Genomic DNA, 461373 nt, shown 5'->3' with positions numbered 1-461373 from the left:
CGCCTGTTTGCGCAGGACATCGTAAGCTTCGGATTCCGAAATTTGTTTCATTTCGCATAAAATGCCTTTGGCCATATCAATCCATTTTCGTTCTTCAATGCGGGCTAGGAGCTGCGTTTTTTCGTCATGCCACTGTTGACGTTCGTAAAAATGCTTTGAACTAAAATGAAGCGTCCAATGCAGCTCGTGCTCCTTCATGGAGGGAAATAAAAGTCCATCAATTGTAACATCATCTTCACATGCTTCGAGAGATTGCGAAGCGGCATGATCGCTGCACCACCACAGAACCGGCACGCGCTTTTGTTGTTCAAGGGTACTGCACCATGGCTTGATCGAGGAGACCGGAAGATGGAGAACCGTTCCGTCAGCCTCCATGATTCCGGCCAACGCTTGCTTCTCATTGCGAGCAAGGTGGATCTTATAGCCGTATGAACGAAGGATAAATTCCGGAAGAAGCGCCTTGGCAGCTGTGTCACTTCGCTCTGAAGCAGGGACCGGATGGTGGATAACCAGCAATGAACGCATGGATTGACGCTCCCTTCATAAATGAAATCCTGTCAGAGGTAAAGCTTTAGCACAAAACAGAAACTATGTTAATTTATATAACATAAATCACAAGCGGATGTCGATAATTAATTAATTTTCTTAATTTCGTGTCAAATATGTTGACAGAACTCAAATGCGTAGTGTATATTTCCCTCAAGAACTTTATACTTCCCGGATACAACGTTGTATCCCATTAGCGGCAAAGAAGCCTGTTTTCGTTCCCGGTAAGAGTGTGCCAACTCTACTGGATCGAATGCAGGCTATTTTGGTTTTTTAAGATTTGTTGATGGATGAGTATATCGAAGGTGTTAGACGGAGGGAGAGCGAACCATGACAAAAAAGAAGTTAGTAATGATTGGGAATGGCATGGCAGGAGTGCGGGCTATCGAGCATTTAATCAAGCTTGCGCCCGAAGCGTATGAGATTACGATATTCGGAGCGGAGCCTCATCCGAACTACAATCGGATCATGCTGTCATCCGTCCTCGCAGGCGGAACCGATCTGAAGGAAATCATGATTAATGACTGGGATTGGTACAAGGAGAACCGGATCCAATTGCATGCAGGACATACGGTGAACCGGATCGACACGCTGCATCGCAAAGTATTCTCCGAACAAGGAGCTGTCGCTCCATATGATGCTTTGATTATTGCGACCGGCTCCAATCCGTTTATGCTGCCTTTGCCGGGTGCCGACAAGGAAGGCGTGATCGCCTTTAGGGACATCCAGGATTGCGAAACGATGGTGAAGACGTCGCAGCAATATAAGAAAGCGGTGGTCATCGGGGGAGGCCTCTTGGGCCTGGAGGCCGCTCGAGGTCTTCTGCATCTGGGCATGGATGTATCCGTGGTTCACCTGAATCCCTATTTAATGGAACGGCAATTGGACGAGACGGCAGCCAAAATGCTGCAGCGTGAACTCGAAACACAAGGAATGACGTTTTTGCTGAATAAAAATTCGGAATCGATCTCGGGTCGGAAGCGGGTGAGGGCGCTCCATTTTACGGACGGGAGCAGCGTCGAGACCGATCTGATCGTGATGGCCGTCGGGATCAAGCCAAACGTCTCTTTGGCACAGTCCTCCGGGATCGAGGTTAATCGCGGGATCGTCGTTAACGACTATATGGAGACGAACGTCCCCGACGTCTATGCGGTGGGCGAATGCGCGGAGCATCGGGGCATCGCTTATGGTCTTGTAGCCCCGCTATACGAACAAGGAGCGGTACTCGCCAAGCATCTGGCAGGTGTGGAGACGAGTGGATATGCCGGTTCCGTCACGTCAACGAAATTAAAGGTATCCGGCGTGGATGTATTCTCCGCAGGTCATTTTGCAGACCCGGAAGGAACCAGATCCATGCGATATCAAGACGAGGTCGAAGGGGTATACAAAAAAATCGTCGTCCGCGAAGACCGGCTCATCGGGGCTGTTATGTTCGGCGATACGGGGGATGGACCGAAGCTGTTTTCGCTCATGAAGAGCGGGGAATCCATCAGGGGCAGAGAGAAAGAGCTTCTGTTAGGCTTCGCGCCTAATGCAGGCGTTGTATCACCGGAGCAGCGGCTGGCTCAGCTGGCGGATGATGAGATCATTTGCGGCTGTAACGGCGTATCGAAAGAAGCGATCAAAGATGCCATTCTTACGAAGAACTGCAATACCGTCGCATCCGTTAAAGCTTGTACCAAAGCTTCGGGATCCTGCGGCGGCTGCAAACCTCTTGTCGAGGGACTCGTTCAATTATACGCCGGGGATGCTGCCGGGGAGCCGGTAAAAGAAGGGATATGCGGATGTACTTCGCTGGGGAGAGATGAAATTATCACCGAGATCACCCGTCTTGGACTGGGTACCGTGAAAGAAGTGATGAATGTGCTGGGATGGGACAATCCGGAGGGGTGCTCCAAGTGCCGTCCATCGTTGAACTACTATCTCGGCATGCTGTTTCCGGAATCCTACGTGGACGAGAAGGAATCCCGTTTCACGAACGAGCGGTACCATGCCAACATTCAGAAGGACGGCACGTATTCCGTGGTGCCTCGGATATACGGTGGGGTGACGTCGCCTTCGGAGCTAAAGAAAATCGCCGAGATTGCAGAAAAATTCGATGTGCCGATGGTCAAGATTACGGGCGGACAGCGGATCGATCTGCTCGGCGTCAAGAAGGAGGATCTGCCGAGGATGTGGGAGGAGCTGGATATGCCTTCCGGTTATGCCTACGGTAAAGCCCTCCGTACGGTTAAAACTTGCGTAGGGTCCACGTTTTGCAGATTCGGCACGCAGGACTCCATAGGTATGGGCGTGCGTTTGGAGAAAGAATTTGAGCGGCTGAGCACCCCGGCCAAAGTGAAACTGGCGGTTTCCGGATGTCCTCGGAACTGCGCGGAAGCCACCATTAAGGATTTTGGCGTTGTGGCAATTGATGGCGGCTGGGAATTGCACGTCGGCGGCAATGGAGGCGTTCATGTCCGGGCCACGGAATTGTTATGCGTCGTAAAGACCGAAGACGAGGTAGTCGAATGGGCCGGAGCCTTTATCCAATATTACCGCGAAAACGCACAATGGAATGAACGGACGTCGGTTTGGATCGAGCGAGTGGGCCTGGACCATGTGAAAAAAGCATTGGAGAAGAAAGAGGACCGCGCCGCTCTTGTTTCCAGAATAAAGCTGGCTTTAAGCAAGCAAAAGGATCCGTGGAAGGAGATTACGTCAGACAGCGGGCTTCGTAAAAATTTCGTGCCTTTGCCTGACGCCGAAGCTGTGACGAAATAGGGGGAGAACCAATATGGCGAAACTGCATGTAGGATACGTGAACGAAATCGATCCTAAGGGATCAAGAACCATTGAAATCGGGGGAACGGAAATTGCGCTGTTCCGCTTGTCGGACGGGAATATTCTGGCCGTCGAAAACAAGTGCCCGCATAAAGGAGGCAAGCTTTCGGAAGGTATGGTGTGCGGGAAGCAAGTGCACTGTCCACTGCATGATTGGAAAATCGATCTGTGCAGCGGACAGGTTCAAGAGCCGGACACGGGTCATGTAAACACTTATCAGATAGAAGTGGATCCGGCAAGCGGCGCGATTTACTTGCTGGATCGTACAGCTTAACGCATTGTCAGTCATATTCCGCTGTCATGTTTGAGGCTGTCATAAATGTTAAGGATTGATTTCATTAGAAGGAGTAGACCGACATGGATTACGTGAAACCGGATCAGGTGATGCATGACATGATCGAGGCTGGGGCCGCGAAGGCGCGGCTGAAGACTTCGCAGATGCTTATTCGCGGCATACTGTCCGGCGCTATCCTGGCATGCGCCACCACGCTAGCATTTACGGCTTCGACCCAAACGAATATCCCGATGGCGGGCGCGCTCCTATTTCCGGTTGGCTTTGTCATCATTGTAGTGCTGGGCTTAGAGTTGGTCACCGGAAGCTTTGCGCTCTTACCGTTAACCGTTCTGCAGAAGAAGGGGTGGCTCTGGAATCAAATCCCCGTGCTTATAGGTAGCTTTATCGGCGGATCGGTATTTACCGGGGCGATGCTGTACTTTGCCCAATATGGATTCGGCAAGAGACGCGGGGTTGCGCGGATGGCGACCGGCTATTCAGGCCTCGGAATAATGGAGGCGACGGCAGTTTCCGTCGAGATCAGACGATGAGGCCGGGCATGGTGTATATCGTTGGCGCAGGTCCGGGAGACCCGGAGCTGATTACGCTGAAAGCCCTCCGGCGTATCCAGGAAGCGGACGTCATCATGTACGATCGGTTGGTGAACGATGAGCTGTTGAGCTACGCGAAGAAGGATGCTTTGCTTGTATACTGCGGCAAGGCACCCGGACGCCATTCTCTTCCGCAGGAAAGGATCAACGAGAACATGGTGGCCTTTGCCCTTGATGGTCATCATGTCGTCAGACTCAAGGGAGGCGACCCGCTGATCTTCGGTCGAGGGGGAGAGGAAGCTTGCGAATTGGCTGCACGCGGCATTCCCTTCGAATTCGTGCCAGGCGTTACCTCGGCTGTGGGTGCTTCCTCGTCCGCAGGAATTCCTCTGACTCACCGCGGAGCCAGTACCTCGGTTGCTTTTGTCAGCGGAACGAGCTGCCATGGTAATGAGCAGAGCGTGAGGTGGGACTTGCTGGCGCACAGCGTGGATACGCTTGTGGTGTACATGGGTGTCAGCAGAATGGATGGCATCTGTAAAGAGATGATCGCTCATGGCAAGCCGCCGTGGACTCCCGCTGCCATCGTCGAGCAGGGAACCTGGGCAGAAGAGAGAATCTTCACGGGTACGCTCGGAACCATCTACAGGATTTCTCATCGGATGAACGTGAAAAATCCGGCCCTGCTGATCATTGGAGAAGTGGTGCGGGTCAGAGAGCAGCTCCTGAAACTGGCGGCGGAGGCGCAGGAGAAGACCGGTTAACCCTTGTGCAGACATGAGGAGTTGCGCAGCCTACAATTACGCTAGAACGATACGAAGATACTTTTAACCATGGAGTGAACCCTTCTTGATTTGGGGTTCACTTTATTTTGCTGTGGAACATGTTAGCGGGGATGGGTAGGCATACAATAATACGGACCCGGCATTTGAGAATAGCCGATTTTATGCCGTCGCGAGAGGAAAACGCTTACACCGCAAAGAATATCATGTTAACGCCATCTGTAACGATCAAGCTGGAGTGAAGTTGACATTACTTGTTTTAGAAAAGGGAAAGAACGGGGGAGACGGATGAAATATGACGTCATCGTGGTAGGAGCCGGCTTATCGGGTCTCGTAGCTACCGCCGAAATGGCCGAGGCCGGCAAGCGGGTGCTGCTGCTTGACCAGGAACCGGAAAGCTCTATTGGCGGGCAGGCATGGTGGTCTTTTGGCGGTTTATTCCTTGTCGATTCGCCCGAGCAGAGAAGACTGGGGATCCGGGATTCCCGTGAACTGGCATGGCAGGATTGGCTTGGAGCCGCTGGTTTCGATCGGGAGGAGGACGAGGATTTGTGGGGGCGGAAATGGGCCGAGGCTTATGTCGACTTTGCCGCCGGCGAGAAGCGGGCATGGCTGCATTCGTTAGGAATTCGGTTCTTCCCAGTCGTTGGCTGGGCGGAACGCGGGGGATATCTCGCCGAGGGCCACGGCAATTCCGTTCCGCGTTTTCATATTGTGTGGGGAACAGGGCCAGGTGTCGTACAGCCATTTGAGTCCAGGGTCAGAGACGCCATCCGTTCCGGCGTAGTTGATTATCGTCCGCGTCACCAAGTCGATGAGCTGATTACGCGCGAGAATGCTGTCATCGGAGTAAGGGGCTCGGTACTTGCACCGAGTTCGGCCGGCCGGGGCGAAGAAAGCTCCCGCGAGGTCGTTGGCGACTATGAATATTATGCGGAGGCTGTGGTTGTCTCCAGCGGAGGCATCGGCGCCAACCATGAGCTGATCAATCAGCATTGGCCGTCCCGGTTAGGTAAGCCTCCACGAGCGATGCTCTCCGGCGTTCCCGCGCATGTGGACGGACGGATGCTGGGAATAACGGAGCAAGCCGGCGGGCGGGTCGTCAATCGAGACCGGATGTGGCACTACACGGAAGGGATTAAGAACTGGGACCCGGTATGGTCCAAGCACGGCATCCGGATACTGCCGGGTCCATCGTCAGTATGGCTTGATGCCAAGGGGCAACGGCTTCCTGCTCCGAATTTCCCGGGCTTCGATACGCTGGGAACCCTGAAAGCCATTCAGGATACGGGCTTTGACTATTCCTGGTTTCTTCTGACCAGAAAGGTCATTGAGAAGGAATTTGCCCTGTCCGGCTCGGAACAAAACCCGGATTTGACCGGAAAGAGCATCCGTAAAGTGCTGGGAAGAGTTGGCTCGGGCATTCCTGGCCCTGTGCAGGCATTTCTGGATCACGGCGAGGATTTTGTTGTCGCCGATTCACTGCCCGAGCTTGTGGACGGCATGAATAAGCTTGCAGGCAGCGATCTGGTCAAGCTGGACGATTTGAAGCGTCAGCTTGCCGCAAGAGACCGCGAGATGGACCAGGCTTTTACCAAGGATCTGCAGATCACGGCGCTCCGGGGAGCAAGGAATTATATAGGCGATCGTTTGGTGCGCGTAGCCAAGCCGCATAAATTTCTTGATCCGGCCCATGGTCCATTGATTGCGGTGCGCCTGCATATTCTTAGCCGAAAAACACTGGGCGGGCTTCAAACGGATCTCTCGGGGAGGGTGCTGAGTGCATTCGGCGAACCGGTTCCCGGGCTCTACGCGGTCGGAGAAGCGGCCGGCTTTGGTGGTGGGGGCGTTCATGGTTACCGTGCATTGGAGGGAACGTTTTTGGGCGGCTGCCTGTTTACGGGAAGGCAGGCGGGGCGGAGCATTGCACAACTGTAAGGTTCAGGAGGTCGTCCATCCTTGGAAAATTGTGCAAAAGGACCCTTATCGTTGTCATCTTCTCCCCAGCCATAATAATGAAACGGCCTCCCATCGAAGTCGATGGGAGGCCGTTTTCAGTTATGGCTTAAGGAAGGATGTTGCCGGCCGCGCGGTAAATGGCGTACCATTCCTCGCGAGTCAACGTGACATCGCCTGCTTTGATGCAGTCCTTCAAACGGTTGATATTCATCGTTCCGATGATGGGCTGCATTTGTGCAGGGTGGCGAAGAAGCCAAGCAATGGCAATCGTCGTATTGGTAACGTTATATTTTTCAGCGATTTCATCGATCTTCTGGTTAAGCTCAGGGAACTTGTCGCTTCCAAGGAATACGCCTTCGAAGAACCCGTATTGGAAAGGCGACCAAGGCTGTATCGTAATGTCGTGCAGTCTGCAGAAATCAAGAACGCTGCCATCGCGGTTAACCGCGGCGTCGTTCTCCATATTCACGTTGATTCCGCTTTGAATCATGGTGGTATTCGTGATGCTAAGCTGCAGCTGGTTGGCTACGAGCGGCTGCTTCACCGCTTTTTTCAACAGCTGGATCTGCATCGGATTCTGGTTGGATACGCCGAAATGACGCACTTTCCCCGAGCTCTCGAGCTGATCGAATGCTTCAGCCACCTCTTCAGGCTCAACCAAAGCATCCGGACGGTGGAGCAGGAGAACGTCGAGATATTCGGTACGAAGTCTTTTGAGGATGCCGTCGACGGAATTCAAGATATGCTCTTTGGAGAAATCGAACATGCCCTGACGGATACCGCATTTGGATTGAAGAATGATCTTCTCGCGGACTTCCGCATTCATATGTATCGCATCTGCAAAAATCTCCTCGCAAGCTCCGCCGCCATAAATGTCGGCATGGTCGAAGAAGTTGGCTCCTTCCTCCAGTGCGGATTGCACGAAACGTTCGGCTTCGGCTTTTTCCAGCGAATTTATGCGCATGCAACCAACGGCTACAACAGGTACTTCCAGTGAACTGCTTCCTAGTTTCATCGTTTTCATGATTGCGGTCCTCCCATTCAAAATAGGTTGATTGTACGGCCGCCGCGCTATAATGCAGGGGCAGCCGAGAACGTGTTAGCGAACGACTAGATGAATAGGTTCATGCTGACAGTCTCTAGTGTATTGTGACATGCAGACGGCGCAATGTACAAGCTTTAATTTTCTCTCCCAGGCAGCCATGTGGGTTATGGATCCCACATGCGATTTCGGAAGCGCCCTTGGATTCATCGCATCCTAATGTAGGGCCTTTACTTTTCGAATGACGATCCGGCTGTGAGGAAGAGACGGCATCTCATGAAAGCCGAAGCTTACGTCCTGCACGGGCACTTCATAACTCATCCGGTTAGCCAGAAAGTCCAGACTCTCCTTCATGATCTCAAGCGTAATCCATTCCCCGGCACAGCGGTGTCCCGTATGATGATCTCCGCCGCCTTGAGGGATGAAGTTAAAGGGACTTCCGTTCCAATGTTCGAAGCGATCCGGCTTGAACAGCTCCGGCTGATCCCATAGGCCGGGATGATGGTTCGTTCCGTATAAATCAAGGATCGTCAGCACGCCTTTATCGAATGCATATCCGTTCCAGGTAAAGTCCTTTCGTGCACGCGCTGGGGCAAAGGGGAAGAATGGGTAGAATCTCCGGACCTCCTGGACAAAATGCGTGAGCCGTTTCTCGTCGGACGTCATCAATTTCTCGCGCTCATGCTCCTGCTGAATGACAGCTAAGGCGGTAAAGCTTACGTAAATGGCAACGGCGACGATCGGGCGGAGAATGTTAATGATTTCTACCGCTGCGGTTTCTTTATCCAGAAGTTCGCCGCGAAGATCGCGATGCCAAGACATCGTGTGCAGCGTGCTGCCCTGCGGCGGATCCGCTTTTCCGCTGCGTACGTCGACAACGAGCCCCTGAATCCATTTTTCCGCCTTCGTTCTGGCGTTTCTTCCCTTCATATGCTTGATGCCAAAAGCCGCTGTAGCCTCGATCATGGCAGCAAGCCAGCCCGTTTTCTCCTCTGCTTCAGCTTCGGGAAGCGGCACGGCCGCCCACTCACAAGCCACACGGCAGAGAATTTCCTGGGCCTCCTCATAAATCTTGACGCTATCCTTGGATTCCCACCGGCTTACGGCAAACTCCCAATGTTTGCGGGTGATTGCTCTCATGTTATGAAGAGCTTCCCTGGACATCAAGGACATAAACATGGCTTTGCGATGATGGTGTTCTTCGCCATCCAGCGTCTGCACCCCGTCTTCGCCGAACAGGGTTTTCAGCACGCGCTTCGGGGCTGCGCCGCTTCGCACAAACTTATCCCGGTCATAGAACAGCCTGGCCGCTTCTTCTCCGCGCATGCAGATGGCACGTTCCCCCAATAGACGGGTTTCGAATATGTCGGATTGAAAGCCGATGGTTCGGTTCGTGATGAACAAATAGCCTTCTCGCAGCACATTCAAGCTATGATCAAGTCCCTCTTCCTTCGGAATCGGTTTGATCTTTTCCATAATGATCGCCTCCCGGATAATCAACATTTCAAAATCCAATATTAAAAATTTCTAGTTTCGTAATGAAAACATGCTTCCAACACAATACAACTTACATACCCGTTCTCTTCCGATTTGAACAATTTCACACCGCTGTTCTCAACTATCATAATCCAAGCCAAAAGTTGAAACCGGGCTGCTCCCTTGCAGGATTCCCTTGCGTTGACGAGAATTTGATTAAGTAATATTTCAAAAAGATGAACCCAGGAGGTTAAGAAAATGGCTGCAGAAATTACCAGTGTGTATAAAGTACAGATCCCGTCCGCGCGCTTGATCGGCAAACGGTATACGGACGAGCATCGAAATGCGGCAGGAAGCTTCGCGGACCAGTGGGAAGAATGGTTCGCCAATGGCTGGTTCGAAAAGATCGGGCAGCTTGGTTGTTTGCCGGAATCGGAGGGTGCTTCTTATGGTCTTATGCGAATGAACGGGATTCAGTTTGAATATTGGATCGGTATGCTTTTCCCGAAGCATATCGAAGTGCCGGAAGGATTTGACCATGCGGATCTGGAAGAAGGCGCTGCGGGTATATGTTGGTTATATGGCAAGGATAACGGGGAGCTGTTCGGTATGGAGCCTCATAAACGATGCATGGCGAAAATCGCCGAACAAGGCTGGAGCTTGGATGAGAACCCGTGGTTCTTTGAACGTTATCATCCAGTCCGTTTCATGATGCCGGATGAGCAGGGGAATGTCATCTTGGATTATGGCGTTTATTTGAAATGAGACGTTCGATTCGCTAGGCATGAATGAGAGCCGCTCCAATGGAGTGGCTCTTAACCGTTCTTCTGATTCAGTTAAACAAACTACACGCCATACTCGAGCTCGCCGTTTCTGTGGAAATGCTCGGGTCGCCGGTGCATTCATTACGATATACGGAACATTTAGATTCATGCAGCGCTTAGCCTCTGCTCACGAATTTCTTTGCATTGTCTACGTTCAGCTTTTTAACATGTTGAGTCAATAGATTCTTGTCACTGACGATCCAGGTGTGATTGGTGGAGTTGCGTCTTCGATTCGCTAAGAAATGATACGGACTGCCCGAGTATATTCTATAGTTACGAGCTATACAATCAGCACAAAATTGGACGCACTCGCTGCGATTTTGATTCGGGAACGCTACTTGATCGAATACATGCCGTTTAACCAGCATGGTCGCCCCTTGAACAAGGCGAACCCATTGATTGGCCATGTTAGGGTAACGGTGCAGAAGAGCTTTTTGTCCGGCAAGCTGCATGAAGTGCGCTCTCTTTCCTACAATATCAGCGCGAGTCTTGATCATGAGACGGACGCTTTCGTTCAAATAATCAGGTGCGTAATAGTCATCATCGTCAAATTTAGCAATGAGGCCGTGTTTGGAGACCTTGACTCCATAATTAAGGCAGCTGCCGAGTGATAATCGTTCCGGTTTGCTATATATTCTGACGTTGCGATATGACTTGGCTGCCATTTGATATTCCGGCAGCTTGAGACTGCCATGATTTAAGATGACGATTAACTCTTTGTTCCTGTAATTCTGTCTGGCGTAATTCTCCAACAGATTGTGCAGGCATTCCGGTCTTTTGGTGCAGGTGATGATCGATACGGCATGCTGTGATGGGGATGATGACCGGTGCGTCATGCTCGACCGCCTCCGGTCGTCCGCTGTACGAATTTTTTGAAATCTCGCACATTCGGAACTTTAGGGTGCTTGGCCATGAGTTCCTGATCGCTAATGATCCATGTATGACCGGATGAATTTTTCCGCCGCACTGCCGTAAAATGATACTTGCTGCCGGAATAGACTTTGAAGCCCTTTCTTTTACTTCTTGTGCAAAAAAGATCGTCTTCACCGACGCTTTGATTCGGAAAGCGTACTTTGTTAAAGACGTGCTTCTTAAATATGAGCGTAGCCCCCGGCAGCATGGTTACGGTTCGATTTTCATCGTTAGGAAAGCGTAGAATTAGAGTTTTGGAGCCTTGTAAATACATATAATGTGCACGTTTCCCTATAATATCGGCGTTCGATCTTCTTAACGACTTCAGGCTGTCCGACAAATAGTGGGGGGCGTAGTAGTCGTCATCATCGAATTTGGCAACGATGCCGTATTTCGTTTTGCTTACGGCGTAATTTAGGCACGCACCCAAAGTGACATGCTCCGGCATGCGGTAGATTTGTATGTTTCGATGCTTGTTGGCTATTTGCTGGTAAGGAGAGAGGGCGATTGTACTATCGTTGACGACGATAATGAGCTCTTTCTTGGCATGGGATTGTCTAGCGAAATTATGGAACAAGTTTTTAATATAATTAGGGCGATTCGTACAGGTAATAATGGATACGCCTTGCGTTTTGGATGAATTGTTTAAGCTTGCTGCCATTCCGTCACTCTCCTTATCTATGAGGATAATTTCTATATCACAATAGAGTATGTAAAGTATAAATAGAGGTAACGGCATTACGACTCGACCAACTTTTAAAATTTTTATAGCAGGAGGGCATTGCATTACAGATCTTGTTTATCTATAATGGATGACATAAGTCCATAATATGATTTGTCCTTGGCATTCTTCCTTGGGCAAAGGGAAATAGACAAGGAGTCATGTCGTCCTGCGTTTATATTATGGACATTAAAGATCCAGAAGGGTGATGGTGTGCATGACGGAATTGCATGATGTCGTTATTATCGGCGGAGGTCCGGCAGGATTGAATGCTGCGCTGGTATTGGGAAGAGCGAGGAAAGACGTGGTATTGATTGACGAAGGAAAGCCGCGAAACAGGGTTACGCGGGAAACCCACGGTTTTCTTACGAGAGACGGCACAAGCCCATCGGAGTTTCGCCGCATAGCAAGAGAACAGATTACCGCCTATCCCTCCGTCCGCTTCGTAGAGAATACAGCTGCCGCCGTAGAGGGAGTCGACGGTGATTTCCGGATTACCACGGGAGAGGGAACGATATACCGGAGTAAAAAGCTGCTGTTCGCCGTTGGGAAGAAGGACAGCCCGCTGGATGTTAACGGATTAGCCGACGTATACGGAAAGAGTGCCTTCGTCTGCCCATACTGCGATGGATGGGAATTGAGGGACCAACCGCTCGTCGTCATTGCCAAGGGTGCGGGGGCGCTGCATTTTGCCAAAGTGATCGCAGGGTGGAGCGACCGGTATACCATCTGTACGAACGGACCGGATGAACTGACGGATGAACAACGGCAGGAATTAAAGGATCATGACGTGCCTCTATTCAACTCCCCGATTCATCGCATTGAATCGAACGAGGGGATGGTGCGGCAAGTCGTATTGGAGGATGGAGCGGTCATTCCGTGCACGGGCATCTTTTTCGCGCCGAAGCTGGTCCCTGGTTCAGAATTGCCGGCGGCTGTAGGTTGCGATATCAATGAAGGTGGAAGTGTGGTCATTGATGCCTTCGGCAAAACGAGCGTGCCGGGCGTCTACAGCGCCGGTGATGCAGCCACCGAGATGTATCAGGCCATTGCGGCCGCTTCGATGGGAGCCATGGCAGCGGCCGCCATCAACGGCGAGCTGCTTAACGAACGATGGAATCGTTAATCCGTGAGTATACGAGAGGCAGGCTTTGGTTAGCATCCAAGCCTGTTTTTTCGTTCCTAGGGGATTTTTTAATTCTAAATCATTCTTACACTCCGGATTGGGGTCATTTATCGGCTATGATGAAATTATCAAGTACAAGGAAGGGTGTTTAAGATGAGAACAACAATGGCGTTTATCATGAATCAAGTTTGGAGGGATATGAATAATTAACCCTCCGGCATAATGGAGGAGAGCGAATTGAATTCTCGGACCAAGAAATTTTTATCCTATTATAAACCGTACCTGGGGTTATTATTTGCAGATTTGGCATGTGCTTTTGTTGTTTCGGCCATTACGCTGACGCTTCCGCTCTGTATACGATACATCACCATCAACGTGCTGGAAGGGAATTCTCAAAGCCCGCTGGTTCAAATCTATGCGGTGGGTGCCGTCATGCTGGCCATGGTCATCATCCATACTCTGTGCGATATGTTCATTTCATACAAAGGACATATGATGGGGGCTTATATGGAAAGTGACATGAGACGGGAGCTGTTTGACCATTTTCAGAAGCTGTCCTTTGGATTCTACGATGAGCACAAAACCGGGCAGCTAATGACACGGACCACCAATGACATTCTGTCGCTGACCGAATTGTATCACCATGGTCCCGAAGATATCGTCATTTCCGTTCTGAAGTTCCTGGGTGCATTCATCATCTTAATGTATATCGACGTGAAGCTTACCCTGATCGTATTTCTCTTTCTCCCATTTATGGCCGCGTTTGCTTTTTACTATAATAAGAAGATGAACGCGGCGTTGCGGGTAAGCAAGGACCGGATCGAGGATATCAATGCACAGGTAGAGGATTCTCTTTCGGGTATCCGCGTGGTGAAGTCTTTTACGAACGAGCATATAGAGAAGGGGAAATTCGCCTATGCCAACAAGCGGTTCGTTGACAGCAGAAGGGAAGGGTATAAGAGCGAAACGTACTTTCACGAAGGGCTGGTCGGGTTTACCCAGCTTATTACGATTACCGTTATTGTGTTCGGCGGAGCCGCAATCGTGGAAGCCTCGCTGGAACTGGCGGATTTGCTGACCTTTTTCTTATGCATCGGCATTCTGATCGAACCGATCCAGCGCATGGTTAACTTCGCCAGACTGTACCAGGAAGGCATTACGGGATTTGACAGGTTCATGGAGATCCTGGAGGTAGAGCCCGATATCGAGGATGCCGATTTTGCCGAGACGATCACGCAGGTTCAGGGGAACATCGAGTTTCAGAATGTCAGCTTCAGATACAAGGACCGCTATGGATACGTGCTGAACCAGGTATCGCTGAGCATCAAGCCTGGCGAGTATGTTGCTCTGGTTGGTCCCTCAGGCGTAGGCAAGACCACGCTGTGTTCGCTGATTCCGCGTTTTTATGAAGTTAGTGAAGGACGCATACTGCTGGATGGGCGCGATATCCGGGAGATTACGCAGCACTCTTTAAGAAAAAATATCGGGATCGTGCAGCAGGATGTATATTTGTTTGCCGGCTCCGTCTTCGATAACATCCGGTATGGCAACATGGAGGCCAGCGAGGATGAGATCATCGCAGCAGCCAAAAGAGCGAATGCCCATGATTTCATCATGGCACTGCCGGACGGTTATGAAACGGATATCGGCCAGCGCGGCGTCAAGCTCTCCGGAGGACAGAAGCAGCGGCTCAGCATTGCGCGTGTGTTCCTGAAGAACCCGCCGATTCTCATATTTGACGAAGCGACCAGCTCCCTGGACAATGAAAGCGAGAGAGCGGTCCAAGATTCGCTGGAACGGTTAAGCGATAATCGAACAACGCTTGTCATCGCTCATCGGTTGACAACGGTACGGAATGCCCAGCGAATCGTCGTATTGTCCGAAGACGGGATCCAAGAACAGGGCACGCATGAAGAATTGCTTGCCCGTCAAGGCGCTTACGCGAATTTATATCATATGCAATTGACAATCTAAGCAAGAAGAAAGGCGATTTGTGAACGGTTGAAGCACCGTCAGCAAATCGCCTTGTCCTGTTTGATGAATCATGTTATGAAGTTGCCTCGTGCCTGGTATACATTGCACGCGGAAGAGGATTTAGCCTTGCAGCGTTTTGCCCGGCTGTTGTTCTTCCACTTCCTTGATGGCATTGTCTTCATCCTGCACTTTCTCTTTCGAAGAGCCAAACCATCCGATCACGGCAATCAGCACGAGAACGATATAGAAGGAAGCCTTCCAGATCGAGCTCTCAGGGAAGTGATGGTCGATTAGGGCTACATCAGGGTGTGCAAGGGTAATCACCGCAAGCTTGACGCCTACCCAACCAACAATCAGAAATGCCGCCACTTCCAGTCCGGGACGCTGCTGCAGCAATTTCACGAAGTAGGATGCCGCAAAGCGCATGATGATCAAACCAATGAATCCGCCCAGGAAGATGACGATGAATTGACCTCCGTCCAGGCCGCCGATGTTCGCCAATCCGCTTGGCGGCAATGCGACAGCCAACGCAACGGCTGCGAGGATCGAGTCTACGGCAAACGCGATGTCCGCCACTTCGACCTTGAAGACGGTCATCCAGAAGCCGGATTGCTTCTTGGGCTTGTCCGGTTTCGGTTTTGCGTCTTCCGTCGGTTTCTTGCCTTTAATAAAGTGTTTCAACGTGTGATTGATCGAAATGTAAAGAAGATAGAGTGCGCCGATGGCTTGTACCTGCCATACATCCACCAGGAACGAGATTAAGAACAGCGATCCGATCCGGAACACAAAGGCTCCGAGCAGCCCGTAGAATAAAGCCTTTTTGCGCTGGTTCTCCGGTAAATGTTTGACCATGATGGCAAGGACCAGCGCATTATCCGCCGCCAGCAATCCTTCCAGTGCGATGAGCACTAACAGCACCCATCCATACTCCAATAAAAGCTCCATGCCATTTCCTCCTTGTTGTATTATTGAAGGCACAAAAAAGACCTCCACCGGCAGGTGAAGGCCTTTTGAAATCAAAAAGAGACCTTCACCACAGAGTGTGTGGTAAAGGTCTCGCAAACAACGAATCGTTGCCAACAAAGCCGGGGACATTTCCCGTAATGACGACTTTGCTGTGACAGCTACTCCCCTTTAATCACGTTCCTGCATAACTGATATCGCCCTCAGTTAAGCCGTGATATAAAGATATAAATTTTTTAGAGATAAGTCAAGCTTTTTTACTTGAATTCAGCAGAATAGGACTCCAACGCAACGGGTCTGTTTTTCATGGCCGACCGTTTCCTGAAGTTCACATCAACGCTGGATAGAACAACGCTAAGAAGGACAAGCGCAGCTCCTGCATACTGGTTGGAATCCATGACCTCGTTGGCAAACCAGTATCCGAACAGCGCGGCGAATACAGGTTCCAGCGAAAATACGAGACCCGTTCGGGTGGCGGTTGTATACTTCTGGGCGATCGTCTGGAAGATGAACCCCAATCCGCTGCATACGACGCTGAGGATCAGGACAGCCGTCCATGAGTCGGTGGAGCTTGGCCATGCCGGTGTTTCCAAGAGAAGTGACGAGAGGAACGCATACAATCCGGTAAATCCCAGCTGCAGGATGCCGAGGCTTAACGCGTCGACCTTCTGCGCAGCCGTGCTGACGATATTGATATGAAGCGCATAACATAATGCCGCCGCTATGCAGAACAGGTCCCCGATCTTAAATGCAAAAGGGAGCTGGATGGTCAGCAGCGCGATGCCCGTTAAGGCAAGTAAAATACTGACGATCAGTTTCTTCTCTATTTTTTTCTTAAAGAGGAACGTATGTATCAATGGGACAAACACCACCGTTAAGCTGATCAGAAACCCGGCATTGGATGCTGTCGTTGTTTTCAGGCCAAAGGTCAAGGCCGTGAACATGATAAACAAAATAAAGCCCAGGAGCATGGCGTAACGGATCGTCTTCAGGTTAGCCCGGCGCAAGCGCGGGAAAAAAATCGCTCCTGCAAGCATAAAGGCCAATCCAAATCGTAGGGCTATCAAATTGAACGCTCCGAGCGAATCCAGTCCCATTTTCATAAAAAGATAGGACGAGCCCCAACACATGGTGATAAACAAAATCATAAGATCGGCCTTCAGCGGTTTCAAGTTCTTCTTCCTCCTTCAAGTGATTGAACAGAATCAGTATACTCACGTACAATAGACAAGTAAAACGAATGTTCTTAATAATAAACATGAGTAAAATTCATGTATAAAATAAACCGGAGGATTCCCTATGAGTATTAATAAATTCAAAGTACTAGTAAAGGTCGTCGAGCTCGGAAGCTTGACCAAAGCCGCCGAAGTGATGGGATTTACGCAGTCCGGCGTCAGCCATATGATCAACAGCCTGGAAGATGAGTTCGGATTCTCGCTGCTGATTCGAAACCGTTCAGGCGCGAAGTTGACGACCAATGGCGAGGAGATCGTGAAGACGATGCGGGAAATATTGAAATGGAACGAGCATTTGGAGCAGCAGGTGGCTTCCATTCATGGAATCGAGCTGGGAACCATTCACATCGGCACCTTTACCAGCGTCGGCGTTCACTGGCTGCCTGGGATTATCCAGGATTTCCGGCGGGATTATCCCCATATCGAGATTCGTTTGGTCGAAGGAGATTATCGGGAAATTGAGGATTGGATCGCGGAGGGCAAAATTGATTGCGGCTTTCTGTCACTTCCGACGTGGGATACATTCGATGCGATTCCTCTGCATCAAGACCCGATGCTCGTACTGCTGCCAATGGAACATCCGCTTAGCTCCGAGGACTCCATTGCCTTAGCCCAAATTGAGAATGAACCGTTTATTATGCCAAGCAAAGGCTCCGATTACGATGTGAACCGGGTGCTGGAGAAAGCCCCGACCAAGCCGGATATCAAATATACGCTTGGAGACGATTATGCCATTATGGCCATGGTGGAGAAGGGCCTGGGCATCAGCATTCTTCCCGAACTTGTGCTGCGAGGGCAGCGGCGGAATATACGGCTGATCGAATTGAAGGAAAAGAGCTTCAGATCGCTTGGCATTGCGGTAAGCTCCTTGCGGGAAGTATCTCCGGCAACGAAACGATTCTTGAATTACGTTAAGAGTTACCCGAAGCTGTAGCCGCCCGTAACGACACAGAATTATGCCCTTTCAGAGCATCCGGACTCTATTAGCGGCAGGGTCTTATTCATGCGCATTCTCCACATCAAATAAATCGTGTCACAAAATCCCTTGTTCGGATTGTTATATAGGTAAACAAAGAAGGAGGTGAGCTCGCTTGCAGCCAACCATCCCCGGGGAAGCGGAAGGAAAAAGAAAGGCCATCGAAGAGGTTATCGAACAAGTCAAAGCAGGAGACAAACATGCATATCAAGCGATCATCGTCCAGTTTGAACGGCAGATGTACACCTACTGCTACTATATTCTGAAGAACCATGCGGAGACGGAAGATGCCGTGCAAGAGATCTTTATCCGTGCTTATGAGCATCTTCATCTGTATAAGAGACAAGTATCCTTCTCTGCCTGGTTGTATAAAATGGCCTATCATCATCTGATCAATATTAAGAGAAAGCAGAATCGTTTTCTCAATCTGATCGAGCATTATAAAGAACAGCAGCCGGTGGTGACAGTATCCCAGCACGATTCGGTTGTGTACGAGCTCTTAACATACCTTACAGCAGAAGAACGCCATATATTGCTGCTCAAGGCCGTAGAACAGTATACCTTCGAGGAAATCAGCGGCATCATGGGACTCAAATCGGCAACGATCAGGAAAAAGTATGAACGCTTGCGTCATAAGTTAATGGACCGAATAAGCCAAAAAGGAGAGGTGGCACGTGGGACAATTGCCGGAACAAACGGAATACGCTGAGATGAATGCACTCGAACAAAGGATTCGCGAATCGTCTTTACCGAGAAGTATGAGTGATCAAATCATGAACCGAATTGGAGAGCGTGAAATGACAAGATTATCAACCAAACCTAAACCGAATGTTATTAAAAGAGCGATACTCGTTGCGTCCGCGGCAGCTGTGCTGGGAGGAACCGTGATCGGTTCGGGGTTTGTATCGCCGGTAATGGCAGCAACCCTGAAGCAAATTCCAGTGCTCGGTGTACTATACGAAGGAACCAGCGAAGATGCAGTGAAAGCCGCCATAGAGCAAGGGATCCTATCCGAACCTAACTTGAGCTTAACTCACGATGGCGTGACATTGAAGGTAGCTGACCTCCTATATGATGGAACCCGGTTGTCCTTTATCCTGGAGCGCGAGGGAGTGGATTTACCGGGTACAGCTTCTCCGTATATTAGCGAAGATGCTACGTTAATCGGTAATCAGGATAGTGAGTATGTTAAGTCGAGGAAAGTAGCTAAGGAAGATCAGGAAAAAGGCTATATCGAAATGCCGCGAATTCTGGTAGACGGACAAGAAGTGGCGATGGGCGAGGGGACCTTTGGAGATTATCCGCAACAGGACAATGCCTATATCGTTGAGCTTACCAAGGGTCTGAAATTACCCGATCAATTCGAGCTGACCATTCAGGCCAACGTAACTCAAGTGAACGAAACCTTCGAATTCAAGATTCCTGTAAATGTCGCTAATCCATCGATTGTCGTGAAGCCGGATCAGGCCACGAAATCGGATGGGCCATTCAGTTATACCGTCAAGCAATTGGATATTTCACCGGTATCGACCCGACTGGTTCTGGACAGTAAAGGCGAGGTGCCGGCTTCTGCAGAGCAAACAGGCGAATACAGCGCCAGCATGGTCTATTATGAGCTGGTGGATGATCAAGGAAATGTCCTGAGTCCAAGAAAATTCGAATATTTCCATAGCGAACCCCAAACCGAATATCATATCGACCAATTGTACAGTCCTCTGAACGGAACGCCGAAATCCATTACGATTAAGCCGTTTACGCTGACCGTCAATCCAAAGGATTGGAGTGTTATAGGGCAAGATCAGGATAGCGTAGGAGATAAAACCTATCTGAAGGATTTGGAAATGACCATTCCAGTCAAGCCGTAAACCACAAGCATGAGGAAGAGGCCCGCCATACATGGCGGGCCTCTTCCTTATGCTCCCGAATATTAGGTTTCGGCTCGAAAGCTTTTGCCTAATGACGGGCCGAGCCCATAATAGTGCCGGAAATTGTAGATGAGCGGACTCCATTTGCCAGGGTCAATGTGTTGTTCATTCGTTATGATGCTGCGATGGGCATGCACCTGTACAGCCTGTGTTTCGACAATGGCAAAAAAGGGCGAATCGTCAGGCAGCCGAATGTGGTTCACCTTGGCTTCAATCTGGATCGGACACTCCATGATACGAGACGGCCTTACGGCGACAGAATCCGCTGGCGTTAATCCGCTTTGCGCATACTTATCTTTTTCAAATGTAAATCCGCTCATCAGCTTGTGGTCCGGAACTGGATGTTTCCCTGTCAACGGGGCTAATCGTTCGACATTCTCCCATAAGGAAGGGTCCGGAATATTGATGACGCATTCAGGATGCCGTTCCAGGTTCTCGATCGCCTTCCCACCGAGTCCGATGCCAAGAATGATATGTTCTCCCAGCGCCCATGATGAGGAGATGGGACTGATATTGACGGTGTCATCTTCATTCAGGGTGTTGAGCAAAATAACCGGGGTTCCATAATACAGGATTTTCGGTTTAATTAGTTCAGTGTCGATCATTTGAGCGGTTTTTTTCATAAAATGTTCCTCCCATTAACGGTTCTATCCCAAATCATTGTAGAATAGAAAAGGTTCGATGCTCATCGAAATATGGATTACATCAGGAGGGATGGAGATGAATGCGAGTCCGAACATAGCACAGGTAGCCTCACTCGTAAGCGATGCATCGAGAGCGGCCATCATGACCGTCTTATTGGATGGTCGTTACCACCCGGCAGGAGAGCTGGCGTACATGGCAAATATCAAACCGCAAACGGCTAGCTTTCATTTATCCAAAATGGTTGCGGCGAATCTGGTGGCCGTCGAAAAACAGGGAAGGCATCGTTATTACGGAATAGAGAACCAGGAGGTTGCCCGGATCATGGAGAGCCTTCTATCGATAACGCCTCCCGTTGAAATAAGATCATTCAACCAAGCTTTGGAGCACGAAGCCATTCGCCATGCAAGGACTTGCTATGATCATCTTGCGGGGAGTTTGGGAATTCAATTGACGGATTCGCTTCTCAGTGCAGGGATTTTATCCGAAGTGGATCATCAATTTACGGTTACCGAAAAAGGAGAAGGCTTCTTCAAGGCGTTTCAAATCGATCTGGAACGCGTGAAGAAAAAACGCCGATCCTTCACGCACCGATGCTTGGACTGGAGTGAAAGACGTCATCACCTTGCCGGGGCGCTGGGCCATGCGCTGTTGGAAAGACTATTGGAATTGGGTTGGGTGCAACGCATTCCGAAAACAAGGGCCGTTAAAATCACGCCCGAGGGCAAGAAAGGGCTAAACGAAACGTTTCATATTGATATCGAATAGGCGCAGGTTTTCGGTATGAAGCGTGGATGCCTGAAAAAAAGGACTGCCGCCGCCTCATCGAAAGATGAAGCGGCGGCAGTCCTAATTATTAGAGATTAGCGCAGCGTCTTCAAAGCACCGCTCCAAGCAAGCACTTGGTCAAGCATGCCATTCAGATTGACAAGATGCAGATCTGCCGGTTTGAACACAGAGCCGTTCTCGAAATCAGTGAATAACGAGAGGGCAGGATGTACGCGAACGTCCGCTACGGACAGCTCGCCCAGGATTCCGCGCAGATGCTCGGCAGCGCGTGCGCCGCCAACAGAACCGTAACTCACGATGCCTGCAGCTTTATTGTTCCATGCCTCACGGGCATAATCGAGTGCGTTCTTCAATGAGCCGGAAATACTGTGGTTGTACTCCTGAACGATGAATACAAAGCCGTCCAAACTTGCAAGTTTGGTATTCCAAGCCGTTGCTTGTTCAGTCGCGTCGGCTTCGCCCAAAAGCGGAAGCTTGTAATCCGCGATATCTACGATTTCGTAGTTTGCATCTCCGCGCTCGTCAGCGATACGTTTAACCCATTCACCTACTTGCGGACTTAAACGACCTTGACGGGTACTGCCTAAAATAATACCGATATTCAATTTGGACACTGTTCTTACCTCCCGATTATTCTGAATATATTGTGATCATGGTGTGCTTGTTATTTTGCATGAGCTAATCATAATCTTAGTGGGTTATCTTTGTCAAGCAGCTTACTAAAAGTTTGTGTAAAATATTCTAAGTTTTTTGTATTCATGCACGGTTGGATATTCACCTGAAATCGAACGGTGTTTTGTATCGCATAGACAGCTGCGATGTTATACTGGTCATGTGCCTTGGAACCCACTTTTTCGTGCCGGGATCACACGCGTCATTCAGCAATTAACGTACATATGAAGATTGGAGAGGTGAAGCAAGAATGGAACTTAGACAATTAAGAACGGATGAATTTGACATCAGCACGAGTTTATCCGAATATGCCTTTCAATATACGCTGACGCCGGAGCAGCGAGAGTCCAATCAGAAGCATTTTAAACCAGAGCGATTCTGGGGAATTTTTGACGGGGAAGAGCTGCAGGCGAAACTGACCATCATTCCGCTGCAGGTCTATTTGCAGGGGAACACTTTCGCGATGGGCGGCATTGCGGGCGTGGCAACATGGCCGGAGAACCGCAGACAGGGACATGTCTCGACGCTGCTTAAGCATGCATTGCAAGAAATGAAGGGCAAGGGACAGACCCTTTCCTTCCTGCATCCGTTCTCGATCCCGTTTTATCGCAAGTATGGCTGGGAATTGTTCGCGGAATATTATAAGTACGTCATTCCGGTGTCCAAATTTCCGCGTAAAGTGGAGGTGCCGGGCCGCGTTGTAAGAGATGTAAACGACATTGCTGTACTGGATGGCATGTATCAGGCCTATGTCAGCCGGTATAACGGTACCCTAGTGCGCGAAGAGGCATGGTGGACAAGATTCGTCCTGCAGGGAGACAATCACAGCGTTGTGTATTATTCTGCCGAGGGCAAACCGACGGGCTATGCGTTATATGAGCTAAAAGACAAAGAACTGGTGTGCGACGAATTTGTTTTCCTGAATGAAGAAGCCCGAAGCGCGCTCTGGACTTTTTTTGCGAACCATGATTCCAGGATCGAGCAGGTGACCATGACGATGGTGCCGACGGATGACCAGCTGCCCTATATGCTGCCGGATCCCCGCGTTACCCGGGAAACGGTTCCTTACTTCATGGCCCGTATCGTGGATTTACAATCCTTCGTGGAGCAGTATGCTTTTGAAGCGGGGCGGGAAGCTGTCCTGACCATCGAGGTGGAGGATTCCGCAGCGCCTTGGAATGCAGGCCTGTGGAGGCTGTCGGTGAATGGAGAGGGGAAAGCGGAACTGTCGGAGCTCCCATCCGATCGAGGGGAGCAGGCGGATCTGTCTACCGACATTCAGACACTGTCGGCCTTGTTTACCGGATATAAAAGACCGCAGGCACTGTATTCCATCCACCGCCTGACCGGAGATGCTAAGGCTGCAGCACAGCTGGAAACGATGATTCCTGCAGGCCAAACCTACCTCATGGATTTCTTTTGAGAAAGGGATAACGCTTGGTGCTCCGGAAGAATATCGTCGAATTCGCTTTGTCGTTAGAATATACGAAACACACAAAAAAGCCTGGGAACCAGGCTTTTTTGCGTTGCGATCATCTAAGGGTATAAATTCAATCCTGAACCTCTTTTTTGGAGAAAACATAGAGCTTTCCGTCATCCCCATACTCCGCGTATGCGATATCTTCCAAGGATTCAAAACCTTGTTCCCGCGCTTTCGATTGAATCTCATTGTGTTCGATGTGCTTGCCCAGCATGGATTCCTCGAGCAGCCTTCCCTTGTCGACAACCGTTACCGTGAAGGGATCCGGCTTGGCTTCGATGCCAAGATCCTGGGCCGTCGGCGGCTCGTATTCGGGTTTGCGCATGACGGATAGCGAGCCGTCCGTTTCCAGAATGGCGTATTTGACTTCGGTTAATGAGAAAATATTTTGCCGTCTGAGCATGGACAGCAGCTGTTTATATTCCATGTCGTATTTATCGAGCAGCTTTTGGTTGAGCTTTCCGTTATCGATCAGAAGAACCGCCCGCCCTTCCGTTAAATAGCCGAACTTGACAAAGTGGGTGGTTGCCTTCTCGAAGAGGAAAGACATGGTTGTCCATAACGCTAGAGCGAATAACAGATGGGACAATTTTACTTTATCATCATAGAGGCTTGCCCCAACGATTTCACTCAGGATTAAGGAAGATAAGAAGTCAAGCGGTGTAAGCTGACTGATGGTTTTGCGCCCAGTAACAAAGGTGATGATCCATAGCCCGAAAAAGCTGATGATCAGTTTGACTCCTAAATCGATAAACATATCCATGGACAACCCTCCTTGGGAAGCAGTGTAATTGGTAAGTTATTAAACGTTTTCGCTTCGCGCAGAAACAAGGGAGATTTACCCGGTTAGGGTATTCATTGACGCAATGAACAATATTCAATAATCGATCTTTAAGAATGAGAGCTGCTGGTTAACAGCGGCTTTTTTGTTTTAAGCTATGGATTCATTCGTGAATTTGACAACTTCTCAATAGACGCTTGAAAGTGACGCGGCGTCATCTTGTAAGATATAATTCGTCAACGAAAATCACGGAGAATGTCATACATATCGACAAGAGGGAGATGGGAGAATTGAAAAAGGGAGATATCATTATTTACGCATGCGTCATCATCGGGGCGGGGATCGGTTTAACGCTAGACAATGCTTTTCCGGGTGTTCTGGTCGGTTTGGGTATTGGATATTTGGTCAAAATGACCCTGAAGGACGAGGAATCGTAAACATGGAAAAGATGCTGACATAGGATACATGAGGGAAGGACTTGTTATCCAAATTAACATCGAACTATCTTTGAAATTAGGTTTGACAATTAGAAAAAACTGACTTATAGTACTTTACTATCAGCAACGATCAAAGACATGATTCGTGAAACGACCTGTCCAGAGAGAGAAGCGATTGGTGAAAGCTTCTTCCGCGCTTGTTTCTTGAATTACCCCTTTGTAGCTGTGTTTTTGAACCCAGATCGGTCGTTCGACAATCGAAATGGAACTAGAAAACACCGAATCATCCCCGTTACCGGATGTCTGAATGAGGATCCGACAAAGCGCGCGGCAGTACGAGCGTTTGCCATTATCGGATCAAATTAGGGTGGAACCACGAGCTGAACGCACTCGTCCCTTAGGGATCGAGTGCTTTTTTGCGTTCAATCTAAATTTGATGGAGGGATCACAATGTCAATTGTAGTAACGCTGCAGGACGGAAGCAAGAAGGAGTATCCCGCACAAACGACGATGATCCAAATCGCGGAATCCATCCATTCAGGACTGAAGAAAAATGCGGTTGCAGCCAAAGTGGATGGCAAACTTGTGGATTTGAATCGTGAGCTTCGCGAAGATGCGGAAGTAAGCATCATTACACTGGATTCCGAGGACGGATTGTACGTATATCGGCACAGTACGGCCCATCTGATGGCTCAGGCCGTGAAACGGCTATACGGCAGTGAATCTGTTCATCTTGGGGTGGGACCGGTCATTGAGGATGGTTTTTATTACGATATGGATCTGGGGCATTCCATTACGGCCGATGACTTGATTGCCATCGAACGAGAAATGCAGAAGATCGTTCAGGAAGACCTGCCGATCCTTCGCAAGGAAGTGGGGCGTAAGGAGGCTGAACGTATATTCCAAGATGATCCGTATAAAATGGAGCTAATTCGTGAACTACCGGAGGACGAGGTTATTTCGGTATATGAGCAGGGCGAGTTCGTTGACTTATGCAGAGGGCCGCATCTTCCATCCACGGGCAGAATCAAAGCGTTCAAATTAATGAGTGTGGCGGGTGCTTATTGGCGGGGAGACTCCGACAATAAAATGCTGCAGCGAATCTACGGAACGGCGTTTCCCAAGAAGTCGCAGCTGGATGAGCATTTATTGCTGCTAGAAGAAGCCAAGAAACGGGATCATCGGAAGCTGGGAAAAGAGCTTGGCCTCTTTATGTTCTCGGAAGAAGCGCCCGGCATGCCCTTCTTTTTGCCGAACGGGATGATCATTCGCAATGAGCTGGAGCAATTCGCAAGAGGGCTTCAATTCCATCGCGATTACGATGAAGTGCGGACTCCGCTGATGATGAACAAGCGCCTGTGGGAAATGTCCGGTCACTGGGATCACTACAAAGACAATATGTATTTTACGCAAGTAGACGAGACGGAGTATGCGCTGAAGCCGATGAACTGTCCAGGACATATGTTGGTCTACAAAAACTCGCTGCACTCCTACAGAGAGCTGCCCATTCGCATATCCGAATTCGGTCAGGTTCACCGCCATGAGTTCTCAGGCGCTCTTAACGGCATGATGCGGGTGCGCACGTTTTGTCAAGATGATGCGCATATTTTTGTAAGGCCCGATCAGATCCAGGAAGAAATCAAACAGGTTATCGATTTTATCAGCCGAGTGTATCAAGTCTTTGGCTTTGAATATACAATCGAGTTATCGACAAGGCCGGAGGATTCCATGGGCTCCGAGGAACTATGGGAGCAAGCGGAGTCTTCGCTGCAGCAGGTACTGGATCAATTGGGACTGCCGTACCGGATTAATGAAGGGGATGGAGCGTTTTACGGACCCAAAATCGACTTTCATATCCTCGATTCCTTAAAGCGAAGCTGGCAGTGCGGCACCATCCAACTGGATTTCCAGTTCCCTGAAAAGTTCGATCTGTCCTATATTGGAGAAGATAATCAGAAGCATCGGCCGGTTGTCATTCACCGGGCGGTGTTTGGATCCATCGAGCGTTTTATCGGGATCCTTACGGAGCATTACGGCGGGGCTTTCCCGATGTGGCTTGCTCCCGTACAAGTGATGATCATTCCGGTGTCGGATCACTATATCGATTATTCCTTGAAGGTGAAGAAGCGTCTGGAGAGTGCAGGCATCCGGGTGAACGTCGATGTCCGAAATGAAAAGCTGGGTTATAAAATCCGTGAAGCGGGACTGTTGAAAACGCCTTACACGCTTGTCCTTGGCGAGAAGGAAATGAACTCCGATCACGTATCGGTTCGTAAACGGGGCGAGGGCGAGCTTGGCGAGATCGCGATGGATCAAGTCATTGAACGGCTTCGGAACGAGATAGATTCCAAAGAATTTTAATTCTTCGTTGTGGCTGCGGCTTTCCGCAAAGGGAGCGGGATGATCTTCGTCACCGTGTGCGACCCCAAATCATGGTATGATTTGGATGTGCCTGTTTAGCGGTACATGTTAATGATGAAGGAGAGAGTACCGTTGCAAACGTATCCGAGCAAAGAGGCTTTCATTGCTGAAATTCGACGAACGTATAAGCTGTTTGACCAAGAATTTGATGATGTCCCGGAGGATAAAAAGAATCATCGCATTGGCGAAGTCGACAGAACGCCGCAAGAAATGATCGCCTATCAGCTTGGTTGGCTGTCTCTCGTCATGAGCTGGGAGCGGGATGAACGAGCCGGCATCGAAGTTACGACGCCGGCCCCTGACTATAAATGGAATCAATTGGGGGCGCTGTATCAGCGTTTCTACCAAGCGTATGACGGCTATTCTTTGGAAGAATTGCGTAGCATGCTGAAGCAGAGGACGGATGAATGGTGCGAATGGATCAACCGGTTGACCGAGGAAGAGTTGTTTCGTCCGGGCGTTCGAAAATGGACGGTAACCAGCGCCAACTGGCCGATGTGGAAATGGCTGCACATCAATTCCGTCGCCCCTTTCAAAAGCTTCAGAACCAAGATCAGAAAGTGGAAAAAGTTCGTCGCGTAACGCTTTACCGCTTCAAGGGCAAAACGAACGATCCGAGGTTTACCTCGGATCGTTTTTTTGGTTGGATTAGAGCTGAATGGGAAGGCGGGTTCCTTTTTTACCGACTAAAGGCTGCAAAAGTCAAAATAATGCACATCAAGGCAAAAATCGGCTCTACTAGAACCGGGCGACTCTCCTTATCATGAATCGTAATCAGGATCGATTTGAAGGGAGCAAGGTGTTATGTGGAGCAATGCGATTCAAGATGCCGTAGAGAAAATCCGGAAGAACATGGATGCCTTCGGGGCAAGATTTCCCCACGTCAGCAGGGACGGAGCTTATTTGCTGAATGACAATGACGACTGGACGAACGGCTTCTGGAGCGGCCTGCTCTGGCTGTGTTATGAATACACAGGCGACGAGGCCTTTAGATTGGGAGCAAAACGAACAGTGGAAGATTTTCGCCGCCGCTTTGCAGGAAAGAAGGTGCTTGATCATCACGATATCGGGTTCCTTTATTCCTTGTCCTCGAAAGCGGAATGGATCGTCGAGAAGGACGAGAGTGCCCGCCAGTTGACGCTTCAGGCTGCGGATCTGCTGCTGAAACGCTGGCGTCCAAGCGGAGGATATATTCAAGCGTGGGGTCCGGAAGGAGACGAACAGGAAGGCGGCCGCATCATTATCGATTGTTTGATGAATCTGCCGCTGCTGTTCTGGGCGGGACAGCAAACCGGAAAGTCCCAATATCGGGAAATTGCAATCATGCAGGCGGAGAAGACAAGGCGCTATCTCGTACGGGGAGACGACAGCTCATACCATACCTTTTTCTTCGATCCCCATACGGGGGAGCCGATCGGCGGTGCCACGCATCAAGGCTATACGAACGGTTCGACCTGGACGCGGGGACAAGCATGGGGGGTATATGGCTTCGCGCTGGCTTATCGATACACCGGAAATCATGCATACCTAGATACTTCCAAACGAATGGCCAGATACTTCCTAGAGCATTTACCGGAGGATCATGTCGCCCTTTGGGACTTTAACGCTCCCGTAACCGCAGAGACTTACCGCGACAGCTCGGCTTCCGCCATCGTGGCAGCGGGCTTGCTGGAACTGATTGGACATTTGGAGGAGGGGGATCCAGAAAGAGCCGGATTTGAACAAGGATTGAAGGATTCCATGACCTCACTGGTCCGCCACTATTCCACGATCGGCCAAGAAGCGGAGGGTCTGCTGCAGCATGGCTCTTATCATGTGCGGGGCGGCTTGTCCCCGGATGATTTCATGATCTGGGGAGATTATTTTTATCTGGAAGCTTTAATTCGGCTGGAGACCGGCAGCAAGGGGTACTGGTATGAACGCTGATGCCATGGAAGCTTCGGCGAATGCTGTTTTGGAGATTTTGAACCTGAAGGATCCCGCTATGGGTTCGATGCAGGATGCAGACGATCAAGGTCATCGGCACGATTTACTGTATAAACTGCATCAATACTTCACCTGCCGGAGGACACCCGGATGGTGGATGAGCGGCGAGGATAAGCAGTATATCACCGATTACGTGAAGCAATATTGCGCAGATGGACTGGAAACCGTGATGAAGACGGCGGAAGAAGTGGTACAGCAGACGTTCCTGTTCCGTTTTCCGTGGGATATGGAACGGAGCCAAATTCCCGTTACATTTGAGGGAAGCGTGAATTGGTCCCATATTCCCGATCAAGACGCGGAGTGGGCTTACATGCTGAATCGCCACCGCTATTGGGTGGCGCTGGGACAAGCGTATGCAATGACGGGCGACGAGAAGTATGCGGAAGCGTTTTGCCGCCAGCTCGAAGACTGGATCGATCGGAATCCTGTCCCCGAAGAGCCGACGACGGATACGCTGACATGGCGACCAATCGAAGCCGGTCTGCGCAGCGCGAACTGGATCAAGGCACTTCGATACATGATCGGCAGTCCATCCCTGACTCCGCTGCTGCTCGGTAAAGCCCTGATTTCGCTTCACGAGCACGGGGAGTATCTGGCTGCTTCCTTCACCAGCTGGAAGCATATCAGCAACTGGGGTGTTCTGGAAACGTGCGGTTTATACCATATCGCACTGTACTTCCCCGAGTTTAAGAGTTCGGCACGATGGCGGGAACTAGGGGAAGAGAGACTGAATGAGACGGCCCGGCTTCAGATCATGGTAGACGGCATTCACTGGGAGCAGTCGCCAACATACCATCATGAGGTGCTGGCTTGTTATCTGGACTGCGTTCACCTCGCCAATCTCAACGGGCTGGAGCTTGACGGCCTATTCCGGCATAAGGTACGCGAGATGGCCGAAGCCTCCCTGTACTGGGCAAAGCCGAACCACAAGCAGCCGATGCTGGGAGACAGCGACGACAGCGATATCCGTTCCATACTGACCTACGCCGCGTGGTTATTTGAGGATCCCGTTTTGCGCTTTGGCGGATATGCTCTGCCGGATTACGATCATGCCTGGCTGTTCGGCATGTCGGGCATCCGGGATTACGAAGCGATGGTGCCCGCGGAGCCGCCATCCCTAAGCCGAGCTTTCCCCCATTCCGGCCATTATACGATGCGAACGGGCTGGGGCGAAGATGCGCTGTACCTTTATTTTCACTGCGGCCCGCTCGGGGGTGGCCATGGTCACGCCGATATGCTGCACATGGATCTCCATGCATACGGCCGGGATCTGCTCACCGATCTCGGAAGGTACAACTATAGCGACCTTACACCGCTGAGAAAAGCTTTAAAGGAGAGTTCAGCCCATAATACTACGGTCGTCGACGGGATCGGGTTTACCGGGGTCAAGGATACCTGGTCTTTCGATCGGATTGCCGGGCCACTGGGCTGCAGATGGATCAGCAAGCCGGAGTTCGATTATGTCGAAGGGGCGCATGACGGCTATCTCTATGGGAGTGATCCGTTGTATCCGCGCAGAAGGATCATCTTTATCAAGCCTTATTTTTGGCTGCTGATCGACAGCTTGGCTTGCCTTGAGCAGCATACCTTTACTCAGCATTTTCATTTTACGCACCCGCCAGGAGAAGTCCGGATGGAAGGGGAGTCTTTGATTTGCCGCACAACCACCCTTGGGGAGGCGAATCTGTCCATTATCCCCGTAACTGCAGACGGCCTGCGTGGGGAAGTCGGCGAAGGCATGATTTCCCGCGAATATAACCTGCTGGAACCGAATGCGAATGTGGCTTACTCCCGAACCGGGAAAGGATGCATCAGCATCATGCAGGTGCTGTATCCTCATCGTGCAGGCGATACGGCCTTGCCGCGAGTCCGTAAAGTGCCTGTTTATCGCCATACGGGCGAACGGGTTCATGACGGGCAAGCGGAAGCATGCGGGATTCAGCTGCCGGGTATGGATGAAGAGTTTATTCTCGTTGTTAGTCACCGTGCGCCGTCCGGTCATTATGACTCTTATGTGGTGGAGGGCATGCAGATCTTCGGGGAGGTTGTTCTGATGACCCTTCAAGGCAGAAATAAGCAAGCAACTGTCATCATTTAATGAATGCCGCCGGCACAAAGGACTGATAGAATAAAGAGGACTAGAGCATAAGAGAGGCGCAGAGAAAAATGTTCAAATTCACCTTCTACAAACGCATTCAGCTGTCTTTCCTTTTGCTGATCTTTATTCCGCTGATCGCGGTTTCTATCATTTCATTTGTTCTGATCCGAAATACGATGGTAGAGAAGCTGCAGCTCAGCAACGAGAATGTCCTGAACGTCATGACCGACGAGCTGAGCAAGACGATTGACGATGTCACGTTTGCCTCCCATTTTATCGTGAACGATACGAACGTTCGCAATATCCTGAAGTCATTTGCAGACACCAAACGGCTGGCTACTTATCAGGATTACGTGCATTTCAGACAGATACAGGACGTGTTCTCCCTGATAAATTCGAAGCCGCTGAATAATAACGTCCGCATGTACCTGGTCAACCGTCAGCACTTCGTCATCTCTTCCGGCACGGAGGATTTGACCGCAATCAACGGAAGCCTCGACAAGCTGATGGAGCGCGTCGATCTCAGTAAACCTGAAACCCTGCAATGGCTTGGGATGGCCGGCGGCGACTCGGCAGGAAACGGAAAAAGCTATTATATAGCCAGGGTGATCTATGACAGCCGCGAGAAGAGGCAAGTGTCCGTATTGCTCAGCGCCATTTCCGATACGTACTTCAACAAGCTGCTGGGTACGATCGACTTTGGCAAGGTGGCGCTCTTTGACGCTAACGGGGAATACATCGCAGGTCATACCGGGCTGATTCCGCTTCATACGGAAACCAAGGGCAGCGTCCGAACGGATAGAACCATATTGAAATCGAACTGGAAGCTGGCTTACGAGGCCTCGGAGAAAGAGTGGTCGGGGCAGATCTCCCGGACTTTTTATACCGGTCTTGCCGGTGTTCTTCTGCTGTTTCTGGTGTTCTCCGGGATGTCCATCCTGATGGCCAAGAGGCTCCACAGTCCGATTCACAAGCTGCAGCGCGTGGTACGCCAGTTCGGGATGGGAAACCTGGATGTCAGACTGGAGGTCAAGGGCAAAGATGATATCGCCGAATTGGGGCAGACGCTGAATACGATGCTCGATCAATTGCAGCGGTTGATTCACGATATCGAACAGGAGCAGGAACAGAAGCGGGTGATGGAGCTCGAAGCCTTGTTTATGCAAATCCGCCCCCATTTTTTGATCAACACGCTGAATTCGATCAAATGCAGCCTGATCTTGACGAAGGATACGCTTCACAGCGGCATTATCGATTCCCTGATGAGTTTGCTCCGGGCTTATCTCAAGGTTAATGAGCCGGCCACTTTACGCGAGGAATGCAAGCTGCTGGGCCATTATGTCGACATTATGAAAATCCGCAACGAAATCCCGCTTCGTTTAGAGGTCGACCTGGAACCGGAAACCGAGGGACTTATTTTGCCGAAACTCATTTTGCAGCCTATCGTTGAGAATGCCATCGTACACGGACTTGTCGACCATCAGACTCCACGCATTGAGATCCATTCCCGAAGCAGCCTGGACGGAATCAGGATTGAGATTACAAACAACGGTACAGGGGCCGAGGAAGAACTGCTCCAATGCCTTAACCGCAGGCTGGGGAAACCAAGCGAAGAGCAGGACGGAGCCTACGAGAGAGTCGGTCTGATGAACGTGGTCCAAAGACTCCGATTGACCTTCGGACCGGAAGCGAGTTTGACGCTCGCCAACCTTCCGCATGGCGGAATGTCAGTTACGTTGTACTTGCCCTTAAGTCATCATCATGGGTTTTTGCCGGAGGGAGAGGAAGAATGATGTATAGAGTAATGCTTATCGACGATGACGTTCCCATGCTCAAGGTATTGCAGCAGATGATTGACTGGGAAGCAAACAATCTGCAGATTGCCGGCAGTACGTATTCCAGCGCGAAAGCGCTGCTTATGTTTGAGGAAGTGAGGCCGGACATCGTCATTACGGATATCGGGCTGCCGCAAAAAAACGGCATGGAGCTGGCAGAACATTTTATTCGCATGAAGCCGGAGGTTCGGATTATCTTCCTGACCTGCCATGAAGATTTTCATTATGCCCAGCAAGCCGTAAAACTGCAAGCAGACGACTATTTGATCAAAGATCAGCTGACGGCCGAGCAGCTGGAAGAGAGCCTTGGCAAATCCATGCACTTATTAAAAACGCGGGCCGGTCTGATTCATCGCGAGGCGGCGAGTTACAACAGCCAGCTCTTTCGGCAGGATTTGCTGCAAAGGGTAATCAACGGCTCGCCTTCCGAGTCCACTTTGGCTTATGCGGGACAGATCGGCATCTCCTGGACGTATCCGTGGTTTATGCTGGGACTGGTCAGCATTCGGCTCTCCAGCTTTGACCAGCGTTTCAGAAAAACGGAGCTGCCGCTGATTTTATACGCAGTCTATAATATCGCGATGGAATTGTCGGAATCGTTTGAAGGCATTACGCCGTTCATGGAACAGGGGAACCTTGTGATTCTGCATAACTTCAGGGTGAATCTCGCACAGAATGCCAGTTTGCATCTGCACAATTATTTGCAGCAGCTGCGATATCAATGCGTCCACTTTCTCAAAATTCAACCGAACGTTATCGCGGTCACGGACAAAATGGAATTAAGCTCGATCGGCTCCATCTATCAGGAAATTGTGCACGGCAGGTGCGAATTTTACGAAAATACCGATTATACGATAACCGAGGTTTCTCAAATCCGATCAAGGTGGTTCCAATCCGCGCCACAAGGGTTTCTTGACGGCTACGCATCCGAGCTGGAACGAAATCTCATCAAGCAGGATCTAGACGGTATACGTTGCACGCTTCAGAAGATCGCCGGTACAGCAAAAGAACTGTCTATTGATCCAGGAGACTTTGCCAGGGATTTGTCTTCCATGCTTCGCGGCATCGAATTGATGATGTCCAGTCTCAAATTCGATGAGGATCTATTCGCCTATCTTGCTGCAGTCCGCACCTTGGATGATATGATGGAACTGGTGGAGAGAAAGCTGACCCAAATGACGGGAACCCGGCAATCGGGGGCGGGAAACCACGCTCATGAGCCGAAGCTGCAGGTGATCCAGCAGTATATCGATCAGCATCTTGACGATAACATCACGTCGATCGACATGGCACGCTATCTGTTTTTGAATCCAAGCTATTTTTCGCGATATTTCAAACGAATGACGGGGCTGACCTTCACGGATTACGTGCATCAGTACAAAATGAAGATGGCCACCAAAATGCTCAGAATGTCCGGACAAAATCTGGAGACGTTGGCCATGGGTTTAGGTTATTCGGACAGGACGTATTTTTCAAAAGTGTTTAAAAAATACGTGGGAACCACGCCGAGCGAATACAAAGCGAAGTACACCGCGCGTAAATAAGAGGACCGATAGCATTCCATTACTTATACAGAAGCATGCCGCCCGGCAAGGGCGGCTTTTTAAAGTTTTCAGCAAAGCGCAACGAAACATAAGCTCCACTTTGTGGGGCATTTTGTTCTGGGGTCCCCGCAAAGTATTCGGAATAAGCATCGAAGCTTAGGCACCACTTTGTGGGGCTTTCTGTACTGGGGTCCCCGCAAAGTATTTGGAATAAGCATCGAAGCATAGGCTCCACTTTGTGGGGCTATTATAGGTCAAAATCTTGCACATGGCTGGTCATAATCCCTCCTTCTTGACGATGGCGGATGTATTACTATAATGACAACTTACTAATTGTCGAGGTGATGCTGCATGGAGGCTGTACAACAACCAGTGCCGAAGAGCCGGCGGAAGTTTTGGACTCCCAAGCGGAAAGAGGCTTTGATCGGGTGGCTGTTTCTGGCCCCGGAAATCGTCGGGATGCTGCTACTAAACGTGTTTGCTCTTGGATTTTCTTTGTATTTGAGTTTATCCGATTGGGATATGCTGTCGGGTGTCCAGGGGATCGAGTTTACCGGATTTGATAACTACATCAAGATGTTCCATGATCCGACCATTATTCAAGCGATAAAAAACAATTTGATCTATATGGTTCTTACGGTGCCGATCCCGATTGCCATCGCTCTTGTGCTTTCGGTTTTGATTCATAACAGCGTGTTCTTCAAGAGTTACTTTAAAGTCGCGTTTTTCATTCCTTATATCTCTTCGATTATCGCAGTTGCTGCGGTATGGAGCGCATTATTCCACCCATCGCTGGGTCCTATCAACCAGTTTCTGATGGATCTCGGGATCAGCAATCCGCCGAAATGGCTGGTCGATCCGAAAACGTCGCTCTTGGCGATTTCGATTATCAGTTCCTGGGCGGGCTTGGGCTACACGATCATTATCTATATGGCCGGGCTTACGAACATTTCGAATGAAATTTATGAAGCGGCGGATATTGACGGTGCCGGTGCAATTAAAAAGTTTTTTGCGATTACGGTTCCGATGCTCCGTCCGACAACCTTCTTCCTGTTAATTACGATGTTGATCGGCTCGTTTAAAGTGTTTGACATCATCGCCTTTTTAACGGAAGGCGGCCCGAACAATTCTTCTACCGTGCTTGTATTCCGCATCTATGAGGAAGGCTTTCAATATTACAATATGGGATACGCTTCGGCCATTTCCTGGCTGCTGTTCGCGATTATCGGCCTGATTACCGCGCTCACCTGGAAAATGAGAAATGAAGAATAAGGAGGGAGAGGAATGTACATGCAGCTGCTTCGAAAAAACGCGTCCAAAGTGGTAGTCACCTTTATCATGGGGGCATTGTCCATTGTGTTTCTCGTTCCGCTCATCTGGATGATTTCCGCGGCTTTTAAATATGAGAAGGATGTTATGCGATTCCCGATTCAATGGATACCGGAAAAGGTGAATCTGGCGTACAATTTCAAGATGGTCTGGATGGGAAGAGTTCCCTTCTATGATTTCTATTTCAATTCTTTTAAAATAGCGATTATTACGACCCTAATCACGCTGATTATCTCATCCATGGCAGGTTATGCGCTGACGAAGATACGATTCAAGGGACGGAATCTTGTTTTTATGGCCTTGCTCTCGTTCATGATCATTCCGGATCAGGCGACGCTCATTCCGCGGTTTCTGCTCATTCGCTGGTTTGGACTCTACAATACGCATGAGGCCATCATCTTCATGAGCATGTTCTCGATTTACTTTACGTTCCTGCTGCGCCAATTTATGAACGGGATCAGCGATGAATACTTGGAAGCGGCGAGAATTGACGGAGCGGGTCATCTGCGGACATTTGCTTCCATTATGGTTCCGCTGTGCAAGCCTGTGCTGGCTACGGTGGCGATTATTAAATTCATATGGACCTGGAACGATTACCAGAATCCGCTCATCTTCTTGCTGGACAAGGACTTATACACGATTCCGCTGGGGATGACGCTGTTCCGTGATGACTACACCAACAACTATGCCATTATGATGATGGCGTCAGTCTCGGCAATCATTCCGCTGGTCATTGTGTTCATCGCATTGCAAAAGCAGGTTATAAACGGCATTGCTTTGGGCGGGGTAAAAGGTTGATAAGAAGTCTAAAGTCAAAATTCAGAAGTTCGGAAAGTCAAAAATGTAATCCTAGAACCTCAAAATTGTGCACTTGATCGGCCATGCTGGTGCCTATAATGAACATGAAAACAGCACCACAACTAATTTATCTGTGCAGGGGGAAGTAAGATGAAGAAAAAAAGCAAACACAGATTATCCGTCATTCTTAGCACGATCCTGGCGAGCACCCTGGTATTAAGCGGCTGCGGGAAATCCGAGTCGGAAACGAGTGCCGGCGGGAACGGTGGAAGCGGTCAGACGGACAAGCAGGTTACCGTCAAGTATTACAACTGGGATAATGAAGCTCAACAGGCGGGTACGGACGCCATGCTCCAGGAATTTATGGATCAGAATCCGAATATCAAGGTCGAGCATGTGGTTCTGGTTCCCGGCGATTCCGTGGAAATGTTGAAAAAGTTGGATTTCCTGATCTCATCCGGTGAAGCGATCGATGTTATTCAGTTCCCAAGCTTGGGCGGAGTTCTCGAACGGGCCTCACGTGGAGCCCTTGCTCCCCTGAACGAGTTCTATGAGCAGGAAAGTCTCGTTCCGGAAGACGAATACTTTGTCAATGCCAAGCTAGAGGACAAGTATTATGGCATGCAGTACACCAAGAGCACAAACTATGTGATGCTCAACAAGGATGCCCTGGATGAAGCGGGACTTGAGGTTCCGAAATTCGGCTGGACGTGGGATGATTACCGCGACTATTCCAAAAAGCTGACCAAGGGCGAAGGCGTTGACAAGCGTTACGGTTCTTACTTCCATACATGGGAGCTTTATATGAACGCTCCGGCGCAAACCATGATGAAGGATCCGTTCGTATATGAGGACGGAACGACCATTCTGGCAGATCCGACCTACAAATACTTCTTCCAGCTCCGCAAAGATATGGAGGAGACGGATAAGTCGGCCAAACCTTACAGTGACGTGCTTGCCGCGAAGCTGAACTACCGTACTGAATTTTTCAATGAAGAAGCTGCTATGATTCTTACAGGTAACTTTACGGTAGCGGATCCGGGCAATACCGAGCAATATCCGCATGATTTCAAAACAGCTTTCGCTCCTGTACCTGTGCCTCCTGCGGGATCGGAACCTAAAGAGTATGAAGGAAAATACTTCACCAGCGGCAATATGCTGGCGCTGGGTGCCAATTCCACCAACAAGGAAGCATCCTTCAAGCTTATGAGATTCATGACAACAGCCGATTCGGACAGCAGACTCGAGTTCTCTGGCTACAAGAAAGCGAATAACGAAGAATTGTTGACAAAGCTGGTTGCCGGTAAAGAGGATAAGTACGATATGGAGTCGTTGAAATATACGCTGTTTAGCGATGAAATCCAGTATCTGGATGCAGCCAAAGTCATGATGACGGATACATCGGAATTGACCAAGATCATTAATGACGGCTTTGCGAAATTCATGCTCAGCAACGAGCCGATTGATGAGGTTCAACAATGGATGGTCGATGAAGCCACCAAAATCATTAACGAAAAAGGCGTTGTCAAGTAACAGGGCAATGCACGAGGTATGAGAATCCTGGTAGGAAACGGGTTTCGGGGGGCCATTTAACGGGCTTCCCCAAAGCCCTTTTTTTACGACTGGTGAGAGTTGGAGGGGAAGTTATGTCCACATCAAGAAAGCTTAAGGACCAGCTTGTTGTTCCTTCGCTGGAGCAGCTAGCTTGGCAGGACCTGGAGCTCGGGATGTTCTGTCATTTCGGTATCAATACGTTCTGCAACCAGGAATGGGGGGAAGGCAAGGATGCTCCGTCTTTGTTTAATCCGGACCGACTGGATGCCAAACAGTGGGTCCGATCCGCGAAGGAAGCCGGATTCCGTTATTTCATATTGACGGCCAAGCACCATGACGGCTTTTGCCTGTGGCCGACAGCGACGACGGACTACTCCGTAGCCTCGAGTCCGTGGAGGGAAGGTCAGGGCGATGTCGTTAAAGAATGCGCGGATGCATGCCGGGAAGAGGGCATCGGCTTCGGTATTTATGTATCCCCTTGGGACAGGCACGAGTCGAGTTATGGCGACCCGCAACAGTATGATGACTTTTACTGCAGACAATTGGAAGAATTGTTATCAGGCTATGGCCCGTTAGTGGAAATTTGGTTTGACGGCGCGGGGTCGGAAGGCCGCGAATATGACTGGCCTCGAATCATGGAACTGGTCAAACGATATCAGCCCCGTGCCATGGTCTTTAACATGGGGGCTCCCACGATTCGTTGGGTCGGCAATGAGGATGGGGTGGCGCCGTATCCTTGCTGGAACACGGCCGATTCATCGCGGGGCAGCATGTTCAGTGAGGAATCGTTGAAATGGCTGCCCGAGACGCCGGGCTGGGTGCCCGCGGAATGCGATGTTCCGATTCGAAAAGACCGCTGGTTCTGGCATCCGGACGAAGAACACTTGCTGTTGTCCGTGGATCAGTTAATGGATATCTACTATCGATCGGTTGGACATGGGGCAACCCTGCTGCTCAATGTCGCTCCGGACCATAGAGGGCTGTTTCCGGAAGCCGATGTAAAACGGCTTCAGGCATTTGGCAGAGAGATTGAGCGTCGGTTTGGTCATGCCCTGGCTGAAAGCTCGGGATCGGGCGAGGTCGTTGAATTGTCTCTTCCTAGCGCATGCGTGATCGATCATGTCGTTGTTATGGAGGACATTGCTCACGGGGAACGGGTAAGTCAATATGTGCTGGAGGCCTTCATCGATGGAGAGTGGCTTGAGCTTACACGCGGCAGCGCGATCGGACACAAGAAGATAGATGCCTTCGCTCCGGTATCTGCCTTGAAGGTGCGTTTACGGGTACTGAAATCGGCGGCAAGCCCGAGAATCAAAAACATCGCGGTTTATTATTGCGGGCAATAAGCCTTGGATTTTTACATGAGGTGGAGGGAAGCTGAATGGGAATGCTGACATGGGAGAACGGACAATACTTGTTGGACGGACAGCCGTACCGGATCATATCGGGAGCGATTCACTATTTTCGTGTCGTCCCTGAATATTGGGAGGACAGGCTATTAAAATTAAAGGCCTGCGGCTTTAATACCGTTGAAACTTATATCGCATGGAATGTGCACGAACCCCAGGAGGGGGAATATAACTTTAGCGGTATGGCGGACGTCGCATCGTTTATCGAATTGGCCGGGAAACTGGGCCTGCACGTCATCGTCAGACCCAGCCCGTTCATCTGTGCGGAATGGGAATTTGGTGGGTTGCCGGGCTGGCTGCTTGGTTATGGAGAGATGCGGCTTCGCTGCAGCGACCCGCTCTATTTGAGCAAGGTGGATCATTATTACGATGAGCTGATCCCCCAATTGGTTCCGCTGCTATCCACGCACGGGGGGCCGATTCTGGCTGTTCAGGTTGAAAATGAATACGGCAGTTACGGCAACGATCACGCTTATCTGGAGTATTTGCGCGAAGGACTGGTGCGGCGCGGCGTCGATGTGCTTCTCTTTACTTCCGACGGGCCAACCGACGAAATGCTGCTCGGCGGGACGCTTAGCGATGTGCACGCAACTGTGAATTTTGGTTCCCGGGTTGAAGAATCCTTCCGCAAATACCGGGAATATCGTACGGAAGAGCCGCTGATGGTGATGGAGTTTTGGAACGGCTGGTTTGATCACTGGATGGAGGACCATCACGTGCGGGATGCCGCGGATGTCGCCGGCGTACTGGATGAAATGCTGGAGAAGGGCTCCTCGATGAATATGTACATGTTCCATGGGGGAACCAATTTCGGCTTTTACAGTGGAGCGAATCACATCCAGGCCTATGAGCCTACGACGACAAGCTACGATTATGATGCCCCTTTGACGGAATGGGGGGATAAAACGGAGAAATACGAGGCGGTCCGGAGGGTGCTCAGCAAGCATGGGTTTGCGCCGGGTTGTGCCTTCCCCGAGCCCGTTCCAAAAGCAGCCTACGGTAAGGTTGCGCTGTCTGAAACGGCCGGGCTGTTTACGGAATCCAATCTCCAGCATTTATCAGAGCCGATAAAAAGCGTATGCATTCAGCCGATGGAAAAATGCGGACAGTCCTATGGTTTTATCATGTACAGCACATTTATCCAGGGACCGCGGCACGGACAGCAGCTGCATATTCAGGAGGTTCGTGATCGCGCCCAGGTATTCCTGGACGGTCGTCCGCTTGGGGTCGTCGAACGCTGGAATTCAAGGCCGCTGGATATTACCGTACCCGCAGACGGAGCGAGGCTGGATATTCTCGTCGAGAATATGGGCCGGATCAATTATGGGCCGCTGATTCGCGATCCCAAGGGAATCACGGAAGGCGTGAGAATCGATAACCAGTTCTTGTACGACTGGACGATCCGGACCCTGCCGCTCGAGCCGGAGAAACTGTCATCGCTCTCGTATACGCCGGTTACGCAGGAAGGGCAGGCGCGGCAAGAAGAACCGTCCCTTCCGGAGTGGGGCGACGCGGGTCTGCCAGGGTTTTACCGTGGATGCTTCGAGGTGGAGGAGATCGCAGATACGTTTCTTCGCTTTGATGGCTGGACGAAGGGCGTCGCCTGGATCAATGGCTTTAATCTCGGCCGGTACTGGAAGGCGGGACCGCAGAAGGCACTATATATTCCCGGACCTTTACTGCGCAAAGGGGAAAACGAGCTGGTTCTTTTTGAACTGCACGGCAGTCCCGAATGCTGCGAAGCAGAACTGTCAGATCAACCGGACCTTGGACAGACCGCGGCAGTGGACGAAGCTGTGCTTAATTTCGTTCAGGACGGAGAAGACAAGTAGCTCACAGCGACAGGATAATTTTCAGTTCATCGTGTTAAAAAAGCGCGGCCAGAGAGAATCTCTGGCCGCGCTTTTTTGTTAGATGTGCCCTGGAAGAGGAGGCCAATGTCAGAAATGTATACCTCGTTTATGTCAAAATGCTTAAAAAGCATAATATATCCAACTCCGGGAACAGTAGAGGAAAAGATAACTGAAGGTAACTTGAATTCCTTGTAGGGAAAGCTGGCCGTGTAGGCACGAGGAGTCGTTTCCATGATGATGAAGAATTTAACGCCGGGCGAAGCCCCGCAAGAAAATTTGCCGGCATCCCTGACGCTATTTATTGACGATATGAAGAACCGCTTCGGACAAAGCGGAGACATTATTTACCGCGAGCTTCAACTAGGCGCCATACCCTCGGTCATGGTCTATATTGAGGGGATGGGAGATCCCCGATATCTAATCGAAGCGATTCATGCCGATATGCCGCTGTTCATGAATCTCCCCGACCAGCGTCCGGAAGAACGCATGAAAATGCTGCAGGAACTGACGATCACGATGGGAAAAGTAGGAGAAGCCCGGACCTTTCAAGAGGTTGAAAAGAAATTGCTCTCCGGCAATACGATCATTTTCATGGATGGAACCGCCACCTCCCTGTATGTGGGAACGGAAACGCTGAAACAGCGTGGAGTGGAGGAAGCCAGCTCGCAATCCGTGGTAAGAGGTCCGAGGGAAGGCTTTACCGAGTCGCTTCGAGAGAATACGGCTTTGGTCCGGCGGAGAATTCAAAGCCCTAAACTGCGCTTGGAAGAGAGAACGGTGGGCGAGCACACAAATACGCAGCTGGCCGTGATGTACATGGAAGGATTATGCGATGTCGATGTACTGAACGAGCTGCGCAGAAGACTGGATGGAATCAAGCTGGACAGCGTCCTGGAGAGCAATTATATCGAGGAGATGATTCAGGATCATCGCTACAGCCCTTTTCCTACGGTATATAATTCAGAACGGCCCGACGTCATTGCGTCTGCCATTTTGGAAGGGCGCATTGCTATTTTCTTAGAAGGAACGCCCTTTGTTCTGGTGGTTCCCGCCCTGTTCGTCCAGCTGTTTCAATCGAGCGAGGATTATTACCAGCGGTGGGATTTTGCCAGCTTGGTTCGACTGCTTCGATACTTATGCTTCGGAATAGCTCTCCTTACTCCCTCCCTGTATATTGCGATTACCACGTTCCACCAGGAAATGCTGCCGACCAACCTGTTGACCAGCTTAATCGGACAGCGGGAAGGGGTTCCCTTCCCTGCATTCATCGAAGCGCTGATCATGGAGATTACGTTCGAGATTCTGCGCGAGGCGGGCATTCGGCTGCCTAAATCGATCGGCCAATCCGTCTCCATCGTTGGTACGCTGGTCATCGGGCAAGCCGCCGTGGAAGCGGGTCTCGTATCGGCCGCGATGGTGATCGTTGTGTCCATGACGGCGATTGCGAATTTTGCCCTGCCGGCTTTCAATATCGGAATCTCGGTTCGGATCTTGCGATTCGGGCTCATGGGAATCGCTGCGTCATTCGGATTGTACGGGATGATCATCGGCATGATCATCATCGGCCTCCACCTATGCAGCCTCCAGTCCATGGGGGTTCCGTATATGACCTCATTCGCCCCCATAAGATGGCGGAGCCAGAAGGATGCCTTGTTGCGATTGTCCCGCCACAGCATGAAAAAATACTTGACCAAATCCAAGACATAAGCCGTCAAATAACGAGGACTTGCTTTCGAAGTCTCTATTTCATACAGAGGGGACTGGTTATCGTGTTGGAAAGAAAAATACTTTCAGTCCTGCTCATATTATGCTTGACCTTCACCCCTGGATGCTGGAGCAGAAAAGAACTGAATGAGCTGGCCGTCGTCATGGCGCTTGGCATCGACACCCATGAGAATGGGTATGCCATTTCTGCTCAGGTGCTTAACTCCGCCGAGGCCGGCTCCAAAAAAGGCGGATCGATGGGCAGTCTTCCGGCCGTAACCTATAAGTCCGTCGGCAAAACCATACCCGACGCCCTGCAGCGCATGTTGAGCATGGCCCCCCGGATGCCGTATCTGTCCCACGTTCGCGTGTTGGTATTCGGTGAAGATCTGGCCAGGTCAGGGGTCAGCGATGTCCTCGATTATATCTCCCGGAATCATCAGCTTCGAACGGACTTCTTTATGCTCGTCGCCAAGAATGGAAAAGCTGCGGAGATTCTGGAGGTCGTTACGCCATTCGAATATGTTCCGGCGAATTCGCTCTATTCCTCCATTCTGATCTCGGAAAAAAAATGGGCGGCGACGGGGAAAGTCACTTTGCAGCAGTTCGTGACGGAGCTAAAGCGCAGCGGGTCAGACCCGGTATTATCCGGAGTCCAATTAAGCGGCAGTTTAGCTGAAGGCCAGTCCATGGAGAACGTGAAGCAAATCAATCCTTCCACGCTTCTTCAGCACACGGGGCTCGGCGTGTTCAAGGGGGACCGGTTGGTCGGATGGCTGGGGGAACCTCCCAGCAAGGCCGTCAATTATGTCCTGAATAGAGTCGACACCACGACGGGATTCATTGCATGTCCGGACGATGGTATTGTCGGATTCGCCGTGAACCGGGCGGACACAACGCTGGACGTTAAGCTCAATGCGGATGGAACCCCCGCTTTTTCCGCCGAATTGGAGATCGAGGCCGACGTGAATGCCGTTCAATGCGCGATTGCTATCAGTCAACCTGCCGTCATCGACGAATTGGAGAAGGACATCGAGGATAAATATAATGCTAATATTCGGAAGCACATCGGGCTGGTCCAGCAGCGTTATGGAGCCGACGTTTTTGGATTCGGCGAGGTTCTGCACCGAAAATATCCGGACGTTTGGAAAAAATACCGGGATCATTGGGGCGAAAGCTTTAAAACGATGAGTATCCGGGTGGACACCGATGTAGCGATCCGCCGGGTCGGATCCATCATACAACCCTTAAACCAAAAGGTGGATGAGCCGTGAATTGGCATTGGTTATTCATATTCTTTCTAGCCGTCGTCTTCGTTACGGAAACCCGTCATCTTCTGAAGCTGCGCTCCATCCGGGACATCATCGTATTCTATGCGGTATGGGGAGTAACCTTGCTGGCTTTGATCGGAGATATGATGGAGGTGCCTTATTTAAGGCCGCTGGACTGGATCGGCGCCTTGGTGCAGCCCCTGAGCGGATTGATCTCATAATGAGGAAGGGTTTGGTAATACGTGATCAAATACAAGGATATCGCACCGCGGCAATTTTATATACTGGCATTCGGTTTGACCATCGGTACCTCGATCCTGGTTACGCCTTCCGGATTAGCGCATACCGCCCGGGAAGATGCGTGGATGGCCTCTCTCTTCAGTTTGCTCATTAACCTCCTCATGGTCGTGCTGTATATAGCCATTGCGCGTCTCTATCCCGGCCAATCGATCTTCGAGATCCACGAAAAGGTGCTGGGAAAGCTGCTGGGCAAACTCTTCTCGCTGATCTATTTGTTTTATTTTTTGATTCTTACAGGTACTTTGCTTGGCAACCTGGGCTTTTTTCTGAGCAGTGAAATGATGCCGGAGACCCCGATCGAGGCCATTCAAATCTTGTTCTTAATAGCGGCCGTCATGTGCGCCAGAATGGGCATCATTCTGTTGGCCCGCGTCGGTGAATTGATGTTTCCGTGGATCGTATTTCTGTTTATGGTTCTTGTCCTCTCGCTTATGCCCCAGATCGATTGGAACCATATCAAGCCGATGCTGGAGGAAGGCTGGATGCCCGTGGCTAAGGCCGGTTTCCATTCTTCCATGTTCCAGGAGCTGATTGTGTTAATGGTATTCCTGCCCTTGGTCAAAGGAGAGAAGGAAGGGGAGAGGGCATTGATGCGGGGAGCCGCTTCAGGCGGGCTCGTCCTTAGCATTACCGTCCTGCTCAGCGTGCTAATTTTGGGGATTGAACAGACGGAGAACAGCACGTTTCCGGCATATGCACTTGCGAAGACGATTAATTTAGGAAACTTCTTTCAACGTGTCGAAGGCATATTGATTACGCTGTGGATCCTGACTTTTTTTATCAAGATTTCTCTCCTGTATCTTTCGATTCTTCAAGGCATGAAAACCGTGTTCGGTCTGAAGGACCAGAATTCGTTAATCTATCCGTTGTCCGTGCTGTTTGTCATCGTGGCCTGGAATACATACATCAACACCGTTTATGTCGCCGATATCATTCAGAACGTATGGTCAAGCTATGCGCTCCTCCACTTGATCGTGATTCCCATCGTCCTCTATCTGATCGGGATAACGCGAACGAAAATCCTCAGCTTGAAATGAAACCAGCATGGTATGGAAAAAGCCCGAAAGCCGGGGCTTTTTTTGTTTTTTATCTGCATGGACTTGATTTTTTTTGAAAATGACTTGAAAGTGACGTTGCGTCATCTTGTATAGTGGAGTTACCGGAGAACTCAAGAAAGCAGGTGATGAAATCGATTCCCATTCAAGAATTGTCCAAACAGACGGGCATTACGGTAAGAACGCTACGCTATTATGATCAGATCGGCCTGCTGATTCCGGCAGCCAAGACTCCGGGTAAACACCGGATATACAGCGAGGAGGAGCTAAAGAAGCTGCAGCAAATTCAGTTTCTGAAAAAGCTGGGCTTCAGCTTGCAGGAAATTTCGGATATGATTTCGAACCCGGAATGGAACTGGTCATCCAGTTTGATGAATCAGTTGGACTTCGTGAAGAATGAACAAAACAAGCTGAACCAAATGGAATCCGCGCTCCGCGCCGTCCTGCATAGCATCGCCGTGGAAGGGGATACAAGCTGGGATGTGATTCAGAAGCTGATCCATCTCTCAGGAAGAGACCCCTCATTAAAGCATGCGTTCCGACAACAAATGTTTGAGAGGCGCGAAGAAGAGCTGCTGGACCTTCTCCCGAATATGAACAGCACAGATCCGGATTCGCTTGAATGGATCGCTCTGCTGGGACAGCTTAAAAAGCGCATGGGGAACGGACCCGGTTCTCCTGAAGTACAGAGGATCATCAGACGCATGGACGAAAAACGCCGGGAGCATTTTGAAGGCGAAGACCCCTTCGTGGATAAATTGTGGGAGATCCGCAAATCTCCTGCGCAGTCCGAGCAGATGGGCTTGTATCCCATTGAGGAAGAGCTTCTTCAGTTTATGGAGCTGGCATTTAACATCTATGCTGCAGGACTGGAAGAAACACTAGACGAAGAGGGGGAGACATCATGACAACGGAACTGCTGCTCTCCGTAGGTGCGTTGTCGCTCTTGGATACCTTGAGCCCTGCCACGCTCGGCGTAACGGTCTATTTGCTGTTGACGGAGCGAGATCGGTTGATCACCCGATTATGGGTCTATTTGTTTACGGTGGCAGGCTTTTATTTCCTGGTTGGTGCCGCACTGATGCTCGGTTTGGATGTTGTTCTTCAGAGCGTAACAGGCATCTTTCAGAATCGAACGGTAAGCTGGGTTATGGCTGTTACCGGCGGCGTTTTGTTTGCAGCCAGTTTTTTTGTCCCAACGAAAAGGACGACGGAACCGCGGCGTCCAAGCTCCAAAAGCCTCGGGGCGATGATCGGGCTGGGCTTCACCACGTCCCTGCTGGAGGTGGCAACGGCACTGCCCTATTTTGCGGCGATCGGTCTCATGACATCGGCCCAACTAACGCCGGTTCAATGGGTACCCCTCCTGGCTGCGTATAATGTGATCATGGTGCTTCCTCCGCTCCTATTGCTCGGTGCACACCTTGCATTTGGCCGCATGATGCAGCTTCCGCTGGAGAAGCTGCGGCTGAAAATCGCCCAGAACTCCGGATCGGTGATTTCGTGGGTTTTGTGCATTGCGGGACTGATTTTGGTGCTGAACAGCATAGACAACCTATAATGATCGCCTCTCGTTTTTTCGTTCCCGGCTTCCGAAACCGAGGAGCCTGCTATGTATTCATATGAATCTCGTTATGATATATTTATCGCAGGGTTCATCGACCGTCAGACACCTCGGTATAAGGTTTGCTGAAGATGTGCTTTGATACAGCAACACAGCTCCAAACATGATAGGGGGTTATCCATTGAGCACACGGATTTTAGAACGGTTAAGAGAAGAGACGGCAGCGCAGCATGAACAAATCGAACAGAATCCATACGCGAAAGCTGCATTCGACCAGACCCTGACGATTGATCAATATCGATCGTATTTAGCGAAGTTTTACGGATTCATTAAACCGGCCGAAACGAAGTTTATGGCAGAGGATGCCGTGAACGATATGGGATTGGATATGTCGATTCGGATGAAGTCGAAACATTTGGGAGAAGATTTGATGCATCTGGATATGACTCGGGATGAAATAAATCAGCTTCCGCTGTGCAGCCGGCTGCCCGAGCTGGGCACGCCTGCGCAAATATGGGGGTATCTCTATGTGATGGAGGGGTCCACGCTCGGTGGCCAAATCATCACGAAACAACTGATGAAGTTCTTGCCCGTGAGTCCAGAGTCGGGCATTCGCTATTTCCACGCATACGGTCAAGAGACCAAGCCAAGATGGACCGAATTCCGGGAAGCGCTGCTGTCGAGCGGCTTGAAGGATTCCGATGAAATCATCGATTCGGCGAAGGAAACGTTCCGTTTGCTGGATGCTTGGATCCGAGATTAGGCATAGATATCACAGTCATCTTATTTCAAATAATAGAATCGCATGGAAGACCGTGATGAGAAACCGCGTAATAACGCGGTTTTTTGTGTTGGTTCTTTTCAGATCATTCATATGACAAGGCACGATCGGCAAGAAGGAAGGAGAGCCTTCATTCATCATCTCAGCTCTCTCGCTATAGCCGCAGGCTATAACTAGATATAGCTTATTTGAGTTACACTATATCGGGAAATACGTGATATCTTTCTTGTAACAATTTGTATAGGAGTGTTACATAGATGGCAAAAAGCAGTGTACTGGGATATCCGCGCATAGGCGCTGATCGGGAATGGAAGAAAGCCTTAGAAGCGTTCTGGGCGGGCAAGCTCGAAGAATCGGAGTTTCACAAGCAGCTGCAGGAGATTCGGTTGAATCATTTGCGCAAGCAGCAAGAGAGCGGAATTGATCTGATCGCCGTCAATGATTTTAGTTATTACGATCATATCCTGGACACGGCCACCATGTTCGGCATCGTACCCAAGCGGTTCCCATATGAGGGCGGCATTGTTCCATTGTCTGTATACTATGGGATTGCACGCGGCACGAAGGATGCTACAGCAAGTGAAATGACCAAGTGGTTTAACACCAATTATCACTACATCGTGCCGGAATTGGACGGAGCTGTTCCGGTTCTTACCGAGAATAGGCCGCTTGCAGCCTATCGGGAGGCCAAAGAGAAGCTCGGCATTGAAGGCAAGCCGGTCATTGTCGGTCCGCTCACCTTCTTGAAATTGTCCAAAGGCTACCAAGCCTCGGAAACGGATGCCTGGCTTGATAAATTGCTGCCTCTGTACGTTCAGATCCTTCGGGAGCTCGCACACGAAGGCGTTCAATGGGTACAGATCGACGAGCCGATCCTGGTTACGAAATTAAGCGAAGCCGATCTGGAGCGATTAAACACCATCTATGAAACGTTTGCGGCTTCGGCACCCGGCCTAAACATCATGCTGCAAACCTACTTCGAATCGGTGGAAAACTACCAGGACATCATCCAGCTGCCGGTTAGCGGCATCGGCCTTGACCTGGTGCACGGATACAAAGGCAATCTGCAAGCCATCCAACAATCCGGATTTCCGGCGAACAAAGTTTTGGGTGCGGGGATCATTGACGGACGCGGAATCTGGAAGGCCTCGCTTCGCGAGAAGCTGTCGCAATTGGAGGAGCTGACGAAATATGTGGCCGCCGAGCGCTTGATCGTGCAGTCTTCGTGCAGCTTGCTTCATGTACCGGTGACGGTAAGCAAGGAAACGAAATTGCAGCCTGAACTAAAGGACGCTCTCGCTTTTGCAGACGAGAAGCTGATTGAATTGGATCTGCTGACGAAAGCCATCTCCACGGGAGCTGCCCGGATCGCGAATGAACTGGAACATAACGACCTTGCGCTTCAGGCGCTTAAGCAGTCGGAAGAGCGTAATCGGCTCGATGTTCAGCGAGCTGTAGCCGAGGTTAGCGCTCAGAATCCGGCTCGCAGTCTTCCATTCGAGGAGCGTCATGTCGCCCAACAGAACAAGTGGAAGCTGCCTATATTCCCGACGACGACCATCGGCAGCTTCCCGCAGTCAGCCGAGGTGCGCAAGGCTCGCCAGGCGTGGCGCAAGGGGGACTGGAATAACGAGCAGTACGAGCAATTCATTCACGAGCAGATCGATATTTGGATCAAGCTTCAGGAAGAGATCGGTCTGGATGTGCTTGTGCACGGCGAGTTTGAAAGAACGGATATGGTGGAGTTTTTCGGAGAGAAGCTTGGAGGATTTGCCTTCACCCAGTTTGGATGGGTGCAGTCCTACGGCTCCCGCTGCGTGAAGCCTCCTGTTATTTTCGGCGACGTGGCATTCGAGCAGCCGATGACGGTAGAAGAAACGAAATATGCGCAGTCGAAGACGAGCCGTCCCGTGAAAGGAATGCTGACCGGGCCGATCACGATCATGAACTGGTCGTTCGTACGCGAGGACATCTCAAGGGAACAGATTGCGTACCAATTGGCTTATGCCCTCAGACAGGAAGTCGAAGCGCTCGAGCAGGCCGGCATCGGGATGATTCAGGTTGACGAACCCGCAGTCCGCGAAGGGCTGCCGCTGAAGGAAGAAGATCAAGCCGAGTATCTCGCATGGGCTGTAAAAGCCTTCCGCATGACGACCTGCACGGTGCAGCCGACCACGCAAATTCACACGCATATGTGTTATTGCGAGTTCCATGACATGATCGATTCGATCGAGGCGATGGATGCCGACGTCATCTCGATCGAAACCTCGCGCAGCCATGGCGAGCTGATCCATAGTTTCGAGGTGAATACGTATAAACTGGGGATTGGGCTCGGGGTATACGATATCCACAGTCCGCGGGTGCCTCGCGTGGAAGAGATGACCGGCATGATCGAACGGGCACTGCGCGTATTGGATCCGAAGCTGTTCTGGATCAATCCGGACTGCGGCCTCAAGACGCGCGGCAAGGAAGAAACGGTTGCCTCCCTTCGTAACATGGTTCAAGCCACGGAGATCGCCCGTTCGTCCTACTCGCTGAACGTGTAGCAGCCGCAGATTCAAACCTTCGGCGGTTCGATTGAGGTCGATATCACGTTGGACGTTTCGGGTGATTACTGGTCGCACTGGCTTAATGGATATAATTAAGATATGAATTTCGGGAAAGCCGCACCTTGTGCGGCTTTTTTTGTGCTGTAGGATGTATCAGCTCCAAACCTATGAAAATAGTTTTCACAGTTTTGTTTCGGACACAAGTTGTTGACATCTTGGCAAAATCGTTGTCACATCCGGCCTTTATATTCTTCTTATGGAATCGTATCTAGCACGATCACCCAGAAGGAGGAGCCATGATTGATCACAAGAAACGCAAAAAATTCCCCATCCTATTCTATGTTCTGCTCATTGCCATCATGTTTATTGTCGGATTCAGATTGGTAGTCAACACAGGTGCATCCACGGTGGAAATGGTACCGGCATCATCTGCCAAACGCGCGGAGCCCTACCAAACACTTCCTGCCATGCCCAATCATCAAGGGACATTTCGGATCGTCATCGACCCGGGCCATGGAGGCAAAGATCCCGGAGCTACTGGCGTCAGCGGCGCTTATGAGAAGGCGTTCAACCTGTCCCTTGCCGGACGGATTGCAGCCCTCCTTGAGGAGGATCCTATGTTTGAGCCTCTCTTGACGCGCACGGATGACCGTTTCATCGAGCTGGAAGAACGGGCAGCGATCGCGAATGATTGGAATGCGGACGCCATGATCTCCATCCATGGCAACACGTATACGGACCCCATGACGTCGGGGACCGAAACCTTATACCGGCATGAGGACAGCATTCCTTTGGCCCAAACCCTGCAGAAGCATGTAGTGAAGGCGATTGGCCTTCGTGATCGCGGTGTAAAGGAAGAGCAGCTAAAAGTGCTGTCTACACCGACGATGCCAGCCGTGCTGATCGAAGCGGGGTATCTGACCAATGCCGAGGATGAACGTTTGCTGCTGAGCGATGAAGGACAAGAGCTTGCGGCACAAGCCATCGTGGAAGGGCTCAAAGACTACTTTACGGGCTCGGAACGACTTTCGTATGAGCTGCAAGCAAAGGGGGATTTAGATAAACCGCCCGGGCCCCCTTTAAGCGGGACCGGGAACCCATCCATGGAGAAGAAGGTGCACTTTAACGGATCGGCAAAAGACGGAAAACAGGTCGCCCTCACGTTCGATGATGGCCCGGATGCCGTTGTTACGCCCCAAATCCTTGATATTCTAAAGGAGCATCATATTAAAGCTACCTTTTTCATATTAGGAGACCGGGCGGAGAGACATCCCGAGACCGTGCGGCGAATTGCAGAGGAGGGGCACGCGATAGGAAACCATTCCTGGTCGCATCCCAACTTCAAGGAGTTAACGATGGAGGAAGCGACGAAGCAGATAACGGATACGCAGGAAGAACTGAACCATATTATCGGTTATCGGCCATCCTTGTTCAGGCCTCCTTACGGCGCTTTGGATGCTGACAAGGAGAAGGCTATACAGAATATGGAATTAGCGATCGTGAACTGGTCCGTGGATACGATGGATTGGTCAGGGGTGTCCGCGCAGGAGATCATGAGGATCATCGACACGCAGTTGATGCCCGGAGGCATCATTCTTCAGCACACCGCAAACGGGAAGAATCAACTTGCCAACACGCTTGAAGCCCTGGAGTTGTTCATACCGGATTTGAAAGACCAAGGCTATTCATTCGTCACCGTACCGGATCTGCTGCATTTGCCTGAATCTCAGCCTGAATGAACTTGTTACTATAGTTTGGATTTATCATAAGCAGCCCGTATATGCTAAAATCGATTCATTAAACCAGGTCAATGGAAAGAATGGAGACTTCATGATAAAAACGAAAATTCTCATTATCGAAGATGAGGAGCCGATCGCCGATCTGCTGGCTTATGGCCTCGCGATGGAGGGTTTTGAAACCCGTACCGCGTCCAGCGGTGCCGCAGGCTTTAGGGAGCTTGCGGCATTTCATCCCGATCTGCTGCTCCTGGATTGGATGCTGCCCGACCAAAGCGGGCTCGATATATGCAAAAAAGTAACAACGGACTATAACATCCCCATATTCATGATTACGGCAAAATCCGACATTACGGATAAGGTGCTCGGGCTTGAATTTGGTGCCGATGACTATATTACGAAGCCCTTCGATCTGAGGGAGGTGGTCGCCCGAATTCGCACGATCCTCCGGCGGCTGGATCAGGCGAACCAGGGGGATAGGGAAGGGGCGCCGGAAGCCGTGATCCGCTTTAAGGGCATCGAGATCGTAACGGAAGAGCGACTGATCAGGAAAGACGGAAGCCCGGTTGATCTTACGCCGAAGGAATTCGACCTGCTCATGACCATGTACGGTCACCGGGGGAAGATTTATACCCGCTCGGAACTGCTGGATTTAGTCTGGGGTTATGATTTCATGGGGGATACGCGGACGGTGGATACGCATATTCAGAGGCTCCGCAAAAAATTGGATGCCGGCGATCTGATCACAACCGTATTCGGCATCGGGTATAAGTTCGAGAAGCAGGCGGAATAAGAGATGATCCGGACCATCAGAGCCAAGTTTATTGTTGGTTTTTTTGTAATCTTCAGTCTGTCGTTCCTCGTACTTAATCAAACCGTCAAGGAGATCATTCGGACAAGCAATCAGAAGATCGTAACTTCCGATCTGGTCGGACTTAAAAACAACAGCAATGTATATGTAAGGCAAGCTTTCCTTATCAATCATTTTACGAACAATAAGCTATATTTCGGGCAGATGGCCGAGGAAATGGTAAATGATTTGAAACATGCTACCTCCAGCCATGTCAGCGCGTACACCGTCGACGGCAAGTTATTGTTCTCATCGGACGAGAAAAGATTCTCGGGACCCTCGGATGCGGATCTTCGCCAAGCGATCGAGGGAAAGACGGCCTATACCATCACCTATGGCCGAAACAGCGGAACCGTTCTCTATTCATATCCGGTTATCATCGACGGAGTCAAGGTCGGCATATTGAGGTTTACCAAGGATTTTACCCTGCTCTACGAACAAAGCGGCCGGATCATGGACATTATTTTTTACATTGCGCTTGCCATATTCGGAGCAGCGTTCCTGTTCTCGTACCTGCTGTCCAGGAATATTACCATACCGTTAGTGAAGCTTACCCGCGCTTCCACTGAAGTAAAGAACGGGAACCTGGATGTTCGAATCCGGTTTCGGCGAAGAGATGAAATCGGCGAACTGGCTCTGAATTTCAATGACATGATCGACCGGATCGGTAGCCAGATATCCACGATTGAGCGTGATCGGGATCGCTTGAAGGTGCTTAATGCGCAGGAGAAACGTTTTTTTGACAATGTGACCCATGAACTCAAAACGCCGCTCACCTCCATTCTGGGTTATGCCGAGATCATTCGGGAGAAAGGGGATGACGATCGGGAGTTCTTCGATAAGGGCATGAATCACATCGTTGAAGAGAGCCGACGCCTGCATGGCATGGTGCTAAGGCTGCTGGAAGTATCGCAGCACAACGCTGGCGAAGAGGATGTAGAGCTTGTGGATTCGGGTAAAATTTTGCGCGATGTAGTTGATTCCATGTCGTTCCGGGCCAAGCGCTATAAAAAGAGCATCGTTTGCGAGATAGAGGAAGGGTCCTTCGTGCTTGGCCAGCCAGACCGGTTGCGCCAGCTCTTTATCAATCTTCTGGATAATGCCATCAAATATAGTGCTGCCCAATCGGAAATAACCGTCAAGGCTGAGCGTGCGGACGGAAGCGTTCGTTATACCTTCGATAATCTGGGAGAGCCCATACCGGCGGACGAGCTTGCAAACGTCTTTCAGCCGTTCTACTCGGTGAGCCAGAAGCAGAAGGAAGAGGGCAGTGTGGGTCTGGGCCTCAGTATCGTTAAATCCATCGTCGATGATCATGGCGGAACCATCCGTATCATCAGCGAGAATTTTCATACTGTCGTCTACGTTGAAATTCCTTATGTAAAGGCGGGGGCTGTCCAATGAGATATCGTTATAAAGGGCTTGTTTTATGCATTACTATTGCCTTGATTATACTGACAGGCTGTTCAAGCGGACTGCAATCAGAGACCATCATTATCCCCGGCGCGGAAACGGAACAAGCCGTGGATGAGGGAAGCCGGCCTTTCCAAGTAAGGACGATTTATCGAATGCCAGAATCCAAGGAACAAGGGGAATTGCTCGGCTGGTCATCATCCGAGTCGGTGGTCGGTCTTTTTTATGAAACCGAAGCAGTAAATGCGGCGAAATTGAGCTTGCAGCGTTTTTCCCCCCCGTACGAGCGAGCCGACCATTTGTTGGAGATTGAAATGAATAAGTTCTCGTATCAATTATCCCCCAATGGAAAATATGTTTCAGGAATTGCCAAAACGGATGAGGGCGTTTTTCTGCAATTGACAGCATATCCGGGCGGGGAGGTGGAAAGCCTCGAAGCTACGACGGAAGCCAATCAGGAGCTATGGTTTGAGGAGCCGGCTTGGTCCGGCAACAGCCGGTTCGTAAGCTATATGGTGATGGAATCAAACAAAAGGCAGTCCAGTATCGGGATTTATGATACGGAATCGGAATCGGCACGTGTTCATCGGTTGAAGGGTCTTGAAACGGAAGCCCTTCCCTTGAAAGTGATTGTCTCGGATGACGGGAAGATGGCGCTCATCGTTCTGGATGAATACGGTCACGGTCGTCGAATTGCTATGGGAGCCGTCAACGGCAATACGATTGATGTTCAGTATGAGCATGAAATCGGGGCAGACCAAGCCGCATGGTTGAACGACGACCAATTCGTGTTTTTAGGAACGGAGGGAACCTTGTACGTATATGACCGCAGAAATCACGAGCTGTCCATTCTACTGGAGAAGGTGGATAGCTTTGAGTTCTCGCAGGATCGCAAATATGTCGCCTATTCCCAGAACGGGGAGGATACGATTTATGCAGGTAAGCTTCAAGGGAAGAATGTACTGAGCGCAGAGCCCATCTATCATGGCGTCATACCTTCTAAGATGTATTGGAGTCCGGACCATCGCCGGCTGCTCGTGAACGGCCGCAAAAATTATTCCAAAGAGAAGGGACCGGTTGCGATCGAACCCACGGATCAACAGCCATTTATAATCGAGTTCAAGTAAAGGGCTGAGGGTTCTTCGACCACCCGAAGCGATTTTTCACGAGGCGACAGATTGAACGGCTAGGCGTTCGGTCTGCCGCTTTTTTCATGGATTCCAAGAGGACATTCATGTCCATTTAGAGATTTGGCGTACTTTCGAAGAGAGGATTGACAGATCAAACCAAAAGATGTTAAATTATCCGGCAACCAAACCTTGGCCGATGGGGTTTATATTATGAGAGCGCCGTACGATTAACGTTCATTAGTGAAGGGGGATATGATAAAAGTGAGTAAGATCGCCCGTAACCTAAAGGAAATCAAGGCGGTATCGCGATGAGTGACAGGTCATGGCGTATTTTTTTTGCAATCGTGGCGTTGATCATATTGTCGGGGGCGGTCTTTTCATTAGTTCAATCCAGAACGACCTACAAGGAGTTGATGGGCAATCAGATCCATGACACGCAGAAGATAGATAAAATTATCATTGAGAGAAGGGGCAGTTCTTACGATGAGGAGCGAATAAGCATTTCCGATCCGGCGACCATTGAACGGATCCTGAGCAGCTTCTCCGACGCGAAGTTACAAAGGATCGACCAAGATCCAAGGGGGACGGATTACTGGATCTGGATTGATGTCGAATACAAGCACTATCTAATCCATTATACGGAACCGGATATCGTCCGGATTTCTCCGTATAGAGGCATACATAAGAAATATTCCTGGACATACAGGATCACCAATGGCTATGATAAGTCGATCATTCAAGATCTCTTTAAGGAAGAATAGCAGGTGACTTCAGACTAGGGCAATTTTGTAATCATGGCAGATTAAATTTTATGAAAAGATGAGGAACCGGACGATGAAGCTAACCGAACAAAATTTGAGCAAAATGCAGAATATCATCAAGGAGCATCAATTCGAACATGCCGCAGAGTATTTAATCGAGCATACGCGGCAAGGCGTACGATTATCCAAAAAGAAGCTGGAGGACTATGCCGAGTCAAACAACTCGCGCTTTGGCGGTGACCCGGATCTTCCCGAAGCGCTGGAGTGGCCCCTCAATTCGGAGGGAAAACCGATGACGTTTCTGGCACAGCTCCAGTTGAAGGATGTGGCAGCTCAGGACGCCACTAGCTCGCTGCCGACAAGCGGAATGCTGTATTTCTTCGTTGGCGTGGATGAACCCGCCTATAACATTGAGCACCGCGTGCTCTATCTTCCCGAGGGTCAGAGTTCGGGAGCGGTTCGACGACGCGCTCCCGAGGAAACCGCGTTAGACGAGGTGTTCACCGGCTACCGTGTGGAGGCCCGAGCCACGTTGGAACCGCCTAATTACGGTTATGTGGATGATGAGCTCATCGAGGATGACGAGCATGATTATGAATCATACGAGGAGCTGTGCTTTCAATTGACGGGCCTAGATTCCGGCGACGTCGGGACCATCTTTGGCTACCCTTCTACCCAGCACGGCGATTGCGAGTTTGAGGCTGCGCTCATGCTGTTAACCGGTTCGGAGTACAATTACTCTATGGATGCAGCCATGCATCAGATCACCAAGCATTGCGGCGGCAGCGCGGAACGCGCGCAGCAGGAAATTCAGGATACGGTGCTGCTGCTGGCTGTCGATTCGGACGACGATGTCGGTTTTTGCTGGTGGGATGCGGGAGAACTGCAATTTTTCATTCGAAAAGAAGATCTGCTGGCCAACCGTTTCGAGCGCACGTATTGTTCCCTGTACTCAAGCTGATCGTCAATCAAGCAAGTTAGCAATATTTTAAGGCAGCGATGGTAGAGGAGCAGGAATACAGCAGGTACATATGGAGGTTATGGAACCATGAAGGAGAAGGTTTTGAAGGCATACGACAAGCTGGCTGGGGACTACGAACGGCATGTGGATTCGCAGAGCGGGCACAATGCCTTTTACGAGAGGCCGGCCATGCTCCGGATGCTGCCGAAGAACATGGAGCGGATGTCCGTATTGGATGCCGGATGTGCCGCCGGGTGGTATACGGAGCAGTTGATTCAACGGGGGGCTAGGGTAACGGCGATCGATCTGAGCCCGTCGATGATTGAAGCCTGCAAAAGGCGAGTGGGCAGTGAAGCGACCATCGCTGCATGCGATCTGACCGAGACCCTGCCATTTGCAGATGAAGCTTTCGATTACATCGTAAGTTCATTGACGCTTCATTACATTGAGCAGTGGCTGCCAACCTTTCGCGAATTTCAGCGGGTGCTGAAACCCGGAGGCCGCTTGATTTTCTCCGTGCATCATCCCTTTATGGATTTTAAGCATTTTGACCGGCAAGACTACTTTGCCCGCGAGTTGCTGACGGAGATTTGGAACAAACCGGAGTCCGGTCCCGTCGAGGTCGCTTTCTACAGAAGACCGATGCAAGAAATCATCAACGTGACCTCCTCCTGTTTCAGCATCGAAGAGATGGTCGAGCCGCAGCCGAGCTTAGAGCATAAAGACAAGCCGGAGGCGGAGGCCTGGATGGCAAAATGGTATGAGCGATTCATGACGAATCCTCATTTCTTGATCGTGAAAGCCCGAAAATCAAAATAGCAAAAAGGAACCGCGAACCTGCGGTTCCTTTTTGCTATTCACCCGCATGGAGGAGCGTCGGGCAAGAGGAGCGAAGTCAGCTGTACCTTTCAAGAGAGCGCATCGTTTGCAACAGTAGGTATCAAGCTTCCAACAGATGGAACATTGTTCCGATAGGTGTACTATGGTACGATCGGAATAAGATTCGATCGGTGATCATGGCCGATTCACCACACGCAGATTTGGAGCCTACATAATGGGAACACCTTACTCCGCTGTTATTACGCTGATCGTCACGGCAGGCGTATTGAACATTATCATGGGTCTTTACGTGCTGACAGGACGCTCTAGGCTTGCAACGGTAAAAACCTTCTTCATCTTCAGCATGCTGGCCGCGATTTATACATTCGGTGCTGCACTCGAATTGTCCAGCCGTTCGCTTCAAGAGATTCAGTTCTGGATCAAGTTTGAATATCTAGGGATGCCGTTCTTACCGCCCCTTAATTTATTGATCATTCTGACTTATTTGGGCATGGAACGATATTTGAGACCCGGCCTGCTGATTTCAATGTTTATCATACCGGTCGTAACCCTGCTGCTTGTTATGACCAACGAACGACATCATCTATATTATCGGGATATCCTATTACGGCCGGACGTTTCCGCTTTGAAGGTGGATATCGTGGCCGGACCCTGGTATATCATTCAAGGCGCCTACACTTTCGCCTGCTTGATAGGCGGGGTCGTACTGCTGCTTCGAAGCTGGCGCAAGATGCCATCCTACCGCTTTCAGCTAGGCACGATGCTGATGGGTCTTGTCCTGCCCCTTATCGGCGATTTTCTCTATCTTGGCGGACTCACGCCCGATGGAATGGACCCGATCCCCGTCATCATGACGTTGACCTCGGCCCTTTATCTCTGGGCGCTGACATCCAAGGGTTTGTTTCATGTTGCGCCGATTGCAAGGGACAATCTCTTTACGAGCATGCGGGAGGGCGTCCTCGTATTGGATCTGGACAACCGTTTGGTTGACTTCAATCCGGCTGCGGCAGCCATGATGCCGGAGCTGAGCCCTTCGGCCATTGGAGAACCGTTACATGAGATGTGGCAGCTTCACACCGCAGAGCCCATTTTCGGTATGGGGGAACGGGAAGGTCCGGATACGGGGGAAGCGGACATTGAAGAGATTCGCTGGCAATTAGGTAACCATTCGCTTCATTATCAGATCAGGTCTTCTACCGTTCGCAACCAGAGAGGACGAGAGGCCGGACGATTAATCGTCCTGATCGACGTGACCGATAAGGCGCGTCTTCAGGAGGAGCTGCGACAGATGGCCTACTACGATGGTTTGACCCGAATCTATAACCGCTCGCACTTTATGAAACTCAGTTACGCCCTTCTGAATCAGGCGGTTCGGAATCGTGAGCCGCTCGTTTTCCTGCTGTTCGATATCGACCATTTCAAACGAATCAACGATGTTTACGGACACGATATTGGCGACCAAGCCCTGCAGCACATCGTCGAATTAACGCGGAAGACTCTGCGGGCTGAGGACCTGTTCGCCCGTTATGGCGGCGAAGAGTTTGCCGTTGCCATGCCCGGTCTCTCGACTTCGGAGGCAACTGCCGCTGCGGAGCGGATCCGTGCCAAGCTGCTAACGCAGCCGATGACTACGCCGCAAGGACCGCTGATGATTACAGCCAGCTTCGGCGTTGCTGCGGTAAAGACAAGCTCCCATAACGGCACAGTCGATGCGGAAGCAGAAGAAGCTTGGTGGGATACTGAATTAAAGAAGGTATTGAAGCAGGCGGATTGCGCGCTATACGAAGCCAAACGCTCCGGTCGGAACACGATTCGGGTGTCGGATGAGGAGTAATACCAGCATAGACTCAGGCTCAATTGAACCTTCATATGAAAAATAGCGGAATCTATGTGTATAATAGCTATTGGTTGTATAATGAATGCAATGCGATATATCACATCTAAGGGGAGAGAATCATATGTTATGGAATGAAATCACGACACTGGAAGAATGGGACCACATTCTGAAAAAATCCTCCGAACGCGGTCAAGTCATTTTGAAGCACAGCACGACATGCCCGGTTAGCGCCAACGCTTTGGCAGAGTTTGAATCTTATTTGAAAAAGACGCCAAACGGCGATGTGGATTACACCTTGGTCAAAGTCATCGAATCCCGTCCGGTTTCCAATAAAATCGCCGAGGATTTGAACGTGAAGCATGAATCGCCGCAAATCATCTACGTCAAGGACCAAGCGAAGTACTGGACGGCTTCCCACTGGGCGGTAACAACGGAGCACATCACAGCCGTTCTGGACTGAACAACAGCCTGCATGTCGACGGAAAGCAAGGTGTTCATGCGCTCCTCCTATTCGTAGAGGGCAAAGAGCTTGTGAGGGAAGATCGATTCGTACAGTTCGGGGAGTTAGAGCGAAAATTAAATCAAATCATGAATTTCGTTAACTAGGCCTCTTTTTCATGCAATGAATGCATTAGGCGATATTCCAAAGTCCTCTGACTTACCGGAATTTCGCCTTTTTGCGTTTGTTTTGTGATGCTGCTTCACGCAATCCCTACGGATGAAAGTTCGAATAATTGTCGGAAACCGGGACTTATTTGCACTCGAATGTTACTAAAGTATTAAAAATCGACATGGAATAGCCGATCTATTAATAGTACAAAAGATGTGAGGTTTATGGAACCATGTAGAGCAAATGCATCGTTGTTCCCCCGTTTCGCATAACAAGACGTTTTCGAGAAACACCCCTTTACCAGAATCATAACGGAGGAAGAAATGCGCTTCTTTACATCTGAATAATTTTGAAAACGGCCATGTATTAACGAAAAATTCCTGAAATTTTCATTGTATCCAGGAAAGTAGGTGATGCGAAAAGTGAGTTAAAAGGGATCCCTGTTATATATGAAAATACATATGAGTTATCAAAGGAGAGACACCGAGTGAGTAAGACAAAAACGTTCTCTAAAGGTATGCGTTTCAAAAATCTTAGCATTGTTACAAGAAACATGATATGGACAAGTCTCTATATCATGATCACGGGCGCCATCGTCATTGGTGCAAGCTTTTATATCCAGGACAACGTGCTGACCAAGCAGCTGCAATCCGATTCGGGGAAAATCATGGATACTTTGGTCAAGTCCGTATCCGTTCAAGATGCTGAAGCGGTTAAAGGCTCCACCGACCGGAATTCGGACATCCAGAAGAAGCTAACCGGCACGTTTGATGAGCTGTCCGCTACGTATCCTAACATCGCGCAAGGATATATTTTTGGACCTGAGCTGGAGGACGGCAACAAGACCTCGATTATCGCTATGCCTACGGCGGTGCTCGACATGTTTGCCGAAGAGAATTTGAATCTGGGCGACCTATATGAACAGCCGAAAATTCATGCCGACGCGGTCCGTGAAATGATGAAAACGAAAAAAATCGTTTATACCAAAGCGTATACAGACAATTACGGGACGTGGATCACCGTGCTGCATCCTTTCCAGAATTCGAACGGAGAAATTTTCGCTTACATGGGCATCGACGTGGATGCCAGCTTGATCGCCTCAGGGAAGCAGGAACTGCTCACCAACACGCTTTTTGCGCTGTTGATCACCCTGCTGATCGTATTGGCCCTGCAGTACTTCACGATTAGACGCACATTCGCCCCGATTCAAGCTTTAATGGGAGCGCTGGACAAGCTGAGCAAAGGCGATTTCACGGTTCAGTTAAAAGCAGGCGACGATGAACTCGGGCAGGTCAATGCCAAGTTCAATACGACGGTGAATCATATCAATGAGCTTGTTACCACGATCAAATCGGTGTCGGAGCAATCCGCTGAGCAGTCCAAGTTCCTCTTCTCGGCCGTGGAAATCAACAATAACAATTCTTCGGCGATTACCAAGAACATGGAGGAAATGTCCGATCGGGTCGCTGTCCAGAGCACTTCCATAACGGAAAGCGTGGTGTCGCTTGAGGAGATCTCATCCGGCGTATCGACGATTGCCGGCAATACATCGGATTTATCCGAAATATCCATCCAGATGAAGGCGCAGTCGGAACGAGGGAACCACAATGTGGAACAGGTGATCGAGCAGATGAATTCGATTGATCATTCGGTCAAAAATTCGGTGCATATCATCGAAAAGCTGCAGAACCGCTCCCATGAGATCGGACAGATCGTACAGGTTATTACCGAGATCGCTTCTCAGACGAATTTGTTATCGCTCAATGCAGGAATCGAGGCGGCCAGAGCGGGCGAAGAGGGCCGAGGTTTTGCCGTCGTTGCCAGCGAAGTGAAGAAGCTCTCGGAGGAATCGAGAAAATCGGCAGACCAAATCATTGAATTGGTTCGTTACATCCAAGAGGAGACGGCATCCGCGGTAGAAGCCATCAGCGAAGGCGAACACAACGTCGCCAAGGGAATGGAAGTTGTCAAAGAAACCGGCGAGCTGTTCAAAGGCATGCTGGTGGCCACGGATACGGTAACCAGCCAAATTCAAGAGGTGTCTGCAGCAACCCAGCAGATGGTGGCCGAGACCGAACAGATCACCGCTGCGATCAAACAACTGGCTGAGCTCGCAGAGAAGAACTCGACCGTGTCGGGCGAGATCCGGATCAGCGCCCAGGAGCAGCAGGCTTCCTTCGCCAAAATCTTCGAGTCTGCCGAGCAGATCAATCAGGTGTCCGCCGAACTGGAGGCTCTCGTAAACAGACTGCGAGTGTAATGACGCCGGAATAGAAAAAGCATAGAAAAAGATGGAGCTGAAACCTTTGAATACTACGTTGATGATCGAACAAGGCAAAGAATATTGGTTGAATGAACTGCAGCTACCTTTACCGGGATTCTATCTGTACACCGATGGTCCAGCGCATCTTCAGCATCAAGATTTCGATCGCATGGCGATTCCCCTTCGTATCGAAACCGGTAAAATCCAGCGGTTCCGCGACGCGTATAACATCAAGTCATGGATGCTGACAAGCTATGCGGTGTTTCTGTACCGCATGACGCACGATTCGGATTTGCTGATCGGCGTGAACAATGAGAAGGGCAATTTGCTTCCGCTAAGAGTGAGCATAAGCGAAAATGATTCATTTGCTCGTTTGTATGAGCAAATTTCGGCCAAGATGGAGCAGATTGAAGCAAGCATCCTTTCCCTTTCTGACATCGAAGGTTTTATCGGTCAGTCGCTCCATCTGCGGACGATTTACGGCCGGAACGGCAACGGCTATGCCTACGGTGAAAGCGGGCTAAACTGGGTGGTTCAGGAGGAGGAAAGGGATCAATGGACACTTTATGTTTCCTATGCCCAGCCATTGTTCAAAGAAGAAACGATTGAAAAATTCAGCAGGCATTTCGAGCTGCTTGCGGCAGCCGCTCTTGAACATCAGGAGATGCCGGTTAGCCGTCTGCCTATGCTGACGGAAGAGGACCGGAATGCCTATGCAATCCTCAACGACACGAAGATGGAGCTTCCGGAAGATCCGACGCTCGTGGCAATGTTCGCTGCGGTTGTGGAGAAATATCCGAAGCGAATTGCATTATCTTCCGGCCAGGAGCAGATCACGTACGAACAGCTTGACAGGCAGTCGAACCAAATTTCCCATATGCTCATAGCCAAGGGGCTGAGCAAAGGCCAGTTCGTCTCGATATTTATGAAGAGAAGCCTCGATACGATTATCAGCATGCTCGGCGTCCTCAAAGCCGGGGGAGCCTATATCCCGCTGGATCCTTCCCATCCGGATGAACGAAATGCCTATATTATCGGGGATACGGCATCAAACATCATTCTGACGCATCCGGATTTCACGGCGAAACTGAATGGACTATTGGCCCAAGTCCAAACCAAACCGGAATATTACTGTCTCGATGACCATGTCGATTCTTATCCGGCAGAAGCTTGCGGCGTGGGCGTGACGGGCGATGATCTGGCCTACATCATTTATACGTCCGGTTCTACAGGCAAACCGAAGGGCGCATTGATCGCCCATCAAGGCGTCGTGAATCTGGCACTCGCCAATCGGGAGAATTTGCAGATGAGCGAACGGGATATTATTCTTCAATATTCCACATTCAGCTTCGATGCTTCCGTTTACGATATATTCGGCTCACTGGCTTGCGGCTCGCGTCTGCATCTCCTATCGGATGAGCAGCGCTTCTCCATAGATGCCTTTACGGAAGCGGTGGCAGACACCAACGCAACGCGCGTCGCGATATTGCCTACGGTGTTCTTCAATCAATTGGCAGCGTATTTGCCGATGGAGGACACACACAAATACCGTAACATCAAAACGATCGTGGTCGGCGGGGAAGCTTTGGCGGGAGAAACCGTTCGCATGTTCCGGAAGAAGCTTCCGATTCCAATCGTGAACCTTTACGGCCCTACCGAAACGACCGTCGTGGCAACAGGGCATGTCGTGGATTATCCGATTTCGGAGGATCTGGCCACCGTGTATATCGGTACGCCTTTTGCCAACTATGAATTGTATATCGTAAACGAACATGATGAATTATGTCCGACTTGCGTAACGGGGGAATTGCTCATCTGCTCGGTAGGCGTAGCCAAGGGATATTTGAATCAGCCCGAGAAGACCAAGGAAGCCTTCATTCCGGATCCGATAACGCCCGAATCAGGCAAACAGTACTACCGTTCGGGCGACTTGGTGCGGCTGCTGCCGAACGGGCAGGTGGAATACCGGGGAAGAAAAGATTCACAGGTGAAAATCAGAGGCTTCCGGATTGAGATCGGGGAGATCGAGGACAATCTGGCAAAGCATGAATGCGTGAAGGATATCGCAGTCATTCCGAGAACGGATGAGGACGGAAGCAAAATGCTGGCGGCATTTTACACTTCACATGATGGACAGGCCGTCCCCGCCAAGGAATTGGTACAATTCTTAAGCCGGAAAGTGCCGAGTTACATGGTACCTAAATACATCGGTTTCGTGGAAGAAATGCCGTTGTCCCCGACGGGTAAAATAGACCGCAAGAAGCTGGCTATATACGACCTGTCGATGGAGGCGGAAGAGGATAACTCCCCATATGCAGCCCCGGTTAACGATACCCAGTGGGATATCGCCGCAGCCTGGGAAAAAGCGTTGGGACAAACAAAAATCGGCATCCACGACGATTTCTTCGATATCGGCGGCTATTCGCTGAAAATCCTGGAGATTCTGGTCCTCCTTAAGCCTCGATATCCGCAGTTGAAGATCAATGATTTCTTTGTATTTCCAACCATAGCGAAACTAGCGGAGAGAGTTTCGGAATTAGGCAGCCAGGATATCCTGGTCGATCCATTGGAGGAACGGGATCTGCCGATTCAGGATTTGGCGGAGTATCCGATTTCTTTTTCTGTCAATCATGCTTCGGAACAAGTGTATACCCAGCAGCATATTTTGCTAACCGGCGCAACGGGGTATTTGGGATCTCATTTGCTGCACGAACTGCTGTATCAATCCACCGCAACCGTATATTGCCTGGTTCGGCCGTCAAAGCTGATGGAGCCGTATATCCGCCTGGAGCAGGTCATGACGGGATATTTTGGCGAAGACATAAAGTCTCGAATGGACAAGCGGGTGATCGCGATTCAGGGCGACTTGGAGCAGGAGTCTCTGGGGCTTGGGGCAGAAGACCTGGCCCTGATTGAAGGGCGCATCGATTCCATCATTCATTGCGGAGCTGAGGTGAAGCATTTCGGGGATGCCGACTATTTTGCCCGAGTTAATGTTGAGAGCACGGACCGACTACTTGCTTTGGCCCAAAAGAAACCTAATACCCGCTTCCATTTTATATCTACGCTTGGCATTCCGGAGGACCTGGCGCTGGGCGGCCAATGGGAGGCGATCGTTGCCGGAACGGGCTACGAGGAGTCGTCCATCGAGAATGTCTATACGAACAGCAAGCTGGAAGCCGAGAAGCTGGTCATCAAAGCCGGTAAAGAACGAGGCATTCCGGCAGCGGTATACCGGGTCGGCAATTTGTCCTGTCACTCCGAGAACGGAAAATTTCAGAAGAACATAGATAACAACGCGTTTTATCGCATGCTGAAAGCGATGGTGCTGTTGAAGAAAGCGCCTAGCGTGAAGTGGCAAGTGGATATTACGCCGATTAACTATGCGGGGGAAGCGATTACTGCGCTGCTGCTTCAGCAAGAGACCGTCGGCCGAGTATTCCATATCTGCAATCCGGTTGCCATTCCTTACGAGGACATGGTGGAGCATTTTAAAGATTATGGTTATGACATTGCCTTGATGGACTGGAAGGAATACGAGGCATGGTTATTGGATCCGCAGCAGCCGAAGAACAAGGAAGGCCTGGAGCTGGCCATGGCACAGTTTGAAGGCGACGGGGCGAAGAATTCCGTTTACCGGTATACTTGTCCGCAAACTTCGGAATTCCTCCGTAACACGGGCGTGAAATGCGCTGTGCCGGACAAGCCGTTTTTTGAAAAGATGATGGATTATGCCGCTGGCATTGGATATTTCGTGAAGCCTGAGTAACGATATTCAGGTTAGCAAGCAAGAAACCGCGAATGCTTTCGCGGTTTTTTTGTAATTTTTTGTGCGTATGGTACGGCAAGGCGGCAAAGATGTTTTTAGGGCTCGATTATGGTACGATCATACTGATTTAAGTCCATAATCACCAAATGAGGTGGCCCATGAATAACGAACAATGGAAGCAGGCAGAATCCGCGCTGGCTTGCATGGAAGTGATCAAGAATGGCACCAACGACCCGGTAACGATTGAAGGCGAATCGGATGACCTGCGCTGTGTCGGAATCGGCACGGATGCTGCGGTATTCGTCTATGAACCTATGCCGGCATATGCTTATAAATTGTATGCTGTGGAGGCGCTGCCCAAGAAGGAAGCGGAGATCAAGGTCTATCAAGAGCTGATGGGCAGTCCTTATTTTCCTGTATTTTATGGGACAGGCGAGCGTTATGTAGCGATCAGCCATGAATCCGGATTAACCTTGTACGATTGCTTGCTCTATGGTGTGCCCGTTCCTAGGCAGGTCATAGAGGATGTCGAAGCAGCACGCTCCTTCGTGCGTAGCAAGGGCTTGAACCCGCGGGACATTCATTTGAAGAATGTACTGCTGCAGGACGGCAGAGGGAAAGTGCTCGATGTATCCGAGTATGTTCAGGATGGCAACGACAAGCGATGGGAGCATCTCATGTGGGCTTACGACAATGTATATCCGCTGCTTGAGGGCAAGAAGCTGCCGCTCTGGGTATTGGAAGCCGTGAAGAACGGATATTACCGTCTTGATCCATCCAGCGTGAACATGCAGGAGTTCGCGGATCGGATCGGCAGATTATTTTTCAGAAAATAGCAGTTGGATTCATACGAAGATGGCAGGAATGTTGTCGTTATTATTTTTGAGAAAAAGGCTGCGAATCAATCCCCCTTAAGCATATGCTCTTGCTTCAGGGGGATTTTTACTTAGAACATACTCCAGTCCATCTCCCGGGACAAGGTTTGCAGGAGATGCACGCCTGCATAACTGTTCCCTTTATCATTCAGTGCCGGGCCTACCACGCCGATGCCGTAACGTCCCGGTACTAATGTTAAGATGCCTCCTGAAACGCCGCTTTTGGCCGGCAATCCTACCTGAATGGCAAATTCGCCCGACGCGTTGTACATCCCGCATGTCGTCATGAACGTCTTGGCGATTTGAACATACCTGCGAGGAATGAGCGTTTTACCGGTTAGCGGATCCAAACCGCTGCAGGCCAGGACCAAGCCCATCCGGGCTAAATCGGCACAATCCACAACAATGGAGCAGTGCCTGAAGTATACCTCCAACACCTCTTCAACATCTCCGCTGAGAACCCCGTTTTCTTTCAAAAAGAACGCTATGGAACGATTTAAATTTCCGGTATCCGATTCCGAGCGATAAACGCCCATATCATAATCCAAGTTGACGTTCCCGGATAGCTCTTTAAGAAACTGAAGAATTCTACTTGACTTCTCGTACGGGCTGCTTCCGTTAATCAAGGAAGAAACGGTAATCGCGCCTGCATTAATCATCGGATTGAAGGGAATGCCGGGCCGAACGAGCTCCAGCTTCAGCATGGAATTGAAGTTGTCTCCGGTCGGCTCCATGCCAACCTTGCCAAAAACGGTTTCCTCTCCATTGTCCATCAGTGCCAGGATCAGCGTGAATACTTTGGAGATGCTTTGCATCGTAAAACGAAGCCCGCAGTCCCCGGCTGTGACGGATTCTCCCTGAGCGCTTAGAAGGGTAATGCCCAAGGCATCATGTGGAGCTTTGGACAGTTCGGGAATGTAAGAGGCGACTTTACCTCTGTCTGAGCATGGCGAGCTTGCTTTCAGCCAGTCCGGCAGCCGCTGCCGGATGGCTTCGAGGTCGGGAGATGTCATCGTTTATACCCCTCCATGGATACATATTGATGAGTCCGAGTCGTTACTGCCGTTTTGTTAAGCTTTATGTAAGGTTCGTATAAAAATCGTGTAAGGTTCGCCTTCTATAATTACATCTGTGCTTAACAAACGACGACTTGAAGGAGAAGCCATATGACAACCATATTACAGGCAAAACATGTAGAAAAAATATTCGGTATCCAAGGAAATTCATATACGGCATTGCAAGATATCAATCTTGAGATTCAGGAAGGCGAGTTTGTCGGCATTATGGGACCCTCCGGGGCCGGCAAATCCACGCTGCTGAATATCTTCTCGACGATCGATACACCGACGGCAGGCGATATTACCATTGCCGGACAACATATCCTGTCGATGAACGAGGAGCAGTTATCCGATTTTCGCCGGAATCAGCTTGGATTCATATTTCAGGACTACAACCTGCTGGATACCCTGACCGTCAAAGAAAATATTGTACTGCCGCTGGCATTGTCCAAGGTGTCTGCAGCGGAGATTGAGAAGCGGGTTAACGAAATCGCCGACACGTTCGGCATTCGCGATATCTTAGGCAAATATCCTTATCACATCTCGGGGGGCCAGAAGCAGCGCACCGCAGCATCGCGCGCCATCGTTGCCCATCCTAGCCTGATCCTGGCGGACGAGCCGACAGGGGCGCTGGATTCCAAGTCGGCGGCCAGCCTGCTGCAAAGTTTAAAGAAACTGAATGAGTTTCATCATTCCACCATCCTGATGGTCACTCACGATGCCTATGCGGCAAGCTTCTGCAAACGCGTCATTTTCATAAAAGACGGCCGGCTGTACCAGGAGCTCCATCGAGAAGACCAATTGCGCAAGGTATTTTTTGATCAAATACTCGAAGTGCTGGCCGCGCTTGGGGGTGAACATGATGACACTGTTTAGCATTGCCAGAAAAAACATCCGCAAAAATCTCGCGAATTACTTTTTGTATTTCGCCTCGATGATTTTTAGTATCGTCATTTACTTCACTTTTGTTTCATTGAAATATGATACGGCGATACAGTCCGCTGCGGAGGGGTCCACCAAAATCAGTTCGGCCTTTAGCGCTGCCGCCGTTGTGCTGATCATCTTCGTGGCTGTTTTCATCTGGTATTCCAACTCGTTCTTTACCCGCAAACGCAAGAAAGAAGTCGGACTGTATTCGCTGCTTGGCGTTAGGAAGAAACAGATCGGGCTGATGTTATTTTATGAAAACTTTCTGATGGGCGTGCTGGCTTTGCTGGCTGGGATAACTCTCGGATCCGTGCTCGCCAGATTTTTTGTTTCCCTGTTAATGAAGGTGATGGGTTACGACGCGATAACGAGCTTTTCGATATCCCCCGAGGCCATCATCAACACCACCATCGTGTTCATGATCATAACGCTTATTACGTCGTTGCAGGGTTACCGATTGATCTACCGGTTCAAATTGATTGAATTGTTTCATGCGGATCAGGAGGGAGAACAGGAACCCAAGGCTTCATGGATTACCGCCATATTGTCGCTGGTGTTCGTTGGCGTCGGTTACTGGCTGGCCCTGCAGAATTTGCTGCAATCCAAGGTATGGGCAGCGATGGGATTCATGCTGACGCCGCTCGTCATCCTCATAACGGTGATTATCGGCACGTATCTGCTGTTCAGCACCCTGACCGTAACCTTGTTGAAATTATCCAGGAATAACAAGAACAGATTTTGGAACGGGATGAACATCATCAGCATCTCCCAGCTTCTATATCGCATCAAAGGCAATGCTCGTACGTTAACCATTATTGCGGTGCTAAGCGCAACGACGCTTACCGCCGTCGGAACGGCTTACAGCTTTTATTACAGCAATGCAGCCAATGCCTCGCTAGCAAACCCGAACAGCATGACGTTTATTAGCGGCGATGACGTGACAACCAAACGAATCGACGAGCTGATCGCCTCCTCATCGGACCATGGGCTGTTGTACCATGCAACCGTGCCTGTCCTTGAAGTGGATGCCGATGTCAGCGGACTTGATGCGGCATTCTCGTATGACAAGCAGACCTACAGCGCCATATCCAATCAGGATTTTAACGAGCTGGCGAAGCTGCAGGGCCGCAAGGAAGCCATGGAATTAAAGGGCGATGAGGCTGCTGTTCTGGACCCGGTTTATTACGAAGGCATATCGCCAGCGTATGAAGGCTCGAAGGTGAAGCTTATGCAGAACAACCAGGAGCATGATATCACGTTTAAGCAATTGAAGAAATTCAGTGTGCTGAACATGGGGACGGTGTACTCCACCATCGTCTTAAGCGATGAGTTATTTGCGAAATTGGAGAAGGAGACAAATAAATCTTTTAGCCTGGAAGCATACGGCATATCGAATCAGGACCAAGCAAAGCAGTTAACGGAGGAAATTGAGGGCGTCCTGCCGGAAAGCGCGGGATTCGCAAGCTATTATCAGGATTATGCAAGAGGAATGGAATCGTCGGGCCTGTTGATATTTATGGGAGGATTCCTGGGGCTCGTGTTCCTCACGGCGACCGTCAGCATCATATACTTCAAGCAATTAACCGAAGCGAACTCGGATAAGGCAAGGTACCGGATATTAAGTAAAATCGGCGTGAACAAACGCGAGGTCAGAAAAACCATCGCCCACCAGGTTTTGTTTATCTTTGCGCTGCCGCTCATCGCCGGCATTGCCCACTGCTCGGTAGCATTGATAGCCTTGTCCAGGCTTCTAAACATGAATCTGTTGATACCGGTCGTGATCTGTATGGGCGTATATACTTGCATCTATCTCATCTACTATGTAGTCACCGTGAATGCCTACTATAGAATCGTAACGAAAAACAAATAGGTTTATCAAGAAAAGGAGAGTAACCATGAAAAAAACAATGATCTTCGGCGGCGTTTTAGCCGTCCTCCTAATCGGATTCATCATCTTCATTCAGAACGTGAACATGAACCGTCTCGGTACGGATCAATATTTTGTGCAAGTTCAAGAAGGGACGCGAGTAGAAGATAAGTCTGATAATGGAGAAAAATACGTCTACTATGAATACAATTTGGAGGGCTTTGATAAAGAGGGAGCGGCAAAGACGTTAACCTTTACAGCGCATAAAGAGCTGCGTAAGGAAGCTTACTTGCGTGTCTATGTTAAAAAAACAGGCGTCAGCTCCTATCAAGAGGTACAGGCCAGCGAGCTGCCGGGACCAGCCAAGCTGAAGCTTGATGCTTTAGGGAAATAAGGGATCGTATCTAAGGGGGATCACATGATGAATTCATTGAGAAGTAGAACGGCGAATTTGACCAAAAAAACGATCATCGGCTCGCTCGCATTGACTTTGGCGGCGGGCCCGGTCATCGGACCGGGAAGTGCGGCGGCGAAAGCTGCGCCAGCTTCAACGATTGCGCCAATCGCCGCGGATATTGAAGCGCAAGCACCGATTCATTACGATATTCAGGCTAGGCTGAATGAGAAGGATATGACCATGCAGGGAAGCAGCAGGATCACGTATCGAAACACCAGCCAAGATACGCTGAGTGAGCTGGCGTTCCATACATATGCCAACGCCAACCGCTCGGCATCAACGCAGACGTCCATGTTTAAACGATCAAACGAAGAAATCAGCAAGAACCATCCGGATAAACAACCGGAGGATTTTCTTGGCGGCATTGATATCGAGAATGTGACCTCCAGCGGTCAAGCTCTTGATTTCAGCGATAAAGAACAGGCTTTGACCGTTCAATTGAGGCAGCCCTTGCCGCCTGGCGGATCGATCACGGTATATATGGATTTTTCTTTGAAGATTCCGTATGGCTCACAGCGCTTATCGTATTACCGGGATATTGTGAATGGCGCTCACTGGTTTCCGGTCATGTCGGTCTATGACGAGGATAAGCATCAATGGAATACTACCCCTTACAGTTCAACGTTCGAGACCGATTATTATACTTCTGCGGATTATGAAGTAGATATCAATGTTCCTGATGCTTATCAAGTGGCGATGCCAGGCACGATAACGACACGGAATGACGTGAAACCCGGCCGCAAAGTCGTTTCGGCTGTTGCCAATAATACAAGGGAATTCGTATTCTTTGCCAGTCCCAATTTCAAGGTGGACAGCGTTACGCGTGACGGGTTGACGATCGAATATTATTATTTTGATAACGAACCGGGAAAGAAACAGATCATTGACCGGTATATTGATCAAGCATTTAAGGCCATTCAATTCTTTGGTGATAAATACGGCCCATATCCATATCCAGATTTTCGCATCGTGGAGTCATATGTAGAGGGCGTGGCTATCGAATATTCGCGTGTCATTCAAATGGGGCAAGTTCAGGGGCAGGCTGATCCGGCGCAGGATACGGTATTCGTTCATGAAATCGCTCATCAATGGTTTCACGCGCTGATCGGGAACGATTCGGAGACGGAGTCTTTCCTCGATGAAGGTTTCGCCGATTTTTCCAAGGTGTATTTTGCCGAGAAGCAGGGGGATAAGCTGAATGGCTTTAGATCCATTCAAGTTGACGATTCCTCGCTGGAACTTGCTATAGCGTCAAACAATGACGAGGTGGGGGATATGGCTAGTCCGGTATATTACGATAAAGGCCGCCAAGCGATCTACCAATTGTATCGTTCCGTGGGCGAAGAGAAGTTTGACCGCATGATGAGGGAATATTTCAAACGCTATGTCTACAAAAATGCTACGATTGAGGGGCTGCTCCAAACGATAGACGACGTGCTCGGAAATGAGGCGCGAAACGAAATGGCCGCCGCACTATATCAACCGGGTTTTGTGCTAAAGCCAGAATACCAGCTGACAGAGGAAGAGAAAACCGCCTATATGCATGACCAGTTTCAATTGCTGTATCAATCGGCCTTAACCCAAATTCCAGATTTGCCCTACGAAACGATGAGCCGTATCATGGATAAGGCCCTTCAGGGAGAGCCGTTATCGATCGTCCTGAGCGATCAAGCAAGCAGGCGAACACGCAAACAGCAAGAAGCCATGGTAAACCAGCTCTCGATGCTTCTGGATATCAGCGGAGTGAAATACGAGGTCATTCGGGATCGCCAGGTATTAAAAAAGAAAATGAAAAAGGAACTGGGGACCAACAACCTGATCGTGATCGGCAACGGTAAAACGAACGGGGTGATCCAAGCCCTGAAATCCGGTATCGTCGATCGGGCCAACAAAATGGGCTTTGCCTGGAAGGATACCATGAATCAACCGAGTGCTTCCGGAGCGTACGTGATCAAGCATCCATTTAATCAAAATCGCTTATTGCTGCACTATTTCTGGAATGGTGATCATATAACAGACGAGGCCATGGAGACGTACATGGCAAAAATGCAGGAATCACTCGGATTCACGAGCGCTTATTATCAGTACTATGTGTTGGACAAGACGGGGAAGGTGTTGTTAGATAAACAAGTGGAGAATCCATTGTCGAAGTTTTTCTCGGCGGAATAAGTGCCGATATCATTACGAGTTCAAGCAGGCTGGCTTAATTGAATAGCAGCTTACCAAGTGGGAAAGATGGTTGTTATAGCAAGGGGGGAATCAAATGGCGTTTGATCAAAGAGTACTAGTGGTTGATGATGAAGCCGATATTGTCAGGCTGCTTCAAACCGTGCTGATCAAAGAGGGGATCGATCAGGTGTACACCGCAGCTACGGCAGAGGAAGCATGGATTGAATTTCAGCAGCGTCAGCCCGATATCGTTATCCTGGATATCATGCTTCCCGACGGAGAAGGTTACGAGGTGTGCAAGAAAATTCGCAGCATCTCCAATGTCCCGATATTCTTCTTGTCGGCCAAGACAGAGGAGATTGATAAAATCCTGGGTTTTGCCATCGGCGGTGACGATTACATTACGAAGCCATTCAGCCCCAAAGAAGTGGCGTACCGGATAAAAGCCCGATTTCGCAGACCGGAAATGCCTCAGCAAGAGGAAAAGCCGAATCGTCTTGTTCAAGTAGGACCATTTGAATTAGATGAGGAAAAGATCGAACTGAAGAAGAACGGCAAGGTCATTCCGCTGAAACCGAAGGAGCTTGGCTTGCTGACGCTGATGCTCAAGCACCCGGGCCAGATCATGAGCAAGGAAAGTTTATATGATCAGGTGTGGGGCGAGGAATTTTTCGGTTTCGATAATACCGTGATGGTGCATATCCGAAGACTGCGGGAGAAAATCGAGGATGATCCCTCGAATCCGCGTTATCTGCTGACGGTAAAAGGCCTTGGGTATAAGCTGGCCGTAGAGGAAGAATAAGGCATGAGGTGGAAGCTTACCGGCAGGTATCTGGTCTCCGTCGTGCTTATTGTCGTCATCGTGATTATTATGAATATCATCGTTGTCATCGGCTTGTTTGTTATGCAATCGATGAATGAGGATTTCCTGACCACCGGCAGGCAAACCTCGGCAGAGGCGATTTCCCGATCCTTCAGGGAGCATATCGTGATTTCGGAATCCGGTGCTTCCGTGAGCGAGAAGGGCAAGGACATTCTGAAGCAGAATGAGGCCTGGCTTCAGGTTTTGGATGAGGATGGCAGGGAAATTTACCGTTATCGGGCTCCTGAAGGAGCGAAAACGAAATACACTCCGATTGATATGGTGCAAATTTATAAGTACATCGAGAAGGACGTACTATCAACCGTCTTTATCGGCGAGAAAACATACTCCGATCATCGTTTCAGTTACTTGGTTGGCTTCACTTCTCCATACTTGGAGCGGCAAGTGCTCACGATCGACACTCGAAATTTTGTACAAACGTTCAAGATCTTTAGCTTGATCCTCATCATCGTTGACGGATTCATCGCCTTATGTATCGCATATATCTTCAGCAAGCGGCTGACCAAACCCATGTTTATGCTGATCGACAGCATTAAGCGGCTGGCGAACCGTAATTATCACATCTATCACCAGCCTAAAGGGGTGTACAAGGATGTGTTTGCCAACATCAATCTTCTATCCCAAGAGCTGCAAGCAAGCGAGAAGGAAAGAAAAAAATTGGATGCGATGAGGGAAGAGTGGATCGGCAATATCTCGCATGACATCAAAACGCCCCTGGCTTCGATTCAAGGCTATGCCGAAATGTTGAAGGATACGGAGTACCAGTTCTCGCAAGACGAAATAAGGGATTATGCCGGGATCATTGAACGTAAATCCATCTATTTGCGGGACGTGATTGAGGATTTGAATCTGTCGACCCGCTTGAGGAACAAAGAGCTGATGCTGAATAAGAAGCATATAAACATTGTTAGTCTGGTCCGAAATGCCGTGATCGATACCTTGAACAATCCAGGTTATTCCAATCGGGACATTGAATTTGGTAGCAGCCATGAAGCCATTCAAGTCGAGGTCGACGATATCCTGATCCGCAGGGCGATCAGCAACTTGATTTTCAATGCAATCGTTCATAACCGCGAGGATGTTGCGATCAAGGTTCAAGTCGAGAAGAACGAGGATCATATTCTTATTCGGGTGGAGGACAATGGGAAAGGCATTAAGGAGGAAGAACTCGGAAGAATCTTCGACCGTTATTTCCGGGGGACGAATACGGGAGAGCTCCATAAGGGATCGGGGCTTGGCATGGCTATTACACGTGATATCGTCATCGCCCATGGCGGGGAGATTAAGGTTCGCAGCGAGGTTGGCCAAGGCACGATAGCGGAAATCAAGCTTCGCCTAGCGTAGAGACAAAGGCTATCCTTCCAGATTGGGTAGTTATGCGGACGATGGCCAAGGTTTCCCGCGGCTCGTCAAATCCCTCACGGCCGGGAATAACCCGGAGTAATCATAGCGCAAGCTGGATACACTACCGTAAAAAGGAGTGTATCATTATGAAACTGCTTGTTAAGTTATTGGTGCATGGGGTTATGATAACGGCTCTGTTGGTTTCCCTAACCGATGCTTCGTTCATCGGTGCCCTATTGACGGCAGTGGGGATCGCCATCATTGCTTACTTGGTAGGGGATTTATATATTCTGCCTCGCACCAGCAATATGATCGCCACGATAGCGGATGCCGGCTTGGTATTTGTCATGCTGTGGATCATCGGCGCCGCTGCCAACTGGACCATTGATTTCTCGGAGATTCTGCTGCTGGCAGTACTTGCGGGGGCATTTGAGTATTTCTTTCATAGCTGGATCAGGGGCGAGCATCTTCTTAACAAAAAACAGCGAGCCTCGTAACTGCGCATTGCGTAATGAATCACGGACTTGCGCTTCTATAAGCAATATCACTTTAGCCTGAGTAATCAGGCTTTTTTTATTCTCTGAGTCTTGGACCAGCTGCCGTGGCGTTGTGACAAATATTATTTCTTACTTAGAGAAGAGGGAATAGATTCGATGTAGGCGACCTTCGAATCTTAAAGAGAATTGAGGCTGTTAGGAGATGGTCAATATCAAAGGGAAGCGATCCCATGCATTGATTGGCCTTCAAGCATTCTTGGCGATCGGCGCGTTGGCAGGGGGAACGATGCTTATAACGGATCCTAGTGGTGAACTCATTGGGATGCCCAGCTCATTATTGCAGGACTCTTTCTTTCCTGATTATTTAATTCCAGGCATTCTTTTATTCTGCGTGTTTGGCATCCTGCCTCTGATCACGGCTTCCGGACTAATTCTAAAGTGGGAGTGGGACGCAGCTCAAAGATTCAATATTTTCAAAGAAAAGCATTGGTCCTGGACCTTTTCTTTATATTCGGGTTTTGAGTTAATCATCTGGATTATGGTTCAGGTGTATATCCTGGACTCCGTTTCCTTCATACATCTGGTATATGCCATGCTTGGTTTGATGATCCAGATGGCCACGATACTACCATCCGTACAAGCAAAATATACGATGCAATGAAGAGAGTCAAGTCACACCGGCTGAAACGTCAATGAAATAACCCCATCGCTCCTCTATGAGCAATGGGGTTATGTTCTTTCTCTTACATTTTACGGCTTCGCGCTTTTCCAATACGCATAAGCATGCACGACGCTGCCGGTAAAGGAAGGTGAATCCTTTAATAAAGCAGGCAGCTTGGCAAGCTCTTCCTCCATATAGGCGGCACCTTCTTCGTGGAAGGTAATATGATCGCCTTCATGACTGGCTTTGATCTCTACCGATATCTTGATGGGCTTGCCCAGCTCATCGGCAAATGCAATCTCTTCCTTGGAAACCCCGACGATGCCGTTGGACCCCTCCGCTACATCCCGGAAGGCCATGAGGGAAACATGGTCCATTCGATTGATCATCCACTTGCTGAGCGACATGTCTTCGCCGGTGACTTTATATTTATCCAGCCACACGGCCATATCCATGCTGGCTTCCAATGAAGAATCCTTTTTCAATTCCGTAACGAATGCATCCAGATTCGCGGTCCATTCTGAAATAACCTGCTGCGAATCCTCTTTCCATGCCGGCAGCACATAGGGCTCAATGTCCAGGTGAATGCCGTGGAAACGCTCATCGCCTTCAACGGCGCGATTGTAGCTCTTCACATAATTGACGAGCCGCATCATTCTGGGCCGGTTCTCCTCAAGGGCCCATATCGGATGTCCGCCCATGGCATGAACCTCGATTCCTGCCGCAGCCGCTTGTTTAACAAACGACGAGTACGAGCTGTACGGCTGTTCCAGATCAAGGCGTACATATAGCCAGTTCAATTTCTTCTCTTTGGCAAAATCAAGAATTTCCTGACTGTTTTGAACGACTTCATGGGCTTCCCATATATAAGTGCCTCTTACCATAGGATCCCTCGTCACCGGATCCGCATCCGGCACGCGATCGCCTTCACCGGGTTCTGGTTCTGGATTCGGCTCCGGGGCCGGTGACGGGGAAACGGGATCCGTGCTTCCAGGGGGAACGATTTCATCAGCAGACATGCTTTGCCAGTTGCGAATATCGTGGATTGCGACACCGGCAAAGGATGGATAAGAACCGAGCGCACTGGAGAGATGATCCAATTTCTGATTCAACTTGTCCTTCCCGTGTCCATAAAAGGTGGTATAAGACTCGCCTGGCATCTCCTTGGTATTAACACCGATCAGAATCTGTTTCCCAAGCCTGTCGGCAAGCTCAAGCTCAGCTCGCGTCAAGTCCAGAATCCCATGCTCGGATTCCACTTCATTCCGGTAAGCCATGACGGTAACATGGTCAAACGCACCGATCAGCCATTCATTAAGTCCGGTTCCATCCGCCAAGGCGTATTGGTCAAACCAGAAAGGAATATCGATCCCAAGCTCGAGTCCCTTTCCGGAAGCTAGGCTCAGGAACGCCTTAAGATTTTGTTCCCAGGTGGTGATGATTTGGTCCTGTTCAGTTTGCCACTTGGCAAGCACATACGGTTCTACATCCAGATGAATCCCGTCGAATCGGGCACCTGCCGCAACCTTGCCGTTATAGTCGATTACCCAATCAGCGAGACCGAGCATGTCATCGAGATGTTCGGTGAGCGCCCATCTAGGGTCTCCGCCCAAGGCATGGACCGCGATTTGGTCCTCATGCGCACGCTCTATAAACGCCTCGTATATCTCCGACGACAGCTGACGATCGATCTGCAAGTAGATCAGATTAATGCCTTCTTCGCGGGAAAAATCAAGCAGCTCTTCGCCGCCATCCCGTATCAGGTCCGTCTGCCATATCCAAGTCGCTTTTTTTGAATTATTTTCGCCGTAAGCCGGGGTATGCAGCCCCACCAGAAGCATAACAACCAAGAGGCTAGCAAGCTTCTGGTAACCTTTCACTTTCATGTTTTCCCTCCGTTTCTCTGCGAGAACTCCACGTATTCTCTGTTTAGTAAACGGGGTTATTATAGCATTGATAGTTCAAAAAAAGATGAGCCCAAGTTCTTACAGGACATTATAGTCACCAATCAATCGAACGGGTGATCGGTATAAAAGGAACTAGATACAAAATGGAATAATATAACTAAATGACATAAATTATATGAATATGAACAAGAATAAGGCTAACAGCTCAGGAAGAAAGTTGCGTTTTTGGCGCTTGGTTGGTCCAGTGTCACTGTTTTGGGAAAGGTCAGCATTATATTTAATAACTGCGATCCAGAATGGGAGAGCTATGTCATCATGACTAGTAATTTAAGACAGTGGGCAAGCATAAGCGACTTCAGCACCCGAACACAATCGGTCATCAGGATACCGCAAGCAGCAGCGAACCGTATAAAGGCGGGAGTTCACGTCCATCCTAGAACTAAAATGTGAAGGTGGGCGTTAACATGATTAATTTGGAATCGCGACTGGAGAATATGGAGGATCGTTTCGTAAACATCGATACTTATCTATGCAAACACGATTTTACGTTAGCCAGCAATTGGGATTACAAGCATGGCTATTTGGATAGGAGATTGGATCAGGAGCGGATGGTGTGGCTTCGCATTCCCTTTCACGTAACCAAGGGCAGCTTGGATGGCGAATGCGGCGGATGCCATGCAACGATCAAGCTTGGCCGACCATTTGTCTTCAGGCATATATATAATAAGGGGACCGATAAGCATGCGAGACCACGTTTATTGGGAGCTCTCTTCGATCAATTCCAGTCGCCGATCGACCCTGACGCCTCGGTGGACGATATGTGGGTTGAACAAGCGAGAAAAGTCTTGGACGAGGTGGAGACGGGGTATTTGCATTAACATTAAGATATCCTAAGAGATTCGGGACGCTTGGTCTCTTTTGGCACATCTGCAATATAATGAAGCAAGGGCTCTGATGCATGCTGCATGCGAAGGGCTCTTTTTTTTTTGTTCAGTGCAAGAATATACAAAAATTAAAGATCATCCTTTGAAAACCTTAGAACTTTTTTGAGGAAGGCTCAAATGATAAAGCATCCTGATATAGTAAGATTGATTGAATATGCGGTCCTCATTGATTAATAAATAGACGAAGAAGGTGATATCACCCATGAATAAAAGAGCTTTGTTTAATGATGGATGGACGTTTGCAAAAAGCGGTTTGGACGTTGAAGATTCGGAGAATCTACAATTTCAGCCTGTTGATCTTCCTCATGATTGGCTCATACATAACACGGAGGATTTATACGAGAACAGCATTGGCTGGTACCGGAAGGAATGGTTGCGGAATAATGACGGCGGTCAGGTCTTCCTCTGTTTTGACGGTGTGTACATGGATTCTTCCGTCTATGTCAATGGTCGTCCTATGGGCGAATGGAAGTATGGCTATTCTTCATTTGAACACGAGATCACGGATGCGCTCCGGGACGGTGAGAATGTCATCGTCGTAAAGGTTGTGCATCAAAGCCCGAACAGCCGATGGTACTCCGGGGCAGGCATTTATCGGAATGTATGGTTAAAGACAAGGGAATCCAACCACATCGTCACGGACGGCGTTTATATAGCGACTAAGCATCAGGAAGATGGATGGCTGGTTGAAGTCGAGACGGAAATGAAGGTCGTGGATGATGTGCTGATCAAGCATGTGATTTTGAAGGATGGGCAGATCATCGCCGAGGCTTCTGACCGGGTCGACGCCAATCACACGTGCAGCAGTGCAGGCAGCATCATAAATACGCAAACATTAGCTGTCAAGGATCCGCTGCTCTGGAGTCCGGAAGAACCTAACTTGTATCAATTGGTGACCGAAATGAAGCTGAGCGGAACCAAGCGTTCCGCAGTTTCGCAGTATGCAATCTTGGAAGCCGTCACTCATAGCGTGGGATTCCGACACATTCGGCTGGATCCTCATCAAGGGTTCCTGCTGAACGGCAGCAAATTCAAATTGAACGGCGTATGCGAGCATCATGATCTCGGCGCTTTGGGAGCAGCCTTTAACAAAACCGCATTGGCGAGAAGGTTTAAGATTCTGAAGGAAATGGGGGTTAACGCGATTCGCACCGCCCATAATATGCCGGCTAAGGAACTGATGGAGCTGGCGGATGAAATGGGGCTGCTGATTGTATCGGAAGCCTTCGATATGTGGGAGCGGCCGAAGACGCCTTATGATTATGCCAGGTTTTTTCGGGAATGGGTTCAGCGTGACGTGAAGAGCTGGGTCAAACGGGACCGCAACCATCCGAGCCTTATCATGTGGAGCATCGGGAATGAGATATATGATACCCATGCCGATGAGAAGGGGCAGGACATCACAAGAATGTTGATGGATGAGGTTTATACATACGATCCTAAGCAAAATGCAAAGGTTACCATCGGATCGAATTATATGCCTTGGGAGAACGCACAGCAATGTGCCGATATTGTCAAGGTAGCAGGATATAACTATGCCGAGAAATATTACGAGAACCATCACCGGGAACATCCGGATTGGATCATATATGGCAGTGAGACCGCGTCCGTCGTACAAAGCAGAGGCATCTACCATTTCCCGTTCGAAAAATCCATCCTGGCCGATGATGACGAGCAATGTTCCTCCCTCGGCAACAGCTCGACAAGTTGGGGAGCGAAATCGGCGGAGGCATGCATTCTGGCTGAACGGGATACGCCCTTCTCGCTCGGTCAATTCATATGGACCGGGTTCGATTATATTGGTGAGCCTACGCCGTACCATACTAAAAACTCCTATTTCGGACAGATTGATACGGCAACCTTCAAGAAGGACTCCTATTATATCTATCAAGCCGCCTGGACGGATTGCAAAACGAAGCCCATGGTGCATCTGCTGCCCTATTGGGATTTCAACGACGGTCAGATGATAGATGTTCGCATCTGCTCCAATGCGCCAAAAGTAGAATTACGACTCAATGGGGAAACCGTGGGTACGCATGACATTGACCATGCACGAGGAAGAGAACTGGTTGGGTGGTGGAAGATTCCTTACGTCAAAGGCGAATTGAAAGCGATTGCTTATGACGAAACAGGCCGTATCGTAGCCACGGATGCAAAACGATCGTTTGGCGATGCCAAGCGGATCGTCCTGCGTCCGGATAAAGAAGAGCTGAGGGCCGATGGAACAGATCTCATCTTCGTTGAGATCACCATGGAAGATGAGGATGGGCACTCCGTCGAGAATGCCAATAACCGGGTGGAGGTCCATGTCACGGGGGCGGGACGGCTGCTGGGTCTCGATAATGGGGACAGCACGGATTACGATCCGTACAAAGGCCTAAGCAGAAGATTGTTCAGCGGCAAGTTGATGGCGATCATCGGTTCGACGTTGGAGCCCGGCGGAATCGGGATCGAGGTGTCCTCCACAGGCATGGAGCGTCAATCCCTTCATTTGACTTCCATACCCGTACAGGATGATGTGACGCAAGGAATATCCGCAAGCATGAGGAATGAGGAGGGACCATGCCTGACAGGAAACAGGGACGAGATTCCGCTTCGTAAGATTGAGCTGATCAGCGAAAAGGGTCAGGTCTTTGATCCGGCGAATCGACAAATGACAGTTCGGGCCATATTGCATCCACTGGCAGCTTCTTATCAGGAAGTCGAATGGGCCGTCGTAAACGATGCCGGCATCGAATCCAATATTGCGAGCGTCGAGGCCAATGGCCATGCTGCCATCGTAACAGCCCTTGGCGACGGGGAATTTCGATTAAGATGTACGAGCCGGAACGGGACAGGTAAAACCCGGCTCATCTCCCAGCTTGAATTTAAGGTCGACGGTTTGGGTCCAGCATACAAGGATCCATACTCCTTCATATCTGCAGGATTATATGATTACAGTCAAGGTGAAGTCGGGAACGGAAACGAAAGAGGCGTAGCCACGAGCAGAGACGGCGAGACGCAGGTCGGGTTCCGGGACATCGATTTTGGCCCCCATGGCTCCGATACGATTACGATTCCGATATTCGCTCTTTCAAGCGAAGCGTACGCTTTGCAAATCTGGGAGGGCATGCCTGGCGAAGATGGCAGCTCCCTGCTGGCTGATTGCATTTATCAGAAGGAGTCCAAATGGAACGTGTATCAGGAAGAAACCTACCGATTGTCCAAGAAGCTGCGCGGCATTACGTCGATTTGCTTTGTCCTTCGCCAGAAGGTGCACATCAAAGGGTTTTATTTTCAACCGGGGAATCGAGCCTTTGAGCCCAACTTTGCCGCCGATTGCGACCGGATTTACGGGGATACCTTTACGGTGTTGGACAACAGGTTTGTTCAAGGGATAGGAAATAACGTCTCCCTCGAGTTTGACGAGATGGATTTCTTAGCCGACGGTGCATCGAAACTGGTGGTGTACGGCAGATCCGCCTTAGATAAAAATATGATTCATATTCGGTTTGCGCATCCGGATGGCGAAAGCAACCGGCTGGTCGAATTTAGGCAAGCCTACGAATATGAAGAGCAGGTATTCGATCTGGAGCCCGTGGCCGGCAAACAGAAGGTGACGTTCATCTTCCTGCCGGGAAGCCAATTTGATTTTGGCTGGTTCCGATTTGTGCGAACAGATTCATAATTTGCGAAATAGACCAAGCTGCCGATCAACTCGGCAGCTTGGTTTCGTTATGAAGGATGTAAGGGTGTCCGAACAGGCGTAGGAATTTAATTAACCCTGCGGTATAATTTGAAATGATATCATATTTTGGATTGAAGGGACCGTGATAGACATGAAGCAAACCCATAAACCGAGGAGCAAAAGATGGATCAGGCCATTCATTTGGATATTGTCCATCTTGGCCATCATAATTATCGCAGGTCTTGCCATACTGGATTCACTTACTTACGAGCCGCTGGATGAAGCGAAAGCGGTATTTCAAACCGACGCGAAGGTAGCGGTTGAACGTCTCCAAGACGGCTATCGCTTCGAGCCCGTGGATGGGCAAGTGATTCAGCCCGACATTATTTTTTATCCGGGCGGATTGGTGGAGCCCGAAAGTTACGCGCCTTTTGCCAAGAGAATGGCGGAGAAAGGGCATCGCGTGTATGTTGCCTCCATGCCGCTGAATCTTGCCATATTCGGACAGAACAAGGCAGATTCCTTCATAGCGGAGCATCCAGACAACCGATATGTTATCGGTGGGCATTCCTTAGGCGGCGTTTTTGCCGCGAGATATGCCAAGGAACATGCGGATGTCATTGACGGCGTATATTTCATGGCCTCATACGCTGACGATGGAGGCAGTCTGAACGGATTAAACCTGTCCGCGCTTCAGATCACCGGTACGCAGGACGGCGTTCTTGATCGAACGAAATGGGAGGCTGCCCAAAAGAATCTGCCGGAAGCTACCACCTATGTAGAGATTGAGGGCGGAAATCACGGGCAATTCGGAGCTTACGGTATGCAAAAAGGAGACCATGAACCCGCCATCACCGATGCCAAGCAGCTGGACGAAGTGTCGGAGGCCATGGGGCGTTGGCTTCAGTCTATGGATGATTCCCTGTAACTGTAACTGAAATGTAACCCGATTGAAACTTCTGCGTATAAAGGTTATAAACATGGATGCATGTTTAACATTTAAAGAAGTTGAGGGATTCCATCATATGAATGTGGCATATACAGATTACGCCGATACGGGATATCGGCAGGCTGAGCAGAAGGCTGCTCAGTATTTTGCATCGCTCCATGTACAGGTAAAGGATAAGAGTTATGTGCCTATCCTGACAGAAGACATTCTCATATGGAAAAGAAAGCATGTTCAACGTCAATCATGGCTGTCCTCTATTTTGCCGGCGAAGAAAAAGCCGTATAACCGGGATTATCATAGATACATCGGATGGCTCAACTATACAGGCGAATTGGATGATTATTTGGATCGAAGCATTTCCTATATTTATATGAGGGATCTGGGCATGGCGCTGGATTCCCCTGATACGAAAGAGAGAATACGACGCGTTGTTGCGAATACCCGAAAACTTCTGGTTCGCTCAAACGGAGCAAAAGAGGGAGACACGCCGGATTTTATGAGTCTGGCGGGATTGTACCGTTGGGCGCAGAAGGAAGGCATTGAAACAGCCGTGATTTGGGTCATCAACAAACTGAAGCATGTAGCCTCCCACATCCCGGACAAGATGGATGCAGAGCAAGCCCAGCGCAAATTAATCAAAATTATCGTCGGGGTTGTCATGCATGTTATGGAAGATTTGAATGGCGAAACATCGCCAGCGGAACGCTCAGCGCGTCTTGACGATGCGATCCGGCTGGGTTATTCCTACGGATTAACCTATCCTTTCATAGACGATCTGCTCGATTCAGGGGTCTTGAACGCCCAGGAGAAGGAACAGTACTCCCACATGATACGGCAGGCCCTGCTTACCGGGAAAGTACCGGAACTTGGCCAGTGGAGCGGTAAAAACATGGAGCTCGTTCATTTCGTGCATCAGGAGCTCCGGGATGCATTCGAGTATATTCAAGGGCGGCAGCGCCCGGAAACGCAGCAAACTTTTTTCGAGCAGTCCAACGTGTTTTTTCATTCCCAGCATATTGACCGTATCAAGGACCTTGCGAATCCCGATTATACCAATGAAGAATTATATCTGCCGATCATCCTGAAATCCTCTTCCTCGCGATTAATTGTCCGTTCCGTAATAAGCGCAGCGGCGGATGAAGGCTTCGAGGACCGAACGTTCTATTATGGGATCTACAACCAGTTGGCCGATGATTTTGCCGATATGTTTCAAGACTTGAATGACGGGGCGGTAACACCTTACACTTACTATCTACAATATCGCGGCCAACGCCAGGACCTCATCAATCCTTTTGAATTATACTGGGCGGTGATTTCCCACCTGATTCATAACGTGTACCATTCGGACGCCAAGACGCGAGAGGTGATGCTCGACCGGGCCATCAATGGACTGAAGCGCTGCAAAGAACGCCTCGGCACCGAGAAATACAATGAAATTATGGATATTTTCGCTTCCGGGAACCCGGAATTCAATCGTCTTATCCAGCACATGGTTTCCAAAGCCGATCAGGTGGATTTCCTTGATAAATTGCTGCGTGACCAGATGGTAACCGTACTTAGAAACGAGCGGAAAGAGAAGGATTATTTTATCGATACGTTTAAATCCGTTCGAGATGAGATTAACCAACATTTGCAAATCGACAAGACTCCCGGCATACCGCCGATGAAAGAGTCGCTGATCGATGCGGCCAATTATTCGCTCGAAGGGGATGGCAAGCGCCTGAGACCCATTCTGACTTGGGTAATGGCCGTGAAGGAATATGGACTGCAGGCATCAGCCATCGTGCCCCTGCTGAGATCGCTTGAATACATGCACACCGCATCCTTGATATTCGATGATTTGCCTTCCCAGGATAACGCCTCTACTCGTAGAGGGCGGCCGACCTTGCATCAGGTTCACGATAGCGCCACGGCGGAAATTACCGGTTTGTTCCTAATACAGAAAGCGATCGAAGAGCAATCCTCCCTGGAAGGGTTTGACCCGAAAACGGTGTTGAAGCTGATACGGTATTCGTCCCAGCGAGCGGGAGATATGTGTTCCGGCCAGGCGATGGATTTGAATTCAAAAGGAAAGGCCTTGTCCTTGGAGCAGTTGAATACGGTTTGTTACTACAAAACGGGGATCGCGTTCGAGGCATCGCTGGTTATGCCCGCCATTCTGGCTCAGGTGAAGGAGACGGAAATCGCAATCCTGAAGAAATTTGCTTACCACGCAGGCATTGCTTTTCAGATTCAGGATGATTTGCTGGATGTGCAGGGGAACGTGGAGCAGCTTGGCAAACCCGGGGGACAGGATGCGGAGAACAACACCTCGACCTTCGTGAGCATTCTGGGGCAGGAAGGGGCCAGCCGGGAAATGTGGGATCATTATTGCCAGGCGATGGAGGCGCTGCAGGAAATGCCGCGCAATACGGCGTTTCTCAAGCATCTATTGAACTATATGGTTAATCGTGAACGTTAAGATGGTCCCGTAACGCGTAGATTGTCGGTAGTCTAAACGAAGGCAAGCGATTGCTCCGGCTGGAGTCGTCAATCGTTCTACTCCCACGGCAGCTGCATATATTTTCTGAGAATAAAGCTGCCAGAGGAGGCAAGCCCAATGAGTGATCCATTGTATGAGCACCGGTTTTGGCTGCAGATTCTTGGGGACCATTGCCGTTTTATTTTTACTGCGCTGTCGCCTAAGGAAAAGGCGGACATCGCTACCGCAGAATCCTTAATGACCAGATTTGATAGGCTTCTCAGTGAATCTCGGCGACCGGATGCATCTACATTCATCGCTAAACTGAACGAAGAAGCCCTTCGTGCTTCGCAAGAATTGCGCGAATTCAAGCTGAATTTATTAGAACGGCAGCTTGCAGGCACCATAGATTTTCTCCTGACCCCGTCCTTTATCAACCACATGGTAAATGAATTGGAGGAATACCTGCGAATTTTGCAGGCCTTGCAAGAGGGGAAGGGAGTGCCGCTGTTCCATCCTTTGCATTATGATATGGTCTGGCTGCAGGATGCCTTTGGTCATGCGGCAAGTCTGGCCGCCGATCTGGATTTTGCCGAGAAGCCGTTGATTGCCAAAAGCATGGCGTTCCAGAAAGATTTCGAAGGGTTTTATCTGAAGGCTGTTGAAATGACAGGGTACCTGCGGACCCGCCTGAAGGATTTTCCCGCCCTGCGCAAATTTCATGCCGATGTAAACCTGGAAATGAGAGTGTTCATGCACTTTCTGTCGGAACTCGAGGAGCTTGAGCTGCGCGGGGAGGTGCTGGACCGGATCAACCCGCTGATGCCGGATCATATGTATCGGGAAGAATGCTACTATCTGTCCAAGCTGGCTGCTCTGGGCGAAGTACAGAGCCCGAACTGCGATCCGACGAAGCCGAGAGTCACAGGTTGATGGATGAAGGATGGGCTCTTTCTCGAGTTAAAAAAGGCAATCTTCACTTTCTTCTCATGGGGCTAAACATTCACTGGAAAAAGGGCCCCGTCGCACTTATGGCGATCTACGGGAGCAGCATCTCCAAGCAAACCGACCAAGTTAACAATTTGAATGGAAAGCAGTTCTCTTGCTGTCAATGAAGAGGCTGCTTTTTTGATTTTGCCATGACGAGATCGAGTTTTTGATAAAAAAGTACAGTTCGCCTTCGCTGAAATTTGGTATGATGTCTTCATAGGAAGCTACAATCATAAGTGAGAGAAAGGACAAGAAATGCAGACCGGTGAAATCGTTCAACGCGCCATTGATTTTGTCGAAGATCATCTCACGGAACCGCTGGCACTCGAGGAAATTGCCGGCGTGGCAGCCATGTCATTGCCGAATCTCTACCGATTGTTTCACAGTATAACGGGACACCCCGTCAAGGAGTACATACGAAAACGCAGGATCAGCGAAGCCGCCAGCTGTTTGCGCAATACCGACCTGCCGACCATCGATATCGGGTACCGCTGTGGATTTGAGTCCTACCCGGCATTCATGAAATCCTTTAAAAGGTGCACAGGACTAACTCCAGGAGCATACCGGAAAGCTCGGCTGGTCTACAGTTTTGAACGGATGAACCTGAATGAACGGACAACATTCATGGGAGAGCGGGATGCTTCTGAACGCTTTCCTGAAGTAAGGGTTACCCGTTTGCTTCCCCGGAAAGGGATTGGTTGCCTGTTTGCTGCAGAGCATGAGAAAGGGATAGAAACCGCGGCGATCGATCATTTCCGGACGCTTATGTCTTCTCACCATATCGATATCCATGAGCTGAGGCTCTTCGGTTGGAACGTGGATCTGGAGGATGAAATCAAGCCGTTCGGATATCAATTGCTCGCTGTTGACGTGAAGGAGCGGGCCCGGATGATGAATCATCCGGAACTGCAAGCCATCGTTCTTGATGGCGGGCTGTATGCAGTGGTCCGAACGCCATCAGTGGCGGAAGACTGCATTCAGAACACATGGAACCGTTTGTTCTCCGAATGGCTGCCCAGCAGCGTGTTTGAGCAAGGAAAGCATCATTTCATGGAAGAATATGTACTGAACAAGAATCAAATCGTTCGCATGAAGCTTTACCTTCCCGTGGAACGAAGCAAGTTGATGGGAAAGATCGAAATTGTGGAGTTGTCCACGCTTAAGGCGATAGCCTTTCGCAGAAAGGGGCCGGACTGCGTGGAACAAGCGGATGAAGCTTCGATTGCCTGGTTATCGCGTAACGGGTTTAGGGGCGACTCGCGTATTCGCGTATTCATGCGCTGTGACGACGCTCTGCTGAAGCAAAGCTCCGCCTACGAGATTTATATAGTTCCGCCGGAGGAGTTCCTTCCAACCCTTGAAGATAAGGACGTGCAGGTTGAGTTGGAAGGCGGTACCTATGCCTGCCTGGAATCAGGTGCTTATGGCGCGATGACAGGCGTACTTCATCGAATTTATCGATGGCTCGATGCTTCAAGCGAGTTTACGCCGGATCCAGAGCGCCTGTGGTATGCCAGTTACGAACTGGAGGGAGCGTCAGATGATGGAATGATCCAAGCGAAGTGTTATGTTCCGGTTAAAATCAAGCAGCAGACATAAGAATGGAGGGAGCTCATGAGCAGATGGCCTGTCGGAAAAGAGCTGCCGGAAGGGTATCGACCGTTTAAGGCACCACGCGTGCTAAAGATGATCCAGGGAGGAAAAACCATGAACGAATCCATACAGAATACGGACAACCATACACAGGCAAGCCCCATTAAGAACAAGGTGGGCAGCATATTCATTCCGGTACGGAATATCGAAGCGTCGCGCAGCTGGTACTGCCGCGTGCTGGGCATCCCAGAGGCTGATTGCCAGATTATGAACGGACATTTATGTCCTTTGCCCATGGAAGGTACGGGCGTGATTCTGGATACGATGCCGAAGTGGGGAGGAGATCAGCCCGAGGGAGCACCGTCTATCGATACTCCCGCCTTCATGCTGATGACAGAGGACCTGGAAGGTTCTTTGGAATATATGAAGAAGCTCGGCGTGGAACTCGTGACGGAAATCGAGCACAACCATTGGTTCGTCGTGAAGGATCCCGATGGGAATAAACTCATGATATGTCGTGAATAAGTTAGAATTTGTACGAGGAAATAGGGAAGTGACAGAAGCCGGCTCTAGCAGCCGGCTTTTTGATATGGAGAGAAGCGTAAGGAATTTAATGAAAGAAATAAAATACGAATGTAAAATAATATAAATTTAGGTTGATAGTGGCATACTACAGGAATATAATGGAAATGTAAGCGCATTATTTACGGTGTTTTATAGGAGAACAACAAGTGAATCTTCCATCATAGATTGGTTTAAGGCAAGACGAGAGAACGAGAAAGAGAGGTGATACGAAGCTTCAGTAGACGGTCCGCACGATGCTGGCACACTAGGTATCCATGAAACCTGAATCCGATGAAAATAGGAGGGAACATGATGCTAAGAAAAGGAATATGTGTAGTTCTGCTGTTTAGTCTTCTGGTCGTTCTATTGCCTGTGAACAAAACCAATGCGGCGCCGAACTGGAATTTGGTATGGAGTGACGAGTTTAACGGGACCTCGCTCAACAGATCCAATTGGACGCCGGAAATCGGTACCGGCAGCGGCGGATGGGGAAACAATGAGCTGCAGTATTATACCGATCGCGCACAGAACCTGCAGGTCTCCGGCGGTAACCTTGTCATTACGGCGCAGAAGGAATCCTATGGCGGGATGAATTACACCTCTGCCCGGATCAAAACCCAGGATTTGAAGAGCTTTACTTACGGGAAAGTGGAGGCTCGAATCAAGCTGCCGTCGGGCCAAGGTTTGTGGCCGGCGTTTTGGATGCTCGGAAGCAACATCAGCACGGTCGGCTGGCCGAAGAGCGGAGAGATCGACATTATGGAACGGGTAAATCTGAATCCATACGTGAACGGTACCGTTCACTGGGATGCAGGAGGTCACGCCGAATTCGGTCGGGTATCCGGCAATCTGGATTTTTCCCAGTTCCATGTCTACAGCATTGAGTGGGATTCTAAATACATCCGCTGGTTTGTGGACGGTCAGCAGTTCAATGAATTTTATATTGAGAACGGAACGGGCAATACCGAGGAATTCCAGCGTCCGTTCTTCTTATTGCTGAACTTGGCGGTTGGCGGAAATTGGCCGGGTAGTCCGAACAATTCCACGCCGTTCCCATCGCAGATGCTGGTGGATTACGTACGCGTGTACCAAGACACGGGTGCATCGAATGTCATCAGCGACGGGATTTATACGATCGCTTCCAAGGCGAGCGGCAAAGTGATGGATGTCGTGGATGTGTCCACGGCCAGCGGCGCCAAAATCCAGCAGTGGACCAACTACGTCGCCAATAACCAAAGGTTCCGGGTGGAAAGCACGGGAGACGGATACTACAAACTCACGGCCGTGCATAGCGGCAAAGTTCTCGATGTGCCGAATTCGTCCACTTCCGCCGGCGTTCAGCTGCAGCAATGGAATGATAATGGTACGGATGCACAGCGATGGAGGATCATTGATGTTGGAGGCGGTTATTATAAACTTGTGTCCAAAGCGAGCGGGCTTGCAGTCGATGTAGCCAGTGCCTCCACCGCGGACGGGGCTGCCGTTCAGCAATGGACGGACAATGGCACGGATGCGCAGAAGTGGGCTTTCACCAAAATCAATTAAGCTTGGACAGGCAGTCCCGTTTGGGACCGCCTGTTTCATTTTGGGGAGGGTTGCCTTGGGGCTGCGCCGGCTGACGAGCTGAAGGCATGTCTGGTATAATAATGGGAAAAATCCGGAGGAATCAGACACATGGAACCTGTCCTTTTTACAAACGGTCTTCTTTATTCACCGCACGCTGCAACGACTGCGGATTCGATATATGTAGAAGACGGCATCATTCGTGCCATGGGAAGTGCGGCCGAGTTGCGTCTGCAGTTATCGGGACGGGATTATCGAACGGTGGATTGGGAGGGGGCTTTCGTGCTGCCAGGCCTGGTGGATGCCCATATGCATCTCGGCATGCACGGACTCAAGCTGGGCATGCTGGACTTCACCGAGGCGGCTTCGAAAGACGAGATGCTGGCTATGCTGCGAGCTCGGGCTGCGGTAACGCCGCCTGGGGAGTGGATCATGGGGCTGAATTGGAACGAGAACCATTTTCCGGACCCGGTAATCCCGAATATGATGGAGCTTGACGACATCACTACGGAGCATCCTGTATATCTGACGAGAACCTGTTTCCATGCTTTCCTCGGTAATTCGGAAGCGTTTCGAAGAGCGGGGATCACTGCAGACACGCCCGATCCGGAGTCCGGCGCTTTCGGCCGGGATGCCGATGGCCGGTTGAACGGCTGCATTTACGAGAATGCTTCGGTGCCTTTTACCATGGTCCAGCCGGAGCCTGACCCGTCCAAGCTGAAAGCTGCGATGCTTCAGGCATGCCGTGATGCCCTTCGGCTCGGCCTGACGGCAGCGCATACGGAAGACCTCCGCCTGCTGGGCAGCGTGGAAGCGATGCTGCGGATCCATCGTGAACTGCGCGAGGAGGGACTGCGCTTCCGTACCCATCAGCTGATGTTCCATGGCTTTCTTGATGAAATGGAGGAGCTCGGCGTCAAGGCAGGCAGCGGGAACGAATGGAATCGCATCGGAGCGGTTAAATTGTTCGCGGACGGGGCGGTTGGAGGAAGAACGGCGCTGCTCAAGGAGCCTTACCATGATGCGCCGCATACCCGCGGACTGGCCATGCATTCGCCAGAGGAGCTAAGGGAGATTGTTGGCAGGGCGCGCAGGCTGGGTTATCCCGTTGCTTTTCATGCGATCGGTGACGGCGCGGCAGAGATGATGACGGATGTGCTTGAAATCCTTCCGCTTAGCAGAGCTGCGAAGCTTCCCGACCGCTTCATTCATGCCCAAATTGTACATCCCGATACGGTTAAGCGAATGAGCAAGCTGAAGCTGGCCGTGGACCTGCAGCCTCGGTTTGTGCCCAGCGATTTTCCATGGGTGCTGGAGCGCGTAGGTCCTGATCGGACAAGCTGTTTGTATGCATGGAAGAAGTGGCTGCGTTCGGGGCTGCCTTGTTCCGGCGGCAGCGACGCTCCCATAGAGCCGCTGAATCCGCTGCTCGGGATTCATGCTGCCATTACCAGACGCAAGCCGGAGGAGCATCACGCAGGCTATTTGCCTAAGGAGAAGCTCAGCCTGACGGAAGCGATTGGGCTGTTTACGCTCGGCAGCGCTGGGGCAGCAGGAGAAGCAGATCAACGAGGAACACTGGAATTGGGCAAATATGCCGATTTCACGGTGGTGGATCGCTGCTTGCATGATGGGATGGATCCGGACGAGTTGCTGGAGACGAAGGTTAGAATGACGGTCATTAACGGGGAAATCGGTTATGCCGAGTAGGTGTCACGACAGGAACAGGTCTTAACCATCTTGATCATTCTCGTGAAAATTTTATAAATATGGTTTACCGACGAAATGGTTTTATATATAATAATCATAACAAATGCGATGACGAGACGAGTAAATAAACGAATTCTTGTACAGAGAGCTCCGGCAGCTGAAAAGGGGCGAAGCGTTCTTTATTGAAAAAAGACTCTGAGCAGCACAAGGAACTCTCAACGGAGGGGGATGGTGTGCCAGGAGCTCCTGTTACAGAGCTAGAGTATCTGCATTCCAGTGTAATGCCGTACTCGATGAGGCGAATATGGTGACATATTGGCAAATTTGGGGTGGTACCGCGAGTATAACAATCTCGTCCCTGAGACTTACGGTCTTGGGGGTGGGATTTTTTTGTTAAGTGATCAAAAAGGTTAGACATCAGTGGCTTGCCGTTCTTATATCGTAAGTAACCGTTCTGATATAAGCGGTCCGTCTTCTGAGAAAGTAAACTTTTCTTATATCTAAAGAAATACGATGGTACAAGGCGGGAAACCTACACGGATCTTGCCGGATTGAATAATTATCTAGTAGTAGCTTATTTATTGCATGCTTTTGTCCGTACGGTACATCGATGTATGGGAACATGACGCCATTATTGAAAGGATATGAGTAGCGAATGTCACAAAAACTTAGAGTAGGTATAGTCGGTGGAACAGGAATGGTGGGTCAACGTTTTATGCAATTGCTGGATGGGCATCCATGGTTCGAAGTGACCACCATTGCAGCCAGCCGCAATTCGGCCGGCAAAACGTATGAAGAATCGGTACAGGGCCGCTGGAAGCTGGCTACGCCGATCCCCGAGCAGGTGAAAGGCATTGTCGTTCAGGATGCATCGCAGGTGGAACAGGTTGCCGCAGAGGTTGACTTCGTATTCTGCGCGGTCGACATGAAGAAGAACGAGATTCAGGCATTGGAAGAGGCCTATGCCAAAACGGGCACGCCCGTCATCTCCAACAACTCCGCCCATCGCTGGACGCCTGACGTTCCGATGGTCATTCCGGAAATCAATCCGGGTCATATCGACGTGATTGCCGCACAGCGCAAACGTCTGGGAACAACAACCGGGTTCATTGCGGTGAAGCCGAATTGTTCCATTCAAAGTTATGTGCCGGCGCTGCACGCTTTGCTTGATTTCAAACCTACGAATGTCGTTGCCTCCACTTACCAGGCAATATCCGGGGCCGGCAAGAACTTCACCGATTGGCCGGATATGCTGGACAACGTGATTCCGTATATCGGCGGCGAGGAAGAGAAGAGCGAGCAGGAGCCGCTTCGCATCTGGGGCAGCGTTGTGAACGGGGAGATCGTGAAAGCTGAATCCCCATTGATTACGACGCAATGCATACGCGTTCCCGTAACCGATGGCCATTTAGCTACCGTGTTTGCTTCGTTCGAGAACAAGCCGTCGAAGGAGGAAATCCTGGAACGCTGGCAGCAGTTTAAAGGCAGACCGCAAGAGTTGGAACTCCCTAGTGCGCCTAAGCAATTCATTACGTATTTCGAAGAAGAGAACCGGCCGCAGACGAAGCTGGATCGCGACATTGAGCGCGGAATGGGCGTTTCGGTTGGCAGATTGCGCGAGGATTCCCTCTACGATTATAAATTCGTGGGCCTCTCGCATAATACGCTGCGCGGTGCAGCCGGCGGAGCCGTTCTGATTGCGGAACTGTTGAAAGCGGAAGGTTACATTCAAGCGAAATAACGATACATCCTATATATGATAAAAGACGACTGCAGCAAGCAGTCGTCTTTTTTTTGGTGATTGTTCATGATTCCTACATTGACGGCGTCCGTCCTTATCGTTTATAGTGTTACTCTGCGCTTCAATGCAAAGAAGCCAAAAAGCCGAAAAGCATAAAAGCAAAAAAGTCAAACATTCATCATCAATGGACGGGAGGTTTCTCTCGCCACGACAATGGATAAGGAGTCTTAGCATCATGGAACGACATCTCAGTTTCTCAAAAAGCATCATTCTTATCGCGTTTATTCTGGCGCTGCTGTTTGTCTCCATCTTTTTGCTGAAAGCAGAACCGCATCTTCCGCTCTTGGCAACCACCGTCGGTACGGCGGCCTTGCTGCGTTTGTTCGGGTTTTCCTGGAAGCAGCTCGAATCCGCCATCATTCAAGGAATTCAAACGGCGATTATGCCGATTCTCATTCTTTCGCTCATCGGCATTTTGATTGCGGTATGGATGATGAGCGGCACGGTACCGACTATTTTATACTATGGCATGGATTATATCGAACCGCATTATTTTGCCGTGAGCGCATTATATGTGACCATAGTGGTCTCGATGTTCACCGGAAGCTCCTTCACGACAGTCAGTACGGTTGGGGTTGCCTTTATGGGAATCGCGGTAACGACAGGAATTTCTCCGACGCTGGCTGCCGGAGCGGTGATCTGCGGCGCTTGCTTCGGTGATAAAATGTCGCCGCTCTCCGACACCACGAACTTTGCTCCCGCGGTCGCCGGCATATCCTTATTCACCCATATCGGCAATATGATCTACACGACAGTGCCGGCCCTTGTGGTGACAACGGTCTTTTTCCTGCTTGCGCCCACAAGTAGCGCCCTGGATTTGTCCTCGATAAATCTAATCAAGGCGGCGCTTCATGACGGATTCCATATTCATTGGCTGACGTTGATGTCGCCGCTTGCCGTTATCGCCTGTTCCGTCAAGCGCATGCCGATCCTGCCGACACTCATCGCAGGCATTGTAACCGGACTGATCGTGACGGCCTTCGTTCAGCAGCAGACAGCCGTCGATGTCTGGTTCAGCGTGATGCAGAGCGGCTACAAGAGCACGATTGCCAACGAAACCGTTGCTTCCATAGTCAACCGCGGCGGATTGCAATCCATGATGTGGTCCGTATCGCTGATCTTGATTGCATTATCCTTGGGAGGGCTGCTTCAGCATTGCGGCGTCATCGAAGCCTTCTTCCGTAAAGTCATGCAGCCGCTGAAGCGCAGCAGCAGTGTGGTCGTGATGACGGGTGCATCTTCCATCGCGGTTAACGGCATGACGGGCGAGCAGTATTTATCGATCCTTTTGCCCGGTCAAATGTTCAAGGAGGAATATACTCGCCGAAACATACCGGCCAAGACGCTGTCACGCACATTGGAGGATTGTGGAACGCTGGTTAACCCTTTAATTCCATGGGGCGTCAGCGGTGCTTTTTTTGCCACGACCCTTGGAGTACCGGTCATCGAGTACGCACCTTATGCAACTTTCCTTTGGCTGAGCCCGCTTTTCACGTTTGCGTACGCTTTGATACCGCGATTGCAGCGGAACTCCCTTGGCAGGAAGGCATGATCCTAGATAGGCACGATCCCATGTTGGCCTTGTTTCCCTGATACAAAGGGAGACAGGGTCTTTTTATTTATCGTTTATATTCATTTGTGCCCAACCCGTTGTTCGAAAAATCTGCTACGATGGAGATGGATGAGGCGAAACTATGGTTGAAATTCTTATGGGGGTGAAAGCATGAACCAGCGGATAGGACATGAGCCAACCGCTAAGGATTTGATGGAGATGCACGCACGGGTTATGTTTACGCATGACCTGGATAGTCGGATGCGAACCATTAACGAGCCTTGGCCGGGAGAGGAGCCGGCTCCCCGATTTTTCTTGGGTCGAACGATCGACGGTTCAGCCGTTTGCCGGCTTCGTTATGATATTCAGGACAAACTTGCCGAGCAACTGACGGCGCTGGTTGAAAATGAACCGTCTCTTAACGAAGATTTTCAAACGAGACCCAAGCACTTCGATGACTACATGAATCTGCTGGCTGCTGATCAATATACGAGCGGACCTTGTTATCGGATTCTTGACATCACAACGTCATCGCCGAACATGCAGGCGGTATCGATCACCGGAGACAATATAACCGAGTATTCGCTCGCCGGTTTGGAATGGCTGAACGCGGAAATCGACTACGCCCAGCCTTGTGTCGCGATCATTCAAGATCAGAGGGTGGTGTCGGTCTGCCGGAGTGTTCGCGTTTCTGCGGAAGCGCACGAAGCCGGACTGGAGACGTTAGCCGAATTTCGAGGGAGAGGTTATGCGGCCGCCGTTGCTGCCGGTTGGGCAATCGAGGTGCGGAAAATGGGAGCATTGCCCCTGTACAGTACCTCATGGGATAATGCTTCTTCCCAGAGAGTGGCCGGTAAATTGGCATTGTCCTATTACGGCGTCAACTTCACGATTCGGTGAAACGATAAAAAAATCCCTCAACATGCAACCACGTTGAAGGAGGTAGTGTGCTATATGATGTTGAATGATTAGCTTGAGCTGCCTCTTCTGTTTTTAAAATAGCCATGACCTTGGTTGCCGTGCCTGCGTTTGTAATCGGAAGACGATCCTTTGCGGCGAGAATACCCGTGACTGCTGCTGTATTTTCTTCCGTAATTCTTCGCGGAACTGCTGTAACGCTTGCGGCCATGACTGTGGGACGTCGAGTGGAGAAATTTGTTCATGATTTTTCGTAACATGTGGAATTTCCTCCTTTCTTGTTCGGAATCATTCCATATCATTTAATCGGATCGTAACATAAATGAAACCCCGGAATCAAATAAAACGCTGCCCGTCTTATCAGAGGGGCGGTTTTTTTGCATTCGCGAGCGTCTGGAGCTCATTCATGAATTGCAAGGAACCGGAGTAAGGTCTGCTCAACTGCAGCAAGCGTTTGATCATATCCCGGAGTTCATCCGAGAGCTGCAGTTCTTCCTGCCAGCTTCGATCCCCGATTGCGCTCGGGTCGTCGTCCGGATCATAGGCAGAATAGAGCATGAACAACATAAAGTGACCGATGTCGCGGAGATCCTCGATTTCTTTCGACTCTTTATATTGAACAGAGGAGCTCGTGCCGCCGCGCCGGAACTTCTTTCGGACAGGCTGCCGGAGAGGAGGAGGTTCACCGATCCTTCGTGCCAGCCCAAAATCGATGAGATGGATACGGCCATCCTTAAACAGTACATTGGGAATCCGCAGGTCGAGATGAACATAGCCTTGTTCGTGCAGGTAACGGACCAGCTCCAGAAGCTGCAGCGCGATATGGAGACATTCGGCTTCCCCGTATTTCATGCCATGTTCGAATATTAAATCCTCCAGCGTATCCCCGTCCATATAAGACATGACCAGATACGAATGGCGGCTGTCCGTGAAAAAATCCCGATATGCCGGAATTTGCGGATGCTGAAGGGTGCTTAATATCACGGCTTCCCGATTCAGCAATTCTTTGGCGTAATCGCCTTTGCTTGGCCGTGACTGTTTGACGGCGACTATATGACCGCTCTGTTGATCCCGACATTGATAGATGATGCCGTAACTTCCTTCGCCAATCATTTCTTGGACGGTGTAGCGACTCCCCAGCACCGTATTCTCTTCAGCCGGGTAATCCCGCCATGCGTTGATAAAGGAGCCGAGGTTCGATAAAAAGCGCATTATATTCCAACCTCTCCTGTTTAGGTCCTTCGCCTAATTCTGAGCGTGTGCCATTCCTGATTATCGTACATTATAAGCGATGTTACGCATCGAGGTATACATCGGATTGGGGCGAAGTTCGTTCGTCAGTCGGCTTCCATCTGATGTTTCCGATACTCCAGGGGCGACAGTCCGTTAAGTTGACGGAACAGCTTCGAAAAATAATGGATGGATGAGAAGCCGAACTTCTCGGCGATCTCGGTAATGCTGATGTCCGTATTGCGCAGATCCTCCTTGGCCCGATGGATGCGAAACTGGTTAATATACTGCGTCGGCGGCAGCCCCGTCGAACGCTTGAACAATTCGAAGAAATAACCTCTGCTGATCCGGAGCTCCTCATAATATGCTTCCAATGGCCGCAGTTTGCCGTGAAGGATATCCTGATCCAAACGCTGCAGCAGCTTGTACATTCTGTGATCGGGTATCGCCTCGTCCTGCAGGGCGAAGGCAAGGAAGTATTCAATGAATTGCAGGAATTGGCTCTGCGTCTTCACGCTGCGCATATAGGTATGCTCATTCTCATACTGGTTCCCGGTGTAGAATTTTTCAAACCAATCGCTCCATAGGCTGACTTTCTCTACTCTCATGAACTCGGGTAGGGCGTAAGGAAAAGCAGGACCTACATAGGAAGGATTCAGTTGGGCCATGTCATAACAGATTACGCTGGGGTGATCGGCCAAATGCCTGCGGTCCACATGGGCCCAGTCGAAATAACAGCACACATGGACCATGGGATCCCGGCTGTCCGCTATCCAATCATGCGGCTGACCTGCCGGTATGTACACAAGGGAACCTGGGTCGGTGATGTGCGTTCGCCCACGGGTGCGAACGATGCCCCGACCCTCGGTAATGAGATAAAGGGATGACGAATAACAGTGGCGGTTGTTATTGCTTTGACCTTTGGAAAAGGGGTATCTGGTGGCATACAGCACATAGGGATGGAAGACGGCAAAATCCACGTATTCATTTCCACATCCTTCAAGAAAAGATTCTATTAATATTCGCATGACGATTGTACAAAAGCCTGACGTTTATGTAAATACAGGGATCGCGGCCATTGCTATACTAACACTAATTCATTTCATGCTTGAGGAGGGAATTGAGATGTTGGACAGTCAATGGCTGTTGACGGATGAACAAATCTGCCAGTTTATCATGAAGGGGTATGTGGTGCTTCATAACGAATTGCCGGATCAGCTGCATGCTGAAGTCAGGGATAAAATCAACGCCGTACTGCACGAGGAAGGAAATCCCGGCAATAACATCCTGCCCCGCGTACCCGAGATTCAGCAGTTCTTCGAAACGCCGGTCGTTCAAGGGGCTTTGACGAGCGTGCTCGGACCGGACTACTACATGCATCCTCATCGGCATTGCCATTACAATCAGCCGGGCGATCCGCTGCCGGGGGGCGGGCAGTGGCATAAAGACGGTTACTGGTCCAGCATGCGCAGCCACCGACCTTGGTGGGCGATGATATTTTATTACATGCAGGATATCACCGAGGAAATGGGACCTACCGCCATCATGCCCGGTACCGCATACTACGATAAGTTCGTAGGCGATCAAGGCGAGACGATACTCCCGACCGGCAAAGCGGGGACGATGGTTTTGGTGCATTTTGATTTGTGGCACAAAGCTTCGCTTAATGTGTCTGGCATGGATCGATACATGCTGAAGTTTCAATTCGTTCGATTGCGTACGCCGGAATCGCCGAGCTGGAATCATCTAGGGACCGAAATGAAGCTAACGGGGGGAACCCCTTACGCGCACTTGAATCTTTGGAGGGATGTATGGAACTGGATGCGCGGCGAACCGGATCAGGCGAACCTCTCGGCAACGGAAGACGAAGTCCCGATCGAGCCATTGGCCGAAGAATTAAAATCCGAGGACGAGGTCATTCGCGCCAGGGCGGCGGATCAAGTTGGAATGTTAGGAGAGAAGGCCGCTTCCTTAGCTCCGGAACTGGGCCGAATGTTGAATGACAAGGAGCCGGTAGCTTTGAATGCCGGTTATGCGCTTGGCCGGCTGGGATCCGCAGGAACCGATGAATTGCTGCGCCTTATGTCCGAAGGTACAAGGCAAATCGCTGAAAGAGCGGCTTACGGACTGCAGAGTGCCGGCGCTGGAGCCGTTCCAGGACTGCTGACACTGCTCGAACATTCGGACGAGAAGCGCAGAGCGCTTGCTGCTTTTGCGTTAGGGGCGATTGTGCCTTCGACGCGTGAGGTTTCGTCTGCATTGATTGCATGCTTACAGGACCCGAGCGATTGGGTTCGTCGAAACGCAATCGAAGCGCTGGGCATGATGGGGAGTGAGGCAGGCGAAATGTGCCAGGCCTTGGCCAACATATTGGAAGAGTCGATACTGCAAGAGGGGGACGGAACAGCGGAAACCCGGGATAACGACAACACGCAGCAAAGTTATATCCTGAACAAACTCGGATATACGGCAGCCTTGTCATTGCTGCGAACGGCCTCGCCACAGGATGTTCCCATCGTCATCCATTCGCTAGAGCAAGCTCTTCTCAGCAAGGATCGTTACGTCAGGGCGTATGCCTTCGAAACGCTTACCCATCTGCGGACACCCGAAGCGATGGAGGTCCTGATCCGATATTACCGACCGGCCAGATGGTGTCCGGACACAACGAAGGCGAGCACGTTCTGATATCCGTATTTTCCTTTCAAGCCCTTCTCATTCCAAGCCGAAATGAGAGGGCTTTTCGGCATGCCCGTGCTCTGGCTCTATTCACGCTAGGTGTCCTTATTTTGCAAAAGCATGACCCTATCATGCAAAGACTTGCTCGATGCGCTCTAGTAAAATGGGCTCAAAGTTCGGCATTAGCCGATCATTGTTGAAGGAGGCGGTCATGCATGGCAGCATCAATCAAAAGAGTTCATGTCGTATTCAAGACCCATCTGGACATCGGGTTTACCGATTTGGGAAAGAACGTAATCGACCGATATATGGAACATTTCATACCCCAGGCCTTGGAGCTGTCCGAACAGCTGGCGAATGAAGAGGGGGATGTAAAATTCGTATGGACCACCGGCTCATGGCTAATCCATGAATTTCTGCAAACGGCTTCTCCCTACATGCGGGCGCGCATGGAAAAAGCCATTGGGGAGGGACGCATGGTCTGGCACGGGCTGCCGTTTACAACGCATACCGAGATCATGGATGCCGGTTTATTCGAATTCGGGCTGTCCATTTCGGGCGATTTGGACCGAAAGTACGGAAAAACCACGATTGCCGCAAAAATGACGGACGTTCCGGGCCATACCCTAGCCATGGTGCCTCTGCTGGCAAAACACGGCATACAATATTTACATTTAGGCGTTAACATGGTCTCCAAAAATCCCAAGGTGCCGGAGATGTTTGTATGGCGTGCTTCCGACGGCTCGGAGATTATCGTACATTATGCAGATAGTTATGGTAAGCCCTATCAGATGGAAGGGCTGGAGGATGCCTTGTATTTTGCCCATACCCACGATAATCATGGTCCATCCACGATGGAGGAGATCCGGGCATTATTCGAACAGCTGCGACGGGAATATCCGGGGGCGGAGATCATGGCCTCGACATTGGATGCTTTTGCCGCGCGGCTTCAAGCGGTGAAAGACCGATTGCCTGTCGTCAGCGAAGAGATCGGGGACTCCTGGATACACGGGATTGCCTCGGATCCTTGGAAAATCGCCCGCTACCGCGAATTGTTAAGGCTTCGGGATCGCTGGATCGAGGCTGGTCGATTGGATAGGGACAGTGAGGCGTACGCTCGATTTTGCAACCGTCTGATGTTGATTCCCGAGCATACTTGGGGGCTGAACAATTCCGTGTATCTCGTCGATTTCGTGAATTATTCCTCGGCTGATCTAGCCGCTGCAAGAGCACGGGATATTGTTGAAGACAATACACGGAAGAAATTCGATTACCTATGCCAGCAGGCAAACGGCACCAGATCGTACAGCCATTACGAGAGTTCCTGGCAGGAGCAGCGGGATTATCTTGAAGAAGCTCTTCAATCGCTGCCCACGACGCTAGCGGCTGAAGCGAGAACCGAGCTGGATCGGATGAGTCCGCAGCATACCGTCCTTAACTCGGAGCCGGTGCAGCATAAACAGCCGATCGAAACGAACGAGCTTTACGAATTAGGCCAGTTTCAGGTGAGCTTCGCTGCCGACGGTTCGATTAACCGATTGATGGATCAATCCGGAAAGGCATGGGCGGGAGAGCATCAGAGACTTGGCACTTATATGTATGAAACCTTCGGCCAAGAAAACTACAACCGTTTCTTCAAAGAATACATGACGAATCTGGATATACATCATGGCTGGGCGGACAACGATTTCGGCAAGCCGGGAATCGAGTATGTCAAACCGAGGCCGGAGCATCAGCGGTACACCGCGTCCTTGCGAACACTGCACCTGGAGAGGCATGCCGATTATGATATCGTGACCGCAGAAATGAAGCTGCCGGAGGTTCTCAGCAATCAGTACGGGGCTCCACGCCAAATTAACGTATTCTATTCGTTCCATGCGAATGAGCCCGTCATTGAGGTATGCCTAAGCTGGATGGGCAAACCGGCATGCCGTCTACCGGAAGCAAGCTGGTTATCGTTTGTGCCGCTTGTGGATAATCCTCACGCATGGTCGATGGATAAGCTGGGAATGCGGATATCTCCGTTATCCGTCGTCAAGGACGGCAACCGGAACATGCATGGCATCAATTCGGGCTTATATTATGAGGGGGCGGACGGAACGGCGGTCATTGAATCCTTGGACGCGCCGCTTGTGTGTCCGGGGGAACCGAGGCTGCTGCAATTCGACAACTCCTATGCTCCGTTGACCGGCGGATTTCATTTCAACCTGCACAACAACGTATGGGGGACAAACTTTATGATGTGGTTCGAAGACGACATGAGGTATCGGTTCCGCTTGAGCCTGCATTCCCATTCGTGAGCTCATTGTGTTTGTAATGAAACGGAAAGATGTGAGTTATGGGCTCGCATCTTTTTTTCTTGCCTAATCATCCAAACCGTCAAATCATGATGAAGTATCGTTCTTGGCGATAAAATCCTGAATCCTGTTCCGCAGCTGCTCATGCTGTTCAAACTGGTTATACATACGATAGGCTACCGTCTGCGCATTTCCGAAGAAGAAGCGTTCAAACTGGGTTTGACGGCCCCCGAAAGAGCCTGCGCCAAGCTCCCAGGCAAGGCGGAACAAGGCGATTCGATCCCGCGCCTCCGTGGTCGAGCCTTTTAAATATTGGTTCAGGTAAGGACCTGAATCCGACTGGAAGTCCATTTCGGAAGGGATCATAATCAGGCCGCTGGAACCCAGCAGCTGTATCATCTCCACCATCTCGGGATAAAGTTGGGGGAATAACATGCTGGATGCGGTAAGCGGGCCCGCCGATGGAACGAAATAACCGAATTTATCCCGGCTGGCGCCCAGTTCGGAAGCCAATCTCAGGGCTTTGAAGGTCTCGAGATATGCAATGATTTTTGAAACGTTCGCGATCATTTGGGGCTCGAGCCCAACGTTCTGCTCGTCTGCCAAGCTCTCCAGCAAACCAAGCATAAATTCGGTTTTGGCGATATAACGGGTGGCCATTTGATGGGCAATATGGGTGTGAAAGCGACTCTCGCCGAATAAACGTCCGGCATAGGCCTCGTCCCCATAATAAAAGATCCGGTCATGCGGGACCAATACGTGGTCAAAGATGACGAGAACGTCCATCTCTTCGTATCTGGCGCTCAAGGGATAATCATAGGAAGAAGCGGCACCATAGCTCTCACGGCATATAAACGTCATTCCGGGCAAATCGTTCGGTACCGCAAAGGCGAATGCGGTTGGATTGACATTATGGAACAACGTGGGCGAAGGCGACGGGAATACCAGCATTTCCTCGCACGTGGCTCCCTGCGTTGCCATCATGAAAGCTCCGGTTATGATCATGCCTTGATCGTTGATCTCAACCACCTTGGCGGCAATCGTGTCCTCTGCAGCATCTTGCTGTCCGGACATTTTACAAGCATAGGGCTGAATGAAGGCATGGGATAACGTAATATCATGATCTCGACAGTACCGGTAATAGGCCCTGAGGTTTTCCGCGTACTTCGGATTGTGTTCCTCCAGTATATCGGCAGCCGTGTACAGCGACATGATCGCCGTGTTCATATAATCGGGAGAGCGGCCTAAAAAGCCGTTGTGCCTCTTGGCCCAAAGTTCCATCATCAATCTGCGTTTCTGCAAATCCTCGGCATTCCTCGGCGGGAGAAAAGACAGGCCCACCCGTTCTCCGGTATCGGGCGAGGGGTACGTCATCTGCTCGATATAACACGCTTCGCCTTGCATATCGTAAAGCTCCGCTTGGGTCTGAATGATACCCTGGAATGCAGGGTGCTTGGATAAAGGTCCCTGGATAAGCTCCCCTTTATACCGAAGGTTGATGTTTTGCCGATCGATCCGTTCGATGTACTGCTTCCCTGATTTGATAGGCACATTGTTCACCCCGTTTGCGAAAATCGTAAGCTCTAACTAACCTGTCTACTGCTGTAATGTACGTGCTTCGTCCAAGCGGAGTACATTGTCCGCAGGAAACGCTGCAAAATATGCGGATGTACCTCAGAAGGCGCGACCGGAAGACTTCATACGAAAAAAACGGACCCGTTTGGGCCCGCTTTTATAAAATTTGCGATTACCGGGCTTGACCCAGATACTGCTCCAGCGTCAGTTGTTGTCTCGTAATTTCTCCGGCAATGTAGACGCCCACATAGCGTACATGCCAAGGCTCGTAAGAGTATCCGGTTAATTTCTCCTGACCTTTTCCATAACGAATGATAAATCCGTACTTCGGTGCATTGGCCTTCAGCCATTTGCCTTCCTTCGTATTTCCGAAGCTTTGCTCCAGGGCATAGCCTACGGAAGCACTGGAAATATCCATGCTAAGTCCGGTCTGATGCTCGCTTTGCCCCGGGCGTGCGCTTGTTTTGTTAGCGACAGCCTCGCCCTTGATACTGGCGTTACGCGCGAATATGGCTTTTTGGGTTGCATAGGAACGATAACCTGATACGGCTTTGAGGTCGATCCCGTCCCGTTTGGCAGCAGCGAACAGCTTTTCGAGCGCGGACGCCGCTATTTTTTTCATCTGCTTTTTGGGGCTTGGTCCCGAGAAGCTGAACGGAATTTGGGGTACGACCAAATCTTGCGGTACATAATTCGATGGTAGATTTCTTTGTTTGTTGACGAGCACAACCGTGCTGGACAGATTGGTGACCGTATTTATCCCGTTAACCGACCTCAGCGTCCGTTTAGGGGCGTTGTTATCCAAAAACTTCGAAAATGATAGGCTGGCAGAAGATGCTGCGGCCGCTTCCGCCTTATCCAAGCCGGAACCGTTCGGGAACCCGGATAAAGCCAAACTTGTTACGACTGAACCGATGATGACGGATGGCAGGATTGTTTTGATAAAAATATTGCGCATGTGTAGTCCCTCCTCGTTAGCTGTCTATTGAGTATATAAGAGAGTTATATCGATAGAATCTCCGGATTGTTTCTGAATTGTAAACAAAATAGAATAGATTGAATCTAATCATAACCCGAAAATAGATTATAGTAATATATGAAAAAGGGACGATTTTCTACATAAGGAGACTTTATACATGGAAATACGCGATTATATCAAACGAGGGTTTGAGGCCTATTACGCTAAATACGGCGAAATTTCGGAGGATGGGTTCTGCAGGTGGATGCGGCCGGACGTTCCCGCGGAGATGAAGTCCGTTGATACCGATGAGGAATGGTCCATATGGAAATTGGTCCCTTCCATTGTGAGCGAAGATCAGATTGGGGAGATGGAAGCAGCGTATGGATTGAATTTTCCCGAGTGGTATAAAGCATTCATCTCCACGTACCATCATTACTTTGACGTCATACCTGAACAGCCGGTAGACGAGCCGCTGGAGAACGTCAGGAACATGTACAATCCCTTGTTGTGCCGACTGGGATATCTCCCTTTCACTTGGGATTCCGAATACGGCAAGATCTGGTGTATCGATGTAAGTGGAGAGGCCGGCGAGGGAATCGGAGCCATCTATGAGATCGAACATGAAATATTGTTTGATCTGGATGAAGAACACACGGATCGGGCCGAACTTAAAGAGTCGCTAGTATTTTTGTACCCGGATTTCAAAGCGTATTTTGACGATACGTTCCTGGAGGGCTGACGGGTTCCATTTCAGAAGTATAAGGAGAAGTTTCAAATGCGAAATGAACAGCTGCAGGAAATTTTGAATGAATACGACATCCGGGAACCGGAAATTTCCTTTATTCGGCATAATGAAAATCGAACGTACAAGGTAGTAGGCCATGACGGAAGCACATATCTGATGCGCATTCATCAACCGCTAAAAGAAGGCATGGCTGGTCAGCAGCATACCTACGACGGTCTGCTGGGCGAACTGCATATGCTGGAGCACTTGTCAGGCTGGGATCATCTGCTTGTCCAGAGGCCTATGCGTAATCGGAAAGGTGAATTGATCACGATTTTCGAACACGAGGGGAAGCGTTGGAACAGCTCCGTGCTTACCTGGCTGGAAGGAAGAGACTTGCAGAAGGATGACGTAAGCGACCCGGTACTGGTCGAGAAGCTGGGGACTCGCATTGCAGAGCTACACAAATTTTATGGCTCATACGAGCAGGAGGGCTTGGACAAGCGTCCGAGTCAGGGGATAGACTACAATCTATATATGATTGAAGTTATAAAGCAAGGATTGGCGAAAGATTTGTTTACTTCCTCCGATGTTTCCGTTATTGAAGAAACGATATCGTTGGTTAACGCGCGCCTTGTGGACAGTGGTAACGTTGAGGCCTGGGGGCTTATCCACGGTGATTTAAGCTTGGGGAATATCATCATGACCTCAGATGGAGAACTGAGTTTTATCGATTTTGGTTTTTTCGGACCAGGGTACCATTACACGGATGTTGCCATGGGTGCCATGATGGTTCCTTCACAGCTTCGGGATACATTCCTGAAAGGGTATTATGGCAATGATCATACGGGACAACATAAGCTCGTTTTATTAGAAGGTTTCATGCTGCTTGCCATTATCGGCTACTATGTCTTTCAGTTGGAGAATGAATCCGTGCATGCATGGATGCGTGAACGAATGCCGAAGCTATGCGCCGATTTTTGCACGCCTTTTTTGTCGGGTGCACGCATATTTTATTCCGTATAGTTCGATGTCGAATCACACTTTATCCGTGAAAGATAATTATAAGCATTCAATCCCTTGGAAAGCACGCTGATCGGGTGATACCATATGAGATATCAACGATATGATTAGAGGTGAACACCGTATGGCGGAAAGCGAACTTCAACTACAACAAGAGGCTCTCCAGGAGGAAGCTTCTGAGGTAGCAGATGAACTTCGACTTTACGAGTTGTTAAGTCAAGCAGGCGAACCGGTGCGTGTCGGCAGCTCAGCCCTCGGATTGATGGTATGGAGAGACCTGGACATGACGGTAAAATGTTCCCGGCTGAATCAACCATTAACTGCACACATCGCATCGGAGCTCATGCTGCAAGCCGGTGTACGGGAGCTGAAGTTCATCAACGATACCGGTGATTATAATACGAATCCCGCGTATCCCGATGGATTGTACATCGGACTAAAATATAAATCACAGCGCGGTAACGAATGGGCCTTGGACATTTGGTTCGTGGATGAACCGGAGAGACAACCTGACTTGAAACATATCATAACGATGCCTGGACGGCTGACTCAAGAACGCCGGGAAGCTATTTTGAGAATCAAAAATCGTTGGGCAAGCCTTGCTGAATATGGAAAAAGTGTACGAAGCTTCGATATTTATACAGCGGTTCTCGAAGACAACGTAAGCACGCCGGAACAGTTTGAAGCCTGGCTGGATCAAAGGTCCGTGAATACAAGCTGAAAGCCCATGATTCAATAATAGGAGATCTGCATATGGAGATTATCAAGCATAACCAAGACCAATGGGAGCTTAAAGTCAAACAGAAAAATCAGTGGACTGTTCCTGTAAGCAGCGAAGAAATCCAGAAAGCCAGAATGGGCGATTGGTCTATTATCGTCACTTCAACCAAGCCTGTGCCCAAAGAATGGTTTCCGGAACTAAACGGAAAGAATGTGCTCTGCCTAGCTTCTGGAGGAGGGCAGCAGGGACCCGTATTGGCAGCTGCGGGAGCAAATGTAACCGTGCTGGATTTCTCCGAATCTCAATTGGAGCAGGATCGCTTTGTTGCTGAACGGGACGGATTGTCCATTCGGACGGTTCTCGGTTCGATGACGGATTTAAGCATGTTTGAATCGGAGAGCTTTGATTTGTTGGTTCATCCGGTATCTAACCTTTACGTGCCTGATATCCAGCCGGTCTGGCAGGAGGCATATCGCGTGTTGAAGCCTGGCGGCATAATGATTAGCGGCTTTATGAACCCGGTCTTTTATTTATTCGACTGGGAACTGGAAGAACAGGGCACGCTTCGGGTGAAGCACACCCTTCCCTATTCTGAACTGGATTATGCGACGGAAGAAGAGATTGTGAGAAGCGGGGTAGCATTGGAATTCGGACATACGCTGGAACAGCAAATGGGAGGTCAGATTCAATCCGGATTTATGATTGCCGGGTTATACGAGGATTCCTTCGGAGGCGAGAAATTGCTGGACCGCTATGCAAACAGTTTTATTGCGACAAGAGCCATAAAGCTTTAACCTCATGGCTACTTCCATGTCTTCACCAGAAGAGTCATCCTCAACGGGTGGCTTTTCTTTTATATATATATGTAAAACTTAAGTGAATCCTATTTTTTTAATATTATCCATATAGATGTTCCTATGATAGCATAATCGTATATCTGGCAAGGAAAGGAACGATGGATATGAGTACCGCATTTTGGTTAACGAATGCTCGTTTAGAGAGCGGCTATGAAGTTCAAGAAGGCGTTATTACGGGAACAAAAACGGAGATTTGCCACGTATTCATAGAGGACGGGAACATTGCGAAGATCGTGTCATCCGATAAGACCATCACGGATTCATGGCCGCAACACGACGTGAAGGGTGTATTGCTTCTGCCGTCCTTTACCGAAAAGCACTGCCATTTGGATAAAACGCTGCTCGGTGACCGGTGGCGATCCGTAACGCCGGTCTCCAGCATTTTCGAGCGTTTGGATATCGAGAAAGCAACGCTTCCGGCCCTGGATACCCGGACGCAGGACCGTGCGGAACGCCTGCTTCAGATGTACCTGGAGTCCGGGGTGACGCATGTACGAACGCATGTCGATATTTATCCGGAAGCGGGTTTGGCTAACTTCGAAGCGGTTCAACAAGCATTACGCGCATTTGAAGGAAAGTTATCCTACGAGATCGTAGCTTTTCCTCAGCATGGTTTGCTGCGCTCGAAGTCAAAGGAATGGGTGAGACAAGCACTTCGCGGCGGAGCAGGCTTGGTAGGCGGGGTGGACCCGGCGACGGTGGATGGTGATATCGAAGCTTCCCTGCAGGAAATGGTAGAGCTTGCCGTGGAGGCGAATGCGGGAATTGACCTGCATTTGCACGATGCCCATCATCTGGGAACCTTCACCATGAAGCGGTTGGCACAGCTGACCATCGAGGCGGGCCTGCAGGGCAAAGTGGCGATTAGCCATGCATTCGGACTCGGCGATATCCCGACGCCGCAAGCCATCGAAATGGGGGAAATGCTGGCTGATGCAGGGGTTGCCATTATTTCGAGCGTGCCGATCGGTCGCAACATGCCGCCGGTCGGTTTGCTGCATGAGTGCGGCGTAGAGGTAGCCGTCGGATGCGATAACATTTTTGACGTGTGGTCGCCTTTCGGAAACGGGGACGTGCTGGAACGCGCGGGCCGGCTGGCTGAGGTGTCCCGATGGGTGGATGAACGCTCTTTGGCACGTACGCTTCAATATATCACCGGCGGCATGACGCCGCTTGGTCCGGATGGCGAGCAGATATGGCCGCAGGTCGGGGACGCCGCCAGCATCGTGTTTGTCGAAGCTTCTTGTTCCGCCGAAGCCATTGCCAGAAGATCGAAGCGCGTGGCGACGATGTTTAAGGGCAGCATCGTCTCCGGTTCGCTTTAGGCGACGCATGTCGATCAGGATCAAGCTGCTGCTGTCCTTTACCGGCATGCTGGTCATCAGCTTGTTGGTGTTCGTCTTGACTGCCAGTTTGTTTACCGTCGCTGCTACCGGGGACATTCGCGGGGTTCGGGATTTTTATAAAGTTCACTACCAGGTTAACCCGCTGACCGAGCAAGAGGAGTCTATCTTCCTTGAATTAAAATATCTTGCCAAGAACGAACCGGACGGTCTGCTGGATCAAGAGCTGCTGACGGAATTTGATTTTAAGCTGAGAACCGTGCGGGCAGGCCTGTACGTCCGTAAGGAAAGCCTTCAAGTTTACGAGTCCAATACGTTAAACCAGCCTGAGCTGGAAGCGAATCTCCCTCCATTCGACCTGAACAACAATCAAATCCGCAATACGCTGAGCATCGGTGAACGCTTTTATGCTTATGCCAAATTCGACTTCCGGTTCTCGGACGAGACGAAGGGAAGCGTGTACGTGATCCGCGAGCGAAGTCCTTTCGGCGAGGTAACGCGCAAGCTGTTGCCCATCCTTGTATTGAGTCTCGTTGGCATCATCGTGGTTGCGAACGTGATGTTATATCGCTGGATTACGCGCAGCGTGGTCAAACCGCTTGACTTGCTCCGAAATTCGGCCGAACACATCAAGGAGGGGAATCTTCAGTTTTCCCTGGATATGCATTCGAAGGACGAAATCGGCCAGCTGAACGAAACGTTTGAGAATATGCGAAAGCGGCTGCACGAATCGATTCAGCTCCGGCTCCGGGACGAAGAGAACCGAAAAGAGCTGATCTCCAATATCTCACACGATCTGCGCACACCGATAACGAATATAAAGGGTTATGTCGAGGGCATTCGAGACGGCGTCGCGGATACGCCCGAGAAGATGGATAAATACGTGAATATCATCTACACCAAAACCATCGATCTGGATAAACTCGTGGATGAGCTGTTTCTGTATTCCAAGCTGGATTTGAAGCAGGTGCCCTTTATGTTCGAGCATGTCGATATCATCGGTTTCATTGACGACTGCATCGATGAGCAGCGCTATGTTCTGGAGGAGAAGGACATTCGGCTGGAGTGGAAGGAACGCCCCGGTGATCCTGTCGAAGTCATTGCCGACCTTGAGAAATTAAAGCGAACCGTGCTCAACATCATTGGAAATGCCCAGAATTTCATGGACAAGGGGCAAAAAAACATCGGCATCTCGATCCGGCTGTCTCCGGAATGGGTAACGGTTGAAATCCGGGATAACGGCACAGGCATCGCACCGGAAGCGATCCCTTATATATTCGAAAGGTTTTATCGGGCCGAGCCATCCCGCAACTCTTCAACAGGCGGCAGCGGTCTGGGTCTTGCGATTGCGAGCCAGATCATTGAAGGACACGGGGGCCAAATCTGGGCTGAAAGCGAGCTTGGCGTCGGAACAAGCCTGTATTTTACCCTGAAACGAGCGAACAGGAAGGAGGCGCGGTAACCCATGGCCACACGCATTCTCATCATCGAAGACGAAACGACCATCGCCCAGTTGGAGCGGGATTATTTTGAGCTGAACGGTTTTGCCGTCGATTTATGCCATACGGGTGACGAGGGCTTGAAGCTTGCGCTTAACGAGGACTACAGCCTCATCATTGTGGACCTTCAGCTTCCCGGCATGAATGGCTACGAGTTGTGCAGCCATATCAGGAAAAACAAGGAGGTCCCGATTCTGATCGTATCCGCCAAGAATGAGGAGATCGATAAAATCCGTGCATTTAATCTCGGTGCCGACGATTACATTACCAAGCCTTTTAGCCCGAGCGAATTAGTCGCAAGAGCCAAAGCCCATTTGATGAGATATGTAAGGCTTCTGGGCAAGCAAAGTCCGAGTCCAAGCTCGGAAATTCATATCCGGGGCCTGGTCATCGACAAAACGGCGCGAAGGGTGTTCGTACGCAATCAGGAAGTCGCGTTTACGACCCGGGAATTTAATTTGCTTGAATTTCTGGCGAGCCATCCGAACCGGGTGTTCAACAAACATGAATTGTTCGAACGGATTTGGGGCATGGATTCCAGCGGGGATATCGCTACCGTCACCGTTCACGTCCGAAAGCTGCGCGAAAAGATGGAGCTGGATCCATCCAACCCGCAGTACATTGAAACGGTATGGGGAGCAGGCTATCGTTTTTCGGTCTGAATGAGTTTAGAAATTGTTAATAAATATTTTCGAAACGTTTAATCCCGGATTTCTTGGGAGTTTAGGAATCTCATCTATCATGGAGATATGACGATTATCGTTCATATTCATCGAAGATAGGGAGGACTTACTTATGAAGAAGTATTCGAATAAACTGGCGGCCATGATGCTGGCCGCCGCACTGGGAACGGCGACGCTTCCGTTTCATGTTCTGCAGGCCGAAGCTGCACAAGCGCCGCTCGCTGCCCAAGATATAGAGCAAGCCGTTCAAGGGCTGTCCCAGCTGCGCGTGATGCAGGGTTACCAAGACGGCACGATGGGGATAACAAGTCCGATCACACGGGCGGAGCTGGCGAAAATGCTGGTGCTTGCGTTTGGTCTTGAAGGCAAAGGGCAGACAGAGCCAAGCTTCACGGATGTGAAATCTAACGCGTGGTATGAGCGGTACGCAACAGAGCTGGTAGCACTAGATATTATGCAGGCACCGGACGGACGTTTTGATCCAAGGGGAAGCGTTACCCATGCCGAACTGGTACAGATGGTGTCTAAGGCTCTGAAACGAGATGCGAAGTCCGTGGATTACTGGGCTGAGCGTTTTTATTCCGAGGAGGGCCATGCCACTCGAGGTCAGGCTGCCTATTTGATCAGCATTGCACATGACGCAATACCGTCGGAAAAAGCAAAAATCACGAGCGTCCGCGCACTGAATGCCATCACCTTGATCGTCACCTTTGATGCTCCATTGACATCGGACGATGAGGCGTTTGCCAAAGCCAAAGAAGATTTTAAATTTAACGACGGTCTTGCCCTGACGAATATGCCGCGTCTGAAGACGGGTTCTATTTCCACCTATATCGTTCCAACTTCCGTTCAAAAACCGGGGACATCGTATACGCTGACCTATAAAGGGAAAACAGCAGGTACATTTACAGGAAACAGCACGAAGCTGGACATGACCGAGGCCAGACAGGTCACCCAGGATACATTTGAATTGGAGGCGCTCAAGGAGAATGGCGTCGTCGACTACGGTTATGTTATTTCCGCTTATAGCGGAGGCCGCGGAGCCAATGCCTTCGTATTGGATGAGAATAACAGCGCCGATGGCAAGGTCTATCAGATCATATCTTCTGGTCAAGCCAGGGAAGTTACGATTACGCCTGCAGGCGGACAACCCATCGTGGCCAAATACGTACCCTTCACCCAATCCACCGACGGCAAGCAAGAGCCGAAATTCCGATTGCCGGAAGGCCAGACGTTGACGCCGGGCGTTACCTACACCATTTCTTCGGACTGGGCACAGATCGCCAATCCGTCATTCGTTGCAGGATCGTTTGCTCCGCTGGACATCGTCGGAGCCGAGGCAGTCAGCGACAGTTCCATAGCCATCACGTTGTCCGAGGATCCGGGGGATGAGCTGTTCTCCGGCCGGAGCGTGGAATTGACCGACGCTGACGGCAATCAACACATTGCGACCTATAAATATTCAAGCCGAAAAGGAGCCGTAGGCATATTCGATTTGACGCAGGAAAGTAAATTGAAGCCGGGATCGACGTATACCATCAAACCTGTAGGCGAGTGGGCAGGAGAAACCGATGCGTCCCTGACCGTCAATTAATCCATTACAGCATGGACATGTCTGTCCATATACAAGAGGGCGAGCGTAAAGCTCGTCCTCTTGAGCTTGTTTATAAGTGACTATCTAAGTGGTTCTATCATTTGTAAAATTAAGGGTAAGAACTTATACTGGTTTCAAAATCTGCTATATTCGAGGTGTACATATGGTCGAAGAGCTTGCCAATTATTTAAGCGAACGTGATATTGAAGTTTTGGATTTGGATGGCTTAACGCTCCCTGTCCCAAAGGAAGGGGAGCACAGGATTCTCATCGCTCCCGGCTACAATCTGGTGGAAATGATGGAGGAGATCTGCGAAGAAGAAACCCTTTCTGAATATGTGAACAAGGAGCTGGAGCAGGTTCAGCGGTTAAGCATGAAAGATGTGTTGGGAAAAATCGTGGCTTCGCGATTATCCTATACGGATATTGCGCTGGAACCGGAAGAATTAGAAGGCAAGAGCTTTGAGGAATTATATCGTTCTTATTCATTATTATGGGAAGGCAGCGAAATGCTCAACGAAGAGTTTGGCGAATCGGATGCCGAGCCCTTTGACTGGAATACGTCATGGGTGCAGGGAAAGGTGGAAGAGGACGAGCAGGTGATCCTGCTGACGCTGCCGGCTGAAGCCGGATATGAAGCACCGCTGTGGGTTCCGATGGGAGGTTATAACGAATGTCCGCTGCCCGAGCATCAGTCGGTGATTTTTAAGCATTTTCAGCAGAAGTATCAGATTAAAATTGTGGCCGTTTCGGAAGATACTTGGATTCTTCAGGCCGGAAAACGACCCCAAACGTTTGAAGAAGCATTACGGCTCGCCAAGGAGCATTTTATTTTCTGCCAATATGTCATGGACGGGTTTCCGACGCTTGGACATTATGCGGACTATTTAATGAAGCACGATATCTGGTATTTTTGGTGGGATTAAATGTCAGCTGCCGCGTGAAAACGCGGCTTTTTTTTATGTGGACAATGGTCAAAATATCCAAAGGCATGGTTATTTTCCGTTATTGTCATAAAGCATCATGAACCTTAACAATCGGATATTTACCAAGCTTGCCGATTCCCCTAATATGGAGTTACTTTCCGTCATTTAGCCGCATGCAGGCCTGGTATGGAAAAATGTACCCTGCCATACGCAGAAGTACCTACCCTTGCGCCGCAAACATCCATTATGATCAAATTTATAGCTGGCGGGAGAACTGGAGTCGTTATTTTTTGAAAACGCTATCACCTAAGGGGGGATATCTATTCTTAAGCAATCGAAGGTTTTTCGCAGCTTTCTCATCTCCTATATTGCCATTCTGCTCATTCCCACCATCGGAGGATACATATCCTACTTAACCTCCATCTCCGTAACGCAATCCATTTCGATTGAGAACAGCATCGTTCAGCTCGAGAAAAGCCAGGAGCTGCTGGAACACAGGATGGCGGAAGTGGAAGGGATGACGCGGCAGCTGGCGATCAATCAAGACCTGAACGTGCTGCTCAACGATCATCTTGCCCAAAGGGATGTTTACGGCATATGGAGAACGATGCGCAATGTGCTGACTTTCGGTCAAACCAACGATTTTCTTCAGCATTACTACATCTATTTGGCGAACTACGACTTAATCGTAACGTCGGGCTCTTCTTATCGGCCGGAGCATTATTATGAGTTTTTTCATTATGACGATCTCAGTTTTGAGGAATGGAAACAACAGATCCTGGAGAAAGCCCATCGCAGTGAAATCAAACCGCTCTCTTCCTTTTCGGAAAGGGACAACGAAACCTCGGTCATCACGTACATGCAATCGCTCCCGCTGGACAGCTTTAACGATTCCTCCCCGGCCAATGTTGTGGTCGTGATCGATGCACGGACGATTGCCGGATTATTCTCGGGGTTAACCGACAACTACGGCGGCTGGGTCCACATCCACGACGGGAACGGGAATACGCTTGCTCTTCAAGGAAACATGGAATCCGATGTAAGCCAAATCATGAACGATCCGGCATTCGATCAGAACAAAACCAGCCAGTTCTACAAGAATGACCTTGTGATCACCACGCACTCCGATAAGAGCGGTTGGGTCTATCAGGCCGGCATCCCCCGCAGCGCCCTAATGGAGAATGCCGATCAAATTAAACGAGCGTCCTGGTTCATTACCGGAGGCGCCATGATCGTCGGGCTGCTGTTCGGGTTGTATTTGGCTCATCGGAACAGTGTGCCGATCCATCGAATGATAAGCATCATGAAAGAGCAGTTCGGCAGGGATGAGGTGACGGAGCGCAATGAATTCGACTTTTTGAGCGGGAATATTTCCAATATGATCAGCAAAAACAAACAGCTGGAAAACGAGCTGACGCGTCAGCTGCCGTTTGTCCGGGATGCTTTCCTGAGACGGCTGATTGCCGGCGAGTTTGAATCGAGGGACGAAATTGCTTCCGCTGCCCAGCAGGCTGATATTGCCTTGCATAACGGAAAGGGCTATGTCGGCATCCTGCAGATCAAAGGATATGCCGGCATGGACAGCGTGGAGATCCTTAATGAGCTTAACGCCGCCCGGCTTCTCATGAAACAGGCCTTTTCCGAAATCGCCGGGACGCTGCCCATGACGGATCTGGGCTCGGACAAAATGGTGGTTTTGTTCTTTGCCGACCAAGAACGAGAGCCTGGACCGGAGGAAGAGCTTCGAATTACGGGGTTGATCGAAACGCTGACGAAGCAGGTGCTGCATGAATATAAAATGTTCCTCCAAGCCGGTTTCGGCGATCCGTTCGATTCGGTCTCAGAGGCGGGGCAGTCATTTGACCAGGCCAAGCAGGCTCTTGAATATGCCGTCTACATGAATCAAAAAGAGACGGTGTGGTACCGCGAAGCCCGAATCGTCAACACAACGTATTACTACCCGCTGGACACCGAGCAGCGCTTGATCAGCACGATACGGGCAGGAGAGCTGGAAGAAGCCGAGAAGATCGTCAATCTGATCATGGATCAAAATCTCCATCACCGGGAGTTATCCGTCGAGATGAAGCACCAGCTGGTAGGTGAAATCAAAGGAACGTTCCTTAAGTTAATGGATCAGAAAATTTTTGCGGAGTCGGAATGGTTTGAAAGCATAAAAAGGCGCATCATCGATATCGGCTTTACCGAGCCGCTGGAGTCGATCCATAACGAAATCCGCGCGATCATGGGAGAGCTGTGCCGATATATTTCCAATAAAAAGAAGGACTCCCATGCCAAACTGATCAGGCAGATTTATGAATATACCGAAGCGACGTACGCACATCCGGATCTCACCTTATACCGCGTGGCCGAGCACGTGGAGCGGCCGGAGAAATACATCTCCCAATTGTTCAAGGAAGTAACCGGAGTCAATTATTCCGATCATCTGATCAAGGTGCGGATGGATCGGGCGGCCATTCTGCTTGCCGAGACGAACCTCACGGTCGATGAAATAGCGGCTCAGGTGGGCTATAACAGCTCCCATTCGTTTCGCAGGGCATTCAAGCGGCTCATCGGCATTTCCCCGAGCGCTTACCGTCAGTCTCATGAGGTCGTGTAAAGGGTTGATCCTCGCTAGCCGCATTGTCGCTTTGGACGATGCGGCTGTTTGGGCTAAGAAAACGCGAATACCCGGGATTTGGCCCCTGACGAGACAGGATGGCCTATGAAAAAGCGGTAATTTGTACGCCAAACGACCGAAGTGTACCTGTTCAAGGACCGGATTTCTCGCCTATGATCGACACATAAAGAAAACGCTATCATATCAATGCCGACACATCATCCGACATTACATTAGGGGGGATTATTCTGGAGAAGCCATTGGTAATCGAGTCGGAGCCTGTTATCCATACCAACACCAGCACCGGCTATTGGCATGTTGCACGAAAAAGTTTGAGGAAGCATTGGCAGCTGTACCTGCTCGTGATTCCGCCGCTGCTGTTTTTCCTGATATTTAAGTACTATCCGATGCTGAATGCCGTTCTTGCCTTCAAGGACTACAACGTCATCAAGGGAATATGGGGCAGTCCCTGGGTAGGCTTCAAGCACTTCGAGCTGTTCTTCGAGAATCCGTTATTCTGGACGCTCGTCAAAAACACGATCATTCTCAGCGGTTATCTCATCTTAGCCGGGTTTCCGATTCCGATCGTGCTGGCGTTAATGATTAACGAGATCCGGGGCGGCCGATTCAAAAAATTCGTCCAGCTGGTATCCTTCGCGCCGTATTTTATTTCAACGGTGGTCATGGTGTCGATCATCATGCTCTTTCTGGCCCCGCGGCTGGGCTTTGCCAACGTGGCTTTGAATTTTTTCGGACTGGAGTCCGTGAACTTTCTCGGCGATCCCGGGATGTTTCGTTCCATCTACGTATGGTCCGATATTTGGCAGACGGCAGGTTACAGCGCGGTGATCTATTTGGCGGCATTGGCCGGCATTGATCCGACTCTGTATGAAGCGGCGAAGGTGGACGGCGCCTCGCGCTTCCAAAAGATCCGCCATGTGGATCTGCCGGGCATTGTGCCGACCATCGTCATCATTTTGATTCTGAATGTCGGCAACGTGATGGCGCTTGGATTCGAGAAGGTCTATCTGCTGCAAAATCCGCTGAATCAGGTGAACTCCGAAATCATTGCAACTTATGTGTATCGGATTGGGCTGCTGAATGCCAACTACAGCTTTGCAACCGCAGTCGGCCTCTTCAATTCCGTGATCAACCTCATTCTGCTGCTGACCGTGAACGGATTGGCTAAACGAATGACCCATAACAGCATTTGGTAAGGAAGGAGCTATCGCATGGCAGTTCAACAAGCAGGCACAAGAAAAATCAAGGAGTCCGCAGGCGACCGCATCTTCCTGACGACGGTATACATCGTTCTCTTTCTGGTCGTTATTGCGGTATTGTATCCATTGATTTATATCATCAGCAGCTCCATCAGCAGCCCGGCGGCCGTTACTTCGGGTCGGGTATGGTTGTGGCCGGTCGATATTTCGTTCGAAGGCTTTCGGGTCCTTTTTAAAACGCCCGAGATTATGACCGGATACGCCAATTCCATTTTCTACACGACGGCTGGCACGATCATCAGTGTCGTGTTGACCATCATGATTGCCTACCCGCTGTCGCGGAGATCGTTTTTCGGACGCAACGCGTTGATGATGATCATTACGTTTACGATGATATTCAGCGGGGGGCTGATACCGACCTACATGGTCGTGCGGGAGCTTCATCTGATCGACACACGCTGGGCGCTGCTCATTCCCAATGCCATTTGGGTGTGGCAGGTGATTATCGCCCGATCTTTCTTTCAGTCTTCCATTCCGGACGAATTGCAGGAGGCCAGCGAGATGGACGGCTGCAGCGACATCCGTTTTATCTGGAGCATCGTCCTCCCGTTGTCGAAGCCGATTATGGCCGTGCTCGTGCTTATGTATGCGGTCGGCCAATGGAATGCGTACTTCGATGCGTTGATTTACTTGAAAAGCGCCGACTTGTTTCCGCTTCAGCTGATTCTTCGAAGCATCATCATTCAGAATAACAGTTCGGGAACGATGGATGCTTTAGCCATGGTTGAGAGGCAGCAGCTTGCCGAACTCCTGAAATATGCGCTGATCGTGGTTGCCACCCTGCCTGTGCTGGTCATTTATCCGTTTGTGCAGCGCTATTTTGTGCAGGGGATGCTCGTAGGTTCCGTGAAAGGCTGATCGCTATTTGAGGGGAACGGCCGAATCAGGCCAAGGGAACTTGAGCTTGCTTATGTTGGAAGGGAGGTGAGGCTCCGTATCGTGTAAAGCTAGTCGTTTGCGTGTTGACTCTAATGAAAAAGGGAGCGATTCCATTTGAAAAAAGGCTTATTCAGTTTGCTCATGCTGTTATTGGTGAGCAGCTTCGTGATGGCAGGTTGCTCAGGCAAAAATACAGAAAGCCCGAGCAGTCCGCAGGGCGGAAGCGCGTCCGGCAGTTCGGACAGCTCGAAACCCGTGGAAATCAGCGTTTTTGCCGTACAGGAATCAGGCATCGATATTCCGGTGAACAAATTCACCAAGCATATCGAGGAACAGTTTAACATTAAATTCAATTGGCAGATCAATCCCTCGGACGGCGCCAAGGAGAAACGCCAAATTTCTCTGGCCAGCGGCGATTATCCGGATGCATATCTGCTGACGCACTATATCGATGAATTCTCCCAAGCGGATGTGCTCAAATACGGTCAGCAGGGAGTGCTCGTTCCCCTGAACGATCTGATTGAACAGCATGGGCCGAACATTAAAGCGGCCATGGAAGCTACGCCGGAAATGAAGGCGCTTGTTACGGCCCCGGATGGGAATATCTACGGACTTGGCGCATACACGGAATGCTTCCACTGCTCCTATCCCAACAAAATGTGGATCAATACCGAATGGCTGAAGAAGCTGAATCTCAAGGAACCGAAAACGACCGAGGAATTCAGAAGCATGCTGCAGGCATTCAAAACGCAGGATCCGAACGGCAACGGGAGGGCGGATGAAGTGCCCCTCAGCGGTTCAACGGAGGATTTCGGCGTTCGAATTATCCCTTATCTGATGAACAGCTTCGTTTACGACGACGACCGCAACTACTTGACGATGAATGGCGGCAAGGTCGAGTCCGCGGCGATCACGCCGGAATGGAAGGAAGGGCTCACCTATATCAAATCGTTGTATGACGAGGGATTGATCGATCCGGGCGCATTCACCCAAAATGCGGAGGCATTCAAGAAAATCGGCGAGAATGCGGACGCTGAAATTCTCGGCGCCGGTGCCGGCATGCACCCGGCCATCTTCGTGAACATCGATCCGGGCAACACCCGTTCGGCGCATTACAATCCGCTTCCGCCGCTAAGCGGACCGAACGGAATTTCATACGCAACCCATGATGCGGGCGGCGTATCACCGGGCGCAAAATTCGTGATCACGAACAAAGCCAGTGAAGAAGCCCGGGTAGCATTGATCAAGATGGTGGACTACATGTTTACGCCGGAAGGCCAAACCAATGCCGCAACCGGCATGAAAGGGATCGATTGGACAGACCCCGAGCCCGGCGATCAAGCGCTCGGCGAGGGCGTGACGCCGATGGTCAAGACCATTCCGACGAAGGAAGGCGAAACGCCGCATAATGCGGGTTGGAGCGGAATGGGCCATTTCTATATGCCGAAGGAGTATCGCGATACGTGGGTGCAGGGAACCGATATTTATGCATCCGACGGCTATGAGCGCAGATTGTATAATGCTTCGCTGCTGTATCAAGGACATGAGCCGAAGGAGATCTTTCCGATCTGGTCGATCTGGATCGATCCGAGCGTCATCGATGAAGCCAGCATGCTTCAGACCAACCTTAAAAACTATATTGAGCAAAACCAGCTGCAATTCATTACGGGCAACAAGGATCTGAACAAGGATTGGGACGCTTACGTCAAAGGATTGAAGGATCTGAAACTGGATCGTTATCTCGAAATTTTGCAGACGGCTTACGATCAATCCGCCAAATAATCGAAGGATTGATAAGCAACTGCGGCTGTCATGAAGTCATTCCAACATCCATATGCGGGTGCCGGTCTAAACCGATCGGCCACTCCGCATTTTCTCTGTTTCAAGGATATCTATGGAGAAGACAGGAATGAAACGAGGGAAGGTGATCATGTGTCGGATTATAACAAAGGCAGGGACCGTACCGCATTCATCGTTCATCGCGAAGGGCTGCCTCATTTTAAAGCCAAACTTGCAGGGAAAGAACAGGTGACGGTTGCCTTTCTGGGCGGATCCATCACGGAGGGAGCCGGCGCTTCAGCGGCCGATAAGACCAGCTGGCGTGCTTTAACGGCTCATTATTTAAGAGAACGTTTCGGAAGTTCGCGGATTCGCTCCATTAACGCAGGTGTCGGGGGGACGGATTCTTCGCTGGGAGCTCACCGTCTTCGAGAGCACGTGCTGAGCGTCGGGAACATCGATTTGCTATTCGTGGAATTCAGCGTAAATGACGGGAGCGACCGGGAAGAATCCATCAGAGGAATGGAGGGAATTGTACGCCAATGCCGTCGTCTGTCACCCGGAACGGATCTATGTTTTATTTATACCGGGTCGGAGCGAAACCTGGCCCGTATCCGGCCGTATCCCATTGCCGTTCACGAAGAAGTGGCCGAGCATTACGGCATTCCTTCCGTCGATTTTGCCGCCGGCATTTATGGCATGCTGACTAACGGTGAGGTCGCTTGGTCATCGCTTGCACCTGATGGATACCATCCGAACGATGAGGGGCATGAGATATACGCCGGTTTTTTGCAGGGATATTTGAAGGAGCTGCTGTCGACAGAGGGTGACTCCTTGATGCTCAAACATTGCGGACATTTGCCCGCAGAACCGCTGCTGGCGGGGAACTACGAATATGCCGAAATGCTCCCATATGAGCTAGCCGATTATACCGGGGATTTTCAAATCCGGGAACTGCCGTCAGGTTCAAAGCTCATGAATTGGCGTTACGCGACAGATCACAGGTACTCTGATCATCCGGACGCTTCGTTTACGTTCACCGTGGTGGGACAAAGCAGCGGACTGCTGCTGTTATGCGGGCCCGACACCGGAATCTTTGAATACTCGATCAACGGCGGGTCCATCGTACGGGTCAATCCCTTCGACGAGTGGTGCTTGAACGCTTATCGGCCAGTCAGCGTACACTTTCCGAGATTTCAAGCGCGCGGGTCGATTTCGATCATGGTTCGCAATACAGGACTCAAGGATAAGCGAAGCCAGGGTACGGGCATGCGCGTGCTGAAGCTGCTAGCGAATTAGGCGAATATCGCGGATTTTTCGCGATGGGTCCCACCAAGCCCGCAAAAGGCTGTTACTAGTAATGGGAGGTGTTGTCACTGCAGATGCCTGGAAATCAAAACACTACAGCTCCGATTATCCTTTCCTTGCGGGATTACGAGGACTCGAATAACCCGGATGCGCAGCCTGCCATGAAACGCGCGATAGAAGCCGCCAGGGCAATGGAAGGCTCGGTCATTCTGGACATACCGCCGGGCTGCTATCATTTTTATCCTCAATCGGCCGATCGGGAAGCGTATTATATCACGAATACAACCAGCGAGGAAGAGAATCCGGATGTGACCAAAACGATCGGGATTTGGCTTAAGGATCTGCACAACGTGACGCTCGAGGGGAACGGCGCTTTGTTTGTTTTCCACGGAAAGCAGACGATGCTTGTCCTCGATCGCTGCACGGATATTGAAATTCGCAACCTGCACTGGGATTACGCCGCCCCGACCGTGACCGAAATGACGGTGGATCGGTGCGCCGATGCTTATCTTGAGGCAACCGTTCACCCGGATTCACGCTATGATTGCGCTGACGGCATATTCGAATGGGTGGGCGAAGGCTGGCGTTTTCGCGAAGGACCGATGCAGTTATGCAGTGCGGATTTGGGTGCTGCCTGGCGCGTGGACAATTGGCTGGAGCGGGTGGTGTTTACCGAGGAGCTGTCGCCGCGTCGGCTTCGGTTTCATTTTGGAAATCAACCCCCTCCGCACATGGCTCCCGGTACGATCGTGCAAATGCGCGACGGCATTCGGGACCAGGTTGGCATGTTGATCACCCAAAGCTCCGGGGTGACGTTCAGCGACGTGGGTCTGCATTTCATGCATGGACTGGGCGTGGTTGGACAGTTCAGCGCCAATCTGACCTTTGAACGCTTGGATCTGACGCCGCGTCCGGAGACCGGCCGCACGGTGGCGGGATTTGCGGATTTCATCCACTTGTCGGGCTGCAGGGGGAAGGTCTCGATTCGGAATAGTCGGTTTGCAGGGGCGCATGATGATGGGATCAATGTCCACGGCACCTATCTTCGGATCGTTGGTAGACCAGACTCCAATCAATTGCTTGTCAGGTTTATGCATCCGCAGACTTACGGATTTTCTGCTTTTCTGCCGGAAGATGAGGTTGCGTTCGTAAACGCGGATACGCTGAACCCTTACGCTTTCGGACGAGTCGCCGCTGTCGCCATGAAGTCGCCGCGCGAATGGCTGCTCACGTTGGAAAACGCGGTTCCCGCTGACATCGGAGAACGGGACGTCCTTGAAAATATGACTTGGACGCCGGAGGTCGAAATTGTCGGCAATACATTCGCCCGGATTCCCACGCGCGGAATTCTGGCCACGACGCCGCGGCGGATCGTGATTCGGGATAACACCTTCTTGAACATGCAGATGAGCGCGATACTGGTCGCAGCGGATGCATCTTCCTGGTACGAATCGGGCGCCGTAACGGATATGAGCATCGTGGATAACCGGTTTGTGAATTGCGGCGGTCCCGGACATGCCGTGATACGGATTGCGCCGGAGAATAAACAATATCATGCAGCCGTTCACCGCAACATTCGGATCGCGTGCAACCGCTTTGAAACGACCGGGGAAGCTTGGTTAATGGCTAGAAGCACGGAGGGACTGATATTCCAAAATAACGTGATTCGGATGCAGGAAAAACACGCCCTTGCAGGGAATACCCGTACGGACGAACGCGTCCTTTTGGAAGCCTGCACGGGAACGGATATTTCCTGTAATGACTTGGAGCATGACGAATTGAAATAAAGGAGGCAAGGCGAGTGGGAGCAAACATGAAATTGCAGTATGTGAAACCGGCGACGGTCTGGACCGAGGCGCTGCCGATCGGCAACGGACGTCTTGGAGGCATGGTTTACGGCGGCGTGGAGCGTGAAACGATCAGCTTGAACGAGGATACGCTCTGGTCCGGTTATCCCAGGGATTGGAACAACCCGTCTGCACGGGAAGCGCTGCCGGAGATCCGGGAGCTGGCAAGCCAGGGTCGTTATATGGAGGCAGATCAGCTAGGGCGCAAGATGATGGGGCCCTATACGGAATCTTACCTGCCGTTAGGAGACTTATGCCTCAGGTTTGATCATGGAGGCGTGTTTCATTCTTACCGAAGAACGCTGGATATCGCCAATGCCGTTCAACGAACGGAATACCGCATCGGCGAGGTGACCTACACAAGGGAATGCTTTGCGTCCAGCCCGGACCAGATGATTGCCTTGCGGTTAACCTCGAGCGCTGCTTGCGCCCTGAACTTTCATGCCTATCTGGAAAGTCCGCTGCGTTATACCGTAAAGACCGAAGAAGATATGTACGCCATGTCGGGATTTGCGCCGGAACGCGTCGAGCCCAGCTACGTTTTCTCTGATCGTCCAATCCGTTACGGCGATCCTGAACATACCGCTGCCATGGCCTTCAACGGTCGGCTGGCGGTGGCCGAAACGGATGGCCGCGTTACCGTGGATGCAGCTGGCATTCATGTACTGGATGCGAGCGAAGCGGTCATTTACTTCACCGCGGCCACCAGCTTCAACGGATTTGACCAAATTCCAGGTCACCGCGATGGCGGAGATCACCCGGCGGCTGTCGCCTCGGCTATAGCTGCGGGGACCATGAAAGCCGCATGCAGCCAGTCTTGGACAGAGCTGCGCGATCGGCACATCAACGATTATCGCAGCCTGTTTGACCGCGTCAGCCTCCGATTAGGCGAGGCGCTGGCTGCAGAAGATATGGAGACGGAGGAGAGAATCGAGCGATTCGGTGCCCGGGATCCAGGCTTGGTCGAGCTGCTGTTCCACTATGGCCGCTATCTCCTGATATCAAGCTCCAGGCCCGGAACGCAAGCAGCCAATCTTCAGGGGATATGGAATGCCTCAACCCGGCCGCCGTGGAGCAGCAATTGGACCTTAAACATCAATGCGCAAATGAACTATTGGCCCGCGGAGGTATGCAATTTGGCGGAATGCCATCAGCCTCTGCTGGAGCTGACCAGAAGCCTGTCGGTAAACGGTGCGGAAACCGCCGCCGTCCATTACGGCACCCGGGGCTGGACCGTTCATCACAATACGGATATCTGGGCCCATACCGCACCGGTCGGCAATTACGGGGACGGCGATCCTTCCTGGGCGCTTTGGCAAATGGGAGGAATCTGGTTAACGCAGCACTTATGGGAGCATTACGCATACAGCGGCGATGAAGCTTATTTACGATCATTCGCTTATCCCCTGATGAAGGAAGCCTCTTTATTTGCTTTGGACTGGCTTATAGAAAACGACGCAGGCCATCTCGTGACCTCGCCGTCGACCTCGCCTGAGCATAAATTCCGCACGCCTGAAGGGATGGCGGCCATCAGCGAAGGGGCGACCATGGATATTTCCCTCATATGGGAGCTGTTCACCAATTGCATGGAAGCCGCCGGCATTCTCGGCGTGGATGAGGAATTCCGGGAGGAATGGAGCAGCAAACGCGAACGTTTGCTGCCTCTGCAGGTCGGCCGATACGGCCAGCTGCAGGAATGGTCCCATGACTCCGAGGATGAGGACGTATTTCATCGGCACACGTCCCACCTGGTCGGGGTTTATCCTGGACGGCAGTTATCTGCGGAAGAAAGCCCGGAACTATTTGCAGCTGCCCAAACCTCTTTGGAGCGTCGCGGGGAGGAAAGCACGGGCTGGAGCCTGGGCTGGCGGGTGGCGCTATGGAGCCGGTTCGGTGACGGCAACCGTGCGCTCCGGCTGTTAACCAATATGCTGAGATTGGTGCGGGACGGGGACTCGGAACGTTACGATCATGGAGGTGTGTATGCGAGTTTATTAGGAGCGCATCCTCCTTTTCAGATCGACGGCAACTTCGCAGCTACAGCGGGAATTGCGGAAATGCTGCTGCAGTCGCATCGCTCCTTACTCGTGCTGCTGCCGGCTCTGCCGGATGAATGGCCGGAAGGCGAGGTACGTGGATTGCGGGCACGAGGCGGCTTTGAAGTCGGTATTCGCTGGAAGAATGGAAGACTGACGGAGGCAGAGATCATGTCTCGTTTGGGGAATGTATGCAGCGTAAGCATAAGTAATGGACTTGGAAAGAGGATTGCGGTTTACCAAGGCGATGCCAGCATTCCCGTACAGCCCTCCGCCAAAGGCGTAGTTTCATTTGAAACAGAACAGGGCTTAACCTATCGACTGGTCACGGATCACGCAGGGGAGCCCGGAGCTTGATCGGCATAAGGGAGACCTTTTCGATGGTATCCATACATTATACTATGTTAAAAAAAGACTCCTTGAAGGAGTCTTTTTTACGTGAACTCAGAAGAAAATTCCAATTAAATTATTATTTTTGTAGTCGAAACGTCCTGGAAGTGGGTATTAATTGTTAAACGGTTGACAACCTGTATATACATGTATATGATTTTCCTATATGCAACCTGTATATACAAGATGACGAGGAGGACCCAGTTACATGCAGAACCCAGGAACCCAATCTCAAGATTGGTGGAGAACTTCGACGGTTTATCAGGTATACCCGAAGAGCTTCAACGATACAACCGGCCGGGGAACCGGCGATATACGCGGGCTCATGGAAAAGCTTGATTATATAAAGGGACTTGGCATCGATATCGTGTGGCTCCAGCCGGTGTATGTTTCTCCGCAAAATGATAACGGTTACGACGTCGCGGATTATTGCAGCATCGATCCCGCTTACGGGACAATGGACGATTTCGATGAACTTGTCGCCGAATTAAAAAAGAGAGACATGCATTTGATGATCGACATCGTCGTGAATCATTCTTCGACCGAGCATCGATGGTTTAAAGAAGCCATTTCCTCGCGCGATAACCCGTATCGCGACTATTACATCTGGCGGGATCCCGCGGAAAACGGCGGCCCGCCGAATAACTGGCAATCCAAGTTTGGAGGCCCGGCGTGGCAGTATGACGAGGGGACAGGGCAATATTACTTGACATTGTTTGACAAGACGCAGGCCGATCTGAATTGGGAGAACGAGAAGGTCCGGGCGGAGGTGGTGGACATTCTCACGTTCTGGGCGGACAAGGGCGTCAGCGGATTCCGGATGGATGTCATCAATCTCATATCGAAGGATCCCGCTTATCCCGATGATGACGGTTCCGTGGCGCCGGGCGACGGGCGCAGGTTTTATACGGACGGCCCCCGCGTGCATGAATACATTAAGGAATTGAACGAAAAAGTATTCAAGCCTTACAATCTCGTCACGGTAGGAGAAATGTCCTCCACAACCTTGGAGCATTGCATTCGTTACTCGAACCCGAAGGAGAACGAATTCTCCATGACGTTCAACTTCCACCACTTGAAGGTGGACTACCCCAACGGGCAAAAGTGGGAGCTCAAGCCTTACGATTTCGAAGAATTGAAGCGGGTGCTTTCCGATTGGCAGATCGGCATGCAGAAGGGCGGAGGCTGGAATGCCCTCTTCTGGAATAACCATGATCAGCCGCGGGCGCTGACCCGATTCACCAATGATGGCGACTACCGCTCGGAAAGCGCAAAAATGCTGGCTACGACGCTTCACGGATTGCAGGGCACGCCATATGTCTATCAGGGCGAAGAGATCGGCATGCCCGATCCGAAATGGAATGACATATCCGAGTTTAGGGATGTTGAATCTCTAAACATGTTTACCCTCCTCCAAGAGCAAGGAAGAACGCCGGAGGAGGCTGCCCATATCGTCAGGGTGCGCTCGCGCGACAACTCCAGATTACCCATGCCTTGGCATGACGGCGATCAAGCGGGATTTACGACGGGGACGCCTTGGATCAAGCTCGATGAGCGGTATCCGCTGATCAATGCGCAATCCGAAGTGGATAATCCGCAATCGATCTATCATCATTACCGGAAACTGATTGAAATGCGTAAGAACCTTCCGGTGATGACGGACGGTGAATATGTTCGCCTGGATGAAGGGCATCCCGAAATTTATGCGTACGCAAGAACGAACAAGGAGCAGACGCTTGTTGTCATTTCGAATTTCAGCGACCGGGGCGTATCGTTCGAGCTTCCCGAGGAGATGCATGATCATCTAACCGAAAGTCGATCGGTTCAACTGTTAATCGGCAACACAACGGAAGAACCCAAGCTCACGCCAACAGTTGCCCTACGACCGTATGCTTCCTATATGTGGCTTATTCACAACAACTAAATTCATAATGTCAGGAGCGTAGAGCTATGGCTATTGATCGCAAAAACGTGGAACGCATTGTCGAAGCAGTCGGCGGAAAAGACAATATCGAAGCCGCTACGCATTGCGTAACCCGATTAAGATTCGCCCTCGTGGACGACAGCAAGGTGGATTCCCGGGCACTTGACGAGAACGACCTGGTGAAGGGGCAGTTCTCTTCCCAGGGACAATTTCAGGTCGTGATCGGACCGGGTCTAGTAGACCAGGTTTACAACGAAATGATGGCTATCACCGGCGGTGCGAGAGTATCGAAGGATGAAGTGAAGAACATTGCGAGCAAGAAGCAAAATCCGCTTCAGCGTGCAATTAAAACGCTTGCGGATATATTCATACCGATTCTGCCGGCGATCGTCATGGCAGGTTTATTGTTAGGGATTAACAATCTGCTTACGGGACCGGGCATATTCTATGAAGGACAATCGTTGATTCAAGTCCATCCCGAATGGGCGGACGTAGCCTCGATCATCAATCTGATTGCAAGCACCGCCTTTACCTTCCTGCCAGTCCTGATCGGCTGGTCGGCGGTACGTCAGTTCGGAGGCAATCCGCTGCTTGGAATCGTGCTGGGCCTGATCCTGGTAAACCCGGATCTGCTCAGCGCCTACCAGTATGCGGATGCCAAACTTGAAGGCACGGTTCCGGTTTGGAACCTGTTCGGCTTTGAAGTGGAGAAAATCGGTTATCAAGGCCAGGTGCTGCCGGTCCTTGTCTCGGCATATATTTTGGCCAAAATCGAGAAGTTCCTGAACAAACGCGTCCACGATTCCATCAAGCTGCTTGTCGTGGCACCCGTTGCCCTGTTGGTGACCGGGTTCCTCGCGTTCGTTCTGGTGGGGCCGATCACGTTTGCCATCGGCAACGTCCTTACTTCAGGCCTGGTCAGCATTTTTGATTCCTTTGCCGCTCTGGGCGGCCTGATCTATGGCGGACTGTATGCACTCCTTGTAATTACGGGGATGCATCATACCTTCCTTGCGGTGGACATTCAGCTCATCGGCAGCGAAGGCGGGACGTTCTTGTGGCCGATGCTGGCGCTGTCTAATATTGCTCAAGGTGCCGCAGCGCTGGCCATGATGTTTATCATGAAGGAACAGAAGGCGAAAGGACTTGCCGTCACATCTTCCATCTCCGCCTTCTTGGGGGTAACGGAACCCGCCATCTTCGGGGTCAACGTTCGTCATAAATATCCGTTTATCTTCGGTATGATCGGTTCCGGGATTGCGGGCGTGCTGCTGGCCGTGAACAACGTTCTGGCTTCATCGATCGGCGTTGGCGGGATTCCGGGATTCCTGTCCATCTTCCCTAACCAGTGGGGCGTCTTCTTCATTGGCATGGCGATTGTTCTGGTCGTTCCGTTCACGGGGACATTGCTGTTCGGGCGTTACCAGTTGTCCAAACAGTCTCGATATGCAGCTGCAGCGGATGGGAATGCTGCCGGCATAGATGGAAGAGCGCAAGCTGTGAATACGGAATCGAACGGCAGTCTTCAATCCGGGTCGTTCGCATCGACGGAAACGGCAAACCCTTCAACCGTGGAAGCGGAGCAACAAGGCGCTGTAGAGGTCCAGGCACCGATCAAAGGGAAAGTGGTTCCCCTGTCAGAGGTACCGGACCCTGCTTTCGCCGATAAACAAATGGGCCAGGGGATTGCCATCATCCCGTCCGAAGGCAAAGTGTATGCTCCGTTTGACGGCCAAGTCGCCCATCTCATCAAGAAGAGCAAACATGCGATGATTTTGACGGATACGAACGGAATCCAGATCCTGATTCACGTCGGAATCAACACCGTTTCGTTAAAAGGCGAAGGATTCACGGCACATGTGGAAACAGGTGCGGAGATAAGGAAAGGGCAGCTGCTGCTTGAATTCGATATCGATCGTATTCAGCAAGCCGGATTGCCGGTCATTACGCCGGTCATTATTCCGGATGGCCAAGATCACATTCAGAACGTTACGGAGTTTGAAGGCGAGGCGCTTCCTGGCGAAACGCGAGTGCTTCAAGTGACTCTCGGTAATGGACACTGACGGGTTCCTTTGCAACATGTAATCGCTGCTCCGAAAATGGTACAATAGCTGATGGTGATAAAGGATGACGAACAACATTTATTGGATGCTGTATAAAGACTATGCCGACCAAATCGAAACCGGCGCTTTGCAGCCCGGCAGCAAGCTGCCCTCGGAGAACGAGCTGGCGGCAACCTATCAAATTACAAGGGAAACGGTCCGCAAGGGATTGAATTTACTCGCCCAAAACGGCTATATCCATAAGGTGAAAGGCAAAGGTTCGTTTGTGCTGGATACCGGAAGAATGAATTTCCCGGTTACGGGGCTTGTCAGTTATAAGGAAATGGCGGAGCGGATTGGCCGGAAAAGCCGTACGATTGTGCATGAAACGGAGTGCGTTCCGGCCGGGGAAGCCATCGCCAAGGAGCTGCACACCCGCCCGGACATGCTCGTGTGGAAGGTGATCCGATCCAGGGAAATTGAAGGGGAGCGCATCATCCTCGATGTGGATTATTTGCTTGCCGACATCGTGACGGGTTTAACGAGAGAAATTACGGGCGATTCCATCTATCAATACTTGGAGCAGGAGCTCCATCTAAAGATCAGTTACTCGAAAAAAATCATCTCCGTGGAACGAGCTACGACGATGGACCAGTCCTATATGGATCTTGGAAGCGATACCCATGTCGTCGTCGTCCGAGGTTACGTCCACTTGGAAGATACCACGCTTTTCCAGTACACGGAATCCAGACATCGATTGGATAAATTTCAGTTTGTGGATTTTGCTAGAAGGGAATCCAATCATGATTTTGGAGACAAATAGAAGTGAAGTTAGCCGCGAGTGTATCGCGGCTTTTTTTATTGGCTTCCCATGTCGCTCATTCGCAATGGCCATGCAGATCAGCAGCGTAATAGATGAAATAAAGAGGAAAACTCCTGGTTGATGTTGAAGCTGTACTTAGAGGCAAAGATTCAAGCAATCCAGTTAAAGGAGCTGATGGATCATGGATTTGGGACTCCATGGAAAGGTTGCGTTGATTACCGGGGGGAGCAGGGGGATTGGCCTTGAAACCGCCGTTACGTTTGCGTTGGAAGGGGCTAAAGTTGCCATATGTGCACGAGATGAGGAGCAGTTAAGGGCTGCCGCGGATCATATCAGGCATCTATCGAAATTCGAAGCGTTAACCATCGCAGCGGATGTTACGAAGCCTGAGGATTGCATGCGAGCCGTAAACGAAACCGTCAGCCGCTACGGACGGCTCGATATTCTGGTGAACAACGCCGGAACAGCCGCAGCGAAGCCGTTTGAGCAGATCGACGACGAATCATGGGCATCCGATCTGGATCTCAAGCTGTTCGGCGCGATTCGTTTTTCTCGTGCGGCCGTCCCTCATCTGCGGAATTCCGGCGGCGGCGCGATTATTAATGTGACGACATCCTGGGCCAAAACGCCGCCGGCTTCATCCATGCCAAGCAGCGTCAGCCGCGCGGCGGGACAAGCCATGACCAAAGCGATGAGTCACGATTTGGCGAAAGACCATGTCCGGGTAAACACCGTATGTATCGGAACGATACGGAGTGCACAGCTTGAGGCGCGTTGGAAACGTGAATCACCTGAACTCACCTGGGACCAGTACGCCCGGGATCCGCGCCATAACATCCCGCTCGGGCGTATCGGCGATACGGAGGAAGCGGCGAAAGTCATCGTATTTTTGGCTTCCGATGCTGCTTCCTATGTTACAGGAACTTCCATCAATATTGACGGGGGTTCAGCTCCGGCTTTGTAAGGGGTCAGCATTTAAAAGATGGGGATATGCATTTGGAGCATGGAGGTTCATGCTCGCTGGTAAAATTCATAATATTTTCATAACGTATATTATGTAAACCATGGTGCCTCGGAACGAGCAGCCCTTGTTTGAAGACATGGCGAGGATGTCGTAATTTTATATATGTTTTGTCGCATAGTTGGACTAAAAAAATGTGCAAGATGTGATACCTTATATGTGGATGTTCGGAAAATAAATGACGGGCTGCCGGAAGGAGTGATTTCCCTCATTGTTACTTTTTTTCTAAGACGCCATAGGGATAGAGCAGTCATAGGACCACTTCCCTAAACGTGGTTCGTACACCAACCCTTCGGATGGAGGAAGGTTATCCACATGCCGACTGGCGGCCGCTCTTTGTTGAGCGTGGTGTGCCTTTCAGAGATTCGTAGAGGTGTTGTGACAGAATTACATACAACGATCTGCTTGTTTTATAAGGCGTTTCGAATAAGCAGAAATTATGAAATTTTAAAATATGACGAAAAGTGATGGTGATGATCCATGTCTAAAGTTTATCGTATTGGAATTATCGGCTGCGGCGGAATCGCAAACGGGAAGCATCTTCCGAGCTTAAGCAGATTAAACAACGTGGAGCTCGTGGCATTCTGCGATATCGTAATCGATCGGGCAGAAGCAGCGGCTAGCAAGTACGGTATTGAGGAAGCTAAAGTGTACAGCGATTATAAAGAGCTGCTGCAGGATCAAAGCATCGATATTATCCATGTCTTGACCCCTAATGATTCTCATGCCGAGATTTCCATTGCTTCGCTTGAAGCGGGAAAACATGTGATGTGTGAGAAGCCGATGGCCAAAACGGCCGCCGATGCCAAGCTTATGATGGAAACCGCGAAGCGCACAGGCAAGAAATTGACGATCGGATACAATAACCGATTCCGTGAAGACAGTCTTTACCTGAAACAAGTATGCGAAGCCGGCGAACTCGGAAATATTTATTTTGCCAAAGCGCATGCCGTACGAAGAAGAGCGGTTCCGACTTGGGGCGTCTTTTTGGATGAGGAAAAACAAGGCGGCGGGCCGCTTATCGACATCGGCACGCACGCGCTTGATCTGACGCTCTGGATGATGGATAATTACAAGCCGAAGATTGTACTCGGCACCACATACCATGAACTGTCCCGCAAGGAGAATGCGGCCAATGCCTGGGGACCTTGGGATCCCGAAAAATTCACGGTGGAAGATTCCGCCTTCGGCATGATTGTGATGGAGAACGGCGCAACCATTATGCTGGAATCCAGCTGGGCGCTCAATACGCTTGAAGTCGATGAAGCCAAATGCTCGCTGAGCGGTTCGGAAGGCGGAGCCGATATGAAGAACGGTCTTCGCATCAACGGCGAGAAATTCAGCCGCCTGTATACAAACGAAATCGAATTGAACTCCGGCGGGGTTGCATTCTACGACGGCAAGAAGGAGCAAGCTCCGGATGTTGAGATGAGAAGATGGATCGAGGCTATCGACCAGGATAAAGATCCTGTGGTAACCCCGGAACAAGCTTATGTTGTATCTCGAATCTTGGAAGCTCTATACGAATCCGCAAAAATCGGCAAGGCCGTTTATCTGGACTAAGATAATTTCATATTATGATCAATAATGAAGGAGCCCTGAATAATCAGGGCTTTTTTTATTATTTTCGAAACATGCTGAATCTAGCAAACTGGATATGTAATTTTGGAGGAATGAGATATAGATTAACGGGAATAATAAGCTCATTACATAATGAAGGCAGGGTACATGAAATGATATTTATTTATAATGATTACGGTGGAACCCACACAACCTCACTGGCGGCCGCGTATCATCTAAATAAACTACCTACGAATCGGCAGCTCACAACCGAAGAAATTCTGGCGGTGGACTATTTCAATAAACTAAATAGGTCCGACATGGGCAAACTCATATTTCACGGGTTGGATGAGAACGGGAATCCGGTGTACACCCTTGGAAGGGGCTCATCCAAGGTTGTCATTCCAGCTCTAGAAAATTTGAGTCTGATCCTTCAAGACAAATATCAGAACGCGGAGCCTATTGTGTTTTCCAACACTTCACCTACCGTTCCATTGATCATGACGATCGGGGGATTTTTGTCCAGAGGATTAAAATTAGGTTTTGTCGGCGATCCTTTATTGGTCGCGGGTTCGAAGCAATGCTGCGCCAATATCCGTGAACTTGTACTACATACAAAACAAACCGCTGCCGCGAGGTCCGGAACGGAGTCTGTTATTGTTATTGAGAACCAAAATTATTCCGCATAGCTATTCGAAGTCTGTGCTGTGAAGATAATCCGGGATTCAACAGGTTTATCTTTTTTTTTTAGCCAAGTATGCCACAACGTATTCTGGTATAATCTAGGAGTCTGTCGGGTGATTGTTCGTGCAAGTGTTCTAATGACTGTTGTCACCCCCATGATTGTCATCATTTTCTATGGATTGACTAAACTGATTCAATATATTGATCACAAGTTGTATAAAGAGCTGAAGCGTATGATGAAATAGCGCGACGAAGAAAAGGATGATATCCCAGTCCATCGACTTTCTGGATGTCATCTTTTTTTTGCCTAAATAACAAAATTAATCGATTTTTCGGTTAGCTGCGTTTTCCTGCGGGAGTGGAGGTAATCGAAAATTCTCTTGGCCTGTACGGGTACACAGCAATATTCGTTTGAAAGTTTACAGCTTGTTTTCTTCGGTAATAATGTGGGAATAGCATCTGTGAGAGGAAGGATGTTCCTATGCGGTATCGAAGAAGAAGCGGCCATCACATCAAAAACAACACCAAAGATACCCGACCGGCTAACACATCGACTAAAGATCCCGATGCTTTAAGCCCGGATATAAAAAGCAATCTAAACCATATCAGAGCAGCCCTCGGAAACAGTACCGATATCGTGATCAGGGAAATTCCGCTGGATGACAAGGAGATACATTATATCGCTATACTCTATACCGATGGTTTGTCCGACCAGAAGATCATTTCGGAATCCATCATGATGGTCGTAGCTGATATTGCAAAATCCCGGGTTAGGGATGATTCGGATCATTTTGAGGCATTCGAAGGGCAAAAGATATTAGAACAAATTTCCCTCGTCAATAACGAGATTCAGTCTATAACCGATTATAAAAAGTTGTTCCATTCCTTATTGTCGGGAGACACCATTTTTCTGGTAGATGGATTGGATCGAGGTATCGCAGCAGGCACACGGGGATGGAAGGACCGCGGGGTCATGGAAACGTCGGCGGAAAATGTCGTCCGCGGCCCGCGCGAGTCCTTTTCGGAGGCACTGCGTACGAATACGGCCTTGATTCGCCGAAAGATCAAGGATCCGAATCTTTGGATGGAAACGAAGCAGATCGGCCGAGTAACGCAAACCGATGTCGCGATGATGTACATCAAAGGCATTGCTAACGAGAAAATCGTCGGAGAAGTCCGCACCCGGCTTGGACGAATCGATGTAGACAGCATTTTGGAGAGCGGATATATCGAGGAACTGGTCCAGGATAAGACCTTAACTCCTTTTCCCACCGTATATAATACCGAACGTCCCGATGTGGTCGCAGCCGAGCTGCTTGAAGGCAAAGTCGCTATTATCGTGGATGGCACTCCATTTGTGCTGATCGTTCCGGCCCTATTTGTTTCCTTCTTGCATGCTGCGGAAGATTACTATCAGCGCGCGGATATCAGTTCATTCCTGCGGGTGCTTCGCTACCTGAGCATATTCATTTCGTTGCTTGGGCCTTCCCTCTATGTAGCCATAACCACCTTTCATCACGAAATGCTGCCGACCCGGCTCCTGTTCGGGCTGGCTGGACAACGTGAGCAGATCCCGTTTCCCGCCTTCGTTGAGGCCGTCCTCATGGAGGTCACTTTCGAGATTCTGCGGGAGGCTGGCGTGCGGCTGCCCAAAAATATCGGGTCGGCGATTTCCATCGTAGGAACGTTGGTCATAGGTCAAGCCGCCGTCGAAGCGGGGATCATCTCACCGGCCATGGTCATCGTGGTTGCGATAACGGCCATTTCCAGCTTTGTCGTTCCATCTTTCAACATGTCCATTGCTTTTCGGATGCTCCGATTTCCGTTGATGGCGCTTGCCGGATCTTTTGGCCTGTTCGGCATATTAGTCGGGATCATCGCCCTAATTCTGCATTTGTGCAGCCTCCGCTCGTTTGGAGTTCCGTATATGTCGCCTTTAGCGCCGCTAATTCCGGATGGGCAAAAAGACACGCTCTTACGGCTGCCACATTGGATGATGTCGACTCGCCCCCGTTTGATAAATCAGTATAACGTAAAGCGCAGCAACAGCAAACCTCCCCAGAAATCGCGGGAATAGCTAATTTTCATACAAGCGGGAAAGCGAGTGAATTGAATGAAACGGATATTGACCTTGCTTATCCTACATATCGTCATCACGCTTCTTCTGAGCGGTTGCTGGAACCGGAGGGAATTGAACGAGCTGGCCGTAGCGGTGGCCGCAGGGGTTGACTGGGTAGACGGCCGCTACCGTTTATCGGTCCAAGTCGCTATTCCCGGGCAGATCACAGCCAAAAGGAGCGGAAGTCCCCAAGCGCCTGCTACGCTGTTTACGGCTGAAGGCGACACCATATTTGAAGCGGCGCGAAGGATTACTCAGATCAGCCCGCGAAAAATATATTTTTCCCATTTACGGATGTTTCTGATGGATGAGGCGATGGCAAGGGAAGGGATAGCCAAAGTACTTGACTTGTTATCGAGGGATCACGAATTCAGACCCGATTTCTACCTGGTTGTTACCAAAGGAGCAACAGTGGAGGAAACCTTGAAAATCATGACGTCCATGGAAACGATTCCTGCCAATAAACTTTACGATTCCCTGCAAATCTCGGAGAAGGTTTGGTCACCCAGCATGGCTGTGACACTGGATCAATTGATAAGTGATATTACCAGCAGCGGAAAACACCCCGTGCTTACAGGACTGGTGATAACAGGGAATCGGGATTTTGGAAAAACGAGGAAAAACGTAGAAAATATCGATACACCGAGCCAATTGAAATATTCGGGGCTTGCCGTTTTCAAATTTGACAAGCTGATCGGATGGTTAAACGAGAAGGATAGCAGGGGGTATCGACTCATAAGGGGGCACGTGAAAAGCTCCGTAGCGTTTATTCCCTGCCGGAACGATGGAAAGGTTGTCGTGGAGACGCTGAGAACCGATTCCAAGATGAAAGGAAGATTCGTCGAATCCCGTCCAGAAATGGATATCATGATTCGTTTGGAGGGAAATATTGGTGCTGTGGAGTGCAGCGGATTGGATCTGACGCAGCCAGCAACCGTGAGGGATCTCGAAGTCGAAATGGAAGAAAACATAACCCAAAGCTTGGAGTCCGTTATCAATAAAGTGCAGGATGAGTTTAAAGTGGACATATTCGGCTTCGGGGAGGCTTTTCGCCGTTCGCATCCGAAAGCGTGGAAGGCAATGGAGGAAGAGTGGAACGACCGGTATTTTCCAAACCTCGAGACTCATATTCATGTGGATTACAAAATCCGGCGAACCGGAACAACCAATGATTCTTTTCTAAATGATCTAAAGGAATGAGGCGAATTGATGCTGAATATCGCGATTATTGCAATTTCAGCCACCATCCTAACCTGGCTTGAGCTGCCGAGGATGCTCCGGGAAAAAGAACAAAGGGAAATTTGGGGGTTCACGGCATTTATGATTATAGGCATTGGAATAAGCGTGGTCCAAACGGTCATGAACGATATTCCAACTCCTATGGTTATGTTAACGATCGTATTCAAGCCGTTCAGTGATTGGCTCTCTGCTATCGGTTTGATCCAATAAGAAAAGGAGCAGGAAAGATGCCCGTTGTCAAAATATCATTGCGCCAGGTCAGCATTTTAACTGCCATGTATACGATCGGGAGCGCTATCCTTATCGTTCCTTCGGGTACGGCTAACATTGCTAAGCAAGATGCATGGATTGCCGCTTTGGTCGGGATCGGTCTAGGATTCATGATCTTGGCGCTGCAGTTGCAATTGTCCAAAAAGTATCCGGAAACGAATTTGATGCAATTATCCGAGAAACTTTTAGGGAAATGGATCGGCAAAACGGTAAACTTTCTGTTATTAACTACATTGCTCCTAAGTGGTCCCGCTTGGGTGTTACACGAAATTAGCGACTTCATGACCATACAAATGCTGCCCGAAACCCCGATTCAGGCGATCATTTTCCTCTTCGGGGCCCTTGTTGTCCTGGGGGTGCGTTTGGGGCTCGAAGTGCTGGCCAGATCAGCGGAGATACTGTTTCCATGGTTTCTTCTTCTGTTTCTGTCCATGAGCATTTTATTATTCTCGGAGATTAAATGGGAGAATGCACTTCCCATTTTCGAATCGGGTGCCAAGCCTATCTTCCCTGCCGCAATCTCTTTCGTTAGTACTGCGTTTTTGCCGCACGTCGTGTTGATGATCATCTACCCGGGGGCCGTTAACCGCCCGGCGGAGGCATACAAAGCCGTATATATCGGTAGCCTAATCGGTGCGGGGGTGCTTTTTACGATTATTGGATTAGCGATTTTGGTCTTGGGCCCGGACATTACGGCACGAAATATGTACCCCAGTTATATGTTGGCCAAAAAAATCAATATCGGTAATTTTCTTCAGCGTATTGAAGCAGTCATGGCGGTGATGTGGTTTATCACTTTATTTTTCCGAATCTCTTTGTACTTTTACGCCATTGCGATCGGCGTCAGTCAGATATTTAAAATCAAAAATTATCAGCCGCTGGTCGTGCCGCTAGGCTGGATACTTGCGGCAGTTTCCGTCTTCATATATCCCAATGTTCCATTCAAGTTGGAATGGGACTCAAAGACCTGGATTCCATATACGATCACCATCGGGTTTATATTCCCACTGCTATTGTTTGTCATGCATGGACTCCGGAAATGGCTGTTCAAAAAAAATAAAAAGTCCTCGAAATCCGCTTGAACGGTTGGAGGACAAAGTGGTTTGTTTGATAATCCATTGTAAACCTGATTGAAATGGAAATAGTTTGGCTTGCGCGATCCGTCTACTTGTAGACGGTTTTTTATGTTGAACCGGCAGGAAAGGGTAGATTTTCTCTTGCGCACTAATATATGAAGCCACTCAGACTTCATAAAAGAACGCTTTATGCTAAATCCTTAGGCTTATCACCGATTAAACCCAACAAAAACATTTGAGAATAAGCGTAACCTTTATAAGCCTTGGATAAACACGAAGGAATCGTAAGATCCAGATCCATATAGGTAGTCAAGATCAATTGAGTGAACTCCTTCTGGTTCGTCAAGGAATACTCCTGCAATTGTTTGGCGAATTCCTTGCTGACATGTTCTCTTCCTCCAAGCGCTTGCTGTAATTGGTAACCTGCCAAGTATAACTCGGCAGCTGTATCTTCATCTGTTCCTCGATGCTCAGCTACATAATTGCCGATCCAGTCGCGAACAAGAGTTGAAGGGTCTGTGTTATTCTCCTTCGCAATCTCTTGAAAGCTCTCCTTGAGGTCTTTGGATAGACGGATGTGCAGATTGGTATCCATGGGCAAAACCTCCTTAACGTAGTGAATCTATTGTACACATAATATATACACGTTGTCAACACGTTATTAACACGATATCAGAACGCGCGAAAACACCGGAAAAGCTCCGGTGATAACCGATAGAGGGAGCAACGCCGATCCATTGCTTGAAATGACGGTTGAAGCAGATAACGTGATAGCCAGAGACAAAAACATATACACACTAGAAACCGCGACTATCGCGTTTTTGTTTTATTTGTTTTTAATGATGTGGAAATCAGCAATTAAGAAGAAATCATGGATAGTTGAGTACGATAAAATCAGTGTGCATGCTCAATATGTGAATCGAGGAGGACTTAATGATGGGTAGAATCATTCTGACTATGCAGACTACGATGGACGGCATTGTATCAAATGAAGATCAATGGATGACATTAAATGAGGAAATCTTTGAAGATTATTTAAATCGAAATGCTCAAAAATAGAGAAGGGAATATCTCTGTAGAGAGTGGAGTAAGAACGTGGCAATTATTTATCCAACATGATTTATTTGATGATCTGTGGTTATTTATACATCCGGTAATCGTTTCACAGGGGGAACGGTTGTTTGCGCTTGCAAATAAACGATTCACTATGAACCTTACCAGCAGTAAAACCTATAGCAACGGTGTACTTGGACTGTACTACAGTAAATAGGGCATTGCTATGAGAAGAGGTCTTCTATTCGAGGAAACCAGTGCGGCCAGCGTCTCTAAGATGTACGCTGGCCGCCTTTATATCAATGGGGATAAGCCGTATCGAATTCGATGCCGCACGGACCGCCATTCGGATTGACGTCAAGGTTGATCTCCGTGCCGTCTTCCCGGAACAAAGGCCGATAAAATGCACCGATTTTGGTAGCCGACGCGTTGGCGTAATGGCAGATGAAAGCGCGGCGGAACCGGTTGGATTTGTTGCGGTAGGAGCCGTGGATCAGGTTGCCGTTAAAGAACAGGACGTCCCCTTTGTCCATGATCGCGGGGAGGACCTTTCTATCCTTGGGCGGCTTCACGAAATGAGTGGTAAACGACTCGTTCGAATCGGCTTCCTCCGGGCATACCAGGTCATAATCACTTGTTTTCGGAACGACGAGCAAACCGCCGTTCTCTTCATCGGCCGCGTCGATTGCGGTCCATGCGGCAATGCAATTGCCCGGCTCCACCTGCAGGTAGAAGTTGTCCTGATGCAGCGCTTGGCCGCGGGAGCCTGGAGGTTTGTAATAGAACATGCTTTGGGCGGCGAGCGCCGCTTCCCCGTACAAATCGGCCAATACCTGCATGACCGGTTTATGCAGCATGTATTTCTTCGCGGTTGCATGAAAGCGGTGCGGATGCATAACGCGGGGATAACGTTTGAGCGGTTCAACGGTTTCATCGTCCAGCACAGGCTCAAAGTGGCCGGGTACGGTCTTGTGGCTGATCTCCTCAAACGTTGCTTCGATCTCCGACAGCTCCTCCTCGCGGAAGAGACCTTTTACAATCAAGTATCCCTCCGTTTCGAATTTGTGCAGCTGTTCTTCCGTCAATACGTGTAACCTCTCTCTCATAGCAATACCCTCCCGCAAATTAATGGTTTTCCTGTTGACAATAGAATAAGGTCTGCTTATCTTGAGAGGAAGTATGATTTCTGCTTAATATTACCGGGATTCTGCTATTCGGGGTTCAGAGGAGGAGAGATCGCTTGAGAACGCCGTCTGATAGGCATGCCATATCCTTAGAAAGCACCGGAACCATATTCGGCGATCATTTCGAGCAAGACGATTCTTATCGCCTGCGCCGTCCTAACGGAATGCAGGACTGGCTGCTTGTTTACACGCTGCAGGGTGAGGGCTATTTCCGCACGCCTGCCGGGGAGAAACGCTGCGGATCCGGGCAGCTCGGCCTGCTGCGCGCCAACATCGCCCACGAATACGGGACCGTGCAGGGGACGCATTGGAACTTTCTGTGGATCCATTATCCCGGGCTTCCGGAAAACGGGATGCTGCCGAACGAGGAGTTTCTGGTCGAAACCTTGCCCGATGAACGTGTCCGAGGCCGTGTCGAGCTGGCCTTTCGTAATGTGCTGCAAGATTCGCTGGACCGGTTAGAACTGTGGGAAGCTCTGTGCGAGAACGCCCTGCGTGAGATTTTGCTTCTGCTTGCACAGCGGACGAACAAGAGGCTAGATCCCAGAGTCGAGCAAACGCTTGGGTTGTTATCCCGTTCGTTAAAAGAAAACGTCAAAATTGATGCCTTATCCCGTGAGATCGGAATTTCGGGATCCAGGCTGGCGCACTTGTTCAAACAGCAAACGGGATCCACGATTTTGGAGCATCTGAACCAGATGAGGGTTCGCCATGCCGCTTTATTGATGAGCCATTCGGGCCGTACGGCGAATGAAGCCGCTCATGACGTAGGGTTTAACAGTTACAATCATTTTGCCGATCAGTTTCGCAAGCAGTTCGGGGTTTCGCCGAGGCAGTACCGCCAGGCATGCAGGCAGCCATGAATGTGCCGGGTTTACATTCGATGCCTGAATGAAGACGGTGCAGATATATCAGAGTAACATACGAAATGACAGGAGGACTGCTGAAGGGCAGTCTTTTATTTTTCTATTCCCGCATTTGAGATATCATCGGTACCTCAGCCATTTCGCTATGATCCCAATTGTAGAATTTCATAAAGAGCTTGATAAAATTGAGCAAGATACCATCCGTATGACGTTACCTTGCTGCCTATGCGGGGCCGCCTATGATGCGGCTTTTTAGTCGTTTAATCTTAACTTTGTGACAGAATCGAGCTTGGTTAACTGCTAGAAATAACAACTTTTCTGCTGTGATGCTTCTGCTTCTTTTGAAATATCCACATTGTCGAATAAAGGGACAAGAGGAATATGGCATGATCGTTATGGATTGACACCATCCCGGTATTTTCCTAATATACGGCCAGACGGTTCCGCTAGTCTTCCATATTCCACCAGAGCGGTTGCGTCTAATCATGACCAAAGGAGGTTCAGATTACTAAAAAACAGAGGCTGAATGCCTGCCGGATTCGTTCATAGCTATTGGAGCGGTCTTTCGGGATAGTCAACACCGAAATCTAAGGAGGTCATTTATGAGATTTGCAAAAAGCGGCAAGTACCAGGTCTTTATGCTGGCATTGTGTTTGTTATTGGTTTGTTCGGGTGGCGGTCTCACGGCTGCTTCCGGGGAGAGCAGGCTTGCTCAGAAAACATACGGAACACCGGAGGAAATTCTCGTTCCAAACAACTATACGGTTGCCGTGTTCAACGGTACGGCAGGGAAGGAAGAAGGCCGCAACGTTCTTTATGCGACCAGTAAAGGAAAGCCGGGGCATCTTAACGTGATCGATCTGGAGGATTATAAACTGCTTCGCAGCATTCCGATCGGCCCCTCCGAAAGCTCCTGGGCACATACCACGGCACCGGACGGGACCTTGTTCCTTGCGGCCGACGGCGGCGGAGCCAGGCTGTGGAGCTACTCTCCCGTTACTCACGTGCCAGAGCAGGTAGCCCAATTCGACGGTCAGTCGGTGCCGAACAGCATTACCACGGATGAACAAGGGCGCGTGTATGTCGGAACCTATCCCGGCGGCAAAGTGTACCAATACGACCCGGCTACGAAGCAAACCAAAGATTACGGCCGCGTCATCGGCGTGCTCGACCAGGAATATGTGCGCTCCATTGCTTACCAGGGCGGCAATATATATGCCGGCACCGCGCATAAGCAGATCGTGCGCGTGAATTTAGCGACCGGTGAGAAAACAAATATCGCGGCTTCCCTGCCGGTTAAGGAAGACACCGTGTATGACCTGAGCACGATTGATAACCGTTATTTGTTTGCCCGATATACGGACGGAAGCGGCATTCCTGGAGAGGCGTTTATCTACGATACACAGACGGAAAGCTGGCTGGATGTTGTGCTGGAGAACGTAACGGGGCTGCACGCGACGGACTCGCTTGACGGAAAACTGTATTACATGTCCGACAAGAAATTGAAAACGTTTAATCTTGCTACGCATGAGGTCGAATTGACCGGCATGGAGTACAACAGCGGATTTCGGGGAGTAGATTGGGTGGAATTTCCCAATAATCCGGAATACCCGGGCAAAAATCTGGTGACCGTCCGTTATGACGGCGGTGTTACGATCATGAACATCGAAACCAAGCAGGTGCACCTGATGCCGCCGGTCATCCCGGGTCTGCCAGGCGTTGTCAACCGGTTGAAAAGCGTATCGGACACTCAATTGATCACCACCGGCTCGCAGGCCCGTTCCTCGCTCGTCGATCTGACCAATAACACCGCGACGCCGTTCAGCATCGGCCAAGCGGATAGCGTTCATGCCGTAGGCAATAAAGTCTATATGGGCGTGTACCCGGAAGGCGGACTGTACGAGTTCGATTTATCGACGGAGCCTGGATTGAACAATCCGAAGAGACTGGCCGTTCTGGGCAACGATCAGGAGAGGCTGGTTGATATCTCCAGTTCCAAAGGCAAGCTCTACATTTCGACGATTTCCGGTTACGGCACTTTGGGCGGCTCGTTGACCGTTTATGATACCGCCACCGGAGAAATCAACGTTCATCGCAACGTCGTCCAGAATCAGAGCGTGCTCAGCACGACGGTTCATGACGGCAAGGTGTTCGGTTCCACCACAATTCGGGGCGGACTGGGCTCCGAGCCGACGGAAGCGGAAGCGAAGATTTTTGTTTGGGATGAAGAGACGCAGCAAAAAATCACCGAGTTTCCGCTCCGGGTTCCGGGGCTGGATAAACCGATATTCATCGGAGATCTTTCGGCCGGTCCGGACGGCTTGATCTGGGGAGCATCCTATGAGTATATTTTTGCGATCGACCCCGATACGTATGAAGTCGTGAAGAGCAAAAAAGTGTATCCAAGCTTGAATTTCAGCCAATGGGCGCATCACCCGCTCCGCTGGTCGGAGGATGGTCTGCTTTACGTGCTGTTCAACAACAAATTGACGGTCATTGACCCTGAAACGCTGGAGCATCGGACATTGGCCGACACCTCCAGATTCGATTTACATGTGGATGGGAATCTCTATTTCACAGACATGCAGACCAATACGATTCTGTATCGGATGGAGGTTGACGGAGAAGTCGTGGAAGAACCGCCGCATACGGCTGTTCCCGTCACCAATCCTGGTTTCGAAGAGGAAATGAAGGGATGGAGTCAATTATTCGCTCCAGGCAACGGTTATCGCTATGATCTCAGCACGGAACGCAGTTTCACGGGAGCGCACAGTCTGAAGATTACGGACACGCTGAGAACGGCATCCGTTGCCGTCCAAAGTGATGCGATTCCCGTCGTCCCGGGAGAGGAATATACGGCAGGCATGAATCTCTATATTGAATCGGGCCAGCCGGGCTTTATGTTCCGATTCTTTGACAGCAATAACGCCACGATTTCCACACTGGAAACCCATTTGGATGAATCGCGATTGGCCCAATGGCAGAAAGTGACGCTCAGAGGGAAGGCTCCGGCTAATGCAGCTTATGCGAAACTGATTGCGGTAACTTCCAGATACAATGTGGCAACGGCCTATTATGACGATTTCTTTGTAACCGTAAAAGACAGCGTTCCGCCCGTCTCGACGGTTAGCTTATCGCCTTCTCCCAACGAGAACGGCTGGGTGAATGCTGATGTGTCCTTGTCCATTTCTTCCGACCGCGCCTACTCTATTGCATATGCTGCGGAAGGCGCGCAGCCGATAGAGAAGACCACGGTAAAAGGGAGTACGGCTCAGCTTCAAATCACTGAGGAAGGCGTCACGACGGTTACCTATTCCGCCACCAACTTCTCAGGCGTATCTGAGGCACCTGGAACGCTGAACGTGCAGATCGACAAGACGGCTCCCGTCGTTGAATTCACCGGTGAGCGTACGTACACGGTAACCGACTCCGTATACGTTTCGTGCAGTGCCGTCGACAGTCTGTCAGGGTTAGCTGACAATCCTTGTTCTCTTCCGCTGCTCGAACGTCCTGCCTATTCCTTTGAACCGGGCTCCCATGAAATATCCGTAACGGCAGTCGATCTGGCCGGAAATAAAACGGAATCCGTCTTTCGTTTTGAGGTTGCCGTGACCTATGACAGCTTGATCGGGCTGGTAGAGCGTTTCGCAGGAAGCGATCAGGGAATCGCACAATCGCTGTCTACGAAGCTGCAAGGCGCCAAAGAGGCGGAGGATCGAGGCAACGACTCCGCTAAGCAAGGCAAGCTGAACGCTTTTACCAACCAAGTCAGGGCGCAATCCGGCAATAAATTGACGGATGAACAGGCGGATGTGCTTGCAAAGCTGGCAGCATATCTATAAGCAGACTTAGAGCAAGGTAATGAATATCGACCATGCGTTTCTAAACGCTCGTTTATTTAATAGAAACAGCCGCGTAAACCACGCGGCTGTTTCTTTTTTTCGGAACTGATACCGGCCCTCCCTTGCGAGGATCGTTCGACAATCTACGGTACACAAGAAGATGTTAATAAGGCTGCAACCGTCGAAATTTGTCATAACAATTCCGCGTATATACAACTAAAGTAGCAATTATTCGATGTCATATTGACTGGAAAATAAAACCTCACTAAAATGTGTTATAACAAATTATGAATTACATAACAAATGTTAGTACAAGTAAATAGAAGGGAGGTGTCATATTACTGTACCAAGCAGATATTGCTGATGATCTCGCACAGCTCAGACTTCTGCTACACGCTATTCGATTAGATAAAGGAGGTCATGATTAAGCATGGACGCCCGATTAAACCCGGCATCCCCACAGCCCGCTCCCAAACCCACCAGGTGGACGCATGTTAAGAGGCAGCTAAAGCGAAATATCGGGCTGTATATCATCATTTCCCCGGCTGTGCTTTACTTTTTGATCTGGCATTATTGGCCGATGTACGGCGTACAAATCGCTTTCAAGGATTTTATGCCCGGGCTTGGCATCTGGAACAGTCCTTGGGTCGGGTTCGAACATTTCGAGCGGCTGTTTGACGCCTATTATTTTTGGACGATTCTGAAAAATACGATCGGGATCAGCTTATACGGACTGCTGGTCGGCATTCCCGCACCGATCCTGCTGGCGCTATTGTTCAACGAGATTCGGAATCGCAAATTCCGCTCATTCGCTCAAAGCATTTCTTATGCTCCTCACTTTATTTCGGTCGTCGTTGCAGTCGGTATCCTGTTTTTTTTCATTTCACCTACGAATGGCGTCTTTAACTCCATCCTAGTCTCCTTGGGGAAGGAACCGGTCGATTATTTGGCAGAGCCGTCTAAATTCTGGCATCTCTATGTCTGGTCGGGCGTATGGCAGGGAGTTGGCTGGTCTTCGCTCATCTACAGCGCAGCCATCTCGGGCATCTCGCCGGACCTGTACGAGGCGGCATATATGGACGGGGCCAGCAAATTTCGCCGAATTTGGCATATTACGATTCCCGGCATCGTCCCGACGATCGTCATCCTGTCTATCTTGAGTGCCGGCGGCATCATGAGTGTCGGCTTCGAGAAAATCCTATTGATGCAAAACGCGATGAACCTGGAAACCTCCGAGGTAATCTCCACTTACATGTACAAGAGCGGACTCCTTAACACTCAGTACAGCTTTTCGGCGGCAGTCGGCCTGTTCAACAATGTGATCAATTTTATCATCCTGATCATCGTTAATGCGGTTGCGCGCAAGGCGGGGGAGACCAGCCTATGGTAAAGGCCGTCGATGCAGGAACAGGGAGGGAACCTAAGAAGTGCTGCTGAACATTAAGCGAACGCCAGGAGAAAAACTGGCCGATATCATAATATTAGTGCTGGCGATTCTCGTGACCATCGTCATTTTGTACCCGCTCATTTTTGTTTTGTTTGCGTCATTCTCCGATCCGCGCCAAATATGGGACAAGCCGCTGCTGCTCTTTCCGGCAGGCTTCAACCTGGACAGCTATGCCAAAGTATTCGAGAACAGCGAAATATGGAGCGGGTATGCCAATACGCTGCTTTATGCTTTCGTGGGTACCGCGATCAATATCATGATGACGGTATTCGGTGCGTACCCGTTATCCAGAAAACGCTTTTATGGCAAGGGACTATTCACGCTGCTGTTTGCTTTTACGATGTTCTTCAGCGGCGGGCTGATTCCGCTGTACTTGGTGAACAAGGAGCTTGGATTACTGAATACGATGTGGGCATTGGTGCTGCCCGGTGCGATCAGCGCCTACAACATGATTATTATGAGAACCTATTTTCAGACCCGAATTCCGGTAGAGCTTGAAGAGAGCGCATACGTCGACGGCTGCAACGATTACCATATGCTGTTCCGAATCGTGCTGCCTTTGTCCATGCCGATCATTGCCGTGATGATTCTGTTCTATGGAGTGGGCCACTGGAACTCGTATTTTGACGCCATGATTTATTTGACGGACCGGGAGAAATTCCCGCTGCAGCTGATATTAAGAGAAATCCTGGTACAGAACGACTTTAAGGAAATGGCCGGAATTTCGGTCGGCGCCGAATACGCGGATCAGATGATGGTTAAGGAAGGCCTGAAATATGCAATCGTCGTATTATCCGCGCTGCCGCTGCTGCTATTGTATCCGCTGCTGTCGCGATTCTTTGAGAAAGGCATCATGGTGGGAGCTATCAAAGGGTAAGCCGATATAGGAGCGGTCAATTACCGCTCGGAACTCATAATCATGAAAAGAGGGGATATGGATTTATGAGAAAAGGAATGAATCTTCTGCTTGCTTTCATGTTGACATGCTCGTTGACGCTTTCCGCCTGCGGCGGATCAGGGGGAAAGGCGGAGCCGGAACCAGCCGGAACGGACGGAGACCCCGGGAACATCAAGCTAAGGATCGTCAAACGCGGATATACCGATGTGCATCCACCAGCCGATCAATTATGGATGTGGCAAAAATACGAGGAGATGTCCGGAATCGAGGTTGAGTTTGAGGAGCTGGCCGGTTCCGCCGTAACCGAGAGGAAAAATGTCATGCTCGGCTCCAACGACCTGCCGGATGCGTTCTACCGTATTGCCTTCGGCACCGACGAGCTGATGAAATACGGCAAGCAGGGCTTGTTTGTTCCGCTCGAGGACTTGATTGAACAGCATGCGCCGAATTTAAATAAGCTGCTCAAGGACAACCCGGATATCAGAGGAGCGATTACGATGTCGGACGGACATATATACGCTCTTCCATACGTTGATTTTTCGAAAGCGTTCAATTCCGTTCGCCTGTATATCAATAAGGATTGGCTGGATGAAGCGGGGCTTGAAGTGCCCAAGACGACCGAGGAGTTCCGCCTAGCGCTCATGAAGGTTCGGGAGAAGGACAGTTCCCGCCTCGGCTGGGTGCTTGAATCGCAGTACTGGACCTTCCTGGAGAGCTTTCTGGCCGGCAGCTTCGGCATGGGCGAAGGCGGCGCCAAGGCTTTCGGGCAGTATCTCTATAAGGACGCTGACGGACAAGTCAAGACGACGTTCAACGATCCGAAATACAGGGAGCTCTTGCGTTATATGAGCGATCTGTACAAGGACGGCTCGTTGGCTCAGCAGAATTTCACGACCGGCTACGATTATGCCAAATGGTCTACGGACGGCTCCAACAATTTGATCGGCTCGTTTGTATGGGAAGGGCCGGGATATATCGGAAAGGACGCGGCCGAAAATTATGTGGGCATCCATGCCCTGGAAGGTCCGAACGGCGATAGAGTCGCGGGGGTGCTGGGACCGCCGGCCAAAGGGATCTTCGGTTTCGTGATTACCAACAAAAACAAGTATCCGGTCGAAACCATCAAGTGGATCGATTATTTCTACGGTGAAGAAGGGATTAACTTCGCTACCTTTGGATTGGAAGGAGAAACTTACGAACTGGTGGACGGCAAACCGAAATACAAGGACGAAATATTGAATTACAAGGGTGGCGTGCAGCTGGGTGCCTTCCAATATGTTGATAATGTGTATGGCGCTTATTATCCTTATGTTGAGCCTGACGACGATCTGCGGATGGCGGCTCGCGGGACGACGGTCGCTGACGAGATCAAAGCGGATCCTGCCGAGCTGGATGAGCTGGCGCCCAAAGAGCTTTGGCCGGATTTTGTTCCCACGGATGACGAAGCCAACCAAACCAGCGCGATTCTGACCGACATCAATAAATATATGGAGGAGATGCGGGTCAAATTTGTTACGGGTAAAGCGAGTCTGGACACGGATTGGGATAACTACGTTAAGACCTTGGACAAAATGGGGGCCCAGCGTTACCTGGAAATCAAGAGGGCGCAGTATGAACGCTATACGAATGTGAAGTAACCATGACGGGATGCAGGCTGATCGATCGGGGCGGTTTACATGCCAATGATGCAAACGCTATAATTTTAGTTGGACTAGATCAAACCGGAAAATAGATAAAGATGGGATGAGAACCAAGTTGACCAAAGACAATAAACCGCTGTACCGCGTGATGATGGACGAGCTAAAATCGAAAATTTCATCCGGCCTGTACCCTTCCGAGGCCCAGCTTCCTACCGAGGCCGAGCTGAGTACGGCCTTCGGCGTGAGCCGCATTACAACAAGAAGAGCGCTCGAGGAGCTGGAGCGGGACGGGTTCATCTACCGCGTCAAAGGAAGCGGAAGCTTTGTCAAACCCCGGCAGCGGGGTCAGGAGCAGCGATCGGTTGGAACGGAAAAAATGATATCGCTGATCCTGCCTTCCGAAGACGACCGCGGCACGATGGGGTATATTCGCGGCGCTTCGGACTGGCTGAACGCGAACGGCTACTATTTAAGCATTCATCAAAGCGATTATGACTCCCAGAAGGAGCGCGATCTGCTGGAGATGCTGACCCGAAAGGGCATTGCGGCCATTATATTGTACCCTCGGAACGATCATACGAACTACGATATCCTGCATCGGCTGTGCCTTGAAGATTATCCGATCGTGACCATCGATAAATACTTTGACAGCCTCCCGCTCGGGGCGGTCGTTTCGGATAATTGGAGCGGCTCTTATCAAGCCGTATCCCGATTGATTGAGCTTGGACACAGAAAAATTGCGTTTTTGACCGCGGTCAGCATTGAATCCACTTCGTCGGTGCGCGACCGGTATTTCGGATACTGCCAAGCGCTGAAGGACCACGGGCTTCCCCTCGACAGCCGTTATATCAGGCTGAACATGAAGGGTTACCGGGAGAAGGTCGGCGTGGAGCAATTTTATAACGAGCTGCTGGACTCGTACAAGACGGAGGGGGTGACGGCCGTTCAGACGGAAAATGATCTGATCGCCGCCAACCTGCTAAACCTCTGTTTGGAGAGGGGGATCCGCATTCCGGACGATATCTCGATCATTGGCTTTGATAATAATCCGGTCACGGAGCATGTGATGATCCCTCTCACTACCGTCGAGCAGAACTTTTACGAGATCGGCCGCCAAGCGGCCGAGCATGTCGTAAACTGGCTGGAGAGAGGGAAACCGACACCGGGCAGGGCGCTGATTCCCGTCAAGCTGGTGGAGCGGGACACGACCGCTCCTGCTCCGAAAGCGAGATCGGGCAAGTAGATACGACATAAAGGCCGATTGTCTGCGGATGCTTTTTCTGCGGGCAATCGGCTTTTTTGTTCGGTATGTAAAAGTTGAATATACATATTCTTTGCTTACTCAAGCAAAGTGCAAGCGTGGTACATTATTTGGAGGGAAGAAATTCGATTGGCGATGTCCATCAAAGAGAATGATTCGAAAGAATATAACGCTCAGCCCCTCCGAACAGGTAAACCATGACACTGACACCATGCTAAGCTAGTCGCGAAAGGAGGTGAATTTCATGAGTACGATTCATATGCTGGTCGGGATACCCGGCAGCGGAAAAAGCTATTATGCCAAACAATTGTGCAAAAGCGAGCGGGCCGTGCTGGTTGCGACGGACGCGATACGCGAAAAATTGTTTGGCAGCGAATCCAAACAGAAAAATACGTATATGGTATTTGACGAGGCTTTCGCCGAAATCGAACAGGCGCTGAAGTCGGATCGAAACGTCGTATTCGACGCAACGAATGTCAGCCGGGAACGAAGACAGAAATTTCTGAAACGGTTTGGCGATCGACGGGTGGAGTGCCATATCTGCACGACTCCTTATGAAGTGGCCCTGGATAGGGTCATGAGACGAAAACGCCGGCTTGATGAGAAGATCATGACCAAGTATGCCAAGAATCTTGAATTCCCGGTCATGGGGGAAGGGTTTGTCGATCTGCATCTCGTTCATGAGGCGGGTGAAACTCAGCTGGCAAGAGAGGATTTGGAACAGCTGCTAACGCGCAGGCCGGATCACGATGAGTTGTTCGGTTACTTATCGCAATCCCCCTATTTTCAAACGATGCTGGGATTTGATCAAGAGAATCCGTTCCATTCGAGAACGTTGTCGGAGCATACGTTTGCCGTGCTGGAATACATCCAAAATTGCTATGAAGGCGAAGGCGATCATCTGCTGGCTATGCAATTAGCGGCTCTGTTCCATGACGCGGGCAAACCGTTTTGCAAAGTATGGAAGCAGGCTCGAGGATACTATTCCTATTATGGGCATGAGCATGTATCGGCCATCATGGCATGTCATGCCTTGAAAGACCTTGGGTATGAGGATGAATTTGTGCTTCATGTCGTCCAACTTGTCAGTTTCCATATGGAAATATTGCACGGAGGCGATGCCGGCGCATCCAAGATTTATCATTTGTTAGGCGAGGATTTGCTGGCTCAGCTGTATTTCTTCGCAGAGGCCGATACGTTCGGCAAGTAAGAGAGGTGAACAACGATGAAAATGAAATATCCCAGAACGATGCATCTGCCCTGGTCCAGAGGTTACACCGACGACGATAAGATTTTGCGGAATACCGACCATTTTAAGGGGCAGGAGGTCGTCATTACCGAGAAAATGGATGGGGAGAACACCACCATGTACCCCGATTTCATCCACGCCAGATCCCTGGACAGCAAGGATCATCCTTCCCGTCATTATGTCAAGACGCTGCATGGGGGCATCAAGTATTTGATTCCGGAGGGATATCGTCTCTGCGGGGAAAACGTCTATGCCAAACATTCGCTTTCGTATTCGGCGCTGCCGTCCTACTTCATGCTGTTCTCCGTGTGGAATCAGTTGAATGTGTGCCTGTCATGGGATGATACGGAGGAATGGGCGGATCGTCTGGGGCTGGTTACGGTTCCTGTCTTGTACCGGGGCATCTGGGACGAGGATGCTGCCAAGGCTTGTTATACGAAGCGATCTTGCTGCGGCGGTGAACAGGAAGGTTATGTGGTCAGGCTGGCTTCCGCATTTGCATATGACGATTTTAAGCATAGCGCTGCCAAGTACGTCCGCAAGAATCATGTTCAAACCGACGAGCATTGGCTGAGCAAACCGATGGAAGCGAATCATTTGGCTGCAGGAGATTAGAACGGTAAGTAAGTTTTTTATTATTTTTTAGAATATGAGGTGTTGATCATGTAGTTTCTAGATGCTTTATAATAAAATGATGTGGATACATAGCACTGATATGAGCTGCCGCTAAAATCGGGGCTTTTTTTATTGGGTTATTGCACATCAGGTTACCACATTTTGTGAGTCCAGGTATAATGAACATATGCATTAAGGTGATTACAGAACCAACCTTATTCGATGATAGGAGATCACATGAACAATAACAGGATGTTTAGCGTTTCAGCCCCGTCTGGCATTAAATTAATGGTTTCCATGCTGCTCTTAATCGTTATTCTTCTTGGAAATATCATGTTGGAACAGGGAGAAAGGGACTTCTTTTATTATGCCTGCATTGCGTGGTTAGTTTTTTGTTCCATCGTATTCATCATCTCCTTCTACAGAACCTGCCTGATGAAACCAGGCGTGATGAAAATGCATCAAGAAGGAATCATGATAAACGGAAAAGAAATGAACGCAGATTCCGTGGCATGTTTACTGATCAACCAGGACAGAAAACCGGTGATCGGAATCAAGCCGAAAGGGCGTAGAATCGTGCCTTTGAAGCTATGTTTTCAGTTCGTGGAGGATCAGACTGAAGGGATCGAGCAGCTTGAACTATGGGCACAAGCAAGTCATGTGAAAATTACCAAAGGTTTTTTTATGAGATGGTTGTAGGGGAGTCTGAGTTCACAAGAAAGCAATCCAAAAGAAATGTCCCGTAGATGGGTCAGCTATCATATAATCAGGTGTTTCAACATGGATTTCAATATGGGGAGAGACAAACATGAATAATATGTTCCATCATTTCGATATGACCCAAATATTAAACCGAATCGACGCATTAAGCCCTCAATCACAGCCGTTATGGGGAAAAATGGATGCTGCCCAAATGCTGTCTCACTGCTCCGCGTTCCAAGACATCGCCATGGGCATCACAAACCCGCCAAGAGGCTGGTTAGGTAGGTTGGTAGGGAATTTCGCGAAGCCCCTGTTTTATAATGAAAAACCGTTACCTCGCAACATGTCGACGATTCCGGATATTTTGATTGCGGATCCAAGAGAATTTGAAACGGAAAGAGAACAATTGAAAGAAAAATTGATGGCATTCCAAAAGAACGGTCCTGAGAAATGTACAACGCATCCTCATCCATTCTTCGGTAAACTGACCCCGGAGCAATGGGGGAGGGGATTATACAAGCATCTGGACCATCACTTGAAACAGTTTGGCGTTTAAGGCTCAATAAACCTATGCTATGTGGATACGGATGTAACCCCGTAGAGCCATGACTACGAAGGTTGGCTCTACGAGGTTGAAGGGTCTTGCTGCAGATTATGTATTCTTCTCTATAACCATTCCTTGTATTTCTCCATCGTAAACTCGCCTTCCAATTCCAGTCGGGTATCCGGCTTACTGCCATCATAATAATTGACGTCCATCGTCGTTCCAGTCCAATATACGTTAAATACGCCATTTCCCCTATACTCAATGCGTCCCCGGTTATCATTTACCTCTTGGTGTTCAAAATAATAGAGTCTTGCATCCAGGCTTCTGGAGTTCTCGTTATAGCCCCGGGCAAGCGTAAATTCCAGCGGTGCAAACTCATTCAGTTTTAGCGTATCCAGGTAAATCGTAAGTTCCGCGTCCGGATTGCTCAGCAGCTCATCCGAATCCGGGAAAGCCTGAAGCGGTTCGGTCTCCGTTTCCGTTTCAAACCACAGCATGATTTGCGGCTTTCCGTTGACTTCGGTTCGCGTAGCGAAAGCGTTGGATTCTGCTAGCACGTGTTTTTCGGTTCCGTTATAACGGATTAATGTGATCGTCCCCGGCATGTGATTCTCCTTGTCTATAATGATTTCGATTATTATAGAATGCCAAATTTGCACTTCTTCGTTTATCGAAGAGATAAGTATTCCAGCAGGGCATCCATTTGCTCGCTTCCCAAAAGATCCGACAGTGACGGCATCACATGGGCGAGAAAATCCGGCTTCGTCTCATAAGTTTCTTCGTCGCAGGTTTCACCTTGAAAAAGCAGAGCGCCTTCAATGAGGACGGACAGCGCGTGAAAGCAGTCCGCAAGCGAATTCGCGATCAGCTTAGGCTCGCCACCTTCGAAAGCGGCATATACGGGTGAACCACTGGCTTGGACATCTACAATGAGCGGATCATCGTTCACATTGGCAATGACAACGTGATGAGATGGCCAATTGCTCGATTCTACGGTTTCCCCCTTATCGCTAATCCAGCGATAGCCCATTTGCTGCCGGACCAGATGCTCGGGAGAAACAAAGTAGATGACAGCCGATTCGCCGATTTCAACCGCTGCGTTTTTCATTTTATGGGTTCCTTCCGCCTTAGCGTCAATCATCTCGTAATGGCTATATAGATAAGCCAGTTCAGGGGACAGCGTGATACGGTCATCCACGGGCGGCAGCTGTACCTCGGACCGTTGCCGTATTTCATGATCGGTGAAGAGCCCGAAATCCCGATTATACAAGTCTTGTTGTTCTATGAATCTAGTTAAAGCCGCTTCCAGTTCCAGCATTCATTTCATCCCTTCCAGCATATTAACCGAATTATAACACGCCGAGTCAACGCGGTTAAGCTCGGGAAAATCTATCTCTGATTTGATATATGGTAGAATACCCCCTATGGAGAGAAAATGGATTAACCGACGGAAGATGTTATCACGAATGCGAAAAAAACGTTGATTCTGCAGCAAGCAAGGAGGCGGCAAGAGATGCAATATGAATTCAATATAACGGCTTCGATCTCCGAGCTCGTATGGTATCCGGATGAGCTGTCTGACGAGTATAGGGTACACCCTAACTTTAAAGCCGTGATGGATCGGCTTAGCATAGCGGTTCCCGTAGAGGAGATCTATGAGCGGTATTTCGATAGTCCGGTGAACTCTGGCCATGTTCTGGTATTCCAGGAGACGGAGGGCCCGAATTCTTGCATCGTGCTGGACACGTATCGCGATCCGTTGGACCAGCTGGATATGATCCAGATGGGATGGCGAAGCCAGGGCGAAGATCACGAGCTTCGCCGGCTTTCCCGCAAATTCTATGATGAATGTGAATTCGCGGTCCGTTATCAGGAAGGTCAGTCGGTATTGTCCGAGAAGCTTCGTGAAGATCGATATCCACGGACCTTCCGGTATCATGCGGTATTCGAACAGAGAATGAAGCGATACGTCAATGACGCGAATTCCCCTAATTTGAAGGAGTGAGTAAGCTATGAATATATCGAAATCCCATATTCGTCCTTTTCCGGCTTACGAGGATGTATTCGAAGGCGATGTTGAGCGGTACCGGCAGCATTTTCTTCCGATTCTTTCCTTGAATCTGCAATGCCTGTTTCCCGGCGAGGATCAGTGGCTGCACTTTGTGTCCGTCAAAGAAATCTACGATGGCAGCGTCGGCGAAGAAACCGTGTCCGAACACCGGCCGTATACCAAAGAGGATATGCTCGGTTTTGATGTAGTGAACGGAAAATACCGCTTTGAAGCGGACTGGAACTACTTTTTGCTTGAGCAGGAACCGGAGCATGAGACGCTTATAGAAGCGTACGCCGACAATGAGCGGGACTTTATGGCCCGCAAGCGGTTCTATGAAGAGAAGGGGCATATCTTCCCTTACTCGTCTTTTGGTCGTGCTGCCGAATCGGCGGACGCGCTGATTCAAGATTATCAGGAAAAGCAGGAGAAGGGCTGGGGATTAAGCTTCCCGGAGATCCATGGACTGCTGGATGACATTGGCTTTATGTCGGAAGAGGCACAGCAGGATCTGCAGGAAGAGGGGGAATCTCTTGTGGACTGGCTGCGCTTCGAGCAGACCAATCTGCTGCATGTGCCGCGTACGCCGGAAGGAGAGACCTTTACCTATGTTGGCCGATTGACGGGTTATTACTTTCAGGCGTACGGAGCAGACGCGCTGTACTTGTTCTATTCGAGGGAGCTGGGCAAGGCCGTTGTTTGCTTGGAATATACTTAAGATGCGACAGTGACGAATATCCAGGTTAGGATCAATGATCGGCCTCTAAGAACCATTTGGCACGATAAGCCGCAGGAGAGATGCCTTTGAATTGGGTGAACAGCCTTGTGAAGTAATGAACGGAAGAGAATCCGGTTCGTTCCGCAATCAGCTTGATGGGATCATGGGTTTGCTGCAGCAGAAGCTCGGCTGCCCGGATCCGCTCGGTGCGAACCATGGAAGAAAAGGATTCATGGATGCTGCCCGCAAGCAAGCGGGACAACTGCCGCTCCGACACGTTGAGGTATGTCGCCACTTCCGGCAAGGATAACGGTCCGCTTAGATTGTCTCGAATGTACAGTTTTGCCCTTTGGACAAGCTGCACCGTGGTTGAGTAGCTCGGGGCCGCATCGAGGTTACGGGCAGCGCCGAACAGGGCAGGGAAGGATTCGAGCAGCGCATGCGCAAGTTTGGGCAGAAGCGAAGCAGGCAGCGAGTCTTCGGCTTCCGAACGCACCAGCATGGATTTCCATAATTGGATGGCCGGCGATTCGCTGGCAAACTCGGTCCAAACGGTACATCGACGAAGCGCTTCCAAATATGCCGCCGTTACATCCGTGGCTGATGGTTTCTCCATCGCGTCATATGCAACGAACAACAGATTCAGATCGTGAACGTCCTTGATCTGATGGAGCTGACCTGGACGTGTACAGAAAGCGACCCCAGGATATAAGGGGTATGTCCTGTCGCCTTCGAGATACACGCCGGTTCCGCCGTTTACATAACAAATTTCAACGAAAGAATGCCGATGCAATGAATTGGCCGTCAAATGACGAACGGTTCCCCAGTAATGGACAAGGAACGAGAGGCTCTCGCCTTCTAACCGACCTGCATAACGATTTAGCCGTTCCTCGCTTTTGCTCCAATGGTACAAGGCAGTACAGCTCCCTTCTGGCGTAATTTTGCAAAACGTCGTCTTCTCCGTGCAAATACGATCCCGCTTGCCCTCACTATAATTAAACTAGATATTCCATAAAATATCGAGAGGGTGCATGGCGATGATTGACGAGAAGGATGTGCAATTTTACAAAGAAAATGGGTATCTGCTGGTCCGAGGCGTTTATAATCAACAGGAAGTCGAAGATATGCGAACGGCCGTTGAAGGGATCATCCAAAGGGCGGCACGCGCCAAATCGGATCAAAACCATGCCTGGCAGGGCGATTTCCTGCCGCCTGAACAGCTTAAGAAGCTGGTTCTGAAAGGATTTCACGACGTGCAATATCATGATGCCGCTTTCATGCGTGCCGCGATCCATCCTCGAATGACCGAAGTGCTGAACGGGATCATCGGACCGAACGTGCAGCTGCATCACTCCAAAATGCTGGTTAAGCCCCCTTCTAACGGGGCCGCATTCCCCATGCATCAGGATTATCCGTATTTCCCTCATCGGGACCACACCATGCTTGCTGCCAGCGTTCATCTCGACGACGCCGATATGGAGAACGGCTGCCTCTGCGTCGTTCCCGGCTCTCATAAACAGGGCGTATTGCCGCATGTCGGCGCTTACTATTTGAACCATAAAGAGCATCCTTTATCTTCGGGGACTCCATGTCCGGCCAAAGCAGGCGATGTATTGTTCTTCAATTACTTGACCATCCATGGGTCGGACGTGAACCGGAGCGAGCGTACGCGCCGAAACATCCTATTCCAATATCGCGATGCTTCGGATGTGCCGACCGCGGATGTTCACTTCGATTGGGGCATGGGCTTAATGGTCAGCGGAACCAACCCGGATTTTAACAATGTGAAGCCGAAGTATGAAATCATCAGTGCGAAATGACCACATAACAGCACCGATACCTATGCTGAATGATAAACCAGCTTAAAAGCCCCTTACGGGGCTTTTTTTTATGCCTGGAACTCATGACTGTCATGTTTGCACCTAATATGTAAAAATAATTCGTTGTAATGTCAGCCGGCCCCCCTATACTAGATGATAATGGATCGAGTGATAACGGATTGGGGGAAAAGCATGAAACTTCAGGCTGCGGGCAAAGCATCGAAATGGTTTGTTTATCAAAAAATCGTCATCGTATTTATCGTATTGTTACTTCCTCTCATCTCGATGAATATTTGGTTGAATTATAAGGGGATGTCCGTCACCAAGGAGTCTATCTTGAACTCCGCGGCCGCGGGTGCCTCCTTCTATTCCAAGCAGCTAGATAAAGAAATGTATTTTATTCGGAATCTGCAGCTGCAGCTGTTAAATGACAAGGATCTGCAGAAGCTTAGTTTCCGAGGCAGCATGCTTGAGGATTACGAAGAGGTGGAGCTCATCGACCAGGTCAGGGATCGGCTGGCAACCTTGATGGTTTCCAGCGAATTCGTCGTGAGTGCCGGCGTGTACGTGAAGGATGTCGGGAAAACGATCTCGACCACGACGGGGGTAACCAATACCCCGAACAAGGAAATGGAACGGATATCGTCCATGATGGCGGTCATGCCCAAGCCTTCATTCTATAGGAGCGGCGACCGGATCTTTCTGATCGAAACCGAAAACAACGGGTCTGTCTGGTCATACATCGAGATTTCCCGGCCCAAGCTGCTCGGGGCCTTAAGCGAAATCGCCAAGCTGTATCCGGAATCCGAAGTCCTTCTGGGGAGCAGGGAAGGCAGCACCATCTTGACGACGGCGCCTGCGGCCGATGAGTCAACAGAGATTTTGAATCACATCCTGGACAAGCCGGATCCGGATCGAAGTGAGCCGGAGACGGGGGAAGTGGGCGGCGTAGACTATTTTATCATTCAGAATGAAGTCGGCTCGCTGGATCTGTCCTTGGTCATGTACGTGAATCAGAATGAAATCACACGCCCCTTAAGCCAATTCATTACCTGGTTCTATACGCTGTTTATCCTTGCCGTGATTGTCATGGTGCTCTATTCGTTCTCGGTCAATCTGATGATCCACAGGCCTTTGTCCAAGCTCGTTAAAGCCTTTCATATGATCGAAACCGATAATTTGAATATCCTGATCGAGTCCAGAACCAAGGATGAGTTTCATTACGTGTTTAACGGTTTCAACCGGATGGCCTTGAAGCTTAAACAGTCGATCGAAGAAAACTATGAGCAAAAAATAGCACTGCAGCACTCGCAGCTGAAGCAGCTGCAATCCCAGATTAACCCGCATTTTTTATATAACAGCTTTTTTAATGTGTATATGATGTGCAAGGTCGGAGATTCGGATAGTGCAGCGGAGCTCTCGCAAAAGCTCGGCAGCTATTATCAGTACATCACGAGAAGCAGCTCCGACGAGGTGCCTTTTTATACGGAATACAGGCATGCTCTGGATTACTGCGACATACAGGGCATTCGCTTCTCGAACCGGATTTCATATGAGCATAGGGAATTTGCGGACATTCCCCAAGGTATCACCGTACCGAGACTTATCATTCAGCCTATCGTGGAGAATGCGTTCGAGCATGCATTCGAGGATGGCATGGAGGAAGGCATGCTGTACATTAGCGCTGATTACCGGGAGGGCAGACTGCGGATCACGGTGGAGGACAACGGGAATTTGCTTACGAATGAGATGCTGCAGCAATTACGCGGCAAGCTTGCCATGGATTCGAAGCATGTGGAGCAGACCGGATTGATCAACGTGAACAACCGGCTTCAGCTCAAGTATGGGCCCGGCAGCGGATTATCCGTCTCGCGCAGCGTCCATGGCGGTTTAAAGGTGGATTTGATCATTATGATTCAAGAATCAGAGGAGGCATCGTGATGTACAGACTGTTGATCGTGGACGACGAGCCCGTCATCGTGAACGGCTTGGTTCAGCTTTTTCAGGAGCAAACGCAATTCGACCTGGATGTATGGAAAGCCTATTCCGCCAAGGAAGCGGTGGAGATCGCCATGAGAGTGAAGCTGGACATCCTGGTCAGCGATATACGAATGCCCCAGAAGAACGGGCTTCAGCTGATTGACGAAATTGCGTACTATTGGCCGCACTGCCGAATCATTTTTCTCACCGGTTACAGCGAGTTTGAATATGTGCACGAAGCCCTGCGCAAGAACGTGGATAACTACATCCTGAAAACCGAAGGCATCGATCCGATCTTTCAGGCTGTCCAAGAGGCTTCCTCCAGGCTGGATGAAGAGAACCGACGCAGAATCCAGGCAGAAAAGGCAAAGGTGCATTTTCAAATGGCCGAGCCTTTGCTCAAGCGCGAACTCATACTAAAGGTATTGAAAGGAGAAGCCTTGAGTTCCCTATTGTCGCAGCCCCGTTATGAAGAGGTGGGGTTCGGTATCGACGCAGATCGGCCGGCATTCCTTCTCGTTGGAAGGATCGGGATAGCCCCGGAGGCCAAGACGAAGAATGCCGTGCAAGCCGTTCAGATGATGTTTATCCACGACTTGCCCAGCTCGTTTTCCTGTGAGCATGCCGTACTAGATGAAGACTTGCTGGTATGGCTGCTGCAGCCGGGCGAGGAGCTTCTGGACCGTTATCGGAGGTTTGAGCCGGAGGGTGTGCTTCATTGGCAGGGCATGATGTCGTATATGAGGGGCATCCTGGAGCAGGTGCAAAATGAGTGCGAAGAGCTGCTTGGCGTTCAGGTTTCTTTCGGGATATCGGGCAATCTTCTGCATCAATGGGAAACGGTAGGAGAACAGCTTCATGCTTTGCGGACCATGCTGCACAGCAGGGCGGCGCTGGGACAACAGATGGTCGTTGCCGATATCGGAAAGGCCAAGGAACACGAAGAGATGATACATGGGAATAGCCCGTTGAGGCAGGATGACATGAAATTGGATGTGATCGACCGGATCCACAGGTACATACTGGAGCATATGTCCGGGGACGTCTCCTTGACCGCCATAGCGGAGGAAGTGCATTTTAACCCTTCCTATCTTTCGCGCTACTACAAGCAGCTGACGGGTCAAAACCTGCTGGAGTATATTCAGGCGAAAAAGCTGGAGGGGGCGCTTCATCTGATGCAGCATACGAACATGAAATTACAAGAGATTGCCGTGCGGCTCGGATTCGAATCCCCGTCGTATTTCACGACGTTTTTCAAGAAAAAGATGGGCGTAACCCCGCAGGAATACCGAAATACCCAATAAGTAAAAAAAGTGAAAGGGATGTAAAAAACTTAAAATTGATAGCGCTTTCGGGCGGAATCTATAATGATATCTAAGCAGCATGGATATCAAGAATACGCCAGATCAAGGGGGATATAGCCATCATGAAATGGACCAAACTAGCGAAAATGATGTTGATTAGCACGATGACGCTTTCGGTAATGGCGGCATGCTCGAATCAGGGGAACGAATCGGAGGGGACACCGAACAAAACCTCTGCCGAGGAGGCGAACTCCAATACAACGCCGCCGGATCCTCTCGGCAAATATCCTGAAACGGTAACGGTCACGCAAGTGCTTGGCTACAATCCGCCCGAGGACCCGCGGACGCCGCAAGGGATCACGCCCGAACAGAATGCTTATTTCAAAGACCTCAAAGACATGCTGAACATTGAAGTCCAGTACAAATGGACGGTGCCTTCCAGCCAGTTCGAGCAAAAGTTTTCATTAGCCATGGCTTCGGCCGACCTGCCGGACATTATGGAGCTGGATCAGAAGAACTTCGAGAAGCTGAAGAAGCAGGACATGCTTGCCGATCTCACCCAAGCTTATAACGACTTCGCTTCGCCGGCACTGAAAAAATACATGGAATCCGACGGCGGCTTTGCGATGAAGACGTTTACCTCAGACGGAAAGCTGCTCGCGATTCCCGGTTTCGAGGATCCGTTCCTGTCCACCCAGCTGCTCTGGATCCGCAAGGACTGGCTCGATAACCTGAAGCTGCAGCCGCCGAAAACGATGGATGAGCTGGAGCAGGTTGCTAGAGCCTTTGTGCAGCAGGATCCCGATCAAAACGGCAAAAACGACACCTACGGTATCGCCATGCAAAAGAATCTGTTCTTTTGGGGCTTTGACCTGAGGGGCTTCTTCAATGGATTTGGCGCTTACCCTTCCATTGGGGACAATCAATCGGCCTGGATCAAGGACGACAGCGGCAAGCTGATCCCCGGGCTCATACAACCGGAAGTCAAGACCGCGCTGGGCAAGCTGCAGTCCTGGTACAAGGAGGGAATTCTGGACAAAGAATTCGCCTTGAAGGACGAGAACAAGTCCGTTGAAGATATTACGGCAGGCAAGGTGGGCATTTCTTACGGGGAATGGTGGTATCCGAACTGGCCGTTGAATCTGAATGTTGACAAGGATCCCAAGGCAGACTGGATTGCCCTTCAGATTCCCGGACTCGGCGGGCCGGGCAAGTCCATGGTACCCAAAATCCGCAGCAACAAACTCGTGGTCGTGAACAAAAAAATGAAGAATCCGGAAGCCGCCATCAAAATGATCAACTTCTACATCGAGATGGGCAACAAGAAATACATGGACCAGAACAAAGCGGAAAAAGGATACGTCTACAATTGGTTCAACCCACGGATCTATAATCCGGCACAAATCGAAACGATCTATACGGAAGTAAACAAGGCTCTCGATGCAAACCAAACGGAAATCACGCTGGATGACGAGAACTACAAAAATGTGGCCGACGTCTTCAAGGCGGCAAAGGATTATCTTGCAGGCAATACCGCGAATGCCTCGAAAGGCGTAAACTGGGGCCAATATTTCAGCCGGGCGGCGAAAGACGGCGGCTGGGGCATGACGCGGCAAATCAAAGAGAATCAAGCTTACGTAAATAACGAGTTCTACGGACTGCCAACGGCAACTCAAGTCGAGAAGGGCTCCCAGCTTGATAAGCTGATGCAGGAAACCTTCACCAAGATCGTCATGGGGGCCTCGCTGGACGAATTCGATAAATTCGTTCAGAGCTGGAAATCGCTGGGCGGGGATCAGATCACCCAGGAAGTCAATGATTGGTACGGCCAGCAGGGCGCCAAATAATCTTGGATTGATAAAGCGGGAGGAGAAGCCCTTGAGGAAGCCGGCAGACTCCTCCCGTTTGAAATGGACGGGGAGGTTTCATCTGTGAGAACGCTGAAAAAAGAATATTTGCTGCATTTGATGCTGCTGCCGGGAGTCATTGTCACGTTGATTTACGCATACGGGCCCATGGCCGGCCTTGTGATGGCCTTTCAGCAATTCGAGCCGCTGGCAGGATTCTTCCGCTCGGATTTCGTCGGTTTCGATAATTTCCGCTATGTCTTCGAACTGCCCGATTTCAAGCAGGTTCTGTGGAATACCATCGTGATTTCCGTATTTAAAATGGTTTTGTTTTTACTGGTGCCCCTGATATTGGCACTGCTCCTCAACGAAGTCACGCGAAGATGGTTTTCGCGCTTTATCCAATCCGCCATCTTTCTGCCGTTCTTTCTGTCCTGGACCGTGCTCGGCGGCGTCATCATCGAATTGTTCTCCTTGAATGGTCCGGTGAACGGCCTTCTGGGCGCGCTCCATATGGAACCGATCATGTTCATGCTGGATAATAACTGGTTCCGCGGGATCGTCATCGGATCGGATGTATGGAAAGGGATGGGTTACAACATGATCGTCATGCTTGCAGCCATCACCGGAATCCATGCGACGCTGTATGAGGCAGCAGAAGTAGACGGAGCCGGAAGATGGAAGCAGATGATTCACATCACGCTGCCTGGCATGGCGCCGATTCTCATTTTGCTTGGCGTGTTAAGCCTAGGCGGCATCCTTAACGCAGGCTTCGAGCAGATCTTGATCATGTACAACCCGACGGTTTATGAAGGGGCGGATATTATTGATACCTTCGTTTATCGACTGGGCATGTTCAGCCAGCAGTTCGGTCCTGCCGCCGCCGTCGGTTTCTTTAAATCCGTCATCTCTCTGGCGCTCGTGGCCGTGACGTACTATGCGGCTTACAAATATAACAATTATCGGATCTTTTAGGCCGGAGTGGAGGTAGGAAGATGCATAAACCAACGATCAGCAGAAGGCTGTTTGTAATCACGAATACGCTGGTGCTGTCCCTCATCACCTTGCTCGGTATCATTCCGTTCGTTCATTTGCTCTCGATTTCGCTAAGCTCGAATACGGCCGCAATGGCGGGAGAAGTGAGACTCTGGCCCGTGGGCTTTAACCTGGACGCTTACCGGTACTTGGGCGAAAAGGTAGAGTTTTTCCGTTCGTTCCGCGTCTCGCTTACCCGAGTCGTGTTGGGGACGGCGGTGAATATGCTTCTCGTATTCATAACGGCGTATCCATTATCGAAATCGAATCATCAATTTAAGTTCCGTACGCCGTATGTGTGGTTTTTTGCCATAACGATGTTTTTCGGCGGGGGATTGATTCCCACGTACATGGTCGTGAAGAATACCGGACTCATCGACTCCGTGTGGGCTTTGATTCTGCCTGGAGCGCTTAACGTATGGAACATGGTTCTGATGCTGAACTTCTTCAGGACGATCCCGAAGGAGCTGGAAGAAGCGGCAACGATTGACGGTGCGGGACACTGGAGAATATTATGGCGAATTTACCTGCCGGTTTCGCTGCCGTCCATTGCGACAATCGGTCTGTTCACCATCGTGGGGCACTGGAATGCTTGGTTTGACGGTATTCTGTATTTGAATTCGCCGGAAAAATACCCGCTGCAAACCTATTTGTCCACCCTCATTATGTCGATCAATTCCCAAATGACCTCGATTTCGATCGAACAGATCAAGGCGATGGAGAATTTGAGCGAAAAAACGCTTCGAACGGCCCAAATCTTCATGGGCGCACTGCCGATCATGGTCGTGTATCCGTTCCTGCAGAAGTATTTTGTCAAAGGGATGACGGTCGGAAGCGTGAAAGAATAAGACCTACGGAGGGAGAGGAAACGGATGAATAAAGTGAAGGTCGCCCTGATCGGAGCCGGACTGCGGGGCATCAATTATATGGAATATGCCCTGCAGCATCCCCATGAGATGGAGGTAGTCGCCGTCGCAGAACCGAATCGGCAGCGGAGGGAACAGTTTCAAGAAAGGCATGGGCTTGAAGACGCGGCATGCTTCGAGAATTGGAATGATTTTTTTACAGCGCCCAAGGTCGCGGACGCCGTGTTCATATGTACCCAGGATAAGCAGCATTTCGAGCCGACAATGCGGGCGCTTGCGGCCGGCTACCATGTGCTTCTGGAAAAGCCGATGTCTCCGGATCCCGAAGAGTGCATCCGGATGGGTGAAATGGCTTCGCAGGCCGGTTTGGTATTTTCGATCTGTCATGTGCTTCGGTACACGCCGTTTTTTTCCACCATCAAGGAGCTGCTGGAGCGTGAGGCTATCGGCCGATTGATGTCGATTCAGCATAACGAGAACGTGGGTTATTGGCATCAAGCGCACAGCTTTGTGCGGGGGAATTGGCGGCGGACGGAAGATTCCAGCCCAATGATACTGGCCAAGTCCTGCCATGATCTTGATATGCTGCTCTGGCTTGCCGATTCGGATTGCGTCCGGGTGTCCTCCTTCGGCTCCTTGAGCCATTTTACGGCTGCACAGGCACCGGAAGGCGCACCGAAGCGCTGTTTGGACGGATGTCCGGTCTCGGATGAGTGCCTCTATTATGCACCTGATCATTATTTGACCGAGGACACGAATTGGCCGACCTCGGCGATCAGCGACGATATGAGTTATGATGCCCGATATCAAGCGCTGCTGGAGGGGCCGTACGGCAGATGCGTATACCATTGCGACAATGACGTGGTGGATCATCAGGTCGTCAATATGGAGTTTGCCAACAGCGTGACGGTCGCCTTCACGATGAGTGCGTTTACGCGAGATGTCAGCCGCACGATCAAGCTGATGGGAACCCGCGGGGAAATCCGCGGAGCCATGGAGAAGAACGAAATAGAGATCATTCACTTTGGCAGCGGGAAGGTCGAGCGAATTTCTTTTGCGGACCGGGGCGGCCATGTCGGCCACGGCGGCGGAGATATGGGTCTGATCAAGGATTTTCTGAGATTGGTGCAAACGGGAGGAAACAATCAAGGACTTACATCGGCAAGCCGTTCCGTTCAAAGCCACCTTATGGCATTCGCGGCTGAGCAGTCGAGAGTGGATGGAAAGATCATCGAGCTAAAGGTGTTTGCGCAGCAGTTCAGCGAGCCGATCAGAACGATGTCCGGAAATTAATGTTTAGATCTTGAAGCCTGATTGCAGTCGCAATCAGGCTTGTTTGATATAGTAAAGAAAAGACGCCGCGCCCAAGCACCTGGATATGGTAAAATAAACCGGGTGCCATATCAAAAAACAATCTACGGTGCATAAACCTGAACTTGGAATGGAAGAGGCACTCCGAAACACGGATGATCATCGATGGAATACGACCAGCCGGGCCAAGAGCCGCCACCGGAACTTGGCCGAATTTCTTGAACGGTTGTTCAGCTGATAGGAGGACGATTTTTGAAATATCTGAAAGATGTTCAGGAACCGGGAATGGGGACCTGGTATTTTGAAGTGGATCACGACGGAACGGCTTACAGGCAGATGGTTCATGATGAGGACGGCAGCTGGATCACGTCGAACCGAAAGCATGACTCCCGTCATTTCTTGCTGGCGGAGCATCCGCTTGATCCGAAAGAACCCTATTATGAAGAAATCAGTCAAGCTGCATTCGAAGAGCTCTGGCAGAAACAGCTTTTGGTCTGGATGGAGGACTGGCAGCGGATCCAGCGCATGTTTCCTATCGGCGCACGAGTAGAAGGCTGGATCGAGGCCTTTTTTCCGCAAGGCACTTTGATTCATTTGCTAGAGCCGCATGCGGTCGGTTTGACGGACACCTCCGCTCTGGAAGCCGGTACCCCTCCCGAATGGATGTACCCTCGATATCGTGTGGTTGCCGAGGTATCCGGTTACGACCAATCCAACCAATGGGTTCTTCTTGCCCATGCGGAAGTTCTGGGAAGTCAGGATGACGAAGCCGAACCCGGCAAGTAATATAACCGTAGATCCATTGCGTTCATCCGTTCAGGATCAACAGCCATTGCTTTTCCTTTGATGACAAGGATCGTCGAGTCTGAAAAACCACGTGATCGTGGTTTTTTTTGTTTGCGGATGCGATTTTACAAGTGATTTGGTTTGAATTGGATATGATTTGCCATGTTCGGGTTATCCTAACCTCAAATAGAAGTTAAACGAATTCAAAAAGCCCCCGGGTGGGTAATCATGTATAATTCCAAGACTGCAGGAGGTTTGAGCATGAAGCAAACAAACGGTAGATCCGATGTCGCGATTCTCGGGATGGGCACGGCATTGCCGGTGCATTCCGTAGCTCAGTCGGATATCGCAGAATTAATCGCATCCACGCTGCAGGACAGACCCGATCTGGCCCGCTTTGCCCGAAGAGTATTTCGATCCTGCGGTGTCGAAACTCGTTATACTTGCGAATCCAACTATCTGGATCCCTTGGAGAAGTGCCGATATTTGAACTCCCATGACGCGTCCGTCATTCCGACAACCGAAGAGCGTATGGATACATATAAGAGAGAGGCCCTTCCGCTTGGCGTGGAAGCTGCCGAGAAGGCATTGAAAGATGCCGGCATGTCTCCGGATCGAATTACGCATCTCATTACGGTCAGCTGCACGGGTCAATACCAGCCGGGGATGGATGTTCTGTTGATCCGGAAGCTGGGGCTTTCTCCGCGGGTCAATCGTTTGCCGTTAATCTTCCAAGGCTGTGCCGCTGGTCTTAAAGCAATCCAAATGGCGCGGGATGTTGTGAGCGGGGCGCCGGGTTCGCAGGTGCTGGTCGTGTGCGTCGAGCTTTGCACGCTTCACTTCCAGCCGGTTCGGGAGAGGGAAGCATTGTTTGCGGCCTCATTCTTCGGCGATGGTGCCTCGTCCTGTGTCATCGGTCAGCCGGAAGCAGAGCATCGGCATTATGTGGAGCTCGGCACGGGATATTCCGTCCTGCTCCCGGATTCAACGGAGGATATGACGTGGGAGGTAGGCAATACGGGCTTTGATCTTTTCCTGTCGCCGCGTATTCCCAAATTGCTCGGTACTCATCTGGAGGATGAGCTTCGTGTTCTGCTGGGAGGCGACAAGCTTCCGGAATTATGGGCGATCCATCCGGGCGGCCGGGGCATCGTAGATTCGGTGCAGGAAGTAATGCGCTTGACCGATGAGCAAACCCAATACAGCCGGGAGATTCTAAGAACGGCAGGCAATCTCTCCTCCGTGACGATTATGTTCGTGCTGAACGCGATGCGCCAGAAGATGAAAGAACGTAATGAAGCTTCGACGGAAGGAGTAGCCATGGCTTTCGGACCTGGCTTGACGGCGGAGCTTATGCGTTTTACCTATGTAAAGGCTTATGCGCCATCGGTTAAGGAGCAGGACCATGTCCTTCTTTAGAACGCTGTCCATCCGGGCACAAGAAGATGAGCTTATGGATGACTTCACCATGGGCGGAGAAGAGCTGAGCGAAGCGCTCCGGCATTTAAGGCGGTTGAATCGCATATTCGCGGCACCGGGCCCGACCTTGGACGGCGTGGTGAAGCTCTGGAAATCGATCGGCTGTCCGTATACCCTTAGCATCATGGATGTTGGCGCGGGTTCCGGCGATGTGAACCGGAAGCTGCTGCAATGGTCGGATCAAATGGGCGTGGAGCTGAGCATTACCTTAGTCGATGTGACGGAAGAAGCCTGCGAAGAGGCGAGACGGCTGTTTCGTCATGAACCGAGGGTTCATGTACGCCGCGCGGACGTTAAGGAACTGCCCGATGCGTCGGCTGATATCGTGACCGGATCCCAGTTCATCCACCATTTTCAGGGACAACAGCTCATGGAGATCGTGTCGCATATGCTGCGAACCTCCGTTCATGGCGTCGTCATTAACGATATCCATCGGCATCCTGTGCCTTACGCGGCCGTCTGGATCACAACGCGTCTCATCTCACGCAATCGTTATATTCGTCACGATGGGCCGTTATCGGTTGCCAAGGGGTTTAAAGGGAGAGATTGGAGAGAGCTGAAAGAGCAGCTTAATCACGCCACTTTGACCTATCGATGGAAGCCATTGTTCCGCTATTCCGTTGTTATCCCGAACGATAGGAAGACATAATCGGTTGCCGAAACCGATGATTAAATTCTTCATGCAAGCAAAAAGGCGGGTGTTCACATATGTCAAAGCAAGCCGATGTGATGGTCATCGGCGCGGGAGTTGCCGGCACGAGCTGTGCCCTGCAGCTTGCCAAGCAGGGGCATCGTACGATACTGCTGGATCGCCAATCCTTTCCGCGCCACAAAACCTGCGGTGAATTCATGTCCCCAGAGACTCGAGAGATGCTGGAATATCTGGGTGTCCATCTTCAAGTCCAAGAGATGAATCCCGCTGCGATGAATCATGCCTCTATCGTGATGCCTCATGGCGGCGTCATCACCGCTCCGTTACCGGGTAAAGCTACCGGCATCAGCCGTTACGAGCTGGATCGCCTATTGCATGAGAATGCCTTGAGCGCGGGTGCGGAGATTGTAACGGGGTCTACCGTGACCGAGATCCGGAAGCGGGGCGATCATCGATATGAAGTCGAAACGAGGCAAGGGAACGAGCTAATTCGGTATGAGGCAAGAGCCGTCATTGGAGCCTACGGCACTAAGAAGCCGCGCGGTGTTGCTTCAGCCGAAACATATCGCGATGATACCGTATATGTCGGCGTAAAATCGCATTTTGCCGGCATCACAGTGCCTTCCAGGGTGGAGTTGTATTTTTGCGATGGCGGTTATGTCGGGATATCGCCGGTCGAGAATGGGAAGGTCAACGTGGCTGCATTGCTGACCTTGAAATCGGTACAAGGAAGCGGCAAATCGGTACCCGAAATTCTCAAAGCCGCATCGCGCTCGAACAATAGGTTAACTGAACGATTGGCTGAAGGAGAGGCGGTTGAGGGCACCCAGGTATCGATTGCCCCACTTCGTTTATCCGACAAACCGGAACCTTGGTCGCAATATCCGCACATCGGCGATGCCATGCTGATGCTTCCGCCGCTTTGCGGAGACGGAATGTCGGTTGCCCTGCGTTCATCACTGCTGTGCTCCGGCTGGACCGACAAATATTTAAACGGAGAAATCAACTTCGCTCAATGGCAAAATCAGTACACGCACGACGCCAATCGCACCTTTGCGCAGCTGCTTCGAAGGGCGAGAAGAATTCAGAATCTGGCTTTTGCCAAAAGCAATCGCTTCTATCCCGGCATCGTCCGAATGATCCCCGGACTGGCTTCCTATATCGTCAAAGCCACCCGTTTATCCGAATCGGGCATGGGCACCAGATAAGCCGCATCCTTGCGGCTTTTTTGTTTGCTGATGTTCAGATCCATGGATTGACTGGTGATAAACAATCGCTTATTATATCCTTGAATTGATAGGCGAATATTAATAACGTCTATATTTATTTAAAACGATAACGGAGGAATGTAATATGCAGGACAAAAATACGGCTAACCCGCCTTGTATCCTTCGAAACACCCTTGATTTCCAGTTCCAAATCGCTTGGCAGATGCTTGATTTGCATCTCACGGGCCTTGAAGACGAGGAGTTTTTTTGGCGGCCTGCCTCGAAGGGGCTTCATGTTTATCGCGAATCCGGAATCTGGCGCGCGGAATGGCCGGAATCCGAGGAGTACGACGTCGGCCCGCCCAGCATAACCTGGCTGACATGGCATATCACCTACTGGTGGACGATGGTGCTGAACCATTCGTTTGGCAAAGGGACGATGACCCGCAACGATATCCATTCTGCTGGGAGCGTTCAAGAGGCCAGAGAGCGGATTAACGATTTGAGACTGCGGTGGGAACGTGAAGCGGCGGCGTTGACGGACGATGCTTTTCTTTCGACGGAACGAACCCGGTGGCCTTTCACGGATCAACCCTTTCATAAGCTGGCGGCCTGGCTTAATGTCGAGCTGATGAAAAATGCGGCTGAGATCGGCTATGGTCGCTTCCTATATGCCGTAAACAGGAAATAATAGATGTATCCCCGGTGTCAATCATCGTATAATGAAACTTAATAGGATATGATGCGAGTCAATATCTTAAATGGGAGGAACTTGAATGCGCATACAATATGACCGTTTTCCGAATGGCGCCAAGAAGGCACTGACGCTTAGCTTTGATGATGGCCGCGAACATGATCGAAAATTGGTCAAGAAGCTGAATGAGTACGGAATACGGGGCACGTTTCATTTGAACAGCGGAACGCTTGGCAAAGACGGATACATCGACCCTTCGGAGGTGGCATCCTTGTACCGGGGGCATGAGGTATCCGCGCATACCGTGGATCATCCCTTCCTGGAGCAAATACCTACCGAACAAGTGGTGGAGCAGGTCGTAGAGGACCGGAAAACGTTAGAAGCTTTGGTTCATTACCCCATTAAGGGAATGAGTTATCCGTTCGGCACTTACAGTGAACAAGTGGTCGGCCTTTTAAGATATGTCGGCATGGAATACGCTCGCACGGTAAACAGCCATGGCTCGTTTCATAAGCCGGATGATTGGCTTCGTTGGCATCCGACTTGTCATCATAAAGAAATGGTGGAATACGCGGAGAAGTTCGTGGATATGCAGCAGATTTTCTCCAGGATGGCCATCCTGTACGTGTGGGGCCACAGTTACGAGTTCGAGAACGACCGGAATTGGGATCTCGTGGATCGATTCGGGGACATGATCGGCGGGCGGAATGATATCTGGTATGCCACGAATGCCGAGATCTATGCATACTGCAGTGCCTTGGACCAACTTCGTTTCTCGGCAGATAGCCGAATGATCCATAACCCCAGTGCCTTAAACGTGTGGATTAGCGTAGAAGGCGAGCCTTTTGAGATCAAAGGTGGTCAGATGGCGCGATTGTAAATTTGGAAGGTGGAGCCCAGCGTAGACTCAAGTTCTTAAGCATAAGATAAAAGAGGGATGCAGGACTGCTGTGTGCAGGTCTTGCATCCCTCTATGTACATGAGTTCAGTTTTCGATGACGATGCGATTCAGCTTAAGATTCACCGGCGCAGCAATCGTATCTCCCACAGGGCATTTACTCTCCAGGAATGCCACGAACGACTCCACCTTATCGGCGGGCGATGGTGTCTTGATGTAAAACGTATATCGAATGTCGGAGTATCCGGGGCGCACCTCGGAGCGGTTAAAAAATCCGTCCAGATCCAAGTCGCCTTCGACGTCTACCCTGAAATCCTCGAGCACCACATCGAATTTCGGCGCATATACGCGGGCTACGATCGATTGGCATGCACCCAAGGAAGCAAGCAAGGCTTCGACGGGGTTCATTCCGGTATCCGTACCGCCGAGACTTTGAGGCTCATCGATGACCAGCTCGAATTGTCTTGCTTTCGTTATGACTTTTACCCCTTCTTGCAATTGAGCGGTAGCTTTAAACGTTTGAACATTTGGCATGTGGAATCTCTCCTTTTCCGGGCAGCCCAAGGTTGGACGGTTAATTGCCGTTTTTTAAAACATACTATATTAGTAGGGTTAGTATGAATTATAATTCTAGCGATTCGGATCTGTCAATATCATATAAGGTCGGGATCGCCATGTTATCCGTAGTGGATCAAAAAAAAGAACGTGTTTTCATCTTGAAAACACGTTCTAGTGGAATCCTGTTTTATTTTTCGGAGGCCTGGTTTTGCTGTTTCAGCAAATCGCGAATCTCAGCTAACAAAACTTCTTCCTTCGACGGAGCCGGCGGTTCTTCGGCTTTGGTCTCTTCTTTGCGTTTGAAGCGGTTGAGCGTGCGGATGAACATGAATATCGAGAAGGAGACGATCAGGAAGTCCACGACGGTTTGAAGGAAGACTCCGTAAGTCAGCGTTGCGTCCCCGATGGTAGCCTTCAGCCCTGATAAATCCACACCGCCAAGAAGCAAGCCAATCACCGGCATAATGATATCGCTCACGAGCGAGGATACGATCTTGCCGAAGGCTGCCCCTATGATCACCCCAATGGCCAAATCCAGCACATTACCCTTGAGTGCGAAGGTTTTAAATTCTTTTAACAAATTCATAATCGGTCACCTGCTTTTCGATCCATATGATTAGGCAGCTAGCTGCCACTCGAATTATCCTAACAGCAACCCGCTATTTGCGCAAGATCGGAAAGTCCGATATGATCCATGGCCTTCGTTCAGAATTTTGAAATGGCGAGACACCCGAGCAGGTTGACCAATGGGAGGTTTTCATGTTAAGTTTTTTTATATTCGGACTATAATGAGTGATTATACAGAGGAGGGATAAAGCGATGACTGAATTAGAGGTTGTAGATGTTTATGTGAACCTGTCGAAACGGGGAACACTAGACAAGGTTCACATCATAACCAATCAGATACCGGAACTTTATCCTTCTATATTCATATACAGGCATGCTTAGCGATGACTTGATCAATCGCTTGGTTTCTTTATGGTATAGTTAGGTTAACGTTAGCGTGGATAGCACCGGGGATCTGGTGTTATTCGCGCTTTTTTCGTTCTGAAATATCGCCATAGAGGAATGAGTAAAATGTCATTAATTAATGTAACGAACCTAACCTTTGCTTATGAAAGCAGTTATGATCCTATATTCGAGAATGTGAGCTTTCAAATCGATACCGATTGGAAATTAGGATTTACCGGAAGAAACGGCAGAGGGAAAACCACGTTCTTGAACCTGCTGCAGGGCAAGTATGAATACAGCGGGAATATTTCGTCCGCCGTGAGCTTCGACTATTTTCCTTACCATGTCGAGCACAAGGAATATCTTACCCAGGATGTAATCGAAGAGATTTATCCGGAGTATGTTCATTGGCAAATCGTGCGCGAGCTTAACTTGCTGAAGGTATCGGAAGATGTTCTGTATCGGCCTTATGAATCATTGTCGAACGGAGAACAAACCAAAGTGATGCTGGCGGCGCTCTTTACCAAAGAGAACCGCTTCCTGTTGATCGACGAGCCGACCAATCATCTTGACATGCATGCGAGAAAATCGGTCAGCGACTATCTCAACAAAAAAAGCGGGTACATTCTGGTATCTCACGATCGAGCATTCCTGGATGATTGTGTCGACCACATCCTGTCCATCAATAAAACCAATATCGAGATTCAAAAGGGCAATTTCTCCGCATGGTGGGAAAATAAAAAGCGACAGGATCAATTTGAGCTCGCCAGTGACGAGAAACTCAGGAAAGACATTAAACGATTAACCGATTCTGCCAAAAGAACGGGAAATTGGTCACATGAAGTAGAAAAAACGAAAAACGGCACCAGAAATTCCGGTTCCAAAGTCGATAAAGGCTATATTGGCCACAAGGCAGCGAAAATGATGAAACGCTCCAAAAACCTGGAGCAGCGGCAACAATCCGCTATTGAAGAAAAATCGAAGCTCCTTAAAAACATCGAGAGCTCCGAGAGTCTTGCGATTTCCCAGCTCGAGTACCACAAAAAGCAGCTGGCCGAGCTGGAGAATGTATCCATCTCGTATGGCTCCAAGACGGTGTGTGAGAACGTAAGTTTCACGATCGAACAAGGGGAGCGAATTGCCCTTTCGGGTAAAAACGGATCAGGAAAATCCAGCATCCTGAAATTAATATGCGGAGAAGATCTGCAGTACACGGGACATCTCAGCAGGGATCGTCAGCTGAAAATATCCTACGTATCCCAGGACACCTCCCATCTTCGGGGCAGTTTGTCGGATTATGCCACCAGCAGCGGAATTGACGAGAGCCTGTTTAAATCCATATTGCGGAAGCTCGATTTCTCGAGGCTCCAATTCGAAAAGGATATTTCGACTTATAGCGGGGGACAGAAGAAAAAGGTCCTGATCGCCAAAAGTCTTAGTGAGCAGGCTCATTTGCATATTTGGGATGAACCGCTTAATTTTATTGACGTTATTTCCCGTATGCAAATAGAAGAGCTATTGCTGGAATATGCACCGACCATTCTGTTCGTGGAGCATGATCGTGCATTTTGCGACAATGTCGCAACGAAAATCGTTGAGCTAGAAGGCAATCAAGAAGCATAAGAAAGAACAAGGCGGTTATCCCGGGAAGAAGCGGGAGTATGGATTAGCTAGCCCATGTCTTTTTATAGTGAATTTCAAAAAAAGCTGTCCGCTCATTAGCGGCAGCTTTTTTAACATTTTATTGTTATATCATCTAGGTAATCTTACAGAAACCCAGTCTCGCTTGATTTCAATTGAACTCTACCTTAATTGCCTTCTCGAATCAACTGGAGCAGCTGATTCGTGTAAAAAGTCAGCTCGTTCTCCGAAGACAGATCCTTTAGCAGCGCTTGGATCAAAAAGGGTCGAGGACGTTCTGCGGAGAACTCTTCCCGCAGCATTGCCGTTACCTCAGACAAGTCATTTTTTCTAGAATTCGTAGTGGACATATCGGGGATAATCGACTCGATCGTATCCATCAATGCCGTTCTTCGAATTTCTTGCGTATGGGTAAGTGCTTCTAGATCAATCATCGAATATTCCTTCATGAGTTCGTCGGTGAGCAGGGGACGAGGATCACGTTTTTCCAATCCCAGTACAAGATCATCCATTCGCTCAGCAATGAAAACAGCTAATTCCTTTTGGATGAGCGGTTTGAATCCAAACAAGACATGAAAGGTATACTCGCGGATCAATCCGTTAAAGACGGCTGTAGCATCCCATTTCCATTCCGCTATCAAATCCCCGTAATGACGGAGCAAAATATCTTGGTAATAACGAAACATATTCAATTGAAGCTGATGGATGACGGTACCGATCTTGTCACTGTTCGCCGGTGGGAGCTCGTTATGATCACGCGATATATAATATCCATGCTCGATGAAAAAATCGAACTGATAAGCGATCTCCTCAAGAAAAGTTTCCCTGCGGGATAAACCTTTTTTGCGGATCTGTTCTACGGCATCAATCATATCTTGCTGTCGTTTCTCCAGAATACGGATGTACAGCTCTTCTTTGGAACCATAGTATTTATAGATTGAGCCTTTAGCAATGCTGCAATCATCCGCGATATCTTGAATCGAAGTCGCTTGGTATCCTTTTTCGGCAAAGGAACGAATAGCCGATTGCAATATTTTTTCTTTTAACAAACTCATAGCGCGGCCCCCTTAACGATGTACAAACAAACCGGATTCGATCACTATCATATCGTTTTTTGCAGAGCTAATCCACAGGCACAAGAACGGCGCCTCAATCTTGAACGAGCTCGATAACCGGATATTTCTTCGATAATTCATTCATTGCGTTCTCCCGTATTTCCTTGAGATGCTGGTCAAAGAAAGCAACGCTTACCTCGTTTATGATGCGATGAACCGATTCTGGATCCTCTCCCGGATTAGGCAGCAGCGGAGAGAACAGATGAAAATCCGTATAACTCATATGGGAAGTATGCGGTATCGTCATCGTGTATCCGCCCCCCTGCAGAGCATTCATGCGACGCCTTACCGTCTCCTCCCAAAAATCTTCGTAATACTCCCGTGTATGGCCGCTTTGCGCCATGGCTTGATCCAGCGAGTTATCGAATATCGACTTATCGATACTTTTCTCTCCATTCATCTGTAGGTATGGCTTATTCAGTCCCGTGCTCGGCATGGGGTCTCCATATAAGGTTCCATCCATATTGATCGCAGCCTTGATACGAGAATCCTTCAGCAGCATCTGGGCTGCAGCGGCACCGCCGTAAGAATGCCCGAACATGCCGATTCGCTCCAGATCAAGACGGCCGGTAAAACGTTCCTGTTCATCCTGTCTATTCATTTGTTCCAGCCGATTCAAAATAAAGGATACATCCTGAGTCCATAATGTCATGTGCTCGTCAAGCGCTTCAAAACCAGAAAGCTGGTGCTTGTTGATCAAAATCTCCCGGCCGTCCGGGTATACGGTTGCAGCCGCATCATAGACATGGTCGATTCCAACCACGATATATCCATGGCTGGCCAGCTCTTCAATCTGGAAGGTATTTTGGTTGCGGAAACCCGTCATGCCATGTGAAAAGATCAAGATCGGATATTCCTGCTCCGTGGTAGACAGCGGGGCATTGCTGTAGGCATGGGTCTCCACGAGACCCAAATGGCTTAACGTCCAGGCAGGGAAGGACAAGGCCTGTTCGAGACCTTGTGTAATCGCTGTTACATTACGGATATAGGGTGCGGCTTCTTCCCCCGTTTCGGGCTCGGAGGGATACCATAACTGTACCATCAGCTCGCGGTGATCCGTCGGTTCGGCAGAATACTCATCGGGCCGGTGATTGTCAATAAAGTGGTATACCGCAGTTCCCACACTATAGGTTCCCTGAGGTTGATGAAATGCGAATACAGGGAGCAGGAGAGGCAGTGCGACCATGACCGAAGCGTATAGGAGCAATACCGTGGTCCACAACCCGGCTATCCATCTTCTCCCGCTCTTACTGCGCGGTTTCTTTTTGGGTTTTCTAAAAATGATGCAAACCGTTAGGATAACGGAAGCCGCATAACAAGGAATCATTTGCCACCGGCAATCCTCAACGATGATCTGCACAACCGTAACGATAAATAGCGCGATTAACGAGTAAATCAGCGGGCTTTTCTTCGATCTTTGGCCCCAAATCGTAATTATAGCCAGCGCGATAATGAATAGTATGATAACCATTTCTCCGATTCTCAAGTAAGTTCCTCCTATGTGTAACGGTTATTGTGGCTTATTATGTCTGCTGTTCAATGGAACGAAGAATACATCGGTTATTTGTTTGGGTTTTCTAAGAAATAAGCTGAGAACCAGTCCCGCGCAAGCAATGCAGGCAGCCAGGAAAAAGGTGTCCGCAAAGGATGCAGCATGGGAATCCATAGGGTTGGTTCCAACAGGGTTATTCGGCAGGCTTGATGTCATCCGGGAAGATAAATATCCCGTGAAGCCGGCTACGGCAAACGAAGCGATGACCTGCTGCGATGCACTTGTTAGCGGAGTAACCCGGCTTACAAGGCTCTTAGGGATTGCATTTAATACATGCGTATTCAGGGACATCATCGATAACCCCATGCCGGAGCCCATGAAGAACAATACGATCATGATCAGCAGTAAAGGGGTATCGGTTCGAACAAAAGACATCGTGAACAACGCCGCTGTCATCAGCGTCATTCCGGCCACAAGCGGAGGACGTGCGCCCACCTTATCAAAAAGCCTTCCGGCCATAGGCATAAAAATCATGGAACCGACTGCCTGCGGCAGCAGGATGAGCCCGGTCGTCAACGGAGTGAAACCTCTAATCTGCTGAAGAAGCAGCGGGAATAGAAGCACGGAACCGAACATCGCTGCCTGCATGATCCAGGAGATGATGATACCACGTGTAAAATCAGTCGATCTGAACGCACGCAGCTCAAGCAAAGGCTGTTCTTGTCTCAAACAAGACCATATGAAAAGAACAAGTGCTAACACACCAATGATCAGACCGGATAAAGTCTTGGCGGAAGTCCAGCTTACCCCTCCCTCACTGACTCCATAAGTAATCATGGCAAAAGCTACAGGCCCAAGAAGCATGCCGACAATGTCCAGAGACGGAGCCTCTTTTTCTGAAAAGGAAGGCAGATGTTTGATGCCCACGAATAGTCCGATCATGCCAATGGGGAGATTGATCAGAAATATCCATTGCCAGCTGACAAACTCAATCAGCCATCCGGATAATACGGGACCGAGCGCTGGGGCAAGCAGTAAAGGAATTCCAAACATCCCTATAATAGAACCTCTTTTGTCAGGAGGTGCCAAACGGTATACCATCGCCATTCCGATCGGCGACACCATGCCGCCACCCATGCCTTGAATAACACGAAAGGCGATAAGCTGCTCGGCTGTCTGGGCAAAAGCACATAACACGGATCCTATCGTAAACAATCCGATCGATATGAGAAACACCCGTTTGGGCTGAAATTTATCCGATAGCCATCCCGCGAGAGGGATGACCGCGGACAATGCAAGCGTGTATGCGGCGATCGACCATTGAATGGTATGCAGAGAGCTATCAAAATATTGAACCAGCGTAGGTACGGCGACATTGACGACCGTGCTGTCCAAAAGGACCATGAAGGTGCCGATGATGACGGCAAGCAATGGCGCAAGGATGTCTTTAATAGCAAAAGCTCTTTCTTCTGAGGTGTTACGGACAATTGCAGATGGATCTGACATGTTGGTGAACCCACTTTCTTTTAAAAATTTTACGATTTGAACTTATTGGTTTTTAAGAAAACCAAAAAGTCATTTATAATAGTAACGATGAACGTAATTTGTGTCAAACGGGTATCCATCAAATTTTTTATCGATAAATATAACATTTTGGTATGCTCGTCCATCTAATCTTATAGAGGGCCCTCAAAAGGAGATGAATATCGTGCGAGAATCGGAACATGAAGTCAAGAGAGCGCAGCGAGGAGATCGTGAAGCGTTTATCCGGCTCTTCCGGAGGCTGGAACCCGAACTGTACGGCTTGGCGAAGTCCATTCTAAAACGCGATGAAGATTGTGCGGATGCTTTTCAGGAGACAACACTTAAAGCATATAAATCTTTATCTACATTACAAAAACCAAAGTACTTTAAAACCTGGGTGATTCGGATTCTGATCAATGAATGCAATCAGCTGCTTCGAAGCAGAGAGCGTACCGTAGTCATGGCAGAAGTGCCTGAGCGCATACGAACATCCGATTATTATGAAGACAGCCACAAGCTGGATCTTCGTGAAGCGGTAGAACGCTTAGATGAATCGCTTCGAATCGTTATACACTTGTTCTATTTTCAGGATTTGCCCATTAAGGAAATCGCAAGTGTGCTTGATATTACGGATGGTGCTGTAAGGGCGCGTCTTCACAGAGCGCGGGGAATATTGTTTGACCAGGTAAAACAAAATCGGAAGGGGGAGCTGGCCTATGAATCCTTTTGACTTGGATAAAGAACTGCGGGAGATAGGGAAGGGGCCACGGAGCGAGGTTCCGGATATGATTCGCCGCCATCAGGATGAGGTTTACGCTTCTCTGACAGATCTTCCGATGTCAACGAGATCGAATCAGCAACATCGTTCCACTAAGATACGCGGAATGGTAGCAACTACGGCCGCGGCGGCCATGATTGCGTTGATAACCAGTGCTTACGTATCACCGGTAATGGCAGAATCGCTAAAAAAAATTCCGCTGATCAGCAGTATTTTCAGGTTAGCCGATGATTTGGGGCTTCAAACAGCGGGGGAGCGAGGTTTGGCAGCTGAACCGAACGCTAGCGTAACGCACCAAGGTGTGACCCTTCGAATACCGCAGGTTGTATATGACGGGACTCGTTTGTCCCTGGCGGTGAAGCGGGAGGGTGAAGGATTTACCGGGGGGATATCGGATGTTGAAGTTATCCAGGAGGACATGGATACAACGCTTAGATTTCAAAGAGGAGCCATAACCGATGTGGAGATGCTCATAGACGGCACCTCCATCCATGACCCCGGCCTAAGCGATAAACCGGGTTTGATTGGCAAGCCGACTTCGGATCCCAACGTCGTACTGTACGAACTCATAGGCTTTTCATATTCAGAAAATCATAATCAATCCTTGCCGGATCAATTCCAGTTGACGGCCAAAATTACGCTTGAAGGAATTGATGCCCCTTATATCTTTAATGTACCTGTTCGGAAAAATGCAGATCAAATTACGGTCTCGTCTGGAGAAACAAGAGAATGGAACGGGTTTCAAATTACGCTGGAGCAGCTGAAGTTCACTCCAATCACCACAGATCTCATCTTGAATCTGGAACGCACGGACAAGTCAGGGGAGCTTGGGCTTGGTGAGCATAATTTGCTGTTCGAGGTTTGGGATGATCGGGGGAGAGAGCTCGGCCGGATTTCCGGGAAGGGAGTCTACCGGGATGATCGACAACAACAACAGCGGCTGGAGTTGATGTTTGACCGGTTTGAGGATGCGCCAGAATCCATAACGATCAAGCCATTCCTGCCCGTCTTTCAAGATCCCGTAGCTAACAGCGGCTTGTACAAAGTCGATAGTACCGGAGAAATAGTCAAGACGTACCTGAAGGAATTGGAGATTACCATTCCAGTGGATCATCTCGGTTTGGAGAAGCTCTATGACGTTCAATGGTAAAAATATAAAAAGACATATCAAGGAGATCCTATGAAAAAAATATGTAAAGTCATGTCTACGGCAGCACTCGCTGCGATGCTTCTTGGGGGAACAGTCTTGGGTCATGCTGACGCAGCCGCCGATAAGGCTAGTGTCAGCGGCAATTCTGCGCAGATAATGGCTGCTGCTTCAGCCATAACTGTTACACAATCCGGAATCACTCTTCGGGTAACCAAGGCAGTATACGACGGGAACCATGTCAGCATTACGATCAATCGGAGTGGCAAAGGATTTACTGGTGGAATTACGGAAGGGAAGCGGGATAGCAAGACCGGTGAATATATTATGGAGAAAGGTTCCATCAGCAATATGAACATCCTGATCGAAGGAAAATCAATCCATGAGACCGGAAGTCTGGCGCAAAAACCAAGTTTAAGCTGGCAAGCAGGCGCTGATCCGAACACAGCGATCATTACCTTGACGGACGCTTCACAGCTTGGAGGAAACATCAAGGCTTTTCCCGATAAATTTAAGCTCAATGCCACAATTTCCCTTGAAGGTGTAAGCAAACCCTTCAAGTTGGATATTCCGATAAAAAAAGGTTCAAGTAAGCCGATCGTTCTAAAGCCAAATGTCACCAAGAAATCGAATGGTCTAAGCATGACATTGAACAAGGCTGCCCTTACGACTACTTCGACAAGATTACAGCTCATCCTAAAAGGTCCTGGCAAGAATTCGATTTCCTTTGATGTTGTGGATGATCAAGGTAGACAGCTTAACATGATCAGTGGCAGGGGGACCGACGAGAATAATAAAAAAGGTGATTACTATTATGATATCCTCCTTGATGGGCTGGGCAAAAATGTGAACTCATTGACCATAAAGCCCTTTAAGCCTGAGCTGAAAGATGACACCTCCGGTCAATATAAGTTGGACAGCAAAGGCAACATCATCAAACAATACATGAAAGATATTGAGATTCGCCTTTTGGTTAAATAGCGAACGAACATAAAAAATAGAAATCGAATGGAGAGAAAAAAACATGAAAACAATGTTTAAAGTAATGAGTACCGTGGCACTGACAGGTATGATTCTGGGTGGAGCAGTATGGGGAACTGCTCAAGCGGCGAGTATAACGGCAACAAAGCCTCAAGCGTCCAGCATGGTCCAAGACGAATCCAAGGTAGTTAGCGATACCCAACAAGGGATTACCCTTGGAGTGTCCAAATCTTTATACGACGGCAACCATGTTGAAGTTGAACTGCAGCGAAGCGGTAAAGGACTTTCCGGCAGTTTAACCGGTGGCCATTGGGATGAGCAGATGGGTGAATATATCCATGATAAAGGTTCTATCCGCCAAATGGACGTCTTCATTGACGGTAAATCCATACACGAATTTGCGGGAGGGGATTTGTCGAAAAGACCAAGCGTAAGCACATCACCGGGTACAGATGCGAATCATGCGATTATGATACTGAGCGATGCTTCCCTGCTTGGAGGTAATCTTGAAGCTTTTCCTGACGAGTTCAAGTTAACGGCTAAAATACATCTGGAAGGTGTTCAAAAACCGTTCACATTGGAGATTCCTATTCAAAAAATGGTGAACAAACCGGTTGTTCTTCTGCCTAACATAATTAAAAAAATGGATGATCTCCGCTTGACGCTAAAGCAGGTTCATTCAACAGCTCACTCCACCCGAATTCAGTTCGTTCTGAAGGGCGGACATGATTCAACGATCCTGTATGATTTCTTTGATGATCAAGGTAATGAACTGGAGCGAATATCGGGAAGAGGCACCGATGAGAACAACAAGAACGGTGATTTCTATTACGACTTCATTCTGGAGGCTCCGGATGCGAGCGCAAAATCTATTTTCATGAAGCCGTTCACACCTGAATTCAAAGATCCCAATGCAGCTTCAGGCGAATTCAAACTGGATAAGAACGGAGAGATCGTCAAAAATTACTTGAAAGATCTTGAGGTGAGTATCCCTATTAAATAATTCACTAGATTACCAATTTTGGAGCAAGTGAAGAAGTGCCCGTCAAAACTTCTGCGGGCACTTCTTTTTATATTTTCTAAATTACGAAATTCAACCAATAATTAACCTGAATTCGCAATTGATAAGAAATATACTTACATCTGGCATGTTATGATCTGAAGAGACAAGGAAGTCATAGAAGCAAGCTGGTTTTAACATTTAATTTACTTATACGAGGGAGTGTAGAATCGATGATTAGCAAAGTTGGTCAAATTATGGTGTATGTATACAATCAGGATCAAGCCGTGAAGTTTTGGACTGAGATGCTAGGATTTGAAGTTATCGCTGAAGAGAACAACGGTGAAATGAGATGGATTGAAATTGCTCCTACGAAGGAAACAGAAACAACCATCATTCTGCATGATAAGGAGCTCGTAGCCAAAATGTCGCCGGGATTACATTTGGGCACACCTTCTTTAATGTTGTTCACCGAAGATTTCGATGCGCTGCACAGCCATCTAACCAGCCGCAATATCACGGTCGGCGAAGTGGTGAATATGCCTTCCGGTAGAGTGTTCAACTTTGCAGACTATGAAGAAAACTATTTTGCTGTCATGGAAAAATAAGATGAACCGTTCCATCAGATCAACCATAGATCATATGGATGTAAAGTCGCCTATTTGGCGGCTTTTTTGTATTTTCTTTTATAGGGAAGAAATGCTCCCGCTGACATGCTTTAGCCGCCTGATTCAAACCGCTGAGATGATGTGCATTATACTTTTTTCCTGCATTCGCTATAATGGATACAGTGCTTTGAGGAAGGGAATGTCATACATGAGGAAAGTCATCGTCATAGGGTCTGGAATTCTGGGGGCATCGACCGCTTATCAGTTAGCCAAAATGGGAGCGGAAGTCCTCGTTATAGACCGTAAAGATCAAGGGCAGGCTACCGATGCCGCGGCAGGAATTATATGTCCCTGGCTGTCGCAAAGGCGGAATCAGGCATGGTACCGATTGGCCAAAGCCGGCGCACGCTTTTATCCTGAATTAATAAACGAGCTTATCAGCGAGGGCGTGACAGACACGGGTTACGCTCAAGTCGGCGCTCTTAGCATTCATGAAGATGTGAACAAAATCAGTAAGATGGAGGAGCGGGCGCATACGAGAAAAGCGGATGCTCCGGAAATCGGCGAGATCACACGGCTGAATCAGGAAGAAACCCGTGAACGGTTTCCTTTGCTCCAGGAAGGCTATCATTCCGTTCATATCAGCGGTGCAGCCCGTGTCGATGGTCGGGCGCTGCGAGATGCGTTGATCCGATCAGCGCAAAGGCACGGAGCCGAGCTAATAAACGGGAATGCCGAGCTGCAGTATCAGGCGAGCCGCGTAACTGGAGCCCAAGTCGGATCCAAGCGCTACTCGGCTGATGAAGTCATCGTCTGTGCCGGCGCCTGGGCAAAACAACTGCTGCAGCCTTTAGGCATTCATTTTGGGGTTCACTATCAGAAAGCGCAAATCATTCATGTAGAGGTGTCCGATCATCCAGATACAGGAGACTGGCCGGTGATCATGCCGCCTTCGGATCAATATTTGCTCGCTTTCGATAACCGAAGGATCGTAATCGGGGCGACTCACGAAAATGATATCAAGGACTACGATACGAGGGTGACCCCTGGCGGCATGCAGGAAATCCTGAATAAAGGATTGGCATTGGCGCCTGATTTAGCGGACAGCACGTTTCAGGAAGTGCGAGTCGGTTTTCGTCCGTTTACGCCCGGCTTTCTTCCCGTCATCGGCCCAGTACCCGAGTGGGAAGGGCTGATTACGGCAAACGGGCTGGGAGCGTCCGGACTAACGATGGGTCCATTTCTAGGGTATCAGCTGGCAAAGCTGGCGCTCCGCATGCCGCTGGATATCGATATCCGCGATTATGATGTTCGTAAAGCCATGGAAGAAGCTCAAGTTTGAAGCTTCGGCTGATCAGAGCCAGGAATGGATCGCAGAAATATCCTCCATGCAGATGAATACTGGATTTCAAAAAGCCGCGATTATATCGCGGCTTTTATTGATGAGTATGGCGAAGACTCCGACATTCTAGACGGTCGTGAGGGATTCGTTCATGCGGTTGGCTTTCAGCTTGCCAAACAGGAACCGCACGATCGGGCCTACAATGAGGAGTTGAAGCGGCAGCGCAAACACAAAATTTTTAATGAAAATGGAGAAGTAGCTTTCAAGCAGCGATTCACCAGGCAGGCCGTCGGCAAAGTAAGAGGACGCCAGACCGTACATGGACATAAAAGTCACCATCCCAATCACCATAAAAAAGGCCATTGCCACGATCATGATAATTTTGCTGGATTTGTTGCGCGTTATGGAAAATACGATTTTTTTGGCTGCAGGGCCGACAACAAACAGCTCCAGCAGGAAGGCAATCATAAAGCCCAGAACAAACTGCATGAGTACGGCTGCAAGCGATATGTTTCCGATCAATCCGTTCGTGATCAGATTGTAGGTTGTCATCATGATGACCATCCCCACACACATCATCATACCGAAATAGAAATTTTCTTTCTTTGTAGTTGGCACTTTCATCATCCTTTCTAGTTACCTTTGTAATTATAGGGATGGAGAAAAGCTCCTCGTAAGTGAAAATTCTGTGAACATTTACAGAAAAGTTTCTAATGCGATGAAAAACTGCGACTAATTATATTGCGAATCTGCAAACGCTAGTTTCGATTATCATCTTGAAATCATGCGGTTTGATTTACTGCTCTTGGGGGCCAATTTGCTAATTCATCGTTTATGGCTTGATTATCCAAGATCAGCATTTTATAATGAGTAAAAACTCACTCAATAAAAAGGATGAGCAACTTGCCACGTACAAAGGAACAATACGAAGAAATGCGTAACGCAACCAGACAAAAAATACAATCCGCCGGAATGCGGCTTTTTGTTCAAAAGGGGTTCGGCTCCACGAATGTGCAGGACATAGCGGATGCAGCCGGTATCAGCATCGGGCTTTTATACCGGCATTACAAAACAAAAGACAGCTTGTTTAATGAACTTGTTGAATTTGCGCTTGACGGCTTGACCCAAACCATCCAAACCTTCGAAGACGCTGATTCGCCGAAAAAACTCATGACGCAGTTTGTTGACGAAATTTATCACGATATGCAGGATGGGGAAGAGCTTGCCAATTTGCTGATTCTCATGAATCAGCTGTTTTTCTCCGGTGATGGAGCCAATCGGAAACAAGCTGAGGTTTTAGAGGTAAATGGTCGGCTGTTGCGTTCTACCGCCGCACTTATTAAGAAGGGACAGGAGTCAGGCGATTTCCGTCCTGGAGATGCCCATGAAATGGCCGTGTTGTTTTATTCGGCATTGCAGGGCCTGGCTGATATGAAAGTGATAATGAAAAACAACTTCGTAATGCCATCACCGAGCGTACTCACATTATTCCTGTTCAAGGAGGTAGAGTGACTATGTTTACAGTTAGGAAAGCCGATCAATTAGAAATGGATGCAAGAGTTCAAATGTCCCGTATTTTTGCAGATGGGTTCTCGCAATGGCTTGGGTATTTCTCTAAAGATGAGGAGCAAATCGCCAGAGCCTTTGCGCACATGTTTAACCTGGACCAATTTTATGTTGCCGTTGCCGGCGACAAAGTGGCTGGAATGGCTGCATGTTCGGACGGCACCTCTTTATCCGTGAAACTCAACAAAAAAGAGCTGCGGAAGCATTTGGGATTATATAAGGGCAGCCTTGCGCACATGTTTTTGAAAAAGGAATTTGAAACGCCACTTGCGAATCCGTCTCCGATGAAGTGTTCGATTGAGTTTGTGGGGACGGCCGCGGAATATCGAGGACAAGGGGTAGGCTCGCTGATCATAGGCCATATTCTTGAAGCTGCTCCATACCGTGAGTTTTTAATAGAAGAGGTAGCCGATACGAATGTACCAGCGATGAGACTCTACGAAAAGATGGGTTTTAAGGAATACAAACGGACCACGATTCCCCCAAAGAGAGCAGGAAAAATAGGCATTAATCATATCGTATCTCTAAAGCAAGTAAAATGAGGAACACGGATTAATCCACTAACATAGATCCGTGAATGTCAGCTTACATGTAGGGTTATGGCCATATCGGATATTCTGGATTCATAGTCCAAAAGTTGTAATAACGGGTCACTTCCTGGTTGAAAAGTAATAAACGAATAACAGCGGACCTATACGATATTACGGACCTCCGGCAGATGTGCGGATATCCATATCATGATAGGGTAAAGGCAGGATCAGGCAGCCATTGTAAGTGAAAACAAACGATGCCGCGTCGAATCCTCCTTTTTTACAAGAAAATGACCATATTACGAAAATGGTCAATTGGTTCTGCAACGAGAATTATTCTGCCCGAAAATGGGCAAATACAAAGAGATGACAGGGATGATGGAGGGAGATCGCATGACACAAACCAAGGAAGTGCCTCAGCCTAAAACCTACGGTCCGCTCGGCAATCTGCCGCTGCTGGATTCCGCCGCACCGGTCCAATCGCTTGTGAAAGTTGCCTCCGAGCTCGGACCGATCTTTCAATTTCAATATCCAGGCGGACGCAAGGAACTGTACGTTTCGGGACATGAATATGTCAAGGATGCTTGTGACGAGAAGCGGTTTGATAAACGAATCTGGGCACCGCTGCAGAATGTCCGCCCATTCGCGGGGGATGGATTGTTTACGAGCGCCACGCAGGAGCCAAACTGGAAAAAAGCCCATAACATTCTGCTCTCCAGCTTCAGCCAGCGCGCGATGCAAGGCTACCACACGAAAATGGTCGATATCGCCATGCAGCTGGTCCAGAAATGGGCTCGGCTCAATCCGGACGAAACCGTGGACGTTCCTGCCGACATGACGCGCTTGACGCTGGATACGATCGGCCTCTGCGGATTTAATTACCGGTTTAACAGCTTCTACCGCGAAGACAACCATCCATTTATCGACAGTATGGTGCGGGCGCTGGATGAGGGCATGAACCAGCTTCATCGTCTGGGCATCCAGGACATGTTTATGATTAAAAAGAAACGGCAGTTTCAGGAGGATATCCAGTTCATGTTCTCCCTCGTGGATGAGCTCATCCAAGATCGCAGAAAGCACGGCGGTGAAGAAGGGGATTTGCTCGCGCATATGCTGGAAGGCGTCGATCCCGATACAGGCGAGTCTCTCGATCATGAGAACATCCGTTACCAGATCATCACCTTTCTGATCGCCGGACATGAGACGACAAGCGGCTTGTTGTCCTTTGCCATTTATTATTTGATGAAAAATCCGGAAGCCTTGTTTAAGGCGGTCAGCGAAGTGGACCGCGTACTGAAAGATCCCGTTCCGACCTATAACCAGGTGAGGGAACTCAAATACGTCCGCATGGTACTCAACGAGTCGCTGCGCTTATGGCCAACGGCGCCTGCTTTCTCCTTGTATGCAAAGGAAGATACGGCGATCGGGGGAACCTATCCCATGAAGAAAGGGGACAGCGTGACCGTCCTGATCCCAGGGCTCCATCGGGACTCGCGGGTTTGGGGGGACGATGCGGAAACGTTCAGACCCGAACGTTTCGAGGATCCGAGCCAGGTGCCGCATGACGCCTACAAACCGTTTGGTAACGGCCAACGCGCCTGCATCGGTCAGCAGTTTGCGCTGCAGGAAGCAACCCTGGTCCTTGGTTTGGTTCTCAAATATTTCGAACTGATCGATAACCAGCCGTATGAGCTGAAAGTAAAGGAAACACTCACTCTGAAGCCGGAAGGGTTCCGTATTCAGGTTCGAAGCCGTCAAGGCGGGACGGCTCTTCTGGTACCGGGTGGAGGTCAAGTTGCTTCGCTCGAATCGAAGAAGCGGGATGATGCCAAGTCCGATCCTTCGGCGGCATTTGCCCATCATACGCCGCTGCTCGCATTGTACGGTTCCAATCTGGGCACGGCTGAGGGAATTGCCAGAGAGGTGGCGGATGCTGCGAAGCATCAAGGGTTCGACAGCCAGGTGGGCACACTGGACGAATATGCAGGAAAGCTTCCGAAGGAAGGCGTTGTAGTCATCGTTACTGCATCGTACAACGGACAACCGCCTTCCAATGCCAAGGCTTTCACGGAATGGCTCGAGAACGCGAACGAATCCGAAATTGAGGGCGTTCGTTACGCGGTATTCGGGTGCGGAGACCATAACTGGGCAAGCACGTATCAGCGCATTCCCCGCTTCATCGACGAGCAGCTTGCACTCAAAGGGGGCCAGCGTTTGATCCAGCGCGGCGAAAGTGATGCAAGCGGCGATTTTGAGCGGGAAGTCGATGAGTGGACGGAGCATTTATGGCCGGATTTGATGCAAGCGCTCGGATTGCCGGTTACGGCGGTCCATGGACAGAAACGCAGCGCCTTGTCCGTTCAGTTCGTCCAGGGTGCGGCCGCCGTTCCGTTGACGGAAACCTATCGCGCCGTGACAGGGCGTATCGTATTTAGCCGCAATCTGCAGCATGAGGGCAGCGGAAGGATCACGCAGCATATCGAAATCTCGCTCCCGTCCGGAGCGGAATACCGCGAAGGCGATCATCTGGGGGTGCTTCCGGTCAATCCAAAGACACTGGTTCAGCGAGTACTTCGAAGATTCAAACTGAACGCGGGCTCCCATCTTATTTTGTCTGCAGAAGGAAGAAGCAGCGCACATTTGCCGACCGGCATACCTGTCCGCCTCGACGATCTGTTGTCCCGCAGCGTGGAACTGCAGGAACCGGCTACAAGGGCGCAGATACGGGAAATGGCCGCTTGCACGGTATGTCCGCCGCATGCCAAAGAGCTCCAAGAACTGATAGAGGAAGCGAGCTATCAGGCCGAAGTTCGGACCAAACGGATCACCATGCTCGACCTGCTGGAGCGGTATGAAGCCTGCGAACTGCCGTTTGAACGGTTTCTTGAGCTTCTGCCGCCATTGAAGCCGAGATATTATTCGATTTCCAGCTCACCGAAAGTTAGCCGGAATACGGCAAGCGTCACGGTTAGCGTCGTTCGGGACCGGGCATGGAGCGGCAAGGGAGAATATCGGGGCATTGCTTCGAACTATTTGGCCGAATTGGAAACGGGCGCGGAGGTCTTGATGTTTATACGCTCTCCCGAGTCGGGTTTTGCGCTGCCGGAGGATCCAGCGACGCCTATGATCATGATCGGACCAGGCACGGGCGTTGCACCGTTCAGGGGATTTATCCAAGCGAGACAAGCGCTTCGGGAGGCAGGTCAAGAGCTGGGCGCCGCGCATCTGTACTTCGGCTGCCGGAATCCGGAGCAGGACTTCCTGTATCGCGAGGAGTTTGAGCGGGCAGAGCAGGAGGGGCTGGTCACGTTGCATACGGCTTTCTCGAGGGTAAGCGGAGCGGAGAAATGCTATGTTCAGCATTTGATGAAACAAGACGGAATGTTATTGCTGTCGCTGCTTGAGGGCGGAGCGCAAATGTACATTTGCGGCGACGGCTCCCGGATGGCTCCGGAGGTGGAACAAACGCTGATTCAATCCTATCAGGAGCGCCATGGCGTGAATGCTGAAGATGCTGCTGCCTGGCTGTCGGGTTTGGAATCGACAGGACAATATGTAAAAGACGTCTGGGCTGGTTGATTCTCATGCCGGAAGGGATTCTCCTGAGTTTCCAGGATCGTATTTGTGATAAAATGATCCTAATATCGAGCTTTGGAAACAGATCGGAAGGAGAGTGTGGCTTATGCGGGAAAGCGAAACCTGTGTACCGACCGGCGTGAAACCCCAAGACACCGGCTTTGGATATACACTGTCCTTAATCGGCGGCAAGTATAAAATGATCATCCTGTACTGGCTGTCAGAAAAAAAGATCATGCGGCATAACGAGCTGAAACGAAGCATCGGCTCCATATCCTTTAAAACGCTTAGCATCATGTTAAAGGAGCTGGAAACGGATGATCTTATCGTTCGGACGGAATATCCCCAGGTTCCCCCGAAAGTGGAATACACTTTATCCGAACGCGGACTTTCTCTCATACCTGTATTACACATGATGTGCGAATGGGGAGAGAAGAACAGTTTGAGCGCTCCGGAAGGTGTACAGCGTGAAGCTTGACGACGGCCGATGTAACTAAAGAAGTATTTCCTACAGCAGGAAATACTTCTTTTTTACTTTGTTGCAGCAACTCATCATAGGTTGTCTAAGAACTTCAAATACTGCCGGGCGCTTATATCCAATGTGCTTTGGGGCGGCCACGGCTCCATGTCGGGCGCGTTTCCGCCAGGTTCCTTCTCCTGCCCATAGAAAGCATAGAACGAACGATAATCGGCATCGCAGTATAAGAACGTTGTCTCCAATGGAGCCAGCAGCTGCCCCAGGGTGTGGCGGTACCTTCCGTCTTCCTGATAATCTTCCTCTTTAATGCCGGCGGATACGGCTAATGCGACCTTGCGTTTCTTTAGTTTATCGCCTCCATTCGAACCATAAGCCCAACCATAAGTCAAAACATCATCCAGCCATTTTTTTAGGAGCGGCGGGCAGCTAAACCAATAAACGGGGAATTGCAAAACTAAAATTTGATGCGATTCTATGAGCTGCTGCTCTTTTTCCACGTCTATGATTCCGTTCGGATACGCTTTGTGCAATTCGTGAACGGTATACTTATCCGGGTATTGCCGGAGTTCTTCTACCCAGCGCTTATTGATGATCGATGTTTCTATGTTCGGATGCGTTACGATAACGAGAGTTTTCAAAAGATGATTCCTCCTTGGATATGATGTATGTTCTAGAGTATAAAGGGCTCGCCGGTTTGATGTAAGTATGCACTTTTCTTACAGGTACTTACCTAAAGGTGAGCGTTCTGGGGAAACGGCAGGTCCGATCCGGTGCCACGGAAAAACAATCTATCAACTTTATGAAATTTATGATATATAATTATTTGCATTGAAATGCATCGGAATGGACACGTGCGGGTACATATTCTCTAGATCGATTTATCGGATCATCGACAAATGCATGTAGGGCTCGCATTAGGAAATAGTATAAGTATCATATTAATTTCATCGAAGGAGTTCTTTGTTGCATGGTAGACTTTTTTATGAATTTCAATCCCATCATCCAAGCATTGCTGGCCACCTTGTTTACCTGGGGGATGACGGCGTTAGGTGCGGCTCTTGTTTTTGTTACGAAAACATTGAACCAGCGCTTGCTGGATAGTATGTTGGGGTTTGCCGGTGGCGTCATGATTGCGGCCAGCTACTGGTCATTATTGGCACCGGCCATCGAACTGTCGGAAGGCAATCCGATCGGGAACTGGTTTCCGGCTGCGTTCGGATTTTTATTAGGCGGAGTATTCATATGGGGAATCGATAAGATTCTACCCCATCTTCACCCCAATTCTCCGATGGGAGGAGCGGAGGGATATAATCCGAGAGTGAGGAAAAGAAGCACCTTGCTGGTTCTGGCCATCACGCTGCACAACATTCCGGAAGGATTAGCGGTGGGGATCGCATTTGGGGCTCTTGCGAACGGGGGAACGGAGGCATCTCTGGTGGGAGCTTTGACGCTGGCCCTAGGCATCGGCATTCAGAACTTCCCGGAGGGCGTAGCGGTCTCGATGCCGCTCCGCGGTGACGGAATGTCGCGGAAAAGAAGCTTTTTTTATGGACAGTTTTCAGGAATGGTCGAACCTATCGCCGCGGTGATAGGCGCGGTCGCCGTAGCCTTCATTGAACCCATGCTGCCTTATGCCTTGAGCTTTGCGGCCGGAGCGATGATCTTTGTCGTAGCCGAAGAGGTGATTCCAAGCTCACAGGAAAAAGGCAACAAGGATTTGGCTTCGATGAGTTTGATGTTCGGTTTCGTACTGATGATGATTCTGGATGTGGCATTGGGATAGTACTTGATTAAAGAAAAAGTCGCGATCTTTGCGGCTTTTTTTTGTTTAAATGCATAGTCTGCAGTGTATTCCCAAGCTTTACTAGACTTAGGTCGGGGTTCCAATCTCATTCGCGGGGTCAATGCTCATTTCCCGTAGGGATGTTATACTGAACAGGACTTCAGTAATTGGCAAAAAAAGAGAACTCATACAGGGATGATATGGAAGGAATGAGGAACACGTTATGAAGAAGAGAACAGGATTCTTGATCGTGGCAATCGGCGTGCTGCTGCTGATCTTTACGATGAACCCAAGGAACATTTTTTCGGATATTCAATTCGGCTTTTCCTTTGACACCAAGAAGATAAATGAAGAGCAAACGTTTGATGCGGATGATTACCGGGACTTGACGGTGAAGACCGGAAGCATCGACATTCATGTCGTCCAAGGAGCCGCGGATCAGATCAAGGTGCGGCTGAGTGGAAAGGCAAGTTCGAAATATGCCGACCAGGTGAAACTGCAGGTTGAGCCGAACGGCGATTCGATGACGGTTGGCGTCGAAGAAGATCATGGCATTAATCTGGGTATAAGCATTATGGATCTACAGTTAACGGTGGAGTTACCGGAAAAGAACTGGGAAACGGCCAAGATCGAAAGCGGGAGCGGTAATATCGAAGTAGAGAGCTTACTGGGAGACGAGGTTACCGTCAAGGCAGGCAGCGGCAATGTCAATGCCCAGCAGGTGAACGCCGGCGAGCTGGCGGTGCATACCGGCAGCGGCAATATCGAAGTTGAGGAGATTGAAGCCGAATCGGTGGCGCTGCAATCGGGGTCCGGCGAAATCTCGGCAGACGGCTATCATGCCGAACAGCTGAGCTTTCAAAACGGCAGCGGCAACGTTGAGCTGAGTGATGGAGAAGCGGCTTTGCAAGGCAAGACGGGATCCGGCAATATCCGCGTAGATGCGGAACGATTGGTTCATGATGCCGATCTGCGAACCGGCAGCGGCAACGTGAGCATTGATCTGGCTCAAGAACCTACTTCGTTGGAAGTCGATTACCAGGGAAGTTCCGGTGAGGGAAATATTCGGTTGGATGGAATGCGTTACGAGGTGAAGGACGAAGACAAAGGAAGACTGAAGGGAACGCTTGGCAGCGGCGACGTGCTGTTGAAGGTTCGCACGGGCTCCGGAAACTTCAAGCTGGAATAATTCTGTGCATAAAAGAGACGAGAAGACATCCTAACGGGGATGTCTTTTTTGTTGTGCATGAAGTCAACAAGGTACAAAAGCCAAGGTGAAAATTATCGATTGAAGGCGAATGCAGTGTGTATAATGAGGAAGAATATTTGCTTCCAATTTATAGGTGAGGAGACATGATATGCTTCCGATTCAATTGCATGAAATACCCGAGTCGATTATAGATGAAGTAGGTACGGTATCCAAGCTGGAATTTCCAAGACAGGGTCATACATCGGATGTAGGAATACTGGAAAACGAGCAGGGGCGATTTATTCTAAAGCGAACGAAGGGAGAGCAGTACAACTCGTGGCTGGCACAAGAAATCCGCGTTCTGCATTCTCTGCAAAAGACATCGTTGCTGGTCCCTTCGGTTTACAGGTTCGTGGAAGATAAAGAAAACAATCAATCGTGGGCGTTGTTGAAGTTTTTCGAGGGTGAAACATTAAGGCAGGCACTGGTCCGCGAGAAGAACTCGGAAAAAAAGCATGAGACGATATTCAATTTCGGTGCGATTTTGTCCGCGATTCACGCTACGCCCTGCCCTGAAGAAATGAGGGGAGAATCCCCTTGGCTGGATGACATGCTGCTCCGTGCAGAATATAACCTAAGACATTACAACGTTGATGGAACCGCTGAATTATGGGATTCGTTGAATAGGAACAAACCCCTGACTATAACAAACACCTTAATACATGGTGATTTCACGATTGATAATGTTTTGGTTCGCGACGGAAACATTGCGGGCATCATAGATTGGAGCGGTGGAGCGCTTGGTGATCCAAGGTATGATGTGTCTTTGGCGATACGCCCTAAACCGAACGCGATTGAAACCGAATCGGAAATCGACGTTTTCTTTGAAGGATATGGGAGAGGAAGGATTAGCGAGTCGGAGTACAAGTACTTTGAAGAAGGATTATATGCATTTTTCTAGATAGGATCGGGGGGCTAATCACCATCACCTGATTATGATTCGTACTAGAACAGCTGACGATTCGAAACCGTCAGCTGTTCTTATTCATATTAAGCTATGAGTGCCAAGCTTCCACTAGTAAGCAGCGGACCAAATTAAAAACCAAAAGCCTGCTGAATCAGTTTCGCGTAGATGGCCGCCGCTTCCTTCCGCAGAAGATTGTCCGTTGGCCGGTAATCGGCCGCACCGTTTGCATCCTTGGTCACTTCGGGACCATGCATGCCGGTTCCGACCATAAACTGCACCGCTTCATCCGCCCACGCGGCCGGTTTCGTACGGAGTTTGGACGGGACGGCCTTCGCGCCAAGCGCATGATGTGCAGTCCGCCATATGATAACTGCAGCCTCTTGGCGCGTGATCGGCTGATCGGGTTCGAAATTCTGGTTCGTCTTGCCGATCACGGCGCCCATATCCGCAGCATTCTGCACATAACCAGCAAGCGGGTGCCCTTGCATATCTTTGAATATGCTTACGCTTTCGCTAGGCTTCATGCCGGCCAGCCTGCTGATGACGCTGACAAACTCGGCCCGGGTAATCGGTTCATCCGGCCGGAAGCTGGATTGTCCTTTATCCCCGAAAGCCTGGAGAGACTGAGCGAAGTAAATGTCCTTGGCATAAGGATTTTCTTCAGGGACGTCGTTGTAAGGAGCAGGATTCGGGAGCTTCTCGGACATACTGTCGATGGCCGTGTAATACATGTACGCAACATCACCGTTATCATCTTCCTTAAACGCGGCGGGTACGCCGTTCTCATCCACAAACCGCAGCGGTCCGACCGGTTTGAGTTTATGCTCGCCCATGGCATCGTTAACCAGCAGCTCGCCTTGTCCGGCAGTCACCTGGGTGGCGATAATCGGAGTCCTCAGGCTTCTGTATAGGCCCTCGAATTTCTGCAGCTGCTCCTGATGGAGTGGGAATGAATTCTCTGAGCCCTGCTTTTTCGGATAGAAATGATCCATGAACGCGACGAAAAATTCGCTGCGGATCGAAGCGCTCTTGTCGCTGTTAACAACGATCAGACCACCGACATTCTGGTCGGGAAGCAGCCAAAGCCAGGAATGGTAGCCCTCCAAATCGCCGCCTTTGCCAATCACCGTTTGGCCGTTATGGCTGTTGTGCATGAACGACTCGAAGCCGTAAGACGTCAACGGAATGCCAGCGGCATCATAATGCGTCTTGTGCATCAATCGCGTCGTTTCCTCCTTCAGGATGCGGGCCGATCCGAATCGGCCCTCGTTCAGATGGGCAGTAATGAAATTGGCCATATCGGTACCGCTGGCGAACATGCCGCCTTCAGGTGCGATGGTAGGCACGTTCTCGTAAGGCTTTATCGGTTGTTGATCGACATTGTACCCCGTGGCAAGATTCGCGATGATATCGTCGTTCATTCGAAATGCGGCACGCTTCATGTTCAGCGGGTCGAATATTTGCTTTTTGATATAATTCTCAAACGGCTCTCCAGATACGCTCTGGACAATATATCCCTGCATGGAGGATGCCAGATTGTCATACCGGTAAACTTCACCAGGCGTACGAACCACAGCCGGAGCATTCACCCGGATAAAATCGGCGAGCGGAATCTCGCCCTTCTGAATGATGTGAGGCGGAACCGAGTAGCTGTCCGTAAAATCGAAGCCCGTCGTATGCGTCAGCAAATGCTCAACGGTGACGGGGGCGCCGGTAAGGTTAGGGATCTTCACATCCGGCATGTATTCGGTTATGTTTTGCTTCAGGTCGATTTTCCCGTTCTCGACCAGCTGCATGACCGCCGTTGCGGTAACCGATTTCGATATCGATGCCATGCGGAACAATGTACGATCCGGATCAATCTTCTTCTTGGATTCAAGATCGGCGTAACCGTAGCCCGTATTCAACAGCACCTTGTCGTCTTGTACGACCACTACTAGTGCGCCTGCCAGCATGTCCGAAACCTGGGGATCGGCAAAATAAGCGTCAGCGAAAGCCTTGACTTCGTTGGAGCTTAGTACCGGTGCCCCCGCATGCCGGGATTCGACTGCGACTTCTGCGGATTTGGCCGCTGCCGCATGAATATCGACGGGGAAAGCCAGCAGACTGGCGGACAGCACGGAGGCTGCCAATACACGAATGGTTCTTGACTTGCTTTGTCTCTTCGGCTTCATGGGTTCCTCTCCTTATCACATATGCATTGGATTTCCACTTAATGGTAGACCATGCAGGGAGGAGGAAGAACAGTCCCAAGAAGGAGTTTGAATTGGATCCGCGGCAGGAAACCAGACTCGACTTTGGTCCAGGGAATTGTATTGGCAAGCCGTGCAATGCATAATTTATACCATGAATCTTTTAAAAGTATAATAAAATTTTAAAAAGTCTGTTAAATCTTCGGATTCATATACTATAATTGTATTAATAGTAAATGTTATATATTGGGGATGATACAATGAACTTATTCATGAAGGAGAGCGGAAACATTCATGCGTCAAGGATGATCGTATTTTTGCATGGGGGCGGGGTAAGCGGCTGGATGTGGAACAAGCAGCTTCCCTTTTTTAAAGACGATTACTGCCTGGTTCCCGATTTACCCGGACACGGCGGCAGCTCCGCCAACGGGCCCTTTTCTATAAAACGCACTGCAGCCCAGATCAATGAGGTCATCTCGAATAAGGCGGACGGAAGGGAAATTATTGTATTCGGTTTTTCCTTGGGGGCGCAGATTCTCGTGGAAATGATGTGCCAACGACCTCAACTCATCGATTACGCAATCGTAAACAGCGCTTTGCTTAGGCCGATGCCGGCTGCGCTCAAGCTGATCGAACCTTCTGTACGAATGACCTTTCCGCTGACCAAATACCGATGGTTCTCCAGATGGCAGGCAAGCACGCTGTACGTGAATCGGGATGATTTTGAACAGTATTATTCGGAATCCCTGCATATGCCCTCGGAGCTGCTGGTTTCGGTGCTCAAGGAAAACATGTCCTATGCAATCTCTCCAAGCATCAAAGAATCTTCGACGAAGGTATTGGTCACGGTCGGGGAGAAGGAAAGAGCCAGCGTTAAAAAATCAGCCAGGGACCTCGTGCAGCTATCCAACCTTGCGGAGGGGATCGTGTTTCCCGGTATCGGGCACGGCATACCGCTTGCCGATCCGGCATTATTCAACCGTGTAACGGGGAAGTGGCTGAACACCGGGGAACTGCCGGAAGATCTTCCTCAGGTGTAGTACGGAGGCGAGGAAGATCAGGGATTCCATTTTACAAATTAGCAGTGGACTTTGCCCTAAGGGCAAGGTGTAAAGTGATCTTGAACCAAGAGTCTATATACGGAAAGAGGTGGATCCTTGCTGCCGATCGGGGAATTCTCCAAACTATGCGAAGTATCGACGAAGACGCTTCGGTATTACGATGAAATCGGATTAATTCATCCGGATCAGATCAGTCCGGAAAACGGGTATAGGTATTATTCCATCGGTCAGCTAAAGAGAATGCTCTATATTAACCGGTTGAAGTCTTACCATTTTTCACTGGACGAAATCAAAGAAATCTTAGCGGGGGAACCGGGTCACTCGGATGAGAAGCTTTACACGGCCCTTCACCGCAAGCGTCGGGAAGTCCAGCACAAATTAGATATGTATCATCATGCCCTGAACCGAATGGACCAGGATATCCTGAGTCTGGAAAAGGGCATCGACGTGATGTCGTACCTGAATCGAATTGAAGTGCAGCTTGTGGATCGGGCGCCAATGCATCTTCTTTTCATTCGCCGGATGATGAGCAGGGAGGATTATGCTCTGGGTTATGGCAGGTATTTTAGCGGGTTATATGAACAGATTGCCAAGGAGAAGCTTACATTGGTTGGTACGCCCATGACGATTTATCACAGCTCCGAATACAATCCCGCAGGCAATGACACCGAGTTTGCCCTCCCGGTCAAGGAGAGGGTTATTGGAACGAGGGACCTGGAGGGAGGACGATGTGCCAAGTCTGTTTGGAAGGGTTCCTATTCGGATTTGACATCGGTATATGCCAGGCTCAGGGAATGGATAGAAGAAGAGGGATACGCATTGCGCCAATCCCCGTATGAAATCTATGTAACCGATCCGAATCAAGCCACGGCTGCCGAGCACTTGGTTACTGAGGTCTATTTTCCCGTGTCGAAAAAACAAATAAAAAATGCGAGGTATCTCTAATGAAGAGAGAGTATTGGCCAACGAAGGCATGGCAAGCCGCTGCCCCTGAAGCCTTGAGTTTGGATGCCGGCAAGCTTTCGGACCTTGATGCTTTGATCCCATCCGAATACGGCAACATCAACGGTATGGTCGTGGTGAGAAACGGATATATCGCATATGAAAAATACGATCATGGTTGCGGCCCGGAGGATACCCACCATGTGGCATCGGTCACCAAGAGCGTTTTATCCGCCCTCATAGGCATTGCCATCGGTGCCGGTTATATTGACAATTCGGATCAAAAGGTGCTGGATTTCTTCCCCGAATATGAACACAAGTCCGCTGATCGGCAAATACAAGACATTACGCTTCGCCATCTTCTTACGATGACGGCTCCGTATCCCTTTGAGGACTGGCGCGAGCCATTGGACAAAATGTGCATGCAGCCTGATTGGGTAGCATATACGCTTGATATGCTGGGGGAAGGCGGAACCCTGGGAGCGTTCAAATATTCCACCGCAGGAGTGCACCTGCTGTCAGCCATTATCACCCGCACCACCGGAAAAAGCGCACGCGCCTTTGCGAACGAACACTTGTTTAAACCGATTGGCATGACCGAAATCCCGGATCATGACATGGGATCATTCGGATTTGATCATTTATTCGGTAAAGACGTCAGGGGATGGGTCAAAGACCCCGGCGGCAACACCACGGGTGGATGGGGCCTTACGTTAAGCCCGCGCGATATGGCGCGTTTCGGTTTTCTGTACCTGAACCGCGGCCTATGGGACGGACAACCGATTATACCGGGAGATTGGATAGACCAATCAACGGCGATGAACGCTAACCAATACGGTTATTTGTGGTGGCTGAGGGATGAGGACGGAATTTATACATATTCGGCCGTAGGCGATGGAGGCAATATCATCTGCTGCATTCCGGATAAAGATATGGTTGTAGCGATTGCATCGTCCTTTATCGCCAATCCGCGGGATCGATGGACCTTGATAAAGGAAGGCGTGCTTTCCGCTGTCATAGAATAAATCGAGGAACGTAAACGCCATTCGCGCTATCTTCTTTCCTTGTTACGTACCTGGTTCTCATCGCAATTCCGTTCTGCTAGAATATGTATAATCCGATTACTAAGCAAATGCACCCAGCTTCAGAACGGCTTAGCAGCTGACATTCGTTCGCCACATGACGAAAGAAAGGTGAGCAGGTAACATGAAAGACCTGCAAATGAACCGATATGATGCGAACAGCCGCAGTCTCCAGACTGCGGCTGCTTGTATCATATGGAAGAACTGTTCCCTCATCATGAAGGCAAGCATGTTGTTTACGCCAGTTCCAGCACAACCATTTGATGATTATCCAGATTGGGAACCGTATAGTTGATCTCCCCCTGACTCCCAATGGTATAAGGAAGCTCTTCCATCGAGGGGGCCAGATAGACCCGCCGGATCGAAGGCGCCGCAGGGAGGCGCAAGCGGACGGAAACATCCCGCAGCGGTACGATGTCCTCGATGACTTCAATGCGCCCCTTCAGGACAGGAGAAGCATAGAGAAGGTGATTGATATAGCGGTTTTCTTCCTGCTGATACTGCAGCGTTGCGATGCCCCGTGCCGGCAAATCGCAGCGCAGAGTAGGCTGCGGCAGGAGCCGGTCGATCGCATGCAATACCATCTCCTTCAGAATGAGATGGCCGTTGTCCGCATAGTCGCCGAACACATTCCATGCGATGTAGATGCCGTTTGTGCTCTCGATCATCCCCGGGCCGCCGTCTTCTCCGTCGCTTGGCGTGTGCTGATGTGAGCAGAACGTGAACACATCGCGGTTGAAGTACGGGTTCTCCCGGCTGCCAAACGTTCGGCCGCCGTTCAATTCAACCAGCTGACCTTCACCGTACATTACGTACGATGCAGGCATGAGAGGTCCTGGAACAAAGTCCGGGCGGAAATAAGACGGACGGTATGGGCTCTGGCCCTGCCAGTTCAATCCGAGATCCAGTGCAAACGCGTCGCCTGCCGCATTCAAGCCCGAACGACCCGAGGCTAGAACTTTTCCTCCGCCCGCGGTGAATGCACGGATGTCCTCTTCCAATTCGGGCCATATCGGTACCTCGTCCGGCAGAATCAGCACGTTGTAGAGGCTAAAATCAGCACTTGCATCCACGATGTCGTAAAGGTAATGCCCTTCGGTCAGGATGCGTACCGCACCGGCATCCGCCAGGTTGTTCCGGTCATTCGACTTCCGTGCTTCCGGGCAAGCCTCCCAAGCAGCCTCCAGCGACAGGACGGCGATGTCCGCCACGGAAGAGGTTGCGCTGCACCAAGGCTCTTTCGCTTCCACCTCCGCATAGGCTGTGCCGATCAAGGCGTAGGTTGCTTCATCCATAAGACCCGAAGGATGAAGCTGGTCACCGATCGAGCACTTGGCGCCATGGGCGAGACTGAGCGCCGTTTCGAAGCGCAGTGCGTTCGGATGCTTGTAACCGCCGAATTCGCCCCAGGAGGTATGGAATTTGCCCGTCATGCCGAGATAGTCCATGCCTAGCGTCTGTGCATAGCGTGCGGACAGCGGAAAGTGATCGTAACCCCAGCCTCCGGTAGGAAGCGATTCGAGTTCCAAATGGCTGTTGACTTGAGCAAGGTCGCGGCGGCCGCGACGTTGATGGCCGCTGTTATGGAATACCGGCAGACCGGGTTTGATCTCATCGATCGTTTCTCTTACCCGGCGGGCATAGTTCAGGTAGGTGGATTCGCCTAACGCGGCAACGGCAGCTTCATCGCGAGGGTCATGACCCGCTGATTGCAGCGCGGTCACGCAATGCTGGCACCGGCATTGACGGATTCCGACGATGTCAAGAAAAATGCCGTCCGCATCATACCTGGAAACTACCTCGCGGATTTGCGCCAGCAAGATGTCCAGGTAAGGCGTGTTGAAGCAAAATTCATGGTAACCGGGCGTCATGAAATCTTTTGCCCAGCGTGTACGGTCTTCCGCGTCGCGGATCAGCCATTCGGGATGGCGCCGCGCCAGCTTTTCGTCCAGCCCCGCGGATAAGTACACCGGCGTCTTGACGCCGATTTCATGGGCAGCCGAGATCATTTCGCCCAGCAGATCGAATGAGAGATGTGGGTGCGTTTCATTGGCTTCGCTCGGATGGTAAGCCCAGCCGTGATGGCATTTAGAAAACACGGTGATGGAATCGACATGCCCAGCGCGCAGCATGTTCTGAAACTGGGGTTTTGAAAACCGGCTACCGATGCCGGGAATGGCCTCGGATGTATGGAAGTCGAGATGAACCTGACGAAAACGCATACGTAAACAGCCTCCTTAGTCGCTATATGAGAGCGGTTTCTCGTGATCAAATGTACCTCTTTTTCATGCGGGCAACCAGTGATAATATAGACTTTGATTAGCACAAAATGAACTTGCGAAAAGGAGGGGATGGCTGTGATGTGCTTAGAATTCGCCATACCGCCGCTGCCGCAATTCGTTACGGCCGGACATGCCGTATGGAAGCCGGGAGACAGGCATTTCGCCCGCACCTTCGGCGTTTATGACCTGCTTCTGGTCACGAAAGGAACGCTCTATATGACGGAAGAACAGACGGAGTATGAGGTCGGCGCGGGAAAGCTGCTGGTGCTGGAAGCGGGACTGCCGCATGTCGGACACCGAGCCTGCTCGGAGCATACGGAGATTTATTGGGTGCATTTCATTCATGGTCATCCGGCCGCGCGCATCCGTCGGGAAGATATTCCCTGGTCGAACCTGCTGTCCAAAGGCACGGTAGAAGACGTTGAGCCTTCTCCGCAGCAGCGCATGTACTTGCCGAAGTTTGCGCCCTTCGAGGTGCAAACCTTGGAGCCGATGCTGCGCGGATTGAACGATACCCACAACAGACTGAACGGGGAAAATGCGCTCCAGCTCCACCTTTTGCTGACCGAGCTGTTTGCCGCGCTGCAGGCTGGCTGCGCCCGGACATCCGAGCCGGAGCCTTCCGTCCGGCTGGCCCAGGCCGCCGCAGCCTATTTGAACGAACATTGGAAGGAGCCGTTTGAACGGGCCGCGCTGGAGGAAAAGCTCCACTTCCAAGCGAGTTATATCGCAAGATGCATGAAGAGGCATATCGGCAAAACGCCACTGCAGTACGTGCTGCACCTGCGCCTGGAGGAGGCCAAGAAACTGCTTGGCGGCACGGTGCTTGGCATTTCCGAGATCGCGGAACGCGTGGGAATCCGCGATTCGAACTACATGACGCGCCTGTTTACCGCCAAGGTTGGCATGACGCCAGGTGCTTATCGGCAAATGCTTCGGCAGAAGAGGGATGGCGAGGGGCGGGTCACCTGAGCGGCCCTGATCATACGACAATACCCAGAGATACGGTCAGTGCGTATCCCGTACAGGGTAATATTTCGAAAATGCAGATTGACAATGAAAATCCCGGCGGCTTATAGTAAAGCCACCTAAACTTGCAGGAGAGTGGTCCCATGAACTTGCTGCAAACCCTCCGCTCTCGCAAATATTTGCAGCGGATTATCCTGAGCTTTATGCTCGTCGTCGCCATGCTCGCCATCGCCTCCCTCTTTCTGAACGCCGCCGCCCGTGACAAAGTGTTGAGCCTCCAGCATGAGGCCGACGTCAAGCTGCTCACCCAAATCAACTACAACATTGAGAACATGAACGGGATCGTGAAGGATTTGGCGGTATCGCTGTATAACGACGAAGAGCTCATCGCACTGAAATCCGGGGCGGATTATAAGCAGAGCATCCTGAAGATCGAACGTTTGAACCGCACGGTTGCTGCTTCCCCGTACTTGCACGCCGCCGTTTTTTATAACGGCAAACAGGGCCGTTTTTTCTCGTCGCTGAGCCATGATATGGATACGCGCGTCCTTTACGGCGCATTGGAAGATTACATGGACGCTCGTGCGGACCTGCCGAAGCTGCAGCTCATTCCGCTCGATCTCGACGGGGAGAACGAAGGCATCGACGTGTTCGCATTTTTCATATATGATGGGCCGAGCCTCGGTTCCGTCAATCGGAACGCGCTGATCTTGACCGTGAAGCCGGGGTGGATGCTGGACAATGTGAAAGCGCTTAATCGGGTCGCCGAACGGGAAAACGACGTCCTGTTCGTTACGGACGGCAATGGTCAAGTGCTGATGGCGGGCGACCGCAAGCTACCGCCCGGGCTGGACATCAAGAGAGATTTACTCGGACGGATGGGCTCGGCAAACCATGCACCGGACTCCTTCATCCATCAACAAGGCGATAAGAAATATAAGGTCACCTATTTAAGCAAAGGTTTAAACGACTGGCAGATCATCAGCCTTCAAGACTATGACGACGTGCTGGGCAGCGTCCGCCAGATGCGGTGGACGGAGATGGCCGTGACATTGTCCGTGGCCGTGCTGGCTTTGCTGCTGTCCGTACTGATTTCGCTCCGGCTATACAAACCGGTAGGACGCCTGCTTACGCTGGTGCCCTACGATGGACGTGGAGACGCCAAAGCCATGGATGAGCTGTCCCTGATCACGGAGAACGTAACGGAAATGATCGGCAAGCTCAGAGGATTGGAACAGGAGCGGGCCACGCAATGGAATATCGCCAAGTTATATCATCTGCGGAGCCTGATCGGCACAAGCGACAGCATGGACGAAGCAGCGTTTATGCGGATGAAGGAGCAGTACGGGATCGATATCGTGCATCCGTCGCCGCTTCGACTTGCGCTTGTGCAGCTCGACGACCTGCAAAGCCAGGTCCTGCAGCCGGTTCCCCGGGCGGAAGAGCTTTATTCCTTCGCCATCGCGAATATCGGCCAGGAACTGCTGCGCCATGGCGGCTCCTGCGAAGCGGCGGATATGAAGAGCGGCCATCTCGTTTTTGTTGTCGGGGGCGATTCCGGTCACCTCGAGTCCTTGCACGAACGCTTCCGTGAACTTCAGCAAACCATTCTCCGCTTCTATCGGATTACGTTCACCGTAACGCTAAGCGATACCTTCGAGGATTATCGCCAGCTTACGAAACATTACAATCTGGCGCTCCGGCATTCCAACTATCGCATGATATTCGGTAAGGGCGCCGTGATCCGGCCGGAGATGATCCGCAGGAACGAGCGAAACGAATCGCTTACCATTCCGAAGGAACTGGAACGCCGGCTGACGGAGGGCTTAAAGGGCGGCAATCCGGACGAGACGGAGCAAGCGATTCGGAGCTGGAGGGAGCATCTTGCCGAGTTTAGCTTTGACGGCATGTTTTCGGCGCTGCTGCATTTGACCATGACGCTGAGCCATACGCTTGGTGAAATGAATAATAACAACTTGAACCCGGTGTCGGTCAATCTGCAGGCAATCAACCGCCGCATTCTCGAAAAAGAGACGCTGGACGAGATCGAGTGCGTGCTCCTGGACGTCGTGCGGGAGGTGTTCGAGCAGCGCAGGAGCGGACGCGAGGATAAAAACCGGCTGCTTGCGGATACCGTCAAGGAAATGATCGATAAGCATTATGCCGATCCGGACCTCAACGTGCAGAAGATCGCCGATATGCTGAAGATGAGTTCCGTCTATTTGGGGCAAGTGTTCAAGGCGCAGGAAGGTGCGACGGTAGTCGACCAGATCAACGCGACTCGGCTTGCCCGTGCCCAGCAGTATCTGGAGCAGCAGCAATTGACCGTGGCCGAAATCATGGAGAAGGTAGGCTTCGGTAATGAAAGCTATTTCTATCGGCTGTTCAAGCGCCGGTATGGAACGACCCCGAAAGAGTACCGCCTGAAGTGCGCCATCGAGCGCAGTACTTAAATCGCACAGGTTCCATCAGACCCGCAGGCGAGTGTTGCCGTTTGCGGGTTTTTGCCATGCCGTGCTCCGACAATGATATCCATTCGAATGCGGGCGAACCGGCAGATTCGATACAATCTGAGAGCCCCCGTCGACCAGTTGGATCAACGCTTAACTGAAAAGTACTGTCTCCACTGCTCCTGCACCTTGGGCATCGCATCGATGATGGGAGAATGGTAGCCTCTTAGTGTCGGCAGAGGCCCTGAAATTTTGCAAGTGCAGCAATCTTGGATCTATACAGCCGGCTGTACAGAATTCCGAAATCCCTACAGTCCGCCTGTACAGCAATCCTGAAATTGTACAGTAACGGAAAGTACCGCGTTTGAGCTATCGTTAAACGTGCAAAGCCTGGAACGCAGGCAAGAAGTGCACAAGGAAAGGAAGGGGCTTTCGCTATGTTGAAGAAGATTACACGATCGGGCTCTATGGGCGCGGAACCGGCGAACCGATCGGGAACCGGGCCCGACCCGGATTCAGAACCAGCCGGCACTCGCCCAAAAAAATCGGCGCTTCGCAGGGAGCTTCGCCACTTTCGAAACAACCGCGAGCTGTTTCTCTTATCCCTGCCGGGGATTCTGTACAAGCTGATTTTTGCCTATATTCCATTGGTGGGATTGATCATCGCCTTCAAGCATTACCGCTACGATCTCGGCATATTCGGCAGCGAATGGGTAGGTCTGGAAAACTTCCGTTATTTGTTCTCGACCGATACGGCTTGGCGGATCACGCGCAATACGGTGCTGTATAATGCCGCTTACATTGCAGTTACCACGGCCGCTGCGCTGTTGTTGGCCATTCTGATGAACGAGCTCAGGGCGAAATGGAGCAAATTTTATCAGACCGCGCTGTTTCTGCCCCACTTTCTATCCTGGGTGCTGGTCGGATACGTGGCATATGCCTTCCTGAACCATTCCGACGGTTTCATTAACCGCACCTTGCAAATGTTCGGCATGGATCCGATCAGTTGGTACCAGACGGCCGAGGCATGGCCGGCCATTCTCATTCTTGTTCATTTATGGAAGGCAGTCGGCTTCAACACGCTTATTTATTTTGCGGGCATTATCGGCATTAACAGCGAGTATTACGAGGCAGCCCGGATCGATGGTGCGACGAAATGGCAGATGGCCATGAGAATTACGGTCCCGCTGCTGGCTCCGCTGGTCATCATTCTGCTGATTTTGTCCATCGGCAACATGTTCCGCGGCGACTTCGGACTGCATTATTTCATTCCGAACAACTCCGGCTTCCTGTACGGATCCACGGATATTATCGATACGTACGTATACCGCGCACTGCGAGAGATCGGTAATGTCAGCATGTCGGCCGCCACGGGCTTCTATCAGTCGGTTGTCGGTTTCGTGCTCGTGCTGGCGGCGAACGGGATCGTGCGCAAAATCAATCCAGAGCATTCCCTGTGGTAAGAAGGAGGATATCCGATGCCAAAGAAGTTCGAACTATCCAAAATGTTGATCCATCTGCTGTTCATCCTGCTATCGCTGGCCATCGTCCTGCCGTTTCTGCTCGTTGTCGCGGTCTCGCTGACGGACGAAGCGTCGCTTACCGACAAGGGCTATCAGTTTTTTCCAGAAACGTTCAGCCTGGAGGCTTATCGCTATCTTCTCGACGCACCCGACATTTTGCTGCGGGCATACGGGGTCACGATCACGGTGACCGTCATTGGAGCATTGGCAGGGCTTTTGCTCACCGCGATGACCGCATACGTCATCTCGAGACCGGATTACCGCTACAACAGGGTAACGACGTTTTACGTGTTTTTCACGATGCTGTTCAGCGGCGGGCTCGTCCCTTCCTATATCCTCATCACCCAATACCTGCATTTAAAGGACAGCTTGCTTGCCCTAATCCTGCCGGTTCTGCTCTCGCCCTTCAACATCATGGTCATGAAGGGATTCATGTCCAAAATTCCGCTTGAAATCGTGGAATCCGCCAAAATCGACGGGGCAAGGGAGCTGCGCATCTTTTTCCGGATCATATTGCCGCTCTCCACGCCGGCCTTGGCCACGCTGGGTTTGCTTATCTCGTTCACGTACTGGAACGAATGGTTCAACGCCATGCTGTATATCGACGATCCCGACAAGGTGCCGCTGCAGCTGCTGCTTGTGCGAACGCTGGGCAGCATCGAGTTCATAACCTCCAATTCGGAATTTTCGCAGCAGCTGGGCATCGATTTATCCAGCTTCCCGAACAACTCGGCAAGAATGGCGATCGCGGTGCTGGCCGGCGGGCCGATGCTGATCATCTTCCCGTTCTTCCAACGGTTCTTCGTGAAAGGGCTTACGGTTGGCTCCCTTAAGGGTTAACATACATCAACCAATAAACATTCAGGAGGTCATGTCATGAAAAAAAGATTATTCGGATTGCTCGCGGTCATCATGATCGCCATGTCCGCGCTTGCCGGCTGCGGAGGCAGCGGCGGGAAGAGCGATACGGGCAGCGGAACGACCGGCACGCAAGGATCGACACCGGAGGCGAGCGGCGCTAGCGGGCTTGAGCCCGCAGAGCTGACTTGGTATTATCCGCTGCTGCAGCTGCAGCCGGACCAGAAGAAGGTTGAAGAGGAGATCAACAAAATCGTGAAGGAGAAGCTGAACGCCACCGTCAAGCTGATGCCGGTCGCAATCGGGGATTACGTGCAGAAGATGAATACCGTACTGGCGGCAGGCGAGAAGTTCGACATTCTCTGGACCGGTTACATGCTGAAACCGGAAGAGCTTGTACGGAAAGGGGCTATTCAACCGCTGAACGGGCTCCTGGATGAGTACGCGCCGCAGCTGAAGACGGACGTCCCTCAGGTGATGTGGGATGGCCTCTCGGTGGACGGGGAAATTTACGGCATCCCGAATCAGCAAATCAACGGGTCGAGATACGGCTTTATCGTGCAGAAGCGGTTTGCCGACAAATACGGCTTGGATCCATCCACGATCAAAACGATAGCGGATATTGAGCCGTTCCTTGAGCAAATCAAGCAGAACGAGCCGGGCATCATTCCGATCGGCCTGTTCGGCGGCTCGTTTGTCAACCCGCAGGCGCATGACGATCAATATTGGGTCGTTCCGGGACTTGACGATCATTTCTACATCAAGACCGATGACCCTTCCTACACGTTGCATCGCTATCCGGAGGAGGAGCTGGACAATTTCCGTCTGGCCAGCAAATGGTATAAAGCCGGGTACATCCACAAGGACGCGGCCACGGAAAAAATGACCGACTACCAATCCAAGGGCCAGATCGCGGTCGAGTTTGACGTCACATTGAAGCCTGGGGTCGAGGCAGAGGTCAAGCCGAAGAACGGCGGAAACGATGTCATCATCATCCCGCTCAGCGATTGGTTCTCCAACGGTTATTCGGCAACGACCAACCAGTCGATCAGCCGCACTTCGCCGAATCCGGAACGGGCCATGATGCTGCTCAATCTGATCAACACCGATAAGGAGCTCTATAACCTGATGATCAACGGCTTAGAGGGAGTGCATTACGAGAAGCTGAGCGGGGAGTATATCAAAGCGATGCCGGATTCCAGGTATCGTCCGAACATGGATTGGGTCTTCGGCAGCGTCTTCAATTCCTACCTGAAGGAAGGCCAACCGGAGAACATATGGGAGGAAACGAAAAAAATCAACGAAAGCTCTGAAATCAATCCGGTCGGCGCCTTCAAGTTCAATTCCGAGCCGGTCAGCACGGAAATCGCGAACCTGAATGCCGTATGGGGCGAGTACAAACGGGGACTCGTGACCGGCACGCTCGATTTCGAGGAGACCTGGCCCGTTCTTTACGGCAAGCTGAAGGAGGCGGGCGAAGATAAATACGTGGAGGAGGTGACGCGTCAGTTCGAGCAATTCCTGAAAGATAAGGGCTTGAAATAATCGGCCAGTAAGCTTATAGACGGATGGAGACGAAACGGGAGAAACCTGCTGCCCGGGTGGGCTTTGACGACACTGCGCACGGCGCAGACAGAGCTGACCGGATTCCACGATGGAGGAAGGGGAGCGATTTATGAAGAAGCTTGTGCTTGCGGCACTGGCGGCAAGCCTGTTGTTTGCGCTGTATCCATTTCTGCCGGCCGCCGAGACGGCGTCGGCTTATGGAAATCCGCACGGGACGGCTTTTTACGTAGCCTTGGACGGAAATGACTCGAACAAAGGGACGATCAACAAACCGTTTCGAACGTTGGAAAAAGCGCGTGACGCCATTCGGGCGTTGAAAGCGAAGAAAGGGCTGCCTCGGGGCGGCGTCACGGTCTATCTTCGGGAAGGCCGGTACGAGCGCGCAGCCAGCTTTGAGCTGGGTTTGCAGGATTCGGGGGAAGCGGGCAAGCCGGTAACCTATACGGCCTATCCGGGCGAAACGGTTATCTTGTCCGGTTCTAAGCAGCTGGAGAAATCCGCATTCGTTCCGGTAGCCGATCCTGCCGTGCTGAACCGCATTATTAGCGAAGAAGCAAGAAACGAAGTGCTGGTCGCCGATCTGGCCGCCCTCGGCATTACCGATTACGGCGAGATGAGCCGGCACGGTTATTACTTGGCCAACGATTTGAGCAAGGTGCCGCCGATGGAGTTGTACGTGGGCGGGCAAGGGATGACGCTGGCACGCTGGCCGAACGAGGGAACCGTCCAAATGGACGAAATCCTCGATCCCGGACCGACGCGGAAAGATCCGAACGGGGAGGTCCATACAAGAGGCGGGACCTTTACGTATACGTATGACAGACCGCAATACTGGACACAGGCGGACGACATTTGGCTGGATGGCATTTTCGGCTACAGCTGGGAATGGTCCTACAACAAAATCGCTTCCATCGACACCGATGCCAGAAGCATCACGCTCCGGTACGGAGAAATGAGCGGCATTTTCAAAAATTGGTACCCGGATTTCCATTTCGCGCAAAACCTGCTGGAGGAGATCGACATGCCCGGCGAGTATTACATCGACCGCCAGGCCGGAAAGCTCTATTTTCTGCCGAACGCCGAATTCATGACCGCGAATCCTTCCATTGAAGTGACGATGCTCAAGACGCCGATGATCAATGCATTGGATGCATCCCATATCGATTTCTCGGAGCTGATCCTGGAGAACGGGCGCGATTCGGCGGTCGTCTTCATGGGCGGAAGCCATATGCGCGTCCTCCATAGCGAAATTCGCAACTTCACCAACAGCGGCGTGCTGGTCAACACCCAGAGCCGGTTTCATTATAACGACTTTACGGGGGTTCCCGGAACAGACCACAAGATCGAGTACACCCACATCCACCATATCGGGGGAACCGCCGTCACGCTCACCGGAGGCGACAAGACAACGCTCGCGCCGGGCAACAACGCCGTGGAGAACTCGCACATTCATGATTTTGCCTATTATCATAAGGCTTACAATCCGGGCGTCCTCTTGTCCGGAGTGGGCAACCGCATGTCGCACAACGAGCTGCATGATGCTCCTCATCCCGGTGTGCTGATCTTCGGCAATGATCATCTTGTAGAGTACAACGACATTTATGACGTTTGCAAAACCTTCTCGGATCTCGGCGCCATTTACATGAACGCGGGCGAAACGCCGCAGCAGCGGGGCACCGTCATCCGCCGCAATTACTTCCATAACATCGGCGAAGCCAAGCCCGGCGTGGAAGGGGTATATCCCGATAACTTCACGATGGGATTGAAGATCGACGAGAACATCTTTTATAAAATGGGCAACTCGGCGATCAAAAACAACGGCGGCGCGCATATTCTGACCCGCAACAATATATTCGTGGACAGCAAGATTCCGTACGACTACGCGGATTTGTTTCTCGGCGACGAGCCGGACGATCAGGTTCCGCTGAATTACATGCCGAAGTGGGAGGCGCTGTTCGAGGCCAACAACGACTTCGTCGGGACGCCGTATCTGGCCAAATATCCGGAGCTGGCAAACTTTTTCACGGAAAACCGCTATTATCCGGACACGAACACGTTCCACGGCAACGTCGTATACAATCCGACAGTTCCGCGAAGCTCGACAACCAACGCGGAAGGTGCGTACGACAAATTCAATCTGGTCCAATATGCGGATAACTGGGTTACTAACGAGGATCCTGGTTTCGTCAATCTGGCAGGAGGCGATCTGTCGCTGCGTCCGGATGCGCAAGTATTCCAGGCCATCCCCGGCTTCCCGGATATTCCGTTTCACGAGATCGGCATTAACGGGAAAGCAGGTACCACGAGCAGTCCGGACAGCTATCCGGTGCAAAACGTGGTGGTCTATGACAACCAAATCACGGTAGATCGTTGGAAAACGATGAAGCTGCGCACGGCGGTCCTCCCATGGAACGCGGATAATCCGAAGCTGGTCTTCACGTCGGCCGATCCCGGTGTCGCCACGGTCGATACTAACGGCATCGTCACGGGCCAGGCGGTGGGCCAAACGGTCGTCACCGTGGCGTCGGCGGAGAATCCGCAGCTCACGGCGGCGGTGGACGTCACGGTCGAAGCCGGAGACGGCGTCATGGATTTCACCAATTTCGAGTCGGGGGCGAACGGCTGGCCGCAGGATGCGAACCGCAGCATCGTCAAAGAAGGCGACAACCGCTGGTATAAGATACTGAACGGGGCTACCGCACTCAGCGAGAAATCCTTCGCCGAATATGATCTGAGCTTCAAGCTGAAGACGCCCGAGTCGATCGGTGAAAACGCAACGCTGTACGTGTTCGATCGCCAGGCGGGCAGCGGTTCGACCCGCGTCGGTTACAAAACACGTCCGGACGGATCCTCCTCCTGGCTGCTGTATAACGCAGCCTGGACCGTGCTGCGCGAAGAGAAACTCCCCGGCCACGACCTGCAGCCAAACACGGAATACGAGATCAAGGTGCTGGTCAAAGGCGGCGATGTCAGCGTATACGTGGACGGCCAATTCCGTCTCAAGGCTGCCGATCCGGGCCATAATGCGGCAGGCAAGGTCGGATTCTATGTCAACAACGTCAGCCATATGCTGTTTGACGACATCCGGTTCAAGGCGCTGAGCACGGAGCTGGCCGGCATCATACCGTCCGAGCGCGAAATACGGCTTGCCGCCGGCGAGCAGCATCAGATGCAGGTAACGTTCGATCCCGTGGATACCCCGGATACCGGCATGACTTGGCAATCCGCCGATCCATCCGTGGCGGAGGTAAGCGATACGGGCGTCGTCCATGCCGTATATGAAGGACAGACCATCATTACCGCCGTGTCCGTCGTCAATCCGCTTATCAAGGCGGATATCGCGGTGACCGTTTCGGGCATCATGCACGAAACCGACTTCGAATCGGGCGGCAACGGCTGGCCGGTAGACCCGAACCGCAGCATCGCGGCGGATCTCGGCGGCAATCGCCGATACAAAATTTTGAACGGTGCCACGGGTCTGCTGGACCGCGTCTTTGAATCGTATGTACTCGAATTCAAGCTAAAGACCCCATCGTCGATGCCGGAGGACGGAACCTTTTATATTTTCGACCGTCAGGCGGGCAGCGGATCGACCCGGATCGGCTATCGATCCCGGGCGGACGGAACCTCGTCCTGGATCCTCTACGATTCGGCATGGCAGAAGATCGCCGAGACCCCTTTGCCGACTCGCGACTTATTGCCGGACACGGAATATGCGGTCAAGGTCGTCGTGAAGAATGGGGACGTCGCGGTTTACTTGGACAACGAGCCAAGACTTGCCGCTACGGATCCGAATCATCAGCCTTCTGGCAAAGTGGGCTTCTATGTCAGCGGATTCGATTATATGCTGTTTGACGATATCCGCTTCTCGGTGGTGCCATAAGATATGCGGCGTGTCCTCCCGGTATCATGGGGGGGCCGCCTTTTACTATCGCAAAAGAAAGCTTCAGCTTCTTGAAATTGAGACATCCTGTAACATCAAAATTGACAGCAGGAGGTGCTGCATGCCATTCATGCAACGATGTTTATATAGGGCCGAGGAAATCGGGGGAAATATCCGTTCCCGGTTTCGCGGGGAACGGTTTATTCAAGCGGTTGAAGATGCGATGAAGCGGGAGGGCGTACCCCGATTAAGTTTGTTTGCGGATGGAAGCCGGTTGTTTCTTTATTATGAATGCCGAGGTGAGCAGGTCCTTCCGGAAATTCTGCTGCCGGAAGCCAATTCGTGGCTGGCCGTTTGGCCGGGAGGGGGATTAGAACGACGATGGGCGGCCATGACCGATATTTTTCATTACCAAGCCCCCGCTTCGGAGAAGCATTGGGAACGCAGGTATAAAGACAGCGTGCCGTATGGAAGGATCGCCCGGCTGAAGCCCGAAGAGACGGCCAGCTACGTGTACTATCATTACCAGTACCAGGAAGAACGGCCTGGCGATGGAGACAAGTACGGGATCATCGGCCTGCATGAGAATCTGCTCTTCTTCTACTCCGAGCTTCCCGCTACGCTTGAGCCAGCGCCCTACAAAGGGAAGCTGAATACTTCGCTCCGGCCGGATGATTGGGCGGCGGCGATGGACCCGCATTTTATCAAGTGGGAGGAGGCGCCGAGCGGACAGGAGATCTGGCGGGAGTTGGAGCTTGTACGGGAAGTGCGCATCTCCGACGAAAGGCAGGGTACAAAGCATGCGTAACCGATGGTGCCTGAACGGAGAGTGGGACTTCATGCCGCTGTACGATCAGCCGCAGCGCCGGCAGCTTCCGGATGAGATCGTCTACGAGCCGGAGCCCGTCCGGGTTCCTTCCAGCTGGAGACGGTCGTACGAGCAGCCAAACGGCAGAACGTTCGGCGAAATTCACGAGCACGGATATGCTCCGATGGATCTCTACAGCTATCCCAAGGCGTGGGACGCCGCGGAAGCGGGCGTTCTGCACCGCTGCTTCCGGATTCCCGAACACATGGCCGGTCAGCGGATCGTCCTGCGGCTGGACGGCATTATGCAAAAAGCCGTCCTATTTCTCGACGGGGCGGAAGTCGCGGTTTGGGAGGACGGCTACCTGCCGCTGCGGCTCGATATCACGTCGAGCGTAGCGCCGGGCCGTGAGCATCATCTCCATATCCTATGCGGGAGCTTCGACAGAGTGAAGCTGCCGTCCGGCATGGAGAAAGTGACGGGATTGACAGGTTCATGGTTTGGCAATGTCGCCAGAGGGATATGGCAGGATGTCTATCTGGAAAGCTACCCGGTTCTTTCACTGGAGGATGTAACCATTTGCACGTCCGTGCGGAAGAAGTGCTTGGAGCTTGCGGTTATCGCCGGGACGGCCGAAACGGCTCCGGTTCTTGGGCCGATCCATGTGAGGCTGAGCGTGCGGGAACTTGGCGTATTGCGACAGGATGGAGAACTTTCGGAGGCAAGGGATGCCGATTCGTCAGGCAGCGGCACCCATCGATACGGGGTTCAAGATGCGAAGCCGCAGCAAGCTCAGGGCCGTGGAATTGAAACGGAGAGGCACCTCGTGGAGAGAAGGACAGGAGGGAGATCGGAAGCCGAAGACAAGCTGGCCGTTCCGGTCCTCCTGGCGGAGCAGCCCGCTGAACAGGTCGATCCATCGGCTGCCGGGATGCTTCGGTTGTGCGAGAACGAACGCGGCGGAGCGGTTTATCGCGCCTCCTTCACCCTGGATTGGCAGGACGCCAAGCTGTGGAATCCTGACACGCCATTCCTATATGTCGCGGTGCTTGAACTTGTAGCAGGTGAGCAGGTTCTCGACCGGCGCGAAGAGGTATTCGGTTTCCGCGAATTTTGGTGCGAAGGTCCTCAATTTATGCTGAACGGGATCCCGATCCATCTTCGCGGCGATTCGTGGCATTTTCAAGGCGGACTCCAGCAGACGGAGACGTATATCCGTAATTGGTACCGGATGTGCCGGTCTGTCGGAATCAACAGTATCCGCCTGCATGCCGAACCCTATCCGGAAGATTATGTGCGGATTGCCGACGAGGAGGGCATGATGATTATCGACGAAACGGCCATATACGGATCGGGCAAATCCATGCTCGCCGACCATCCCGAATACTTGGACCATTGTCGGTTGCATGTTCAGCGGCTCGTTCGGCGCGACAAGAATCATCCTTCGGTCATCATGTGGAGCTTGCAGAACGAAATGCGCTGGGTAGACGGCCGGGACGGCTACAGGTCGCAGATTCCCGGCTTCATGGAGGCAATGCGCGAACTGGATCCAACGCGGCCGATCATCGCAGAAGGGGACAATCGGCTGCTATCCAAAGCGCATACGGAAGTGGAGAGCCGTCATTACAACATCGACGGCACCATTGCTCAATGGGACCGTTCCGTCCCTTTGACCTTCGGCGAACACGGCGGATGGTGGTACATATGCCCGCAGAACGCCAGCATGTACGCAGGGCTGCAGGCCTATCGCGGTACGGACGAAAGCACGGCCGGACTGGCGCACAAGGAACGCCTATTCGTGGAGTATGCGCGGCGGCAAGGCGTCTCGGGCATAGCCACGTTTAATTTCGCCCATTATTTTATGCGGTCGATGCCGGAGAACGACGTCGCAGCTCCGCCGTTGGAACCGGGCTTGCCCCGCGTAAGCCCCAAGACGATCCCGGCGTATTCGCTGACGATCAACAACGGTATGCTCCCGGATCATCCGATGTATCTTCCTAATCCGGCTTTCGCCATCATGGCGGATGCGATGAAGCCGGTTACGATGTTCGCGGCCGAATACAACGGCTGCTTCTACGACGACGCCCCCATCTCGCGCAGCTTTGACGTCTTCAACGACACGCTGTCCGCACAAGACGTGCGGATTGAATGCGAGGTCATGCAAGGGGAGACGATCGTGCTGGATCGTATCTTCACGTTCCGTCAAGAGCCGGCCGAGTCCAAGGCCTTTGAAATCACGTGGACTCCCATCCCCGTGGATACGGAAGGGACGGCGCTGCTGAAGGCCTCGCTGTTCCATGGCAAGCGTCTGATGTTTGAGCTGCGCAAGGAATACCGGCTTGTGCCGGGAAGCTTGCTCCATGATCCTGTCGAAGTCGGCCGCCCGGCGGCTTACTGGGGCTCTGAAGAAGATTATATCCGGATCCGCCGGCTTGTACCCGGCTGCGAACGGACGAACCGCGACGCGATCGCCTTGCTGTCGTCCGATGATTTGCTGATTATTGGCAGCAATGCGGAGGATTCGGACGGCAGGCTGGAAGCGGAGCTTAAAGCCTTCGTTGCGAGGGGCGGACGCCTGCTTCTGCTAGAGCAGACCGGCCTGTCGCTCGGTCGGCTTACGCTGTCGCGCAGGCCTTTTCTGCGCGCCCATGCCGGGGATTACCGTCATCCGGTGCTGAAGGGCTTGAGCGACAAGGACCTGATGTTCTGGCACGAGGAGCTGTGCGAAGAAGGGCCGTTGCCGATCATACGCGCCGCGTTCGAAAAGCCGGTCCATGGCGATTTCACCTTGCTGCTGGAGTGCAGCGCCGGCGATTTCGGCGACGGGGGGGATCTTTGGTCGCCGCTGCTGGAATATCGGAGCGGAAGCGGCATGTTTCTGGCCAATCAGCTGGAGATCATGGCCAATCTAGACCGAGTACCGCAAGCTTGTCTGCTGCTGCGCAACCTGCTGGCTTATGCAGGGCGGGCCGAGGAAGCTGTCGTCACCGCCGCCATGCGGACGGCAGGAGCGCTGGTAAGCCCTGGAGGGACAGCGGCAGCGTTCCTCGACCGACTTCGGCTGCGTTATAAGGTGCTGGATGCCGCAGCGGTGATAGGTGAAGCTGCGGAGCGCGAATTCCCCGAGCAATCCTTCGGCCTGCTCGTGGCCGAAGCCCGCCTGCTTGGGTCGCCTGGCGCTGCCGAGGCCGTCAAGCGCTATGCCGAAGCCGGCGGGCATGTGCTTGTCCTGCCGGCGGACAGCAGTCAGCAGGACACGCTTGCCCGTTTGTTGGGCCGGCCGGTACGCGTGGAGCCGCACGAGGCCTACCATCTAGCGGCAGATTACTCCCACGACGCCGTGCGCGGCTTTAGCCCGGTTGATTTGTTCGGCTTCGATAAAGTGTTCCTTTCGCCGCGCGATGTCGTGAACCGGCCGCTGGCCAGCGATCAGCTGGAAGTGCCGGGCATGGCGGATGTGTGCGTAAGCATCGAGGGAACTGCCTGGAAGGATTATTTCGTGAATGGTTACACATCCGAATACAGCCGTCTTGCGCTGGTTGAAATCAACCGCAGGAACGCTCGCCGCCCCGGTGCTTTTCTCGTTGGAGAGAGGATAGGGGCAGGTTCCATTCTCTGTTCGCAGCTTCTGACTGATCTTGACAGTGACAAAGCGCAGCGATTGTACACTCGACTACTCGCCAATCTGGGGTCTGCCTTCGATGACCGCTTACTGGAGAGCGAGAAAGATGACGGCGCATGGGCCGTGGAAGCGGTTATGGCGCTGCCTTGCCCGCCTTACGTCGATTACGAAGCCATGAAAACGTATTATACCGATCCCGAATATTCACTCAATAATTTGGGAGAAGGCTTATACGGCTGGATGCAGAAAAAAGAGCGCAGGTCCGAGGACGGAAAGATGCGGATCGCCCATGCCGCGAACGAGCCATGGTTCTTGAGCTGTTTCGTACAGGTCCCTGAAGGCGCCGAGTCGTACCGCAAGGGATACATGAGAATTCGATCGGAAACACCGTACGACATTTATTTGAACGGCGAGTTTGTGCCGGAGCCAGAACTTGAGCTTGTCCTGAAGAGCGGCCTTAACCGGCTGATTGCGATTGTCCATGGAAACGGCGGGAATATGGACTTCGGCATGGTCTTTCTGCACGAGCATGGATCGTACATGAAGGATTTGGAATACCGCATGACCCTGGACGAAGTCGAGCCGAAATAGCGGTGAGAATGGAGAGGGCGAGCTCTGCTTGGATGGAGCCGCACCTAATGAATAACTTACGGAGGGCAAGATGGACTGGAATGCTATCATTGAACAAACCTTGCACACGACCAAAGCGAATATCGCACGGTTTGAAGATCGGTTTCCGCATGTCGGAAACGGAAACGGCAAATACCAACGGGTGGATCATACGGATTGGACGGAAGGATTTTGGCCGGGAATCCTGTGGCTGAGCTGCGAGTACGGTCAGGATTCCTATATCCGTGAAGCCGCAGTCCGATGCACGCATTCATTTCAAGCAAGATTAGCGGAGCATAAAAATCTGGATCATCACGATATCGGTTTCTTGTATTCTTTATCTGCCCTGGCGCAATGGATGGTTGAACGGGACGAAGCGGCCAAGATCACGGCTCTTCAGGCGGCTGATGCGCTCATGAGAAGATGGAGGCCCACGCTTCAGCTTATCCAGGCGTGGGGCCCTGAACATGACCCCCAAAACGGCGGCCGGATCATCATCGACTGCTTGATGAATTTGCCTTTGTTGTGCTGGGCAACCGAACAGACCGGGAGATCGGCATATGCCGAAGCCGCCCGCATTCATGCTGACAAAAGCCTGAAGTTCCTGGTTCGCGGCGATGCCTCATCCTATCATACCTTTTATTTTGATCCCGAATCGGGGGAAGCCGTGCGCGGAGGTACCCATCAAGGATTTCAGGATGGTTCCACGTGGTCGCGGGGGCAGGCTTGGGGCATATATGGATTCGCGCTGGCCTACCGTTATTTCGAAGAACCGCAATATTTGGACACGGCGATTCGAATGGCGCGTTATTTCATCGACCGTCTTCCGGATGATCAAGTCGCCTACTGGGATTTCGACGTTCCGCCAACGGCACTTACGCCTAAAGACAGCTCTGCCTCAGCGATTGCCGCTTGCGGGATGCTGGAAATCGCCGACCAGCTGTCAAGCGATGATCCCCGCAGGGAACTTCTCCTTGATGCCGTTCGGCGTTCCATGGATTCCATGGTACAGGGATATTTTACGAAGGGTAATCCGGACGAAGAAGGCTTTTTGCGGCATGGTTCGTATTTTGTCAGAGGGGGAATTGCGCCGGACGATTTTGTCATCTGGGGCGATTATTTCTTCCTGGAAGCGCTCATGCGTTTAAACAACGGGCGGCCCGGTTACTGGTATGAACCCAAGAGGTAAAAAAATAATAGAATGATCTCCTACTAAGCGAGAGACCCTGTCATTTCAGAAGCAGGCAGGGTCCCCCGATATTATAAGCCCTTGCTGTGGAGGGCTTTTTATAATGTACCATTTGATGTACCAAATAAAATGAGACAGGTCAGTCTTACCGATGAACACGGATAGGAAGCTGAGTCAACATTTGTCCTGCCGCAGAAGGACTCAGGTTATCTTCCAGTTTAAATTCAGGAACGGGTTCAATGCGCGGGAAGAAATCCATGAACCTGCTTATCGCAATATTTGCTTCCAGCCGTGCCAGCGGAGCACCCAGGCAGAAATGAGCGCCATTCCCAAAGGTTAAATGTTTTTTGTTATTGGTACGGTGGATGTTCAAGGTGAAGGGATCCTCAAATACCTCTTCATCCATATTGGCAGCACTCATCCATGCGACGACGAGATCCCCTTGTTTCATATCTACGCCGAGTACATGATTGTCCTGTTTGACGGTTCGATCCATTTTTGCAATGTTAAACCGATAGCGGAGCATTTCCTCGATGGCATTGGGAAGGAGCTCGCGGTTAGCCTGGATTTCCCCGTAAATTTGGTTGTTGTCATATAAGAACGAATAGAACGTATTAGCTAGCAGATGAGTCGTCGTTTCAATGCCTGCACCCAGGATAAACATCGTCGTTCGGACGATCTCATCGTCCGATAACCGATCCCCGTCCACCTCGGCTTGAATGAGATCGGAGATGATATCGTCCGCGAGATTGGCTCTTTTTTGGACGATATGAGGATAGAGGTAGTTGTAATATTCCTTGGCAGCTTGACGTTTCAGTTCTTGTACATCTTCCGAATGGTTTTTGGGCAGGGGAAGGAACAAATGGTTTACCCATTCCTTGAATAATAACCGGTCTTCGGAAGGAACTCCGAGCAGATCCGCTATGACGATCGTTGGCAGCGCACTGGCATAACTTTGGACGATGTCAATGACATGGGCGTCTCCCATTTCCTGCAGAAGCTGGTCTGCAATCTCTTGAATGCGCGGCTCCCAGAGCTTCAAGCTGCGAGGGGTGAAAGCCGCCGATATCAAGGCACGGCTTTTTTGGTGTTCCGGGGGGTCTGATTGCAGGTTGATCTTGCTCATTTTCTGGCCTTCGTCATTATCGGCGCCAACGCTGATCATCGTCCGCGTTCTAACACTAGAGAAATATTCATGATCCTTGAGAACCCTCTTGACGTCATCGTACCGGAAGACGTTCCAGGTTTGGGTCGCCTGATTATAAACGATGGGCTCATGCTGCAATTTGTGTTTGTACCATTCATAAGGATTGAATTCTTCGATCGGTGAACGGAATTGCGTGATTTCCTCTAAGGAGATGATCTCATGATTCATTACATTCCCTCCAATGCTAGTGTAATATAACATATGTTAATTTAACATATTGTTTTAATTGGTCATAGTTTCCAATGACCCATGTCCAAAGTTCTGTTTATATTCTTCCTTGTCGGATTTTGATTGAACATATACGCTAGAGATGTGCTGTTAAATATGCAGCGGTATTGTCAAATCCGTCGACGAAAGGCCTGAACGATCATGTATCTTGAACTTCTCATTCTGATCCAAATCGATAAATCTCCGAAACACGGGTACGAAATAAAAAAAGAAATCCAAAAGGATCTCGGTTATTTGATGGACGTCAATCACAACATGTTATACCCGACATTGCGAAAATTTACGGATGAGGGATTTGTTCGTAAGCATCGAAATGAGCAGGAAGGCAGACCGAATCAGTATGTATATGAAATTACAGAAGCAGGGAGGGAACAAATCGCAAACCTCATTAACAAATTCACCGAAAAAGATGCAAAACATCAAATCGAATTCATGGTTAGAGTGTCCCTGTTCGATCGTATTTCGAAGGAGGACCGGAATCGGATTTTACATAGGCGAAAGAAGGACTTAGAAGCGCTGCTGTCAGATATCGAGAGAAGACTGAATGAAGAAGGGGACGAGTTATTCCGGGACGAGGTTCTACGGTATTCGGTCTCCCAGGTTCAAGGCGAATTGGCGTGGATCGATAGGCTGGTCAGCAGCTTAACCTGATGGGTAAATACGGCTTCGACCAGAGCTTTATTCATCGCAGCATTCAGCGCGACGATGTTTTAACGCGAGCAAAAGAGCCGCGAAATCGCGGCTTTTTACCCGTGGATCTTGAGGGTCTGGGTAGTGGATGGGGTGTTGGGCTCGCAGGGTCGAAAATTAAGCAAAGGGTTTTCCGTTGATCTTGACATGCTCCATAATTGTATTATCCCAAACCGGTAGAGCTTCCGCTTCACTTACAAACCGGCTTCCGGATAAGGAGCCGTTATGAAAGATTGCTTCATTGAAACTGCATTCTTCAAAGAGGCAGTACATCAGATGTGCGCCGCTAAAATTAACATTCGAGAAGTTACACCGAATGAAGGCCGCGTCGCGTGCGATGGCGTGACTTAAATTGGCTCCGGTAAAATCGCAATCCTCAAACCTTTCTCCAATCCGGGCTTTTTTTAAAATTGTTTTTCGAAACGAACAATGGTTGAAATGACGCGTCACAAACGAACCGCCAAGTTTCATTCCATCAAAGCGGCAATGCGTAAACCTGGATGAGTTCAGACCCGTTCCGTCCATAAACTTGGCAAAAGATAAATCAACATGCTGAACATCCAGGTACTGGATAATCTCACTCAAGGTGACACCTCGGAAATCCTCTTGCCCTGCATCTGTCAATCCAAAGGGAGAGGAAGGGAATCTCCGTGCTTTTTTATGCATATTATGTTTGCCTGTAACCGCAGCCACAGCCTGATTCACTTCGGTGGTTTGCTCCGTATCCCATCTTGCGATCCATTGTTTCGCGCTCAATGAACAACCTCCTATTTCCAGAATCGAATGTATGCTCTTAGAAATGATCTTTAATCGAGTCGGTTTTATAGTATCATAGATGAAGCAATAGATTCCAAGATTTGTATGGTCTTAAATCCATGAAGGAGCCGCTAATGGAGGGTTTAAGTCATGATCATGGAGAGTGTTAGGGTAGATGAGGAACAATACGAAATGATATAAAGGAGCATAGTGGAACATGGATCAGACACTGGAAACACTTTTGAACGAAATGAAACTGGAGATCGACAAATGGATGGCCTATATCAGCGATAAAAACGCGGAGGACATCGTAAAGCGTACTTCGCTGCAGATCGGGATCCACGACTATGCGCTGCTCGAATATGACAAGGGCAGGGTGAGCATGGCGGAACATGACCTGGACTTATCGATGCCGGTAGACAGGGGGACACCTGGTGAGCCGTTGACCGAAAAACATGTGCGAGAGTACATCATTCCTGAACTATCCTCTTATATGCAGCATAAATTGGACGAGATGCCGAGCTCATTAATCGATTATCAGTTTACGTTTAACGGCAAGTTTCGAGTGCGTGAAGGCGACCTGAACCTTTCCATTCTTACATATGCAGATGAGGCAAAGAAGAAGCAATTACAGGAACGAATCGCAATCTATATTGCCAATAAGCTAGAAGCGGGAACCTATCCGACGAAACCGTTGGAGACGTTTTTCCTGTCCAGGCACATCCTGGACGAGGGGCTGTATCCTGACGCGGATCCCGCATGGATCATTGCCGTTTTTGAGCGGGTTCAGCAATTGAACAAAGGGAACCAACATCTCGCAGAGCATCGATCTAATCTGATTACGGCTTTACGGGATTGGGCGGAGCAGCGTTGGCTGCCGCGTTATTTCGATAATATCGGGACGCAATGGCAGCGAGAATACAAGAAAAAAATCGATATTCATTTGGAAAATACCGAGCAGGGTCCAATCGATCTGCTGATCTACGCCGCCATCCTGATTCTGAAATACGAGCCCTCTTATAGCAGAAGCACAGGATTGGCTATGTTGAATTGCGCTAAGGAGCTGGGGAGCGAACGGGCCAAACGATTGACTAAGGAAGGAAGCGGGACCTTCGCCAAGGAAGACGTCTGTTTGCGTGACGAAATGATTGACTGCACGGCCAACGATGTGTTTGCCGAGGTCTCCATAGCCATTAAGCAGGAAACGGGGGAGAGTTACGCTCGCGCCCTCCGGTTTCTGACACGCCTCTTCAGCTTGGGATTCCCGAAAAGCTGCCAAATCAAACTGAAATCTTCGGTCAAGCAGTGGCTGCCGATCAAAGGATTGGCTAAGTCGGGAACGCATCGGTTCTTCGCCAACGCCTTGGAATACCCGGATTTGTATCCCTTCATGGAGGAGTATGCCAAAGCAGCGATGGAGCCGTTTGAATGGTATGCGGATACGGAAGGGGAAAAAAACTGCATGCCGGGAAGTTATGCCGTCTTTGGCCTCGGATTGAAGGATCAAACGTATTTCCCGTTGGTGGAGGAATACATGGGCAAAGTCGATGACGAACACCAATCCGTTCAAAACCATTTCACGGTAGCTTTTAAAGAGCGGCATGGTGTTCATACGGAAACCATTCCAACCTTGATAAAGTGCATGCTGCACTGCACCGATTCGATGAAACTGAAGATGCAATCGGACATGGAACGCGATCGAAACGTCAGGCTAGTGCTCGATCAAGTTCGCGGACTCCCGTATTACCAGGTGGAGCATATCGTATATTTGATCTGGGGCGGTACGGACAAGCTGAAGAAGATAGCCGCCAAAGCTGAAGGGGAGATGGCGCAGTGGCTCACCGAGCTGGCGGAGGCCGCCTGTCGGAAGTAATCGTGTTCACTAAGGCCAACCTTAAATGAGTCAATGATGAGCTGCTGAAAGGCAGCTTTTTTTATCCTTATCTAACTGTTCTAGGAAAAAATGATGCGAAAATGATAGATTCGAAGCCGTTAATATAGTAGCTAAAGGTAGACGCATTGATATAAAATACGGACAAGAAGACAGGAAGTATGAAGGCCGCTCGATAATCTGAAAGCGTTGTCTTTAAGATTCTGTGGAACCTATGAATGCAGGGGAGGGGCCTTGGAATCGGCACGTTATGGGCATTGCGAATAGAAGAGGCTGAGCTTCGAGCTGGAGTTGCTTTATATTGAGACCATGAGGACAGAGGATTCGCTATTTTGCCGAAATGGGCTCATTATGGTGACCTTGCGGACCCAGGATCCGTTATTGCAGCATAATCGCAAATGATTCCACGCTAAATCCTGCAATAGCGGATCTCTTGTCCGCATATGGCTGTGAAAACAGGTAAATCAAAGAAATAGCGGAACCAGGGTCCTCTATTATCGCAAATCCATGAAGTTAAACGAAGCTGGATCGATTGCCGTGGTCCTAATGAGGGAAATGGTCATACGACGCAAATCCCTGGTGTTATTTTGGTAATATCGGACGAATATTGAGATCACGAGGACAGAGGATACGCTATTTAACCGAAATGAGCTTATTATGGTGACCTTGCGGACACATGCTCCGTTATTGCACCATAATCGCAAATGATTCCACGATGAATCCTCGCGAGGAAGGGACCCCAGGCATCATTCGCGGTCCAAACGGGCAGCCCGTCGTACAATTGAAGGGCATCACGATGGGCGCGAGCCAGCGAGCGGAATGGATCGTTTCTATCAAGCCGCGAGATTCTGGCTGCCCAAGGAAACGCCTCCGGCGAAACGCTGGAATGGATGAAAACAGATAAGAAGACGCTGGAATTCAACAACCATTTCGACGCAGTCAGCAGCAGCTGCATCGGAGTGCTCAAGGAGTTGTTTCCCGAGTTCGAGTACGGATGGTTTGATTATTATCTCGACCATGTGCCGAACTACATGCCTTATATGACGACGGACAACATTACGATGATTTCGCGCGCACTCCAAGCATAAGGAAATTGCGCTTAAGCTGATCGAGAAGGCCCACACGGATCGTACATACCACAATCTCCTGCTGTATGGCATGGAAGGGGAGAACTACAATCTGGAGAGGGATTACATCAGCTACGCGGGCATCAAGTCGGAGAACAGTAAGCCGGGCTGGATGGGATTGTATGACGGCAGCATGAGCCAATTGGAAAAATAACCGGGAGAATGGCAGGCCACCGTTGAGCATTAGCATTCGGAAGGCGCGAAACGGGCCGTAGAGAACGGAGAGAGCCCGCTGGCGGGATTCCGCTTCGATACGGTACCGATAACGGCGGAGCTCGCAGCCATGGAGGCAGTCAGATCGCAATACATCGTACCGCTGTCCGTCGGCATGTCCGAAGGTATCGATGCTGATCTTGCATTTGCGAGGCAGCAGATGAGCGAAGCTGGATTCCCGAGCTTCATGGAGGAGCTGCAGAATCAGCTGGATGCATTCGCTGCCATGAAACGATAGGGGATAATCATGAAGCAATCAAGTGATCCGACAAGGAAGCGAGGAGGTCTCAAATGACGAATTCCAATATAAACCTTAATGCTGAATTTGAACGCATCGAACGCATCCCTACAACCCTTACCGGTGATGGTGCCTGGTGCTGGTTTGCCGATCCGAGGGCGCTGCGACATGTCAATGCCGCAACGGGCAGCGACAAGTCATACATCGGGTACATCGATGTTGAGGGCAGCATCCAGGCGGTTCAATATGATCATGTGACCCAAGAACGCAAGCAAGTGCGGGTGCGGGCGGGTTTCCAGCAGGATGACCATAACAATCCGACGTTTTTGGCACTGCCCGACGGCCGGTTGATGATTTTTTATGCCGAGCACTCGACAACCCCATATTTTTATTATCGCGTCACAGCCCGTCCTGACGATCTAGAAACCTTAGGGCCTGAAAAAATCATCGCTACCACGGGATATGGGAACACCACCTATCCTTCTCCCTACGTGATGAGGGATCAGCCCGGTTATTTCTATCTGCTGTGGCGGGGCATGAATTGGCACCCGACCGTCGCTAGGTACACGCTGCCGGATCCGGATGGCGACGTCACTTGCGACATGGAACCGAAACAGATCGTGGATTCCAGGTGTTCTGAACAAGAAACCGGAAAAAGGCCGTATGCCAAGTACGAAACGAACGGCAAAGACAAAATTATGATGACGTATACCTATACGCATCCGGACAATATGATTCCGAATTCATTGTACTATTCGTATTTGGACGTGAATACCCTGACGCTGCATGGCGCTGATGGACATCAGCTCGCAGATCTGCACCGCGGGCCGCTGAAGCTGGATAACAAAGAAACCGATCCGGCCTACTTGGTCGATCGCCAGCCGGGCATACGCAACTGGAACTGGGATATAGCCGTCGATAAAGAGGGATACCCGGTGATCTTGTTTGTTAGGATCAGTAGGGATAAGGATCGCCACCATTATTGTTACGCTAAGTGGTCCGGCTCCGATTGGCGGATTACACCGTTGGCGGATGGCGGACGATGGTTCCACCAAAATGATCAAAGAGAATTATGCTATTCCGGGGGCATGACGCTGGATCATAACAACCCTTCCATATTGTACATGTCAATCCCTGTAAAGGGTACATACGGTGAGGTTTTCGAAATTCATCAATGCGTCATCGCGCATGACGGGACGATCGCCGAAATAAATCAAGTCACCAAAAACTCGACTCATAACAACGTTCGACCTTTCGTTGTCCGCCATGCAGCTCTGGGCGAAGCGTATGATTTGATATGGATGCACGGGGATTACTACTATTGGGATCATTCGCAAGGGCGGTTGGGTTATACGACGGGACTGCGAACCTTGTGTGAAATCGTAGCGATTGAAGACGAAGGGAAGACCGATCCTTCGGCATAAGTCATATATCGGCAACACCGAAAAGCATCTTGGGAGTCGACCGTTTCCAGATAGGGAGAAACGGTCGATTTTTTATTTGAGGTAAGGAATTTTTGTTAAATAAACTGCTTCCCGATGAAGGCAGCATGGATAATGGCTAAATAAAAGTAGTCCCCAACCCGAGAACTGTAATCGTATCTGAGAATATGCTTTGGGTCCGGCGACATATGGCTAGGCGTGATGATTGTCGTGACTTATGTAACCCCGGTTTTCCAGGTTACCCTGCCGTTCATGCTGCTGTTGACGATATGGATCAGAAATAAGTCGACTGCCTGAATACTTTTGATTCATGTAATGAACAATAAACCTGGACTGCAAATGCAATCCGTTCGCAGCGCCACCACCGTGGATTTATAGCTGCATAAAAATCGAAAAACCCATAGGAGGTACATGAATGCAATTCGAACAACAGCAAAATCATCAGAACATGGAAACCGGCATGATTCCACCGCAATTGAACCATGGCGGTCATGAAATGTTCGATGTACACGAGGTACTGGCAGGAGCCATTAATACGATGAACACGTATACCATGCTGAGCGGACATGTGCAGGATCCGGAGCTTCGGGATATCTTGCAGCGCCAAAAGCAATTTATGGCGGATGAATATAATATCACCTTAGAATGCTTCAAAACAGGACAAGATCCATCCAAGTCGACGCAAAGCTATAAAATGAAGCAAGGGAACGACTTTATCTACGGCATGAAACCGGGACAACCGAAAAAACCGATGCAGTCCACTGCCGAGATCAATGATGAAACCATCGCGCTCAGCATGCTGAACGCCGTGAAATCCGGCGCTACCATGAAAACGAATGCAGCGATGGAATCCACGAATCCGGTTGTGCGCCGCGTCCTAGCGGATTCCCTTCCCAACTGCATCGAAATGGCGTATGAAATTTCGCTGTATCAAAACAAGCACGGCTACTATCAAGTGCCGCAGCTGCCTCAGCAAGATATGCAGTATATGCAGAACAGCTACGCCACGGCTCCGATCCAGTCGCAAATGCCAGGCAAAATGGCCCCTCACTAAATCCATAAAAGCGCCAAGTCCACAAGGAAATGGCGCTTTTATTTTTTCTGATTTAATCAGATCACATCAGTTATAAGAGAGAATTCAGCTAGAGCTGAACACACTGTTTTATTGAGAATGATTATCAACGAGATTATAATAGGTTAAAACAGGAGTTCGTCAGAAGGAGCGCCAGCATGGAAGAAACGCAATATTCGCTGTTGGGAGTACGGTACATAAAGCAAGGTCACGCCGAAGAGCCAGTCGGGGGTTTCATGGAGACGCATACCCTATACCTGATCCATAAAGGCTCCGGCGACTTATATTTGAACGGAGGAAAACACCGACTGAAGGCGAAGGCTGTCTGTTATTGTCCGCCGGGTTCGATCGTCGACATTCAACGGACGCCGTCTTCGCCGGTGCCGCTGGAGGTTTACGAATTGCGTTATGAAGTATGGGATCTCAAGGAGAGCACCGCGTGCAACAGGGTATACATCAAGAATTTGTCTGCACTGATGGACATCGGCAAGCTTCCCTTCGCCGCAACGCACGAAGCTCTTGTCCTGATTCAAGAACTAAGCCAACGAATGCAAGATCAAGCAGGAGGCGGAGGACTTGCAGCTCGTCTTTGCATCGACGCGGTATTTAAACAGTTGTTGAGCGCGCTGCTGCGATCAACGAACGATAAGAATCGGGAAGAGGATTGGCTTGAGCGTATGAGACTTGCAGTTGAATATATGGAGAAGCATTATCACATAGCCTTAACGCGTAACGACATGGCAAAGAGGGCTGGATTTACGCCGGAGCACTTTTCCGTATCGTTCAAAAAAGCAACGGGCTCCGGTTTCACGGAGTATTTAACCCGGCTGCGACTCGAGAAAGCCAGAGAGGCATTGCTTGACGGCGACGATCGCAATCTCGACCGCATTGCACGGGAGGTCGGATACCAAGACGGCATGTATTTAAGCCGGAAATTCAAGCAGCATTTCGGCCACTCTCCACGCGATTATATGCAGCGGCCGAAGCGTATTGTGGCGCTGCAATACCTGGGCCACCTGCTGGCGCTCGGACTTACGCCCGTGGGAACGTCATCGAATCTGCTGCGCGCCCGCCCCTACAGGGGAATGCTTAAGCATGTAGCGGATATCGGAGATGCCAAATCGCACCATAAGATTGCCTCCGTGCAGCCTGATCTGATCGTCACGTCCGGACCCAACAGCGAGCCTTTGTCCCGGCTTGCTCCAACAATCTACCTTCCATGGGGGCAGGAAGACTCCTTAGACGAGCTGCTCCGGTTGGGCAGAGCGCTGAATCGCGAGCGGGAGGCGGAGAACTGGATTACTGCGTTTCGGGCGAAAGAGGAAGCTGCAGCCTCGATAGTCGCCAACAGAATCAGTACTCATAACGCGACGGCAGTTGTACTGGAGTTTTGGCAGGACCGGTTATGGGCGGTCAATATCGCCTATGGCAGAGGCCTTCGCAATTTATACCGGACCTTTTCCTTTCGGCCGCCGGAGCCGCTGACTGATTACGTCCTGGGAGAAGGAATCGGCTTGGTATTAACGCCGGATATGCTTGCCGCGCATGCGGCGGATTATATATTCGTAACCGTGTGGGAAGCGGGAGGAGGTGCAGCATATGCAAAACGGGTTATGAATACCAAGGAATGGAGGAGCCTGCCCGCCGTTCGCAACGGCAAAGTGTTCTTACTCGATCTGGAGCTGTTTAAGCATAATGATCCGATAGCGTTAGAGCAGCAATTAAGCATCCAAACCGAACTTCTTACAAATGTCCATAGAACCGCAAACGGAGCGCAATAGACGAGCCTTCTCCCTATTAATATAATAATGATAATCATTATCAATAGGTGGAGGGTTTAATGGATGCAGTGGCTTAAAGGATGGAAACTGGCTCTGATCGGAAGTTTGGTCATCGTATTGGGAGCATGCGGGGATTCTGGACAGCAAAGCGAGAAGGTGGTGAACCAAGCGGGTCAACAAACAGAAGCAACACGCAAGTTCGAAACGGTTATGGGAGAGATCGAGATTCCGAAGGAACCGAAGCGAATCGTTGCGACGCAATACCTGGGCCATTTGTTGACCTTGGGCGTTAAGCCGGTCGGGGCAGGTACGGCCAGCTTGAATCAATATTTTTTGCAGGACTTGACGGACGGAATCGAGGATATCGGCGATGATCAAGCGGCGCTTGAGAAAATCGTGTCCCTTGATCCCGACCTTATTATTCGGCCTTCGGATAAGAATTATGAACAATTCGCCAAAATCGCGCCGACGATTGTCATTCCTTGGGGAGCCAAAGATTTGTATGCTGAGCTGCGGGAATTCGGCGACTTTCTCGGGAAATCGGAGGAAGCCGAGGAGGCGGTCCGGCATTACGAGGAGAAGCTCGCTGAGGCCAGGATCAAACTGAACGGCGTAGTCAAGGAAGGAGAAACCGTTGGCGTTTACGAGATTTGGGCGAAAAACTTCTGGGTTGTGGGAGAAAGCTTTGGCCGCGGAACCCGTAATCTCTATTCCGGTCTCGGCTATCAGCCGCCTGAAGCCGTGAAAGGGCAGGTCGTAAACGGAGGCGCCGGTTTGGACATTTCGCTGGAATCGCTGCCGGACATGGCCGCGGATTACATGTTCGTGACCGTCTACGATGCGGACGGGGGCGGGGAACGAGCCAACGAGATATTGGAGAGCGCGCTGTGGAAATCCCTTCCGGCTTACAAAAACAACCGCATCTTTACGCTGGATATCAACCAGTTCTCCGCAGGCGACCTGATCTCGCTTGAAAAGCAATTGGAGATTCAGACGAATCTGCTGCTCGGCAACGTGAAATAGCCGCAACACGGGAAAACCATGTCGAAACCCGCTTAAAGTCGCGATCCTCGCGGCTTTTTTTGTTATGACGTTAGCCGGATTATCAGTTGTCGGATATTGTGGAGGATCTTCTCACTTTGTTAACAACTTGAAATCGTTTATAATGATTAGATAATAGTAGATATTTTAATCTATCAATATTTATAATAGACTATAATATGGTGATTATTGACACAGAAAAGGTGTGTTTTCAGAAGACGCCTTGCTTTTTATCGACATTATTAGCAGGGACGCCTACTCTTTTTTCAAATATATGGGATAAGGAAGGGTATAATGAGCAACATGGACAAAAAAACAGACGTAATCTTGATTGGTGCCGGCGTCATGAGCGCGACATTGGGAGCCTTACTGAAGGAGCTGGTGCCCGAATGGGAGATCAAAGTGTTCGAGAAACTCGCAAGCGCGGGGGAGGAAAGCTCCAATGAATGGAATAATGCGGGGACCGGCCATTCCGCACTATGCGAGCTTAACTATACGTCCGAAAAACCTGACGGATCTATAGACATCAGCAAAGCGATCAACATCAACGAGCAGTTCCAGGTCTCAAGGCAGTTCTGGTCTTATCTGGTAAGCAGCAATCTGATTCGCAATCCGCAGGACTTTATCATGCCTATACCTCATATGAGCTTGGTTCAGGGCGAAAAAGACGTGGCCTTTTTGAAAAAACGTTTTGAAGCGCTGTCAAATCATCCTCTCTTTCAAGGAATGGAATATTCCGAGGATCCCGAGCAGCTGAAGGAATGGATTCCGCTTATTATGGAAGGGCGCACATCGAACGAACCGTTAGCGGCAACCAAAATCGATTCCGGGACGGACATTAACTTTGGCGCTTTAACGCGCATGCTGTTTGAGCATCTGAAGAACAAAGACGTGGAGGTCAACTACAAGCACAGCGTGAAGGATATCAAGCGTACTCCCGATGGCTCGTGGAAAGTAAAAGTGTTGGATATCGATAACGGCAGAACCGAGTTCCATACGGCCAAGTTCGTCTTTATCGGCGGCGGAGGCGGCAGCCTGCATTTACTGCAAAAAACCGGCATCCCCGAATCCAAGCATATCGGAGGGTTCCCGGTAAGCGGACTGTTCATGGTCTGCAAGAATCAAGAAGTCGTTGCGCAGCATCATGCCAAGGTATACGGAAAAGCCAAGGTTGGAGCTCCTCCGATGTCGGTGCCCCATCTGGACACAAGATACATCGATAACCAAAAAGCACTGCTCTTCGGTCCGTTTGCCGGCTTCTCGCCGAAGTTCCTAAAAACGGGTTCGAATTTCGATTTGATCGGTTCCGTCAAGCCGAATAACGTCTTCACGATGCTGGCGGCGGGGGTTAAAGAAATGGCGTTGACCCGATACCTGATCCAGCAGGTGGTGCTATCGAATGAGAAGCGCATGGAAGAGCTGCGCGAGTTCATCCCGAACGCGAAGAGCGAGGATTGGGAAATCGTCGTGGCGGGCCAACGCGTACAAGTCATTAAGGATACGGCTAACGGAAAGGGCACGCTGCAGTTCGGGACCGAAGTGGTTAGTGCCGCGGATGGTTCGGTCGCAGCCCTGCTCGGTGCTTCGCCCGGGGCTTCGACGGCCGTTCACGTGATGCTTGAGGTATTGCAGAAATGCTTCCCGCAGCAGATGAAGGAATGGGAACCGAAAATCAAGGAAATGATTCCTTCTTACGGGATGTCGCTTTCGAAGAATCCGGCCCTCTTTGAAGAAATTCAAGATACGACTTCAGAAACGCTAGGTTTAAGCTTAAAAGCACTGGTGCATAGTTAATCCCTTCCATGACGAAGACCAACCCGGTATACCGGGTTGGTTTTTTTATGCTGCCAAGCATCACAGATAACAATATTTCGGATAATATTGAAAGTTTACAGGATATTATGAATGGACCAAGCCTCTTATAATGAGTTAAAGAAAGCAGCTTGATAACACTTACATAGCAATCATGAGGAGGCTTATCCATGAAAATCACCCGGCATGCGGAAAATCCGATAGTAGTGCCTGGACTCTACGATTGGAGAAAGGTGACGGTATTCAATCCGGCCGTCATTATCGATAACGGAAAATTCTATATGATTGAACGGACGGCAGGATCCCTGACTCCCTGCAAGAACTACCTGGGTTTGCTGGAAAGCACGGACGGCGTGCATTTCACCCATGTGCTGGACGAACCGGTGGTAACGCCGGACCAGCTGGGATTCCCCTATGGCAGCATCCAGGACCCGCGAATCGTCAAGATCGACGACACCTTTTATTTGAACTATGCCTTGCGCCCGTGCGCCATGAACTATTACCCGACGGGAGCCGGCATCCCCGAACGCTCGATTCCCGAATATCCGGACGGCTGGGGCGAAGAGGAAGGCCATTGGCTGACGCGGTCCGGGATCCTGACTTCGAAGGATCTCATTCATTGGGAGTACCTGTGCGATACAACGCCGCTTGATATCAATGATCGCGACAACATTCTGTTCCCGGAGAAAATCAACGGCAAGTATGTGCTGCTTCGCAGACCGGAAGAATATGTAGGGGAGGAATACGGAACCGAAAAAGCGGCCATGTGGATCAGCTACTCCGAAGACTTGGTGCATTGGGACGAGCCGAAGCTGTTGGCAAAAGCCGAGAACAACGATTGGGAGTTTAAAAAAATCGGCGGCTCGACGCCTCCGGTGCGGACGGACAAAGGCTGGCTGGTGCTCTACCACGGCGTAGACCAAGATACGGTGTATCGCGTGGGGGCTTTGCTGCTGGATCTAGAGAATCCCGAGAAAATCATCGCCAGAACCCGCCATTTCATTATGGAGCCGGAGACGTATTATGAAAAATTCGGCTATCAGATCCCGAACGTCATTTTCCCGACAGGCAATGTCGTCAAGGACGGTCTCCTCTATATCTATTACGGCGTAACCGATACGGCAATTGCCCTCGCAACGGTACCGTTGGATGACTTAGTGGATTATATTTTGAACGAACCGCAATAAAGACGCTTCAGGGCGTGGCAAATGACTTAGTTCAATGCCACGCTTTCCGTAGAACCTAAGATGTAAGCGATACCATTAAAATGGAAAAACGTGAATTTAATGTAATGAAAATTAACGCATTTGAGAGAAATATGATGAATAAGAAGCCCGTTTTGTCCAAAATGACTTAAAAAAATTAGATGAAATCGTTTTTTTAGCGGATATTGGGATCGCTAACCCGATTGTATAATTAATATATCTTATATTGTTAAATATAAGAACATGATATGTAACATATAAAGAGAGGGGTATATTAAATGAAAACGTCTAAGAAGCTTAGAACGATGCTGCTCACCGGAACAGCTGCGCTGCTGCTCATGTCAACCGTCGCTTGCGGCTCCGGAGAGAAAGACGCTGCCGAGCCGGAAAAGGTTACCTTGAACATCATGCATCCATGGACATCGCCGAACGTGGATAACGAGGTGTACAAAGAGCGGATCGCCGAATTCGAAAAACAGCATCCCGACATTATCATCAAGCAGGACGGGGTAGCGGCAACGGAGTATAAAACGAAGCTGCGCACGTTGGCTGCCGCCAACAACCTGTCGGATATCAACGTCGTATGGCCTGGTGCCGACCTGGCTCCTCTGGTAGCCGGGGATCTGCTGATGCCGCTGGATGACCTGATGGATAACTGGAATGATATTTTGCCTGAGGACGCGTTGGCCGGATTTAACCAGAACGGCAGTCAATTCGCCGTGCCGACCAAACAAACCTTCGTGGACATTATTTATTACAATAAAGAGATGTTCGCCGGGGTCGGTTATGACCAATTTCCGGCTACCTACGACGAATTCATCGATGCGGTGAAAAAGCTGAAGGAAGCCGGCATTACGCCGATCTCCTTGGGCAACAAAGAGAAATGGCCGCTTCAATCGTCCTTCTTGTCGATTATCGGGGACCGTTACGTAGGCAGTGACTTCTTGCAGAAAATTCTGAACAAGGAAGCCAAATTTACCGATCCCGAATACGTGAAAGCGATTGCCGTCATCGACGAACTGTCCAAACTGGGAGCATTCAATACGGATGCGAACAACATGGATTCCGTCCAAGGGCAGGACTATTTCATTCAAGGCAAAGCAGCGATGCATATTTCTTCTTCTACCGTTGACGGAAGAATCCGCATCAACAACGAGGAAGGGGACAAATTCGGCATTGCGCTCTTCCCGAGCGTCCCTGGCGGATCCGGCGATCCGGTGAAAAGCGCGGGCGTCGTTCAGTACGGCATCTCCATTAAAAAAGGATTGAGCGATGAAAAGAAAGCGGCTGCCGAGGAATTCATTAAGTTTTTTGTCAATGAGGACCTGTACAAAGATCTGATCAGTAAAGGCGTTGTCGTACCGGCCAACGTTGAAATTCCTGAAGATGCGAGCCCGTATCTCAAGGAGATGCTGGAGTTGACCAACAAGGGAACGGCACCGGTGTTCGACAGCGTCATTCCGACGCAAGTTACCGACGTCATGCAGAACGGATTGCAGGCTCTGACCATCGGCAGAGGGACGCCGGAGGAACTCGCCCAAGAGGTTCAGGAAGCTTTCGACAGCATGAAGTAAGTTGCGAATTTCCTTCCTTAAGTCAAGATCATGATGGCACAAAGAAAAACCCGGCAGCGGGTTTTTCTTATTAAAGGCAGAAAGAAAGGAGTTAAGCCAATGCATACGCTTAAGCATACGAAATGGGCTATATTCTTGGGCTTGGCGCCAGCACTTATTATCTATATATGTATTGCCATATTTCCCATCGGCTTATCGGTTTATTATTCATTAATGAACTGGGACGGAATCACGCCCATGCGTTTTATCGGGCTGGACAATTTCGTAGATATTTTCAAGGATGATATTTTTTGGCTGTCCGTTAAGAACAACATCATTATCATGTTTACCGGGATAGCGGGTCAGATTCCGCTTGGCCTGCTGCTGGCCCTGCTGCTGAATCGAGGACTCAAGGGCTCCAGCTTCTTCCGGACCATCGGATTCCTGCCGGTCGTCATTTCATCGGTTATGGTATCCCTGATCTGGGGCATGGTGTACAACACGGAATACGGGATGCTGAATAACCTGCTCGGCGTTCTGGGTCTTGAGAGCTGGCAGCAAAATTGGCTGGGGGATCCGTTCTGGTCCATGATCTCCATCAGCATCGCTTATATATGGCAAAACTGCGGCTTATATATGATCATTCTATTGGCCGCGCTGCAGAATATCCCCGATGAAGTCAATGAGGCGGCTGCCCTGGACGGCGCGACTGGTTTAAGCCGGATCATGCGGATTACGATCCCGATGATCCGAGGAACATTGCTCGTGTCCGTTGTCTACAGCATCAGTAATTCGTTCCGCGTGTTCGATCTGATCCAGATCATGACGGGCGGCGGACCGGCACATGCGACGGAGGTTATGACCGTCTATATGTACAACAACTCGTTTATGAATATGAGATTCGGCTACGGCAGCGCGGTATCCGTATTGATTCTGCTGTTTAGCCTTATCGTCATCACGATCGTAAATCGATTGGCGAGAGAAAAGGAATAGAAGGGAGAGGGAGGAGATGTACAGACAAACGAAATGGTTCCATTTATCGGCATACACTTTTTTGGGGATATTCGCTATTATTAATATAATCCCTTTCTTTTGGATGATCGTAGATTCGTTCAAAACCGAGCAGGAATATGCGGCGAACCCGTTCTCCATACCGACCGAGCTGCAGTTCTCCAATTACGCGAAGGCATGGGAAGTGGCGAATATGGATACCTACTTCCTTAACAGCATCATCGTAACGGTCGTATCGTTGGTCGTGACGGTCCTTCTTGGATCGCTTGCGGCATACTTCTTGGCAAGGTTCAATTTTAAGCTGCGCGGTGCAACTTACGCGATATTTCTGCTGGGCATGGTCGTTCCGATTCATGCGACCTTGATTCCGATTTTCTTGATCATGCGGAATCTGCATTTGCTGGATACCCACTTATCGCTGATTCTTCCATACACGGCGTTCCATTTGTCCTTGACGATCTTTATCCTGGAGGGTTTCATGAGAGGGTTTCCGAAGGATTTGGAGGAGTCGGGCGTCATGGACGGCGCGGGCGTATTCAAGATTTTCTGGTCGATCATATTACCGATCACTCGTCCGGCGATTTCAACCGTCGTGATCTTGAACTTTATCTATAATTGGAACGAGTACTTGTTCGCACTCGTCTTGATCAGTTCATCGTCGCTGAAAACATTGCCGCTTGGGCTCGCCAACTTTGTCGGCATTGAGACGGCCAGCCTTACGCTGCAAATGGCTGCGTTGACGATCGCGCTTATACCGATCATTATTTTTTACCTGCTCCTGCAAAAGCAGCTCGTTAACGGCATGACGGCAGGCGCAGTCAAAGGTTAATCCGGTTTCAGCTCAACATCATGAAGTCATCGAAAGAGGGAATGGACATGCGCAGCAGTTTGGGCTGGATCGGGAATTATGGTCTGAAACAGAAGGCTCTGGTCATTTTCCTCTTTTTTGTCATTCTGCCTACGCTGGGGGTCGGCGTCCTGGCCCAAGACAAGCTGAACGAAGTGCTGCGCGGCCAATTTATCCAATCAAGCCAACGCAGCCTGGAGATCGTAACGAACCAGCTGGAAGAACAAACGGCCATGATCGAGGATATCGCCGATTATTTGATATTGAGCAATGACATGCGCCAATACCTGCGCCTTGATCCACCGCCAGAGAGCGGGAGGGCGGAGCAGTTGAAGCAGAATCTCGAAGGATTCCTGACGTTTCAGCTCATGTCCAAAAACTATATCAAATCCATTTCGATTACCGGGTTTAACGGCAATTCCATTGAGATGGGCGAGCCGATTCACGGCAACGAAGAGTCTTGGAACCGGCTGGCGGACGAGCATAAAGGCGGAATCGTGTGGAGCAACGGCTATCCTTCCACCAGCGGCTGGTATGGTGAAGTAAACCTCGTCTCATTGTTCCGGGTTCTGAATTCCTATGACGAGATCACGCTCCCGCTGGCTAGGCTCGTCATCCGCATGGATGAAGCCAGTATTCTTAAACAGCTGCAGCGGGGGTTGACGAGGGACGAAGGCATGGTGTTCATTGTGAATGCCGAAGGACAAATCGTACTGCCCTCCAAAGAATTGCTATCCTTGGATATCGGCGATGGGAAAGCGATTACGGATATCATAACCGCCGGGACGATGGGCTCTTCCACGTACCGACACGACGGGGAAGCGTATTTGACATTTCATCAACGGATGGAGAATACCGATTGGACGATCGTTTCCATGGTGCCCAAGGCTGCGTTGGATCAGGATGTACGCGGCGTATCCATCTTGATGCAGGTTATTCTCATCGGAATTCTCCTGTTGGGCTTATCGGCCTTGATCGGGTTCCACTATACGATTATCAGGCCGATCCTGCGCCTGAAGATTGAGACCAATCGCGTAAAGCTCGGCGATTTCAACGCTCGGGTCCCCATTCGTTCCAAGGATGAGATTTCCGAGCTGAACCGCAGGTTTAACGATATGGTCTCCACGATTCAGGAACTGATCGAGCATAAATACAAGCTGGAACTGAGGGAGCGCGAATCCGAGCTGCGCCTGCTGCAGGAGCAGATGGATCCGCATTTTCTCTATAATACGCTGGATATGATCCGCTGGACCGCCAGGCTGGAGAAGGCCGTCGAGTCCAGCCAGCTCATCGAAATTTTGTCCCGATTCCTGCGTTCCAGTCTGAACAATGGCCATTATGAGACCAGCCTTGCTAAAGAAATGGAATTCGTACGCTCCTATTTGTATTTGCAGCAGAGACGGCTGGGGCGTAAACTGAAATATGCGCTGTACATGGAATATGATCTGGCGAATTCGCTTACCTTGAAGGCTACCATTCAGCCTTTGGTCGAGAATTTTCTCAAGCATGGCCTTGATCGGCGCGAGCCGGTCGCCAGGATAACGGTCATCGCGTATAAGCGGGAGGATGAGATTTGGATCGACGTGCAGGATAACGGCCGGGGTATGGACGATTCTACTTTGGAAGAAGTCAGGGAATCCCTGCGAATCGGAGTCCAAGCCGGCCGCACACGAGGTGCGCTCAGCAACATTCATGAACGTTTATACCTATTTTTCGGAGAACGCTACGGACTGGAAGTGATTGAGGCTTCATCGCAAGGAACCTTGATTCGCCTCAAGCTTCCATATTCTGAAACCTACGGTGGTGAATCGTACGATGCAACACGTGAAGACAGTAAAAATGCTGATCGTTGACGATGAACCGGTGATCTGTCAGGGCTTGCACTATACCATTGACTGGGCGGATTATGGAGTCGAGGTCGTCGCCGAGGCTTATGACGGCAATGAAGCTTTGCAGGTGGTGCAGGAACACGAGATTGATCTGGTTCTGACGGACATCCGAATGGAGGGAATGGACGGGCTTCAGCTTGCTAAGGAGCTGAAGCTCCGTCATCCTCAGATTCGGGTCATCATGATCAGCGGTTATGAGGAATTCGAGTATGCCCGCCAAGCCATCAAGCTTGATGTAACCGATTACTTGTTGAAGCCCGTCGATATTGACGAATTGGTGGCCGCCGTGACCGGAATCGTGGAAGACATTCGCAACCAAGATATCCGTGTCGACGGATCATCGAAGGATGCCGAGCTGTGGCTTTCCGACATGGCAGCGCATAATGAAACTTCATTGGCCAAGGCGGTGCCCGGCGATTTAGTAAACGGTGCCGAATATAAACTCATGGCTACGCAGCTGGAGAAGTTCTCGAACCTTGCAGCTTCCGTATCGGAACAGGATTTAACGATGCTGCAGCATGTATGGATCCGAACGGTTCGTGAAAACCTCGAAACCAGCGGAATTCGTCAAGTATCCGTGTTTGTGCATAAAAATCTGCTGTTGACCCTGCTGATGACGGATCAGCCGCGCCCGAAGCGGCAGTGGGATGAAATTCTGCAGGCGATGCTGGATGCCTGGCCGGAAGAGCATCGTTTGTATGGCGCGGTATCGGATGCTTACGCTTCCCTGGACCAAACGGCAGCCATCTGCTCGCAGGTGCGAGCGTTATTGCCTTATTATGCCTTGGAACAGCGCCCCTTGCTGGATCGAGAATATAAGTCCGAGGTGGATAACGGCCGGGCCAAGCACGATTTCGACAGTGCCGACATGGTCTCGAAACTGTCCGTGGCATTATTCAAGCAGGATGCCGAAATGCTGGAAGAGCTAATCGACGGCATGTTCCGATTCTTCCGGGATCAGCGGTACCTGTTGACGGATATGGTGAACGTGTGTGATGAACTGTCCATCATGCTGCGGCAGCGACTTCGTCAAAGCGGCCTGACCCAGCTGGAGCATGGCCTGGAGAGAACGATCGACCTGGAGGTGTTCAATCATCCCGACGCGATTCGTCTGGCGATATCCACCGAAGTGTTTGATCTGCTGCAGCTGATCGACAGGGTCGGCATCGACAGATCGTTCTGGATCATTGAGAAGGCCAAGAAGTATATGGCGGATCATTATCTGAGCGACCTGAAAGCGTCGGAAGTGGCAGCGTATTTAAAGATTACGCCCAGCTACTTCAGCAATATTTTTAAACAAAGCACGGGAAAAAGCTTCAGCGAATACATGAACGAATTGCGCATCAACGAGGCGAGAAAGCTGCTGCTGACGACGCAGGACAAGGTGTTTGAGATTGCCGACCGCGTCGGTTACAAAGAATACAAGTATTTTGTATCCGTCTTCAAACTGTACACGGGCATGACGCCCAAGAAATATCGGGTCTTGAATATCAAAGAATGATTAAAAGCATGACGACCAGGATGGAAGGAGTATGGGGAATATGGAGAAATATCGGAATGCTGCGCTCCCCGTAGACGAGCGCGTAGAGGATTTATTGTCCAGAATGACGCTGCGGGAGAAGGTCGGGCAGCTGAACCAGCACTTGTACGGCTGGATGGCATATCGGCGAAGCGAAGGGACCGAAACGGAGTTTGAACTGACCGACCTATTCAAGGAGCATGTTGAATGGGGGGCCGGCATGGGGGCGCTGTACGGTCTGTTCCGGGCGGATCCTTGGTCCGGGGTGACCTATGAGAACGGGATTCCTACGAAGGACAACGCGAAGGTGGCGAACGCCATTCAGCGTTACGTGATCGAACACAGCCGGCTCGGCATTCCCGTCCTGCTCTCGGAGGAATGCCCCCACGGCCATCAAGCGCTAGACGGAACGCTTCTGCCCGTCAATACGGCCATCGGTTCCACCTGGAATCCCGAATTAATTGAAAGCGCCTATTCCCATGTGGCCTCCGAGATCCGCAGCCGAGGCGCGCATTTAGGCTTGGTCTCGGTACTGGACATCCTGCAGGATCCGCGGTGGGGACGCTCCGAGGAATGTTACGGAGAAGATCCTTACCTGGCTGCGCGAATGACGGAGGCGGTTGTGTTTGGCATGCAGGGAAGAAACCCGGAAGAATGGAAGAAACACGATAAGGCAGCTGCCGTGCTCAAGCATCTATGCGCTCAAGGAGCAGGGCAGGGCGGACGGAACGCAGGCCCGGTTCCCGCAGGCGAGCGCGAGCTGCGGGAAATCCACCTGCCTGCCGCGGAGGCGGGGATCAAGGCAGGGGCGGCTGGCGTCATGGCGGCCTATAATGAACTCGACGGAATTCCATGTCATGCCAATGATAAGCTGTTAACCGGCATTCTGAGAGATGAATGGGGATTTGATGGGATTGTCATGGCGGATGGAACGGCCATCGACCGTTTGGTGTCCATTACGGGAGACTATGAGTCGGCAGCTGCGCTTGCTCTCTCATCCGGGGTGGATCTAAGCCTGTGGGACAAGTCGTTCACGACGCTTGAACAAGCGGTGGAGCAAGGGAAGGCCGATATGGAGAGCATCGACCTCGCGGTTGGTCGGGTGCTTGGCCTGAAATTCCGGTTGGGGCTGTTCGAGCAGCCGTACGTTGACGAGGGCTTGGCTGCTTCGACCGTGAACAATGCAGCCGCCAGAGCGTTGAACGTTTCCGTCGCAAGAGAAGCGGTTGTGCTTCTTAAAAACGATGAAGGCGTACTGCCATTGAATCACAGCAGTATCAAACGGCTGGCGGTCATCGGTCCTAATGCGGACCGTCTCTACAACCAGCTCGGGGACTACACCAGCGTTCAGCGCGAGGGCAGCGGAGTCACGGCGCTTCAAGGCATTCGGATGGCTGCTCCCGAAGGCACGGACATCGTCTTCGCTCCAGGATGCAGCGTTCGAGGCATGTCCACCCAGGGCTTGCCTGAAGCAATCGAAGCGGCCCGTTCCGCGGACGCGGTCGTGCTCGTGCTTGGCGGCAGCAGTGCTCGTCAATTCGGAGGCACGTTTGACAATAACGGAGCAGCGATCGTAGCGGAGGGGGATCCGACGGAAATGGACTGCGGGGAAGGAGTCGATCTAGCCGAACTTCGCTTAGGCGGGATACAGGAGCAGTTGGTTCGGGAAATTCACGCGATCGGCAAACCGGTGATCACCGTGCTCATTCAGGGACGTCCGCTCGCCGTCGGCGAGGTGGCCGAGCTTAGCAATGCCTTGCTGTGCGCTTGGTATCCCGGCAGCGAAGGGGGCCGTGCCATCGGAGAAATCCTGTTTGGCCAAGTGAACCCGAGCGGAAAGCTGCCCGTCTCGATTCCACGCTCCGTAGGTCAATTGCCGGTTTATTACAATCAGAAAAACGCAGGGCGCCCTCGTCCCTATGTCGATATGCCGTCCAAACCGTTATATCCGTTCGGATTCGGCTTGAGTTACAGCTCGTTTGAATATGGATCTCCGGCCATCTCCCAGAATGAAGTGACGCTTGACGAGCTTCGCTCCGGAAGTCGTGTCGAGGTGTGCGCGGAGTTGAAGAACAGCGGAAAGCTGAAGGGGGACGAAGTCGTACAGCTTTACATACAAGCCGATCAATCAGGGATTACCCGCCGACTTCGAGAATTGAAGGGATTCAAGAAGGTTATGCTGGAGCCCGGGGACAGCACCACCGTTACGTTCGAGCTCGGCTTCGAGGAACTGGCCATCTGGAACCGCAACATGGATTACGATGTCGTCCCTTGCCGAGTTAACATCGTTGTAGGCGGCCACTCGGATTGGGAGAACGGTGTTGTTGAGTTGAAGGTAAAAGCCTGAAGCGTAAGCCTATTTCAAAGGGTTTGCCTATATGTCTAAGCTATCGATGTTTTTGGAGACAGCATTCCATGCTGTCTCTTTTCGTTGTGATCAGCCTTTCGTTTGACACAAAGAAGGAATCGGGATAATATGTAAGGGAAATGCGGAAAATGATATTGTTTATATATTTTCCGGGGTAGGGGGGTAAATTTCTATGAGAGAACGAATTGTCGAGGCGGCAAGCAAGGAAATCCGGAGAATCGGATTGCGATTTACGATGGGTGAACTGGCCAAACAGCTGGGGATGAGCACGAAAACCCTGTATGGCGTTTTCCCTTCCAAAGATGAGCTAATTGCCGAAATTCTCGAGGGGGCGATCGATGAGCTTCAGCATAAAGAGAAGGAAATCATGAATAACGCGAGCCTCAGCACATTGGAGAAACTTAGACGATGTCTGATTCTTATCCCGGCTGATTTTCAGTTTATCGAGCTAAACCTCATCACGGAGCTGCAGCGTTATTATCCTAACCAATGGAACCGCCTCGACCAATTTCTAAATGAGCAATGGGGCAGCATTGCCGAATTATTTCAGGAAGGCATTCGTCAAGGCTTGCTCCGGCCGTTTAACGCCAAAATATTCATTGATCTGTATGTAGGGGGCTTTTATCGGTTAATGGAGGACTCGGCGGCAAACAGGAGCAGCATGACCCTTCAGGAGGGCCTGCGCGATATGGGAGAGATTCTTTTGGCCGGTATCATCAAGAGGGAAACTTGAGCCAACGGTAGACCACGAAGGAGAAGAGAGGGTATGCTTTGAGCAAAACATTAAAAGGTTTGTTTTTAGTGACGGATATCGGATTTATTATGTATTGGGTCATTACCGCACTTGCCTTAATTCCTAAAGAGTATCTATATCAGGATTATACCAATGAGCTGTTGGTTGCTTGGAATTGGTCGTTCTTTCCGCTGGACATATTCATATCCGTGACCGGGATGTACAGTCTGTACTTACATAAACGAAGAAATGCGAAATGGAAAAATCTCGCCTTAATCTCGCTTACCCTGACGTTTTGTTCCGGGCTGCAGGCGATCGTTTTTTGGATCATCAAGTCGGATTTCGACCTCATGTGGTGGGTGCCCAACCTGTACCTTTTGTTGTATCCGTTGTTATTCATCCCTAAACTGCTAGAGACAAAGGAAGCATTCGCCGAATCTTAAAGCGGATGCTCCTTTTCTTTATGATCTCTAGGGCATTTAATCGAAAAAAAAGGGCTAAAGGACCATGATTTCCTAAAACATTAAGTATGATAAGCACAGGAAATCCTTGGGGGAAATGGTAAACTCAAAGTGTACATTCACTACCTAGGAAAGGGGGCGCCGAGGAACTCACGGTATTCTATCATATTCATGGAGGTGGATTGATGTTTGACGTTCAAGGGCTGAGCCTTAAGAAAAGGCAATTTAAATTACTCACGTCCTTCATCCTTGCAATGCTTATCTTTTGTATGTCCGGTTTGCCCGCGTTCGCGGCAACCCCAGAGAAAACCGTCAACGCTTCGGCAACGCTTGCCTACAATTTAAAGGGACTTCAACACAACGTGGCTGTTCAAAAAGCCTACATCGCGGATAAATATCTGTATGTCACGCAGCGTTCCAAGGGAACCTGCTATCTTTCAAGATTGCTCATTAACGGCAATGACGCTACTTTTGTAGATAAAATGACCGTCACCAACACGGGGCACTGTCAAACGCTGGATATGTATACGTACAACGGCGTCAATTATTTCTATTTCAGTTCAAAAGCGGATCCTTCAACCGATTACTACTGGTCGCTTCAGGTAGCAAGACTGCAATATTCGGCCGGCAAGACGGTCGATTATACGGATCTGCATCGCTTTACCTATATGAATTACGCCAATAAAACGGGAGCAAGGCTGGGCGAGACCTACCGGGTTGATGGCGGCGGCAACAGTACGCATACGGTGTTCCGCGTTCAGACGAAGGAAGGAACCGTGACCTGGTCCATTTATGACACGGTCGCGCTCAATAAGCTGCTTGACAGCAATGAACAGGTGCGGATGGACAGCGCAGCCGCGGTGAACGCAGCGGTTGGCAGCTTCACGCAATCGGGCAGCGGCATCGTTAGACCGAACGGATCCTTCCAGGGGGCGGATATGCTCGGCCAAACGAAAATCTATACGTCAGGCGGAGCCGAAGGCGAAACCCCGCAGATTGCCATGATGACGAATACCGGGACTTTCAAAACCCTCGTGAAAATTACGAATGTAGGCAACCATGAAATCGAGGGAGTTCAGACCAAGAACGGCAACGTATATTTTACGATCGTGACGGATCCGGTCAATAAGCAGAATACGCAGAAGGTATATTACGTTCCGGACAGCATTTTTAATTGATGCGCAGGCGGTTTTGACTCATTGAATAGTTGCAATCAACCAAGCGAATGTAAGTCGCAGGTCACAGGCTGGACCATATTAAGTGTGTCTAGTCTGTTTCTTTTTTACCATTTTAAAGGAGCAGCTCGTGGCTTGATCTGGCGAAAATAAAACCCGTATATAATCAATTTGATTCTTACGATATTAATCTGACTAATGGAAGGAGATTCGTTCATGAAAAAATGCCTCATTTCGCTAATCGCTTGTTTGTTCCTCATTCCCCTGTTTGCAACGGGCGTCATGGCAGCGGGAAAGGGTCAAGGCAAAGAAGTAAGCACCACCGTAATGTCTTACAATATCCATCATGGGGTAGGAATCGATGGTCAGCTGAGCCTGCAGAGAATTGCGGATGTGATCCGCGACTCCGGCGCTGAGATTGTCGGGCTTCAAGAAGTGGATCGGCATTACGGGGAACGAAGCGATTTTAAAGACCAAGCCAAGGAATTGGCTGATTTGCTCGGCTATCATTACGCTTACGGCGCGAATCTTGATTTGGAACCGGGGGAAGGACAAACAAACAACCGTCAATACGGGACAGCCATCGTGAGCAAGTATCCGATACTCCGATCCGAGAATACATGGTTAAGCAGCTTCGGGAAGGAACAGCGCGGCGTTCTTCATGCCGTCGTTAATCTGAGAGGAATCCATGTAGATGTTTACAACACGCATCTCGGGCTGGATGTCACCAGCAGAACGGCACAGGCTCAGGAAATCATTGACCTTGCTTCCGGCTCCCAGGGACCTGCGCTTCTCCTGGGGGATTTTAATGCGGAACCGGACAGTTCAGAGTTTCAATTACTGTTAAACAGCGGTTTATTCGTAAACAGCTTTGAGGGAATAGACGATGCCTATACGTTCCCTGTCATCAATCCGTCGGCAACCATCGATTATATTCTGACTTCCCCTAACGTCCGGCATGCCAATCAACGCGTGATCCAAACCGAAGCATCGGATCATCTGCCGATTGCAGCCGATGTGGAATTCAAGCGATAGGTACTAGCATCGGGGAGAATAAGTTCTAATTGTATCTTAGCATGACCGGGGGCTTCCACCAAGCAATTGCTTGGTGGAAGCCTCTTTGCATTTAGGAGATGAATCGATTTTCTTCCCTTTACAGTTTTTTTACCGTCCTGTCTATATCGATAAAATAGGTTATGCTACGATACAAGCACAGGGAGGGAGTGTGCATGATAACTTGGAGATTACCGCTGATTGTATTGACGTGCCTAAGCATGGCCGTAACAGGCTGCATGCAACGCAGCAGCGGGCAGGGCACGGACGGCATATTTTCGCACTCGGCAGCTTCGAAAATGGCCGTTACAGGTGCAAAGACAAAGCTTAAGTTCTGGTCGACGGGGCGACATGACGCGAACTATATCAAAGAGGTGATTCATCGCTATAACCAAGAGAATCCCGATAACATTGAGGTTGAGATGACCGTGATGGCGGATGATTTTGCCCAATCATTGGATTTGTCTTTTGCCAGCGAACAATCACCCGACATCTTCACCCCGATCGATCTCGCTGAAATGACCCGTAAAGGCTACGTGGAACCATTGAACGAGTATATAACGCCCGTAATCAGAAGCAGGTTCGGGAAGCAGGCCTTTATCGAAGGATATAACGTATTCGATCAATGGATATACAGCCTTCCTAACAGCGGATCCACCTTACGGCTTATTTATAATGTTGAGCTGTTTGCGCGGGCCGGCATCACCTCTCCTCCGAAATCTCTTGACGAGTTAGTGGAGGCTGCTTGGAGAATCACCGAGATTGGAAAAGCAGAAGGCGTTTACGGGTTCGCGCTGCCCTATAAAATTCCGGCCAGCGCCCTCGGCCGCTCCGCCGTTCCGATAGCTGAAATAAGCGGTATCAGCGGCGATGGTTATGACTTTTCAACAGGTACCTATGACTTCTCAGGCTTAAAACCGATTATTGGCGCATTCCGGGCCATGATGGAGAATGGCAGCACGCTGCCGGGAGCTGAATCCCTGGATATCGATCCGCTCCGGGCGCAGTTTGCCGACGGTAAGATCGGGATGTATCTGTCCTATTCTTCGGAACCCGGCATTTATAAATTTCAATTTCCGGCAAAGATCAAATGGGGGGCGGCACTTCCCCCGTCGATTGACGGAACCTATAAAGGAGTGATCAATCAGGGAGTGGGAGCGACGAGATGGCTATCGATCAGCAGTCAATCGCAGCATAAGGAGGAAGCATGGAAGTTTCTCAGCTATATGTACAGCGATGAAGTCCTGATCGGGTACCAGGAAGCCGGACTTGGCATTCTATCCGTGGAATCGATAGCCAAGAAAGCCAAGAAGCCTGACATCGAGGGCATCGACGGCTTTATACCAGGCGATTATGACGGGATATGGCCTGCGTCGCCTCAAGGATTCAAACCAAACGGAAGGGAGTGGGAGGACGAATTCGTAAAGTATATCATGATCGGCGGAGACCTTGATCGATTGGTTGAAGACTTGAACGCGCGTTACAATGCCGCATTGGATCAGGAACGGGCTGCCGGCAGAGTGAATATGCAAGCCATCCCGGAGTTTGATCCGCTGCATCCTCAGGATCGTCTTATGGCAAGTGATTGATCTTATTCAAAAAGGACAACTGCTGCCACAACCGAAAATAGAGACGGAGGATGTTGATTTATGCTCTACCGACTATCGTTCAGACGCCGAATTTGGATCGCGTTCATGCTTATCGTTATTTTTGCAGTCACCACCGCAGGCGCGCTTAGCTACGTCATCGCCGAGGAAGTCGTGAAGGACAACGCTTATCAGCTTAGTCAGGATACGATCGTTAAAACTTCGAAGGTATTGGATGAGAAGCTGAATCATATCTCGCAAGCGGTTTACTCGATGATGGTCAATACGGCTTACCGAAGAGCGCTAGGGATGGACAGCAGCTATTCGGGCTCGGAGAATTACTATACGCATCTGTCCGGGCTGCAATCGACTTTTGTACAGACCAAGCTCACGGAACCTCTTATCGATTCCATTCTTATCGCAACGCGTGAGGGAGACTATTATCAGACGAGTCAGCAGCGTAATTTCTCCCATTCGTTTTATGATTCGGCGCTCTATACGTATATCAAAAGCGAGCGGCGCAAGCTATGGGTGGCCGGTCATGAGGATCTTTTCTTTGCCAGCAGGGAGAAGGTCATTTCCTTTGTAATGGAGGGTATCCCATCCCATTACATCGATGATAGTTATGTTGTAGCGAATGTCAAAATCGACTCGATTCGATCATTAATCGTTTCGGAGGACACAAATCGTAAGCCTTTCCTTCTCCTGGCCTCATCCGATGGGAGCGATGCTTTAATCGAAGATTCCGTCATAACGGATAAGTTGAAGCAGGATCCTGAGTATATGGCTGCTTTAACAGTTGAGCAGGGAAGCTTCGAATATTCGGACCAAGGCGATGAATACCTGGTTAACTTTACCAAGCTGGGTGGAGTGAAGGAGTGGACGCTATTCAGCTTTCTGCCTAAAGCTGAATTGATGAAGCAGATGGACAGCATTAAATTGACGATTCTCGGGGTGATCACGGGATGTTTGCTTGTATCTTTTGCTTTTGCGAATATGCTGACACGTTTGCTCGTAAGACCGTTAAGCCATCTGCAATCGTTAATGAAACGGGTGGAGATGAACGATCTTAACGTCCGTTATGAAAGCGAATACAATGACGAGATCACGCAGGTCGGTTATCGCTTTAACAGGATGCTGGAAGAGCTTAATCACATGTTTGACGTGGTGAAGCAGGCAGAGACGGATAAACGTCAGTCCGAGATGAGAGCCCTGCAGGCTCAAATTGATCCCCACTTTCTATATAACACGCTGAATACGGTTTATTGGAAAAGCCAGCTGAATCAATTGGAGGATGTTCAGGAAATGGTGCTGTCCCTGTCACAGCTGTTCCAGCTCGGCCTCAATCGAGGCAAGGAGATGACGTCAATTGAGCACGAGTTACTCCACGTTGAGGAGTATTTAAAAATTCAGCAGAGATGTTATGAAACGCTGTTTACCTATTCCATCGAGGTCGATCCCCTGGTCGATATGCAGCAGCCGATCCTAAAAATCATGCTGCAGCCGCTGGTTGAAAACTCCATCCTGCATGGCTTTAATGATCGCAATGATGGTGGAATTATTCGGATCCAAGTTAAACAGGATGATACCCATCTTTATTTCATCGTGGAGGATAACGGATTAGGATTTAGCGAAAATAACGCGGCGGATCCAGAGCTTCGGCAACCTGCTGCCTTTGCTTCATCGGGTTATGCGCTGCATAATGTTCGATTGCGATTACAACTTCAGTATGGAAGCAAGGCCGGCTTGCATATGGAAAGCGAACCTAACCTATGTACTCGGGTCTCGATCATCATCCCCCGTTTACCAGTACCCGAAGGGAGTTGACTTAAGGACGATGAGCGTTATATCGACAACGATATGCTTCATTGACGATATTCAGAGCGTGGTCGACGGCATATCCAAGCAAATCAGCTGGGAACGTCATGGGATCACGGTATGCGGAACGGCCATAAATGGAGAAGACGGATTGAACCTGATCACAACAAGCAAACCGGATATCATCGTGACCGACATTCGAATGCCGAAGCTCGACGGTTTGGAATTGACCCGGCGCGTCAAAGAATTGCTGCCGCGCAGCAAGGTCATCTTGATGACGGGTTTCAGTGATTTCGAATATGCGAAGCAAGCCGTTCAGCTTGGAGCGTTCAACTTGATTACCAAGCCTTTTTCGCTGGCCCATATTGAGGAGATTGTTGTAAAGGCCAAAGAAGAGATCGAGGCGCTGCGAAACCAAGAGCATCATATCGCTGATTTGGAGCAGCGGGTTCAAGAGAGTATGCCGTTTCTGCGTCAGGAATTGTTTGCATGGCTGCTGCATCATAAGGTGAATGAGCAGGAAGCGAAGCAACGGTGGGAATATGTTAAGCCTGATTTGGAGCCCAGGCATCTGCTCGTTATGATTCTTGAAATCGACGGTTATGACGATAAGTATCGGGATTCGCCGATGAACGAACTCGAGCTTGCCAGGTTCGCGTTGAAAAATATTACGGAAGAGACCATCGCTTTATATACTAGGGGACTGGTATTCCGGGACTCGGCAAACCGTCTGGTAGCGGTGTTGAATGCGCCGTTATCAGATTCAGCGGCAGCAATAGCGGAGGCGTGCTGTCACCATGTGAGCGAATATACATCTTTAACGGTATCCATAGGAATTGGCAGAATCGTTTCGTATATCCACGACTTGTATGCATCGTATGATCAAGCTTTGCATGCACTGTCGTATCATTTCTATACCGGCGGCAATGCGGTTATCTCCTATGAAGAGGTGGCTAACACGGAAATGTCCTTGCCGCGCAGCATTCGAAGTGCAGAACAAGAGATGGTGTACGCAATACAATCCGGCAACGTCAGTCAAGCCATAATGAGACTCGATCACATCCTCGACGAGTTTAAGGACAGGATACCGCTTCCCAAACCGGAATATTTCATCAGCCTATATTATGAGCTGGCATATATGATGCTTCGGGCGATACAAGAGAAGGTACCGATGAATGAATTGGCCGATTTGAGCTCGATCGTTCGGGAAGGAAGGGTGAGCTCCGAGAGATCCTTGGCGGACATGAGAAGGGTGCTGCATCACATCGTAACGCTGGGCTGTGAACGCATCGAGAATCAGAGCCGTTCCGCGGCCGTGAAAATCATTCAGGATGCCATTCAATATGTAAAATCCAATTTGGATCAGGACATCAGCCTTAGTGCTTGCGCGAAGGCGGTTCACCTGAGCCCCAGCTATTTTGCCGGCTTGTTCAAGAAAGTGACGGGGATGGCATTTAGTCATTATGTTACCCAGATACGGATCGAGGAGGCTAAGCGTTTGCTCTTGGAGGATCGGCCGATTCAGGAAATTGCAGAGTCTCTTGGTTATGCGGAGCGCCGTTATTTTAGCGACGTTTTCAAAAAGTATACGCAGATGACGCCATCGGAGTTTAAGCAGGCGCACCTAGATAACAACTTTCCATTGCAAAAGGAGGGAGTTCGTGAATAGCCGCATTGAGGAAGCCATTGATTGGCCGGTGTTTATGTCCAGGCACGACATGTTATGGTCGACGCGTCCGATCAGCTGGGATGAAGGGGCGTTTCTTGGAAACGGCATGCTGGGCGCGATGATGTATAGCGAGGAACACCGGGATAAACGGAACGTGCTGCGCTTTGTGCTTGGACGGTCGGATATCACCGCATCACGCCCGGGTAATCGGGATTTTCCGGTACGCGTGCCCATCGGCGAGCTCGCTTTGGAGCTGGAGGGCTGGATTTATCAGCCCTGCGAAATCCGATTGGATTTATGGAATGCTGAGCTTAGAGCGGTTATACCGACAACCAAAGGGGAGGTCAGGATTCGCGCGCTGATTCATGCAACGGCTCCGGTACTTCTTGTGGAGCTGGACGCAGATGAAGGGGAACACGATGCGAAGCTGAAGTGGTACGCTTATCCGGAGGTTGACCCCGTATTGAAGAATGCGGACGGGATTAATCTCAACCAGTTTATTCCCGAAACCACTGTTCAGCATTTGAAATCCGGCGAGATATCGATCGGCGTCCAGGAATATGGAAGCGGGGAAGGCTGCACTACAGCTTGGCTTACATGCCGCCCTGATCCGACCGAACGAAAGTTGGGGAAATGGAACAGGCAAACCTGTATCTTAACCGTCATGAAAGGGGTGGAAAATACCGTTCGCGATCAAGCGGTTCAAGAGCTTCGGGCTGTCCCCCTCTCAACCATCGGTTGGGAAGCTTGGCTGCATGCCCATCGCCAATGGTGGCATCATTATTACCCGGAGAGTTTCATATCCATACCGGATACGCAGCTGGAGAGCTTTTACTGGATTCAGATGTATAAGCTGGCTTCTGCGACCCGAGCGGACTCACTCCCTATCGATAATCAAGGTCCGTGGCTCACTTCCACGCCATGGCCGGGGTTATGGTTCAATATGAATGTTCAGATGAGTTATTCCCCAATCTATACGGCGAATCGTCTCCATCTCGGCATGTCGCTGATTCGCTCATTGCAGGAGCATCAGGAGCAGCTGATCCGAAACGTTCCCGAAGCCTACCGTAAGGATTCGGCCGGACTCGGCCGGAGCTCCAGCTATGACCTGCACAGCCCGGTCACGGATGAAGTGGGGAATTTAACGTGGGTCATGCATAACTGCTGGCGTCACTGCCGTTATGCCATGGACGACAATATGCTGCAAGACGTGGTCTTTCCACTCCTGCGGCGCAGTGTGTGTTTATATTTGCATCTTCTTGAGGAAGGGCAGGACGGCCGACTTCATTTACCACCGACGGTTTCGCCTGAATACGGCTCCTTCAAGCAGTTGAAGATTGCCGATGCCCATTATGATTTGGCCCTGCTGCGCTGGGGATGTGAAACCTTAATCCGCATCACGGATAAGCTCGGCATTCATGATTCACTGCATGATCGCTGGCGGGATGTCCTGGACCGATTGGTACCCTTTCCGGTCGATAGTTCCGGTTATATGATCGGCGAGAATCAGCGCTTGGATTTTGGACACCGGCATTTCAGCCACCTGCTGGCAGCATTTCCGCTGCAACTCGTAGGCGATACCGAAGAGGAGAGGGAGCTTATCCTTCGCTCGCTCCGCCATTGGATCGGACTTGAAGGAGATTTGCGCGGATTCAGCTTCACCGGAGCAGCCTCGATTGGGGCCATACTCGGACTAGGCGATGAAGCATTGGCGTATTTAAGAAGCTTAATGCATCTCATCAAGCCGAACACCATGTATAAAGAGGCGGGACCGGTCATCGAAACGCCGCTCGCGGGGGCGGAGTCGATCCATGATATGCTGCTCCAGAGCAGAGGGGAGCGAATCAGCGTTTTCCCCGCTGTTCCTGAGGAGTGGCCGGAGGCGGTATTTCATCGGCTGCGGTCGGAAGGCGGCTTTCTTGTGAGTGCTGTTCGGGAGGAGGGGCGTACCGCTTGGATACATATTTGCAGTCTTGCGGGTGGATCGTGCCGAATCGCAACGGATATGGTTTCATCACCGGATGCCGGCTTGGTATTGGAGATCGGGGGCATGTCCACAGTATGTCCGATCCAGGCTGACGGATGGATCCATCTGGTTATGCAGGCGGGAGAAGAAGCTTATATATACAGCGATCATTGGAGCGGATCTTCGCCTTTCAAGATCTCGCCCATCCCTGCAGAGAAGGGGAATTGCAATATGTTCGGCAGCCGCAAGCCATGGAGGCTGTACGGAATTCCCCGTTAACCGTATGAATGCCGAAAGCCAACTACAGATCTCGTCCGAAGAGCAGCCTTATCCCCATCAAGGCTGCTCTTATCATAAACAGCAGGTGATAAGGAGGAATAATCGCATGTTCAGCACCCTTCGCAAATATAACCGCAGCGTCATTACGGCATGGCTGTTCTCTTATATTACCGTATTAATGGTGCCAGTCCTGATCAGCTTTGTACTCTATTCGATCTCGTACCATCAAGTGAGGAGCGAAACCAACCGGGCAAACGGGTTACTTCTTCAGCAAATGGAAATGTCCATTGACAGCAAGCTGAAGAGCCTTGAGCGATTAAGCCTGGAAATTGCGTTAAACAAGGAGATTTCTGCATTTTCCAGCGCGGAGCTCCCGCTTCGCGATCCTCAATATTATGATGTGTTCAAGATATCCGAAAGCCTGCGAACGTATAAAAATGCGAACGATTCCATCGAAGATATATACGTCATGTACCTGAACAGCGGTACGGTTATATCAACGTTTGATCACACGAACGGCAGGGGCCTCTATCAAAAGCTGAGACAGCCGGACGACACCTCCTATGATCAGTGGACGGATTTTTTCGAGCAAAGATATGTAAACGGTTACAAACCCATGGTGTTTAATGACAGCATGGAGAGCTTCCCGGTTGTCGTGTTCGCCCATTCCCTCGTATTCAACTCTCCGGCCCAGCCTTCGGCCGTTGTCCTGTTCTTGATCAAGGATTCGAAACTAATCGAGAGCGTTCCCCAGCAAAAGGGTGCCAATATGTTCATTATAGATGCGGAAAGCCGGTACATCGCTGCATCCGACAAGGATCTGGCCGTACCTGCAAATCTGCGTTATGAACATTTGCAAGGAGACAGCGGAATGATCTATATGAAATCGGATGCGGGGCAGACCGCGCTTTCCTATATTACGTCCCAAGTCACCGGCTGGAAATATGTATCGGTACTCCCGGCGGCTTTGTTTAATGAGAAAATGAAAAATTTACGCCTTTTGACATGGCTCAGCATAGCCCTATGCCTGATCATTGGAGGCTTGGTCACGGGATTGTTATTACGCCGAAACTATATGCCGGTTCAATTGATGCTGCACAGTTTATCCAAGCAATTCGGCCTCAGATTTGACCGGGGGGCCAATGAATACGCATTCCTGGAGGGGGCGATTCAACATCAATTCCATGAAAAAGCAGATATACAAACGCAGCTTCGCAAACATGGCAATACGATTCGAGCTCATTTGCTGCGGCGCCTCCTGAAGGGGTACGCCGATCATGATCAATCGCTCCAGAGCGCCCTCCCGGCCCACGATATCCGGTTTCGATCGGAGCGATCTGTCGTCATGCTGATATCGATCGATCATTTTGGCAAGTTTGAGCAGTTTGGCATCCGTGGGCTCCCGGATCAGAAGCAGCAAATGCTCTATTTCGTGCTGACGAATGTCCTTGAGGATACGGCATCCAATGAAGCGGTCGCTTTTACGACGGAAATGAACGATGTGCTTGCTTGTATTGTTAACTTTAGAGCGGAAATCCCTGAGGAGCAGGAGCTATCCGTTCTGAACCGAATGCTGGCCGAGGTCCAGGATTTCATGGGCAAACATATCGAAACGGAGCTTACGCTGGCCGTAGGACAGGTCCATACGGGCTTGCACGGCATCGCTCAATCTTATCAAGAGGCTCTAACCGCGCTTGAGTACCGCATTGTGATAGGGAGCGGCCAGTTTATCCAGTACAGCGATACTCTGATGAGTAAAGGTAAGCAATCCCACCGTTTCTATTATCCTCTAAGTGTTGAGCAGCAGTTCGTTTATGTGGTGAAAAGCGGGAACTACGACAAAGCGGAAGCGATTCTTGAAGATATTTTTCAAGCCAATTTTACCAAGCACCCGGTTTCGGTTCCACTTGCCAAATGCCTGATGTACAACTTGGCAAGCACGATGCTGAATACCCTTGAGGAAGTGAAGGCGGGAAGCAAGCGAACATGGGAAGACCATTACATTGAAGTGAATCCATTGCTCGAGTGCGATCATGTTCCGGAGATGAAGGATCGGATGAAACAAATGCTCGGGGATGTCTGCGGATGGATTCTGGCCGAGAAACGGGATCATCATCGTTATTTCATCGAAGATGTCCGGCTGTATATCGAAGAGAACCTTTATGACCCGAGTTTGAATATTTCGATGATCGGCGATGCTTTTCAGCGGACTCCGTCTTACGTTTCGAGACTCTATAAGGATTACACCGGAGAAACCTTGCTGGATTCCATCAACCGTCTTCGTGTGGCTGAGGCGAAAGAACTGCTGGCCCATGGGAAACTTACCGTAAATGAAATCGCGGGCCGGGTCGGTTACGCGGATGTCAGCACATTTCTGCGAATCTTCAAAAAATTCGAAGGCATCACCCCCGGAAAATACCAGAAAACCGCGCTATAAACCGGATTTTGAGATGGCGAAACATCGATTTTTAAGAAATTGCCTGCGATTTTAGATTTTGTCTATGTTAACGGATTCGGTTTTATTGAACAATGACATCGGATAGGTCGGCAAGACCGCCGATCTGATCCTTATCCTAAAATCGGGGGAATGATGATGGTACATCGTATGCTGGCCAAAGACAGCTTGCTGAGAAATTTGAAGTCAGGATTGACCGCCGTATTGTTAACTAGTTTGCTGCTTGCGGGTTGTTCGTCAGGGAGTAAGGAGAATACGCCGGAGGCAAAGCCGAACGACGGCGGGAAGGATGCGTCAACCGCAATCGGCTCATCGTATCCGCTGAACACAACCGAAACGATCACGTCTTGGGAAATCTTGAACATGAATGCCGTAACCTTCTATTCCAATCTTGCGGATACACCGTTCGGGAAGGCGCTTGTCGACCAAACGGGAGTGCAGGTCGAGTACATTCATCCGAATGATCAGCAGACCACCGAGCAATTCAATCTGATGATTGCCTCCGATGAGCTTCCGGACGTCATTGAATATGATTGGACCGGAAGAAGTGCGGGCTCTTATCCGGGCGGACCGGAGAAAGCCATCCAGGACGGCGTGATTCTGGAACTTAATGATCTGATTGATCAATATGCGCCCAACTTGAAGAAGAAACTCGAAGCGGACCCGACGCTTGATCGCATGGTCAAAACAGACAGCGGCAAGTATTATGTATTTCCCATGATCCGCAATCCGTCCGGGCTCGTCTTCCGCGGGCCCATGATCCGCCAAGATTGGCTGGAAGAGCTTGGGCTGCCCGTGCCGACGACCATAGAGGAGTGGGAGAAGACGCTAATCGCCTTTCGCGACGAAAAAGGAGCCACTGCGCCGCTTAGCGTGACGTATACCGGCGGAAATTTTGAGATCCGCGATGCCTTCATCGGAGCTTACAAGACATCGAACTCCTTCTATGTAGATGATGAAGGAAAGGTAAAGTATGGGCCTATGGATCCGCAATACAAGGATTTCCTGGCCTTGTTCCGCAAATGGTTCGCGGAAGGGTTGTTTGACAAGGATTTCGCGCTCACCGATACGAAAGCATTGGATAACAAGATCTTGACCGGGCAGACCGGGGCCACGGTACATCTCCTCAGCGGCGGCATGGGCAAATGGATGGACGCCATGAAGGAGCAGGATCCGAAATTCAAGCTGGTCGGCGCTCCATATCCAACGCTCAATCCGGGCGAAATTCCCTTTATCGGACAACGGGACTTCAAGTACAATCCGGGACCGAGCAAGGCCATCACAACGGCTGCCAAAAATCCCGAGCTGATCGTACGCTGGCTTGATTATGCTTACAGCGAAGAAGGCTCGTTGCTCTATAACTTTGGCATTGAAGGGGAGAGCTATGTGATGGAGAACGGCGCTCCGATGTATACCGATTTGATTAAAAACAATGAGAAGTACAGTCTGCAGCAGATGGTATCGCAGTATTCCAAGCCGAATGGTCCATACGAAGCGGATGAACGTCGGAATTGGAATACGTTCCCCGAGCAGGATGAGGCCGTGAAAGTATGGTCGAAGACGGATGCCGAGAAGCATATACTGCCTGGCTTCCTGACGCCAACCGCCGAAGAAAGCAAGGAGCTTGGCAAGATTCTAACCGAAGTAAGCAACTATAAAGAGGAAATGTTTGTCAAGTTCATTGTCGGCAAGGAGCCGATGGAGAGTTATGACAAGTATGTGGAGCAGCTCAAGAAGCTGGGTATTGAGCGGGCGGTTGAAATCTATCAAAGCGCACTGGATCGATACAACAGCAGATAACGAAATCATAACGCGCGGGGAATGGAGCGGTTCATTCCCCCGATAACTTGTTACTTCAATAGACCGTACATGAGGAGTGAGAACGGCATGGCGAAACTTCCGCCTCCGACACGCACGTCAATTCCTTCAAACACGGCAGGACTGAATCCTCGAAAATGGGGCTTGCTGAAGGACATTAGCAAAAATCGTTTCCTGTACATCATGTTGATTCCGGTACTTCTATATTTCGCGGTTTTTCATTATTTTCCGATGTACGGGGCGTCCATAGCTTTTAAAGAGTTCTCCCCACGTCTTGGTATCATGGGAAGTCCATGGGCCGGCTGGGAGCATTTCGAATCGTTTTTCAACGGCATTTACTTCTGGCGAGTTGTCAAGAATACGCTGTTAATCAGCTTTTATGAACTGATCTTTGGCTTTCCGGCCCCCATTATATTGGCGCTCCTGCTGAACGAAATCAGAAAAACCGCATTCAAACGTACGGTTCAAACCATAACCTATATGCCGCATTTTATTTCGCTGGTCGTTGTTTGCGGCATCATTAAGGAATTCACGATGAGTGACGGGTTAATCAACGATATCATGGCCTTTTTCGGATGGGAACGGGTCTCCCTTCTGCTGGAATCCGAATATTTCCGGACTCTTTTCGTAACCTCCGGAATTTGGCAGAACATCGGCTGGGGGACCATCATCTACCTTGCCGCCTTGGCCGGTATCGACCAAGAACAATATGAGGCCGCGAAGATCGATGGAGCCAACCGGTGGAGGCAAATGCTGAACGTGACGCTGCCGGGGATAATGCCAACGATAGTCATTCTGTTCATTCTTGAGATCGGCAGGCTGATGAACGTCGGCAGCGAGAAAATCATTCTGCTCTATAACCCGTCAATCTACGATACCGCAGACGTCATTAGCTCCTATGTGTACCGGGTCGGGCTGCAGGAATTCAATTACAGCTTCAGCTCGGCAGTAGGGCTGTTCAATTCGGCCATCAATTTCACGCTTGTCATCGGCTCAAACTGGCTGAGCCGCAGGATGAACAAAACCAGCTTGTGGTAGGAGGTGAAGGGAATGGAATGGAGAGCAGGGAATCGATCGGTCGGCGAAAAGCTGTTTGATATGTTTAATTACGCCTTGTTGACCATCATCACATTATGTACGTTGTATCCATTGATCTACGTGCTGTTTGCTTCCTTGAGTGATCCAACCCGTTACATGCAGCATTCGGGGATTCTGTGGAAGCCGCTGGATATGACGTTTAACGCTTATCGGCTCGTGTTTGATAATCCGATGATTATTCAAGGATACATGAATACGTTCCTTATCGTTTCCGGCGGCTTGGTGCTTAATATTACATTGACCGCGTTCGGAGCGTATGCACTGTCCCGGAAGGGATTGCGATATCGTAAGCAGCTGATGCTGTTTATCGTATTTACGATGTTTTTCAGCGGCGGCTTGATTCCCCTGTATTTTACAGTAAAAGGCTTGGAGCTAACCAATACGCTGTGGTCTTTAATTATTCCACAGGCCATATCTGCTTTTAATCTGATTATCATGAGAACGGCTTTTGAGGCGGTGCCGGATAGTCTGGAAGAATCGGCCAAGATCGACGGAGCCAATGAATTTGTCATCTTATTCCGAATCATGATGCCGCTCTGCATGCCGGTTATCGCCGTCATGCTGCTGTATTACGGCGTCAGTCACTGGAATTCATGGTTTCAGGCCATGATCTATCTGCAGGATCGCTCCTTGTATCCGCTGCAGCTCGTCCTGCGGGAGCTGCTGCTTCTGAACGATGCAAGTTCTATGGCAAGCGGTGCGAGCGGCGGGGAAGTCGCCGTCATCGGCGAGACGCTGAAGCATGCGACCATTATCGTGGCGACGGTCCCGATTCTGCTGGTTTATCCGTTTCTGCAGAAGTATTTCGTGAAGGGCGCTCTAATTGGTGCCATTAAAGGATAGCGATAGGAGGATATAGGATGAGTAAACTAGAGACCCGCCCTCAACTCGACTTGGATACGTGGTGGAATGGTGCTCGCATGAAGGTGGACCGGATATTGGCCAGAAAGCCAGATCTTGCACCGCATGCGGCCAAGGACGGAGAATACGACGGTTTGACGTTGGATAACTGGATCTCGGGTTTTTGGCCGGGAATGCTGTGGATTGTTTACGATATGACCGGAGATACGAAATATCGGAAAGCGGCGTGGGACTTTGATATTCGGATGGAGCGCTTGACGCTGGAAGAAAGCCGCTTTCACCATGATGTGGGATTTCAGTATTTGCCGACATCCGTCATGAAATACAAGTTGACCGGCGATGCAGACGGCAAAAGGCGAGGGCTTGCGGCTGCCAACTTTCTGGCAGGGCGGTTTAACCTGGCCGGCCAATACATCAGGGCATGGAACAAGGATCTTCCGGGATGGGCCATCATCGATTGTCTCATGAACTTATCCCTTTTGTATTGGGCTGCCGAAGAAGGAGAAGACCCTCGATTCCGCCACATCGCAAATGCCCACGCAAACATGGCATTACGGCATATGATTCGTGCCGATGGATCCACCTGCCATGTTGCCGTATTTGATCCGGAAAGCGGAGAGCTGCTGGAGTATAAAGGCTGGCAGGGCTATGCCCCGGATTCCTGTTGGTCCAGAGGGAATGCGTGGGCGTTGTATGGGATGGCCAACGCTTACCGATACACGAACAATTTAAATTACTTGCAAGCCGCCAAGCAGGTAGCTCATCATTTTATAGCCTCATTACAAGAACATGGGGTCCCGCCATGGGATTTCCGCGTACCGGATCCCGAAACCGAGCCGTGCGACACTTCGGCCGCGGCCATTGCCGCTTCAGGATTATTGGAGCTGGCTGCCCTGACAACCCCGGAGATTGGCGCTGTGTACCGGAAAGCCGCTGAACGAATCATCGCGGTTTTGTCAACGGAGTATGCAGCCTTTCAGGCCCCTGAGCATGAGGGGATCCTGTTTGGAGGAACCGGCCATAAGCCGGCGGATACCAATATCAATGTATCGCTTATATATGGGGATTATTATTACATTGAGGCACTCGCGAAGCTTCGGGGCTGGGCCCATCGCGTATTCTGATCGGTTATCGGTACGTTAATATTCGAAGCGAGGTGAACGGATATGAGAACGTTATTTACCGCATTAAACCTACGGTCTCTCCGATCGATAAATATGGGACTAGTTATAATCCTGTTGATCGGAACACTGATGATAACACCTTCAGAAGCCCAAGGGGCTTCGGGTGATGCAGGAGGGAGCAGCATGAATCGGATCGAGAGCACGGTAACGGCTAGCAGCTACCAACCGGGCACGAATTACGTACCGGGGAATGTGTTGGACGGGGTATGGGGCGAGGACGCGGAGAGCCAGCAAAGCCGCTGGTCCGCTTCCGGTCAAGGACAATGGCTGCAGTTTGATCTGGGCACGGAACAGACGGTCACGTATGTGAATATTGCCTTTTTGAATGCCAGAGAGCGTCTGTCCAGTTTTGAGATATTAGCTTCGCATACCGAAGATTTTCAATCCAGCACCGTTGTGTTTGAACGACAATTCAGCCGGCAGCTGCAGCCGGAAGACAGCCTCTTGCAAACTTATGTATTGCAAAGTCCGGTGAAAGCCAGGTATTTGCGGTTGTTTGGATATGGCAATAACGCCGGCGGCAGCTCGGGAAACTGGAACAGCATCATGGAAGTAGAGCTTTATGCAGGGAAAGTGCCGGGTGAATCACCGGAAGAGCCGCCACCGCCACTTCCTCCCAACGCCGGCGAAGTGAAGGAGGAGGACGTGAAGCCCCCGGAGCTGAAGCGAGTTTCGGTTCGTACGGCGGAACAATTGCAGCAGGCGCTGGATCAGGCAGTGGCCGGCACGCTGATTGAATTGAAGGATGGGACCTATGAGCAGAACGGTCCATTTATTGTGAAGGATAAACACGGCTCTGCGGCCTATCCGATTCGGATAACCGGGAAGTCCGGCAAAGCCGTTATCAGCGGCAATAGTTACATGCACATTGAAAATTCAAGTTATGTTGAAGTCAGCGGGCTCACGTTCCGGAACGGGATCGGCGATGAGAATGGAATACAGACCTTGACTGACCGTGGGTTGGCACATCGGGCGCTTACGGGGGTACACCCGGGCATTCAATTGGAAAGCTCAAGCCGGATATCCATATTAGGCAACAGCTTTGCCTTGAATGAAACAGGTCAGCCTTATCGATTCAAGGCTCAAAACAGGAATGTATGGTGCCTGCTCGATGTCGAGGACAGCTGCCGGTACAGCGGTGATCAGTATGATCCGAATGGCGAAGTATTTGAGGGGTTAACGCCATATGAAGATCCGAAGCTGATAACGGACAATGGCACGCACCGACATTATATCCGGGTCGAAGGAACGAGCAGCCATAACCGGATCGCTTATAATGATATCGGACCGAAGAAGGGTTTTGGCGCAGTCGTGATATATGATGGCGAAGGGCATAGCGGGCAGCATATATCGCAATACGATGTTATTGAATACAATTATTTTCACGGAATCGGTCCGCGGGTAACCAACGGGCTGGAGGCCATCAGGCTCGGTCTTTCCAGTACATCCCTCTCCTCCGGATATATTACGATTCAGCATAATTTGTTCGACGGGTTTCATGGCGAAGACGAAGTAATATCGGTGAAGAGCAGTGACAATATCATACGGTATAACACGATTCGCAATTCATACGGCGGGATCGTGTCACGACACGGAAACCGCAACAGCTTCTACGGCAACCATCTCATCGGCGATGGGGTGACACCGGGCAGCAGCGGGTTCCGGATATACGGCAACGATCACAAAATCTATAACAATTACATGGAAGGTCTTACGGATAAAGTGATTCGCCTTGATGGCGGAACGCATGACGGCGGGCCGGAAGGCAGTACGAATCCGGTGGTGCGCTGGGGTGGAAACCAGGAACAAACCGCGAGGCTGGGGGACCTGCCGGCCGAGCAAAGGACTGAACTTCTGCGCGGACACTGGAGGCAGTACAACGTACAGATTTACAACAATACCATCGTGAATGTCGGCAACCAAACGACGGCCTTCAATCTCGGCGGCAGAACCTATCAACCCGTAGGAACTAAGATATACAACAATTTGATATTCAGCCATGCAAGTACGATATTCCATGAAACCGATGCGGTTATTCAAGCACCCGATCAGGAGCGGGTGGAATACAAGGGGAATAAACTTGAGGGGAATGCACCGATCTCGAACAATCCGATCGTGGACAGAGAGATGAACAAACAAGACCTTCGTTTGGTGCGCAGCAAGGACGGACTTATCCGGTTATCCATCTATAGCCCCGCCGTTGACGCTGCCCTGGCTCCTTATGCTGCAGCGGAGGACATGGATGGACAGCTTCGGTATATCCCGGACGTAGGTGCAGATGAGTATGACTCAGGTAAACAGCGGTCCAATCCTCCGCTCACTGCCCGTGATGTCGGCCCGGACGCCTGGATAAAATAAAGCAGCGCCGTGGGGACCCATCGTGTCTGCTGATCCACGTCGCCTGTCGCACGCATTCAGCGCCATCATTCGGCCTTCATGCCGACTCTTCGGACTTTCGATGTTACACGGAAATCAAAGGTTGTATGCTTATAAATTTCACTCCATCGATCTGCGGTTTTGACATGGCTATTCCAATAGGAAGGTTTTCTGGCTCGTACCAATTCGCCGAATCCGAAAATATCGGATTCTTTTTTTTGCGTTTTTTGGATTAGTCCGAGCATGAGTTCTTTAACGGATCGTTCATTCTCCCGAGCAATTTCCTCAAGAATATGCGAGTTATTGAGCGGGAGGGTTTCCGTGTTTTTCTCTTCGACATTCACTTCCGTCACTGCCGTGATCGTAAAATGAGGAAGCCCGTTCTTGATGTCTACCTTGATTTCCGATTCCCGGTTCGTTGCATGGATGGTGACGACCTGAGAGTCGTCTCCAACATGAATGATTCCGCGATAACCTGCCGGACTGATTCCCTTAATGACCAAGTATCCGGCAATTTCAAACGGTTTAGTCACGCCGACCAGTGTGGCACCTTTGAAAAAAGCCATGCCGCTGATTTCCACGTTATCGCCCTTCATGATTTGGATGTAAGGCAGAAATCCTTCCTGGCCCTTCTTCGACGAATTGTTCCAGAAGGTTCCGATATAGTCGCTCGGGAACTTGCCATGCTTAACGGCGTCGTCCAGCGTGGAGGACAAATACAATGCCGGGACGCGCTCCAGCTTCGGAGCTGCTTCCATCAGTTCTCTCGCTTTCCCTTTGGATACCATCAGCCAGGCCATACGGCGAACTTCTGCGTTTCGGTGAAGATAGTCGTTTAAATTCTCCATTCCCTTTCTGGCAAATTCTTCAGAAACGACGATGACACGGAGATGTCCAAAAAACAATTTGCCTGATATTTGCTGCTGGAGATTCATCATCGCATCATCGACGGTATGTCCCACAACATCAAGCACCCACACAGTTTCTTGGGCGCCTTCGCCTGAAGCACCGCCTTCGCCGGGTCCGAGCGGTATTCTGCCGGGAAGAGCGATTTGAACGGATAACTGGATCATTTCCTGTTTCGGTGCGGGATATTTCCCTCGAAGATGAGAAATTTCATCTTCACGAATCTCGGCATCCTTGCCGGCCGAGTCGATTGATATACCTAGAACGACCGCGCGTTCCTCAATCTCCATCCGATCCCAGCAGCCTGTCAGAAGTGAGCAGAGGAGAAGAAGGATCATGAATTTTAGGTTAAAGCCGGCGTTTACTCTCTTACTCATTGAGATCCTCCTGAACTCAGACATCTAAACTCACACAAAGACTTTAACAAGGACGATAACCAGAAACCAAACCGTTACGATACCGATATTGATCCAACCCAGCACGCGGGATACTTTTTTTTCCTTGGTCATGTTCGATTGTCTGTACTTATTCATGTCGATGAACAGATTGAACAAGCCGCAGAAGAGCCAGATCAGAATGGCAACATCCAAATAACCGCTGTAAATTTCCCCGATCATTTGGCTGCACCTCTTTTTTTGCGCAGAATGGCGATGATCAGAAGGATTCCGGGATACGCGATAGTAATCAGCAGTCCATATTTGGATATCATGCCGTTCACTTCATTCAATTGAATCAAGCTTTGGGGCAGCATGGCCAACACGAACAGAAAGGGTAGTATGAAGAAGGACAACATCCCATGATCCGCTAACCGGAATAACTTGCTTATCGAGTAAAGCGTAAAGTAGTAACAAGAGAACAAGGATGTAAATACAGCCGTTACCCATACGGCTAGAAAGACTGCATCCAAGCGTTCCAGCACATTGGCAGGCAATGAAGTGGCTTTGGCAAGCTCCAGTGTCGGCCACAACAGCTTTTTGGTTTCCTCGGCTCCGAACACACCCACGGTGGCAGCCACGATCAAAATATACAAAGCGCCGGTTACTACCATGGCCCATAGGCTGGACCGCATCGCTCTTTCAGGTTTGCACATGGCCGGAATGACCATCATCATAATGAAGTATCCTTGGAACACGGTGGAGAGCGTAATAATGCCTGCCGGTATGCCTCCGGGTTCATTTCCCCAAAGAGGGAGAACATTGACCAAGTCTGCATTTTTTAATGAAAGGGCGACGATCAAAAGGGCAGGTATCAGAATAAAGGGGCTGTAAAATAAGTGGATATATGCAAAGGTCATAATATTTCGGCGTGAAGAAAATGCAGCCAGGAGCAGCATGACTAGCACCGTTACCTCCAGCGGTGTATTTTTCAGGACGGCCGTAACGACAACCTCACCGAATTCTCTGGCGACCAGAGAGGTCAAAACCGCAAAAAACCCAATCGAGACCAAGCTTGCGATTCGACCGAACCACTTGCCGATGATGACTTCGGTGTACTCCACGTACGAGTCATTCGGAAACCGCATGCCGAGCCGGGTCATGAAGAAAAGTCCGACAAACGCCAGCAGCATTCCCAAAAAAGTAACGAACGGAGCCCCGGCATCCGCAGCTTTGACCGCAGACAAAGGGAGTGCAAGAACGCCTACTCCCACGATGGTGCTGATCGTAATGGCAGAGGCTTGCAGAACCGTGATTTGGCGCTGTTCATTCATGGTTATCGACCTTTCTCGTCATTAGGTTGGACGGGATTCATGATATTGGTTGAGGAATGATCCACCTGCTCCTTCATTTGATCACCGAGCCTTGATGTGTCAAGCGGGTGGAGGAAGGAAGGCCTGTTCTTCATCTTCCACAGCGGTCCGCGAGTCAGAAGATCCCGCATGCCTTGAAAGTTGCCTGGGACGAATGGGCTTAGATACGGAACTCCGAACGATTTAAGCGACAAAAGATGATTGGCAATCAGGATGATGCCGACCATGACGCCGTACAATCCGAAGATCCCGGCCAATATGATCAGCGGAAAACGCAGCAGACGGAGCGCAAGCGCCGCGTTGTAGGCCGGCGTTGCGAAAGATCCGATGGTCGTTAATGCAATGATGACGATGGTAATTGGACTAGCGAACCCGGCAGATACCGCGGCTTGCCCGATGACGAGCACGCCGACAATGGATAATGCGCCGCCCACCTGCTGCGGCAACCGGATCGTGGCTTCCCGCAAAACCTCCATCGAAATTTCAATAACGAGCACTTCGATCATCGCCGGAAAAGGGACGCCTGCACGTCCGCCTGCGACGGCGACGGCAAATTCCGTGGGAATCAGCTCAGGATTAAAGGAGATAATCGCCACATACAACGAGGGAAAAACCAAGGAAAATACCAAAGCCACCAGGCGGGACAGCCGAATTGCGCTCATCAATAGAAATCGTTCGGTATAATCTTCGACCGTTTGATAGAACTGGCTGAATACGGTTGGAGCGATCAAGGCGAGCGGAGAACCGTCGACCAGAATGGCCACTCGGCCTTCCAGCAGATTCGCCACGACTTTGTCGGGCCGCTCCGTATACTGGATTTGCGGAAACGGAGACCAATGATTGTCTTCGATAAACTGTTCCAGATACCCCGAATCCAGCACGGCATCGATTTCAATGGCGTCCAGGCGCTTATTCACTTCTTTAACGATGCCGGGATTGGTGATGCCATCCATGTAACAGACCGCAACCTTGGATTTCGTTTTCGTTCCGATCTCCATGGATTTCACGCGGAAATCCGGCGTTTGCAGCCGGTAGCGGAGCAGGGAAATGTTGGTGCCGAGCGTCTCGATGAATCCTTCCCGGGCCCCGCGGATCACCTGTTCCGTCGCCGGCTGCTCTATTGAACGCTGCGATATTTTTCGTGTATCAATGATAATGGCCTCGTCCAGCCCTTCGATCGCTACGACAGACTGTCCCCTTAGAAGATTGTCGGTGAGCACGGAGATTTTTCGTTCCGCGTATCCTTCGCTGTGATAAAGCGTATCCTTCATCAAAGTGTCCATCAACGCATGGCGAGGGAGGTCTGAAACATCGAGATGGCGAGGGCCATATTTAAGTGGTCTTAATAAAGTATTATTAATGACGGCGTGATCCGTCATATCGGAGAAATAAAACAATACGGCCGGATGCTGCCCGAACACATGGAAGGGATGTATCATAAAATCGTCGTTATCGCCGAGAATTTTCTTGATTTCGGATGTGGTCTCTTCTAAGCTCTCCGATATGTTCCGGCCATCTGAACTTGCATTATTTGAGTTGGAAGAGACTTCGTTACGGGATTGGTTTGAACCCGTCCATGTGGAAAATGGCATTGTTGTTTACACCTCACTTGTTTAAACGGTGGTCCTTAGCTGTTGGATAGTTTGATTAAGTATTTCCTCTGTTTGTTATTTTTATCAAACGAAGCCCTCTAAGTATTGTATTTAATATATGAATGCGATATATTGCATATAACAAACTTGAAGAGTAAGGATGATAAGCCATGCCAGTTCCTAAGAATTATGTCTCTCCCGTACGGATGACCGCAAAAGAAAGAGCCTTCTCCCAAATTCAACGGTGGATTATCGATGGCACGCTTCAGCCCGGCGAGAAATTGCTCGACGCCGAATTGGCGGAATCGCTTGGCGTAAGCCGAACGCCCATCCGGGAAGCTTTTCAACTGCTTGAAGTACAAGGACTCGTGTCCACGCACCCCGGGAAAGAAACAAAAGTTACGGCCATTGAAAGGGAAGATATCTTTAAGATGTATTCGACCATGGCCGTTCTTCAAGCATTGGCTGCCGAAGTGACCACTACCATCATTGTTCCGGAGCAGATCCAGCAATTGCGGGCGATGAATCTGGATTTTGAAAATGCCATGAAGAGCGGGCAAGCTTATCAAGCCATGGAGTTGGATGAACAGTTTCATAATTTCATCGTGGAGCTGTCAGATAATCCTTATGTCGCTGCATATAGTGCCTCGCTTCAGATGCATATCCGGCGGTTTAAGTACGTGTTCTTAAAACAGCCGATTGCTGCCGCACAGGCTTCAGTCGATGAGCATGCTTCGATCATCAGCGCTTTCGAGCAGAAGGACGGTGATCGGGCGCAAGCTATGATGAAACAAAACTTCATGCGTCCCATGCAGGAACTACACGGGTTACTCTAAATAGAGGGGAGAAGGAAGGATGACAAACAAAAAAGATTTACGCATTCGCAGTAAGGTAATCAGTGAGGGCGTCAACAGGGTACCGAACAGGGCGATGCTGCGGGCTGTTGGTTTCACGGATGCGGATTTTAAGAAACCGATGATTGGCGTAGCCAGCACTTGGAGCGAAGTGACCCCTTGTAATATGCATATCGACAAGCTAGCCATAGAGGCCAAGCAAGGGGTACGCAACCATGGCGGCGCTCCGCTTATTTTCAACACGATCACGGTTTCGGATGGCATTTCGATGGGACACGGCGGCATGCTGTTCTCCCTGCCCAGCCGAGAAGCCATCGCAGATTCGATTGAGATCGTGACGGGGGCCGAACGTTTCGATGGTCTGGTGGCGATCGGCGGTTGCGACAAGAATACGCCCGCCTGCCTGATGGCAATCGGACGGATGAATCTTCCTGCGGTTTATGTTTACGGCGGTACGATACAGCCCGGGAAGCTCGATGGCAAGAACGTGGATATCGTCACGGCTTTCGAAGCGGTCGGGCAATATCATGACGGAAAAATGACGGAGGAGCAGTTACATAAGGTGGAATGCAGCGTCTGCCCGGGACCGGGCTCTTGCGGGGGCATGTATACAGCCAATACGATGGCCGCTGCGGCAGAAGCCATGGGGATGAGCCTGCCCGGTTCCTCTTCCACGCCGGCTATTTCACCAGACAAAGCAGCGGAATGCGCTGCGGCTGGAAGGCAGGTCCTCTCCTTGTTGGAGCAAGAAATCTATCCCAGGGACATCATGACCAAAAAAGCGTTTGAGAATGCGATAACCGTCGTCATGGCTTTGGGCGGTTCAACCAACGCGTTCCTGCATTTGCTTGCGATCGCTCATTCGGTTGGCGTAGATTTGACGTTAGACGATTTCGAGCGAATCCGTTTGCGAGTTCCCCACCTTGCAGACCTGAAGCCAAGCGGACGACATGCCATGCAGGACTTAAACGAAGTCGGCGGCGTACCGGGCGTCATGAAATTATTGCTCGCCGAGGGGCTTCTGCATGGCGATTGTCTAACGGTCACAGGTAAATCATTGGCAGAGAATCTGGCGGAAGCTGCACCGTTAGAGGGCAGCCAGGAAATCATTCGCCCCATCGATAAGCCGCTGAAGCCGAACGGGCCATTGGTCGTATTAAGAGGCAATCTCGCGCCAGAAGGTGCGGTCGCCAAAATGTCGGGTATGAAGAAACTGCGTTTTGTCGGACCGGCCAAGGTGTATGACAGCGAGGAGGATGCAACCGAAGCGATCTTGAGAGATGAAATATGCAAGGGCGACGTGTTAGTCATTCGTTATTGCGGTCCTAAGGGCGGCCCGGGTATGCCGGAGATGCTGTCGGTCACGGCACTCATTGTGGGCAAGGGTCTCGGCGGAGAGGTTGCGCTGATTACGGACGGCAGATTCTCGGGCGGCTCGCATGGGTTCGTTGTCGGTCACGTAGCGCCTGAAGCACAGGTAGGCGGGCCGATCGCGCTGCTGAGGAATGGAGACATGATCACGATCGACAGCGAAACGCAAGAAATGACGTTCGACGTATCGGATTCCGAATTGGCTGCAAGGGCACAAGCATGGCAGCAGCCTCCACTCAAAGTTTCCACGGGCGTATTGTACAAATATGCAAAATTAGTGTCCTCAGCATCGAGAGGCGCGGTTACCGACTCTGCAGAATAAGTGGAATTTCCAGCCCGAAATCTGGCTTATGGTAAAACAAGCTCTTGCGGTTCGCAAGAGCTTGTTTCGATATGAGTGGACCGGTGGCCCATTACCGCAAAACAAAAAAGACATCATAATGCTTACAAAAAAGCATGCGAAGACTAAAAATTCATGCTCGGGTATGTTATGATTTTTAAACTATTATAATGCAAGCGTTATCATTCGGTTGTACATATCCATTTATACGGTCCAGTAGATCCTGTTCTTTACATTCAATGCCAAGAAGGAGCAGACGATATTGGGAACATTCAAATCCAAAATACTCATATACAGCTTGCTGCTGGGATCCTTTCCGACGATTCTTATCGGATTCTTCTCTTATTTCATCGCCGCCAAAGATGTGGAGGAGAAGGTGAACGAGGGCAATATGCATCTGCTGAACCAGACTCGGATGAGGGTGGAGCAGGTGCTCGATTCCATGCAAAGAACCGCCTTGCAGTTTGAGAACTCCTCGCTGCTGAAGTCCGTGATGGACAGCAAGTTAAGCGGACAGGATTTTATCAAGGTCCGGGAACTGACGAAGGAAATGTTCAACCTGCAGACGCAGACCATATTAAACCAGGTGTACGTCGTCAATCTAAAACATGAATGGGTCGTGGATTTAAACTCACTCAAACCGCTGGAGGGCATGAACAGAGCCGAATTCGACCGGTATCTGGATACCCATGAAAGCATATTCTGGGCAGCGGGATCGGGGGAAATCTCGCAGACCGCGAATCCTGTGGAGACGGATCACTGGAACATGGCCGAACAAACGGCGACAACCCTTCGACTGGTACACAAATTACCGCTTCTGTCGAAAAGCGCCGCCCCGTCCGGCATTCTGATTCTGCAAATCACCGCCAAAGATATCCGGAGCATGCTGGAACCCGCCAATTTGCGGGCCAGCCAATATATCCTGAACGAGCAGGGAGAAGCGTTCCTGTCGCCGGTTCAGGATCGGGAGGCTTACCGCTCGATCAACGGAGAGGTCTTCGCAAGGATTGGGCAGTCCGTTGAACCCCAAGGCGCATTTCACGCAGAGAGCGAAGGCAATAAGGTGAGCGTGCTGTACACCAAATCGGATTATAACGGCTGGACCTATGTATCCGTCGTATCGCTGGATAAAGTGACCGATCAGACGGGAAAGATTGCACTGATTACAGCCGCAGCCTGTTTCGGGATTATTCTGACCGTGCTGATCGCTTCCTGGTTTGGCAGCCGCAGGATGTATTCTCCAATCCGCAAACTCCACGAGTTCGCGACGAACGTTCAGCCGCAGCAGACCGATGACTACCGGAAAGATGAGTTTGAGTCCATCCGGGAGAGCTTGACCTCCCTTGCCGTTTCAAGAAACGAGCTGGACAAACAGATGAAATCCCAGACGGTGCATCTACGGGAATTCTATGTCCTGAAGCTGTTTACCGAGCAGATGTCCGGAGCCGATGACCAATACGCTTCCGAACGCTACGGGTTTCCAACGGGCTGGGGAAGTCTCGGCGTGCTGCAGCTTGAGTTGGATAACCTTCAGCAGTCGCGGTTTCAGGAACAGGACCGGGAGCTTCTTCTGTTCGCAGTCAGCAATATCGTGTCGGAAACCTTGCCCGTAGAGGCGCGTTTCAGTCCGATCATGCTGAATCATTCCCAGGTAACGCTGTTAACCAGTAAAGAGGAGAGTGCCGAAGCTGGTCTAGCTATGTTCTATGAGACCGCTCAGCATATCAAAGTTAAGGTTCATGAATACCTCGGGCTCGAATGCAGCATCGGCATCAGCCACCCGTTTAAGCGGTTGTCCGATGCGAAGCGTGCCTATAAAGAAAGCAGTGCGGCTCTCAAACTACGATTTATTCTCGGGTCGAATATCATTGTGCGTTATGCCGATATTGAGGATCAAGGCAATACTGAGAAGACGGTATACACGAAATTAAGGCTGATCGAGGATCAGATGATGCTTGCCATGGAAGAACGACAGCTTGAAAAGGTGGAGCAGCTGTTTCAGCGTTATTTGGACAAATTGCTATGTAAGGACGGGTTTCATCAAGAGCATCATTTATTGCTGCTGCAGCTGGCGTCCAGGACCGTTGGCATAGCCCAGGAGCAAGGACTGTCGATGCAGCAAGTATGGAATGGCGAAGAGGAGCTGAAGCATCTGTTCAGGCTGCAGACTCGAACCGAAATTGCGAGCTGGTTCCACTCCAGGTTGTTTAAGCCTGTAATCGGAATTTTGGAAGATATGGCCGATAAACAGTTCGTGAACATCACCCGCCGAATCGTCGATATCGTGCAGGAGCAGTACGGTCAAGATATTTCGCTCGACTATTGCGCGGCGGTCATGAATTTTAATCCGGCTTATATCAGCCGTGTATTCAAGAAAGAAATGGGCGTCTCCTTCAGTGAATACATAAGCGAGTACCGAATGAATATCGCCAAAAATCTACTGGCCACGACCGAGATGAAGGTCTCGGAAATCGGCAGGAAAGTGAGCTACACGAATATTAGCGCCTTTATCCGTACGTTCCGTCGTACGTTTGGGTTAACTCCCGGCCAGTATCGGGAGCAGCTCAACAGTGAACAAGGGAAGGGATGATTAGCACCTCCATTCAAAGATGTAGACACACACGGCATGATGGAGCGGGCTCATCTTATGATGAAATCACCATATCAATCCAAGAAAGCTGTTCCAGCCGTAGCATGTTTTACGGTGATGGAGCAGCTTTTTTGCTCAAAAAACACTCGAGCGGGATTACGGAAATCGCTGCACGAATCAATCGGTGTGCTGCTAACGTACAGCGCGAAGAACCAACTAAGACTGTATGTCATCAGCGGCACGCTATAGGTAGAATACGGCATATGCGACGGAAAACCGTGATATCTTACCTTCCTTGCAGGATAGGCATTTATCGAAGGTAGGCGCTTGAAGTCATGAACGGCGTATAGCCTTACACGATTTTCGTGACGGATAATAAAAACATGAAAACGCATACAAGCAGGCAACAAGAACGATGTTCAAACAGGCAATGCCGATGCTTCCAAAGCGAGTTTTGATCGCTGCTGATTCAGGAAGCAACGCTCACAAAACTTTGAGGAGAGGTGCTATGAAATCTAATCAAACTCCGGCTGCGGCAGGCCCGCAAGTAAAAGGGGAACTGAGTCCGGAGAAAAGAAAGCTATTACTGAGGGATCTGGTCAGGGACAGGTGGATGTATCTGATGCTGCTGCCCGGCGTGCTGTATTTTATCGTATTTAAATATGTTCCGATGTACGGGGTGACGATGGCTTTTCAAGATTACAAGCCGCATACCGGATTCTTTGGCAGCCCGTGGGTCGGGTTCAAGCATTTCGAGCGCTTTTTCAGTGAGCCGCAGTTTTGGATGCTCTTTCGAAACACCATTATTTTAGCGTTATATAATCTGATCTTTTTCTTTCCGCTGCCGATTATATTGGCGCTCATGCTGAATGAGTTAAGGCGGGAACGCTTCAAACGATTTGTACAAACGTTGATCTATATTCCGCATTTTGTATCCTGGGTTGTCGTTGTAGGTATTTTCTATATTCTGTTTACGACCGAGAACGGCCTTCTCAATGAGATCATTTACCAGATAACGGGCGAGAAAATCGCATTCTTGCTGGAGAAGGATTGGTTTCGGACGATGATTGTTTCCCAGTCGATATGGAAGGAAGTGGGCTGGGGCACCGTGATCTTTCTTGCCGCCCTTGCAGGCGTAGATCTGCAGCAGTATGAGGCCGCACGGATCGACGGAGCCGGACGCTGGAGCCAGCTGTGGCATATTACGCTGCCGGCCATCCGAAGCACGATCATCATTTTGCTTATTCTTCGTTTAGGCAACTTCCTGGACTCGGGCTTCGAGCAAATCTTCCTCATGATCACGCCGACGAATCGGGAAGTGAGTGAAGTATTCGATACGTACGTGTACACCAAAGGGATGACGCAGGCCCAGTACAGTTACAGTGCCGCCGTCGGCCTGTTTAAATCCTTTGTCGGATTGATTCTGGTTCTCGGATCAAACTGGATGGCCAAGCGATTCGGGGAAGAAGGCGTGTACTAGGACGACGCTGCGGATGCATTTTTTCGAAGATGACAGGAGGGAATACAAGTGCGTCAAGATCAAACCTGGGGCAATCGCCTGTTTGATATCATTAACCATTCGGTATTATTCATCGTTGCGATCGTGTGTGTTCTGCCATTCGTGTATGTGCTGGCGGTATCCTTTGCCAGTCCTGCGGAAGTCGCCAAAGGCGGGTTGATTCTATGGCCCAAAGAATGGTCGCTCGTATCGTATCAATATATTTTCTCGTCGGATACACTGCCGCGAAGCTTGCTCGTGTCGATCTATATTACGGTAGTAGGAACGCTGATCAACCTGGCGTTTACGTCGCTGATGGCTTATCCGTTGTCCAAGCCTCATCTCCGGGGGAGAAATCCCATCCTTCTCGGTGTTTTGATCACGATGCTCTTTAGCGGTGGCATGATTCCAACGTACTTTGTCGTGAACGGATTGAATCTGACCAACACGTTATGGTCTTTGATGATTCCCAATGCCATCAGTGCGTTTAACCTGATCGTGCTGAAGAACTTCTTCCAGCAGATTCCCGACGGGCTGGAGGATTCCGCAAAAATCGACGGCTGTAACGACCTGGGAGTCCTGATACGGATCGTGCTTCCCTTGTCCCTTCCAGCCATGGCGACATTTGGTTTGTTTTATGCGGTTGCTCACTGGAACACGTTTTTCAATGCGATTCTGTACATCAATGATAACGAGAAGTGGCCGATTCAGGTCCTGCTTAGGGAAATCGTGATTTTGGCACAGAGCCGCGTGGGGGATGCCAGCTTTGACGAAATGGACGTGCAGCCGTTAACGATCCGTATGGCGGTCATCGTCTTTGCCACCGTGCCGATTCTGCTCGTGTATCCTTTTCTGCAGAAGCATTTTGCTAAGGGCGTTATGCTGGGCTCTGTGAAAGGTTAATCGGTTCGATGCGCCTTCTTCCCAAAGAGGGGTTTCTTATAGAATAAATATGATGGAGGGGTAATGATGAAGAAAAGATGGATGACAACCGTGATGGCGATGCTGGCGGGGATGATGGTTGTAACGGCTTGCGGAGACAAGAGCGGCGGGAGCGGAGTCAATGGCGACGGGCCTTATCCGCTCACTCTGGTGGTGAACCAGGTGGGAGAAATACCTGACCCGAACAATCCGATGGAGGAAAAAATACGCGAATACACGAACACGGATCTGCGGATTCAGTGGATACCTTACTCCGCATACGACGAGAAGGTTAACGTCATGGTCGCTTCCAATGAGCTTCCGAAGCTGATCAAGCTGAACTATACGCCAACTACCATCAGCTCGCTCGAAGCCGATCTGTTCTGGGACATCACAACCCATTTGAAAAATTATCCGAATTTGGCCGCACAGCCGCAAGCCTATTACGACAATATCAGCGTGAACGGCAAAGTATACGGCATCCCTCTGTTCCGGGACATGGGCCGGGCGATCGTCAGCTACCGCAAGGACTGGCTCGATGCAGCCGGCTTGAAGGAACCGGTGACCCTGGATGATTGGTATGAAATTATCCGGTACAGCACGGAAGAGGATCCCGATGGCAACGGTAAAAGGGACACCTACGGAATGATGCTGGACAAAGGCTATAACCAGGGTACGGCATCAACATTGACCCGGCTTGCCGTTTCCCAAGGCGCACCTAATAAATGGGGCATCGACGAGCAGGGCAATTTCTATCCGGAGTTCGAATCCGAGCAGTTCTTCGAGGTTATGAAGCTGTTCCGAAGATTGTATGAAGAGAAGCTGATCAACCAGGATTTCGCCGTGGTGGATTCCTCCGAGCTCAATAAGGTGTATGAATCGGGCCGCGCGAATATCCGGATCTCCGGCGGTAACGGCCAATCGCTGCAAACCAAGCTGGAGAAGGTCGTTCCGGAAGCGGTTGTCGACGTATCGGCGCTGCAAGGACCTGAAGGCGTTCGGGTTCCGGGGGAAAGCGGTAATACCGGCTTTCTGGCGATCCCGAAATCGACGGTCAAGTCTGAAGAAGAGCTGGCTAAAGTGCTGACCTTCGTTGACAAGCTGCTGGATCCGGAGATGGTTAATGTCATTAATAAAGGTATCGAAGGCGTCCATTACGAAGTCGAAGGCGATTATACCGTAACGATCGATGCGGATAAGGACGCTCAAGAGGTCAAGCCTTATCGCGATACGTTTCCGCAACGGGGAGATTTGTACAACATGGAGAAGAAAGCGAAAGGAACGGAGCTGTTCAACAAAAATAAACAAATCGTGTACGAGAACGAGAACTATATCGTGCCGAATCCGGCGCTTACCTTGAAATCCAATACGTATAATGAACGCGGCGGCGAGCTGGAGCAGATCATCACCGATGCGCAAACCAAGTTTATTATGGGACAGATTGACGAGGCCGGCTGGAAGGCCGAAGTGGAGAGATGGAGAAAGAGCGGCGGCGATCAAATGGCTGCGGAATATAAAGAGTCCTACGAGAATCAAGAATAGCGGTCATTAATAATGATAGCGAGAGACAAAGCGGCAAGGAAGAGGAAGTGCCTTTTACGTACTTGGCTGCTTTGTCTCTCGGTTCATGGAGCATCGATTTTCGTTCCGATGAGCACGAGGTCCAAATCATTCGTTATGAGCGCCCCTGCCGGCTTGATTTGCAGTACAAGACCATCGCGGTCGAAACGGCAGGTTAGGATAAACATCTGCTGCACCTCCAGCAGTTGAATGTAGATCAAGCAAGTCGACGAGTCTGCCCATACGGCACCACAGGCGGAGGTAAGGCCATAAAAAGGATCAGGACCGATATGCCAAGCGTTCATGGAGCATATAACCCTGGCATGACCCGTTTCATGTACGAAAATGAGCTCGCATTGTTGCTCACTGAACGTAAAGCGACAATACATCCAACCCGGCTCATTTGCTGAGAGGCGGTATTGCTGCCCAGAGACCTCCGTGGCCGCTGTGGAGGAGGAGCTTCCCTTCGGCAGATGGAGTTTCAAAGCGCTCAGACGCTGCTGCATCCGTTGATAATCGGCATCATCAAGGGGGCAGAACGCACTCATTGAAGGAACCAGATGCGTCCAAACGCTATCCAGGATCCCTTGGTGCTCATCCCGGTTCAGCATGGTGTTGGCCGTCGAGACGAAAACGGCATCTTGTTCCGGCATGACGAGGATGAATTGTCCACCCGCGCCGAAAGCGCAGTAGGCTTGACGCCTGGCCCGCCAGAATTGGTATCCGTACCCGCTTCGACCTTCCAAAAGAATTCCGGCACTGGAGTTATCGACCGCCTTGGATGTGCTTTGTTCTACCCAGCCCTCCGGCAGAATCCGGATCCCGTTCCAGACTCCGTCCTGCAGATAAAGCTGGCCGAACCTTGCCATATCCTCGGGCGTGCAATAGGCTCCGCTGCCGCCCTGGTTAATGCCGAGCGGACAAGTCTCCCATTCGATATCCTGCATCCCGAGGGGCTGGAACAAGCGTGTTTCGAGATATTCGTGCACGGTGGTTCCCGTGACTCGTTGAAGGATGGCACATAGCGTATGCGTACCCGTTGTATCGTAAGCAAAGACGGTACCGGGGGGATGGCTTGGAGGCGTATGAAGATATTCGAATACGATATCCCGGGCCTCCTTATTGGTGGATTTCCGGTGAACGGTTTGCATGCTCAGCAGATGCCGGATGGTCATGCTGGCCGTATACGGGTGTACGGCCTCCGGCTGCTTGTCGGGAAAAAATGCAATGACCTTGTCCTCCAGGGAGATTAGCCCTTCTCCAATGGCGATACCGATGGCTGCAGAAGTCAGGCTTTTGCTGACGGAGAATATCGGATGCCTTGCATTCTTTCGAAAAGGGTAGTAGTGGCCTTCAGCAGCCACTTTGCCATGCCTTAGCAGCATAAAGCTGTGCAGGTTCATATTCCTTTCCGTCATATCCTCCATAAAGCGGAGGATGGCTGATGGAGGAATACCCACCTCCTCGGGACGGACTCGTGCCAGTGCAGTCATAATCATCAACCTTTCTTCAGCTTAGACGAAACGGGTGCGTAAGGCGAACACCAACCGTCTTGTCCACTGAGCACTTGTTCAATCGTAAACGGTTTAGCCTCGGCTTCGGTAAGGTCCCTGGACCACGAAACCCTCAGGGAGGGGGCTGCTCCGGGGCCGCGGCTGTCGAATTCGGCATAACGGGATGTCTGCTCGCGATCCGGCTGGTTCCAGTTATGCCAGCCCTGCGGATGAACCGAGCCGTCCATCTCGCATCGGATGAACACCACATTGGCGTAGTCGCGCCACGGCCGGCCGAGGTATACGTTCTCAACGCCGGGTGCTCCCGATATGGTGCAGTCCAGAAAGACATAGCCGAACTCCGCTGCCTTCGGCGTATTGGCTGCGGTCAGGTAACCGCCGGACCGCTTGCAGCGGATCATGCACCGGTCGAATACGGCCGCTGCCGGCCCAAATATGAAATCGACATCTCCTTCGATAAAGCATTCGGCAAAGTAATGACGTCCGCCGGATACATAAAGCGTATCTTGATCGCCTTCGAGCCTTACATGCTGAAAGGACACCCGGTCGGCATCGATAAAGGCGGCGACAGCCTGGCCCGTTCCAGGTCCGGAATCGTTGCGGACGGTCAATTGTTCGGCGCTGAAATCGTCGGCGTAGACATACAAGCTTCCACTGCGAAAGGTGCCAAGGGGCTGCCCATCTTCCCCCAGGGTGTGGGCGTTATCCGAATAGGTAAGAATCGTTTCTTCGGCTCCTTCGCCGATCATGCGAATAGCTGGCTTTGATGAAGGGATCGTGATTTTCTCGCGATACACACCCTTTTTGATTTCGAGGATGACAAGGGAATCGGCCTGCTCGGGAATCGAGTCAACAGCGGACTGTACTGTCACGAAGTCGCCTTGTCCGCTGGGATCTACCGTGATTTTCATCGATGAACACGCTCCTTCTATGGATTTTTCATCCATGTTATCGAATTGCAGGCTCCAATAATAACACCTCCGATGTTTAAATCGGTTAATTCTTTGCCTTTTATGCCGAATTTATAAAAATGGCAGCTTATTCTGCTTGTCTTCTTGAACGAAAGCTGATTGGGAAACAGAGCATAAAATGCAAAATATGCGGGAGATTCGGCATCAAATCCGGAATTTTTATGATTTACGTTTCTTTATAATTGGTTTGTGATTAGAACTTCCAAGGATATTGAGGTGAGGGGTTTTGAAACAAGAGAGCAGATGGTCCGTCTTGACGGCGGATACCATTCTCAGTCAAGCGGACAGCGAGGGACTTCACTCTGAAATTGCCCGTCGGTGGGCGTATGTACCCGGGATGATGCTCATGGCGATCGCCCGCACAGGGGATTGTTATAGCAAGGATGCTTATATTGATTTCATGAAAAGGCATATGGATCTGTTTGTTCAAGCGGATGGGGACATTCGGGGATATCGCATCGAAGAGTATAATCTGGACCAGATCAACCAGGGGAAAAATTTATTTGCTCTGAGCGCCAGATTTCATGACTCCCGTTATGAAAAGGCTTCCCATTCGCTGGCCGCCCAGCTGATCGGCCAGCCCAGGACGACGGACGGCGGGTTCTGGCACAAGAAAGTTTACCCGTTTCAGATGTGGCTGGATGGACTCTATATGTCTTCGCCATTTCTGGCGCAATATGCGAAAACCTACAACCGACCTGAATGGTTCGACGAGGTAGCCCATCAGCTTCTGCTGGTGGAGCGAAGAACCCGGGATCGCACAACGGGGCTCTTGTATCACGGATGGGATGAAGCGAAGGAACAAGTATGGGCCGATCCGGAAAGCGGCCGCTCCCCGCATTATTGGAGCAGGGCCTTAGGCTGGTATGCAATGGCGCTGGTGGACAGTCTCGAGTATTTCCCGGTGGATCATCCGAAGCGCGGTACGATCATGGGCATATTCGAACGGTTAAGCCGGGCGCTGGGACGGTATCAGGAGAAAGAGAGCGGGCTGTGGTTCCAGGTGCTCGATCAAGGCTTCCGGGAAGGCAATTATCTCGAAACCTCCGGCTCCTCGATGTTTATTTATGCATTGGCCAAGGGAGTGCGGCTCCAATACCTGGAGCAGCCTTCAAGATCCATTGCGGAAAGGGCTTACGAAGGTTTGGTACAGCGGTTTGTCGAGGTTAACGATACCGGCGTGCATCTACATTCCATATGCCTTGGAGCGGGGCTCAGCGACGACCGCAACGGCTCTTACGAATATTACATCGGCGAGAAAAAGGTGTCGGACGCCCAGATCGGCGTCGCGCCTTTCATCCTTGCAAGTCTGGAAATGGAGCGGTTGGAAGATTCAAGGGTAGGAGGTTCTATATGATGCACTCATCGTTAACAATGCAAGCATTACAGAACAAACCGTGGTTGTCGGATCAGGGAGACGGAACGTTCGTGAATCCGGTGCTTCATGCGGATTATTCGGATCCGGATGTGATCCGGGTAGGTGAAGATTTCTATATGACAGCCTCCAGCTTCGGGCATCTGCCGGGACTGCCGATTCTGCATTCGAAGGATTTAATTAACTGGAGGATCATGAATCATGTGCTGCCCCGGATGGATCTGCCGGGCTATGACGTCCCGCAGCATGGGAACGGCGTCTGGGCTCCGGCCCTTCGATTCCATGACGGCAAGTACTGGGTGTTCTATGGAGATCCGGATGTCGGCATCTTGATGAGCACCGCAGAGGACCCGGCAGGCAGCTGGACCCCACTCCATCTGGTTCAAGAGGGAAAAGGCTTAATCGACCCGTGTCCGTTCTGGGACGATGACGGCCAGGCTTACCTGGTTCACGCGTTTGCCAAAAGCAGATGCGGCATCAAGCATCTATTACGAATGTGCCGGATGTCCCCGGATGGAAAACAGCTGCTGGATGAAGGTCAGATCGTCTTCGACGGGACCGAGCGCCATCCGACGATGGAGGGCCCGAAGCTGTATAAACGGAATGGCTATTATTATATCTTTGCTCCTGCCGGAGGAGTATCAACGGGTTGGCAGACCGTGCTTCGGTCTACCTCGGTCTTTGGCCCTTATGAGGACAAAATCGTGCTGCATCAAGGCGATGGCCCGGTTAACGGTCCGCATCAAGGCGGCTGGGTGGAGCTGGCATCGGGCGAATCGTGGTTTATGCATTTTCAAGACAAGGGGGCTTACGGACGAATAACACATCTGCAGCCCATGCACTGGGTGGATGATTGGCCGCAGATCGGGATCGACACGAATGGAGACGGGATCGGCGAACCGGTTCTGCGTTATCCGAAGCCAAGTGTCCTTGGGGAGCATATGATTCAAGTCCCGGACGATTCGGACGAATTCGAAGGCGCAACGCTTGGCCTTCAGTGGCAATGGCAGGCCAACCCGAAACCGGACTGGTACGCGTTCGAGAAGGAAAGCCATTTGCGATTATTCTCCTTTCCCGTGCCGGAGCACCGGCCATCGCAAACGATCTACGATGCCCCTCACTTGCTGCTGCAGAAATTTCCGGCTGAAGTATTTCATGCGGAAGCCAAACTGGATGGAACGTCACTCAAGCCCGGTGAACGGGCGGGTCTGATCATATTCGGACGAACCTTCGCCTATGTCGGCGTTCGGATGAAGACGGACGGATCCGGGATGGAGATTATTCAAGCCGAAGGGAATGACAAGGAGGAGAATATCGTATGGTCCGGCGGATGGAATGATGGGAAGGTAACGATTCGGGTCACGGTTCATCCTGGTGCGTTATGCCGCTTCGATTACGCTGCTGCTGACGGTCGTTACATGCCGTGCGGGAAAAAGGATTTCGTAGCGGAGAAAGGTCACTGGGTCGGGGCCAAGGTTGGATTGTTCGCGGTTTGTAAGGAGGATCATCCAGACAGAGGGTATGTGGATGTCGAATGGTTTAGGGTCGGAAGAGGAGAGATGTAGTAAAGGCGGGGCTGTCCCAAGACGGGTGACTACTTTGGAACAGCCCCGATTCTATCCGTGACGCTTGCGATACTGGAGAGGCGTCGTGCCCGCTATTTTTTTGAAGGTTTTATTGAAGTGGGCAATATGTTCAAATCCGGCCAGCTCGGAGATGATTTGCACGGAGTCCCGGCTGCTCACGAGCATTTTTTGGGCTTCGCGGATTCGTACCACCTGCACGTATTCACGAAAGTGAAAGCCTGTCAACCTGGTGAATACCCTGCTGAGGTAGGAGGGACTGATGTAAAACTGCTTGGCGACCTGTTCCAGCGTGAGCTTTTCATGGAAATTCGATTTGATATATTGGGCAATTTCCGAAATTTTTTGATGCATCGGATGCTCGTATTCATGGGTTTGGGATTGCAGCGTGGTCTCAATCCGGTGGAGGCGGATAAGCAGCTCGTTCATCAGCGAGCGAACCAATGAGCTGTAGTGAGTCTGCTCCGTTTGGCATTCTGCGAGCATGGAATGCAGCAGCCGCTCGATTTCAGGCTGATGCTTAAGCGGAATACGAACGAGCCTGGAGGTCCCATAATCGAGCAGATTGGCGACGCCAGCGTCCCCCTGTTCGATAAAGGTTCTGGAGAAGCCGATCAGCACCCGCTCGAAGAGCAGCTTCTCGGAGCTTGCCGTCGAGTGCAGATCATGCGGGTTCACGATCATCAGATCCCCTTTTTTGACGGTGAACACGTTATCGTCCATGAAGTAAACTCGCTCCCCGTTGAGCAAGTAGTATAGCTCGAAGTAGGGATGTTCATGGGGGCGCGGCATGCTGCTGGAACCGTTTCGCGACATGTATTGGATGGAGAAATCATGATCTCCGATGTGGTATTTAGGCTGCAGACGGTCAATCATTCCTCTCTATCTCCTTTATACGCATGGTTGGATAAACATCGATAGTGATCGTAGAAAATTATATATCATGCCTGCAGCCGATCTTCAAGGGTTTTGGCCGCAATCACCAACTTTTTTAAAAACGCTTACAAATTCTTAGCATAAGAAGCTTAGGAGGACAGAATGCCATTAACTTCAGAAACCTTGATATGGTTCGATCAGCCGGCCCAGAACTGGAACGAGGCTTTACCGATTGGGAACGGTCGACTTGGCGGCATGGTATTCGGATGCGCCCAGCAGGAAAAAATCCAATTCAACGAGGATTCGGTATGGTACGGAGGTCCGAGGGACCGCAACAATCCGGATGCGCTCCGACATCTTCCGCTCATCCGCAAGCTGTTGTTCGAAGGGCGGCTGAAGGAAGCCCACCGGCTGTCGGAGACGGCTTTTTCCGGGACGCCGCGCAGCCAGAGGCCATATTTGACGGCGGGCGATTTCTGCATTCAGGTCGATCATCCGCAAGGCGAGTTGTCCCACTATCGCAGGGAGCTGGATCTTGAAAAGGCGATCGCCGTAACGTCATACCAATACGGAGGCGTTACCTTTACCCGGGAAGTGTTTTGCAGCTATCCGGACCAGGTGATGGTCATCCGGCTGGAAGCCGATCGACCGGGTGCTCTGACCTTGACATCGCGATTTGAGCGGCAGAAAGGGAAGCACATGGATGCAGTCCATCGGCATGGCACGGACACGGTGGTCATGACGAATGATTGCGGTGGGAAGGACGGGCTTACCTACAGTGCCGCTGCAAAAGCCATAACTGCCGGCGGAACCGTACGCGTTGTCGGCGAGCATTTGCTGGTGGATGAGGCCGACGAAGTCGTCATTATCCTTGCCGCGGCCAGCACCTTTCGCGTAGACGATCCGAAATTGCACTGTGCTGAGCTGCTGGAACATGCTACGAACCAGGGCCATTCCGCTTTGAAGAAGCGTCATATTGCGGATTATCAGCCGTTGTTTGAGCGGGTAAAGCTGGACCTGGGAGCTCCTGCAGATCGGGAGCGCCATTTGCTGCCGACGCCTAAGCGGCTTGAGCGTGTCCGGGCGGGAGAGGACGACGCAGGCCTGTACACGCTGTATTTTCACTTCGGAAGATATCTGCTTATTGCCTGCAGCCGCCCCGGATCGCTCCCGGCCAATCTCCAGGGCATCTGGAACGATTCCATGGCTCCACCCTGGGACAGCAAATTTACGATCAATATCAATACCCAGATGAATTACTGGCCGGCGGAAAGCTGCAATCTGCCCGAATGCCATGAACCGCTGTTTGAATTAATTGAACGCATGAGGGACAACGGGCGCGTAACGGCACGAACAATGTACGGCTGCCGCGGATTCGTCGCCCATCATAACACCGATATATGGGCTGACACCGCGCCCCAGGACATTTATCCTCCGGCCACCCAATGGGTGATGGGCGCCGCATGGCTGACCCTTCATCTCTGGGAGCATTACAAATTCAATCCGAATCCGGATTTCTTGAAAAGAGCCTATGAGACCATGAAGGAAGCGGCACTCTTCTTCACCGACTTTCTGGTGGAAAGTCCTGAAGGATACCTCGTGACGAATCCATCCGTTTCGCCGGAGAACCGTTATTTGCTGCGGAACGGCGAATCCGGAACGCTCTGTTACGGACCGTCCATGGACACGCAAATCATATCGGAGCTGTACAGTGCCTGCATCCAGGCAAGCCTGGAGCTGGACATCGACGAAAGTGCCCGCCAAGAATGGGCGGCCATCAAGGATCGTTTGCCGGAGATGAAGATAGGGAGGCACGGGCAGCTGCAGGAATGGCTGGAGGATTACGAAGAGGCCGACCCCGGGCACCGGCACATCTCCCATCTGTTCGGTCTTCATCCCGGAACGACGATCAGTCCGGACTCGACGCCGGGCTTGGCGGAAGCGGCCCGGGTTACGCTTCGGCGGCGTCTCGCCCACGGCGGGGGACATACCGGCTGGAGCCGGGCCTGGATCATCAACTTCTGGGCACGGCTGTTGGACGGCGAACAGGCCTATGTTCATCTTAAGGAATTGCTGAGGCAATCGACGCTCCCCAATCTGTTCGACAATCACCCGCCGTTCCAAATCGACGGCAACTTCGGGGCTGCCGCGGGAATCGCCGAAATGCTGATCCAGAGTCACCTGGATCACATCCGTCTTCTGCCGGCGCTGCCAGATGCCTGGCCGCAAGGGCGCGTACAGGGACTTCGCGCCAGGGGAGGCTTCCAGGTGGATATCGATTGGAGAGACGGGAGCCTTGCGAAAGCGGTGATCGCTTCGGTAAGCGGTCAGAAGCTTCGTCTCCATGCGAAGCGGTCCGTACGGGTCACGACCTCGGATGGAAGGGAGGTGCCGATGGAACGTCAGGGCCATGTCATCGAAATGGCTACCGAAACCGGCGGAAGGTATTTCGTCCAGCCGATACAAACCGAAAATGCATTCTTACAATAACGGAGGTACCCATGATAAGGATAACCGAAGAAGCGATATGCCCTGATTTGCCCGTGATCCCGCAACATACGGTAACGATTACAGACTATGGCGCGGTTGGAGACGGTGTTTATGACAATACTCAAGCATTTCATCTAGCGATTGAAGCCTGCGCAAAGGCAGGAGGAGGCACGGTGGTCATCCCTCCGGGAATATGGCTCACCGGTCCGATCAAGCTGCAGAGCCGGATTGAGCTTCATGCCTCAGCCGGTGCCCTCGTCATGTTCAGCAAGTTTTTCGAAGATTATCCGATCCTGATGTCCACGTATGAGGGCCGGCAGATGTTTCGCTGCCAGTCTCCGCTCGATGGCGAAGGGCTGGAGGATGTCGCGATCACCGGGGGCGGGATTTTTGACGGAAGCGGCGAAGCCTGGAGGCCCGTTAAGAGAGGGAAGCTGACGGAAAGCCAGTGGGAGCGCTTAATACAATCCGGCGGTGTCGTGGATGACCAGGGATTGTGGTGGCCAACGCCCGCAGCTCGGGACGGTCAGGAGACCCTGGACCGTATTGAACAGACAGGCAGCGAGGAACCACAGGATTATGAGCCCGTCAGAGACTACTTGAGACCCAATCTGCTCAGCTTGAGAAACTGTAAGCGGATCCTGCTCAGCGGTCCCACCTTTCAAAACTCCGCCGCCTGGTGCCTGCATCCTTGGGCATCGGAGCAGATCACCATTCAAAACATTACCGTCCGCAATCCGTGGTATGCCCAGAACGGGGACGGTCTGGACATCGATTCGTGCAAATACGTATCCGTAGAAAACAGCTCGTTTGATGTAGGAGACGACGCGATCTGCCTGAAGTCCGGCAAAAATGAAGCCGGGCGCCTGCTGGGAAAGCCGAGCGAGCGGATCCGCATCCGGAACTGCACCGTTTATCACGGCCACGGCGGCATCGTGGTCGGCAGTGAAATGTCCGGAGGCATCAAGGATGTATACGTATCCGATTGCACTTTTATCGGCACCGATATCGGCATTCGCTTTAAAAGCTGCCGCGGTCGCGGCGGCGTGGTCGAGAACATCTTGATTGAACGGATTCGAATGCGGGATATCGACGGGGATGCCATCTCCTTCAATTTATATTACGAAGGGAAAGCCGGCTCCGGCGAATACCAAGAGGAAGTAATGCTGCCCGTTACCGAGGAAACTCCCGTGTTCCGGAACATTGTCATTCAGGATATCGTGTGCAGCGGCGCGCATACTGCGCTCCTCATCAACGGCCTGCCGGAGATGCCGGTGGAGAACTTGACGGTGAAGCGGTCCGCCATCACAAGTCGGGAAGGCATTGTATGCCGAAATGGACAAAACCTGAGCATTCAGGACATGGTCCTTCGCACCCAGGATAATCCGCTGCTTCTTTTTCACCAAAGCCGAAATGTTCAAGTGGCGAATGTCAGCGGAGAAGGCGGTTCGCTGGACGACCGCCTGTTGGTGGTGACCGGGGAACGGTCCAGCCAAATCGAATGCTCGGGGCTGAAGGCCGATAAGGCTAGGGGGATCGAGATCTCTTCCGAAGTGGAACCGGGGGAGGTCGTGATCAAGTAGCTTTCGGATTAAATATGGCTTAGAAGGGGGTGATCGGATTATAACCGTTGTCAGAATCTCAAAATGATAAGGAGGTACGCAAATGAAAGCAGCAAAATGGTTGAAGCAAATGCTTGTCTTCATGATGCTGTTTACCGGTTTATCCGGCGGAGGTGCTTATGCTGAGGAAAATCCTGAATCCCCAGGCCCGGCAAATTCCCCGCAAACGCCTGCATTTCCGGGTGCCGAAGGCGGTGGAAAATATACGACAGGCGGCCGGGGCGGCGAAGTGTACGAGGTAACGACGCTTGCCGATTCGGGACCGGGGTCGCTTCGTGACGCGGTCAGCGCCGGTAACCGGACCGTCGTATTTAAAGTCGGCGGCGTGATTCAGCTGAAATCCCCACTGAAGATTCTCGGAGACAACCTGACGATTGCCGGTCAAACGGCGCCGGGCGATGGGATTACGGTTATCGGGTATCCAACGACCTTCGATGGAAACAACCTGATCATCCGTTACATGCGCTTCCGGCTGGGCGATATGAATGAAACGGAAGCAGACTCTTTTGGCGGACGGTACAAGAAAGACATTATCATTGACCACTCCTCGTTCAGCTGGTCCGTTGACGAAGTGCTCAGCCCTTACGGCAACGAAAATGTCACCGTGCAGTGGTCGATCATCGCCGATGCCATGCATATTAGCAGACACGTCAAAGGCAGACACGGGTACGGCGGGATATGGGGCGGAAAGAACACCAGCTTCCATCATAACTTGATCGCTCACAATTCCAGCCGCAACCCTGCGTTTGACAGCACGGCCGGCAACTCCCATGATTTCCGAAATAACGTGGTATACAACTGGGGTTTCTTTGCTTCGTACGGAGGCAAAGGCGCAGTTACCAATATGATCAACAATTATTACAAGCCCGGCCCGGAAACGGAAGTCGTGAGGTTTATGAATGCAGAGAGCACTGGGAGCTACTACATTGACGGCAATATCATGGACGGGTATCCGGAATATACGCAGGATAACTGGTCCGGTGTTCATCCCTATCCGAATTACGTGAAGCTGGAAACCCCCGCTTCCTTTGCCAATCCATTGCCGACCGAATCCGCCGAAGAGGCTTATGAGGCGGTCATGCAAAGCGCCGGAGCCATTCTGCCGAAGCGGGATGCCGTTGATGCCCGAATCATCCAGGATGTGATCCACCGAACCGGCATGCATATTAACTCCCAGAATGAGGTGGGCGGATATCCGCTCGTGGAGCCGGTTGTTTCCACAATAGAAGATGACGATCATGATGGAATGCCGAATGATTGGGAGATCGCCCATGGGCTGGACCCGATAGATCCGAGCGACCGCAATATGACCAATAACGAAGGATTTACGAATCTGGAGCTTTATCTGAATTCCATACCAGGAAACGGATCGGCCAATCCCTCAGCCGTCATTACCGCCCCGGCAAACAACACGGTGGTAAAAGCCGGCTCGAACGTCACGATTGAAGCGTCCGTTTCCGATGAAGACGGCAGCGTAACCAAGGTGGAGTTTTACCGGAACGGAGAGAAGGTTGGAGAGGACGAAAGCATGCCGTTCCGCTATCAGTGGACGGACGTTGCGGATGGCACCCATTACTGGGCCGCAAAAGCGATCGACGATACAGGCACGATGGCATTCTCAACGAGCGTGGTCGTTCATGCGAACACTAAAGGGAGCATCAGGCCTTGGAAATCGGCCGATGTCGGCAGTCCGGGAATTCCGGGACATACGCAGCTCGGCGGCGCGCCGGGCGAAGTGACCGTCAAATCCGCGGGTGATATCGGCGGCACGAAGGACGTCTTTCATTTTGCATATCAGAAGGTAAAGGGAGATGCTGAAATCGTTGCCCGGATTGAAAGCATCACTCCGACGAATGAGGAAGCGGAAGCCGGAATCATGTTCCGCGAGAGCCTGAAAGAGGATGCCCCGTTCGTTTCCCTTGTCGTCCCTTATATTCGCACGGGGAAAAGAGGCGTAACCCTTAGTCGAGCCGAGGAGGGCGGCGAGGTCGCGAGGATTCAGCCGGAACAGGAATTTCAGCTGCCATATTGGATCAAGCTTGTCCGCAAGGATAATCAATTCACATCATTCGTTTCTCAAGATGGAACCAGCTGGACCACGGTTGGAAACGTCCAAGTCGATTTGCCGAAGCAAGTCTATGTCGGGCTTGTGGCGGATGCGGCTAAAGTTAACAACGAGACGTGGAAATACAATACTTCCACATTTTCCAATGTAAATATCTCGGCGAAGACAGGCATCGGTCCGAAGGCCGAGTAATGTGAACGATGACGAAGAAACTGGGCAGCTTTGAGAACAAAACAGGGATGATTTCATCCCTGTTTGTTGTTGTCCTGGCTACTGTGGTCCTTTCGATACTATCGTTCACATAGTGTTACATTTCAGTATGACTGCAATCACATATGCGGGGATGGGAGTTTCATATACTTGAGTTGTAAGAGTGAAAAAGTTCACAAACACGTATTAAGTCTAGGGAGGTTTGAATATGAGTTCATTCACGCTTCAGAGCCAAGTATCCGATATTGTGACATCTATCCCGCAAACCGCGGATTTATTTCGATCCCTCCGCATCGATTTTTGTTGTGGCGGCCAGGTGCCTTTGGAAGAGGCAGCCAAGCAGCGTCTTCTGGATCCAGCCGTCGTTCTGGAGCAGGTTCGGTCCGTAGAGAGCAAGTTTGCCGATTACCAGGAAAGCCGTCCCGCTTCATTGAAGGAATCCGAACTGATTGATCACATCCAACAAAAACATCATGCCTTCCTCCGTGATGAATTACCGGCATTAACGCCCTATGTAACGAAATTGGCCCGTGTGCATGGAGATCGCCATCCCGAGCTGCTTCGCGTGCAGGTGCTCTTCTCGGAATTGAAAAAGGAGCTGCTGGAGCATACGAAGGACGAGGACGAACGTGTATTTCCGCTCATCTTGAAATTTGTGGCGGACCCTAGCCACCAAGCGGCAGCAGAGCTTAAGCCGCACGTATCCGAACTGGAGCATGAACATGCTCATGCCGGCAGCTTGCTGCAGGAGCTCCGGGACGTAACATCCGATTTCGAGCTTCCGGCTGATGCCTGCGGTACGTATCGGCTTGTCTTTCAACGGTTAGCCATGCTTGAAAAGGATACCTTCGAGCATATCCATCTGGAAAACAACATATTGTTTGAGCGGCTGCGCCAAGCGGTATAACCTTTCGACAACGTCCCTTCCTCACCGAATGAGGAAGGGATATTTATTGTTCCAGCCCGTCATCCTACTCAACGATTCGCTGCATTCGGACGATAAATATAGTGATCAGAAGGGAAGATGCAGTTCCCAATGATACGCCAATAAGCTTAAGGACACGGTATGGCGGACAATAGCACCCGTATGAAGGGTTGGGGGAGATAGCATGAGCAATGTAACTGAAGAACAAACACAGCACGAGATGATAGGGGCCTTTGTCAAGGTAGCTCCACTTCTGAAAAGTCTTACGAATGATGACATCACGATTGGCATTTACGACACGGAGAAGCTCATCATCAACATTCCGGGAAGAACCTTTTCGCTGAACGTCAAGCCTGGGGACCCGCTCGTGGAGGGGGATATCGTAACCGATGCCATCCGCAATAATAAAGCTATATCGGCAGTCGTTCCGAAAGAGCTGTTTGGATTTCCGCTTGCTGCACGGGCGATCCCGCTGCATGACGAGTTTGGCAGGGTAATCGGCGGCGTAGGCATGGGTACAAGCCTAGAAAAAGCGAATATGCTGTTTGAGATGGCCGAGAGCTTTTCCGCGATTGTCGAGCAGACCACCGCATCCATTGAAGATATTAACCAATCCATCGCTCGCCTTACCGATCGGGTGTCGGACGTAACCGGCCAAATGTCGGAGGTTAGCTCCAGTGCGCAGCAGATCGGCAAGATTTCCACCGTCGTCAAGGAAATTTCGGATCAGAGCAGCATGTTAGGCCTTAATGCTTCTATCGAAGCGGCAAGGGCTGGGGAAGTCGGTAGGGGGTTCTCGGTCGTTGCCGATGAGATTCGGAAGCTGGCGACAAGCTCCAAAGAGAATGTGGACCAGATTAATGGCATCACCAAGAATATTCAAGAATTTTTGCAGCGGCTAAATCATGCTTTTGCCGATATCCACACGCTGACCGATACCCAGTCAAGGACGATTCAGGAGTTCTCGGCAACGATTCATGAGATTAGCATCAAGGCTGAGGAACTGGCACAGGTTGCTGAAGAAACCTTGTATTCCAAAGAAAATAAGCAATAGGATAACCGAGACTCTCCTAAATTCTTCAATTTTATTTGCAGGAAGAAGAAATACGCTGATGTATTTCTTCTTTTTTTATTTGATTGAGGATCTCCTTTATATACTCGATCTTGCATAGAGATTGAAGCATAAGGGGAACTTACTGAATATGTCAGATTTTGTGGGAAAGGGCTGAAGGAATTGGATTTTTTTGAAAGCCAAGAAACGCTGACGTCCGTCCAATGGATCTTAAGAGGCATCGTTAGCTTTGTTTTTTTACTTTTAGTAACGAAAGCAATGGGGCAGCGCTCCATATCCCAATTAAGATTTCTAGATTTCATTGTCGCTCTCATTCTCGGCAATATAATTGCTCACCCGCTTTCAGACGAGGGATTGGGCTTGGAAGGATCGATGATCACCACTATCGTGATCATTGTGCTGTATGTTGCGGCAACATGGCTGAGCCTGAAGTGGCCGTTCATCAAACGATATCTAGATCCGCCACCCATTACGCTCGTTACAAATGGTCTCATCCAATTCCATAACCTGTCTAAAGCAAGGATCTCTGTCGATTATTTATTCTCCGAACTTAGAAAAGAGAAAATAGAGGATATACAGAAAGTATCTCTGGCTTTGTGGGAACCGGGGGGAACCGTTTCCGTATTCGTGGACACCCCATACCAACCGGTTACTCCGGCTGATATGAACATTAGGACCCAACCATTTACGATCTCAAGGCCGATTATCGTTGATGGAAAAATCGATATGCTGCTCCTTCAGGAAATCGGTAAGGATCTTGATTGGCTCAAATCAAAAGTAACGCCCGTTCATAAGAATATTCAAGATGTGGCATTAGCCACCATTAACGATCATGAAGACTTGCGCTTTTATTCCATCCAAGGCAGCCAATATACGCATAAATAACTCTTCCGATGATGACGTCGAAAGAGTTTTTTTTATGCAAAAATGTTGACTATTTCAAATGGCCATGCTATATTCTCATCATTCTAAATCGTAAATATTACGAATAAAGACATCAAGCCAACTGGCAATCCATTGGAACAGAGGGAGCCCGTGATGAAGCAGAAGATCGATTTTGTGAAATGCAATCCCACGCAGAACATGACGATTCTCATTAACACCAAGCTTCCGCACGATGAACATAAACGCGTCGCTGCTAAAATCATGTCGTACGACAACGTTTATGCAGAGCAGGTTGGTTTTATCGAACAATCCAAGATAGATCATGCGGATGCGTTTCTGCGGATGGCAGGAGGTGAATTTTGCGGGAATGCTTGCATGGCCTTAGCGGCATACCTGGCAGAGGTTCAAGGGACGAAACGTCATATAACAACTGAATTTCGACTGGAGGTTTCAGGCGCGGAGCGGTTAGTGTCATGCTATGTAACAAAAAACAAGGAGGATTATCGTTGCAGGGTCAACATGCCGCTTCCGGTGAGAATTGATCAAACGGTCCTTCAAGACGGGTGCTCCCTTGTTGACGCGGTTGTCGTTCGATACAACGATTTTGTTCATTTCGTAATTGAAGTGGAGCGCTTTGATGCGCAAATGAACAGCAGCATGTTGGCCCTGGCCAAGCACATCGGACCCTCTCTCGATACGAGAATGGTCGGGATCCTGTTATACAACTCCCGCACTAGGGAACTGACTCCGCTCATTTATGTACCGGAGCTTAATAGCGCGGTGTGGGAAAGAGGTTGCGGATCCGGAACGGCTTCCGTAGGCGCCTACTTAGCTCGGAAGCTTAAGAGGGATGTCGAGGCTTCCATCAAACAGCCCGGCGGAACGATTCATGTAAAGGCACTATTTGATCAAAACCGGGTGACGCATCTGGAAATCGAAGGGGCCGTTGGCATTGCGGCTCAAGGCATCGCATTCATTGATCTGGATGAAGACCATATCGCGGAGGTGGGAATTCGTGAAACTAACCATGTTTGATCAATCCTTGGCTGATTATTTAACAAGGTTTAAGTACTTCGCAGACTGCTTCGATCATATTTCCCGTCACCGAACCGAGCTGGAACGTCTGGTCGATGATTATTCAACGTTTATCACCGACGAGTCCAACTCCAATATATGGGATGGGCTGGAGCGGCAAGGAACTGGAGGTTTAAACGGGCTTGCGGAGGAATTGAGAGCGTATTCGGCACGCTGCGTAGCGACCCTGGAGAAATATCGCGCATTGAAATTGATCAAGGGAGACACGGGGATCACCGATTATTTCAGGAATATCGAAGAATGCATCGAGAAAGAGTTCGGAAGCTTCCAAGTGACTTCGAAGTCGATCGTACTGCTGGTTGGCTCCGGCGCATTTCCGATGACGGCTCTATTGATCGCCAAGCGAACGGGAGCCGAGGTGATCGGCATCGACATTGACGATGAGGCCATTGGGCTCGGGGTCAAGGTTATCGAGGCATTGGGCCCGGAGCTGAAGATCCGGCTGATAAATACACCAGTAGAAAATCTTGATTACATACAAGAGGTCACCCACATCATTTTCAGTTCAACGGTTGCTGAAAAGTACGACATGTTGGAGCGGTTACATCCATTAACGAACGAAGAGGTCGTTGTGGCCATGAGGCACGGAAACGGTTTGAAGTCTTTATTCAATTACCCCATGAAAGAAACGGATGACGACAAATGGAAACTAGTTGATACGGTATTGCGCCAAAACGATATATTCGACATCGCGTTGTACAAAAAAGGCACCATAACACATGGCTAAACGAAGTGAGGTGTTCTTATGAGAGATATGGAGCGAGTCCTGATATTGGGAACGGGTCCAGCCGCCTTGCAGCTGGCAGTGATCCTTAAGAAAGGGGACCGTTGTCATTTGGGCATTGCGGGCCGGGAATCGGTCCGTTCCGCGGATTTCTTTGAATCGCTTTCGGCCAGCGGTCAAAGGGTTCGCGTAAGCATCCAAAACGAAAAACATCGTGCCTTGGAAGGCGAGTGCCGTTTGGACGGCGTATTTCGTGGAATTGAGACGATCGAAGGCCAGTGGGATACCCTGATTTTGGCAGTGACCACCGACGCTTATTTGGAAGTCATGCGACAGATCGACCAAGACGTTCTGCGAAAAGTAAACAGCTTGGTGCTGATCTCCCCGACGTTCGGTTCCAACAGCTTGGTAACCGGTTATATCGGGCAATTGAATCCGGGTGCGGAAGTCATAAGCTTTTCTACATATATCGGGGACACCAGATGGGTGGATGACCGGGTTTCCAATCATGTCATAACGACGGGGGTCAAGAAAAAAGTCTATATCGGCTCGACACGGGGCCGCTCAGATCTTGTTGACAGGCTGTGCGGTCTGTATAAGCAATCGGACATTGAAGTGGAATTCATGAGGACGCCCCTGGAGGCAGAAGCGCGAAATATTTCGTTATATGTCCATCCCGCTTTGTTCATGAATGACTTCTCATTAAACGCCATTTTTGACGAAGCGGGTACTCGCAAGTATGTCTATAAGCTTTTCCCTGAGGGCCCTATTACGCAGGAACTGATCCGCAATATGTTATCCCAGTGGAAAGAAATGATGAACATTTTGGGTCGATTAGGGATGAGAGGCATCAATTTGCTGAAGTTTATGACGGATGATACCTATCCGGTGAGAAATGAGAGTTTATCACGCCGGGATATTGACAGCTTCGAGCACTTGGAAAGCATTCATCAAGAGTATTTATTGTATATCCGTTACGCCTCATTGTTGATCGATCCCTTCTCTGAGCCGGATCCTGAAGGAAAGTACTTTGATTTCTCGGCGGTGCCGATCCGGAGTTTGTTTATCAATCTGGAAGGCTGCCTGGATATCCCGAGAATGCCCAAGGAGGACTATTATCGGATCAAGATCATACAAGGCATTGCCGGCTTCTTAAAGGTGGAATGTCCAACCATCGATCGGTTCATTTCAGCATATGAAAGCAAAATCGTCAGCGTGGCACTTGCTCATAAGGACCGGTCGTTGTCCGGCGCCTTCGCGGTTCAGAGTTTCGGAGAAGAACTGGCCATGATATGCAAGGACCTAACCAATACATGAACGTTAACATAATCAAGTGGGTAGCAGGAGGAAAACCGTGAAAAGAAAAACCGTAATCATATGGATGTTTTTATGCACGATGGCGCTTTTGGCAGGCTGCGGAGAGACGAATCATGAAAACAAATCCGCATCGGCTGTCCAGGAAGAATTAATCTATGCGACAGCAAAAGATATTCATGATATGAACCCGCATTTGTACACGGGGTCCATGCCGGCTCAGGGCATGGTATACGAGTCGCTGGTGGAGAACACGAAGGAGGGCATCAAGCCGCTGCTTGCGGAATCTTGGGACCTTTCCGAAGACGGCCGGACCTATACCTTTCATTTAAGAAAAGACGTGAAGTTCCATGATGGAGAACCGTTTAATGCCGAAGCGGTCAAATTGAACATCGACGCCGTGCAGCGTAATGCCGAAAAACATGCTTGGATTAAGCTGTCGAGCAAAATCAAAAACGTGAAGGTCGTGGATGAATACACTGTCCAATTGATCTTAAGCGAAGCTTATTACCCAACGCTGGTCGAATTGTCCATGACGCGGCCGTATGTATTCCTATCGCCGAAGGACTTCATTCAAGGAGAAACGAAGGATGGCGTTAACGGCCATAACGGTACAGGTCCTTACAAGTTCACGGAGCATAAAATCGATGAGTACGCCGTCTTTACCGCCAATGAAGAATACTGGAACGGTGCGCCGAAAATCAAGAAAATTACGGCCAAGGTGCTGCCTGCCGGCGAGACGACGTTTCTGGCCATGCAGAAAGGAGAGGTGAACTTCGTATTCACCGATGATCGGGGGGCAGACAGCATCGACGTGCAAGCGATGAATCAACTAATTGACGCCGGAACCTATCAGCTTGTTCGCAGCGAAGCCATGAATACGAAAATGATTGTCGCTAACAGCAGCAAATCGGACAGCCCGGTAAGCGAAACCGCGGTGCGTGAGGCATTCTGGTATGCAATCGATCGCGAAACGATCAGCAAGGACATATTCGAAGGAACCGAAGCCGAGGCGAACAGACTGTTCTCCTCCAACGTGAACTATGCGGATGTCGAATTGAAGGAACGCGGCTATGATCCGGGAGCGGCCGAGTTAATCTTGGAACAAGCCGGATGGAAAAAAGGCAGCGGCGACGAGGCCCGGACCAAGTCCGGGCAGCAGCTGGCCATGAACTTATATTATGACAGCAATTCATCATCGCAAAAAACACAGGCGGAATTCATTCAGCATGCGCTAATGCAGATCGGAATAAAGCTGGATATCATCGGCGAAGAATCGAGTTCGATCGCGAATCGAAGGTCTACAGGCGACTACGAGTTATTGTTTAATCAGACCTGGGGATTGGCGTATGACCCCCAAAGCACCATCGCTGCGTTCACTTCCGAGGCTTCTTATCTGCATACGACCAAAGGGATCGCCGAAGCGGATCATCTCTATGACCGGATACAGCAGGTTATGGTATCGACTGACGAGGAAGCCAGAAAGGCGTTGTATGCCGAGATCATGCGGACGGTTCACGATGAAGCCGTATTTATCCCGATTTCGAGCGGGAGCGTCACGGTTCTCGCACCGAAGAACTTGAAAGGCATTACGTTCAAGCAAACCCAATTTGAGCTGCCTTTTGAACAAATGTATTTCGAATAGGCTGCGTGCTCATCAATCGATAAGGAGTCATTATGGGAAGTTATATAGCTAAACGATTATTGCTGTCCGTTCCGATTCTGCTCATGATTTCATTCTTGACCTTTCTATTGATCAACCTGTCGCCCATGGATCCTGCCGAAGTGGTGCTCCGCGCCCAGGAAGTTCCCGAAATCACGGAGGAACTGATCGCTAAGACGCGTGAAGAGCTGGGACTGAATCAACCGTTCCTGAAGCAATATGCCGACTGGGTGATGGCCTGTCTTCAATTGGATTTCGGAGAGTCCTTCGTCACGGGACAATCGGTGTGGTCCTTGATCAGCCCGGCGTTTCTCAACACGTTAAAGCTAACGTTGGTTTCGTCGATCATCATCATCGTCATGTCCGTCGTCTTGGGGGTTGTCTGCGCATTAAACGAAGGTAAAATGCTGGATCGATCGGTAAGAGGCGTTTCCTTCTTTCTGACGGCGATGCCTTCTTATTGGCTGGCTTCGATCATGATCTGGTATTTCTCCGTCCGGCTGGACTTGCTGCCGACCAGCGGCATGGACTCCTATCAAAGCTATATTCTTCCCGTAACGGTCATATCGGTGAGTTATGTCGGCATTTACTTCAGAAACGTAAGAAGCTCCATGCTGGGCCACTTGCATGAAGACTATGTGGTTTATGGGAGAGCTTGCGGTTTGCCCGAGAAGAAGATTACGAAACATATTCTAAGAAATTCGCTGCAAGTCGCCGTATCCATCTTTTGCATGGCGATCCCTATTATACTGGGCAGTACCGTAGTCATTGAAAATGTATTTGCATGGCCGGGACTTGGGCGACTGAGCGTGAAATCCATATTGAGCAGGGACTTTCCGGTCATTCAGGCCTATGTCCTGATACTGGCTGTAGCCTTTGTCTTATTCAACACCTTGTCGGACATGATCAATGCTGCGTTCAATCCGAAATTAAGGAAGGAAATCTGATGAGAGCACTGAAAAATCTGAGCAAAGACAAGCTGGCCAGCCTGTCACTGCTCCTTATTGCCGCAATCGTAATCTTGGGGCTGTTCGCCCCTATATTCGCGCCGCACGATCCGAACCATGTCGATATGAAGCTGCGCTATGCCGGCTCGTCCTGGGCGTATTGGTTCGGCAACGACCATTTGGGGAGATGCATCCTGTCCCGGCTGATTTATGGCATACGTCCCAGTATTTTATGGGTTCTGGCCGCCTTGTTGGCATCGGTAGGCGTAGGTGCGGCCGTTGGATTCGTGGCGGGCTACTTCAGAGGCAAAACGGACGCGATTCTGATGAGAATTTGCGATATCATGCTTTCTTTTCCCGGGTATGTCATGACGTTAGCGGTTGTCGGCATTCTGGGTGCAGGCCTTGAGAACATCCTGATTGCCTTTGTTGCCATGAAATGGGCGTGGTTTGCACGCGTCATCCGAACGTCGGTCCAGCAGTATGCCGAAATGGATTATGTGAAGTTTTCAAAAGCTGCCGGCATCAGCAATCGTATAATCATCATGAAGCATATCGTTCCCGTAACATTCTCGGATATTGCCGTCATTGCCAGTGGTTCGATGTGTTCCATGATATTGCAAATCTCCGGATTATCCTTCTTGGGGCTGGGCATCAAGGCCCCTCACGCCGAATGGGGAATGATGCTGAATGAAGCGAGAGAGGTTATGTTTTCACATCCCGAGCTGATGTTCGCGCCCGGCATGGCGATCGTCATTGCCGTATCGGCATTTAATTTTCTGGCGGATGGGCTTCAGGTCGCGCTGGATCCCCAACGAATGAATTCCGGCAAGCAGCCGCGAATTGCAGAGGTGGAGAAACCGAATGTTGAATATGCTAGAGGTTAACCATTTGAGGGTATGGGATACGAAGGAGGGCAAAGAGATCATCCGTGACAGCTCTTTTCGGTTAAAGCCCCAAACCTGCCTGGCAATCGTAGGGGAAAGCGGGAGCGGAAAATCCCTTACGTGCAGATCGATCATCCGATTGCATAAGCCCTGGATTCGTCAATCCGGGGAGATTCTGTTCAAAGGCGAGAATTTGAATCAACTTTCGGATAAAGAAATGAGAAGAAGAAGGGGTAAACAGATTGGGATGATCATGCAGAACGGCATGGGGGCGTTTGATCCATCTTCCGTAGTCGGGATTCATTTCCAAGAGACGTTAAAAGCGCATTTCGGCTGGAGCAAGAGCCAAGTCGAAACCGCGATGAAAAAAGCGATGGAGAGCGTGATGCTCAACCATCCGATCGAAATCATGAATAAGTACCCTTACCAACTATCGGGCGGCATGCTGCAGCGCTTGATGATTGCGCTCACGCTGGTTCTTTCGCCCGACATCGTGATCGCCGACGAGCCGACGACGGCACTCGATACCATCTCGCAGTACGAGGTCGTTGAACAATTCATCCAGCTCCGCGAGCGAATGGGAGGCTCCATGATTTTTGTGTCCCACGACTTGGGGGTCGTGAAGAAGATTGCCGATGAAGTAATGGTCATGAGAAACGGCGTCATTGTAGAAAGCGGGAGCGTTGAAGAGGTATTATCGGCACCGCGGCATCCCTATACGCAGCACCTGGTTTCTACCCGTCTTGAGCTGAGCAGCCATTTCAACGAGATTATGAGGGGGGAGTAACGTGCTGAAGGTAGAGAACGTACATAAATCCTACCGGGTAGGCGGCCTGTTTACGAGGAAAAAGCAACAAATTCTGCACGATGTAAGCTTTGAATGCGGAAGCGGCGAATGCCTTGGCATCATCGGCGAGAGCGGAAGCGGAAAATCTACCCTTGGACGATTGATTTTGGGTATTGAACAACCGGACCAAGGGGCCGTCTTATTCGAAGGAAACGATGTGAGGAATCGTCATGTGCGTTCCGGCAATATGAGTGCCGTTTTTCAGGATTATACGTCTTCGATCAACCCGTTCTATACCGTGAAGGAAGCCATTATGGAGCCCTTAACGGCGCAGGGTCCGGTACGTTCCGACCAAGACGCCCGAGTCGATCGGTTGCTGCAACAGGTCGGGTTGGACGCTTCCTACAAAACGAAATATGCGCATGAGTTATCCGGCGGAGAGGCGCAGAGGGTCTGCATTGCCAGAGCGATTGCCACGGAGCCCAAGTGCATCGTGCTCGACGAGGCGATCAGTTCTTTGGACGTATCCGTACAGATACAAGTCCTCCGCTTATTGAAGGAGCTTAAAGACATCTATCAGATGAGTTACGTTTTCATCACGCACGACATTCAAGCTGCCGCTTATATTTGCGACAGGGTACTTATTTTCAGGAGCGGCAAGGTGGAGGAGACGATCGACGTCAAGCAATTAAAGCATGTTCAGTCGGATTATGCCAAAAAATTAATGGAGCATTTGATTACGTTCTAACGTTTACACCCAAGCAGGAGGAGAAATATAGTGAGTGGAGCGATGTCTTGGCCGTTTTTGCGTTTATATATGCTGGCCCTGCTTTATTTCAGCGCCAATGCCTTACTCAACGTCATCATTCCGCTTCAAGGAGCCGCATGGGGAGCCAGCAGCACAACCATCGGACTCGTCATGGGGGCTTACATGCTGACAACGATGTTCTTTCGGCCCTGGGCCGGGCATTTGATCCAAAAGCATGGGCCCGTTAAGGTGCTGCGCCTGGTTCTGTTGGTAAACGGCACTGCCCTGATTCTGTACACTTGTACCGGATTAGGGGGATACCTCATGGCTCGAATTTTGCAAGGCATATGCACGGCTTTTTTTTCGATGGCATTACAGATCGGCATCATTGATGCGCTGCCTGAGAAGGAGCGTTCGCAAGGCATTTCGTTTTATTCATTGTTCACTTATATCCCGGGCGTGATCGGTCCGGTTCTCGCATTAGGCCTCTGGCAGACGGACGGCATGGATTCATTCACCGTTATTCTTGTTGTGATCGCCATTTGTACAGGTTTATTCGGGTACAGCGTCAAGATGGACAAAGAGAATGCCCCACCGGAACAAGCGACAAGCCGTTCAGGCGTGTTCCATTCCTTCGGGCAAATCGTCAAGAATCGGTTCCTGTTCCGATGCAGTGTCTTGATGCTGTCGTCATCCATCGTATTCGGAGCGGTCACCACGTTTATGCCTTTATACGGCGAGCAGCTGAACAGCGGCAGCGCCGGCATTTACTTGATGCTCCAGGCTGCGGTCGTTGTCGCTTCGCGGTTTGTCCTGAGAAAACGAATTCCGTCCGATGGCAGATGGCATTCATGGTTTATCATGGGTACCATGCTTCTTGTAACCCTGGCTTCGGCATGCATCAGCCTGTCTTTAGAGTTGGGTAGCATGCTGCTGTACGCAGGCGCCATTCTTATGGGCATGGCCCAGGCGCTGCTGTACCCTACGTTAACGACTTATTTGTCATTTGTATTGCCCTCGTCCAACCGCAACGTGTTAATCGGTTTGTTCATTGCGATGGCCGATTTAGGCGTATCCTTGGGCGGGGTCGCGATGGGACCGATCGCCGATTATTTGTCCTACTCCACCATGTATATGATCTGTGCAATTTTAAGCATGATGATGGTTATTTTCGCGTACGAGCGAAAAGGAAGCTTTGCTGCTTCAAACTCCACCCATATCAGGGAGAGAGAAGGGGATGTTTAGCAATGTACGCCTGAAGGTTCAAGAATCTCTGCTCGCTGGTTGAGCAGATATTCTTTTTGATTTACTCAAAAGCTACTTATATTGGCTACGTGATCCATAAGCCATCATTTAAGATCTCTGCCGCTCAGGCAGGGAATATTGATGAAGCTCATCCCAATGCGGCGTCGCCATATTCGCGCTTTTCTTTAATTCGGCAAAAGCTTGCTGCAGCGCTGTCACCTCGTTGGCCGACACCGCCTTATCACTTAACAGAATTCTGCTGATCGGGATAGACAGCATCATCTTCAATAGAATGTAAAAGAGCTTTCTGTTTTTGCGGGCGAACTGCTTTTGAGCGGCAGGCGTAACCGTGAACCCGTTTTTCTCCAATACTTGATGCCCCTCATCCATAGCATGGATGACAAGATGAAGAAGCTTCCTGTCTTTGGCGGCTTTGCGCAAATTCCCGTTATATGTAGAAGCAATGGAATTCAAAGCCAAGATCATGACATAATGGCTCTTCAGCCACTCATTCATATTGTTTTGGTAGGTCCATGCATATTTGGTGTTTGCCAGAGCCTGATCGATGAACGGCCGCCAAGACAGATCCTCGCCTAAACCTCCGATATTGATTTTGGTTCTTGGGCCGCGCACGCTAATGACAAGGCCGTTCTCTCTCCAGCCGGCGATCGATTGAAAAGCGAAGGCCACATGTTTCGTTACGGGGCTATGGGCTTGCAAGTAGGTTTGCATATCCTGAGGGCTTGCATTGTTGCCCATGATCACGACGTGGCGGCTGTGATTCGCAGCCAGTGCAGGCAATACGGCCTCGAAATCCGGATATTTCATCACGACAAAAATAAGGTCATATACATCGTCCGGCTCTAGCTCGCGGATGACCCTCACGTTATGAACCGTAGTTTTGAATTGAAAATAATGACGGATGACATTGCCGTTCTTCTCCAGCTCATCCGCTCTTTGTCCTCTGGCCAGCATCGTGACGTTGTGTCCTACGCGCACCAGCTCGTGGGCTAAATAACTGCCCAGAACGCCTGCGCCGTAAACCAATATTCGCATAATAGGTCCCCCATTGTAGATTAACTCTTGGATCAAAACGAGTTTGCTCGAGCGCATATTGAATGTATTGATCATAGTTTTTAAATAATCGACTTAATATTTAAAAATTACAGCTTGATTCTATATGGATCTTGCTAAGACTGTCAAGAAGTTTTTAAATATTTTCTGTTTAATTTAAAAACTGTACAGGTTATGTTAAACTACGTGTAGTGATGAATGCGGAAGCGAGTGAGGATTTTGATGAACAAATTCGAAGTGAGAACGCAGCAGAAGAAGGATGCGATCGTTCAAGCGGCCTTAAAGCTGTTCAAAGAAAAAGGCTTCGTCCACGTCAGCATCAAAGACATTGCCGAAGAATCCGGAGTGTCGTCCGTATCGCTGTATAACTATTTTGGCAGCAAAGAAGGGGTGGTCAAAGAATGCGCAAACGTTCTGATGCAGAATACCATCCGTATGGCCACGGAGCTATTAAACCAAGATATCGAGTTTAAAGACAAGTTATCCCGCGTGCTTGCGATCTGCGCCGACCAAGACTATCAATTGCTTTGTACCCCAGGCGCGGTTGAAGATCAGGTACTTGCGAGTTTATACAGCGAAAGCACCAATAACATTAGAATGGAGCTTATTCAGGAATTTATTGAGCTGGGGAAGAAGGAAGGGGCGATTCATACTTCGGTTTCGCTGGAGACCCTATTGGAATTATTGAATGCCGTCGGGACGCTGCAAGCTTCCTGGGCAAGAGCCGGGAATTATAACCACAAGATGGCTGAACTTAACCAGCTTCTCTTGTTTGGTTTTATCGGACGCTAATGAATCAATAATAAAATGACCTCCGCCGTATCGGGTGAGAGGTTATTTCTGTTGTTTAATAATGCTGACGAGACAACGCAAAAAAGGAAATTAACCTTCCAAGGAGAACCATATACTACTTGAAGGAGGATGCTTTTTATGCCTAGAACCATACTTGTAGTCGATGATGATCCGGATATCGTAGACATGCTGAAACTCTATTTAGACGCAGAAGGATATACGACTTTGGCAGCCTTCGACGGGCTTGCTGCGCTTGAGCATCTCCGAAGCCAACGCGTCGATCTCGCTCTGTTCGATATCATGATGCCGGTCATCGACGGATACCAGCTGCTCCGCACGATTAGACAGGATTATAAAATCCCGGTCATTCTCGTATCGGCCAAAAATCAGGAGCTTGATAAAATCACGGGTCTCAAGCTCGGAGCAGACGATTATGTTTCCAAACCGTTTAGCCCGATGGAAGTAATGGCAAGAATTCAGGCCCAGTTAAGACGGTCCTATGAATTCAATGAGCCGTCGGAACCTGACCCGGTTTCCGTCACCCGCATCGGTGATTTGGTGCTGGATCATCGCGAATATATACTGTATATCCAGGGAAAGCCCATTTCGCTCAGCGCGATCGAATATAAATTGTTAAACCTGTTTATGGGAGAACCGGGGCGCGTATTTACGAAACGTCAAATGTTTGAGCATGCCTGGGACGAGATGTACCTGGCCGACGATAACGCCGTTATGGTGCAGATTAGCAGGCTGCGGGACAAAATCGAGACCAATCCGAGAAACCCCGTTTATATCAAAACCATCCGCGGCCTCGGCTACCGGTTTGCCAAGAAAGATGAGTTAGACACATGAAAACGCCTAATCGTTTACAGCGTTCGCTGATCGGACAATACTTGTATTTCTTTGTTACGATTGCCATCATTGCGGCGTTATCGTTGTTTATATTGAATGCGCAAATCATGAATTATTTTCTCGATTCAACCGGTCAGATAAAGGTGGAGGAGACTAAGAAGGGCCATTCGCCCGCTACGCCAGAGGAGAGATACAGCGATCAACAAGAGCGCGTATTTTATAAAATGGCTCTTCAGACCCTGCTTCTGTTTCTCGTTTTGTTTGCGATCACCGTGTATGCGTTCGGAAGAAGGACCGCTTCGAGGCTCACGACTCCGCTCAGCTCCATAGCCGACGGTATTCGAAACATTGCCCAAGGTCAATACCGTAAAAGACTAAACTTCAAAGCAAGCTATGAGCTCGCGCAGATCCAAGACGATTTCAATGATATGGCAGAGCGTCTCGAGCGGATGGAGCGGGAAAAGCAGGAGCTGGAAGAAAGCAAGCAGCGCATGCTGATCGACATCTCCCATGACTTGAAGACACCGTTGACTACCATACGGGGCTATATCGAAGCACTGGAGGCGGGAGTCGTGGATACGGAAGAGAGAAGACGACAGGTGTTGCGTTTGATATCCGACAAAGCCAGTTTGATGTCGGAGCTGATTGACGGCATCTTTGACCTGTCCAAGCTGGACAGTGCCGATGTTCCTTTTTCCGTTGAATTCTCCGACATTACGGAATTTACGAGGGAAATCGCGGCCGAATATTATGAGGTTTTCGAAGATAAACAGCTTGTTTTCCGTTACGATATTCCCGATCGGGAAATGAGGGTCCCGTTCAACGCGATCTGGTTATACCGGGCGGTTTCCAATATGCTGTCCAATGCATGGAAATACAACCCTCCCGGCACAACCGTGGAATTGAAATTGGTAATCGCAGAGAACGGGGTTGAGATTCACGTTGCGGATGATGGCGCCGGTATCCCGGATGCCCTAAAGGATAGGGTGTTTGAAGCTTTCGTTCGCGGAGACACGGCACGGACAAGCGATGGCGGCACGGGACTCGGTTTGGCGATTGCCAAACAAGTGGCAGAGAAGCATGGAGGAAAGATCAGGCTTACAACAACAAACGGGCAGACGACATTCGTTCTGTTTCTGCCGAGCAATATGTAAGATTTCTGAAAGAATTGAGAAAGTGCACAGAAAGAGTGATCCGGTATCCTCAGATGTAGAACGATCTACTAAATAGAGTGCAGGAGGACTGGGAAGAGTGGAAATACAAAAAGAGAAAGAGAACGAGAAGGGCATTGCCATTATACAAAGAATCGTTGCCAACCGGAAACGTATGCAGCCTTTAACTCCTGGATGGAAGGGAGCGTCGCTTGGACTAGGAGGCATCGCCTTCATTCTAATCCTGATCCAGGCCGATTATTTATTGACGGGGCACGGTTTCATAAAATATATCGCGGGCACGTTTTTGTTTGTCCTAGCGATTGCCTTGATAAGCGGCTTGACCGCATTGCTGCTGCACGGAGTCAAGAAACTGCCAAGCCGTTATATTTGGACGTTGACAGGCTCACTGACCTTGCTTGTATTCTGCTTCATCGTGCCGTCGAAAGTATCGGCCTTGTTCATTGCATGTTTGGCCTTTGTTTTTTCTTTATTTGGGGCATTGCTTTATAAAATTGCAGCCGGAAGCTACAGGCAAGTCTCAAAAGCAAGGAGAATCGGCGCCATGGCCTGCTTGTCCTTAATCACCATTGTGATCGGAGCGGGCAGCTTCTGGTTGATTCGGGAGGGAGATGAAGCAGCTCCGGCCATCACGTTACAACAGCTGAAAACCTCAAGCCGGTATGAAGATTCGACGATGAACAATCCGGCAGAACAAGGCCCATATCCCGTCCAAAGCCTGTTATACGGAAGTCCTGACAACTACCGGAAAGAGTTTAATCAAAGCGGTTCGCTGACGACCAAAACGGTGGATGCAGCCGAGTTTGTCGAGAAATGGTCCTCAGGGCGAACGAAGTCGCTTGGATTCGGACCGGATGCCCTGCCGTTAAACGGAAAAGTATGGTATCCCGAAGGGGAGGGGGCATTTCCGCTGGTCCTGATTGTGCATGGAAACCACTTAATGAACGATTACTCCGATCCCGGTTACGAATACCTCGGCAAACTGCTCGCGAGCAAAGGGTATATTTTCGTCTCCGTGGATGAAAATTTCCTGAATGCCGCCCCGTACGAGGACCTTTTTCTGGTTAGCGCCCTCCAACGCGAAAATCCGGCAAGAGGTCTGCTGCTGCTGGAGCACTTAAAGACATGGAAGGGCTGGAACAGCGATCCGGACAACCCGTTTTATCAAAAGGTCGATATGGAACGAATCGCCCTCGTCGGTCATTCCAGGGGAGGCGAAGCGGTCGCGATCGCCGCAGCCTATAACAAGCTCGGACGTCACCCGGATCACGGCCATATCAAGTTCGACTATAACTTCTCGATCCGCTCTCTCATTTCCATTGCGGGAACGGACGGGCAGTATCAGCCGCAAGGCAAACCGCTGCCGCTGCAGGACGTGAATTATCTCTCTTTGCATGGAGCTCATGATATGGACGTCAACAGCCTGGACGCTGCCAAACAATATCATCGGATCCGTTATACCGAAGGCAAAGATTACATGAAGTCGATGATTTATGTCTATGGAGCCAACCATGGCCAGTTCAACGGAGGCTGGAACAGAGGGGATGGGGCAGGTCTTGCGAATCGTCTCTTTAACCTTCGTCAAATCATGCCGCGGGAAGAGCAGGAAACGATTGCCAAGGTGTTTATTTCCGGTTTTCTCGATGCAACGCTTAAGGACCAACGTCAATATCGGGAGATGTTCACGGATTTGGGTTACGCCAAGGAATGGATTCCCGACAACCTGTACGTGGGCAATGTTTATGATTCGGGGACGACCATGATTGCCGATTTTGAAGAAGACATCGATCTGCAGAGCACGACGCTGCCTGGCGGCAGCCTGATGGGCGAACATCTCCGGGTATGGAAGGAGGAGAAGGTAAGGACCAAGCATGGCTTGGCCGATTACAGCGCGGTTCGCTTAGGCTGGGACACGAGAGGAGAATCCGAACCCGCATCCTTCACGGTCACGCTGCCGGAACGCGGCATGGAAACGGGAACGGAAAGCTCTGTCGTATTTTCGATGGCGGACGCCCGTGGAAAAGACGCGAGCGGCGACCCGAATGAACTGATCAATGCAACGGTTTCCGTTGAAGACAAGAAAGGCAATCAGGCAAGTCTTCCCCTCAGCCACATATCCAAATTGCCGCCTGTTATCGAAGGTAAACTTCTCAAATGGCCGTTCTCGAATTCCGGGAACATTTCGGAGCCCGTATTTCAAAGCTATGACTTCCCGATAAGGGATTTTGAACAATTGAATCCGGACTTCAACCCGCAGCAGCTGAGCAAGGTCCGCATTCAATTCAACCTGACCAAGCGGGGAACCGTGCTGTTGAGTGACATAGGGATCCGATCGTAACATGTTTGATATGGTCTGATAGGATGACTTTGACGACTGCAAGTCGACACGAACTAAATACGCTAAAGAAGCCGCCATATTGGCGGCTTCTTTAGCTTTAGATTGAGCAGCGGGCTCCAACCGTTATCGCTTATAAGCGGTAATACGTGTCCGTTTTCGGAAAATGAATCGTGACTGATGTATACCTTCCAGCCTCCGATCGGATAGACAAATGATGTCCCAGCTTATGCGCCAATTGTTTTGCGAGATAAAGTCCCATGCCGGTTGATTTGGGATGGCTTCTTCCGGTAGATCCGGTAAATCCTTTCTCAAAGACTCGATGAAGGTCTTCCGGCTGGATCCCGATCCCCGTATCTACAATATTTAACCGCTTTTCTTTACGGTCTTCTTCGACCGTGAAAGTAATGTTCCCGCCTTCGTCCGTATATTTCAACGCATTTGCAACGATTTGATCAAGGATAAATCCGAGCCATTTGCGGTCGGTATGGATGGTTTGCCGAATGTCCTCCATATGGAACCGAATCTGTTTATTGATAAACGTCTTGGCGAATTTTTTCGCACAGGTTTTAATGATCGCTTCCAACGGTTCTTCCGTGATGAAATAATCCTTGGAAAAAGAATCGATTCGAGAATAGTACAGTGCCTGCTCCACGTAATTTTCGATTTTATCCAGTTCATCCTCAAGTTTATCGGCCAGGGAATCTGCCGTTTCCCCCATGCTGTGTTCCATGAGCAGACGACTTGCTGCAATCGGTAGCTTTACCTCATGAATCCAGGACATGATAAATTCCTGGTGATCTATTTTCTCTTCATTGAGTTTCCGGAGGTCCCGTTCATGATGCCGGTGCAATTTGGCAAAAAGCTCGAGATACAGCCGCTGCTGCGAATTTTGCGGTTCCGGGGCAGCGACAGGCCAATCTTCCCGGTCAAGATCGATCAGCTCCTGCAGCTTGCGGTAATAGGATTTGCGATAAACATAGCCAATCAGTAAGTAGGCTGCGGTGAAGGCCGAACAAACGATTTGAATATAAAGAACGCTGCCTAAGGCGTGGCCCGTGTTGACGGATAGGGCAACAATCATCGAAATAAAGCCCATCATCCCGGCGTACAGCAACAAAAAATAACGTTTGTCCTTAATGTATTGAAAGAAACTCATGGGATCATATAACCTTTCCCTTTCTTGGTTACAATCCAGTTTTCCTTGCCGATGCCGGCCAGTTTTTTGCGCAAGCGGACGATGTTGACGGTTAACGTGTTTTCGTCCACAAAGCTTTCATCCTGCCAAAGATGACGCATGATTTTCTTGCGGTCTACAACGGTTCCCTTCTGCTGCATCAGGATCTTCAATATACTGACTTCGGTTTTGGTAAGCTCCGCTTGTTCGGTTTCATACGTGAGCGTCCCTTTGTCCGGAAGGAACACGACCCCCTCATGCTCGAACACGTTGGATTGCATGTCCGAATAGGAATACGTTCGGCGCAGCAGCGCATTGACTTTAGCGGTCAAAACATCCATATGGAACGGCTTCTGAATATAATCGTCCCCGCCCATATTCACCGACATGACAACATCCATGGGCGAATCGCGGGAAGAAAGAAAGAGCACCGGTACATTGGAGATTTCCCTGATCTTTTGACACCAGTAAAATCCATCATACGACGGCAAGTTGATATCCATGATCACAAGATGAGGCTGGTCATGAATAAAGCATAACGCGACCTGGTCAAAGTTATCGACGCTGACCGTTTCCAGGCTCCATTTGGTTAAAGCTAACTGGATCATCCCCCGAATGGTCGGGTCATCCTCTACGATCATGATTTTCATAAACGATCCTCCCGGGCGTTACTAGCGGCAAATTAAACACATTGTATACGATCTTCCCGCGGCAGACAAGCAAGTTTCCGGGACTGCTTCCTTTGTCTAATGTGACAAGAATGTAAGGTTGAGAGGGAAGTTGTAAGCTAAAGTAAAGGCGACCTGTATTAAGATCAGGATAAGAAATACATGATTTCGAAATCGTGCTGACATTGTTTCTATATTGATAACCAGGAAGGAAAGATCAACATGAAAATGGTAGTGAACGCGGCTCAGGTTCGAAAGGTTTATGGCGTAAAAGGAAATGTCTATACCGCCTTGGATGATATCGATTTGACCGTGCAGGAGGGAGAGTTCGTAGGGATCATGGGGCCGTCGGGCGCAGGCAAATCGACGTTGCTCCATGTGCTGGCAACGATCGATCAGCCTACCTCCGGAGACGTTGTGATAGACGGGATGGACGTGCTGAAGATGGATGAGGAACAGCTATCCGCTTTTCGCCGGGATAAACTGGGATTCATTTTTCAAGATTACAATTTGCTGGACACGTTAACCGTGAAGGAGAACATCTTGCTGCCCTTGGCGCTGGCCAAGATGAATGTCAAAGAACTGGAGTTTAGAGTGGGGGAGATCGCGGACAAATTCGGCATCACCCCGATTCTGGACAAATACCCGTATCAGATTTCCGGAGGGCAAAAACAGCGGACTGCGGCTTCACGCGCCATGATTTCCGGCCCCAGCCTGCTGCTGGCCGATGAGCCGACCGGCGCTCTGGATTCGAAATCGGCGACCGACCTGCTGGAGAGCCTGAAGGACTTGAATGAATATGATCAGGCAACGATTCTGATGGTCACCCACGATACGTTTGCGGCAAGTTACTGCAAGCGCGTGCTGTTTATTAAGGACGGTCGCATTTTCACGGAACTGACGAAAGGCGAGGCATCCCGCAAACACTTCTTCAAAAAAATACTGGATGTATTGACCGTACTGGGGGGAATGCAAGTGACCTTGTTTGACATCGTGAAAAAGAACATGAAAGGGAACTTCAAAAACTACGCCCTCTATTTCATTTCCATCCTGTTCAGCGTCATCATCTATTATACTTTCCTTTCTTTGCAGTACAGCCAAGAAATTGCGAGTTCAATCGAATCGTCGCAGAGCATGCAATCCGTTTTTATGATGGCGTCCATCCTATTGATTGTGTTTGTTGCCGTCTTTATCATGTACTCCAACCGTTTTTTTTCGAGACAGCGTAAAAAGGAAGTAGGTTTGTACGCGCTATTTGGTTTGCCCAAAAAAAAGATCGGGAAAATGCTGTTTTATGAAAACCTGATCATTGGGGTGACGGTTTTAATCATAGGAATCATGATCGGCACATTGTTATCCAAGCTGTTCGCCATGATATTAATCAAACTGCTGGGGACGCCTGTACAGGTAGGCATGGCTTTCTCCCTTCGCGCGCTGGTTCATACGCTCATCGTGTTCATGGTGATTATTTTGGCGACATCGATCCAAGGCTATCGATTGATCTACAGCTTTAAACTCATCGAATTGTTTCGCGCGGAGCAGAAAGGGGAGCAGGAACCGAAAGCGTCGTTTCTATCGGCTGTGGGTGCGGTTCTCTGTCTGGCTGCGGGATACGGATTCGCTTTCCGCGATTTTTCCGTCACCGAAGAAATTCTTGTCAACCTGAGCGTGATGACCGTCGGTATTATCGCTGGAACGCTTCTGCTCTTCTCCTCCTTGGTCATTGTCTTGTTGAGAACCGCCAAGAAGAGAAAGCGAAGTTATTATAAAGGCATGAATCTGGTCATCACCTCTAATTTGGTGTACCGGATTAAAGGAAACGCTCGTTTGTTAAGCGTCATTTCCCTGTTATCCGCAGCGGCTTTGTGCGCTTTCAGTGTCGGATTAGGTGCGTATTTCACGTTTGACAAAACATCGAAGCTCACGGCACCGTTTAGCTACATGTATATTGCCCAGGACAAAGCCTTTAATCAGAACGTAGACGATATCATACGCGGGGATGAAGCGCATCCGATTATAGCGCAAATGACGATTCCGGTGCTGGAGACAAAAGGGGAGGCTTCCGATCCAGAGATCCTTCCGGAGAGAATGATCGAAGCCGATAAAACCCCGCTCAAAGTGGTTTCGATCGATCAATACAACCAGGTGGCAAAGGTGTTGCGCTTCCCCGTTCTTGATCCGATCGAACAGGATGAAGCCGTTGCGATCCGGCCCATGTATACGGACTATGAGTGGTCCGATTACGAAGGCGAAACGGTCGACATCGAATTGCCTGATCAACGGATAACCCTTGCTTTTGCGGGGATGACCGTAGAACGAATCATCAATTGGAGTTATCCGGACGTGATGATTGTTGTAAGTAACGGCACCTACGACAACATCGAGGCGCAAGTTTCGCCGACCCGCTATGTCGGGTATTCCGTGCAGGAACAGAAGACGACGAAGCACACGGCCGATGCGCTGGCGGCGCTGAAGACACCGGAATCGAACCTGTCTTCTTTTTATTCCGAATACCGGCTTGGAATCGAAGAAGCGGCCTTTAATGTGTTTATATTAGGATTTTTGGGACTCGTTTTTGTCATGGCAACAGGAAGCATGATCTATTTCAAGCAATTGACAGAAGCGGCGACAGACAAACCTCGATTCGATATTCTTAAAAAAGTCGGAGTAAGCGGAAAAGAAATCAGTATGGCCATCATCAAGCAGAACGCCTTCATTTTTGCTTTGCCGCTCGCGATCGGGCTTGCCCACTACATGGTCATCCTGCAATTGTTGAAAAGGTTATTCAGCAATATGGCAGGCACCAGTCTCTTGCTGCCCATCCTGATCTGCGTCGCTGTGTTTATCCTGATCTATACGGTTTATTATGTGCTCACGGTCAACTCCATCAGCAGGATCGTCCATGGAAAGTCTGCCCCCGTGGCAAGAATTGCAGCTATAGCCATTACGGTCTGTATTCTGGTACTGATTGGCATATTCTTCGGCACGGAAACCCCTGCAACGCAGGATGAAAGGGGCCCGGCAGAGAAAATCCAGTTACAGCTTCCAAAACCTACTGGAAAATACGCTGTGGGGACGATGGAAATGCACTTCAAGGATGACAACCGGGTGGACCCTTGGAAACAGGACAGAGACAGGGAGCTGATGGTCAGCATATGGTACCCGGCCACGGGAAAAAGCGAGCAGAAGGCTTTGTACATGCAGCCCGAAGCAGCAAAGTATTACGACGAAAACACGATCTCCACGATCGGGTTGGATCCCGGCAGCGTCGATCTATCCGGTATCGGCACACACTCTTGGGTGAATGCTCCTCCACTGAACAACGGCGATGGGTGGCCGATCCTCATCTACACACCTGGCGGATCTGTTCCAAGAAACTTCGGGACGGCTGTAGTCGAAGACTTGGCCAGCAGAGGTTATGTGGTGGTTGCAGTCGATCATACGTATGAAGCCTCTGCGGTCCAGTTTCCCGATGGTCGTGTGGCCACGGAGTCGTTACCGCCATTCAGTGCAGAAACGGTACTGAAGATGCTAGAGGTACGAGTGGATGACATCCAATATGTATTGGATCAACTCGAATTCATAAAGAAAGGCCGTTATTCAGGCGATCTTTTACCCGCTGGATTTCAAGAAGCATGGGACCTGTCAAAGATCGGAATATTCGGACATTCCGCAGGCGGGGCTACCGCTGCTCAGGTTATGTATGAGGATGACCGGGTCGACGCCGGCATCGATATGGATGGAACGATGGGGCACATGCCCGATAACCCGCTCCCGGTGGCGCAGCACGGTTTGGATCGTCCTTTCATGCTCATGAATTCAGGCTACAATAAAGAGGGCGAGGTTGATTCCCATCTAACCGCGATGGACCGTCAATCGTTCTGGCAGCATTCGACCGGCTGGAAGCTCGATTTAAGCATACCCGAGGGAGCACATTATACGTTTACAGATTATCAGTCGCTCCTTCCACAGCTTCAGGAGAGGCTGAGCCTTTCGCCGCGAGTCGTCCAACAATTTATCGGGACAGCTGAGCCCGAACTGACGATCGCCGCCCATCGAGAGTATGTCGCTGCTTTTTTCGATTATCATCTAAAGGGTGCACCACAGCCGCTGCTGAACTCCCCGTCCGCAGACTATCCCATGGTTGATTTTATTCCTTAATGTCAGAGGCGTGAACCGCGATGGAGCATCATGCCGCAATAAAAAATACACTTTCGAAGCCGCCATATTGGCGGCTTTTTTTATGAGATAAGAAAGTATAAACTTCGGAGCCTTAACCATCCTTAGCTCGCAAGAAAACTTCAGCTTAAGCCGGTCTTTCTACTTAGAATTTACATCGATAGATGTTTTTCTGAATCGATATCCGTTTATGCCCTCAACTAATAAGAATGATTACGATTTTCTGAAAACGATTGACATTGACGTATAATCGGGATAAAGTATATTTTGTTAATCGTAATAATTACGAATAAACAGGTCACTGAAAACAAACGAAAGATCGGTGGCTCAGAGACAAACTTATCATCGGGAGGGCGAGTCAATCTATGTACTTTAGATTCAAGCAACGCAAGAAAACATCTTATATCGCAGCCGTCAGTTCATTTCTCTTATTACTGGGATTCATCATGTCAGCTTGCGGGGGGAGTGAGACTTCCAGCAATCCGGAAACCAAGCCGAGTGACAATGCATCGTTACCGGTACGGTCTGATCCTCAGGAAAATTACATAACATTCCAGGACGCAACGGATCGCACCATAACGCTTCAGCAGCAGCCTGAACGCATCGTTGTGCTATCGCCCGAATTCCTTGATCTATTATACGCGGTCGGCGGAGAGGCCGTGGGACGGATGGAAGCTACCGGGGTTTCGATTCCTGAAGAGGCCGAAGCGATATCGTCCGTCGGCAGCGTCAGCCAGATCAACCTGGAACAGGTTGTATCGCTCAGACCCGATCTGGTTATCGGGCAGGCGCGGTTTCATAAAGAGCTTGTGCAATCGCTGGAGAGCAGCGGGATTCCTGTTGCCTTGATGAGTCTGACCAGCTATGAGGATATGAAAACCAAAGCCGAATGGATGGCGAAGATAGCGGGTACGAAAGCGCAGCTCCCGGAAAAGCTCGAAGCTCTGGAGGTTCGAGTAAACGAAATCGTGGAAAAATTACCGGATGAGGAACGTACCTTTATCAATATGAACGTCACGCCGGGCGGGATCTCGATACAAAAGAACGGCACATCGGGTCTGGAAATAGCGAAGATGTTGGGTCTGACCAACGCTGCCGAGAATCTGGAATCGTCGCCTAACAGTCCAACCACGACGCCTTACAGCATGGAGGTGCTTGTGAAACAGGATCCGGATTATATCTTTTTGATTATCCACGGACAAAAGACCGTTGGCGAGAAGAAGATTAAAGAGGAGCTTGAGAACAATCCGGCATGGGCCTCCATCGGGGCCGTCAAGGAACAACACGTCATTGTCGTACCATCCGATCTGTTTCTTACCAACCCGGGGCTTCACTATGATGAATCCCTGGCGTATTTAGCCAAGCTGGTGTATCCGGAGATCTATGGTGATGTTGAATAGATCGGTCCGTCATGCATCCCTGATCATTATTTTCACGATCGCTGCAGCTTCGGCGTGCTTGATCAGTATAGCTACCGGTGCCGTTATGATTCCGCTTCGGGACATTGTCACGGGTATCCTGCATCATGAGCTGCCAGGGATGAACCGGGATATTATCTGGAATATCCGGCTTCCGCGGACGCTTGTCGCGATGCTTGTAGGCGCGAACCTCGCGGTATCCGGGGCGCTTTTGCAAGGCGTCATGCGCAATCCGCTCGCTGATCCCCACATTATCGGAGTCTCCAGCGGCGCCGGACTATTCGGGATTTTCCTGCTGGTGGTTGTACCGCAATATGATTACTTACTGACGCCTGCAGCATTTCTCGGAGCGACTCTCACCGCGTTCATTATCTATCTTTTGTCTTGGAAGGATGGCGTTAGCCCTCTGCGGATCGTTCTGTCCGGGGTCGCTGTCTCCGCATTCTTGGGGTCCGGGATATCGGCGATGCTTACCTTTTACAGCGACCGCGTGCATGGCGCTTTAATCTTCATGGTCGGCGGGCTTGCAGCCAAAAGCTGGCCGGATCTCTCGACCATACTGCCTTACTCGCTTATCGGTCTTCTTCTGGCGATGATCTTCTCCAAGCAGATGAATATTATGATGCTGGGTGACATCAATGCACGGAATTTGGGGACGCGGGTTGAGCTGTCCCGTTTCATGATAACCGCAATCGCCACGCTGCTCGCAGCCAGCGCCGTCAGCATCGCCGGTTTGCTGGGGTTCGTCGGTCTGATCGTTCCCCACATCGCCAAGCTGCTTGTCGGCGGAGATTACCGGATTCTCATCCCGTCCTCTGCTTTGCTGGGCGCTGCCGTTCTGACGTTCTGCGACACGCTGGCAAGAATGATGTTTACACCGATTGAGCTTCCAGTCGGAATCATCATGGGCGCATTGGGAGCACCCTTTTTCCTTTATCTGTTAAGGAGGAGGAAAGCATGACACGTTTGGAGACTCGCGATCTTTCGCTGAAATACCAGGATAAGTTTGTTATTCAACATCTGGGCATCTCCTTCGAGAAAGGATCCGTGTACAGCATTATCGGTCCGAACGGCTGCGGGAAGAGCACGTTGCTTAAAGCGCTTGCTCGCCAGCTGAAGCCCGCAGGAGGGCAGGTTCTGCTTGACAGCAAGCCGTTATCCGATTTAAACGGGAAGGACGTGGCCCGGCAGCTGTCCTATATGGCCCAATCGCAAGAGCCCATAGAAATCACGGTGAAGGAATTGGTGGGATATGGAAGAACGCCCCATCAGCCTTACTGGAATCATGTCAGCGCCAAGGACCGCGAGATCACGGATTGGGCATTGGAGGCAACCGCTCTTACGCCTTATGAGGACAGACTTCTGCATACGCTGTCTGGCGGAGAAAGACAGAGAGCGTGGATTGCCATGGCTCTGGCTCAGCAGCCAGGCGTGCTGCTTCTGGACGAGCCGACCACATACCTGGACATTGCCCATCAGCTGGAGGTTTTGGAGCTGGTTCGGGGATTGAATCAACAATTAAATATGACCGTTATCATGGTTCTGCATGACATTAACCACGCTTCAATCTATTCCGACTATATCCTGGCGATGAAATCAGGGAAGGTGGAAGGCTATGGCTCACCATCCGAGGTTTTGACGCCGGATCTGCTGGGCAGGGTGTTCGGTGTTGAAGCTTCTGTGGAAACCGATCCGGTTCGCGACAAGCCGATTTGCCGGATTACCGGATTAATCAAGAAATAAGGAGTCGAACGCTTTGGAACATATAGATCATCAATATCCTTTTACAGCCATTGTCGGCCAATCCCGAATGAAGTTGGCTCTCATTCTGAATGTCGTGAATCCGAAACTCGGGGGCGTTCTGATACGAGGGGAAAAAGGAACGGCGAAATCAACGACGGTACGTGCCTTATCGGGGCTTGTGCCTGATCTGAACGTTGTCAATTTGCCGGTTAGTGCGACGGAAGACCGGATTGTCGGTGCTTTAGACATCGAGCATGCGATCAAGAAAGGAGAAAAGAAATTCGAACCCGGATTGCTGGCTGCGGCCCACGGCCATATCTTATACGTCGATGAGATTAATCTGCTCGATGATCATATCGTAGATGTGCTTCTGGATGCGGCTGCGATGGGGGTTAATACCGTTGAGAGAGAAGGCATTTCCTATTCCCATCCGTCACGGTTCCTTTTGGTAGGGACGATGAACCCCGAAGAAGGGGACCTGCGACCGCAGCTATTGGACCGGTTTGCACTGTCGGTGGAGATCGGCGGGGAAAGGGACGTTCAAGAGCGCACGCTTGTCATCCGTAGACGATTGGAATATGAACGGGACCCTGCTTCATTTGCAGCGCGATTTGAGACGGAGCAGAAGAGAGTATTGAACCAGATCCTGCAGGCCCGAGACCGTCTGGGCCATATCCCGATCTCGGACGATATGCTTGAGCTGGCAGCGAAAATCGGGATTGCACTGGAGGTGGAGGGACACCGTTCCGATATCACCCTCATCAAAACGGCGGTTGCCCTGGCTGCCTGGCAGGGGAAGGAGACTGTAAGCCTAGATCATATGCAAGAAGCGGCGCACTTGGTCTTGCCTCATCGCATGAGACGGCAGCCATTTGAAGCCACCGGCGGCATTGAGCAGCGATTACAGACGATACTGACTTCAGTCGAATGGGTACCGTCATGATAACGGAAGAATGGAAGAGCGCTGTCCCGGTATATCCATTCAGTGCGATTCTGGGCCAAGAGAAGGCCAAACGAGCTTTACTGCTCTATCTTGTCAATCCAGCGATTGGAGGCATACTTGTTAACGGCAATCCCGGGTCAGGAAAAAGCGCCCTGCTGCATGCGGCCTCTTCTTTGGTCAAGCCGCGCCGAATCCTATCCGTACCCGTCAACGTTACGGCTGACCGGCTGCTCGGCGCTTTGGATATGGCAGCCGCCATGAAAGGCGGAAAGCTAGCGCTTGCTCCGGGATTGCTGGAAGAAGCCAATGGACAGCTCCTGCTTGTAGACCATATGAATCTACTATCTGAAGCGATCTTGAAGGAGATCGTCAGCACGCTGTCTACGGGCTCGATCTATGTGCAAAGAGAGGGGATATCCACGGTTCGGAGAAGCCGTTTTATGCTGCTTGCAGCAATGGATCCCAATGAAGGCCGGGTATCGCCTCCCCTTCTGGACCATTTTGGTTATTGCGTTACGTTGGACTATGTTCACGATTCCGTATCAAGAGCAGAGATTATACGCCGAAATCTGCAGTTTGAGCATGATCCGTTCGCATTCCAGAACCGATATCGGCCGCAGGATGAAACGCTGCGTCTTCGCGTCGAAGCCTCCGCACAAGCTCTTCCCCAAGTTCAGGTGAGCGCGGACATGATTCAATTGTCAGCCTCCATCGCCAGAGAAGCCGGGATCAGCAGCTCCAGGGGCGATCTCAGTCTGATTGAAGGGGCAAAAGCTGCCGCCGCTTGGGATGGGCGTTCCGCGGTTACCGCCGCCGACATCCGGGAGATAGCTGAATTTGTGCTGCCCCACAGAATGACACATGTAATGGAGAAGCCCCGTGCTTCTAGCAGCGGCTCACCTGAACAGGATAACAGTAAACAGCCGGAACGTTCTTTTGAGGATCATGCCCGCTCCTATCCAATTCCTCTACAGAAAAGTCCCGAACCGAAACGGAATCCCCATAATACGGGCAACGCTTCTTCTGACAACAAACAAGATGTGGCCAGCCGTACGGTAGAGCAGCATGCGGATGATCGACAGCACGTATCAGAAGGTTTGGAGGAACGGGTGCTGCTGCCAGACGAAACGTTTACAATGAAGCCGTTGCAGCTCGAGGGGAAGCGCAAGATTGAACACGAGGGATCGGGAAAACGAAATAAATCCCGGGCTAACCAGAAGAAAGGGAGAGCTATGGGGTATATGTACCCGGGCAGGAACCTGCGAACCGACGTGGCTTTGGATGCCACGATCCGCGCAGCGGCTCCCTATCAAACAATCAGAACAAAAAAAGACGAGGTGGCGTTTGCCATTGAGTTTGATGATTTGCGTCTAAAGAAAAGAGAGAACCGGGTAGGGGCAACCTTGCTGTTCGTCGTTGACGCCAGCGGGTCTATGGCGGCTCGAAAGCGAATGACCGCCGTCAAAGGCGCTATTCTGTCACTGCTGCAGGATGCTTATGAGAAAAGAGACCGAATTGGGATGATCGCCTTCAGAAACAACGAAGCCGAGCTGATCCTTCCGGTGACGCGCAGCATCGAAGCCGCGTCCAAGCAGCTTCGGGACATTCCCACAGGGGGAAAGACGCCTCTGGCAGACGGGCTGGCCAAAGCGCACAAGGTGCTCCATTCGGAGAAACGCAGAAATAACGATACGCTTCCGGTCATGATCATCGTAACGGATGGCCGTGCCAATGAAAGCTCCATCGGATTAAGCGCGTATGCTGACATTTGGAACGAATGTCTGGAAGCGGCTAAGCTGATCCGCGCTGCCGGAATTTGGTCCCTGGTATTAGATACGGAGCAGGGATTTGTCAAATTGGGACGTTCGAGGGAGCTGGCTGACGCTTTAGGCGCTGAATACAGATTACTTGACCACGTAGATGACGAAGGTATTGCACGGGCTGTCCGCACCACCATGAAATGACCTATCGAATGATTATAGAGGGGAGGCGACAAGAGTGAAAATCGCCGTTCTGACGACATCGCATGCAGCGATGAGGGATTTGTCGCAGCTATATAAGAAATGGGACGCATCTTTTCGCAGTCGTCTAGCGTTATCCGTGTTAAATGTAGAAGGAACATTGTCGGATGAAGAATGGAAGCGGCTGAAGGCAAAGGTAGAGGAAGCGGAGTTTATTATTCATGATCCGCACGGTACGCCGGCTCAGACCCTTTCCCGCATTTATGATCTTTGCCAAGGTCATGAGGCGCAGCAGGTGATTTTAGGAGGGAATGCGGATGGGATTCAAGATTTGTTCCGATTGGGATCGCTGCGTTATGAAGATATTGCCGGAAGCGGTCAACGAGGGGATCCGACGGGTTCTTCCGCACGGATTGATATAAATCAAGATCTCGAGCATTATCGAACCTTACTTGATTACTGGAGACATTCAAGTATCGACAATTTGGAGCATATGCTGGGCTATATCGCTACAACATTTGGCCAAATAACGGATTGGCCGCCGGTGGAACCGCCTTCTGTTCTAGAGACGTTGGGTATTTACGACCCACTCTTGAAGCGACCGTATGAATCTTTAAAGGCCTATCAGAGCGTGACGCCCGTTCGGACCGATTTGCCGACGGTAGCCGTGCTATTTATGGGATACAGCTATCCGCTCCATACCGGTGAAATCGTAGGCGGTATCATTCAGGACCTTCGGAAATTTGCGAATGTCCTACCCATCGCACTCACTTCATTGGTACGCGTCGATCCCCAAAGGCTGCGAAGTTTGCTGATGCAAGGAGGCTCCCAGGGCGGTAAGATCGATCTAATCGTAAATTTTGTTCCGTTCCGGCTTGGCGCGGGGCCTACCGGAGGGAAAAGCGATGAGATCCTATCCTTAATAAAGGAAGTTGAAGCGCCGATGTTCCATCCGTTCTTCTTAACGCGAAGGGAACGGGAAGAATGGGAAGGCTCGCTGCAAGGTTTATCGCCTTCCGAATTTTTGGTCCAAATGATGCTGCCCGAGCTCGACGGGAGCATTGACATGCTTCCGGTTGCCGCATTATCCGGTCGTGAATACGATGAGGAAATGCAGCTTCACACGAAGGAACTGCGGGTCATCGAGGAGCGAGCGCGGCGGTTGATCAGCAGAGTTCGTCGATATTTGGACCTTCGAACCAAGCAGCCGTCGGAAAAGCGTATCGCCATCATCGGCTATAACTATCCTCCCGGAGAGGGGCATTTATTTCAGGCATCGTTTCTGGATACGTTCGAATCCATATCCCGAATCGCGACAGCGATGAAAGATCACGGCTACACGACAGAGGCATTTACCGGAGCTGAATTAAGGGAACGCTTCCTTCGGGAAGGAGCGGTCAATTCCGGAGTCTGGACGGACGAGCGTTGGTCCGTTGAACTTCCAACGTACGACAATAAGGCTTATGAGCAGAATAATAAAGTGTTTGCCAATCGCAGGGATGAGCTTATTCAGCAGTGGGGAGAGGCGCCGGGCAATATTATGACGACGGAGGAGGGAGCATTCAAAATCCCCGGTTTGCTAAGTGGAAACCTGTTTATCGGGGTTCAGCCCAGCCGGGGCGTTCACGAGCATCCCGAGGCTGCTTACCATGACAAGAGCCTTCTTCCGCACCATCAGTATTTAGCCTTTTATCAATACATTCGGGACGAATTCAAGGCGGATGCCATCCTGCACGTAGGAACCCACGGAACCCTTGAGTTTCTGGAGGGAAAAGAGAGCGGAATGTCCGGTGATTGTTTGCCGGATGCCCTGATCCAAGATCTTCCGCATTTCTATATGTATTACGTTGGAAATCCGTCCGAGGCAATGATCGCGAAGCGAAGGTCGCATGCTGCCTTGATCGGTTACCAATCCCCGCCCTTCACGTCAAGCGGATTATATGGTGAATATGTCGAGCTTGAAGCGATGCTGCACGAGTACCGGGAAACGGAACGGCTGAATCCAACGCGTGTTCCCGACGTAAGGAAGAGGATACGGGACCAGGCGGCATCGCTTTCTATGGAAACGGACGATTTGGAAGAGCTCGAAATCGAGCTGTATCGGATTCGAAGATCCGTGATCCCGAACGGTCTGCATGTCGTCGGCGAGGGCTACAACCATGAAGAAGCGGCAGGGCATATGAAAATGATTTTGAGCCATGAGCAGGGAAAACTTGGATCGCTGCAAAGTGTATTTGCGGCATCCATGGCTTGGGATTATGACAGCCTGCTGGAAAACCGGGACATTGAAAGACTGCAACTGCTGGATGAGTGTGTAGGAAAAGCCGTGTTATCCTTTATTCATAATGAAGCCATCCCTGAGCCTCCACAGTTGCCGGATGAAATGAAGGCACGCTGGAACGACATCTGGAATCACGGGTTAACGGCATATCACTCCACCAAAGCGGATATGGAGCTTAAGAACCTGCTGCGGGCGCTGGATGGGGCGTATTTGCCGGTTAGCCTAGCCGGGGACAGCGTTCGTAATCCGGAGGTTTTGCCGTCCGGAAATAACCTGGTTCAGTTCGATCCGCGATCCATTCCAAGCCGGACGGCAGCTGCGACCGGGTTGAAAATTGCCGAGAATACCTTGAAGCTGTACTACGAGGCCCATCAAAAATATCCTGAAACGACGGCACTCGTGATGTGGGGGCTGGAAACTTCGCGGACCCAGGGAGAGACGTTAGGCCAGATTCTGGCTTATCTCGGCGTCAGAATCAAGGAAAGGGGACATTCCATGCATATGGGATATGAAATCATTCCACTTTCCGAACTGAACAGACCGCGAATCAATGTCGTCGTGCATATCTGCGGTTTTTTCCGCGATATGTTTCCGGACCAGCTATTCATGCTTTATCGCATTTTTAGAGAAGTATCCGAGCTGGATGAGCCGATGGATCAAAATTGGTTCAAACAGCACTCGGAGTTGCTGTACCGACAGCTGCGCAATGCCGGCGCCGGGCACGACGAGGCTTGGGATTTGGCGTGCGCCCGCATTTACGGACCTGCCGAAGGAGAATATGGAACGTCCGTAACCAAGCTGATCGAGACCAAACAGTGGGAAGAGGAAAGCCAAATAGGCGCGTCATTTATGAACAGCCTGAAGCATGTATATAGCGCCAACTACAGAGGCAAGGAAATGCTTGAGCTGTATCAGGCCAACTTGGCGGCCGTGGATATCGTTTCGCAAATTCGGAGCAATCATGAGCACGAAATTACGGATTTGGACCATTATTACGAATTTTTCGGGGGGTTGGCGAAATCGGTAGAAATCGTTAAGGGCAGTCGAGCGGAAATGTATATCACCGATACAACGCGCGAGCAGGCATTAACGGAAGAAGTACGCAAATCGATTCAGCGAGGCGTTCGAACCCGCTTGCTTAATCCCAAGTGGATGGACGGATTGCTGAAGCACGACTTTCACGGGGCACAGAACATAGCCGACCGAACGGAAAACTTGCTCGGTCTGGCAGCGACAACGAACCAGGTGGATTCCTGGATCTTCTCTTCGGTTCACAAGGAATATGTTGCGGACGAACAGCGCAGCAAGCAAATGCGGGACAATAACCGTTCTGCATATCACAGTATGCTGGAAACTCTGCTGGAGAGTCATCAACGGAATTATTGGGACGCGTCGGAGGATGAATTGGGAATGTTGCGTGATCGTTATTTGGAGCTTGAAGGGGATCTGGAAGGCCGTAATACCTAGGTCGTAAAGTGAAGATCCACTATGCCAAACGGGGAAAACAGGAATGATATCATAATCATCCCTGTTTTTTTATGTTCCGGTTCAGGATCATTATCATTATTATTTACGGCTATTGTTATTGTTTTTGCCACAATTCTCCTCGAACATCAACAGAAAAAACAGTATAATAAAAACAAACAAAATTAAACAAAAACATTCGGATAGGGCGGTGGCAGGAATGAATCAGGATTTTGTGCATCCGGCAGATCAGCTTCTTCTCTTTATCAATCGCATTTACAACCATGGGATGACAACCACGTCGGGAGGCAATTTGTCGATCAGGGACCAAAACGGGGATATATGGATTACGCCAGCGGGAGTGGACAAAGGGTCGCTTAACCGGTCGGATATGGTATGCGTGAAGGAGGACGGCAGGGTAGAGGGAATTCACAAGCCTTCCAGCGAATTTCCCTTTCACCGGCTCATCTATCAAGCCCGCCCGGATTTGAAGTCGATCATTCATGCCCATCCGCCTGCACTGGTTTCGTTCAGCATAGTAAGGCGCATTCCGGATACAAGGCTGCTTCCGAACGAAAGGCAAATCTGCGGCGAGATCGGAATCGCGCCTTATGCGCTGCCCGGAAGCAAGCAGCTTGGGGAGAACATCGCAGCCGTCTTCAAGCAAGGGATCGACACGGTCATGCTGGAGAATCACGGGGTCGTGGTCGGGGGAGAGGACCTATTTCAAGCGTTTCGTCGGTTCGAAACCCTCGACTTCTGTGCACGCCTTGAGATTGAGGCACGTCGAATCGGTAAACCGGTCCTGCTTAACGATGAGGATTACGAAACCGTGCGCAACAAAAGCACGCTGCAGATGGATACGTTCATCCGCGATTCCTGCACGTCGGAAGAAAAAGAGCTGCGCCGCGATATGTGCGGATTGATGAAACGCGCGTATAAACAGGGATTGTTCACCAGCACGCAGGGCACCTTCTCCCATCGATTGCAAGGAAACGATTTTGTCATCACGCCCTATGGCAAAGACCGCAATGATCTGGAACCGGAAGACCTCGTCCGCATAGAGAACGGCAAAGCGGAAGCGGGCAAACAGCCGAGCAAATCCGTTTTCCTCCATGAAGCGATCTATAACACGCAGCCGCATGTCCATTCGGTCATCATCGCGCATCCTCCCAACATTATGGCATTTGCGGTCACCGACACGGCCTTCGATTCGAGGACGATTCCGGAAAGCTATATATTGCTTCGCGGAACGCCGAAGCTCCCCTTTCATGCGGTGTATAACGAGCCTGAGCGTACCGCTTCGCTGTTTAAAGCCAATACGCCGATTGCCATTGTGAACAATAACTGCGTAATCGTTGCCGGTCAAAGCCTGCTCAACGCTTTTGATCGATTGGAAGTTGCGGAGTACAGCGCGAAATCCATTTTGTCGGCGAGAACGCTAGGCGATGTCATCCACATCGATGATGAGCGAATCCGCGAGCTTGAAGCAGCATTTCATCTGGAATCATGAGCAAGAACCTGGCGTTCATGATCTATAGCCTTTAAATGAAGGAAGAGCAGCAGAGTTGCCGTGAATGATACGCGGCCATCTGCTGCTCTTTTTATTATGCTAGTTGAAATCCGGTTATCATGCTATTTGGTCCATGAACCGACCTTATAAGCTCCGTCTGAAAGCCGGTTTGTGTTAGCGAAATCAATCGCCGGCTGGTTCGTCGATGGATCGAGAATCGCAATGGCTAATTCATAAGTACCGCTCGGCAGTGTATTCGTAGGAAGAGAGCCTGTGACCGTGTGCTGCCCTGTTCTCCAGGTCGTTAAGTCCGCCGATGTGGTTTGGCGTGCCACGATCTGGCCGCCGCTGCGCAGCTGGATTTCAAGAGGCCAATTGAACGGGAAGTGTTGAACCCCCTTATTCTCCACCGTGACGGATACCTCGAGCGTGCTTCCGCTATTTACTTGCGGGTATGCAGCCTTGTTTAAGACAAAGTGATAACCCATTCGTTTCTTGAGCGTATCGATGTTGCCTTGCAATGGATTCCCAACCGCCAGGGAAGCCGGAGAATTCGGTCCCAGCCAGCTTGGCTTGCTGAGCTCGGTTTGCCGAAGGGTCTCATTGAAGCCGCTGCCTGACGTAAGCGCAGCATTCATGCCATAAGCACCGCCATAAAATTCGCCGCCGGAGACGCGAGTATCCCAAAAGTTTGCATGTGCGGGTTGCTGCTGGCCGATGTCATCCCAATATCCGTTCTGGGTGCCTGTATACCAGCCCCAATCGGAATCGAAGCTCGGCTGATCGCCGAAGACGTCATTGTACATTCCCAGAATCAAACCCTTGTTGTTATTCTTGGCCAGCTCTACGCTGCGTCTAATCAATAGCTGCGTGTGATCCTCCTGATCGGCAAAGGCATCGATATAATGCTGAATATATTGGTTGGATATGCTGTTCGGGGGAAATGCCCCCGTATAGTTGCTTTCCCCGTTCGGTCCGACATAAGGCCAGGTATGGAATTCGGCCCAATGTCCGAGCGAACCGATTTGCACAAAAGCGATCGGGCTATCCGGGGAGTCGTAATGGTCCGCAATCGCCTCGATTGCAAGTTTGTGCCTGGCGATCAGATAGTCGGAACTGTAATTAGGAGAGAAGCCCGTGTTGTTGCCGTCTCCCATGCCTCCAGTATCGTCGCGATAGGCCTTGCCCGGCGATTGTCCCAGGCTTGCCATGTCGTTGTACAGCCAATCCGGGATATCCCGGTGAGCCACGCCGGAAGGACTGTCCAGAATAAAGCGAAGGATTACCTTGACGCCGCGGCTTTTCCAATAGTCGAAATGATTGGAGGCTTCAATCGCACTGAAATCATAATTGCCCTTCGTCGGCTCAAACTCCTTCCAAGTCACGCCGGCATATACCAGCCGATGAGGTTGAGGATAATTGGTAGATTTCGCGGATGGAGCCCAGCCTTTAAACGGGTTATTCAACGGATCATTCAGCTCGGTTGGATAGAATTCGATCATATTGCCTCCCGGATGATGTGCTTGTAAGGTATAGACCGGAAGCGGCTGGTTCTGAGCCGGCAGGCGGTGCATATCCGAATTGTTATCCAGATACCCGATGCTCACGCTGCTGCCTTCGCCAAGTCCAAGCGTAGAAAGAGGGATCGCTGCTTCAATCACGGATGAGGAACGTACATATTGAGAAGAAGTCAGAGACGATGAAAAATTCCAGCTCCAACTGCTTCCATTGCCTGAGTAGTGGTATAAGGTTTGGTTCTCGAGAAGCCACTCAACGCCTGTCGTGCCCCAGCCAAAAGCTTGATATCCGGTAGAAGCATTCCCGTCCGTATTCAACCAGAAGCTTCCCATCGTAGTGCTAAGGCCGGAGCCTTGCACAAGCAGATAAAGATTCTTGTCGTCATGGGAAGCCTTTAAGATTTGAGCCGTTCCCGTATTCGTGGATAGGGCCGGAATGCCCTCCCAGTCGCTCGGATCGCCGTCAACAACGATAGAGGCAGAAGCAGCTTCCGCAGACCAAGTAAAGCGGGGAAAAGGGAATAAGGCAAGTAGAATGGCCGTCATGATAATTAGGGCAAACGGCTGCTTCCAATGGATACCCCGTGCTTTCATGTCAAACCTCCTCACAGAATTGTTCTTTTACTCTCAAGAAATCGAATCCTTCACCTCCTTTCCGAGCCAGGCAATTAACAATTCGTGAATACGTGCAACGGTTCCAGGCGCTTGTTCTGAAAAAGCATGGGACGCCGTTAAGTTTCCTCTTGCCAAAAAAACCGTTTAAGTTGAGCTGCGTGCCACCAAGCGGGTAGGCAAAATCACCTTTTTGGGCAGCAGCTTGTTTCCGTTGATTCGGTCGATTAAGTTATCGACAGCTACCATGCCGATTTCTTTCATCGGCACATCGATCGTAGACAGCGGCGGATTGGAATACTTGGATACCTCAATGTTGGATAGCCCAATAACCGCTACTTCGTCAGGAACGGAAATACCGTTGTTATACAGGCCGTTGAGGGCGGCCATAGCCATTAAATCGCTGCCGGCAAAGAAGGCAGTCGGGAAATTTCGGTTTGTACATAGATGATTGATTTTTTCGATGCAGACCGCCTCATCCCACATGCAATCAATAACCCAATCGGGATTGACCGACAATCCGGCAGCATGCATGGTTGCGTAGTAGCCCCGATAACGACGGCTGTCTTTGAGGTTGCTCGATAATCCGCTGCCCCCGATATATCCGATTCGGGTATGGCCTTTTTCAATAAGATGGCTGACGGCCATCGAAGCGACATTGTAATGATCGTAGCCGACATTGTCGATATCCCCGCGTTCCGTATCGATACCTACGATGTACGGGACCTGCTTGCGAATATATTCGTAGGTCTCGTGATCGAGCGATTCCATGAGAATGAGGCCGGTAATCGGTTCGCTGAATGTATTAAATAGGATCTTGCTGTCGTTCAATTCAATTCCCGTCCGGATAAAGGACATGTTGTAACCGGCGCCAAGCAAGCGTTCTTCCACGCCGGATAAGATCGACATGAAGTAGGGATCGTTGTATTTATCCTTGGTGACGCTTAAGACGCATCCGATTTTGATATGCGATTTGCTTTCGGCCGGATCCTGAGCAGAAACCTTCCGCTTGGGCCCTGATGCGATTTTATAGTTCAGCTGCGTAACGGCTTGCCAAACCCTTTCCCGGGTTTCGTCCGTGATTTTATACTTCGTATCATTGTTTAACACTCTGGACACGGTGGCTGTGGATACATTTGCAAGTTTAGCAACATCCCGAATCGTACTCATGTATAAACACATTCTCCTTTTAAGTTACTAATAATCGCCATTTTAGAGTTTATAGGAATGTTACATTGTTAACAATGATTTGCTTTTATTATAGATTATGTTACGTTGTTTGTTGCGCAATATTGTTACGTTACTTCATTTTACATTCCTCCTTAATCAAAATCAAGAGTAACATGTATATTCCATGCGTTGTCACTAGAAATTTCGAAGTATTTCAAAATTGATATTGCCAGATAACATGCGAATGATATAACATGAAATCACTAAACAAATTGTGTAATAAAACAGATTCAACGTAACAAACAACGTAACAAACAGAGAGTTCTGTTTAGTACATGGGGGAGTTGGGATATGAACAAGAGAGTTACGGTTTACCCTATGATATCGGATGAAATGTTGACCAATCCGGGTATTGGCTTTACCACGGCGCCGGGCTTGATGGGAGATCCGGAACGGATTGTTGATAACCGGGGGGAAGCGCAGCGCAAATACAAGTTTGCGGAAGACAGCAGGACGTACAACCATCCGGACAGCAAAGTATATTTCTGTAGCGTTCGTTGGCGTGACATCGAAACGGATAAAGGGAGTTACGACTGGATCGTGCTGGAAGAAAAGCTGAATTACGCCAAATCATTAGGCTGTACTGCCGTGGTGCGCTGTTCGCCATATGCATTAAGCGAAGAAGACGATATTCCGTCTTGGTTCCGGGCCGAATATCCGGAGGAGCCCGAGTTTCCGTTCTGGAGAGTAGACCCTCTGACCACCCCATATGCCGAGTATTGGTCTGATTTCATCAAGGCGTTTGCCGCCCGCTTTGACGGCCATCCGCTTATCAGCTCGATCGATTTGACCATAGTCGGAGCCTGGGGGGAAGGCGGCGGAACCGAATTTCTAACGACTGGCGCGATTAAGCAGATAACGGATGCTTACTTGGACGGTTTTAAAATAACGCCTCTCCAGGCACTGCTGCATGATCCGCTGTCGATCCGAATCATAAATGAACGCAAAGCCAAAGTCGGATTTCGCGTGGATTGCTTGGGGGATATGGGCGGCTTTCATGGCGATCAATGGTCGCACATGACCGATTTCTATCCGCAAAATATTCAGAATTTTGAGATGGGCGATGCTTGGGAGAAAGCGCCGATCCTGTTCGAAGCATGCTGGCATATGAATGACTGGTATCTGCAGGGCTGGGATATCGACTATATCATACAGGAAACGCTCAAGTGGCATATTTCATCCTTTAACAACAAAGGGACGGTAGTACCGGAACCGTGGAAAGAGAAGGTCAAGGCTTGGATTAACAAGATGGGCTACCGCTTCGAATTAAGGAAATTCGCGTACGATTCGATAGCGTTCGTTGGCGGAGAGCTAAACATCGATGCGTTGTGGGCTAATGTCGGCGTCGCTCCGATTTATCATCGTTATCCGCTGGCGGTGAGGTTAACCGGCCAATGTCGATCGTATACGCTTCATAGCAGTGAAGACATCAGGGAATGGCTCCCGGATGAGGATATTGCTTGGACAGAAAGCTTTTCGCTGCCGGACGATATGCCGGCGGGCGAGTATGCGCTGGAGATTGGCATCGAAACCAGCGTGAAGGAAATCGGGAATATCCAGCTGGCAATCACGGGATATCAAGACGGCTTTTACCCGATGGGTAAGCTATTCGTCGAAAGGGGGAGGCAGGCTAATGGAAAGGCCGATGAATTATAAAGAAGTAACAGCGATCTGTGAATTTGATTATCTGCCTGATGGATTGGAAGCAAAATATGATCGCTATCTACCGGATGGCGAGCCCTATCTCATACCAAGGGGCTTCTTGAATGGAATCTTTGAGCGATATCAGACTCCCGAGGAGACTCGGCAATGGATTAAACAGGGGATTTTAGCGATAGAGGAAGACGCCGTATTGTTTCATTTCACCAAATTTTTGGTGGAGGATCTGTGCTCGGCGCGCAATCGCTGTGATGAAGCCCATTATACCAATATGACGCCCGCATGCATGAAGAAGTACGGCGAATTATATTCATTTTTGTTGCTGCTAGCCTGCGTGGTGCCTTCCATGAAGATGCTGGAGAAGCGTTCCGTACCCCTAACCTATTATGAGGACATTCCACATCAACCGCTGAAGCTGCAAATGGAAAAATTGGCACTGCAGGGCGATGCCAAGGTTCATGATTTCCCGTGGGTGATGAATTTCTATACCTGCTCCATCTTTCTGTTGGACCGCTTCTATTTTATTCCGTACCGATTCGAGGATTCCTTCACCATGTTCCGCCATAGGGATACGCAGGAAGTGCTTGCCCTTCGCCATCCCGGAGAGGATTTCCGCAGCGATGGACAGCGGAACGGAATCAACGATGTTTATGATTCGCAAGGCCGCTTCACATCGGAATGGCAGGAGAATGCCGAATTCATCATAGCGAATCGGATCAATCCCATGGGATTCGTCGAAAGAGAAACAACGCCAATCTTAAAGAAGGACTGGGATACCGTGCTTCAAAAAGGGGATACCCTGTTGGCGCTTCACATTCCTTCCGGGCCCGGGTACACGCCAGACAGGCTGAGGAATTCCATGGCGATGGCCATCGGGTTCTATGATCGATATTTTCCGGAATTGCCCATCAGAGGCTTCTGGAGTTCAAGCTGGCTTTATGATTCCAGGCTCTCGCTCGTTTTGGACAATGATAGAAGCAATATCGTCCACGTTCAACGGCAGTTTTATAATTATCCCACCCATGAAGGGGACGGCATGCTGCGCTATGAAGTCTTTGGAGACCGGAATGCTGATCCGGCGTTGAACACCAGCGAATATACGACCTCGCTGCAAAGAGCGGCAGCTGAGTATATGCGGACCGGGGCCAGATTCAATACGTTAAGCATGATCGTGCTGAAGGAAGATATCGGCCGGATTGGCAGCATGCCTTATATAACCGACGCAGATATAGAATTGTTCCGCGGAACCGTTGACAGCCATTTACAAAGGAGCGAAGAGGATGGGGAAATATTCGCTTGAGAGCTACGAGAAGTACAAAACCGTCAAAATCAGGCCGAAGCCCTTATCGGTCAAGGAGTATGATACAAGCCACGGTCGATTCGAATATGCGGCTTTTGCATGGAAGGAACTAGAACCTGCGCGAGGAGAGTATAAGCTCGGAGGGATCGACAAGGTATTGAAAGCGATTACGAATCCTGTTCTTTTCCTGACGCCGGACCTGCCAGAATGGACGAAGGATAACCACGAAGCATGTTATGCGGCATTGATCCGAAAAGTCGGGAGTATGATCGATTCGGATAAACGCCTTGCGGCCGTCATGATCTCGACCTTGGCAAACAGCAAGGAAGAATGGAACGCCTATATCGATTCCTTTGGATCCCAGGTACTGCTTGCAGATTTGCAGAATGAACCACTGATTCGATATTTAAAGGAGCGCGGCCGCGGCTTTGGCTTGCTGGTGAAGTGCGGCGAGGAGAATTGGATCGAATGCTGCGAAGCCTTTGCCAAACATCATTTGCAGCGGGTATGGAAGAGCTACCCGGTGTTCCTCCATGCGACCGATGAAGCTGGCGGTTCCCATATCAGACGGGAAGCCTTTCGCTGGCATGCCGGGATGTCCAACGTAAACCTAGGGCTTGGTTACAACCTTGCTTTACGTCGGCTAACCTACCCGGAAACGGTGTCCGGCAGCGGGAGCCTGCCGCTGCGATTCTGGTTCGTAAACTCGGGAAGCTCAAGAATCTATCGAAAATTTCAGCTGCGGCTGCAGCTAAAGCAGGAAGACGTGTCCCATGAATTTCCGCTGCACGCGGCAACGCATTCCTGGTTAACCGGCGACCTTGTCCATAACGAGATCGTACACTTGCAGGACATCGCGGCGGGAACCTATTCGCTTGGCATAGCGCTCTGTTTCGAAGACCGTTCTTCACTCACGCTGAATATACAGAACCGGCAACAGGATGGTTTTTATGAGATGGGTACGATACAAGTCGAAGCCGCCCGCGAGGATCCGCTCAAGAATATATGGGACACCTATTATCCGGAAGGATATTATCCCCTGGAAGATCCCCAGATGCCGGGACAAGAATAATCGATCTAGACAAATACGAGCTCGCTGGAGGTTATGGAGTTGAAACTAGCATTAATTGGTGCAGGACAAAGAGGCATGATCTATTCAAGGCACGCTTACCAAAGCGAGGAAATCGTGGCGGTCATCGAGCCGGATGCCGGCAGAAGAAAGGCAGCGGCGGATGAGTTTCAGATTCCGCTGGAGAAACAATTTGCATCCGTGGATGCGTTTTATGCAATGGGGAAAATTTGCGATGCCGTCATCATCTCTTCCATGGACAAGGACCATTACGAGCAAACGATGATGGCGCTTGATCTTGGCTATGATATTTTGCTCGAGAAGCCCATTTCACCAAGTCCGGTAGAATGCATGAGAATTCAGGAGAAAGCCAATGAAAAAGGACGCAAGGTGATTGTATGCCATGTACTCAGATATACGAACTTCTTTGCGGAAATTAAGAAAATCATCGATAGCAATGAACTCGGGAAAATCGTGACCATACAGCACAACGAGAACATCGGCAATTTCCATATGGCACACTCCTTCGTAAGAGGCAATTGGAGAAGAAGCGATCTGGCGAGCCCGATCATTATGCAGAAATCCTGTCATGACATGGATATTCTATCCTGGCTTGTGGACAGCGGGGCGAAGCGTATCTCATCGTATGGAAGCCTTACGTATTTCAAAGAGGAGAATGCACCGGCAGGCAGTGCGGAACGATGCCTCGATTGTAAGGCAGCCGCGAACTGCCGATTCGACGCAAGAAAAGCCTATTTGCCGATAAGGGGCCAATGGCCCGCTACCGTCATTTCGGCGGATCAGAGCGAAGAGGGACTGCTCCAAGCGCTAGCAACGAGTCCTTACGGACGCTGCGTATATCGGCTTGACAATGATGTATGCGACCATCAAGTCACCCTGATCGAATTCAAAAACGGGGTAACGGCAACGTTTAATTTAAGCGGATTCACAAACAAAATGTACCGTACGCTCAAAATCATGTGCGAGCATGGGGAAATCCGAGGCGACGATAACTTGAACATTATCGAAGTCACCCGCTTTAACTCCAATATGGCAGAACCCGTACAGCAAACCGTCATTCGGCCGGCAACGGTGAGCGGCGGACATAACGGCGGCGACACCGGTCTGATGAATGACTTCTTGGAGAATCTGGGGAATGCCGACTTCAGCAGCAGATCCTCCATCGACATGTCCGTTGAAAGCCATATGATGGCCTATGCCGCGGAAGAGGCGAGAATTACCGGTACCGTGATCGATCTGGATGAACTAAAGATGAAGCTGCAGCAAGGCATTACAGCATAGTCGTGTAATCACATGCAAAGGGGTGATGGAATGAGTTCGGCTGTCAAGGGATTTCTCTATGAAATAAAAAAACACAGGATCCTGTATCTCATGTGCGTGCCCGCGCTGATCGTGCTGATCATGTTCTCCTATATCCCGTTTGCCGGGATATGGATGGCGTTTACCGACTTCAATGTGGTCGACGGCATCTTCGGCAGCAAATTTGTGGGTCTGGACAACTTCAAATACTTTTTTTCGGAAAACAGCATGGGATGGAAGGTTACCTATAACACGCTGTATATCAACTTTTTCGGTCTCATCTTAGGCATTATCATTCCTGTCAGCATTGCCATTCTGATCAATGAAATCCGGCATAAAGCCTACAAAAAGATCGCGCAAAGCATGATGTTTTTTCCGTATTTCATATCTTGGGTCGTTGTCGGTGCGATTCTGTACGGAATCTTCTCCACGGATGTGGGCGTAGCGAATCATATTTTGAAGTTCTTCGGTGCAGAGCCGATCTCCTGGTACTCGGAGCCAAAGTATTGGAAGTGGATCATCATTCTGTCGAGCGTCTGGAAATGGAGCGGATACAGCTCCATTGTCTACATGGCGGCGATGTCCAATTTTGACGGGAGCCTATACGAAGCGGCCAAGGTGGATGGCGCCAACAAATTGCAGCAAATTCTTTACTTGACCGTGCCCATGCTGAAGCCAACGATCATCGTTTTAAGCTTGCTGAGCGTCGGACGAATCTTCTACGGGGACTTTGGGATGATTTACGGTATCGTTGGCAACAACCCGGTCCTGGCTGAAGAAGTAACGGTCATCGATACCTACGTTTATCAGTCGATGCGTACGCTGGGCTTTTCTTACTCGACGGCCATCGGGCTATTCCAGTCATTGATGGGCTTGATCCTGATTACGGCTGCTAACAAATCCGCTAAGAAAATAAACGACGGAGAGGGTCTATTTTGATGATGGAAAAGAATAGATTGCTTGGCGATAAATTGGTGATTGGCTTTGCCTATGCATTCATTGGCTTATTCGCACTCGTTTGTCTGTATCCTCTTGTATTAACGTTAAGCGTGTCCTTTTCTTCGGAACAGGCCGTTGCAAGAAACGGATATTCGATCATCCCTCTGAGCCCGAGCTTGGATACATATAAATATATCTTTGTTAATAGTGGAATGAAACTGCTCAAATCCTACGGCGTTACCCTGTTTGTAACCACTGTGGGGACGTTCGGGGCTCTGTTGATTACCAGCATGATTGCTTTTTCCCTATCTATCAAAAAGCTGAAATACCGCAACGTGCTCGCTTTCATTAGCAACTTTACGATCATCTTCTCGGCCGGCTTGATACCGTGGTACATGGTCAGCGTCAATTATTACGGGTTGAAGAACAGCATTCTGGCTTTGATCCTGCCGTCCATATTCAGCGTATGGAACATGTTTCTGATGCGAACGTACTTTGCAAGCATTTCTCCATCTTTATATGAAGCGGCCGAGATGGACGGCGCCAATTATTTTACGATCTATGTCAAAATAGCCCTTCCGTTAAGTAAAACCGCACTGCTGACGGTCGGCTTAATGTATGCGCTTCAATATTGGAATGATTGGTGGCACGCGCTGATCTTCATTAACGAACGCGATTTGTTTCCGCTGCAGTATTTCCTCTACAACATTCTGTCGAACGTCAATGCGATAAGTTCCGGACGAATTCCGTCAGGGGCATCGGGCAACATCACATTGCCTGCCGAAACCGTGAAGATGGCCATTACGGTCATCACGATCGGTCCGATCATTTTCCTGTATCCTTACATTCAAAAATACTTCGTGCACGGGATTATGGCCGGAGCGGTAAAAGAATAGACACCTGCGTGGTTATTGGCCGATTCAGGCTTTTAACATAGATTAACCATTTCATAGGGAGGGTCTTTCATGAAAGCAAAAAAAATGCTGATCTTGTTGGTTTTATTGATCGCATCCGTTTCGGTAATGGCAGGATGCAGCGGCAAAAAAGAGGGGGCAGCCGCGCTCGAAACCGTCACGATTTTGTATCCGGGGGAACGAAGCGATCGCATGAACGAATTTTTAAACAATGAATTCGCAGAGAAAATGGCTGCCGATCTCGGTCTAAAGGTCGAAGTCATATATGTGCCGTGGGCCCAGTACTGGGAACAGAAAGATATCATGCTGGCCGCGAACGAACCGATCGATTTGTATTGGGATGGTCTTCCGGATCTTTCCACGATCGTCAACAAGAAACAAGCCATGGTTCTGGATGATTTAATCCAGGAATATGGTCAGGATATGTTGAAAGTTTTGCCGATGGAACAGCTTCAAGGCGCAACCATCGATGGGAAAATTCACGGCATTCCGTCGGCCTATGCACCGTCCTCGGCCATGTACCAGCTGGTTGCCGTCCGACAGGATATACTGGAAGCCGTGGGGATGACCGACGTGAAGACACCCGACGATTTAAAAGATTTCGCGACCAAGGCGAAAGAGAAGTTTCCTGAAATGAAAGGCCCCGCCGACATTATCTTCAAACCGTTGACTCGATACTTTACCGATGAACAATATAACTGGATCGCCGTCGAAGATTTGGTTGTATTCGGGGAAGACAGCAAGAAAGCATACAGCTATTATGAAACGGAAGCATTCCAGGAAGTGGCGAAATTTAACCGGGGAATGTATGAAGCAGGTTTATACACAGAGGATTTGACCATCAAATACAACGAGAGAGACTCCCGCATGCAGACCGGCCTATATTTATGGGTGGAAGGATCTCTGGGCAAGGAAATGGAAATCGTTGATGCCATCAAAGCCAATGCCCCGGATGCCGAAGTTAAGACCTACCTGTTAGCCGAGGATAAGCCGCGTTATGTGACCGCCACAGGCGGGGAAGTTCTGGGCATTCCAGTCAATGCTCCGAATCCGGAAGGAGCCATGAAGTTTGTGAACTGGATTTATAAATCCAAGGAAAATTACCAGTTTGCTCTCTATGGCGTCGAAGGCAAGGACTACGAGATCGTGGACGGAAGAATCAACAAGCTCACCCCGAGTGAATTCTTCTATGAATGGATGTTTAGAAACCAGAATTACCAATTGTTCGGGCCGAACGTGGCCCAGGAATCCATCGATCAATATAAGAGCTGGGATGATCAGGCTGTTCGATCCGAATCCTTGGGATTCCGATTCAATAACGAAAAGGTTAAGTTGATCGAGACATCCTTGAAAGAAGTCGCAGGCAAAGATCTAGCTGCGATCCGTTCCGGATTTGTCGATTTTGAGACAGAGTATCCCAAAGCGATCCAGAAGCTGAAGGCGGCTGGGATTGACGAGTATGTCGCCGAGATACAGCGTCAGCTGGATGAATTCTTGGCAGCTAAACAATAGGGGTTTCTCCGTGTTCCAGCAACGAAGCGGCTGAAATTGAGAACTGTCGGTGAAACAGACCATACCATCATTAATTCCGAAGAAGTATCTCCTGAACATGGGGATGCTTCTTTTCTTTTTTGTTCAATTCATAAATTCACGCTTTGCTGGGCGTTACCAGTCAGGTATTTACAACAAAATAAAATATGTCTATTATATAAATAGATGAATAATAAAAATGTTTATCAGAATAATAATCATTAATCATTACTTATATGTTCTATGGCAAACGATGCGCTTGAAATGTTTATGTAAGATCCATTTTTGAGAAAAGAGGAGAAATGATGGACATACACGCTTCTATGAATCATAAGCCTGTCATTGTGTCGGATAATTATGGGGAGGTCGATGGGCGGTTTGCGGGCGCCACCGATGTCAGGGCGTTATCCCTCGGACTGTCTCAGGGAAACGAGGAAGGCCAGGCAAATGTTGCTGCCAGAGTGTGGAGAAATGTGGACGAGCAAGCAACCGAACAATCGTTAGAGCTTCCGATTCATCGCATTCTGGATTTGTCTATTCTCGTTTGCAGCGCACTGGCGCATTTTAGCGAAGCCTATCGATACGAGCAGCTCTATGATCCGCAGAATCCCGTGATCGACCGGATCGGGCTGCAGGGAAGCGCCATGACGGTAGCCGTATGCACGGACAATGAACAGATCCATGAGGATATCAGGCTGTTTAACGAGGCTTTGAGCGATAACGGCGAGATGATTGGTGAAAGACTGCGGACATTAACCAGAGCATTGAGAGAATTGGGGTACGAATAATGAGGAGGCATCCCGGATAGCGGGGGAATGGAGCGAGAGTATCCCTCCACGCTGGGAAAAGCTTGGAGGAGATAGGTTATGCTAGAACAGAATGACAATGAATATTACGTGCTGTCTCCCGGGAGAGCATTGACCGAAGAAGAAAAGAGCCTTGTCTGGACAAAACCGTTAACGCATAAAGGAAGTGAGGAAGAACGGCGAATCTCGAATGAAATTAAGCGGAATTGGGATCGGGGCGAGATGAAAATCGCCAATGTTTTGTTAGAGGGGGATGCCGGATCCGGAAAGACGCAGCTCGCCAAAGCTTTATCCGCGAACTTCAGGCTCCCCTACACCAAAGTCACATGTTTTGCCGATATGGATAAATCGGATATTATCGGAGCCATTTTACCGGTCATTACTTCCGATCAAATAGAGTACTTGGAACCTGCCGATCAGGCTGCCTTGAAAGCCCTATACGATAGTGACGGCTTTCGAAGTTCGACGGAGATTCTAATGGAGGCTTTGGGAATTTCGCGGGAGCATGCTTCAGCGAAGATGAAGCATGTATTGAAGCTGGCCGCGAATGCCGCAGAGAATAAGGCGGTAGAATATCGATTTTACGCTTCCGAGATCGTCAGAGCCTTTCAGAACGGCTATCTGCTGGAAATACAGGAACCGAACGTGATACGTGATGCTGCCGTATTAATGGCGCTGAATTCCGCGCTTGAGCCCGGCGGCACGCTGAATTTGCCGATGGGTATCGTGCACAGGCATCCGGATTTCATTGCGGTGATCACGGCCAACCGCAGTTATGCGGGATCCAGGCCGCTAAATGAAGCATTGCGAGACAGGATACAGCATTCGGAGAAAATGGATCTGCCAACCAAGGATATGATGATGGAGCGCGCAAAGGCCAAAATCGGCTGCGAGGACGATGGAATGCTGGAAATCCTCGCAAGGGTCATCATTCTGTTGGACAAAACAGCCCGGGCCAATGCCATTAAGGGGGTTGCCGGGATGCGTTCCTATTTCTATTGGGCGGATGCCGTGGCTCAGGGATCTTCTGCAAGAGAATCCCTTTATCACAAAGTGATCTACAAGATTACGACCGATCCGGAAGAAATCAAACTGCTGGAAGATGCGCTGGAAGGCCAAGGCCTGTTGGGGCTGCTGGACGAAATTCCGGTTGAACCCCCAAGCAAACGAAGAGGGGATGCCGTGGAGATCTCAACCTGGGAAATCGATATGGATGTTGACTCCAATCCGGATCAGCAAGCCGGGGAAGAAGGGGTCCGCTTAAAAAAATCCGCTGAGAGCGAAGGCAGCACATCCGTTTCATCGGATGAATCAGCGGAGATGGAGAGCACGGATTCGGGCGAGGAGGGCAAGCCGAATTATCACCAGGCTAATCCTGAGCCCATGTCGGAAGAGGAGAAGCAGAAGGAACGGGATTTCCGCAAGAAGCTGAATCGGGTTTCCAGAGAAATCGTGTCCGATTCTCTTCATCGGTCGGTAAAGCTGATCGTTCATCGCCCTGATTATGATCCGAACCTACAGGAGGAATATGGGCGGTTAAGTCAGGGGCTTATGCCGGTTGTACGGGAGATCGCCAGAAAAACGCTGCCGCTCTTGGAGCACGAAATCACCGCGGAGTATGCCAAAAATCAATACTATGGATCAAAATTTCAGGCAGACAGCGTAGCCTACCGGGACTTCAGGTTATTTGCCAAGAAACGTCCTCCGACGGAATCCCCTGGTCTTGTGGTCGGACTGAGGGTCGATGAATCCGCATCGATGGCTGCGTTCGGTAGATTGGAGGCAGCCAAGCGTGCGGTCATTGCGGTCTATGAATTTTGTCAGATTTGCCATATTCCTGTTCTGATCTACGGCGATACGGCCGATGTGTCCCGCTTGGAGCAGATGTCGATCTTCGCTTATGCCGACTATGATCATCCGGATGTTCGCGATCGCTTCAGGTTGATGGGAATCCGCGCGAGAAGCAACAATCGGGATGGTATGGCGTTAAGGATCATGGCGGAACGGCTGGCAGCTTCACCGAAGCAGACCAAGCTGTTGATCAGCATCAGCGACGGGCAGCCTAAGGCGATGGAAGACTATACCGGAAGTCTTGCCATTCAAGACATGCAGCAGACCTTATCCGAATATGAAAGAAAAGGAGTCAAATTTCTGGCTGCCGCCATCGGACAAGACAAGGATGTCATTAGCCGGATTTATGGTGCCGAGAGGTTTCTGGACATTACCAACCTGAATGAGCTGCCCGCAAAATTAGTGCGCATCATTTCTCGGTACTTATAAAACCGTGGGTGAAGCGTGTTTGTACAGCTTAAGCCTGTGTGTCTTCATGACACGCAGGCTTATTCCATCATGAGATGACCGACCATAAATACGAACCCTCATGCTGGCCCTTGGTTGACTGGACATGTGCCCTGAAGAAACATTATAGTTAAAAGAATGGAGTTAGCGAAGCTGTGCTCGATTATCTTGACGCCATAGGGGCTTGCATCGATGCAAGTTTTGTGTCTGGAATCGATAAACCTAAATAAGGGAGGACATATATGGAGCAACCTCGCATTTGGCCGGATCGGTTCAAGCGCTTTTTTCTAAACAATAAGTTTGTGCTGCTTTTGCTTGTTCTGTTGCTGGTCGGTTTAAACGTCATGGTATTAAGCAAAATCTCGTTTGTTCTGCATCCGATCGCGGTTCTGATCAAGACGATCGTGCTGCCGATCATTTTATCCGGAATCCTGTATTATTTGCTGAATCCCTTGGTGGATATGATGGAAAAAAGGAAAATCAAACGCGGATGGTCCATCCTGATATTATATCTGTTGATTGCCGGAATTTTGACGGTTGTGGTGCTGGCGGTCATTCCGGTGCTCCGCACCCAGATTATGAGTCTGATAGACAATTTCCCGACGTACAGCGAGAAAGTCAGGCAGCAGTTTGAAGAGCTGACCGGCAGCCAGTTGTATAGTCAGCTGCAAGAAGCCGTGAACATCAACTCCCAGGAATGGTGGGGCACGATAACGCAGAAAGCAACCGAAATCCTGAACTCGACATGGAGCAAGGTAGGCGGTTTCCTTGGCGCGTTTACGGAGATCGTGTTGTCGATCATTACGGTTCCTTTTGTCCTGTTCTATATGCTGAAAGACGGCAAAAAGCTGCCTCGGAAAATCTTGTCGTTCCTGCCGACCCAGAGTCGTTCGGGGATCCTGCATGTGCTTCAGGATATCAATCACCAGATCAGTTCGTTCATCCGCGGTCAGATTATTGTCAGTGTCTGCATCGGTATTCTGCTGTACATCGGGTACATGATCATCGGCCTGGATTACGCGCTTATTCTTGCCATCATCGCCTCGTTCACCAGCGTAGTCCCCTATTTGGGGCCTGCCATTGCGATCACGCCCGCGTTGATAGTGGCTCTGGTCACTTCGCCGGTGATGCTGCTGAAGATGGTGGCGGTATGGACGATCGTACAGCTGATCGAGGGCAAATTCATCTCTCCGCAAATTATGGGCAAAACGCTGAAAATTCATCCGATTACGATTATCTTTGTCATACTGACTGCCGGCAATCTGTTCGGCGTGGTTGGCATTCTGTTGGCCGTACCCGGCTACGCTGTTCTCAAGGTTTGCGTTACCCATATATTCGAATGGTTCAAGAACACATCGGGATTATACGATCCTTCGAATGATGGCCATATGTCCAAATAACAAGGCGTGCCTATTGATGAATAGGAGGCGTAACCTTGATAAACTTTAACCGAGATCCATAGAAGCGTATGAAGCTGCGCTTGCGAAGCCGCCGTTTTGGCGGCTTTTTCATGTTCGAGGTTCCGGAGTAAAGCTTAATCGTGGACGCTTTAAAGATGGGTGAATTATGTGAAAGCGGCTTTAAAGAGAGCTGCTTTACGCGAGAGCTTCGAAGAGTTAACATTTGAAGCTCCGCGTACGTATCGTTCCTCCAATCGCTGTTGTCGCCGAATTTCTGGATTGTATGATAGGGGTTGAAATTCGGCTCCAAAGGCGACCGCTCCGCTTTTCCGGAATCGATTCGTCCTCTTCACTGCTTCGAAGCTAATGGATTGCCAGGTCACTGGAGAAGAGCACATCTCCCACAAGGGTGGTGGGAGGTAGGAGAGCCGCCCTAAGCATAAAATATGGCGGCTCTTGAAGGTAATATCTTTTAATGATTCTTGCTTGGTCCTGGTCTTTGTTGTTTGAGGAAGTCGCCATGGTTTATTCTGACCCTCGCGGATTCATTGCAAATAAGAAACTGAATCAATATAATGGATATCATGGGTCTATGGTAAATAAAATAAAGCAAAGGGGGAAACCGCCATACAGTTTTCCAAAAGCGTTGACTATGCTCTGCACGCCTTAATTCATCTGGCTCAATCGGAGCGTGACCACAACATCGGAATCAAGGAGCTGTCTGCGACACTAGGCGTTTCGGAAAGCTATTTGTCCAAAATCATGTCCAAGCTGAGACAGGACGGAATCGTGCGTGCCGTGCCGGGGGTAAACGGTGGTTATGAGCTGGCAAAGCCGGCCCGGCAGATTACATTTTTAGAAGTGATCCAAGTGATCGAAGGCAGGCAGCAGCTGTTTGAATGCTCCAATCTCAATTCGCAGCAGCATCGATTGCTAACCGAAGAGAAGCCTAGCGACAGGAAGGAAGACAACCCGGGTGCTTGCGTATGTCTGGTCAAACAGGTGATGGACGGTGCGGAACGGCAGTTGAATCAATACTTGGAGGAGCAAACGATCCAATCGGTATTGGATGCTGCTTCCAAACGCGGCAGCTGCTCGACTAACAAGAGGTGACGAAACAGTTGAACTTCGCTTCGGAGGGATCCTTATCGATAAGCTATACGAGAAATTGCAAGGGTTTGGGGAAAGAGAGAATTGGCTTTTACTCCGTCGGTTGCTGAACACAGCGATCCAGGATGCCACGAACGTCGGGCATGAAGAGAAAAGGGCTGCTGAGCGATTGTACAAGCTGATCGAACATCATGCAGAGATCGTTCACCATGAGCGGCTGCAGGAGGAGAATCTCCAAACGCATGTTCATATCATTTTCAGTCTCTCGAATGCCGGTTCATTAAAAGTGGCGCTCAGTCAAGTGGGGAATCGGGAGAAATCCCGCGTATTAGCATTTAATGAATGCTTTTCCACCGGCCCTATCAGGGATTTAAGCACAGCGGAAGGGCAGCAGCGCAGGCAGTTCTGGTTGATGGAACACGACAAAGAAGCCTACTTTTCCAACATGATTAACCAAGAGCACCAAATTGAGCGGATGATTCAAACACTAAAGACCATACCGGAGAGCAAGACCGTGGTCATTTGGTGCGCGGATAACGCCCATGATCAAACCGGGCTTCGCTTTGCATCGTACTTGCTGAGGGGGCGGAAAAGCGTTCATGTGGTGAATGTGACGCAAATTCTCAAAGAATCGAGTATGCAGCTGAATAAGGGTGAGATCCCAGTCTATCAATCCAGGATCGAGCGGGAGATTTACATTGAAATCGTTAAAACTTATGGTGATGGGATTCCGCTGGACTCGGATCTAAGGAGACGGTACGAATCCGAATGGCTGGAGCTGGCAGGACAGGATCATGTTCTTCGATTCTGGGAAGAGGACGGGGTCATCGGCTGCGAAGAGAATCGAATGGATGCGCTTATCTTACAATCGGTCGCTGAACTGCAAGAGCAGCACCATTCTGGTGATCTGGTTAAAGCAGGGGACGTCTTAGATCGTATATTCGAAATTTCACGCCAATTCGTAAGTTATTCTTATATCGTGCACAGAATCTGGTTTTTAGTCAGTGAGGGGGTCCTCATGTTCAAGGGGTTACCGGGCTTTCCCCATCAATTTTCGATAGGTTTGCCTAAAGCTTAAGGAGCCGCCAAATGGGCGGCTTTTTTGATTTGGCTGGAAAATCCATTCGCATCTTGGCATGGTTTCCTTGGATTAGTTGCAACCACAGGTTATTTACAGTAAACTGTCTGTTACAACTTGTTATACGGAAGGATGAAAGATAACCATGACCATACCTTCATTGCATAGAATTAATGAACTGAGCCGCAAGCAGAAGACCGAAGGTCTGAGCCAAGAAGAATACACTGAACAGCAGCAGCTTCGTCAGGAATATTTGCAAGCCATCCGAGGGCAGGTTCTCTCGACCATGTCTACGTTGAAAGTTGTGGACCCGAATGGCGAGGACGTTACCCCGGAGAAACTGAAAATTACGCAAAAACAGAATACGTCAAAGCTCCATTAAGCTTCGTGCTTGGTTAGTTTCTGTTTTGGATTCATTGGTCTCCGCACCCGCACAGGGATAGGCAAACGTTTACCCTGTGTATGGTGTGGAGTTTTTTTGTGCGAAATAAACTATATATATCACCAGATAGTTAGAGCTAAAGAACGAGTTACGGTTGATTTTTGCTTTGTAAACTACCAGTTTAAAAGTTGATCGGTGCAATGCCCTCAGCTTGCCAAACTGTACCTCTTCGTTCGTACTCGAATAACTGTTCAACAGCATTTGCGATTTGAGGTCCCAATTCACGCTCAACCAAATATAGGGAAACATCAAGTCCAGATGTCACACCGCCACCAGTCACCAGGCGAGGACCATCTTCAACGACTCTTGCATCAATCGGATTTGCACCGAGAGCTTTCAGTGCAGTCATTCCGATCTGATTGGTAACGGCGTGTCGATCCTTCAACATGCCGCCCATAGCAAGCAGCAATGAACCTCCACAAACGGTGGCAACCGTAACATCCTTATTATCCATGGACTTTTTTAACATCGCAGGGAGACGGGTTTGCAGGGCTCCTTTTAACACATTCGGAATGGCATCTTCCGAATTGCCTGCTGGTTTACCCGAAGCTCCAGGAACCAAGATAATTCCGGAGCGATTAGGGTCTAAGACGGCTTCGGCTTTGAGGGAAGGGCCATTCAAACCGCTCGGGACCGAGCGCTTGCCTTCTGCGGATACCAATTCCACGGTAACTTTTCCTCCAGAGTACATTCCAGCTGCAGCGAATACTTCATATGGGGCCAGTGCATCCAGCAGATCAAACCCATCAAACAATACGATTTGAACATGCAGATTTCTGTTTTTGAACTCATCTTGATTCTTATTCGCTTTCGCGCTTGCAGCCGGAGCAAACAAACTAAGTATCAGTGTTAACGACATAAGTAAACTAATTATTTTTTTCATTCGATTACCCATTCCTTTCGTTTCGTTCTGATGATGATTTCAGGAATAACAATCAGCAGTGCAATAGAGCCGTAGAGGCCAATGGTGTAGCTTGTTGCGTAAACCAAACCGAAACCCTGATGAACAAGGGAAGTGATAAGATGAATCAACAGGTTCGTGAAGCAGAAGGCGTAACTCCGGATCATCCAGTTCCGGTGCCGGTCGATTCGTTTCCTCTTGATTTGGAGGAGCGCCGTAATGGTGACAAACAGCCAGATCAGATTGAGCGCGTTGAATCCCATGCTGCTGATTTTTCCGCCGGTGGCGTAAGGCGCCATATATCCGGAGGTCAGGACAACCAGCAGTACGGACACGAGGTAAACGTAGCCGTTGAAACGATGGAACCTGCGGCTTTTTTCAAACATTCGATTGGAAAAGTTGATCAAGCCCGACGCCATGGCCAGACATGCAAATCCAACATGAACGTACATGACATTCAACCAGACCGGAAGATTCAGCTCCCGCTTCAGCCCGGTTTTACGGCTTAAAAAACCAGCGGCACCGGGATCGATCCAATAGTTTTTGACCAGGGCGTATAGAATAAAAACAAGGCTGACACAGGCCAGCAGCCGGTATAATGATTTCCGTTTCTTCATGCAGTTCCACAACCTCCGAATCTTAAGAAACCCGTGTTCCGGTTAATTTGGATGCCGGCAGCATGCCGGCCTTGGCGGTTCCGGTCATAACATCTCCGTCCGCGGTAACTTCGAATTTTAGGTTCAGGCGCATGGGCTTCGTGATGGGAAGCGACCAGGCCAGCTTGCCGTTCTGAAGCACAGGGCTCCTGAATCGGATGGTTTCATCTCCTTGCGTTGCCGTTCCTTCGATGATGTCGTTCCTTGCCGATATGGAGAGCCTGACTTCCATTTTCCCCACAGGCGTAGCGATCATTGTATCCCAATCCCCTTCGAATATAGATGCCTGCGTGAGTTGGTGACCCGAGGATGCGTTAGTTAACGCCCCATGGTTCGCTGCTGCGTTCGGCAAAGACTTCTGCGTGCTTGGTGCCAGGCCGATCCCCTTCCAAACCGTACCTCTTCGTTCGTACTCGAATAATTGCTCTACCGCGTGCGCGATGCGCGGTCCGAGTTCCCGTTCCACCAAGTACAGTGCCACATCAAGCCCGGATGTGACACCGCCGCCGGTAACGAGGCTGCCGTCGTCCACGACCCGTGCCTTGATCGGGACTGCCCCGGTTGCACCAAGCAAGCCCATGCCGAGGTGATGCGTTACCGCCGATCTCCCTTCCAATAGTCCGCCCATAGCCAGCAGCAGAGAGCCGCCGCATACGGTAGCGACTACGATGTCCTGCCGCTCGAGTGCCTGCCCGATCATACCGGTCAATTCGGTATTCATTGCCCGGCCCAAAATAGCTGGGATCGAATCGGGGCCATCACCTTCGACCTCGCCCGACGCTCCCGGTACGAGAATGATGCCCGCGCATTCCGGATTCAGTCGGCTGCTCGCTTCAATTTTTAATCCGTTAACGCCGCTAGCCACAGCCCTTGACCCTTCGGCCGTAACCAATTCCACGCATAACTCATGTTCGCAAAACGACGCTGCCGCGCAAAAAACCTCGTAAGGCGCAATGGCATCCAGCAGGTCGAAACCATCAAATAACACGATTTGTACAGTTAGCATATAGATCCTCCCGTCTTTGATGCGATGACGAATCGCGTAGATTCGGCTGAATTGCCCGAACGACCTCCCGAATGAAGTCCCGTCCGTGTTCGCAAATAGAAGTTTAACAAACGAATATCTCAAACGAAGTCGTAAAAAGGTCACAAAAGTATAAACAAACCATCACAATTCATGGACTCTCGTCGGTTCCTGCAAAAAAAATGATAAACTAGATGGCAAAGGTGGGATTTTCATGAGCGGAGACAATACGATACTCGTTGTAGACGATGACAAAAGCATCGTCGAACTATTAAGGGACTTTCTTGAGAATGACAGCTTTCACGTGAAGACTGCTTGTGATGCGGAGGAGGCGTGGGCCATATTCCAACAGCATCCCATTCAGTGCATGGTTCTGGACATCATGATGCCGGGACAAAATGGATTTGAGCTGTGCCGCCGGATTCGGGCGGAAAGCCCTGTTCCGATTCTCTTCTTGAGTGCCCGCAGCGACGACGTGGACAAAATCCGGGGGCTGACGCTCGGCGGCGACGATTATATCGTCAAAACGGCTTCTCCCGCGGAGATCGTTGCCCGCGTGAAAGCCGTACTGCGACGCTCCGCGACCCGGCGGCCAATGGAGGAGCGGGTGTTGGATTACGGCCGCCTCCGGTTAAATTTGTCCACAAGAGAAGTAGTCGTGGATGGCAATAACGTCGTGCTCACGCCGAAGGAGTTCGAACTGCTGCGAGTATTCGCAGAGCATCCTAGACATGTTTTCACCTATGACCAGCTGCTTGCGAAATTTTGGGACGGGGTGGGCGACAGGCATACGATCCGCGTCCATCTCAGCCGGCTGCGCGAGAAAATCGAAGCTGATCCGAACCAGCCGCAATTCCTCGTTAACGTGTGGGGAGTAGGCTATCGCTTTGAGGGTCGTTGACATGAAGAAGCTGCGCATTCGAACCTTTACCATGCTTTGCTTTTTCTTTATCCTTCTGTTACCGTGGATCTTTTTTGTCACTGCCCATTTTATGGAGACCAAGACGCTCAGTTTCGAAAAAGGGCGTCTGCAAAATGAGACGCTGCAAAGTAATTTATCGGAAATGATACACTTCATTGAAGCAGGCTCCGGCCAATGGACGGAACCGGCTTGGCAAAATCAATTGAAAACGGCACTCCATGAAGCGAAAATGGATGTTCTTATTCAATCCGCGGAAGCGCGGGAGCTGTATCGGTCTAATCCGGAACGCAGCGGTACGTCGTTGTCAACGGAACGATTCTCCGTCATCAAGGATGGTCAATTGCTGGGTAGGGTAACTCTGTATTTGCCAAGAACCAATGAAAAACAGGTCATGTCGGCTTTTGCAGGACTGCTGCTTGCTATCTTGATTGTCGGAATGGGAATGAGACGGTTCGTGCTCAAACCGCTTGAGAAGATGGGAAATGCAGCCAGGCAAATCGCGACAGGCGATTGGAAGGCGCGGTTGCCCTCATCCAGGATCACCGAAATCGCCGAAGTACGCGATGGATTCGAAGTGATGGTGAAGGGGCTTGAGAAATCCTATCAAAAACAAGCCGAATTGGAACAGGAACGCCGATTCGTGATTGCTGCCGTTGCGCATGATTTGCGGACGCCGTTGTTTGCGTTGCGGGGTTATTTGGATGGCTTGGAACAAGGAATCGCTCAATCCCCGCAAATGGTCGCCAAATACGTAGCGGTATGCAAGGAAAAATCGATGCAGTTGGATCGTCTTGTGGAGGATCTTTTCACATTTACGAGGATGGAATATTTGGAGGCGGAACTTAGCCGCAGCCTCGTTGATTTGAGAGATGTTATCCAGAATTCGATGGACAGCCTGCGGCCTCTTGCGGCTGACAAGCATATTACCTTTACCGCACAATTCATGGGCGATTGTCTACTAAGAGGCGATACGCATTTATTGGAGCGCGCCATGAATAATCTCCTGGACAATGCCGTCAGACATACACCCTTGGGTGGTGAAATTGCTGTGCGATGCAGCAAGGACGACAACCGGATCAGGTTTACGATACGCGATAACGGACCGGGCTTCTCCTCGGCAGACCTGGAGCGCGTTTTTGAACCCTTGTACCGTGGGGAAGCGTCTCGAAGCCGATCAACTGGAGGCAGCGGTTTAGGGTTGACCATTTCACAAAGAATCATAAGGCGGCACGGAGGTGAAATAACCGTCAGCAACCATCCGGAGGGAGGAGCGCTGCTGGAAGGATGGTTACCTGCCGCAACCCCCGAACAATAGGATATGGATGGTTGTTAGTCTTATCCCTCTCAGTGACACGCTTAAAAAGCCGCGTTATTCGCGGTTTTTTTGATGAACATCCATATTGACCCAATCCACCGATCAGCCGGATTTGGATGAACGACCTCCTTTGATTAATATTATCAAAGCAAGAAGCAATGGCAGTCCGATCTGAAAGATGGGAAAGTGGTATTTCAAATTTTGAGCGAACCCGATCCAGATATGATAAATAAAGTTCGGCGAAGTGAACGATATGGTAAAAATGAAAGCACCCACGATCACGGTGGTTTTTTTATGGCTGATTTTGATCAGGCTGGAGAGACCGAGTACGGCACCGAGGTAGAATGCGGTCATTTTTACGAAAATGCCGATATAGATCAGCAAGATGATCAACGGGTCCAAACGCTCCAGAAAATCGGCGATTTCGATGAGACGAACCGACCGGAGCAGCGGAAAAGTCGATATGCTCGTTATGGAGGGATCCAATATCGCAAGGTTTAATATGTTGAATATCATTAAAAAGATGCCCACGAATATGTAGGAAGACAAGGATGTCTTGGACAGCGTTTTCTTATCATCGAGATGATTCCAAAACATGAGAAAGACCACGATTTGACCGAACGGAAAACTGATCACCTCCGGCAAAGCTGCTTGCAGCACCGGCCGGATTCCGTTTTCAAGCATGGGCATAAGGCGGTCAAGGTGAATGATATTCGAACCGATGAACATAAGAACGATCAAGATATATCCGATCATCGTAAAAGGAAGAAGAAATTCCGTGACGCGAAAGAATACCTCAATGCCTTTCCAAACGGCATAACCGGACAGTAAGACCATCAAGAGAATCAGGATGAACAGCGGTGTGCTGGGGAGAAAGGAGATATTGATGATGTCCGCGAACTCGCGGGTATTTCGCATGGATTCATATGCAAAATAAACGATATAGGATGCTGTAATAAGGGAGCCCCAATATTTCCCCAAATGCCGATTTAGAATTTGGGGAAGTGCATGCTCCGAATTTTTGTTCTGGATATAGAGGTAGACGCACAACAGCAGCAATCCCGCGAGCATGGCAACCAGCACGACCAGCCAAGCATCTTGTTTAGCTTCAATCCCCAGCTCATATAATGGGGTGCTGCCGATCATAAACAAGATGGTCATGGCTATGATTTGGTATTTTCCGATCTTCTCCATTGGGGACCTCCTTGTTGTAGGTATCGATTGCGGTCTATTTATTGGGTTCAATCAGATTCGAGAAGGGTTTATTGATCATATTCGTGTGTTCCACGTTAACTTCAAGATTCAGGTCGAGTTCCAGCTCCTGAAGCGGATGCTCCGACTTTGAAAGGCGTTTGCTGGCCGCCGGATATCTTCTGTGAATCATATCCAAAAAACCAACCACATCCACATTCAAATCCTTCATCCTTTTCCACGTAGCCAAGACTTCTTCCTTGATCTGCTCGGCAATCGCTTCCTCGAGTTTCGAAATGACTTCCGGTTTCGTCAAATCCATCGTACAGCTGGTTTCATCAAGAGCCCCCTTGGTTTGAATATGGACCATCATGTTGACTGAACCGTCGACCATTTTGGGATCTACCCGAGTCGAGGAATGGGTGACGCGGTAACTCGATAACCGGGTTGCGTCTTGATCGCTGCATGGGGTAACAATGATCAGGTTTTTGACGCTGTTCGAAAGCCAAGCGACGCCTCTGCTTTCTCTTCGCTTCATCCATCCGACCAGTCTGTCTCCCCGAAATACGCCTAAATCCCCAAGCTTGAGTACCGCTTGATTGCGGGTCGACTTTAAAGCATCCAAGGTGGATTGCTCCTCTTGATTGCCGGACACTCTCAACTCGGGTGCCATGGCGCCTTGGTACGGATTGGCGACCATGGATGCAAAATCGATCAATTTAATATTTTTCACCTGGGACAGATTTTCTTGCCCTTGCGTAATGACCCGTTGAATCGCATTGCCCGATATTTTCTCCAACGGAATAAGCACTTCCAACAGATTGGAGGCTTTGTCCTTGGTCAGCAGAACCGACATGGTTTCCCGGCTTTCCATGGGGCGGAGGAAAAAATCAAGGATTTGTTGTACGCCTGCGTTCCGAACGACTTGTTCATTAATAATCAATATGGAGTTATGGGCGAAAAACAACGCGCGCGGCGCTTCTAAATTCGCATTCTGCATGGCTTCGCGAATGGTCTTGCCCCTGGTGGAGAAGATGGTGATCGGTGATTGACTTCCCCCGGATCCACCACCGGTCTGGGTGGCGATGGACTGCGGAATGACGACTTGGAAGGAGATGATCCATTCGTCTTCGCTGCGGTCTATGGACGTCGCCGAGACAATGCTAAGCGAGTTTAACTCTTTACTGTCCCAGCAACCGTTGAGAAGCAGCGAGGCGGTCATCATGAGAATCAGGAGTTTAAGCTTCCGGTTCATCTGTTCTTCACCTCCGACTTATACCGTTTGTATACTATTTGTTACCATCGGAAGGCGATGGGCGCTGGTTCATTTTTTGCCGTTTCGCGTTTTTACGATTGATTAAGGTGGGTCTTGTCACCATGGCCCACCATGGAACTCGCACCAGCACGTCTTTTTGGTCTAACGGGATAAATGGAGCGAACGGCGTAAGATACGGCAAACCGAATGATCGCAAGCCGGCTAGGTGGATCAGCATGGCGAGTAATCCTGCCATAATCCCAAAGAGCCCTAAAGTTGCCGCCAATATCATAAAACCGAATCGGAGCAGTCTGGCGGAGTTGGCTATGCTCACGGAAGGCGCAACAAAGCTCGCGATGGCGGTAAATGCAACGATGATCACCATGGCAGCTGACACTAAACCTGCCTGTACAGCGGCTTGACCCAGTACTAATGCGCCTACGATGGATATCGCAGAACCCATCGCCCTGGGCATGCGCACACCGGCTTCCCTTAATACTTCGAACGTAATTTCCATCGCCAAGGCCTCGACAACGGCGGGAAAAGGGATGCCTTCCCGCTGTGCTGCAAGGCTGATTAGCAGGGTCGTTGGCAGCATTTCTTGATGGAATGTGGAGATGGCAATATAAAGCGAAGGAAGAAGCATCGACACCACAAAGGAAATGATGCGTAACAGGCGCAAAAAAGTGGCGATATCGAACTTTTGGTAGTAGTCTTCGCTCGATTGAAACAATTTGAATATGGTGATGGGAGCAATCAGCGCAAACGGTGTCCCGTCAACCAAAATGGCGATTTTCCCTTCCAGGATCGCACCTGCGATAGCATCGGGGCGCTCCGTATTGGTGATGGTAGGAAAGGGGGTGAACGTTGTATCTTGTATAAACTCTTCGATATACCCGCTCTCCAGGATGCTGTCGGTATCGATCCGGTCTAAACGATTCAATATTTCTTGTACGATCTTATCATTAGCGATGCCATTCAAATACATAACGGCAACATCCGTTTGGGTGACGCGGCCAATCTTACGGTCCACGATCCAGAGGTTCGGGCTTTTAATCTTCCGACGGATCAAGGCGGTATTCGTGCGGATATTTTCGGTGAAACCTTCCTTCGGACCGCGAACGACGGTCTGAGATTGGGGCTCTTCTACTCCGCGTTCTTCTCCACCGATAGAGCTGGCGATAACGCCATGAGTGGATCCGTCGATGAGAATGACAGTATTGCCTTCGAGGATGGCGGAGATCAATGGCTCCATCAACTCCAAATCGCTAATGCTGCCAATGGATAAGAATCGATTTTTGATAATGGACAAGATTTCTGCAGGGTCAGAGGTATGCAGCTCTTCGTCGTAATCCTTTGAGGTTAAGGATTGCATGATGGAATGATTGATGGTGAGCGTATCAACCAATCCATCGATATAGATAACGGCAAGGGTATGTTCGCTTCCAAACATATGACTTAGGGTTCGAATGATGATATCCCGGCTGTGGCCGGTTTGTTCCCGGATTCTATGTAAATTCTGATCCAAGCGGTCGGATAGGCGAGAGGCTTCGGCGGTTTGCTTCGTTTGCCCATTATGATGAAGCAGGGCCGTATTCGATGGGGGTTGCTTTGTTCGTTTAAAAAAGGCCACGGGATCAGCTCACTTTGACAAGATTCATACGATCTAAAGTTCCCTAAATCTGGTTTAATATTCTTTAGGCGAACCGCTCGAGATCGAACCGGCTATCGACTCACTTCTCGGAAACCGTTAACCCGTCCGATCTCATCGCTTTTGTGAATTTGCGAGGCAGGTTAGTTTAACTATAAGCGTTTTATCGTCTGCACAGATCGGCGAATCCATGGTACTTTATAGTTAGCTTGGATCTCTCGAATAAGTGGAAAAAAACTTGGAGGCGTGGGGTAATGAAAAAAAGGCTTGAAACACGGATCGAAGGGGACCGCATTGTGCTCCGTCCCGTAAGGGAAGATGAATTTGATGTATACTTCGAATTATTGCAGGATGCGGAGTCTAACCGATTAACGGGAACACAGCAGACGTTCACCAAGGATTCGATTGCGGCTTGGATTCATAACATCGGATACGCCCATGAGGATCGCCTGGATATGATGATTGCGGAGAAGGAATCGGACGAATTAATCGGAGAAGTGGTCCTGAACGAAATCGACCTCAACAATCGCAGCGGCAATATCCGCATATCGATCTCCGGTCGGCACAGCAATAAAGGATACGGCACGGAGGCCTTGAAGCTTATGCTGCGTCATGGGTTCGAAAGTTTACGGCTGCACCGTATCGAATTAGGCGTATATGCGTTTAATCCCCGGGCCATCCATGTCTATGAGAAGCTTGGTTTCGTACGGGAAGGTACCCTGCGAGACTCGCTATATTGGGACGGAACATTCCATGATATGATTGTAATGTCGATTCTGGAGGAAGAATATCGGCAGCTGCCATAGTCATTCGTGTATTCCTATATCATATTACGTAAGAAGTCGCCAGAATCGGCGACTTCTTTATTTGCTATTATAATTGGAGTTAATGTATAACAATTCAACCTCAGTTGTTAAATCTAGGAACCAGCCTCCGATACACTGGTCAAGGTAGAGGGAATTTAGGTACAATAGCTAAACAATCTCATTATTTAAGATTGGAGATAGCGACTATGGAGAATCAGAGAAAAACCATATTATTTCAGGGTGATTCGATAACCGACGGCAATTGGGGAAGAAACCAGGACCCTAATCATATTTTGGGACATGGCTACGTCTATCTCATAGCAGCGCAGCTCGGATTGGAATTGGCCCAAAGCCAGCCGCTATTTATAAATCGCGGGGTCAGCGGCAATCGCGTATCGGATCTGTATGCAAGATGGAACGAAGATGCCTTTAGCTTGAAGCCTGATCTCATCAGTATTCTGGCAGGTGTGAACGACGCAGGCCGTATCATTCAAGGTCAGCCCGAAGGAGCAACAGACCGTTTCGAACGAATCTATCGCCAGCTGCTGAGCGAAACAAGGGAAGTTCTCCCGGAAACCGGCCTGGTGCTGTGTGAGCCTTTTGTTTTGCAAACGGCGGCTACCGCGAATGGATGGGGTCAATGGCGCAGCAAGATCGATGAATACGGTTCAATCGTTCGGCAGCTGGCAGAGGAATATCACACGCTTTTTGTTCCTTTGCAGGAAGCATTCAACCAAGCAGCCCAAAACGTTACGGCGGAATACTGGTTATGGGACGGTGTTCATCCTACGGCGGCGGGACACCAGTTGTTGGCCAGGGAGTGGTTAAAGACCGTCCAGCAAAGTGACTTGTGTATCCGATGATGAATAGGAGTTCTATAGATATGAAGTCTCATGTATCCGACCGGATTAAACTCCCTCCGGGATTTTGGACAGGATTAAGACAAATGGGGATTGCCGCTGAGGACGTGGCCCGCAAAGCGCACTTGCCGCTTACGATCATCACTGGAGCGGAAGTCACCACCGCCCAATACTTCGCGATTTGGCAGGCGTATTCCGATCTCGTGGGTGATCTGGCCAAAGGCATCGTCGAGCTTGCAACCGTCTTTGAAACGGCGAAGTACCCGCCTACCGTCTTAGCGACTTACCACGCTCGTGACTATCGCGAGGCTTTATATCGAATGTCCCGGTACAAACAGCTTTGCCCGCCTGAAGGTTTGCGTATTACCGAGGACGGCGAGCTCTGCACGATTGATCTGGAGTGGGGGAACAGCCTGCAGACCGGTCCGCCGATGCTGGTCGGAATCACGCTGGCATATCTGCTTGAGCTCGGACGCCGGGGGACAGGTCAACCGTTGAGGGCACGACTCGTGGAATTTTCCGAGCCTATGGGCGATGTAGAGACTCTTGAAGCTTATTTCGGCTGCCGAATCCGGGTTGGCGCAGCACGCAATCGGCTCTCGCTGATTCGACAAGATCTGGACCGTCCCTTTATCTCTTACAATGAGGAACTGCTGGAGATCCTGACTCCTGCCCTGGACCGATCGCTTGATGAACGGCGGAACAGCCGTTCCGTTTCCGATATGGTCAAATGGATCTTGAAACGCTGCCTCTTGGGAGGGCGCCACGACATTCACGTTGTCGCGAAAGAAATGGGAATGAGCGACCGTACCCTGCAGCGCAAGCTGACAGATGAAAACACGAGCTACAAGCAGCTGTTGACACAAGCCAGACATGAGCAGGCGATCGAGTACTTGGCAGACCCTTCTATCGATATTAAAGAAGTGGCGTTTTTGATTGGTTATGCAGACCAGAACTCATTCTACCGCGCGTTCCGCATGTGGGAAGGCGATACCCCTTCGAATTGGCGCGCTGCAAATGGCGCGAGAAGCAAGAACTTTGGCGCCATAGGCTAGTTACCCGTCTATCCATTCAAGGTAATATAATCATGATCCAGATTGCAAAGGAGAAATGTTTATATTATGGATATGGAATTAAACAATAAAACAGCGTTGGTTACAGGCTCTACGAAAGGGATAGGCAAAGCGATTGCCATGGAACTTGCCAGAGAGGGAGCCCATGTTCTCATTAACGGACGAAATGATGAAGAGGTTGAACGAACCGTACAAGAAATAAAATCGAAATTTCCGAATACCTCTCCGCAAAAGGCAACCGCCGATTTGGTGGATATCGGTCAACGGGAGGCTCTATTCGAAAAATACCCTCATGTTGATATTCTGGTTAACAATATGGGGATATATGAAATCATGTCGTACGAGGACGTTGACGATGAAGTATGGGAGACGTACTTCCGTACCAACGTGCTTGCTGCAAACGGATTAACCAAATTTTATTTGCCTGGCATGCTGAAGAATGATTTTGGCCGCATTATCTTTATGGCGAGCGAAGAGGCCGTGATGCCTTCCGGACAAATGCCGCAGTACTGCATGACTAAATCCATGCTGTTATCCTTGGCCAAAAGCTTGTCCAAATTAACGAGAGGAACCGAAGTTACCATCAATACGATCATGCCGGGACCGACTCTCTCCGAGAACGTGCAGCATATTATCGAGGGTATATACGCCAATGAAGATATGACCTTTTCGGAAAAAGAGAAGGCATTCATGGCCGCAAACCTGCCACAATCTGAAATTCAACGATTCATTAGGCCTATTGAGATTGGCAGATTGGCAACATTTTTATGCAGTCCTTATGCTTCCGCGTTTAGAGGCTCTCCTATTCGTATGGATGGGGGAATGGTTCCGACCATTTTCTAACGTTCATGAAATAACAATGTTGGCTTCAAACAACAAAAGCTTGGGATCCCAATAGGAGATCTCCAAGCTTTTTTGTTGTTTTGCAATAACAAAGGCGTTACTCGCTTATGAGCTCCAGCTTGTTCAGCCTTTTGTGGTACACCATGCGAGACAGTCCGATGCTGATCTCATATAAGAGGAACAGCGGCACGATGACGAGAATATCCGACACAAAATCCGGCGGCGTTATGGTGACGGCTGCAACCGTCAGCAGCAAATAGGCAATTTTCCGCATTTTCGATAAGCGCAGCGGATTCAGAATGCCGATCGACGTTAAGAACATGATGACAACCGGCATTTCGAACAGAACGCCGAACGGTACGGTCATATTGATCATGAAGCGGAAGTATTTTTCGGCGGTATAAGCCGTAACGAAATGATTCGAGAGCGAATCCAGGAAGGACAGGACCATAGGGTATACGATAAAGTAGCCGAAGGCCAGACCTCCGAGAAAGAGTCCCCCGATTGCGGGGATATACGCCAAGGAAGCCCGGCGTTCCACGGTGCTCAGACCGGGGACGACAAATCGCCATACTTGAAATCCGGCTACCGGCATCGTCACCGCAAGGGCGATCACGCCGGCGATCATGAAGTATACCCATATCACATCCGTCGGTCCCAGCACTTGGAGCTGCCCTTCAACGTCGCGAGTCAGCATTTCATACAGCGGCTCCACATATAGAAAAGCGGCACAAAGGGCCACCAAGAAGGTGCCCAATGTGATGAGGATCCGCTTGCGGAGCTCCGTTAAGTGCTCTAATAGATGCAGCTCCTGCTCCTGTCCCTGCTCGGTCATTTCAATTTATCTCCGTCTTGAATATCTTCCGCTGAAACCAGTTCCCGCGTGGAGTTCTTGAATTCGCTGAGCGTTCGGCCGAAGGCCCGTCCTAGTTCAGGCAGCTTCGAAGGGCCGAAGATAATCAAGGCGATCAACAAGATGAGAATCAATCCTGTCACGCCGATGTTTCCTAGTGGCATATGATCAACTCCTTTAGCTATTTTTTATCCGAAGCCATCCGAAGCAGCTCCGAAATATCCCTGGCTATCGACTCGTCGCGCGGCGAATCATGCAGCTTCGTGGCAATGCGGTCTATCAGCGCAGGGGCTTGCGGATTGGTCACCGTTAGAATTTGCACTTCTTCATTAAACATCTTCTTCACTTGCTCTTTGGCTTGCGACATATTATCGTTGCCCGCGGCCTTGACTCCCATTACACCTTCGTTCGGCTCACCTTTGCCCGACATTCCTTCCGTCTGACTTAACACCTTTTTCTGCATGCTGTCATAGTGGTTGGAAGAAACCTGTGATTCTGCGCGTGCCAGGACAATCGTGTCATTCAGGACAAAAGCCTTCACTCCGTCAATGCCTTGACCTGCGAGTCTTGACTGTACGTGGGAAGAGACGCCGCCTTCATGCAGGCTGGATGAACCGATCATGCTGTAGACGGACATGCCCATACCGCTTGTGGTTTTGCCTTGTACGTTGGTTGTTTCGGTTTTCGGCCCATGATAGCTCGGAATCACATCGGCACTGTGCAGGTGAACGGTGTCGGCATTACCTGGCTGGGTGGACTGCGCGTTTTGTTGATTGTCTGTTTGATTCAAGCAGGCTGTTAATGAAAGAAGCAGTACGGATCCCAGGAGGGGACCTTTCCACCTGCTCCAAAATGGTCTCATGAGCATTCGCCTCCATATCGGTAGTAATTTTATCATGCCCGGATGGAGAATAATGTATGAATGAAATTTTGATGGGGACAATACCCATTATTCAAAATGATGAAGAGTAGGGGTGCTGAAAGTTTGAGCGAACAAGACCAACAACAAACGAAACCAGCGAAGCCTGACGGCTCGCAGACGATGTCACGGCGGAAGTTCCTGAGAAACTCCGGTTATGCCGTGGGAGGTGTCGTGCTGGGCGGTGTACTCGGATATCTTCTGCCGAAGCAGAAAACTCCGCCTGCAGCACCGGCGCCTGCGCAGAATGAAAACAACTACAACCAAGCGTTAATGTTCTTTAACCAGGAACAATACAGGATCACGGAGGCAGCCGTAGAGCGCATTTTTCCTGCGGATGACAATGGTCCTGGAGCCAAAGAGTTAGGCGCTGCATTTTTCATCGACCACCAGCTGGCCGGTGATTGGGGCTTCAATGCAAGAGATTATATGCAGCCCCCTTTCTATGTTGGAGAGAAAACGCAAGGCTATCAAGGCCGATTAAGACGGCGAGAGATATTCTATATCGGTCTCCGCGAGATTCAGAACTACAGTCAGAAAAAGTATCAAAAAGACTTCCCGAGCCTGGCGCCGGAGGAACAGGATGCCGTGTTAACCGCCTTTCAGAACGACGAGGTCAAATTGACAACGATCTCGGCCAGCGGGTTCTTCAACCTGCTTCGCAGCAGCACATTGGAAGGGGTTTACAGCGACCCCCTATACGGCGGCAATAAAAATATGCAAGGCTGGACGATGCGCCAATATCCGGGTAACCAAATGGCTTACACGAATATTATTGAGAAGAATTTCACCGTCATCCCGCCGAAGAGTTTAAAGGACCACCTATAACAGCTCATCCATAGCGAAAGGAGTACACAAATGGCCAAAAAATTACCGAAAACGGATGTTGTCATTATCGGCGTCGGCTGGGCTGGCGGGATTATCGCCTCGGAATTGACCAAGAAGGGTTTATCCGTCGTCGGTTTGGAAAGAGGTAAAGAAAGGGTAACGGAAGACTACTACATGGCTCACGATGAGCTCCGTTACGCGCTTCGGTACGATTTAATGCAGGACCTTTCCAAAGAAACGATTACCTTTCGCAGCACCGAAAAAATACGCGCACTTCCGATGAGGCAGTACGGATCGTTTCTGTTAGGGGAGGGACTGGGAGGAGCCGGCGTGCACTGGAACGGGCAAACTTTCCGCTTCCTGCCCTACGATTTTAAAATCCGGAGCATGACGGAAGAACGTTATGGGAAAGATAAAATACCGGCGGAAATGACGATCCAGGACTGGGGCATCACCTACGATCAACTCGAGCCGTATTTTGATAAGTTCGAGAAGACGACCGGCATTTCCGGCGAGGAAAATCCCTTGGCAGGGAAACGTTCGAATCCGTACCCTACACCGCCCATGCTCCACACGCCATCCATGAAGATGTTTGCGGATGCTGCGAAAAACCTGAAACTCAATCCGTATACGGTTCCTTCTGCCAATCTGTCAGAAAGCTACACGAATCCGGATGGCATATCACGAGCCGCATGCCAGTATTGCGGATACTGCGAGCGGTTTGGCTGCGAATACGGAGCGAAAGCGGATCCAGTCGTTACCGTGATTCCTGTTGCGAAAAAAACCGGAAAGTTCGAAATCCGAACCCATTCTTATGTTCGAAGAATTCTGCATAAGGGCGGTAAGGCAACGGGCGTCATGTATACGGACCTCACGACCGGAGAGGAAATCGAACAACCGGCGGATATCGTAGTATCCACGGGATACGTATTTAACAATACCCGTTTGATGCTCCTCTCTAAAATCGGCAAACCATACGACTCGTCCAGCGGGTCGGGCGTGATTGGCAAAAACTATGCCTATCAGGTGATCAAGGGGAATGCCGCCGGATTTTTTGAGGATAAATTCAATTTGTTTGCCGGTGCGGGAAGCCTAGGTATGGGTCTGGACGATTTTAACGGCGACAATTTTGATCACTCGGACTTGAAGTTCATTCATGGGGGGAATATTGCCCACACCATAACCGGACAAAGACCCATTCAAAACAATCCGGTTCCGGAGGAATCACCGCGTTGGGGAAAAGAGTTTAAGGCGAATTCCTTGAAGTATGCAAACAGCGTGCTGTCCGTAGGCTCTCAGGGCTCATCAATGCCTTTCCGGCATCACTATCTGGATTTGGATCCAACCTATAAGGACGCATTCGGAGACCCGTTGATTCGAATCACGTTTGATTTCGAAGAGCAGGACCGCCAATTGGCCAGGTATCTTTCCGATCGCTGCGCGGAGATCGTGCAGGAGATGGGAGGCCAGAACATTATGAAATTGAAAGAACTGGGACCTTACGAAATTACGACATACCAATCGACTCATAACACCGGCGGGGTGATTATGGGAGAGAACCCTGGCAATTCGGCCGTCAATAACTACATGCAAATGTGGGATATGGAAAATTTGTTTGTGGTAGGCGCATCCGCGTTCCCGCATAATAGCGGCTATAATCCGACCGGGACGGTCGGGGCTCTTGCTTATCGCACAGCGGAGGGAATTCTTGAATACAGCAAAAAAGGCGGGCTGTTAGTATAGCTTGCATTATACAAAAGGAGGCAGTTTCAGAAATGTTCAAAAAAGGGTTACTGTTTGTACTGCTATTGACAACTTTTGCTTTTGCAGCGGTAGCATGCGGCGGCGGCAATAATACATCCGAGCCTGCTCCGGCTCCTGCAGAAAACGGCGGACAAGCTCCGGAAGGAGCAACCGGCGGGAATGCAACCAACGATGAAGCCATGACGCTGTACAATGCCAACTGCATGGCTTGCCATGCTACCGACTTAGGCGGAGGCGGAAGCTTTCCCAGCCTGCAAAACGTAGGATCCAAATACGATGCCAGCCAAATTGCGGGCATAATCACGAATGGGCGCAATGGAATGCCGGCGTTCCAAGGCAAGCTGACGGAAGACGAAATTAATGTACTGTCCCAATGGTTGGCTGCCAAAAAATAAGACGTACCGATTGAAAGAAAGCAGGACCCTCATGATACAATGCAGATACGGATGCATGGTAATCATGAGGGTTTATTATATTGTACAAGGAATTTTGAAACGATCTAGGAGGGGCTTTTAGAAACATGACAGAAGCATTCGTATCCCCCCATAGTACCTGTTCCCTGGATTGCAGTACGGTCGTATGTTTTTTTGCCGGTGTTCTGACCTATCGGAATAACTTTGAAGACGCAGCCAACGAGATAGCCCGAAGATACCCAAATGCCAAAATTGTGATGATCTTTCCTTACGGGATGGCCAACGGCAGGGAGGGGGCCGCTTTATTTCGTCTATTGGCCCGGCAGCTTACTCAAGTCGGCTATGATCTGGCGCGTGAGCGCTCCCTTAGAGTAATCAACGCTGCGGAGATCCTCCGCGACCATGCCGCAGGCTGCGACCGCCTGATCCTGATCGGGCACAGTGCTGGAGGCGTAGTTGCCTACCGGACAGGATTATATATGAAAGAGAAGTTTGGATTGCAGAAAGTTCAGGTGTTTGCCGTGGGGTGTCCCAAATTCTATTTGAAGGACATCCCCTACAATAATCGGTTTACATATATCACGGGCCAGAATCCGGACAGGATCACCCAAATCGGCAGCTGGCGCAAACCCGGTTCGAGAGTGTACCGGGGAAGGCCGGGGCGTGAGATGCAATTGGATTTTAATCCGGATCATCAAGGATGGCGGTTTCATGCGTCCTATTTTCTGAAATCGGCCTGGACCGATTCGAACCAAACGTTCCGTACCAATTCGGAAGACCTGGTCTCCAAAATTCATGAATTGGATTCAGAGAATGAATAGTTGCCGTAATATATATTATGTAAACTAATAATTTCTTTTTGCTTCCTTTACCGAAAAGGTTATACTAATCATTGGGTTTATACGATCGTCATCAGGAGGATATGCATATGGCAATACAAGATGGAGATTCACTACAGAAGAAATTGAGGCCAAGGCATATCAGCTTTATGGCTATGGGCGGCGTCATCGGCACCGGCATATTTAAGGGAAGCGCCGAGACGATCGGTCTCGCCGGGCCTGGCGTGATTTTCTCTTATATCTTTGCGGGACTGCTGCTGTTGGTCGTCATGGGTGCCATGACGGAGATGGCTACGGTATATCCGGGGCGAAACATGAAGGACTTTGTTCGGCAAGCGTTCGGAGAGCGGGTATCCTTTGTCATGGGCTGGATGTATTGTTTTATGTGGCTGTCGGTTTGCGTGATCGAAGTGATTGCGGCAGGCAGCTTTCTGCAGTACTGGTTTCCCGACGTACCGCTGTGGATGCTGAGCCTGGCAAGCGCAGCGCTCATTATTCTCATCAATATGATGAGCGTGGGGAGCTTTGGCGAAGTGGAATTCTGGCTTGCGGGCATCAAAATCGCCATGATTATGATCTTTATCGTACTCGGGAGCTTACTGATGTTTGGAGTGATTCCGAGCTCCGATGCTCCGTTCCTTCACAATTTCACAGCGCACGGCGGGTTCCTGCCAAACGGATGGTTTGCCATCTTTTCCGCCTTGCTGGTCGTTACCTTTTCGTACGGCGGCTCCGAGCTGATCGGCCTCACATTGACAGAAACCGAGGATGCGGACAAAATCCTGCCGAAAGTCGTGCGCAATTTTATTTTACGGGTGATTTTGTTCTTCACGCTTCCGATTCTGATAATATGCGGATTGATTCCGTGGAACCAGCTCGGCGGAGAGGCGAGTCCTTTTGTTCAAGTGCTGTCGGCTACCGGGCTTCAGGGAACGGCCCACATCATGAATTTTATTCTCGTGACGGCCGTGCTGTCGGCAGCCAATTCCGGCATCTATGGCGCGACGCGCATGATTTATTCCATGGCAGCCGCCGGAGAGGCGCCAAAGAGCCTGGCCAAAACCACGAACAAAGGCATACCGCTTAATACGTTGAAACTCTGTGCGATCATACTATTAGCGGGTTCCTTGCTTGGACTGATCGCGCAGGACCAGCTGTTTCGGGTTTTGATGGCGGTCCCTGGCTTTGTCGTTGTGCTGGTATGGATCTGCATTTGTTTCTCGCAGCTGAAACTGCGCAAAGCTTATCCGAAGCAGCCCAGCTTTAAGGTATGGGGGTTCCCCTACATAACCGGGGTAACTGCCCTCTGCTTGTCAGTGATTGCGGTCCTGTTTCTTATTGACGGTCAGAACCGGGTCAGCATCAGCGTATGTCTGGCCGTTCTGCTGCTATTGGTTGTCTGGTCCATCATGAAATTCAAAAAAGAGAGCAGAGTCGAATAATTGAAGGATGACGGGCTCCAACTTCACGGCAATCGAACAAGCCGGACATGGTGTCATGATCCGGTTGCGAGCCGCATGGCTGCAAACAAGAAAACCTAAATTAGAAAGAGAAGGCGGCAGAGGAAAGAATCCTCTGCCGCTTTTTTATGCGTGGAACAAGTAAAGAAAGTGAAAGGAATGTAAAAAAGGAGAAATTGATAGCGCTTACTTATGGAAATTATAATGAATTATACATAATTTGGAGATGCCTTGGTAGAATCGTCTTCATTAAAAATCTAATGACGAGGGTGCTGATGGGTTTGATGGTACATAAATTTTGCAGTCTGAAATGGCTGTCCATAGCCGGACTCTTCATCTTGATCGTGGTGACGATCCTTTTAATCGCAAAGCCTGCATTTACACAAACACATCATGAAGACGCTTATATCGCGACAGTTGACGGAGTAGAGATTCATGTAAGCGAATTTCAAAGAGCCATCGATGCCAATCGAGCAGGTATCATCAAGTACTTCCATGAAAAATATGATGCTGCACCGTCGGCCGCATTTTGGACTACGCCATACGGAGGTAACGAGATTCCGCTTGAGTTGATCAAAAAGAAGGCGCTCGAAGATAGCATCGATCAGAAAATTCGACAGATCCTTGCCAAAGAGCAGGGAGTGCTCCCCGATATCAGTTACGCCGGTTTTATGCAAAACTTCAATCTTGAAAACCTAAGAAGGCAACAAGCCATCAAGAATCATCAGGTAATTTTCGGTCCTGCTCAATATACGGAGGACGCCTATTATGAATACATGATGGCGAATACGGCCTTATCGGTCAAGAACCATCTGATGGAAGATGACTGGAAGCCGAGTGAACAACAGCTGATCACGTTTTACGAGGCGAATAAGAGAAGGTTGTACCATGCACCCGCAACGGTGAAGGTACGCCAATTATCGTTATCTTTTCTGGATGCCAATCGGAATGTCGATACACTTCTCAAAACGCAGGTGAAACGGAAGATTGAGAAGGCCAGGGAGAAAATCTCATCCGGGATTTCTTTTGAGCAAGCCGTAAAGGACATTAAACAAGATGATCGGGTTACGGAGGAGGTCTATAACTTGGATAGTTACAGGCACAAGGTCAGAAGTCCGGTAGCGCAAGCTTCGGCTGACCTTCTTCCAGGGGAGGTAAGCGACATTATTGAAGAGAACGGTCGCTTCTATCTCATGCAGTGCATGGAGAAAGATCAGTTAGGTTCCAAGTATCTGGCATTTGACGGTATAAGAGAACAAGTGTTAAAGGACTATATCGATACCCAATTTGAGGAGTACGTACGTGAACGGTTAACCGATGCGAAGGTTGTATTGAATGAGGAGTTGTACAGAAATTTCCTGATGTAATCGCCGATTTGGCATTACATATATAACAATGAAAGGAATGAAGAGGATTGAGTCAATCGTTTTTCAAAAAGCTTATCTGTATGGTTTCGATTTTTTCTTTCGTTTGCAATTGGGTTACCGTTTCACCGTCGACCGCTTTAGCTGCGGGAACCACTTATTATGTGGACAGCACAGGGGGAGATGATGGGAATAACGGCACAAGTCAAGCCTCTGCATGGAGATCGTTGGATAAAGTGAACGCAACTACCTTTGCCCCAGGCGACAAAATCTTGTTCAAAGCCGGGGAGAGTTGGAACGGCAGACTGTGGCCTAAAGGTTCAGGTTCAAGCGGAAATCCGATCATTATCGATATGTACGGTTCCGGAAGCAAACCATTAATCGCAGGAATTACGTCCGAACTGGAAGCCGTATTTTTGAAAAACCAGGAGTACTGGGAAATCAACAACCTGGAGGTAACAAACAGCTCGCCGCTGCCTTTTGATCGAGATTGGGAGAATCCGCGGGGCCAAAGGCGCGGTGTTTATATCTTGAATGAGGAAGCTGGTTTATTGAATCACATCTATATCAAAAACATGAACATCCATGATGTCGATGGATCGTATACCACACGCTCCGGGGGGATTATTTTCGATTCGGTTGGGTCGATGACACCCAGCGCTTTTAACGATGTTCTCATTGACGGTAATATACTGACGGACGTGGATGCCTATGGTATATACATTGGCTCCAATTGTATCTTGCGCTACGGAATGGGCGATTTATGGCCTTGGGTGCCTAAACCATACGGGCCCTGGACGCCGTCAACCCAAGTGAAAATATCCAATAATACGGTCATCAGAGCAGCAACAGGCGGCATCGCGTGGAATGTCACCGATGGAGCGGTAGTCGAGCGCAACACCGTTCAACAAGCTACGTATTTGGCAACCAACGCTTCCATTTGGTGGGCGTATGCGGACAATAATCTCGTTCAATTCAACGAATCGTTTGCCAGCGTGAACGGCGCGGAAGACGGGCATGGCTTCGACGTGGATGCAGGAAACATCAATTCGTTGGTTCAGTACAATTACAGTCATGATAACGCTGGCGGCTTTATGCTGTTCGTAAACGACACGTACTACACAATCAATACCATCGTTAGATACAACATTAGCCAAAACGACAGAAAAAGCATATTCCGTTACAGCGGTTCCATTGATAACGTCTATAACTACAATAATACGATATACGTAGGAAAATCATCCGGCAACCCGGTCATGAGCGATTACTTCACCAAGGCTTCGGGTGCTCCGCGCAACATTTATAACTATAATAATGTGTACTACAGCGTCGGCGATAAGGGATGGGATTTGACGGGCCAGACGTTTGACTACAACGCATATTACGGAGGGAACACACTCGTGCAGGCCGATGCCCATAAGATAACGGACGATCCGAGATTCGTTGATCCCGGTAGCGGCGGGAATGGCATGGATACAGTACATGGGTACCAATTGCAAGCGAATTCGCCACTCATTGGAGCAGGCATTCGTGTAAGCGATAACGGAGGGCGGGATTATTTCGGCAACCCGATATATAATGGCGCTCCCGACATCGGTGCCCACGAATACGAGGGCAGTGTGCCACCAGCCGGGAACATGCCTGATCCGATCGTCATCGTTCCGAAACGGCCAGCCAGCACACCTGTTGACAATCTGGCTACGCAGGCAGCTGCTAGTACGACATTTGAATCGTCCTCTTCAGGTCCGATCGAACATATCATCGATAATGAATACGACACGGCATGGGAAACCGGCATTACGCCTTCATTTCCGAACGATATCACGCTCGATTTCGGCGAGCAAACGCTGATCGCCAACCAATTGAAGTTAAATACTAGATACGGGCAAGAATGGGGAATCACGAACTTTGATCTTGAATACAGCAATGGTTCGGGATGGATTCCCCTGCGCACAAATATTAATCTGACTTGGGATCTGAACACGGGGGCAAACGAGATCAAATCCGTGGAATTTCCACTTACTCGATTCTCTAAAATCAGACTGAAGGTCCATGACGGTGCTAACCAATCGGGGCGAATCGCACTGAACGAGCTTGAATTGTATAACAATCCCGAACTGTCCAAAGATATGGTCACCACAACCTTTGCTACGGGGGCAGGCACCATTACCAGCATCATCGACAACAATTTGAACTCTGCATGGGGAAGTACCGGTGATATTGCCTTCCCGGGTTATATTACCCTTGACTACGGCAATCATAGCGTACCGGTCAACAAGGTTACGCTAGTTACGTTTTTTGGAATCGGGCAAGGCATCACTAATATTGACGTGGAGTATTTCGACGGTAGCCGCTGGGGAACGGCTTTATCTGACGCATCGATCGAATGGGAGTTTAATGACAGCACCAAAGAGCGCCAGGGCGTTTCTTTTCCAACGGTAAACGCCAATAAACTTCGATTAAAGGTGAATGACGGGAATCGGATATGGGGAAACATTGCATTAAATGAACTCATCGTTGAGCATACCTCTGATAACGTCCCCGTTACCGGAATTACGCTTGACAAACCGGAGCTCGTGTTTAATTCCTCTTCCGGCCGAAGCGTAGGGCTCCGAGCAACGGTTTTGCCTGATCATGCAACCAATAAGAATGTGACATGGAGCACGAATCAAGACCAGGTGGCAACGGTAGACGATCATGGCATCGTGACAGCAGAAGGGGAAGGAAGGGCTGTCATCACGGCTACGACGGAAGACGGTGATTTTCAAGCTTCCAGCCATATTACGGTGGATTGGACGGCTCCGGAGATTATGATAAACCAAGTCGCATCTTCCGAATTCAACACGGGTGTGTTTCAACCCGAATTTGAAATGGCAGACACGCTTTCAGGTATCGACCAAGCAAAAACCGAAGTCATGTTGGATGGGAAGGTCATAACGGATCTAAAGGGTATTCCTTTATACAAATTTGAGCTGGGTACACATACATTTACGATAAAGGCTGTGGACATAGCAGGGAATACATCTACACAATCCGTAGACTTTCAAGTGAAAACAAGTTATGCCTCCCTTGAGGAACTGGTTCAACGTTTTGCAGACGAGGGAACAATCAACAACAAAGGGATTGCTAACAGTCTGCTGAAAAAATTGCAAAAACAAAGCCTAAGCAGTTTCATTTCAGAAGTCCATGCACAAAAAGGGAAACATATCTCCACCGAGATTGCGGAATATTTAATACGTGATGCAGCAACGCTCCATAATCCATAGCAGATTATTTATTCGCCGTCATCCATGCCATTATATTGCTGGCGGACTCATTAGATTCATAGCCTACATTATTCTCATAGCTACGGCTCATGCGCAAACTTCCTTGCATGTGAGACCGTAGTTTTTTTTGCCAGTTCATACTCCGTTCATATTGTCGTTACGGGGAGTACATCTTCATTGGTTAAGATTTCATTAGCGGCACATGGAGGAAGCCTAACCAACCGATCAGGACAGGAGAAGATGAGCGTGACACAAACTGAGAAAGTGAATACGTGGAACGGGAAGAAATCCGAGAAAGCACGAAGTATATTGCTAAAAATCATTGGAGCAATCGTTATTGCCATCTTTCTTTTTCTGGGCATTGTGTATATCAGCAATGTGATCAGCAGCCATTCCGAAGCGAAGCGAATCGAGCCCTATGGCCAACAGGTATCTGTCGATGGCAAAAATATGAATGTATATATTCAAGGAGAAGGCGAAGAAACGATTGTACTCCTTCCAGGTGCCGGAACAGCAGCACCCGCTCTTGATTTTAAGCTGCTGATCGATGAATTATCTCCATTTTATAGAGTTGTTGCCGTTGAACCTTTTGGTTATGGCTTAAGTGATGGAACCGATAAAGAACGAACCACGGATAACATCGTAAGTGAAGTCCATGAAGCTCTGCAGCAGCTTAATATTAACCGTTATACGCTCATGGGCCATTCCATTGCAGGCATTTACGGAATTGATTATGTGAGCAAATATCCAAACGAGGTAAACGCATTTGTCGGCATTGATAGCAGTGTTCCGACACAACCAGGCATGGACGTTAAATTCCCAATGAAAAAGTTCGCGTTTCTTAAAAAATCAGGTCTTATGCGATTGATGATGAAGCTCGGTCCCGATCCCTATGCTGCTCTAGCATTTGATGACCATACCAAAGAACAAATGAGATTGATTACGAATAAAAACGCGTTAACCGCCACGATTTTTAACGAGATGGAGCATATTCCTTCTAATTTTAAAGGGGCTCAGGATTTAACCTTCCCTAAAGATCTTCCGCTTCTTCTCTTTGTACAAGCGGATAATCCAGACTTTCCAACCTGGATTCCATTGCATGAAGAGCAGGTAAAGGATTCTGACCACGGAAAAGTAATACCCCTTGAAGGAGAGCATTATTTGCATCATACCGAGTACAAAGACATTGCAGAAACCTTTAGCGAATTTATCGAAGAAGTAAAGGAGGGGCAAGCCCTTTAACGAAAATGTGCATAGAATGGATTCAATGAAAAAGCCGGGCTTTCCTTCTATGAAGGAATCCGGCTTTTTGTTGGATCAATGAGTTATTTCTTTGAAGGCGTTACCGATTTGTATTCGATAACTTGCAATACTTTCGGTTCAATAGCTTTTAACATTTGATCATTTGAAAGGTTGTTGGCAGGAAGTTCGCCATTCGCTTCACTTTGGATTTGCAAGTCAACCTGTGATTGTGCAATGACATCCACAACCTGCTGCTTCGAGACATTTTTGGATGCTGCAATCTCCACTACGGATTTACCTTTAGCTAATTCTTGCTTTAGTTCAATCGGGCCCATGTTGAGTAAGGAAAAAAGTTTGTCGTCATTCAAAAAGGCATCTGCAAAATAATCAGGCTTGCCATCCGTAGTGAAGAAACCTTCTACTTTATCGTCTGAGGACGATGTTTCACCTCCAATCAGCGAAAGACTGATGGAATGGTCCTGAACCAGTACCTGGTAGAAGGGGGCTGTTGATCCCTTTTGGATGTAATTCAGCATCAACGTTTTCTGATCCGGGTTCTCCATTGGCTCCATAGCAAACTCGTACGCTTCGATGCTGCCGTATAATGCATGGATCAGATGATCGGCCTTCGACTTGATTTCCTGTTCGGTTAAAGCCGTCAGCGGCTTCTCCTTAGGCTCCCAATTCTCTTGAATCACGTGTTCGATCTCACCCGTCACACTGTTGGTATGAAGGGCTATCTTTTTGCCGGTTCCTCCTTTTTCCTGAAGGATGATGCTGGTTTGGACACCTTGAACGGTGCTTGCATCGATGATCTCAAACTTTTTGGTTTCGGGAAATGCGCGGTACAGCTTCTCAAGGGTAGCTTTGCCAATCTCATCCGTCTTGACTTGTTCAGCGGTCATCGGCGTTCTGGTCAGCATTTCAATCAGGGTAGGTGCAGCAAATGCTGCGGTTGGAATCAAAATCGCCGTTGCTACTATTCCAGCTATAAAACGTTTTTTCATGGTTTTTCCGCTCCTTTGTCTTTGCAAATATTGTGTATAGGATTGCTCGATTCGGTTGGTAATGGCTTGAGGGCAATCCAACGTTTCTGCTTCTTTGCGCAGATGCTCTCGGATTTTGCGTTCAATAGTCATTGATCTTTTCCATCCTTTCCGGGGGGAGATTCCATATGTTTTTTCGAAGTGCCTGGATGCCCGCATGACATCTGGACTTGACGGTACCCAGCGGAATATCGAGTAGGGTCGCAATCTCCTCCAGCGTATAGTCGTGAAAAAAGCGGAGGATAATGACCGTTCGCTGTTTATCCGTCAGTTTGTGGATGGCCTGCGATATCATTTGGTTCGTCCCGTCCATTAACACCGAAGGTTGATCCCAATGCGACTCTTCCCGGGCGAAGGCACGAATGCGCTCGAAAATTCGGAATCTCCGCCAGCGCTTGACTCGAAATCTTTGCACTTGACGGATGACGAGGCCATGCAGCCAGAAATGGAAAGGTCGGTTCGTATCGTAATTGGCCAGCGACGTCCACATTTGCATATAAATCTCATTCATGACATCTTCCCGGTCCTGCGGATGATCCACCAGAAAAGAAACGGTCCGGTAGACATCCTGATAGGTGGCATCATACATCGCATGAAATGCCTGTTGATCACCGTCTTTCATTTGTTTGAGTAATTGGAACATATATTCACTTTGCATTCAGAGGGCCCTCCTGGGTAAGCAGCTTACACCCTATATTGTCTCTCTATCGAAAAAAGGTTCGGGTTCTTGATTATTTTTTCTTAAACGATCGCTGCGTTACTTTAAGTTTCAAAGGCGATGTAAGCTGGAGGAATTAATATTGGTTGATAAAATAATGACTCGGCAGACTCTATTATAGAAGCGCTGGATATGAATTTACTATGGAATACGTGGAAAAGTAGAGGATACTCTATCTGCTGGTCAACAAGGAACAACTTAAAAACCTCGTATCCTTCACGGATACGAGGTTTTTTTAATCATGGAGGGGATTTGAAGATCCATGCCAAGCAAAATCAATGGTGTGACATTGTTATAGGCAAGATCATAACAGATCTCGAATATAAGAGGGAGGTTGCACGTTAATGGTGAATGTCGCACTTGTTCATGATGAAGGAAATTTGATTCTCCAATCGGTTCAATCGTTCCTGCGTTTCCGAGTCTCCAGTGCCTTGTCCCCGCAACGCAGCAAGCTCTTGCTTAAGTTGATGGAGATCGTCGCCGGCTTTGGAGCAGTCGTAGTCGCTTTCCAAGTTGTCGAGCATTAGGGTTCCTCCTAGGTTCAAATATGTTGTTCTTCCCTAGTATGGAGGATGCTTCCAAAGTTATTCACGGTTTGGTTAAACCAGCTTTTTCCGGAGCGATCCCGAAATGAAATCGACCAAGGTGATCATCACGATGATGCCGAGCAAAATGATGCCGACGCGGTCCCAGTTCCGTGAGCTCAGCGCAAAAATGAGCGGTGTGCCGATGCCGCCTGCGCCGATGACCCCGAGGATGGTGGCGGAGCGAAGGTTAATCTCGAAACGGTAAAGGATATACGAGAGAAAACCCGGAAGCACCTGCGGCAGTACGGCGAATCGCACCATTTGCAGCCGCGTCGCCCCCGCGGCGATCAGTGCCTCGGTCGGACCTGTATCAATCTGCTCCACCTCTTCGGCGAACAGCTTGCCTAGCATGCCGACGGAATGCAGGCCTAATGCGAGTACGCCGGCAAAAGATCCGGGCCCGACCGCCTTGATAAACAGCAGCGCCATCACGATTTCGGGAAAAACGCGGATCAAGCTGAGCAACGTTTTGCCGGAGCCGGAAGCGAATACCGTCCGGCTCATGTTAGCTGCGGCCCAGAAAGCGAACGGGATGCAGATCAATGCCGAGATGACCGTCCCCAATATGGAAATGGCCAGCGTATCGAGCAAGCCCCGAAGCAGATCTTCTCCGCCAGGCAGGTAGACAAAATCCCAATCCGGCGAAAACAAACCGGAGAATATGGCCCTCGTCACCTGACCGGCGGTCTCCTTGACCCCGGAGAACGGAATGCCCGCGAAAGCCCAGATATAAACAACGGCAAGCAGGGCGTAGATGAGCCAGCGAAGGCGGCTTTTTTTCGGTTGGGGAACGACGTCGTTCCATGATTTGCTCATATCCATTTCTCCCGCAATTTCGTACTAAGGTAATCGATTATCAGGACCACGATCAGGGTGAAGATGATGATCATGCATGTTTTGTCATATTCGAAGAAGCCGAGCGTTACTTCATAATAATGACCGATGCCGCCTGCCCCCACCAGACCGAGTACGGCAGCGGCACGGACGTTGATTTCGAACGTGTACAAGGTGAAGGAAGCGAAATGCGCCCGAATTTGCGGGACGACGCCATACACGATCAACTGCGCCAGATTTGCACCGACTGCGGTCATGGCCTCCAGCGGACCGGGATCTATCGCTTCCAGCGCTTCATAGGTGAGCTTCGCGATCAAACCCAGCGAAAAGACGGATAGGGCAAAGATTCCCGGCAGTGGACCGAGTCCCAGTATCGCGACAAAAAAAGCGGCGAGCAGCAGGTCCGGAATCGTACGGACCAAGTTCAGCAAAAAGCGGACCGGATAAGTGATCCAGCGGCTCTTGATCAGATTGCCTGCACATAGCAGCGCCACCGGAACCGCCAAAAAGGCGCCAAGCGTGGTCCCGATCAGCGCCATGCGTATCGTCTCCAGCATCGCCTGCCAGATGTTGTCGAGATAGCTCCATCTCGGCGGGAACATTTCCTGCAGCAGATCGAGCATGTTCGGGAGACCTTCCACAACCTCCTTGAAGGTAGCATCCGTCTGAAGCGCACTGACCCATACCAGCAGCAGCAGGAATGCCGCCGTTAAATAATGCTTTAGTTTGCCAGGCGGTTTCGGACGGAGCAGGGGAGACTGCCCCGGTTGCTCGAATGGCGCCGTGTCGAGTTCCATCTTCATACCGCCGTTTCCTCCCATATTCCATCCTTGCCGAATGGCTCTCCGTATATTTCCGTAAATCGCTCGTCCGTCGCGTCCGACACGGGGCCGTCAAAAACAATTTCTCCGGCGCGCATTCCGATAATCCGCGTAGCATACTGCCTGGCCAGATCGATCGAATGAAGATTCACGATGGTCGTAATATCGGATTCCGCGTTAATCCGTTTCAGGTCATCCATGACCTGCTTTGTGGTCAAAGGATCCAGGGAAGCCACCGGCTCGTCCGCCAGAATGATCTTTGCCTCCTGCGCCAGCACTCGGGCGATTGCGACCCGCTGCTGCTGTCCGCCGGACAGCTCGTCTGCGCGGGCATACGCCTTTTGGACAATGCCTACCCGATCCAGCGCCTGAAAGGCCAAGTCCATATCGGGCTTGGGAAAACGGCCCAATAGGGTGCGCAGGGTGGAATGGTAGCCGACGCGTCCGGCCAGCACATTGCGAAGCACGGAGGAGCGCTTCACCAGGTTGAAGCTCTGAAAAATCATCCCGATATCCCGGCGGATGCGGCGCAGTTCCTTGCCCTTGGCCGATGTAATCGATTGGCCGCCAATCACGATTTCTCCCTCGGTAATGTCATGAAGCCGATTCATCGACCGCAGCAGGGTCGACTTACCGGCACCGGACAACCCGACGATCGCCACGAACTCGCCGCGGCCGATCGTCAGATTGATATGATGTAATCCTTTGGTTCCATTAGCGTATGTTTTTGAAACATTGCGAATTTCAATCATGGCCTTCAGTCCCTTATCTTTTTACTCGGTCTTTACCTTTTCGCCATATTCCCGGACAATCTCAAATTGAGTGTCTTCCGATTTGACATAACCTTCATGCGTGTAAATTTCGGATATGATTTTGTGGCCTTCCTCGTCTTGTCCGATCTCGATAAACGCGTTTTGCAGCTTCTCCACCCATTCGGGGTTCATATCGGAACGCACGCTGATCGTATCGTTCGGAATCTTCTCGGTATAGGTCAGCACGCGCGTATCTTCAAACACGGTCGGGTAATCCCCCTTGACGACATTGCGGGCATCCTGGAAGATGGCTGCCGCGTCGACATCGCCGTTCAGCACGGCAAGGACTGCCTGGTCATGACCTTTGACCGTAACCGGCTGGACATCCTTCAGCGGATCTATTCCGTTATCCATCAAGACCGCAGCCGGCCATACATAGCCGGCAGAAGACGAGACGTTCTGGTAGGCGATTTTCTTTCCCTTCAGATCAGCCACGGATTGGATGGCAGCGTCTTTTTTCACGATCAGCATCGCCTTATAAAAATCAACAAGCTCTTCCGTCGGTTCGCCGGTTTCATCCTTGACGCCGAAACGCTGGGCCTGAAGAATAACTTCGGCAGCGCCCTTCTCCTTGGCTAAAACATAGGCGGTGGGCGGCAGGAAGCCTACGTCCACTTTCTTGGATGCCATTGCTTCTACGATGGTGTTATAGTCGGTCGATACGCTGACCTCTACCGGGATACCGACTTTATCGGACAACAGCTTCTCTAGCGGTTTAGCTTTGGCCTCAAGCGTGTCCGCATTCTGGGAAGGGACGAATTGCACCGTCAGTTTTTCCGGGACGTATCCGGTCGGTTCCGATGCTGGGCTGCTGTCCGCATTCGTACCTTGCGGTTTCTCCTGGCTCGCGTTGGCAGCGGCTTTGCCGCCAGTGTCGGCATTCCCTCCGCATCCGCTGAGGACAGCGACGGATAAGAGCAGGGGCATCGTGAATTTCATCCATTTTTTCAAAGCAATGACCTCCGTTTTTTAGATAACGTATTTTGTCTTACCTGCTTCACTATAAGGACGGAGTGTTAATGGTCTGTCAATGAATTGATAACTCTTTGTAAAGTTTTGGAATTTTAATATAAAGCTGCATCTCGGTTGATAGAATAGCAAGGAGAAGGTAAGAACAGGAGGGATGGCATGAAATCGACGATCGCAAGAACGATCGCCGTGCTGGCTACTAGCGACCTGCATGGGCATCTGTATCCAACCGATTACCGAACCCGGGACGAACGGGATATCGGACTTGGCAAGCTGGCTTCCCTGATCCGTGAAGAACGGCGCAGACATCCGGGCTTGCTGCTGATTGATAATGGAGATGTGATTCAGGGATCTCCGCTGGCTGCCTATTCATTAAAAAACAATGCCGAAATACACCCCATGATTGCGGCTATGAATGGACTTGGTTATGATGCGGCTGTGCTGGGAAACCACGAATTCAATTATGGTATGGGAACCGTGGACAACGTCGTGCGAAGTTCCGTGTTCCCTTGGCTGTCAGCAGGCATCCGGCTGCAGGGCAGCAAGAAGCCGGCTTTCGGACAGCCTTACCTGATCAAGGATCTGAACGGCATCAAGGTTGCGGTTCTAGGCGTGACGACGCACTATATTCCGAAATGGGAGAACCCGTTTCATATTCAGGGTCTGGAATTCCATGATGCATTGGAAACCGTCAAGGAATGGGTGCCGCGCATTCGAAGGGAAGAGCGGCCCGATGTGATGGTTGTGGCATACCACGGCGGATTCGAGCGTGATATGGTGACGGGGGAGCCGACGGAAAATCTGACGGGAGAAAATCAGGCCTATGCGATGTGTGCTGAGGTAGAGGGCATCGATGTGCTGATCACCGGGCACCAGCATCGCCTGCTGGGTACGCATTTGCATGGGGTGGCGGTCGTTCAGCCCGGCTGCAACGGCCAGGCTATCGGCAAAATCAGCGTTGATCTCGTTCGGGAACAAGAACGCTGGGTCATCGTGGAGAAACGAGCCGAGCTGCTGCGACCGGAGCACGGGACGGCGGCCGATAAGAACCTGCTTTCTTCCAGCGGGGACCTCGAAGACCGGACTCAGGCATGGCTCAACGAAACGATTGGACGCGTTCACGGCAATATGAGCCTGAGCGATCCGACAGCCTGCCGGCTTGCGGAGCATCCTTTTATCGAGTTCATTCATCGCGTGCAGCTTGAATTCGCGGGGGTTAACGTTTCCTGCGCGGCTTTACTAAGCGAATCTTCCAAGGGCTTCGGAGAGATCATTACGAGGCGGGATATCCTTACGAATTTCATGTTTCCGAATACCTTGGTCGTGCTGCGCCTGACCGGCAAAGACATCCGGGCCGCGCTGGAGCAGACGGCCTGCTATTTCGTGGTCGGCCCGAACGGGAGCCCTGCCGTAAATCCGGCATATTTGGAGCCGAAACCCCAGCATTATAACTATGACATGTGGGAAGGCATTGAATATACGCTAAACATTGCGGAGCCTCAGGGATCCAGGGTGATCAATCTGAAATACAACGGAGTAGACCTCCCGGACGAGAAGGAGCTGGATGTGGTCATGAACAGCTACCGGGCAAGCGGAGGAGGAGACTACTTCATGTTCCGGGGCAAGAAAGTGATTCGCGAGATTCTCATCGATACCGCAGAGTTAGTAGAGGAGTATATTTCAGGACGTGGGTTCATAACGGCTTCTTGTAATCGCAATTGGAAAGTGGTCGTCGAAGCCAATGTCTCGCTTCCAAAGATCGCGAAATAAATTCATCTATTGATGACAATACTTGTCACTATTAGCGATTATGATTGATCTGAGCACGTCATCCGATTTCCTCTCTCGGGGGGAAGGAACGTGTAACCGATTTTACCAAGCAGAGAACGAGTTTCTCAAGGAGGGATGGGGTTATCATGTATAGAACCGTTGCCGATTTCATCACGGAATGGAAGGACGAAGCCGCTCTAACGCAAAGGATTTTAGACAGTTTGACGGATGAATCCTTACAGCAGCAAGTATATCCTGAAGGGAGGACGCTCGGAAGGATTGCATGGCACTTCGTAACGAATATTCCTGAGTATTTGTCTGAATTTGGCCTTGTCATTGAGCAGATACCAAATTCAGCAGAAGTACCCGCGGCGAAGGAAATCGCGGAGACGTTTAAGCTTCTAAGTTCCGACGCAGCAAAAGCAGTTGAAGAACAATGGACGGATGAGACGTTAACGCAGGTTCAGAATGCTTTCGGTCGTCAGGAATCCAATGCTACCATCTTCATGGGATTGATCAAGCATATTGTCCACCATCGGGGACAGGTTACCGTTCTGATGCGACAAGCGGGATTGAAGATCCCGGCGGTATATGGTCCTTCAAAGGAAGGGTGGATACAAATGGGAGTGGAACACCCGCCGCTGTGAACGTGTACGAGCTTGTAAAACTCGCCATTTGCAAGCAAATGAAGCCGCGAATTTCGCGGCTTTTTTTGTTGAATCTTTCCCTCCCGCAGCGAGGATTTTATAGTAAAATGAAATTTGTGGGTTTTATGATCGATCAGGATCGTGAATTTTCTGGTAGAGGAGTTATTGAGCAAGGTGAAAAAATTATATTCAACATGGTTCGGGAACTACTGGAGCCCCTATCTGGTTATGGCTATGGCCGGTATTCTCAGCGCCGTCTATTTCGGTATCACCCATACGGTTTGGGCCGTAACCGGTGAGTTCACCCGTCTGGGCGGGCATCTTCTGGAATTCGTGGGGGTGGATGTTTCCGGCTGGGCGTACTTCGACCTTGTCCATATGAACGGCACGACCTGGACGCGGACCGACGGATGGATCGTCTGGGGCATGTTCATCGGAGCCCTGATTACGATTCTGCTAAGCGGCAATTTCAAGATCCGCATGCCGAGACAGAAGCGGCGGTATGTACAGGGGTTTGCCGGAGGCATCATCGCGGGTTTCGGAGCCCGACTGGCCCTGGGCTGCAACCTCGCTGCCTTTTTTACCGGTGTGCCTCAGTTCTCGCTTCATGCCTGGATCTTCATCGTGGCTACGGGGGCAGGCACTTTCCTGGGTGCCAAGCTGGTCAACACAAGGTGGTGGAAAGGCAAGCCCGTGCTGAAAAAAGGCGGCAGCCTGCCGAGCGTTAAACAGGGTAAAAACCGGCAACCGCTCTTTGGGGCGGTACTCGGTCTGACTTACCTCGCGCTGATTGTCTGCTTCTATGCAACGGGGCGCACCATGCTGGGGACCGCCGCCCTATTCGGCGCAGCGTTCGGCATCTTGATTGAACGAGGGCAGATCTGTTTCACTTCCGCTTTTCGTGATCTGTGGATCAGCGGCCGGGCCACGATGACCAAAGCGATCACTTTGGGCATGGCAGTCAGTTCCGTCGCCACGCTGGTCATTATTCTTGTGTACGGATTAGAGCCGATTACGAAAATTGCCGCTCCCAGCACCTTGATTGGCGGACTGCTGTTCGGTCTGGGCATCGTCATGGCCGGCGGCTGCGAAACCGGCATGATGTACCGTTTGATGGAAGGACAGGTTGTCTTCTTGCCTGTGTTTATCGGTAACATTGTAGGAGCTACCGCATTAGCATACGCTTGGGATCACATGGGGGTATACGATCTGCTTGTGAAGAGCGGCTCGCCTGTCAACCTGATCACCGCCATGGGTCCGGCGGCTGCTTTGACGGTTACGCTCATCGTACTCGGGGTCGGATTCGCTGTCGCCGCGTACTGGCAAAAAAACTACCGCTTCGGCGTAGGATTCAAGAAAGGGGATGCAACCCATGTCCGTTGATTTTACTCTGGATCTCCGGGGGGAATCTTGTCCTTACCCGGTCATCTATACACTCGAAACGCTGCGTGATATGAAAAAAGGACAAATGCTTCAGGTCATTTCAGACTGTCCGTCCGCGTTTCGGAACGTGCCGGAGGAAGTCGTCAAGCACGGCTACACCATGGCACAGGAACCGGTCAAAAATGGCCAGGAGTTCAGCCTGTTCATTCAGGCGTAACAGGATCATCATATTTGCAGGAAAGCCCCCTAGTGAATGGGGGCTTTTTCGCGTGCATATGAGTCTGGGGAATGGGAAATTGTTGCCACCAGGGTGGCTGCTATATTCATGTGCAGGTAGAATGTGGAGCGATAAACAAACACGGTTAAATAAGAGTTTTTGCAACTCCTTTACGACTTAGTCGAGAAGAGAAGGGGGATCGCCGGTCGGATTTTGTTCATGGCGCGCTCTTTAGTCTCATCCAGCACATGGGTATAAATCTGCGTGGTGGATATATCCTCGTGTCCGAGGAGCTCCTGCACAGCACGCAGATCAGCTCCGTTGCGCAGCAGCTCGGTGGCAAAGGAGTGTCTTAACTTATGAGCGGATAGAGATTGCCCGGATAACTGCGGAAACTGCTCGGTCATCGCCTCAAACGTCTTCTCGGCTATCGTCTGCACCATGCGTTTACTGATTCTGCGCCGAAACTGCGATACGAAGAAGGCGTTATCCTTTGAGCTTCTGGGTGCCATCCGTTCTTCCAGGTACATTTGCAGCAGCTTGTTCAATTCGGCGGGGAGGGGGATGTACCTCCATTTATTGCCTTTACCCAGCACTCCGATGCTGGAGTTCTCCAGATCAAAGTCCGATACATTCAGCTTCACGATCTCGCTAACCCGAAGACCCGCATAAGCCATAAGCGCAATGATGGTCACGTCTCGAATTTTATATCTTCCTTCAATCCCGCTCAGGCAAGCATCCAGAATCGGCTTTTGAAGATAAGTAGGCTGACGGTTTTTCTCCACCTTGGCTTTTTCGATATCCATGGCAGGATTGGTGCTCGCCAATTTGAAACGGATCATGACTTTATAGAAGAGACGGATGGCGGACTGGCAGCGATTTCGATATCGTGCGCCGGCACCGCTTTCCCGCACCTGCGTCAGATAATACATCACATCAATGTCTGTGATATCCGTGATGGGTTTCCCTTCAAGGCTGTTCAGAAAGTGCTTGATATCATGAAGATAGGCCTGTTGTGTATCCTTGGCGTATTCGCGATCCTTCATATAGGAGAGAAACAGCTTCATTTCCCGCTCATAGTGCTCAAAAACTTCGGTATAGTTCATCGCTTCACACCCGTCCAATCGTTTAGAACAGAAATTGCATTAAATATAGATTTAATGCAATTTCTATTATAGCAAAATCGAGCAATTTGGCAAAATGATAGCGGCCGCCCAGCGTATGCCAGTTGCAAATTCCGTCAATGGAGTGGAAGCCGTCAACAAAGTCGTAGTCGTGGGAAAATATAAAAAGCACGCCAAGTCCATATCGATGGCTAGGCGTGCTTTGTCGGAGAGTTGATTCGATAATCTCAGTACTTGATTTTAAGAGTGTCATCAGGAAGATACACGCCCTCGGATCGGGTAATCGGAAGCTTCTGTTCCGCGGAGAAGCCGATGGTTTCCCCGTCCCTTAGCGTGACGTCCTGCTCCACGATGTATAAAGCAATGTCCATCAGGAATTCACGGAGCTCGGCAGGGGTCGCCTGGCTGTCCAGCACCTCGATCTCATCCTTGCCGAAGGCTCTGAGCCCATAGGTATATCCGTTGATTCCGGTTTCGGTGCCAACTAAACCAAAATATACGAGATTTAACAGGGGAAACAGATCTTCGGTCTTCATCGTTTCGGCCATATCGATATAGAACTCAGGCTGAAATACGGTGCCGGACGAGTAGAGCCCGACGGCATTCGGCAGCTTCAGGCAGCTGGCCGCCAGTTTGGCGTACACTTTTCCGCTATCCAGCGGAGACGCGGAGCGCTTCAGCACGGCCAGAATAAGCTGGGCAACATGGGTTTGGGTGACCTCGGCGGCCTCGGGCCACAGGTAGTTCCCTTGAGCGTAATGCTCGGCCTCGCCATCCGGCACCGGGGCATTGATGAAGCTGACTGCAATCATGCAGCCCTCCGCCTCAAAGACCAGCATGCCTTCCTTCTCCTCTTCGGCGCTGCCGTCTTCCGGGGAGCAGGAGATGCTCCAATCGCGCAGAAGATTGGCTTGGATCTGCTCCAAATCGCATTCTGGCGAGTTCAACAGAACGAAGCCGTTGAATATGCCGGATGACGTTTGGTTGTCTGTCGCGTCATCCTCTGGATTCTCCGCCGATTCATACTGCGCCGCCTGCTGCATCCAATACTCCCGGATCATATTGACCATGGATATCGCTTCCTCCTCCGCGGTGGCAGGATGATAAGGCTGCATCTCACTGAATACATGACCGCAATGCTCGGTGTCCGAGGCATGTTCATAACCGCCGCACACGCCAACCAGCCATTTACCAAGCATGGATTTCTTATATTTAAATATGTAGTAATGCATGCCATGGAGATTGAATTCTCCGGCTAATTCGATTTTGCTGGGCTTATGTCCAAGCTCTCGTTCATTTGCCAGCCATTCGATCATGGCTCGCTTGGCCGCTTGCTGTTGGACTGTCGTCATGGGTTTCTCTCCTTAACTATGTGTGATATATTAACTGTTATATTTTACAAGCTATTGAATGGCTCAGCAATAGATGGAAATTGCTAGTCTATGACCAGTAGATGGTATGACCATTGCCGTCTTCACATATAACTGGCAGGATGGTTACATAGAATGTGGAATAGGGTGTTTCGTTAAAATTATAAAAATGCTGAGATGGCATGAGAGGTGAGAATGTGAAACTTGCAAGGATTTCATATGAACAGAAGAGCGTATTGCGCAGCCTCATGGAGTTATATCAATACGATATGAGTCCGTATGAGGATGACAGCGATAATGACGTTAACGAGTACGGTCTTTACGATTATAAGTATGTAGACCATTACTGGACCGAAGAGGGACGCCACCCTTACTTTGTCAAAGTATCCGGGAAGCTTGCCGGATTTGTGTTGGTGAGGGAAATCGAAGCATCAGATCTTTCAGATCCCGGTTACTCCATGGCAGAATTTTTTATTCTTAAGAAATACCGCAAGCAGGGTATCGGCAAACAGGCGGCATTCCAAGTATTCGAATGGTTCAAGGGGAAGTGGAGCATCGCTTGGTTGGAAAAAAATCTGCCGGCGCAAAACTTCTGGACAACGATCATCTCGGAATATAAGGCGGGCGAATATTCGGAAACCACGTATGCAGGCAACCCTGCCATCGAATTTTATTCTTAGCATTCAGCACTTACGAAAAGTTCTTGTTAAGCGAGTCGGACGATTGTATTATGGAAGGAAAAGTAGCCGGAGATGATCTTATGAGCAGGATTCAATTCTCAGTTCAAGTTCGATTGGTATCCGATCTTTCCCGATCCAAGCAGTTTTATGAAGAGGTGCTCGGTTGTGAAGTGAACGATGTTTGGGCGGTCAGGGATGATTTTGCGCTAGGTTTCAAACTGATTCAGGCGGCAACGATGACGGACGTTAACCCGAATCCGCCAGGCCAGGATCAACAGACGCCTTGGGATACATACGCCTATGTGGATACGCACCGCGAATTAGACGAGTTGTATGAAGAACTAACCTCTCGCGGGGCAGAAGTGGTACAAGAGCCTGTGCTCATGGAAGCAGACTGGGGCGTGTGGAAGGATTTTGCGATCAAGGATCCGGACAATTACGTGATTGCATTTGGCTCCGGTAAAAGGAACTGACGGTGTGATGATGGACATCGATCTGAAGCGGATTTTGATAAGCAGCGACCCTTCCCTCCTGGATATGGATGCCATTGTACATTTTTTGCGTCAAAGCTATTGGGCTAACAAACGCTCCGATGAAAAAATTAAGAAATCGCTAGAGGGCTCAACATGTTTTGGCGCCTATATCGACAACCGGCAGATCGGATTTGCCAGGGTCGTGACCGACGACGCAACCGTGTATTGGTTATGCGATGTGTTTGTGGATGAGTCTTACCGTGGGCATGGCATAGGAAAGAAGTTAATCGAAACGATTACCACCAGCGATGACTACCGAAATTTATTCGGCATCTTGTCGACGCGGGATGCCCATGGTCTATACGAACAATATGGATTTGTCCGCGATCACGGAAAAACGTTGACTCGATTGCCGGACTTTCTGAGAAAAGCATAATTTTACATAAGAGACGACATGTGATACAAGCAAAACCCTGTTAAGGAAGGGGTACTTTCATCTATGATTATTTGGGTGAACGGTGCATTCGGCTCGGGCAAAACCCAGGCTGCGCATGAGCTGCAGCGAAGAATACCGAACTCGTGCGTGTACGATCCGGAGAATGCAGGTTATTTCATTCGCGATAATCTTCCGAAGGATGCCACACGCGATGATTTTCAGCATTATCCGATGTGGAGGGAGTTTAACTACTCCATGTTCAAGTATATGGACCAGGAATCCGATCAATTGATCATTGCTCCGATGACCATATCAAACGCGTCATATTTCGATGAAATCGTTGGGAACCTGAGACGGGATGGCGTTGTTGTCCGGCATTTCACCTTGTGTGCTTCCAAGGAAGTCCTGCTAAGACGATTGCGGAGCCGAGGGGAAGGTGCGAATTCGTGGGCAGCGCAGCAAATCGATCGGTGCATGAGCGGATTCTCGAATGAAGTGTTCCAGCGTCATATCGATACCGATCATCTGTCAATCGACGAGGTGGTAGAAACCATCGGTGCTTTGGCCGATGTGAAGCTATTGCCCGATAACCGCAGCAATAGCAGGAAGAAATTCGACCGTTTAAAAACCAAGTTTGCGCACATTCGGTTTTTTGGATAACCCAAGGGTTGTGATTGATCAAACCATATGAAAAAAAGACGATTTCTCTTGACGAGAAGTCGTCTTTTTTTGTGCATTGAACATGAATGAAATCCTAGCCTATTAAAATATTTAAATACAGCTAAATATTTTTCCTATGCGAAAAATAGATCCTGATTGCTCGGATATTATGGATTAAATCAAGCTTTTGAAGAAATGAAATGAGATACCGCGTGTACGAATTTATAAAATAACATTGACAAAAACCTAAAGATGGATTATTTTTTGTACATAGGAATTAATGTTGCATTAATGCAAAACAATTGTACGACGGCAGGACGAGGTTTTCATTTACATTAGAATGGTCGACTCATTATTTATTTGGAGTGGAGGAGAAGAAGATGAAGAACAAGAGGACTAGTAGAGGCAGGATATTCATGGGGGCAGCCATTCTGGTTTTGTTGCTGGTATTATCCGCATGCGCATCGGGGGAAGCGAAGCAGAGCGGAGCGGCAACCGAGCAGGCCGACAAGAAAATACGCGTGGTAACCACTATTGGACAGATTGCGGAACCCATCTCCGTCATCGGAGGAGATCGGGTGGAGGTGCTGAGCTTGATGGGACCTGGCGTCGATCCGCATTTATATAATGCCACACAAGGCGATATCAAGAAGTTGGATAGCGGGGATGTTATTTTCTATAGCGGACTTCATCTGGAAGGCAATATGACGGAAATCTTCGAACAGATCGGAAAAAACAAACCCGTGCTGGCGATAGCGGACGCCATCCCGAAGGATCGGTTGCTTCAGGATGACACGCAGGCGACCGATCCCCACGTATGGTTTGATATCGATCTATGGAAGACCTCCTTGGACTCTGCAGTGGAAGAGCTGAAGTCGCTGTCTCCCGCCGATGCCGACTATTTTGAAGAGAACAAGCAGAAGTATTTTGCGCAATTGGATGAGCTGAAAGCGGAGGCAAAGGATAAGCTGGGGCAAATACCGGAAGAGCAGCGGGTCATGGTTACCGCTCATGATGCCTTTGGGTATTTCGGCCGTATGCATGGTCTGGAAGTCGTCGGCCTTCAAGGCCTGAGCACTGAGGATGAAATCGGCCTCTCGGATATTAACGGCACGATCGACCTACTGCTGGAACACAAGGTGCCTGCCGTATTCGTCGAGTCCAGCGTCAACCCGGCATCGATCAATGCCGTCATTGAAGGAGCTGCCAAGAAAGGGCTGGACATTAAGCTTGGAGGCGAGCTCTTCTCCGATGCCATGGGCGAGACGGGAACGACGGAAGGCACTTATATCGGAATGTACCGTCATAATGTCGAAACAATCTATCATGCGTTAACAGGAAGTGGTGAATAAGATGTCTGTACTTGAAGTTCAAGATCTCCATGCATCGTATCGAAAAAATAAAGTGCTTCACAACGTGTCCTTCAGCGTGGAGCAGGGCTCGCTAACCAGCATTGTCGGGCCGAACGGCGCCGGCAAATCCACCTTGCTTAAAGTCATGCTGGAGCTTCATCCGAAACTGTCGGGGAATGTTTCCTTCTTCGGGTCCAGCTTAAGCCAAACGAAAACCCGCGTCGGCTATGTGCCGCAGCGGGGGTCCGTGGACTGGGATTTCCCGACCGATGCGTTGGATGTCGTCATGATGGGTTTGTACGGACGGGTAGGGTGGCTGAAACGGCCAAACAAGAGCCATAAGGATAAGGCGATGGCATCGCTTGATCAGATGGGCATGGCAGACTTTGCCGACCGGCAGATCAGTCAGCTCTCCGGCGGACAGCAGCAGCGCGTATTTCTCGCAAGGGCGCTCGTTCAGGATGCCGATCTCTATTTCATGGATGAGCCGTTAGCTGGAGTCGATGCCGCAACCGAGCGGGCGATTATGACAACCCTGAAGGATCTGAAAAAGGCGGGCAAAACCGTGATGGTGGTCCATCATGATCTGCAGACGGTTGAAGATTATTTCGACCATGTGCTGCTGTTGAACCGTACGGTCATTGCGCACGGGAAGACGGAAGACGTCTTCACGAAGGATCAAGTTTACCGTGCATACGGCGGTTCGCTTCGCTGGATGAAGGAGGCGTAAAGCATGCTCAATTCATTATTGTCGCCGAACACACAGTGGGTACTGTTAAGCACGTTAATCCTGGGCATGGCAGCCGGCATGATCGGCTGTCTTGCCTATTGGAAGCGGCAAAGCCTGATGAGCGATGCATTGTCTCACGCGGCGCTGCCGGGTGTCGTGATCGCATTCGCTTTGACGGGAAGCAAGAACCTGCTGGTCATGATTCTCGGGGCAGCCGCCAGCGCTTTAATCGGGGCCTGGATGATCCAGTGGATTCGGACTTCCAGCCGCATTAAAGAGGATACGGCGATGGGCATGATACTATCCGTGTTTTTCGGTTTGGGCATTATGCTGCTGACGATCGTGAACCGTACGGGCGGCGGGAATCAAAGCGGACTGGATAACTTTATTTTCGGGCAGGCGGCATCCATGGTTCGCAAGGATGTGGTTACGATGCTAATCCTGGCTGTTCTGGTCATTCTCGTTGTCTCGATTGGTTTTAAAGAATGGAAGTTATTTCTGTTTGATCCCGATTTTGCCCGGGGGTTAGGGCTGAACGGCAGACTGATGAATACCCTCTATATGGGTGTGCTCGTTCTTGTCATCGTCATCGGCATTCAGGCCGTCGGCGTCATATTGATGGCGGCCATGCTGATCATTCCGTCCGTCAGTGCAAGATATTGGACACAATCCTTCAAAATGATGGTCATTCTGTCGGCTGTATTTGGAGGCGGCGCCGGGTTTGTCGGTACACTCGTGAGCACTCTGGGAAAAGGATGGCCTACAGGGCCCTTTATCGTTGTAGCTTCCTCCGTGTTGTTCACGATCTCTCTGGTCTTCGGCGCAGAGAAGGGTCTTCTGATTCAGGCTCTGCAGCTCCGCTCCCAGAAAAAAGAGCATAGGGACGCGGGCAGTCAAACCGTTCTTGGTCCCCGGATTTCCGAGAGGGGGAGCAATCAATGACTTATACCGCATGGATCTTACTCACAGCCTCGCTCGTCGGATTGTCCTGCGGCATCGTCGGCGTGTTCCTGATTCTGCGCCGAATGGCGATGATGGCCGATGCCATCAGCCACACCGTGCTGCTCGGCATCGTCACGGCGTTTATCGTCACCCGAGAACTCAGCGGTCCGCATATGCTGGTCGGTGCGATCATAGCCGGCCTGCTGACGGCGGTACTGGTTCAATGGTTTCATTCCCGGGGCGTACAGCAGGACGCATCCATCGGCGTTGTTTTCACAACCTTGTTTGCCATCGGCGTCATCCTGATTGCGACCCAAGTTGGCAACGCCCATCTGGATACAAAGCATGCGCTCATGGGCGAAATCACGTTTGTGCCATGGGATGTGATGCACGTTCCGCTTCTAGGCGAGGTACCGAAAGCGACCTTTATGCTGGCAGCCGTTCTCTTGGTCGTGCTTATCGTGATCCTGGCAATCTATAAAGAATGGAAGATCACCTCCTTTGATCCGGCACTTGCGGCCAGCATCGGCATTCCCGTCGTGCTTATGCATTATGTGTTCATGTCGCTCGTCTCCATCACAACGGTGGCCTCCTTTGATGCCGTGGGGGCGATCATGGTGGTGGCTATGTTAATAACGCCTGCCGCGGCTGCTTATCTATGGACCGATAAACTCTCCATCATGCTGGCGCTAAGCGGGGCCTTTGGCGTCATATCGGCATTTATGGGCTATTATATCGCGGTATGGCTGGACACCTCCATTTCGGGATCCATGGCATTCGCAACCGGAATCGTATTTATCATCAGCTTTCTGTCCTCTCCGCGACATGGCGTGCTTTCCCGTTATATTCATAAGTTCAAAACGCATGACAAGGAGAAGAAACTGGAAGGATTTTCTTAATGTGAGATATTGAAAGAAGCTTGGGGGATAGGCTGCCCGGCTTCTTTTTTTATCTGCGACATACAGCGTGGTATAATTGGAAAAAATCACCTCCGCCTGTGCCGGAGGCTTCATGAAGGAGTGAGGTACCTATGCAGTTAGAGTCCCCTAGACTGACGATCCGCGATTTCCGGGATGAGGATTTTGCGAGTATTCATGCCTATGCTTCAGATCCAAGAGTGACCGAGTATACGATGTGGGGACCCAATACGGAAGAAGATACATGGAAGTATGTAGGGGAAATCCGCCGAATGATAGAGCAGAGCCCCCGTGACAGCTACGAGCTGGCGATCGTATTAAAGGATGGCGGCCAATTGATCGGAGGCGTGGGGCTTCATCGATCCGATACGAATGCAGAGCTTGGATACTGTCTGAATCCCGCTTATTGGCGGCAGGGTTATGCTACCGAGGCCGCTAGGGTCATGTGCCGCTTCGGCTTCGAGGAACTGGGAGTCAACCGGATCTATGCCACCTGTCGGCCGGGAAACGTCGGGTCTGCTAGCGTCATGCGTCACATCGGAATGAAGCAGGAGGGGCATCTACGGCAGCACTTATGGTTTAAGGGCCGTTATCATGATTCCTATTTATTCTCCATCCTGAAAGAAGAATTCGACGGGAGGAAATGACCAACCGTCTTGAAAAGGAGCACCTGCCCGTATGGTAAATAGCGAGTTATTGATCCGCCATAACGGAATATCGATTTACGAGGAAACGTCAGGCAAAGTGTATTATACCAAGGAAAATTATGTGTCCGTTGTTGTTCTGGCAAAGGATGGCGATCAGCTGCTGCTGATCCGTCAATACCGAGCGGCCGTGGATGATTACGTTATTCAGCTGCCTGGCGGCGGCGTAGGCGAGGAAGAGGACCTGGAATCGGCGGCTCGACGTGAAATGCTGGAGGAAACAGGCTTCATCTGCGGTGAGCTTCACTACCTAGGCAAGCTGTACCCGGCGTCCTGGAGGTGCAACGAGATCGCACATGTCTATTATACCGATGAGGTAATAAGCCAATCCGGCCAGCAGCTCGAGGGATACGAGCGCATTGACGTGGTACGTATGAGCGTCACGGACTGCTGGCGCGGGATAAAGGAGAATAAGCTGCAGGATTCCGAACTGATTTTTGCCATGATGCAGGGCTTGCTTAAGGAATTCATTCAGCCATCATAATACGGAGGTTCTTGATTAAATGGATTTTGTAGAGATTTTCATGATTGTGATAAGTATCGTAGTTTCCACCATTGTTATTCGTTACGCCATCAATTCATCCAAAATCATCATTAGAATGGATGCCATGCTTCAAGAGATGAGAGCATTGAGAAAAGAAATTCAAGAGATCCGTGCCAATGAACATATTATCGATAAAAAAGTTTAGTTATCAGTCAAATTCATTGGAATTATACGGCTGCCTTTAGTGTAGGTTTCATTCTACGCCATGGGCAGCTTTTTATTGTTAATGATGGACGTATTCATCATTTTGCATGGTCTTGCAAACTTGTCGGGGAGGAGTCGAATATACTCTATTACGAGCGGATAAGGAGGTCGACATTATGGGAAGGCACTTGCTGATCTATGACGTGCCCTGGTGGATCCTGGGTAAGAATGCCAAGGTTATTCAGCAATATCATCCATCGTTGGACCTCATGTCTATGAGCGAATTGGATCTCTATCTTGAACACAAAAGCAGTGGAGAGTTGAATCACCAATATGATCACATATCCGCCATGTGTCTTGGCATTGCGGCTTATTGCGTTTTCAAGAATATCCGCATCGATTCAGCGGCAGCCGTCTCCTATTATTACTTCAGTAAACACTACGAAACCTATAGGGAATGGAAGGATGAACTCGTTCCCGATCCTGACTTTCTCAGGCTGGTCCTTCCTAGAATCGGAAAGCTGGGCGCTATAAATCGGAGACTGGCCTCCATCTTGCAGGCTGTAGCGCCGAACACATCTGTGGAGTATATCGGTCATTTCGTGGATGACAAATTGTTTCAGCCATTGCCTATGGCTCGAATAGACAATGCTCCATTCGTGATCGGATGGGCCGGAGATCCCTCGAAAACCTCTAAAAACTACAATACTTTGTATATGCGAATTAAAGAGCATTTCAAGAGTGACGAAGGAATCGCTTTTATCGAAACTTCCGGTGCTCACACTTACGAAAGCATGCCGGGTTTTTATCATAAGTTGAACTTGTTGTTGAACACGGGAGCCAATGAAGGAAGCGGGGCTACTGTGCTGGAAGCGTATGCTTGCGGGGTTCCCGTTCTTTCCACGAATGTCGGTAATGCAAAAGATGCAGCTCATCCGGCTGCCCATGGACTGATATTGGATAGTGACTCTCCCGAAGATTTTATACACAAGATTAACCATTGGAGAAGTCGGACGGATGAACTTCGAGAAATCGGGTTAAGGTGCAGGAGTCATATAGAGTCAGGTTGGAGGATCGACCATGCGATGAGCCGATGGCTCCGCGTTTTGTTTCAAATTTAGTCAAGCTCTGCAGGTGAGGAGGAAGAAAAAGATGTTTGACCAAGTTTCCGTTCTGATTCCCTACCAGTCGGATCAAGGCGGGCCGAGGGATGCTGCGCTTAGGTGGGCGCTGGATTTCTACTCACGGACGATGCCGGGCATAGAAGTATGCATCGGTGAGGTCTCCGGTAATCCATTCAGCAGGTCGAAAGCCATTAACCGCGCAGCCCGCCAAGCAACCAGAGATGTATTCATGATTGCCGACTGTGATATCGTATATGATCCCAACCTCGTGCTGGAAACGATATCTTACGTGAATGATCGTCAATGGGTTATCCCCTTCAGTCGTATATTACGGCTGCCGGAGGACATCTCGCAAATGATCCTGTCTCAAACAGCGGATTGGCCGATCCCAACGATACTGGGAAATAGAGATGAGAACAGCGCTTATTATCTGGGAGGGTTGAATGCATTAAAACGAAATGCGTTTGATGCGGTGGGGGGATATGATGAACGGTTTATCGGCTGGGGCGGGGAGGATGAGGCCTTCGCATACGCAATGGACACCCTTATCGGTACCCACGTTCGATTGGACGGTGAAATGGTGCACTTTTGGCACCCGTTTGTTGGACCAGAAGGCAATCCCCATTATGAAACCAACTATGCCTTGTACAAACAATACAAGGAGGCAAGGGGGGATGTTCAGTCTATGCGCAAACTGATCGGCAGAGGTTAAGCGTAAGGGCCAGAACAGGAAGGAGAGGATATTCCATGAAGCTGTCGGTCATTGTACCGGTTTTGAATGAAGAAACGTTTGTCCCCTTATATATAGAAAGCGTGAGCCGTTTTGCTCATGAAATCATTATGGTCGATGGAGGAAGCACAGATGGCACTTTGAAGCATATTGAGCGCTTGCAGGATCGTTATCCAATCCGGTTGTTTCGTTTGCAGCAAAATGGAATGCCTTACACCGATGATTGGAATGAATCCCAAGTACGTAATTTCCTGATCGATCAAGCTCAGGGAGACTGGATTATGAATCTGGATATCGATGAATTGATGGATGATCGTTTTCAAGAAGCGCTGCCGGAGCTTATGGCCAACGCTGACGTGGATATTTACCAGTTCCCATTCGTCAATTTTTGGGGAGATCCGTGGACCATTCGAGTGAATAGCCCAGGGGATGAGCGATGGTCCAATGATATAACGAGAATGTGGAGGGCGAATAAAGGGATTCGTTATCGTAATGAGAAGCATCATTGCACGCTTGAGGCGGCAGAAGGGCAGAGCATATGGAGTATTCCAAGAGGGCGAAGCGATGTGAATATATACCATTATCATTATGCTTTGGGACGTAAGATCAAATTTAATGACAACCGGAGAAAAGACGTTAATTTACTTGAAAACGAAGGCGTGCCAGATTGGAGTTTTAAGCATTCGGAATACGAGATAACCACAACTCCCTTTCAAGGTCGTCATCCAGAAGTCATTCGGCGTTACTTAAAGAAAATGGCAAAAGAGCCTCATTCAAATTAAACGCCATGACCATGCTTCTGAACGAACTTCAGAAGCATGGATGGGTTTTTATTCTCCAGTTATTTAGGGAGTTCCGTTTTATACTATACGGTCGATATATCCCTTGTAAGAGACATGACATTACGTACGGTATGAGTCACAAGAGCATCCCCAAACACCTTGATATCGGGCAAGTTGGATTGAAGAGCTTTGAGCCGATGATCATGATAACAAAGCGAATCCGCTACAAAATGGTCGGAACGCAGGTAGGGGTAAACATCGGTTGAACCGCAGTATATTACATGATCAAATGTGACTTGAGAGAATAAATCGATCCGGTTAGTGAAATACAGTCTTGGACCCACCTTGCGAGTTCCGATTATCGGTTTGCCGTGGTATTCATGCGCATATACGATGACATACAAGTCCTCATCCTCCGTCAATCCCATGACGATTTTCTGCCAGCGTTTGGAGTGGGCATCCCATACTTTATCACCCAGAACCAAAGCGAACTTCTTCCCTGTCACATGAATCCGATTGGCGATTTCCTGCGGATGATCCGCCAAATGAAACAGGCTGTGAGGACCTTTCGGCAATCTCCAGGTTTTGTTCCATTTCTGCTCGTAGTATGCCTTGTTCTTTTCCCACAACGAATCGTATGCTTGGGGCCTCAGTTCTTTAATGGTGGCACTGCCGTAATGATATACAAAAGCATCTTCGACGATAGCCAGACGGTAACCTGCATTGCGCACCCGTTCACAGTAATCATCATCCTCGAACATGCCAATTCCATAGGCCGGATCAAGGGAACCAACCTTATCCCATACACTACGCTTCATGGCAACACAGAAGAATCCAAGCAAATCGGTATATCTGATTTTCTCATGGTACAGCTTATAGAAATCATGCAACCAACGAACATCGGCACCGTATACCGCGTCGCCGATGAAATGATCCAACGCTTGATCATTACCCACATAATTGGACATCGGGCCCGTCATTCCGATTTGCGGGTCTTCGTGAAATGGCCGGAGCAATCGGGTAATCCAGCTGCCATCAGGTACTAGCGTATCGTTGTTAAGCAAAATCATATACTCACCTGTTGATTCCAGGCATCCGAGTGTGTTCCCTGCGGAAAAACCAAGATTTTCCGGAGACGAAATAACTTTAACCAGCGGGTTGTTAAGAGCTTTAAGGTGAAAAGAAGTTTGATCCGTCGAGGCATTATCGACGATAACAACTTCCAGGTTTGGATAATGTCCCTTTTGCAGCAAACTGCGGAGACATTGCTCGGTGTAAGACCATTTATTGTGAACGACAATAATGACGCTAACCTTAGGAAACAGATGCTGTGTAATGTAGTCGTTTAGAACCTGGTATCTTTGAACCCAGTTATTATGACGGGCGAATTCTTGCCTTCGTTTGATCTGCTCGGTACCGGATTCCTGAAGTGCTTCATGAATTGCCTGTTCGAATTTATCCGGCGTATCTGCAATGGAGACCATATCGGAAGCAACGGCTTCAACCTCTGGCAGGTCGGTAGATACGACTGGTTTTCCAGCCGCAAGATATTCGTACAGTTTGACAGGATTTGTAGCCTTGGTGAGCATATTCTTCATGAAAGGAATTAATGCAACTTGAAATCGATGTAAATAGATTGGCAGCTCATGATAGGGCTTCTCGCCCAAAAGTACGACATTGTCCAGCTTCTCGACGTCAGTGGTATCACAACCAAAGGTGTGTCCAATCAGAACGAATGTCCATTCGGGTCTGTTTCTGGCCACTGTTTCGATCAGGCGTATATCGAACCAGTCGGATATCGCCCCGTAATAACCGATAATCGGCTGCTTTAAGGACTTCAGCTCCGTCAACGATTGTTCAGGCGGTTTTAAAAAATGAGAGATATCAGCGGCATTGCGGATAAGGACCGTGGATGGATTATGTTCAATAGCCCAATCGTACAAATGCTGTGAGGACGTTACGACAAGCCCGGCCACCCGAAGCAGGCGTTCCTCCTGATGGAGCATGGCAGGATCATTGGTCGAGAAACCCGCATGATGATCCATGCAATCATACACGATATGATGTTGCTCCATGGCCGTGACAAGAGGAGTCCAGAACGGTAAATCGACAATCGATACCATTTGGGATATCCCGAATTTGTCTCGTACATGCTCTATAGACCATTTTAGGTACTGGATATCCCAGCTGCTCATCTCATCTTTATATAGATTTAGAGGTTTATGCGCGCACAAAGTAACGAGCCATACGTTTCGATCGATGTTCTTAATCGAGACAAAACGTCCTACCTCTTCTTTGGAAGCCTCTTCCTTGCGCAAACCGATGATCTCCGTGGTTACATAGAAAACACGATGTCCCTGTTGAGCGAACTGTTCGGATAATTGCTGCGGCCGCTGCCATCTGAATTGCCAATCAATGACGGGAAAACGAATAATGTCGTATAACGGCGCTATCCCGGGTGCAAAAATCTCCGTTACCCGGGGCCCAGCAGGGACAGGGGCAGCCTCGTATTCAAAAGGGGTGACGGATTGTTGATGAGTTGTATGTGATAGGAAAATCGGAGGTACCGGCTGAACTGACCGTTTCTTTTTGTACAATTTATAGTTTGATTTACGAAGCTTAATCTGACGGGGACTCGTGCGATTCGTGGAAGATCTGCGCCGGTTGTTTGTGATTTTATTCAAGAGTAGCCTCCTCTCTCGTGTGTGATTGTCTCTTTAACAAAGTATGTATCACCCCATGTATCTGTATGGGTAGAACACCATCCGGCATTGGTTTTATCAAAATGGGTATGTATGATTCCCGCATTGAAATATCTTGCAACAATTTATACGGATCTATAGTTGTAGGCCCTTTTCTTATCTTTGGCTATTCAGGTTTCCATTGGATGGATTTATACATATTGTACCAGTGACTATATGGAGGGAGGCAGCTAGTGTGAGGAGATATTGGAACCGAAGCCATCAAAAAGATTGCAAATTCATTGTTGGCAAGAGAAAACATAAGCGTGCTAAAAAGCCGATAACGGTTCTGAGCAAGCTAAATCGGTTGCGTCGAAGATTGATTCATAGCATATCTCAAATCAAATTACAGCTCAGACGACTTACCATACGGGTAAACGCTCTTCAGAAACAAGTGGAGGATTATGGCTATGCGGATTGGAATAATGTCATTGCTTATTTAAGATCGCGTCTGAATACTCGAATAACCATCGAAACTCCGGCTGGTTCGATTTTCGGTTCATTGGTGTCTATTGGAGACAATTATATTCAAATCTCGGAGCCTAACGGAAGTATTGCCATAATACCGTTGAGCAGTGTTTTATCTATTGAATAATGATGGACAGGGAGGGAAGAGTGGATGGATTTTTCGGAAATACTGGCAACTTTCCTTGGCAGGACAGTGGAGGTTATCCAGGCCAATCAGTTCCTTCAAGGACAGTTATTATCGGCAGCAGGCGCGTTGATCACAGTTCAGGTTGTAAGCTCAAACTATTTGCCAGCATCAAGGCAGGTCACCATCATCAATGATAATATTTCATTAGTTCGCATACTTCCTTAGTCTTCACTTGAGATGGGGAACTTTGCAATAACTATTTCAAAATATCGCTCATCGAGTTCTTCCATTTCTCATAGTGATTAAGATGCCGATGCGTCATGCTTGAGCTCCTAATTCTTCTATGATACAGCGGTTTAGGAATGTAAACCGGATGGAAGCTTGAAACCTTGGATAACATCTCGATATCTTCGTATAGACGCCCTGCGAACGGGACTGAGGTGTTCCATCCTCCTAGCTGCTTGATTACAGAGATATTGAACATTCTTGGGGCTACTGCCATAGCTTCTACGAGGAGTCGCTCCGCGGACAAACGGGAAGGTCCAGTTCGGACCCCCTGGTAAAGGAGCTGTTTATTCAAACGCTCGACCCATTCAAAATGATTCGCATACAATACACCAACATTCGGTTCCCTGTTTGCTTCATGTAGAAGAACTTCCAGAATATCTGGTGACAGCCAATCATCGGCATCCAGCTCAAGAAACCAGGCCCCGCTTGCCATTTGTAGCGCTAAGTTCAGGGCATGAGCCTTACCCAGATTTTGATGTAGTCTCACTTTATTTATACGCTTATCTATCGGTAATCCCGCCAGGATGCTTGGAGTATCATCACTTGAATGATCATCAACTATGATCAGCTCCCAATCTGTGATCGTCTGTGACAATACGGAGCGAATAGCCCACGGCAAGTATTCACCATCGTTAAATGTGCACAGCGCAATGGTAACTATAGGAGGGATTTGTTTTTCATTTATAGTCTGAACGCGGGATGGAGCATGAAGAAGCGGAGAGATTGCGTTCCATTCCTCTGCTTCCTTCATCCAGGGAGGGGCAGCGCGATGATGGTATAAGATCCCGTCCGAATCTACTTCCTTCCATTCATAGTGGCTGGTTAGCTGGACCTGCTTATCGATCAACACGTATTTCTGGAACGGCAGCTGATCATTGCTCGAAAAACCCGGTGTCTGTCCTTTCATCACGATGCTCGTACGCCATAACAGGGGGCCGCGGGGAGTATGGAAGTTTGGAACAGGTCTTTTGTGTAATGCTATTGGCTGGACTGTTTTGGTTGCGGAAGTCAGTATAAAGCCAGCGGAGCCGTCAGCGCAAGTTTGCAGCCATCGTTCGATTTCTTTCTTCGCCATGGGCTGTACAGTATCTCCGGCACAGAGCGTCATGAACCATGGCGTATTCAGGTTATCGGACAGCGCTTCGTTCATTATTGCTGCGGACTCCCGTTCGTTTTGAATCACGATAGGACGGGCATTTGAAAAAACACGCAAAACCGAGGATACGGTGTTCTCGCTTAAATGAGGATATAATCCAGGTAGAATAAACACCAGCATGGCTATCATGTTCCTTTCTGTATCCTAACCGAAGGTGACTCTATACGGTTGTAATAAGTCATCAACATAGTTCTGTTTATCATATGCCCCCATTGGCATGGGGGATACAAATGCCGATAACTTACTCCATGTTGCGGCGTTTAGGTAAATCGGGAATAATAGAGCTTATAGACCGGAACCCGGGATAGGGGAGGTAGAATCAATGAAAACTCAGAGTGATATCATTCGGCAAGCCCGAGACTTTGCTCGGGCCGTACACGAAGGGGAAGCAAGCGGCCACGACTGGTGGCACATTCAGCGTGTCACCCGCATCGCCCGGATACTGGCTCATCTTGAAGGCGCCAACGTATACATATGTGAGTTATCGGCAGTCCTCCATGACGTAGCCGACGAGAAATTGAACGAATCAAAAGAAGCAGGATACGAGCGGGTTCGCCATTGGTTGGAGCAAGCCGGCGTAGAAGCATCTGATCAGGAGCGTGTGCTGGGGATCATCGGTACGATGTCATTCTCAGGCGGAACAGGGAGTGCTATGCAAACGTTGGAAGGCCAAATTGTCCAAGACGCGGATCGGCTTGATGCGATGGGGGTTATCGGAATCGCTCGTACTTTCGCATATTCCGGATGGAAAGGACAGAGTATGTACGATCCGTCTGTTCCACTCCGCGAGCATATGACCCTGAAGGAATATCGAAAGGGAAAGAGCACGGCCATTAACCATTTCTCTGAAAAGCTCTTGAAGCTGAAGGACCGGATGAATACCGAATCGGCCAAGCTGCTTGCAGATGGTAAGCATCAAAGTCTGGAGCTCTTCCTTGAGGCGTTCGATAAAGAATGGGCGATGGGGAATGAAGCCTACCTGCGGGAATCGCCGATTCATCGCGGGAACGTATCGCGAATCCATATTGCCTTTGATGAGTCGACGGCAGGATCGCTCAGGATCATGCTGCTGTCGAAACCCGGTGAAATCGTAGTGACATTAGGCGATAATCTCATGGCCGGACCGCTTCCGAACGATCATGCTTTCGCCCGTTCGTTCTCCGCCCGAAAGCAGTGGTTTGAGGAACGTTATAACACCGCGCATGCGGAAGACAGGAAATTAACGATGCTGCAGGCAGCGTTCGCGTGGCTGACCTTGCCTCAGCAGATGAAAGAAATGCCATGCCTGATCTGGGCCGGCGATTCCGCGGCGGAACAGCTGGGCCTGCGAAGATTGTTGACCTTAATGCCGGATCATTCTGAGGTAAGATTGGTGAATGCGACAAGCGTGCTTCATCAGCAAAATCCAAATCAATGGTTCAAAGGAACATTTGAAATGAACGCGAATCAGCTCCAGCATGTTCTGGACGCAGCCGAGCCGGTCCCATTGTCGCTGCAAGAGCAGGCTGGTTATCGCGCAGACTGGGAGCGCCTTTTGAGCGAAGGCGGGTTCCTTCGGGTGCTTCAAGGTGATATGCTGTGCACCGTTCCAGAGTCGTACTACGATGAAGAAATTCTGAAAACCGTATACCGCCTTGAAGCCAGGCATGGATTCTTCAAGAAATCCGCTCGGGTCATTGGCGAGGTCATCGGACAGGGGGAATTAACCGTTTCCGACTTTTTCATCGAGTACCGCATACGTCATCTGATTCAGACAGGTGCTTTAGCTTACTCCGGCGAGCTGGATGCCATGCGGCACTACAGCGTCTCGCTTGTGGATGCATCGAGTCCAAAGGAGCAGTGGAGTCATGAACAACGACTGGCTAAGGCTGCGAAGCTGAAGTCGCTGTTAAGTGAAATGATGGAAATGAATCTTACGGAGACAGGCTTCATGGAGGAATTGCGGCAGTTAGATGCAGAAAGCCTAGGATTATCTGAATTGTCCGGCTCGGATGCCGTAAAGGGCAGCATGCAAACTGAAATCGATCAACTGTTGAGCACTTATGAGGATCATAGGATACAACGAGTGTCTTTGATGCGCTCCCTGGAAAAGGCGTTAATCCAGATCGAGGAAACGGCTCCTAAAGAATAGATTAATAAATTCATAGATTATGATTTCATAAAGAGCAGACGATCATTATGAAAGAGAAATGATCACGGAAAGCGGTGGAGACATGGTATTTACGGAGCAAGAGATTCAAACCATAAGAGAACAAGCGCTTGGGATGGACAAGCATAGACAAGTAACTCCCGACGTGCTGAAAACCATATATGATCATCGTTTGTTTCACCTGTTTGTTCCCGACGAGCTGGAAGGAAGGATGACCCCTCTGCCGGATGCAACGCGTATCTTCCAAGAAAGTGCCCGCATCGACGGCAACCTGGGATGGCTGGTTACGATAGGAGCAGGCGGAGGATTCTTTGCCGCGCTGATGAGTTCGGATATCAGCCGCCGGGTGTTTGCGCGCCGCGAAGCGGTGATTGCGGGCAGCGGCATGCCGACAGGTACCGCCAGACAGGTGGACGGCGGTTATATCGTGACTGGCAGCTGGAAGTATTGCAGCGGGTCTACTTATGCCACGACCTTTACGGCCAACGCAGTTGTTGAACAGGATTCCACGCTACAAGATGCCCCTGGCGAGCCGACTGAAGATCAGGGCGAACCCGAGATCCGGTCCTTTATCATGAATCCTGACCAGATCGAAATCCAGCAGGATTGGAATGCCTTTGGCCTTCGGGCAACAGGGAGCCACACCATATCCGCTGTAGAGGCATTCGTTCCGGAAGAGATGACATTCTCGCTTACGGAAACGAAAGGGTATGAGGACGAGCCGATATATCGCTATCCATTCCTTCCGTTTGCTCAAGTATCCTTTGCCGGTGTTGCAGTCGGGATCGCTGAGCATTTCCTTGAAACGGCGGAATCGCTTGCGGTCAAGCGGGGGAGTTCCTCCCATGTGATCGGCAAGCTGAACGAGAATAAAGCGGCATTGCATCTATCGATCGCTGATTTTTATAAGTGGGTAGAAGCGTCATGGGCAGAGTTGATGGCTAACGGTGCCATATCGGATGCCACGGAGGCACATGTAACGGCCCAAAGCATCGAAACAGCTCAAGCAGCGTTATTCTGCGGCCAACAGCTGTTTCCGCTGTTCGGTTTATCTGCTGCCATGGAAGATTCCGAAATCAATCGCTGCTGGAGGGATCTTCAGACGGCATGCTCGCATGCGCTGCTGAGAAGCTATGAATAAAACGAACAACCATGAGCGGCAAGCCGAGCTGCTCATGGTTGTTCGTTTATATGTGGATTATCGCAGGTATACTTAATTACGCTTGCATGTATCTTTGGCCATTATACAAGGAAATAGCGTTGGGATAACGGCAGATGAGACGATGGGGCGCTTGTCAGCTTCTCGCCGTTAACGGTTACGGCGTAGTTCGCCGGATCGACCATGATTTCCGGCGTCTCCCCATTGTGGACAAGATCCGCCTTTCTCACGGTTCGGCAGTTCCTTACAGGCAGGAGCTGCTTACGCAATCCTAATGGATCCAGCGTCCCTAATTGCAGGGAGGCTTGGGAAACGAAGGTGGCGCTTAGCGCTGCCTGAGCGCCGCCATAGCTGCCGAACATCGGCCGATACATATACGGCTGCGGTGTAGCGATGGAAGCGTTGGGATCTCCCATGACGGCATGGACAATCATGCCGCTCTTCAGCACGATCTCCGGTTTAGCTCCGAAGAAGGCGGGTTTCCAAAGTACGAGATCGGCCATTTTTCCTACCTCGACGGAACCGACATAATCGGATATCCCATGCGTCATGGCCGGGTTAATGGTATATTTGGCGATATATCGCTTGATGCGGAAATTGTCCGATTTGGAATCCGGCCCGAGCGGACCGCGCTGCTGTTTCATTTTGTCGGCCGTTTGCCATGTACGGATAGCGACCTCACCAACCCGTCCCATTGCCTGCGAATCGGAACTGGTCATGCTGATCGCCCCGATGTCATGCAAAATATCTTCCGCCCCGATCGTTTCCGCACGAATCCGTGACGCGGCGAAGGCAACATCCTCGGGAATACGCGGATCCAGATGATGGCAGATCATCAGCATATCCAGATGCTCGTCAACCGTATTCACTGTATATGGCATGGTTGGACTGGTCGAGGAGGGGAGTACATTCGGCATGGAGGCAACCCGCAGCAGATCCGGTGCATGACCGCCTCCCGCACCTTCGGTATGGTAGGTATGAATCGCCCGGTCGTTAAAGGAGCGCAGGCTGTCTTCAACATAACCGGCTTCGTTCAACGTGTCGGTATGGATGTTGACCTGCACATCCAGTTCTTCGGCAACGCTCAGGCACTTGTCGATGACGTAGGGCGTGCTGCCCCAGTCTTCGTGGATTTTGAGTCCAGCCGCCCCGGCATGGACTTGTTCGGCCAGCGCTTCGGGACGACTGCTGTTTCCTCGTCCCAGAAAAACCATATTGATCGGCAGTGCATCGGTCGCTTGCAGCATTCGCTGCAAGTTCCATACCCCCGACGTACAATTGGTTGCCAATGTGCCCGTTGCGGGACCGGTGCCTCCCCCAACGAATGTAGTGATCCCGCTCTGGAGCGCGATTTCGACTTGCTGCGGACTGATGAAATGCACATGCGAATCCACGCCGCCGGCCGTTACGATCAAGTTCTCTCCGGAAATGACTTCCGTGCCCACGCCGATGATCATGCCGTCGGTGACACCATCCATCATAAGCGGATTACCTGCTTTTCCGATGCCTCTGATGTACCCGTCCTTAATCCCGATGTCCGCTTTCACGATTCCCCAGGTATCCACAATGATGGCATTCGTAATGACCAGATCCAGTGCCCCTTCCGCGCGGGTCGCGAGCGGATGTTGTCCCATGCCGTCACGTATCACTTTACCGCCGCCGAAGACGCATTCATCCCCATAAACGGTATAATCCTTCTCTATCTCAAGCCAGAGGGAGGTGTCGGCAAGCCTTACCCGATCCCCTGTCGTAGGTCCATACATGCTGGCATAGGTCGCGCGATCGATTGTTGTCATAAGCTCACCATCCCATTGGTTTTTCCGTTCGTCAGACCTGCAAAACCATGAATTTCCTGGCTCCCGCCAATTTGAACAAGCGTCACCTTCGTGATTTCCCCGGGCTCGAATCTTGCCGACAAGCCGGAGGCGATATCGAGCCTGTATCCTTGCGTTCCGTTCCGGTCGAATAACAAGGCGGGATTGCATTCGTAAAAATGGAAGTGCGATCCTACTTGAATCGGACGGTCGCCGCTATTTGTAACCTCACGCGTAATGCGGGGCCGGTCCGGCACCAGCTGAATCGGCTCGTCTCGCAGGTCGTATTCACCTGCAACAATGCCTGAAGGGACCGGAACGCCTTGAATCGGGTCATGAACGCTGACCAGCTTGGTGCCATCCACAAAGGTAGCTTCGACTTGAACTTCCCTGAGGAGATGGGCGACGCCGTCCATCACTTGATCCGCTGACAGCACATGGCGGGCTTCCTCCATTAATTCGGCTACGGACTTACCATCACGAGCACCTTCGACAACAAAACCTGAAATGAGTGCGGCCGCCTCCGGGTAGTTTAATTTCAACCCGCGGGCTAGTCGTTTTTGCGCTAATTCCATTGCCAGAAAAAGCATTAATTTGTCTCTCTCCTGGTAAGTTAAATGCATCTTAGCCACTCCTTTTGCATTCAGATGTGTTAATATTCATAACATAAATAAGGTTTGACATCGATTGACCTGCTGTGCAAAGGTGTTTATTTTGGATAAATGTAGCATTAGACAAAGAAATAGTCAATATTAATGTTATAATACATAACATATAGCTCACGAGTTTTAACGAAACCTCATATGGAATCGATTTCTTTAGGCAATAAAAAAGACCCCGGTTGGGGTCTTTCCAAGTTTTATCTAAATTTCCCGTAATCTTTGATATGAACGTCAATCACGCATTCGACCTGCAGCTTTTGCAATTCTTGCCGCCAGTCCATCTTTTTCCATTGCTCATAGCCAATCCGGTTACGGACGTACCTGCCGATTCCGAGGCTGTCTATCTGATGTTGTTTCATGATCGAGATCATGGCATTTCCTTTTTTCGTGATATATTGGCTGATTCGCTGCTCCAGCTCATGCCGTTCGCGGTCATTGCTTAACCTGGCATCGCCGATGTATTCCAGTACGGACCCGGAAACCTTGACGTAAAACATCACTTTGTCAATGCCCTGGTCTCCGTGCACGACCTTGACTTTTCGTGAGCTGATCAATGAACTGAACATGACGACTTCTTTCTTGTCCTTAGGATCCTCCGATAGATCAATGTTAAGTTGACCTTCTCTGAACTTGCCCTTCAGAAAGGAGAAAATCAATGCATCCTGCGGCTCGATCTTAGCAACATAGCGATCATCTTTAAATAAAGCAATTCCGTTCGTCGTAATGTAGTTCTTGTCATGCTTCTTAATTATTGGAGCAACCGGATCTACGCCCTGATCGAAATAATCCCTGGCAAAGTTGAACAGCGTTACCTTGGGAATGGTCTGACCGAGCGCCTCCTTTTCAAGCAGCATGTCGATATACCGCCCTGTTCGCGGATGCTGCTTGTAATCGTCTATTAACAGTTCGCCGGCATTTCCTTCAACCACGCTTATTTTTACTTGAGATGATATGGAAGGATCCCTGTACAAGGTATCCAGATGTCCGTGCAGCCCCTGTTCCGCCATCGAAAGCCCGAACAGGACGTTCCGCAATTGCCCGCTTACCAGCAGCATGCCGGTTTGTCTGGACATAATCATCTTCGCTTCTTTGCTGCTCTTGGCCGTTGCCGTCAGCACTTCCCGCTTAGAGGTAGTTTCCGGGTCCGCTTGCGGAATGGAGACCGATATCGATAAATTGCCATCCGGCAGCAAGTCATAACTGGTCGTCTGGATGAACCCCAGATCTTCCAGGATGCGTTGATCGCCGCAGCCTGCTAGAGGAAGGATGCATAAGAGTAGGAACAAGCATGCATATTTTTTTAACATTGCGCATCACGCTGCCTTTTTCTGCGCTGCCACAGCAGCAGCATAATTAGTATCAACGGCATGATGTAAGCAAACCCGATTTGGATGTAACCCAGAATCAGAAGCCACTCCCGGATTCGGTTCAATACGGAGGGTATGTAGGATATCAGCAGTGCTGCAAGAATGATAAAGAAATACTGCACATTCATCTTGATTTTTGGAAATACACGTTGGGTGCTTTCGCCCGCTGCCCAGAAATAAAGCACTAGCGTAATGAGGGTCGTGAACAGGAAGAAGCCGTAAAAAAGATTCTCGATTCGCTCGATAAACGGAAGTTTGATATACGCCAGCAAATCCAGTAACGGGAACAGCATGACCTTCAGCATATCGCTGCCAACGACGCCAAACGAAACAAAGCCGAGGAGGGTATAGGATACCGAACGTATCAAATTTCCGTAGATGACGGCCCTGAACAATTTGGTTTTCTTATCGGTATAGGGAAACAACAGTAAGCATAACTCATAACCCAAGTATGCCAAATAGATTTGAAACATTCCTTCCAACATGTTGGAACTGTCTTTAAATATATAGGGGGTTAATCTTTCAATACGAAATTCCCCTGCATAATACAGCAGCAGCAAACTCATCCAAATGGTACACCAAAAAAAGACCGTGGAAGCTTTGGAGATATTGTACAATCCCTTGGTCAGCAGCATGAAAGCGAGGACATCGATTGCTATCTTGAATACCATCGGGTTGGTTGTCGGGAATGCAAACATCTGAAAGATCAGCACGTACTGCTTGGCGACGAGGCAGCCGATCAAAGCCCATACCGTACTGATCGCCAGATAGAAGGGGGCCAGTATGAACTTGGGAATGCTTTTCTCCAGAATGACGAAAATCGACTGTCCTTCGCCCAGCCGGTACACCCAGTACATCTGATAAATGTTCAGACAGACCAGGATGGATGCCGGGATCGTAATAAGCCATCCGTTTGTGCCAAAATATTGGGCCTCCACTTGCGTAATGCTGAATACGTAGACCCCCGTTTGAATCATGTAGATGAGGATCGCAGTGTGAAATTGGGATAGTTTTTCCTTCAAGTTGCCTCACCTTTTCATTTTTAATTTGACCTTGTTTTTGGCTTTGACTTGGGTAGGCCGCTTGGCCAATGTGGAAAAGGGAAGTCTTAGAAATACGTCTTTCCAGTCATACGGCTCGAATGGTGCGATGGGTGTTAGATAGGAGGAGCCGACACTCGTCAAGCCGCTTAAGTGAATGACCATATAGGCCAAGCCAAGCGCTAGTCCCATATTCCCCCACAAACCGGCCATTACGATAAGCCCGAAACGGAACAAGCGAAAAGATGCGCTCATAACATAGTTCGGGATGACAAAGGAAGCGATGGCCGAAGAGGCGACGGAGATGATCAGAATATTACTGGTTAATCCGGCTTGCACTGCCGCCTGGCCGATGACGATACCGCCTACGATACCGATAGTCTGTCCAATCTTGGTAGGCAGCCTGGCCCCGGCCTCCCGCAGCAGCTCGATCGTCGTCTCCATGAGCAGCGCTTCGAAAATGGGAGGAAACGGCACTTTGCTTCTGGACTCCGTCAGCGTAAGGATCAGATTCTCGGGAATCATTTCATAGTGAAACGAGGTAACCGAGACATATAGGGCCGTCAACGTCACCGTTATCAAAAGGGCTGCAAACCTTAGGAACAAGGTCGCCGTACCAATGCTCCACCTCTGGTAATAATCGTCGGAAGACGAGAAAAATTCAAAAAAGTTGGCGGGCGCGGTAAAAGCAGTGGGACTTCCGTCCATAATTCCAACGACTCGTCCCGAAACCAGCTTGGAGGCAATGGTATCCGGCCGCTCTGAGGTCAAAAATTGCGCAAAAATCGAGTACGGATCATCGTCAATGCACTGGATCAGCATGTTTGTATCGTGAATGGCATCAATCTCTATAGCTTCGACCCGCTTTATTACTTCTTTGACGTATTTCTCATTCGCGATGTCCTGGATATACAGAACATAGATATCCGATTTCGTAACTTCGCCGACGGAAAGTTTGATGACCTTGAGATGAGAACTTTGCACTCTCTTGCGGATCAAAGACAGATTCGTATAGGCTTGTTCGGTAAACGCTTCATGCGGTCCGATAATGATGGATTCCGTTTCGGATTCAGCCACCGTCCGGGATGTCGGGAAAATAACATCGATCATGAAAGCTTGATCTTCATAATAAAACGCGGCCATACCGCTTAGAATACCTTCCACATAGGTTTTCGAATCCGTTATATGCTCATATTGTGATTGCTCCGTCAACAAATCGAGCGGGTTTTCGGAATTCAAAATGGGAGGAAGCAGATCCCGCTCCAGCCGATCCTCATTGACCAAATGGCTGAAATACATAACATGAAGGCGCCCGTGAAGATAGATCTTATGGACAAAGTCGGCCGAATCGTCAAACTGATCCGCGACATGCTTCAGCGTCAGCGAAACCTCTTCCTGGGGGTTGGGATCCTGTTGATTATATAGAGAAGTGCTGGATTCAGAATGCTCATGAGTGACCAAAAAAATAGATTTTAATCTCTGTTTCATCCCCACGCGTACTCACCTCGGATTCATGCATAGTCCGTCACAGTGTGTGTATTTTTCAAAAGAATTATCCAACGAATCCCAAGTCAGGAATAAGAAGAGCGTCCGCGGGAATCTTAGAATCAGGCAAAGTCTGCCAATCTCTAGGAGGAGGAATAACATGCTGGGGACCCTTTTATTCGCTAGCATTTTGTCGCTCGGGGTCACACCCGTTAATGATCAGGCGACTATGGAATCTTCGGAGTTTTCGTTTCAGCAGGCTATTTTTGAAAGCGGTGCCGGGCTGGCAGAGGAGGCGATAAGGGCTTGCGAGAAGCGTTTCGGCAGAGAAATCCAGCTCCCGCCGCAAGTGCCTGCCGTAGCTTTTACGCATCAATATGGTCGTTGTTATGGCACGCATGCCGGACTTGACGAGCATTTGGAGATCCATTATCGAAACGAATTTAAACCCGAGAACGACTACAGGATCGAGTTATATCCCGTTGAGAATAGACAGCAGCTGGAACACCTATCGTTTCAAGCATTAGAATTGACGGAGCAGACAACCGCTAAATTCTACAAAGGTCCGCTCAATACGCTGCAGCTGTTGGTATTTGAAAAGGCGGATTGGCAATATCTCATAACTACAGCAAATCGAGCTTCCACAGAGATCGGACAGCGTGAACTGACCGAAATTGCGCAGTCTTTGATTCATGCCGTGAACAGAAGAGAGCCTGCTTATGCCAAGTGGGGAACCTTAGCCGTCACCGAAACCAAGCGGAAATATAATATGGACGTCGTGGATTATTTGTATATGGGCAGAACCAAGATATCCAGTGTTTTGGCGGAGGAGAAGTTCAAACTGTGGCTTAAGAAAGGGAACGTTGAATTCGGCGTGTATGTCACGGTTTCGTATCATCCGGTAACCGATCAGATTCTATCGATACGTTATGAGGAAATTTAGCTGAAAATAGCAATTGACGGCAGGAATAACGCCATTTTCAGGAAAAAATAAAGGGCGGCTTTGTTGAAAGTGGTGTTTTCCTGCTGTTCAGACGCATGTATATGGTGTACCATATTTGGTGGAACTTGCCTCGTTGATTTCTACATTATGCGCCAGTAATAGCGATTTAGGAGTGATTCGCTTTGTCGTTTTTAGTCCTTAAGCTCCTATTTGTTCCCTTGATATCGATTTTTATCATGGTATCGTCGGTCTATCTCGGTTATCACACGTCCATTCCTTTGATGCTGCTCACGGCAACTTTGTTGTACGTATCCGTTGTTTTTGATCGAAAGTACGAATGGCTTCGTTATGTTCATTTTCTGTTTCTTGGGGCGTTTCACTATGTAAGTCAATTAAACTGGTGTATCCTCCTGTATTACATACTGATCATTAATACCATTCATAACAAAGAACGATTTAAGGAAACGATGCCGCTGTGCTTCCTGATCATTCTTCAGTATTCCTTAATCCGTCTGACTTACGTGCCGTTAACGAAATACAATGTTCTGGTCTCCGTGTTTGATTGTTTGGCTTCCTTTGTGATTGTGATTTCATTCCACTTTGTTAACTTTCTGGAATCGGAGAAAAAGAAATTATATAAGCAGAACGATTACTTAACGTACCATGATGCATTAACCGGTCTTCTGAATTATGACGGGTATTTGCATAAAGTCCAGCAGCTCATTGAGGTGAACAAGCCGTTTCAGCTGGTGCTGCTCGATATCAACAACTTTAAATCGTTAAATGCAAAGGACATTTCCACCGCAAATGAGATACTGATCAGATTCTCGCGTGCTCTGCGGAGATTGTTCCTGAACGACATGCTGGCCGCCTCGCGCTATGCGGGAGACCGCTTTGCCGTACTGCTACCGGAGCATGTCAACATCGACAGCACCATGTTCAATTTTGAGCATATCGGCGTACAGGTGACGTATAGCATTACTTGCTACCCGCACGAAGCATTAACGTATCAGGAGATCATCAGCACGGCGGAGGATCGGATTTTTCAAATGCGCCGCAATTCCTGGATGAGAAGCCAGGAGGAGATGATCCGTACGGAAAAAATGAAGATGGTGGGGGAGCTCGCTGCCGGAATGGCCCACGAGATACGCAATCCGCTGACTTCGATTAAAGGCTTTATACAGCTTTCCAAAAATCAAAGTTATAATATACAGCCCTGGTATGAGGTTATCATGGGGGAAATCACGCGGGTAGGGGAGCTGACGGCTGAATTTTTACATTTTTCAAAGCCGCATGCCAGCAATATGAGGGTTGAGTCCCTATCGGATTGCATGACGCGCGTTTACTCCTTATGTGAATCCGAAGCGGCCTCGCACGGACATGTGTTTCTGCTCGACTTAAGCGATGAGCCGATCCAAATCGTGATGGACCGGGACAAGATCATCCAGGTACTGATCAATCTGATTCGTAATTCCTTCCAGGCGATGGAAAACACCGGTTCCGTTCGAATCTCGCTTAAAGCAGAAGAGGGGATGGCCGTTGTTCAGATCGAGGATACCGGCAAAGGGATCGCTGATGAAAATCTTGCCAAAATTTTCGATCCGTTCTATACGACCAAGGAAGAAGGGACGGGGCTCGGGTTGTCCCTTTGTCAGAAAATTGTAGAAGATCATGGCGGGAGAATTACGGTACATAGCGAACTGGGCATTGGCACAACGTTTACTTTGCGCATGCCCCTGTCCTAGTAAAAATGGTTGGTAATATCCAAAAAAATAACCTATGATAGGATAGTTGCTTAGCAATCAAGATGGATTGCCAGCAGCATATCACCCATGCATCAATGTGTTGCAAGAGAAAGGAAGTATCTGTCAGTATGTCGATTTCCACCAAAGAAACCGGTTCAGCCATGGTCCTGACTCGCGGAAAGAGGCTGCAGTTTGCCTTGATTCTCGGATCCCTATCGGCATTTGGACCGCTCTCAGTTGACATGTATTTGCCTGCACTGCCTAAACTTTCGGAAAGTTTAGGGTCACCGGCATCGTTAGCCCAATTAAGCTTGACGGCATTTTTGCTGGGCCTGGCGCTTGGACAGCTCGTAGCCGGGCCGCTCAGCGATATACGGGGGAGAAAAGCACCGCTGATCATATCCCTGATTATTTATTCGGTCACCTCCTTACTGTGCGCATTTGCACCGACGATTTGGGTTCTGGTTGCGCTCCGCTTCGTGCAGGGAGCCAGCGGAGCAGCCGGCATCGTCATATCCAGGGCGGTCGTGCGGGATTTATACACCGGCTCGGAGCTGACCAAATTTTTCACTTTACTGATGCTGATCAACGGATTGGCTCCAATTATCGCTCCTGTATTCGGTGCCTTTATTCTGAATTTTGTATCTTGGCGTGGCGTATTCGTCGTCCTGTTTTTGATTGGATTGCTGATGCTGCTTGCCGTATGGTTTGGTCTTCCGGAAACGTTGAACAAGGAGTATAGAGCCAGCGGCGGGATCAGGCAAACCTTTCAAACCTTCGGTACGCTGGTTCGGGATCGCGTGTTTATCGGATATGCGCTCTCCCAAGCGTTCGTATCGGCCGCGATGTTCGCGTATATCTCGGGATCGCCCTTCGTGCTGCAGGATATCTTCGGGGTGACTCCTCAAACGTACAGCCTATTCTTTGCCGTTAACGGGGTTGGTATCGTACTATTCTCCCAAATTACCGGGAGGTTGGCTTCCCGAACAGGAGAAACCAAACTTCTGACGACGGGACTTGTTATTGCAGCCTTTGGCGGCACATCGCTGCTTGCCATTACATGGCTTGGCGGCGGACTGTTTCTCATTGCGCCGATGCTGTTCCTGATCGTCTCTGCCGTTGGGATGGTTAGCGCAACGACAACATCCCTGGCGATGCAGAAGCAGGAAGCCCATACTTCAGGCAGTGCATCTGCATTGCTAGGCTTGCTGCCTTTGCTCTTAGGCGCCGCCGCAAGCCCTCTTGTCGGGCTTGGAGACGGAACGACGGCAGCTCCTATGGGCACCGTCATCGGGATCGCGGAATTACTGGCCGTCAGTTCGTTTCTGTTTCTCGTCATGCCTATTAGCCGCAGGAAAGAGACACAAGTCTCTTTATAAAATCGTACTTTTGCAAAGAAGCCCGCACGATGAATGTGCGGGTTTCTTTTTGTGGTTAAGGAAACAATTCTGAATGAATTACCTAGAATGCAATCATAATACCAAAGAGATGTGTAAACGGGCATAGCAGGAAAAACGCACGAAGACGAGGAAAACACAAAGATAAAGCAGGTGAACCCACTTGAAATGGATGTCGGTCATTAGCCTACTGTTCATGCTCCTGCAAGGGACTGAACCGGAGAACGACAATTTAACGATTACCCAGGAAGGCAAAGTCATGGAAAGCGTGAATCGAAGCGAACATGCGCTTGATGTGTTCCCGCTGCTGGATATGGACAAATACGATCAATGGGTGGATAAACTTGATCGCAAGACGTATATGGAAGCCCGAAATGCCAAGATTGGCAGCAGCGGCCAGATCGTTCCGGGTCAGAACGGCCATCGTCTGGACCGACGCAAGCTATTGGAACAATACTATTCGTATTGGTACGGCACCGGGGCTTCTTCCATCGAAGCGCCGAGGTATCCGATATATCCGAAAGTGGACACCGAGCTTCTGGCTTCCATTCGCGTCAAGCCGATCGGCTACTATGTAACCTATTTTAATTCCAATAACAAAAATCGTTCCCATAACATCGCGTTGGCTGCTCAAGCGATTGACAGCGCAGTCGTATTCCCCGGGGAAACGTTCTCGTTCAATGAGGTCGTCGGCATGAGAACGGTGGACAGGGGGTACAAACGTGCCGGCGTGATCGTAAGAGGCGAATTGTCCGAAGGAGTGGGGGGCGGAATCTGTCAGGTTTCTTCGACGCTGTATAATGCGATTGACCGTGCAGGTTTGCAGATTGTGAAGCGCTACTCCCACAGCCGGAACGTCCCTTACGTGCTGCCTGGTCGAGACGCTACGGTTAGCTGGGGAGGCCCGGATTTTGTCTTTGAGAACGCCTATAATCAACCCATCCTCATTCGGGCATTCGGGAACGGGGGAAGAATGACCGTAGCCATATACTCTTCGGAACTCATCGAATATAAGCCGCGCAATGTACCGAGCATATCCAACAGCCTGCCGGAGGAGACCAGCGACACCAAGCATAATCCGGTAAGCGGCGATTAATCCGGGATTGGATGAAACGATGCCGGTCGCGGACGGGACGACCTATACCATTGCATGCACATCCACAACACGAGAACGAGATCCACGGCATCGCCGCCGTAATACATCAGCATTCCACCAAGCTTTGCCTGCTCGAAAGGAACGCCGTCGGGCGGATGGGCATATAAGTATTTGGAGAGTATCCCGTGTCCCGCCATGGCAATGATCAGGATGAACGCACGAAGCCGAAAGCTTCGGCGGTAGGGAACCACATCCACGTAGATCAAAGAAACCGTAAATAGATATCCGGCTGCAAACACATGAAAATGAACGGCTATATGAAGAATTAGGCTAGAATGCATGGCCGTGAACAACCCGGTGGTGTAGAGGATCCATAAGCCGCCAATATTCAACAAAGCGGCCACCAATGGATGTGAGATACAATGGACGGGATTGCTCTTAAGCAATCGGCTAATTCTTCTTGCGACCGGCACTGGGACTGACCGAAGCAGAAGCGTCATTGGAGCTGAAAACGCAATCAGCAGTGGCCCGAGCATGCCGAGCAGCAGATGCCCAAGCATATGCACCGAGAAATTCGCAGGGGCAAGCCGGGCCAACGGGCCTGCCAGCGATAAACCTATGCAGGTCAATCCCGCAATCCAGCAAACATAACGATGGGCAGGCCATTTGCGGTGGCGTCGGTTGGAAACCGCAGCAGCTGTCCAATAGAGCAGAATTAGGCCAGCGAGGAAGAAACTCATAATCCATTCCCAAGGGTGCCATACAGCAGCGCCTTCGAACATTCCGGCACCATGATGATGAAACGAATGGCTACTCATCTTAGGATGCGGCCTTCCGGGAAGGGACGCGGTTTCGAGTTCGTGCAATGAGTATGATGCCAGCGATGATCATGCCGGCAGCAATCAGATTCCAGACCCAGTCGTAGGGTCTTATATCGACGTAATAACGAATCTGATGCAGTCGCATCCATTTGTGCTGGATGATGCCGTCGTACAGTTGGAAAGCGCCACCGCCTAACAGAATGCCTCCAATCCATCGTTTAGCCCAAAACGCGTTCCTTCGGTGCAGATCGGCAATCAGAAACGAGGAGCCGATGGTAGCAAACCAGCTGAACGCATGAAACAGACCATCAGAGACAAGGCCGATATCGCTTGTAGACTTATCGTAGAAATGATGCCAATGCAGCAATTGGTGAAATACCACCTCATCGATAAATCCGACCAGCCCCAACCCGAACAAGATGCCGGCCCATAGGTTGCGTTCGGCGTAGTTTGAGCGCTGTGTTTGATTTTCATGGGTTTTAGAAGACTTCATTCGTCTCATCCTCTTTCTGTTACAAAATTCTGAAGTCCATCGTTTTACAAAGTGATACTTTCTAAGTTTACCCATTATTACCATATCAATAACTTTAACACCGGGTGGATAAAACGAGTGATATATATTATTCGCTTCGGTAAAGGACTAAAGCTCGTTGTTCATCAGTTAATTAGTTTACATAATGTTATATATGTTAACTGAATTGAACATATCCAAAAACAAAAGGCGAACCACTTTTAGGGTTCGCCTTTTTACTAGGTGTAAATATATTATTCTGCTGGATATTAAGAACGAAGTGAAATGGGGATCTCCTTCACGCCGCGCACGATCATACCCGGCCTCCATTCCAGCTCGTCGATTTTGCCCTGAAGCTCGAAATCGGGAAAGCGGCGAAGGAGCGTGTTAATCGCGATTTCACCTTCCAGCCTGGCGAGCGGTGCTCCGAGGCAGAGGTGTATTCCCTTGCCGAAGGCTAAGTGGTGGCTCTTCTCACGGGTGATATCGAACAGATCGGGATCCTCGAATTGTGTGGAATCGCGATTAGCGGAATTTAGGGCGATGACAACCAAGTCGCCTTTTTTCATATGGACACCGTGAAATTCCAAGTCCTCCGCGGCCCATCGTGAAGTGCTGAATTCAACGGGACCGTTGTAGCGAAGCATTTCCTCAATGGCGCCATGAATCCGTTCCGGCTGTTCCTGCAGAAGCTTCCGCTGCTCCGGATGCTCCAATAATGCAAGCACGCCATTGCCGATCAGGTTCACCGTCGTTTCATGACCGGCTATGATCATCAGGGTAACGACGCCGTATAACTCCTGTTCGGATAAGCGGTCACCTTGGTTCTCGGCAATGACCAGCTGACTGATCATATCGTCGCCGGGCTGTTCGCGAACCTTGGCGAACCAGTCCCTCAAATAAGCGATGAATTCGTTCATATGCTGGACGACCTGCTCGTTCATTTCCTGATTGGAAGCGCCGATGATGGAATTGGACCATACCCGGAACTTGTCCTGATCCTCGGCGGGTACGCCGAGAATCTCGCTGATTACTATAATGGGAAGCTTAAAGGCATATTCGTCAATAAGATTCATGGTGTCTTGGGAGGAGACGGCATCCAACAGGTTATCCGCGATCTCTTGAATATGGCTGCGCATATCCGCGATTCTCTGCGGCGTGAAACCCTTCTGGACCAATCCGCGAAGCCGTTTGTGATCCGGCGGATCGGAGAACAGCATATTCGTGCTGAACACGCTGGTCTGTTCCGCGCCCATTGCCTTCGCGACGTCCTTGCTGAACCGGCCATCCTTGAGCGCTTCGACGGCTTCAGCGTAACTGCTGATCAGCCACCCATGACGACCATCCGGAAATTGCAGCTTCATAATGGGATCGCTTTGCCTCAATTTCTCGTACACAGGATAAGGATTTTGCGTGAAATCATCTGTAAATAGAGTTGTTTTCGGAGATTCGTTCGCATTGACTTTCATAAGCAATAGTCTCCTCTCGATACATAGATTCTTATCCATTATATGATATGGAGACGAGGATAACCAAATTCACATGGTCTTGAGACCGACTTCGACAATATTTATCTATATTAATATATAAGAATACAGCTTTTAACTATGACCGATTTCATCATTCAACATAAGATATAGGATCTAGAATGTAAAGGAGTGATAGATTTGCCTACATTTGATAACGTATTGGTTACCGGAAACCAAACCATTCAACAAGATCTGCAGGTCAATGGCAATCAAACCATAGGTCAGAGTTTGCAAGTCAACCAGAATCAAACAATTGCAGGAAGTTTACAAGTAAATTCAAGTGAAACCATCCTGAATCATTTAGCTGTTGGCGGCAGTGCAAGCGTTGGACAAAATGCTAATGTTACAGGTGTAGTAACGGCAGGGCAAAGGTTGGTAGCCAGTAATATGCCTTCCGTACCGGCCGGAGGATCAGTTGCTCAGCAGGTTAGGTTCTATGCTACCAGTATTTTAGGTCAGCCGGGTCTCGTGTTAAAAGGGACCGATGGGTTTGATTATGTTATATTCATAGACAATTCGGGAGGAAGTGTGAATATCGGCATTCAGAGATTATAAGACATTTATTGAAACGTGATATTGAGCGGGAGACTTCATCTCCCGTTTTTTTGTATATCCGTCATTATATTCGGCTCTGTATAGAAGCCTGTAGTCTTCAATGCAGTTCGAACAGCTTCAAGATATTGATATTGATAATGCTTATCCGGTTCCAGGTACGTTCCTTCAGCCCATTCGTTCCATGCGTTTACGAATAAAAACTCGCTATTATACAAAGAAACGGCACGTTCGATTTGCCTTGTCAAATACCAACCGAATTTTTGGGGATTGGCTCCTAAGCAGCTTAATCCTCTTAATCCTAAACGAGGTGTATTGTCCCAATTCACATAAGCGCCCGGAAAGATTTTGCTCCGATCCCTGTGATGCGATCGATTTAATACATACTGCCATACAAAATCATAATCGAACACATAATGTTTCTCGTTGCCTATGTTCATATATGACCACAAACGATTTAATCCGCTATGCGCAAAGGTATAGTGCGGTTCAAATTCTAAATTAGCATCAAAGTAATCTTGTTTGGCCAAGGGGAATCCACCTAACGTCCGCACGAAATAGATGCCTTCGAGGCCATTTTTAACAGCTAGAATATTCCAATGTTTCATCATATCTTCACAGCATGATATTTTATCGGGACGGTATATGATGAAGATCGGCTTATTCTCTATCCGTATATATCGCTCATCACGGAAGGCATCTAATAGTGCGTAGAAGTGTAGTTCCCAATCTTCTTGTTCGCCATATTCTTGCGGCATGAGAACATCATGCTCTCCGCCGTCCCATTTTCGTGTCCAAGGTTCATTCGCCCACGACAAGCAAAACGGAATTCGAGGTTCCCCGCTGCTCAACACCTGTTTGAAAGGCGTTTCCAGTAGTTGTTTCCCCTTGAACCAATAATGATAATAGCAAAAACCGTATATGCCATAATATTGCGCTAGTTCCGCTTGCCATCTTCGGGTAGCAGGATCCGTTAAATCATAATAGTAATCTTCATATGGCTCTCTAGGCTGTAGGTGTCCCGGATAAATCGAATTGGCTTTTCTCGTGTTCGTCCATTCCGTAAATCCTTCTCCCCACCATTGGTCGTTCTCCGGAATCTGATGAAATTGCGGCAACAAGAAAGCAATGAGTTTCAACCGATCATACCTCCTAAAACAAGCTTATCATGTCAAGTTGTGCGAATTCATTGTTAATTGTGCACTACGACATGAAGAAGTTTTGACACGAGTTGAAGACAGGAATACTCGTATTTGCTTCCCCATAGAGAATTGGTGGCTACTTGTCTTTTTTGATCTACATGAACCATGTAATGGTTGAGTTTTTCTTGAAGTTCGTCGGGTGTATGGAAGGCAATTAGATTCTCGCCGGGACGCATAAATCCATATATATGCGGATGATCCTTTATTAATTGAAAAGCGCCGCAGGCAGAAGCATCGAACGCAGGGCGGCTCGAAGAACTCCAATTGATGATGATATCAGCACCATTATAAAAATATGATAATTCTGCATCTGGAGGAATGGGGGTAACCATGGCTTCATTTTCCCATCCTTTTCCTGAAATACGAACCTTCTTATTATTCAGCAAGAGCTGTATCCCTTGAAAATACTCTTGGTCGGCCGCGCCTGCATCGCCAATAATAAGGACGTCCGATTGATATTCGTCTGGGACAGACTTAGGAAAATAAATGGTTGGGTCTGCTGCAAAGGGCAGATGAACGACCTGCTTACACCCTGAGCCATACCAGTAGAACGGGATATGGGACGTATTTTGGGTAAAGACATAATCGAATGCGCTAACGACTGGTTTGAGCGAATCGGAAGCTCCCGGTTCATCCGATAACCAGATTGCCGTTTTTAAAGGAATTGTATTAATTATGTTTAAATCTTCAGGCGGTACATCATGACCAATAAACAACAATAAATCAGGGTTATATTGAGACAGGAGGTTAGTAAAGCCTGGATAAGCTTTGATTGAAACAACCTCTTTGACTAAGCGATGGAATTGATCCGATATGAATTGTTCCGTTCGCCAAAACGACTCTCCTTGCAATGAAGACACAATTAAAACGCTAATTTTTTTTGTTTCAACAACAGAATGATTCGATTTCTGATTAACGACAATCGGATCAGCCGATTTCCGACCGATCTGGGCTTTGGGATTCAATGAATGTTGTATATTTGACATCATTTGGATGATGGCTTTACGAATATATCGTTGAGTTTTTCGATGAAGCCGCAATCTACGAGATGGAATACGCTTCAGTTTTCTCCGGTAATTGTTAAATCCTTTCCGCATTCTTTTCCTCCTGTGCCATACATGATCTGGTTATTTTATGTCTGAGCATGACGTTTGCTATAGTGCAGATGTACTGCACATGACGTAAAAAGGCGGTTATCCATATAAATCCCAGCGTTCGGATATAGGATATGACGAAGCTAGGAAGTACGGGGTGAAACCGAATGGTCGAAATCTGATCTGCATAGGCGGGTCTTTTTGCGTTTACGGACGCTTACTAGGGGGGAAATCAGTGCCTTTTGGTCTACTGACTACGCGCATCAATCTTTGATATATTGGATCATATCTGAAGGGAAGAAAGGGGGAAAATGCCGGTGAAATCCGTTTCGGGAGAGAAGGCAGGGCTGTTGTTTCGATTTTTTATACCGTATGCCGTCATTCTGGTAGGCTCCCTATTGGTTGGATGGTTTGCTTATGGGAAAACCTCGGAGCTGATTGAAAACGAGACGGTAAAGAGCACCTCTGCGGCACTGCAGCAAATTCAGGAAGCGCTGGATCAGCGATTTGCCGAAATCGAGAACATCGCACGGCAGATGTCGAGCGAATCCAAGATCCAATCTTTTCAATTCGAGAAAGAACCATTTGCCGGCACAGGCCCATACCGTTTGTGGGATTTGGAAAAGAGCTTGTTTAACTACAAACTGTTTAATCATTTCATTGTGGATTATTACATCGCGTACAAGAACAGCAGCATGGTCATCTCTCCCCGCAAAGTGTATACGTCAGACCAGTATTATCGTTTGCTGCTGCGTTATGAAGGCCAATCGTTAAGCGAATGGAGGCAAGCATTGTTCGGGCAGTATCATTATAAAACGTATACGCCGGGACATTCGGTTGTTTATGAAGGCAAACCATACTCCGTCGTGAGTTATATGCAATCCTTCGGGAACAAAAGCAGCAGCGGGGTTGTTACGGTCCTGATTAACAATAGGCAGATCCAGGACATGCTCCGCAAAGTCGATCCGGAACAAGAGGGCTTTGCCTATATAGCGGATGCTAACGGAAACTTGATCAGCTCCATCGGATTGAAAGAACAGGATTTCATGAAAGCGCTTCCCATAAAAAGTGGCGATACCCATATCCGATGGGATGAACAGGAGATGCTTGTGACTCAATCCACATCCGAATACAACGGCTGGAGCTATGTATCCGCCCAGCCTAAATCCGTGGTGCTCCAAAAGGTATATTATATCAAGCAGTTGACGTTAACCATCTTCATTACAGCTCTGCTGCTGGGGTTAGGCGTAGCCGGTTATTTGGCATATCGAAGCAGCAGGCCGCTCCTCAAAATCCTTCAGCTGCTGCCTTCAACGCGATCGGAAGCAGCTCAAACTGCTTCGCGTAACGCCGTTGATTATATCGGCCATTCCGTATCCGAGCTGGTTGAAAGCCATGATTCGCTGAAGGAGCGGTTGGAAGAGCAGATTCCGATGCTGCGAAACGTTCTGGTTGATCGTCTTCTGAAAGGGAGCTTCACGTCGATGCAGGAGCTGGAGGCTGCCATGGAACACGCGCAGGTTCAGCTCAGGGGATCTCACCATGCGGTGGCGCTTCTTCATATTCGAGGATACCACGAGCCATTCATGGAAGAAATGCTGATGGAGCTCGATATTGTCAAAATCAACATCCGCGACCGGATTCAATCATTATGCGGAGAAGGGGCGCTGCTGCATGACTTTGGAGAAAATCAATTGGTTCTGGTCTTGTCTGGAACGGCAGCGGACAAAGAGGAATTCACGATGCAAATGCGTGCACATCTACAGTCGATCCATGAGCATTTGATTGGAATTTCCGGCACGGGCCTGTACATGGCTGTAGGCGAGTTCCGGTCCAATATTGCCGAGCTGTATCGTTCCTACGGGGAGGCCAAGTTTGTCCTGCATCATGCGGGATGGAGCGAGAAGTCTCCTATTTTCTATCATGCCGAGATGGTAATGCCGGCCTTTTCCTATTATTACCCGGCAGACGAAGAGATGCGGTTAATCCAGCTCGTGAAAGCCGGCAATCTGGATGAGACAAAGCAGCTTTTTCGGCAGATCAAAGAGAAGAACAGGTCGGATCGGCAAATGCCGATGGCCGTCGAGAAGCTCCTTGTCCAGGAGCTTAGCGGTACCCTGATGAAGTGCAACGAACAGACAGGGAATGATGGAAGCCACCGAACGGAGGAAACGGATGCCGTCATCCGAGCGTTAAATCCCGAGTTATCCCCTGCTGAAGGCATGAATATTCTTTATGCCGCTTTCGTTCGCCTCTGTCAGAAGAACGAGGAGAGGAAGAAGAGCCATAATGCTCATTTAACGAACCGGCTGCTGAGCTATATCGAGAAGCACTATGGGGAGAGCGATCTGAGTTTATCCGCGCTCGCCCGGGAAACCCACACTTCCGAAGCTTATGTATCGTACTTCTTCAAGGAGCAGACGGGCTTGAATTTCTCGGAGTATCTTGAGAAGCTCCGCATGGATGAGGCTAAGCGGGAGTTGGCGACTAGCGACAAGCCGGTCAGCGACATCGCTGCAGCTTGCGGCTATTTGTCACTCAACACCTTCAGCCGGGCGTTTAAACGCGTAAACGGGATAAGCGCCACCGAGTACAGACGCCTTCACCGGGCCGGAGATTATGCTTAATCTAAAGAGATGCGTACTGCCGGATTGATGAATAACAGCCCATTCTAAAATTCTGAATAGTCGACAGGAACATGAAGATTTACGCGGAACAAGCCGGCTGTATATACTCCAATCACGGACCGGATCGGGACGAATCCCATTGAAGATTGGAGTGGTAACTGCTGAGTGGCTGGAAGAGTATCATCCGCAGCTGGCAATTGTACGCGCTTTTTTTGCTCCCGTTATTGTACATCATCATATTCAAGTATGTGCCGATGTACGGCGCGCAGATTGCGTTTAAAGAGTTCAACGTCACAAAAGGAATCAGTGGCAGTCCATGGGTCGGATTTGCCCAGTTCGAACGTTTCTTCCAATCGCATGAATTTTGGCGTTTGCTTAAGAATACGTTCTCCATTAGCTTGTACACGCTGATAGCCAGTTTTCCGTTTCCCATTCTGCTCGCGCTCGGTTTGAATTATGTAAGAAACCGGCGTTTCAAGAACACCGTCCAGATGGTTACATACGCGCCTTATTTCATCTCTCTGGTCGTATTGGTGGGCTTGATGCTGCAGTTTATGGACCCGAGAACGGGGCTCATCAACACGATGCTCGGCTGGTTCGGCGCAGGTCCCTATCATTTCATGGCCGAGGCCTCCTGGTTTCAGTCGATCTACGTGTGGTCCCATATTTGGCAGAACGTCGGGTTTTCCTGCATCATCTTTTTGGCAACGCTTTCAGGCATTGATCCGGCACTCCATGAAGCAGCCGTCATCGACGGCGCTTCGAAGATGCAGCGGATGCGCCATATTGACCTGCCGGGCATTATGCCCATCGCCATCATTCTGCTCATTCTGAATACGGGTCAAATGCTGGAGACCGGCTTCGAGAAAATCCTGTTAATGCAGAATGCGCTGAATTTGCGATCTTCCGAGGTCATCGACACGTATGTGTACAAGGTTGGACTGGTATCCCAAGCGATGAATTTCTCTTATGCCACGGCGATTGGCTTGTTTAAAGCGATCATCGGCTTCGTGCTGCTGCTGATCGTGAATCAGACGGCCAAAAAGCTGAAGCAGGAAAGTCTTTGGTAAGGAAAGGAGGATATGTAATGCAATCACCTGCCATGAAGGAATCCGGCTCGGACCGCGTTTTTACGGTGGTGAACTACGTCATTTTATCCGTTTTCTTAATCGTTGTGTTATATCCGTTGATTTATGTAGTCAGTGCTTCGTTCAGTTCCAGCAGCGCGGTTTTATCGGGAAAGGTATGGCTGTGGCCCGTCGAACCGACGCTCGAGGGGTACCGTGCGGTGTTCAAAAACACGATGGTTGCAAAAGGCTTCATGAACACGCTGTTCTATACGCTGGCAGGCACCTCGATTAATCTCATTCTGTCCGTTATGGCGGCTTACCCGCTATCACGCAAAGATTTTCGGGGGCGCGGCCTGTTCATGCTGCTGTTCGTGTTCACGATGCTGTTTAATGGGGGACTGATACCGACCTATCTGCTGGTGAAGGATCTCGGCATGATTGACACGGTATGGTCGATGCTCATTCCCGGCGCGCTGTCGGTGTGGAACGTCATCATCATGCGGACCTACTTCCAGACGACAATCCCTACAGAATTGCTGGAGGCATCACAGCTGGACGGATGTACGGATTTCCGGTTCCTATGGCGCATCGTGCTGCCGCTTTCGGGTCCCATCCTGGCCGTCATCGCTTTATTCTATGCCGTCGGCCACTGGAACCAATATTTCAACGCCATGATCTATTTAAAAAGCGCGGATTTGTACCCGCTGCAGCTGGTGCTCCGCGATATTCTGGTGCAGAACGAGGTCAATATCGAAATGCTCGGAGACGCCAAAACCGCGGCGGCCCGGCAAGGGCTGCGGGAGCTGCTGAAATATTCGCTGATCGTGGTGACATCGGTTCCACTGCTGATCGTTTATCCGTTCCTGCAGAAGTTTTTTGTCAAAGGGGTCATGATCGGTTCGTTAAAAGGATAATACATCCATTATTTCAGGAGGGCGGGACGTTATGAGAAAAAGAACGCGGGTTATCATGGGTGCTATCACCGCATTCAGTATCCTTCTTGCAGGCTGTACAGGGTCTCAGGGCCCGAAAGGCGCGGATGAAGCACAAAATAAGGGTACCGAGGCAATCGCATTATCCGAACCGGGAACCTATCCGCTGGTTCAAGAGAAAACCACTTTGAAGGTGATGGTGCGGGGAAATCCGCTGGTCGAGAATTTCGAAACGAACGATTTCACCAAATGGTACGAAGAGAAAACGAATGTGCACATCGAGTGGGAGGTCGTTCCGGAGCAGAGCATGCAGGAGAAGCTGAATCTCGTTCTTGCCAGCGAGGACTATCCCGATGTCATCCTGGGATTGAACATATCGCCGGCGCAGCAGATGATTTACGGCTCGCAGGGCGCCTTTCTCCCGTTGAATGATTTGATCGAGAAGCAGGGGCCGAACACCAAGAAATTGTTCCAGGATAATCCGGAAATCCAATCCACGATTACCGCGCTGGACGGCAATATCTATGCGCTTCCGGAAGTGAATGAATGCTATCACTGCTCCATGAGCCAGAAAATGTGGATTTATGAGCCTTGGCTGAAGAAACTCAATCTGAAGATGCCGGAAACCACCGATGAGCTGTACGAGGTGCTGAAGGCCTTCAAAGAACAGGACCCGAACGGAAACGGAATCCAAGATGAGATTCCGCTGTCGATCTCACCGAAATCCTGGAGCTCCTCCATCGATGCGTTCCTGTTGAATTCTTTCATTTATAATCCGGTTTACGGCTCAAGTTACAAGCATATATTCATAAAAGACGACAAGCTCGACGTCGCCTTCAACAAACCGGAGTGGAGGGAAGGGTTGCGGTATATGAACAAGCTGTATGCCGAGGGACTGCTCGCTCCGGAGTCATTCACGCAGGATGACAATCAGCTGATCCAGATCGGGGAGAATCCCGATACGGTCATTCTGGGTGCTTCAACCGGCGGCCACCAGGGTATATTTACCCAACTCCTCGGCGAAAGCGGCAGATGGTTGGAATATAAGACGGTGCCGCCGCTCAAAGGACCGAACGGCGTTCGCTATGCGGCTCTCGATTCCACCGGATTGAACCCGGGTGCATTCGTCATCACGAAAAAGGCCAAGCATCCTGAGCTTGCCCTGCGCTGGGCAGATGGCCTGTACGAACGGGAGCATACGCTGCGCAGCGTCTATGGCCGTCCGGACCAGGAATGGAGGGAAGCGAAGGACGGAGAGGTCGGCATCAACGGGGAGCCTGCGGTCTGGTCTGAGCTAAAATCATACGGTACGGTGCAAAATATTGCCTGGATACAAACCGGCCCGAGTTTGCGGACAAATGATTTCCGCCTGAGCGCCGTTGCCAAAGGAGACGACGATCTGGAAGTCGTATTGTACAACGAGACGAAAAATAAATACGAACCTTACAAACCAACCGATGTCAGCACCGTTCCGCCGCTGTTTTTGACAAACGAGCAGGCGTCCGAGGTAGCGGATCTGTCCAAAACGATCAACGATTACGTGGATGAAATGATGGCACGCTTCGTGATTGGCGATGCCGATCTGGATAAAGACTGGGACGGCTACGTGAAGCAGCTGGAGGCCATGAATGTAGCCCGCTACCTGGAAATCTATCAGGAAGCTTACGATGGAAGAAGCAAATAAAGGAGGAATCATGCAATGAGGGTTGGTGTGAGCACCTACAGCTTGCTGCCGGCTATCCGTGCAGGCGAGATGACGGTGCTGGATGTGGTGGATTGGATCGCGGAGAACGGCGGACAGCACATGGAGATCGTGCCCTATGGATTTACGCTGGAGGACAATCCCGGACTTGCCGACGCGGTGCGTGAGCGGGCGGCCGAAGCCGGCATCGCATTATCCAATTATTCCATGCCCGCTAATTTCGTCCAGGAGAGCAGGGACGACTTCGATGCGGAGGTCGAACGGATCAAGCGCCACGTGGATACGGTCAACCGTCTGGGAATGAAGCATATGCGGCATGACGTAACGGCGTTCACGCTGCCGCCGGAGAAGATGGGCATCGATTACGTGGAAACCCATTTGGACATGATCGTGGAAGGCTGCCGTCAAATCGCGGATTACGCAGCCCGCTACGGCATCACGACCACAATCGAGAACCATGGCGTGAGCGTGCAGGCAAGCGACCGGGTACAGCGCGTGCTGCAGGCAGTCGACCGTCCGAACTTCAAGACGACCTTGGATATCGGCAACTTTCTATGCGTTGACGAGCAGCCGCTGGTCGGCGTGAAACGCAATTTGCCGCTGGCCTCGCTCGTCCACGTGAAAGACTTCTATTATCGTCCGTTTGATCAGGATCCGGGCGGGGGGAAGTGGTTCAGAACCTCCCATGGCAATTACCTACGAGGCTCCATCTTCGGGCAGGGGGATCTGGATGTGCGGCGAATCCTTCGACTCATTAAAGAATCCGGTTATGACGGGGATATTACGCTGGAATTCGAGGGCATGGAGGAGTGCAGGGAAGGAACCCGATTGGGTTTGGACAATCTGAAGCGGTTATGGGAGGAAGCGTGACAGGAGAAGCGCCAGAATATGTAAACGAAAACCATTAAAATACACAGGCCTGACTTGGAGCAAATCCGGGCAGGCCTGTTTGCGCAAATCGATAACCGAAAACAGCTCTGTACGAACCGATAATCACCTATATCTACTAAAAATGGATTCGGGAAGGGACAAAGACGATGCCAAAGCCCAATTTCAGTGATTGACAATTTATGGGTTGCGTTTAGTATTAAACTGAAGGACCAAAATTCATGGTGAATTTCACCAGCCAAGGGGGATAATATGAACCAAACCACCGTTCCTTATAACGAGATTGAACCTAAGCTGCAGACCGGAGATCTTCTGCTCGCTCATGGTGTAGCCAAGGGAAGTCTTCGAATTGAAGCGCTGGAACATTGTCCGTGGTCACATGTTGCGATGGTCGTACGCGCTCCGAACGATGAAGTGCTGTTATGGGAATCCACGTCGCTCGATAATCTGGAGGATACGTGGTTACATATCAAGAAATCAGGTCCTCAGCTCGTGAAGTTACGCGATCGATTGTCAACCGATGTCAGCAACCATTACGATACGATGTTTGCGATTCGTCATTTGCATGCCGATCGAACACCGGAAATGTACGAGCTGCTGGATCATTTTATCGAGCAGGTGCATGATGCCGTGTTTCCGGATAAAAAACAGATGTATTGGGAGATCATCGAGGGCAAGTTCGGCATCACTACTTCGTTCCGCGACTTCTTCTGCAGCAAACTTGTAGCGGAAACCTATATCCAACTAAAGCTGTTGTCCCCCGCTAAAGCACCCAACAGTTACGAACCCAAAGATTTTACATCCAAGCGACATCTTCGCCTGCTGGGGAATGCCCGGTTAGGCGATGAAATTTATATCGATGTTGCGTCCATTCTCGCATGAGATGGCGTAAACACGCGGCTGCCCTGTTTTTTTTTACCTGATCCTATCTTTAGCCGGCCATTCGGATATTGCAACTGCGAAGTCGTCCTTGAGCGTGCAGAACGGTGAGCTTCAGCTGGAAGGATGGGATTTCGGCACAGACGGCTCCATTGCGTTGAACGGAAAGTGGGCATTTTATTGGAACCAACTGCTGGATCCGGACGATCTGAAACAAGGGAGCTTTCCTGCCGTAAGTGCATACGTCGATATGCCTGAGTATTGGACGAATTATTCGTTGAACGGCAGGAAGCTTCCAGCCGACGGATATGCAACGTATCGTTTGACGATTAGCGGGCTTGATTCTGAAGAGCCGATTGCACTCAAGCTGCGTAACATCTATTCGTCATACGCCCTATGGGTCAACGATACCCTGGCGGCATCGGCCGGTAAACCAGAATCTACGCACGAGGCATCCATTCCGAAGTACGGTCCGTCTGTAGTCGTACCCGTTAAGCCGGACTCGGACGGACGATTGACGCTTCTGGTTCAGGTCGCCAATTTTACGTATCCCAAGGGCGGGATTAATAACGCCTTTGAGCTTGGAGACGCCAAACAGCTGCAGCAGGAGAAGTCGGTAGAGCTTGTAAGAGACAGTCTCGTCATCGGTTCATTGCTGGTGATCGCTGTGTATCATGTCATCTTGTACGTGCTCAGGCGCAACGACGTTACTCCGCTGTATTTCGGATTATTCTGTATGTGCATGGCAGTTCGAACGATGCTGGTGGGTTCGAGATTTATACTGGAAATATTCCCAGCGTTCTCATGGGTTTGGTTTGCAAAAGTATCGTATTTAACGATTTACGTCGGCGAATTATTTTTGATCTCATATATATATCACTTGTTTCCTCAATTTCTATCCCGCAAGGTATGTCGGTTGACGCAGTTTTTCACGATATTCTTGACCTTACTGGTGCTTACAACAGATATCCGGGTGTACGATTATTCCCTGATCCCATTTCAGGTCTATTCCATCGGGCTTGTTCTCTATGCCGTTTATGCATCCATCCGGGTAGCAAGGCAACGACAAGAAGGAGCTATCCTCCTCATACTCGGATTTACCCTGATTTTCCTGACGGCGGTCAATGATACCTTAAACCGTAATGGAGTCTTTACAACGCCAGCGTTGCTGCAGTACGGTGTGCTGGGGTTTGTATTATTGCAGGCATTATTGCTGTCCATGAAATTCTCACGGGCATTTTCCCAAGTGGAGCGTTTGTCGGAGCGTTTGTTGACATTAGATAAACTGAAGGATGAATTTTTGGCGAAAACTTCGCATGAGCTGCGTACTCCGCTCCATGGCATTATCGGTCTGGCCGATGCATTGATTGACGGAAGTTCCGGCAAACTGCCATCGCCTGTCATCGATCTTTTGCGGCTCATGAAGGTCAGCGGCCAGCGGCTTGCCCATTTGGTCAACGATATATTGGATTTCTCAAAGCTCAAGCACCAGGAAATCGGTTTGGTCCTCGTGACGGTTAACTTGCGTCTGGCCGTCGAGCTGACCCTTCAAGTGCTCAACCCATTAGCCGAGAAGAAAGGGCTTCGACTATCCCATCAATTGCCGGACGATATGTACGTGATGGCCGACGAGAATCGGTTGCAGCAAATATTGCATAATTTAATAGGAAATGCGATCGCTTACACGGAAACCGGGACGGTTACCGTCACGGCAAAGAGGCTGCAAGGACAAGTTTCGGTTCAGATAACCGATAGCGGAATCGGCATCGCAGAAGCTGATCTGGACCGTATTTTTGAATCATTCGAGCAAATTAATCCTCTGGATCGATCTCAACAAGGCGGTACGGGGATCGGGCTCTCGATTACTAAGAAGCTAGTCGAACTGCATGGCGGAAGGATTGGAGTAACCTCCGGTGTTGGAGAAGGCTCAACGTTCAGCTTTACGCTCCCCATGGTTGGCGAAGGAAAGCCGAAGAGCCCTCCTCTGCCCGTCGCAGATTACATTCCGGCAGAGTCATTCCCACATTGGGAGATCGTTGAGCCTGAGCGGGAGGCAGCCCACTCCAATAAACTACTGCCTTCGGTGCTCATCGTGGATGACGATCCGATTAACGTCCAGGTACTCTTGCAGTTCCTGGCGGGAAAATATTCACTCAGGTCGACATGCAGCGGACAAGAGGCCCTGGAATGGATCCAGAATGGATACAAACCGGACATTGCGCTTCTCGATGTCATGATGCCGTACGTATCGGGACTCCAATTAGGTGAAGAAATACGCAGGCATTACAATTCTGGCGAATTGCCTGTCATCTTCCTCAGCGCAAAAAGTCAAATGACGGATTTGGTTGCCGGTTTTGAACACGGCGGTAATGATTATCTTGCGAAACCCGTCGACAAGCAGGAGCTGTTGGCACGCCTTGAACTGCATCTCCAACTGGCACGCTGGAATGCAACGCTGGAACGCGAAGTGGAGGCGAGGACCATTGAGCTTGAGCATTCTTTGGAAGAACGGGCCAGAGCATTGTCGGAGATATCCGTGCTCGCCGAGCGGAACCGAATTGCCGGCGATATTCACGATCACGTAGGACATATTCTAACAGCCAGCGTCGTTCAGTTAGAGCTCGGTCTGAAAATGTCTTCGCAGAACGCACCGGAATCGACGGAGAAATTGAAGCATGCGTCCGACCTGCTCCGCAAAGGGCTTCATGAAATGCGGAAATCCGTGCATATGCTTGCCGAGGAAGCGGCTGCTTCAGCAACGTTCCGGGACTCCTTGCTGCAAATCATTAACGACTCCCAGCAATATGCGGAAGTCAGCGTGGAGCATAAGATTGAAGTCTCCGACGGAAGTCTTGAGCCGGAGGCCGAGAAGTTGATCCGCCATGCCTTGCAGGAGGGAATCACGAACGGTATTCGTCACGGCCAATGCACGTTTTTCCGGTTTGAGTTGATCGAGACAGAAGACGCTATCCAGTTTACGCTCGAAAATAACGGACTGCCCTTTACGTCCGAACGGCTTGGATTCGGATTGACCATGATGCGGCAAACGACCCGGCGAAGGGGTGGCACCTTCCAGGTCAGCACGAAGGATGGAGCAGGCTGTGTGTTATTACTCACCATGCCCCGTTCCGCGCTTAAGGAGTGATCAGAAATGTCAAGCATAAGCATACTCATTGCAGAGGATCAAACCATTGTCCGTGAAGGCCTAGAGACCATTATCAATATGGAGCCCGAAATGGAGGTCGTTGCTACGACGGACAATGGGCAGACCGCTTGCGAGCTGGTGGAGCAGCTGCGTCCTCAGCTTGTGTTAATGGACATCGAAATGCCGGTAATGAACGGAATTGCGGCAACGCACCAGATTAAGCAGTCTAATCCGGATACGATCGTGCTGATCCTCACGACGTTCACCGAAGAGGATTTCATTATAGAGGCACTGGCCAAAGGAGCATCCGGATATTTGCTTAAAGACTTTACGTCCCATAAAATCATCGCCTCGATCCGCGAGGCGATTCGTGGCGAGCTGATGCTCCCTTCGAAGGTGGCAGCAAAGTTGGCGGCCCGATTAAGAACGACAGGAGTTCCACAGTTTCCGGTGCAGAACTATAATCTGACCCCCAGGGAATTGCAAATTGCAAAGCTGATGACGGAATATAAGAACAACCGCGAGATCGCCGATATGTTATATATCACGGAAGGTACGGTTCGCAACTACATCAGCGTCATCTATGAGAAAATCGGCATGAATGACCGGACCAAGGTGATTCCGCTGCTCAAGCAGGCACTAAGGGATCCGGATTGACTAAGGGAAGAACACCGCTTTCAATGAGAGCGGTGTTTTTTTGTCATGTGTTTCCATGAGTATAGGGTTTGGCAGTCTATCGAAACAGTTACTTCTGTCATATAAAAGCCATACACCTGTCATGCATTAGTCATGATTCGGTCATATCCAAACGTTGCTGAACTGGGTCATGCCAGCAACACGATCCCGTTCAGCATTTTATATGAGATGAACGCAAACATTAGGTTTTACATTTCAACCCGCCTGATATATGATATAACGTGGATATTCATTATCCGCTTTAAATATGAATAGCATTTTAAACCAAATCCATACCGTAAAACGAGGTGCTGTTTATGCATATGAAAACCGGCGTGGAACAGTCCGTATATGCCCTGGTTCTGCTCAACATGCTGCCGGACAGGGCGGTGCTGCCCGGGGAAGCGATTAGCCAGCAGCTGGGAACTTCCGTGACCTATTTTCAGAAATTGTTGAGAAAGCTGGTAACCGCTGATCTAATCACGTCCGTCCCCGGCATCAAGGGCGGATTCAGATTAAGGAAGAAACCTGAGGATATCCGTGTATACGACGTTTACCTCGCGGTGGAAGGACAGCAGTCCCTATACTCGTCCCACGGAATTCTCGTAGACATGCTCGACCTGCAAAAAGAAGAGAGCTGCTGCCTGCTATCCGATTTGATGGAAGAAGCCGAGTCTTCCTGGAAAGCTGTATTAAAGCGAGAGACCATCGCTTCGTTGTCGGAGGAAATGCGCGGAGAACGCTTTAAGGACAAGGTTAGCGCCTTGGAGGAATGGATCAGCAGCAAAATGGTCATCTAATCGAATCGAAGAAGGGAAGATATCATATGAGATTAAGCGTACTGGATCAAGCACCCGTCACCAGCGGCAACACGGCGGAAAGCGCATTGATGAAAGCCGAAGAGCTGGCTGTTCTGGCCGATGGATTGGGATACAGCAGAATGTGGATGGCCGAGCATCATGGAGGACATACGTTTGCCAGCTCCGCCCCTGAAGTGACGGCCGCCCGGCTTGCGGCAAAAACCGATCGGATACGCATCGGCACCGGCGGCGTCATGATGATGCATTACTCTCCACTGAAACTCGCGGAAGTATTTAAGACGTTAAGCGCATTTACGCCCGGAAGGATTGATTTCGGCGTAGGGCGAGCGCCAGGCGGCGATACGAGTGCCATGTACGCTCTGTCCGAAGGGCGGCAGCTGATGCTTCATAACATGTATGACAAGCTCTCCGTCACCATGCAGCTTCTTCGCGACCAGGTGCCGGAAGATGAACTGTATGCCACGAATGCCGCTGCGCCTACGGGAGTCGCCCTGCCTGAAGTGTGGCTGCTCGGCTCTAGCGGCAACAGTGCGCTGCAAGCGGCACAGATGGGGGTCGGTTACTCCTTCGCACAGTTCTTTAACGGAGCGATGAGCATAGACATATTGGACCATTACCGTGATAACTTCCAACCATCCCCGTTCATGGAGAAGCCTGAAATTAACGTATCCTATATGGTAACGACAGCGGAAACAATGGAAGAAGCGGAGTATGAAGCGCTGCCGCAGGATATTTTCCGGCTGATGATGAGCAAGGGCCGAATTACGCAGGTGATGACACCCGAAGAGGCTCAGAATGTATCTTTAACGGAAATTGACCGGATGGCTATCCAGGAAGGGCGCAAAATTCATCTGGTGGGAGCGGTAAAAGACATCGCGGCCCGCTTACAGGAAGAGCAAGCGCACTACGGATTCCAGGAAGCGATGATATGCAGCATTCCGCATTCGCAGGAAAAGCGGCTGGAGGTGTATCGCCTGCTCGCACGTGAACTGCTGTAAATCATGGTTTTGAGAGGGCAGGCGGAAGCCTGTCCTTTTTCGATTGATGAAAATATCGTATCCCTTAGAAGCGTGTTGATGCTAGAATAGTAAAAAATCGTTTATACATAAAATCAACAGTTAGGAGAGATTATGCCTTTTACATTCGCGCATCCCGTCATCACGATGCCGTGGTGGAAGAAGAAGTCATTACCGGTGTCCGCGCTCATTATCGGGTGCATGGCGCCGGATTTTGAATATTTCATCCGTTTTCGGGCGGCTGGCGTATGGGGGCATGAGGGTCCGGGTATTCTCTTATTCAATCTCCCGATGATATTGCTGCTGTACGTTGTGTTTGAGAAGGTCATACGCCCGGTTCTGCACGTCTATTTACCTTCTTGGTTCCCGTACCGCTGGCAGCGGGATGGCGAACTTCCAGTCTCCCCCATAGGGTGGCTGGCCGTAATCCTCTTAGGACTGGCAGGCGTTGGCACGCATCTGCTCTGGGATCAGTTCACGCACAAGGGTGCATGGATCGTCAATCAGATTCCGCTTCTTTCGGAAATGCTGCATATCGGCGCCTTACAAATTCCGGTGTACAAATTAGGCCAACACGGCAGCACCTTATTTGGCTTGGTCATGACCGCATGGTGGATTCACCGTCATTTGTACGTATCGCCCACGAAAAGAGCGCATGCGCATCCGGTTATAACCTTCTGGTGCGTATTCGTTACGGTCTATATCCTTGCCATGTTCGCGGCCATGATGACGGTTGTAGAAGGGCGGGGACTGTCCTACGTATTGCAGCTTGTCGTCCCGGCCATTAGCAGCTTTCTGCTCGCACTGCTTGTAACTTGTCTCCTATTTTGGAATACGGCCAGGCGAAAATAACGAATCCAGCAAATAAACCAGAATCATTCTGTAGGAGGGGCCAATTTATGGTAACCATTGAGCAGTACACCCTTAAGGGGATCCATTTCTTAAATGAAGATGCACTTATGATTCATGAGCAGGCCGGGTTGTACGGCGTGTTAGACGGGGTATCCTCCGTGGTTCCCTACCTCAGCGACAAGAAGGAAACGGGAGGGTACCTTGCCGCTCAAGCGGTGAAGAACTTTTTTGAATCACTGGATCAAGTGGAACAGCTTGCGGAGCATACTGCGGCAGCAAACGATAAGTTAAGAGAACTCATGCAGCAAGCCCATATCGATATGGAGAAAAAAGACGGGCTCTGGGGAACGGCTCTTGCTCTCGTACGAATTCAGGAGGAACGGGTGGAATTCCTGCAGACCGGTGACTGCATGATCCTTGCCGTGTACCAGGAAGGGGAGGTTCGGCCGTTAACCTGGAGACAAGTCGCTCATTTGGAAACTCCAGCCATCGCGAAATGGGAGGAAGGCGTGAATCAGGGACTGACCCGTCAAGAAGAACTCCTCGGCACGGTAATAGATATCATTAGGGAGAACCGCTTTAAGAGCAACGTGAATGGAGGCTACGGCGTCTTGAACGGGGATCCCCGTGCCGTTGATTTTCTCGAATACGGAAAAATCAATAGATCCCGATTAGCCCACCTGATTCTATTAACGGATGGTTTATTCTGGCCTGTGAACGACGTGCCGAGTGATCGATCCTATTGGGACTACATCGCGCAGCGTATACTGTTAAAAGGCCTTGAGCAGTATACGCATGAATTACAGGATATCGAAGAGGCTGACCCGGAATGTTTAACCCATGCAAGATTCAAGAAATCCGATGACAAGACGGGCATGGTGATTCATTTTAACGACCTATAGTTGCTCTAAGAGCAAGCTCCTGCATTATGATAAAAGATTCCTCCGGTATATCATATCGTGGCACCATCAATCTCCGGGTTTGTCGGTTCACCTTTTATCCATACGATATAATAAGCGTGCTTTGCCTAACAACATTTTCATGTCCGAATCATATTTTATTGTAACGGCATGAAAGCGGGAGGTATGCAGTATGGGCCGAGGAGTGCAACATAAACGAAGACAGCAAGGGAAATCAAACAAAGCTACGGTTAAACAATTGGCGTTCATCGCAGCTATTTTGGTATTAATCGCCTCAGCCATAGGCCTCTACGTTGCTTATGATGACTTGTTTGAGGATGAAGGTGTGGAAATTGTCGTGTAGCCAAGCGCGTACGATCAACTTAACAAACAACATTTATTTCAGCTTTATCATATATGACGAAGGAATTCTACCTGCTTCAAAGCAAAGGCAGCCATTCTTGACTCCAAGAACCGGCTGCCTTAATTATGGGTTCATTTAACGGCAGATCGTCAGGATCCTGCCTCTTTTTTGGTCGTTGGGGCAGCGGGTCCATCTTGATGGGGGAGCAGCTTCATGCCGGCATGATCCAAATGGACTTCGACATGTACCGTTTCCAAAGAACCTGCATCCATCGGTTGGACAGACGACCGATGAATTTTTTTCCAAAGTCGGGTGTCTTTCTTAAACAAAACGTGCTCCAAGCTGTACAGATCTGTCTTTGAGGCAATTCCATTCTTATACGTAGATATAATCTCCTCCCGTACTTCCGCGGCCGCCTGGTTTTCCATTTCGGTTTTGTTCATGTCGTCGAGCGCTTCTACCACGTTACCTCCTAACTTCACGTTGATGTGGAATCGGGGCATTCCGTTGACAATGCTCAATTCCTTGCGAACTTTAGGATTCGACAAAACGACGTTCGCAGCGTATTTCCCGCTCTTATTTGTAATCATGACGTGAGAGCGTTTCGTATCGGGTTCCATCCAGCGTAGACCGGTGAGCTTGTCGTTTGGAAAGAAACCTTTCGATACCACTTCGGATATAGCGTATACTCCGTTAATCACCAGCTTCGGATTTTCTTTTTGATTCAGGCTCCAGGTCCCTTTATCGATCGATAGATTTGGAAGCAGTACCGTACTGGCCGGTTCGGTGATCAGAGCCATGAAATCAAAATATCGAATCGGTACGATATAGGATCTCTGTTTATACTCTTCGGAAGGCTCATGAGCTATCGTATTTAACGGGGAGAGATTGAAGAAAGCAGGAACATTAAACAATTGCTCGATAGACTCGTTTGTTCCATATACCCACGGCGTCATACGAATTTCCTGATAACGGCCGATCGTATCCAATTTGGTTAGAACTTTCGATTTCAAGACGGTATCACTGATGAGAATACATGAGATATGGCTCCAGCTTGTGCGTACCTGCGCTGAATCATAGATGGCATTGACCGCCATGTCAAACGTCTTGCCCCTGGTTTTGGAAGTCCATACTTGTGGTGGCTTTTCTGCTTTTCCCGTTTCGGTTTTGGCGACCGCCGTAAAATCCATCATTTGAGTGTATACGACAAAATCACCGTCCTCTTGATCGATGCCGATGGCGGTGATGTAATTCATGTCTTGTATCTCCTTGATGTCCCAGCAGCCGGTTAACATAATGAGCATTACCGTTAACCATATTAATTTTATGATAATGATACAGTTTCTCATCTCACGTTGGTTCCCTTTCTTCAGAAGTGTTATCCATATTCTGCAGCATTTCCGGTCGGTTTTTGTTGAAAGCCCACGGTTTTTTCAAGAGGGCATTCATTAAATCCTTGAAGGTCAGCGGCGATAGAGGAGCAAGGTACGGAAGTCCGAAGGATTCCAATACGGAGAGGTATGCAATGAGACTGAATACACCAATAAAAAATCCCAGCATGCCAAGCAAGGAAGACCAAATCAGCACATACAGCCGAATAATGCTGACCGTTCCGCTCAGTGTCTGGTTTACCAATGTGAACGTCGCGACTGCCGTCGTTGCAGATACGACCAGCATGGCGGGCGACGTTAAGCCAGCGCGTATGGCAGCATCCCCGATAATGAGGCCGCCTAAGACCGCGATGGTTTGACCGACAGCTTTCGGCAGCCTAATGCCTGCCTCCCTGAATAATTCGAACATGCCCAGCATCAATAAGATTTCCATTGGCGCCGACAGCGGAATCCCGAAACGGGAGACCGTGACGGTCGCAAGTAGCAGAAAGGGAAGCTGATCCATGTTGTAGCATATCAAGGCAATCCAAAATCCCGGGAGCATAATGGCGAGTACGAGGCCAAGGAGCCTGAGAAGACGCTCAAAGATGACGAAATGATAAGGAAAATAGGAGTCTTCCGGCGTTTTTAACAACTCCAGCAAGTTGCAAGGCGCAATCAACGCCATCGGCGACCCGTCCACAAGGATAACAAAACGTCCTTTAAGCAAGCATTCCACGACAAAATCCGGCCTCCCAATGTAGTCCATGAGCGGAAATAGGGAAAGTGACGAATCGGAAAGTGCCTCCTCCAGCTGACCGCTGGTTATTAGCGCATCGACATGGATGCCTTTTAAGCGCGACTTTGCCTCGTTGATGACTTCCGGGCGTATGATATCGGAAATATACAGAAGGGCTACTCTGGTCTGGCTGCGATCGCCAATCATCATTTGCTCATTGTGGAGCGTGGCCGTTCGCAATCTTTTTCGTACGAGTGCCACATTCATGAACAGATCTTCCGTAAATGCATCTCGAGCCCCTTTGATGGAGACCTCCGTATTGGACTCTTCTGGTTGTCTATTGGGAAGTGAGGCAATATCGATGGAATAAAAGCATTTCTCTCTTGAAAAAAATAGGATCATTCGTCCCGCAAACAGAAGCTTAACGACATCGGCAGGCTCCTTCAATTTGCTCCATTCCATCGATTTATCCAATTCTCTGGCTAAAGGCTCCCAATCCCTGAAATGTTCCAGTTTTTCTTCCAGATCCGGCAGCACATATTGGGTCATCACCATGGCATCAACCATTCCTTCGCTATACAGCAGCACTACGGGGATAGCATCTTCATGCTTTCCCGGGAAAGATTTGATGATCACATCCGCGGAGTTGGCAAACATGGATCGCAGGGCTTCCTCATCCAATGCGTCGGATGCAGGTAGCCTGTCCACTGCGACCGAAGATGGTTTCTTTTTTCGGCGGAACATGCTATTTCGATTTCTGTAGTTTGACATCGTCTACCCCCCTTTGGTATTGGCTCGAAATGTGACAGCAATGGCAATCAACAGCGTCAGCGCGGAAAGGAAGACCAGGTAGGACGGCGAATATTTGCCCAGCACGAATAACTCGATTTGCCGATCGATTACCGGGATCATCGAGATGATGGATGTGGCTACACCCACCCCTAACACGTACCACAAGCGTCGTTTGGGTTTTTTAAAAGGAATACCGTCCGCCATGATAAACAGGAACAGCGAAATACGGATTAATGTCCCCGATATCCATTGGTACAAAGCCAGAAAATCGACATGGGTTATATATTTCGTAATGGTGACCAGCATCCACTGCTCGTATGCGGGATAGCGGGATTCCATCGCGGGAACTGGCCCGAATGCGGCGATAGCTCCCATCAACGGTCCCAGGGTGAGTCCTCCCAGCAGTATCGACAATATGACGATCGAGAGGTATTTCATCCTTCGTTTCATGTGATGCTGAAGATAGATCAGCACAATCATCTCCATGAATCCGCCGCCGGCCACGAGCATGCTCTTGAGCATGGGCGTGTAACCTTCCACGAATAGAGGGGTCAACAATGAATAGTCCTTATATTGAAGATTCGACACGGCTACAAAATGGCCCAATACCCACACAATAGGAAGCAGGATTCCGGATATGATAGCGATCGAGCGAATACCGTTGTTTGCCACATATACGCACAGCAGCATAATGGTGAGGGAGATGACGGTTTTTGGCGTTGACGGCAGGTAGGTGACCCGAATCCAGGTCGTCGTTTCTCTTATGATCACCATGGTCATCCAGAAAAAATAGATCGTTGTTAAGCTAACGAAGATCCAGCCTATCACGGGTCCGAAGCTGTCTTTGAACCATGCGAAGATGGATTGTTGACGGGTCCGCTTCATAATGAAAAACAAGATGTACACCCAGCCAATATGCAGGATTATGGTTAGCAGCGTGCCCATCCACGCGTCCCGGCCCGCCTTTTGCAGAAGAAGCGGGATCAGGACAACGTGATTGGTGATGCCCAAGGACAGCAGCATGATGAAGTAAACGTCGATTAGGGATATCTTTTTGTTTGCGGCCATAATACTAATCTCCATATGAGGGAATACATGCAAATTCGATACAGTGAGTATTCACCATTTGCCGTATTTTATGTATGGAGCGAGGAAGCACGGCCGTAATATGGCTGCTAATCGTATGGGGGAGAGGATCTTATCGCCATGTGATTGTCGACTGCAATAGAGTAGGGAAGAGAGCCGGTCCTCAGATCGGCTGTCGAAACGATGTGGTTTTTGCGATTACCCAAGAAATAATTCAGCCTCTTTTCCAGGCTCCGAGCATGCAAGGAATTGTTTTTCCTTTTTAAGAGGTGAAGAGATGAAATGGTGCGAGGAGAGACGGATTGTAAACGAAGTCAGTATGATCATATGGGAGGCACAGCTCAGATTGCACTATGATGAAGGATAATAGAGATTATTATTTAATGATGTTAATCAATTAATTCATGGCATTAACTATATATTATTAATGATGTTAAATACATATAGTTAATGCCGTGAAATACAATGAAAGACCCGGCCACTAAGATGGGGAAATACAATAATAAAACAGGCAGCGCAGACCCGATTGGATTGGGCCTGCCGCTGCCTTAAGGAATATGCAGTCGTTTAACCAGACATCATCATTTCTTGCTTGCCGGCAATCCGTAGCTTTCACGGATCAAGGAGAAATAGTGATCGGCGCGTACAACTTTGAAGTCTGCTCCAAGCTGCTCGGTTAGAGCCAGCGCATCCGACGGAGTCATGCTCCAGGCAAGCATGCCGAGGGAAACGAAGAGCGGTGACTTACCGTCCCAATTCGCCTTGGCCTCATTCAGGACCTGCAATCCGTCCTGCACGGTGCTGATCCCGCGGATCGTTGACACGGGCAGGCTGTCGCCTACGATTTCAACCCCGTATCTGTCTTCATAGCTAATAAATAAACCGGGTACGTTATATTCCTCCTCATATGCTTTTGCTTTAAACGGTGATAACGGCACATTCTGACTATCGACTCGATTCAGAACATAAGGGATCGTCATTCCCGTCTTTTTCAGGTATTTCTCGGTAGACCGCAAGAACTGCTGAAAGCTTGCATCCGGCCATGGGCTTGGGTAAAAATATCCGGCACCGGACGGCCCGGCAATCAGCAAATCGTTCTCTGTAGCCGAATTGAGATAATAATTCAATATCGCTGGAGCACCTTCATAAAGCAGAGGACTGGAGGTCCAGTTGATCGGGACTTTGCCGCGAGCCGGGTCATCCCACATGACGCGCATGCGATGCTGGTTGTATTGGAAGTTGTCGCCTTCCGTAAAAGTATACGTTACATAAATCTTGTTCTCCAGAGCTGGCTGCGGAGGTGTTTTCGCCAGCTTGAAGTTTGGCTTGGTTCCCGAGAAGACGGTCAGATTGCTGAACCAGTCGGCCGCCAGCACATAAACGCCATATCGGGAAGCGATCTCGACCGAGCTGAACTCGCCTTCCACATCGTTGCTGAACCAGCCGAGGTACGGGGTACCCGGCTTCACACCGGACAGGATTTTTTCGAACAGCGCTTTTTGCTCAGGGACATTGGAATCCAGCCAGAATACCATCGCTTTGTTGGCTACGGCGTAATCTCTTAAATAACCATAGGGTTCCTGCTGCTCAGCAGATAGCGGACGGATATTTCCCGCGGAAACCTTATACTGGTTCCACATATCCACTTCGGCGACCAGGTTCTTGGTTCCGGCAGGAGGGGTGAACTCGTACACAAAATAACTGCCGTTATCGGCGAAGCGGTGACCGCCTTGTCCTTCACCGAACTTGGAATTTTGCCGATCATATAGATAGGCCTCTTCTTCCGGTGTACCTGCGATGAAACTCGCGATCACGTTGCCGTCAGCCTTGACCGTTACTTCGTGTACGGCAGGGCCCCAACCGTCCTGGGTGAAAGCATCGTCAAACCGAAGATATACCTCTGATTTTCCCAAGAGAGAGGATAAATCAAGCTGGTAAGTATCACGATTGCTTGCATCGCGAATCTGCTCCTTCTCCTCTGCAATCGTTACAAACGATTCCGGGAGGCCGGAAGGAATTCGGATCGCCGTATCCGGATCCAGTCCGACTAACATCTGATGATTCGTCTGCTTCCACAGATTCTCGTACTGCCAGGTGTAAGCTTCGAGCCGGTTATCGAATTTGCCGCGCAAATCATCCAGCGTCTTCAAGTTATAAGGGGCTTTGGACAATTGGGCGGCCAGCTCCGGATTGGCAACGACAGCCTTCTTCAGTCCTGCGAGGGTGGTGGCGACATTAATCGTGTCGGGAACTTCCGGATCATATACAATCATGCCTTTGGCTTCGCCACGATAAGCAGCGAATACGTCCCAATAGTCTTCATGAAGCGTATAAGGCACGTTTATATCTTCAAGCCAGGTCATTTTCCCTTCTTCCTGGGACTCAATCAAATAGATTCGGGGCTGTTCCCGGTTAACGATCCCCTGCAAGGTTCCTAACAGCAATTTAATGTCACCTGGCGCATCATAAATATCTGCGACATCCAAATGCTTCGGTTTCTTGAAACTTGGCAGTTCGCGGTTATTGGAACCGTCAGGTTTGGCTGACCGTGCATCCGTATCCGAAGCATAAACTGCGCCGCCGCTTAATGAAAAAGCACAAAGGATGGCTAAACAGAGAATCGTGAATCTACGAGCCATGGCGAATTCACTCCTTGTTATGGTCTGTTGTCAATTGGAAGCGCGTGCTCATCCGTTAACATTCACCCCTCCTTTTTGGCACCAACATCGTGTAGCACATCGCTTACCAACACATATTTAATATATTCAAATATAACTTTACAAGAGGTTCGACAAAACTTCCTATGATTCTTGCAAATCAGGCATGTTAAACGCTATCCTATCAAGGTATTGTCGTAATTGGCCGTTGTCAGCTCATGCTTGTTTATTGCGCTTGTATGTGTAAGGATATATTATATATTTCAAATATCATGAATGAATTGGTGATGTGATTAGTATGAGTACAAATGATCGAATTCCGTTGTATCAGCAAATCCAGGACTATATCCGACACGTCATAGCATCAGAAAATATGAAGCCCGGTGATCGCATACCGACAGAGAAGGAGCTGATGGACCAGTTTCATGTCAGCAAGATAACGGTTGCCAATGCGCTGACCGGATTAGCGAACGAGAAATTGATTGCCCGCGTGCCGGGCAAAGGAAGCTTTGTTGCAGAAGAAACGGACTTCTTACCCGGAGCGCAGCCGTCGGCTTCGTCGCACAAGGGAAGAGAAAGGACGCTGGCAACGGGCATGATTGGCGTGATTATGCCCACCATTCATGATTACTTTGCCATGAGACTCATTGAGGGGATCGAGCAGGCTCTTAGTGACGAAGGTTACCGCAGCATGATCATGCTGACGGACGGCAAACTTGACAAGGAAAAAGACGCCATCAAGGATCTGAAGGCTCTCGGAGCCGAAGGCCTGCTTATTTTCCCGATCGACGAGGAGAACTACAACGAGGAGATACTGGGCATGAAGCTGTCCGGTTTTCCTTTTGTGTTGATCGACCGGTATTTGCCTGGCGTCGAGACGCATTATATTGCGGCCGATGGAAGGCGGGGCACCAGGCTCGCCGTTGAGCATCTATGGGAGCTTGGGCATCGTGATATCGCCATCTGCTCGGATTCTCCCCTTCAGACCGTGACGGTTCAGGAGCGGATCGAAGGGTACATCGATGCATTGAAGGACAAAGGCGCGCTCATCAATCCGGCGCATATGATTACGGATTTCAAACCGCTGAACGTGCTCAAGGATGCGGAAGCCCACCCGTTATACCGTTACATCCGAAATCGCATGGTAACCGCCTATATTTCGCTTAACGGGAGACTGGGCGTGCAGATCTATCAGATGGCAAAGCAAGCGGGGCTTAGGGTGCCAGAGGACGTATCGATCGTCAGCTTCGACGATCCGACTTCCATCGTGGAGGAATTCAGCATTTTTACCCATGTCAAGCAGTTTGAGCGGGATATGGGATATCAAGCCGCCGGCAAACTTCTGGAAGTGCTGCGCGGCACAGGAGAAGCCAAGAGTTACAGCAAAATACTGATTGAGCCCGAGCTTGTGGTTCGCCAAACATCAGGCCAGGTTCCATGAACTTAATATTCACGCCAAAAATAAGCCTTTTCCGTCATCCAACGGAGAAGGCTTTTTTAATTCGAATAAAAAACATATTGAATATATTAATATTATATATTATATTCTAGAAAATGATGGAGGTTATGAAGCGACAGTACATTTAACCTGAGCAGGGAGGTATAAAACGTGCCGAGAGATCGCAGGGAAGAACGAACCGGGTTTCAAGAGTCTGCACCGTATCACCCCGACTATGATCTTCAGACAGACTTCGTGATGGTTTATGGGATTGACGAAACCATGCCTGAGCGGATTCGGAAATGGAAAGAGAAAGGATACATCGTCCATCTGATGACCGGAGTCGCTTGGGGGCAATACAACAGCTACCTGGACGGGGAGATAGACGGCGTACCCCATTGGGATGAAGCCCAGAAGGATCGCCATGGGGAGATGATCCTGCATGGCAAACAACCGGTCATTCCTTACATGGTGCCTACGATTTCCTTTGGCCGCTTCATCGCGGACCGAATACGCATCGCGGTGGATGCGGGCGTGGAAGCCATTCATCTGGAAGAGCCTGAATTTTGGGTGAACGGAGGTTATTCGGAAGCGTTCAAACGGGAATGGCTGCTGTATTACAAGGAGCCATGGATTCCGCCGCATGCTTCGCCAGACGCACAATACCGGGCTTCCAAATTGAAAGCGTATTTATATACCCGCGTGCTCGACCGGTTATGCGCAGAGATGAAGGATTACGCGTTAAAACGTTATGATCGAATCCTTCGCTTTTACGTTCCGACGCATAGTTTGATCAACTACACCCAATGGCGAATCGTAAGTCCGCAATCGGCGCTCGTGGAGCTCCCGTCCATAGACGGGTACATTGCACAGATCTGGACGGGTACCTCCCGGACGCCGAATGTATATGAGGGGCTGCGGAAGGAGCGGACATTTGAAACCGCTTACCTCGAATACGGCGTGATGCAGGAGCTGGTTCGGGGAACGGACAGACGCATGTGGTTCCTCCATGACCCGATTGAAGATAATCCGAACCACACGTGGGCGGATTACAAGCAGAACTATCTAAAAACCGTGGTCGCATCACTGCTGCATCCCGGGGTCTCCCATTATGAAGTATCGCCATGGCCGCGGCGAATCTTTAAAGGGACATATCCTTCCGAAGACGGTTCAGGCAAAGAGTCCATCCCGTCCGACTATGCAACGACGCTGCTCCAGGTCATGCATACGCTGGGCAACATGGACCAGAAAGTGATCGAATCGGCGGAAGACGACTTGCAAGTCGGCGTTCTAATTGCAGACTCCGCGATGTTTCAGCGAATGAAGCCTGAGCCTGGAGCGCCCGATGCCGGGAAATATGACGGCACGGATCCCGAAGGTTTTCAGGAGGCGGGCGACACGGAGCTTCTCGATTTCTCTCCGTTTTACGGTCTGACGCTGCCGCTGCTGAAGCATGGCATCCCGGTACGCACGCTTCAGCTTGATAATGTAAGGCGTTATCCGGGTTATTTGGCTCCATATCGCGTCCTTGTGCTGAGCTATGAATTCATCAAGCCGGAGTATCCTGACATTCATAATGCCCTCGCGCAGTGGGTGCGGGATGGCGGCGCACTGATCTATGTCGGCGATGACAGCGATCCGTACCACGGCATACGCGCCTGGTGGAACGCGGAGCTCGAGAGCGGAGCGTTCGGCTCGAAGTACAACTCCCCGCGGGAGCATTTGTTTGAGCAGCTTGGCCTGAAGGGGAAAGCGGAAGGAATCCATCAGGCAGGAAAAGGCATTGTATGCTGGCTGGATCAGCATCCGGCCGACCTGACCTTGTCGAAGGAAGGGGCTGACCGGCTGCGCCGCTCCGTCCAGGCTGCGATAGAAGCGCTACTCGGCACGGTACCGCCCTGGCATGCCAAGCATTATTTCAAGCTGCAGCGCGGTCCTTATATCATTGCTTCGGTTCTGGAGGAGTCCGTCACCGATAAAGACTTGACGATCTCGGGTCCTGTCGTGGACTTGTTCGATTCGAAACTCTCCGTTCATGATCAGTTTACGTTAAGCCCGGGGAAACAGGCGCTTCTCTATGATGTTGAAGCCGGTCGTCCTTCCGGAGGCAAAGTGTCCATCATCGCAGCTTCCTCCAAAATCGAGGAGCTCGACCAATCGGACGCCGGGTTCCGATTCACAGCCAAGGGACCGGCCAATATGCAGGCCAGCGCAAGGCTGTATTGTCCGACCGAGCCGGCGTCCGTCCAGTACGTCACCGGGAATCAAGCGATGCCTGCCGACTGGGTATGGGATCGGGAGTCGTTAACCGTCCTGCTGCAGTACGAACACGGTGCGGCGAACCAGGCCGTGATTCAAGTGGATTGGATACCCCAATCCGTGACGGAACCTGCAGCCGACTGATGCAATAGAGAGGAGCAGATCATCATGCCATACGAACCGATAAGGCTTGAACCGTTGAAACAAATGTTAAACAAACTCCGGGAAGCCATCTATGAGCCGGTTGCCGAGTTGGAAGTGACGGCATGGGTTACGCCTGAACCCGTATCGTACTCGGATCGAAAGACGGGAACGAAAATGACGCTTGTCCATGGACAGCGATGGGGGGACCTGTGGGACTGCGCCTGGTTCCGTTTTGCCGGGAGCGTTCCGGAGCATAGCCGGAAGAAGGACCTCGTCCTCCTGCTGGACATTAACGGCGAGTTGTGTTTGGCGGATCCGAACGGATCGCCGGTACAGGGATTGACCACCGTGAATTCGGAATTCGATTTTTCCTTAGGGCTCCCCGGCAAACGTGTCGTCCGGCTTCATGACATGTTCCTGACCGGATCGGATATTGAAGTTTGGGCCGATGCGGGCAATAACGATCTCTTTGGCAAATACCGGGGAGGAACTTTGAAAGAAGCCGTCATCGCCAGCTGCCGGGAAGATATCCGGAGCCTATATTACGATGTCGAGGTACTCTTGGAAGCTGCCGAGCAGCTCCCGGCGGGAACCGCCCGCAAAGAGAGAATCTATCAGGCGCTGTATGACGTTTCGTTACGGCTCACGGATTTCTCGCCGGAGCGCGTCGCGGAGGCGAAGAAGAAGCTGGCTGAACCATTGAGCCTGAAAGGCGGCGATCCGGTCTTAACGATCAGCGCCGTGGGTCACGCGCATATCGATTTGGCCTGGCTGTGGCCGATCCGCGAAACGATCCGGAAAGGCGCCAGAACGTTCTCGACCGTCCTTCGCATGATGGAACGCTACCCGGACTACGTGTTCGGGGCAAGCCAGCCCCAGCTATATGACTGGATGAAGCAGCATTATCCGGCACTGTATGAACAGATCAAGGAACGGGTGCGCGAAGGAAGATGGGAACCGCAGGGAGCCATGTGGGTAGAATCGGATACCAATGTGCCGGGCGGGGAATCACTGGTTCGTCAGATCCTGTACGGGAAGCGATATTTTCAACAGGAATTCGGGTTGGAGATGAAATCGCTCTGGATGCCGGACGTGTTCGGTTACTCCGCCAGCCTGCCGCAGCTGCTCAAAAAGTCCGGCGTGGATTATATGATGACCCAGAAGCTCTCATGGAGCGAGTACAACCGGCACCCTCACCATTCCTTCCTCTGGGAAGGCATCGACGGCTCCGCTGTACTGACCCATATGCCTCCTGAAGATACGTACAACAGTCCGGCAGCCCCTCGTTCCATCGCCAAAGCGGAGCGGGAGTATTTAGATAAGAACGTATCCGGCCATGCTTTGATGCTCTTCGGCATTGGAGACGGCGGCGGCGGTCCGGGCGAAGAGCATTTGGAACGGCTGGCTCGCGAGGAAAACCTGCTCGGTTTGTCTCCCGTCCGGCAAGAGCCTTCGTGGAAGTTCTTCGAACGGTTGAATGAAGAGCGCGAGTCGTTCCAGACGTGGCGCGGGGAGCTCTACCTTGAGAAGCATCAAGGAACCTTGACCAGTCAGGCCCGGAGCAAGCGTTACAACCGGAAGATGGAGAAAGCGCTGCGCGAGCTGGAGTTTGCTTCCGTGCTGGCAGCCCGGCTAGGGCGGGATTATCCAGCTGAGACGCTGGAGACGATCTGGAAGGAAGTCCTGCTGTATCAGTTCCACGATATTCTTCCGGGATCTTCGATCAAGCGGGTGTACGATGAGTCGCTGGCGCGGTATGAAGAGCTGCTTGGGCAGACGGAAACCATGATTGCCGACACCTACAGCTATTTAGCTGACCATATAGCACGCAGTTACACGGCTTCCGCGCAAACCGTCATCTTCAATTCGCTGCCTTGGGAGCGACGAGAGTGGCTGCGCATGAACGGACGCTGGCATCGCGTGCAGGTTCCATCGATGGGATATGCGGTTTTATCGAATGACGCCGGCCTGGAAGCGGATGGAGAAGCCGCATCCTCCTCTGAAATCTTGACTAAAACGCCAGGGGCGGGCGCAGACGCTGCAGCTGAAGGACGAAGCCTGGAGAACGACAAGGTCATCGTGACGTTCGATCAAAACGGGGCTATCCTGTCGGTTCTGGATAAAGCGGAAAACCGCGAAGTCATCCAGCAGGGACGATTAGGCAACGATCTTCGCGTTTATCGTGACGACGGGGACGCATGGGATTTCCGCCATGACTATGCGGCGAATCCGGGTACACGGTTACACCTGCTGAGCATGCGGGAGCTTCGGGAGGGGCCGAGGATCGGGCTTGTCTTCGAGTACGGTTACGGGGAGTCCTCGCTGACCCAGACCGTCGTGCTGACGGCGGGCAGCCGGCGCATCGATTTCGAGACGGACGTCGATTGGAGGGAGAACGGCAAGATGTTAAGAACGTCGTTCCCCGTTAATATTCGCACGGATCAGGTCCACTGCGAAATCCAGTTCGGCAGCCTGAGCAGACCGACTCACCGCAATACGCTGTGGGATTTTGCGAAGGATGAGATCTGCGCACATCAATGGGTGGACTTATCGGAGCCGGATTATGGCGTCGCGCTGCTCAATGATTGCAAGTATGGCCATCGCGCCATCGATAACGTGCTGGATCTCCATCTGCTCCGCAGCAGCTCCTATCCCGATCCGGAGGCGGACCGCGCGGAGCATCGATTCACGTATTCGTTGTATCCGCACCAAGGGAATCATGTGCAAGCCGAAATCTACCGAAGAGGCCATGAACTAAACGTCCCGCTTCGCACGGTGTCCTTGCCTGACGTATCGGATCAGGAGACAAGAAAGCTGCCTTTATCCCAAGCGTTTTTCAGGCCCGATCATCCGCACATCATGGTGGAGTCCGTCAAAAAAGCCGAGGACGGGGACGATATCATCGTTCGTCTGTATGAAACTTCGGGAACGCATGCGGGCACGTCGCTTCGGCTTGGATTTCAAGCCGCCGAGGCCTGGATTGCCGATCTGATGGAGAACCGCCTTACGCAGCTGAAGCTGAACGAGCCGTCTGAAATCGCGCTATCCTTCACGCCGTTTGAAATCATCACGCTGCGGTTGAATGTACCAGAACTATAGAGGAACGGGGCGGCATCGCCGCCCCATGTGAGAAAGGAGAGGTGGGAATGTGAACAAGTCACGATGGACAAGCAACCGAGTATTCAAGCGAATTTGGCAGCACAAGCTCTTTTACTTGTTCATGCTGCCCGGCATCGTCTGGTTTTTTCTGTTTTCCTATGTGCCCTTGTACGGAATTCAAGTTGCCTTCAGGGACTACACCTTCATAGGCGGATTTACAGGCAGCCCCTGGGCCGGATTCAAGTACTTCGAACAATTCTTCAATTATTATCAGTCCGGGGACATCATCCGCAACACGGTCATCATCAGCCTCATGAAGCTGCTGATCGGATTTCCGATGCCGATCATTCTTGCGCTCCTGCTGAATGAAGTCCGGAAGATGAAATTCAAGAAGACGATTCAGACCCTGTCTTACTTGCCTTATTTCGTATCCTGGATCGTGGTCGTCACCTTGATGCAGCGGCTGCTGACCCCATACGGCGGTCCGGTCAATGACCTCTTGGGCTCGTTCGGGGCCGAGTCGATCCAGTTTCTGAACAATCCAACCTGGTTCTATCAGATGATTGTAGGTTCCGATATCTGGAAGAACATCGGCTGGAATTCCATTATCTTTATGGCCGCCATTGCGGGCATCGACCAGCAGCTTTACGAAGCTGCCAAAATGGATGGCGCGGGGCGCTTCAAGCAGATGTGGCACGTGACGCTTCCAGGTATCCGCAATGTGGCCATCATATTGTTTATTCTCGCGGTGGGCAATTTGATGAGCGCGGGGTATGAACAGCTCCTGCTCCTGAACGGACCGGCGACTGCCAGCATGGGCAGCGTTCTGGACGTGCACGCCATCAACTCCGGTATCCGGGAAGGACGACTCAGCTACGCCGCGGCCGTCGGGCTATTCCAAAGCATCATCGGGCTCATCCTGGTTCTGACGGTCAATCGGATCGCCCGCAAAGTCAGCGATGTATCCCTGTTTTAAGGAGGTGACGTAATGAAACGCAAATGGTCTTTCTTCTCGGTGTTTAACTACACGTTTCTCGCATTGATCGGCTTCTCCATGATCTACCCGTTCATATACATTTTGGCGTATTCCTTGAATGACGGCAAAGATTCGATGATGGGGGCCATCTATTTCCTTCCCCGTAAATTCACGCTGGAGAACTATGCCCAGGTGTTCGATAACGCCCGTATATGGAAGGCATACCAAATTACGCTCATGCGCACCGTGCTCGGAACATTCCTGCATGTGGTGCTGTGTACGCTCATGGCCTATGCGCTTTCCAAGAAGACGCTGCCCGGCCGTTCCTTTTTTACCTTCTACATCTTTCTGCCGACGATTTTCAGCGCCGGGTTCATCCCGTTCTTCATTACGCTGCAGAAGCTGCATCTGATCAATACCTTTTGGGTGTACGTGCTGCCGATGCTGTTCAATTTCATGCACATCGTCATCATTCGCACCTTCCTGCAAGGCATACCGGAGGAGCTGGAGGAATCCGCCCGCATTGACGGTTACGGCGATTTTCAAATCTTCGTTCGGATCATACTGCCGCTCTCGGGACCGGTGCTGGCAACCATCTCCCTCTTCATCGGGGTGGCCCATTGGAATGATTGGTTCTCGGGCGCTTACTACGTATCCAACAAAGATTTGATCCCGGTGCAGACCTTATTGCAAGAAATGCTGACCGAAGCAGAAGCATTATCCAATTCGATGCAGCGCGCGGCGCAGCAGGGTGGTCAGACGGTGGGCGGAACCAGCGGGGCAGGCGCGACGCCCGAATCGCTTCGCATGGCCTTGCTTGTCATCACGGTCTTCCCGATCCTGTGCATTTATCCATTCCTGCAGCGATATTTCGTAAAGGGGGTTATGATCGGTTCGGTTAAAGGTTAGGTCATCCTGACCCGGAATTTGTCCAAAGCTTTACCAAGATCATTGATATCCATATTCCAGGAGGCGATTGGTTTGAAGAGGATTTGGTCGAAAGGCGTATCCGCATTGCTCGTGTCCATCATGGTTGGAGGTTTGCTGATCAGCTGCACGAATTCATCAGGGAACGGAGATAACGGAGAAGGCGCAGAAGGAGAGAATTCATACAAACTCAAAATATTACACAATTGGAATGGCTCAAACGGTTCCGATGCGATGACGCCGGTCGAAGAAGTCATCAAGGAGAAGACGGGCGTTACCCTGGAGTGGGAATATACCAAGGGCAGCGAGACGGAAAAGGTCAATCAGATCTTCGCGACCCAGGATCTGCCCGATATCTATACCGGACCTGCCTGGGGCGGTGAACTGGACGGAATCATCAAGGCGGCCAAAGAAGGACAATTGGTCGATATCTCCGAGAAATTGATGGATTATCCGAACTTGTCCAAATCCATCGCGGAAGAAAATGTCCCGCCGGCATTGTATGAAAAAGCGATTAACGCTTACGACGGCAAAAAGTATCTGCTGCTGCAAAATCAGCCGGCGACCAACGAAGATGGCATGGACTGGCTCTACGGCTTCTATGTGCGCAAAGACATCGCCGAGAAGGTTGGCGTTGATCCGCAATCCGTCGTGACGAAGGACGATTTCTATAACTTCCTCAAAAAAATCAAGGATGCCAATCTGCAGGAGAACGGCCAGCCCGTCTTTCCGCTGGGCGGCTTCAGCAACGGCTGGGCCGTCGGCATCGGCAACACCATGTTTTATTCCGGAGCGAGTTACGTAGACAAAGGCGACGGCACGCTCGAGCATAACTTCTTCACCAAGGGCTACGAAGAATACACGCTGTTCTATCGAAAGCTGGTTGAAGAAGGGCTGATGGATCCTGAAGCCTTCACCCAGACGGACCCGATTGCCAAGGAAAAAATCAATCAAGGCCGCATCGCCATCCTGGCGGCCCACTATCCGGCTATCCTGGATGCTTCCAAGGAATATGTCTCTTCGCATCCGGGCAGCGACTACATTCCGCTCGGCCCGCTGGAGCGCGCTGACGTCGAACCGGACAGGCCTGTCGATCTCGGAATTCAAGGCAACAATGTGACGGCGATCACCAAGAACTGTAAAGGCGCTTGCGTGGATGCCGCGCTCAAATTCCTCGACTTTATGGCTTCCGATGAAGGCTTTATGCTAGCAAGGTACGGGGTGCAGGGCGTTCACTGGGACATGAAGGACGGCAAGCCTGTCGCGAATCAGGAATGGTTTGACAAATTCAGCACGGACACCAACATGAAGCTGCGCAAGAACGAAGGCATCAGCATCGGCCTGGAATCGCTGACAGGGCTTGATCGCATCAATTCCGCTGCGGGAGGAGACATCTGGGCGGAACAAGAAAGGCTGGACGCGATGGAGAACGCTCGCAAAATCCTCCGTCCGAACGGCATTCAGGTCATTACGGCGTACAACCCCGGCGATGTCATCACCAAAGCGCCGGAATGGGAAATGTTGAAGCCTTCGATGGATCGGATGGGCGATGCGTGGAAGGAAGCGGTTTTTGCCAAATCGGATGAAGCCGCCATGAGCATTATCAACGAACTGCGGGAACAGCTCCGAAAGACCGGTTACGATAAGGCGATGCAGTTCACGAATGAAAATCTGAAGGGGAAAGACGTTGTGACCGTTCAAATGCCGAACTAATCATATCCATGATCAGGGGAGCCCGTTAATTAGGAAGGCTTCGCATGACCTTGTCATCCAAGGGGGCGAAGCCTTTGCTGTTTATTGAATCAATATTTCCAAATCGCAAGGAGATCCACGCAGCTTGAAGAATAAAGAAGACATGAAGGAGTTGACGTTAGATGACAACGAATTTCAGACCCCCATCCGTGCCGCTGGTAACCGTAGATTCTTATTTCAGCGTATGGTCCGCAGCGGACCGTCTGTATGACGACCATACCCGGCATTGGACGAACAAGATTCAGGGCATGACGGGGGTAGCCATCATTGATGGCGTACCGCGACGATTCATGGGAAAAGTTATCACGCAGGAGCCGTCAGAACAACTTGAGCCTGAAGCCCTTGAGCAAACCGATCTGACGGTTGAGCCCGTAACGACCCGTTATACGTTTCAAGGGGAAAGCATTGAACTTCAAGTTCAGTTTACCACCCCGCTTTTGCTGGACGATCTCGATCTGTTATCCCGGCCCGTCACCTATCTGACCTTTCACGTGCGTTCATTGGATGGGCAAGCGCATGACGTTAAAATTTACATCGATGTAACGGGCGAATGGTGCGTCCATACCCCGGATCAGCAGGTGACCTGGGAGCACCGCGTGATCGACGGACGATTGAATGCGATGTCGATGGGGACTGTCGAACAGCCGATCCTGCAGCTTGCCGGTGATGACACCCGAATCGATTGGGGGTATATGGTCCTGGCGGTGCCGCGTTCATCGCGGATACAGACGGTGATTCATTCGGTAACGACCCGGGAGCAGTATGTTAGGACAGGTCAATTACCTGCCCAAGATGATGCGCAGAAGCCGCGCTCCGTCTCCGATCACGTTCCCGTCATGGCAGCCGAAATCGAATGCGGGACCGTCGGGGATGAATGGGTATCCGAATATCTGATGCTGGCGTATGACGATATCCATGCGATCGAATATTTCCGCAAGCCGCTGGATGCTTATTGGAAGCGAAACGGATGGACCTTCCATGACATGCTGTTAGCGGCAGCCGAACAGTATGAAACGATCATGCGGCGATGCGAAGGATTTAACCGCGAGCTCATGACCGAAAGCCAAGCCGCAGGCGGCAATCGGTACCGGGATATTTTGGCGCTGACCTATCGGCAGGCGATTGCCGCGCATAAACTGGTTGCCGACGAAGCGGGCCGCGTGTTGTTTTTCTCCAAGGAGAATTTCAGCAACGGGTGCATTGCCACGGTCGATGTCAGCTACCCGTCGATTCCATTGTTCCTGAGATATAACCCTGAACTGATCAAGGGCATGATGCGTCCGATTTTTAAGTATGCGATGAGCGATGAATGGACGTTCGATTTTGCGCCCCATGACGTGGGCACGTACCCGAAAGCCAACGGTCAAGTGTATGGCGAGAACAAGCTAGAATACCAGATGCCGATTGAGGAATGCGGTAATATGCTCCTGATGGCGGCTGCGGTATGCAAGTATGAAGGAAATGCCGAGTTTGCCAGGGAGCACTGGGAGCCCCTTACCGCATGGGCTGGGTATTTGCTGAAGAATGGACTCGATCCGGATAATCAGCTGTGCACGGATGACTTCGCTGGACATTTGGCGCATAATGCTAATCTGTCCATCAAGGCGATCTTGGGCATTGCCGCATACTCCTACATGTGCGATCGGCTCGGCCTCCCGGAAGGCGGAGCTTATCACGAAGCTGCACGGAACATGGCGAATGAATGGATGTCCATGGCCGATGCCGGCGACCATTACAAGCTTACGTTCGACAGCGCCGGCGATTCCTGGAGCATGAAATACAATTTGGTGTGGGATCGGCTGCTGGAGTTCAACCTGTTTCCAACAGAAGTGTCTGCACGGGAGCTGGAGTATTACCAGCATCTACAGAACCGTTACGGCCTTCCCCTGGACAGCCGCGATACGTATACGAAATCCGATTGGCTGGTATGGTGTGCAGCCATGAGTACCACGCAGGCCGGGTTTGAGTCCATGATCGCGCCCCTATGGGATTTCATGAATGAAACCTCCGCTCGAGTTCCGGTGACCGATTGGTATGACACCATCAGCGGCAAGCAAATGAACTTCCAGAATCGCTCCGTCGTCGGGGGATTCTTCATTCGATTACTCATGTCAGGAGCCAGTTCAAATTCGAACAAAGACAGGTGATGTGTGTGAACAGCCTTCATGTTAAGGAAGAAATCGAAATGGATCTCATGCGGTTGAAGCAGCAATTCCAGAATCCGGACGCAACCTACCGCCCGCAGCCATTCTGGTTTCTGAATCACGAGCTCAAGGAAGCGGAGCTGGAAAGCCAGATTCAATCGATGTTTGAAGCGGGCGTCGGAGGCGTTGTTCTGCATGCGCGTCATGGAATGAAAGCCTCATACCTCTCGCAGGCTTTTATGGAAGCTTTGGAATTCTGCACCGTGGAATGCCAAAAACGCAATATGGTCGTCTGGCTGTACGATGAGGATAATTGGCCAAGCGGGACGGTGGGCGGCAAGCTGACGCGACAGCATCCGGAATATCGCATGCGTTACTTAAGAGTGGAGGAAAGGCGTTGTTACGGCGGTTCCGGGCAAGAAAGCTTGAAGCTGGATTTTGCACGCTATGAGAATAATGAGCTGATTGCCATTCTGGCCTATCGTGCCGTCGAGTCGGACGGGGAATGGCTGCTCCATGAAGAATCCGAGGACCTCACGCATGAATGGGGACGGGATTGGACGCCTCCGAATGCGGAAGACTCTTATGTCGTGCTGGCCTGCTGGTCCTGCGAAATTGCGGAAGGCATCACGTTTGCCAATGGGTACTACTTGGATACGTTGAATCCGGAGGCGGTCCAGGCGTTCATCCGGATGTCCTATGAACCGTTTCTGTCTTTGCAGAAATATTTCGGAACGACGATACAAGGCGTCTTTACCGACGAGCCGGGGCTCATGATCCACGACGGTTTCTTCGGGGTGGAAGCGATCCGGACGGCTGTTCACGATGTAGGCGCTACCCTGCCTGGCATGGTCTTTGCTTGGTCTGAAGGAATGGGTGAGCGGTACCGGCAAGAGAACGGGTATGATCTCATCCCGCGATTAGGAGCTTTGCTATATAACATGGCAGACGGCAGCCGGGCAACGAAACAGCAATATTATGATACGATTACGCGCTGGTATGTGGAGGGGTATCATCAAGCGATTTCTTCATGGTGCGAAGGGCATGGACTGCTGTACATCGGTCATACGCTGGAGGAGCCGGTCTGGGGGCAAGCCAGGTCGCAAGGCAACCAGACGCGCGTCCTGCAGCAGTTCCACTATGCAGGCGTGGATTATTTGACGCCCGGCATCGGCACGAAGGAGAATCCGCACCGGATCGTGTCCGTGAAGACGGCGGCTTCCGTAGCCGGGCTGGATAATAAAGAACGCGTGATCTGCGAGGCCTTTGGTGCCAGCGGTCACGGCTATTCCATGCGTCAAAGGCGGCTCGATGCCAATTTTATGGCTTTCCTGGGCGTTAATCTGTTTATTCCGCATGCGTTCTATTATTCGTTTGCAGGGTATCGGAAAACCGATTTTCCTCCCACGGAATTCAAACATGCGCCGCATTGGCCGCATTATCGTGCTTTTGCCGACTATCTCGGTCGATTGAGTCTGCTCGGCGCAAGCGGAAAACGAACCCCGGAGGTTCTTCTATTATCGCCTATTCAATCGGTGTACGAAAATATGTTCGCATCCGGACAATCTAACCGGTTTCCTTCATCTGATAGCTTGTTCTCGCTTATGTCGGATCGCATGCTGCGCCATTCCATTGATTATGACTATGTTGATGAATGTCAGCTTCGTAATGCTGCCCTTGTTGATGGAGAAGGGGTACGATTCAGTGATGACGGGAACGTATATTCGGTTTTGGTTATGCCCGAGGTGGAAGTCATGTCAAGGGACATTGCCGTTCTTCTGGTTGCCTATGTAAAGCAAGGCGGAACGCTGGTTGCCGTAGGGGCAATTCCGCGGCATAGCGAGTCCGTGCGCCAGGACCCGGAGCTGGCAAAGCAAATGCATGAGCTTTTTAGCCCGAATCCTCAGCATGGGGCTTTACGCCCCGTTGGCAAAGGGTATGCTTTATTTTATTCGTTGGAGGACAAGGACCACGAAGACACATTGATCGAGGATCATCTCGATTCCGGAGAAAAGCGGATACTTGCCGATCCAGAGATGTCCGGAGGCCGTATAAAGGAGCAGGCTCCAGATCTGCTCGAGCCCTTATGTGAAACGGTAAGCGGGTTATTAAAGAAAGCTTCTGCCTTACGATGGAAGCTTCTTGAAGGACAATATGAGGATTTGATCCATGTAGAACGTGTGTTCGGTGACCGTGTATTTGTATGGTTTATGAACTGGGCGGAGCATGACGTTTCCATGAAGCTTGATGCAGGAGAAACCGGGAACCTTATGGAAGAGTGGGACTTGGAAAGCGGGAGCATTCGCCGGTTAGTAGGCGATTCCATTCTTACCTATGCACCTGGAGAACTGCGAGTTCTATCGGTTGGTCCTGAGGAGTGCTCAATTAACGAAATAGAACAAACGTTCGGCAAGATGCAAAAAACCGAGGATATTATCGTTCTCGAAGATAAGTGGCGTTTTCAGTCTCTTGAACCCAACGTTTTATTACTGGACCAGTGGCAGGTCACGCTGAATGACCGAAACTCCAGGATGAACGCCACGATGCCTGGGCAAGTGAACACGTACCGTACAACGTTTACCGTGACGCAGGCATTGATCGAACAATTGCATTCACCGAATGGCGGAGATCATTCGCATCCACCAGATGTCCATCCATTAGCGAGGCTTGAGTTGATTTTGGACGATGTGGAGCAGAAAATACCGGCCCATATCGGCTTCCTGCAGCGCAGGCGCAATGTTGAAATCTTCGTGAATGGCGTCAGGCAGAATGCGATGAAGACATCCGATTGGCAGGATTCAAACTATGCTTGCCTAGATATCACGGTTCATTTGGTGGCGGGCGAGAACGAGCTCGAGATATTGACGGTTTCCTTACTGGAGCCGATGCCGGCGATTTCATTCCCAGCCTATTTGATTGGGCCGTTTGAAATAGAAGATGGGGTGAGGTTAAATGCGTGTTCGGAACATATGTTTGGTTCTTGGGCTTCTGCCGGCTATCCTTATTATGCGGGAGCGGGCGATTACTTCCAGGAGGTAGACCTGACTGAGGTCAACTTAGCGCCGGACGAGGAGTTATGGCTGGAAGCCGAAGATATTAGGGAGACAGCTTGCCTATATGTGAATGATACAAACGCTGGCATCCGGCTGTGGCCGCCGTATCATTGGAACATAACGGCGTATGTGGAACAGGGGATCCATCAACTTGCCATCCGTGCAGCCAATACGCTGGAGAACTTGTATGGCAAGAATGCTTTGCCTTCGGGGGTGAATGGACAGGTAAAGTTGGTACGTCGAACTTTATCTAAAGAAATGTAATCTTAGAAGAAGCTCATCGAAATGACTACACCGAATGCAGGTTGTAGTCATTCTGTTTAATAATAGTTTACATAATATAATATATGTAATCTAATGGATGATGACCTTACTTATTTCGAGTTACACAGCCGAGAGCTTATTTATTTTATTGAACATAAGATAACGGTGACTATTCTTACAAATGTATCGATTTGTCA

At 50.2% G+C, this 461373-nt stretch carries 364 protein-coding genes and 1 pseudogene (1 of these 365 running past the window's edge); 286 read left to right on the top strand and 79 right to left on the bottom strand.

Going from position 1 to position 461373, the window contains the following annotated elements; genetic code table 11:
- Positions 1-525 carry the 5' portion of an ANTAR domain-containing response regulator gene (locus JNUCC32_RS12175; RefSeq protein WP_015734881.1) on the bottom strand. 99 nt of this gene lie to the left of the window's left edge, so the window shows 525 of its 624 coding nt (coding positions 1-525); its start codon is at positions 523-525; the stop codon falls past the left edge of the window.
- Between the two features lie 351 nt (positions 526-876).
- Between JNUCC32_RS12175 and nirB the strand changes: the two genes are divergently transcribed.
- The 5 genes from nirB (at position 877) to JNUCC32_RS12150 (ending at position 6914) form a co-directional block, all read left to right on the top strand.
- On the top strand, positions 877-3309 hold the full coding sequence (gene nirB, locus JNUCC32_RS12170; protein ID WP_192572210.1) for a nitrite reductase large subunit NirB: 2433 nt from the start codon (positions 877-879) through the stop codon (positions 3307-3309).
- 13 nt (positions 3310-3322) lie between these two features.
- On the top strand, positions 3323-3643 hold the full coding sequence (nirD, locus tag JNUCC32_RS12165) for a nitrite reductase small subunit NirD (RefSeq protein ID WP_015734883.1): 321 nt from the start codon (positions 3323-3325) through the stop codon (positions 3641-3643).
- Positions 3644-3726: 83 nt separating this feature from the next.
- A complete protein-coding gene (locus tag JNUCC32_RS12160) occupies positions 3727-4194 on the top strand; it encodes a formate/nitrite transporter family protein (protein WP_192572209.1) in 468 nt (155 codons plus the stop codon).
- An 8-nt stretch (positions 4195-4202) separates the two neighbouring features.
- Positions 4203-4958 carry a uroporphyrinogen-III C-methyltransferase gene (gene cobA / locus JNUCC32_RS12155; protein WP_251494975.1) on the top strand — a complete coding sequence of 252 codons (756 nt, stop codon included), beginning with the start codon at positions 4203-4205 and terminating at the stop codon, positions 4956-4958.
- Positions 4959-5264: 306 nt separating this feature from the next.
- Positions 5265-6914, top strand: coding sequence for an FAD-binding dehydrogenase (locus JNUCC32_RS12150; protein WP_192572207.1), 1650 nt, complete (start codon positions 5265-5267; stop codon positions 6912-6914).
- Positions 6915-7041: 127 nt separating this feature from the next.
- On the opposite strand, the gene JNUCC32_RS12145 is transcribed toward JNUCC32_RS12150, so the two are convergent.
- Together JNUCC32_RS12145 and JNUCC32_RS12140 are read right to left on the bottom strand one after the other, a co-directional pair.
- Entirely contained in the window at positions 7042-7959 is a 918-nt protein-coding gene (locus JNUCC32_RS12145; RefSeq protein WP_096775498.1) for an aldo/keto reductase, read from the bottom strand.
- Positions 7960-8193: 234 nt separating this feature from the next.
- Positions 8194-9453 carry a CYP152 family fatty-acid peroxygenase CypC gene (locus JNUCC32_RS12140; RefSeq protein WP_192572206.1) on the bottom strand — a complete coding sequence of 420 codons (1260 nt, stop codon included), beginning with the start codon at positions 9451-9453 and terminating at the stop codon, positions 8194-8196.
- A 258-nt stretch (positions 9454-9711) separates the two neighbouring features.
- Between JNUCC32_RS12140 and JNUCC32_RS12135 the strand changes: the two genes are divergently transcribed.
- Entirely contained in the window at positions 9712-10218 is a 507-nt protein-coding gene (locus JNUCC32_RS12135; protein WP_192572205.1) for an AraC family transcriptional regulator, read from the top strand.
- A gap of 175 nt (positions 10219-10393) precedes the next feature.
- Here the strand turns inward: JNUCC32_RS12135 and JNUCC32_RS12130 are convergent, their stop codons facing one another.
- Positions 10394-11113 carry a glycosyltransferase family 2 protein gene (locus tag JNUCC32_RS12130; RefSeq protein ID WP_192572204.1) on the bottom strand — a complete coding sequence of 240 codons (720 nt, stop codon included), beginning with the start codon at positions 11111-11113 and terminating at the stop codon, positions 10394-10396.
- Complete coding sequence (locus tag JNUCC32_RS12125) at positions 11110-11850, bottom strand: glycosyltransferase family 2 protein (protein ID WP_192572203.1); 741 nt, start codon at positions 11848-11850, stop codon at positions 11110-11112. Before JNUCC32_RS12125 ends, JNUCC32_RS12130 begins: the two co-directional genes overlap by 4 nt.
- Before the next feature lie 277 nt (positions 11851-12127).
- Between JNUCC32_RS12125 and JNUCC32_RS12120 the strand changes: the two genes are divergently transcribed.
- Complete coding sequence (locus JNUCC32_RS12120; RefSeq protein ID WP_192572202.1) at positions 12128-13036, top strand: NAD(P)/FAD-dependent oxidoreductase; 909 nt, start codon at positions 12128-12130, stop codon at positions 13034-13036.
- Positions 13037-13273: 237 nt separating this feature from the next.
- Positions 13274-15010 (top strand): ABC transporter ATP-binding protein, encoded by a 1737-nt coding sequence (locus tag JNUCC32_RS12115; RefSeq protein ID WP_192572201.1) that lies wholly within the window; start codon positions 13274-13276, stop codon positions 15008-15010.
- A gap of 120 nt (positions 15011-15130) precedes the next feature.
- On the opposite strand, the gene JNUCC32_RS12110 is transcribed toward JNUCC32_RS12115, so the two are convergent.
- Positions 15131-15955 carry a TerC family protein gene (locus JNUCC32_RS12110; RefSeq protein WP_096775504.1) on the bottom strand — a complete coding sequence of 275 codons (825 nt, stop codon included), beginning with the start codon at positions 15953-15955 and terminating at the stop codon, positions 15131-15133.
- A 275-nt stretch (positions 15956-16230) separates the two neighbouring features.
- A complete protein-coding gene (locus tag JNUCC32_RS12105; protein WP_192572200.1) occupies positions 16231-17145 on the bottom strand; it encodes a DMT family transporter in 915 nt (304 codons plus the stop codon).
- 127 nt (positions 17146-17272) lie between these two features.
- Here JNUCC32_RS12105 and JNUCC32_RS12100 point away from each other — a divergent pair, with 127 nt between their 5' ends.
- The 3 genes from JNUCC32_RS12100 to JNUCC32_RS12090 all read left to right on the top strand — a co-directional run bounded on the left by JNUCC32_RS12100 (position 17273) and on the right by JNUCC32_RS12090 (position 20049).
- Entirely contained in the window at positions 17273-18142 is an 870-nt protein-coding gene (locus tag JNUCC32_RS12100) for a LysR family transcriptional regulator (RefSeq protein WP_192572199.1), read from the top strand.
- Between the two features lie 157 nt (positions 18143-18299).
- Positions 18300-18893, top strand: a complete 594-nt coding sequence (locus JNUCC32_RS12095) for an RNA polymerase sigma factor (RefSeq protein WP_192572198.1) — start codon at positions 18300-18302, stop codon at positions 18891-18893.
- Positions 18859-20049, top strand: coding sequence for a DUF4179 domain-containing protein (locus tag JNUCC32_RS12090; protein ID WP_192572197.1), 1191 nt, complete (start codon positions 18859-18861; stop codon positions 20047-20049). Before JNUCC32_RS12095 ends, JNUCC32_RS12090 begins: the two co-directional genes overlap by 35 nt.
- 62 nt (positions 20050-20111) lie before the next feature.
- On the opposite strand, the gene JNUCC32_RS12085 is transcribed toward JNUCC32_RS12090, so the two are convergent.
- Positions 20112-20732 carry a flavin reductase family protein gene (locus tag JNUCC32_RS12085; protein ID WP_192572196.1) on the bottom strand — a complete coding sequence of 207 codons (621 nt, stop codon included), beginning with the start codon at positions 20730-20732 and terminating at the stop codon, positions 20112-20114.
- A gap of 97 nt (positions 20733-20829) precedes the next feature.
- Between JNUCC32_RS12085 and JNUCC32_RS12080 the strand changes: the two genes are divergently transcribed.
- Complete coding sequence (locus JNUCC32_RS12080) at positions 20830-21519, top strand: ArsR/SmtB family transcription factor (protein ID WP_192572195.1); 690 nt, start codon at positions 20830-20832, stop codon at positions 21517-21519.
- Between the two features lie 95 nt (positions 21520-21614).
- On the opposite strand, the gene JNUCC32_RS12075 is transcribed toward JNUCC32_RS12080, so the two are convergent.
- Entirely contained in the window at positions 21615-22154 is a 540-nt protein-coding gene (locus tag JNUCC32_RS12075) for an NADPH-dependent FMN reductase (protein WP_009593544.1), read from the bottom strand.
- Positions 22155-22462: 308 nt separating this feature from the next.
- On the opposite strand from JNUCC32_RS12075, the gene JNUCC32_RS12070 reads away from it, so the two are divergent.
- Positions 22463-23635 carry a GNAT family N-acetyltransferase gene (locus tag JNUCC32_RS12070; RefSeq protein WP_192572194.1) on the top strand — a complete coding sequence of 391 codons (1173 nt, stop codon included), beginning with the start codon at positions 22463-22465 and terminating at the stop codon, positions 23633-23635.
- Positions 23636-23762: 127 nt separating this feature from the next.
- On the opposite strand, the gene JNUCC32_RS12065 is transcribed toward JNUCC32_RS12070, so the two are convergent.
- Positions 23763-24455, bottom strand: coding sequence for a DUF421 domain-containing protein (locus tag JNUCC32_RS12065; protein ID WP_036663446.1), 693 nt, complete (start codon positions 24453-24455; stop codon positions 23763-23765).
- 308 nt (positions 24456-24763) lie between these two features.
- Here JNUCC32_RS12065 and JNUCC32_RS12060 point away from each other — a divergent pair, with 308 nt between their 5' ends.
- The 32 genes from JNUCC32_RS12060 to JNUCC32_RS11905 all read left to right on the top strand — a co-directional run bounded on the left by JNUCC32_RS12060 (position 24764) and on the right by JNUCC32_RS11905 (position 67967).
- The gene (locus JNUCC32_RS12060) at positions 24764-24910 is read left to right on the top strand and encodes a hypothetical protein (RefSeq protein ID WP_186326410.1); all 147 of its coding nucleotides are present in this window, start codon (positions 24764-24766) and stop codon (positions 24908-24910) included.
- Positions 24911-25360: 450 nt separating this feature from the next.
- Positions 25361-27271: a threonine--tRNA ligase gene (gene thrS / locus JNUCC32_RS12055; protein ID WP_192572193.1), complete on the top strand. Its 1911-nt coding sequence runs from the start codon at positions 25361-25363 to the stop codon at positions 27269-27271.
- A gap of 132 nt (positions 27272-27403) precedes the next feature.
- Positions 27404-27913, top strand: a complete 510-nt coding sequence (locus JNUCC32_RS12050) for a ClbS/DfsB family four-helix bundle protein (protein WP_192572192.1) — start codon at positions 27404-27406, stop codon at positions 27911-27913.
- 222 nt (positions 27914-28135) lie between these two features.
- A complete protein-coding gene (locus JNUCC32_RS12045) occupies positions 28136-29257 on the top strand; it encodes a glycoside hydrolase family 88 protein (RefSeq protein ID WP_192572191.1) in 1122 nt (373 codons plus the stop codon).
- The gene (locus JNUCC32_RS12040; RefSeq protein WP_192572190.1) at positions 29247-31415 is read left to right on the top strand and encodes an alginate lyase family protein; all 2169 of its coding nucleotides are present in this window, start codon (positions 29247-29249) and stop codon (positions 31413-31415) included. Before JNUCC32_RS12045 ends, JNUCC32_RS12040 begins: the two co-directional genes overlap by 11 nt.
- Positions 31416-31483: 68 nt before the next feature.
- A complete protein-coding gene (locus tag JNUCC32_RS12035; protein WP_192572189.1) occupies positions 31484-33208 on the top strand; it encodes a cache domain-containing sensor histidine kinase in 1725 nt (574 codons plus the stop codon).
- Positions 33205-34794, top strand: a complete 1590-nt coding sequence (locus JNUCC32_RS12030; protein WP_192572188.1) for a response regulator transcription factor — start codon at positions 33205-33207, stop codon at positions 34792-34794. The genes JNUCC32_RS12035 and JNUCC32_RS12030 overlap by 4 nt, the downstream gene beginning before the upstream one ends.
- A 351-nt stretch (positions 34795-35145) precedes the next feature.
- Positions 35146-36066, top strand: a complete 921-nt coding sequence (locus JNUCC32_RS12025; RefSeq protein WP_096775520.1) for a carbohydrate ABC transporter permease — start codon at positions 35146-35148, stop codon at positions 36064-36066.
- A gap of 18 nt (positions 36067-36084) precedes the next feature.
- Entirely contained in the window at positions 36085-36921 is an 837-nt protein-coding gene (locus JNUCC32_RS12020) for a carbohydrate ABC transporter permease (RefSeq protein ID WP_036672869.1), read from the top strand.
- A gap of 150 nt (positions 36922-37071) precedes the next feature.
- Positions 37072-38454 (top strand): ABC transporter substrate-binding protein, encoded by a 1383-nt coding sequence (locus tag JNUCC32_RS12015; protein WP_192572187.1) that lies wholly within the window; start codon positions 37072-37074, stop codon positions 38452-38454.
- A gap of 113 nt (positions 38455-38567) precedes the next feature.
- Positions 38568-39821: an alpha-L-fucosidase gene (locus JNUCC32_RS12010; protein WP_192572186.1), complete on the top strand. Its 1254-nt coding sequence runs from the start codon at positions 38568-38570 to the stop codon at positions 39819-39821.
- A gap of 35 nt (positions 39822-39856) precedes the next feature.
- On the top strand, positions 39857-41716 hold the full coding sequence (locus tag JNUCC32_RS12005; RefSeq protein ID WP_192572185.1) for a glycoside hydrolase family 35 protein: 1860 nt from the start codon (positions 39857-39859) through the stop codon (positions 41714-41716).
- 252 nt (positions 41717-41968) lie between these two features.
- On the top strand, positions 41969-43444 hold the full coding sequence (locus JNUCC32_RS12000; protein WP_192572184.1) for a spore germination protein: 1476 nt from the start codon (positions 41969-41971) through the stop codon (positions 43442-43444).
- A 62-nt stretch (positions 43445-43506) separates the two neighbouring features.
- Positions 43507-44715 carry a Ger(x)C family spore germination protein gene (locus JNUCC32_RS11995; RefSeq protein WP_192572183.1) on the top strand — a complete coding sequence of 403 codons (1209 nt, stop codon included), beginning with the start codon at positions 43507-43509 and terminating at the stop codon, positions 44713-44715.
- Positions 44712-44933, top strand: coding sequence for a hypothetical protein (locus JNUCC32_RS11990; protein WP_192572182.1), 222 nt, complete (start codon positions 44712-44714; stop codon positions 44931-44933). Before JNUCC32_RS11995 ends, JNUCC32_RS11990 begins: the two co-directional genes overlap by 4 nt.
- Before the next feature lie 21 nt (positions 44934-44954).
- Complete coding sequence (locus JNUCC32_RS11985; protein ID WP_192572181.1) at positions 44955-46049, top strand: GerAB/ArcD/ProY family transporter; 1095 nt, start codon at positions 44955-44957, stop codon at positions 46047-46049.
- A gap of 146 nt (positions 46050-46195) precedes the next feature.
- Positions 46196-46975 carry a MerR family transcriptional regulator gene (locus tag JNUCC32_RS11980; protein WP_192572180.1) on the top strand — a complete coding sequence of 260 codons (780 nt, stop codon included), beginning with the start codon at positions 46196-46198 and terminating at the stop codon, positions 46973-46975.
- On the top strand, positions 46972-47628 hold the full coding sequence (locus JNUCC32_RS11975; RefSeq protein WP_192572179.1) for a GAP family protein: 657 nt from the start codon (positions 46972-46974) through the stop codon (positions 47626-47628). The genes JNUCC32_RS11980 and JNUCC32_RS11975 overlap by 4 nt, the downstream gene beginning before the upstream one ends.
- A gap of 184 nt (positions 47629-47812) precedes the next feature.
- Positions 47813-48394 carry a biliverdin-producing heme oxygenase gene (locus tag JNUCC32_RS11970; RefSeq protein WP_192572178.1) on the top strand — a complete coding sequence of 194 codons (582 nt, stop codon included), beginning with the start codon at positions 47813-47815 and terminating at the stop codon, positions 48392-48394.
- Positions 48395-48669: 275 nt separating this feature from the next.
- A complete protein-coding gene (metE, locus tag JNUCC32_RS11965) occupies positions 48670-50958 on the top strand; it encodes a 5-methyltetrahydropteroyltriglutamate--homocysteine S-methyltransferase (RefSeq protein WP_192572177.1) in 2289 nt (762 codons plus the stop codon).
- A gap of 299 nt (positions 50959-51257) precedes the next feature.
- Complete coding sequence (locus JNUCC32_RS11960) at positions 51258-52700, top strand: N-acetylmuramoyl-L-alanine amidase (RefSeq protein WP_192572176.1); 1443 nt, start codon at positions 51258-51260, stop codon at positions 52698-52700.
- Between the two features lie 91 nt (positions 52701-52791).
- Positions 52792-53490 (top strand): response regulator transcription factor, encoded by a 699-nt coding sequence (locus tag JNUCC32_RS11955; RefSeq protein ID WP_192572175.1) that lies wholly within the window; start codon positions 52792-52794, stop codon positions 53488-53490.
- Between the two features lie 3 nt (positions 53491-53493).
- The gene (locus JNUCC32_RS11950; protein ID WP_192572174.1) at positions 53494-54951 is read left to right on the top strand and encodes a sensor histidine kinase; all 1458 of its coding nucleotides are present in this window, start codon (positions 53494-53496) and stop codon (positions 54949-54951) included.
- Entirely contained in the window at positions 54948-56087 is a 1140-nt protein-coding gene (locus JNUCC32_RS11945; RefSeq protein WP_192572173.1) for a hypothetical protein, read from the top strand. The genes JNUCC32_RS11950 and JNUCC32_RS11945 overlap by 4 nt, the downstream gene beginning before the upstream one ends.
- Positions 56088-56398: 311 nt before the next feature.
- Positions 56399-56851 carry a hypothetical protein gene (locus JNUCC32_RS11940; protein WP_192572172.1) on the top strand — a complete coding sequence of 151 codons (453 nt, stop codon included), beginning with the start codon at positions 56399-56401 and terminating at the stop codon, positions 56849-56851.
- A 73-nt stretch (positions 56852-56924) separates the two neighbouring features.
- A complete protein-coding gene (locus JNUCC32_RS11935; protein ID WP_192572171.1) occupies positions 56925-57812 on the top strand; it encodes a YwqG family protein in 888 nt (295 codons plus the stop codon).
- An 87-nt stretch (positions 57813-57899) separates the two neighbouring features.
- Entirely contained in the window at positions 57900-58631 is a 732-nt protein-coding gene (locus JNUCC32_RS11930) for a class I SAM-dependent methyltransferase (RefSeq protein ID WP_192572170.1), read from the top strand.
- A gap of 235 nt (positions 58632-58866) precedes the next feature.
- Positions 58867-60486: a histidine kinase N-terminal 7TM domain-containing diguanylate cyclase gene (locus JNUCC32_RS11925; protein WP_192572169.1), complete on the top strand. Its 1620-nt coding sequence runs from the start codon at positions 58867-58869 to the stop codon at positions 60484-60486.
- 124 nt (positions 60487-60610) lie between these two features.
- Positions 60611-60949, top strand: a complete 339-nt coding sequence (ytxJ, locus tag JNUCC32_RS11920) for a bacillithiol system redox-active protein YtxJ (RefSeq protein WP_009591778.1) — start codon at positions 60611-60613, stop codon at positions 60947-60949.
- Between the two features lie 637 nt (positions 60950-61586).
- Complete coding sequence (locus tag JNUCC32_RS11915; protein WP_192572168.1) at positions 61587-63359, top strand: methyl-accepting chemotaxis protein; 1773 nt, start codon at positions 61587-61589, stop codon at positions 63357-63359.
- A 46-nt stretch (positions 63360-63405) separates the two neighbouring features.
- Positions 63406-67131 carry a non-ribosomal peptide synthetase family protein gene (locus JNUCC32_RS11910; protein ID WP_228468943.1) on the top strand — a complete coding sequence of 1242 codons (3726 nt, stop codon included), beginning with the start codon at positions 63406-63408 and terminating at the stop codon, positions 67129-67131.
- A gap of 158 nt (positions 67132-67289) precedes the next feature.
- Positions 67290-67967, top strand: coding sequence for a serine/threonine protein kinase (locus JNUCC32_RS11905; RefSeq protein WP_192572166.1), 678 nt, complete (start codon positions 67290-67292; stop codon positions 67965-67967).
- A gap of 110 nt (positions 67968-68077) precedes the next feature.
- Here the strand turns inward: JNUCC32_RS11905 and glsA are convergent, their stop codons facing one another.
- Positions 68078-69019, bottom strand: a complete 942-nt coding sequence (glsA, locus tag JNUCC32_RS11900) for a glutaminase A (protein WP_192572165.1) — start codon at positions 69017-69019, stop codon at positions 68078-68080.
- A 153-nt stretch (positions 69020-69172) separates the two neighbouring features.
- Here glsA and JNUCC32_RS11895 point away from each other — a divergent pair, with 153 nt between their 5' ends.
- The 8 genes from JNUCC32_RS11895 to JNUCC32_RS11860 all read left to right on the top strand — a co-directional run bounded on the left by JNUCC32_RS11895 (position 69173) and on the right by JNUCC32_RS11860 (position 77869).
- Positions 69173-69940 (top strand): ABC transporter ATP-binding protein, encoded by a 768-nt coding sequence (locus tag JNUCC32_RS11895; protein ID WP_096775544.1) that lies wholly within the window; start codon positions 69173-69175, stop codon positions 69938-69940.
- Positions 69927-71861, top strand: a complete 1935-nt coding sequence (locus JNUCC32_RS11890; RefSeq protein ID WP_192572660.1) for an FtsX-like permease family protein — start codon at positions 69927-69929, stop codon at positions 71859-71861. The genes JNUCC32_RS11895 and JNUCC32_RS11890 overlap by 14 nt, the downstream gene beginning before the upstream one ends.
- A gap of 25 nt (positions 71862-71886) precedes the next feature.
- The gene (locus tag JNUCC32_RS11885; RefSeq protein ID WP_192572164.1) at positions 71887-72252 is read left to right on the top strand and encodes a YxeA family protein; all 366 of its coding nucleotides are present in this window, start codon (positions 71887-71889) and stop codon (positions 72250-72252) included.
- A 24-nt stretch (positions 72253-72276) separates the two neighbouring features.
- Positions 72277-74484 (top strand): M1 family metallopeptidase, encoded by a 2208-nt coding sequence (locus JNUCC32_RS11880; RefSeq protein ID WP_192572163.1) that lies wholly within the window; start codon positions 72277-72279, stop codon positions 74482-74484.
- A 94-nt stretch (positions 74485-74578) separates the two neighbouring features.
- On the top strand, positions 74579-75286 hold the full coding sequence (locus tag JNUCC32_RS11875) for a response regulator transcription factor (RefSeq protein ID WP_192572162.1): 708 nt from the start codon (positions 74579-74581) through the stop codon (positions 75284-75286).
- Between the two features lie 3 nt (positions 75287-75289).
- A complete protein-coding gene (locus JNUCC32_RS11870) occupies positions 75290-76711 on the top strand; it encodes a sensor histidine kinase (RefSeq protein WP_192572161.1) in 1422 nt (473 codons plus the stop codon).
- A 146-nt stretch (positions 76712-76857) separates the two neighbouring features.
- Positions 76858-77208: a DUF2512 family protein gene (locus JNUCC32_RS11865; protein ID WP_096775550.1), complete on the top strand. Its 351-nt coding sequence runs from the start codon at positions 76858-76860 to the stop codon at positions 77206-77208.
- A gap of 202 nt (positions 77209-77410) precedes the next feature.
- The gene (locus tag JNUCC32_RS11860) at positions 77411-77869 is read left to right on the top strand and encodes a hypothetical protein (RefSeq protein WP_192572160.1); all 459 of its coding nucleotides are present in this window, start codon (positions 77411-77413) and stop codon (positions 77867-77869) included.
- An 89-nt stretch (positions 77870-77958) separates the two neighbouring features.
- Here JNUCC32_RS11860 and JNUCC32_RS11855 read toward each other — a convergent pair whose 3' ends face one another.
- Positions 77959-79755 carry a hypothetical protein gene (locus JNUCC32_RS11855; protein WP_192572159.1) on the bottom strand — a complete coding sequence of 599 codons (1797 nt, stop codon included), beginning with the start codon at positions 79753-79755 and terminating at the stop codon, positions 77959-77961.
- Between the two features lie 485 nt (positions 79756-80240).
- On the opposite strand from JNUCC32_RS11855, the gene JNUCC32_RS11850 reads away from it, so the two are divergent.
- The 12 genes from JNUCC32_RS11850 to aac(2')-IIb all read left to right on the top strand — a co-directional run bounded on the left by JNUCC32_RS11850 (position 80241) and on the right by aac(2')-IIb (position 98470).
- A complete protein-coding gene (locus JNUCC32_RS11850) occupies positions 80241-80654 on the top strand; it encodes a YugN-like family protein (RefSeq protein WP_009592953.1) in 414 nt (137 codons plus the stop codon).
- A gap of 268 nt (positions 80655-80922) precedes the next feature.
- Positions 80923-84387, top strand: a complete 3465-nt coding sequence (locus tag JNUCC32_RS11845) for a glycoside hydrolase family 2 TIM barrel-domain containing protein (RefSeq protein ID WP_192572158.1) — start codon at positions 80923-80925, stop codon at positions 84385-84387.
- Positions 84388-84538: 151 nt separating this feature from the next.
- On the top strand, positions 84539-85315 hold the full coding sequence (locus JNUCC32_RS11840; RefSeq protein ID WP_192572157.1) for an alpha/beta hydrolase: 777 nt from the start codon (positions 84539-84541) through the stop codon (positions 85313-85315).
- 97 nt (positions 85316-85412) lie between these two features.
- The gene (locus JNUCC32_RS11835; RefSeq protein ID WP_192572156.1) at positions 85413-87797 is read left to right on the top strand and encodes a polyprenyl synthetase family protein; all 2385 of its coding nucleotides are present in this window, start codon (positions 85413-85415) and stop codon (positions 87795-87797) included.
- Positions 87798-87935: 138 nt separating this feature from the next.
- A complete protein-coding gene (locus tag JNUCC32_RS11830; RefSeq protein ID WP_192572155.1) occupies positions 87936-88730 on the top strand; it encodes a DUF2935 domain-containing protein in 795 nt (264 codons plus the stop codon).
- 312 nt (positions 88731-89042) lie between these two features.
- Entirely contained in the window at positions 89043-90386 is a 1344-nt protein-coding gene (locus tag JNUCC32_RS11825; RefSeq protein ID WP_192572154.1) for a helix-turn-helix domain-containing protein, read from the top strand.
- Between the two features lie 15 nt (positions 90387-90401).
- Positions 90402-90905 (top strand): VOC family protein, encoded by a 504-nt coding sequence (locus JNUCC32_RS11820; RefSeq protein ID WP_228468942.1) that lies wholly within the window; start codon positions 90402-90404, stop codon positions 90903-90905.
- Between the two features lie 348 nt (positions 90906-91253).
- Positions 91254-92489: an RICIN domain-containing protein gene (locus JNUCC32_RS11815; RefSeq protein ID WP_374705853.1), complete on the top strand. Its 1236-nt coding sequence runs from the start codon at positions 91254-91256 to the stop codon at positions 92487-92489.
- A gap of 129 nt (positions 92490-92618) precedes the next feature.
- Positions 92619-94217 carry an amidohydrolase gene (locus JNUCC32_RS11810; RefSeq protein WP_192572153.1) on the top strand — a complete coding sequence of 533 codons (1599 nt, stop codon included), beginning with the start codon at positions 92619-92621 and terminating at the stop codon, positions 94215-94217.
- A 655-nt stretch (positions 94218-94872) separates the two neighbouring features.
- Positions 94873-95958, top strand: coding sequence for an aspartate-semialdehyde dehydrogenase (asd, locus tag JNUCC32_RS11805; RefSeq protein WP_192572152.1), 1086 nt, complete (start codon positions 94873-94875; stop codon positions 95956-95958).
- A 235-nt stretch (positions 95959-96193) separates the two neighbouring features.
- Positions 96194-97570 (top strand): Na+/H+ antiporter NhaC, encoded by a 1377-nt coding sequence (gene nhaC / locus JNUCC32_RS11800; RefSeq protein WP_192572151.1) that lies wholly within the window; start codon positions 96194-96196, stop codon positions 97568-97570.
- A 171-nt stretch (positions 97571-97741) separates the two neighbouring features.
- Positions 97742-98470 carry a kasugamycin N-acetyltransferase AAC(2')-IIb gene (gene aac(2')-IIb / locus JNUCC32_RS11795; protein WP_096775562.1) on the top strand — a complete coding sequence of 243 codons (729 nt, stop codon included), beginning with the start codon at positions 97742-97744 and terminating at the stop codon, positions 98468-98470.
- A 68-nt stretch (positions 98471-98538) separates the two neighbouring features.
- Here aac(2')-IIb and JNUCC32_RS11790 read toward each other — a convergent pair whose 3' ends face one another.
- From JNUCC32_RS11790 to JNUCC32_RS11780, 3 genes are all read right to left on the bottom strand, one after another.
- Positions 98539-98748 carry a hypothetical protein gene (locus JNUCC32_RS11790; RefSeq protein WP_192572150.1) on the bottom strand — a complete coding sequence of 70 codons (210 nt, stop codon included), beginning with the start codon at positions 98746-98748 and terminating at the stop codon, positions 98539-98541.
- A gap of 100 nt (positions 98749-98848) precedes the next feature.
- On the bottom strand, positions 98849-99700 hold the full coding sequence (locus JNUCC32_RS11785; protein ID WP_192572149.1) for a serine/threonine protein kinase: 852 nt from the start codon (positions 99698-99700) through the stop codon (positions 98849-98851).
- 125 nt (positions 99701-99825) lie between these two features.
- A complete protein-coding gene (locus tag JNUCC32_RS11780; protein WP_192572148.1) occupies positions 99826-100698 on the bottom strand; it encodes a helix-turn-helix domain-containing protein in 873 nt (290 codons plus the stop codon).
- A 145-nt stretch (positions 100699-100843) separates the two neighbouring features.
- Between JNUCC32_RS11780 and JNUCC32_RS11775 the strand changes: the two genes are divergently transcribed.
- Together JNUCC32_RS11775 and JNUCC32_RS11770 are read left to right on the top strand one after the other, a co-directional pair.
- The gene (locus JNUCC32_RS11775) at positions 100844-102403 is read left to right on the top strand and encodes a HEAT repeat domain-containing protein (RefSeq protein WP_192572147.1); all 1560 of its coding nucleotides are present in this window, start codon (positions 100844-100846) and stop codon (positions 102401-102403) included.
- Between the two features lie 206 nt (positions 102404-102609).
- Entirely contained in the window at positions 102610-104694 is a 2085-nt protein-coding gene (locus JNUCC32_RS11770; protein WP_192572146.1) for a DUF5054 domain-containing protein, read from the top strand.
- Positions 104695-104778: 84 nt separating this feature from the next.
- Here JNUCC32_RS11770 and JNUCC32_RS11765 read toward each other — a convergent pair whose 3' ends face one another.
- Both JNUCC32_RS11765 and JNUCC32_RS11760 read right to left on the bottom strand, forming a co-directional pair.
- Positions 104779-106242, bottom strand: a complete 1464-nt coding sequence (locus tag JNUCC32_RS11765) for a 4-hydroxyphenylacetate 3-hydroxylase family protein (RefSeq protein WP_192572145.1) — start codon at positions 106240-106242, stop codon at positions 104779-104781.
- Positions 106243-106438: 196 nt separating this feature from the next.
- Entirely contained in the window at positions 106439-107224 is a 786-nt protein-coding gene (locus JNUCC32_RS11760; RefSeq protein ID WP_192572144.1) for a M15 family metallopeptidase, read from the bottom strand.
- Positions 107225-107402: 178 nt separating this feature from the next.
- On the opposite strand from JNUCC32_RS11760, the gene JNUCC32_RS11755 reads away from it, so the two are divergent.
- The 26 genes from JNUCC32_RS11755 (at position 107403) to JNUCC32_RS11630 (ending at position 141496) form a co-directional block, all read left to right on the top strand.
- A complete protein-coding gene (locus JNUCC32_RS11755; RefSeq protein WP_192572143.1) occupies positions 107403-107966 on the top strand; it encodes an SMI1/KNR4 family protein in 564 nt (187 codons plus the stop codon).
- A 36-nt stretch (positions 107967-108002) separates the two neighbouring features.
- Positions 108003-108977 (top strand): phosphotransferase enzyme family protein, encoded by a 975-nt coding sequence (locus JNUCC32_RS11750; protein ID WP_192572142.1) that lies wholly within the window; start codon positions 108003-108005, stop codon positions 108975-108977.
- A 121-nt stretch (positions 108978-109098) separates the two neighbouring features.
- A complete protein-coding gene (locus JNUCC32_RS11745; RefSeq protein ID WP_192572141.1) occupies positions 109099-109695 on the top strand; it encodes a hypothetical protein in 597 nt (198 codons plus the stop codon).
- A gap of 32 nt (positions 109696-109727) precedes the next feature.
- The gene (locus JNUCC32_RS11740; RefSeq protein ID WP_015734957.1) at positions 109728-110489 is read left to right on the top strand and encodes a class I SAM-dependent methyltransferase; all 762 of its coding nucleotides are present in this window, start codon (positions 109728-109730) and stop codon (positions 110487-110489) included.
- 167 nt (positions 110490-110656) lie between these two features.
- The gene (locus JNUCC32_RS11735; RefSeq protein WP_192572140.1) at positions 110657-111877 is read left to right on the top strand and encodes an amidohydrolase; all 1221 of its coding nucleotides are present in this window, start codon (positions 110657-110659) and stop codon (positions 111875-111877) included.
- Positions 111878-111884: 7 nt separating this feature from the next.
- Positions 111885-113357 carry a sensor histidine kinase gene (locus tag JNUCC32_RS11730; RefSeq protein ID WP_192572139.1) on the top strand — a complete coding sequence of 491 codons (1473 nt, stop codon included), beginning with the start codon at positions 111885-111887 and terminating at the stop codon, positions 113355-113357.
- A gap of 3 nt (positions 113358-113360) precedes the next feature.
- Positions 113361-114056, top strand: coding sequence for a response regulator transcription factor (locus JNUCC32_RS11725; protein WP_009592947.1), 696 nt, complete (start codon positions 113361-113363; stop codon positions 114054-114056).
- Positions 114057-114189: 133 nt separating this feature from the next.
- A complete protein-coding gene (locus tag JNUCC32_RS11720) occupies positions 114190-115671 on the top strand; it encodes an S-layer homology domain-containing protein (protein WP_192572138.1) in 1482 nt (493 codons plus the stop codon).
- 163 nt (positions 115672-115834) lie between these two features.
- Positions 115835-116596 (top strand): DUF4253 domain-containing protein, encoded by a 762-nt coding sequence (locus tag JNUCC32_RS11715; RefSeq protein ID WP_192572137.1) that lies wholly within the window; start codon positions 115835-115837, stop codon positions 116594-116596.
- Positions 116597-117095: 499 nt separating this feature from the next.
- Positions 117096-119213 carry a helix-turn-helix domain-containing protein gene (locus JNUCC32_RS11710; protein WP_192572136.1) on the top strand — a complete coding sequence of 706 codons (2118 nt, stop codon included), beginning with the start codon at positions 117096-117098 and terminating at the stop codon, positions 119211-119213.
- A gap of 260 nt (positions 119214-119473) precedes the next feature.
- Positions 119474-120430: an ABC transporter permease gene (locus tag JNUCC32_RS11705; RefSeq protein ID WP_374705854.1), complete on the top strand. Its 957-nt coding sequence runs from the start codon at positions 119474-119476 to the stop codon at positions 120428-120430.
- 15 nt (positions 120431-120445) lie between these two features.
- A complete protein-coding gene (locus JNUCC32_RS11700; RefSeq protein ID WP_009592960.1) occupies positions 120446-121351 on the top strand; it encodes a carbohydrate ABC transporter permease in 906 nt (301 codons plus the stop codon).
- 135 nt (positions 121352-121486) lie between these two features.
- Positions 121487-123154, top strand: coding sequence for an extracellular solute-binding protein (locus JNUCC32_RS11695; RefSeq protein WP_192572135.1), 1668 nt, complete (start codon positions 121487-121489; stop codon positions 123152-123154).
- A gap of 150 nt (positions 123155-123304) precedes the next feature.
- Positions 123305-124450 carry an SGNH/GDSL hydrolase family protein gene (locus JNUCC32_RS11690; RefSeq protein WP_192572134.1) on the top strand — a complete coding sequence of 382 codons (1146 nt, stop codon included), beginning with the start codon at positions 123305-123307 and terminating at the stop codon, positions 124448-124450.
- 83 nt (positions 124451-124533) lie between these two features.
- The gene (locus JNUCC32_RS11685; RefSeq protein WP_192572133.1) at positions 124534-126246 is read left to right on the top strand and encodes a right-handed parallel beta-helix repeat-containing protein; all 1713 of its coding nucleotides are present in this window, start codon (positions 124534-124536) and stop codon (positions 126244-126246) included.
- Between the two features lie 26 nt (positions 126247-126272).
- Complete coding sequence (locus JNUCC32_RS11680; RefSeq protein ID WP_192572659.1) at positions 126273-128699, top strand: glycoside hydrolase family 95 protein; 2427 nt, start codon at positions 126273-126275, stop codon at positions 128697-128699.
- A gap of 241 nt (positions 128700-128940) precedes the next feature.
- Positions 128941-130656, top strand: coding sequence for an alpha,alpha-phosphotrehalase (gene treC / locus JNUCC32_RS11675; protein WP_192572132.1), 1716 nt, complete (start codon positions 128941-128943; stop codon positions 130654-130656).
- A 26-nt stretch (positions 130657-130682) separates the two neighbouring features.
- A complete protein-coding gene (gene treP, locus JNUCC32_RS11670) occupies positions 130683-132719 on the top strand; it encodes a PTS system trehalose-specific EIIBC component (RefSeq protein WP_192572131.1) in 2037 nt (678 codons plus the stop codon).
- A 64-nt stretch (positions 132720-132783) separates the two neighbouring features.
- Positions 132784-133521 carry a trehalose operon repressor gene (gene treR / locus JNUCC32_RS11665; RefSeq protein ID WP_192572130.1) on the top strand — a complete coding sequence of 246 codons (738 nt, stop codon included), beginning with the start codon at positions 132784-132786 and terminating at the stop codon, positions 133519-133521.
- Between the two features lie 181 nt (positions 133522-133702).
- Complete coding sequence (locus JNUCC32_RS11660; RefSeq protein ID WP_096775582.1) at positions 133703-134485, top strand: SDR family NAD(P)-dependent oxidoreductase; 783 nt, start codon at positions 133703-133705, stop codon at positions 134483-134485.
- Positions 134486-135022: 537 nt separating this feature from the next.
- Entirely contained in the window at positions 135023-136105 is a 1083-nt protein-coding gene (locus JNUCC32_RS11655; RefSeq protein ID WP_096775583.1) for a Gfo/Idh/MocA family protein, read from the top strand.
- 170 nt (positions 136106-136275) lie between these two features.
- A complete protein-coding gene (locus JNUCC32_RS11650) occupies positions 136276-136791 on the top strand; it encodes a DUF3189 family protein (RefSeq protein WP_192572658.1) in 516 nt (171 codons plus the stop codon).
- A gap of 476 nt (positions 136792-137267) precedes the next feature.
- Positions 137268-138863 carry a spore germination protein gene (locus JNUCC32_RS11645; protein ID WP_192572129.1) on the top strand — a complete coding sequence of 532 codons (1596 nt, stop codon included), beginning with the start codon at positions 137268-137270 and terminating at the stop codon, positions 138861-138863.
- Between the two features lie 36 nt (positions 138864-138899).
- Positions 138900-140105, top strand: a complete 1206-nt coding sequence (locus JNUCC32_RS11640; RefSeq protein WP_192572128.1) for a Ger(x)C family spore germination protein — start codon at positions 138900-138902, stop codon at positions 140103-140105.
- Positions 140106-140114: 9 nt separating this feature from the next.
- The gene (locus tag JNUCC32_RS11635) at positions 140115-140354 is read left to right on the top strand and encodes a hypothetical protein (protein ID WP_192572127.1); all 240 of its coding nucleotides are present in this window, start codon (positions 140115-140117) and stop codon (positions 140352-140354) included.
- A gap of 17 nt (positions 140355-140371) precedes the next feature.
- On the top strand, positions 140372-141496 hold the full coding sequence (locus JNUCC32_RS11630; RefSeq protein ID WP_192572126.1) for a GerAB/ArcD/ProY family transporter: 1125 nt from the start codon (positions 140372-140374) through the stop codon (positions 141494-141496).
- 181 nt (positions 141497-141677) lie between these two features.
- Here the strand turns inward: JNUCC32_RS11630 and JNUCC32_RS11625 are convergent, their stop codons facing one another.
- Positions 141678-142085 (bottom strand): hypothetical protein, encoded by a 408-nt coding sequence (locus JNUCC32_RS11625; RefSeq protein ID WP_192572125.1) that lies wholly within the window; start codon positions 142083-142085, stop codon positions 141678-141680.
- A gap of 338 nt (positions 142086-142423) precedes the next feature.
- Here JNUCC32_RS11625 and JNUCC32_RS31705 point away from each other — a divergent pair, with 338 nt between their 5' ends.
- A complete protein-coding gene (locus JNUCC32_RS31705; protein ID WP_267132970.1) occupies positions 142424-142549 on the top strand; it encodes a hypothetical protein in 126 nt (41 codons plus the stop codon).
- Positions 142536-142760, top strand: coding sequence for a dihydrofolate reductase family protein (locus JNUCC32_RS11620; RefSeq protein WP_228468941.1), 225 nt, complete (start codon positions 142536-142538; stop codon positions 142758-142760). The genes JNUCC32_RS31705 and JNUCC32_RS11620 overlap by 14 nt, the downstream gene beginning before the upstream one ends.
- 82 nt (positions 142761-142842) lie before the next feature.
- Here the strand turns inward: JNUCC32_RS11620 and JNUCC32_RS11615 are convergent, their stop codons facing one another.
- Positions 142843-143649 (bottom strand): phytanoyl-CoA dioxygenase family protein, encoded by an 807-nt coding sequence (locus tag JNUCC32_RS11615; RefSeq protein ID WP_192572124.1) that lies wholly within the window; start codon positions 143647-143649, stop codon positions 142843-142845.
- A gap of 134 nt (positions 143650-143783) precedes the next feature.
- On the opposite strand from JNUCC32_RS11615, the gene JNUCC32_RS11610 reads away from it, so the two are divergent.
- The 10 genes from JNUCC32_RS11610 to JNUCC32_RS11565 all read left to right on the top strand — a co-directional run bounded on the left by JNUCC32_RS11610 (position 143784) and on the right by JNUCC32_RS11565 (position 156803).
- Positions 143784-144590 carry a helix-turn-helix domain-containing protein gene (locus tag JNUCC32_RS11610; RefSeq protein ID WP_192572123.1) on the top strand — a complete coding sequence of 269 codons (807 nt, stop codon included), beginning with the start codon at positions 143784-143786 and terminating at the stop codon, positions 144588-144590.
- Between the two features lie 605 nt (positions 144591-145195).
- Positions 145196-148435, top strand: a complete 3240-nt coding sequence (locus JNUCC32_RS11605; protein WP_192572122.1) for a PQQ-binding-like beta-propeller repeat protein — start codon at positions 145196-145198, stop codon at positions 148433-148435.
- Between the two features lie 430 nt (positions 148436-148865).
- Positions 148866-149825 carry an ABC transporter permease gene (locus tag JNUCC32_RS11600; protein ID WP_192572121.1) on the top strand — a complete coding sequence of 320 codons (960 nt, stop codon included), beginning with the start codon at positions 148866-148868 and terminating at the stop codon, positions 149823-149825.
- 37 nt (positions 149826-149862) lie between these two features.
- Positions 149863-150759: a carbohydrate ABC transporter permease gene (locus tag JNUCC32_RS11595; RefSeq protein ID WP_192572120.1), complete on the top strand. Its 897-nt coding sequence runs from the start codon at positions 149863-149865 to the stop codon at positions 150757-150759.
- A 65-nt stretch (positions 150760-150824) separates the two neighbouring features.
- Positions 150825-152417 (top strand): ABC transporter substrate-binding protein, encoded by a 1593-nt coding sequence (locus JNUCC32_RS11590; protein WP_192572119.1) that lies wholly within the window; start codon positions 150825-150827, stop codon positions 152415-152417.
- A 118-nt stretch (positions 152418-152535) separates the two neighbouring features.
- Positions 152536-153663, top strand: a complete 1128-nt coding sequence (locus JNUCC32_RS11585) for a GntR family transcriptional regulator (RefSeq protein WP_009590558.1) — start codon at positions 152536-152538, stop codon at positions 153661-153663.
- A gap of 262 nt (positions 153664-153925) precedes the next feature.
- A complete protein-coding gene (locus JNUCC32_RS11580) occupies positions 153926-154891 on the top strand; it encodes an AAA family ATPase (RefSeq protein WP_192572118.1) in 966 nt (321 codons plus the stop codon).
- A gap of 15 nt (positions 154892-154906) precedes the next feature.
- Positions 154907-155545, top strand: a complete 639-nt coding sequence (locus JNUCC32_RS11575; protein ID WP_192572117.1) for an RNA ligase family protein — start codon at positions 154907-154909, stop codon at positions 155543-155545.
- Between the two features lie 237 nt (positions 155546-155782).
- Positions 155783-156244: a hypothetical protein gene (locus tag JNUCC32_RS11570; protein WP_192572116.1), complete on the top strand. Its 462-nt coding sequence runs from the start codon at positions 155783-155785 to the stop codon at positions 156242-156244.
- A 109-nt stretch (positions 156245-156353) separates the two neighbouring features.
- Entirely contained in the window at positions 156354-156803 is a 450-nt protein-coding gene (locus JNUCC32_RS11565) for a DUF1569 domain-containing protein (protein ID WP_192572115.1), read from the top strand.
- Between the two features lie 110 nt (positions 156804-156913).
- Here JNUCC32_RS11565 and JNUCC32_RS11560 read toward each other — a convergent pair whose 3' ends face one another.
- Together JNUCC32_RS11560 and JNUCC32_RS11555 are read right to left on the bottom strand one after the other, a co-directional pair.
- Complete coding sequence (locus JNUCC32_RS11560) at positions 156914-157399, bottom strand: hypothetical protein (protein WP_192572114.1); 486 nt, start codon at positions 157397-157399, stop codon at positions 156914-156916.
- Positions 157400-157461: 62 nt separating this feature from the next.
- A complete protein-coding gene (locus tag JNUCC32_RS11555; RefSeq protein ID WP_192572113.1) occupies positions 157462-158112 on the bottom strand; it encodes a hypothetical protein in 651 nt (216 codons plus the stop codon).
- A 195-nt stretch (positions 158113-158307) separates the two neighbouring features.
- On the opposite strand from JNUCC32_RS11555, the gene JNUCC32_RS11550 reads away from it, so the two are divergent.
- A complete protein-coding gene (locus JNUCC32_RS11550; protein ID WP_192572112.1) occupies positions 158308-158799 on the top strand; it encodes a hypothetical protein in 492 nt (163 codons plus the stop codon).
- Positions 158800-158806: 7 nt separating this feature from the next.
- Positions 158807-159562, top strand: a complete 756-nt coding sequence (locus JNUCC32_RS11545; RefSeq protein WP_192572111.1) for a siderophore biosynthesis protein — start codon at positions 158807-158809, stop codon at positions 159560-159562.
- Positions 159563-159593: 31 nt separating this feature from the next.
- Here JNUCC32_RS11545 and JNUCC32_RS11540 read toward each other — a convergent pair whose 3' ends face one another.
- Entirely contained in the window at positions 159594-160475 is an 882-nt protein-coding gene (locus tag JNUCC32_RS11540; protein ID WP_192572110.1) for an AraC family transcriptional regulator, read from the bottom strand.
- Positions 160476-160599: 124 nt separating this feature from the next.
- On the opposite strand from JNUCC32_RS11540, the gene JNUCC32_RS11535 reads away from it, so the two are divergent.
- The 13 genes from JNUCC32_RS11535 (at position 160600) to JNUCC32_RS11475 (ending at position 175424) form a co-directional block, all read left to right on the top strand.
- Positions 160600-161382: a phytanoyl-CoA dioxygenase family protein gene (locus tag JNUCC32_RS11535; protein WP_015735002.1), complete on the top strand. Its 783-nt coding sequence runs from the start codon at positions 160600-160602 to the stop codon at positions 161380-161382.
- 192 nt (positions 161383-161574) lie between these two features.
- A complete protein-coding gene (locus JNUCC32_RS11530; protein WP_192572109.1) occupies positions 161575-163323 on the top strand; it encodes a histidine kinase in 1749 nt (582 codons plus the stop codon).
- Positions 163323-164666, top strand: a complete 1344-nt coding sequence (locus tag JNUCC32_RS11525) for a response regulator (protein ID WP_192572108.1) — start codon at positions 163323-163325, stop codon at positions 164664-164666. Before JNUCC32_RS11530 ends, JNUCC32_RS11525 begins: the two co-directional genes overlap by 1 nt.
- A 122-nt stretch (positions 164667-164788) precedes the next feature.
- The gene (locus tag JNUCC32_RS11520) at positions 164789-166513 is read left to right on the top strand and encodes an extracellular solute-binding protein (protein WP_192572107.1); all 1725 of its coding nucleotides are present in this window, start codon (positions 164789-164791) and stop codon (positions 166511-166513) included.
- Between the two features lie 84 nt (positions 166514-166597).
- A complete protein-coding gene (locus JNUCC32_RS11515) occupies positions 166598-167488 on the top strand; it encodes an ABC transporter permease (RefSeq protein ID WP_009595306.1) in 891 nt (296 codons plus the stop codon).
- A 20-nt stretch (positions 167489-167508) separates the two neighbouring features.
- On the top strand, positions 167509-168396 hold the full coding sequence (locus JNUCC32_RS11510) for a carbohydrate ABC transporter permease (RefSeq protein WP_015735007.1): 888 nt from the start codon (positions 167509-167511) through the stop codon (positions 168394-168396).
- Between the two features lie 24 nt (positions 168397-168420).
- On the top strand, positions 168421-169707 hold the full coding sequence (locus JNUCC32_RS11505) for a Gfo/Idh/MocA family protein (protein ID WP_192572106.1): 1287 nt from the start codon (positions 168421-168423) through the stop codon (positions 169705-169707).
- Positions 169708-169977: 270 nt separating this feature from the next.
- Positions 169978-170511, top strand: coding sequence for a hypothetical protein (locus JNUCC32_RS11500; protein WP_036663307.1), 534 nt, complete (start codon positions 169978-169980; stop codon positions 170509-170511).
- A 261-nt stretch (positions 170512-170772) separates the two neighbouring features.
- Positions 170773-171930 carry a type III polyketide synthase gene (locus JNUCC32_RS11495; protein WP_192572105.1) on the top strand — a complete coding sequence of 386 codons (1158 nt, stop codon included), beginning with the start codon at positions 170773-170775 and terminating at the stop codon, positions 171928-171930.
- Positions 171917-172639 (top strand): methyltransferase domain-containing protein, encoded by a 723-nt coding sequence (locus tag JNUCC32_RS11490; protein ID WP_192572104.1) that lies wholly within the window; start codon positions 171917-171919, stop codon positions 172637-172639. Before JNUCC32_RS11495 ends, JNUCC32_RS11490 begins: the two co-directional genes overlap by 14 nt.
- Positions 172640-172698: 59 nt before the next feature.
- The gene (locus JNUCC32_RS11485; RefSeq protein WP_192572103.1) at positions 172699-173850 is read left to right on the top strand and encodes an NAD(P)/FAD-dependent oxidoreductase; all 1152 of its coding nucleotides are present in this window, start codon (positions 172699-172701) and stop codon (positions 173848-173850) included.
- A 145-nt stretch (positions 173851-173995) separates the two neighbouring features.
- A complete protein-coding gene (locus JNUCC32_RS11480; protein ID WP_192572102.1) occupies positions 173996-174541 on the top strand; it encodes a DinB family protein in 546 nt (181 codons plus the stop codon).
- A gap of 85 nt (positions 174542-174626) precedes the next feature.
- On the top strand, positions 174627-175424 hold the full coding sequence (locus tag JNUCC32_RS11475; protein ID WP_192572101.1) for a polysaccharide deacetylase family protein: 798 nt from the start codon (positions 174627-174629) through the stop codon (positions 175422-175424).
- Between the two features lie 105 nt (positions 175425-175529).
- Here the strand turns inward: JNUCC32_RS11475 and JNUCC32_RS11470 are convergent, their stop codons facing one another.
- Positions 175530-175976, bottom strand: a complete 447-nt coding sequence (locus tag JNUCC32_RS11470; protein WP_015735015.1) for an OsmC family protein — start codon at positions 175974-175976, stop codon at positions 175530-175532.
- Between the two features lie 211 nt (positions 175977-176187).
- Complete coding sequence (gene mscL / locus JNUCC32_RS11465) at positions 176188-176586, bottom strand: large conductance mechanosensitive channel protein MscL (RefSeq protein WP_015735016.1); 399 nt, start codon at positions 176584-176586, stop codon at positions 176188-176190.
- Between the two features lie 491 nt (positions 176587-177077).
- On the opposite strand from mscL, the gene JNUCC32_RS11460 reads away from it, so the two are divergent.
- Positions 177078-178574 (top strand): Lsa family ABC-F type ribosomal protection protein, encoded by a 1497-nt coding sequence (locus tag JNUCC32_RS11460; RefSeq protein ID WP_192572100.1) that lies wholly within the window; start codon positions 177078-177080, stop codon positions 178572-178574.
- A 185-nt stretch (positions 178575-178759) separates the two neighbouring features.
- Here the strand turns inward: JNUCC32_RS11460 and JNUCC32_RS11455 are convergent, their stop codons facing one another.
- The 3 genes from JNUCC32_RS11455 to JNUCC32_RS11445 all read right to left on the bottom strand — a co-directional run bounded on the left by JNUCC32_RS11455 (position 178760) and on the right by JNUCC32_RS11445 (position 182705).
- Entirely contained in the window at positions 178760-179647 is an 888-nt protein-coding gene (locus JNUCC32_RS11455; RefSeq protein WP_096775619.1) for a TetR/AcrR family transcriptional regulator, read from the bottom strand.
- A gap of 94 nt (positions 179648-179741) precedes the next feature.
- Positions 179742-181193 carry an alpha/beta hydrolase family protein gene (locus JNUCC32_RS11450; RefSeq protein ID WP_192572099.1) on the bottom strand — a complete coding sequence of 484 codons (1452 nt, stop codon included), beginning with the start codon at positions 181191-181193 and terminating at the stop codon, positions 179742-179744.
- Positions 181194-181217: 24 nt separating this feature from the next.
- On the bottom strand, positions 181218-182705 hold the full coding sequence (locus JNUCC32_RS11445) for an MDR family MFS transporter (protein ID WP_192572098.1): 1488 nt from the start codon (positions 182703-182705) through the stop codon (positions 181218-181220).
- 202 nt (positions 182706-182907) lie between these two features.
- Between JNUCC32_RS11445 and JNUCC32_RS11440 the strand changes: the two genes are divergently transcribed.
- The 6 genes from JNUCC32_RS11440 to JNUCC32_RS11415 all read left to right on the top strand — a co-directional run bounded on the left by JNUCC32_RS11440 (position 182908) and on the right by JNUCC32_RS11415 (position 188579).
- Positions 182908-183453, top strand: a complete 546-nt coding sequence (locus JNUCC32_RS11440) for a sigma-70 family RNA polymerase sigma factor (protein ID WP_096775623.1) — start codon at positions 182908-182910, stop codon at positions 183451-183453.
- Positions 183440-184651, top strand: coding sequence for a DUF4179 domain-containing protein (locus JNUCC32_RS11435; RefSeq protein WP_192572097.1), 1212 nt, complete (start codon positions 183440-183442; stop codon positions 184649-184651). Before JNUCC32_RS11440 ends, JNUCC32_RS11435 begins: the two co-directional genes overlap by 14 nt.
- A gap of 30 nt (positions 184652-184681) precedes the next feature.
- Positions 184682-185629 (top strand): DUF5643 domain-containing protein, encoded by a 948-nt coding sequence (locus JNUCC32_RS11430; protein ID WP_096775625.1) that lies wholly within the window; start codon positions 184682-184684, stop codon positions 185627-185629.
- Between the two features lie 43 nt (positions 185630-185672).
- Positions 185673-186632 carry a DUF5643 domain-containing protein gene (locus JNUCC32_RS11425; RefSeq protein ID WP_096775626.1) on the top strand — a complete coding sequence of 320 codons (960 nt, stop codon included), beginning with the start codon at positions 185673-185675 and terminating at the stop codon, positions 186630-186632.
- Between the two features lie 230 nt (positions 186633-186862).
- Positions 186863-187237, top strand: coding sequence for a VOC family protein (locus tag JNUCC32_RS11420; protein WP_192572096.1), 375 nt, complete (start codon positions 186863-186865; stop codon positions 187235-187237).
- 208 nt (positions 187238-187445) lie between these two features.
- Entirely contained in the window at positions 187446-188579 is a 1134-nt protein-coding gene (locus JNUCC32_RS11415) for an NAD(P)/FAD-dependent oxidoreductase (protein WP_192572095.1), read from the top strand.
- Between the two features lie 126 nt (positions 188580-188705).
- Here the strand turns inward: JNUCC32_RS11415 and JNUCC32_RS11410 are convergent, their stop codons facing one another.
- Complete coding sequence (locus tag JNUCC32_RS11410; protein ID WP_192572094.1) at positions 188706-189197, bottom strand: DUF2798 domain-containing protein; 492 nt, start codon at positions 189195-189197, stop codon at positions 188706-188708.
- A 285-nt stretch (positions 189198-189482) separates the two neighbouring features.
- On the opposite strand from JNUCC32_RS11410, the gene JNUCC32_RS11405 reads away from it, so the two are divergent.
- From JNUCC32_RS11405 to JNUCC32_RS11390, 4 genes are all read left to right on the top strand, one after another.
- Positions 189483-190091 (top strand): TetR/AcrR family transcriptional regulator, encoded by a 609-nt coding sequence (locus tag JNUCC32_RS11405; RefSeq protein ID WP_192572657.1) that lies wholly within the window; start codon positions 189483-189485, stop codon positions 190089-190091.
- Positions 190092-190093: 2 nt separating this feature from the next.
- Complete coding sequence (locus tag JNUCC32_RS11400) at positions 190094-190687, top strand: GNAT family N-acetyltransferase (RefSeq protein WP_192572093.1); 594 nt, start codon at positions 190094-190096, stop codon at positions 190685-190687.
- A 381-nt stretch (positions 190688-191068) separates the two neighbouring features.
- A complete protein-coding gene (locus tag JNUCC32_RS11395; protein ID WP_192572092.1) occupies positions 191069-194254 on the top strand; it encodes a bifunctional cytochrome P450/NADPH--P450 reductase in 3186 nt (1061 codons plus the stop codon).
- A 103-nt stretch (positions 194255-194357) separates the two neighbouring features.
- Positions 194358-194729, top strand: coding sequence for a winged helix-turn-helix transcriptional regulator (locus JNUCC32_RS11390; RefSeq protein WP_096775632.1), 372 nt, complete (start codon positions 194358-194360; stop codon positions 194727-194729).
- A 74-nt stretch (positions 194730-194803) separates the two neighbouring features.
- Here JNUCC32_RS11390 and JNUCC32_RS11385 read toward each other — a convergent pair whose 3' ends face one another.
- Positions 194804-195367 carry an NAD(P)H-dependent oxidoreductase gene (locus JNUCC32_RS11385; protein ID WP_192572091.1) on the bottom strand — a complete coding sequence of 188 codons (564 nt, stop codon included), beginning with the start codon at positions 195365-195367 and terminating at the stop codon, positions 194804-194806.
- Between the two features lie 329 nt (positions 195368-195696).
- Here JNUCC32_RS11385 and JNUCC32_RS11380 point away from each other — a divergent pair, with 329 nt between their 5' ends.
- From JNUCC32_RS11380 to JNUCC32_RS11370, 3 genes are all read left to right on the top strand, one after another.
- On the top strand, positions 195697-196512 hold the full coding sequence (locus JNUCC32_RS11380; protein ID WP_015735029.1) for a ZIP family metal transporter: 816 nt from the start codon (positions 195697-195699) through the stop codon (positions 196510-196512).
- A gap of 223 nt (positions 196513-196735) precedes the next feature.
- Complete coding sequence (locus JNUCC32_RS11375; protein ID WP_192572090.1) at positions 196736-197701, top strand: DUF4097 family beta strand repeat-containing protein; 966 nt, start codon at positions 196736-196738, stop codon at positions 197699-197701.
- A gap of 169 nt (positions 197702-197870) precedes the next feature.
- Complete coding sequence (locus tag JNUCC32_RS11370) at positions 197871-198662, top strand: phosphotransferase family protein (protein ID WP_192572089.1); 792 nt, start codon at positions 197871-197873, stop codon at positions 198660-198662.
- A gap of 134 nt (positions 198663-198796) precedes the next feature.
- Here the strand turns inward: JNUCC32_RS11370 and JNUCC32_RS11365 are convergent, their stop codons facing one another.
- The gene (locus JNUCC32_RS11365) at positions 198797-200842 is read right to left on the bottom strand and encodes a serine hydrolase domain-containing protein (protein ID WP_192572088.1); all 2046 of its coding nucleotides are present in this window, start codon (positions 200840-200842) and stop codon (positions 198797-198799) included.
- Between the two features lie 278 nt (positions 200843-201120).
- Between JNUCC32_RS11365 and JNUCC32_RS11360 the strand changes: the two genes are divergently transcribed.
- From JNUCC32_RS11360 to JNUCC32_RS11350, 3 genes are all read left to right on the top strand, one after another.
- The gene (locus JNUCC32_RS11360) at positions 201121-201900 is read left to right on the top strand and encodes an alpha/beta fold hydrolase (protein ID WP_192572087.1); all 780 of its coding nucleotides are present in this window, start codon (positions 201121-201123) and stop codon (positions 201898-201900) included.
- Positions 201901-202017: 117 nt separating this feature from the next.
- Positions 202018-202866, top strand: a complete 849-nt coding sequence (locus tag JNUCC32_RS11355; protein WP_192572086.1) for a MerR family transcriptional regulator — start codon at positions 202018-202020, stop codon at positions 202864-202866.
- The gene (locus tag JNUCC32_RS11350; RefSeq protein WP_192572085.1) at positions 202866-203888 is read left to right on the top strand and encodes a serine hydrolase domain-containing protein; all 1023 of its coding nucleotides are present in this window, start codon (positions 202866-202868) and stop codon (positions 203886-203888) included. The genes JNUCC32_RS11355 and JNUCC32_RS11350 overlap by 1 nt, the downstream gene beginning before the upstream one ends.
- A 293-nt stretch (positions 203889-204181) precedes the next feature.
- Here JNUCC32_RS11350 and JNUCC32_RS11345 read toward each other — a convergent pair whose 3' ends face one another.
- Entirely contained in the window at positions 204182-206167 is a 1986-nt protein-coding gene (locus JNUCC32_RS11345) for an alpha-amylase family protein (protein ID WP_192572084.1), read from the bottom strand.
- A 138-nt stretch (positions 206168-206305) separates the two neighbouring features.
- Here JNUCC32_RS11345 and JNUCC32_RS11340 point away from each other — a divergent pair, with 138 nt between their 5' ends.
- The 9 genes from JNUCC32_RS11340 to JNUCC32_RS11300 all read left to right on the top strand — a co-directional run bounded on the left by JNUCC32_RS11340 (position 206306) and on the right by JNUCC32_RS11300 (position 223704).
- Positions 206306-207199 (top strand): helix-turn-helix domain-containing protein, encoded by an 894-nt coding sequence (locus JNUCC32_RS11340; protein ID WP_228468995.1) that lies wholly within the window; start codon positions 206306-206308, stop codon positions 207197-207199.
- A 140-nt stretch (positions 207200-207339) separates the two neighbouring features.
- Entirely contained in the window at positions 207340-209649 is a 2310-nt protein-coding gene (locus tag JNUCC32_RS11335) for a helix-turn-helix domain-containing protein (RefSeq protein WP_192572082.1), read from the top strand.
- A gap of 434 nt (positions 209650-210083) precedes the next feature.
- Positions 210084-211109, top strand: coding sequence for an ABC transporter permease (locus JNUCC32_RS11330; RefSeq protein WP_192572081.1), 1026 nt, complete (start codon positions 210084-210086; stop codon positions 211107-211109).
- Positions 211110-211124: 15 nt separating this feature from the next.
- Complete coding sequence (locus JNUCC32_RS11325; RefSeq protein WP_090913611.1) at positions 211125-212009, top strand: carbohydrate ABC transporter permease; 885 nt, start codon at positions 211125-211127, stop codon at positions 212007-212009.
- A gap of 36 nt (positions 212010-212045) precedes the next feature.
- Positions 212046-213572, top strand: coding sequence for an ABC transporter substrate-binding protein (locus tag JNUCC32_RS11320; protein ID WP_192572080.1), 1527 nt, complete (start codon positions 212046-212048; stop codon positions 213570-213572).
- Between the two features lie 130 nt (positions 213573-213702).
- The gene (locus JNUCC32_RS11315; protein WP_192572079.1) at positions 213703-217476 is read left to right on the top strand and encodes an Ig-like domain-containing protein; all 3774 of its coding nucleotides are present in this window, start codon (positions 213703-213705) and stop codon (positions 217474-217476) included.
- 121 nt (positions 217477-217597) lie between these two features.
- A complete protein-coding gene (locus JNUCC32_RS11310; RefSeq protein WP_192572078.1) occupies positions 217598-218284 on the top strand; it encodes a hypothetical protein in 687 nt (228 codons plus the stop codon).
- A complete protein-coding gene (locus JNUCC32_RS11305; RefSeq protein ID WP_192572077.1) occupies positions 218277-222497 on the top strand; it encodes a glycoside hydrolase family 2 protein in 4221 nt (1406 codons plus the stop codon). The genes JNUCC32_RS11310 and JNUCC32_RS11305 overlap by 8 nt, the downstream gene beginning before the upstream one ends.
- Before the next feature lie 70 nt (positions 222498-222567).
- Positions 222568-223704 (top strand): glycoside hydrolase family 88 protein, encoded by a 1137-nt coding sequence (locus tag JNUCC32_RS11300; RefSeq protein ID WP_192572076.1) that lies wholly within the window; start codon positions 222568-222570, stop codon positions 223702-223704.
- A gap of 145 nt (positions 223705-223849) precedes the next feature.
- Here JNUCC32_RS11300 and JNUCC32_RS11295 read toward each other — a convergent pair whose 3' ends face one another.
- Positions 223850-225079: a cytochrome P450 gene (locus JNUCC32_RS11295; protein WP_096773537.1), complete on the bottom strand. Its 1230-nt coding sequence runs from the start codon at positions 225077-225079 to the stop codon at positions 223850-223852.
- A 201-nt stretch (positions 225080-225280) separates the two neighbouring features.
- On the opposite strand from JNUCC32_RS11295, the gene JNUCC32_RS11290 reads away from it, so the two are divergent.
- Positions 225281-225790: a PadR family transcriptional regulator gene (locus JNUCC32_RS11290; RefSeq protein WP_192572075.1), complete on the top strand. Its 510-nt coding sequence runs from the start codon at positions 225281-225283 to the stop codon at positions 225788-225790.
- 156 nt (positions 225791-225946) lie between these two features.
- Here the strand turns inward: JNUCC32_RS11290 and JNUCC32_RS11285 are convergent, their stop codons facing one another.
- Entirely contained in the window at positions 225947-226585 is a 639-nt protein-coding gene (locus tag JNUCC32_RS11285) for a pentapeptide repeat-containing protein (protein ID WP_192572074.1), read from the bottom strand.
- A 217-nt stretch (positions 226586-226802) separates the two neighbouring features.
- On the opposite strand from JNUCC32_RS11285, the gene JNUCC32_RS11280 reads away from it, so the two are divergent.
- The 29 genes from JNUCC32_RS11280 (at position 226803) to JNUCC32_RS11140 (ending at position 268108) form a co-directional block, all read left to right on the top strand.
- Positions 226803-228458: a DUF6138 family protein gene (locus tag JNUCC32_RS11280; RefSeq protein WP_192572073.1), complete on the top strand. Its 1656-nt coding sequence runs from the start codon at positions 226803-226805 to the stop codon at positions 228456-228458.
- Between the two features lie 908 nt (positions 228459-229366).
- Positions 229367-229564, top strand: coding sequence for a hypothetical protein (locus JNUCC32_RS11275; RefSeq protein WP_192572072.1), 198 nt, complete (start codon positions 229367-229369; stop codon positions 229562-229564).
- Between the two features lie 322 nt (positions 229565-229886).
- On the top strand, positions 229887-230054 hold the full coding sequence (locus tag JNUCC32_RS11270; RefSeq protein ID WP_323373692.1) for a DUF3502 domain-containing protein: 168 nt from the start codon (positions 229887-229889) through the stop codon (positions 230052-230054).
- A 53-nt stretch (positions 230055-230107) separates the two neighbouring features.
- Positions 230108-231478, top strand: coding sequence for a BNR repeat-containing protein (locus tag JNUCC32_RS11265; RefSeq protein WP_192572071.1), 1371 nt, complete (start codon positions 230108-230110; stop codon positions 231476-231478).
- A gap of 433 nt (positions 231479-231911) precedes the next feature.
- Positions 231912-232550, top strand: coding sequence for a spore coat protein (locus JNUCC32_RS11260; RefSeq protein ID WP_015735056.1), 639 nt, complete (start codon positions 231912-231914; stop codon positions 232548-232550).
- 176 nt (positions 232551-232726) lie between these two features.
- The gene (locus JNUCC32_RS11255; RefSeq protein WP_192572070.1) at positions 232727-234349 is read left to right on the top strand and encodes a helix-turn-helix domain-containing protein; all 1623 of its coding nucleotides are present in this window, start codon (positions 232727-232729) and stop codon (positions 234347-234349) included.
- 63 nt (positions 234350-234412) lie between these two features.
- A complete protein-coding gene (locus JNUCC32_RS11250; RefSeq protein ID WP_192572069.1) occupies positions 234413-235372 on the top strand; it encodes an ABC transporter substrate-binding protein in 960 nt (319 codons plus the stop codon).
- 312 nt (positions 235373-235684) lie between these two features.
- A complete protein-coding gene (locus tag JNUCC32_RS11245; protein WP_015735059.1) occupies positions 235685-237184 on the top strand; it encodes a malate:quinone oxidoreductase in 1500 nt (499 codons plus the stop codon).
- A gap of 188 nt (positions 237185-237372) precedes the next feature.
- Positions 237373-238389 (top strand): glycoside hydrolase family 130 protein, encoded by a 1017-nt coding sequence (locus tag JNUCC32_RS11240; RefSeq protein WP_192572068.1) that lies wholly within the window; start codon positions 237373-237375, stop codon positions 238387-238389.
- Between the two features lie 296 nt (positions 238390-238685).
- Positions 238686-239981, top strand: a complete 1296-nt coding sequence (locus tag JNUCC32_RS11235) for an extracellular solute-binding protein (protein ID WP_096773547.1) — start codon at positions 238686-238688, stop codon at positions 239979-239981.
- Positions 239982-240080: 99 nt separating this feature from the next.
- A complete protein-coding gene (locus JNUCC32_RS11230) occupies positions 240081-240953 on the top strand; it encodes a carbohydrate ABC transporter permease (protein ID WP_015735068.1) in 873 nt (290 codons plus the stop codon).
- A gap of 16 nt (positions 240954-240969) precedes the next feature.
- Positions 240970-241800 (top strand): carbohydrate ABC transporter permease, encoded by an 831-nt coding sequence (locus JNUCC32_RS11225; protein WP_009592052.1) that lies wholly within the window; start codon positions 240970-240972, stop codon positions 241798-241800.
- Between the two features lie 47 nt (positions 241801-241847).
- A complete protein-coding gene (locus JNUCC32_RS11220) occupies positions 241848-243671 on the top strand; it encodes a sensor histidine kinase (protein ID WP_015735069.1) in 1824 nt (607 codons plus the stop codon).
- Positions 243634-245208: a response regulator transcription factor gene (locus tag JNUCC32_RS11215; protein WP_096773549.1), complete on the top strand. Its 1575-nt coding sequence runs from the start codon at positions 243634-243636 to the stop codon at positions 245206-245208. The genes JNUCC32_RS11220 and JNUCC32_RS11215 overlap by 38 nt, the downstream gene beginning before the upstream one ends.
- A 40-nt stretch (positions 245209-245248) precedes the next feature.
- Positions 245249-247573, top strand: a complete 2325-nt coding sequence (locus JNUCC32_RS11210) for a glycoside hydrolase family 3 N-terminal domain-containing protein (RefSeq protein ID WP_192572067.1) — start codon at positions 245249-245251, stop codon at positions 247571-247573.
- Positions 247574-247766: 193 nt separating this feature from the next.
- On the top strand, positions 247767-248327 hold the full coding sequence (locus tag JNUCC32_RS11205; protein ID WP_192572066.1) for a TetR/AcrR family transcriptional regulator: 561 nt from the start codon (positions 247767-247769) through the stop codon (positions 248325-248327).
- A gap of 38 nt (positions 248328-248365) precedes the next feature.
- Positions 248366-248770 (top strand): YvaD family protein, encoded by a 405-nt coding sequence (locus tag JNUCC32_RS11200; protein WP_192572065.1) that lies wholly within the window; start codon positions 248366-248368, stop codon positions 248768-248770.
- 203 nt (positions 248771-248973) lie between these two features.
- Positions 248974-249966, top strand: a complete 993-nt coding sequence (locus tag JNUCC32_RS11195; RefSeq protein ID WP_036663222.1) for a helveticin J family class III bacteriocin — start codon at positions 248974-248976, stop codon at positions 249964-249966.
- A 213-nt stretch (positions 249967-250179) separates the two neighbouring features.
- Positions 250180-250998 carry an endonuclease/exonuclease/phosphatase family protein gene (locus JNUCC32_RS11190; protein ID WP_192572064.1) on the top strand — a complete coding sequence of 273 codons (819 nt, stop codon included), beginning with the start codon at positions 250180-250182 and terminating at the stop codon, positions 250996-250998.
- A gap of 194 nt (positions 250999-251192) precedes the next feature.
- Positions 251193-252605, top strand: a complete 1413-nt coding sequence (locus tag JNUCC32_RS11185; RefSeq protein WP_192572063.1) for an ABC transporter substrate-binding protein — start codon at positions 251193-251195, stop codon at positions 252603-252605.
- 60 nt (positions 252606-252665) lie between these two features.
- Positions 252666-254429: a sensor histidine kinase gene (locus JNUCC32_RS11180; RefSeq protein WP_192572062.1), complete on the top strand. Its 1764-nt coding sequence runs from the start codon at positions 252666-252668 to the stop codon at positions 254427-254429.
- Between the two features lie 10 nt (positions 254430-254439).
- Entirely contained in the window at positions 254440-256089 is a 1650-nt protein-coding gene (locus JNUCC32_RS11175; protein ID WP_192572061.1) for a helix-turn-helix domain-containing protein, read from the top strand.
- Positions 256082-258334 carry a glycosyl hydrolase family 95 catalytic domain-containing protein gene (locus JNUCC32_RS11170; protein ID WP_192572060.1) on the top strand — a complete coding sequence of 751 codons (2253 nt, stop codon included), beginning with the start codon at positions 256082-256084 and terminating at the stop codon, positions 258332-258334. Before JNUCC32_RS11175 ends, JNUCC32_RS11170 begins: the two co-directional genes overlap by 8 nt.
- Positions 258335-258440: 106 nt before the next feature.
- Entirely contained in the window at positions 258441-260771 is a 2331-nt protein-coding gene (locus tag JNUCC32_RS11165) for a helix-turn-helix domain-containing protein (protein WP_192572059.1), read from the top strand.
- Positions 260772-260924: 153 nt separating this feature from the next.
- Positions 260925-262589: an extracellular solute-binding protein gene (locus tag JNUCC32_RS11160; protein WP_228468940.1), complete on the top strand. Its 1665-nt coding sequence runs from the start codon at positions 260925-260927 to the stop codon at positions 262587-262589.
- Positions 262590-262676: 87 nt separating this feature from the next.
- On the top strand, positions 262677-263645 hold the full coding sequence (locus JNUCC32_RS11155) for an ABC transporter permease (RefSeq protein ID WP_192572058.1): 969 nt from the start codon (positions 262677-262679) through the stop codon (positions 263643-263645).
- Between the two features lie 12 nt (positions 263646-263657).
- Complete coding sequence (locus JNUCC32_RS11150) at positions 263658-264548, top strand: carbohydrate ABC transporter permease (RefSeq protein WP_192572057.1); 891 nt, start codon at positions 263658-263660, stop codon at positions 264546-264548.
- A 17-nt stretch (positions 264549-264565) separates the two neighbouring features.
- Positions 264566-265690: a glycoside hydrolase family 88 protein gene (locus tag JNUCC32_RS11145; protein ID WP_228468939.1), complete on the top strand. Its 1125-nt coding sequence runs from the start codon at positions 264566-264568 to the stop codon at positions 265688-265690.
- Between the two features lie 183 nt (positions 265691-265873).
- Complete coding sequence (locus JNUCC32_RS11140) at positions 265874-268108, top strand: chondroitinase-B domain-containing protein (protein WP_192572056.1); 2235 nt, start codon at positions 265874-265876, stop codon at positions 268106-268108.
- Positions 268109-268173: 65 nt separating this feature from the next.
- On the opposite strand, the gene JNUCC32_RS11135 is transcribed toward JNUCC32_RS11140, so the two are convergent.
- The 4 genes from JNUCC32_RS11135 to JNUCC32_RS11120 are packed head-to-tail and all read right to left on the bottom strand — an operon-like array spanning position 268174 to position 272371.
- Positions 268174-269409, bottom strand: coding sequence for a Ger(x)C family spore germination protein (locus tag JNUCC32_RS11135; protein ID WP_192572055.1), 1236 nt, complete (start codon positions 269407-269409; stop codon positions 268174-268176).
- A 30-nt stretch (positions 269410-269439) separates the two neighbouring features.
- A complete protein-coding gene (locus JNUCC32_RS11130) occupies positions 269440-269649 on the bottom strand; it encodes a CLC_0170 family protein (protein WP_192572054.1) in 210 nt (69 codons plus the stop codon).
- Positions 269646-270740, bottom strand: coding sequence for a GerAB/ArcD/ProY family transporter (locus JNUCC32_RS11125; RefSeq protein ID WP_192572053.1), 1095 nt, complete (start codon positions 270738-270740; stop codon positions 269646-269648). The genes JNUCC32_RS11130 and JNUCC32_RS11125 overlap by 4 nt, the downstream gene beginning before the upstream one ends.
- 2 nt (positions 270741-270742) lie before the next feature.
- Positions 270743-272371 (bottom strand): spore germination protein, encoded by a 1629-nt coding sequence (locus JNUCC32_RS11120; RefSeq protein ID WP_192572052.1) that lies wholly within the window; start codon positions 272369-272371, stop codon positions 270743-270745.
- A 170-nt stretch (positions 272372-272541) separates the two neighbouring features.
- On the opposite strand from JNUCC32_RS11120, the gene JNUCC32_RS11115 reads away from it, so the two are divergent.
- The 6 genes from JNUCC32_RS11115 to JNUCC32_RS11090 all read left to right on the top strand — a co-directional run bounded on the left by JNUCC32_RS11115 (position 272542) and on the right by JNUCC32_RS11090 (position 281487).
- Positions 272542-273207 carry a GntR family transcriptional regulator gene (locus JNUCC32_RS11115; RefSeq protein ID WP_096773563.1) on the top strand — a complete coding sequence of 222 codons (666 nt, stop codon included), beginning with the start codon at positions 272542-272544 and terminating at the stop codon, positions 273205-273207.
- A 19-nt stretch (positions 273208-273226) separates the two neighbouring features.
- The gene (gene ilvD, locus JNUCC32_RS11110; RefSeq protein WP_015735080.1) at positions 273227-274918 is read left to right on the top strand and encodes a dihydroxy-acid dehydratase; all 1692 of its coding nucleotides are present in this window, start codon (positions 273227-273229) and stop codon (positions 274916-274918) included.
- 280 nt (positions 274919-275198) lie between these two features.
- A complete protein-coding gene (locus JNUCC32_RS11105) occupies positions 275199-277526 on the top strand; it encodes an AraC family transcriptional regulator (protein WP_192572051.1) in 2328 nt (775 codons plus the stop codon).
- 508 nt (positions 277527-278034) lie between these two features.
- Positions 278035-279006 (top strand): ABC transporter permease, encoded by a 972-nt coding sequence (locus JNUCC32_RS11100; protein ID WP_192572050.1) that lies wholly within the window; start codon positions 278035-278037, stop codon positions 279004-279006.
- A 48-nt stretch (positions 279007-279054) separates the two neighbouring features.
- On the top strand, positions 279055-279927 hold the full coding sequence (locus JNUCC32_RS11095; protein WP_036663212.1) for a carbohydrate ABC transporter permease: 873 nt from the start codon (positions 279055-279057) through the stop codon (positions 279925-279927).
- Positions 279928-279993: 66 nt separating this feature from the next.
- Positions 279994-281487 (top strand): extracellular solute-binding protein, encoded by a 1494-nt coding sequence (locus JNUCC32_RS11090; protein WP_192572049.1) that lies wholly within the window; start codon positions 279994-279996, stop codon positions 281485-281487.
- Positions 281488-281570: 83 nt separating this feature from the next.
- Here the strand turns inward: JNUCC32_RS11090 and JNUCC32_RS11085 are convergent, their stop codons facing one another.
- Both JNUCC32_RS11085 and JNUCC32_RS11080 read right to left on the bottom strand, forming a co-directional pair.
- On the bottom strand, positions 281571-282923 hold the full coding sequence (locus tag JNUCC32_RS11085; RefSeq protein WP_228468938.1) for a serine hydrolase domain-containing protein: 1353 nt from the start codon (positions 282921-282923) through the stop codon (positions 281571-281573).
- Positions 282924-283003: 80 nt separating this feature from the next.
- On the bottom strand, positions 283004-283930 hold the full coding sequence (locus JNUCC32_RS11080; RefSeq protein WP_228468937.1) for a pectinesterase family protein: 927 nt from the start codon (positions 283928-283930) through the stop codon (positions 283004-283006).
- A gap of 286 nt (positions 283931-284216) precedes the next feature.
- Between JNUCC32_RS11080 and JNUCC32_RS11075 the strand changes: the two genes are divergently transcribed.
- Both JNUCC32_RS11075 and JNUCC32_RS11070 read left to right on the top strand, forming a co-directional pair.
- The gene (locus tag JNUCC32_RS11075; RefSeq protein WP_192572046.1) at positions 284217-285347 is read left to right on the top strand and encodes a glycoside hydrolase family 88/105 protein; all 1131 of its coding nucleotides are present in this window, start codon (positions 284217-284219) and stop codon (positions 285345-285347) included.
- Complete coding sequence (locus JNUCC32_RS11070; protein ID WP_192572045.1) at positions 285344-286930, top strand: glycoside hydrolase family 43 protein; 1587 nt, start codon at positions 285344-285346, stop codon at positions 286928-286930. Before JNUCC32_RS11075 ends, JNUCC32_RS11070 begins: the two co-directional genes overlap by 4 nt.
- Before the next feature lie 51 nt (positions 286931-286981).
- On the opposite strand, the gene JNUCC32_RS11065 is transcribed toward JNUCC32_RS11070, so the two are convergent.
- Complete coding sequence (locus tag JNUCC32_RS11065) at positions 286982-287824, bottom strand: helix-turn-helix domain-containing protein (RefSeq protein ID WP_192572044.1); 843 nt, start codon at positions 287822-287824, stop codon at positions 286982-286984.
- Between the two features lie 162 nt (positions 287825-287986).
- On the opposite strand from JNUCC32_RS11065, the gene JNUCC32_RS11060 reads away from it, so the two are divergent.
- From JNUCC32_RS11060 to cntE, 15 genes are all read left to right on the top strand, one after another.
- Positions 287987-290314 carry a glycoside hydrolase family 95 protein gene (locus JNUCC32_RS11060; protein WP_192572043.1) on the top strand — a complete coding sequence of 776 codons (2328 nt, stop codon included), beginning with the start codon at positions 287987-287989 and terminating at the stop codon, positions 290312-290314.
- A gap of 11 nt (positions 290315-290325) precedes the next feature.
- The gene (locus JNUCC32_RS11055) at positions 290326-291897 is read left to right on the top strand and encodes a glycoside hydrolase family 28 protein (RefSeq protein ID WP_192572042.1); all 1572 of its coding nucleotides are present in this window, start codon (positions 290326-290328) and stop codon (positions 291895-291897) included.
- 82 nt (positions 291898-291979) lie between these two features.
- Positions 291980-294193: an Ig-like domain-containing protein gene (locus tag JNUCC32_RS11050; RefSeq protein ID WP_192572041.1), complete on the top strand. Its 2214-nt coding sequence runs from the start codon at positions 291980-291982 to the stop codon at positions 294191-294193.
- A gap of 226 nt (positions 294194-294419) precedes the next feature.
- On the top strand, positions 294420-295118 hold the full coding sequence (gene ric, locus JNUCC32_RS11045) for an iron-sulfur cluster repair di-iron protein (RefSeq protein ID WP_192572040.1): 699 nt from the start codon (positions 294420-294422) through the stop codon (positions 295116-295118).
- Positions 295119-295320: 202 nt separating this feature from the next.
- Positions 295321-296190, top strand: coding sequence for a methyl-accepting chemotaxis protein (locus tag JNUCC32_RS11040; protein WP_192572039.1), 870 nt, complete (start codon positions 295321-295323; stop codon positions 296188-296190).
- Between the two features lie 180 nt (positions 296191-296370).
- Positions 296371-297093, top strand: coding sequence for a DUF421 domain-containing protein (locus tag JNUCC32_RS11035; RefSeq protein ID WP_192572038.1), 723 nt, complete (start codon positions 296371-296373; stop codon positions 297091-297093).
- A gap of 153 nt (positions 297094-297246) precedes the next feature.
- A complete protein-coding gene (locus tag JNUCC32_RS11030; protein ID WP_192572037.1) occupies positions 297247-298128 on the top strand; it encodes a histidine racemase CntK family protein in 882 nt (293 codons plus the stop codon).
- A complete protein-coding gene (locus tag JNUCC32_RS11025; RefSeq protein WP_192572036.1) occupies positions 298109-298915 on the top strand; it encodes a class I SAM-dependent methyltransferase in 807 nt (268 codons plus the stop codon). The genes JNUCC32_RS11030 and JNUCC32_RS11025 overlap by 20 nt, the downstream gene beginning before the upstream one ends.
- Before the next feature lie 18 nt (positions 298916-298933).
- Positions 298934-300229, top strand: a complete 1296-nt coding sequence (locus JNUCC32_RS11020; RefSeq protein WP_192572035.1) for an opine metallophore biosynthesis dehydrogenase — start codon at positions 298934-298936, stop codon at positions 300227-300229.
- A 64-nt stretch (positions 300230-300293) separates the two neighbouring features.
- Positions 300294-301871 (top strand): staphylopine-dependent metal ABC transporter substrate-binding lipoprotein, encoded by a 1578-nt coding sequence (cntA, locus tag JNUCC32_RS11015; RefSeq protein WP_430623466.1) that lies wholly within the window; start codon positions 300294-300296, stop codon positions 301869-301871.
- A gap of 32 nt (positions 301872-301903) precedes the next feature.
- Positions 301904-302836 carry a nickel/cobalt ABC transporter permease gene (gene opp1B, locus JNUCC32_RS11010; protein ID WP_192572033.1) on the top strand — a complete coding sequence of 311 codons (933 nt, stop codon included), beginning with the start codon at positions 301904-301906 and terminating at the stop codon, positions 302834-302836.
- On the top strand, positions 302836-303723 hold the full coding sequence (gene cntC, locus JNUCC32_RS11005; protein ID WP_192572032.1) for a staphylopine uptake ABC transporter permease subunit CntC: 888 nt from the start codon (positions 302836-302838) through the stop codon (positions 303721-303723). Before opp1B ends, cntC begins: the two co-directional genes overlap by 1 nt.
- The gene (gene cntD / locus JNUCC32_RS11000) at positions 303701-304510 is read left to right on the top strand and encodes a staphylopine uptake ABC transporter ATP-binding protein CntD (protein ID WP_192572031.1); all 810 of its coding nucleotides are present in this window, start codon (positions 303701-303703) and stop codon (positions 304508-304510) included. The genes cntC and cntD overlap by 23 nt, the downstream gene beginning before the upstream one ends.
- A gap of 1 nt (position 304511) precedes the next feature.
- Positions 304512-305258 (top strand): ABC transporter ATP-binding protein, encoded by a 747-nt coding sequence (locus tag JNUCC32_RS10995; RefSeq protein WP_192572030.1) that lies wholly within the window; start codon positions 304512-304514, stop codon positions 305256-305258.
- Positions 305259-305288: 30 nt separating this feature from the next.
- On the top strand, positions 305289-306503 hold the full coding sequence (gene cntE, locus JNUCC32_RS10990; RefSeq protein ID WP_192572029.1) for a staphylopine family metallophore export MFS transporter CntE: 1215 nt from the start codon (positions 305289-305291) through the stop codon (positions 306501-306503).
- A 108-nt stretch (positions 306504-306611) separates the two neighbouring features.
- Here cntE and JNUCC32_RS10985 read toward each other — a convergent pair whose 3' ends face one another.
- On the bottom strand, positions 306612-307559 hold the full coding sequence (locus JNUCC32_RS10985) for a ketopantoate reductase family protein (protein WP_192572028.1): 948 nt from the start codon (positions 307557-307559) through the stop codon (positions 306612-306614).
- Between the two features lie 240 nt (positions 307560-307799).
- Here JNUCC32_RS10985 and JNUCC32_RS10980 point away from each other — a divergent pair, with 240 nt between their 5' ends.
- From JNUCC32_RS10980 to bahA, 4 genes are all read left to right on the top strand, one after another.
- Positions 307800-308369, top strand: a complete 570-nt coding sequence (locus JNUCC32_RS10980; protein ID WP_192572027.1) for a TetR/AcrR family transcriptional regulator — start codon at positions 307800-307802, stop codon at positions 308367-308369.
- A 138-nt stretch (positions 308370-308507) separates the two neighbouring features.
- Complete coding sequence (locus tag JNUCC32_RS10975; RefSeq protein WP_192572026.1) at positions 308508-309221, top strand: response regulator transcription factor; 714 nt, start codon at positions 308508-308510, stop codon at positions 309219-309221.
- Positions 309218-310375, top strand: coding sequence for a HAMP domain-containing sensor histidine kinase (locus JNUCC32_RS10970; protein WP_192572025.1), 1158 nt, complete (start codon positions 309218-309220; stop codon positions 310373-310375). Before JNUCC32_RS10975 ends, JNUCC32_RS10970 begins: the two co-directional genes overlap by 4 nt.
- Positions 310376-310472: 97 nt before the next feature.
- A complete protein-coding gene (gene bahA, locus JNUCC32_RS10965; RefSeq protein ID WP_192572024.1) occupies positions 310473-312731 on the top strand; it encodes a bacitracin amidohydrolase BahA in 2259 nt (752 codons plus the stop codon).
- A gap of 130 nt (positions 312732-312861) precedes the next feature.
- On the opposite strand, the gene JNUCC32_RS10960 is transcribed toward bahA, so the two are convergent.
- Both JNUCC32_RS10960 and JNUCC32_RS10955 read right to left on the bottom strand, forming a co-directional pair.
- Complete coding sequence (locus tag JNUCC32_RS10960) at positions 312862-313887, bottom strand: sensor histidine kinase (RefSeq protein ID WP_192572023.1); 1026 nt, start codon at positions 313885-313887, stop codon at positions 312862-312864.
- Positions 313884-314555 carry a response regulator transcription factor gene (locus JNUCC32_RS10955; RefSeq protein WP_192572022.1) on the bottom strand — a complete coding sequence of 224 codons (672 nt, stop codon included), beginning with the start codon at positions 314553-314555 and terminating at the stop codon, positions 313884-313886. The genes JNUCC32_RS10960 and JNUCC32_RS10955 overlap by 4 nt, the downstream gene beginning before the upstream one ends.
- A gap of 240 nt (positions 314556-314795) precedes the next feature.
- Between JNUCC32_RS10955 and JNUCC32_RS10950 the strand changes: the two are divergent.
- The 9 genes and pseudogenes from JNUCC32_RS10950 to JNUCC32_RS10910 form a co-directional block, all read left to right on the top strand.
- Positions 314796-315542: pseudogene (locus tag JNUCC32_RS10950) on the top strand (ABC transporter ATP-binding protein); the annotation flags it as partial.
- The gene (locus JNUCC32_RS10945; RefSeq protein WP_323373762.1) at positions 315543-318734 is read left to right on the top strand and encodes an alpha/beta hydrolase; all 3192 of its coding nucleotides are present in this window, start codon (positions 315543-315545) and stop codon (positions 318732-318734) included.
- A 383-nt stretch (positions 318735-319117) separates the two neighbouring features.
- Positions 319118-320152, top strand: a complete 1035-nt coding sequence (locus JNUCC32_RS10940) for an ABC transporter substrate-binding protein (protein WP_192572021.1) — start codon at positions 319118-319120, stop codon at positions 320150-320152.
- On the top strand, positions 320142-321131 hold the full coding sequence (locus JNUCC32_RS10935; protein ID WP_192572020.1) for a FecCD family ABC transporter permease: 990 nt from the start codon (positions 320142-320144) through the stop codon (positions 321129-321131). Before JNUCC32_RS10940 ends, JNUCC32_RS10935 begins: the two co-directional genes overlap by 11 nt.
- A complete protein-coding gene (locus JNUCC32_RS10930; RefSeq protein WP_192572019.1) occupies positions 321128-321913 on the top strand; it encodes an ABC transporter ATP-binding protein in 786 nt (261 codons plus the stop codon). The genes JNUCC32_RS10935 and JNUCC32_RS10930 overlap by 4 nt, the downstream gene beginning before the upstream one ends.
- Positions 321914-321926: 13 nt before the next feature.
- Positions 321927-322856, top strand: a complete 930-nt coding sequence (locus JNUCC32_RS10925; protein ID WP_228468936.1) for a magnesium chelatase ATPase subunit I — start codon at positions 321927-321929, stop codon at positions 322854-322856.
- On the top strand, positions 322853-324820 hold the full coding sequence (locus JNUCC32_RS10920; RefSeq protein WP_192572018.1) for a VWA domain-containing protein: 1968 nt from the start codon (positions 322853-322855) through the stop codon (positions 324818-324820). Before JNUCC32_RS10925 ends, JNUCC32_RS10920 begins: the two co-directional genes overlap by 4 nt.
- A 34-nt stretch (positions 324821-324854) precedes the next feature.
- A complete protein-coding gene (locus JNUCC32_RS10915; protein WP_192572017.1) occupies positions 324855-328565 on the top strand; it encodes a cobaltochelatase subunit CobN in 3711 nt (1236 codons plus the stop codon).
- A gap of 217 nt (positions 328566-328782) precedes the next feature.
- Entirely contained in the window at positions 328783-330075 is a 1293-nt protein-coding gene (locus JNUCC32_RS10910; RefSeq protein ID WP_192572016.1) for a class II aldolase/adducin family protein, read from the top strand.
- Between the two features lie 122 nt (positions 330076-330197).
- On the opposite strand, the gene JNUCC32_RS10905 is transcribed toward JNUCC32_RS10910, so the two are convergent.
- On the bottom strand, positions 330198-332186 hold the full coding sequence (locus JNUCC32_RS10905; RefSeq protein WP_192572015.1) for a DUF4832 domain-containing protein: 1989 nt from the start codon (positions 332184-332186) through the stop codon (positions 330198-330200).
- A 165-nt stretch (positions 332187-332351) separates the two neighbouring features.
- Positions 332352-333374, bottom strand: coding sequence for a LacI family DNA-binding transcriptional regulator (locus tag JNUCC32_RS10900; protein ID WP_192572014.1), 1023 nt, complete (start codon positions 333372-333374; stop codon positions 332352-332354).
- Between the two features lie 351 nt (positions 333375-333725).
- Between JNUCC32_RS10900 and JNUCC32_RS10895 the strand changes: the two genes are divergently transcribed.
- The 13 genes from JNUCC32_RS10895 (at position 333726) to JNUCC32_RS10835 (ending at position 349239) form a co-directional block, all read left to right on the top strand.
- On the top strand, positions 333726-335090 hold the full coding sequence (locus JNUCC32_RS10895) for a DUF4832 domain-containing protein (RefSeq protein ID WP_192572013.1): 1365 nt from the start codon (positions 333726-333728) through the stop codon (positions 335088-335090).
- Complete coding sequence (locus tag JNUCC32_RS10890; RefSeq protein WP_192572012.1) at positions 335068-336393, top strand: acyltransferase domain-containing protein; 1326 nt, start codon at positions 335068-335070, stop codon at positions 336391-336393. Before JNUCC32_RS10895 ends, JNUCC32_RS10890 begins: the two co-directional genes overlap by 23 nt.
- Positions 336374-337465 (top strand): DUF4832 domain-containing protein, encoded by a 1092-nt coding sequence (locus JNUCC32_RS10885; protein ID WP_192572011.1) that lies wholly within the window; start codon positions 336374-336376, stop codon positions 337463-337465. The genes JNUCC32_RS10890 and JNUCC32_RS10885 overlap by 20 nt, the downstream gene beginning before the upstream one ends.
- A 33-nt stretch (positions 337466-337498) precedes the next feature.
- Entirely contained in the window at positions 337499-338764 is a 1266-nt protein-coding gene (locus JNUCC32_RS10880) for a Gfo/Idh/MocA family protein (RefSeq protein WP_228468935.1), read from the top strand.
- Between the two features lie 30 nt (positions 338765-338794).
- The gene (locus JNUCC32_RS10875) at positions 338795-339721 is read left to right on the top strand and encodes an ABC transporter permease (protein ID WP_009590570.1); all 927 of its coding nucleotides are present in this window, start codon (positions 338795-338797) and stop codon (positions 339719-339721) included.
- Entirely contained in the window at positions 339721-340617 is an 897-nt protein-coding gene (locus tag JNUCC32_RS10870; protein ID WP_009590583.1) for a carbohydrate ABC transporter permease, read from the top strand. Before JNUCC32_RS10875 ends, JNUCC32_RS10870 begins: the two co-directional genes overlap by 1 nt.
- Before the next feature lie 69 nt (positions 340618-340686).
- Positions 340687-342147 (top strand): ABC transporter substrate-binding protein, encoded by a 1461-nt coding sequence (locus JNUCC32_RS10865; RefSeq protein ID WP_192572010.1) that lies wholly within the window; start codon positions 340687-340689, stop codon positions 342145-342147.
- A gap of 323 nt (positions 342148-342470) precedes the next feature.
- Positions 342471-342953 (top strand): DUF6530 family protein, encoded by a 483-nt coding sequence (locus JNUCC32_RS10860; RefSeq protein ID WP_192572651.1) that lies wholly within the window; start codon positions 342471-342473, stop codon positions 342951-342953.
- A gap of 78 nt (positions 342954-343031) precedes the next feature.
- On the top strand, positions 343032-345251 hold the full coding sequence (locus tag JNUCC32_RS10855; protein WP_192572009.1) for an AAA family ATPase: 2220 nt from the start codon (positions 343032-343034) through the stop codon (positions 345249-345251).
- A gap of 260 nt (positions 345252-345511) precedes the next feature.
- Positions 345512-346669 (top strand): AI-2E family transporter, encoded by a 1158-nt coding sequence (locus JNUCC32_RS10850; protein WP_096773597.1) that lies wholly within the window; start codon positions 345512-345514, stop codon positions 346667-346669.
- Positions 346670-347296: 627 nt separating this feature from the next.
- A complete protein-coding gene (locus JNUCC32_RS10845) occupies positions 347297-347782 on the top strand; it encodes an RrF2 family transcriptional regulator (RefSeq protein WP_096773598.1) in 486 nt (161 codons plus the stop codon).
- 100 nt (positions 347783-347882) lie between these two features.
- A complete protein-coding gene (locus tag JNUCC32_RS10840; RefSeq protein WP_228468934.1) occupies positions 347883-348857 on the top strand; it encodes a DUF1835 domain-containing protein in 975 nt (324 codons plus the stop codon).
- Between the two features lie 145 nt (positions 348858-349002).
- Positions 349003-349239 carry a DUF896 domain-containing protein gene (locus tag JNUCC32_RS10835; RefSeq protein WP_009590590.1) on the top strand — a complete coding sequence of 79 codons (237 nt, stop codon included), beginning with the start codon at positions 349003-349005 and terminating at the stop codon, positions 349237-349239.
- Positions 349240-349420: 181 nt separating this feature from the next.
- On the opposite strand, the gene JNUCC32_RS10830 is transcribed toward JNUCC32_RS10835, so the two are convergent.
- The 3 genes from JNUCC32_RS10830 to JNUCC32_RS10820 are packed head-to-tail and all read right to left on the bottom strand — an operon-like array spanning position 349421 to position 351862.
- Positions 349421-350182: a DJ-1/PfpI family protein gene (locus tag JNUCC32_RS10830; protein WP_192572007.1), complete on the bottom strand. Its 762-nt coding sequence runs from the start codon at positions 350180-350182 to the stop codon at positions 349421-349423.
- Entirely contained in the window at positions 350179-350817 is a 639-nt protein-coding gene (locus tag JNUCC32_RS10825) for a DUF2306 domain-containing protein (RefSeq protein ID WP_192572006.1), read from the bottom strand. The genes JNUCC32_RS10830 and JNUCC32_RS10825 overlap by 4 nt, the downstream gene beginning before the upstream one ends.
- Before the next feature lie 22 nt (positions 350818-350839).
- Entirely contained in the window at positions 350840-351862 is a 1023-nt protein-coding gene (locus JNUCC32_RS10820; protein WP_192572005.1) for a DJ-1/PfpI family protein, read from the bottom strand.
- Between the two features lie 232 nt (positions 351863-352094).
- Between JNUCC32_RS10820 and JNUCC32_RS10815 the strand changes: the two genes are divergently transcribed.
- Positions 352095-352781 (top strand): response regulator transcription factor, encoded by a 687-nt coding sequence (locus JNUCC32_RS10815; protein WP_192572004.1) that lies wholly within the window; start codon positions 352095-352097, stop codon positions 352779-352781.
- Between the two features lies 1 nt (position 352782).
- A complete protein-coding gene (locus JNUCC32_RS10810) occupies positions 352783-354117 on the top strand; it encodes a sensor histidine kinase (RefSeq protein ID WP_192572003.1) in 1335 nt (444 codons plus the stop codon).
- A gap of 102 nt (positions 354118-354219) precedes the next feature.
- On the opposite strand, the gene JNUCC32_RS10805 is transcribed toward JNUCC32_RS10810, so the two are convergent.
- The 3 genes from JNUCC32_RS10805 to JNUCC32_RS10795 are packed head-to-tail and all read right to left on the bottom strand — an operon-like array spanning position 354220 to position 358196.
- Positions 354220-355311: a GerAB/ArcD/ProY family transporter gene (locus JNUCC32_RS10805; RefSeq protein WP_192572002.1), complete on the bottom strand. Its 1092-nt coding sequence runs from the start codon at positions 355309-355311 to the stop codon at positions 354220-354222.
- Positions 355312-355345: 34 nt separating this feature from the next.
- A complete protein-coding gene (locus tag JNUCC32_RS10800; RefSeq protein ID WP_192572001.1) occupies positions 355346-356563 on the bottom strand; it encodes a Ger(x)C family spore germination protein in 1218 nt (405 codons plus the stop codon).
- Positions 356564-356597: 34 nt separating this feature from the next.
- Positions 356598-358196 carry a spore germination protein gene (locus tag JNUCC32_RS10795; RefSeq protein WP_192572000.1) on the bottom strand — a complete coding sequence of 533 codons (1599 nt, stop codon included), beginning with the start codon at positions 358194-358196 and terminating at the stop codon, positions 356598-356600.
- Between the two features lie 272 nt (positions 358197-358468).
- Between JNUCC32_RS10795 and JNUCC32_RS10790 the strand changes: the two genes are divergently transcribed.
- From JNUCC32_RS10790 to JNUCC32_RS10775, 4 genes are all read left to right on the top strand, one after another.
- Positions 358469-359020, top strand: a complete 552-nt coding sequence (locus JNUCC32_RS10790) for a GNAT family N-acetyltransferase (RefSeq protein ID WP_192571999.1) — start codon at positions 358469-358471, stop codon at positions 359018-359020.
- A gap of 206 nt (positions 359021-359226) precedes the next feature.
- A complete protein-coding gene (locus JNUCC32_RS10785) occupies positions 359227-359883 on the top strand; it encodes an SGNH/GDSL hydrolase family protein (RefSeq protein ID WP_192571998.1) in 657 nt (218 codons plus the stop codon).
- A gap of 20 nt (positions 359884-359903) precedes the next feature.
- Positions 359904-360935 (top strand): AraC family transcriptional regulator, encoded by a 1032-nt coding sequence (locus JNUCC32_RS10780; RefSeq protein ID WP_192571997.1) that lies wholly within the window; start codon positions 359904-359906, stop codon positions 360933-360935.
- Between the two features lie 66 nt (positions 360936-361001).
- Positions 361002-361796 (top strand): SDR family NAD(P)-dependent oxidoreductase, encoded by a 795-nt coding sequence (locus JNUCC32_RS10775; protein WP_192571996.1) that lies wholly within the window; start codon positions 361002-361004, stop codon positions 361794-361796.
- A gap of 97 nt (positions 361797-361893) precedes the next feature.
- Here the strand turns inward: JNUCC32_RS10775 and tatC are convergent, their stop codons facing one another.
- The 3 genes from tatC to JNUCC32_RS10760 are packed head-to-tail and all read right to left on the bottom strand — an operon-like array spanning position 361894 to position 363511.
- Positions 361894-362631, bottom strand: a complete 738-nt coding sequence (gene tatC, locus JNUCC32_RS10770; protein WP_192571995.1) for a twin-arginine translocase subunit TatC — start codon at positions 362629-362631, stop codon at positions 361894-361896.
- Complete coding sequence (gene tatA, locus JNUCC32_RS10765; protein WP_015735144.1) at positions 362628-362813, bottom strand: twin-arginine translocase TatA/TatE family subunit; 186 nt, start codon at positions 362811-362813, stop codon at positions 362628-362630. The genes tatC and tatA overlap by 4 nt, the downstream gene beginning before the upstream one ends.
- A gap of 17 nt (positions 362814-362830) precedes the next feature.
- On the bottom strand, positions 362831-363511 hold the full coding sequence (locus JNUCC32_RS10760; protein ID WP_192571994.1) for a hypothetical protein: 681 nt from the start codon (positions 363509-363511) through the stop codon (positions 362831-362833).
- Between the two features lie 123 nt (positions 363512-363634).
- Between JNUCC32_RS10760 and JNUCC32_RS10755 the strand changes: the two genes are divergently transcribed.
- The 8 genes from JNUCC32_RS10755 to JNUCC32_RS10720 all read left to right on the top strand — a co-directional run bounded on the left by JNUCC32_RS10755 (position 363635) and on the right by JNUCC32_RS10720 (position 374744).
- Positions 363635-364396 carry a gluconate 2-dehydrogenase subunit 3 family protein gene (locus JNUCC32_RS10755; RefSeq protein ID WP_009590268.1) on the top strand — a complete coding sequence of 254 codons (762 nt, stop codon included), beginning with the start codon at positions 363635-363637 and terminating at the stop codon, positions 364394-364396.
- Between the two features lie 30 nt (positions 364397-364426).
- Positions 364427-366139 (top strand): GMC family oxidoreductase, encoded by a 1713-nt coding sequence (locus JNUCC32_RS10750; RefSeq protein WP_192571993.1) that lies wholly within the window; start codon positions 364427-364429, stop codon positions 366137-366139.
- Positions 366140-366171: 32 nt separating this feature from the next.
- Positions 366172-366555, top strand: coding sequence for a c-type cytochrome (locus JNUCC32_RS10745; protein ID WP_192571992.1), 384 nt, complete (start codon positions 366172-366174; stop codon positions 366553-366555).
- Positions 366556-366680: 125 nt separating this feature from the next.
- On the top strand, positions 366681-367394 hold the full coding sequence (locus JNUCC32_RS10740; protein ID WP_192571991.1) for a lipase family protein: 714 nt from the start codon (positions 366681-366683) through the stop codon (positions 367392-367394).
- 107 nt (positions 367395-367501) lie between these two features.
- Positions 367502-368854 carry an amino acid permease gene (locus JNUCC32_RS10735; RefSeq protein ID WP_096773624.1) on the top strand — a complete coding sequence of 451 codons (1353 nt, stop codon included), beginning with the start codon at positions 367502-367504 and terminating at the stop codon, positions 368852-368854.
- A 302-nt stretch (positions 368855-369156) separates the two neighbouring features.
- Entirely contained in the window at positions 369157-370239 is a 1083-nt protein-coding gene (locus tag JNUCC32_RS10730; protein ID WP_228468993.1) for a peptidylprolyl isomerase, read from the top strand.
- A 233-nt stretch (positions 370240-370472) separates the two neighbouring features.
- Positions 370473-373502: a discoidin domain-containing protein gene (locus JNUCC32_RS10725; protein ID WP_228468933.1), complete on the top strand. Its 3030-nt coding sequence runs from the start codon at positions 370473-370475 to the stop codon at positions 373500-373502.
- A 246-nt stretch (positions 373503-373748) separates the two neighbouring features.
- Positions 373749-374744, top strand: a complete 996-nt coding sequence (locus JNUCC32_RS10720; RefSeq protein ID WP_192571988.1) for an alpha/beta hydrolase — start codon at positions 373749-373751, stop codon at positions 374742-374744.
- A gap of 83 nt (positions 374745-374827) precedes the next feature.
- Here the strand turns inward: JNUCC32_RS10720 and JNUCC32_RS10715 are convergent, their stop codons facing one another.
- The 7 genes from JNUCC32_RS10715 to JNUCC32_RS10685 all read right to left on the bottom strand — a co-directional run bounded on the left by JNUCC32_RS10715 (position 374828) and on the right by JNUCC32_RS10685 (position 380513).
- The gene (locus JNUCC32_RS10715) at positions 374828-375883 is read right to left on the bottom strand and encodes a hypothetical protein (RefSeq protein ID WP_192571987.1); all 1056 of its coding nucleotides are present in this window, start codon (positions 375881-375883) and stop codon (positions 374828-374830) included.
- The gene (locus JNUCC32_RS10710) at positions 375873-376448 is read right to left on the bottom strand and encodes a sigma-70 family RNA polymerase sigma factor (protein WP_096773628.1); all 576 of its coding nucleotides are present in this window, start codon (positions 376446-376448) and stop codon (positions 375873-375875) included. Before JNUCC32_RS10710 ends, JNUCC32_RS10715 begins: the two co-directional genes overlap by 11 nt.
- 401 nt (positions 376449-376849) lie before the next feature.
- The gene (locus JNUCC32_RS10705) at positions 376850-377032 is read right to left on the bottom strand and encodes a hypothetical protein (RefSeq protein WP_009590220.1); all 183 of its coding nucleotides are present in this window, start codon (positions 377030-377032) and stop codon (positions 376850-376852) included.
- Positions 377033-377107: 75 nt separating this feature from the next.
- A complete protein-coding gene (phnE, locus tag JNUCC32_RS10700; protein WP_192571986.1) occupies positions 377108-377911 on the bottom strand; it encodes a phosphonate ABC transporter, permease protein PhnE in 804 nt (267 codons plus the stop codon).
- Positions 377908-378732 (bottom strand): phosphonate ABC transporter, permease protein PhnE, encoded by an 825-nt coding sequence (gene phnE, locus JNUCC32_RS10695; RefSeq protein WP_192571985.1) that lies wholly within the window; start codon positions 378730-378732, stop codon positions 377908-377910. The genes phnE (JNUCC32_RS10700) and phnE (JNUCC32_RS10695) overlap by 4 nt, the downstream gene beginning before the upstream one ends.
- Positions 378729-379502, bottom strand: a complete 774-nt coding sequence (gene phnC, locus JNUCC32_RS10690) for a phosphonate ABC transporter ATP-binding protein (RefSeq protein WP_192571984.1) — start codon at positions 379500-379502, stop codon at positions 378729-378731. Before phnC ends, phnE (JNUCC32_RS10695) begins: the two co-directional genes overlap by 4 nt.
- Before the next feature lie 21 nt (positions 379503-379523).
- Positions 379524-380513: a phosphate/phosphite/phosphonate ABC transporter substrate-binding protein gene (locus JNUCC32_RS10685; protein WP_430623457.1), complete on the bottom strand. Its 990-nt coding sequence runs from the start codon at positions 380511-380513 to the stop codon at positions 379524-379526.
- A 177-nt stretch (positions 380514-380690) separates the two neighbouring features.
- Here JNUCC32_RS10685 and JNUCC32_RS10680 point away from each other — a divergent pair, with 177 nt between their 5' ends.
- The 4 genes from JNUCC32_RS10680 (at position 380691) to yedF (ending at position 384548) form a co-directional block, all read left to right on the top strand.
- Positions 380691-382301 (top strand): bifunctional metallophosphatase/5'-nucleotidase, encoded by a 1611-nt coding sequence (locus tag JNUCC32_RS10680; RefSeq protein WP_192571983.1) that lies wholly within the window; start codon positions 380691-380693, stop codon positions 382299-382301.
- A 146-nt stretch (positions 382302-382447) separates the two neighbouring features.
- A complete protein-coding gene (locus JNUCC32_RS10675) occupies positions 382448-382948 on the top strand; it encodes a DinB family protein (protein WP_192571982.1) in 501 nt (166 codons plus the stop codon).
- A 228-nt stretch (positions 382949-383176) separates the two neighbouring features.
- On the top strand, positions 383177-384331 hold the full coding sequence (gene yedE / locus JNUCC32_RS10670) for a selenium metabolism membrane protein YedE/FdhT (protein WP_255250530.1): 1155 nt from the start codon (positions 383177-383179) through the stop codon (positions 384329-384331).
- Positions 384321-384548 carry a sulfurtransferase-like selenium metabolism protein YedF gene (yedF, locus tag JNUCC32_RS10665; protein WP_192571981.1) on the top strand — a complete coding sequence of 76 codons (228 nt, stop codon included), beginning with the start codon at positions 384321-384323 and terminating at the stop codon, positions 384546-384548. The genes yedE and yedF overlap by 11 nt, the downstream gene beginning before the upstream one ends.
- 170 nt (positions 384549-384718) lie before the next feature.
- Here yedF and JNUCC32_RS10660 read toward each other — a convergent pair whose 3' ends face one another.
- On the bottom strand, positions 384719-385654 hold the full coding sequence (locus JNUCC32_RS10660; RefSeq protein ID WP_192571980.1) for a tyrosine-type recombinase/integrase: 936 nt from the start codon (positions 385652-385654) through the stop codon (positions 384719-384721).
- Between the two features lie 245 nt (positions 385655-385899).
- Complete coding sequence (locus JNUCC32_RS10655; protein WP_192571979.1) at positions 385900-387024, bottom strand: DUF4261 domain-containing protein; 1125 nt, start codon at positions 387022-387024, stop codon at positions 385900-385902.
- 215 nt (positions 387025-387239) lie between these two features.
- Between JNUCC32_RS10655 and JNUCC32_RS10650 the strand changes: the two genes are divergently transcribed.
- The 14 genes from JNUCC32_RS10650 to JNUCC32_RS10585 all read left to right on the top strand — a co-directional run bounded on the left by JNUCC32_RS10650 (position 387240) and on the right by JNUCC32_RS10585 (position 397260).
- A complete protein-coding gene (locus JNUCC32_RS10650; RefSeq protein WP_192571978.1) occupies positions 387240-387722 on the top strand; it encodes a GNAT family N-acetyltransferase in 483 nt (160 codons plus the stop codon).
- A gap of 80 nt (positions 387723-387802) precedes the next feature.
- Complete coding sequence (locus JNUCC32_RS10645; protein WP_145036252.1) at positions 387803-388195, top strand: VOC family protein; 393 nt, start codon at positions 387803-387805, stop codon at positions 388193-388195.
- Between the two features lie 10 nt (positions 388196-388205).
- Positions 388206-388631: a GNAT family N-acetyltransferase gene (locus JNUCC32_RS10640; protein WP_192572649.1), complete on the top strand. Its 426-nt coding sequence runs from the start codon at positions 388206-388208 to the stop codon at positions 388629-388631.
- A 63-nt stretch (positions 388632-388694) separates the two neighbouring features.
- Positions 388695-389291, top strand: a complete 597-nt coding sequence (locus JNUCC32_RS10635; protein ID WP_036663100.1) for an AAA family ATPase — start codon at positions 388695-388697, stop codon at positions 389289-389291.
- Between the two features lie 380 nt (positions 389292-389671).
- Positions 389672-390643, top strand: a complete 972-nt coding sequence (locus JNUCC32_RS10630; RefSeq protein ID WP_192571977.1) for a metal ABC transporter solute-binding protein, Zn/Mn family — start codon at positions 389672-389674, stop codon at positions 390641-390643.
- 1 nt (position 390644) lies between these two features.
- The gene (locus JNUCC32_RS10625) at positions 390645-391373 is read left to right on the top strand and encodes a metal ABC transporter ATP-binding protein (protein ID WP_096773636.1); all 729 of its coding nucleotides are present in this window, start codon (positions 390645-390647) and stop codon (positions 391371-391373) included.
- Positions 391374-391376: 3 nt separating this feature from the next.
- The gene (locus tag JNUCC32_RS10620) at positions 391377-392315 is read left to right on the top strand and encodes a metal ABC transporter permease (protein ID WP_096773637.1); all 939 of its coding nucleotides are present in this window, start codon (positions 391377-391379) and stop codon (positions 392313-392315) included.
- Positions 392312-393214: a metal ABC transporter permease gene (locus JNUCC32_RS10615; RefSeq protein ID WP_192571976.1), complete on the top strand. Its 903-nt coding sequence runs from the start codon at positions 392312-392314 to the stop codon at positions 393212-393214. The genes JNUCC32_RS10620 and JNUCC32_RS10615 overlap by 4 nt, the downstream gene beginning before the upstream one ends.
- Before the next feature lie 131 nt (positions 393215-393345).
- Positions 393346-393879, top strand: coding sequence for a GNAT family N-acetyltransferase (locus tag JNUCC32_RS10610; protein WP_036663096.1), 534 nt, complete (start codon positions 393346-393348; stop codon positions 393877-393879).
- Between the two features lie 31 nt (positions 393880-393910).
- Positions 393911-394420, top strand: a complete 510-nt coding sequence (locus JNUCC32_RS10605; RefSeq protein WP_192571975.1) for an NUDIX hydrolase — start codon at positions 393911-393913, stop codon at positions 394418-394420.
- Positions 394421-394439: 19 nt separating this feature from the next.
- On the top strand, positions 394440-394625 hold the full coding sequence (locus JNUCC32_RS10600; RefSeq protein ID WP_192571974.1) for a hypothetical protein: 186 nt from the start codon (positions 394440-394442) through the stop codon (positions 394623-394625).
- Positions 394626-394800: 175 nt separating this feature from the next.
- Positions 394801-395745: a glycosyltransferase gene (locus JNUCC32_RS10595; protein WP_096773641.1), complete on the top strand. Its 945-nt coding sequence runs from the start codon at positions 394801-394803 to the stop codon at positions 395743-395745.
- Between the two features lie 31 nt (positions 395746-395776).
- Complete coding sequence (locus JNUCC32_RS10590) at positions 395777-396460, top strand: galactosyltransferase-related protein (protein WP_192571973.1); 684 nt, start codon at positions 395777-395779, stop codon at positions 396458-396460.
- Positions 396461-396495: 35 nt separating this feature from the next.
- Entirely contained in the window at positions 396496-397260 is a 765-nt protein-coding gene (locus JNUCC32_RS10585) for a glycosyltransferase (RefSeq protein WP_192571972.1), read from the top strand.
- An 83-nt stretch (positions 397261-397343) separates the two neighbouring features.
- Here JNUCC32_RS10585 and JNUCC32_RS10580 read toward each other — a convergent pair whose 3' ends face one another.
- A complete protein-coding gene (locus tag JNUCC32_RS10580; RefSeq protein WP_192571971.1) occupies positions 397344-399944 on the bottom strand; it encodes a glycosyltransferase in 2601 nt (866 codons plus the stop codon).
- A 676-nt stretch (positions 399945-400620) separates the two neighbouring features.
- Here JNUCC32_RS10580 and JNUCC32_RS10575 point away from each other — a divergent pair.
- The gene (locus JNUCC32_RS10575; RefSeq protein ID WP_192571970.1) at positions 400621-400821 is read left to right on the top strand and encodes a hypothetical protein; all 201 of its coding nucleotides are present in this window, start codon (positions 400621-400623) and stop codon (positions 400819-400821) included.
- Positions 400822-400852: 31 nt separating this feature from the next.
- On the opposite strand, the gene JNUCC32_RS10570 is transcribed toward JNUCC32_RS10575, so the two are convergent.
- Complete coding sequence (locus JNUCC32_RS10570; RefSeq protein ID WP_228468932.1) at positions 400853-402169, bottom strand: glycosyltransferase family 2 protein; 1317 nt, start codon at positions 402167-402169, stop codon at positions 400853-400855.
- Positions 402170-402362: 193 nt separating this feature from the next.
- Between JNUCC32_RS10570 and JNUCC32_RS10565 the strand changes: the two genes are divergently transcribed.
- Together JNUCC32_RS10565 and JNUCC32_RS10560 are read left to right on the top strand one after the other, a co-directional pair.
- Positions 402363-404171: a DUF3658 domain-containing protein gene (locus tag JNUCC32_RS10565; RefSeq protein ID WP_192571969.1), complete on the top strand. Its 1809-nt coding sequence runs from the start codon at positions 402363-402365 to the stop codon at positions 404169-404171.
- A gap of 82 nt (positions 404172-404253) precedes the next feature.
- Positions 404254-405330 (top strand): acyl-CoA dehydrogenase family protein, encoded by a 1077-nt coding sequence (locus JNUCC32_RS10560; RefSeq protein ID WP_228468931.1) that lies wholly within the window; start codon positions 404254-404256, stop codon positions 405328-405330.
- Positions 405331-405431: 101 nt separating this feature from the next.
- On the opposite strand, the gene ureC is transcribed toward JNUCC32_RS10560, so the two are convergent.
- The 5 genes from ureC to JNUCC32_RS10535 form a co-directional block, all read right to left on the bottom strand.
- On the bottom strand, positions 405432-407144 hold the full coding sequence (gene ureC, locus JNUCC32_RS10555) for an urease subunit alpha (RefSeq protein ID WP_192571967.1): 1713 nt from the start codon (positions 407142-407144) through the stop codon (positions 405432-405434).
- Positions 407141-407785, bottom strand: a complete 645-nt coding sequence (gene ureA / locus JNUCC32_RS10550) for an urease subunit gamma (protein WP_192571966.1) — start codon at positions 407783-407785, stop codon at positions 407141-407143. Before ureA ends, ureC begins: the two co-directional genes overlap by 4 nt.
- Positions 407786-408021: 236 nt before the next feature.
- The gene (locus JNUCC32_RS10545; RefSeq protein ID WP_192571965.1) at positions 408022-409131 is read right to left on the bottom strand and encodes a Ger(x)C family spore germination protein; all 1110 of its coding nucleotides are present in this window, start codon (positions 409129-409131) and stop codon (positions 408022-408024) included.
- Entirely contained in the window at positions 409125-410213 is a 1089-nt protein-coding gene (locus JNUCC32_RS10540; protein ID WP_192571964.1) for a GerAB/ArcD/ProY family transporter, read from the bottom strand. The genes JNUCC32_RS10545 and JNUCC32_RS10540 overlap by 7 nt, the downstream gene beginning before the upstream one ends.
- A gap of 6 nt (positions 410214-410219) precedes the next feature.
- Positions 410220-411719 (bottom strand): spore germination protein, encoded by a 1500-nt coding sequence (locus JNUCC32_RS10535; protein ID WP_228468930.1) that lies wholly within the window; start codon positions 411717-411719, stop codon positions 410220-410222.
- Between the two features lie 157 nt (positions 411720-411876).
- Here JNUCC32_RS10535 and JNUCC32_RS10530 point away from each other — a divergent pair, with 157 nt between their 5' ends.
- The 4 genes from JNUCC32_RS10530 (at position 411877) to JNUCC32_RS10515 (ending at position 416897) form a co-directional block, all read left to right on the top strand.
- Positions 411877-412659 (top strand): YqzG/YhdC family protein, encoded by a 783-nt coding sequence (locus JNUCC32_RS10530; protein WP_192571962.1) that lies wholly within the window; start codon positions 411877-411879, stop codon positions 412657-412659.
- Between the two features lie 182 nt (positions 412660-412841).
- Positions 412842-414404 carry an ATP-binding protein gene (locus tag JNUCC32_RS10525; RefSeq protein ID WP_145036283.1) on the top strand — a complete coding sequence of 521 codons (1563 nt, stop codon included), beginning with the start codon at positions 412842-412844 and terminating at the stop codon, positions 414402-414404.
- Positions 414405-414532: 128 nt separating this feature from the next.
- The gene (locus JNUCC32_RS10520; RefSeq protein WP_192571961.1) at positions 414533-415783 is read left to right on the top strand and encodes a multidrug effflux MFS transporter; all 1251 of its coding nucleotides are present in this window, start codon (positions 414533-414535) and stop codon (positions 415781-415783) included.
- A 190-nt stretch (positions 415784-415973) separates the two neighbouring features.
- A complete protein-coding gene (locus JNUCC32_RS10515; RefSeq protein ID WP_228468992.1) occupies positions 415974-416897 on the top strand; it encodes a VanW family protein in 924 nt (307 codons plus the stop codon).
- On the opposite strand, the gene JNUCC32_RS10510 is transcribed toward JNUCC32_RS10515, so the two are convergent.
- The 3 genes from JNUCC32_RS10510 to JNUCC32_RS10500 all read right to left on the bottom strand — a co-directional run bounded on the left by JNUCC32_RS10510 (position 416894) and on the right by JNUCC32_RS10500 (position 419698).
- Positions 416894-417715, bottom strand: coding sequence for a cytochrome c oxidase assembly protein (locus JNUCC32_RS10510; RefSeq protein WP_192571959.1), 822 nt, complete (start codon positions 417713-417715; stop codon positions 416894-416896). The two genes, JNUCC32_RS10515 and JNUCC32_RS10510, sit on opposite strands and share 4 nt — an antisense overlap.
- 1 nt (position 417716) lies before the next feature.
- On the bottom strand, positions 417717-418211 hold the full coding sequence (locus JNUCC32_RS10505) for a DUF2243 domain-containing protein (RefSeq protein WP_228468929.1): 495 nt from the start codon (positions 418209-418211) through the stop codon (positions 417717-417719).
- A gap of 287 nt (positions 418212-418498) precedes the next feature.
- Entirely contained in the window at positions 418499-419698 is a 1200-nt protein-coding gene (locus JNUCC32_RS10500) for a cytochrome P450 family protein (RefSeq protein WP_192571957.1), read from the bottom strand.
- 189 nt (positions 419699-419887) lie between these two features.
- Here JNUCC32_RS10500 and JNUCC32_RS10495 point away from each other — a divergent pair, with 189 nt between their 5' ends.
- Complete coding sequence (locus tag JNUCC32_RS10495; RefSeq protein WP_228468928.1) at positions 419888-420313, top strand: hypothetical protein; 426 nt, start codon at positions 419888-419890, stop codon at positions 420311-420313.
- A 35-nt stretch (positions 420314-420348) separates the two neighbouring features.
- On the opposite strand, the gene JNUCC32_RS10490 is transcribed toward JNUCC32_RS10495, so the two are convergent.
- Both JNUCC32_RS10490 and JNUCC32_RS10485 read right to left on the bottom strand, forming a co-directional pair.
- Positions 420349-421449, bottom strand: coding sequence for a glycosyltransferase WbsX family protein (locus JNUCC32_RS10490; protein WP_192571956.1), 1101 nt, complete (start codon positions 421447-421449; stop codon positions 420349-420351).
- Positions 421450-421502: 53 nt separating this feature from the next.
- On the bottom strand, positions 421503-422609 hold the full coding sequence (locus JNUCC32_RS10485; protein WP_192571955.1) for a glycosyltransferase family protein: 1107 nt from the start codon (positions 422607-422609) through the stop codon (positions 421503-421505).
- A gap of 308 nt (positions 422610-422917) precedes the next feature.
- Here JNUCC32_RS10485 and JNUCC32_RS10480 point away from each other — a divergent pair, with 308 nt between their 5' ends.
- The 13 genes from JNUCC32_RS10480 (at position 422918) to JNUCC32_RS10420 (ending at position 438476) form a co-directional block, all read left to right on the top strand.
- Positions 422918-425233, top strand: a complete 2316-nt coding sequence (locus tag JNUCC32_RS10480) for a helix-turn-helix domain-containing protein (RefSeq protein ID WP_192571954.1) — start codon at positions 422918-422920, stop codon at positions 425231-425233.
- Positions 425234-425430: 197 nt separating this feature from the next.
- The gene (locus tag JNUCC32_RS10475) at positions 425431-426303 is read left to right on the top strand and encodes an ABC transporter permease (RefSeq protein ID WP_192571953.1); all 873 of its coding nucleotides are present in this window, start codon (positions 425431-425433) and stop codon (positions 426301-426303) included.
- 17 nt (positions 426304-426320) lie between these two features.
- A complete protein-coding gene (locus JNUCC32_RS10470; protein WP_009590217.1) occupies positions 426321-427217 on the top strand; it encodes a carbohydrate ABC transporter permease in 897 nt (298 codons plus the stop codon).
- Positions 427218-427248: 31 nt separating this feature from the next.
- On the top strand, positions 427249-428919 hold the full coding sequence (locus tag JNUCC32_RS10465; RefSeq protein WP_192571952.1) for an ABC transporter substrate-binding protein: 1671 nt from the start codon (positions 427249-427251) through the stop codon (positions 428917-428919).
- A gap of 15 nt (positions 428920-428934) precedes the next feature.
- Complete coding sequence (locus tag JNUCC32_RS10460) at positions 428935-429807, top strand: sugar phosphate isomerase/epimerase family protein (RefSeq protein ID WP_192571951.1); 873 nt, start codon at positions 428935-428937, stop codon at positions 429805-429807.
- A 270-nt stretch (positions 429808-430077) separates the two neighbouring features.
- Positions 430078-430707 carry a hypothetical protein gene (locus tag JNUCC32_RS10455; RefSeq protein ID WP_192571950.1) on the top strand — a complete coding sequence of 210 codons (630 nt, stop codon included), beginning with the start codon at positions 430078-430080 and terminating at the stop codon, positions 430705-430707.
- 94 nt (positions 430708-430801) lie between these two features.
- Positions 430802-433849: an ATP-binding protein gene (locus JNUCC32_RS10450; RefSeq protein WP_228468991.1), complete on the top strand. Its 3048-nt coding sequence runs from the start codon at positions 430802-430804 to the stop codon at positions 433847-433849.
- 6 nt (positions 433850-433855) lie between these two features.
- Positions 433856-434506, top strand: coding sequence for a response regulator transcription factor (locus JNUCC32_RS10445; RefSeq protein WP_192571948.1), 651 nt, complete (start codon positions 433856-433858; stop codon positions 434504-434506).
- A 335-nt stretch (positions 434507-434841) separates the two neighbouring features.
- Entirely contained in the window at positions 434842-435324 is a 483-nt protein-coding gene (locus JNUCC32_RS10440; RefSeq protein WP_192571947.1) for an RrF2 family transcriptional regulator, read from the top strand.
- 26 nt (positions 435325-435350) lie between these two features.
- Positions 435351-436343 carry an MsnO8 family LLM class oxidoreductase gene (locus JNUCC32_RS10435; RefSeq protein WP_192571946.1) on the top strand — a complete coding sequence of 331 codons (993 nt, stop codon included), beginning with the start codon at positions 435351-435353 and terminating at the stop codon, positions 436341-436343.
- 132 nt (positions 436344-436475) lie between these two features.
- Positions 436476-437213 carry a DUF4184 family protein gene (locus JNUCC32_RS10430; RefSeq protein ID WP_192571945.1) on the top strand — a complete coding sequence of 246 codons (738 nt, stop codon included), beginning with the start codon at positions 436476-436478 and terminating at the stop codon, positions 437211-437213.
- Positions 437214-437260: 47 nt separating this feature from the next.
- Positions 437261-438115, top strand: a complete 855-nt coding sequence (locus JNUCC32_RS10425; protein ID WP_192571944.1) for a protein phosphatase 2C domain-containing protein — start codon at positions 437261-437263, stop codon at positions 438113-438115.
- 190 nt (positions 438116-438305) lie between these two features.
- Positions 438306-438476, top strand: a complete 171-nt coding sequence (locus tag JNUCC32_RS10420; RefSeq protein WP_192571943.1) for a hypothetical protein — start codon at positions 438306-438308, stop codon at positions 438474-438476.
- A gap of 149 nt (positions 438477-438625) precedes the next feature.
- Here JNUCC32_RS10420 and JNUCC32_RS10415 read toward each other — a convergent pair whose 3' ends face one another.
- The 4 genes from JNUCC32_RS10415 to JNUCC32_RS10400 form a co-directional block, all read right to left on the bottom strand.
- A complete protein-coding gene (locus JNUCC32_RS10415; RefSeq protein ID WP_267132980.1) occupies positions 438626-439771 on the bottom strand; it encodes a Ger(x)C family spore germination protein in 1146 nt (381 codons plus the stop codon).
- Positions 439772-439826: 55 nt separating this feature from the next.
- Complete coding sequence (locus JNUCC32_RS10410) at positions 439827-441356, bottom strand: spore germination protein (protein WP_192571941.1); 1530 nt, start codon at positions 441354-441356, stop codon at positions 439827-439829.
- A 3-nt stretch (positions 441357-441359) separates the two neighbouring features.
- Positions 441360-442445, bottom strand: a complete 1086-nt coding sequence (locus JNUCC32_RS10405) for a GerAB/ArcD/ProY family transporter (RefSeq protein WP_192571940.1) — start codon at positions 442443-442445, stop codon at positions 441360-441362.
- A 599-nt stretch (positions 442446-443044) separates the two neighbouring features.
- Complete coding sequence (locus tag JNUCC32_RS10400; protein WP_192571939.1) at positions 443045-445102, bottom strand: GxGYxYP domain-containing protein; 2058 nt, start codon at positions 445100-445102, stop codon at positions 443045-443047.
- Positions 445103-445418: 316 nt separating this feature from the next.
- Here JNUCC32_RS10400 and JNUCC32_RS10395 point away from each other — a divergent pair, with 316 nt between their 5' ends.
- From JNUCC32_RS10395 to JNUCC32_RS10360, 8 genes are all read left to right on the top strand, one after another.
- Positions 445419-446561 (top strand): GntR family transcriptional regulator, encoded by a 1143-nt coding sequence (locus JNUCC32_RS10395; protein WP_192571938.1) that lies wholly within the window; start codon positions 445419-445421, stop codon positions 446559-446561.
- Positions 446562-446729: 168 nt separating this feature from the next.
- Positions 446730-448961: a hypothetical protein gene (locus tag JNUCC32_RS10390; RefSeq protein ID WP_192571937.1), complete on the top strand. Its 2232-nt coding sequence runs from the start codon at positions 446730-446732 to the stop codon at positions 448959-448961.
- Between the two features lie 24 nt (positions 448962-448985).
- Positions 448986-452060: an alpha-mannosidase gene (locus JNUCC32_RS10385; protein WP_192571936.1), complete on the top strand. Its 3075-nt coding sequence runs from the start codon at positions 448986-448988 to the stop codon at positions 452058-452060.
- 49 nt (positions 452061-452109) lie between these two features.
- Entirely contained in the window at positions 452110-453036 is a 927-nt protein-coding gene (locus JNUCC32_RS10380) for an ABC transporter permease (RefSeq protein WP_015735218.1), read from the top strand.
- A 12-nt stretch (positions 453037-453048) separates the two neighbouring features.
- Positions 453049-453945 (top strand): carbohydrate ABC transporter permease, encoded by an 897-nt coding sequence (locus JNUCC32_RS10375; RefSeq protein WP_015735219.1) that lies wholly within the window; start codon positions 453049-453051, stop codon positions 453943-453945.
- Between the two features lie 72 nt (positions 453946-454017).
- A complete protein-coding gene (locus tag JNUCC32_RS10370; protein ID WP_192571935.1) occupies positions 454018-455676 on the top strand; it encodes an extracellular solute-binding protein in 1659 nt (552 codons plus the stop codon).
- A gap of 161 nt (positions 455677-455837) precedes the next feature.
- Positions 455838-457862 carry a glutaminase family protein gene (locus JNUCC32_RS10365; RefSeq protein WP_192571934.1) on the top strand — a complete coding sequence of 675 codons (2025 nt, stop codon included), beginning with the start codon at positions 455838-455840 and terminating at the stop codon, positions 457860-457862.
- Complete coding sequence (locus tag JNUCC32_RS10360; protein WP_192571933.1) at positions 457862-461176, top strand: glycosyl hydrolase; 3315 nt, start codon at positions 457862-457864, stop codon at positions 461174-461176. Before JNUCC32_RS10365 ends, JNUCC32_RS10360 begins: the two co-directional genes overlap by 1 nt.
- Positions 461177-461373: the final 197 nt, after the last annotated feature.

The sequence above is a fragment of the Paenibacillus sp. JNUCC32 genome (assembly GCF_014863545.1).
Classification (GTDB): Bacteria; Bacillota; Bacilli; order Paenibacillales; family Paenibacillaceae; genus Paenibacillus_AQ; species Paenibacillus_AQ lautus_A.
This window is presented reverse-complemented; position numbering and strand designations above follow the sequence as displayed.

Coding starts and splice junctions, on each gene's coding strand:
- nirB (WP_192572210.1), top strand. CDS start 877: ATGACAAAAAAGAAGTTAGTAATGATTGGGAATGGCATGGCAGGAGTG.
- nirD (WP_015734883.1), top strand. CDS start 3,323: ATGGCGAAACTGCATGTAGGATACGTGAACGAAATCGATCCTAAGGGA.
- JNUCC32_RS12160 (WP_192572209.1), top strand. CDS start 3,727: ATGGATTACGTGAAACCGGATCAGGTGATGCATGACATGATCGAGGCT.
- cobA (WP_251494975.1), top strand. CDS start 4,203: ATGGTGTATATCGTTGGCGCAGGTCCGGGAGACCCGGAGCTGATTACG.
- JNUCC32_RS12150 (WP_192572207.1), top strand. CDS start 5,265: ATGAAATATGACGTCATCGTGGTAGGAGCCGGCTTATCGGGTCTCGTA.
- JNUCC32_RS12145 (WP_096775498.1), bottom strand. CDS start 7,959: ATGAAAACGATGAAACTAGGAAGCAGTTCACTGGAAGTACCTGTTGTA.
- JNUCC32_RS12140 (WP_192572206.1), bottom strand. CDS start 9,453: ATGGAAAAGATCAAACCGATTCCGAAGGAAGAGGGACTTGATCATAGC.
- JNUCC32_RS12135 (WP_192572205.1), top strand. CDS start 9,712: ATGGCTGCAGAAATTACCAGTGTGTATAAAGTACAGATCCCGTCCGCG.
- JNUCC32_RS12130 (WP_192572204.1), bottom strand. CDS start 11,113: ATGACGCACCGGTCATCATCCCCATCACAGCATGCCGTATCGATCATC.
- JNUCC32_RS12125 (WP_192572203.1), bottom strand. CDS start 11,850: ATGGCAGCAAGCTTAAACAATTCATCCAAAACGCAAGGCGTATCCATT.
- JNUCC32_RS12120 (WP_192572202.1), top strand. CDS start 12,128: ATGACGGAATTGCATGATGTCGTTATTATCGGCGGAGGTCCGGCAGGA.
- JNUCC32_RS12110 (WP_096775504.1), bottom strand. CDS start 15,955: ATGGAGCTTTTATTGGAGTATGGATGGGTGCTGTTAGTGCTCATCGCA.
- JNUCC32_RS12100 (WP_192572199.1), top strand. CDS start 17,273: ATGAGTATTAATAAATTCAAAGTACTAGTAAAGGTCGTCGAGCTCGGA.
- JNUCC32_RS12085 (WP_192572196.1), bottom strand. CDS start 20,732: ATGAAAAAAACCGCTCAAATGATCGACACTGAACTAATTAAACCGAAA.
- JNUCC32_RS12080 (WP_192572195.1), top strand. CDS start 20,830: ATGAATGCGAGTCCGAACATAGCACAGGTAGCCTCACTCGTAAGCGAT.
- JNUCC32_RS12070 (WP_192572194.1), top strand. CDS start 22,463: ATGGAACTTAGACAATTAAGAACGGATGAATTTGACATCAGCACGAGT.
- JNUCC32_RS12065 (WP_036663446.1), bottom strand. CDS start 24,455: ATGGATATGTTTATCGATTTAGGAGTCAAACTGATCATCAGCTTTTTC.
- thrS (WP_192572193.1), top strand. CDS start 25,361: ATGTCAATTGTAGTAACGCTGCAGGACGGAAGCAAGAAGGAGTATCCC.
- JNUCC32_RS12045 (WP_192572191.1), top strand. CDS start 28,136: ATGTGGAGCAATGCGATTCAAGATGCCGTAGAGAAAATCCGGAAGAAC.
- JNUCC32_RS12040 (WP_192572190.1), top strand. CDS start 29,247: ATGAACGCTGATGCCATGGAAGCTTCGGCGAATGCTGTTTTGGAGATT.
- JNUCC32_RS12035 (WP_192572189.1), top strand. CDS start 31,484: ATGTTCAAATTCACCTTCTACAAACGCATTCAGCTGTCTTTCCTTTTG.
- JNUCC32_RS12030 (WP_192572188.1), top strand. CDS start 33,205: ATGATGTATAGAGTAATGCTTATCGACGATGACGTTCCCATGCTCAAG.
- JNUCC32_RS12025 (WP_096775520.1), top strand. CDS start 35,146: ATGGAGGCTGTACAACAACCAGTGCCGAAGAGCCGGCGGAAGTTTTGG.
- JNUCC32_RS12020 (WP_036672869.1), top strand. CDS start 36,085: ATGCAGCTGCTTCGAAAAAACGCGTCCAAAGTGGTAGTCACCTTTATC.
- JNUCC32_RS12015 (WP_192572187.1), top strand. CDS start 37,072: ATGAAGAAAAAAAGCAAACACAGATTATCCGTCATTCTTAGCACGATC.
- JNUCC32_RS12010 (WP_192572186.1), top strand. CDS start 38,568: ATGTCCACATCAAGAAAGCTTAAGGACCAGCTTGTTGTTCCTTCGCTG.
- JNUCC32_RS12005 (WP_192572185.1), top strand. CDS start 39,857: ATGGGAATGCTGACATGGGAGAACGGACAATACTTGTTGGACGGACAG.
- JNUCC32_RS12000 (WP_192572184.1), top strand. CDS start 41,969: ATGATGATGAAGAATTTAACGCCGGGCGAAGCCCCGCAAGAAAATTTG.
- JNUCC32_RS11980 (WP_192572180.1), top strand. CDS start 46,196: ATGAAATCGATTCCCATTCAAGAATTGTCCAAACAGACGGGCATTACG.
- JNUCC32_RS11975 (WP_192572179.1), top strand. CDS start 46,972: ATGACAACGGAACTGCTGCTCTCCGTAGGTGCGTTGTCGCTCTTGGAT.
- metE (WP_192572177.1), top strand. CDS start 48,670: ATGGCAAAAAGCAGTGTACTGGGATATCCGCGCATAGGCGCTGATCGG.
- JNUCC32_RS11960 (WP_192572176.1), top strand. CDS start 51,258: ATGATTGATCACAAGAAACGCAAAAAATTCCCCATCCTATTCTATGTT.
- JNUCC32_RS11955 (WP_192572175.1), top strand. CDS start 52,792: ATGATAAAAACGAAAATTCTCATTATCGAAGATGAGGAGCCGATCGCC.
- JNUCC32_RS11950 (WP_192572174.1), top strand. CDS start 53,494: ATGATCCGGACCATCAGAGCCAAGTTTATTGTTGGTTTTTTTGTAATC.
- JNUCC32_RS11945 (WP_192572173.1), top strand. CDS start 54,948: ATGAGATATCGTTATAAAGGGCTTGTTTTATGCATTACTATTGCCTTG.
- JNUCC32_RS11940 (WP_192572172.1), top strand. CDS start 56,399: ATGAGTGACAGGTCATGGCGTATTTTTTTTGCAATCGTGGCGTTGATC.
- JNUCC32_RS11935 (WP_192572171.1), top strand. CDS start 56,925: ATGAAGCTAACCGAACAAAATTTGAGCAAAATGCAGAATATCATCAAG.
- JNUCC32_RS11930 (WP_192572170.1), top strand. CDS start 57,900: ATGAAGGAGAAGGTTTTGAAGGCATACGACAAGCTGGCTGGGGACTAC.
- JNUCC32_RS11925 (WP_192572169.1), top strand. CDS start 58,867: ATGGGAACACCTTACTCCGCTGTTATTACGCTGATCGTCACGGCAGGC.
- ytxJ (WP_009591778.1), top strand. CDS start 60,611: ATGTTATGGAATGAAATCACGACACTGGAAGAATGGGACCACATTCTG.
- JNUCC32_RS11905 (WP_192572166.1), top strand. CDS start 67,290: ATGAATAACGAACAATGGAAGCAGGCAGAATCCGCGCTGGCTTGCATG.
- glsA (WP_192572165.1), bottom strand. CDS start 69,019: ATGACATCTCCCGACCTCGAAGCCATCCGGCAGCGGCTGCCGGACTGG.
- JNUCC32_RS11895 (WP_096775544.1), top strand. CDS start 69,173: ATGACAACCATATTACAGGCAAAACATGTAGAAAAAATATTCGGTATC.
- JNUCC32_RS11890 (WP_192572660.1), top strand. CDS start 69,927: ATGACACTGTTTAGCATTGCCAGAAAAAACATCCGCAAAAATCTCGCG.
- JNUCC32_RS11885 (WP_192572164.1), top strand. CDS start 71,887: ATGAAAAAAACAATGATCTTCGGCGGCGTTTTAGCCGTCCTCCTAATC.
- JNUCC32_RS11880 (WP_192572163.1), top strand. CDS start 72,277: ATGATGAATTCATTGAGAAGTAGAACGGCGAATTTGACCAAAAAAACG.
- JNUCC32_RS11875 (WP_192572162.1), top strand. CDS start 74,579: ATGGCGTTTGATCAAAGAGTACTAGTGGTTGATGATGAAGCCGATATT.
- JNUCC32_RS11870 (WP_192572161.1), top strand. CDS start 75,290: ATGAGGTGGAAGCTTACCGGCAGGTATCTGGTCTCCGTCGTGCTTATT.
- JNUCC32_RS11865 (WP_096775550.1), top strand. CDS start 76,858: ATGAAACTGCTTGTTAAGTTATTGGTGCATGGGGTTATGATAACGGCT.
- JNUCC32_RS11860 (WP_192572160.1), top strand. CDS start 77,411: ATGGTCAATATCAAAGGGAAGCGATCCCATGCATTGATTGGCCTTCAA.
- JNUCC32_RS11855 (WP_192572159.1), bottom strand. CDS start 79,755: ATGAAAGTGAAAGGTTACCAGAAGCTTGCTAGCCTCTTGGTTGTTATG.
- JNUCC32_RS11850 (WP_009592953.1), top strand. CDS start 80,241: ATGATTAATTTGGAATCGCGACTGGAGAATATGGAGGATCGTTTCGTA.
- JNUCC32_RS11845 (WP_192572158.1), top strand. CDS start 80,923: ATGAATAAAAGAGCTTTGTTTAATGATGGATGGACGTTTGCAAAAAGC.
- JNUCC32_RS11840 (WP_192572157.1), top strand. CDS start 84,539: ATGAAGCAAACCCATAAACCGAGGAGCAAAAGATGGATCAGGCCATTC.
- JNUCC32_RS11835 (WP_192572156.1), top strand. CDS start 85,413: ATGAATGTGGCATATACAGATTACGCCGATACGGGATATCGGCAGGCT.
- JNUCC32_RS11830 (WP_192572155.1), top strand. CDS start 87,936: ATGAGTGATCCATTGTATGAGCACCGGTTTTGGCTGCAGATTCTTGGG.
- JNUCC32_RS11825 (WP_192572154.1), top strand. CDS start 89,043: ATGCAGACCGGTGAAATCGTTCAACGCGCCATTGATTTTGTCGAAGAT.
- JNUCC32_RS11820 (WP_228468942.1), top strand. CDS start 90,402: ATGAGCAGATGGCCTGTCGGAAAAGAGCTGCCGGAAGGGTATCGACCG.
- JNUCC32_RS11815 (WP_374705853.1), top strand. CDS start 91,254: ATGATGCTAAGAAAAGGAATATGTGTAGTTCTGCTGTTTAGTCTTCTG.
- JNUCC32_RS11810 (WP_192572153.1), top strand. CDS start 92,619: ATGGAACCTGTCCTTTTTACAAACGGTCTTCTTTATTCACCGCACGCT.
- asd (WP_192572152.1), top strand. CDS start 94,873: ATGTCACAAAAACTTAGAGTAGGTATAGTCGGTGGAACAGGAATGGTG.
- nhaC (WP_192572151.1), top strand. CDS start 96,194: ATGGAACGACATCTCAGTTTCTCAAAAAGCATCATTCTTATCGCGTTT.
- JNUCC32_RS11790 (WP_192572150.1), bottom strand. CDS start 98,748: ATGTTACGAAAAATCATGAACAAATTTCTCCACTCGACGTCCCACAGT.
- JNUCC32_RS11785 (WP_192572149.1), bottom strand. CDS start 99,700: ATGCGCTTTTTATCGAACCTCGGCTCCTTTATCAACGCATGGCGGGAT.
- JNUCC32_RS11775 (WP_192572147.1), top strand. CDS start 100,844: ATGTTGGACAGTCAATGGCTGTTGACGGATGAACAAATCTGCCAGTTT.
- JNUCC32_RS11770 (WP_192572146.1), top strand. CDS start 102,610: ATGGCAGCATCAATCAAAAGAGTTCATGTCGTATTCAAGACCCATCTG.
- JNUCC32_RS11760 (WP_192572144.1), bottom strand. CDS start 107,224: ATGCGCAATATTTTTATCAAAACAATCCTGCCATCCGTCATCATCGGT.
- JNUCC32_RS11755 (WP_192572143.1), top strand. CDS start 107,403: ATGGAAATACGCGATTATATCAAACGAGGGTTTGAGGCCTATTACGCT.
- JNUCC32_RS11750 (WP_192572142.1), top strand. CDS start 108,003: ATGCGAAATGAACAGCTGCAGGAAATTTTGAATGAATACGACATCCGG.
- JNUCC32_RS11745 (WP_192572141.1), top strand. CDS start 109,099: ATGGCGGAAAGCGAACTTCAACTACAACAAGAGGCTCTCCAGGAGGAA.
- JNUCC32_RS11740 (WP_015734957.1), top strand. CDS start 109,728: ATGGAGATTATCAAGCATAACCAAGACCAATGGGAGCTTAAAGTCAAA.
- JNUCC32_RS11735 (WP_192572140.1), top strand. CDS start 110,657: ATGAGTACCGCATTTTGGTTAACGAATGCTCGTTTAGAGAGCGGCTAT.
- JNUCC32_RS11730 (WP_192572139.1), top strand. CDS start 111,885: ATGTCGATCAGGATCAAGCTGCTGCTGTCCTTTACCGGCATGCTGGTC.
- JNUCC32_RS11725 (WP_009592947.1), top strand. CDS start 113,361: ATGGCCACACGCATTCTCATCATCGAAGACGAAACGACCATCGCCCAG.
- JNUCC32_RS11720 (WP_192572138.1), top strand. CDS start 114,190: ATGAAGAAGTATTCGAATAAACTGGCGGCCATGATGCTGGCCGCCGCA.
- JNUCC32_RS11715 (WP_192572137.1), top strand. CDS start 115,835: ATGGTCGAAGAGCTTGCCAATTATTTAAGCGAACGTGATATTGAAGTT.
- JNUCC32_RS11710 (WP_192572136.1), top strand. CDS start 117,096: ATGGCGGAAGTGGAAGGGATGACGCGGCAGCTGGCGATCAATCAAGAC.
- JNUCC32_RS11700 (WP_009592960.1), top strand. CDS start 120,446: ATGGCAGTTCAACAAGCAGGCACAAGAAAAATCAAGGAGTCCGCAGGC.
- JNUCC32_RS11685 (WP_192572133.1), top strand. CDS start 124,534: ATGCCTGGAAATCAAAACACTACAGCTCCGATTATCCTTTCCTTGCGG.
- JNUCC32_RS11680 (WP_192572659.1), top strand. CDS start 126,273: ATGAAATTGCAGTATGTGAAACCGGCGACGGTCTGGACCGAGGCGCTG.
- treC (WP_192572132.1), top strand. CDS start 128,941: ATGCAGAACCCAGGAACCCAATCTCAAGATTGGTGGAGAACTTCGACG.
- treP (WP_192572131.1), top strand. CDS start 130,683: ATGGCTATTGATCGCAAAAACGTGGAACGCATTGTCGAAGCAGTCGGC.
- treR (WP_192572130.1), top strand. CDS start 132,784: ATGACGAACAACATTTATTGGATGCTGTATAAAGACTATGCCGACCAA.
- JNUCC32_RS11660 (WP_096775582.1), top strand. CDS start 133,703: ATGGATTTGGGACTCCATGGAAAGGTTGCGTTGATTACCGGGGGGAGC.
- JNUCC32_RS11655 (WP_096775583.1), top strand. CDS start 135,023: ATGTCTAAAGTTTATCGTATTGGAATTATCGGCTGCGGCGGAATCGCA.
- JNUCC32_RS11650 (WP_192572658.1), top strand. CDS start 136,276: ATGATATTTATTTATAATGATTACGGTGGAACCCACACAACCTCACTG.
- JNUCC32_RS11645 (WP_192572129.1), top strand. CDS start 137,268: ATGCGGTATCGAAGAAGAAGCGGCCATCACATCAAAAACAACACCAAA.
- JNUCC32_RS11640 (WP_192572128.1), top strand. CDS start 138,900: ATGAAACGGATATTGACCTTGCTTATCCTACATATCGTCATCACGCTT.
- JNUCC32_RS11635 (WP_192572127.1), top strand. CDS start 140,115: ATGCTGAATATCGCGATTATTGCAATTTCAGCCACCATCCTAACCTGG.
- JNUCC32_RS11630 (WP_192572126.1), top strand. CDS start 140,372: ATGCCCGTTGTCAAAATATCATTGCGCCAGGTCAGCATTTTAACTGCC.
- JNUCC32_RS11625 (WP_192572125.1), bottom strand. CDS start 142,085: ATGGATACCAATCTGCACATCCGTCTATCCAAAGACCTCAAGGAGAGC.
- JNUCC32_RS31705 (WP_267132970.1), top strand. CDS start 142,424: ATGATGGGTAGAATCATTCTGACTATGCAGACTACGATGGACGGCATT.
- JNUCC32_RS11620 (WP_228468941.1), top strand. CDS start 142,536: ATGCTCAAAAATAGAGAAGGGAATATCTCTGTAGAGAGTGGAGTAAGA.
- JNUCC32_RS11615 (WP_192572124.1), bottom strand. CDS start 143,649: ATGAGAGAGAGGTTACACGTATTGACGGAAGAACAGCTGCACAAATTC.
- JNUCC32_RS11605 (WP_192572122.1), top strand. CDS start 145,196: ATGAGATTTGCAAAAAGCGGCAAGTACCAGGTCTTTATGCTGGCATTG.
- JNUCC32_RS11600 (WP_192572121.1), top strand. CDS start 148,866: ATGGACGCCCGATTAAACCCGGCATCCCCACAGCCCGCTCCCAAACCC.
- JNUCC32_RS11590 (WP_192572119.1), top strand. CDS start 150,825: ATGAGAAAAGGAATGAATCTTCTGCTTGCTTTCATGTTGACATGCTCG.
- JNUCC32_RS11580 (WP_192572118.1), top strand. CDS start 153,926: ATGAGTACGATTCATATGCTGGTCGGGATACCCGGCAGCGGAAAAAGC.
- JNUCC32_RS11575 (WP_192572117.1), top strand. CDS start 154,907: ATGAAAATGAAATATCCCAGAACGATGCATCTGCCCTGGTCCAGAGGT.
- JNUCC32_RS11570 (WP_192572116.1), top strand. CDS start 155,783: ATGAACAATAACAGGATGTTTAGCGTTTCAGCCCCGTCTGGCATTAAA.
- JNUCC32_RS11565 (WP_192572115.1), top strand. CDS start 156,354: ATGAATAATATGTTCCATCATTTCGATATGACCCAAATATTAAACCGA.
- JNUCC32_RS11560 (WP_192572114.1), bottom strand. CDS start 157,399: ATGCCGGGGACGATCACATTAATCCGTTATAACGGAACCGAAAAACAC.
- JNUCC32_RS11555 (WP_192572113.1), bottom strand. CDS start 158,112: ATGCTGGAACTGGAAGCGGCTTTAACTAGATTCATAGAACAACAAGAC.
- JNUCC32_RS11550 (WP_192572112.1), top strand. CDS start 158,308: ATGCAATATGAATTCAATATAACGGCTTCGATCTCCGAGCTCGTATGG.
- JNUCC32_RS11545 (WP_192572111.1), top strand. CDS start 158,807: ATGAATATATCGAAATCCCATATTCGTCCTTTTCCGGCTTACGAGGAT.
- JNUCC32_RS11535 (WP_015735002.1), top strand. CDS start 160,600: ATGATTGACGAGAAGGATGTGCAATTTTACAAAGAAAATGGGTATCTG.
- JNUCC32_RS11530 (WP_192572109.1), top strand. CDS start 161,575: ATGAAACTTCAGGCTGCGGGCAAAGCATCGAAATGGTTTGTTTATCAA.
- JNUCC32_RS11525 (WP_192572108.1), top strand. CDS start 163,323: ATGTACAGACTGTTGATCGTGGACGACGAGCCCGTCATCGTGAACGGC.
- JNUCC32_RS11520 (WP_192572107.1), top strand. CDS start 164,789: ATGAAATGGACCAAACTAGCGAAAATGATGTTGATTAGCACGATGACG.
- JNUCC32_RS11510 (WP_015735007.1), top strand. CDS start 167,509: ATGCATAAACCAACGATCAGCAGAAGGCTGTTTGTAATCACGAATACG.
- JNUCC32_RS11505 (WP_192572106.1), top strand. CDS start 168,421: ATGAATAAAGTGAAGGTCGCCCTGATCGGAGCCGGACTGCGGGGCATC.
- JNUCC32_RS11495 (WP_192572105.1), top strand. CDS start 170,773: ATGAAGCAAACAAACGGTAGATCCGATGTCGCGATTCTCGGGATGGGC.
- JNUCC32_RS11490 (WP_192572104.1), top strand. CDS start 171,917: ATGTCCTTCTTTAGAACGCTGTCCATCCGGGCACAAGAAGATGAGCTT.
- JNUCC32_RS11485 (WP_192572103.1), top strand. CDS start 172,699: ATGTCAAAGCAAGCCGATGTGATGGTCATCGGCGCGGGAGTTGCCGGC.
- JNUCC32_RS11480 (WP_192572102.1), top strand. CDS start 173,996: ATGCAGGACAAAAATACGGCTAACCCGCCTTGTATCCTTCGAAACACC.
- JNUCC32_RS11475 (WP_192572101.1), top strand. CDS start 174,627: ATGCGCATACAATATGACCGTTTTCCGAATGGCGCCAAGAAGGCACTG.
- JNUCC32_RS11470 (WP_015735015.1), bottom strand. CDS start 175,976: ATGCCAAATGTTCAAACGTTTAAAGCTACCGCTCAATTGCAAGAAGGG.
- mscL (WP_015735016.1), bottom strand. CDS start 176,586: ATGAATTTGTTAAAAGAATTTAAAACCTTCGCACTCAAGGGTAATGTG.
- JNUCC32_RS11460 (WP_192572100.1), top strand. CDS start 177,078: ATGTCATTAATTAATGTAACGAACCTAACCTTTGCTTATGAAAGCAGT.
- JNUCC32_RS11455 (WP_096775619.1), bottom strand. CDS start 179,647: ATGAGTTTGTTAAAAGAAAAAATATTGCAATCGGCTATTCGTTCCTTT.
- JNUCC32_RS11445 (WP_192572098.1), bottom strand. CDS start 182,705: ATGTCAGATCCATCTGCAATTGTCCGTAACACCTCAGAAGAAAGAGCT.
- JNUCC32_RS11435 (WP_192572097.1), top strand. CDS start 183,440: ATGAATCCTTTTGACTTGGATAAAGAACTGCGGGAGATAGGGAAGGGG.
- JNUCC32_RS11430 (WP_096775625.1), top strand. CDS start 184,682: ATGAAAAAAATATGTAAAGTCATGTCTACGGCAGCACTCGCTGCGATG.
- JNUCC32_RS11425 (WP_096775626.1), top strand. CDS start 185,673: ATGAAAACAATGTTTAAAGTAATGAGTACCGTGGCACTGACAGGTATG.
- JNUCC32_RS11420 (WP_192572096.1), top strand. CDS start 186,863: ATGATTAGCAAAGTTGGTCAAATTATGGTGTATGTATACAATCAGGAT.
- JNUCC32_RS11415 (WP_192572095.1), top strand. CDS start 187,446: ATGAGGAAAGTCATCGTCATAGGGTCTGGAATTCTGGGGGCATCGACC.
- JNUCC32_RS11400 (WP_192572093.1), top strand. CDS start 190,094: ATGTTTACAGTTAGGAAAGCCGATCAATTAGAAATGGATGCAAGAGTT.
- JNUCC32_RS11395 (WP_192572092.1), top strand. CDS start 191,069: ATGACACAAACCAAGGAAGTGCCTCAGCCTAAAACCTACGGTCCGCTC.
- JNUCC32_RS11390 (WP_096775632.1), top strand. CDS start 194,358: ATGCGGGAAAGCGAAACCTGTGTACCGACCGGCGTGAAACCCCAAGAC.
- JNUCC32_RS11380 (WP_015735029.1), top strand. CDS start 195,697: ATGGTAGACTTTTTTATGAATTTCAATCCCATCATCCAAGCATTGCTG.
- JNUCC32_RS11375 (WP_192572090.1), top strand. CDS start 196,736: ATGAAGAAGAGAACAGGATTCTTGATCGTGGCAATCGGCGTGCTGCTG.
- JNUCC32_RS11370 (WP_192572089.1), top strand. CDS start 197,871: ATGCTTCCGATTCAATTGCATGAAATACCCGAGTCGATTATAGATGAA.
- JNUCC32_RS11365 (WP_192572088.1), bottom strand. CDS start 200,842: ATGAAGCCGAAGAGACAAAGCAAGTCAAGAACCATTCGTGTATTGGCA.
- JNUCC32_RS11360 (WP_192572087.1), top strand. CDS start 201,121: ATGAACTTATTCATGAAGGAGAGCGGAAACATTCATGCGTCAAGGATG.
- JNUCC32_RS11350 (WP_192572085.1), top strand. CDS start 202,866: ATGAAGAGAGAGTATTGGCCAACGAAGGCATGGCAAGCCGCTGCCCCT.
- JNUCC32_RS11345 (WP_192572084.1), bottom strand. CDS start 206,167: ATGCGTTTTCGTCAGGTTCATCTCGACTTCCATACATCCGAGGCCATT.
- JNUCC32_RS11340 (WP_228468995.1), top strand. CDS start 206,306: ATGTGCTTAGAATTCGCCATACCGCCGCTGCCGCAATTCGTTACGGCC.
- JNUCC32_RS11335 (WP_192572082.1), top strand. CDS start 207,340: ATGAACTTGCTGCAAACCCTCCGCTCTCGCAAATATTTGCAGCGGATT.
- JNUCC32_RS11330 (WP_192572081.1), top strand. CDS start 210,084: ATGTTGAAGAAGATTACACGATCGGGCTCTATGGGCGCGGAACCGGCG.
- JNUCC32_RS11325 (WP_090913611.1), top strand. CDS start 211,125: ATGCCAAAGAAGTTCGAACTATCCAAAATGTTGATCCATCTGCTGTTC.
- JNUCC32_RS11320 (WP_192572080.1), top strand. CDS start 212,046: ATGAAAAAAAGATTATTCGGATTGCTCGCGGTCATCATGATCGCCATG.
- JNUCC32_RS11315 (WP_192572079.1), top strand. CDS start 213,703: ATGAAGAAGCTTGTGCTTGCGGCACTGGCGGCAAGCCTGTTGTTTGCG.
- JNUCC32_RS11310 (WP_192572078.1), top strand. CDS start 217,598: ATGCCATTCATGCAACGATGTTTATATAGGGCCGAGGAAATCGGGGGA.
- JNUCC32_RS11305 (WP_192572077.1), top strand. CDS start 218,277: ATGCGTAACCGATGGTGCCTGAACGGAGAGTGGGACTTCATGCCGCTG.
- JNUCC32_RS11300 (WP_192572076.1), top strand. CDS start 222,568: ATGGACTGGAATGCTATCATTGAACAAACCTTGCACACGACCAAAGCG.
- JNUCC32_RS11295 (WP_096773537.1), bottom strand. CDS start 225,079: ATGAATCATGAGATCATCTCCTTAGAGGAAATCACGCAATTCCGTTCA.
- JNUCC32_RS11290 (WP_192572075.1), top strand. CDS start 225,281: ATGTATCTTGAACTTCTCATTCTGATCCAAATCGATAAATCTCCGAAA.
- JNUCC32_RS11280 (WP_192572073.1), top strand. CDS start 226,803: ATGGATCAGACACTGGAAACACTTTTGAACGAAATGAAACTGGAGATC.
- JNUCC32_RS11275 (WP_192572072.1), top strand. CDS start 229,367: ATGAAAACAGATAAGAAGACGCTGGAATTCAACAACCATTTCGACGCA.
- JNUCC32_RS11270 (WP_323373692.1), top strand. CDS start 229,887: ATGGAGGCAGTCAGATCGCAATACATCGTACCGCTGTCCGTCGGCATG.
- JNUCC32_RS11265 (WP_192572071.1), top strand. CDS start 230,108: ATGACGAATTCCAATATAAACCTTAATGCTGAATTTGAACGCATCGAA.
- JNUCC32_RS11260 (WP_015735056.1), top strand. CDS start 231,912: ATGCAATTCGAACAACAGCAAAATCATCAGAACATGGAAACCGGCATG.
- JNUCC32_RS11255 (WP_192572070.1), top strand. CDS start 232,727: ATGGAAGAAACGCAATATTCGCTGTTGGGAGTACGGTACATAAAGCAA.
- JNUCC32_RS11250 (WP_192572069.1), top strand. CDS start 234,413: ATGCAGTGGCTTAAAGGATGGAAACTGGCTCTGATCGGAAGTTTGGTC.
- JNUCC32_RS11245 (WP_015735059.1), top strand. CDS start 235,685: ATGAGCAACATGGACAAAAAAACAGACGTAATCTTGATTGGTGCCGGC.
- JNUCC32_RS11240 (WP_192572068.1), top strand. CDS start 237,373: ATGAAAATCACCCGGCATGCGGAAAATCCGATAGTAGTGCCTGGACTC.
- JNUCC32_RS11235 (WP_096773547.1), top strand. CDS start 238,686: ATGAAAACGTCTAAGAAGCTTAGAACGATGCTGCTCACCGGAACAGCT.
- JNUCC32_RS11230 (WP_015735068.1), top strand. CDS start 240,081: ATGCATACGCTTAAGCATACGAAATGGGCTATATTCTTGGGCTTGGCG.
- JNUCC32_RS11225 (WP_009592052.1), top strand. CDS start 240,970: ATGTACAGACAAACGAAATGGTTCCATTTATCGGCATACACTTTTTTG.
- JNUCC32_RS11220 (WP_015735069.1), top strand. CDS start 241,848: ATGCGCAGCAGTTTGGGCTGGATCGGGAATTATGGTCTGAAACAGAAG.
- JNUCC32_RS11215 (WP_096773549.1), top strand. CDS start 243,634: ATGCAACACGTGAAGACAGTAAAAATGCTGATCGTTGACGATGAACCG.
- JNUCC32_RS11210 (WP_192572067.1), top strand. CDS start 245,249: ATGGAGAAATATCGGAATGCTGCGCTCCCCGTAGACGAGCGCGTAGAG.
- JNUCC32_RS11205 (WP_192572066.1), top strand. CDS start 247,767: ATGAGAGAACGAATTGTCGAGGCGGCAAGCAAGGAAATCCGGAGAATC.
- JNUCC32_RS11195 (WP_036663222.1), top strand. CDS start 248,974: ATGTTTGACGTTCAAGGGCTGAGCCTTAAGAAAAGGCAATTTAAATTA.
- JNUCC32_RS11190 (WP_192572064.1), top strand. CDS start 250,180: ATGAAAAAATGCCTCATTTCGCTAATCGCTTGTTTGTTCCTCATTCCC.
- JNUCC32_RS11185 (WP_192572063.1), top strand. CDS start 251,193: ATGATAACTTGGAGATTACCGCTGATTGTATTGACGTGCCTAAGCATG.
- JNUCC32_RS11180 (WP_192572062.1), top strand. CDS start 252,666: ATGCTCTACCGACTATCGTTCAGACGCCGAATTTGGATCGCGTTCATG.
- JNUCC32_RS11175 (WP_192572061.1), top strand. CDS start 254,440: ATGAGCGTTATATCGACAACGATATGCTTCATTGACGATATTCAGAGC.
- JNUCC32_RS11165 (WP_192572059.1), top strand. CDS start 258,441: ATGTTCAGCACCCTTCGCAAATATAACCGCAGCGTCATTACGGCATGG.
- JNUCC32_RS11160 (WP_228468940.1), top strand. CDS start 260,925: ATGATGGTACATCGTATGCTGGCCAAAGACAGCTTGCTGAGAAATTTG.
- JNUCC32_RS11155 (WP_192572058.1), top strand. CDS start 262,677: ATGGCGAAACTTCCGCCTCCGACACGCACGTCAATTCCTTCAAACACG.
- JNUCC32_RS11150 (WP_192572057.1), top strand. CDS start 263,658: ATGGAATGGAGAGCAGGGAATCGATCGGTCGGCGAAAAGCTGTTTGAT.
- JNUCC32_RS11145 (WP_228468939.1), top strand. CDS start 264,566: ATGAGTAAACTAGAGACCCGCCCTCAACTCGACTTGGATACGTGGTGG.
- JNUCC32_RS11140 (WP_192572056.1), top strand. CDS start 265,874: ATGAATCGGATCGAGAGCACGGTAACGGCTAGCAGCTACCAACCGGGC.
- JNUCC32_RS11135 (WP_192572055.1), bottom strand. CDS start 269,409: ATGAGTAAGAGAGTAAACGCCGGCTTTAACCTAAAATTCATGATCCTT.
- JNUCC32_RS11130 (WP_192572054.1), bottom strand. CDS start 269,649: ATGATCGGGGAAATTTACAGCGGTTATTTGGATGTTGCCATTCTGATC.
- JNUCC32_RS11125 (WP_192572053.1), bottom strand. CDS start 270,740: ATGAATGAACAGCGCCAAATCACGGTTCTGCAAGCCTCTGCCATTACG.
- JNUCC32_RS11120 (WP_192572052.1), bottom strand. CDS start 272,371: ATGCCATTTTCCACATGGACGGGTTCAAACCAATCCCGTAACGAAGTC.
- JNUCC32_RS11115 (WP_096773563.1), top strand. CDS start 272,542: ATGCCAGTTCCTAAGAATTATGTCTCTCCCGTACGGATGACCGCAAAA.
- ilvD (WP_015735080.1), top strand. CDS start 273,227: ATGACAAACAAAAAAGATTTACGCATTCGCAGTAAGGTAATCAGTGAG.
- JNUCC32_RS11100 (WP_192572050.1), top strand. CDS start 278,035: ATGAAATCTAATCAAACTCCGGCTGCGGCAGGCCCGCAAGTAAAAGGG.
- JNUCC32_RS11090 (WP_192572049.1), top strand. CDS start 279,994: ATGAAGAAAAGATGGATGACAACCGTGATGGCGATGCTGGCGGGGATG.
- JNUCC32_RS11085 (WP_228468938.1), bottom strand. CDS start 282,923: ATGACGGAAAGGAATATGAACCTGCACAGCTTTATGCTGCTAAGGCAT.
- JNUCC32_RS11080 (WP_228468937.1), bottom strand. CDS start 283,930: ATGAAAATCACGGTAGATCCCAGCGGACAAGGCGACTTCGTGACAGTA.
- JNUCC32_RS11070 (WP_192572045.1), top strand. CDS start 285,344: ATGATGCACTCATCGTTAACAATGCAAGCATTACAGAACAAACCGTGG.
- JNUCC32_RS11065 (WP_192572044.1), bottom strand. CDS start 287,824: ATGATTGACCGTCTGCAGCCTAAATACCACATCGGAGATCATGATTTC.
- JNUCC32_RS11060 (WP_192572043.1), top strand. CDS start 287,987: ATGCCATTAACTTCAGAAACCTTGATATGGTTCGATCAGCCGGCCCAG.
- JNUCC32_RS11055 (WP_192572042.1), top strand. CDS start 290,326: ATGATAAGGATAACCGAAGAAGCGATATGCCCTGATTTGCCCGTGATC.
- JNUCC32_RS11050 (WP_192572041.1), top strand. CDS start 291,980: ATGAAAGCAGCAAAATGGTTGAAGCAAATGCTTGTCTTCATGATGCTG.
- ric (WP_192572040.1), top strand. CDS start 294,420: ATGAGTTCATTCACGCTTCAGAGCCAAGTATCCGATATTGTGACATCT.
- JNUCC32_RS11040 (WP_192572039.1), top strand. CDS start 295,321: ATGAGCAATGTAACTGAAGAACAAACACAGCACGAGATGATAGGGGCC.
- JNUCC32_RS11030 (WP_192572037.1), top strand. CDS start 297,247: ATGAAGCAGAAGATCGATTTTGTGAAATGCAATCCCACGCAGAACATG.
- JNUCC32_RS11020 (WP_192572035.1), top strand. CDS start 298,934: ATGAGAGATATGGAGCGAGTCCTGATATTGGGAACGGGTCCAGCCGCC.
- cntA (WP_430623466.1), top strand. CDS start 300,294: ATGTTTTTATGCACGATGGCGCTTTTGGCAGGCTGCGGAGAGACGAAT.
- opp1B (WP_192572033.1), top strand. CDS start 301,904: ATGGGAAGTTATATAGCTAAACGATTATTGCTGTCCGTTCCGATTCTG.
- cntC (WP_192572032.1), top strand. CDS start 302,836: ATGAGAGCACTGAAAAATCTGAGCAAAGACAAGCTGGCCAGCCTGTCA.
- cntD (WP_192572031.1), top strand. CDS start 303,701: ATGTTGAATATGCTAGAGGTTAACCATTTGAGGGTATGGGATACGAAG.
- JNUCC32_RS10985 (WP_192572028.1), bottom strand. CDS start 307,559: ATGCGAATATTGGTTTACGGCGCAGGCGTTCTGGGCAGTTATTTAGCC.
- JNUCC32_RS10980 (WP_192572027.1), top strand. CDS start 307,800: ATGAACAAATTCGAAGTGAGAACGCAGCAGAAGAAGGATGCGATCGTT.
- JNUCC32_RS10975 (WP_192572026.1), top strand. CDS start 308,508: ATGCCTAGAACCATACTTGTAGTCGATGATGATCCGGATATCGTAGAC.
- JNUCC32_RS10970 (WP_192572025.1), top strand. CDS start 309,218: ATGAAAACGCCTAATCGTTTACAGCGTTCGCTGATCGGACAATACTTG.
- JNUCC32_RS10960 (WP_192572023.1), bottom strand. CDS start 313,887: ATGAGTTTCTTTCAATACATTAAGGACAAACGTTATTTTTTGTTGCTG.
- JNUCC32_RS10955 (WP_192572022.1), bottom strand. CDS start 314,555: ATGAAAATCATGATCGTAGAGGATGACCCGACCATTCGGGGGATGATC.
- JNUCC32_RS10945 (WP_323373762.1), top strand. CDS start 315,543: ATGCAAGTGACCTTGTTTGACATCGTGAAAAAGAACATGAAAGGGAAC.
- JNUCC32_RS10940 (WP_192572021.1), top strand. CDS start 319,118: ATGTACTTTAGATTCAAGCAACGCAAGAAAACATCTTATATCGCAGCC.
- JNUCC32_RS10935 (WP_192572020.1), top strand. CDS start 320,142: ATGTTGAATAGATCGGTCCGTCATGCATCCCTGATCATTATTTTCACG.
- JNUCC32_RS10930 (WP_192572019.1), top strand. CDS start 321,128: ATGACACGTTTGGAGACTCGCGATCTTTCGCTGAAATACCAGGATAAG.
- JNUCC32_RS10920 (WP_192572018.1), top strand. CDS start 322,853: ATGATAACGGAAGAATGGAAGAGCGCTGTCCCGGTATATCCATTCAGT.
- JNUCC32_RS10910 (WP_192572016.1), top strand. CDS start 328,783: ATGAATCAGGATTTTGTGCATCCGGCAGATCAGCTTCTTCTCTTTATC.
- JNUCC32_RS10905 (WP_192572015.1), bottom strand. CDS start 332,186: ATGAAAGCACGGGGTATCCATTGGAAGCAGCCGTTTGCCCTAATTATC.
- JNUCC32_RS10900 (WP_192572014.1), bottom strand. CDS start 333,374: ATGAGTACGATTCGGGATGTTGCTAAACTTGCAAATGTATCCACAGCC.
- JNUCC32_RS10895 (WP_192572013.1), top strand. CDS start 333,726: ATGAACAAGAGAGTTACGGTTTACCCTATGATATCGGATGAAATGTTG.
- JNUCC32_RS10890 (WP_192572012.1), top strand. CDS start 335,068: ATGGAAAGGCCGATGAATTATAAAGAAGTAACAGCGATCTGTGAATTT.
- JNUCC32_RS10885 (WP_192572011.1), top strand. CDS start 336,374: ATGGGGAAATATTCGCTTGAGAGCTACGAGAAGTACAAAACCGTCAAA.
- JNUCC32_RS10880 (WP_228468935.1), top strand. CDS start 337,499: ATGGAGTTGAAACTAGCATTAATTGGTGCAGGACAAAGAGGCATGATC.
- JNUCC32_RS10875 (WP_009590570.1), top strand. CDS start 338,795: ATGAGTTCGGCTGTCAAGGGATTTCTCTATGAAATAAAAAAACACAGG.
- JNUCC32_RS10870 (WP_009590583.1), top strand. CDS start 339,721: ATGATGGAAAAGAATAGATTGCTTGGCGATAAATTGGTGATTGGCTTT.
- JNUCC32_RS10865 (WP_192572010.1), top strand. CDS start 340,687: ATGAAAGCAAAAAAAATGCTGATCTTGTTGGTTTTATTGATCGCATCC.
- JNUCC32_RS10860 (WP_192572651.1), top strand. CDS start 342,471: ATGGACATACACGCTTCTATGAATCATAAGCCTGTCATTGTGTCGGAT.
- JNUCC32_RS10855 (WP_192572009.1), top strand. CDS start 343,032: ATGCTAGAACAGAATGACAATGAATATTACGTGCTGTCTCCCGGGAGA.
- JNUCC32_RS10850 (WP_096773597.1), top strand. CDS start 345,512: ATGGAGCAACCTCGCATTTGGCCGGATCGGTTCAAGCGCTTTTTTCTA.
- JNUCC32_RS10835 (WP_009590590.1), top strand. CDS start 349,003: ATGACCATACCTTCATTGCATAGAATTAATGAACTGAGCCGCAAGCAG.
- JNUCC32_RS10830 (WP_192572007.1), bottom strand. CDS start 350,182: ATGAAAAAAATAATTAGTTTACTTATGTCGTTAACACTGATACTTAGT.
- JNUCC32_RS10825 (WP_192572006.1), bottom strand. CDS start 350,817: ATGAAGAAACGGAAATCATTATACCGGCTGCTGGCCTGTGTCAGCCTT.
- JNUCC32_RS10820 (WP_192572005.1), bottom strand. CDS start 351,862: ATGCTAACTGTACAAATCGTGTTATTTGATGGTTTCGACCTGCTGGAT.
- JNUCC32_RS10815 (WP_192572004.1), top strand. CDS start 352,095: ATGAGCGGAGACAATACGATACTCGTTGTAGACGATGACAAAAGCATC.
- JNUCC32_RS10810 (WP_192572003.1), top strand. CDS start 352,783: ATGAAGAAGCTGCGCATTCGAACCTTTACCATGCTTTGCTTTTTCTTT.
- JNUCC32_RS10805 (WP_192572002.1), bottom strand. CDS start 355,311: ATGGAGAAGATCGGAAAATACCAAATCATAGCCATGACCATCTTGTTT.
- JNUCC32_RS10800 (WP_192572001.1), bottom strand. CDS start 356,563: ATGAACCGGAAGCTTAAACTCCTGATTCTCATGATGACCGCCTCGCTG.
- JNUCC32_RS10790 (WP_192571999.1), top strand. CDS start 358,469: ATGAAAAAAAGGCTTGAAACACGGATCGAAGGGGACCGCATTGTGCTC.
- JNUCC32_RS10785 (WP_192571998.1), top strand. CDS start 359,227: ATGGAGAATCAGAGAAAAACCATATTATTTCAGGGTGATTCGATAACC.
- JNUCC32_RS10780 (WP_192571997.1), top strand. CDS start 359,904: ATGAAGTCTCATGTATCCGACCGGATTAAACTCCCTCCGGGATTTTGG.
- JNUCC32_RS10775 (WP_192571996.1), top strand. CDS start 361,002: ATGGATATGGAATTAAACAATAAAACAGCGTTGGTTACAGGCTCTACG.
- tatC (WP_192571995.1), bottom strand. CDS start 362,631: ATGACCGAGCAGGGACAGGAGCAGGAGCTGCATCTATTAGAGCACTTA.
- tatA (WP_015735144.1), bottom strand. CDS start 362,813: ATGCCACTAGGAAACATCGGCGTGACAGGATTGATTCTCATCTTGTTG.
- JNUCC32_RS10760 (WP_192571994.1), bottom strand. CDS start 363,511: ATGAGACCATTTTGGAGCAGGTGGAAAGGTCCCCTCCTGGGATCCGTA.
- JNUCC32_RS10750 (WP_192571993.1), top strand. CDS start 364,427: ATGGCCAAAAAATTACCGAAAACGGATGTTGTCATTATCGGCGTCGGC.
- JNUCC32_RS10745 (WP_192571992.1), top strand. CDS start 366,172: ATGTTCAAAAAAGGGTTACTGTTTGTACTGCTATTGACAACTTTTGCT.
- JNUCC32_RS10740 (WP_192571991.1), top strand. CDS start 366,681: ATGACAGAAGCATTCGTATCCCCCCATAGTACCTGTTCCCTGGATTGC.
- JNUCC32_RS10735 (WP_096773624.1), top strand. CDS start 367,502: ATGGCAATACAAGATGGAGATTCACTACAGAAGAAATTGAGGCCAAGG.
- JNUCC32_RS10730 (WP_228468993.1), top strand. CDS start 369,157: ATGGTACATAAATTTTGCAGTCTGAAATGGCTGTCCATAGCCGGACTC.
- JNUCC32_RS10715 (WP_192571987.1), bottom strand. CDS start 375,883: ATGACTATTGAACGCAAAATCCGAGAGCATCTGCGCAAAGAAGCAGAA.
- JNUCC32_RS10710 (WP_096773628.1), bottom strand. CDS start 376,448: ATGCAAAGTGAATATATGTTCCAATTACTCAAACAAATGAAAGACGGT.
- JNUCC32_RS10705 (WP_009590220.1), bottom strand. CDS start 377,032: ATGCTCGACAACTTGGAAAGCGACTACGACTGCTCCAAAGCCGGCGAC.
- phnE (WP_192571986.1), bottom strand. CDS start 377,911: ATGAGCAAATCATGGAACGACGTCGTTCCCCAACCGAAAAAAAGCCGC.
- phnE (WP_192571985.1), bottom strand. CDS start 378,732: ATGAAGATGGAACTCGACACGGCGCCATTCGAGCAACCGGGGCAGTCT.
- phnC (WP_192571984.1), bottom strand. CDS start 379,502: ATGATTGAAATTCGCAATGTTTCAAAAACATACGCTAATGGAACCAAA.
- JNUCC32_RS10680 (WP_192571983.1), top strand. CDS start 380,691: ATGAAATCGACGATCGCAAGAACGATCGCCGTGCTGGCTACTAGCGAC.
- JNUCC32_RS10675 (WP_192571982.1), top strand. CDS start 382,448: ATGTATAGAACCGTTGCCGATTTCATCACGGAATGGAAGGACGAAGCC.
- yedE (WP_255250530.1), top strand. CDS start 383,177: ATGGCTATGGCCGGTATTCTCAGCGCCGTCTATTTCGGTATCACCCAT.
- yedF (WP_192571981.1), top strand. CDS start 384,321: ATGTCCGTTGATTTTACTCTGGATCTCCGGGGGGAATCTTGTCCTTAC.
- JNUCC32_RS10660 (WP_192571980.1), bottom strand. CDS start 385,654: ATGAACTATACCGAAGTTTTTGAGCACTATGAGCGGGAAATGAAGCTG.
- JNUCC32_RS10655 (WP_192571979.1), bottom strand. CDS start 387,024: ATGACGACAGTCCAACAGCAAGCGGCCAAGCGAGCCATGATCGAATGG.
- JNUCC32_RS10645 (WP_145036252.1), top strand. CDS start 387,803: ATGAGCAGGATTCAATTCTCAGTTCAAGTTCGATTGGTATCCGATCTT.
- JNUCC32_RS10640 (WP_192572649.1), top strand. CDS start 388,206: ATGGACATCGATCTGAAGCGGATTTTGATAAGCAGCGACCCTTCCCTC.
- JNUCC32_RS10635 (WP_036663100.1), top strand. CDS start 388,695: ATGATTATTTGGGTGAACGGTGCATTCGGCTCGGGCAAAACCCAGGCT.
- JNUCC32_RS10630 (WP_192571977.1), top strand. CDS start 389,672: ATGAAGAACAAGAGGACTAGTAGAGGCAGGATATTCATGGGGGCAGCC.
- JNUCC32_RS10625 (WP_096773636.1), top strand. CDS start 390,645: ATGTCTGTACTTGAAGTTCAAGATCTCCATGCATCGTATCGAAAAAAT.
- JNUCC32_RS10620 (WP_096773637.1), top strand. CDS start 391,377: ATGCTCAATTCATTATTGTCGCCGAACACACAGTGGGTACTGTTAAGC.
- JNUCC32_RS10615 (WP_192571976.1), top strand. CDS start 392,312: ATGACTTATACCGCATGGATCTTACTCACAGCCTCGCTCGTCGGATTG.
- JNUCC32_RS10610 (WP_036663096.1), top strand. CDS start 393,346: ATGCAGTTAGAGTCCCCTAGACTGACGATCCGCGATTTCCGGGATGAG.
- JNUCC32_RS10605 (WP_192571975.1), top strand. CDS start 393,911: ATGGTAAATAGCGAGTTATTGATCCGCCATAACGGAATATCGATTTAC.
- JNUCC32_RS10600 (WP_192571974.1), top strand. CDS start 394,440: ATGGATTTTGTAGAGATTTTCATGATTGTGATAAGTATCGTAGTTTCC.
- JNUCC32_RS10595 (WP_096773641.1), top strand. CDS start 394,801: ATGGGAAGGCACTTGCTGATCTATGACGTGCCCTGGTGGATCCTGGGT.
- JNUCC32_RS10590 (WP_192571973.1), top strand. CDS start 395,777: ATGTTTGACCAAGTTTCCGTTCTGATTCCCTACCAGTCGGATCAAGGC.
- JNUCC32_RS10585 (WP_192571972.1), top strand. CDS start 396,496: ATGAAGCTGTCGGTCATTGTACCGGTTTTGAATGAAGAAACGTTTGTC.
- JNUCC32_RS10575 (WP_192571970.1), top strand. CDS start 400,621: ATGGATTTTTCGGAAATACTGGCAACTTTCCTTGGCAGGACAGTGGAG.
- JNUCC32_RS10570 (WP_228468932.1), bottom strand. CDS start 402,169: ATGATAGCCATGCTGGTGTTTATTCTACCTGGATTATATCCTCATTTA.
- JNUCC32_RS10565 (WP_192571969.1), top strand. CDS start 402,363: ATGAAAACTCAGAGTGATATCATTCGGCAAGCCCGAGACTTTGCTCGG.
- JNUCC32_RS10560 (WP_228468931.1), top strand. CDS start 404,254: ATGGTATTTACGGAGCAAGAGATTCAAACCATAAGAGAACAAGCGCTT.
- ureC (WP_192571967.1), bottom strand. CDS start 407,144: ATGACAACAATCGATCGCGCGACCTATGCCAGCATGTATGGACCTACG.
- ureA (WP_192571966.1), bottom strand. CDS start 407,785: ATGCATTTAACTTACCAGGAGAGAGACAAATTAATGCTTTTTCTGGCA.
- JNUCC32_RS10545 (WP_192571965.1), bottom strand. CDS start 409,131: ATGTTAAAAAAATATGCATGCTTGTTCCTACTCTTATGCATCCTTCCT.
- JNUCC32_RS10535 (WP_228468930.1), bottom strand. CDS start 411,719: ATGAAACAGAGATTAAAATCTATTTTTTTGGTCACTCATGAGCATTCT.
- JNUCC32_RS10530 (WP_192571962.1), top strand. CDS start 411,877: ATGCTGGGGACCCTTTTATTCGCTAGCATTTTGTCGCTCGGGGTCACA.
- JNUCC32_RS10520 (WP_192571961.1), top strand. CDS start 414,533: ATGTCGATTTCCACCAAAGAAACCGGTTCAGCCATGGTCCTGACTCGC.
- JNUCC32_RS10515 (WP_228468992.1), top strand. CDS start 415,974: ATGTCGGTCATTAGCCTACTGTTCATGCTCCTGCAAGGGACTGAACCG.
- JNUCC32_RS10510 (WP_192571959.1), bottom strand. CDS start 417,715: ATGAGTAGCCATTCGTTTCATCATCATGGTGCCGGAATGTTCGAAGGC.
- JNUCC32_RS10505 (WP_228468929.1), bottom strand. CDS start 418,211: ATGAAGTCTTCTAAAACCCATGAAAATCAAACACAGCGCTCAAACTAC.
- JNUCC32_RS10500 (WP_192571957.1), bottom strand. CDS start 419,698: ATGAAAGTCAATGCGAACGAATCTCCGAAAACAACTCTATTTACAGAT.
- JNUCC32_RS10485 (WP_192571955.1), bottom strand. CDS start 422,609: ATGCGGAAAGGATTTAACAATTACCGGAGAAAACTGAAGCGTATTCCA.
- JNUCC32_RS10480 (WP_192571954.1), top strand. CDS start 422,918: ATGCCGGTGAAATCCGTTTCGGGAGAGAAGGCAGGGCTGTTGTTTCGA.
- JNUCC32_RS10470 (WP_009590217.1), top strand. CDS start 426,321: ATGCAATCACCTGCCATGAAGGAATCCGGCTCGGACCGCGTTTTTACG.
- JNUCC32_RS10465 (WP_192571952.1), top strand. CDS start 427,249: ATGAGAAAAAGAACGCGGGTTATCATGGGTGCTATCACCGCATTCAGT.
- JNUCC32_RS10460 (WP_192571951.1), top strand. CDS start 428,935: ATGAGGGTTGGTGTGAGCACCTACAGCTTGCTGCCGGCTATCCGTGCA.
- JNUCC32_RS10455 (WP_192571950.1), top strand. CDS start 430,078: ATGAACCAAACCACCGTTCCTTATAACGAGATTGAACCTAAGCTGCAG.
- JNUCC32_RS10445 (WP_192571948.1), top strand. CDS start 433,856: ATGTCAAGCATAAGCATACTCATTGCAGAGGATCAAACCATTGTCCGT.
- JNUCC32_RS10440 (WP_192571947.1), top strand. CDS start 434,842: ATGCATATGAAAACCGGCGTGGAACAGTCCGTATATGCCCTGGTTCTG.
- JNUCC32_RS10435 (WP_192571946.1), top strand. CDS start 435,351: ATGAGATTAAGCGTACTGGATCAAGCACCCGTCACCAGCGGCAACACG.
- JNUCC32_RS10430 (WP_192571945.1), top strand. CDS start 436,476: ATGCCTTTTACATTCGCGCATCCCGTCATCACGATGCCGTGGTGGAAG.
- JNUCC32_RS10425 (WP_192571944.1), top strand. CDS start 437,261: ATGGTAACCATTGAGCAGTACACCCTTAAGGGGATCCATTTCTTAAAT.
- JNUCC32_RS10420 (WP_192571943.1), top strand. CDS start 438,306: ATGGGCCGAGGAGTGCAACATAAACGAAGACAGCAAGGGAAATCAAAC.
- JNUCC32_RS10415 (WP_267132980.1), bottom strand. CDS start 439,771: ATGTTAACCGGCTGCTGGGACATCAAGGAGATACAAGACATGAATTAC.
- JNUCC32_RS10410 (WP_192571941.1), bottom strand. CDS start 441,356: ATGTCAAACTACAGAAATCGAAATAGCATGTTCCGCCGAAAAAAGAAA.
- JNUCC32_RS10405 (WP_192571940.1), bottom strand. CDS start 442,445: ATGGCCGCAAACAAAAAGATATCCCTAATCGACGTTTACTTCATCATG.
- JNUCC32_RS10400 (WP_192571939.1), bottom strand. CDS start 445,102: ATGGCTCGTAGATTCACGATTCTCTGTTTAGCCATCCTTTGTGCTTTT.
- JNUCC32_RS10395 (WP_192571938.1), top strand. CDS start 445,419: ATGAGTACAAATGATCGAATTCCGTTGTATCAGCAAATCCAGGACTAT.
- JNUCC32_RS10385 (WP_192571936.1), top strand. CDS start 448,986: ATGCCATACGAACCGATAAGGCTTGAACCGTTGAAACAAATGTTAAAC.
- JNUCC32_RS10375 (WP_015735219.1), top strand. CDS start 453,049: ATGAAACGCAAATGGTCTTTCTTCTCGGTGTTTAACTACACGTTTCTC.
- JNUCC32_RS10365 (WP_192571934.1), top strand. CDS start 455,838: ATGACAACGAATTTCAGACCCCCATCCGTGCCGCTGGTAACCGTAGAT.
- JNUCC32_RS10360 (WP_192571933.1), top strand. CDS start 457,862: ATGTGTGTGAACAGCCTTCATGTTAAGGAAGAAATCGAAATGGATCTC.